Origin of the sequence: Paenibacillus harenae DSM 16969 (assembly GCF_000422465.1) — a bacterium.
Taxonomy (GTDB): domain Bacteria; phylum Bacillota; class Bacilli; order Paenibacillales; family Paenibacillaceae; genus Pristimantibacillus; species Pristimantibacillus harenae.
The window spans coordinates 103,912-565,284 of sequence record NZ_KE383845.1 but is presented as its reverse complement, the minus strand read 5'-3'; the positions used below and the strand labels follow the sequence as shown (position 1 = coordinate 565,284).

Genomic DNA, 461,373 nt, shown 5'->3' with positions numbered 1-461,373 from the left:
ATAGATTAAATGGGTAGGCGAAGAATTCAGGAAATATTCCTGTTCCTTTAAATAGATGAAGAAGTTGTACTCCTGCTCGTAATTTTTTTGCAGCTCGGAGAACCGTTTGAACAGCTCCGAATTCGCTTTAAGAAACTCGGTATCGATCGGGCGGGATTCGTTCATCGTCTTGATGCTGTCATCGTTGGCCAGCGTCCAGCCCATATATTGATTGATATTGGAGAAATCAAGATTAATCCGGTTGATATACATATTAGCCGTATCCTGCAAATATCTGGCGTTCTGCTGCTTGACGATGGAGATCGCGGCAAAGCTGATCAGACAATCCACTACGAGCACGGAGAATAAAATGACGAGCATGACTTTCACGTAGTGCCGGATCGGATACGATTTGCCTTTCGGTTGTTTGGCCATAGGTTTCATTCGGAGTCCTTTCTTGAACGGATTGGCTGTTGAAAGCGGTTAATCTGCCGGTAAAACCTATTATAAAGCGAATGCCGGTCAAGAAGACATATCGTTTTGCCGGATAATAGGCCAAAGTCCGAATAGAACACTAGAAAGTCTGGATAATGTCATCGTCTCCGGTTTGCCGGTCAAACTTCGTCCGCCGGTCAGCGTCTAAAAGTCCGAATAACGGTTTGGAGAAGTCCGCATTGTCCGAAAGGCAGGCTCTATAATAAAGAGGCGGTAAACGATGAGACAGCATGGACCGAGTAGGATGAAGGATGGGGGAATCACTTTGAAAACCAGCCAAACAGGGATGATACTGCTGCAAACGTTCGGCCGGATCAGAAAGAATTGGGGCTTGTATGTCCTGCTGCTGCCAGCGGTAGTGCTGCTGCTGCTATTTTCATATAAGCCGATGTACGGCGTGCTGATTGCGTTTAAGGACTACAGTCCCGCGCTGGGCATTATGGACAGCCCTTGGGCAGGCTTCAAGTACTTCGAGAAATATTTCAATTCCTATCAATTCGATATCACGATCAAAAATACGATCATTATCAGCTTGTACAGCATCGCGACGTTTCCGATCCCGATCATGCTGGCGCTGATGATCAACCAAATGCGCGTCAACCGGTTTAAGCATTTTTTCCAGACGGTCACCTATATGCCGCATTTTATTTCTACCGTCGTCATGGTGGGCCTGATCTTGATCTTGTTCTCTCCCGGCAACGGGCTGCTCGGAAATATTTATCGCCTGTTCGGAGCGGAAGCGCCGAATCTGATGGGCTCGGCGGGTTGGTTCAGCAGCGTATACGTCTGGACGGACGTATGGCAGCACACCGGCTGGGACAGCATCATCTACATTGCCGCGTTATCCGCCGTCGATCCGAGCTTATATGAAGCGGCGAAGGTGGACGGGGCAAGCCGCTGGCAGAGAATCCGGTATATCGATATTCCGATGCTGCTGCCGACGGCGATCACTTTGCTAATCCTGCGGGTCGGGGGGCTGCTCGGCGTCGGATTCGAGAAGGTGTATCTCATGCAGAACAATTTGAACATTTCCTCAAGCGAGGTCATTGCCACCTATGTGTATAAAATCGGGCTGCTCAGCAGCCAGTACAGCTTCTCCTCGGCGATTAACCTGTTTAATACGGTCATTAATTTCATTTTGCTGATCCTGGTCAACCAGGCGGCGAAAAAATACAGCGAAAACAGCCTGTGGTAACGGAAAGGAAGGTTACGGGATGAACGTTATGAAAGCGGCTGCGGCGGCAGAACCGGTTTTACCGAAGAGAAAAAGGCTTTCCTTGGATGTGATGGAATGGTTCATCTACTTGTTTGCGATACTTATGCTGATCATCATCGTATATCCGATATACTTTATTGTGATCGCGTCATTCAGCGATCCGGCTGCGGTCGCGAACGGACAGATGTGGTTTTTCCCCAAAGGCTTTACGCTTGACGGCTATCAGGAGCTGATGAAGCATTCCAACATTTGGATAGGCTATAAAAATACGATTTTGTATACGGCGGCGGGCACGATCCTTGGCTTGGCCATCAATGTGTCGGCGGCCTATGCGCTTTCCAGGAAGGACCTCGTCGGCCGCAAAGCGATTACGTTGTTTTTTATCTTTACGATGTTTTTTAACGGGGGCTTGATTCCGACCTTCCTGACGATCCGCGACTTTCATCTGTATGATACGTTTCTCGTCATGGTGCTGCCTTTCTCCGTTGCCGTATTCAATATTATCGTGGCGCGCACGTTCTTCCAGTCCAGCATTCCCGGCGATTTGTGGGAGGCTGCGCAGCTTGACGGCTGCGGCAACCTGAAATATTATGTTCAGATCGTTCTGCCGCTGTCGAAAGCGGTCCTGTCGGTTCTGGCGTTATGGACGGCCGTCGGCTACTGGAATTCTTATTTTAACGCCCTTATTTATTTGAAGGATCAGGGTCTGTACCCGCTGCAGCTTGTGCTGCGGAATATTCTGATCACGAACCAGATGCAGTCGAGCTTAGGGACAGGCGAAGCGGCGCTCATTGCCATGCGGCTCGCCAATCTGATGCGTTATTCCGTCATCATCGCCTCCACGCTGCCGATTATGTGTTTGTATCCGTTCGTGCAAAAGTATTTCAACCAGGGGGTGATGATCGGCGCCGTAAAGTAAGCAGGGGCATCATTCCGCTTGACATTATGCAGAGGGGGAACTTTTCAATGGGGATCAAATCCAAATGGGTTGGCAAAAAAATGCTGATTGTAGCGGTTCTAAGCTTGACCATGTTATTCAATCTGATCGGTTGCACGAATAAAACCGAGGAAGCGCCGGCGGAAACCGGCTCTAATTTTAACGAAGAAGGACTGCCGATCGTGGATCAGCCCGTCACGCTGGATGTGCTGACGGTCCGTTGGGGCAACATGGGCGATACATTCAAAGCAAATAAATGGCTGCAGGAACTCGAGAAAGAAACCAATGTCAAAATCAATTGGCAGGTTATGTCTTCCAATGACTGGGGCGAGCAAAAGTCGATTATGCTGGCCAGCGGAACGCTTCCGGACATCATATTCGGCGACATTGTGTTCTCGGATTCCGATATCGTCAACAACTTATCCTATTTCCGCCCGCTGGATGACTACATCGACAACTACATGCCGAACCTGAAGGCGGCCTTGGAAGAAACGCCGGAGATGAGGAAGATCAGCACCTTCCCGGACGGAAAAATGTATTCGCTGCCGGCAAGGTTGCCGTCGCGTCCGATCACCACGATGCAGCCTGTTATCAATAAAACCTGGCTGGACCGTCTGGGGCTGGAGATTCCCGATAATATCGAGGACCTGTACAATGTCTTCAAAGCGTTTAAAGAACAGGATCCGAACCAGAACGGCAAACCGGATGAAATTCCATTCAGCGGTTCGGTAGACATCAGCATGGATTTTCTGAACCCGTTCGGCATTACGGACCTGAACGGCAACAGCATAATGCTGAAAGAAGGCGAACCGGTATTTTTCCCGGCTTCGAACGAATACAAAGAAAGTCTGAAATGGGCTCACAGATTGTACGCGGAAGGCTTGATCGATCAGGAGCTGTTCACGCAGGACAATACGATGCTGCAGGCGAAGCAGCAAAATCCGGATTCCGCCTTGATCGGCTTCTCCAACCAATGGATTCCGGACGCTGTGTTCGGACAATGGAAGGATGAGTATGCGACGATTCCGTCGATTGCCGGACCGGACGGCAATCGCTACCAGACCGGCGATCCGGTCGGCTTAAGCTTAAGACGCAACGAGCTGCTGATCACGACATCCAGCGAGCATCCGGAAGTCGCGGCGCGTTGGGCGGACCAGTTCTACACGAATGAAGCAAGCATCCAAAATTTCTGGGGCGCCATCGGCACGGTTATCCAGAAAAATGACGACGGCTCTTATGCCCTGATGTCTCCTCCGGACGGCACCAGCGCGGATGCCTGGTACTGGGAGCAATCCGTTCGGGATTTCGGCCCGAAATACGTAAGCCCAAGCTTCGAGAAAAATATCATTCTGGACGAAACGACCGGCGACGGACTGAAGCTCGTCATTGATAAGCTCGGCAGCGAGCATGTTACGGAGCCTTTCCCGAACGTTATGTACAGCGCGGAAGAATTCCAGGAGCTGCCTACGCTGACAACGGATATAGACAGCTACGTCAAGACGACGCGGGCGCAATGGATTACGAAAGGAAACATCGACGAGGAATGGGATGCTTATATCAAGCAGCTTAACGCGATGGGACTTGAACGGCTCGTCGAGATTCGGACGGAAGCGTATAAGCGTTATATGAGCGTTAAGTAATAGAGGCATAAAGGAGAAGGCTGGTTATGACAAAGGTAACGGTATGGAATGAATATCGCCATGAGAGAAGAAATCCGGTTGTCGGTGAAATCTATCCGGACGGCATTCACGGCGCTATTGCGGGATTTTTAACGGAAGCGGGATTTGAAGCCGGAACGGCTGCGCTGGATGAACCGGAGCACGGATTGATGGATGAGGTCTTGAACCGTACGGATGTATTAATTTGGTGGGGCCACCTGGCGCATCATGAGGTTCAGGACGCCATTGTAGAAAAGGTATACCAAAGAGTGCTGAAGGGGATGGGGCTTATCGTTCTGCACTCGGGGCATGCTTCGAAAATTTTCGCCAAGCTGCTCGGCACGCCGACCGGTGAGCTGAAGTGGCGCGAAGCGGACGAGAAGGAGCGGCTTTGGGTCATGGATCCGGCGCATCCGATCGCTTCGGGTCTGGGCGAATATATCGAGCTGCCGCAGGAGGAGATGTACGGCGAGCATTTCAATATCCCGGCTCCCGACCAATTGGTGTTCGTCTCTTGGTTTGAAGGCGGGGAAGTATTCCGCAGCGGCGTGACGTATCACCGGGGACAGGGAAAGATTTTCTATTTCCGCCCGGGTCACGAGACATACCCCACCTATCACAACAAAGAAATTCAGAAGGTCATCGCGAATGGCGTACGCTGGGCGGCGCCAAGCCATTCGGCTGAGCCGGTGTACGGCCATACCTCTCCTCTTGAGCCGATCGGCTCAAAGGCTTAAGGGAGGAGCAGAAGATAATGACAAATTTTCGGATCGGCTTGATTGGATTAGGCGGGATGGCCCAGGAGCATATCAGGTGGATGAAGGCGGAAGGCCGCTTCGAGATCACTGCCGTAAGCGATGTGACGGAGGAAGCTTTGCTACAAGTCGGGGAGCAGCTCGGTATCACGCCCGATAAGCGATATGCAGACTTTGCCCGGTTGATCGAGGACCCGGACGTAGACGCGGTTGTCTCCGTCACGCCGAACCATGTCCATGCGGATATCGTTCGCGCGTGTCTGCAGGCGCGGAAGCCGTTCATGGCGGAGAAGCCCTTCACCCGCGTGTTCGAGGAGGCGGTCCCTCTGCTGGAGAGGTATGAACGGCAGCCGGTTCCGGCGATGATCGCCTTCACCTACCGTTATACGCCGGCTTTCCGATATGCGAGGGAGCTCGTGCGCGATGGGAAGATCGGCACCGTCCGCAGCTTCTCGATTCAATATTTACAGGGATGGGGCGCGGCGCCGAACAAGGTTCCTTATATATGGCGATTCAACAAAGAGATTACCGGAACGGGGACGCTCGGGGATCTGGGCTCGCATATGATCGATATGGCGCGCTTCCTGTTCGGGGAGTTCGAAGCGCTCTCGGCGCAGCTGCATACGATCATTCCGGAACGCAGCGATCCCGTAACCGGGGCGGCGGTCAGAGTCGAGGTCGATGATTTCGCGAGCTTCCAAGCCCGGATGACGGGGGATGTGATGGGCGTCTTCCAGACGACCCGCAATGCAGTAGGCTCGGGCAACCAGCACGAGGTGTCCATTTATGGAGATACCGGGACGATACACGCCTCAACGCTGAATCAGGATCAGCTTGTCTGGATCCGGGAGGAAGCGCCGGGACAATTCATGCGAGCGGCGATCGATGTGCCCCGGCATTGTAAAGTTACGCAATACGCCGATTTCGCGGCATTGCTCGAAGGCGCGGCTCCGGACGGCCTTCCGGGCTTTATGGACGGCTACCGGAACCAAGAGATATTGGATGCCGTCATACGGGCAAATGAAACGAAGGCAGTCGTCCATTTATAGGTACGAAGAAACCCTGAACGGATCAGAAATGGCCGGTCAGGGTTTTCTTTGATTGAATGGCTTACGAAGCTGGCTCGACGAGGACTTGGACTTTTAGCGGTAGAATCAGACACTGTGCCCGTCCGTTTGGAGGAAACAAAGTGAGGTTTACCATCGAAGCTTATCCGATTACTTGCGGGGTTCAAGGTAAGGCACTTCGACGCGCGGAATCGAACCCGGGTTTGTGATTCGAAGAATCAGCAAGGTTAAGGATGAGCATGACGGCAAATTTTCAGTTGTGGCCAACGCTAACGAATCGTAGAGTACTTATGGCCGATAAAGTCGTTCCTTTCGAATCTAACGAATCTCATCGGCGTTAATGAGTCAAAATAGTATATGGTTATAAGCTAATGCCGGAAATAACGACTCTGGAGTTCGTTACCATTTCAAATCACATTATTTTGATCAAATAAGCATTACTGAGTTCGTAAGCGGTATGACCGTAGCGCTGCTTACCGCTAGCCACGTTCCCATTCGGTATGCAAGCGGTTGAAGTTTCGTGCAGCAGGAAACCAAACAGAACGCAAAATTTACGCGTACCGTGGCCGAGCCCCTTTTCAAGCCATTCACGTCTTCTGTGATTTTGTTCTTGTGTGGAGAAGAGGTAGGTCGATTTTTGCGGGCTTGGCTTGAGACCCTCTTGGATTGGAAACAATGAGACAATCTCATTGTTTTGTGAGGCAAACCTCACTTCATTCGAAGTCCATCGCAGGTTCTGAATAAACAGTGAGGCAAACCTCACTCTTCATGAGGTTGCCCTCATGGGGAATGAGATTTGCCTCACTAAATTGTATAAGCAGCTCGAATCATTTTAAAATAGTGAGCTTCGGTTCATTAATTAAGGAAGTCTCCTCATTAGTCCATTTAATGACTGCCCATTGGCTCCGTCCTCCATGCCTATCATTCAGTTCACCACGCCGGAATGATAGGCATGGAGGTGAATGATGCGGCTAGGACCCCTGTTCTCCGTTCTCGAAGTATTGAATTGGACGGATTTCAATGCCCCAGCCAAACTGTTCGCCCGCACCCACTTGCGTGGTTGGATGCAAGGAGGCAACCCGGATTGCGTCCTCCATGTCCTGCGCTTCAATGATGAATGCGCTGCCGATGATCTCCTTGGTTTCGATAAAAGGACCGTCGACCACCCTTACCTTTCCGTTCACGCGACGCAAGCATTTGGTTTCCATGGAGAGCCCGGCATCGATAACCACTTGGCCGCTCTTGTAGAACTCCTCGAGGTGAGGCTGACATTCGCTCATGACAGAGTCGATCTCCGTCTTAGGGCGGGAATCCATCTTCGCTGGATCTAAGTAACCCAAGCATAGGTATTTCATTGTAATCCTCCTTTAATTGGTTGAGGTTGGGCATTCCCTGTTCTTGCCCCCATTAAGACGACGAACGGCATACAGCAGAGTCGACACAGTCTCAAATAAATTTTTAAAACAATTTAAATCATGCGTCAGCTGCGGTTGAACGGCTTTAACAGATCCTCTTCCTTCCCGCCCATGAGGAGCAGCAGAAGACGATTCGCGATATGAACTGTCGCGTAAACGACGGCGAAGACAAGGAAGCCCAAACGGATTAAGCCGTAGGCCGCCGTCCCGACCAGCAGAAATTCGATTAATACCACGGATGCTATCGGCAGGGCGACCCGCGTTTTAGGAGAGATGATTAGTCCCCATATGATCGCGGTTGCCAGCGGGAGCCCCGCTGCGAGGACGATTTTCGAAAGCGTCCCTTCGCCAAGATGATAGCCCCAGTTACCCAAGGAAGCGAGAAGAACCAGCTCCAGAAGGAAACGTAGCGCGAGATTAAGAGCAATAAACATGGTTAGTACCTCTCTTGGATTGAATAGATTATATCTATTATAAGCCGCTAGGTTAGCCGTTTTTACCGTATTTATTATTCCATCTCCCCAACTGTCAGCTTCCAGTTATTACATCGTATGATCGTCCCAATAGGGTATTCAAAATCACACTCACCAATAAACGAGAAGCCGAGCTTGCGACAAATGGCGTTGGATGCGGGATTATTTATTTTTGGATAGGCATGAATGAATCTATGCTTCTTTTCGGAATGGATAGAAGCTATGGCTTTTGATGTTGCTACTGTCGCAATCCCTCTGCCTTGAAATGCCGGCAAAACGCTCCAACCTACCTCATAAACAGATTCTCCCTGCCAAATCTGATCCCAATAGCCGACACTACCAACGACTTCAAGATCCGGAAGCAGGAGGATCTTAAACATGCGACCTGTTCCTTTTTGAGCGATCTCATAGTACCGCTTATGACGTGCCAGGATTTTTCCCTCCGTTTCCGGACCTCCAAAGTGTACCGTCATCTCTGGCGAATTTAATAGGCGAAGCAAATCCAGATCCTCTTCATCCCAAAGTTCAATTCTAACCTCCGGCGTAATCCTTTGTTTCTGCATGGCAATCACCTCCCTGTTTTTTAGATGAAAGGCTTGAACGGTTTATTTTGTCCGTTCGATAAGTTCATTTAACTTTTCAATTAGTATCTTGTCATTTTTCAACTTCTGTCTGAGGCTGCTGTCAATACTAATTAAGCCAGCGACTACACAGAACATGAATATTATGATGAGTACGTTCATTGAAGATTAAAACCTCCTCCAAAATGGTATCAGACTTCAAATCTCATTCAACCCGCTCAACCAATAATACCATGTATTGGAATTAATCTGTCCGTTCGCATAATAAAGAGCAGGCTGCCTCAGCGCCTGCTCGAAGTGTACGATTCAATTGGGCTTCTTGATAATGGACGCTAACAGCGCTACACAAGCTGGAACAAACACGATTCGCCCTCGCTTATTCGGGCTGCTGTTTACTTTCAGGAATGTCATTAGTGTTGTTCATATATTCGATATGGTGGAACCCCCATCCGCACATGTCGGTTAAAATAGAACTTAGTGATCTTCCATGGTCAGATAGCGAATATTCTACTTTTGGTGGAATCGTCTGAAATACCTGCCGAACGACGATTTCATCCCGCTCCAATTCACGGAGTTGATTGGTAAGCATACCTTGTGTGACATTGGGGAGTAAGCGTCTCAACTCACCAAATCGTTTGGTTCCTTCCTTCATTAGAATGAATAAGATCAACGGCTTCCATTTTCCGCCTATGACTTGCAAAGCGGTCAGTATCCCCTGTCTTCGATACGATTGATTCACATCCATGAGTTCAGCTCCTGACTCGAATATAAAATCCGATTCGATTACTCCAACTTTACCAAAGTATATCGCATCCCAATAGTACTATTTTTTTATGTACCAAGTATGGTGAAACGTACTGCCTTGGTTTTATTGAGGCGCCTTATCGTACGTTTTTCCAGACTTAGTATAAATAAAAAGCGTACTTTTCAAAAATCGAATTCGACGCAATAATTGGGGTGTATCTTGCAACTAACTTAACTTGTAAAAACCAGGAGGACTATGAATGAACATTATGGTAATCGTTGCCCATCCAAATCTGGAAATATCCCGGGCGAATCGGGCTTTCATGCTTGAGATGAGTAATCATACAAATATCGATGTCCGAAACCTCTATCAAGAGTATCCGAATTGGAATATTGACGCGGATAAGGAGCAGCAGCTGCTCTTGAACTATGACCGGATTATTCTTCAATTTCCTTTGTACTGGTATAGCTGTCCGCCGCTATTAAAAAAATGGTTCGATGATGTATTTACGTATGGCTGGGCCTTTGGACCGGAAGGAGAATATTTGAAGGGAAAAGAGTTTATCATTGCAACAACGACGGGAGGTCCGGAAAATTGTTATCAGGCTGGCGGAGACAATTGGTTCACGATCAGTGAATTTTTAAAACCTATCCAAAGAACGGTTACCAAATGTAATGGAATCTATCTTCCTGCTTTTGTAACCTATAGTGCTGCTTCTCAAGGAAACGATGCCTATCTTTCTCAAGAGGCTAAAAGATATGTCGAACATATTCAAGCTTCTTCGGGTTTGCTCGTGCATTAATTGAATATGCCAGGGGCAATTGGTTTGGGTAGAAATAGCGGCAGTCTTGAACAAGAAAAAAGTCCAAGACTGCTGCTTGCCCCTATTCAATTGAAAGCACTCTTCATTCGTTCAAACTCTTATCTGAAATGATTTTTTGATAACTCGCAATATCCAGCCGTCTATTGAATTTATAGCCAACTTCTTTGAAAAGCGCACATTTCTCATACCCGTAACGCTCAAACAAGCGAATACTTCTCTCATTTTCTGTACATATCGTTGCTATAAGCGTATGAAACCCCAATTGCTTCGCTTTTGTTTCAAGAAATGCTATTGCTTCGGTTCCTAAGCGTTTTCCAAGTTGATCAGGATCTATGTAAATGGAAACCTCAGCAGTTACGTCATAGGCTTGTTTATTTTTATGTTGGGTTAGTAAAGCATATCCGACCATCGAATCTTGATCATGAATAACATAGGTTTTATAACGAGGGTTCCCGTGCATTACATGATTTCGCATTTCATCTAATGAAAGTTCTTTTGCGTGAAACGAAACGGTTGTATTTGTAACGTAATAGTTGTAAATAGTGAGCACTCTTGACAAATGATGCTCTTCAATCTCAATAAAATGCATCTCGCTCGTCCTTTCTAAATCTTAAATTATAGCAAATTGGAAAGTATCGTTTCGTCTAGACTTGCAGAAGGATTTATTTTGATTTGCAAGCTTTTACAATAAGAAAATGAGGATTTGTCGAAAGCCGCTCCAACCACTTCGTATACCAATTTATAGCCTCGGGTATGTCCTTAAAGTCTAAGCTTGGTTTTGGCTCGACGATTTGATTGATGATAAATTGTGCCGACGCTGCGTTGAGAATCTCCTGAAGCGGTCTCCTATAGAAAGTAACCTCTACGGGACCGGACTCTTTTTTGTTCCAAATCTCCGTCAGTAACTCGTGCGCGAAGTAGTCCGGCCGGTCAAAATGTTTAAAGTCCATGAAAGGATGGTGAACCGAGAAAATGAAATTCCCCCCAGGTTTCAACACACGATGGAACTCACGAAATGTTGGAACCCAATCGTCGATATAGTGAAGGGTCAAGGAGCTTACGATAAGATCGAAAGTCTCATTCGTAAACGGAAGCTGTCCCGTTAAATCACACGTGAGCACGGTTGCTTTATCGCCGACTCGCCTTTTACAGGCTTCAACCATTTCGGAACTGATATCAATTGCGGTAACATGAGCGCCTTGTTTTACAAATTGCTCCGTATACCATCCCGCGGCACAACCGGCATCAAGAACTGAAAGTTGATTCATATTCGTTGGCAAAAGCTTTATCATCGCCGGCCGTTCGTAATAAGCGTTATGTCCGCTCTGAGTATCAACATGCATTTCGTAGTCTTTAGCCAGCTTATCGTAAGCCTCAATTACCTTCTCCTTCATTATCCGCACCCCTCAGCCTTTGTATTGCCGTCCTTCTTGGCTCCAATCTTCCGACTCCGTCGGGGGACAGTCGCCATTCTCCTGAACCCACACCCACATAGCGGCAAAAATAGGCTGCAGGCGCTGCCCGCGTTCGGTAAGCTCATATTCCACATGCAAAGGCACCCCGGGGTACAGTGTACGAGTGACGATTCCTTTTTCTTCCAACATGCGCAGCCGATCGGTTAACGTTTTCGGGCTGATCGGATGCAGCGAACGCCGCAATTCCCCGAAACGCTTGGTGCCGTTAAACAATTCACGCAGTAGAAGCAGGTTCCACTTGCCGTCCAAAATCGTCAAGATCGGTTCTATTGCACCAGGACAAGCCGGATTGATCATAGGCGATTCCTCCATAGTTCATTTTATGAAACTATTGCACTTTAATGTAACTACTTTTCAAATGTACCATAGATCGCTACTATTGGGAATGAGAAGAAAAATAATTGATGCCAAGAAAGGAGAGGAGGCGGAATGAAAAGACCGTTTGAAGTGGATCTGATGGAGTACCCATTCCAAGACCGTTGGCTGCCGTATCGCGACGGGTATATTCATTATATTGACGAAGGAGAGGGCCCGACGGTGCTGCTCCTTCACGGGAATCCTACCTGGTCCTATCTCTATCGGGATGTCGTAAAGGAACTGCGAAGCGAATGTCGTCTTATCGCTCTGGATTACCCCGGCTTCGGGATGTCCGGAGCACCGACTCGCTACGGATTTACCCCGCAGGAGCAATCGGAGGCTGTTTTCGATTTTATCCGCCGTTTGAATCTGACTGATTTTGTGTTAGTGGTTCAGGATTGGGGAGGACCGATCGGTTTGAATTACGCGGTTCGGCACCGTGACAACTTACGCGGCATCGTCTTGATGAATACGTGGGCATGGCCCGCAAAACTCCCGGCCATGAAGATATTCTCATTGGCCATGGGAGGTTGGCCTCTTGGATACTGGCTGCAGACCCGGCGCAATTTTTTCGCCAAGGTTATCGTTCCGCGCGGGATTTATCATTCGGAGAAAGTGACCGATTCCTTGAGAAAAGCGTACACAGCCCCTTTTCCAACCCCAAAATCAAGGATTCCGACATGGGTTTTTCCCGGTCAAATTCGTAAGGCGCGTTCTTGGCTCGCGGACATTGAATCGAAGCTTTCGGCGCTTTCTGACGTGCCTGCACAAATCGTATGGGGATTGAAAGACAGCGCCGGCTTTCCGCCCGAAGAGATGGCGAGGTGGCAGGGATATTTGCAAATGCACGAAACCGAAGCTCTTGTTGATGCTTCACACTACGTGCAGGAGGATCGGCCGGACAGGGTTGCGGCATCCATTCGAAGAGTACTGAAACGAACGTCAGGAGGAATTATATGAAAACTATTTTATGGGCAACATTAAGCGCCAACGGCAACTATGCACAGTCCAGCCCCGAGAACCCGCCGAAGAAGGAAGCGCTGGATGATTTCGCGAAGCACGCCAAAGCTGCAGGGAATTTTATCGTGGGACGCCGAACTTTCGAAAGCATGCAGGGAAACAACGGAGGCGGCGGGGGACCTTTTGGCGCTCTGGATATCGTAGTCGTTTCCAGGGTTGCCGGAGACATTCCGGGAGCAACGGTTGCAAGATCGCCGCAGGAAGCGCTGGATTACCTTCAGCAAAAAGGATATCAACACGCTCTCATAGGGGCCGGCGCGGAGCTGCATAATGCATTTCTGGGACAAGGGCTAGTTGACGAGCTGATCTTCAATGTAGCGCCGGTGCTCGAGGGAAAGGGATATAATCTTCTGATCGATAAAGAAAATTACCGGTACAAGAATGTGGAGCTGCTGAATGTCATGCCCCTCGGCAGCGGCGTCGTGCAGATGCATTACGCGGTAAGCCGTTAGTCGGTTACAGTCCCCGCGGCTATCAGGTCATAGAAGAGAATTCAAGGGCATCCCGGCCGGGGTGTCCTTGATTTTTGCAGCTATCTCAAGGATAGCTTATCAATCCACCTGTATGGCTATATCACCGGCAACAATTTGAGGGGGATAGGATTGCATCACAACATATTCTCCGTTGTCATTTGTTCGGGGAGTCACCTTAACTTTATCGCCTACTTGAAGTTCGTTGTAAAGCTGGGCGTCTTCAATAATATAATTGATTAATTCGACGTTATTCTTTTTAAGAGCCGCAAAGTTCTTACTTTCAAAATCCTTCTGAGAAATATTGTTCGCTACTAAGATCCTTTGGTCTTCTTTCGAAATAATATAATTCCCCTTTTGGACATCTGAAGAAACACTGCAACCACTAAGTATACATGAGGTAAGAGCTGCAAAGGCTATTCCTGAAAATAGCTTTCTCATAATATTCGACTCCTTCTCGAAAACATTCTTAATCTTACTCTTTTCATTAGACGAGTCTGAGAAAATTTTGTTGCGATAAACTGCCCGATGTTCTCGTTACCCGGCACATTTACAAAACTTGAAATTTACAATATAACTGAATAATTATATAATCATTTGCAGATGAATAAGAAGTTGAAAAATCATCCGGGAGAGGGGCATCCATTTGCTTGCTATCGATCTATTGTCGGACACGTTGAAGCTGCTGGGCGACAAGACCAGGCTTACGATTCTCTCTGCGTTGAAGGAGCGGGAGCTATGCGTCTGCGAGCTGGTGGATATTCTGCAGACGAGCCAGCCGAATGTGAGCCAGCATATGCGCAAGCTGAAAGCCGGCGGTTTGGTCAAGGAGGCCAAGAGAAGCCAATGGGTCTATTATTCCTTAAGCATGGAGGATAAGCCTTACTTGAACGAGCTGTTTCAGCATCTTCCTTCACAGAAAGAGAAAGTGGAAAGGGTATGCAATAATGCGGGCTGCTGCGATTAGGAGGACAACATGATTTACATTGCGGTTTTGATCTTTTTATTGACGCTAACGTTCGTCATCTGGCAGCCGAGAGGACTTAATATCGGATGGTCGGCTTCTGCAGGAGCCGTTCTTGCGCTTATTTTCCAAGTCGTGTCTGTCCAGGACGTCGTAACGGTTACAGGCATCGTGTGGAACGCCACTTTAGCCTTTGTCGCCGTCATCCTGATCTCGCTCATTCTTGACGAAATCGGATTCTTTGAATGGTCTGCCCTGCATATGGCCAGAATCGCAAGAGGCAACGGCAGATTGATGTTTGTTTACGTGATATTGCTGGGAGCGGCGGTTGCGGCATTTTTCGCCAACGACGGCGCGGCGCTTATTTTAACGCCGATTGTACTAGCCATGGTTAGAGCTTTGAAATTTCCGGATAAAATGATCCTGCCTTTTATTATGGCCAGCGGCTTTATATCGGATTCCACGTCGCTGCCTTTCGTGGTAAGCAATCTGGTCAATATCGTATCGGCGGATTTCTTCGGCATCGATTTTGTCACATATGCCAGCAGGATGTTTGTGACGAGCTTGTTTTCTCTAGGCGCAAGCTTGCTGGTGTTGTTCCTGTTATTTCGCAAAGACATCCCGGCCAATTACGATATCGCCAAGCTTAAAAAGCCTGCCGAAGCGATCAAAGATAAAAAGCTGTTCCGTTTATCTTGGTTCATATTGGTCATTCTGCTGGCAGCTTATCTCATAAGCGGCTTCATTCAAATTCCGGTATCCATTATTGCCGGCGTCATTGCCCTTGCGTTTATCCTGCTTGCGCGTTCAAGCAAAGCGATTGAGACCAAAAAAGTGATTAAAGGCGCGCCTTGGTCTGTCGTTATTTTCTCCATCGGCATGTACGTCGTCGTCTATGGATTGCGGAACGTGGGCTTGACCGACGCGCTTGGAACGGTCATTGCTTACATGGCTGATCAAGGATTGCTTGCGACGACCATCGGCATGGGCTTCCTGGCTGCCGTTTTGTCTTCTTTAATGAACAACATGCCGACCGTTATGATCAACGCCCTGGCTATTCAAGGAACGGGAACGGAAGGCGTGATCCGGGAAGCTCTCATTTATGCGAACGTCATCGGCAGTGATTTGGGTCCGAAAATAACACCGATCGGTTCGTTGGCAACGCTATTGTGGCTCCATGTCCTTTCACAGAAAGGCGTTAAAATTACATGGGGATATTATTTCCGAATTGGCATCGTACTTACGATTCCAACGCTGCTTATTACGCTAGTCGGATTGTATCTATGGTTAAGTATAATTTAATTGGATGAGGAGATATTCAAACATGGACAAAAAATTAGTTTACTTTCTCTGCACAGGCAACTCGTGCCGCAGCCAAATGGCTGACGGTTTTCTGAAAGCGCTCGGGAGCGACAGCTATGAGGTGAAAAGCGCAGGCTTGGAAGCGCATGGCTTGAATCCGCGCGCAGTCGCTTCGATGGGAGAGGCGGGAATTGATATTTCCAATCACACCTCGGACGTTATCGATCCGGAAATCTTGAGCCGGGCAGATTATATTATCACTTTGTGCGGACACGCCAATGATAACTGTCCGGTGGTGCGTAATGACAAAGCCGAGCGTTGGCATTGGGGCTTCGACGACCCTGCGAAAGCAACGGGGACGGAAGAAGAGATTACGGCGAAATTTCGTGATGTTCGCGATTCCATCAAGGCTCGTATCGAGCAGTTTGTGAAAGAAGGGAAATAATCGTGATCAAAAGGATGCATGTGGCGGTTAATTGCTCGAATCTGCAGAAGTCGCTGGATTTTTATCGCGCATTCTTCGGGACTGAGCCGTCCAAGATCAAAGATAATTACGCGAAGTTTGAATTAGACGAACCGGCGCTGCATTTTTCCTTGAATGTCCGGTCATTCGATAAAAATGGCGTGCTCAACCATTTGGGCTTTCAAGTGAACGATACCGAAGAAGTGCTTGCCATAGGGGAAAGGCTGCGTCAAAGCGGCTTATTGCTCATCGATGAGATGAATACGACCTGCTGCTATGCCGTCCAAGACAAGGTCTGGGTCTATGACCCGGACGGCAATGCGTGGGAAATATTTTACACCAAAGAAGATTCGGAATTCGAGTCCGCCGGAGATGCGCGTGATCTCTCTTTATGCTGTGCGCCGCCGTCGGCTCCGCAGACGATTGAGTTCGCTTCATTCAAGAATAAAGCATAAGGAGCTATAACCAGAAGAACCGGATCCTCTAATGAGGCCCCGGTTCTTCTGTTAGGACAGCATAGTGTCACATTAAGAAACGTCCTTCGATTTTTTTGTTTTAATGATTGCAAAGGTAATGGTTTCCGCCGTTTTCTTTAAGCCCAGAATAAACCGGAACGTCGGACCATGGCTGTGCGCCGATAACGGACCGGCAAAATAAAGCCCGGGAACCGATGATTCAAATGATGCATGAAGCTTGGGAAAAACGTCATGGCCTTCCTCTCTCGAGATGGACTGCTTCAGATTATTTCCGATAAAAGGAAGCTTATCGAGATTTATGTTATATCCAGAAGCGACAATCACATGGTCAAAATAGTCCTTCCTGCCGTTCGATAATCTGAGCTGAGCTTTTCCATTCGCTTCGCTTACGCCTTCTATGGTTACGCCGCTGTGCTGGTTCACTTTGCCCTCGACGTATTGCCGCAGAAACCGGGCAATCGGAACCGTAGCCGTGCCTATATGCAAAAGCTTCTTTTTGATAAAATGCGGCAGGCTGAAAAAGATGTTTCCAATCGATCGCAGCACAATTTCTTGATATTTGCCGCCTCCGTATACGGGGCGTTCTCTGCGGTAAATCAGCTCTGCGCTTGCACCCGCTTGATGCAGCAAGGCGGCCGCTTCCCATGCGCTTTGCCCGCTGCCGATAACGGCAACCCGCTTTCCTTTGAACAAGTTGAAATCGGTGTACCCGAGCGTATGCGATGCCAGGCTGGATGAAAGATTGCGAAACAATCCGGGAATATATTTAAAATGCCGCACCCCCGCAGCAACGACAACGTTTTGAGCTTCAAAGGAGCTCCCTTGATCGGTTTCAACGACAAAATGCTCCGCGTTTTTATTTACATGAATAACTAGCTCGGCTGTAAAAGCAACACCTGTTCGCTGTGCATACCAGAGCGCATAATCGACGAATACGGGCCTGGGCAGCGGATCGGAAAGGGGGGTTCCCGTTTCTTTCGCAAACTGCTGAATGCTGAATTTGTTGCGGGGATGGGGAAATTGCACCAGCTCATAGGGCGTACGTATAAACATGTTTTGGGGCATTTGCGTTTTCCAGAAATCCATCGGATGACCGATCAGCTTATAAGATAAACCTTGTTGAACGGCGTATGACGCTAACGAAATTCCGTAAGGACCCGCACCGATAATAATGACGTCGAACATAAAGCACCTCCTGAAGAATGATGAGTTTGATTATACTCTAATACTTGCAAATTGCAAATATAAATGTTACACTACATTCAAGAGGTGAAAATAATGGAAAACAACAACCTGCGAGCGATGTTTCTTGTTCTAGCCAGACGATTCGGCTTCCTTAGCGAGCTATGCTGTGAGAATTGCTGCGGCCAAGAGATTTCGCTGGTACAAAGTCATATCCTCTTTGAAATCAAGAACCAGCACAATCCTTCGATTCAAGACGTAGCTAATGCGTTAGGCGCCGATATTACAACCTTCAGCCGACAAGTGAAAGCCTTGGCGGAGAAGGGGCTTGTGAAGAAAACCCCGCATCAGGACGATAACCGGGTTCAGATTTTATCGCTGACGCCGGAAGGCGAGGCGGTCAACCTGGGTATTGACATTCAAGTGAATCAAAATTTATATGATGTGCTGTCTCATTTAAGCGATTTCGAACGGGATTCCGTTATCCGATCTATCGGTTTGTTGAACGATGCCATGCTGAAATCCAAATCTTGCTGTACTCCTCTACGCTGATAGAGGATTACTTTCCGGTATATATTTGCAAAATGCAATTAATTGAGGCGAATTTACCTTTGAAAGGAGGTGATTCAGATGGAACAAAACAACTGCTGCGAACCAAACTGCTGTGAAGAAAACGAGACTGACACAACCTGCTGCAGCTGCTGTTAAGTTAATATGAGGATACAGAATAAGTCTGGAAAGACAGCGCTAGCGATGCATTTGTAAAGGAGGCGTCTAGAGTAGAGAAACCTGCTCAGGACGCCTCCTCTTCTTCGTTCTCCAGCAAAGCCATTAAAATTGGCAAGAACCGGGAAAACCATCGTTTTTAGCTGCTTCTTCAGGATCCTTAAGCTCTTTATCCTGCGGCATTGCTGCTACGATTTTTGGCTGCTGAACAGATGCCTCTGCTCCTTCGTTCGCACCCTTTACCGCTTCCTCGTTTTCCAATATGCACACCTCCCTTTACATTTTTGAACGGATATGATCCACCTATAGATTGTCCTTGGATGATGAATTGATACGGTCGATCCGCCGTTGTTAACCCTCTGGACGGATTAATGTCTCCCCTGCCGCATAAATCGTTCTGTACTCAGGTAAACTATGGCGGATATTGAATATTGGGGGCATTGTCAAATGGCTGAAAAGAACATCCTTGCATTCTTCAACAGTCCGGATCAGGCGGATAAAGCGTTATCGCAATTAAAATCGCTGCGAATCGCAGACACATCGCTGACCCGGTTCGACGGGTACATAGGAAACGGGAGCGATCATATCATGAACCCGATAACGAGCGATTTTCCGGATCTCGGGTACTTGACGCTGGGAGGCGATTTCGATGACCGGAACGCCGGCATATTGGCCGCAGCCAGCGTAAGCGCAAGCGGGATGAGCTCCGGCGGCCCGGATAACAAGGTGACGGGACGGGATATTTTGCTAACCGTTGTCGTAGAGGAAGAGGATCATGAGCAAGCGATGCAGATTGTCCGCAGCTGCGGCGCCATGGTTTAGAATATCAATGATGATCAACTAGAGGTGCGAAAATTATGCCATATGCAACGATTAACGGAGCCGAAATTTATTATGAGACGCATGGAGCGGGGATTCCGATCGTGTTCATCCATCCTCCGCTGCTTACAAGCGCCAACTTCAGATACCAGCAGGTGCAGCTGTCAGCCGAATATCAGGTCATTACTTTCGATATCCGGGGGCATGGGAGAAGCCGTCCGTCGGATGCGCCCATTACCTATGAGCTTATTGCCGAGGATATAAGACAGCTCCTGCATCACCTGAAGATTGAACGGGCGTTTGTTGCGGGATATTCAACGGGAGGGTCCATCGCTATGGAGGCGATGCTTGCATATCCCGGATTATTTATAGGCGGCATATTGATTAGCGCCATGTCGGAAGCAAGCGATTTTGTGCTGAAGAACCGTATACGCATAGCGATCGGCTTGTCAGGCTGGAAGCCGACGGCCCGGCTGCTTCGGCTCGGAATTTCGTGGGGAAATTCAGATAACGCCAGCACCTTCCGTAATCTGTCGGAGGATTCGAAGAGCGGAAATAAACGAAATATTCATCAGCTTTACAGGTACAGCTTGACCTATAACTGCACCGGTCGGCTCTCCGAAATAAATGCGCCGGTCCTGCTGCTTTTCGGGGAGAAGGATTGGGGCTTCAAGCGTTATCGCAAAATCCTTCAGCAAAACCTTCGTCATTCCCAGCTTGTTCTTCTAAAGGCGGTGAAGCATCAGCTTCCGACGAAAGCGGCGGATGAAATCAATGAAGCGATGAGACAATGGATGGTTCAGGCAGTCGGGAAAAGTCAAGCCGGACAGCCGGACGCTGAAAGGGATAACTACGTTCCCGAGGCTTTCATTATCGCGCCGGAAGCGCCGGGAGAGCATTCGCAGTATCCGGAATAACCGCGGGCGCCGCTGCTCCATTGCTTCATGCAGCCGGACGCTGCTGCCGCAATGGAGTTTTAGCGGCATGGAATGAAGCGCAGGCCGGGTCTATGGCTTTAAAATCACCTTCATGCAGTTGTCCTCGCGGCCGTTAAAGATCCGGTAAGCATGGTCGGCTTCGCCCAAGGGCAGGCGATGCGTAATAATCGCTTTCGGGTCGAACTCGCCGTCTGCGATTTGGCGGAAAAGCTCCGGCATATAGTGGATGACAGGGGCTTGGCCCATCTTAAGCGTAATGTTCCTCGCGAAGAAGGCTCCAAGCGGAAACATATTGTAATTGCCGCCGTACACGCCTGTCATTTGAATCGTTCCGAACTTGCGGACCGCTTTGGTGGACATTTGAATGGGACCCAGCGTTCCTCCCTGGAGCTTTAATTTCTGCTCGATCCATTCAAGCGGCGACTTCTTGCCGTCCATACCGACGCAGTCAATGACGACGTCCGCGCCGCCATGCGTTATTTCCTTCAAGTACTCACCCATATCGTCATGCTTCGTAAAATCAAAGGTTTCCACCTGATATCTGCTTCGCATGCTGCAACCGATAGGTTAAATAATCGACCCCGATGACGCGTTTCGCCCCTTTCATCCAGGCAAACTTCTGAGCCATCAGACCGACGGGTCCGCATCCAAGCACAATAACCGTATCGCCCGCTTTGACCCCGGCATTATCCACGCTCCAATAGGCGGTAGGCAGGACATCCGATAAAAATAAAAGGGATTCGTCCTCCAGTTCGCAGGACGGAGGAATGACGAACGGCGTAAAGTTAGCGAACGGAACGCGCAAATACTCCGCTTGCCCGCCGGGATAGTTGCCGAATTTCTCCGAATAGCCAAAGTAACCCCCCGAATCGTAATGCGGATTGCTGTTATCGCATTGGCTTTCCATATGATGTCTGCAATAATGGCATTCACCGCATGAGACGTTGAAGGGAATGACGACGCGGTCCCCTTTTTTGACGCGCGTGACTTCAGAACCGGCCTCCTCCACAATTCCCATAGGCTCGTGGCCGATGACGTACCCTTCCGGCAGCGGGAAATTCCCTTGATAGAGATGCAAATCGGATCCGCAAATGGCGGTGCTTGTGATCCGGACGATGATATCGTCCTTCTTCTCCATTGCGGCGTCCTTGACTTCTGTTACTTTGACCTTGTACGGTCCTTGATAGGTAACGGCTTTCATGCTGCACCTCCATAGTGGATGAATCATCATTATTATGTAAAATGCGTCTTTAATTATTCTTATCTTTCCCTTACACTTATCCTTGAATTGGCTCTGTATAAAGGAGCTCTATAGAGGGGTGTATTCGTGATTCGTTTCCGCAAGCTTAGCCTGATCCGTCAAATCCTTTATTTGAGTTTATTAATGCTGGTCATTCTGCTCATTTCGTATGTCATTTCCAATCTGATCGCCAAACGGATTATCGAGGTGAAAGTGACCGAATCGGTGAGCCGGATTTTTCTTCAAGTCGAGGAGAAAATGAATAGCTTCGATTCCGACATGGAAGGAATTTCAACCTTTCTGTTTTACAGCCCGACCATACAAGCCTATCTGAGCTCGGACGACGTCCTGACACGGGTATTGAAAAACCAGGAGGTGCTATCCGTATTCGCGAATACGATTTCCTTAAAAGAAAATATAAGAGGCATTCAGCTGTACGATAAAGAAGGAAAGTTTCTGGCCAGTATCGGCAGCGGCTCGAAGCAGGCGGTCCCTTCACCGGTCTCATCCATCGAGTATTCCAACCTGATTGACACATCATTATCGGATTCGAGAGACAGCAAGCGCTCCTTCTATGCCATTACGGCGCCGATCTATCAATTGGACTCCAATCGGCTCGTAACGGGATTTATGGGAATCGGACGTTTCTTTATGGACGCAACCAATTTCAGTCCGATATTAAATAGCGCCAAAGTGACGGCAAACTCGCAGGTCATGCTGCTTGACCGGAATAATATGACGATTGCGTCCGAAGGCAATCTGATGAACCCGGACTCGTTCCGCGTAGAGGAATGGGAGCGAAATAAACGCTATATTGTTCAGACGATTACGTTGCCGCGCTCCGGTTGGAAATTGATCAGCTTGATCCCGCGCGATGAATTGCTGGCCGATTTGGATACGGTAAAGCGCTTTAACATTTTTACTTATGCGGTCATGATTTGTATATTGTGCTTCTTTTTATTTATCTTTTTCACCCGGATTTTAAAGCCGATCAAAGAGCTGATGGATTTCATGAAAGCGTATCCAAGAATGGGCGGGGAGAGCCGGTATCAAGTCATGCACCATAACGAGATTGGCGTCTTGGGGGCGAATTTGAATAAGATGCTTGACGATATCGATTCGTTAAGCAAAGAAGTTCAATCCACTCAGGCGCGAATGTATGAAATCGAGCTCACGAAGAAACAAATGGAAATTTCCGCCTTCCGTAACCAGATCAATCCGCATTTTCTCTATAACACGCTGGAGAGTATGCGCGCCGTCGCGCTGATTCATGAGGTTGAGGTTATTGCCGATATATCGGCTTCCCTCTCCAGAATGTTCAGGTATGCGGTGAAAGGAAGCAATTTCGTGAGCGTCAAGGATGAGATTGACCACGCCAACGAGTATGCTAAAATCATCGATTTCCGCTTCAGAGGAAGATTCAAAATCATCATTGATGCCGATGAGGAATTGCTGGAGGAATGCATGCTCAAAATGCTGCTTCAGCCGATTGTGGAAAATGCGGTTTTCCACGGATTGGAGAGAAAGGTCGGAAAAGGCGTTGTTCACATCGGGGTTTGCAGAATAGAGTCCAATCGCATCCGGTTTGCAATAAGGGATACGGGCTACGGTATGGATGAACGGCAGTATGCGGAATTGTTGAACAAGATGAAGCTGTATCACGAGCCGGGTTATATAAATGAGGACACGGATAAGGGAATCGGTTTATTGAATATTTACCGGCGAATCAAGTTGTTTTACGGAGAAGAGGCGGATTTGCGCTTGGAGAGCCGTTTGCATGAAGGTACCGCGGTGTACATTACATTCCCGGTTACCGCAAAGGACGGGCAGAGGGAGGAGCGATGACATGTATCGCGTATTGATCGTGGATGATGAGCCTTGGGTAGCCTGCGGCCTTACCAAGCTGATCGACTGGAAGGGATTGGGCTTTACGATTATCGGCGAAGCATTTGACGGCTTGACGGCGCTGGCGAGCATTAAGGAACTTAAGCCGGATGCTGTAATATCGGATATCCGGATGCCGGGTCTTGACGGCCTTGCACTATTAGACGAGATCTCTAGTGAAGGAATCGATGTCGAGGTCGTATTTATCAGCGGTTATTCGGAATTTGAATACGCTCAGAAGGCGCTTCGACTCGGCGCGTTTGACTATTTGCTCAAGCAAATCGAGAAACCAAAGCTGATCGAAACGATGACACGCTTGGCTGAGAAGCTGAACAAGAAGCGGGAGTCGTTCCACGAGCTGGACATGCTGAATGATCTGTTTGATCTGTTTGAGCCGGATAATAAGATTAAAATAAGCAATTTTCTGCTCAATAAAGGTTATGATTTCGATTATCCTCACTATCGTTTTATAACCGGATTATATCCGCAAGCCAGTACGTATACGATGATGGATAAAATTCCGTCTGGTGAAGGCATACATGTCATCCGGTTCCGGACGGGACAGAACAAAATTTCTATATTAATCAATTATGACGAGTTCAAACATCCCGTTGGATTCCTTGATTTTATCTCTGCTCTATCGGGATTTCAAAATATCGGAATTAGCACGATCGGGGTCTATTCCACGCCGCTCAGCAGGCTTTATCAGGAGTCGGATATTGCCTTGTTCAGCAGCTTCATTCAAGAGGGCGAGCGCGTCATCGAGTATAAAACGGCCGATGCTTCGGCCTTGCTGATCAAGAATATCCTCCATATCGAAATCGCAATCAAGGAGAGGAAGCAGGACCTTATTCGCAAGGCGCTTGACGATATATACGCGGAATGCGCTTCCGGCCTATTTTTAATTGACCAGATCGCTAGTGTGTACAATCAGATCGTATCGCTCATTTATAAATATTACGTTAATAAAAATGAAATCGAGTATTTGAACTACTATCAAATCGTCCGTCTATACGGCTCGCCCGTTCAGCTATTTGAATCGCTCAAAGCCTTCTTTGAGCTGCAGACGACTGCGGATATGGCTGTCTCGAACGAGCAGGTGAGGAGAATCATTGCGCAGATCGATGCCAGCTTTACGGAGGATCTGCTATTCAGTGAATTGGCCGCGCAATTCAATATTAGTCTCGGTTATCTCAGCCAGCTGATCAAGAGGGAAACGGGTAAAACGTACTCGGAATATGTGACGGGCAAGCGGCTTGGCTTGGCGAAGGAGCTGCTCTCCGATGCTTCCCTTTCGGTGCATGAGGTCGTTGAACGGATCGGCTATAAGGATTATTTCCACTTTAACAAGCTGTTCAAGAAGCACTTCGGCCTTACCCCAAGCAAGTACCGGAAGATTTAAATACGAGATGAATACCGAGCGAAGCGGTCCATTTGAATCTGGAAAAGGTTCAACGCGATTGGAGGATCAAATGGACCGCGCAGCGGACTTTATCATCGGGGTTCGAAACTTCCGGTTACGAACAAAACACCAAAATACTAAATGAGGAACATATGACTTGCCCGGAAAGCGGGATACGATAAAGGTGTTCCAATTAACTCAAAGCAGAATGGGGAGGTTGTTCTTTTTGATCATGAAGGGGAAGTGGATGGTTGCAGTATTCTTGGTGCTCGCGCTTGTCATGGCAGGCTGCAGCAGCGGCGGAAATGAAACCGCTAACAATTCGGACGGCGGCACGAATGCTGCGGATGGCAACAACGGAGGAGAACAGGGAACATCGAAAGCCGTATGGTTCTCGTCGATCGACTTCTGGAATCCGCCGACGACATGGAGCACGGATCCGAACACGGTGCAGGGCAAAATGACGGAGAAGACGGGATTGACATTCGAATTTAACATTCCGGCGCAGGACGGAGACACGAAACTTAATCTCATGCTCGTTTCATCAGGCGAGGCTTTCCCGGATGTTATTACCATAACAAATGACGTGCTTGGCAAGAAGCTGATCGAATCCGGCAAGGTTTGGGATTTGGATGAGTTTCTGAAGAAGTACGACCCGGATTCCCATCTGTTGACGGACTTTCCGGCAGATGTGAAGGAAACGATTATTGAACGGGACGGCGGCTTCTATTCATATCCAAGTCATATGAACTCAGAGGATGCAAGAGCGCTTTATCCGCCTTCCGGCCAATTCTATATTGATCTGGTCGATTATGCTTCCAATGGCGGCATTGTCGTGAATGAGAATGTGTTGAAAGAAGCCGGATTGACGTTAGAGGATATCAAAACCGAGACCGGACTGCTTGCGGCTTACCAGAAAATCAAGGATATGAACTTGACGGCCAACGGTGCGCCGGTCATTCCGCTGCTCGTGGACGGTAAATCTTATCAGGGACCAACTCTTGGTTTTCTTCAGGATTCATTCGGCGCAATGACGGTTGACAAGGATGGAAACTATAGGGACAGGCTCCTCGCTCCCGAAACGAAATTGGCGCTGGAGTTCCTCTACAAGGCAAGCAAGGCCGGCTATTTCGATCCGGGTCAGATGACGGTGGATAACGCCTCCGTAAAGGCTGATATGGCATCGGGCCGGGTGTTTACCTTCATTGGCAATTCGGCGAATACTTCTTTCCAGAACAACGATTACTGGACCTCCTCGGGGCCTATTTTGTCGGATGCGGGAACCAAGCCTGTACTATGGAAGTCTAAACGCGCCGGCGGAGGTTGGATGAAGACGTTTATTTCCAAGTCGGCCAAAGAACCTGAAAAGCTGGCGAAATGGCTGAGCTACATGAGCAGCAAGGAAGGCATGCTTCTCCACATTTACGGCTTTGAAGGCATCGATTACAACCTTGACGCCGAGGGCCATGTCGTGAAGACGGAAAAAGGCATCAAAGACGCAACGGACTATATGAAGACGGGGCTGAGCGCATTCTGGCCGTTCCACCATACTTCGTTTTCGTATAGCACGCAGCAGCCTCCTAATGAGGAAACCGACAAGCAAGCCGTTACTGCCAATCGCGTTCAAAGCGCATACGGAAAAGCGGAGGAAACGGTTATTTATGACGGTTCGCCGCTTAGTCTTCCGGCGGATCTATTCCCTTCCGACAGTCATTTTGCGAATGACGAATTACAAATCAAAACCTATAAGGAAGCGCAAATCGCAAAAATCATTTTGGCCAAGAGCGATGGCGAATTTAACAAACTGTATGACGAAATGATCGCTCAGCTGAAGAAGTTAGGGATTGAAGCGCTTGATCAGGAAAGAAACAAATATGTCCAAGAGAAGAAAGCAGAGTATGGGATCGATGTGAAAGGTATTAATTCCTAGGCAAACTGGAAGGCAGAGCGGCGCCGAAGCGCGGCAATCAGCATCCGCGGTTTGGCGCCGGTATTGCGGGAACGGGGGAGAGAACGCATGGCTTCAAGGAAACAAAAAGGTTTTAAGCTCGGCTATGATATCCGAACGCAGCTTGAATTAAAGGTGATGCTTTTGCCGGCTGTGTGTCTAATCTTTCTTTTTGACTTTACTCCTTTATTCGGCTTATTGATGGCTTTTAAGAACTATGAACCCATTTTGGGGGTCAAAGGGATTTTTACGAGCGAATGGAATCACTTTCAACACTTTATCCGGGTATTTCAAAACTTTCAGTTTTGGCCGATGGTCAGAAATACGTTAGGGATCAACCTCTTGGGAGCATTGGTCGGTATTCCGGCGACGCTTGTATTTGCCTTATTACTGAATGAAATCAAGCATCATCGATTCAAAGCATGGGTTCAAACGGTTACTTATCTGCCCCATTTTCTTTCTTGGGTTATCTTCGGGGGCTTGTTCATTACGCTGCTCAATACGACGGGGATCGTTAACTTTCTGCTTATGGAATTTCATCTCATAGACAAGCCTATTCAATTTCTGGCAGACCCGAAATACTTCTGGGGGGTCGCGATCGGAACAGGGCTGTTAAAGGATATCGGCTGGGGGGCGATTCTTTATTTGGCGGCAATGGCCGGAGTCGACCAGAGCTTGTATGAGGCTGCCGCAATCGACGGGGCATCGCGATTCAAACGAATGCTGCATATTACAATTCCAGGGATATTGCCAACCCTGATGGTGTTGATCATATTTGCCGTGAGCGGCATGCTGAATAATAACTTTACTCAAATTTACGTGCTTCAGAATACGTTGAATTTGCCGGCCAGCCAAGTTATCGATACGTATGTCTATCAGACCGGCTTATTGCAGTTCCAATTTGCCTCGGCGACGGCAATCGGTCTGATGAAAGCGGTATTTGCATTGTTATTGCTGGTTGGTGCGAACGCGCTATCGAAGAAATTGACAAAATCAGGATTGTTTTGAGGAGAGGTCCATATGGTTGGAGGGAAAAGTTTAGGGGAACGCGCATTTCATCTAACAACCGTCGCGGTCATGATTATTTTGATGCTTGTCACCATATATCCGTTTTGGTTTTCATTAATCAGTTCATTGAATAACGGGGAGGACCTGACTCGAGGCCCGGTATTTCTGTGGCCGAGGGAGCTGACGTGGGCCAGCTGGCAGACGGTGCTCGCGGATTCCGGCATGCTCAGAGCGGCCTGGGTCACTGCATCGCGTACGGTAATCGTCACTATAACTTCCATTTTATATACGGCGATGTTCGCGTACGCGTTCTCCCGGTCTTATTTGAAGGGGCGGAAGTTCTACATGGCGGTCGGCTTTATCAGCATGTATTTCAGCGGAGGCTTGATCCCTTCCTTCCTGTTAATGAATTGGCTGGGCTTGTATGACCACTATATGGTGTATATTCTTCCGGCTCTGTTCGGTGGATTCTGGAATGTCATTATATTTAACGCGAACTATAAGGGAATCCCGGATTCCTTGTTCGAATCGGCTAAGATGGACGGCGCGAGCGAATTCAGGATTTTCTTCCAGATCGTTATTCCGCTCTCGAAGCCGGTGCTGGCGGCGCTATCCGTGTTTACGGCGGTCAACATTTGGAATGATTACGGCACGACGCTCTACTTTACGCAATCAAGCGATCTGCAGACGCTTCAGTATGTCATTCTGAGGCTGATCCAGTCCAATCGGGCGGTAGAGAATATGATGAGTACGGTTGAAGGCTCCAGTATGGCAGTGTCTCAATTATTAAATAATACGCAGGGGCAGGGACTCGTAACGGCGCAGACGATTGAATTGGCCGCTATGGTTATCGCATCGATCCCAATGATCGTGATGTATCCGTTCGCCCAAAAGTTTTTTGTTAAAGGCGTTCTGCTCGGATCAGTGAAAGGATAAGGACAATTTCTGAAGAAAATATACAAAACCATCTATATTTGCAATCGATGCGCCGGTTAGCATTTGGTAAGATGAGACGAATATTTTTGATGCCTGTATTTACCGGTTGCCAAACGGTATATTCCGGATGTGGTTCAAAGAGAACAATAACACCTATGCGGCTGACATGGGACAAAGCCTTCCTCTATTCAGGCAGCCAAGCTTGAAGGGTCCTATCATAAAGAGATCCTAATTCGGAATAATCGCTATGCCGCAACTCCATTGCCTCATGCAGCCGGACGCTGTTGATGCAATGGAGTTTTTTCGTGAAAAACAGGGTATTGGCCCGTGCCGGACTCTATGTTTCAAAACAACCTTCATACATGCAATTGTCCTCGCGTCCGTTATAAATCCGGTAAGCATGATCCACATCTTCCAGCGGCGTAATGAAACAGAAACATACACCAATATTCAAAAATACAAACCTGTGAAGGATTCCCTATCAATGATATAGTTATCGAACTGCTGGACATCGAATAAATAAACTCCTGGTATGATCGTAATATGAAAGCGTTTCCATATCAATGACTGCCTCGATATTCGGCTTCCGGCATGAGTTGTAATTTCTTCTGTTGAAGATTGTACCATTGTGATTTTGACAGAGAAGAAAGGGGAAGTCCTGTGATAAGAATTGGAAAAGATAGACAAGGCGGAGCGTTCTTCACCCACCTGATCCTTTCCTTCACGCTGCTTGCCGTTATCTTGATCGGGCTTGTGGGAGGTTATTTGTATGTGCAGGCTAACCGTTTAATGATCGAAGAGGTGGCAAGAGACAGCCGGGAGCGGCTATCGGCCTCCAGCGATTTTATCGAAAATACGCTATTGCAAAAATATGAAACGAGTCTCCGCAACCGCGCGTTGTCGACCATGTCGCTTGAAAGCCAATCCATGCTGAATGTGCTCTTGGACAGCGATTGGGAAGGCAATACGAGCCGGATTGCGGCTTTTCGCAAGGAGCTGGAGATTTTCAAGGTCGGAAATGAAGGCGTTCACAATATTTCCGTCTACTTTCAAAGCGGCGATTACGTCGTCGACAGCAGCCAATTTTATATGCAGACCTCGAATTCCCCTGACAGCTCCTATATCCGGGAACTGAAGGAAGCCGGCCTAAACCGCTGGATTCCCCGGACATTACCGGATGGCGAGGAAGTGCTGACCTATGCAATCGCTCTCCCTTACGGTTCAATGCCTCTGCAGTCCGAGGGGGCGATGTATCTGGATGTGAAGCTGAGCAATCTGGTTCAGATGGCTTCGAGCATGATGAGCTCGCCACTTGAGCAGCTGTTTGTATTTAATGAAGAGAAAAATCTCTTTCTCCGCACTAATGCTAACAATGAGAAGATGCTTGGCTTCGTGAGGCAGCGGATGGAGAAGAAGCAGGAAATGTATTATGATGAGCGGGAGCAGTTCGCCGTGTCATACAGAGAAGACGCATCATCAAGTAACCGTTGGTCCTATGCCTTGGTCCGGCCGATGAATACATTCGTATCCTCGTCGGAACAGCTGAAGAGCCAAATCATTATCGGCTGTCTGCTTGTCTTATTAATAGGTTTATTGATCTCATATATGATTTCCAAACGGGTGTATATTCCGATGGGGAGGCTTGTTACAAGCATTCGCGGCTTGTATCATCACGGCGGCTCCCCGAGCCCGGTCTGGAATGAATATGCGATGATCGGAGGCGTTCTGGATAAGCTCGGGCAAAAGATCGAGAGGCTGGAATCCAATGCGAAAGTGAATGAACTGAAAAACTTGCTGCTTGGCGCGGACCTCGGTTTGGAATACGATCATTACCTGCCTCGCGATTGCCATTATATGATTTGCGGCATCCGCATGCTCGAAGGCAGCGGAGAAGACTTTCAGTACGTTTATGAACAGCTGGCTGCGTATGTCAAATATAAATATGTAAGCTTAAATGCCGGTGAAGCGGCGATTATCTATTTCTTCGAGCAGCAAATGGACATAGATGATGCCGAGCGTCTGATGCAAGCGGAGATCAGCCGGGTGAAAGAAGCGTCTGAAGGAAGGCTGCGCTTCGGAGCAGCTTTCGGCACGCTGGCGGGCTCTCCGGAAGAAATACCGTTCTCCTATCAATGCGCCGAGCATGCGTTCCGTTACCGTTTCTTTTATGGTCCGGAAGCGGTCATCAGGCACTCTCTTGTGTCGGCCTTCAGCAAAGCGCCGCGTCCGTTCTCCTTTGATGCTTATAAGAATGCTTTGAAGGCAGGGAACGAGGCGGCCATGAACAGGTTAATCGACGACTTCCAAAAGGATGCAGGGTCTGGCCATTTACAGCTCGAGACGGTTGAACTGGGGCTGCTACAATTCGCCGCGACGTTGTATCAGGTCGTCATTGAGCTGGACCTGCAGCAGCTCGTTCCGCCTTCCAACTTATTCGACGAGCTGAAGAAAGAGACTCTGGCGGCGACGATTGCCTCCATCCGGAGCTTGTCCGCCAAAATTACGTCCCATGTGCAGGAATCGGGAAACCACGCGCATGCGAAAATCATTTTGAAATTAAAGCACTTTATCGATGAGCACATTCACGAGGATTTGTCGCTGAACAAGCTTTCCGAGGTGGCCTCGCTTGCCCCGTCGTATATTTCCACTTTATTCGGGGCGGTCATGAACGAATCGTTCACGGAATACGTGACCCGGGTGCGGCTGGAGCGGGCCGCGACTCTATTGAGGGAGGAGAGGCGCTTGTCGGTGGCGGAGATTTCGGCGCAGGTCGGTTACCGAAATCCGCAGTATTTCCACAATAAGTTCAAAACGCGCTTCGGCGTGACTCCCGTTCAATTCCGCAACGCGAACAGCGAGTTAAGCCTGGAAGCATGAATGATTCCGGCCTCAAAGCAGCCGGTTGCGGCTGCTTTCTGAACGGATATAGAAAAAACCGGCCAGGCGGCCGGTTTTTTTCATGGTTTGTATCTCAGTTTTCATTTATTATTCGTCTCAAACTATCCTTTTATAGAACCGAGCAGCACGCCTTTAATGAAAAACTTCTGCGCAAAAGGGTACATAATAACCATCGGCAACGACGAGATGACCATCGCCGCCAGCTGAAGGGTTCGGGCTGTAACGGTTCCCGCACCTTGAGCTTTGGAGTAGAGTTCTGCGACTGCGGGATTGTTGGCGTTCACGGTGTTAGCCATCTGCTCAATCGCATCCGTAGACTGAATGAGCTTTAAGATCAAATATTGCAGCGTCTGCAAATCAGCGGATTGGGTGAAATACAGCGTCGCTCCGTAATCGTTCCATACGCCGACTGCCGTAAACACCGAAAGAGCTGCCAAAACCGGCTTCGATAACGGGATAACAATACGGAAGAATATCGTATACTCATTCGCTCCATCCATTTTGGCCGATTCAAACAGAGCGTCGGGAATCGCCTTGAAATTCGCATTGAAAATAATGACGTTCCAAAATCCGCCAAACAGGGCAGGGATGATGTAAACCCAGTAGGAATCATACAAACCGAGCCAATTCAACAGCATAAACGAAGGAATCAGCCCGCCGCTAAAATACATACTCGTAAAGCCAATTATCACATACCACCTTTTTCCATTTAAATAAGAACGGGAAAAGGCGTAAGTAAACATCGCCGTATACAGAATAGAAACGACCGTTACAATCACCGTCCGGGAACCGCTAATCCATGCAGCCTTAAGCATCCCCGGATCCGACATAACCGTCGCCCAGCTCGCCCATGTAAATTCCCTCGGCCATGCAAATATAGGTCCTCGCACAAGATTGTCGCCTGTATTCAAAGAATTGACGATAGAAAACCAAAACGGATATATCGTTACGATCATAATAAGAACCATGATGACGACATTCGTCACATTAAAAGTACGTTCTCTCCAGCTCCTGCCTCCGACCATACCGGACGCCTCCTAAAAGTTATTCTCGCTGCTTCCATGAATCATCTTCTCTGCAAGCGAAAAACTCGCTTAGGAAGCATTTAAAACAAACCTGATTTTGTCAGCTTCTTGGATAGATGGTTGGCTCCAAGCAGCAGCGCAAGCGCAAACACCGATTTCATTAACCCGATCGCCGTAGCCGAAGCAAACTGGAACTGCCCAAGCCCCGTTCGATACACGTAAGTATCAATAACCTGACTGGCCGGCAAGTTCAAAGAGTTTTGCAGGACGTAAATCTGCGTAAAGTTATTGTTCAGCATGCCACTTATTGCGAATATGACCAGAATCATAAACGTAGGCAAAATGCCGGGCAGCGTGATGTGCAGCATCCGTTTCAAACGGCTCGCCCCGTCGATAGCGGCAGCCTCATATAAAGACTGGTCGATGCCAGCCATGGCAGCCAAATACAAGATGGCGCCCCAGCCTATTTCTTTCAACAAATTGGTTCCGATGGCGATGCCCCAGAAATATTTCGGCTCGCCCAGAAACAGAATGGCCTCATCGATCAGGCCCAGCTTCAGGAGCAAAAAATTTACGATGCCGCCATCCGGATTGAGCAGCGTGATGAACAACCCGCCAAAGATAACCCAGGAAAGAAAATGCGGCAGGTACGTGACGGTTTGTACAAACGATTTAAACTTGGCATTCTGGATCTCGTTTAAGAGCAGCGCGAAGATCAGGGTTACAGGAATCCCGACCAGCGAGCCCAAGAGATTGATGCCCAGCGTATTTCTCACCATAGGCCAAAACTCAAAGTGCCGGAAAATCGTCATAAAGTTCTCGAAATTGTTCCATTGACTCGTGAAAATCCCTTTAAAACCCGAGATGGGATCGTAGGCCTTGAATGCCATCAACAGCCCGTACATCGGGATAAAGTCGAATATGACAATCATAATAATTGCTGGCCAAAGCATCGTCTTGAGCTCCAGCTGGGTTCGAAAATCGTGCCCGAGCCTGAACGATTTTTTTCTTTTGATATTTGCTGTCGGGATGCCTCCCTGGGTGGCGCCTTTTGCCATCATTCGTCCCTCCCTTAAAAAAATGATAATGCCAAAGTGCAGCATGGAATGTACATGCACTTTGGCACTATTCATCACTCAAATCATACGATTAAGAATTAATGCCTTTAACCGTAACACCCATTTCCTGCGACTTCTTCTGAAGCTCCACGTCCAGCGCCGCATCAAGCTCGTCGACCTTCAATTGCTTCAACATGGCGACAAACTCGTCATAAAGCTTGTTGAACGCTGCCTCATCCTTCGCGAGTACCATCTTGGCAACCTGAGCTTCCATGTATTGCTGGATTTGATCTCTTATTTGTGCATTTTTGCTTCCGGCCGCAAAGAAATCGCCAGGCAATGCCAGTACAGACTGATCGTATCTTACCACTTCCGGCGATCTTCCATAAGCCGTCTGCGCTTCCATTTGAATCAATCCGCCGGCGCCTTCTCTTTTCGTCGGAGCCGGCTGCACGTTTTCAACGAATGCCATATTGGCGAATTGCCAGAAGATATCCAATCCCGTTTTGGCGCTGTCCTTCTGATCTTGTATACCTTTCTCCGTTCTTATAAAGAGGCCTTTGTCATCTTTCGTGAAATGAACGCCTTCGATACCGAAGTTATTGAGAGTCATCCCTTCGGTGCTGGTCATAAAGCTGAGCCATTTCGCCAACTTTTCCGGTTGCTTGGTCGATTTCGAAATATATGTTTGCATCCAGCCTGCCCCAGGTTCAGACCCTTTAGGGAAAACAGGTTTTGTGCCTTCGTTCGACAAGATCGGACCGGGAGAAACCCAGAAATCAAGCTGATCGAATTTGCCCTGAGCTGTATTCCCGATGAACATAAACACACGTTTGGACAAGAGGTTGGCTTCGATCGCAGCATTATCCGTCGTCATCTGTCCGGCATCGAAGTATCCGCCTTGTGCCGCTTTAAACAGAAATTGAATAGCATGCTTGTGTTCCGGAGCCAAGAGAATATTTCTAAATTTCCCGTCTTTATCAATAGGCATAGCGCCAAAAGATCTTTGAAGAAACTGGAGCGTCTCGCCATGATAGTTTTTGCCGTGTATCTGAAGCGGGATAACAGGCTGGCCGTCAACTACCAGCTTCATGTCCTGTACCTTTTTGAGAGCCGCGAGCACGTCATCCTCGGTTTTCAGATCGGTAAGGGCAATGCCTGCTTCCTTCAAAATATTCGAGTTGACTAAAACGCCTTTGTTTTCACTATATTTTGCCACATCTTCAAAATAAGTGTCTGCATACGGATATACCTTTCTTGCGTCATCGCCGCCCATATGACTCGGAATGGCATACCAGTCGCCATCGCGTTTGACAAGCTGCTCCTTTACATCTTCAGGAAAATCCTTGAGCAAATGAGATTCCGGATCGTATTGCTTAAGAAATTCTTCCAATTGCCAAACCTTGCCGGCTTCAACCAGCTTTTTCCCCATATCCGGGCCTACAGTCGTAATGATATCCGGGAAAGAGTCCGTCGTTGAAACCATCATCAGATTCAATTTCGTGTCGCCGTCCTGAGCCGGAATGTTGTAGCTGAAGGTAAGCCCTGTCTTTTCCGTAATTCCGCCCATGACCGTCCCAGACTCAGCGTTCCATTGAGGCGGGTTCCAGAATCCTGCGGTAGCGAACCAGTTCACATTAACCGGCTCCGCAGATGCATCCGGCGTAGCAGACGACCCGGTATTCGCCGAATTCGTCGGCTCGGTGCCGCTTCCCGTATTGTTGGCGCTGCAGCCTGACAACGCAATCGTTGCGGCCAACGCCAGAATTGAAAACACTTTCAACTTCATACTTTTCGTTCCCCCCTGTGTAGTGGTTACTGCTTTTACATCATAGCCTGCTATCCCGATGTATCATATGTTCCGATTTTTATATTTTGGTGTACATTTCAGATAGCGTTTACATTTTGCGATACTTGCTGGGCGTAATACCGTAATGCTTTTTGAACAGCTTGTTGAAATGAAAGTAATCCTTGTAACCTACACGCTCTACGATCTCATGAATAGACAGCGAGGAATCATGCAGCAATTCTTTGGCCAAACTCAATCTTTTGTTTATCACATACTCCGAATACGTTTTTCCCGTTTCCTTCTTGATAAGCGAGCTTAAATATCCGAGACTGATATTGAACTTCCGGGACAAAGTCCCCAGCATAATATCTTCCGCAAAGCTGGAGTCGATATATCCGATGATCTTCTTGACCGTCTCGTTCGAAATATGCAGCTCTTCGCCGGCTTGCTGCCCGAACATTTCCTTGAGCCTGTCGAACAGCTGCTCAATCGAACTGTAATGACGAAAGATTTGATAATAGTTCAAGTATTCGATTTCGTATATGACATCGCTGTTGCCGTAATATTTATAAAAGAGCGAGACGATTTGATTGTAAAGGGAAGAGATTTGGTCGATCTGCATTTGCCGCTCCTTGCATTCCCCGCATAACTCATCCAGCCATCTGTTTAACAACTCCGGTTTTTGTTCCTTGATGGCCAGTTCGATTTGCAGAACCCTTCTCGTCAGCTCCGCTGCATGATCGGCCGCTTTATATTCGATTATCCGGTCCTCCGGCCGGGTGAAAGAACTGAAAAGAGCGACATCCGATTCCTGGTAGAGCTTGGCTACGGATGCCGAGTAAACGCCGATGCCGCTAATCCCGATAAACCGGGCGTCAGACAGATGATCGGAGATGAAATCCAATAACCCGACCGGATTTTTCGATTCGTCGTAATTGATCAGGCAGGAAATTTTATTTTGCCCCGTTCGAAACCGCAAATAGCGGATATCGGCAACCGCCGCCGATCCTTCATCGGCATCCGAAACCGCCGCTCCCTCGTAGAGGCAACTGACAAACCGATAGTGCGGATATTCAAATGTGATTCCCCTGCTGGCCAGAAAGTTATGAATTTTCATTTTATGGTCGGGTTCGAATATATCGAACAGATCGTCGAGAAACAAATCCAGGCTTTTTTGAGCTTTTTGCTCCTTCTCCAGATCCTTTTTTAAACGCGTTAACGTATCCGTCAGCTTGTTTTTGTCGACTTGCTTGAGCAAATAATCAAACGCGCCGAGCCGGAGCGCCTGCTGCGCATATTCGAATTCCGAATATCCGCTGATCAGGATCACCTTGCTAGGCAAATCATGCAGCCGGATTTGTTCCAGAAGCTCGATCCCGTCCAATCCCGGCATGCGGATATCCGAAAGGACGAGGTCCGGCTTCTTCTCCATAATCGTCTCCAGCGCTGATAGTCCGTTATGCGCTTCTCCGATTACGGTATAGCCAAGACTTTCCCATTCCACCAATTGTTTAATCCCGTACGCAACCCAAGGCTCGTCATCTACAATGAATACGGTGTGCATCTCTATACAACCTCCAATTATTCTGCATAGTCTTCTAAGGGGAAGGTAATTTTGACGGTTGTACCCACGCCGCTTTTGCTCTCGATGTGCATACCCGCCTCGTCGCCGTATAAAAGCTTGATTCTCCAGTAAATGTTGGATAAACCGATGCCCTGCATCGCATCTTTCGCTTCCTGACCTTTATTCTCGAATAACCTCAGCCGTTCGGTCAACTTCCGGAGCTGTTGTTCTTCCATCCCGTTTCCGTTATCCTGTATGACGTATTGAACCTGGCTCCGCGAGATCTTGTGCACCCCAATCCGGACGATGCCGTTGTCGATCTTTCTCTCCAATCCGTGGAAAACGGCATTTTCCACAATCGGCTGAAGAAGCATTTTAATCGTTTTCAGCTTCAGCAAATTTTCATCCACAGCGTCGATTATTACCCGTATCTTTCCCATGAACCGGAATCCTACAATTTTGGCGTATTCCTTGACATGGGATATTTCGTCCTGTACCGTAACAAAATCGCTCCCTTTGACCGAGTATCTGAACATATTGGACAAGGAGGCCGAAATATCGGCAATATCCTGAACTTTGTAATAAAAAGCCATGGCACGTATACATTCCAGTGTATTGTACAAAAAATGAGGGTTGATCTGATTGCGGTAAGCCGATATTTCCATCTGTTTTTTCGCGATTTCCATTTCGTACATTCGCTTTTGCGTATGCTGAATCTCTCCGCTCAGGGAGTCGATTTCGTCCAGCATTCTATTCAAACTGACGGCGAGAACGCCGATTTCATTCTGGTATGCCACATGGATGCGGCTTTCCCGGCCAATTTTTGGATAAGATTTCATAAAATCCATCAGTTCCTTTACCGGCTTTAAGATACGGGTGAAAAAAATGATCAGAAAGAAAGAGAGGATGCCAAACATGACCGCATACGTCACAATGTTCAGCCTTTGAACGGTATTCAATTCCTCCAGCAGCTCGTCCTTCGGAATGACGCTGATCAGCTCCCACCCGGTCTCGGAAAGCGTGCTCGTCTGCACGATATACCGGTCGTCGTTTTTCCAATCCTCTAACCGGAACGTATCCATATCGGGCGTATGTCCTTCGCCGGCCATCATTTTATGGTTTTGATCAAGGAGCAGGAGCCATGAATTGTCTGTTATTTTGGCGCTCTGCAATATATTGCCGAAGTTGCCGATATCCATGACAAATACGCTTGTTCCCTTATATTCCTTGGCGGGCGTGTTTTCCAAAATGTAGACCGGAACGGAAAAGGAATAGTACGGGATCGCTTCGCTTGTATCCGGATCCTGCAATAAACCGGAATATTCGATCTTGGGATTTGGCAGTTTGGCGGTTTCGCCGGTCCCCACACCTATATTGGCTACCATCGTCCCGTCCCGGTCGTAAAGCTGGATGCCCCGAATATTCTCTTTCAACGTGGTCGTATTGGAGAACACCGATATAACCTCATTGTGCTTGAGAATCCTGGACAAAGAATCATCCGAGTCCAGGTAAGATTGCACCGTCGGACTATACAGCATCGAAACCGAGATTCTCTCCATGTCCGCATAAAAGCTTTTCATCTTATCTTCGACCTGAAGCAAAATTTTGCCGGCGGAATCCGTTACCTTGCTCTCCACTATACGTTTGGCAATCGTGTTCGAGATGATAAATGAGATCAGAAGAATAACCAGCATCATCAAGATTAAATATAGGATTTGCCTGGTAAGGCCAAGCTGGTTGAATCGTAGCATGATTATCAAATCCTTTTCTCATTTTTCACATTAGCAAATCGACATTTTTTTCAGATATCGCGAATTTCAGGTTATGAGCGATTCTAATCATACACCCGCTCATGTTATTATAACAGCAATCGCAGCGCTGATCGAAGCGGTTTCATTTATGATGTTTACCCGCAATTTCTGGCACAAAATCCTTTATTCGACATTTTTCAACGTTTCAAGCACCTTGTCTAATTGCTATTTCACCAATCCTGCTATACGTCTGCTAATTTCTTGCGAATGGATGGATTTTGCAACTGTCAAGTAAATAAATGATGTAGAATGGTCAAACAAAGGGAGGAAACGGAAGGAATGACGAACAGCAAAAAGAGTTGGACAGGCTTAATGGCGCTAGCATTATCGGTGTCGCTTGTTACGGCCGGCTGCAGCGGCGCGGGCAATACACGGGCCTATGATTCGAACCTGTCTAATGGAGCGGAATCGTCGTCTCAAGATGCCCCGATCGAAATTACGTGGGCCAACAACTTTAATACGCCTGAAAAGGACGGCAATTACGTGCAGACAGAGTTGGAGAAAAAATTTAATGTCAAAATCAATAACGTGCATCTGGAGCGCGTCACCTGGAAAGAGCAAATTACGGTGCTCCTGGCTTCCGGGGACATTCCGGATATTTTCCCGATTGACGCGACGGAAACGGATATGGTGCTATGGGCGGATCAAGGGATCATCGCTAGCATCGATCCGGCGGAAATTAAAGCCCATATGCCTAAATTTACTGCGGCCTTAAATTCGGTCGATTCCGGCGCATGGAGCGTAGGTCAATATAACGGTAAAAACTGGGGCATCCCGAAAGTCTGGCCGGGCGGACTGGACGGCTTCATGCCTGGCTATAACGAAGCGTGGCTGAAAAACATCGGTTACAGCGAGCCGCCGAAGACGCTGGAGGAGCTTGAGGATGTGTTGACGAAGTTCGTCAACGACGACCCGGACAAGAATGGCCGGAAGGATACCTTCGGACTTACCGGCAGAGGCAAGCTGACGGAGCAGCTGTTCACTTCTATTTTCTCTGCACACGGCATTTCTCCATACCAGTTTAAAATGGGAGCCGAAGGCAAAATCGTATACGGCGGCATTACCGAAGAAACGCGCATGGCTTTGAAACTATTAAATAAGTGGTACAAATCGGGCCTGATCGATCCGGAATTCATTACAACGGACAATAATGAGATTAATAATAAATTCGCGGGCCGGAAGGTCGGGATGGTCGACAATATGAAGTGGGTCAATTTCCATAAGGATTCCAGCTTTGTAACCAAGCCGGGTCTTGAGAAAGGGGAAGTGATTCAACCGGCAAGCCCGTTCCCCGCTCCGGACGGCGAGCCGTACGGCTTCGCGTACGGCGCCCGCCAAGCTCCGGTTCTATTAGGCAAGCAGCTGGAAGAGGATGAGAAGAAGCGTCATAAAATGATGGAAATTCTCGAGTATGTCTCCACGGATTCGGAAGGCTACCTGTTAACGGGCTTTGGCCAGCTTGGCGTAAGCTACGAAATGGAAGGCGATCTGGCCATTGCGAAAACAGAAGAAGAATTCGCGGCTTGGAAATTTGGGGCAGGCCATTTCTACAACCCGCTAAGCTCCATAGACGTAACCATGCAGAAGCATACGACGAAGCCGGATGTGCTCGAGCTGAAGGAGAAGCTGAGCCCGCTAGTAACGCCTTTGTTTGATATCCTGGGACCGGCGGTGCTGACCAGCAAGCCTAAATATTGGGGGAATCTGAAGACGCTGCAGGATACTTATCTGATCAAAGCGATTGCGGGCGAAGCCGACACGGACAAGGATTTCGACAGCTTCAAGGAATACTGGCTGCGCTTCGGCGGCCGGGAAGTGACGGATGAAGTTAACAAAGTATTTGCAGAGCGCAAGGAATAAATCGTAAACTAAAAACCGTGCAAACTCTTGAGGCTGGAGCAGGAATGATGTGACTCTGCCTTTATTATGAGAGCGTACGGAAATAGATTGAATCTATCTCAGGAGGTAAACATGAATCAATTGATTGTGTACGAGCAGCCCGACTTGGCAATCGGGAACGATGATTTTACGGTAAATGTGCGCATGCCCGGCGGCGAATGGCTGCCGTTGTTCGTCTTTGAGGCGAAGGTGGACATGCATCATGTCCGGTCGGCGTCGATGGCTTATTTCGACATGGAGGGTACCGTGGAGGTGCGGGTCGTCTCGAATAAGCAGCCGATCCGGGAGGCGGTCATTCGCCCTTTATCGGCGGGAATAGCCTTTCAATCGGAAGACGGCGATACGATCAGCTTTACGCTGGATCGCCCCTGTAAGCTTTCGATCGAAGTGAACGGCGAGCGCTTCAGCAATTTGCATCTGTTCGCGGGTCCGATTGAGGACAATCCGCCGGGGGCGGACGATTCGGATGTATTCCTCGTCAATCCAGGAAGCCATCGCTCCGAGGAGCTGGCGGCAGCATTGAAGGGACTGGCGGACTCGAAGACCGGACCAGGAAGCACGCTGTATTTTGCCCCGGGCATTCACCGCTTGGAGGATAACATATTGCTTATCCCGTCAGGGACGACGGTTTACGTTGCGGGCGGGGCAGTGATAATCGGCTCCTTGATCTGCAAGCATGCGGAAAATATCGTCATTCGCGGCAGAGGCATCCTATACATGTCCGATTTCGAAAAAAGCACTTATTTGCGAGGCGTCCAAGTTACTTTCTCCAAAAATATCGAAATCGAAGGCCTCATTTTGCTGGACCCGCCGCATTACAGCATTTATCTCGGACAGTCGGAGCATATTCGCGTCCGCAACTTCAAATCGTTCAGCATTCGCGGGTGGTGCGACGGGATCGACATGATGTCGAGCTCGGATGTGCAGATCAAGGACGTTTTCCTGCGCACTTCGGATGACTGCATCGCCATATACGGCAGCAGGGGCGATTATTACGGCGATTCCCGCAATATTACGGTGACGGATTCCGTTTTTTGGGCGGATGTGGCCCATGCGATGCATATCGGCATTCATGGCGACCATCAGAAAGACGGCGATATCGTCGAGAATATCCGGTTCGATAACATCGATGTGCTGGAGCATCACGAGCCGCAGGAAAACTATTGGGGCGTTATGGCGGTTTGCGCCGGCGACAACAATACGGTCCGCAACGTCACGTTCAACGATATCCGCGTGGAGGATTTCGAGCTGGGCCAGCTCGTGGATGTCCGCGTCGTGTGGAATGAGAAATATAATCCGGTGCCGGGCAGGCGGATTGAGAACATTGTATTCAGCAATATCGATTATAACGGCGCCAATCAAAATCCGTCCCGCATTTACGGGTATGACCGGGAACGGGTGGTTGACGGCGTGACATTTGTCAATGTGAAAGTGAACGGGACTCCGGTCACGGATGCGGCAAACGGCAACATTCTGTATAACGAGTTTGTGAGTAACGTACGATTTGAAGAGTAGCTAACAGGTCTTCTTTCCAGTCTTAGACGGAGCTTGTAAGTTGGGGCCGAAGCGCGAGTCAATCACGCTTCGGCCCCTCGTGCTTCACCAATCGTTTGCGGTATTGGTGAGGCGTCGCGCCCATCTGGGCTTTGAACATTTTGCAAAAGTAAGAGCTGTTCGTAATGCCGACCTCTTCCGCGACAAGGGTGATCGGCTTATGCGTCGTGGCCAGCAGCCACGCCGCTTGGTGGGCTCTGCGCGCCGAGATGTAGGCGGAAATGCTGATCCCGATCGCATCCTTGAATAAATGGGATACATGATAGGGGGACAAATGAAGCTCTTTCGCCATGACGTCCAATCGGAAAGGCTCCGTATAATGCGTTTCGATCCATTTCAATATGTTCTCCGCCTGATGCGTTTGCCGGGGAGGGCGAGGCATCGGCTGCTCCGTTTGTTTCTGCCAGACCGTCTTGAGCGCCCGGAACAGAGCTACAAGGAAGAGAGAGATTTCCTCGAATTGATCCGTTTTGGATAAAGCGGGCAGCCGATCGTTCATGCTCTGAAACACGGGGTCCAGCAGCGAGGCCTCTTCCAGTCCATAGATGCACGGGGAGGACAGCTTACCCAAATACATATGCTTATAGAACGCATGAAGCGCAGGCCATTGCTCGAAAAAAGCTTCAAACATCGTCGGTTCAAAGGTCGCGATCGAACGCTCGAAGGCGCAGCCGCCGGCGTAATCAAGCTGGAGATGATGAAGCTGATAGGGCTGGAAGACGCACAGCATTCCGGGTTTAATCTCATATGGCGTATGATTGACAATCATCGTTCCCCTGCCTTGATGGATCAGCAGAATTTCGATCCCTTGATGGGAGTGGAACGTTTCCTTAAGCTCGTTATTTGCACTGATACGTTTATAGGCGAAATAAAGGGGAACGTCCCATATGGGGGCGTTTGGAACAATCGTCATTCGCGCCATCCGTCCTTTCCTCAACCGTTCGCGGACAACCGCAACACAGCGTTATTTTTCCCGCAATCCACTATAACTTTTATCTATTTATTATAGGTATAGTGGAGTGAGCAAAGCAATCATCACGGGAATAGGGAGGCTGCTTATTTATGTTAAAAGTTGCGATTATTGGTACAGGCTCGATATCGGGGGCTCACATTGGGGCGTATTTGCAGTTCGGTTCCCGCTGCGAGATCGTTGCGGTCGCCGATATTTACGTAGAGAAAGCGCAGGAGGTTATTAACCGCTACGGGCTTTCCGCCAGGGCGGTGAAAGATTACAAGGAACTGCTGGACGAAGATATCGATTTGGTATCGGTGTGTACGCCTCCGTACACCCATGCGCCGATCGCGATTGATTTTCTTCAAGCCGGCAAACACGTCCTGGTTGAGAAGCCGATGGCATCGTCGCTGGAAGAATGCGATTTAATGAATGCGGCTGCGCGCGCAAGCGGTAAAATTCTTTCGGTTGTCGCTCAGAATCGATTCAAAACGCCGCTCATGAAACTCAAATCGATACTCGACGCCGATCTGATCGGTCCGGTCGTCCATGCGCAGGTCGATTCCTTCTGGTGGCGCGGCCACTCCTATTATGATTTGTGGTGGCGCGGCACATGGGAGAAGGAAGGCGGCGGCTGCACGTTAAATCATGCGGTCCATCACATCGATGCCCTGCTGTGGATGATGGGGCAGCCAAGCGAGCTGCTCGCGGTGATGAGCAATGTGTCGCATGATAACGCGGAGGTGGAGGATTTATCCGTCGCCATCCTGCGCTATCCGAACGGAGCATTGGCACAGATTACGAGCTCGGTGGTCCATCATGGCGAGGAGCAGCAGCTCATCTTCCAAGGGGCGAAGGCCCGCGTATCCGCGCCGTGGCAGGTTACGGCGTCGAATGCGCAGCCGAACGGTTTCCCCGTGCCCAATACGCAGCTGGCTGATGAAATTATGGCCCGGTACGACAGCCTCCCCGAGGTCCGGTATGAAGGCCACGCCGGACAGGTGGACAATATTCTGACCGCGATCGAGACGGGCGCGCCGGTGCTGATCGACGGCGAAAGCGGACGCCGGACGCTTGAGCTGATCATCGGCATATACAAAGCCGCCAGCTTGGGGCAGAACGTAAGGTTTCCAATCGGGCCGGAGGATCCGTTCTATACGCGCGAAGGCATCCAGGCGAACGCCATTCACTTCTATGAGAAGACCGGCTCGGTCGAGAATTTCCAGAGCAGCAAGATCACAATGGGAAGCGATTATAAGGCGTAACCGAAAAGGGCTGCATCTGAAAGTAGAATCTTCTACTTTTGGGGCAACCCTTTTTCTATTGCACGCGCAGCTGTCGGACGCGCGGCAGAGCTTCATTGGGAGCGTGGGGTTCAATTTAGAGCCGGGAGGGTGCTTCGCTTGCAGCGATGAGGTCAGGGGTTCGATCCCTCTTGGCTCCACCAAAAGGAAGGCGAACCCCGGGGCTCAGTCCCCCTAAGCTCCACCAAAAGGAAGGCGAACCCCGGGGTTCAGTCCCCTTAGGCTCCACCAAAAGGAAGGCGAGTCCCCCTTGGCTCCATAAAAAAGCACAGAGGTGGCTCGGGAGACCGGTTATACCTCTTTTGGCTACCCCGAAAGGGGCGAATCCCGGTTTTAGTCCCGTGTACAGGGAGTATAGCATTTCTAATGGTTGCCACAACCGTTAATTCGCCGATTTTAGTCTCTTTCATGATTTAACGGTTGTCATAGACGCTATTTCCTTGTTTTCTAATGAGTTGGGTTATTAGTGGCACAGATAGCGGTGATTATAACCGTTAGGTTTTCAAGAACGGCTTTTTTGGGCGAATAACGACTGTGGCAACCGTTAGACCATTAGAGCTCGTTGCTCAGCCGATATGTACGGTATCGTTGTTTTCCGCTCGCTACAATCACCAGCTTCTTGACCACAAGATGACGAAGTACAACTCGGGTGCGGTTCTCCGAAAGCAGCAGATGAGCTGCAAGCTCTCGCGGCTCAAAAGTACGCATCAATCTGCGAGCAAATCGTAACGTTTCCGCTTCCGCCCAATTCAGATTAGATGTCACGTCAATAGACAGGAACTTCCCGACAAAGGAAAGAACCAATTGTTTGCAAACGCCTGGATCGTCGCGGACAGACAAGTAAGCGACGGGCAGAAAGAACCAATCATCAAGGACCAGAAAGGCTTGCTTCATACACAGATCCTTGAACCGGCCTGTTTCGATATCTCTGGCATGAGTGCGAAAATCCTGAATCTCAATGCAGCCTTTCGCGCCTCCCGGCATATAAGCAAGATCCAGATAACGATATCTGTTGTTCAAGTCGCGTACCTCATACTCAGCGTATAGATCGTCCAGATTTCCAATGGCGGGAAACCATATCGAGCGCAGAAATATGACGGTTCCGTGACTCAACCCTTTCCTTAGGAGTTCTCTTCGTCTGGGATTTTTCTCCTCTTCTAACTGTTTGCTTATCCAGTGACCATAGACCTCTTCAAACAACAAACTCATCTCTTCACCTTCCTTATGAAGAGCACATAAAAAAACCGCCCCGATACGATCGTGCTCCAAGAGGAGCGCCGTATCAAAGCGGTATGTGCTTCACACCGTGAATTTGTACATAATGTACCATATCATGGTGATTTCAACAAGGCGTTTTAGCGGAATTTATACTGGAGAATGATATCACCGAATCGAGTTGATCAATCTTCCTCTTTCTGCGGGAATATGGGAATAAAGTCTTTTGTAAACCAGTCTGATGTCAATGTTAGAAGGTAGGTATTGATAATATTTCAGTGATTCGAGAGCAAAGAATGGAGAATGCTTCGTTCTCATTGAAGATTATTTTGGAGTTCTAGGAGACATTGAATAAAGGCAGGGCGTTCCATACGCGATAGTTTACCGTTTAACGGCATATAATTACTAACGCATTTAGAAGGGCATGTTGCTTGTGTTCAAAGGTCTAGACAGTACTAAAGTATCTTTACGGCCTTACGTCTTGTGTTTACACTAATTGTAAAACATCATAACGTAATCCGTGGTGCTGGAATCTTCCTTGAAAGCGAATGTTTATGAACGATCCGGCTCTCCGGAATCTCAGTATGCGCGACAACAACGGTCTGAGCGGAAGACCCGAAAAACAACTTAAATGGAAGGAGAAGAGAAACAATGAATCAACTGAAACAAACTCAAAAAATGGGAGTGAAGGTTAAGCTTTCAACATTATGGATTATAGTCATGTTTAATATGGCTTTTGCGGATATCCTCAGTTTTATCACACCCGGATTCATGAAAGATATTGTAGAAGGGACAATGGAAATTCAAGTGAATCAAGGCTTGCTGCTGGTATTTGCAATTCTAATAGAGATTCCAATTATGATGATCTTTTTATCCAGGGCATTAAGTTATAAAATAAACCGTTGGACCAACATGATTGCTGCTATAATCACGATAATATTCGTTATTGGCGGCGGATCGGCTTATCTTCACTATATATTTTTTGCATCCATTGAGACGATTTGTCTGCTGATTATTATTTGGAACGCTTGGGTATGGAAGAATGGCGTTGAATAAACCGTTTCGCTGAGTTTGCGTCTGAGTAGCGGCGCGGGAATGTTGACGGTGAAAGCAGCAGGATCATATAATGAATGTATGCTTATACCAATTATATCCACCAAACTCAATATGCCTCCGCTTCGGTTAAACCGGATTCACCGTCCCCGCCTGACCGAACGTTTGAATACAGGCAAGCATCGCAAGCTGACGCTTGTCTCCGCATCGGCGGGCTTCGGCAAAACGACGGCGGTCTGTGAATGGCTCTGCGGTCTAACGCAACCGGTTTCTTGGTTGTCTCTCGACGTGGGAGATAACGATCCCTTGCGTTTTTTGACCTATCTTGTTGCTGCTCTGCAAAAAGCGGGGGTGCCTTTCGGGGAAGGCATGTTTCCGTTGCTGCAATCCCCGCAGCCGCCGCCGATCCCATCTTTGATGACGAACCTGATCAATGCCATCTCTAACGTTCTTGAACCTTTCATCCTCGTACTCGACGACTATCACGTGATTCATGCCTCATCGGTAGATCACATTGTCAATTTTCTGCTTGACCACCTTCCATCCCAGATGCATCTCGCCGTCATCGCCCGCGAAGACCCCCGATTGTCTATATCCCGAATGCGTGTCCTGAATCAATTAAACGAAGTGCGCGCCGGCGACTTGCGATTTACATCTTCCGAAGCATCCGATTTTCTGGTCAGGGTAATGGGGCTAAGGTCGTTCATACTCCAAGCCTCCACTTCTAAAGCGGCGGGAGCATGTCACTTCGGATTGAATCCTGAAACAGTTCCCGAACCATATAGCTTCCGGTACGCATCCGGCGTCATGCCTTCCTTCTGGCGGAACGTGGCCACGAAGTGGCTCGCGTCGCGGAACCCGACCGCTTCACCGATGCAGCGCACGGTCCAATCCGGACGGGAAGGAAGCCATTCCTTCGCCTTGCGGAGCCGCAGCTGAATCAAATAAGCGTATGCCGTCTGGCCGAACAGCTCGCGAAATCTTTCGTTCAGCTGCCGTTCGCCGATGCCGAGCTGCGTCGCCATCTCCGCTAATCCGATTCCCGGGTTGGCGAATTCTTTTTCAAGCCAATCTAACAGACCTTGGATTCGCCCCAGCCGCGTCGACATGGACGGCCGGTTGTCCGTGCGGGCATCGGTCCGGAGCCGCGTCAGGAACCGGTACAAATCCGCGGAGTACCGCCATCCCGACGGATCGCCGCCTGCTTCTGCGAACGACAGCAAGCTTTCCAGCTCGCCCGTAATCTGATCGTTGACCGCTTCCCATTGAAAGCGTTCGGCGATGCTCCAGCCGAGCGATTGCACGATGCTTGCGGCCGAGCTTCCATGAAAGGTGATGAAGCCGGTCAGCCACCGGCCGCCTCTGGCTTCATATCGATGAGGCGTCCCCGGCGCGAGAAGGACGCCCGACCGATCCGTCATTCTCCAGCTGCGTCCGTTCATCGAGAGCTCGCCTTCTCCTTCCAGCGTCTGAAGCCAATGGTAATAGGGATAGCCATTCGGCCGGTCGATCGTCTCTTGGTCGTGTTTGATACCAATCGTTTCCAGCTGCAAGGGCAGCAATTCCGCGGGGGAGGCGGGAACGACGAGGCGCATCTTATAAAACCTCCATATTCTTATATGCTTCTACACTTTTTTTATATTGGATATAGTCATTATAAGCCATAATATAAAGTTATCAAATGCAGTTTTATCATATAAGACGAGGTGTGGCAAGATGATTAACACAAAAAAACCGAAAATTTGGTACGGCGGCGATTACAACCCCGACCAATGGGAGAAGCCGATTTGGGACGAAGATTTACGCATGTTCAAGCTAGCCGGCATTGACGTGGCGACGCTCAATGTATTCGCTTGGGCGAAAAACCAACCCGACGAGGAAACCTACGATTTCGGCTGGCTCGACGAGATGATGGACAAGCTTCACGCGGACGGAATCGGCGTCTGTCTCGCGACAAGCACGGCGGCGCATCCCGCTTGGATGGCGCGCAAATACCCGGACGTTCTTCAAGTCGACTTCAACGGCCGCAAACGCAAATTCGGCGGACGCCACAACTCCTGCCCGAACAGCCCAACCTATCGCAAGTATGCGGTGCGTATGGCGGAGAAGCTCGCGGAGCGCTACAAGGGCCATCCGGCTCTGCTCATTTGGCATATCAACAACGAATACGGCGGTGCCGGGAATTGCTACTGCGACAACTGCGAAGCGGCTTTCCGCGAATGGGCGAAAGCGCGTTACGGCACGCTGGACGAGGTGAATCGCGCCTGGAATACCGGATTCTGGGGTCATACGTTCCACGACTGGGAAGACATCGTCTTGCCAAGCGGCCTCAGCGAGGAATGGGCCGGCGCGAACGGACGGACGGAAACGAACTTCCAGGGCATCTCGCTCGACTATATCCGCTTCCATTCCGACAGCCTGCTCGACTGCTACAAGCTTGAATATGAAGCGGTCAAAAAGCATACGCCGGACATTCCCGTCACGACGAATTTGATGGGCGCCTTCAAGAAGCTCGACTACCATAAATGGGCGAAGCACATGGACGTCGTATCGTGGGACAACTATCCGCGTTTCGATACGCCGCACAGCTACACGGGCATGATGCACGATCTGATGCGCGGCCTGAAGGACGGTCAGCCGTTCATGCTTATGGAGCAGACGCCGAGCCAGCAAAACTGGCAGCCTTACAACTCGCTTAAGCGCCCGGGCGTCATGCGGCTATGGAGCTACCAAGCGGTAGCCAGAGGCGCGGATACGATTCTGTTCTTCCAGCTTCGCCGGTCGATCGGCGCCTGCGAAAAATATCACGGAGCCGTTATCGAGCATGTCGGCCACGAGCATACCCGCGTATTCCGCGAATGCGCCCAGCTTGGCGCGGAGCTCGGGAAGCTCGGCGATACGCTCCTGGATGCCCGGGTCGAGGCCAAAGTCGCCATTCTGTTCGACTGGGAAAACTGGTGGGCAGTTGAAATGTCCAGCGGTCCGACCATTGCCCTTCGTTATGTGGACGAAGCGCACAAGTTCTACGATGCGCTTTACCGATCGGGAATCGCGGCGGACGTCGTCAGCGTGGAAGCCGATCTTAGCGGTTACGACCTCGTCATTGCGCCCGTTATGTATATGGTGAAGCAGGGTATAGCGGATAAGCTCGAGAACTATGTACAATCAGGCGGCGCGCTCATCACGACCTTCTTCAGCGGCATCGTAGACGAAAACGATCTTGTGAAAACGGGCGGCTATCCCGGCGAGCTGCGGAAGCTGCTCGGCATATGGGCGGAAGACATCGATGCCTTGCTTCCCAGCCAGCGCAACCGGATTGTCTTACCGGATGGCGCTTCCGGCTTGAAGCCGGAATACGAATGCGGCATGCTCTGCGACTTGATCCACTCGGAAGGCGCCGAAGTGAAGGCGGTGTACGGCGACGATTTCTATCGCGGCATGCCGGCGCTTACCGTTAACAAGTTCGGCGCAGGCGAAGCCTGGTACTTGGCCACGAGCCCGGAGGCGGCGTTCCTTCAAGATTGGCTCTCGCAGCTATGTTCCTCCCGCGGTATCAAACCTCTCGTTCATTCCGCGCCGGAGGGCGTGGAGACGACGCTTCGTTCCAAGGACGGCCAGGAGTACTTGTTCGTGCTCAACCATAACGCGGATGCCGTAACGGTCGAACTGGGCGATCGGTCTGGCGTTGACCTGTTGACCGGCCGTCCGATGGATGGCGGCAAAGCGGAGCTTGCGGGCCGCGATGTATGGATTGTAAAGCTTCATATGTAGAGTTTAAATCTGTACCACGGCCCCTGCGCCCAGCAGGGGCTTTGGACATGTGAATGAGGGGATGAACAAGATGAAAATTAACGTAAAAGCAAGCGATTTGAAGCAAATCGCCGGACGTGTGACGGAGTACACATTCGACATGGACTTGACATGGGATTGGCCGGGAGGAGTCGCCTACTACGGCGTCAGCCGGGCGTTCGAGGTAACGGGCGAGCAAGTTTACCTCGATCGGATGATTGCTTGGGTGGACGAATACATCGAAGCGGGTCTGCCGGACTGGACGGTTAATACGTGCGCAATGGGGCATATCCTGCTCACGCTATACGAGCATACGAAGGACGAGAAGTATGCCAAGCTTATTTTCAGCAAGGTCGACTACCTGGAGAATAAAGCGCTGCGTTTCGGCGACCGGGTGCTTCAGCATACGGTATCGGCCAATAACGATTTTCCGGAGCAGTGCTGGGCGGACACGCTGTTCATGGCGGCTTATTTCATGCTGCGCGTAGGCATCGCGTTCGACAAAAAACATCTCGTAGACGACGCCTTACATCAATTTTTCTGGCATATTAACTATTTGCAGGACGAAAAAGACGGGCTGTGGTATCACGGCTACAACCATATCAAGAAGGACCATATGTCCGGCATTTACTGGGCTCGCGCCAACGCTTGGGCGGCTTATACGATGTCCCGGGCGGCAAGGATACTGCCGGAAGGCTATCTGTATCCTCCGATGATGCATATTTGGAGTTCATTGCGCGACCAGCTGGCCGCCATCAAGAAACTTCAGAAGGAAGACGGCCTCTGGGGCACCGTTCTCGATTATCCGGATGCCTACGGCGAAGTATCGGCGACGGCGGGCATCGCCGCGGCAATGGTCACCCAAGGCAATCCGCTGCACGCGAAGTACGTGCAGAAGGCGCTTAACGGCTTACTTACGAACATCGCGGACAATGGTCGCGTGCTGAACGTATCGGGAGGTACCGCCGTCATGAACGACATCGCCGGCTATCTCGGCATCGACAGGAAATGGGCCCAAGGCTGGGGGCAGGGACTGGCGCTCGCTTTTTTGGCTGCGGTCATCGAGAATGAGAAATGAAACTAGGACAACTGAAACGGAGTTAGAACGGACACGGCGTCTGAATCTACAGCTGGAAGTCCCCATCGGGTAAGCTCTGTCAATCATTCGGTCAAGATTCGGACATCCCGTATCACACCAATGTTTTCATTTCAAGGGAGCCCGTGTTCCTCCGGCTTAACGCGAAGCTGACCAGCGCGGCGGCCAAGCTGATTGCAATAAGAGCGGCCGCAAGCCAAGGTTGCTGACGGAGCGTCGCCGTTTCATTGACTAAATATCCTCCCGCTCCCGCACCGCCGGCGATGCCGAGGTGAATGACCGAGGTGTTCAAGCTCAGGACGAAGTTTGCGGACTTAGGCGCTTGCTGAATCATATAGCTCTGCACGGCGGGGCCGGAGGCGAACAAAGCCATAAACATGATAGCGATAAGAGCAACCGCGAGCGGGACCGAAAACGTAAAGACGGGCAATAGCGCCAAAGCCATCAGATGAATGACGAGGCTGGTTCCGAGCGTACGCAGAGTTCCCCAGCGGTCGACCAGGCTGCCTCCAAGCCAGGAGCCGAACGCGCCGATCAAGCCGAGCGCAAGCATCATGAAGCCGATATCCGCCGTTTCGAAGCTCATCATTTGCTGCATGTAAGGCGAAATATACGTTAAAAACACGGAGTTTCCTCCTTCGCGGAACAGCGAAAGCAAAAAGGCGGTAAGGATAACCGCGCTGCCGACTTGCCTCAGCTGGCGCAGAAACGGAATCGGGGCATCTCCTTCCACGGCGGGCATCAGACGAATAATGGCTGCGCCGACCAGTGCGCTTAGCGCGCCGAGAATGATAAAAATAAACTGCCAATTGATCAGGTCGGCAATGGCGATGCCGAGCGGCACGCCTAGTATCATCGCGCTGCTAAAGCCCAAAATAATCGTTCCGATGGAACGCCCGAGCTTCTCGGCGGGTACAAGCTTTGCGGCGATGCCCAGCGATACAACAAGGAAGACGCCGGAGCTCGCTCCGAGCAGCACGCGGGAAGCCATTAACGTCTCGACGTTCGGACTAAAGGCGGACAAAGCGCTTCCGGCGATAAAGACGATTAGCGAACCGACGAGCAGCGATTTCCGGTTCAAACGGCTCGTCAGAACAATAACAATCGGAGTTGTGATTGCAAAGGACAAGGAATAAGCCGTAATCAGTTGTCCGGCTATGGCCAGGGATATATTTACATCCTCGGCGATTCGGGGTAAAATGCCGGATACGACCAATTCGGAGGTTGCAGTCAGGAACACTCCGAGGGTGAGCATATAAATCGTAAACGCGTATGTTTTCATCATTATCGATCCCTTCTGTTCTTCTTGTTTGTATTATAATTAGGTTGCTATATTTTTGTAAGAACGCAAAGTAAACGGATATTATCCAATCATTTTGACTTACTTACAATAAGTAAGTATACTAATATATTCGGGTTCCCCGGGAAACAGGTGAGAGATGATGTCTTCACCCCTAATCGCAACGAAGCTTTATATCCCTCAACCACGGCTTAAAGCCGTTCCCCGCCAACGCTTGACGGAGAGGCTGAGCGAAGGTTTGCGCCGCAAGCTGTCCTTGATTTCGGCTTCCGCCGGCTATGGAAAAACCACCCTGGTAAGTGAATGGCTCTCCGGCTGCGACCGGCCGGCTGCATGGCTGTCGCTGGACGAAGCGGATAATGACCTTCACCGCTTTCTGACTTATCTCATTGCAGCGTTGCACGCGATTGCAGAGAAACAAGAAAACCAAACGCTGGATTTGCTTCAATCCCCGCAATCCGTGCCGGTCGATTCGATTCTGGCTGCGCTGATCAATGACCTTGCGAAGTTCCCTGAACCATTCCTTCTCGTCCTTGACGATTACCATTTGATTCACAGCAGATCCGTTAACGAAGCGGTTGCCTTTCTGCTTGAGCGCTCGCCGCCACAGATGCACGTGGTCATTATTACACGCGAGGAACCGGGTTTGCCTTTGGCCCGCTTACGAGTCAGGAACGAAGTAACCGATCTGGGCGTCGATGATTTGCGATTTAATTATGAGGAGACGTCAGCGTTTCTTAACCATGCGATGAATATGGCGCTGCCATTGGAGGAAGTATCGGCGCTGGAAGTCCGTACGGAAGGATGGATTGCCGCTCTGCAGATAGCTGCCGTATCCATGAAGGGGCATCCGGAAACCGATCCATTCGTGAAGTCTTTCATCGGAAATCAACGTTTATTGCTGGATTATCTCATGGAAGAAGTGCTGCAAAAACAGCCGGAATCCGTTCAAAGATTTTTACTTTATACATCGGTTCTTGACCGGTTCTGCGGGTCGCTTTGCAATGCGCTCCTGCTGAATGATCCCTCCGTTCCCGGAGATGAAGTCCTTATTTCTCTTGAACGCGCCAATCTGTTTATCGTTCCCCTGGATGCTGAACAACGATGGTATCGCTATCACCATCTTTTTGCCGAATTGCTGCGGCAACGATTACAGCATCGTATTTCCACTTCTGCTGAATCGGTGAACGCTGCTGAATTACATCATCGCGCAAGCGTGTGGTATGAAAGCAACGGCTTAGCGATGGAAGCTTTTCGCCAGGCCGTTGCCGCCGGTAATATGGAACAAGCCGCGCGGCTTGTTGAAGGCGAGGGAATGCCTCTGCATCTCCGAGGAGAGGTTGCCCCTGTGCTGAACTGGCTGGAGTCCCTCACCGGAACTGAATTGGATGCGAGACCTTCGTTGTGGGTCATGTATGCCTCGGCATTGTTGATGGCTGGCAAGCCTACTGATATTGAAACCAAATTGCAGGCCGCGGAGAAAGCCATGCAAGGCTCGGAAACGGATGCCAAACGTAACAACTTGATCGGCATGATCGCTGTCACGCGCGCCGCGGTAGCTGCCATTGTGATTACAGGACAATCATCCGCCTGGGAACAGAAACTGCAAGCTGCAGAAGCTGCGATGCAGATGACGGAAGCAGATGACAAAACCAATGACCTTGTCGGACATATTACCCCGACGCATGCCGCGTTGGCTATGGAGCCGGATCAGTTGAATACCGTTATAGCCCTGTCCCAACGCGCCATGGAATATCTGAGTCCTGACTTACTCCCTGTGCGAATTACTGCTTTATGGTTGATGGGGGTTGCTTACCAGCTCCGCGGAGATCGTGTCGAAGCAAGAGAGGCTTATAACGGGGTCCTGTCTTTAGGCTGGAAGATGGGGAGAAATATGATTGGAATTATGGCGACCGTCGGCCTAGGCAACCTGCTGGAAGCAGATAATCGTTTATATGAGGCTGAGGAACATTACCGGAGCGCGCTGAAGCTGACCGGCGATCTGCCGTTGCCCGCCGTATGCGAAGCTAATATGGGCTTGGCCCGTATTTGCTATGAATGGAACGACCTTGAGAATGCGATGCAATACGCGCAGCAGAGCGTTCAATTGGCACGGCAGGCCAATAGCAAAGACACCCTCGTCACTTGCGAGATCTTTTTCGCCCGATTAAAGCTTGCCCATCGTGATTGGGTTAACGCAGCCACCATTCTAACGGATGCTAAAAAATTCGCCCGCGTGCATAACCACTTGCATCGGTTGCCTGAAATGGCTGAGGTTCAGGTGCTTGGGATGCTTCGCCGGGGGGACTTGGAAGGAGCTCTGCATCTGGCTAAAACCCACCAGTTACCGCTAGGCCTGTCTCGCGCTCATCTGGCGAATGGTGATCCTGCTGCAGCTTTGGCATTGCTTGAGTTATTTCGCTCTCAGGCGGAGGCTAAAAGTCGGGAGGACGAACGGCTGAAAGCGATGATTCTGCAAGCGGCGGCGCTGCATGCTCATGGGGAGAAGAACCAGGCCGTACACTTATTAATTAAAACGCTTGAACTGGCTGAGCCGGGCGGATTTATACGTATATTCATCGACGAAGGGCCTCCGATCGTACCGTTATTGTCCGAAGCAGCTGCTCATGGGAAGTTGCCTGACTATATCGAAAAGCTGCTGGCTGCATGTGAAACGGAGAAGAAGAGGAGTGAAGCGGATTCCACATTCCTTATAGAGCCATTGAAGCAACGCGAACTGGAAGTATTGCAGCTTATTGCTCTTGGACTCTCCAATCGGGAGATCGGGGAAAGACTTTTCCTTGCCTTGGATACGGTTAAAGGACACAATCGACGCCTATTTGAAAAACTGCAGGTACAACGGCGTACAGAGGCGATCGCACTCGCCCGAAAGTTTGGATGGATTGAATAGTACCCCAAACCAACACCCCCAAACCAACACCCCCAAACCAACACTTTAGTGTCTATACGTTCATCTCCGTTGCCGATATACTGACAGTAAATCATGCAAATCGAAAAGGAGAAGGACATGACATCAAACAAAGGCACCGCAAGGATGGTAGGCGTATTATTTTTAATCGCGACGGCTGCATTCATGGCCGGAAGCGGACTCATCGATTCTGTTCTAAACCAGCCTGCTTTCCTTTCCCGGCTCTATCCTGACCGAATGAAAGTAATCGCCGGCTTGTTTCTTGAGTTAATCAACTCCGCGGCAGTGGTAGGTATTGCCATGCTCATGTTTCCAATCTTGAAGCAGCATAACGAATCGATCGCTCTTGGATACTTCGGCTCGAGAATTATAGAGTCCGCACTGCTCATCGCGGGTTTCATCTGCCCGCTGACGCTTCTTGCATTAAGCCAAGAATATATAACCCAAGGGGGCGCAGAAGGTTCTTATTATCTGACGATTGGGAATCTGGCAATCAGAGGACAAGATTTGGCTTTTGAGCTGGCGATGCTTGTTCTTAGTTTAGGCAGCATCATGTTCTGTTATTTGTTGTATCGAACGAGGCTGATCCCGCGAATATTGTCTTTGCTGGGCGTTGTCGGTTATATAGCGTTACTGGCAAGCAGTTGTTTAACGATAATCGGGTTTGATCTTGGATTTATTCTATTTATTCCAGGGGGAATATTTGAAATTGTTTTTCCGGTATGGTTGATTACCAAAGGATTCAACAGGATGGAGTGACGGCAGCTATCCCCCTCGCCTCTAAGAGCCGGATGCCGTCCAGGCATCCGGCTCTTTCCCGTCCCCGCCTCTTTCCTCACACCAGCTTCTTGCGAACATAGCCGGAGATTAGGTCGATGACGGTAATCATTACAACGATTCCGAGCAAATTGGAAGTAAAACAGCCCGTACAGAGGTGAGCGTTCACCAGTACGGGCTATTTAGCGGAGTGCCGTGCGGCTATAGCGAAGAAGCAGAGCGAATAGCGCTAGATTATACCAACTGCTTGCGCTTCTACTATACCAGCCGCTTGCGGATCGCGCCTGAGAGGATGTCGATTATCGTAATCAGGACGACAATGCCGAGCAGGATGATGCCGACGCGATCCCAGTTGCGGGTGCTGAGCGCGAAGATGAGCGGCGTGCCGATTCCGCCGGCGCCGATGACGCCGAGGATCGTGGCGGAGCGCATGTTGATCTCGAAGCGGTACAGCGTGTATGACAGAAAGCCGGGAAGCACCTGGGGAATGACGGCAAACCACAGCATTTGCAGCCGATTCGCACCGGTGGCGACTAATGCCTCGACCGGACCTTTATCCATATTCTCGATCTCATCGGCGAACAGCTTACCCAGCATCCCGATGGAATGCAAGCCGAGCGCCAGGACGCCGGCGAAGGAGCCGGGGCCGACAGCCTTGATGAACATGAGCGCCATAATGATTTCGGGAACGGCCCGGACAAAGCTGAGCGCCATTTTGCCGGAACCGGATACGACTTTTGAACCGCTCATATTAACGGCCGCCCAAAAAGCGAACGGGATGCATATCAGTGTCGAAATAAATGTACCCAATATGGAGATGGCGAGCGTCTCCAGTAAGCCGCGCAGCAGGTCCTCGCCCTCAGGCAAATAAACGAAATCCCAATCCGGAGCAAGAATGCCGGTCATGATCGCTTTCGTAATTTGAACGGCTGTTTCCTTAAAGCCGGTAAAGGGCACACCCGCGAAAGCCCAAATATAGACGGCGGCAAGCGCAAGGTAAATCAGCCAGCGGTAGCGGTTTTTCTTAGGTGCCTGCACCATGTGACTCCATGATTTCATCATAGCAGCTTCCCCCGCAGCTTCGAGCTTGCATAGTCGATAAGCAAGACGATCGATAATGTGAAAATAATAATAACGCTCGTTTTGTCATATTCCAGGAAGCCTAGTGTAATTTCATAATAGTGGCCAATGCCGCCGGCGCCGACAAGACCGAGAACGGCTGCCGCCCGCACATTGATTTCAAAGGTATACAGCGTGAACGACATAAAGTGAGCGCTGATTTGCGGGATAACCGCAAATACGATCCGCTGAATCCCGTTGGCGCCGGTGGCCGTCATCGCTTCCAGCGGACCGCGGTCAATTCCTTCCAGCGCCTCATATGTCAGCTTCGCTATAAGGCCCAGCGCGAAGATGGATAAGGCGAATATGCCGGGCAAAGGCCCGAGCCCGAATATCGCTACAAAAATCGCAGCTAACAGCAGGTCGGGTATGGTGCGGATCAGGTTAAGAACGAATCTGACCGGGTAGCGAAGCCACCATTGTGCCATTAGATTGCCGGCGCAGAGCAGTGCAACCGGAATCGCCATGATCGCGCCCAGCGTTGTGCCGATGAGTGCCATGCGGATCGTGTCGAGCATCGCTCCAACGATATTATCTAAGTAGGTCCATTTTGGCGGAAACATTTCCCGAAGCAGATCGAACATATTCGGAAAACCTTCGATCAACTCGCCTAACGTAGCATCGGTCTGAATTGAGCTTCCCCAGAGCAGCAGCACAACAATCGCCGCCGTGAGATAATGCTTGAGCTTGCTTGGCGCTTTCGGACGTTTCAACTCAGCACCGGCGCTCATACACGCTGTTCTCCCAGCAGCTCGTCCTTGCCGACCTGCCGTCCGTATATTTCCGCGAAGCGTTCGTCCGTCGCCTCCGAAACAGGTCCGTCGAATACGATTTGTCCGGCGCGAAGCCCCACGATACGGGTGGCGTATTGCCTGGCCAAGTCGACATAATGCAGGTTGACGATCGTCGTAATGCCAAGCTCCGTATTGATTTTTTTCAGATCGTCCATGACTTGTTTGGTCGTAAGAGGATCTAGCGAGGCAACCGGCTCATCGGCCAAAATAATTTTCGCTTCCTGCGCCAATACGCGGGCAATGGCTACCCGCTGCTGCTGTCCGCCGGAAAGCTCATCCGCACGCGAGTAGGCTTTCTCGACGATGTTGACGCGGTCCAGCGCCTCGAAGGCGAGGTTCATATCCTTCTCGGGAAAACGCCCGAGTATCGTTCTCAGCGTAGAGTGGTAGCCGACACGGCCGGCGAGCACGTTGCGCAGCACGGAGGAGCGCTTGACCAGGTTAAAGCTTTGGAAGATCATGCCGATATTCCGGCGGATGAGTCTTAGCTGCTTTCCTTTGGCCTTCGTAATCGATTGGCCGTCTATCAAAATATCGCCTTCGGTAATATCGTGAAGACGGTTAATTGAGCGAAGCAGTGTCGATTTGCCGGCGCCGGACAGTCCGACAATCGCGACAAATTCGCCTTGGGCGAAGGAGATATTCATTTGGTTCAAGCCTTTTGTCCCGTTGGGGTACATTTTGGATACATTCCGAAGCTCGATCACGGGATCAATCCTTCCTATGCGGGTTATCGTATGAATAAAGGGATAGCCAGTCCAGGCGCGTGGGCACTCGGACTGGCTTTGGTTAAGCGCGGGATGGCTCTATTCCATCCCGTTCTTGCGTGGGAGTCCTACTCGGTTTTAACTCTCTCGCCGTATTCGCGAACAATATCGAAGATGCTGTCCTCGGATTTCACGTAGCCTTGGTGAGAGTAGATATCAAAAATAATGGTGCGGGTAGTTTCGTCCTGGCCCAGCTCGATAAAGGCATTTTGAATCTTCTCGACCCATTCCGCGTTCATGTCGGAGCGGACCGAAATCGTATCGTTCGGGATGTTCTCGGTAAAGGTTAATACACGAGTGTCCTCGAATACAGTAGGGTAATCCTTCGCAACGATGGTACGGGCATCCTGGAAAATTGCCGCCGCGTCGACATCGCCGTTAAGGACGGCGATTACGCCCTGGTCATGTCCTTTGACCGTGATCGGGATTACGTCCTTCAGCGGATCAAGCCCCTCTTCGAGCAGTTTGCCGGCCGGCCATACGAAACCTGCGGATGAGGTCACGTTCTGGTAGGCGATTTTTTTGCCCTTCAAATCAGCGACGGTTTGAATAGCCGAATCCTTCTTCACGATAATCATCGATTTGTAGAAATCAACGAGCTCGTCGGTAGGGGCGCCTGTGTCATCCTGTACGCCAAAACGCTGCGCTTGAAGAATGACTTCTGCGGCGCCTTTATCTTTTGCCAGTACATAGGCTGTCGGGGGAAGGAAGCCTACGTCTACTTTTTTGGAAGCCATAGCTTCAATGATAGTGTTGTAGTCCGTTGAAATACTAACCTCAACCGGGATACCCAGCTTATCGCTCAGCAGCTTCTCGAGCGGTTTTGCTTTTGCTTCAAGAGTGTCGGCGTTTTGGGAAGGAACGAATTGAACGGTTAATTCTGTCGGCGCATAGCCTGCATCCGGAGTTGCTGTCGGGTCCGGTTCGGCAGAAGGAGTTGGGCTAGCGGATTCGGTTCCAGCCGAACCGTTCGCATTGTTCGTTCCGCAAGCTCCAAGCAAGAGCGAAATGAGCAATAGCGGCAACATGTAGGCATACATCTTTTTCAATCTAAAACCCTCCAAGAGATTCTATTTTTTGACACTTGCCTACTATATTCAATCTTTATTTGTGGAACATCAACGATAAATGAATTGTTTGTAAAATAGTCTTTCCTGCCTGCTAACTTGAACCGGATTTTGCTAGAATAGCCTCATTGGCGAAAACCATGCTGCGACGACGAGGAGGAGGGCCATCATGACGCAATCGAACAAATATACGTACGATATTCTATTGACCAGCGATCTGCACGGAGCGATCCGTCCGGTTCATTACCCGACTAACGCCTACAGCCATACGGGGCTTGCGCTATTGGGCGCGCTTATCAGGCGGATGCGCGAACGGGCTCCCGAGCTGCTGCTGGTGGACAACGGGGATTTGCTGCAAGGCGAGCCGTTAGCCGCTTACGCCGCCGCTTCTCAAGACAATGATAAGACGCATCCTTTTATTGAGGTGCTGAACGAGTTAGGTTATGATGCCGCCGTTATAGGCAATCATGAGTTTAATTACGGTCCAGACATGTTAACCCGTGCCGTTCAGGCGTCGAATTTTCCATGGCTGTCCGCTAATATTGTGGATGCACAGAGTGGCGAGCCTGCATTCGGCCCCCCGTACATCATGAAGCAAACGGCCTGCGGCGTGAAAGTCGCCTTGCTTGGGGCAACGACCCACTATATACCCAATTGGGAGAAGCCTCAACATATTAAAGGGCTGCGGTTCCTCGATGCATTAGAGACGATACGAACCTGGGTTCAGCACATACGCGACAAGGAGCAGCCGGATGTCGTCATCGTCAGCTATCATGGGGGATTTGAAAATGATCTTGCAACGGAACAGCCGGCCGAACCGCTGACAGGCGAAAATCAAGCGTATGCCATTTGCCGCGAGGTGGCAGGCATAGATGTATTGCTGACCGGTCACCAGCACCGTTCGCTGGCGGAAGAGCTGCATGGCGTCACCATTGTGCAGACGGGCTGTAATGGCTCATCCGCCGCCCATGTAGCGGTGCAGCTGGAGCAGCAGCCTGATGGACAATGGCAAATTACAAGCAAGCAAGCTGAGCTGCTTTACCCGGAGGCGTCTGACTTGCCGGACACCGCTGTCATGGTTCTTACCGAGGAGCTTGAGCGGCATACGCAAGCTTGGCTGGATCAGCCGATTGGCGAAATCATCGGCGATCTGTCGATTCAGAGCGCGGCCGGCCTCCGGTTGGCCGCCCATCCGTTCATGGCTTTTGTCCATCAGGTTCAGATGGAGGCTACGGGAGCGCAGCTTTCCAACGCCGCTTTACTAAGCAAGGAGTCGCGCGGCTTCGGAAATAAGGTGACAACGCGGGATGTATTGGCGAATTTCATCTATCCCAATACGCTGACGGTATTGGAGCTAAGCGGGCAGGATATTCGGGATGCGCTTGAGCAGACCGCATGTTATTTTTCGCTGGACGATCAAGGGGAGATTAGGGTCAATCCGTCCTACATGGAGCCGAAGGCGCAGCATTACAACTACGACATGTGGGCAGGCATCGACTATGAGCTGGATATTTCGCGGCCGGAGGGAAGCCGGGTGGTCAAGCTAATTCGCGAGGGAGAGCCATTGCGGATGGATTCGCTTTACTCGGTTGTGATGAACAGCTATCGTGCTGCCGGCGGCGGGAATTATTCGATGTTTGCAGGCAAGCCTGTACTTTACACGGGCGATACGGATATGGCGCTGCTCGCTGAAAATTACATTCGCACGCATCAGCCGCTGGACGTTCCTCATACGGACAATTGGAAGGTTACGGCAGGTTAACCGTTACATGCTATTGCCAATAGTAAAATAATGCGGTTAAGAAAAAAGCTCTCGCGTTTCCTTAAGTGGAAGCGCGAGAGCTAAAGCTTCTTCCGCGATTTTGGGATTCAAGCGGTCATTCGTTAATTTCCCTGAACAGTAACTTTAACGGTGATCGTTTCACTAGTTGTCACGCCTTCCGCGTTAATAAGCTCGGCACGATATTCATAAACTCCGGACTGCCGCCCGGAAATGACAGTGAATGCGCTTTGAGCGGCAGGAGCGGCTGCTTGCAGAGACTGGGTGTCGATGAGCTCGTTATTTTCGTACAAGCGGTATTCCGTCGCGTTCGTTCCCCGCCACATGTTCATCGTTATGTTATATTGGCCGTCGCCGTCCCAGTTGTCTTGAAACAAGACAGGCTTGCCCGGAGACGCATCGGTCACACGTACCGTCAAGGTTTCGCTGCGGGTTGTCCCCATGTAATTGGTAAGCTCAGCGATGTACGTATACGTTCCATTGGCCTTGCCGCTCACATGGGTTTGCGCAGATTGGGCAGAGGGGGAGGCATCGGACAGCGTCTGGCTATCGATGAGCTCGCCATTCTCATACAGCTTATAGCTCGTTCCATTGTTGCCCCACCACATGTTCAGGGACACCGTATAATCGCCATCCAGAAGGCCTGTATCATAGCCGTTGTTGCTTGAAATCACGGGCTTCCCCGGCGCGCCTGTCGCAAGCGGTTCGCTGATAATGTTGAAGGAAGCTTGCTGGGAGGCCTCATTGCCTGCAAAGTCCGTTACCGAGTAGGCAATCGTGTGAGTGCCGATGCCAAGCTCGGAGCCTGAAATGGAATAAGGACTGATGACCGGTTGGCCGTCCAGAAGCAGCAGCTCGCCAGCTATGCCAGACAAAGCATCCGAGCTGCTTAGCTCAAAAATAAGCGAATCCGTCTCGAACGCATCAGTTACTGCCCCTCCAGACTGCGTCAGGGTAACGTTCGGTGCGGATTTATCCAGCTTTACCGTTAACAATTGAGCTGCCTCTTTATTGCCGGCCGCATCTGTTGAGAAATACGAAATTACAGTGCTTCCTTCTTCGCTGATGTTGAAGGGCGCCTCATAGACTTGGTCGACGCCCCCGTTCACCGCGTACTCCGTACGAATGGGGGAGGAGCCGTTTGCATCGGTGGCTGTCAAGGTTACGGCAACGTCCTCTTTTAACCATCCCGCCTCATTCGGCACAGTGGAAAGCGATGCCGTTGTTTCGGGAGCGGCCTCATCCCCTTGCGGGGCGAAATCGCCCAATCCGCGCGGCTTCAATTGATAGACGTCTTTGAAAATAGCTGCAACGCCAGTAATGCTGACCTGCTGGCCTGCGATATAAGGGAAGGAAGCGAGCGACAGGCCCGTGCGTGTGTCTACGCGAATATGATTACTGATGCCAGCCGCATCGACGGCGTCAAACTCGAATGAACCGGCAGGCGCTGCGCTCGCCAAGTTGTGAATGGTTACCTGTGAAAGCTGAACGAGCAGACCTTGATTATCGGCTGTTATCCGGTCGGTTGCAACAGGAGCGGGCAGCGCTTCCGTGCCTGTCTTTTCAATCGCAACGATATCCGTCAGCTCAAGTTCCGAATTGTATAGGGCGGTAGCGGCAGTCACTTTAATGCGGTCTCCTTGATGGAAGCCGCTCGCGCTTTGAAACACATAAAGGCCGCCGGATTCATCCTGCATATAAAAGGCTTGTCCGCCGAAAGCGCCCGGCTCGGTCGTCAATACGCCTTCAACCGTCACCGTCGAACCGACCGGCTTCGTACGGGCTTCAGCGATTGGAATTATAGCGGGAATCGGGCCTTCCTCTTCCGGAAGCGGCTCCGCCGGCACATTGCCCACGGTAACCGCGTTTGTAATCAGGTTGCTTCCGTTCAAGCGCAGGCGCAGATTAGCCTGCCCGGACGTTCCGGGCTTGATACGGACGGTCAAATCTTTAAAGGCATGTCCCTTGCTATCGGACGTGACGCTAAAAGCAGAGCTGTAGCCATAGGAAATCGGCCATGTGCCATTCTCATTTTGAACCATGGCAACCTGCGTGCCTCCGCTCAAATAGATGCCTGCGCTAAAGCCCGATACGGTTGTATTGGCTGGCAAATTGTCGGCGACAACGCGAATTTGGAAATCCTGCGCATTAGGAAGCGTTGCCTGCTTGATGAAGCTGTATGCGGCGTTGGCGCTTGAAGCCGGACCGCCGTATGAGCCAGGCTTAAAGGTAGAGCGGTCATACCACTTGTAGCCCGTGCTTGGGGCGGACCATGGTTCCGGTTGCGGCTCGGTCGAGGCGGCGGGGTCTTCAAAAGACAGCAATTCCGTAGCATTGTCCAATTGCAGTCCGCTGACCTCGGTTAAACGGGTGTAGCTTTCCTGCTTAGCCAGCCAGTTAACCAAGTTGACGAGCAATACGGCATCATCCTGCTCCTTAAAGCCGTCATAGGTCGTTTTTCTGGATCCGGTCTCCTCGCGCAAATATTTCGGTGAAACATCCTCAACCGGGGAAGAGTCACCGATAAAAGCGGCCTTCCCCGCTCCCAGCTTGGAAACGGCGACATATGGGCCTTCGGCTATGCCGCCCCCGTTGTATACGCCCTGATCTACAGCACTGCCCCAGGCTTGATTCGTTTCCGGCAAATAAACGATACCTTTAGCTTTGGTCGGATCGGTAATCGCAAGCGTGGAGCCCGCATGCATGGCAACACCGGAGACGCCGGCGGTAATCCCGAACGCTTGCTCCTGCGGCACAATTTGATTGGCGGTTACATCGCCCAGCGCGTTGAAGCGGAAGCGAATGCCGAACTGGTCCGCCAGCCAGTCGGAGCTGGTTACGCCTTGCATGGCCTCTGAGCCGCGCTCGTCAGCGCTCATGCCTTGAGCAGGGTCCGTCCATGCGCCGCGGCGGTAGCCGTTTATAGCTTCGGAGCCGTCCCACCGGTTCTTGTTGCGATCGGCGTTATAGTGGTCGCCAATGAAGAAAATGCTGCCGCCGCCCTCTACGTATTGCGTCATTGCTGCCTGTTCCGTTGCTTTAAAAGGAATATTCGGTTCTGCGATAACGAACACGCTGTAATCCTTCAGATCATCGTAGGTAAACGGAGCGGCTTTGCGAAGCTCCTGAACATAATAGCCATCATTGGCGAGTGCATGTCCGAAATCGGAAAATCCGCCGTCAATGACCCAATCCGCCGCTCCAGCCGTCTGTGCGTGGGTATTGTCGAACAAAATCTTTTTGCCTGCATTTTCATTTACGACTTTAGGCTGGATAAATGGAGCCGGATCTGCCGGACCTTCCGCGTGAACCGCAGCCGCGGCTCCCCATAAGCCGGCTTGCAGCGAAATGACTAAAGATAGAGCGATAACCGATTTGATCCATTTGTGTGTCACAGATGAGTGCCATTGCGTAAGCTTTATCAATTCAATTCCTCCCATGAATCATTAATCTTATCGATCGTCCATATTCTAGCATCTGAACATCTGCTATAGTGATAGGAAATTGTAAAAATGGTTGATTGCTGCCTTACTCTACTACCCTACTGCTACCCTACCATGCAAAAACGACTAGTCCTATACTGGATTTATTACAGTAACTTTCGAACATCACATCCTATTTTCGGCCTATCCTGTATTATTCACAGTAACTTTATCTGTTTGAGGGCTCGTACTCGGATACGAGGCTTTTTCCACTGGATGAAATCCTGGATAGCCACCCCATAGGACGAAAACCCGTTCTTACGCTGGATGAATTCCAGTATAGGCATGCGGTTAAGGGCTTATGAACCTGACCCGCAGCCTCCGTCGAGATGAACGGCGTTAAGTTGGAGCCTGACTTTGTCGATGCACCAAGATCTGGGCATAAAAACCACTGTACGCATGGTGGAGGATTCCAGCGGTTTCTGCTTCGAGACTTGCCGAAGGCGAGCCTGGAGGATGGATGGTTTTCGCTTGCCCATAATCTGCTATTGACCTAAATAAAAAAACGGCGGCGCAGGTATAACTGAACTGTGACCCGTGAAATAGACACTTTTTCAAAATGTCCATTCCACGGGTTACAGTTCACCCCTGCACCGCCATTTTTTCTAATATACCGGTGAATATTCAATAGTTCTTGAACCGGTAGAACAAAGTGGAATTAATCACTGTGCTTCCCTCCGGCGATGTCCGCGCCAGCAGCTCCCACCCCTCTGATTCCATGGTCTCCTCGCTTAGCGCTTCATACATCAGTTGGCGCATGCCTTCTACGGTGCGGACAGCGACCAACGCATCGGGACGCGTGCGTCGAATTTGCTCAAGCACCTTCTGTTTATCGGGGACAAGACTTGCGATAAAGATTCGCTGGAACGGATGATAATCGAACTTTGCGCCGTCTTCCTTTACGACATGAATGTTATGGGCCAGGCCGATCCGCTCTAACAAGGCTGTCGATGCCTCACAGGCATCAGGATCGATGTCGAGACAATATACAATCTCTTTTTTCAAAATATGTATAAGAATTGCGCTCAAAGGCAATGGTCCGCTGCCCACAAAAACAATGGGTATTCCCGCTTCGGCCGGCTGAGGCTGCTTGCTTAGCTGTTCAAGTTCATGTCCGACCAAGGATTCATACTTTTCCCAATCTTCATATTGGGCTAACGCGGATAAACCGGCGCCGGACTCGCCGCAAAGGCGTCTGGATTCAAACAGTTCCATTTGGTACTCGGATTCTGACAGGTTGACAAGCAAGCTTTGACGCAATTCTCTAATATTTTTATTTCTTATAACCATTTCTACTTCTTCAGGCGTGTATTCTAAACGTATTTGTCTTGCAAGGTTCGATCTATATTCTTTTATTATAGGATTAGCCGGGGTCAGATCCGACTCCCGGCGGAGCACAAGATACGTCTCAATGATGAGTGAAATTAAGTCCGATATTCGAGCATTTTGTTTCGCCCCGCCAAGCAGGGTTAAATCCGCAGTATAAGAATCCAGTACGGGTACCTCCCATCAAATAATGTTTAATTGCTAATACTCAATATATTCATCGTGCAGATTGATTAGACACGGCGATACAAGGATTCAGCTCCCTGAATGCGGACAAGAATCGTATCCAGAAGTATCAAGAGGCAGAAGAGGAGGTATTGCTTCTCCGGTCCTTATTCTTTATAATGAGTAAAAACTCACTCAAAAAGGAGGGGCGATTATGCCTCGAACAAAGGATCAGTTTGAAGAATTACGCAATGCAACAAGAGAAAAAATACAATCGGCGGCGATGCAATTGTTCGTTCAGAAAGGATTTGGCTCCACGAATGTTCAAGAAATTGCGGATAAAGCCGGAATCAGCATCGGGCTGTTGTATAGGCACTACAAAACAAAAGAAGATTTGTTTAATGAATTGGTGGAGTATGCGCGAACGGGTCTTCGTAAAGTTGTTGCACTTTTTGAGTCGGACGAATCACCTGAAAAGCTTATGAATCAGTTTGTCCATGAGGTTTATAACGACATGGTGTCAGGCGATGAACTCGCCAATTTAATGATCCTAATGGCTCAATCGTTTTTTTCAAGGAACGATAAAAACGAAAATCAAAACGAGATTGCCAAGGTAAATACCGAGCTGCTAAACGGAACAAGCAAACTTATAAAACGGGGACAGGAACTTGGCGAGTTCGGTTCGGGAGACTCGTACGAAATGGCTTTATTTTTCTTTTCGGCGGTTCAAGGACTGGCTGAGATGAAAGTGATGTTGAAAAACAACTTTAGCATGCCTTCCCCGTCTATCCTCACTGCTTTTTTATACAGGAAAGGAGAATAATCAACATGTTTACTGTGATCAAAGCGGATCAAACGGATATAGATGCGAGATCTCAAATATCTGAAATTTTTGCCGACGGATTTACCCAGTGGCTCGGTTATTTCTCTAAAGACAGAAACAAAATTGCCAAAGCGTTTGCCCATATGTTTGTGTTAAATCAATTTTATATCGCCCTTGCCGACCGGAAGGTAGCAGCTATGGCGGCGTGCACGGACGGTACAGCCATGTCGGTGAGGCTTCATACAAAACAATTGATCAAGCACTTGGGTTTCTTCAAGGGAAATCTTGCCGGATTTTTTTTGAAGCGGGAATTCGAAGGCCTTCTGGACAACCCGACCCGCGATAAATGCTCGATCGAGTTTGTCGGAACAGCCCTCGAATTCAGGGGCAGGGGTGCGGCTTCGCATTTGATTAGCCATATTCTTGATCATACCGCATACAAAGAATACTTAATCGAAGAGGTTGCCGACACGAATATTCCAGCCATGAAATTGTATCAGAAGTTGGGGTTTAAGGAGTACAAAAGAAAAACAATTCCGAAAAAGCTGGCCGAAAAAAACGGTATAAATCACCTTCTATCGTTGAAATATGTGAAGTGAATCCGGGCAGCATTGATAAAAATCGTCCTACGCCTTCTCTTCCATGGCGTTTGCTAATCCGACAAGCTTATTTAACGTCGTCCAATTGCGTGTAGTCGCAGGGACGTCCAACTGGTGAAGATTGCCGGCGAGCTTCGAATTGCGTACGCTTTGGCGGAATAACAGGTAGACGCAATCTCCGCCTCTGCGAAAGGGCAGCTTGCGGCGACGCTTCTCAACTCTTCAGCCGTTCCAGAACAATGATGGCCGAAATTCCGTACGCTTCTTCTAGCGCTTGCTCCAGCTGCTGACGCAAGGCTTGTTCATCCAAATCGGATTCAAACAAAAGGAGTATCATTTCTTCAGTTCGTAATGGAGTATGACGTTGCCCGATTGGAACGTTCTCGCTTCAACGAGGTTGAGGTCTGACTTGCTAATATGCGGGAACAGCGGCTTGCCTCCTCCGGCCACAACAGGGGAAACGATAAACACATATTCATCGATCAACCCGGCATACGCAAGTTGTTGAACGATGGATCCGCTACCCATGACAAGGATGTCTGTCCCGTCTTCCTCTTTCAACACGCGTGTAGCTTCCAAGAGATCGCCCTGAAGAATCTTGGTGTTATCCCAATTGGATTCTTTAAGCGTTTTGGAAAATACGACTTTAAGCATTTGCGTCAATTGTTCTGCGACAGCTTTCATTTGCTGAGGAACGTTGGGGTCATTCAGGAATGGCACCCAACTGCGCTCAAATCCGCGATACGTAATTCCTCCCAGGATAAGAGTATCCAGTCGGCCGCAAATTTCATGCGCGGCCTTGTCCACTTCAGGATCATGCACAAACCAATCCATTCCGAAGGTGTCGTCATTCAGGCTGGCAAAAAACCCATCGATTGAAATACGGTTCAGCATTTTAATTTTTCTCATATCGCTACACTCCTTATATGGGGTTGATTTTATCTTACCTGTCATCCGGGGAATGTTCTTGTAAAATACCGTCCGGTTATTCCAAAGTATTATGACGTGATCGATGCAAAAAAGCATTGATTCTGTTCTCATATTCCTCGGGGATTGCGTTCCAAATCGCCGAGTGCTCCCCTTGTTCCGGTACCCATATCGTTGTCGGACCCGTATATAGACTTGCCAAGTATTCAGATTGTGTATAAGGGGTATTCTGATCCGCCTTGCTATGGATGAAGAAGACAGGAATAGAACTAGACAGTTTCAATGAGTTCTCTGCACTGCGCATGCCCGTAAACTCCAACCTTGAACGAGGGCGATAGCAACATACTGCTGGAAAACCACAATCCAACGACCGTAAAGGTAGCAAGCAGCACCATGATGGAAATGGCGATGATTCCCACAAATTTCAGTCTGTATCTCATTGCCCAGTTTCGCCTTGCCGTTTGATTAACATGATTGACGTTTGATTCCAACATAAACAGCTCCTTTCGTTATGTTAGTACTAACATAAACAAAAGAAGCCGAAAGAAATTGTAAGAACCCTTCATGTAACGTTAATTTGCTTGTATTAAAGTTGAGCCTGCTTTATAAATAAGAAGCACCTGCTTCGTCGCTGTGAAATTCACTGACTTTCATCATAATGCTTCGGGGACTTAACCAGGAGAATGCCTTCATATCTCGGATGAAGTGCGACTGGTCAAAATAATTGAGTGCATAGGCAATGTCAACCAACCTCTCGTATTGACCGGAGTTCATGTAGGATAAAGCCTCATTGACCCGCACAATTCGAATATATAACTGCGGTGGCATGCCGACGATTCGGGCGAAGCGCTTCTGCAGTTGCCGCTCCGAGATATGGAAAGCAGCAACGATATCCTTTACGGAAATACAAGAGATACGCTCATGGATAAATTCAAGCGAGTGTTCAATCAGTTCGTCTCGTTGATTCGTTTTTTCCTTCTTGTCTATTAGGAATGCATGAAGCAGAGATATCCGCTCTTCGAGCGTCGGAACCGAATTCAATTCCAGTTCAAGTGCCGCCGCATCGAACTGATCGGAGCACAGAAAACCATGGGGAAGCGAGTCCGCGTACCATCCGAACAAGGAATAAAGAGCATGAGGCTTAAGGACGACTTGAATCGACGTATAAGGCATGCTATTGAAGCGCATGATACTGGGCTCGCAGCCTTGTCCGTGCAGAAATAAGGATGGTATGTCAGCAACCGTGGCTGTGCGGGTCGAAATACTCTCAATAGCAGGAGTACCATCAACGGCAACCTGATAGACGAGGCCGGGGAACCCTTTGGGACATACTTTAACTTCGAGCGATTCGAATCCTCCATACGATGCGACCCGTACGCATTCCACATCGTGAATTAAAGTCGGGGGCGGCGGCAAAACCATAAAATCGACTGTACCCATCTTTATTCCAATCTCCTTACGATTCAGGATTTTTTTATGCGTGGTGCATGATTTGTTAAATAGTTGCTTCTGAAAAAGGTCGTTCCAAATATTCGACACCTTAACCTTTACATACCATTTTTCATAAATCAAGGCCCTTTTGGTATACAACTGTTGTACGTTATCATTAGGGATTTTAAAGAAAGATTCTTATATATGGCATGTTATAAAGGGATCGACGGTTTGCGTTGAACACGCTTTGTTTCGATTCCCAACTTCAAGCTTAAGCTTGGCGAGGCAATTTTTCAAACAAATGAATACAATCCAAGTTTTTGTTGCGTACAGGGACTTTAAAAAACGGACTCTCCTTAGGGCGACGGGGAGCGCCCGGCGTTTCGCTGCGGGGAGCCAATGGTAAGTGAAGGGTTATTGCATGCTGCTGCAAGTAAAGATATTCCTCTATATGAAAATAATGATGACGAGTTGAGGACAAACTGGAGTAATGACAGTGTGAAAGGCGGCATGCAAGATGTTATGGATTCTGAGGTCGATTATGTACGTCCTACTCACGGCATCCGTTATGACGGCATGAGGCGTCGAGGACAAGAAGGGTTCAGTGCTTGAAACGTCAGCAGGAATAACCGGGGAATACAGGATATTTATGGAAACTCTAACCTATATATCGCCGAGATGGAAAATCCGTGGACAATAAAAGGACCGCAAGCGATGCTGTCGAAGCCGGAATTTCCTTGGGAAATCATCGGGTTTTGGGTTAATGAGGGGCCGGCTGCGCTTAAGCGGCACGGCAAGATCTTCCTGACCTATTCCGCCAGCGCGACGGATGAAAACTATGCGATGGGCATGCTCACGGCTGCGCCCAAGTTCTCACCTGGAATAAGGACGGTACACCGAACTTCGGAGTTCCCGTAGCGGATGCAAATAAAGAGTAGAAGCAACAAAATGTTAAGAATCAGGCAGAAAATACATGATAAAGCTATAATAATAGAGGCGATACCCCAAGGGATCGCCTCTTTAACATGCCGTTATAGACGGTGCGGTGTTACGAAATCATTAATATCATATTCGGCAGAGCTATTCTTTTATTCAGATGCCATGTAACAAAATCGGTTTTTTCAACATAATGCCCGGTTTTTTGAATGTTAAAAATTGGCTTGCCGCGTTAGTATCAAGAGGAGGCAACCGAAATAAAGCGAAGGAGGGACGGGGAGGTCTCGCATCAGGAGGAAATGGCTGAGGTATTCGTATGTGTACGCAATAAGTTGTAAGCGCTTACGACAACGAGGATTTAGCTGGATGATGCAGTTCAATTCGAGAAAGCGGGGGATATCATTTATATGTTAAGAAGCAGAAAACGCTGGTTCAAACTAGGGTTGGCGGCAGCCGTTATCTATTCGACGGTTCTGTCGGGCTTGCCGCTCGGCATTCAGCAGGCAAGCGCCGAGGGGGAGCGGCTCGTTCGCCAGTTCGACTTCGGAACGTCGGCGAGCCCCGTGCAGGCAGGTTTCACGGGCGTATCCGATTCACTGCTCTATACGGCGGAATTAGGGTATGGGCTTAGTCAAGCCGTTGCGTCGCGGAACCGATCGGGCGGCGATGACCTGACGAACGATTTCGTGCTTGGGACGTCCTACTCGTTTCTTGTCGATCTGCCGGACGGCGAATACGACGTGACGGCATGGTCGGGCGATCTATTAGTCGGTACCAGCACGACCAAGACGAACATTGCTTTGGAAGGGGCGGCCGCCGGCACGATATCGAGCAGACAGGCGGTCACGCAGGCGACATACCGGACGATGGTCGCGGACGGGCAGCTCACGGTCGATATTACCGGAGCGGGTGCGGGCGGTTACTTGAACGCTCTTGTCATTCAGCAGGTCATACCGGCGCCTCCGGCTGCGCCTGCCAATCTCTCGGTTACGCGCATAACGCCGAGCGATGTCACGCTTGCTTGGGAGAGCGTCGCCGAAGCCGTCAGTTACAACGTTTACAGGGCTGAAGGCGATACGGCGAACGTGCCGATCGGGCAAGCGGACGCAGCTTCGTATTTCGATTCAAACGTAACGGTCGGAAGCAGCTATACGTACTATGTGACCGCCGTAAATGCCTCCGGGCTCGAATCGGCGCTCAGCGCCGCGGCGGCAGCGGCGGAAATTCCGGCCCCGCAGCCGCCGGCGGCGCCGTCGGGCTTAGCCGTAACGGAAGTGAAAGCCGACGCGGTCGTGCTCGGCTGGGACTTGACGGAAGGAGCGGCGGGCTACAACATCTTCCATTCTTCCGCTGAGGACGGGGAATTCGCCGCGATCGGCCAATCGGAATCGGTGACTTACACCGATACGGGGGTAGACACGTCGGTCCCTCATTACTACCGGATCACGGCTTATAACGAGCAGGGGGAATCCGCCGGCTCCAACACAGCCGCAAGCGCGGTTTATGTGCCGCCGGTCACGCTGCCAGAGGGCGATGTGCAGCGTTTTGACTTCGGAACGGGCGCGCTCCAGGACGGGTATATCCGCGTCGATTCGGGGACGGCGTATGCCGCCGGAATCAAATACGGTTTCGCCGACCCGGCGAAGGTGAGCGCGAGAGACCGGGGAACGGCGGATGCGCTGCGCTCCGACTTTGCCATCCCGGGAGGTACGTCGTTCAACGTTGATCTGCCAAACGGCGACTACACCGTATCGCTCATCGCCGGGGACAGCGCGGAACCGTCGGAAATCGCCATCAAAGCGGAATCGATTCAGAAGGTGCAGCTGACGGCCAAAGCGGCGGGCGAATTTCTGGAGATGGACTTCCCGATTGCGCTCGTGGACGGACAATTAAATTTGGAATTTACGGGATCGGCCCCGAAAATCAATGCGCTTGTCATTATGAAGCAGCAGCCGCGCCTATCCGGGGAGCTTCCGACCGTCTATATCGCCGGCGACTCGACGGTGCAGACGTATGACCCGTACTGGGAGCCGGAAGCGGGCTGGGGTCAAATGCTGCCGCGCTTCTTCGGCACGGAAGTGGCGTTCAAGAACCACGCGATCGGCGGACGCAGCTCGAAATCGTTTATCCTCGAAGGAAGGCTTGACGAGATCCTTCGGACGATCCGGCCGGGCGATTATTTCCTCGTGCAATTCGGACATAACGATGCGACGAAAAGCGTGCCGGAGAGGTACGCCTCGCCGTCCGATTACAAAAACTATTTGAAGACATACGTGAACGGAGCCAGGCAGCGGGGAGCGACGCCGATACTCGTCACGCCGATGGGACGCCGCGATTTCAACGCCGAGACGGGTAAGTTCAACGTCAGCTTCCCGGAATATGTGCAGGCGATGAAAGAGGTCGCAAGCGAGCTGAACACGGAGCTCGTGGACTTAAGCACGCTTAGCGTCGCATATTACGACTCCATTGGCGCGCAAGCGACGTTGTCCGTTTTCCTCCATGTCGAGCCGGGCATCTATCAGGCATTCCCGAACGGTTCTGCGGATAATACGCATTTTCAGGAATACGGGGCCATTCAAATTGCCCGCCTGCTGGCGGGAGGCATTCAGGAATTGAATGCGCCGTTATCCGCGTACGTGCGCGAGATCGAAGCGCCTGAACATGTGCCGGCAAGACCGGCAGGTCTTACGGCTGGAAGCGTCAGCAATGCGGGCGCGGTGCTCAGATGGGAAGCCTCGGAAGGCACCGACATTTACAAAATATACCGGAAGCTCGCCTCCGAGCCGGAGACCGCCTATGCCATGATCGGCACCGCAACCGTGCCGACGCTCACGATCGGCGGCATGGCCGAGGGGCAGTCGTACACGGTAAGGGTGACGGCGGTCAATGGCAGGGGAGAGTCCGAGCCGTCGGACGAGGCGGCGATCACAACGAAATCGGCGCAGTACCGCTTTGATTTTGGACCGGTCGGCGCGCCGGTCGCCGAAGGGTATACCGAGGTGACCCGCAGCGTAATCTATACCCCGGAGCTGGGATACGGGTTGACGTCCAGCGCGGGGATGATTGACCGTGACCGCGGTGCGGAAACGGATCATTTGCGAAGAGACTTTGTCGCCTATTTCGGCAACTCCTATGAATTTAAGGTCGATATGCCGAATGGCTACTACTCCGTGAAGACGTATACGGGAGATTGGATCGGTTCGACGCGTACGAATGTGGCGGTTGAAGGCAAGGATTACGGCACGATAAGCGCCGGAAGAGCCACCATCGCCGAGAGGGCGTTCAACCAAATCGCGGTCAAGGACGGCCAGATGAATCTCGTCTTCAGCGGCCAGACCGCTCACCTGAACGGACTGGAGATTACGCCGCTCCTGCTTGCCCCGGCGAATTTGACGTTAACGAGCCTCGAGCTCGGCAGCGATCCGGTCTCCGCGTCGTTGTCTTGGGAAGCGGCCCGCGATGCGGTTCGTTACCGCGTATACCGTCAGGCGACGGTTGCCGGCAGCGCCGAGCTGCTGACCGAAACGGCGGCGACCACGTTCACCGACACGACGGCGGATGTCGGGCTTGATTATATCTACACCGTAACCGCCGTAGAGAGTACCGGCTTCGAATCGGTTGCCTCGAACGAGCTCCGTGTGTCGATGATCGACCCGTCCGTACCGAAAGCGGGCGTGCCGAGCGGCTTAACGCTGCAGGCGATTCATAAAAACGATCTTACGTTTACATGGGAGGAAACCGCGGGAGCCCGCATGTACAATATTTACCGTTCCAAGAAGGCGGACGGCGAATATACGCTGATCGGCAAGTCGAACGAAGCATCCTATACCGACACGACGGTACTAACGACCATTTCCTATTATTACAAAGTAGCTTCGGTCAATGCCGGAGGCATCTCGGAGCTGTCGGCGAGCCTTGCGACGCCTGCCGTCACGACGCTCTACCGCGAGATGGAGTATGTCGACCGCGCCCCGGTCGCCGTGAAGCGGGAGACGGGGAACTATATCGGCTGGAGGCTGCTTGGTCTCGATCCGGCCGCGATCGGCTTTAACCTCTACCGCGACGGCGTAAAGGTTAATGAGGAGCCACTGACCTCAAGCACCAACTATGTCGACCCGGCCGGGACGAACGCATCGAAATACCGCCTGACCTCGGTCTTGAACGGCGCGGAGAAGCCTGCCTCGAAGGAGTTCGGCGTGTGGCAGCGGCAGTATTTGTCCGTTCCGCTGCAGAAGCCGGCCGACGATTATACGAAGGACGGTCAGCCGTACAGCTACAGCGCGGGAGACGCGAGCGTAGGCGACCTTGACGGCGACGGCGAATACGAGATCGTGCTGCTGTGGTCGCCGTCGAACAGCAAAGACAATTCGCATAGCGGTTACACCGGCATTGTGTATATGGACGCTTACAAAATGGACGGCACGCGCTTATGGCGCATCAATCTCGGGCCGAATATCCGCGCCGGCGCCCATTACACGCAGTTTATGGTGTATGACCTGGATGGGGACGGCCGCGCGGAGGTGACGTTCAAGACGGCTGACGGAACGGTAGACGGCAAGGGCGCCGTGATCGGCGACGCGAGCGCGGATTACCGCAACAGCGGCGGGTACGTGCTGCTCGGTAGTGAATATTTGACCGTATTCGACGGCTTGACCGGCGGCGCTCTCGATACGGTGCCGTACGATCCGCCGCGCGGCGACGTCGGCGCATGGGGCGATGCATACGGCAACCGCGTGGACCGATTCCTGGCCGGCGTCGCCTATTTGGACGGAGAGCATCCGAGCCTGATTTTTAGCCGCGGCTACTACACGAGAACGGTGATTGCGGCTTATAGCTTCAGTGAAGGAAAGCTGACGCATCAATGGCGGTTCGACACGAACGACGAAGGCTACGGCGCTTACGCCGGCCAAGGCAATCATAACTTGTCGGTTGGCGACGTGGACGGCGACGGCAAGGACGAAATTACGTTCGGCGCAATGGCGATCGACGACGACGGCAAGCCGCTGTACAATACCGGACTTGGACACGGGGATGCGATGCATCTCGGCGATCTTGATCCGGCGCGGCCGGGACTCGAGGTATTCGATGTGCATGAGCATACGGATTCCCCGTACGGGATGGAAATGCGCGACGCGGCAACGGGCGATATTCTATGGGGTATTTATACCGGCAAGGATACGGGCCGCGGCTTGACGGCCGATATCGACCCGAATCATGCAGGCGAGGAAGCCTGGTCGGCTACGATAACGAACGAACAGCACATTCCGATTACCGGACTTTACAACGTCAAGGGCGAGCTGATTACGACGAAAATCCCGTCGTCGACGAACTTCGGCGTCTGGTGGGACGGCGATCTGCTGCGCGAGCTTCAGGATTATAACCGGATCGACAAATGGGACTACGCGAATGAGACGACGGTCAACCTGCTGACCGCCGAGGGCGCCTCGTCGAACAACTCGACGAAGGCGAATCCGAGCCTGCAGGCCGATCTGCTTGGCGACTGGCGCGAGGAAGTGATGTGGCGGGCGTCCGACAGCTCCGAGCTGCGCATCTATACGACAACCGACGTCACGGAGCACAAGATTCGCACGCTGATGCATGATCCGATCTACCGTCTCGGCGTTGCCTGGCAGAACGTCAGCTACAATCAGCCGCCGCATCCAAGCTTCTATCTGGGTACCGGCATGGAGGAGCCTGCCGCTCCTAACATCCGCTACGCGAGCGCGCCTCAAGAGACGGAGGATACGACGGCGCCCGTCCTTGCAGGCCTGCCGCAGGAGCAGCTGACCGAGTCGGATGTGCTGGCCGTTCATGTGGCAGCGGATGATCCGGAATCGGGCGTTCGCCTGCTGGAGCTTTCCTTCGCCGGATCGCCGGTCGTTAACGGCAGCGAGATTTCTTTGGCGGGAAAAGCGGGCATCCATTCGTTTACGGCCAGAGCGGTCAATTACGCCGGCTTGGAGAACGTTCAGACCGTATCGGTCGTCGTAACGGGCGAAGAGAAAGCGTCAGGGGCGCCGGGCAAGCCGGCACTGTCGAGCGACAACGGCCACGATAACGGGCTGCTGGACGGCGCCTACCGGATTACGATGAATCTGTGGTGGGGCAACAACGGCACCGTCTATAAGCTGTACGAGAACGGCGTCCTCATCGATACGCAGGTATTGAGCGACAACTCGCCTTCCGCCCAGAAGGCGGTCACGAGCATTGCCGGCAAGCCGAACGGCACCTATACGTACACATGCGAGCTGTCGAATTCGAAGGGAACGGCGGCATGCGGCGAGTTAAACGTATCGGTCAAGGACGCGGTTCCGGGGCAGCCGGTGCTGTCGAACGATAATTGGGACGGCAACGGCGACTATACCGTAACGATGAACATGTGGTGGGGAACGAATGGCACGACCTACCGCCTATTCGAGAACGGCGTGCTGATCGATACCCGGACGCTGGCGGCGGACACGCCGAAGGCGCAAACCGCCGTCTCCAGCGTAACAGGACGTTCCGCCGGCACTTACGAATATCGCGCCGAGCTTGAGAACGAGTCCGGCGTGACCGAGAGCGTTATCATGAAGGTAAGCGTGAAAGGGTAACGACGCAGGTCATTCCCTTGAAAACGCGCAACGCGCGCAAGTGAAGAGGACTGCCCCGATGGCTTAGGGGCAGTCCTCTTTTTGCCGGTGTTCAGTCGGCGAGCGTTAGGCCGAGTTTTCCGGGAGATCGACCCTTGCCGGGATCCGGTATCGGATGGGCAGGGAGGCTCTAATATTGTCTTTACCGGATTCAGGTCATTTCCGAGGCGATGGTTTCATTTTAACCTCCACCGGATTATCATGCGGCAGCTCAAATTCAGGCGGCTTGCTTTTCTTTTTAGTCATAGGATCGCCTCCTTCTCCGTAGATGAATATATTTTCAGATACGTTGATTTTATCATTTGCTTTTGGTTTTTCATTTTATACGCTTATAATAAAGATAGTTAGGAATTCGCGGAAGAAAAGAATAGAACCAATATGAAAAGGAAGCACGATCCATCCCTGAAAGAGGTTGTTGTCAACCTTGACAGGAATAGAAGTAATGATATTATCTTTTCAAAAGATATTAATAATTTCATCATTACTTAATGATTATACACGGAAGTATCGATATTTTTATTTTTTGATGCTCATTAAAGAATAAAAAGCTCGATTAAAGCCAATCCGTAATGAAGAACAAGAGGTGAATCAGTTAAGGATGAGGGATCAAGAATCAGAATATTATTCGCTATTTACAAATGCATTTGACTATGCGCCGTATGGAATGGCATTGGTTGGGCTTGATGGACGGTTTTTGAAGGCAAATCCTTCATTTTGTCAAATAATTGGGTATACAGAAGCGGAATTAGTAAACCGAACATATTCGGATTTCATGCATTCAGATGATTTACACAAGAATGCTGAATATATAGAGCAACTGCTTGCCGGGGAAATAGATTCGTATCGGGTTGAAAAACGAGTTCTACATAAATCAGATTATACGGTATGGGTTTTATTCAGCGGTTCCTTGATGGTAAACGAACAAAAGGAACCACAATTTCTGATCATTCAACTTTTAGATATTACGGATTGGAAGGAAAGTGAAAAGAGGTACCACTCCCTTGCTGAACGTTTCGACCTGGTTTCGAAAAATTCCCAGGACATTATATCTTTAAATAATCTTGATGGAAGCTGCCTTTATATCTCTCCGGCTATTCACAGTATACTTGGATATCATCCAGAACAACTGATCGGAAAATGCATCTATGAGCTTTGGCATTCCGACGATGTCGCTTCATTCACTGCAGCCCTTCATTATTCGGATGAATATACTTCGACATGCCGGGTGCGTCATAACAATGGACAGTATGTTTGGTTTGAAACTACAATGAAAATCATACTTGCCGAGAAGGGGGATACCAGACAGGTTTTAGGAATTAGCCGCGACATTACGGACCGTAATCGGACTCAGGAGCTATTAAAGGCTTCCGAGAAATTAAATATTGTTGGCCAGCTGGCGGCAGGAATAGCGCATGAAATCCGCAATCCCTTAACTTCACTCAAAGGTTTTTTGCAATTAATCATATCAAGATCAGAAGGCAGAAAAGAGCATCTTCAGATCATGAAAGACGAAATCAATCGCATTGAGCTTATCGTCACTGAATTACTGGTATTGGCAAAACCTCAGAATGAAATCAGTTTACAAAAGAATAATCTGTTAACATTACTTCAACATGTCATTACGCTTCTGGACACGCAAGCCATTATGAACAACATTCAGATTATCCCTCATTTTGAATCCAATACTTTAACCATCGATTGCGATGATAACCAGATGAAACAGGTTTTCATCAATATCATTAAAAATGCGATTGAAGCGATGCCTGAAGGCGGGGAAATTAACATTCACGCAGAGCAGGAAAAAGATCATGCGATTATCCGCATTATAGATCAAGGCTGCGGTATTCCCGAAGAAATGATTTCACGGCTGGGAGAACCTTTCTATACGACAAAAGAAGGCGGAACCGGCCTCGGTTTAATGATCAGTAATAAAATCGTCGAAAATCATCAAGGAACCATTCATATTATAAGTAAGAAAAACGAGGGAACAATATTCAGAATCCAATTGCCCGTTGCTGAACGTGGAGAGGGAAATGACTTTCCTTAAACGGGTTATAACATAATGGATTGAAATATAAGTCGACATGGGGCGTTATGTTATATGAAACAAGCAATGGAGTTTCTTTTTAATTCTGATAAAGTGGATATAGGCATTGCCGTACTCGACCCTGAAACAAGGGTTCTTTTTGCGAATAAAAAAACGAAACAATGCTACCCGGTTATGATTGGAGAATTGTTTCCGTCTCATACCAATTTATCGAGAGTCATCACCGAAACCTTACAAAAAAATATAGTTACGAATGGATTGCCCGTTCAAGAAAATATAGACGGACAGGTATACCAATTATCCATATATTTATTTCCGATGCAGAAGAACGAGACGATAACATCGATCGTTTTGATCATATGTGATCATACCTCTTTGCAACAATTTTACGAGTCCAAAGGGGTTCATGAAAATTTCAGTTTGATCGGCCAAATGGCTGCGGAGACGGCCAATGTTATTTTAAACCCGTTAGCCGTAATTAAAGGAACCTTACAACTTATGGAGCAGAATATCAAAGCGAACAGCATCTTTATTGATCTGCTCACCCCTCTTCACCAAAAGTTAAATGAGTATTTTCATTTGCTGTATAGTCAGGTTCAGACGGTTGACGATATTCTGCGAAGGTTTTTATTTCTCGGCAAGGCATCCGATATCACGTTAACTCCCATATTGGTGTTCCCGTTATTTCAGGAATTGATTTCCTCCGTCCAACATCTGGCAATAGAACGAAATATTCGCCTGGTTTGCGAATTTCCGAGTCAACATGGATATGTATTAGGGAATAAAGTATATCTCAGAGAGGCGATTCTTGCTTTATTGCATAATTCGTTTGAGGCAACGGAGGGAGGCGGCATCGTAACCCTCTCTGCAGAGATTACAATAGAGACCGTTCGTTTTATTGTTAAAGATCAAGGAGAGGGAATTCACCCGGACATCCTCTCCCAAGTGAAAAACCCGTTTTTCACTACGAAGGACGACGCCCTTGGCTTTGGATTAAGCCTATGCGACCAAACCGTTCGGAAACTGGGGGGAACATTGAATATCAGCAGCGGCTCTAATGGAACCGAAGTTCAGGTGTGCTTGCCTAATATAAACCTCTATTCGTCAAATCCATGATGTTTACTCCCGGCCTGAATGGCTGCGGCTAGTCCCGAGTGACAGTCTTCAACGGCTGCCGCTCGGTTTTTTTGTTTCTCCTCACCTTGCGGCAAATCGCAGGGAATTTCTCCTTCGCTTTCCGCAGCGTTATTTACAACTCGCCCGCATGTGGGCTAAAGTTAGGAAATAAACGACGAAAGAAGGAGCTTGATGATGCGTTTAAAATGGGACGGGCATACTCATACGAACTTTTGCCGTCACGGCAGCGACGCCCCGATGGACCTTTATCTGGAACAGGCGGTCCGGCGCGGTTTCCAGCGTTATTCGATTACGGAGCATCCGCCGCTTCCGGAGGCATACGTCGACGATCCGAAGCTGATGAAGGAGCTCGCAATGAAGGAAGAGGAGCTGCCGCTTTATTTCATGGAGGCGAGGCGTGCGAAGGAGCGCTACGAAGGCCGGATCGAGGTGGCGGTCGGGCTGGAGCTGGATTACTTGCCGGAAGACCCCGACTTCGCGCTCCGGCTCGTGGACAAGTACGGCGAACAGCTGGAGGACGTCGTCTTCTCGGTTCATTATTTGCCCGGAATCGGCGGCAACCAGTGCATCGACTATACGCCGGAGACGTTCTCGGACAAGCTGATCGCGTATTACGGGTCGATGGATAAGGCGGCCGAGGAATATTACAACCATATCGAAGCGGCCATCGAATGGGCGGCCGGCCTTCCTTGCCGCAAGCGCATCGGCCACATCAACCTGATCGAGAAATTCCGGCTGGCGCTGCCCGAGCTGGACGAATCGCTCGTCAAGCGCCGCTTGAACGGCATCCTGCCGAAGCTGGAAGCGGCCGGCGCTGGCGTGGACGTGAACACCGCCGGCTTCCGCAAGCCTACATGCGGCAAAGCGTATGTGCCGGAATGGTTCATGGCGCAGTGTCTGCAGCGAGGCATCCCGCTCGTCTTCGGCTCGGATTCCCATAAGCCGGAGGAAGTCGGCTCGGCTTGGGATTGGTTCGAAACCGCGCTTTCCCGGGCGGAGGAGAGCTTGGGGTAGGCACGGATCACGTCCCCGGCGGCGTCCCCGTTAACCGCTCGTTCGACTGCGGTCGGCCGAACGGTTAATTTTTTTTTAACAATTGACCGATAGCGAATTCGACGAACCGGACCGTTTGCTCATAGGTTTGTTCATGGTCGATGCCCGCGTCCCGATACCGCTCGCGCCATAGCCAAGCGCCGGCGACCGTCTGCGCCTGTTCCGGATAAGCTTCCTTGAACCATTCGGCCGCTTTCCTCTTGGACGTTTGTTCGCCGTGCGTAAGCGTGTACAGCGCCCTGCACAACGTGAGAATCGCGTAGCCCTGATACGGCCTGGAATGCAGCGTGTTAATCACGAACGTCTCCCATTGCCTAGCGTAAGCCTTCACGGCCGCAAGAAAAGCTTCTTTCGGTATTGGCGCCATAATAGTCGACAAGGCGGGACCGTACAGCGCCTTTCCGTACTGCTGGACGCAGTACCAATTTTGCAGCCACTCGACTCCGGCATCCTTCATGTTCAGCGGCTCCCCGGGGCTGATGACGGCGATCCTGCTCCGCTTCTCTCTGAACGTCTTCAGTCCGTCGACCGACAAGTATTGCGCTTCGATGCGGTCATTCCATGCCGGATGGCGATTCGCAAACTGCTCATGCATGTTCCGAAGCGCCTCGCATTCTTCCTCTGTTACGTCCGAGGAGACGATTGCGAGCAGATCGATATCGCTAATATCGGGGTCGAAATCCCCCCATGCCAGCGAACCGTATACGTATAAGCCTTCAAGCTTTTCCCCAAGCGTATCTTGGATGTCCGCCAGAAGCGATTCGAGCAGGCCGTTAATCGTTTCGTTCAGGGCAGGTTGCATGGGCAGAGACCTCTCTTTCGGCTAAAATAGGCAAAGCGCCGCAATTCCATTATTATCACAAATGTTGAAATCTTGCTATTCCATTCGGCGAGTCGTACAAAAGCGGCGCGGTGAGGTATAGTAAGATCATAGGAGCTTTACAAATCAGGCAATGGAGAGGTGACGGATGGCATCGATTCAAACCAAATATTTTGACTACGGGCAGGAAGAGCTCGATTATCTCATAAGCGCGGATGAGACGCTGGGCGCGGCAATTACGCGGCTGGGCAGATTAGAGCGGGAAGTGACTCCCGACCTGTTCACCGCGCTAGTGTATGCCATAATCGGTCAGTTAATCTCGGCTAAAGCGGTCAACACGATTTGGGACAGGCTGCGGAACCGAATTGGAGAAGTCACGCCGCGGAACCTGGCCAGCCATTCGGCTGACGATATTCAAAGCTGCGGAATGTCCATGAAGAAAGCAATCTGCATCAACGAAATCGCGCAGTTGATCGAACGGGGCGAATTTTCCTTGGACGGCCTGCAGGACCTGTCAGATTCGGAAGTTATCGATAAGCTCACGGCATTGCGCGGAATAGGCAGATGGACGGGCGAAATGCTGCTGATTCACGCCATGGAGCGCCGCGACGTGGTCAGCTGGGGCGATATCGCGATACGACGTGGAATGATGAAGCTGTACGGCTTGCCGGACCTGACCAAAGAACAGTTTGAGGTTTACCGTAACCGCTACTCCCCTTACGGCTCGGTTGCGTCCATCTACTTGTGGGAAATTTCAATGAAATAAGGAGCTGGATGGACGGATGAAGGCGCAGTTAATCGGGATGGCCGATGAGAAGTACCGGAAGTTTTCTTCCGCGTTAATACCGAATATCGACAACGTGCTGGGCGTTCGGCTGCCGGAGCTTCGCAAGCTGGCGAAGCAAATCGCCAAGGGAGACTGGCGCACATACCTGGAGCAAGCGGAGAATGACTACTTCGAGGAAGTGATGCTCCAGGGCATGGTGATCGGTTGCGTCAAGACGGATATCGAAGAAATTCTCCGCTTTACAGCCGCTTTTGTTCCCAGAATAGACAATTGGTCGGTCTGCGACAGCTTCTGCGCCGGATTAAAGGCCGTGAAGACGAACAGGAGACGGGTGTGGGAATTTTTGCAGCCATACCTGGCTTCGGAACAGGAATACGAAATCCGTTTCGGCGTCGTGATGCTGCTTGATTATTATATCGAAGAGGAATATATCGACCGTGTGCTGGAGCTGCTGGATCATACGAAGCGGGACCGGTATTATGTCCGGATGGCGGTCGCGTGGGCCATCTCCGTTTGCTTTGTGAAGCTGCCGGAACGTACGACGGCTTATTTGGAGAGCTGCGCCCTGGATGACTTCACCTATAATAAAGCGCTGCAGAAAATAACGGAATCGTACCGCGCGGATCCGGAAACAAAGCAGAGGATACGCGGCATGAAGCGAGAATGAGAAATCAAAATAACGGCTGACAAATCTTCACGAGTGTGATGAATGTCATTTATATATTGCTTGCAAAGTCTGATATGATATATAAATTGAAGTAAAAAATGATAGCGCGGAGCGGAGAGAGCAAATCGTTCTGGAGAAACGAAGTGGTCGCTTTTTGCAGTTCAAATGGTTACCCTAACAGGGGCTACCTATTCAAACCATTTGGCTGCAACAGCGATCGTAAGAATGATTTGCTCTCGCAGCGATAGCAGCTTATTTTTACCGTAACGGACAGAGGTGTGGGAAATGAAAACGATCGTTGTTATCGGAGGCGGCGTTACCGGGCTGTCAGCCGCCTATTATTTGCAGCAAAAATTGAAAGCGAACCGATTGTCAGCCAAAGTGATATTGGCGGAGGGCGGGGATAAGCTGGGCGGCAAAATCAATACGGTTCAGCATGGCGAATTTATAATGGAAACGGGAGCGGATTCGATTGTCGCCCGGAAGCCGAATGTGGCACCTTTTATTGAAGAGTTGAATTTGCAGGATGAGGTTGTCTACAACGCTACGGGCAAGTCCTATATCCACGCGGACGGCGAGCTGAAGCCGATTCCGGACGATACGGTGTTCGGCATACCGATGAGCATCGAATCGTTGGCAAGCAGCACGTTAATATCGGCGGAAGGCAAAGTGGAGGCGCTGAAGGATTTCTACACGGCGAATGAGACATTCACGACAAATGATTCGGTCGGCCTGTTCTTGGAGGCCTTCCTAGGGAAAGAGCTTGTCGAGAAGCAGATTGCCCCGGTGCTGTCCGGGGTTTATTCCGGGGAACTCGCGGGCTTGACCCTGGCTTCAACCCTTCCTTATTTGCTTGATTATAAGAATAAATACGGCAGTATCATAAAAGGCCTGTCGGAGAACCGGAGCACCTTCCAACGGGCGGGCAATAAGAAATTTTTATCGTTTAAAAACGGGTTATCGGCGCTTATCGACAGGCTGGAGGAGCAGCTGAGCGATATTGAGGTTGTAAAAGGGGTAAAGGCCGACCGGATCATGAAGTCCTCCGGCAGGTACACCGTATCGTTCTCTAACTATAACGCTATAGAGGCGGATTATGTCGTACTCGGCACGCAGCATCAGGCCGCGCAGGCCTTGCTGCGTGACGGGGAGCTGAACGAGGATTTCAACCGGCTTCGGAACGCTTCGATGATCAGCGTTTATTTGAGCTTTGACGTTCCGGACAGCCGGCTGCCTAAGGACGGAACCGGCTTTATTGCCGCCGGCGGCAGCGATTTGATCTGCAACGCTTGTACGTGGACGAGCCGGAAGTGGGAGCACACCTCGAAGTCCAACCGGTTGTTGGTGAGGCTGTTCTATAAGAGCTCGAATGCCGCATATGCGGAGCTGCAAGAATTATCGGAAGCCGAGCTGGCGAAGACGGCGCTGCGCGATGTGGAGAAATCGCTCGGCATTGCCGCGGAGCCGCTCGAGCATGTAGTGACCAAATGGAACGAGGCGATGCCGAATTACCATATCGGGCATCATCAGGTTGTCAAGTCGCTGGAGGAGAAGATGGGGAGATTATATCCCGGGGTGCTGCTCGCAGGATGCTCGTATTACGGCGTAGGCATTCCGGATTGCATCGCAAACGGAGAACGGACGGCGCAGCAAATCGTCGAACGGATGCTTGGGCCTTCGGAAGAGTAGGCAGTGCGAGTGGTTGAGCTATGATGGATTTCACCAACATAGAAGCATGATTAGCGCGCTTCAGGTTTCTATACTGGATGTGATGCAGCCATAGCGGCTCCAAAAGACACCTTTTGGCCATTTCGGCAGAGGTCACTGGATAAATTCCATGATGGCGTGTGAGAAGATGTTAATGCTGCCAAAGTTACTGCGAGAAAGCCAATATAGCTGTTTTCTCGAAGCGTTATGATGACAGAGTGAACCGATAACAATAAATGAATGGAGCACTGGATGTTTTTTTCCAGGCTCTTTTTTTAATGGTTTGAAACACCAGAATTCGATGGTTCGTCTCGATTTGCATTGGCGGAGCGGAAAGAGAGAATCTATCAACTATAGCATCATATTAATGTAAGGTTATATAACATAAACGAACATCTTCACTGCGTTTTTCTTGTGATGAATACAGAGACCGACCGATTTGTAAGGGTTTTCAATACGAATGTTCGTTTTTTGGGGCCAAATTAACAATCAATGATCATAAATTAACAAATGTGTATTGATATTTTCTACATTGATGTTATAATACATAACATAATTGCGAAATACAAAACAAATTTACGTTATGCACCGTATGGTTGTTTGCCGGAAGACGAGCAAGCCGCTCTCGCAGCGATAACAGCTGATGTAAATCAATCGTTTAACTTATATAGTTGATCTTAAAGTAATGAAATCCAGCCAAGACATATCGAAGGCATTCACGAATGATTTCGTGGGCGCGGCGAATGCAAAGCTCAAGTAATGCTGGCTCTGCCGGCGGGAGGGCCACCATTTTGGCCGCGCCCCTTCCGGTTTAATAGGGCAGTCTTGAACGTGGAGCGAATGACTGCCGGGTTCTATGGTATTATGAGGGGGAAAAACGCTGCAATCGCTGCATCAACCTGCAATGGGGGGGAGCCAATGCTCGTAGGCACCAGGCGACATGAAATTATGAAGCTGCTCGATTTGAAGCAGCAGGTTACGATTACCGAACTGGCGGAACGGTTCAACGTATCGCAGATGACCATCCGCAGAGACTTGGATCTTATGGAATCAGAGGGGAAAATTCAGCGTTCGCATGGCGGAGCGGTTAAAATAAAACGTTATATGGGCGCGAATTACGAGCAGCGCTCCAGCGAGAATCCGCTCGAGAAGGCGGCGATCGCGAAGGAGGCCGCGGGGCATATTCAAGACGGCATGAGCATTATATTGGATGCGGGAACGACAACGGCGGCGATGGTGCATGAGCTGGAGCGGTTTCGCAATCTGAAGGTCATAACGAGAGATTTGCATATCGCGCTGCTGCTGTCGAACGAGGAACGTTTTGACAGTATGGAGGTATACTGTACGGGTGGCCGCGTAAGCAAGTGGGCGTACAGCATGGATGGGATTTATACGGAGCGGATGATGGATTCCATTACGGTCGATATCGCGTTTCTGACCTGCGAGGCCGTATCTCACGATAAGGGCGCGATGGCTTGGTCGCCGGTATTGGTGGGCGTGAGGCAGAGCAGCATGAAAGCGGCCAACACCCGGATTCTGCTTGCGGATGCCACCAAATTCAGCTATACGTCCTTTGCTATTTTCTCCGATTTGGAGGCTTTTGACGAAATTATTACGGATAATAGGCTCGACGAGCATGAAATCGGTATTTTCCGGGATTCCGGTTATGCGCTTCGCGTCGCGGCGGTAGAAAGCTGATCAAGAAAGAATAAGGAGGCGGCGCGGCCATGAAGCTTGCGACTTTAAATGTGAATGCGAAGGAAATAGCGGCTATTCATACTTCGCGAGGATATGTGACGCTAGAAGCCGTTAATCGGGCCTCCGGAACTCATTGGCCGGAAGAGCTGCTGGCGCTTATTCAAAGCGGGAAGCTGCAGGAGCTGCAGGACTGGTACCGCAGCGACGGAGAACGGTTGGTTGCGGCCATGCCGGGTGTTCCTTATGAGGAAGCTGAAATAAAGCCCATATACCGGAATCCAGGAAAAATCTGGGGAATCGGCATGAATTATATCCAGGATGCCGCTGAGCTTCGGCATAAGGCGGAGGACGAGGAGCCGGTCGGGTTCATGAAGCCCGCGACAACGTTAATCGGTCCCAATGATCCCATTCTACTCCCGGCAGGTGCCGGCACGATTACGGCTGAAGCGGAGCTGGCCATCATTATCGGGAAGCGCTGCCGCCATATTTCGGAAGCGGAGGCGCATACGGCGGTTGCGGGGTTCACGACGTCGCTGGATATGACGGCTGCCGATATTCACGCTCGAAACCCGCGGTTTCTGACGCGCGCCAAGAGCTACGACACCTTTCTTAGTCTGGGTCCGCAGCTGGTGACGCCGGACGAAATTCCCGATGTCCTGCAACTGTCGGTAACGACTGTGCTTAATGGCGAGAAGGCGTTTCAAAATCGGATTTTCAACATGAAATTCCGCCCCTGGTATGCGGTCGCGTTCCATTCCGATTTTATGACGCTGCTCCCCGGGGATGTCATTTTAACCGGTACGCCGGGGCCGGTCGTGATCCGCGACGGCGACGTGGTCGAGTGCCGTATAGACGGCTTTGACCCTTTGCTGAACCCCGTTGCCGGCACGTCATAATGGAATAAAGCCGCAGCCCCTTGCTTCCTCGAACGAGCAGGAGTATAACGCTTCAATCAGGAGGATAACCGGCTATCCATGGTGGTAACCGTGCGGATGATTCCACGTGCATAAGCTGGTAGCAAGCCCTCCGGCCGTAATCGTGACGAAGGATAAGAAGAAGGTATCGCCCGGAAGCAGCAGCTCGCCCAGGCCGATAATGATAAGGTCCATGACCAGGATAAGGATGCCGACATTAACCGGAAACAGCTTGGTCAAAAATTGGGCGAGCAGATCCGTTCCGCCTGTCGTGCTGTCAAACCGGATCATTGTGCCGATTCCGGTGCCGATCATTAATCCGCCGACAACGGCACGGGTGAACGGCGTCCATTCCACATAATAGAGGAAGTAGTACTGGTAAGGCTCCAGCAAATCAATCACATAGCTGGAAAACAACAGCCCGATGATGCTGTAGTACAGCATGCCCTTGCTGTAAGACCAGGCTATTGCAAAGATAGGAATGCTGCAGCATAACATGACAAACCCGACTTTAATATGAAATAAATAGTTTATAATAAGGGATATTCCGATGACTCCGCCATCCAGCACGCCAAGCGGAATGAGAAAAAAATTAATGCCGACCGCAATAAGGATGCTTCCGATTACAATCGCGGCTATTTTGCTTAATGACAGCATAAAAACATTCCCCCTGATAAGGCCTGTCTGATATATATGCGGCTGCGCGCCGGAATGTTCCAGTAATACCCAAATAAAAAGAAGCAGTCCCCTAAAGGTCATAAACCTGAAGGGGCCGCTTCTGTGATTTTGCGCTTATCCATTAGACGGAGCCGAACTTTTTATCGCCGCGGGGCTGGTCGCCGCGGTCATCCGGTTCAAGGGTGATGCCGATCGTATCAAAGGCCAGGCTGCTTGACGCGATCGGCAGTGCCAGTACGCCAATGCCCTTCTCATCAACGCGGAAGGTGCCTGCGCTTCTCCTCTGGCCGTCCTGAACCAGCCACACCTGATAAGCTTGCGAGTCAACCGTAGCCTGCGCTCCGAATACATAGACGATAAATTGCCTGCTCTGGCCGTTATTGACGATGCAGGCGACGCCGTAGGTACGGGCGGACTCTGCATTTTCCGGCTTCAGTGAAACCAATCTTTCAATTTGAGCTGCCGGAATGTCTAAGGCTTGCTCCAAGGGCAGCGGGGCGGCCGTCCGGTCCCGGTACAGACCGTAATTCCAGATAGAGCCCGCAATGAAGATAAGCGCAGCGGCCGAGACGGCGGCGCGGGCAATCCAGCGCTTCGCCTCGGAACGTCTGCTTGCCGGCTTCCAATCCCCGTCCGCGGCTAATGCGGCGTCCATCACTTGTTTCTTCAAATCCTTTGGCGGTTCGATTCGTTCCATGCTACCCGGGAACGCCTCCCATACGAAACGAAGCTCATCGATTTCGGCCCGGCAGTCGGCACAGTCGGGAAGATGACGCTCGAATGCCCGTTTATCTTCATCTGAGCATACGCCGGATATATAATCCAAGCACATGTCGCAGACTTGTTTTTGCCCGTTGTCTTGCATCATGTTCCCTCCCCTTCCGCCAGAAGATGCCTTCGTAATATTTTTAATGCCTGATGCAGACGGTTCTTGACCGTTCCGAGCGGCTGATTATAGATTTTTGCCAGTTCGCTTAAGCTGAAGCCCTGCCAATAAAAATGCTCCAGGAGCATAATTTGCTGCTTGGACAAATGGCGGTAAGCGCTGCGAATTTGCTCTTTCTGCGAGCCCCTCATGACGCTGTCTTCCGGGGATTCCGCGAATTCATCCGGTATTTGCTCCAACTGCTCCGGCTCGAGAGGGACAAGTCCCGCGTTCTCCCGCCTTTCCTTCCGCTGCCAGTCAATCGTCAGATTACGGGTTATGGTGAGCAGCCAGCTTGAAAACCGGCCCTTATCGGGATTAAAGTCCGATTCGGTCGTCCACAGCCGCATGAACACTGATTGGACGATATCTCTAGCGGCCTGCTCATCCTTTAGCGCCTTCATGGCAAAGGAATAGATGAGCGAAGCGTATCGGTCGTATAAAATGGCGAGCGCTTTATGCTGTTTTCTCTTGATGAGCAGCATAAGCTCGTAATCGGATTGCTTCCGCATACCAGGTGGCCTCCAGAACAGGCTGAAATAAATAATAAATTCCATCTTACCAAAAGAGAGGGAAACCGTAAACGGTTTCCCTCAGCTCAATTATTCGGATTCGACGATGATCACTCCCTTCATTCCCGGATGCGGCAGGCAATAATACGAAAATTCGCCGTCCTTGGCGAAGGTAATCTCCTTGGCTTGATCCAGGTCGAGCGTTCCGGTATCGAAGGTCTTGTCATCGGCTGTAGCGGTATGGCCGACCTCGTCCTTATTGATGAACTTCACGCTGTCTCCCGCTTTGACGGTCAGCTCCGCGGGCGAGAAGGCGAAATTCACGATTTCTACGATATGCACCTGTCCCGCCGGCTTGTCGGATGGCGGTTTCTCCGCCTGAGGTGTCGCCGTTGCCCTCGGTTTCGGGGTTGCGGTCGGCTTTGGGGTTGCGGTTTGTTGAGACGCTTCTCCTTTATCTTCCGCATTGTCATTCTTGCCGGAAGAGTGGCTGCCTTCTTGACTGTGGCCGGACGGCTCGGCTTTCGGCGATGCCGACGCATCCGGAGCAGGAGAATCAGCGGGCGCGATCGTTGCTTCCTGCGTGTCAGCCGGCGACTCAGTTTCCTTCGGAGCATCGGTGCCGCCGCTTTGCTCCGGCCCGGCTTCGTCCGATGCGTCCGGAGTTGCCTCCGGAGAACCGGCAGGGGAAGCCGTCGTCGAATTCGCTTGCTGCTTATCAGGCTCATTCGAACCGCAAGCGGACAATAGAACGAGACCGAACAAGCCGAGGAAGAGCAGCATCATAACTCGTGAATGTCTTAACATGAGCTTTCCTCCATTTATTTCACGATGATTTGACCGGTCATAAACTGCTTGTGCGGCTCGCAGAAATAATTGTACGTTCCGGCTTTATCCAGCGTAACGGTATGGGACTCCCCTTTGGCGAGAAGCGGGGTTTCGAAGGAGCCGTCCAGCGCGACCGCATTATGTTTCATGTCATCGAAATTGGTAAAGATGATTTTCGATCCGGCTTCAACCGTCAGCGGCTCCGTCCCGAACGAAAACTCTTTCATATCGATGCGGTACGTTTTAACCTCCGGCGCCGTCGTTCCGGTAAATTTGGCCGGGTCGACGACAAACCATACTTCGTTCACATTTTGGCCCAGCACATCGCCATGCTTGACGTCTTTGACGAAATAATACAGCGGATAGCCTTTATACGTCGTTTGCTTCGTTCCGTCGGAACGGGTAATCGAACCGATATCGGAAGCGGGTAAGGTGGATATCGTACTTGCTCCCGCTGCCTCGTAGGCAGGCCAGTTCGCGAGGCATGTTCCTTCGCATGCGCTCGTTTGCGGCGTATCTTTGTCAAAGTAGTACAAGGTGCGTCCTTCATCGTCCGTTAAGTAATTCCCCAGCTTCGAGGAGGTGCCGAGCATGACGGCATAGTCGGATTTCGCCACGAACCATACGCCTCCGACTGCTTCGCCAAGCACGTCGCCTGCTGCCATGTCCTTCACGAAGTAGTACAAAGGCCAGCCTTTGTAGGTCGTTTGCTTGGTTCCGTCTGCACGGGTCAGCACCGAGAAGTCGTCCGGATTCAATTGGCCCGGAATTTGCAGATCCTCTGCATAAAATATCGGCCAGTTCGCAAGGCATTGATCCTTACAGGCATTCGGGTCCTCGGCGTCCTTCGTGAAGAAATAAAGCGTACGCCCGTTCCGGTCGGTGAAGAACGTTCCCAGCTTATCGCTGCTTGCCAGCAGAATCTGATCATCAGGCAGCGCAGCGGATGCCGCGATTACGCCTTTGGTCTGCAATTGTGCGAACAGCGATGCTCCGCCGGACGCAGGCACGTTCAGCGCCTCGACGAGCGCTGTTGCAATATGGGCATTCGTCAGGGATGCCGTGCCTGCGATTTGCTTTAAGCCTTTCCCTGCGGCGAACGGCTCTGTCTCCGCATAAGTGAAATCCTGGTCCTGCTTGAAGCCCGCAATCTCGAGCAGCACTTTATACAATTGCTGGGAGGTGATGCCGGCCGCAGGACCGAATTTGCCGTTGCCCGTGCCGGACCAGCCGAGCTCCGGATGGTTCCTTAGGTATGCGAGCACAGCCTGATTGCTGCTGCCGACCTGGCTTGCGTCAGAGAAATTGCCGGTGCCGGTATAGGCCAATGCCTCATCCAGCAGACCTTGAAGGCGGAGCGATATGATGGCGGCTTGCAGTCTGGTCGACTTTTTGGCTAAATACGTTTCGTTGACGCCATTCCCGTCACCGAGCAGCAGACCAAGCTCAGCGGCGGTTTCGGCATCGGTCTTCACGGTTCCGGCAGGCTGCTCCTCGGCGGATGCGCCCAAAGCGAGAAGCGAGCTCATGCACAGGATGAGAACAAAGAAAGCGAGTGTCATTTTTTTGGCATTCATTCATTATTACCTCCTTTTAATTGTAAAGCGGCCATCCATAAATACGTTTCCATAGGAGGTAACGAACGGGGAGCCAAATCGGTTTGAGCGGCAGCGCATTTATTTGAGATTTTTATAATTTCGTGGGCGAATCAAGGGTAAAAAGTGCCGTTTATTTCGCTCGTATGACGATTGCTGGGCGAATCAAGCCCTTCGATTATGAAGCAGAAGATGCATCCCCAAAAAAAACAAAGCTGCAATCAAACAGCCGCAATCCTAAATCAGGATTTTGTGTTTGATTACAGCTTCAAGCCTTTTAAGCCTGTTAACTTGTCCGATTTGCCTGCTCGCTGGCGCAGCCCCTTTCCGGCTTCGCCTAACCCGGGTTTTTTTGCAGTTTGGAAGGATTGTTGATCTTGTAAGGGACCGGATGCTTCGTAAGCTTCTTGGCCACGATTTTGCACTCGAAGGCGAGCGTGTCCCCGACCTCAAGCTCCAGCTTCTTGAGCGTGGAGCTGTGGCTTGACCAAACCGGGCCGACCTCCAGAGCAGGTTCAAGAATAGCGGCCGCTTCATAAATAATGACTTCATCCTCGGTGTCGGAGAAGTTATTCGGAACGGTCGTAAATTCCTTAACGACTGCGGTCATTTTCACCTTTTCTTCCGGGAGCTGCAGCTTTTGCGTTTTTTCTTTTTTCGCTTTCCCCTTTGGCGGCTCAGCGGTAACGGCCTCTTCGGCTGCCGATTCTCCGATTGCCGTTTCTTCGGAAGCTGTTACTTCGGTTGCCGCTTCCGCAGGCTTGGCCGCTTCGGTTGAAACGTCCGCTGCGGTCATTTCCTCGGCTGCGGGCTCCTCGACGATCTCCTGTCCGGCTGATCTGTCAGCTGCGGCCGATTGCTTCGCGCCGTAGCTTGACGCCTGCATCTCTTTCAAATAGGAAGGGTGAATGCAGTGCAGCCGGCTGTTGTCGAATTGAATGACCGCCGCCATATCGTCGACGTAACCGATGATGCTGCAGGATACGTTCAATCCGTTTCCTTTGTAATAGAAATTTTTGGTCTTGGATGCTTTCTCCGATAGCAAGCCCCATTCCTTGCACTTGGCAATCTGTGCCGCTTCATCCTCGAAGACGTTATATGTCAGCGGCGCTATGACGAATTGATGTACCAACTCTCGTACCTCCTGCGCTCATTAATGAATTTGATATAGCCACACTATACCATGATACGCCTGCTAAAGAAATCAGGAGAAAATTTCATTATCTTGCTAACCTATTCGCAAAAACGTACAGATGGCTGCCGCAGGGGGTATACTGTGGATGGAGGTGAACGGAATGCAGCAAGCAGGCGACGAGGGAATGACGGAAGCGAAGTGGCACGCCATTATTCACAACGATGCTTCCTACGATTTCCGGTTTATATATGCCGTCAAGACGACGGGGATTTTTTGCAGACCTTCCTGCAAATCCAAGATGCCGAACAAAGAGAACGTACTTATTTTTCAAAATGCCGAACAAGCGCTGTCCGCCGGATACCGCCCGTGCAAGCGCTGCAAGCCGACGGGAGAGCGCCTGCCTGACCAGGAATGGGTTTCTCAGATAACGGCATGTATCGACAGGAACTATAACGGGAGCTTGACGCTGGAGGCATTAGCCGATATGTGCCACGGCAGCCCTTATCATCTTCACCGGACGTTCAAGAGAATCAAGGGCATGACGCCGGTCGAGTACATTCAGCAAGCGCGGATGAACAAAGCGATCGAGTATTTGACGGTTACGAATAAAACCGTTTCGGACATTGCGCTGAACGTAGGCATGCCGAATACGCCTTATTTTATCACGTTGTTCAAGAAGAAAACCGGGCATACGCCGGCGGACTACCGGCGGATCATCCGGAAGAAGTCGGAGGGATGAACAGTGAAAAAGGATGATACGACGATCTATTGGTCGTTGCTGGAGCATGGAGAATGGAGCCTGCACATAGCGGCTTCAACTAACGGGCTTTGCTATATAGGCTCGCAGAATAAGCCGTTCGATGAGCTTCGCGACTGGGCGGCCGCCCGATTCCCCGGCAGCGGGCTGGTCCGGGACGATGATCGGCTGCAGCCTTATGCGGCGGAGCTTTCTGAATATTTGCAGGGCGAGCGCAAGTCGTTTACTCTGCCCTTTGATTACCGCGGCACGGCGTTTCAGCTTGCGGTATGGCATGCGCTCTGCGGAATCCCGTACGGGCAAACGATGTCTTATTCGGATATTGCGGAGCGAATTCAGAAGCCTGCAGCCGTACGGGCGGTCGGAGCGGCGATCGGCGCGAATCCGATCCTGATTACGGTCCCGTGCCACCGGGTTGTCGGCAAGAACGGTTCGCTTACCGGGTACCGCGGCGGCTTGGATATGAAGACGCGTCTGCTGCAATTGGAACGGGAAAGCATGTAGGGCGGAGAGATGAAGACATCGTATTTTTATAAAAACCCGAAGACGATTCTAAATAAAGGGACAGGCTTCCTGTCCGATTACAGCCATTCTCTTAATCCTTATACGGGCTGTTCCTTTGGCTGCTCCTATTGCTATGTCCGCCAAATGCCGGTCGCGGCCTTCCGGAAGGAGGAGTGGGGGACCTGGGTGGATATTAAAAAGGAAGCGGCTGACGTGCTGCGCAAGGAGCTGGCGCGGGCCAAGCGGAAGGGCAAAGTGACGATCTTCATGTCATCAAGCACGGACCCGTATCAGCCGGTCGAATACAAAGAGCGGGTGACCAGGTCGCTGCTGGAGGCGATGGCGGACGATCCTCCCGACTTTTTATTCGTCCAGACGCGCAGCCCGCTTGTCCGCAGGGATATCGACTTATTGCTGCAATTAAAAGATAAGGTCCGGGTCAGCATGACGGTGGAGACGGACCGGGAGGATATGCGCAAGATTTTCACGCCGGACGCTCCGCCTATTCCCGCCAGGTTAAAGACACTGCAGCTGCTGGCCGATGCGGGAGTGCCGGTTCAGGCGACGGTTGCTCCGGTGCTGCCGAGCAGCGAGCATTTCCCCGAGCTGCTGAAGTCGCTGGTCGACCGGGTGTGCGTAGACGATTATTTCATGGGGGACGGCAGCGGGGGAAAGCGGACACGGCAGTTAGGCATTCAATCGATGTACGAGAAGCTGGGCCTCGGGGAGTGGTACGGTCCTACGGCTTACCGCAAGGTGTACGACGAGCTCCGGAAAGTCTTCCCGGAGGGACGGGTTTATTTGAGCCAGGAGGGCTTTGCGCCATGACGGAAGTGTAAGCTGTGTCTTGCGAAGCACGGCATGATACATCGCACGATAACCGGATCCAAGGAACGATACACGGTGCGATAAACGATACGATACAAACCATGATACGCGGTGCAATAAACGGCACGGTACGCTACAACGCAATACACGGTACGATCCACGGTGCGATACACGATGGTGAATTGGAGTAACGTGAATATGAAAAAGGGCGTGCAAATGGATATTCCATTTGATACGCCCTTTTTTACCTATTGAACCTGAACCTGGCACCGCAACCGTACAATTCGGACATCTTTGACAACAACGAATCTTCTGCCCGACTTCCCTGGCGGCATTAGCTTAAGACTGCGATTCAGCGGAACTCCAGAATGGCCATGGCATGGCATTCCAATACGGGAACCGTATAACTGACAGCGGATAGGCCGGATGCTGCGTCGCTCTGCTGCTGAACGAACGGTATATCCGTTCCCTGCGGCGCCAGATATACACGCTTAACGGGGGCCGGTACGCGAATCGTTACGTTCACGTTGTGAATCGGCACAATATCTTCGATGATTTCCACGCTGCTGCCGCGCCGGACGGGGGAAGCGTAGATCAGATGGTTAATCCAGCGGTTCTGCCGCTCCTGCTTCCGGAGGGTAACGATGCCCTGCGCCGGCAAATTCGTCTGCACCGTGGGCTCGGCAAGCAGCTTATCCAGGGCGAAGCGAACGGCCTCCTTCAGAACAAGGCTGCCCTTCGTCGCATATTCTTCGAACACGTTCCAGGCTAAATAGATGCCGTGCCTCCCTTCGGTCATCGCAGGTCCAGCAGGCTCCGGACGATTCGGCGTATGGCGGTGGGAGGAGAACGTGAAGAGGTCGCGATTGAAATAGGAGTTCTCGCGTTCGCCCCACACAGTAGCGTCCGGCGCCGCTTCTATTTCCTGTCCTTGCTCATACATGACGTATGAGGCAGGCAGCAGAGGCCCAGGCTGAAAGTCCGGCCGGAAATAGCTTGGCCTATTCGCGTTGGCGCCGATCCATCTGGCTCCCAAATCAACGACGAACGAACCTTCCGTATTTAAAGCCGATTCTCCGGAAGCGAAGATTTTCCCTCCCTGCTCCACATAGGCTTCCAGCTTGCTTGCAAGGCCGCCGTCGGACCGGATCCGGTCCGGAAGAATAAGGAGACGGTAGCGTGAGAAGTCGGATTCCTGATCTACAACATCAAAGAGATAATGACCTTCGAGCAGCATGCGCACCGCTCCGGCATCGGAATTCGCATGCTCGGTTCTGCCGGCGACCGACTCCAGGCTCAGCAGAGCGATGTCGGCGACTGCCTCGGTGCCGGCGCACCAGGCTTCCTTCGCTTCAAGCTCGCCGTAAGCTTCCCCGATGAGCGCATAAGTAGCCTCATCCATTAAGCCGTTCGGATGCAGCTGGTCGCCGATGGAACAGCGCGCTCCGTTCGCTATGCTAAGCGAGGCTTCGTAACGGAGCGCATTCGGATGCTTATACCCGCCGAACTCGCCCCAGGACAGGTGGAACTTTCCCGTCATGCCAAGGAAATCCATGCCGAGCGTGTCCGCATAGCGGGCGGATAATGGAAAATGGTCATAGCCCCAGCCGCCTGTCGGCAGCGACTCCAGCTCCAAATGTCCGTTCAGGGCCGCGAGATCGCGGCGTCCGCGGGTGATATGTCCGCCGTTGTGGAACACGCGCAAATCCGGCTTGTAACGGTGGACGGCTTCATTTGTTCTGCGCGCGTAGTTCAGATAGGTCCGCTCCCACAGCGCTTTCATCGCGTCATCGTCGCGAGGGTCGCCGCCTTCGCTCCGGACGGCTTCCACGCAATATTGGCAATAACACGAATGGATGCCGACGATGTCGAGGAAGATGCCGTCGGCATCATACCGCTGTACGACCTCTTCGATTTGCGCAACCAATACATCCAAGTATGGGGTATTCATGCAAAATAAATGATAACCCGGCTCCATAAAGCCCTGCACCCAGGAGGTGCGGTCATCGCGGCTGCGGTTCAGCCACTCGGGGTGCTTGCGTGCCAGCTTCTCGTCGAGTCCTGCGGACAGATAGACCGGTGTTTTAACCCCGATTTCATGCGCCGCCTCGATCTGGGCGCCAAGCAGATCGAAGTCGAGATGAGGATGCGTCTCGTTGGCCTCGCTGGGATGATAAGCCCAGCCGTGATGGCATTTCGAGAAGACGGTAATCGAATCGACATGGCCGCTCTTCAGCATCGCCTGGAACTGTGTTTTGTCAAACGACTTGCCTATGTCCCGGATCGCTTCTGAGGTATGGAAATCTAAGTGTACTTGACGAAATTTCATGTGTTATAACCCTCCATCCATAGGTTTGGCGCAGCGTCTGCGGGAGGTGCGGAAAGCGTATACTCCTCTGCTCCCGTTCACTGCGATACGTTTAATATAGTTTTTTTGAACGAAGAAATGGAGTGTGATTTGCGACTTTGTATAGCACGATTCCGACTAATGTGGAGTATAATGAATGGAAAGGGACAAGCAAAGGAGAGATGCGAAAATGGAATGTCTGGAGCTGGCGATACCGCCGCTGCCGCAATGTCTGACGGTCGGATACAGCAAGTGGATGCCGGGGATGCAGCATTTTGAGCGTAACTTTAATGTTTACGATCTGCTGATCGTGAAGAGCGGCTGCTTCTATATGACCGAGAATGACGTGCCTTATGCGCTTGGCGCCGGGGATATTCTTCTGCTTGAGCCGGGAAAGACACATGTCGGGCATCGGCCGGTCGAAGTAGAGACGGAGGTTTACTGGACGCATTATTTGCATGCCAGTCCGATTAGAAAGCTCAGGCAGGACCAAATCCCCTGGTCGTATATATTGACCAGAGGTACCGATATCGATCAACTGCCTTCCGAGCAGTATGTGTATGTGCCCAAGCAGATGCGGACAGATCTCAGGCATTTGCTTCCGATCCTGGATGAGATGGTGGATCTGCACCGGATGTTTTCCGTCAAAAACGCGTTCCGTTTGCAATTGCTCTCCGCGGAGCTGCTGCACCGGCTGCAGCTGTCTCTCTCGGCAGGGAGGCATGAACGTTCCCGGCAGCTGTCCGATCAGATCGAGGATTATTTGCTGCGCCGCCATCCGCTGCCCTTCGACGGTCCTTTAATGGAAAGCGAGCTGCATTTCAACATCGATTACATGTCCCGCTGCCTGAAGCGGCATACCGGGTTAAGCCCGCTGCAATATGCGCATCGGCTTCAAATGCAGGATGCTTGTACGCTCCTCCGGCAGACCGATTTGTCTCTGCAGGCCGTCGCCGAGCGTGTCGGGCAGCCGAATGTCAATTATTTTGTCCGTTTATTTCGTCAAAACCTGGGCATTTCGCCGGGCCGTTACCGTTCCCAGTATAAAAGCCTGATTTAATGGGGATGGGCTAGGTGATGATTTTGAACGCATGCCGGATAATATCGCCGCGGCTGATTATGCCGACGAGTACGCCGTTCCGTTCGATAGGCACCTTCTTGATTTGTTTTTGTCCCAGAATCGTCGCGATCCGGTCGATATCCTCCTCCCAGGGGGCGGTTACGACCTTCTTTTTGGCAATGGTCATCACGTTTAAGTCGAGAATCCGTTCAACCTTTTCTTCAAAGGCTTCCGCGTCGCTGATCACGGTGGAATAGTAGATGAGGTTGACGACACGGTCTTCTTTTTTGCCGATATACCGCATAATGTCGCCGTCGCTAATGTAGCCGACGATCTCGTTCCGGTCGTTGACGACAGGCAGCCCGCTGATCCGATGCTGGATGAACCGTTCAATGACCGAGCGTACGGTATCGTACTCTTTCACTTTGTACACGTTGCGGATCATGATTTCATGAGCTTGCATAATTTCATCCCCTTTTTGGCCTAAATCGGATGGCGGCTAACCCTATCGGAACGGAACCAAAGCCGATCAATTAGATAGGTTTATAACCTATTAACTTAACATAATGATAGTAGATTATATCTTTATGCACAATGATGTGGTTTGGCTACTATTAAAACGTACGCAAGCGCGGAAATCAAGACTCGGGTCGAATACCGGTTATTGAAGGCGAACGATTTGAGAGAGAAAGGTTGAATCATTGTGATACAACGATTGATCCACGAATATAAGGATAATATTGGACTTTCTCTGTAAGAAAGAGAGGGCTGCCTGCATGTGGATCAGCTGGGGGAAGAAGGTTAGTTTTAAAAGCAAGCTGCTGATCGGGGTTTCAGCGATCATTTTCTTTACGGTCAACCTGACCGGACTCATCTCCTATCAAACCCATCTGCGGTTATTTGAGGAGGAAGTAACGGAACAGTATGTTAAGGCCAGCGAGCAGGCGATGATGCAGCTGGAGCTTCGTATTCTGGAGATGTACCGCATTTCGAACTATATTGTGTTTAATCCGACGATTGAAAAAATTATAACAAAGCTGTCCGCCTTTAGAGAGGAGCTATCGCATGCGGAACGCCACTTCGAGCAGGAGCGAATCGCGGACCAGCTCCGGCAGGTCAAGTTTGATGCTCCGCAGCTGCTCTCGCTTTATATATACGATTTAACCGGTACGAACTATTATTACAGCCTTATGAAAGAAACGGTCGAGCCGCTCAGCCAAGCCGCTTTTAATGAAGTGTACATCGCCTTGGCTTCTTCTAATGGGGATTTGGTATGGATGCGAAGATCTATTCCCAGTCAAATAGAGAAAAGCGGGCACAGGGACGTCATTATCGCGTCTCGCTGGATGAAAGCTAGCCAAGGCGAGAACTACGGATTGCTCGTCATGGTCATCAATGAAGCCTTCTTGACCCGTTCGTTCCGTGAAATCGAAAGCGGTGACGATGGGCGCGTCTATTTATACGATCAGCGGGCCAAGCTCCTCTATACCGATGGACCCGAGGAAGATACGGAGGGACTCGAGAGGTTATTAAACGGCACGAATAGCAGTAAGATTAAAGATCAGGGAGATACGACTTATTTTTATACCTCCGTCTATTCGAAAGAAATATTGTTTACGCTGATCAGCCGGGTTTCGCTGTCGTATATATTCCGAGATAGCCAATTGATCCTAAATATCAGCTTATGGCTCGGACTCCTCAGTATTTGCTTAAGCAGCATGCTCATTGTTTTGTTGAGCGGCCGATTGCTGTCGCCTCTTAAGGAGCTGGTACGGGCGATGCGTAAGATGAGGGAAGGGAATTTCGATATTCGGATACGCTCCCGCACGAACGATGAACTTGGTTTTCTGGGAGAGAGTTTTAACTCCATGGCATCCAGCGTACAGGACATGATTCAAAAGGTATATGTGAGCCAGATCAGTGAAAGGGAAGCGGAGCTGAAGGCGCTGCAGGCGCAGTTGAACCCTCATTTTCTGTACAACACCTTAAACGGGCTCTATTGGAAGCTGTACATTCAGAACGACTTGGATTCGGCCAATCTGGTGTTTTCGTTGTCGAAGCTGCTCAAGTATTCCCTGGAACGGATTAATAAGAGAACCACGCTTCGCGAGGAGCTGCAGCAGGTGGAGAACTATTTGCGGATTCAGGCGGCCTTTCTGGAAAATAGCTTCGATGCACGCATCCGCGCGGCTGAGGATGTGTATGACTGTGAAATTCAACGTCTGCTGCTGCAGCCGCTTGTAGAGAATGCGTTCGTCCATGCCTTCAAGGACCTGACATCGTCCAAAGTGCTGGAGATTCGGGCCTGCCGGATCGATGATTTTTTAAAGATCGAAATTGAGGATAACGGATGCGGGATGAGCAAGGAGCAGGTGGAAGGAATTTACGCTCATAAATTTACAGGGGAACGAGACTCGTTAGGCGTGCAAAGTGTCCTGCGTCGTATTAATTTGGTATATGGGCTGCCCTATCGGTTGGAGATTACAAGCAGCGTCGATCAAGGAACAACGGTGCATTTATATTTGCCCTTAAGGGGGGTTGAACAATGTTGACCGGAAAACTGCTGCTGGTAGAGGATCAAACGTTATTCAGAAAAGGGCTCCGTAAGATGATTGAGGATCATCCATTAGGCTGGACGGTGATTGGAGAGGCTGAGAACGGACATGAAGCGCTTGAGTTGGTGGAAGCGCTGCAGCCGAACCTGGTGCTGACGGATATTCGAATGCCGGGAATGGATGGAATTGAGCTGGCGGAGCATATCTATAACAAGTATGCGGAAACGGACGTTATTATTTTGACCGGTTATGATGACTTTAAATATGCACAGAAGGCCATTCGCTTCGGAGTCATCGATTTTCTGCTGAAGCCGTGCAATGATCGAACGTTGATGGATGTGCTGCATAAAGCCCATAAGCGGCTGGAGTCCTCTTTGCGAGAAAGGGAGGAGCGGGAGGCGGATCTTCGCATGAAGGAGGAAGCGCTGCTGCGGGCGTTGCTTCTCCGGCTGCCCGGTACCCGCGGGGCGGAGCATCGGATGAAATCATTGGTGGGCGGGAAAAGGCTGCTGTTTATCGCGGTGAAGGATTATTTTCCTGCGAATAAACATTATGGGCCGGGCGATTTGGGCCTTCTGCAATTCGCCTTGTTCAATATCTTGACGGAGCTGATGCAGCAGCATCAACTAAATAGACAGCTCATTTCACTCGAATTCGACCGGTTGTGCTTCATTGTTGACGATAGCGGCGAGGCGAATACACTCGGCCGTTTGATGGAGGAAGCGGTGCAAGCCTATCTCGGCATCGGTCTGACGGTAAGCTTGACCCCTCCGGCTGCAAGCTTGAACGATCCGCCTTCGCTGTACGAATCGTTCATTATGAAAGAAGCTTCGGCCTCGAAACGAAAAGGGGCGGAATCTGCCGTGTTGTCCAGCGGAACGGCAAGCAGGCAGCGAGTGAAGGAGCTGCAGACGCAGCTTACCGGCGGCATACTTCTCGGACAGCCTGATAAGCTGGATGACCAAATAAGCGAGCTTGTGTCTAAGATCGGTTCGCTCTCTCCCGAGGATGCCAAGATGGAGGCGCTGGCTCTAGCCTTTGCGATGAATAGTGTGATGAAGCAGCAGCTGGAGCAGTCCGGAGAGACACCGGGCTTTGCCGAGCAAATCGAGCGGCTGCAGAGTTTGCGATCGGAGCATGCCGCGGCAGAATGGGCTCTTGTCGAAGCGGGAAAATTCATAGCGGGATTTGAAGAATGGAGACTTCGCAACAACGAGAGCATCATCAGCCGTTCTCTCGATTACCTTGACAAACATTACATGGAAACCTGCTCGCTAATGGAAATGGCCGGGATGTTTAAAGTCAGCCAGGCGTATTACAGTAAAATGTTCAAGAAGGTGACCGGCGACAATTACAGCGCTTATTTGACCAAAATTCGGATGCAAAAGGCCGTGCTGCTGCTGATGAATACGGATATGAAGGTGTCCTCCGTCGCCGCCTCCGTCGGCTATGATGATCCGAATTATTTTACGAACGTGTTCCGCCTGCTTCATAAGATGTCGCCGAGCGACTTCCGCAAGCAGTTCAAGAGTTAGTGTTCTGTATGCCGTTTTGAGGGGGATCCTCGAAACGGCATTTTTAGTTGGGCAGTTCAAAAAATTACAGGTTTTGATCCTGTAATTCAAGGCAGCGCTTACAAAATACCGCTAATATGAACTCATAAAGGGTTATAAGCAGATGAGGTGATGTAGGTGGCTGTTCGACCAAGCCAGACGGACGCGATGTCCGAAACTCGAACGAGCAATCGGCTTAAACCAAGCACGGTCAGATTAATCAAGCAAAACATTCCGCTAATGATTATGTTTTTGCCGGGACTTCTGTTTTATATCATTTTTAAATACGCGCCAATGGGCGGCATTATTATTGCCTTCAAGGACTTTAATCTACGCGACGGCATCTTTGGAAGCCCCTGGGTCGGGATGGACAATTTCGTTCAGCTGTTCAACCAGGCGCAGTCCCTCCAAATTATCCGCAATTCGTTCATGATCAGCATTCTTGGCCTTGCCGTCGGGTTTCCGGTACCGATCATTCTGGCGATAATGTTAAACGAGGTTCGCAAATTGTGGTTTAAACGCGTCGTACAGACGCTTGTCTATTTACCGCATTTCCTATCATGGGTTATCGTCGGCGGAATCGTCCTTTCGTTGTTCGCTTTAGAGTCAGGAACGATTAACCGCTGGCTGGAAGGCATTATCGGAGAACCTTACCCCTTCATGTATGAAAAGGTTTCCTGGCTGATCATTTATTTGGGCTCAGGCGTATGGAAGGAAATGGGCTTCGCGGCTATCATCTACTTAGCGGCTTTGGCGGGTATCGATCCTCACTTGTACGAAGCAGGCAGTATTGACGGTGCGAATAAATGGCAGCAAATGCGGCATATCACGATTCCCGGTATCAGTACGACCATCATCCTCCTGTTAATATTGTCCGTCGGCAAAGTGATGGATGTAGGCTTCGATCAAATTTACAATTTGCAAAACGCCGTCGTGTCTGACATCGCGAACGTCATCAGCCTCTACATTTATCAAATCGGGATTCTTCGAGGACAATACAGCCTGACGGCGGCAATGGGTATATTTGAAAATCTCGTCGGCCTTGTTCTCATCTTGTTGGCGAATTATATCGCCCGTAGATTCAATCAAGGCTTATGGTAAGGAGGAGTGCGGATGAAATCGACCTTGGGAGAAAAGGTGTTTTACGGCGTTAATTATTTCGTCCTGCTCTTGCTCGGATTAAGCTGCCTGCTGCCTTTAGTGCACATTCTGGCCTTATCGATGAGCGACGCGCATGCGATCATGTCCGGAAAAGTGTCATTTCGGCCTGTAGGCTTCACGATGGAATCCTTTCAATCTCTGTTCCAAGGAACGCGTATATTGGATTCGCTCAAAAACAGCATTGTCATTACGGTCGTAGGAATAACGCTCGCGATGATTGTCACGATTCTAACCGCTTACCCGCTGGCCAGGAAATATTTTATCGGAAGACGCTTTTTCATGCTGGCCTTTCTGTTCACGATGATGTTCGGCGGGGGCACGATTCCCAATTATCTGATTATGAAGGCGCTGGGCATCATCAACACCTACTGGGCGCTCTGGCTGCCGGCCTTAGTAAATACGTATAATCTGTTGATTCTGCGGACGTTCTTCTTGGGGATCCCCGAAGAAGTCGAGGATGCGGCCCGAATTGACGGCTGCGGCGAGTGGAGGCTGCTCGGTTCCATCATTCTTCCGCTGTCGCTGCCTGTGCTGGCTACATTAACTCTGTTTAACGCGGTCGGATTTTGGAACTCATTCTTGGCCGTTCTGATCTATATCAACGATACGCAACTATACAACCTGACCGTTCTCGTGCAAAACATGATTCAGAGCCAATCCGTACTCCAGGAAGTCGTCGCGTCACAAATGATGCAATCCGACGACACCGCTCAGATTACTCCGGAAGGGATCAAAGCCGCCGGCATTATCACTTTAATGGCGCCGATGGTGATCGTTTATCCGTTTGTTCAGAAATATTTTGTGAAAGGCGCGCTGCTGGGCTCGGTTAAGGGGTAAAGCTTGCGGAATATAACTTTGAGCAGGGGGGCTGCGAATGAGAGCATAAGCAACGTTGAATCCGATTGGCGTATGAATTCAATCCTGATAAAAAAGGGGAATGACGATGAAAAATACGGTTAATCCATGGTTTGCAAGAATAGCGTCGCTGCTCTTGGTCTCAGTCTTGCTGCTTGCCGGCTGCTCCCAAACGCCGGCACCGGCTGAACCTGAGGGCGGGACGGAGACGGATGAAGAGACTTCCGTGAACACGCCTGAGGCCAAAAAAGATATTTCCGTAACCGTCTACGACCGGGGCTCCGTCCCTGCTGCAGAAGGAACGATAGAGGACAACCGCTGGTCCAAATGGTTAAACGAGCAAGGTCCGGCAAATGTAAAGTTTGTTGCGGTTCCGCGGTTTGAATCTCAGCAGAAGCTGAATGTGTTATTTGCTTCCTCGAGCGCTCCCGATTTGATATTCGAGTATGCGCCTCATATCAAGAATCCGTTGATCGACCAAGGACTGCTTATGCCGCTAGATGATGTCATCGAAGAGTACAGTACGACGTATAAGCAAATGCTGGAGCAATATCCGGCTCTGAAGAAGGTCGGTACGAAGGCGGACGGCAAAATTTACGAGTTCGCGCGGTTGGCCGAGGTTTATCCGATCCATGCCCTGCTGATCCGTGAGGATTGGCTGAAAAAGCTGGATTTACAAGTTCCCCAAACGACCGAGGATCTTTACGAGGTTGCCAAAGCATTTGCCGAGAATGATCCCGACGGTAACGGCGAAAAGGATACCTACGGCATCGCGATAAGCTTGCAATCAGGTCAAGTGGTTGACCAAATCTTTCAAGCGACCCGTTGGGTGGTGAAAGACGGGACGGTAACCCGGAACTGGGATAACTTTACGGCTGTGACTGACTTTAAGAAGCGGTTGTTTGATGAAGGCATCATCGATAAAGATTTCTTGAACGATAAGAACGGTGCGAAAGCGAAGCAGGATTTCGTTAACGGCAAGGTCGGCATTTACCCGCTGCAGATCAACTGGGTCAGCTTCGCCCAGAATGAACTGACAACTCTAAAGAAGAACGTGCCGGACGCCGTCGTGACGCCGATTCCTTATCCGAAGAGTCCGGCAGGTCAGTTTAATCCCGCTTTCTCGAATCCGGTTCAAGCGACAGCCGTAGTCAATGCCAGTACAAAAAACCCGGATGCGGTCATGAAATACATCGACTTCCTGGTGAAGCCCGAAACGGCGAATACGCTGAAAAACGGTATCGAAGGCGAGCATTGGAAGGTTGGAGCCAGCGGCTGTCCGGAACCGGTGAGCATGGATAAGCGCAAGGCAGAGGTGTCATGGAACGGCGACTTCCAGATGATGAGCAGCACCATTCTCGATACGAAGTGCGGCAAGCTTGAGACAGGGTTCAACCTGAGCGACCCGGTGCAGAAGGAAGGCTTCGACATGTACAAAAAAGCGATGCAAATATACACCGATCCAAGCAAACCGTATGTCGAAATCACTCACCCTGAGCATATGCCGCAGCTTCCCGAGGATATTGAAGCGATCTCCGGACCGATGGTGAAGCCGATAGACGATATGTTCATCAAAGGGATTTTGGGCGGCAAAGGGTATACGGCCGAGCAGACAACGAAAGATGCGAAGGATATATGGGACAAAGGGAACGGCAAAATGATAGAGGACTGGTTCAAGCAATGGTATGAACAAGACAGCGGTAATGCATTCTTGGCGAAGGATATTTACGAGGTCATGGAGCAGCAGCAGTCTCAAAAGTAAGGTTTGGAAAAAGGGACGCACCAGGCAAGCGGCAGTTGTGTCCCTTTCCCATTCCAAAGAGATTGAAAGCGCATACAACATGTGGGAGGGTCATCATCATGAAGCTACGCAAAATTATCGCCTTAATCTGCTTGTGGTCGCTCCTTGCTACCCTTGGATTCCCTGGGCTGGCAACTCATGCCGAAGAGAACGGGTTTGTCGATGAGATGAACGACTTTACTCGAGTCTTGCAACGCTCGAATATACGGATTGAGACGGCGGATCAGTCCTATTTCGGAAATGACGCGAGCCGTATGGTCCGAAACACAACGGCCACCGGATATATGCTATACAAAACTGCAATGCCGATCAACAGTTTTACGGCTTACAGCTATTCCTTTATAGGCGCAGGCATGCCGCTTGTCGGGCATCGCTTCTATGCGTCTGCCGACGGAGCGGCCTTTACCGAAGTGAATCCGTCGGTGTTCAGCTCCGGCGCGCCGGTGTCGAACTGGCAGCTTGTCATTTATGAGGACGCTCAAGTACCGTCCGGTACGCAATATTTGAAAATCGAATTCATCGGAGCTGCCAAAGCTTGGACGCCTCAGTTATCCAAGCTGGTCATTAACCAAAACGTCAGTTCGGTCATTGCGGATCCGCCGAACGGTCTGATCGGCGACCAGCCGCTTACCGTTGCCTTGAGTTCGGCAACGCCGGGAGCATCCGTATTCTATAAACGGAATGCCGATACCGAATATACACCATATACGGGTCCATTGTCGCTTACCGAGTTTACGACGCTGGACACGTATGCTGCCAAGGAAGGACTCGTGGCAAGTCCGGTCAAAACCTACAAGTATTATGCGGAAGCGGATATGCTGATCGACCGCTATGGCCAGGTCAGAACGGCCGATTTTCCGGCAAAGGTGACCGACGATGCGCAGCTGCTGGCGGACGTATCGGCGGATCAAGCCTATTACGGAGGTCTTGCGATTCCGTCAGACTTCGATGAGATTGGCGGTTTAAAGGGCAGCAAGGAAGCGCTCCAATTGGAAGCCAAAGGATTCTTCAACATCCAGCAGGCGAACGGCAAGCCGATTCTGGTTTCACCGAGCGGGGCGGCTTATTTCAGCGTAGGGATGAACGGGATTACGAACAATGAAACCTTCACCTTGCTCAAAGGCCAGGAAACGAAGTTCGAATGGGTGCCGTCCTACGACGGCGAATATCGGGGTGCCTTCCAAGGCTCGCAGGACGTATTTTCATTCTATATGGCGAATAAATACAAGAAAACCGGGTCGTTTCCGACGAATGCGGAGTTTTTTGCGGAGGCGGTCGATCGGCTCAAAAAATGGGGCTTTAACAGCGCAGGCGCGTGGGGCTCGGGAACTTTGTCGGCGCAGAACGGCTTGCCGTATACCCTTGTGCTTCCTCTCAACGGCATGAGCAAGCCGAGTGAAATTAAAATATTCGACATTTTTGCCGACGATGCGGAAGCCAGGATTGATGCTGCCTTTTCTGCAACGCTGCCTGCCTTAAAGGACGATCCTTTGCTGATCGGGTACTTTGTCGATAACGAATACCATTATGAGAAGTTTTTCACCGCGGTTCCAAAGCTGAAGGCCAGCAAAACGGGAATTAAGAAACGGTTGGTCCAGATGCTTCAGGAAAAGTACGTCGATATTGCGGCCTTTAATACGAGTTGGGAGACCGATTATACCGGCTTTACGGATTTAAACGAAGCGGATTTGTATATCGATACGGCGTCAGCCGGCAAGGATATCGAGGACTTCTTCCGGTTATATCTGGACACGTATTACAGTACGGTCAAGCGTCTCTTTGCCAAATACGATACGAACCACCTGCTGCTCGGCGACCGGTGGCTTACCCTGCCGATGATGAACACGAAGATTCGGGGCATTTTGGCCGAGGAAGCCGGTAAATATATGGACGTCATCAGCATTAACCACTATGCGCCTAACCTTGATGTGACGATGCTGAACGAGATCTATACGAAGTCTGGCGGCAAACCGATTATGTTAAGCGAATGGAGCTACGGCACGGCGGAGCAGGGGCTCGATCCGATTGTGGCGGGAGCTGCCGCGAATGAACAAGAACGCGCTTGGCGTTATCGCAATTATGTCGAGGGAGCGGCTTCTCTCGGTTATATCGTCGGTACGCACTGGTTCGACTATGTAGACCAGGCGGCTACCGGACGCTGGTTCGAAGGCACGACCGGGGAACGCTACAACACCGGATTGATTAACGTGGCGGACCGGCCATACAAGACCTTTCTGGACGGCGTGATGCAGACGCATCATGATATTTACGATGTCATGCTCGGCGTGAAAGAACCGTTTTACCACGATTTCGGCGATGAGACGCCGGGCGGCGGTACGGGGAAAGATCAAATTATGAACATCCCTTATACGTCCGTGCCGATTCCGCTCGACGGGGAAATGAACGGCTTTCCGGAAGGGACTGAAGGAAAAGCGACGTTAACGGTCGACAATCGGGTCGGGGGCACCGGCGGAGACGACATTACCGCGGATTATGCCTTCGCGTGGGATGAGCAGCATTTATATGTGACGGCCCAAATTAACGAACAGACGCCGATGATGAACAATAACCCGAACAGCAACGTATGGAAGGGCGACGGCGTGGAATTGTTCTTTGGTCCCAGCGAGCTGGAACAGATCGGTCCTCTACTGTACGACGACCGGCAGATCATTATGAGCGCGGGCCCGGGGCTTGAACCGGAGTCCAACTTCTGGTTATGGTTTAACACCGGACGCCAGCGCCCGATCCAGATGTTCAGGAAAGCGGCGGCGGACGGTCAGGGCTATGTGCTTGAAGCCGCAATCCCATGGGAAGCGGTGCGGATGCAGCCGGAGAGCGGCCGGGAATTATTATTTGATTTCGGGTTTAACGAAAGCGAAGACGGAAACATCCGGAAGCGGCAGTACGAATGGAACGGCACGAACCGGAACAACCTTGATCGCGGACTTTGGGGCAATGCCAAGTTGATCGGGGCCAGCGATGAAGCCGGTCCCGTCGTTACCGTAACGGGAGTCGAGAACGGCGGCGAATATACGGATCAAGCGACGCCGATCGTGATTGTCGAAGACCCGGACAGCGGAGTGAAGCAAACCTCGATCCGGTTAAACGACTCGGATTGGATCAGCGGTACAGAGATAACGCAACCAGGGGCCTACGTGCTGACGGTAGAGGCGGAGGATAACGCATCCAATCGGGCTTCGGCGCAGATAAGCTTTACGGTATACGCCTCTACGATGCTTGCTGTCGCGCAAATAAACGGGGTGTATAGCGATCCGGCAAAGCTGGAGGCGACATTGACTGACAGGGACGGTATCCCGATCTCCGGGGAAACGGTGTCCTTCCTGGTAGACGGCCAATCGGCGGGAACGGCCGTAACCAACGAGCAGGGAACGGCGGAGCTTACGTATCCGGTTCAGCTGGGTGCAGGATCGTATACGGCAGCTGCCGGATATGCCCAAAGCGAGAGTCATTATCTTCGCGGCTCGTCTTCATCGTCGTCGCTTACGGTGACGCCTGAAACTTCTGCGATTGCTTATCAGGGCGACCGTCTCGGATCGACTGCTCAGCCTGTCAGGCTTGCGGCGCAAGTGTCCGAACCATCCGACGGCAGTCAAGGGAATCTCAGCGGGCTCACGGTCACCTTCTCGGTATATGCAATCGAGCCGAACGGGTCCAAGACACCGGTTGTCCTTCCCCCGGATGAAGCTGAGGCTTTAACCAACGCAGAGGGGCTTGCCTCCTCCATGTCGGAGCTGCCGGCCGGATTATATGAAGTGAGCGCCGTGCTTTCAGACAATCCGTATTATTTAGGTGCCGCTTCGGCAGCTCATCTTGCCGTGGCAGGTACGGCTTCCAAAGAACTCTTAGTGAAAGGATACGTGGAGCTTCCATCCGGGTTTAGGCCGGACGCCGGCTGGAAAGAGAAGCTGTATGTAGATGCGGAGTTCAAAAACGGCGTTCAAAAACATTGGACCTTGAAAGCAAACGCCGTAAGCCAGAAGATCGACGTTCGATCTGACTGGATCGTTACAGTTAGCGGAAAAGCTTATATGCAAGGCTTGCTGCGGATAAACGGGGAGGAGTACGCGATCCGGTTCATGACGCAGGAAGCGGTAGCAGCCGACGGCCGCATAAGCATCCAGCTATGGAAAGGGCAAGCGAATCGCCCCGTACCGGAATTTGAGCTTCTCCATGCCGATTTCAATGGCACGATCAAAATCAAGTAACAGGTCAATTGTCCCGTCCCGCAGCCGCTGCGGGACGGTTTTTTTTGGATCTTGAATGTCCGGTCGCCGGAAGGCGGAACAACTCCAATTGCATTTATTTTGCTAGGAAGTGCGAAACGGATGATAGACATTCATAATGACACACTATATTAATGAAGAATTAAAATCGGAGGGCGTGCCGGTAACCGTGATGACCGGCCGGGAAATCCGGGTGCATGACGATCTGCTGGATGCCTGGGAAAGGATGGAGCAGCAATGAAGCCTGTATCATTCAGGAAACCGCTTGCGGACATGCCTGCCAATAGCCCCCTCCCTCGGTATTGCGCCGCCTGCTTTCATACTTTCATGTGGTAAAAAAATACTAGTCGCTTTGTCGACTCGTCAGATTTGCAAGCGAATTTTTAATTAAATAATGATGATTTAAGTAATCGGGCGCAAATTTTCGAATGAAAAAGCTCGATTCTTATTTTTTTTTCGAATAATAAACCGTTTTCATGCATCGCAACGATTATAAACGAAGCTTGCGAATAATGTCGAACATCATTCTCATGTCAGCTATTTATAGGACACTGACCTATAGTCCCGCTTTTGGCGGAAAAACGCGTTCTTGTTTTACAAAATTGGAAAAGCCGCAGAAAATTGGAAACGGAAACAACCTTAATTTTACAAGGGATGCACTCGGTTTATAACTATACTGAATGTGTCTGGAGGCGGATTGGCCATAAAAGCGCATAAAGCGCTTTCAGTTGACAAATTTATCTAATTTGGCACGGAAAGCGTATAGATTAATAAATTATAAAAGCATAAATTAGGAGCGAATTCTTATAAGAACCATTTATAAAATGAGAAGGAATGTCTAAATGACAACATGTCTTTATTCCCTCAAGAATTATAATAATCTGTGGCATACTAGGTTCACGGATCAAATAAGTTCGAAAATTATATTTTACTAATATTAAAACCTCTTAATGAAGCTTGTATTATTTGTCGATTTGTAGCAATCTTGAATGAACGAGAAAGTTGAAAAATGGAGGGTGTCAAAGATGAATGTTTCGAATGTGGAGCAGAAGCGGGTGCGGCTGAAGCAATTTTTGAAAATACTATCCGAAGATCCTTCTCTATTGAATCAAGAGAGGCAAGCGGGTTCTAGATCGTTAGCTGAGCTTCTTATGTTCACCGGATATACGCCCCGGAACGAACCCGTTGATATGGCTGAGCTTGTATCGCTGCTGCTCAAGAAGGTGGGACATGAGGCCTGCTCGGAAGATATAATGCAGCACGTCATGAATGGCGGGACGGTCGATGAGTTTATGAATAGTAGTAAATAAGCAGTTAAATACGTGATTAGGAAGTATCAGACTTGATGCTTCTCTTATAAAAACATAAAAAAACCATGCCTAAAAGTTCGCGTTTTGAATAACTTAAAATATTAATATTCACTAGGAATAATTAATCATAAACATAATTGGCAGAATGACTTAACTAGTAACGGAGGAAACGAGTTGGAATTAAAACGATATTGGATCATCATCAAAAGAAGGCTGTTAATGATTGCTTTGATTATTGCAGTAAGTTGTCTAACCATCGGCATTTACTCCTATTACTTCATCGAAAAGCAGTACGAGGCTTCCGCTACGCTAATCGTCAACGAATACAGGGACAGCAGTACGCTGCTGCCAACAATAAACGCAGGCTCCATTAACTCCACGATCGGACTCATCAAAACCTATAAACAAATCATTAGAACGCCTCGCATAATGAAAAAAGTCCTCGAAGAGTACCCGGATCTTGCTAATACGTATGGTGAACTCATTGGTAAGGTTAGCGTCAGCTCGTTTAATGAAACCCAGATCATGACCATAACCGTCCGGGAAGGCTCCTATGAGAAGGCGGCCAAAACCGCCAACGCCGTTGCGATCGTTTTTCAAAAATCGGTTCCTGAGCTGATGAAGGTTGACAATGTTGCCGTCTTGGACCAGGCCGATCCGGCAGAGATGCGCGGCCCGATAGCTCCGAATCCGAATACGAATATTGCCGTCGCATTCATACTGGCTTTGATGGCGAGCGTAGGCCTTACCTTCCTTCTGGATCATTTGGATGACACGATTAAGGATCAGGAAGATATCGAGATGCTCCTGGGAGTTCCGATATTGACTTCAATTCCGAAGTATACAGAAAGAGATGCCACACGGGGCGGCAAAGCCTCGTTAACGCCAAGAACCGGGAGGGGAAGCAATGTCTCGCTTGACACATAAATGGAACCTTATTACGGAAAGAAATCCGACATCGCCAATCTCTGAAGGGTATCGGGTGCTGCGGACAAACATCGAGTTTTCAACGATCAACCACAAGCTGCAAATCATTATGGTCACCTCTTCTAAACCGGGCGAAGGAAAAAGCACGACATGCGCCAATTTGGCGATCACTTTCGCTCAAGCGAACAAACGGGTACTGGTAATCGATGCGGATTTGCGAAAACCGGCACAGCATCGCATTTTCTCCATTTCCAACCATATAGGCCTGACAACCGCCTTGTTCAATCAACAAGAGCTGCAGGATGTCATCCAGCATACGAATACGGAGAATCTGTCAATCATTGCCGCAGGCCCGACACCTCCTAATCCATCTGAACTGCTGTCGTCGAAGCAAATGGCGGCGCTGCTTGAGAAAGTAAGGGAAACATTCGATGTGATCATCATCGACACACCGCCGATCATGTCCGTAACCGACGCTCAAATCGTTGCGACCCAAAGCGATGGCGTCGTTCTGGTCATCAGCTCGGGAAAAGTGGAGAAAGAAGTTGCGCTCAAAGCGAAGGCTTCTCTTGAGCATGTGCAAGCCAATCTGATCGGCGTCGTTCTCAATAACATTAACCGGAATCACTCGGAATCCTATTCCTATCATATTCGGAGCTAGCAACGACGCTTAGCGTCCTATACGCCGGATAAAAGCTAAGCTTACTTGGAAGGTAATGTCTCCTGCACCTCTATCACCGGAGGCACTCGGTCATGCTGTGGGTCAAAGAACCTTAGACGTTTATCGTCAAGGGCGTGACGTGAGGAAGGGTTTAATGCCCTATTCATTTTTACTTTCTTTACCTTGGATTTTTTTCTAAAAATCCGAGCTATGCTCTCAGAGACAAGGAAAGCATAGCTCGCATTTTTAGCATTTTGGAACAATGCGAACAAAAAAAATATAGAGGATAGGGTGAAGTCAATTGAAAAAAGTGAGAAAAGCCATTATTCCTGCTGCAGGGCTTGGTACCCGGTTTTTGCCGGCGACGAAAGCGATGCCGAAAGAAATGCTTCCAATCGTTGATAAGCCCACCATTCAGTACATCGTAGAAGAAGCCATTGAATCAGGTGTAGAAGACATCATCGTCGTAACGGGTAAAGGTAAACGTGCGATCGAGGATCATTTTGATATCGCGTTTGAGCTGGAGTATACGTTGGAGAGTAAAGGGAAGTTTGATATTTTGGAAAAGGTGAGAAAATCATCCAATGTAAATCTCCATTATATAAGGCAAAAAGAAGCGAAAGGGCTTGGTCACGCCGTATGGTGCGCCCGCAATTTTATCGGAGACGAACCGTTCGCCGTGCTGCTTGGCGACGATATCGTAGAGGCCGGCGTTCCGTGCACCAGGCAGCTGATTGAGCAATATGAACAAACCGGACGTTCGGTTATCGGCGTTCAAACCGTTCATGCGGATCAGACAAACCGATACGGGATTGTCGATCCTGGAGAGACGATGGGCCGCTTGTATCAAGTAAACCGTTTTGTGGAGAAGCCTCCGAAAGGACAAGCTCCATCTAACTTGGCCATTATGGGCCGCTATGTACTGACCCCGGAAATATTCGATTATCTAGGGCAGCAAGAAATTGGCGCAGGCGGAGAGATTCAGCTGACCGACGCGATTCAGAAGCTGAATATGGATCAAGGCGTTTACGCCTATGACTTCCAAGGCAAGCGCTATGATGTGGGCGAAACACTTGGCTTTATTATGACAACGGTCGATTTTGCGCTCCGGAATAACGAGCTTCGAAATCCGCTCTTAAGCGAGCTTGGAGAATTGTTGGAGCGGGAGCTTGGGAAACAATTAATTGGCATAGGAGGTGAGTAATCAGATGAATCCGCAGTATCGCGATGAAGTGGTATTGAACACTCCTAATGACTATAGGAGTTCCGTGACTTCGGTGTTCAAACGTACCATTGACGTATTTGGTTCGCTGCTTGGATTGTTTCTGTTATGTCCGCTGTTTGTCCTCGTTGCCATCCTGATAAAAATAGAGGACCCGAAAGGCTCCGTATTATTCTATCAAACAAGGATCGGCAAGAACGAGAAGCCGTTCCGGATGTATAAATTCCGCTCCATGGTAAGCAATGCTGAAGAAAAGCTAAAGGATCTGCTCGCTCAGAACGAAATTCAAGGAGCTATGTTCAAGATGAAGAACGATCCTCGTATTACGAGAATCGGGAAGTTCATCCGTAAGACAAGCATCGATGAGCTCCCGCAGCTGATCAATGTGCTCCGGGGCGAAATGTCCTTGGTCGGTCCGAGACCTCCTCTTGTAAGGGAAGTTGCGGAGTATACCGATTACGACAAGCTGCGTTTAACGGTTAAACCTGGTTGTACGGGACTTTGGCAGGTAAGCGGCCGCAATGAATTAAGTTTTAATGAAATGGTTGAGCTGGATTTGAAGTATATCCAAAATCGGAGCGTCGGGCTTGATTTGAAAATCATATTCAAGACATTCAGAGTGCTCCTTGGGGCAAAAGATGCATTCTAAGGCGGAAAATGGATGAAAAAGATGATGTTTATTACGAACAGGCTGCCATTTCCCAATACGGACGGCAGAAAAAACCTGCTTCAGCAATACATTCAGCAAATCAAAGATATTTATCCCAAATGTCAGATCGTGAACTTGTCTTTTGTCGATGACAAGAAGTACCTGAAGGATCAGCCGGATGCGATTTCTCGCCTGGTAAGTCTGGAATTGCCGGGCATGGCCGAGAAGCTGTTCAATGTGCTCGTATATTCCTTGCTCCTGCAAAGGTGGCCGCTGCAAGTATCCGTTTATTACTCCCGGAGAACGCATAGGCTGATCAAAGAAAAGATCGAGGAAGAGAAGCCGGAATTCATCTTTTACGATATGGTGCGCGTAGCGGAATACCGTTCGGACGGAATCGGACAAAAGGTGCTCAGCTACGATGATCTGCTGTCATTGCGCTATGAACGGCAGCTGAAATGGTTTCAGTACATTCCATCCGTGTTCGGCGGTTTTTCGGACAAGCTTCCATCCGGCATCAAGCGGTTTGCAAATTTGAAGTTCATTCAAAAATGGCTTATCGCTTTCGAAAGCAAGCTGCTGCACAAGTACGAGAAAAGCGCAGCCCGCAATTTCGAACACCTTATCTTTACTTCTCCCAAAGAAGCGGAGAGCTTCCGGCAAATTGTCAGCCATGACTCTTGTCTCGGCATCCCGATGAGATTCGACCCGGACAAGAAAATGACGGGGAATCCCCGGCCGTATGACAGGAATAAGCTCGTCTTTGTAGGGAAAATGGACATCCCTCACAATAGCTCCGCGGTCGTATTTTTCTGTGAGAAGATATGGCCCGGCATCAAGCGGAAGGCACCGGATGCAAAGTTCTATATCATCGGTAAAAGCCCGACTGCAGAAGTGCTTAAGCTGCAGGAGACCTATCCTGGCATTATCGTAACCGGCGAAGTGGATAACGTTAAGCGGATCGTGAGCGATGCCGCTTTAATGATCGCTCCGCTGCTATTTGGCACAGGAATTAAGACGAAGATCGTCGAGGCGATGTCTTGGGGAGTTCCGGTCGTAACCAATCCGATCGGCAGCGAAGGCATCAACGCGATCAATCATGAGGATCTGTTCGTCTGTGAAACGGATGAGGAGATGGTGCAAAACGTACTCCTATTATTGAACAACGAAGAGATAAACGAAAAAGTTTCGCGCAATTCGATCCGTTACGTGACCCATCATTTCAGCAGCTCCGTGACCCGTAAAAATCTGGAGTTGATTCTGTCGTAGGGCAATTGCGCAAAGAGCAGGTGTTGGTTATTCGAAATCTTGTAATTGCGCTGTTTATGTTATCCCTGATGCTCCTGACGTATGACAGCTTGCCCTATATCCAGTTCTCCGTCTATCGGCCGATATCTATGTTTCCGATGTTCCTTGCATCCGTCTTGCTTCTGTTTACCGATTTCAGGTTCAAGAAGGGTGATGTTTTCTTTCTCCTCTTCGTGATGTACAGCATCGGGCATTCCTTAATCGTTGGAATAAACAACGGTGATATCGGCAGCAGCGCGTCGCATATTATCACGCTTCTGTTCGGTCTGTCCATGTATCGGGTATCGGTCTATGTCACTCAGCAAGCGAAAGAAGATCCGGAGATTATAAAGCGCATCGCCAAAAGTATTGCGATAGCCTTTATTCCTCCGCTTATTGCCGGTTTTCTTCAGCTATTCGACGCATTTTTCATCCGAAGCGGATTTTCCGGAGCCTTTACCGGACTGTTCGCGGATAAAGTATATCTCCGGAGAATTCAAATGCTGTCGGGCGAGCCTTCATGGGCGGCGATTCATATGCTGAGCGGCGGGTTAATTATGTTCTTCCTGTTTAAGCAGGGATTCCGTAAGCAGCTGTATCTGCTTATCGCTACGATGCTGCTTATGGTGCTTTCCTTCTCCGCATACGCATATACCGTGCTGCTGGTCGCGTTGGTTATTTATGTGCTGATAACGAACAAGAACAGGGGACGGATGCTGGTCGTTCTGGTCGCCTGCGCCCTTGTCGTTGTCGTAGGCGTGCCTTATCTGATCGAAACGTTCAAGGTAACCGGCTATTTTACGGACCGTTTTCAGTTTAATTTCAAACAATTAATAAATAATGACAATTCTTTTTTTATTAGGCTGGTGTTTCCGGCCATCGGTTTTTTGGAATTTGCCAGATATCCGATTTTTGGGTTAGGCGGCGGTTTTTATTATACGGAATTTGCCTCCCTTCTACAGCAGCATTTCAGCAATGGATTGAAATTCAGTGAAGTGTACGACCTGGTATTTAATAAACCCTATGCGGCAACGTCGAGAAATATGGTGTCGAAGGTGTTCGCTGAGGAAGGCCTTATAGGGGTTATCCTATTTGGAGGATTTCTGGTTTCGATTTTTCGCAGCTGCGGGGCAAATTCGTATTCGAAATTCGCTTTTGCGTTATGTATCTCGCTCGTCATGAATTTTGATTCTTATGCTTTTCTGGATTTCTGGTTGTTGTTCGGGTTCATCCGCGGGGGAGGGTTCGAAACGGAAGCCATACGTACCGGTATGCCTGTACGTGTGCCCGTTCGGGTTAAAGGTCAAACGCCGCCCGTTAGACCTATCTATAGCGAATGGAGACGAAAGGCATGAAAATCGTTATTGTAAATAGTTTGTACAGCCCGCATATTATCGGCGGTGCGGAAATATCGACGCAAATCTTAGCCGAAACGCTGGATACCGTCGCTGAAGTCCATGTGATTACGACAGGAGGACAAAAGAGAAACGCCGGCATAACGTCAGAGACGATTAACGGGGTTACGGTTCATCGTGTTCCTTACAACAATTTGTATTGGATCGGCGACGCCGAAAACCACGGCATGCTGAGTAAGGTAGCTCGCAGACTTGTCGATATTTATAATCCTCTGCAAATTGCGACTGTGACGAACCTGTTGAAGGAAATAAAACCTGATTTGGTTCATACTCAGAATTTGTCCGGTTTCGGAGCAGGGATATGGACAGCTTTCTTCAAAGCGGGCGTGCCGATCGTTCATACATTAAGAGATTACTCGCTTATCTCGCCTGTCAGTTCGCCAATATCCAATCCGCTGATGTCGGGGTTGTACAAGCTGACTTCTCTTGGATTCAGCAAACGGGTATCCGCGGTTGTAGGTATCTCTTCGCATATTTTAAACCGTCATACGGAATCGGGATTGTTTCCGAATGCTGAGAAACTGGTCATTCCGAACGCGGTGGAGGGCGACATCGTCGCGGGAGAGAAGGACTTCGAACGTCTACCGCTGCGCATCGGCTATTTCGGCAGAATCGAGCCGGAGAAGGGCGTCCGCGAACTCGTCGACGCCGTCCGTTCGATGCCGCAAGAGATGGTGGACCAGCTGTACGTATGCGGCGAAGGCAAGCTGAAGGAGGAGCTTTCGGAAGCGTGCCGGAATGACGGCCGCATCGTGTTCACCGGCAAAGTGAAGCCGGCTGAAGCGCGGGAGCTCATGGGCCAAGTAGACGTAACCGTTGTTCCCTCGATTTGGGAAGAGCCGTTCGGGCGGGTCATCATCGAATCCTATCAGGTCGGCACGCCCGTATACGCCTCTGCAGTAGGAGGAATTCCGGACGTTGTACTGAATCGCAGTCAATATCTGTTTGCACCGGGCAGTTCAGGAGCGATTCAAGATAAGTTAAAGGAATATTATTCCTGCTCGGCCGAAAAGAAAAGAACGATACAAAGTCAATGTCTGGAGCACAGCCGCAAGTTCACCAAACAATCGCTGCTTGAACAGCATACGGAATTATATGAATCGGTCATGCTTCAGGCAACCGGTACTGCAAAATCGGTGAACGCTTTTTCCAGGAAAAAAATAAAGGCCGATGTGGGAAGGTAGTCTATGGCACAGTTGGCAATCCGTAAATTATTAAATGGGAATGGTCTTGTTCATACGATTTTACGTACTAGCGCAACAAATTTTATGGTGATGATTATAACTACGCTGACCTCCATCGTAACAGCGAGAATGTTCGGCGTCGAAGGCAAAGGGGAATTTTCGGCGATTCTGTTCTGGCCGACCTTCCTGGTAGGGGTTGTTGGATTCGGACTTCCTACATCTCTTATTTATAACATTAAGCGACAAGCCGGCAAAGGAGCGGAATACATCAGGGCAGGCTTTCTTTTCCAACTCCTGGTGAGTATCCTTGTCGGCGTTATTTCATGGGTCTATCTCCCGGTTTGGCTGGGCAATTATTCTGCGGAGGTCATTCAGACCGCAAAGTGGTACACCGTGCTGACGCTGCCGCTGCTGCTTGCGGTCAATCTGATTACGGCGCTTGCGCAAAGCACGGACAACTTCAAAATCTATAACGGCGTGAGGTTGTTTGTTCCGCTTTTTAATTTGACGGGTATCATCGCACTCTTATGGGTCGGAGTGCTGAATATCCACGCCGCCTCATTCGTCTTCCTGATCACGACGCTGGTAGTCGTCATTTGGTCCTTGTTCCAACTGAGGGGCGAGCTGAAAATCAATTGGTTCAAACGTTTGGTTGACCGGGCAGCGGCCAAGTCGTTGTTCGGTTACGGAAGCAGGGTATTTGGCGTTGAACTGCTGGGAACCTTGTATTCGCAGTTTGACAAAATCATTATTTTGTCGCTGCTTACACCGCGGGATTTCGGTCTGTATAGCGTCGTTTATGCACTGTCCCGCGTATTCAATACGGTTCAGTTGGCTATCTCGAATGTCATCTTTCCGAAATTGACCGGGCTGGACAAGGACAAGATTATCTCAACGGTTGGCCGGGCTTTCCGATTGTCGCTTATCCTGATGACGATCGTGGTCGTACCGAGTGTATTCGTCGGCAGATTCCTGATGGGTATTCTATTCGGCGAGGAATTTCTGGAGGCCAGTACCTCTTTCTATCTGCTTTCGATAGAATGCATTCTCGGCGGCGGCTCATGGATTCTGGCAACTTCGTTCAACGCATTGGGTCGTCCCGGGCTCGTGCTGATCCGACAAGTAATAGCGCTTGCGATTACGATCGGACTATTCTTTGTTTTTACCCCTTTATACGGTCTGAACGGAATTGCTTTATCTTTATTAATCGGTGCGCTGGTGAGATTGCTGATCACGATTGCCGCGATGCGGGTCGTGTTTAAGGTGCGGTTTGCCGGTATGCTATTTGATAAAGACGATTTCCGCTTCTTGATCGGACGTCTGAGAGAAAAAAAGATCATTAAAAGAGCTGGAAGAGCAGGTGGAATGGATGAGTAACCCAACGGTTTACATGTGGCCGAAAGTTAGCGAATTTAACAAATACTCCGAATTGCTGACAAAGTCCATCGAAGATAACGGTCTGCAGGTGGAACATTACGATACCAAGAACACGCTTAAACCTGCAAAGGGAGACATCGTCCACATGCATTGGCCCAGTTACTCGTATCAGGCGTCCAATTTCCCCCTTACGATCATAAAGTCAATGTTATTTGCCGGACTTCTTTTGTTTTTGAAAGTACGGGGCGTACGGTTATTTTGGACCGTTCACAATATTTGGCCGCATGCGACGGGCAAAAATAAATGGGATTATAGGATGCGAAAGTTTATTTTATCCGTCTGCAACAAGGGATTCGTCATGAGTAAAACGGTAAAACAAGAAGTGATCGAAACGTTCGGGGTAAGCGCCGATAAGCTGATCGTCACGCCGCATGGCCATTACGTGGATGCCTATGTCGGCAACGGGACGGATATCCGTAAGCGATTTGGCATTCCGCCGGAACAGTTCCTGTTCTTATTTATCGGCAGAATCAACTCTTATAAAGGAATTGAAAAGCTGGTCGAAGCTTTTGTTTCGATGAAGCTGGAGTCGGCCGGACTGCTGATAGCGGGAAAAGTGGATGACGGTTATAAATTGGATTACATTGACCCGGTTAATGACGGCAGAATCAAAGTTTATCCTCATTTTGTAGATGATCACGAGCTTGTCGACTACTTGCGGGCGGGTAATGTGATGGTGCTGCCTTATAACCAGATTACGACTTCCGGAAGCGCGATTCTGGCCCTTTCTCATTATAAGCCGGTCGTTGCTCCTAATCTCGGTTCGCTCAGCGAATATGTTTCCGAAGGATGCGGAATCTTATACGACCCTGCCGACCCGGACGGGTTGCGCAAGGCGCTGGAGATGTCGGTCAATATGAATATGGACGAGGCAGAGAAGCACATTTCAAAAAAATTGGCAGAACTGGACTGGCAGGGAATAGCCGGAAAAATGATAAAAGTTTATACCGGCACAAAACGGTACGAGGTGAACGCATGAAAGCGACAGTAGCAATTTGCACCCATAACAGAGCTGAGGATGTGAGAGAAGCGCTTTTAAGTCTCTTACGGCAAAACTTTACGGATGCTTTTGAGGTTATTGTGGTTGACAATCGGTCCACCGACAATACCAAACAGGTTGTTCAAGAAGTCAATCAGATGACAAGCGTCCCTATTATTTATGTTTATGAAGAGAAGCTGGGGCTCTCCGTAGCCCGGAATCGTGCGATTCGCGAAGCGAAGGGCGAGTATATATTGTTCTTGGACGATGATGCCATAGCTTCCAGGGAATGGATCGGCGGAATTGTCTCCTTATTCGAGACCGATCCCCGGATCGGCTGCGTCGGAGGCAAAATCGAACCGGCATGGGAAGGGGCGGAGCCGACTTGGCTTTTACCGGAAAACCGGACGCTCTATACCATTTTGGATTATTCCCATGAAATTGTAGAAATGCAAAAGCCGGCCATACCGTTCGGAGCCAATGTAGCTTTCCGCAAATCCGTGTTCCATTCGCTTAAACCTTTTCGCGAGGATTTGGGCAGAGTGGGAAGCAACCTGCTCTCAAGCGAGGAAGCCGAGCTCATTGACCGGATCCGCAGCCGCTATACCGTCTACTACACGCCGCATGCCTGGGTGCGGCACAAAATTCCAAGCAGCAGGGTTAGCAGAAAATGGCTGCTGCGCAGGATTTATTGGCAGGGAGTGAGCAGCGCGGTCAGCTCGGAGCGGAAAACGGGCATTATCGTCAAATCCGTCCTGAAGGTTCCGGTGTTTCTGCTGCTCACGATCATTTTTTTCTTCGATAAGAATCGGATATTCCGCAATGTTAGCAAAATTATATACAATAACGGCTTAATCAGCGGTGTATTGCGAACCTATAACTAGATTAAGAGGTAAAGGAGAAAATTGGTGAAGTGGTTAACAAACGTGAAGAGAAGAAATCAGACACTGTTTTATCTGTTATTGATTTTAAGTTTACTTATAATCCTTATGCCGATACACGGTTTTGCTACTTCTGCTGAAATCGTGGTCGATGATCTTAAGGATTGGAGTCACGTATACAAACGTTCGGAGACGCTTTCTCTACAAGAATATCCTGATGCCGATGATCCCACCCGGGTGATCCGAAGCCATGCGCCTAAGGAATATATGACCTACCGGACGAACGGTCCTCTCAGGACTTTTTCTTTGTACACGTACTATCGCGCGAACAGCGGACCGTATGATCACCCGAAGTTTTATGTCTCCTCCGATGGTTTGAATTACGAGGAAGCGACTCCGCAAATTTTCAATGACGGGGATAACATAAATTTCGTCGTGTATGAACTGCGAGGCTTTAGCGGGGATGCAAAATATTTGAAGATAGAATTCACCGGCAGTGAAATCGCTAAATCGCCTGTAATCGGGAAAGCCGTACTGAACGGTTCATTGGGCGTAAGTTCCAACCTGCCTTCGGGGTCCGTCCCTTACGGCAGTATGGTCATGTTGGAAAGGGTAACAGCCGGCGACACCGTCTATTACACCACGGACGGCAGCGATCCTAGAACTTCTCTTAGACGAAAGCTTTATACCTCACCGATTATAGTGTTGAACGAACTCGAATTAAAGGTTACCGCCGTGAGCCGTTCGGCTGACAGATCAGCGGCAAGCCGGGTTTCCAGCTACCATTATGTGCCGGAAGGTACTTTGGATAAGGCAGTCGGATTGAACGATCCGCTTGACAATTTCGAACTGATTGACAGCAAATCTAGTATTTATATTGCGAGTGATCATCCTTATTACTTCAGCAACGATTCGAACCGAATGGCTCGTACCACAGTGAATCCAGGGAACATCATTTATCATACGGATTACGATATTTCTTCCTTTACGTTCTACAGCTACTTTTTCACTGGAATTGCCATCGAGAAACATCGGATCTTTGTCTCGGAGAACGGAAAGGACTATACCGAAATAATTTCTGCTAAAGCTTATGCGGTAGGCCATCCGGTATCCAATTGGCAGAAGTACGCTTACGAGCATTCGTCACTGCCTGCGGGTACGAGGTATTTGAAAATCGAGCTGCACGGATCGAAGTCTTGGTCGCCCCAAGTTTCGAATGTCATGTTCAATCGAAGCACCTCTTCCGTGGCGGTTCAGTCAACCAGAAGCACCGAATCGCTGCAGGCTGTACTGTCTACGGCTTCGGGCGGAGCCAACATTTATTACCGTTTGAATAAGGGGCCCGTCTTCCTGCGCTATACCGAACCGCTCCAGCTCACGGGTTATAACTTGCTGGAAACCTATGCCGTCAAGGATGGTTTGGAGCCAAGTCCAATTCGTAAATATACGCTAAACGCAAGCAAACGAATTGAAGTGGACAGGTTCGGGCAGATGAAATCCGCTGTTTTTCCCGAGAAGGTGACAACCGAACAGCAGCTGGAAGCGGATGCCGCGGCAGACGCCTCCTATTACGGCGGTTTAACGCCGCCTACGAACCGGGACCGTTACGGCGGTCTGGCAGGCAGCGCGGTAAAATACGGGCTACAGAAAACGGGCTTTTTCTCCATACAGCAGATGGGAAGCCGCAAAGTGATGACAACGCCGGAAGGCAATCTCTTCTTCAGCCTGGGGGTGAACGGACTTACGGCCAATGAAACCTATACGATGGTAAAAGGCCGGGAGGAGCTGTTCGAATCGATTCCATCTATTCTGGAGGAATACAAGACGGCTTTCCTGGGAGGGGACGATAACTTCTCGTTCTACTTGGCGAACAAATACAGGAAGACAGGGGTAGTCCCAACCGAGCATGCGATCTATTCCGAAGCGGCCGAGCGCATCAAGAAATGGGGATTTAACAGCGCGGGAGGCTTTTCGCCTGAGAAATACGGCAAAGAGAACATGCCTTACGTGCGGATGCTTCCTCTGAGCAGCATGAATTGGGCTAAGATTGACGGGATTTCGATATTCGACATTTTTGCGCCGGATGCGGCAGCCAAGATTGATAAAGCGTTTGCCAATGCGGTCTTGCCGAACAAGGACGATCCGAATTTGATCGGTTATTTCATCGGCAACGAATACGATTTCCATAAGTTTTATTCCCATGTGCCGAAGCTGAAGGCAAGCGAAACGGCGATCAAAGCCCGTTTGGTTAAATTGCTGAGGGATAAATATCAGGACATAAACAAATTCAACAGCCATTGGCAAACAAGCTTCGAATCCTTCAGCGACATGAATGAAGCGGAGCTGCCAATCGAAACATCGCAGGCTTGGCGCGATATGAACCAATTTTTCACCTATTACCTGGATACGTTCTATGGAACGGTTTCACGGATCTACCGCAAATATGATCCGAATCATCTTCTTCTTGGAGACCGCTGGTTAACGACGCCTTTCCACAATGAGAAGATTCGGAGCTATATGGCGAGGGTGGAAGGGAAATACGTGGATGTCATCAGCATCAACTATTACATTTATAAGCTGGATGCCAATCTTCTGGAAGATGTGTACACGAAATCGGGCGGCAAACCGATTCTGATTAGCGAATTCGGTTACAGCGCGACGAAACAAGGATTGGAGTCTCTCATTCCTAATACAGCCGCGGACCAGTCGCAGAGGGGACTGCGTTACCGGAATTATGTGGAGGAGGCAGCCGGTCTGGACTATGTTGTGGGCGCTCATGTTTTCAATTATGTAGACCAGGCCGGTCTCGGCAGATATTGGGAAGGAATTTGGGGCGAACGCTATAACTCGGGTCTTGTGAATGTCGCCGACCGTCCATATAAAGAGTACCTGAAGGGAGTCATGGCGACCAACTACGATATCTACAAGCTGGTACTCGGAGAACGGACCAAATTTTATTACGATTTCAGCACGCAATAATCGCTTCTCGATTATCTCGCCGGCCATCTTCAAGGATGGAATTCCACCCCATGGAGGTGAAGGACATAGTGGATAAAAGAAAGAGAAGCCTTAACGAATATGTCAGATACGGATACCGCATTTTGCTCGGCCTGTTCTTTAGAATGAAGCTGGATCAGGGAGGCAGCATGCTTCGGGTCTGCGGGAGAGTCATCGTATCCAAAGCTAAAAATTCCAAATTAATTATCGGAAAAAACGTCATCCTGCATAAAGATATCGGCATTTATTTGGAATCGGGTAAAGCGAAGATCGAGATTGGCGATCACACCTTTATTAATCGAAGATCGGAAATCAGGTGCAAGGAGCAAGTAAAGATAGGGAGTCACTGCGCGATTTCCTGGGACGTATCCATCATAGACACGGATTATCATCAACTTATAGGTACCGAATCGACGAAGCCGGTCTTCATTGGAAATAAGGTTTGGATCGGCTGTAAATCGACGATTTTAAAGGGCATTACCATTGGCGACGGTGCCGTTGTAGCGGCGGGTTCGGTTGTAACGAAGGATGTGGCGCCCTGTACGCTTGTAGCGGGAGTACCGGCAAAGGAAGTTAAACGGAATGTCGAGTGGAGCCTCTAGAATGGCAGAGATGATAATAAATAACATAAAGGAGAGAGAGTTATCATGCAGAGTACCCCGAATATTCACCCTATGGATGTGCTGAAAAATAAGCTTGGCCAAATTTCGGATGTCATTCCGCCGGGCTCCAATATTTACTATATCGATATTCCCGTTCACAGCAACGGCGGCGACCTGCTCATTATGAAAGGCACGGAGGCGTTCTTCAAGGACTATAATATCCGCGTCCATGCACGCTACAGCGTGCTTGATTTTCCCGATTCGCTCATCATTCCGAAAGATCATATTATCGTACTGCATGGGGGAGGGAACTTCGGCGACCTGTATCCGGCGCATCAGAAGCTGCGAGAGAAAATCATTGCCAGCTATCCGCACCACCGGATCGTGATGCTCCCACAGACGATATTTTATAAGAAAGAGTCTGAATTCGACCGGACGGCACAAATATTCAATGGACATAAAGATATTCATCTCTATGTCCGCGACACGTTGTCCTACCGCGCTGCAACCGAGAAATTTCATAGATGCAGCGTATATTTATCGCCCGACATGGCCCATCAATTATGGCCGATCCGGCACAAGGACAGCCCGGACAAAGAACTGCTCTGCTTCTTCCGAACGGATATTGAAAAAACGGCCGAGCAGGAGAAACTCGAATCCGCGGGCCGCGGCGATTATTTGGACTGGGCCTCCTTGTACAACAGGGTGGAGCAGAAATCGATTAATCTCATTGTCAGAATGATTAAGAAAGGCGGCGCTCCACTTCCCATGCAGGCGATTTGGGGCAGGTACACCGATTATCTGGTAGATAAAGCAGTCAAGCGCTTCAGCGGTTACCGGAACGTGCAGACGTCAAGGCTTCATGGCCATATCTTGTCCTGCCTAATGGACAAGCCCAATACGCTCCTGGACAATTCTTACGGAAAGAACTCCAACTATTATCATACATGGACAAGCGGCATAGGGTCCGCCCAATTGATTGTGAAGAATGAAGGAAAAGCAGCAAATTCAGGCGCTTCGCAAATCAGTTAACTACTTTTATAGGAGGAGTTACCATGAAAATTGTTCTACTCTCGGGGGGTTCGGGCAAACGCCTGTGGCCGCTGTCGAACGATTCCCGTTCCAAGCAGTTCTTGAAGGTGCTCAGGAATTCGGAAGGGAAGCTTGAGTCGATGGTCCAGCGGGTTTGGGGGCAGATAGAGAGCGCCGGGCTTCGCGATCATGCATTAATCGCAACGAGCAAGCCGCAGGTTGAAATGATCTACAATCAGCTGGGAAGCGAGATTGATGTGATCGTCGAACCGGAAAGAAGGGACACGTATCCTGCGATCGCGCTTGCTGCCACCTATTTGTATTCGGTTGAAGGCGTCAGCCTGAATGAAACGGTCGTGGTCATGCCGGTCGACCCTTACGTTGAGGAGTCGTTCTTCCACAAGACCAAAGAACTGGACCAGGTCTTGAACGAATCGGGCGCGGATATGGCGCTGATGGGAGTAAAACCGACATATCCTTCGGAGAAATACGGATATATCGTTCCGCAAATCGGGACCACGCATGACGCGCCATATATGAATGTTCAAAGCTTCCGGGAGAAGCCCCGCGAAGAAGAAGCGGCGCTCATGATCGAGCAGGCAGCCCTTTGGAACTGCGGGGTTTTCGCATTCAAGCTGGATTTCATTATCAATATTCTGCTATCGCATGGGCTTCCGATCCAATACGACGAGATGGCGAAGCAGTACGACAAGCTTCCGAAGAACAGCTTCGACTATGAGGTGGTGGAGAAAGCCAATCATATCGTCGCGCTGCCATACGAAGGGGATTGGAAGGATCTTGGAACGTGGAATACGCTGACGGAGGAAATTGCGACCCCGCTGATCGGCAAAGGAATCATTACCGACAACTCATTAAATACGCATATTATCAACGAACTGGATATTCCGATTACGCTGCTTAATTTATCCAATGTCGTCGTCGCGGCGAGTCCGGATGGCATTCTCGTCTCGGACAAGGCTTCAAGCCCGATGATCAAGGAAGTCATGAAGCACGCGGATCAGCGTCCGATGTACGAGGAGAGACGTTGGGGCCGTTACCGGGTGCTCGATTACTTGAAATATCCGGACGGGAAAGAAGTGCTGACCAAACGGATATGCATAGGAACGGGTCAAAATTTAAGCTATCAATACCATCTGCTCAGAGATGAGGTATGGACCGTCGTTTCCGGCAACGGGGAGATGATTCTGAACGATAAGCGGTTTCCGGTAAAGGCCGGAGATGTACTCGTTATATCGAAACAGAGCAAGCACAGTTTGCGGGCGGAGACGGAAATGGACATCATCGAGGTGCAAACCGGGTCGGAGCTTATTGAAGAAGATATCGTCCGGCTAGCCTTCGATTGGAACGAAATTATGGAATTATGTACCGTATAAGTGACGGGATTTCAATATAGGGAGTGATGAGAGATGAACATTACGGTCATTGGCACCGGCTATGTCGGGCTCGTATCGGGAGTCTGTTACGCGGAGCTGGGGAATAAAGTCATCTGTGTCGACAAGGATCTTGGGAAGATCGAGATGCTGCAGGCTGGCGAGATTCCCATCTATGAGCCAGGGCTGAAGGAATTGGCAGAGAAGAACCGTTCCGCCGGAAAACTCGATTTCACAACCGATCTGACCGAAGCGGTTCGTCAATCGGACATTATCATTCTGGCTGTCGGAACGCCTCCGATGCCAAGCGGCGAGGCGAATATGGCCTATATCAATCAAGCCGCCCTCGATATCGCCGAAGCGATGAACGGCTATAAAATCATCGCTATAAAAAGCACGGTGCCGGTCGGCACGAACGAAAGGATCCGGGAGCTGATCACAACCCGCACATCCGAGCCGTTCGACAGCATTTCACTGCCGGAATTTCTGCGCGAAGGTTCCGCCGTCAAGGATACGCTGAATCCGGACAGGATCGTCATTGGCGCCGATTCCGGGAGCGCAGCCGATACGATGGCAGAGCTGCATCGGCCGCTGACGGAACAAATTATCGTGACGGACATCCGCAGCGCGGAAATGATTAAATATGCGTCCAATGCTTTCCTCGCTACGAAAATTTCGTTCATCAACGAGATTGCGAACATTTGCGAGAAGGTAGGAGCGGACGTGACGAAGGTTGCGGAAGGGATGGGCTACGATAAGCGGATTGGACAGTCGTTCCTTAGAGCCGGAATCGGCTATGGAGGCTCCTGTTTTCCGAAGGATACCAGAGCCCTTATCCAAATCGCCGGTAACGTCGATTACGAGTTCAAGCTGCTGCGATCGGTTGTGGAAGTGAATCAAGATCAACGGTTTAATGTGATCCGCAAGCTGGAGACGATCTTTAACGGCCAGTTGCGAGGGAAGACAGTCGCGTTATGGGGATTGGCCTTTAAGCCGAATACCGATGATGTCCGCGATTCACCCGCACTGGAAATCATTCAATATTTGGTAGAGAGCGGCGTGAAGGTGAAAGCTTACGATCCAATTGCAATGGAAAACTTCAAGGCCTTATACGGCAAGGAAGGCGTCACTTGGTGCAATCAGGCGCTCGAAACGGCTCAAGACTCGGATGCGCTTTGTTTACTGACGGAATGGGATGAATTCGCGGAAGTGGATTTGAATCTGCTGCAATCCGTCATGAAGCAGGCCATTCTGATCGACGGACGCAATGTGTTTAAAGAGGAAGATTTGCTCGGGACCGCATTCGTTTATTATTCCGTCGGCCGACCGAGCTTGAATCAAGGCGTTAAACAGCAAATTCCTGTTTTGCAATTGTAATTCTAACGATAGTGGGGTTCTGGCATGATTAAAGCGGCGAAAATGGATTTAAGCGATATTTCGAATGAATTATCATTTATGTTGTTCATTCTGCGCGACGTTCAAGAGTTGGATGAGAAGAGAATACGAGAATACACTTCAAATATGAAGTGGGATTCGTTTTTACAATTAACCTTGCATCATCGTGTTTATCCGATCGTTTACTTGAAACTAAATCAAATCCGTTCATCCTTTATTCCTGCCGATATTATGGAGACACTCCGCTATCATTACAACTCCAATATCATCAAGATGATGCAGTTGACTAAAGAGATGAATAACATTTGCGTAAAATTATCGGACACCGGCATACGCACCATTCTGTTGAAAGGCCCCATTCTGGCGATTCAACTATACGGTGATATGTCGCATCGGACTTCCAAAGATCTGGATATTCTGATCGATGCAGATGATGTAGAACGGGCAGAGGAAGTCTTGATACAGCTTGGATATGAAGCAGAGGATAAACATTCATTAAATCATAATTGGAAAGAAAAGCTTCACCATATTTCCTTCCGGCATAACGAGTATTCCGTACAAGTTGAAATTCACTGGCGATTAAATCCTAACTCCAGTGATTCTCATTCGTTTGATCGACTGTGGAGACGCAGAAATAAAGTTCTTATATTGAATCAGGAATTTCATTGCTTAGGGAATGAAGACCTGCTCTACTATCTTTGCGATCACGGCGCCAGGCATGCCTGGTTTCGATTGCGCTGGTTAATGGATATCGATCGTTTAATGCCTAATATAGACAGCGGGAAAATGCATGATTATTTCAGAGAGTACGGCGGTCAATCATTCACGGGGCAAGCTTTCATATTAGCTTCCAATTTGCTTGATGCAAAGATTCCTTATTCTTTGCATCAACTGACGAATAATAAGAAGACTCTTCGGCTGGCGAAAACATCTTTGTTTTTTATCAAAAAGATAGTGAAATTAAACCCGGTACCTGAGAAAAGCGTCGTTTGGAAATATTTTCGATACACTCTATCCCTAATGACAGGCAGGCAGAGAGCGAGGTATCTTCTGAATCACCTGGAACCTAACGTGCAAGATATGTCGCTGCTGCCGCTATATAAACCATTACATTTTCTCTATTTCCCGCTCCGGCCGTTTCTATGGTTTTGGAGACATATTATCAATAATTAAAATTTATTTAGAAAAAAGCGACATAAAATGAATTTTCAAGTCGAATAGTATAAATAAATACAAGGATTATACGTCTTACTAAACGGGGTGTTTACTCTGAATGATTATCGAATATTTGGTTTGAACATTAGAAGCAAAATTGTTCTGCCTGAAGCATATGAAATACATGGAATTATTTCGGAATTTGATGTTGAAATTGAATTGAATCCGCCGCAGGAAGATGTCCAGGATCAATTTACAACGGGCAACTACCGCTTCGAAAACGGCCGATTTCTCTTTCATGTACCCGAAACGGCCTGTTACAGCATTACTTCCGGTGCCCGTATCTCGGTAACCCCATACCCGGGAGCGGATGAGGCGAAGATTCGGCTTTTCCTGCTCGGTACCTGTATGGGCGTACTGCTCATGCAGAGAGGGATTCTTCCCCTGCACGGGAGTGCAGTCGTCATTGACGGGAAGGTTTTCGCCATTGTCGGGGAATCGGGTGCAGGTAAATCGACTCTTGCCGCAGCGTTTGCACATGCAGGATATCCATTAATGACGGATGACGTAATCGCGGTCTCCTTATCCGATGATTCGGCAGCGGCTGCTGTCTATCCGTCCTATCCGCAGCAGAAGCTGTGGGAGGAGAGCATAGAACAGTTAGGATTGCTTTCTCACAACTATTCATCGATTTACCAAAGGGTTAACAAATACGCGGTGCCTATACGGTCCCAATTTTGCAGAGAGCCTCTCCCTCTCGCCGGGGTAGTTGAGCTTATCAAAGCATCAGAACCGGAACCGTCTATTAAGGCATACAACAGATTTGAAGGTCTTCATGTCTTAAACGTGCATACCTATCGAAGTTCCCTTCTTCATCTGTTGAACCTGCAGCAATGGCAATTTCAATCGATTGCCCGGCTTGCTTCCGAGCTCCCGGTGTACCAGCTCCGCCGCCCGGCAGACGGCTTCTCTGCCTTTAACTTAATGGATCGAGTCGTTGGTTTGGCCAATAAAAGGGAGGTTGTTAATTCATGAGCGCTGATATCCTTACCGCTAACGAACTTGTTGTACAATCGGATGGTTTCCTCGTAAGCGAAATGAACGGGGAGAAGGTCATGCTGAGCATCGAGAACGGAAAGTACTACAACTTAGGTCAGATCGGGGGGCGCGTGTGGGAACTGATTGCATCCCCTTCATCCATACAAGATATCGTGAATCAATTATTGACCGAGTATGAAATTGAGCCCGGAGCGTGTGAACAGCAAGTTCGCGCTTTCTTGCAGCAGCTTAAATCCGAAGGACTCATACAAGTTAGAAAGGAATAATGAACTTGTATAGGAGAGCGGCAAGAAAAGTTAAGAGATTTATAGCTTACCCCGCAGACTTGAAGCGGATGTACGCGGAGGCTTATTTTTACTTGGCTTGGGCCAGAGTGCTTAAGCTCCTTCCATTCGCAAAAGTAGCGCCTACCCTTGGCGAGCATATGAGGGAGACGCCATATACGAGCACGATGGAGCAGGATCTCGTCCATCGCAAGGTATCCAAGGCCGTTCATGCGATGAGCCGCATGACCTGGTGGGAAAGTCAGTGCTTGGTTAAGGCTGTCGCAGCTATGAAGATGCTTGAGCGCAGAGGGATCGCGAGTACGCTCTATCTAGGCAGCGGCAGGGATGAGACGGGGAAGATGATTGCTCATGCTTGGCTGCGCAGCGGATCGTACTACGTAACCGGCAATGAAAGATTGGAGCGGTTTGCAGTCGTTGCAGTATTCGGGAATCGCACGGAAGCTGCGGTTCTGTCGCCAATTGAGCGGTAATCCGCATTAGGGGTTTATCATATGAAGGATTTATTCTATTTTATACGAAAGATGCACCAGATCTCAGGATTCCGTCTGTACCTCAATATGTTTACTACATTCGTAATCAGCTGTCTGGACGGCATCGGAATCTATCTGATCGTTCCTATGCTTAGCATTATAGGCGTATTTCAAATGAATATGGATGAAGTGCCGCTAGTCTCCACCCTATTCGCATACATTGACTCATGGTCGATCGAGTTGAACTTGCCGGTCGTACTAGCGATATACGTAATGATCGTAGGGGGACAGGCACTGCTTCAGCGGAGCCAGATGGTGTTGAACTCCCGCATTCTGCAGACATTCGTCCGTTCTCTTCGGACGGAAACGTATCAGGGACTGCTTGGGGCGAAGTGGGAGTTCTTCCTCCGCAAGCGCAAGTCGGATTTCCATCATGTCATGGTTAACGAGCTTGGACGGGTCAGTTACGGCACTTCCCTCTTCCTGCAGATGGTCACAGCCATTATTTTTACGGTGATTCAAATCGGTCTAGCCTTCTGGCTGTCTCCGTTATTAACGGCCGTCGTGCTTATAAGCGGCGGAATGCTCGCTCTGTTCTCGCGCAAGTTTATTAAGAGGGCGGGACATATTGGCGATAAGACGTCGGAGCTGTCTCAGAGCTATTTTGCGGGAATAAGCGATCATTTCAACGGCATCAAGGACATTAAGAGCAACAGGCTGGAACGCTCTCATATCAAATGGTTCAACAACATGAGCAAGGAGCTGGAGAGCAACGTTATCCAATTAGTGCGAGTCAATTCTTTGTCGCAGTTCATCTACCGGATCTCATCCATTACGCTTGTTGCCGGATTCGTCTATTTGGCTTTAGAGGTCTTCCACACGCCGGCCGAGCAATTGATTCTGGTTGTTCTCATCTTCTCGCGGCTGTGGCCGAGGTTTATCGGGATTCAGTCGAATATCGAACAGCTGGCGGCCAATCTGCCCGCTTTCAAAGCCATGCGTAAGCTGCAGCAGGAATATGAGCAGGAGATGGAGCTCGCCTTGTCAGGCGCCTCGGACGGAGGAAAGCAATTCCAATTGCAGGACGGAATCGAATGCAGACAAGTCAATTACCGGTACGACCCTAAAGAGCCGGTATTCGCTCTGCGTGATATTAACGTCTATATTCCCGCGAATCGCATGACGGCTGTCGTGGGTATGTCCGGTGCGGGGAAAAGCACGCTGATTGATATGCTCATGGGGCTTATTCAGCCGGAGAGAGGGCAAGTGCTGATTGACGGCGTTACGCTGAGAGACGAGAAGCAGCTTCTCTCGCTGCGGAGCGCAATCGGCTATGTGGCCCAGGATCCCTTTCTCTTCAATGCGAGCATTCGGGATAACTTGAAGCTGGTAGACCCTAATGCCGGGGACGCCGAGCTGTGGAACGCTTTGAAATTCTCCGTATCCGATGAATTTGTACGCATGCTGCCGCAAGGCTTGGATACGGTCATCGGTGACCGGGGCATTCGGTTGTCCGGGGGAGAGCGGCAGCGGATTGTACTCGCGAGGGCCATATTGAAGCGTCCCTCCATTCTAGTGCTGGATGAAGCGACCAGCGCGCTGGACAGCGAGAATGAACGGCTGATTCAGGAGGCGCTTGACCGTCTTAAAGGAAGCATGACCATTATTGTCATTGCGCACCGATTGTCGACCATCCGCAATGCGGATCAGGTCATTGTCATTGAGCAGGGCGAAGTTATTCAGCAAGGCGGCTATAAACAGCTGTCTCAAGAGCCCAAAGGGAAGTTCAGACAACTGCTCAACTATCAAACAGGCGTCAACAGTTAGTTCCGACAACCCGACCGCTATCAAACAAAACCGGAAAGATTGGAGAAATAATGAGTGCGATAACCGGTGTAATTCATTTTAATAAAGAACCTGTAACCGTCGAAACGATCGAAAATATGATGCAAGCCTTGCAAAAATACCCTGCCGATGATGTGCGGGTGTGGCATGACCGTTTCGTATTTTTGGGTTGTCACGCGCAATGGATCACTCCTGAATCGACGAAAGAGCGGCTGCCCTATTACGACGAACAACACAAGCTGGCCATTACCGCAGACGCGATCATCGACAACAGGGAGGAATTGTTTAACCGGTTGCAGATTGAGCATTTCCGGCGGAAACAGATGACGGACAGCGAGCTGATTTTGTTGGCGTACCTTAAGTGGGGGAAGGAAGCACCGCAATATCTGATAGGAGACTTTGCATTCATCCTATGGGATGAGAGGAAACGCCTTCTTTTCGGAGCGCGTGATCTGTCGGGAAATCGAACGCTGTATTATTATCATCATTCAGGACAATTTGCTTTTTGTACGGTGATGAATCCGCTGTTTGCGATATCCGGTGTCAAGAAGCAACTGAATGAGTCCTGGTTAGCCGAGTTTCTCATGATCCCTGTCATTTTGGATACGATCGACGTTCACTCCACGGTTTATCATCATATCGAGCAAATTCCTCCCGGTCATTCGATTACGGTGGCGGACGGAAATCTTGCATTGGAGCAATATGGGACATTCATAACGCCTGGCGGGAAGCTTAAGCTTAAAACAAACGGCGAATACGAAGAAGCGTTTCGTGAAGTCTTTCAGGAAGCCGTTACATCGAAGCTCCGGACATACCGGAAAGTCGGTGCAAGCTTAAGCGGAGGGTTGGATTCGGGGGCTGTCGTAGGCTTTGCCGCAGACCCGCTGCGGAAGGAAGGGAAGACACTACATTCCTACAGTTATGTCCCGCCTTCTGATTTTGTGGATTGGACATCGAAAAGCAGGATGGCCGACGAGAGCCCTTATATCGAGGCCACGGTTCAACATGTAGGAAATATCGCGCACAACCATTTGGACTTCCCGGGTCGAAACTCATTTGAGGAAATGAATGACCTGCTCGGGTTGATGGAGGCGCCTTATAAGTTTTTTGAAAATTCATACTGGATCAAAGGAATTCTCGAGCAAGCGGAGAAGCACGGAGTCGGTGTTTTATTGAATGGAGGGAACGGGAATTACTCCATCTCGTGGGGACCGGCGATGGATTACTACGCTCAGCTTCTAAGAAAGCTGCGCTTGCTGCGTTTTTACCATGAACTGAAGCTCTATGGCAGAAATATGAGAATCGGGAGATCCCGCTTGCTGCCCGAAATCGGCAAAATGGCATTTCCATTTCTGGCTCCGTCTTTTTTTTCGAAGCCTCGGCCGGATATGCCGCTTTTAATCCATCCGGATTTAGCGGAACGAACCAACGTCTTCGATAAACTTAAAAACCATAATGTCGGATTGACGGAATCTTCAATGAACGAATTCGAGGCAAGAATCGATCAGTTCGAAAATTTATCGGTCTTAAACCATCAGGGGACCTCATCAACGAAATTATCGTTACGGTATGCCGTCAGGGAAAGGGATCCGACCAATGATCCGAGGGTGGTTCGTTTTTGCTTATCCGTGCCCGTAGAACAGTATGTCCAAAATGGTATAGACCGCTCCCTCATTCGCAGGTCGACCGAAAATTATTTGCCCGATGAAGTCCGGCTTAATCTTCGCGTTCGGGGGGTGCAGGGGGCGGACTGGATCCATCGCATGATTCCATCGTGGAGTGCTTTTACGGAAGAACTCCATCAGCTTTGTCGCGATTCGAAGGCTTCGTATTTTTTGAATGTGAAACAAATTAAAGAATCGCTTGCGATAATTGGAAACTCTCCCAAACCTGAATATGCCTTTGATCCGAATGCAAGATTATTAATGCAAAGCTTAATTGTTTACCGGTTTATACGGCAGTTTTCATAACGCCCCGCATGAAAGGAGGTGAAGCAAATGATAAAGGAAATGAAGAAAGAATGGCAGCCACTGACGTTGGAACTCCTTGATGTCAGCGCGACCATGGGTGGACCAAATGGAATCTATCCTGACAGAAACGGCAAAGGCAACAATAATGGTCACCCTCATGCTGAAGAATCCTAGGATGACTTGCCGCTAGTCCCGCTATTTTCATAGGCCCTTATCTTTTTAACGGATAAGGGCCCTTCTTAACGATAAAGAAAGGTATATGTTCACGGAATCTTTCTTTATCGTTAAGAGGGTATGGAAGAAATAGGTGTAATGAATTATAAATCAAGGGGGTGTGATTGCATGAGCGTTATTGCCGGTGTTATACAATTCGATAGGCCTCTGCATCCATCCGATGGTACTGCAGATTTCATGGAAGCCGTGCAGCATTTCCCCGGAAATGCCTTTGAGACATGGGAGGATCCATCGGCTCTTCTCGGCTGCCGGTCACAATGGATAACGCCGGAATCGGTTGATGAACGGCTTCCTTACCGGGATGAGCAATCCGGACTGGTGATAACGGCTGATGCAATCCTTGACAATCGCGGACAATTATTCGAGAAGCTTGGGATTGGCCGAGACAGAAGAAGCGGGATAACGGACAGTGAGCTCATTCTGCTGGCTTATCGCAAATGGGGGCCGGAGACGCCGCGGTATCTTATTGGGGATTTCGCCTTCGTTATATGGGATGCAGGCAGGGATTTGCTGTATGGAGCGAGAGATCTGCTCGGCAGCAGAACACTGTACTATCACCGCGGTTCGAATCGATTCTCGTTCTGCAGTGTAATCCATCCGCTATTCGCCCTAACGGGAATTGATAAGAGATTATGCGAAGAGAGATTTGCCGAATTTTTGGCGATACCGACGCTATTAGATGCCGTCGATGTCCATACGACTTATTATGCAGATGTTATGCAGCTGCCTCCGGCACACGCTTTTACTTTGCAAGAGGGTAAGCTAACGGTTACAACGTATGGCTCATTAATGCCGGAAGAGAGTCTATCCTTGGGCTCTGATGACGAATATGCGGAGGCCTTCCAGGAAATTTTTCAAGAATCGGTTCGCTCCAGATTGCGCACCTTCAAGCAGGTGGGAGTCACCCTGAGCGGGGGACTCGATTCCGGCTCGGTGTCTGGATTCGCGGCGAGGATGCTCGCAAAGGAAGGCAAGAGCTTACAAGCCTACAGCTATATTCCCGAGCGGGATTTCATCGATTGGACGCCCAGAAGCATGTTTGCGGATGAAAGTCCCTATATCCAGTCAATCGTTGATTATGTGGGAAATATGAAGGCTAACTTCTTGGATTTTCCTGGAATAAGTCCTTTTACCGAGATTGACGCATGGACGGACCGTTTAGAAGGGCCTTATAAAAATTTCGAAAATACATTCTGGGTTAAAGGCATTCATGAAGAAGCGGCGCGTCAAGGAGTAGGAGTGCTGCTCACAGGCGCCCGGGGGAATTACTCCGTATCCTGGGGCTCTGCCATCGGTTATTACGGCTTGCTGCTGAAGAAGCTCCAGTGGATTCAATTATACCGTGAGATTTCCATGTACGGCAGACGGCTGGGGACCGGTCGGAAACGAATCGTCCGCGCCATAAGGCAGCAGGTTTTTCCGGAAAGGGCTTCCCCGTTTCAACCGGGAGTCCCCCCGATCATTCAAGCTGATTTTGCAAGGAGCACCGGGATATTCGAGAAGCTGTCGCAATATGATGTCGGCTTGCGGGAGTCAACGTATCAAATGCTGAGGGAACGCGAGGATTATTTCAGCAATCAGGCGGTATTAAGCATGCAGGGCACGATTTCGGCGAAGTCCTCCTACCGGCTGGGAATATGGGAACGGGATGCAACCAGCGATGTACGCTTGATTAAATTTTGTTTGTCGATCCCGGTGGAGCAATATGTGAAGGATGGTTACGGGCGTTCTCTTATCCGAAGAGCAACTAAAGATATTTTGCCGGACAAGGTTCGATTGAATCAGCGGACGCGAGGCGTTCAAGGGATGGATTGGGTACACCGGATTATACCGCGGTGGCCGTCTATCAGAGAAGAGCTACGAACACTGTGCAAGGATGAGCAGGCTTCCCGCTACTTGAATCTGATGCAAGTGAAGGAATCGATGGACATGGCAGGTTCGGCCATAAAACCGGAGCAGGCTGACGATCCTCACTTAAAGCTGCTTATGCGCAGCTTGATTGCCTATCGTTTTCTCAAACGCATGAAGTAGGGAAACGGCACTTGAAAGGAGGTGAAATAAATGGAGAAAAAAGAATGGACGGCTCTTTCTCTGGAAGTGATGGAAGTATCCGAAACTATGGCTGGTTTTGGTGTTTCGAAAATCGACTTTACTTATGTTGACGGCAAGCTCGTAGACCTCGATGTTTATGATTCCTAGGATTCTTCGGCCCTAAAGCCGGAGCAGACTGTAGGCCTCGCTTAAATATACTTATATACTGCTAGATAGCCTATCGGTTTCTTCAGGCGGCAGAAATCGGAATATGAATTGCACTTGAAAGGAGGTGGAATAACATGGAGAAAAAACAATGGACGGCACTTTCCCTGGAAGTGATGAACGTATCCGAGACGATGGCAGGCTTTGGCGTATCGAAAATGGACTTTACTTACGTTGACGGCAAGCTCGTAGACCTCGACGTGTACGATTCCTAGGATTTATCGCATTTAGCTTCTACGTCAGAAAGCGCCGTAAAGGATCACAGCTTCGGCTGTGCCTTTACGGCGCTTTTTGCGTTCCGGTCAGTTCGACGAAATAAGGATATTATCGAAAACAGCGGTCTGATCGTACGTCCGCAAACCGATGTAGCCGCCGGTCAAGCTGGAGTCGCTAACGCTGATTTTTTCCACGCCGTCCACGTAAGCTTTAAATGAGCTTCCTTTCATCTCCAGCTTAAGCACATACCAAGTGCCTGGAGTTGCTATCATACTCGCTTCCCCGATGTTGGTCCAAATATTTCCTAGTTTTTTGTACAGTTGGACTTTATTCAGATCATAATTGAGGCGCAGGGTGTACTTGTTGGAGAAATCCGAATTTGCCCGGACAACCAAGCCGGTAGAAGCGTTGGCCGTATGGTTGTCATACGCTTTAAAGGCTACGGTTATGGTGGCGTCGGAGTAGGTCGAACCGATAACGGTTTCGGCAATTCCGGCTGCCGATTGTTTCAACACTTTATTAACGATGGGAATGCTGTCGTGACTTACGTCTTCGCCCAAGGACCAACTGCCACTCAAAGGAGTCCAGCTGCCGGAACTATTATTTTGGAAGCTGTCACCAAAACTTTGCGGTTCAAACATGACCGCATCGGCCCTGAAGTTGGAACCGCCTCCAACGGTCGTCAACTTCACGTATTCTTCCGGTCCGCCAGCGAAATACACCGTATCGATCAGTCGCCACCGGCCGCCCGCTATGGTCGTCTGGTTGATGGATAACGTGTTCGTCACGCCATTGTGATAGACCGAATATTGGGCATACTTCGTTGAACCTTGATGGTACGGATACCTCACATACACATTGTAGTATCCCGGCGTCTTCAGGTTCGGTCTCCACGTAGCCGTACTTCCAACGGTACTGCTGTAACGGGAACTGCCGCCGTAGCTGCCGCCAAGCGAACTGGTCCCCCATGTTCCGGTCTCGGTATAGCCGCTGCTTTCTTGATCGACAATGGTCCCGTTTTTCGCCGTTACCGGACCGATGATGTTGGAATACGGAGAATAGGAACCGTGCCTGTTTTTCGCTTTTACCCTATAGTAATAGCTGTTGCCGTCCTCAGCGGATGCATCGTCGAAAATCGGTGCGGTAAACGTATGATGACGCGGTACGGTAACATCGTCCGTCACATCGCTGCCAACTGCTGTCCATGGACCGGAAGAACTTGTCGAACGTTCAATGTCATAAGCGCTTGCCCCCGAGACGCCCATCCAGGAGAGGGTATGCACGGAATCGACAGGGAACATGACAGGCGCTTCCGGCGTCGGCCAATGAGGAACGGCCGAGCCTTTCATCGAGTAGGCATACATGCGCAGCAAGTCGATGGTGGCCGATTCGTTCGCCCAATCGCCGGACGAGAAGCCGGGATAGCGCAAATAGGACCACGCGCCGACCGGAGGCCAATGCCATCCGCCCATCTTGTGATGATGCATGCTGCCCCAGAACATGGCGCCTGACGTTCCATTGTTCTGAACGATGTCCAAGAGCTGTTCGGTTTCCGTGGGGGAGTAGTCGCCGAATTCGCCGATAATCAAAGCTTTTTTTCCTTTGGTTTTGTCTCTCCACTCCATGAGTTTTGCAACCATATCGACATTGTGGTATTTGTAAATGTGCGGAACAATCATATCGATATGATTGTCATTCAGCGCATTGGTCCTTATCCCCTGTGCACGAACATATCCTCCGTCGGCTAGAAGGTGGTTGGAATCAAGACTCTTTACATACGCAGCCATCTCGCTTACCCAACTATCCGTCGAGGGAAGCTCGTTTCCCAACTGCCATGCCAGAATGGCTTTATCGTTTTTGTACTGCACGCCCGTATACGTATTGGTCCGATTAATTACAAATTGAATGAAATGTTTGAAATCCTGCTTCAAGGCAGGATCGCTCCAAAAATCATTCGCCGTTTTCCCGCGGAAGGCAGCCCAATCGGCAATTCCTCCGATATAGTTGTACTTATCCACGAAAGGCACAATAAGCCGAATATTGTGCTGGTTTGCCAGTTGAACAATTTTATCAAGCAGTTTGAATGCGCTTTCATTATAATCGTTCGGCCCCATCACATGTCGGAAAGTTCCCGGGGAATCGCTGCTCATTTTCACTTCAAACGGATACAAGCGAATGACGTTCATCCCTGAGCTGCCGGCCGCGCGAATCGCATCCTCGATTTCTGACGGATCAGTCCATGCCCTGTTCAATAAAGGCTCGTTGGTTCCGATAAAACGAAACGTAGACGTCCCCTCCATCAAGGTATCTCCGCTGCGCGTAATATAGTCTGTGAATTCCGCTTGTGCACGAACCGGCCATAAATTGAAAAAAGAATCGTACGAAAGCAGCATAACGGCCAAGGTGACGAGTTTCAACCATTTGTTCATGCCATTATTCCTCCTTATTTGCACATGGCCATCCATTTGAACGACATCTTCAGAACTGGCTGCAAAATTGGGCGAATCCCCCTAGTAAAAGATATGAAAGCGGATACAAAAACTTGCCTATCTGATACATCGCTCTGTCAATTATATTCACAAAGCGGGCAAGGTGTTCTGTTCCGAATGGCAAGCGCTTTCGAATATTGCCGCAATTCGGGAATGGGCACTTTTTTTGGATAATCGAGGAGAGAGGCTGCTGAATCGCAGTAATTGGAGTAGAGCGAAGGGTACTGCATGCAAAAACAGGTCGGTTACCGGTGTGATTCACCATTAACCGACCTGTTTCCTATCTTTAAATTGCTGCATTAGCAATCATTATATTAGAAGGTGCAGAAGAGTAAAGTTTTACTTATGTCCAAGCGATAAGGCAAAAACCTGATCAAGAAAATCACTGAAATAGTCAGATGCGGTTTATTCTTCTTTCGGTAAAACTCGGTCACGGAGCACGCGGTCGAGCAAACTCCGAATCAGTTCCAGGTCATCTCTTTCCAAAGGAACCCCATCCCAATGAAGCTGCTCAACGTTTAAATATTCCTTTGCATTATGATTAACTTCCGCCGGCAGTTCGGAGTAATCCGTAAGACCTAGCAAATAATCAGCCGATGTATGCAATTTTCGCGATATCGTTTGTATGGATTCTATCGTCGGCTGGCGGTAGCCCGACTCATAACCCGCATATGTGCTTTTGGCAACGCCTACATAATCGGCCACTTCTTGCATGGTCAATTTTCTCTTCTTCCTCATCTGCTTTAGTCGCTTCGCAAACATATTCATGCCCCCATTTGTCCATTTACGCATGCAAAGACAGTATATCAATCTTTTGTCCTTCTTTCCATAGAATCCGGAAAGCAGACAACAGAAAATAACGCTGGATGAAAGCAGCGTTATTTCCTTCTTATGAAGACGGAAAAAATCCTCTTGCTTCTTACCTGGTACTATTCGCCCAGTCTGGCTTGCTCAAATCTCCAAGGCGACTGGACAGACTCGCGTTTAAATTGAAAGTGGCAGCGGGTATTATGCTGCGAGCCGTTTCTTGACTCCATCGTAACCGGTACGGTGACCTTCGCCGATAGACTCTCGCCGACCGGCTCCTGTTCATCCGCGCCGTTTGATCCATTCCCTTCACGCTTCCGGCGCTGCTCCTGAATGGAGCTCAATTGCTCCATTTCCAGAACGAACCTGTCCAGTTCTTCCTTCGGCAGCCCTTCGGCAAGCTGGCTAAGCAGCTCCGGATCCTGGTGGTTCATAACGACGACCGCCGTTTTGGCGAGCACGACCGGCGACGCGGCGTCGAAATACGGCTGCAAATCGCCGGCTGCTTTATGAACCATCAGCTGATGGGCAAGATCGGGCTGATCGGACTTATGCGTGCTGCTCAAATAAAAATGAATGCAGAAGTGGCCGGAAAATCCGTTTCCCGGAATGCCGTCTCCGCCATGCGGCATGCCGTTCATGGATGCGGCAATCCACTTGCCTTCTGCATGCACGAGCACCGCCTTCCGTTTCCAGCTCCATTTATCCCTGTAAATATGCTTCATGATTCGAGTATCCTCCTTCGTCACGGGCTGCACGTCGGCATGATCACTGCCTGCCCGCCTCTGTACGCGGAAGGTGAGCCCCGAATCGATATCAGTTACGGTGAAAATACTTTTTCTCGGGATAAGCCCCTCCGCGTCATCCCATGCGATTAACCTTCCATAGTGCCGATCTCTCAGCCCTTTCGCTAATTTGAGGAGCTTCTCCGATGCTTCTTTGGGCAGCGCAAGCCTTACGGAGGTCGTCTCATTCCACAAATTTCCGGATGGTTCTAACCGGTAGGCGCTTTGCGTGCCGTCCTGCCGAATCAGAATATCGACATCAGGGATAAGAGGGGGGGCGGACACGTTATCTTTTGCCGCTTTGATCAAAGCCTGGGTCAATTCACGGCTTTCGATCCGGAGCTCGCTGACGAAAGCCGCCTGCCGGCTGGCCTGCACGGTTATTAGAATTTCGGCAGGCATTATTTTCGGCGCAGCAGCCGTTCTATCCGAAGCAACCAGGAGCATCCCAAATAAGAATCCCGCGACCGCTAGGACAGCCGCCCGGATTACATTAAATGTTAAGAATTTATATGTACCACGCTTATATGATATTAAAATTCTCTTCGATACCGTTTTTCGATGAGCCTGCTTCATGAGTTGCTTCAGAAAATGCGGGTAAACGGTTGCGTCCACTGACAAGGACGCCGATAGTCGTTTCTGCTTGTGCTTCATTCCATTCCCTCCGGTCGCCTTTTTTTATTTCCTATTTTCGACGAATCGGTACGGTTTTATGTGATCGGAAACGTGGTATGAGTCGTCGTTTTTTGATTCATACTATCGGAGTTACTACTATTACGGGATGTGAATACATGTTGAAGCTTCATTGGATCCTATCGGTTTTTTTTCTCACGCAGCAGTTCACTCTCTCCGACCCGTTAATTGTCGAGAAGCAAGGGCAAGCCATTGCGGAGGCGAAAAGAACCGATTATGTGCTGCCGCTGCCGGGAGTGCCGATTGTTGATGACGATAAATTAACGAAGCTGATGGATAAACTGGATAAGAACGTATTTCGGGCGCCTGTTAATGCTTCCCTTGACCCGGCAGGGAAAATTATTGCCGAGCAAGCGGGGGCTAAGCTTGACCGCAGAAGGTTCACCGAGCAGTTTTACGGCTTTATTTTTGAAGGGGAAACATCGAGGCTGGAGGCGCCTTTGCAGACGATCTACCCGAGAGTGGACGGCGAGCTGATCGCGTCCATCAAGAGCAAAAGAATCGGCCAGTATTTTACATATTACAACAACCGCAACAAAAACCGCGCGCATAATATCAGCCTTGCCGCTAAAGCGATAAACAATTATGTTGTGTTTCCCGGCGAGAGATTTTCCTTTAACGAGGTAGTCGGCATGCGAACGGAGGAAAAAGGGTACCTGCCGGCGCCGGTCATCGTACGCGGCGAGATGTCCGAAGGGGTTGGAGGCGGGATCTGCCAGATCTCCTCAACTCTCTACAATGCCGCGGACCGGGCAGGCCTGCAAATCGTCCAGCGTTATTCCCACAGCCGCAACGTCCGTTACGTACCGCCGGGCCGCGATGCGACGGTCAGCTGGTACGGCCCCGATTTTGTATTCGAAAACAAATACAACCAACCGGTCCTCATCCGCGCCTATGCCGATCACGGAACGGTCAGCATCTCCATCTGCTCGGCGGAAGATGTTAACGTGAAAACGAGAAACGTGCCGAGCGCTTCGAAAAAATTGCCTCAGGAAGTCAAAAGCGAGATGAATGTGCACGGCTTGAAGCCTTGAAGCAAGCGATTACACGTACAGATCCGTCCGAACGTACGGATCTGTTTAAAATTACAAATTACGATTGACAAACCTATGCGATTCACATAAAGTAAAGACATGTAAACGTTTACGTTCAGACTCTGGCTGCGGACGTTGCAAAATAGAATGACAAGCATGGGTGTGAGAAAATGAGCGATAGCAAAAATATAAGTATCAAAGACGTAGCGAAGCATGCCAATGTCTCGACGGCTACCGTATCGCATGTCATCAACGGCACCAGATTCGTTTCCGAGGATACGAAGCGGAAGGTACATCAGGCGATGAATGATTTGAATTACCGCATCAATTTCGTCGCGCGTTCCCTAAGAAGCCGCAAGTCGTATGTCATCGCGTTTCTGGCTCCGATCCTGGCCTCGGAGACTTCGAATTATTTTTTTATGTCCGTCGCGGCGGGCATTCAAAGCGTGCTGAAGCAAAATCATTACCATCTCGTGCTAAGCGATTCGCATGAAGAGGCGGAATACGAAGCGGATGAAATCCGGATGCTCGGCTCCCAGATGATAGACGGGCTCATCATGGCGCCGGCGAGCAGAGAGCTTGACTATGAGCATTTGTTCGGGGATTACCCCGTCGTTTATTTGGATAGGGTTCCGAATAACAGCAACCGGGATTGCGTCGTCGTCGATAACAAGACCGTTTCCAAGGAAGCGGTGCAAATGTTGATCGGCAAGGGGCATAAGCGGATTGCCTACCTATCCGGACCGAATACGCTAACCACGACCGAAGAGCGGGTTGCCGGCTATCTGGAAGCGTTGTCGGAAGCGGGCATTGAAGCCGAATCGGACCTGATCAGCATCGGGGAGGTATCGCTGGACAGCGGCTATAAGCTGACGGAATCCCTGATGAGGCATGAACCTACCGCTATATTCGTGACGGACAACGTCATGGCCATGGGCGTTATGTTTTATATGCAGGAGAAGAAGATAAGCGTGCCGGAACAAATCGCGGTAGTCGCATACGACGAGTTCCAGTGGACTCGAATCACGTCCCCGCCTCTTACGGTCATCGAGCAGCCTGCCTTCGAGCTTGGCGTGAAAGCGGCGGAGGTTATGCTGGAGCGGATCGACAACGCGGGGTCGCCTCGGCAGGAGCATCGTTTAACGGCAAATCTCGTAGTCAGACAATCGAGCTGACTATTCTTTTTATCTCTTACGTAAACGATTACGTAAACGATTTTAATGAATTGGAGGTGATGTCTATTCGAAAAGAACGTTGATCTATGAACATAAGTTAGGAGGCATTCGGAACGAAGTCGCAGTCATTCCGATACGCGCTTGGCGCGTTGCATAATGATAACGCTTACACCCAGAGAGCATGCTTCAAGCCACGGCCGCTGCGACAGGAAGCAGATCATATCCCGGGAGGCGTATGCATGAAAGGACGGAACAGGAATAAAAGACTGGCAATACTCGGAATAATCCTTGCACTTATTGCTCCGCAATTTTCTATGCCGGATAAAGCGGAGGCAGCGGCGACGAAAATCGTCGAATGGAAACTGGATGAAGGAAGCGGGAAGCTGACGAAGGAAACGGTCAGCGGCAGTAACGATCCCGTGAACTACGTGTTCAACAATGCCGTATATAAACCGTCAAGCGACCCCGTCTGGCGGGAGGACGGCATTTCAGGCAAGGCGCTGCTCTTCGACGGCTATTCGAACTGGGTGACGCATGCCCCGATCGCTACGCCCGCTGGCGCGATGACGGTGGAAGCTTGGGTGGCCCCGCGCGCATACGAATGGGGCGACGGCGGCATTTTGTCCGCGGTGGTGAACCAGCATGATAAGACGGCTAAGCAAGGTTTCATACTTGGCGTATTCAGGCACGGCACATGGTCATTCCAGATCGGGGCTGGAGGCAATTGGTACGAGGTATGGTCATACGAGGCGCTGCCCAAAAACGAATGGTCGCATATCGCAGCGACGGTCGACGGAGCCGCAGGCACGATGAAGCTGTATTTGAACGGCAAGCAGGTGGCGGCAAGCTCGATACCGGCGGGTTCCGCGATCACCCATTCCGCGAGCGACCTGCTTATCGGCAAAAATAACCAAAGCACACCGCTTGCGGTATTTCCGCTCAATATGTTCAATGGGCTGATCGACGAGGTGAAGGTATACGACGGCGCTATTACGGCGATGGAGGCGCAAAGCGCCTATGACAGCCGGCTCGCGGCGCTGGGCGGGAATTTGCCGACTCCGAACCTCAGCTTCGACAGGAGCGTGTATGACGGCGACAAACACCGTCCAATCTACCATGCGATTGCGCCCGGCCATTGGATGAACGAGCCGCATGCCCCGCTCTATTACAACGGGCAGTACCATTTGTTCTATCAAAATAACCCCCAAGGCCCGTACTGGCACAATATGAATTGGGGGCATTGGGTCAGCGACGACATGGTGCATTGGCGCGATCTTCCGCCTGCGCTGGCGCCGGAGCTGTTCCAGGTCGATCCCGACGGGGATTGGACGGGAAGCGCCGTTGTCGACGATAGCGGCAACCCGACGCTGTTCTTCACGGCAGGCAACGATTCCAGGCCGTACATGAACAGCAACCAGAATGTCGGCGTAGCCAGAAGCACCGTGCAAACCGACGGCGACAATGACTTGAAGCGCTGGGTGAAGGAACCGAAGCTGGCCATAACCCAGCAGCCGGGTCAAGGCATCCAAGGCGAGTTCCGCGACCCTTACGTGTTCAAGGATGGATCAACCTGGTTTTTGCTTAACGGGACAGGAATAGCGGGGCAAGGCGGAACCGCAGCCGTCTATTCGACGACGGATCCGAGCCTGATGGATTGGACGTACCGCGGACCGTTATATCAGGCGGACATGGCGTCCTATCCGTTTCTAGGGCCGGTATGGGAGCTTCCGATCATTCTGCCGCTCGGTGGCGGCAAACATTTGTTCGCGGTCAGTCCCGTCGGGGCCGGGGCGGATGTGGAGGTGTATTACTGGATCGGTACCTGGAATGCTTCCACCGCGAAGTTTACGCCGGATAACGACGCGCCGCAGCTGATGGATTTCGGCGATTTCCATTTCACGGGCCCGAGCGCCTTCACCGATCCGGTATCGGGACGGAATATCATGTTCACGATCGCGCAAGGCCAGAGGACGTCCCAGCAGGATTCCGATCTCGGCTGGGCGCATAACGCGGGCCTGCCGGTGGAGCTCCAATTGCGCGACGACGGCAGGCTGGGCATTAATCCGATCGCCGAGCTGCAAAGTCTTCGCGGCGAGCAGCTGTTGAACATTACCACGGATACGAGCTTCGCAGCAGCGAATATGGCGCTGGCCGCCATAACCGGAGACACGCTGGAAATCGAGCTGGAGCTGGCTCGCGGCTCTGCGGACAACGTGGGCATCAAGGTGCGGAAATCGCCGAACGGCGAGGAGGAAACGCTGCTTTTTTACAAGAACAGCAATAAAGAATTTGGCGTCGACCGGACCAAAACGGTTGCCGGCGAGAACAAGGGCTTTCAGTTCGGCAATGTGGATATCGCCAGCGAGAATGTGAAGATGCGCATATTCCTTGACAAGTCGATGGTCGAATCCTATTTGAACGGTCTGAAGTCGATTACGACCAGGGTCTACGCGACGCGCAGCGACGCCAAGGGACTCCAGCTGTGGGGCAATGCGGATACGAACACGATTACAGTCAAAAAGCTGAAGGTTTGGCGCATGAAATCCGCTTACGAGCCGGTTCCGGTAACGGGCGTGTCCATCACGCCTGCTTCGCTGCAGGTTTCCGTCGGAGGTAAAAAGGCGCTGCAGGCGGTAGTCGCGCCAGCGAACGCCACGAACAAAAACGTTGTCTGGACGTCAAGCCAGCCCTCCGTCGCGACGGTCGTGAACGGTACGGTCACGGGCAAAGCGCCGGGAACGGCCGTTATTACGGCCAAAACAAGAGACGGCGAGAAGCTGGCGACGAGAACCGTAACGGTTGCAAGCGCTCCGGCCTCCGTCAACCTCTTCAACGGCGGCTTCGAGGAAGGTAACTTGAGCGGCTGGACCGTGGAGAGCGGAACGGCCTTCTCGGATACCGCGGTTACGAATCAAACGACCTTCTGGGGATCGCAGCCGTTCAACCAGATGGGCAGCTATCATCTGTGGGGTCATTTGAGCGGAGGAGATGCCGCGACGGGAACAATGAGGTCGGACACCTTCACGCTCGGCGGAAACGGTCAAGTAAGCTTGCAAATCGGCGGGGGCTCCGACATCGATAAGCTGTACGTCGCGTTTGTCCGCGCGTCCGACGGCAAGGAGCTGTACCGGACGAGCGGTCCGGGCAGCTATTGGGACTGGCAGAGCAGCAAAGGGACGACGGAAGCTTATACGCGCCGGAGCTGGGATGCCACGGCTTATATCGGAACGGAGATGTACATTAAAGTCGTGGATGAAAGGACCGACGCATGGGGACATTTGAACGTCGACGACTTCATCGTGCCCGTTCAATCGGCTGGCGGCACGGGTGAGTTGAATAACCACGATTTCGAAAGCGGCGATTTGACGGGCTGGACGGTCGTGAGCGGCAATGCGTTCAGCGCCGCGGATGTGACCGCCGACGCTGACTGGGGCTGGGGAGGCCCGTTTAACCAGAGCGGCTCCATGCATCTGTGGGGCTTCAAAGAAGGAGGCGACGCGCAGGTCGGGGAGCTGAAGTCGGAACACTTTATATTGGGCGGCACCGGCGCCATCGATTTCCTGATCGGCGGGGGCAATGACATAAACGGCTTGTACGTGGCTTTGGTCAGGGCGCCCGACGGCGCAGTGCTCATGAAGGCAACCGGCAATAACGACGAAGCCTATTCGAGGGTGAACTGGGACGCGGCGGCTTACGTCGGCGAGGAATGTTACATCAAAATCGTCGATCAATCAACGGGAGGTTTCGGGCATCTCAATGTTGACGATGTGAACGTCCAGGCGGCGTCAGGCTGACCGGAGCGTTCTGCTTAAACTAGTGTTGCGGCGGCCGGCCCGTTCAGGGTCGGCCGCATACGTAAACGATTAACTATTTTTAGGGGGTCAACGTAAGCATGTTAAGCAAAACATTTAAACTGGCAATGGCTTTCATCCTTCTTTTTTCATTATGTTATCAGGTCATTCCCCAGCGGGCGGCATTGGCGGCGGAAGCCGGGCAGCTGACAGAGGAGCGGCTCAGGCCTCTGTTCCACTATGCGCCTGAACGGAATTGGCTGAACGATCCGAACGGACTCGTGTATTACAACGGGGAGTACCATATGTTCTACCAGTATAAGCCGAGCGGCGATACTTGGGGCGAAATGTTCTGGGGGCATGCCGTCAGCAAGGACCTCGTGAACTGGGAGGAGCTGCCGATCGCGCTGTATCCCGACGAGCTGGGGCATATGTTCTCCGGCAGCGTGATCGTGGATTGGAACAACACAACCGGCTTCGGGACGAACGGCCAGCCTCCGATGGTGGCGATGTTCACGCAGGAATACGCGAACGGGCAGGTGCAAAGCCTGGCTTACAGCAACGACAGCGGCAGGTCATGGACCGTCTATGACGGAAATCCGGTTATTCCGCAGCCGTCCGGGCTGACGGTATTCCGGGATCCGAAGGTCATTTGGCATGAGCAGACGAATAAATGGGTGATGGTCATTACGGCCGGCGATCATGTCCGCATCTACTCCTCGCCGGATATGAAGGCATGGACGCATAAAAGCGACTTCGGGGCGGGCGAAGGCTCGCATAACGGCTTTTGGGAAACGCCGGACTTGTTCCCGCTGGCGGTGAACGGCGATCCGGATAGCATCAAATGGGTGTTGTCCGTCAGCCTTTCCGAAGGCGCGCCGGCTTTCGGCTCGGGCATGCAGTATTTCGTGGGCGACTTCGACGGCGCGGCCTTCACGAACCTGAATGCGCCGGATCAGGTGCTGTGGACGGATTACGGCGCCGATTTCTACGCGGGCATGACCTTCAGCGACACGGAGGGCCGCCGGATCTGGCTCGGCTGGATGAACAACTGGCATTATGCCCAGTCGGTTCCATCCGCGGGCCGGAGGGGAACGATGACGGTCCCGAGAGAGCTTACGCTGACCGATGAAGGCGGCGACAGCGGCATCCGGATGAAGCAGGCGCCGGTCGAAGAGCTGCAGCAGCTAAGGCTGCCGGCTTTGGAGCTTGATGGCGTTGCCGTTGCAGACGGCATCTCGGAGCTTCCGGGAGCGGCGGTCGAAGCGTATGAGGTAATCGCGGAGTTTGAGGCGGAGGCGGCCACCGCGGACCGATTCGGGTTCAACGTTCACGCGGGCGAAGGCCAGAAAACCGCCGTCGGCTATGATGCCGTCAGCGGCAAGTTGTTCGTCGACCGCACCCGGTCGGGGATGGTCGGCTTTAACGGAAAGTTCGGCGAAGCGCCGCATGAGGCGGAGTATGAGGCCGGAAATACGCTCAAGATTCATTTTATAGTCGACAAAACCTCGGTAGAGCTGTTCGCGGACGACGGAAGCGTCGTTTTCACGGACCAGCTGTTTCCCGAGCCTGGATTGAACAAGCTTGAATTATTCGCCGAGGGCGGCGAGGTTAATCTGGTTTCATTGAGCGTCTATCCGCTTCAAGCGGCTGAAATCGGCAAGATGGCGGATAAGCCTCTGTCGCCGCATAGCATTCCGAACCCGGATTTCGAAAGCGGCGATTTAAACGGCTGGACGGCGGAAGGCGAAGCATTCGCAAATGCCAATGTGGTGACGGAAACGGATTGGGGCTGGGGCTGCTGCTTTAACAAGCAGGGCAATTACCACGTATGGGGAGCCAAAATCGGGGACGCGCCGACCGGCACCTTAAGCTCCGCGCCGTTCGTGCTCGGCGGCTCCGGCGATATCAGCTTCCTGATCGGCGGCGGCAACGATATCGATAAGCTGTACGTTGCGCTCGTAAGAGCGGAAGACGGCACGGAGCTGATGAAGGTTGCCAATACCGAATGGAAAGACGATGGCACGCTGCGGCGCGTGCACCTGAATGCGGAGGCTTACATAGGCGAAACCGTGTATATGAAGGTCGTCGATAACCATACCGGAGGGTGGGGGCATATCAGCGTCGATGATTTTCAAGTGCTGAATTATCCGGAATCGCTAGCCAATCCCGGCTTTGAAACCGGCGACATTGCGGGCTGGACGACGATCGGCACCGCGTTTGCCGCGCCGGTATCGGACGTGGGAACTTACTGGGGGAGCACGCCGTTCAATCACCAGGGCGTGTACCATGCCTGGGGCTTCGCGGGGGCGGCCAATCCGGATTTCGCCGACCGCAGAACCGGAGAGCTGAGATCCTCCGTATTCCGCTTGGGAGGAAACGGAAAAGTAAGCTTCCGCGTCGGCGGAGGCGAGGATATCAATAAGCTGTTTGTGGCGCTTGTTCGCGAAGATGACGATGAAATCTTGTTTAAAGAAACCGGCGGCGCATCCACGATGGGCGAAGGCTACCGGAGGGTGGAGTGGGACGCTTCGGCATATTTGGGCGAGAATCTGTATTTCCGGGTCGTCGATTACCATACCGGCGGCTTCGGGCATATCAACGTCGACGATTTTGTCGTATTGGACACGCAGCCGGTCGTGCCGAGGGAACTGGAAAATCCGGGCTTTGAGACCGGCGATTTGACCGGCTGGACGGCTGAGGGCGATGCCTTTGCGGATGCCGTTACCGATTTGGCAGCGTACGGCGAAGAAGAAACTGCTTTCGGCCATGAAGGCGGCTTCCACGTTTGGGGCCTCGCGGGCGAGGGTGCAGGCGATGATGCGGATGAGCGGACCGGCACGCTGGCTTCCCATACCTTCGTTCTTAAGGGTTCGGGCGAAATCCGCTTCCTGATCGGCGGCGGCCGCGATGAAGAGAAGCTGTACGCGGCGCTTGTCAGAGCGTCCGACCATGAAGTTCTAATGAAAGCGACGGGGAACGGTTCGGAAGCCTATTCGAGCGTCACATGGGATGCAGCCGCCTATTTGGGCGAGGAGCTTTACGTGAAGGCCATAGATGAGAGTATGGGCGGCCATATCAACATCGATGACGTTAAGGTAAGGGGAACGGGTCTTATCGGCAGTTGGAGCCTGAATGAAGGGCAGGGTACAACGGCTCGCGATGCGGCCAGAGGAGTCGACGACACGGTCCATTACGTGTTCAATGAGGCGAAGTACAAGCCTTCCACGGAGCCGCTGTGGAGGGACGGCATTGCCGGCAAAGGCCTCTTGTTCGACGGCTACTCCACCTGGATCGAAAGGCCCGCGGACCAAATCGCGAAGCCTGACGATGAGCTGACGATCGAAGCATGGGTGGCCCCAAGATCGTATGAGTGGGGCGATATGGGGCAATTGTCGGCGATTGTGAACCAGCACGACAAAGCCGGCAAGACCGGCTACATCCTGGGCATGGGCCGCCATGGCAAATGGTCATTCCAGGCCGGCATCAACGGCGGCTGGTCGGAGGTATGGGCGGCAGGGGACAAGCCGCTTGAAAAGAACGAATGGTCTTATATAGCGGCAACGTACAGCAAGTCGGACGGCAAGCTGAAGCTGTACTTGAACGGGGAGCTTGCCGGGGAGCAGACGTCTTCCGGGAATACAGCCATTGCGCCTTCGGACAGCAGCTTCCTGATCGGCAAGAACAATACGGGCGCCGTCATTAACGGCGTATTCACGGCCAATATGTTTGGCGGCTTGATCGATGAAGTAAAGGTGCTTAACACCGCGTTAAGCGCCGAAGAGATTGCGGCCCATTACAGCGCGGCGGCGGGAGAGTTCGAGAACGGCGCGGCACCGAAGCCGGAGCTGGATTTCGAGCGCGGGGTTTACGATGGCGACCGTTACCGCCCGCAGTACCATTTTATTTCGCCGGGGCATTGGATGAACGAGCCTCACGGCCCGTTGTATTTTGAAGGCAAATACCATCTCTTCTATCAGCATAACCCGCAGGGGCCATATTGGCACCAAATCCACTGGGGGCATGCGGTGAGCGATGACATGGTGCACTGGGAGGACATGCCTGTCGCGCTCGCGCCGGATGGCGGTTCCGTAACGCCGGATGGCGTATGGTCGGGCAATGCGGTAATTGACGATAACGGGAATCCGGCGTTGTTCTTTACGGCCGGCGACGATCAGGCGGTGCCTAACCAGAATACGGGGCTGGCGAGAAGCACTTTCCTGGAAGACGGCGACGTCAATCTGAAGAAGTGGATTATGGAGGATGAGGTCGTTACGAAGCAGGCACCGAATCTCCCGGCAGAAGAGGGAGAAGTGTGGTTCGGGCAATTCCGCGACCCGTACGTCTGGAAGGACGGGGACATGTGGTATCAGCTCGTCGGTTCCGGCATTAAGGACGTCGGCGGAACGGCGCTGCTGTATTCTTCCCCGGATATGGTGAACTGGACGTATGAGAATCCGTTCTTCACGGGGGATTACGCGAACCTTCCCGAAACCGGCCAGGTGTGGGAGCTTCCCGTGCTGCTGCCGATAGGGGAGGATGCCCAAGGTAAGCAAAAATATGCCTTCTTCATTAATCCATGGTTCGATCATTATAACGAGCATAACGTCAAATACGTGTTCCACTGGGTCGGCACCTGGGATAAGACGGCCAACCGTTTCATTCCGGACCATGAGGAGCCGCGCCTGTTCGATTTCGGCGAGCATTTCACCGGGCCGAGCGGCATGGTGGATGGACAGGGACGTTCGATTCTGTTCAGCATCGCGCAGGACCGCCGCACCGAGCAGCAGCATTACGATGCGGGCTGGGCGCATAACGCGGGCCTTCCGGTCGTGCTGTCGCTGCGCGGTGACGGCACGCTGGGGATCGAGCCGATCGAAGAGCTGCAGTCGCTTCGCGGCGAGGAACTGGCCAGCGCGGCGGATACAAGCGTAGCGCAGGCCAATGCTCAGCTTAAGCCGATCCAAGGCGATATGCTGGAGATCATGCTGGAAGCGGATCTGGCTGAAGCGGACGAGCTCGGCATCAAAGTCCGTTCGACGGGCGACGGCCGCGAAGAGACGCTGATTTATTACGACAAGGAAAGCGGCAGGCTGGAAATTGACCGCAGCAAGTCCAGTCTGGATCCCGACATCGCCAAAGGGGTTCAAGGCGGCGAAATGGCTTTGGATGACGGCAAGCTGAAGCTTCATATTTACTTGGACCGTTCGATGGTCGAAGCCTATGCCAACGGTAAAAACAGCATCACCTCGCGCGTATACCCGACGCAGGAGGATGCGCTCGGGCTTGAGCTCTGGAGCAAGGGCGGAAAAGCGAGAATCGACAAACTTCAAGTGTGGGCAATGGACTCCGCATACGGCGAGAAGGTCGATGCGCATTGGCCGCCTGCCGGGTCTGTTGATGAAACGGTTCAAGGGCTTGCGAATCATGATTTTGAAACAGGAGATTTGTCGGGCTGGATCGTCGAAGAGGGCAATGCCTTCACCGACGCCCATGTGACGAAGAACAATGACTGGGGTTGGGGCGGACCGTTCAATCAGGCGTTTGACCGCCAGGATCAGGGGCGTCATCACTTGTGGGGTTTCCATCCGGATTACGGCGACGACGCGCTAGGCAAGTTGAAATCAGAGACGTTCGAGCTTGCCGGCGACGGCGCGATCGACTTCCTGATCGCAGGCGGCAGAGACAGCGAATCGCTGTACGTTGCGCTGGTCAGAGAATCGGACGGCCAGACGCTGATGAAAGCGACAGGTCATGACAGCGAGCAATACCGCCGGGTGGCGTGGGATGCGTCGCCGTACATCGGGGAACGGCTCTACATTCAAATCGTGGACCGGAAGACAGGCGGCTGGGGGCATTTGAACGTAGATGACGTTAATGTGCCGGCAGCGTCGGCCGGCCCGCAGCCGCAGCCACAGCCGCAGCCACAGCCACAGCCACAGCCACAGCCGCAGCCACAGCCACAGCCGCAGCCGCAGCCGCAGCCGCAGCCGGATCAGGAGTCCGGCACCATAACGGTTCCGGCGAGTGACATTGCCGTAGATACGTCGGCAGACGGCAGAAGTATCGCTAAGGCGAAGCTGTCTGCGGAAAAGGTGAGCAAAGCGTTGAACACCGCCGCCGCTTCGAAAGCGGGACGAATCGTCATTGAATGGCCAGCGCAATCGGCGGACGGCATCGATGCCGTCCTGCCGCTCCGTACGCTGCAGGATGCGGCGGGATTGAATCCAGAGCTTGTCATTACGATTACTTACGGACAAGTAACGTATGACCTGCCGCTTCGTCTGCTGCAGGGTCATGTTCGCGAAGCCGGGGACTTGCTTCATATCGTCGTGCAAGCGCCGGAGCAGGAAACGGCCGATGCCATGGATGAAGCGGCGGCGCAGGCCGGACTTGCGCTTCGCTCCGAGCCGTACGAATTCATGCTGCTGCTGGAGTCGAACGGCGAGCTTCGGGAGCTGAATGATTTCGGCGATGTATACGTGTCCCGTTCCATTAAGTTTGCCGGCGAGCCAGACCCCTTGGCGGCGACAGCGCTGCTGTTCGACCCCGCAACCGGCAGCTTCAGCTTCGTGCCTGCCGTCTTCGAAGCGCAGGGCGGGGACACTATTGCTGTCCTGAAGCGGAACGGCAACAGTGTGTACGTCATCGCGGAAGCGAAGACGACGTTTGACGACCTCTCCGGGCATTGGGCTAAGAAGTCTATCGAGCTGCTTGCTTCCAAGCTGGTGGTCAAGGGCGTGTCGGATGACCGCTTTGCTCCGCATGCCGCCGTGACAAGAGCGGAATTTGCAGCGCTGCTCATCCGTTCGCTGGGCCTTACAGCCCCTTCGGGGACGGAAGCCTCTGTTGTCTTTGCCGACATTCATGAGGCAGACTGGTTTGCGGAAGCAGTTGATACGGCGGCAGGCTTCGGGCTCGTTCAAGGCTACAGTGACGGTTCGTTCAAGCCACGCCAAACGGTCAGCCGCGAGGAGATGGCCGTCATGACGGCCAGAGCGATCGAGTTTGTCGAGGGCGGCGGGGAGCTTGACATTGATCCGGACAGGCTTGCCTCGTTCGGCGACAGCGGCCGCGTGAGCCCTTGGGCCCGCGAGGCGATGTCCGGACTGCTGGCCGGACAGCTCATTGAAGGTCGAAGTAACGGCATACTGGACCCGGGAGCGACTGCTTCCCGGGCGGAAGCGGCGACCATGATGAAGCGTTTGCTGGAATCATTTGGATTCATAAACACCCAATCGTAATCGGACATAACCAAAACGTCTGCGGACTTGCGGCCATTACCGCGGGTCCGCGGGCATCGAACTTGCGAGGAGGAAAAGCATGAGTGCCAAAATATTGCCAATGCAGCATTCGCAGAGTCGAACGGACACATAAGACCGTCCGGACGGTCCAAAAAGTGCCGAATGCCTGGATAGTCCGGTTCCTGAAAAATAAGCTTGACGGCTGAAGATGAAAGCGCTTATAATCAAGACAAACGATTACGTAAACGTTTTTCTGAGAAAAAAAACGTAAGAAGGGGCTTATACCAAAGCAAGACATGAGTTTCACGTAAACGATTGCGCGAAAGTGGAAGGTGGAATGGGAGATGAGTATGGCAGAGCCGGGGGTTCTTCAAAGAGAGAAGGGGAGCAGGGTGGCAAGCGGCAGCAGGACCTGGGTAAAGATTAAACAAAACTACGAGCTGTACCTGTTTCTGCTTCCGGCGGTGCTGATCTACGCGGTGTTTAAGTATTACCCGATGTACGGGGTGCAGATTGCCTTTAAGGACTTCCGGGCAAGCAAAGGCATATGGGGCAGCGAGTGGGTCGGCTTCGAGCATTTTATAAGGTTTTTCGAAGCGTATAACTTTTGGCCGATTATGGAAAATACGATTTTGCTTAGCTTGTACTCGCTCGTGTTCGGTTTTCCGGTACCGATTATAGTGGCGCTGATGTTGAATCAGATGCTGGCGAAGAGGTACAAGAAGTTCGTCCAGACGGTCATCTACGCGCCGCATTTTATTTCAACGGTCGTACTCGTCGGGATGCTGGGCGTGTTCCTGTCGCCGAACAGCGGCATCGTGAATCATATCATCGCGTTTTTCGGCGGCGAGCCGGTGCTGTTCATGGCAAGCGAAGGCTGGTTCCGTCCGCTGTATGTGCTCTCCGGCATTTGGCAGGAGACAGGGTTTGCGACGATCATCTATCTGGCTGCGCTGGCCGGCGTCAATCCCGAACTGCACGAAGCGGCCGTCATGGACGGCGCGAGCAAATGGAAACGCGTAAAGCATGTCGATGTGCCGAGCATTATGCCTACGATTATTATTCTGATGGTGCTGGCGCTGGGCAACGTGATGAGCGTCGGCTTCGAGAAGGCTTATCTGATGCAGACCGACCTGAATTACGCCGCCTCAAACATTATCCCGACATATGTATACGAGCTCGGCATTCAAAAGGCTCAGTACAGCTTTTCCGCAGCGATCGGCTTATTCAACGCCTTCATCAACGTGGTGCTTCTAGTAACGGTGAACCGGATAGCCAAGCGGCTGACGGAAACCAGCTTGTGGTAAGGGGGAGGAAGCAATGAACGCGCTGCTTGCACGCAAAACAAAAGGCGATGTCGTCTTCGACATCATCAACTATACGCTGCTGACGATCGGGATGCTGCTCATCTTGTATCCGCTGTATTTCGTGCTGATCGCTTCCTTCAGCGATCCGAATCTGATCTATTCGGGAGACATTTGGCTGCTGCCGAAGGGGCTGACGCTCGACGGCTATGCACGGATATTCGCAGACGCGACGATTTGGACCGGGTACGGCAACTCGCTGATCTACGCCATCGTCGGCACTGCGATCAGCGTGACCATCACGTTAATGGCCGCCTATCCGCTGGCGCGGAGGGATTTTATCGGACGGGGAGCGATTATGTGGTTCTTCGTATTCACGATGTTTTTCGGCGGGGGGCTTATCCCGACTTACCTGTTGATCAAGGATCTGAACATGATCAATACGATTTGGGCATTGGTCGTACCGGGAGCGGCTGGCGTCTTCAACATCATCATCGTGCGCACCTTCTTTCAAAGCACGATTCCCGATGAAATGCGCGAGGCCGCTTCTATCGACGGCTGCTCGAACACTAGGTTTTTTCTCGGCATGGTGCTGCCGCTGTCCAAACCGATTATCGCGGTGATGGTGCTCTACCACGTCGTCGGCTTCTGGAACGGATTTTTCGATGCCATGATTTACTTGAACGAGGAATCGAAATATCCGCTGCAGCTTGTCCTGCGAAATATTCTGGTTCAAAACCAGGTCAACTCGAGCATGATGATCGACGTCGAATCGTATGCCGCCAAGCTTCGGGTGACGGAGCTGATCAAATACGGCGTCATTATTATCGCAAGTCTGCCGCTGCTTATCTTGTATCCGTTCCTGCAGCGTTATTTCGTCAAAGGAGTCATGATCGGCTCCATTAAAGGCTAGCCGCGGCAAGAGCCGCATCCCGTTTGATTATCTCCGGGCTTCGAACTACCGCGGACCGAACCCGGTTGATGATAGATCAATATATAGAATTTGCTAAGGGAGGATCACCACGAATGAAAAAGACAGGGTCTATTGCAGTCAGCTTATTACTGACGGCGAGCATGATGTTATCCGCCTGTACGGGCGGCAACGGCAATGAAGGTAAGAACAAAGACGGCGCAAACGGCGGAACGAACGCCCCGGCCGAAGAGACGGGCTTCAACAAGGACGGCCTGCCGATCGTCAATGAGAAGCTGACGCTGTCGATCGTTTCTCCGAAAGCCGCTCTTGCACCCGAATATAACGAAATGGAAATTTTCAAGCGTCTTGAGGCGGATACAAACGTTCATATCGAGTGGAACAACATTCCGGATACGGACTACGCCGAGAAAAAAAATCTGCTGCTTGCCAGCGGCGATCTGCCGGACGCCTTCTATGCCTCGCAATTTTCCGATTATGAATTGATTACGTACGGCGAAGACGGCACCATCATCCCTCTTGAGGAATTGATCGAGCAATACGCTCCGAATTTGATGAAGCTGCTGGAGGAAAGACCTGATATCAAAGCGGCGATCACCGCTCCCGACGGCCATATTTACGGCTTGCCGACCTGGGAGGAGAACGAGCTCGGCACGAACCCGTTCTTCCATGTCATCAACAGGCAATGGCTCGATAAGCTGGGGCTGAAAATTCCGGAGACGCTGGACGAATATACGGAAGTGCTTGTCGCTTTCAAAACGCAGGACCCGAACGGAAACGGCAAAGCTGACGAAATTCCGTTAAGCTTCATGCATATGCAGTGGTGTATGGATATCGCGGGATTGTTCGGCGCCTTTGGCCTGCCGGATAATCTGGAACACCGGATCGTCCGCGACGGCAAGGTGATCTTCACGGCTACGCAGCCGGAATACAAGGAAGCGCTGAACTATTTTAATGAGAAATGGTATAAGCAGGGCTTGATCGATCCCGAATCGTTCACGCAGGACGCGCCTCAATATCTGGCTAAAGGAAAAACGGCCGATCCGACGCTCGGCTCCTACGTTTGGTGGGAAATCGAGGAGGTTGTCGGTGCGGCGCAGGCTGCCAATTATGCCCTTGTTCCGCCGCTTGCCGGACCGACGGGCAAGAAGACCATCGGGCGGGGCAATGGCGGCGGCCCTGGAAGAAACGCATTCGTCATTACGAAAGAAAATGAGCATCCTGAAGCAACGATGCGTTGGATCGACCAGCAATATGAGCCCTATATGGCTGCGCAAATCCACTGGGGTCCGATCGGCGTCATTTATGAGAAAGACGAGAACGGCAAGCTGGTGAATCTGCCGCTTGAGGAAGGCGTATCGATGGGCGAATTCCGCCAGAAGGTCGCCCCGAACGGCGCGGGTGTCATTACGAGCGAGCATTTCAAAACGATCGTGGACATGGAACCGCGGGCCCAGCAGCGGAAGAAGGACTTGGAGAAGTATTATGAGCCGTTCATGGAAAAAGAGAACTATCCGACGATTTTCTTCCTGCCGGAAGAACTGGATACGATCAACCAAATCGAGCCTGAGCTGATCAAATACGTGAATACGCAGCGCGCGAAATTCATCGTAGACGGCATGAACGATAAAGCGTGGGACAGCTATGTAAAGACCGTGGAGGATATGGGACTCAGCAAGCTGATGGAGCTCTATCAAACCGCACTGAACCGTTATAAGGAAGCGCAAAAATAAATATTTCGCAAAGACGGACCGGATGAAGTCTTCGGTTGACGGCCTCATCCGGCCGAAATAATCCATTTTTCTACAGATAAGAGGAGAGAGAAATCGATGACGCTTAACTTTGACCATCCGCTGCGGCCGCAGTTTCATTTTACTCCCGCAGCCAACTGGCTGAACGATCCGAACGGGATGGTGTATTATGACGGGGAATACCATTTGTTCTACCAGCATCATCCGGATAGCGCCGTATGGGGGCCGATGCATTGGGGCCATGCGGTCAGCAAGGACCTCGTGCACTGGGAGCATCTTCCGATCGCCTTGTATCCCGATCATAACGGAACGATTTTTTCGGGCAGCGCCGTAGTCGATTGGAACGACACGAGCGGTTTTTTCGAAGGAAAAGCAGGGCTTGTCGCCATCTATACGCAAACCGAGATGATACCGGACTCGGACTTGTCTATTCAACGGCAGAGTATTGCCTACAGCAAAGATAACGGGCGGACCTGGATTCCTTTTGCAGGCAATCCCGTCCTGGCGGACGAGCGTTTTCCGGATTTTCGCGATCCGAAGGTATTCTGGCATGAAGAAACGAAACGCTGGATCATGGTGCTGGCGGCAAGAGACCGGCTGCTGCTCTATTACTCGGCCGATTTGAAGGCCTGGACATTCGCCAGCGAGTTCGGAGCGTTGGATGGGTCGCATGACGGAGTATGGGAATGCCCGGATCTGTTCGAGCTGCCTGTCGATGGCGGCGACGGGGCTTTGAAATGGGTGATGATCGTGAGCATCGGCGATGACCCGGCATGTCCGGAAGGCTCCAGAACGCAATACTTCATCGGCGAATTTGACGGCCTTGCGTTCACGAACGACAATCCAAAGGAAACCGTGCTATGGCTTGACTATGGCCGGGATAATTATGCGGGCGTGACATGGTCCGATGCGCCGGATATGGAATCCGGGCGTCTGTTCATCGGCTGGATGAACAACTGGAAGTACGCGAATCTGATCCCGACGGACGGCTGGCGGGGAGCGATGACGCTTACGCGCAAGCTGAAGCTGAGACAGGGGCCTGAGGGCGTTCGCCTCGTTCAAGAAGCGGTTGAGAGTCTTCGGCAGCTTCGTCTGCCGGGCAGCGAATGGCAAGATGAGCGCATAGGCCCGGATTGCAGCCTGCTTGGCGGGCATCAGGGAGGGCTGCTGGAGCTGGAGGCGGAGTTCGAGCTGGATACGGCATCCGAATTCGGCTTTAAGGTGAAGGCCGGCGGCAAGGAGACGGTAATCGGTTACGACGCCGCTTCCGGCGAGCTGTTCATCGACCGCTCGGATTCGGGCATCATGGATTTCCATGCCGAATTCGGCTGCAGGCATACGGCGCCTCTGCCGGCCAAAGACGGCAGAATCAAGCTTCAGCTGTGGCTCGACCGGTCCTCTGTGGAGGTGTTCGCAGATGACGGAGGCGTGGTTATGACCGACCAGCTGTTCCCGCTGGAGACGGCGGATGGTATCGAGCTGTACGCTGCCGGAGGAGAGGTGCTGCTGCGGTCGCTGCGGCTGTATCCTCTAAGATCGATTCATGCGCTCACAGCGGCTGAGGCGGCAATCAAATAAGGATGCCCGAAGCGGGAGGACGGTTATTATGGATAATAGAGTTTGGAATCTGCAGGATGGCAGCGGACTTGCCGCCCATTGGCCATTGGATGAGGGGCGGGGCGCCACCGCGGCGGACACGGTAAGCGGAATGAAGGATATCGTTTCCTATGCGCTGCTTCAGGCTAGATTTACCGACCCGGCTGACCCGCAGTGGCGTCCGGGCGTTTGCGGAGGGGCTCTTCTGTTCGACGGGTATTCGACTTGGATTACCCGGAAGGCCGCCGGCGCTCCCATGCTGAACGATGCGTTCACGCTATCCGCCTGGGTTGCGCCGCGCTCGTATGAATGGGGAGCGGAGAAGCGTCTATCCGCGATCGTGAATCAACATGACCGGGAAGCGGCGGAGGGTTATGTGCTCGGTATGTACAGGCACGGCTCATGGTCGCTTCAGCTGGGCCTTGGCGGAAGCTGGCAAGAGCTATGGTGCCGTCACCGTCCGCTTGAGAAGGGAAAGTGGTCGCATATCGCGGCCACCTTCAGCAGGGACGACGCGATGATGAAGCTTTTCTTGAACGGGGAGCAAGTCGCCGAGCAGACGACGCCGTTGGATACGGGAATGACCCCAAGCGGTGCGGATCTGCTGATCGGGAAAAATAATCAGGCCACGGTGCTGGCCGAGGCGTTCCGGCACAATATGTTCGACGGTCTGATGGACGATGTGCGTATCTACAGCCGCGCTTTGTCCGCCGTCGAGATCGCCGCTTCTTATCAGGAAGCGCTGCTCTTGCACGGCGGCAGCGCGCCGGCGATTTCGCCGGCCGATATTCGGCTGGACCGGACGCCGCTGCTGCAGGACCGGCATCGGCCGCAATATCATGCGAGCCCGCCTGTTCATTGGATGAACGAGCCGCATGCCCCGATTTATTTTAATGGAAAGTATCATTTGTTCTATCAGCACAATCCGCAGGGGCCGTACTGGGCACAAATTCATTGGGGGCACTGGGTCAGCGAGGATATGGTGCACTGGCGGGACCTGCCGATCGCGCTTGCGCCCGAGAAGGGAGCTGTCGACCCGGACGGCGTATGGTCGGGCAGCGCAGCCTATGATGAGACGGGCGTACCTGCCCTGTTCTTCACGGCTGGAGACGACAGCGCAGCGCCGAACCAGCGGGTCGGAATGGCGCGCAGCCTCTTCCTGCAGGACGGAGACGGCGACCTGACGGACTGGGTTAAGCATCCTGTACCATTGATCGTGCAGGAGAGGGGGCAGGGCCTGTTCGGAGACTTCCGCGATCCGTTCGTATGGAAGGAAGGCGAGCTGTGGTATTTGCTGATCGGCTCGGGCACGGACGGGTACGGCGGCACGGCCCTCGCATATACGTCCGCCAATATGACCGATTGGACGTATCACGGTCCGTTCTGCGTGAGCGATCCGCAGCAATTCCCGTTTCTCGGCAATATGTGGGAGCTGCCCGTGCTGCTGCCGCTCGGGAAGGACGCATCGGGACGCGAGAAGCATGTGTTCCTGATCAGCCCGCTCGGACCGGACGCCGATGTCGAAGTGTTCTACTGGATCGGGGAGTTCGACCGGGTTGAAGTCCGGTTCGATCCCGATCATGAGGAGCCTCAGCTCATTGACGTAGGGGATTTTCATTTTACGGGGCCGAGCGGAATGGTCGACCCGCGAACCGGACGCAATATTATTTTTACGATCGCGCAGGGGGAGCGGACGCCGCAGCTCGATTACGACTCCGGCTGGGCGCATAATGCCGGGCTGCCGGTCAGCGTGTTCCTGAGAAATGACGGGCGGCTCGGTGTAGAACCGATTGAGGAGCTGGAGTCGCTGCGGGGCGAACGGCTATGCTCGCTCCGGGACATGACGGCCTTGGAAGCCAACCTTGAACTTGCCCTCGTGCAGGGCGACATGCTGGAGATTCAGGTCGAATTCGAAGAGGAGGAGGACCCGGCGGACCGTCAAGGCATTTGGGTAAGGCAGTCTCCGTCACGGGACGAAGAAACGCTTATCTACTATGATCGCCGGAGCTCCGAGCTTGGCGTAGACCGGGAGAAAGCGACTCTGTCTATGGAAGAGCGCACGCGCGGCGTTCAGTCGGGTAGACTTGACCTAGCGGGAGAGGCGCTCCGGCTGCACATCTATATGGACCGTTCCATGATCGAGGTTTATGCGAACGGTCTGAAAAGCTTAACGACAAGGGTTTATCCGAGCCGTACGGATTCGCTTGGCTTACGCCTGCAGGGCAGCGGGAAAGCGAAAATCCGGTCATTGGACATCTGGGCAATGAAGTCGATATACTTATAGTATTGGAAGCTGTGCCAGGCTGCCCCGACGGGGCAGCCATTTGAGCGATTTGAAGGAAGAGGGGAAATTGAGGATGCGAATTGGAGCAATCGAAGCGGGCGGAACGAAATTTGTATGCGGGATCGGCAATGAGAACGGGGTCATCGAGAACCGGATCAGCTTTCCTACGGAGCAGCCGGAGAAGGTGATGGAGCAGGTGATCGCTTATTTCAAGGATAAGGAAGCAGAGGCGATCGGGATCGGAACGTTTGGTCCGATCGATATCGATCCTGCAAGCGATACGTACGGCTGCGTAACGACGACGCCGAAGCCGGGCTGGTCGGGCTTTCCATTTCTCGATACGCTCAAGCGGGAATTTGATGTTCCTTTCGGCTGGGATACGGACGTGAATGCGGCCGCCTACGGCGAAGCCGTCTGGGGCGCTGCCCGGGGGCTGGACAGCTGCATTTATTTTACGGTTGGAACGGGGATCGGAGTCGGCGTTTATTCCGAGGGCAAGCTCGTACACGGCTTGGTGCACCCGGAAGGCGGGCATATTCTGCCCAGGCGCCATCCGGAGGACCGCTTCGAAGGCAATTGCCCGTACCACGGCGATTGTCTGGAAGGCATGGCGGCAGGTCCCGCTATCGAGAAGCGCTGGGGCGTGAAGGGCAGCGAGCTGGGAGCGGATCATCCGGCATGGGCGATGGAGGCTTATTACCTCGGACAAGCTGTGACATCGGCCATTCTCCTGCTCTCTCCGAAGCGGGTTATTCTAGGCGGAGGCGTTATGCATCAGCCGCAGCTGCTGCCGATGATTCGGGCGGAGGTCAGCCGGAATCTGAACGGCTACGTCAGCGCGGCGCCGCTCCTGACCGGCATCGACGAATATATCGTTTCGCCGGGTCTTGGCGACAATGCCGGCTTATGCGGCTCGCTCGCGTTAGGACTGGCGGCGCTGGAACGGACGAAATGAATGCGGACTGGTCGGAATGCGAGGAGCGGACGAAAGAAGGGCTGCTAGGCGGCCGGCAGGATAATTAAAGCGGGTCATTCATTGGAGGTCATTCATTAGAGGTCATTCATTGGATGGCCTTTTTTAGACTGTGGAGCCGTTTGCCGGAGGAAGAAGTGTTTCAAGTAACGTCGAATCAAGGCACTGTTCCATTTTCTGATACACGGTCATGCGCACAGAATTGAGGGCGTCCGTAACTTAGCTGCAGAATAGACGCAGGATACGTGCAGAAGTATAGAACCGTCAGGGAGCGAACCTATCCCTGACGGTTTTTCTTAAACACTTGAGTTTATCATTGCCGCAGGTCACAGACAGCTGTCACGCTCTTTGCGCAAAAGTCCGGAACATGAGAAACAGAAAGTAAGGCGCTCCCAGCAGCGTGATCAATATTCCGGACGGGATTTCCGCGGGAGCCATCACGGTCCGGCCCACCGTATCCGCGAGCACGAGGAGCAGCGCTCCCAGCAGGCTGGACAGCACGATCGAATGCCTCGTGTTATGCCCGATCAGGACACGGACAGCGTGCGGCGCCATTAAGCCCAGGAAGCCGATCGTGCCGACGCAAGCGACGGCGCCCGCCGCCAGGAGCACGCCGACCGCCATGGCGGCCAATCTCGTGCCGCGAACCGGCAAGCCGAAGCCGGTGGATGTGTCGTCTCCGAAGGCGAGCAGGTCGAACCGCCGCCCCAGATACCAGGCGAGCGGAAGCAGCGCGAGCAAAAATATCGCGATGGTATTCACCTGATCCCAGTTGCGTCCGTAAGTCGTGCCGGTCAGCCAGATGAAGCCCGTGCTTCCGAAGAGCGAGCCGCGCACGATCAGCACCTGGATGCCAGCCGCCCCGATTGCCGATACCGCGATGCCGAGCAGGATCAGAACGGATGGATTAAGCGCCTTGCGCCAAGCGAAAGCGAATACGATCGCGGCGGATCCCACGGCGCCGATGATTGCGGCGATGGGCAACAACGAGATCGGCAGCTGCGGCCAGGCGATCAGCACCGCGAGCGCTCCGAAGCCCGCACCCGAGGTGATGCCGATTATCGAGGCGTCGGCGAGCGGATTGCGGACCGCACTTTGGATGAGCACGCCGCTGACCGCCAGGGCGATACCTGCACCGGCCGATACCAACGTCCGCGGCAGCCGCAAGTTGAGAAGTACCGAATAGCCCGCAGCGTTGTCAGAGCCGATAAGACTCGCCCATAGCTGCCTGATCGGCACTTGCGTCGCCCCCATCGTCATGCTTGCCAGAATAAGCGCTATAACGAGTACGAATAAAATGACGGCCAGCCGTGTATAACGGATCTTCATCGGTCGGCCCGCGACGCTCATGGTGACGCTGCCCGCCGAGCCGGATATCGCCTTCATTTTCCGCAGGACCAGCCAGATTAACCACGGCGCACCGATGACGGCCATGACCGCGCCGACGGGCACCTCCCCCATTCCGCTCCGCACCATGCGGGCAAGAACATCTGCACCGGTAATGAGGACGGCACCCCACAACGCGGTGGCCGGAATAAGTGAGCGATGCGAGCGCAATCCGCTTAGGCGGACAAGGTGGGGAGCGACCAGACCCACGAATCCGATCGGACCGGCGACGCTGACGACGACGGCCGCCATAAGCACGGAAAGCGCCAAACCGAGAAACCGGGTAAGATCGACCTTCTGCCCGAGCGACCTGGCCGTCGCTTCGTCAAGATCCAGTACGTCGAACTGTTTGCCAAGCAGGAAAGCCAGAACGACCGCTCCCATAGTCCAAGGCCAAGCATACTGCACCCCGCTCCAATCCAGCTGGTTAAGCGAGCCTGCGCCCCATAAGAATAGAGATTGAGATTCATAAGCGTAGAAAATATGCAGCGCGTTCGTGAAGGAGGCGAGTACGAGCGACACGATCATTCCCGACAGCGCCAGCCGGATGGGACTTGACGCTTTGCCGCCTGCCAAAATATAGGCTACCATAGCGGCAGCCGCTCCTCCCAGAACAGCGATGAGGAAAGGCGACTGATGAAGCGCGGCAGGAAAGAAAATCGTGCCCAGCACCACCATGAAATACGCGCCTGCGTTAATGCCGAGCGTATCCGTGGCGGCCAGCGGGTTCTTGGTAATCGTCTGGAGCAGCGCTCCGGCAATGGCCAGCCCGGCACCGGTAAGAAGGCCCAGCATCATGCGGGGCATCCGGATATCCCATACCAGATTGTGATCCATCAAGTCCTGGCGGTTCCGCAAAGCGGCAATGACCGTGGTTACGGAAACATTCGCTTCTCCAAAACATAAACTCGCGAACATGAGAATAACGAGGGCGACAACGCCGCCCCCGAATATCGCAATTATACTTTTGCTGCCGGCCGTACTTGAAAATGACTTATGCGTATCTATGGCCGTATTCATTTGGTCAAAACTTCAACGACGCGATCCACGAGAACTTTCGAAGAGGTCGGACCACCGAACGTCCAGGTGCTTCCGTCGATAGCATAAGTACGGTTCTCTTTGACGAAGTTGAGACCTTTCCAAACCGAATTGTCCTTCAGCGCGTTGGCGAAGACGTCGTCATCCTTTTGCACGATATAGAGGAAGTTTGTGTCCGTTACCGCGGGAAGAGCCTCGACGGTCGAGTCTGTAAAGCCGTATTTCATGAACTTGTCTGATTTCCATTCATTTACAAGACCGATACGGGCCAGCGTCTGGGAAACGACGGACGAATCCGTGAACAATCTTAATGCCGCATTGTTCTGCGAGGTAAACGCCTGGGTTAAGACGTACTTGAAATTTTCTTTGCCCGCTGCGGCCAGCTTGGCTTTGGCATCCGCAAAGTATTGATCCAGGTCGATCAGGTATTGGTCAGCTTCGGCTTCCTTGCCTACTGCGGTCGCAATGGTCTTAAAGATATCGATGGTACGCGTGTATTGGTCAACGCCATCCGGATACGGATCGAATTCGATGGTCGGCGCAATGTCATTCAGTTGATCGTAGATAGCCGCGTTGTTGTCGGTGTTGGAAATGATGAGATCCGGTTTCAATGAAGCGATCGTCTCCATGCTCGGCTCCCAGCGCATTCCTACGTCGGTTACGTCGCCAGCCAGCGGAACTTCGGAAGTCACCCATTTGGTGAACTCCTTGTTGTCTGCGTTCCCGATCGGCTGCAAACCCAGAGCGAGCAGATCCTCGGTGAATATCCATTCGAGCACGACGACGCGCTGCGCCGGCTTGTCTAATGTCGTTTTGCCTTTGGCATGCTCAATGACGATCGTGCTGGCTTCCGTAGATGGGCTGGCGGAAGGATTGACCGAAGGACTCGAGCTGCTTGACGCTCCGCCTCCGTTATTGTTACCGGCCCCGCATCCTGCGGCGATAATGGCCATAACTAAAGATACCGCCATAATGCTTAGCAATTTTTTCATGATCTGTTGCTACCCCCAAATAAATGTTTTATTAGTCGCTTGCAAGGCCATTCGATCATCAGGTTGTCTTCCGCAGAAAAATTCCTAATGCCTTTCTGATGGGGATAACGGCCGAACGCCGACAAGCGCCGTAAACCAGCCGTCCGGGAATGCCGGCTGCCATAGGCTAGGGATAACTGATTTGTACTTGCCGTGACATCGCCATCCGCCATTCTTTGAAAACGAATCTCAGTACTTCCTACGTTTGAATGATAACGGTTCTCATTATCGTTGTCAATGACCAATTAATCGTTTTTTGCGGAGGGAGCGGCTCATCTTGTTTTCTTTGTCAGGGAATTCATACTTAAGATCATTAAATAGCGCACCCACCAATCGGAAGTTAGGTGTAGTCAGAAAATAAAGTAAGACGGGATGTGTTGATGCTGCGCGGCTTTACAAGTTTGGACATCCGCCGGCCGAACCGCTCAAATGAGCGCTTCGGCCGTTTTTTTTTGCGCAGAAACCGGCTTTTTAAAGGAAAAAGAATAGCATCACAAAAAATGCGGGTTGATTTTCGCCGAACATGAGTACCGGCACAAGAAGTGAAGATTTCGATGCCGATACGGGCTGTGATAGGTTTGAACAGCGGAATACATCGACTCAACCGGCGAAAGGGGGAAATAAAAATGCCAAATGCAGGGCAGCTGAATGCGGGAACGAAAGAAATGCAGATCAAGCGCAGCCGCTCCTTCCGGAAGGAGCTTTCGCGGAACCGCTTCCTGTACGGGATGCTGGTTCCGGTCATTGCGTACTTGCTGCTCTTTAAATACGGCCCGATGTTCGGCGAAATCATCGCCTTCAAAAATTACCGTCTCGCCGACGGCATATGGGGAAGCGCGTGGGTTGGCATTGATAACTTCGTCAAGCTGTTCTCGAGCACGGATTTCTACGCGGTGCTGCGCAATACGCTGGTGCTGAATGTGTATCATCTCGTATTCGCCTTTCCGGCGCCGATTATTTTGGCTCTTCTGCTTAATGAAGTGCGTGTGGAGTGGTACAAACGAACGCTGCAAAATCTGCTCTACATCCCGCACTTTATCTCATGGGTCGCGCTTGGAAGCATCGTCATAGCGCTGCTGTCTCCGTCGACCGGCTTTTTGAATTACGTGCTTGAGCTGTTTGGCCTGGAGCCGATTTATTTTCTGGCCGATACGTTCTGGTGGCCGGTCTCCTTCATCGCCTCCGGCATTTGGAAGGAAGCGGGATTCGGCACGATCCTCTATCTGGCTGCGATGGCCTCCATCGATCCTACCTTATATGAAGCGGCCAAAATAGACGGCGCGCGCAAAGCGCGGCAAATCTGGCATGTGACGCTGCCGGGCATCCGCAGCACGATCGCCATTCTGCTCATTCTGCAGGTCGGCAAAATGATGGACGTCGGCTTCGAGCAGGTTTTCGTGCTGCGGAATAACGCCGTATCGAGCGTATCGGAGGTCATAAGCACGTACGTCTACACGCGGGGCATCGTGAATCTGCAGTACAGCTATACGACGGCATTAGGTTTATTCCAATCGATAATTGCCCTGATTCTGGTCATCGCGGTCAATCGGATCATTAAAGCGATGGGGGAGCGAGGCTTATGGTGACGATTGAGAAAGGAGGGGATGAGCATGCTTCGAAGCCGGGGAGCTAACGCCGCTTCCGCGTCCGGGTGGCTGAGATGGCTTAACTTTATTTTGCTGGCCTCATGCGCCTACGCGACCTTATTTCCATTCATCAATATTATTGCGGTTTCGCTCAGCAGCAGCCGGGCGATCAATGCGGCGGAAGTGTTTATGTGGCCGGTCGAGTTTAATATGGAGGCTTACAAAAACCTGCTGCGCGACGGTCAGTTGATCGTCGCTATGAAAAACACGATCATCATCACCGTCGTTGGCACCGCTCTGAACATGCTGTTCACGATTATGGCTTCTTATCCGCTGTCCAAGTCCAGGTTAAAAGGGCGAAATGCGATGCTGATGGGCATTCTGTTCACGATGCTCTTCAGCGGCGGGATCATCCCAAGCTTCCTGGTCGTCAACAGCCTTGGCCTTGTCGATTCTTACTGGTCGTTATGGCTGCCGGGACTTATGAGCGCCTACAACATGTTCGTCATGAAGTCCTTTCTCGAAGGACTCCCGGAAGAGCTCGAGGAATCGGCCGCCATCGACGGCGCGGGCGATGCGCTTATTTTATGGAAAATTATTTTGCCGCTGGCGAAGCCCGTTCTTGCCGCCCTTACGCTGTTCTACGCGGTGGGCTGGTGGAATTCCTATATGAATGTCTTGATCTACATCCGCAGCACGGACAAATTGTCGCTGATGGTGAAGCTGTATCAAATGATCGACCTGATCAGTCCGGAAATGCTTCGTGCCGGCGAAGGCGTGACGCAAACCCTTATAACCCCGGAGGGTATCCGTGCTGCGGCGATCGTCATCGCCATCGTTCCGATTCTGTGCGTCTACCCGTTTCTGCAGAAGCATTTTATTAAAGGCGTGCTGCTCGGCTCGGTCAAAGGGTAAAAGAGAACGATTTTCGTCCGATATCGAACGCGCTCTCATAGGCGTAATGATATAATATGGTTAATGTTGAGGAGGTCAAAGAAATGAAGACAAACAGAGTTCACGGCAGCAAAATGGTTGGATTGATCGTCTTGATCATCATGCTTGCCGTAACGGCTTGCTCCGGCAATAACGGCGCGCCGGCCAATGCCCCGTCTTCGGGAAATCAGCAGAAGGACAATAACGGCAACAGCGCGGCGCCTAAGAAGGTCAGCATCTCGATGTTCGACCGCGGCCAAGTATCGAGCGACGAAGGCACCTATGAGGAGAACCGCTGGGTCGACTGGATCCGCGAGCAATCGGGTATCGACGTCACCTTCGCCCCGGTACCCCGGAATAAAGCGCAGGACACCCTGAACATCATGATTGCATCCGGTCAGGCGCCTGATCTGATCTGGGAATATGACCGCAACTATATCGGCCGTCTCGTATCGCAAGGAGCGATTCAGCCGGTCGGCGAGTATATCGAGAAATACAGCACTTCTTACAAAAAATACCTGGAAGAAAATCCGGAGCTTGTTCCTTACCTGACCTTCAACGGAGAAATGTATGCGGTTGCTTCGAAACGCGCCATCACGGCAGTAGCCAACCATGCGATGTGGATCCGGCAGGATTGGCTGGATGAGCTTGATCTGAAGGCGCCGACGACGGTCGAGGAGCTGGTTGAAGTCGCGAAGAAATTCAAGGAGCATTATCCGGACAGCACGCCGATCGTCGGCGGCAACAAGTCCGATATTTATGCGGCGTTGAACGGGGCGAGCTTCAATCACTGGTATTTGGAGGATGGCAAAATGAAGTTCGGGGCGACGCTGGACCGGTACGGCGATGCGATCGCGCTGGAGAAGCAGCTGTACGATCTGGGTCTCGTCGACCGCGAATATTTGACGGATACGACGAACCAGCGCTCCAACCAATTATGGACGACGGGCAAAGCGGGCATCCTGCTCGGCCAATGGAGCAACGAGCCGCTCAACCGCGATTTGTTGACGACGGTGCCGGATGCAAAGCCGGTTCCTCTGGAGGCGGTATCTACGAAGAACGGCCATTACGGCACATACCAGGAAGCGCCGCCGTCGTTCTTTATCGCGTTCAGCAAGGATATGAAGGACCCGGAGACAGCCGTCAAATATTTGGATTGGCTGATGGACAAAGGCTGGTATACGCTGGTGAACGGCATGGAAGGCACGCATTATGAGATGGTGAACGGCGTTCCCAAGCAGCTGGACGGCGCGAAGTTTGAGAAGGAAGTCCGGTATGCGGCCGAGTATGCGGTGCTGCGCCAGGAAGGCGTGAAGGCGGAGGACCTGCCGCTGAAGGCGGCGGATGATCCGCTGTCGCAGCAGGTCGCCCAGCTGAGCGCAGCCGCGCTGAATACGGCGCTGCTGCATGAATTCCGCCGCGATATTCCGTTCCAGCCGAACTTCGATGAAATTAACGAGATCCGCTCGACGTTCGATACGTTTCTTAACGAAATACGGGCGAAAGCGACGACGCAAGGACCGAAATATACGGCGGAGTGGGCGCTCGGAGAAATCCGCAAGGAATGGGAGCGGCTTGGCGGAGCGAAGGCGGAGGAAGTGGCGAACGCCTGGTACGAAGAGAACAAATCAACCTTTGAATAGACAAACCGGATTGCGGAGGTAGGGGACCATGAAGCAGCTTCAGAATCAACGATTGGCGAAAGCGATTGCAATACTATCGATTGTTCTGTTTCTGCTCGTCTCCTCCTCGATTTTTTTCACGTATTATTTGTTCACCAATCAGCAGAAGGGGCAGCTGACGAGCACCAACATGGAGCTGCTCCGGCAGTTGAACCAGAAGCTCGAGCTCGTTTTGAAGCAAATTGATTTTGCTTCCGTCTCGCTTATGACAGCGGAGGAAGTCATCCATTTCTACGACCGGGAGCTGATCGAAGCGGAGAGCTTGAACAATGAGGTCCGTATCTCCAACAGCATCTACAACGTGATTAACAGCAACCGGTACATTTTATCCATCGACATGTATTCGTACCCGAAGCAGAAGCTCGTTACCGGCAATGACCTGACGGAGCAGGAGCTGAGGCAAAACTATCAATGGATCGCGGAGTTTCAACAATTCGAAGGGTATATGGACTGGATGACGACACGCAAGCTCACGTTAAACATGGCCGAAGACCCGATTTTCCGCAATGTGGTGACGCTTGTCCGAACCTATCCGCTCATTCATAAGCCTGGTGCCCGCAAAGGCGCCATAGCGGTCAATATCAAGGAAGAAATGCTGTACGGCTTAATCCGGAACACGTCGGCAGAGGAAAAGGGCCAGACCTTCATGATCGACCGGAACGGCATCGTCGTGCTGCATGGGGATAAAAGCAAGCTCGGCAAGGACATCAGCGAATTTCCTTACATTAGCCGTATCCTGAATGATCCGGAGCCGGAGGGCTTCTTCTCCGCCGATGTCGAGCAGACGCGGTCTTCGCTGTTTTACGCCGATATGAAGCATACCGGTTGGAAAATGGTTCATATCATGCCGGAAGCGGAGTTTATCCGGCCGCTGCTGCTCATCCGCAACGGTCTGATCGTGCTGGCCGTCGTCCTGTTCCTGGTTGCGACGGCGTCAGCGACGCTGGTTGGGCGGTGGACGCTTAAGCCGGTCAACCGCTTCGTGCAAGCGATGATGAATCAATTGAAGAAGGATTCGCGAAGCCCGTCCGTGCGGAAATATACGGATGAATTTCAGTATTTCGAATCGACGGTCCAGCATATTATGGAGGACCGGAATTTGCTGAACAAGCAGTTCAACGAGAGCAAACCGATGATCAAATGGCAGCTGCTCAAAGAGCTGCTTACGAGCCGCCGCAAAACCTCGGCCGCTCTTCAGCCTTATATGGATATGCTTGGCTTATCCCTGCATGAAGGACATTTTGTCGTCATGAGCCTCGAATTTGACAATAAGAACGAAATCCCTACGCCGCGCGATTTGCAGCTGTATTCCTACGCTTTGTGCAATGTCGCGGAGGAGCTGATGAATGCCGAGAGCAAAGGGATCGCCGCGGAGATGGATAACGGCAAATGCGTTGTCATTATGAGCTTCGAGGACGAAGGAGACGAGGAGCGCCATATGATGAGGGCGGTAGCGGTTGCGGATTTAATGAAGGATTTCGTGCGCGAATATTTCAACCGGACGATTACGGTCGGGATCGGCAACGCGGTGAGCGGCATCGGCGACATCCATTTGTCTTATAAACAGTCCTTGGATGCGCTTGGCTACAAGCTTGTGCTTGGCGGCAATTCGATCATTACGAAGGAAGATATTACGAATGAGCAATCGCCGCAGTACTACCGGTTGTTCGGCATGACCGACGGCATGGTCCAATCCGTGAAGCTGGCCGATCTTGAGAAGCTGCGGCTGCAGGTCGGCAAGTGGTTTGAAGCGTTCTCGGAAAATAACGTGCGCCCGGAGATCATCAGGCAGCTGATCGTGCAATGTTTGATGAGAGCGGCTACCGCGGCAGCGGAGATCGGCGTGGATTCCGCCGATATTTTTCCCGAGCACGGGATGGTTGAGCTGCTGAGCCAATACGAGCAGTTGGAGCAGCTGGAGCATTTTACGATGGAAGCCTTGGGACGTTATGTGGAAAGCATTCAGGCCAAGCGCGGCAGCCGGGAGAAAAATGACGTCATCGACAAAGTATTGCGGTATTTGGATCAGCACTATAGGAGGAGCGATTTGTCGCTTAACCTGCTTGCAAGCGAATTTCACATTAGCGTCTCGCATTTGAGCAAGCTGTTCAAGGAGCAGGAAGAGTGCAATTTTATCGATTATTTGATGGATATTCGCATGAACAAGGCGAAGGAGCTGCTGACGGAATCGGAGGCGATGATCAAGGATATCGCCGAGCAGGTCGGGTATACGAACGTGAACAGCTTTGTGCGCATTTTCAAAAAAATAACGGGGCTGACGCCGACCGAATACCGGCAGCGGAAGAAGCCCGAAGAAGGATAAAGCGGGGTGAGGAAGAGGTATGGCTGATCGATATTTGCATGCAAGACTGGAGAAGCTGTTCCATTACATGACCGGCGATCACCGCGGCAGCTGGGGGATGGACATCGAGCACTGGGATTGGGTGCCGGGGGTGGGCATCATTTCATTGATGGAATACGGGAAGCGGATTCAGAACCGGGTGGTTATCCGTTATGTGCAGGTATGGGCGGAGCGCAACAAGGAGAAAGCCGGCAGCGTGAAAGTGATTAACGCAATGGCGCCTTTCGCCGTGTTCCCCGAGCTGTACCGCCAGACGCAGGAGGAGTGGTACTTGCGGCAATCGGAGAAAATCGTCCATTGGATGATGCATGAGGCGCCGCGCACGAGAGAGGGGGCATTCGAGCATACGGTCACCGAATCGGTGCAGTTCAGCGAGCAGGTATGGGCGGATACGGTCTATATGGCCGTCCTGCTTATGGCCCGGCATGCCGGGTTGACAGGCGATCGGACCGCAGCGGAGGAAGCGCTGCGGCAGACGATGCTTCATTTGCGCCTGCTGCAGGAGCCGGAGACCGGCGTTTTATTCCACGGCTGGAACTGCGAGGCGGGCAATCATATGTCGGCTGTGCGATGGACTCGCGCGAATGCGTGGATTACGCTGGCCGTGCCGGAAATTGTGGAAGAGATCGGCGGGCTGACGGACATTCCCGATGAATTGCGTACGCGCTACTCGGCGCTCGCGAAGGGGCTGCTGTCTTATCAAGCGGCAGACGGATTATGGCATACCGTGCTTGACCGGCCGGATTTCTATAAGGAATCGTCAGGCAGCGCCGGCATTGCATGCGGCTTCATGAAAGGCATGCGGACAGGTCTATTGGATTCGTCGTATTTGGAAAGCGCCCGTCTGACGTTGGACGGCCTGCTGCCGTTCATTCGGGACGACGGCGAGGTCGGAGGCGTATCGGGCGGCACACCTGTCATGAAGACGGAGGATGCGTATAATGAAATCCGAATTTATCCGACCCTCTACGGGCAAGGGCTGACGATGCAGCTGCTGACGGAAGCGCTTACGATGGATTAGATCGCTCATGGCGGCAATGGAAGGGAGAAACAACAATGACATCGCAAATGTTGGATCCGAAGCAAATGATCATCGGCAAAGTGGCTGAGATGGAGACTTTCTATAACGCGGATATCCGTCTATTGAAATCGAGGTTCAGCAGTCCCGGCTATCATACGCAAATCAAGCAGACCGATTTCATTCATTCGACCAGGAATTCGGTCATCTATGCGCTGGCTTTGCTCGATACGGAGCTTCCGGAATATGAGCGGCGGTCATTCGATATTCTCGGACAAATCGTATCGCTGCAGGATACGGACCGCAGCCGTAACACTTTCGGCATATGGTCCTGGTTCTATGAGGAGCCGCTCGATCAGATGTCTCCGCCGGACTGGAACTGGGCGGATTTTATCGGTAAGCAGCTGGTGCTTGCGGTTAAGCGTCACGGCCATCGTTTTCCGGAAGCGCTGCGTGCATCGGTCATCCAATCGATCGGTTACGCATGCGACGCCATAATGAAACGGGATGTCGGGCCTTCATATACGAATATCGCCATCATGGGCGCGTTCGTTACGCTCATTGCGGGCGAGCTGTTGGGACGGCAGGAGTATGCGGAATATGGCTTGCAGCGGCTGAAGAAGCTTTACGCTCATACGGAGAAACGGCGGGTATTCCAAGAATACAACAGCCCGACGTATACGCACATCGCGATTCTGGAGCTCTCCAAGATCAAGGCGGAGACCGTCAATGAGGAAGCGAAGCGGCTGAGTGATGCGCTTCTCCATATGACCTGGAAGACGGTAGCCGAGCATTTCCATGCCGCGACGAAGCAGTGGTCCGGACCGCACAGCCGCTGCTACAGTACGCTGCTTAGCGACTCATGCAAAGCCTTCCTGCAGCTGGCAACCGGGGGCAAGCTGTTGTTTTTCCCCTGGGAGGAGCTCCCATATGATACGGAATGGTATGAGAGCGGGATGGAATGTCCGCCTGAATTTGCAGACTGGTTCGTGATCCGCGAGGAAAGAGAGCTGCGGCAGCTGTATGCGGGCGATGAGGGGGACGGCACGGCAAGGCGGGCGACGACCTGGATGCAGCCGCATTATTCGCTCGGCAGCTTCGATCATGAGATGCTGTGGAATCAGAAGCGCGCCTTGCTCGCTTATGTAGACAACGGCGGCGAGCCGACGTATATGCAGCTGCGTTTTCTTCATGAGGGCTACGACTACTGCTCGGCTATGTTCAAAAGCAGGCAGGAGCGGGAATATGTGCTGTTCGGCATTGATTTTCTTGCCAATGGCGGAGACACGCATCCGAATCTGGACCGGATCGACGGCTCGGTCGAGGCCTCGGATTTCCGGCTGCGGCTGGAGCTGGGCGGCCAATTGGCCGGAGTTGCCGCGGTTGCGGATACGGACGGCGGAGAGGTGACGATATCGATCGGTCAGGAGCGTATCCGTCTCCAAACCTGGTTCGCGGCTTTCTCGGAAAGTGAAGCGGATGCTGCGGACCGAGCGCCGGCCTTTGCATGGGAAATAAATGAGCTCGGCGATAAGCTGGGCGTTGATCTGGTTGTCTATTCGGGAGAGCCGAGAATAATCGACTTTCGTCAAATCACTGAAGCAGGCTTTGTCTTCTCGTTGCGCATCGGAAGCGGAAGCGAACGTCCGGCCCCTTCGCTGCGGCAAACGGATGACCGGCTGATCGTCACCGGAAGCGGACAGGAGGAACCGGCATTCAGTCTGAATCTGCGGCCAGTTCATATTTAAGGAATAGATGGCGGCCCCATTGTCACGGTTACGGTTGGTGACGACGGGGCCGCTATCCTGTAATTTGTCTACCTCAGTCACTCGCCTCGCACCTTCAGATACGCGTTATCTTGTCTTTCGCGCACGAGCTCTGCCCATTTCCTGTCACGATGCGCATATTTGTCGCTTCTCCAGCGGTGCCGCGCATTTGTTCAATGCGAGCGTCTATTCGACGACGATAAAAACAGTCGCAGAGTACCGGCGGCCATGCCGGTGCCCTGCGACTTTTTGGCGGATATGGGTTCGAGAAACTTAGTTCATTAGGCTTCCTCGTCGGCCGAGGGACCGTAGATGCCCGGTACCGGAATATCGAGAAGCCGTAAGTATACCCCGAGCTGCGCCCGGTGGTGAACCATGTGGCTTAATCCGAAGGTGCGGAGAGCGATCGCCCGCGGCTGGCGGAGGATGATATGGTTGCCGTGGCGCAGCGTCCATTCTTCACCGAGCGTTTTCTCGTCGCATTCGGCGAGCAGCTTTTCAAACTTTTCGACGTTCGCGTCGAACTCCTCCAGAACGTCAGCGCGTTTTTCCAAAGGCTCCCGCCGCAGCGGCACGGTCGAAAGATCGAACTCCGGGTACTGAAAAATCGCGATTTGCCAGTTCAGCAGGTTGATCAGGTGCGTGGCCAGCCCGCCGAGCGTCATCGATTTCTCGTGCGGCTTCCACGACATATGCTCCTCGGGCAAGCGTTCCAAAATGCGGCGCGTAGTGGCCAGTTCATGCGTTGCGTCGCCGACGATCAGTTGTTTAACCATAAAATTCCTCTCCTCTCTTATGGTCTAGCATACTATAAATTCCAGTAGAGTGGAAAGCTCTAATCCCGGTCATTTGACGTTCGGTCGTTCGGAATGGTCCATGCCCCGTACTTACGCTATCCTGTATTTCATCCATCGAAAAAGAGCGTAAAAGCCATAAGGGGCTCTGCAAGCCCCTAATCACTGGATGAAATCCAGGATAGAACCGGTTCCGGACAAGAACCGGTCGCTATGATGGACCAGATCCATCATAGCCTGACAATTGGGGCAGCTATTGACGGACCAGAACCACCATAGCACGATAATAGAGGCAGTTATTGATGGACCGGAACCACCATAGAAAATGGGGCAGATACCATAACCGGGACATCCTCTCATATGCGCTGTCATAGCCAACGTTGGCGAAGATGGGGCTTCAAATGGAGTTGACTACGCCACAAGTGTTAATTAATATACTAATAGTCAGGAAACAAACACCCATCTATTATCCGAAAGAGATTTTCAATCGATTACGATAAACGATTTTACGCTATTTTGCTGGCCTGTTTGCGACAATTGGCGCCAACTGCCTCGCAGCAGAAACTCAATTGAACAATAGGCGGCGATTATAAGCCGGTCCATATTCGGAGTCGTGCCGCAATGGAGGGGGAGAGAGCAGCCCGAAGAACCGGGAACTTTCGCGAGTCGCGCTGTGCCCCTGATTATAGCTGGCATGAATGCCGGATCGCGCTGTGCCCCTGATTATAGCTGGCATGAATGCCGGATCACGCTAAACCGCTGATTATGGCTGGAATGAATGCGCATGCAGAGAAATAAGTTATGATATATGGACGAAGGAGATGACAGCCATGAGATTAATAGTGGAGCAGCCGGCGGCGCGTTGGTATAAGACGGAGATGGAGCTAAAGGATGGGGATTTCATTCGCATCTATGTGCGGCTGGGCGGCTGCGGCAGCGTTCACCCCGGATTATCGCTGGGCGTGACGAAGGATACGCCAAGGAGCCCAGCGCTTAGCGAGACGATCGACGGCATTACCTATTATATCGAAGAGGACAATCTGTGGTACTTGGATAATCAATCGCTGCGCATCTCGTTCGATGAACAATACGAGGAGATTATGATGGCGGTTGAGTAAAAAATAGAGCACCGGCTACCTCTTTTACGTTAGCTCGGTGCTTTTCCATTGTCTTGGCAATACGATGAGCTTGAAGCGGAGCCTGCATAAATAGAAACGGTTTTCGGCTACAATGATGATAGTATGATTTTGAAGTGATGGAGGGAGCCTGACCATGAAGCTGACGCTTGGACGCTGCCTGCTGGACCGGCGATTGGCTGAACGCGGGATATCGAAGGAGCAGCTTGCCGCCGAGCTGCGGATTAGACCGGAGCGGCTAATCGATTATATCGATAATACGAGAATCATGCCGCTGAAGACAGCCATTTCGATTGCCGATACGGTCGGATGCGATGTGCGCGAGCTTTACGAAATAGAATCTGCGGAATAACCGGGACGAACCATTTCAGCTTGGAGGAGTGGAAGCCATGAAACTGACGGAGGAGCAAATTGCGCTTGGTCTTGCTGAAATCGAAGGGTGGAAGCGGGAGGATGGCAAGTGGATCGCGAAGAAGTACCGCTTTCAAACGTTTATGGACGGAATCGAATTCGTAAACCGGATTGCGGTTATTTCCGAGCGGCTTAATCACCACCCTTTTATTTCCATTGATTATAAAATGGTGACGCTGCGGATGACCTCATGGCATGCCGGAGGCCTGACAGAGCTTGATTTCACTGCCGCTGCGCAATTTAACGGTGCTTTTGTCAAAGATTAACCGAGCAAAGCCGCGATTCTTATAAAAGAACCTCCACCCTCTAAAGAAAGCAAGAGAGCGGAGGTTTTGTTTGTCTAACTTACCGCACAGCGGCGCGTTTAGTTTGTGTTATGTCCAAGCCGCAGTCTGATCGAACGCCGACTACTGCTTCGATTTCGAGCCGTCGTCCGGCTGGCTCAGCTCTTCGAACGATTTTATTTTACCGTGCGGATGCTGATTTTGCTTGCGCTGGTTCCAAGCGTTTTCACGGCGGTTCTTAGGTGATGTCATCGCTGCTTCCCCCTCCTTTCCACCTGTAGGGTGGCATAACGCCGCCCTTTCCATACGGAGGGGAGACGGGAAGAACAGCTTAAGCCTAAACGCCTGCGTAGGCCAAAAATCCGCCGTCAACGGGAACCGTCGTACCGGTGACGAAACCTGCGGTCGTCTCGTCGGCCAGCCAGAGCAAGGCGCCGAGCAGATCCTCCGGCTTGCCGAACCTGCGCATCGGCGTGTGGGAGATGATTTTGCCCGAGCGCTCGGTCAAGCTTCCGTCTTCGTTCGTAAGCAGCTTGCGGTTCTGCTCCGTTAAGAAAAAGCCCGGCGCGATCGCATTCACCCGAATGCCTGATTCCGCAAGGTGAACGGCCAGCCATTGCGTGAAGTTGACGACCGCCGCTTTGGCCGCGCTGTACGCCGGAACCTTCGTCATTGGGGAAGGAGCGCTCATGGACGAAATATTGATGATAACCGCGCCAGGCCGCCCGATCATCTGCTCGGCGAATATTTGCGTCGGAATAAGCGTGCCTACGAAGTTCAGATCCATCACGCTGCGGAAGCCGTCGACGCTAAGATTGAACAGGGTCGTGACTCCCTCCGCGTTCAAATGCTCCGGCTTAAAAATCTCGTTCGTTGTATTCGCGCTAGAGTGATTGCCGCCTGCCCCGTTGATCAGAATATCGCAGGGTCCAAGCCGCTCAAGCACGGCATCGCCGGCAGCCCTTGTGCTCGCTGCGCTAGTAACGTCGCAAGCCACCGCTATGGCGGAACCGCCTGCGGCGCGAATCTCCTCTGCGACGGCGTTTCCCTTCTCCGCCGTCCGGTTCAGGATCGCGATCCTGGCCCCCTGACGGGCCAGCTCCAGCGCCATTACGCGGCATAATACGCCTGCTCCGCCGGTGACGACGGCTACTTTGCCTGCTATGGATTCATGAATAGGAAGCTGTGTCATTTGCTTATCGCCTTCTTTCCGGAATGAAGTTCGTTTGCATCCCAAAGTCCCCACAAATACATAATGCCTAGCCCGCGATCGTACAATCCGTATCCGGGCCTGCACTGCTCATCCCAGATATGTCGTCCGTGGTCGGGCCTTGCGTAGCCTGTAAATCCAATCTCATGATAAGCGCGGACAATGCCGGCGATATCGACGTTTCCGTCCTGCGTACGGTGCGAGGTTTCAATAAAATCTCCGTTCTCATATACGCGAACGTTGCGGATATGAGCGAAAGGAATGCGATCTCCGAATTCATGGATCATCGAAATAATGTCGTTAGCCGGATTCGCGCCAAGCGATCCGCTGCAAAGGGTGATGCCGTTATTAGGGCTGTCGTACAACTCCAGAAATCTTCTGAAATTTTCCTGGCAGGTCATAATCCTTGGCAAACCGAAGACGGACCAAGGCGGATCGTCCGGGTGGATCGCCATCCGGATTCCGCTGCGCTCGGCAACCGGGATGATTTCGTTCAGAAAATACCGCAGGTTTTCCCACAGGTGCTCCTCCGTCACGCCTTGATAAGCCTCGAACAGCTTCGTCAAATGCTGCAGCCGTTCCGGCTCCCAGCCGGGCATCGTAAGCGACGAGTTCTTGTTGATCTCTTCGACCAGGCGGAAGGGATCGGCATCCGCAATCCGGCTGCTCTCATAGAACAGCGCCGTGGAGCCGTCCTCGAGCGCCTTATGAAGGTCGGTGCGAAGCCAGTCGAAGATCGGCATGAAGTTGTAGCAGATCACCTTCACGCCGACGCTTCCAAGCTTCTCTATCGTTCTCTTATAATTCTCAACATACCGCTCGCGTGAAGGCAAGCCGAGCTTAATATCCTCATGGACGTTAACGCTTTCAACGACATCGATATGTAAGCCCGCTTGTTCTGCCTGCGATTTCACTTCCAAAATGCGCTCCATCGGCCATTCCTCGCCGGCCGCGACATCATGCAGCGACCAGACGATGCCGTCCGTGCCCGGAATTTGTTTAATGTAGCTGAGGGGAACCGTATCATTCCCCTCGCCGAACCATCTGAACGTCATTTTCACGCTTCATCAGCTCCCGTTGTCATTTGTAATCGTTGTTCATTTGTAATATTCCGGGTATTTCTCCTTGAGCAGCGCTTGATCCGCGATGTTCAGATTGAGATGCTCGGTCATCAATCGTTCGGCGCGCTCGCCATCCTGCGCTTTAACCGCCTCGGCCATCGACCAGTGCTGCTCGTAAAGCTCCTCCCAGTTATGATCGGCAACCAGCCGGAGCATGCGGCTGCGGTTCAGATGAGCATTCATTTGCTGCATGACTGCCCAAATGTTGCTCTTGTTGCAGCCTTCGAACAGGATACGATGGAAAGCTTCGTCAAGCTCGAACATGCTTTTGTCATCATGCGCCTTCACGCAGGCTGCCTGCTGCTCCAGATTCTTTTCCAGCTTCATCAGCGCTTCCTCAGGGAAAGAGCTGCAGGCGAGGCGGATGACCGCTCTTTCCAGCTGTTCGCGCATGAACCGCGCCTCCTCGACCAATACCGTATCGATTAAGGATACGAAAGTGCCCCGCTGCGGCAGCACTTGAACCAGACCCTCTTGCGCGAGCCGCATGAAGCTTTCTCTTACAGGCGTCCGGCTGACCTTGAACAAAACGGAGGTCTCGTTCTCGGACAACGGCGTGCCCGGCGCAAGTTCAAGCTTTAAGATCTGTTCCTTAAGCTGCGCGTAGACCGCGTCCCGGGTGGAAACGGACTGCGTCCTTACGTTGAAGTCCATGCCATCATCCCTTCCAACTTTAACTACCATACTACCATACAAGTTAAAATGCGGAAAGATATTTTAAAAAAGTTTTCTTTGAAGAGTTTTTTCATTTGTAACAGGCGGCATAGTCCAAAAAACGTTCGAGTTAGGGCACATACATTTCCAAAGAAATGGTGAAAGTATCCATGGGTGAAGAAAATTGAAAATGAAACCATTCACTCTGTTTCTGATGGTTGTTGGGTTACTTTCCTCAATTCGCAAGAGCTTTATGATTGGATCATTGTGGGCTGGAAGTATGAACCTGTCGGATCACCCTAGGAAGAGCTTCTGGAGGAAACATGTTACCAAGATACTATTCTGTAATCAAGAAGGACTTTCCAGATTTTGGATGGTAACTTCAAATATAAGGCTGACAGAGGGTGAATAAGCATGGAATGTATTATCTTCGTCGGAATACAAGCTTCAGGAAAGTCAACTTTTTATAAAGAGAGATTTTTTAACACTCATATGAGAATTAATCTGGATATGCTTAAAACTAGGCGCAAAGAGGCTTTCTACCTCGAAGCCTCTATGAAAGGAAAACAGTCCTTTGTCGTAGATAATACGAATCCGACTAAACTAGACCGCCAAAAGTATATTGATGCAGCTCGAAGTCACGGTTTTAAAATAATCGGCTATTATTTTGAGCCGGATTATGATGAATCTATTCTAAGAAATGAACTTCGAAGCGGAAAAGAAGTAGTACCGGTGGTGGGTATTAAAAGCACATTAGGGAAGCTGCAAAGACCAGAGTATAATGAAGGCTTTGACGAGCTTTTTACGGTAACGCTGGTTGATGGCGAATTTATTGTTTCATAACTCAGTCCTCATGTATACATCGCTCAAATTGCCGGCCTGATAATAAGGATACTCCAGCTTCCTCTGCACCTGAAGGGCGATGTCCGTATTTGTCAGCCATTCGACCATGTACAGGCCCAGATCTATGGAAGCCGTCACGCCGCCGCCGGTGAAGACATGGCCATCCCGCACCACTCGAGCTTTTACGACTTCCGCGCAGTACGGAGCCAGCAAATCGTAAGCCGACGAGTTGGTCGTCGCCTTTTTCCCCTCCAGGAATCCAGCCGCTCCCAACAGCAGGGCGCCTGTGCAGACGGAAACCTTATTGGGAACGGCCTCCGCGGTCCGGATCCATCCCATGAATGCCTCGTCGAACCGAAGCTTTCTTGTCGAGTTGCCACCCGGTAGAAATACGAGGTCAAATCCCTCCAAATTCGGGAGCACCTCGTCCGTCTTCAATTTCAGGCCCCGGTCATCCGTCACTTCGGTCTTGTCGGCGCAAAAGGTCCACGTTACATTCTCTTTCGCCTTCAGGATTGCCAGCCAGGTGATCGCTTCATAAAACCCGGCAAAGTCCATACTTGTCATGCCGTCGAATAACACAAACGCCATTCTCATTTCCTGCACCAACCCTTTCATCAATTGGAAAATAAAAAAAGTATTCGATCAATGACGATCAAATACTTTGCCCAGGCGTACGGCTTTTGCAATATGCGCTCCCTCGTGGTTCTCCACGTTTACGCCAGTCGCGCATACCAGATATTTACTGTCATTATACACGACGGTTGCTTTTTTGACCATAGCTTTACCCCGATACTGTTGCTATCGTTTCCCTTACTAACCTGCCAGCTTAATATCAGCTATCAAAAAACTGCATTTTTGAAAGCTATATCATTTTAAAATCTTAACTAAAACAACTATCATCAGACATATGATATTCATCCAGACCAAAAATTTAATAAACCACTCAGCCCATAACTTCCTACGTAAACCAAAATAAAGGATAAGAACATAAAATAAAAGACTAACAACAAAGCGAAGACCAGAGATTTTTCCAATCCAAAAGTCCATAAAGCTAAGACTTAGATATATTAGTGAAGAAATAATAAATAAGAGTAGATATAGCTTAAATTTCTTCTCTTTCTTTTCAAACTCATGCGTAAATTCATACATCTATGATTACCTCGAGTTATCTTTTTTAATAGTAAAACTTCTAACCTCACTTTATCCTAACAAATCCTCTGGGGGAAGACAAACCGCCGTACGGATCGTTATAGAGTCGATGCAGGCGTCGATGTTTTCCACGGTTCGACGCGTCGATTCTGGGAATGACCCAAAGGACGCTTTGGTCATTGCCGATATTTTTAGGCTTTAGGGCATAGACTCTTAACGTTGATCGGACTTCACACCTTGGATAGATAGGATGAAGGAATGTAAGGGCGTAGACCCATTGAGATTTGGGAGAGTGAATCAAGGACCTTGTGGAGTGAGACGTGCAGTAAATCTTTATATGGAAGATGTTGTAATTAGACCAACGCCTTCTATTCCCGCATGCCCTCAAACGGAACTGCTTAGCCCATGTTATGTTATCATTTAAACTCCTATCCTGTGAATTAGTGAGTATTCGTGAGAAAAACCTTATTCTCTGAGGGAGCGTAACGAAGTGCTACCACGCGGCAGTCCTAGATGCGAGTTGCATACGGAGCATTTTTTCGTACGAATGAATTGGCTGTTTTGGCCCATACCACAGGGCTCAATAATTCCGATAGAATAAGATTAAGTTGAGGAACAAAGGAGAAGATTACGTTTTGAATAAGAGAACCACACGCAGCAGCAAGCATTCCAAAGGCAGCCTGGCATCTTTAAAGCAAACCAATATCATCGTCTATCTGGCGATCGTCATCATTCTTGTTGGCATTTGCTTAGTATTGTACGACCAATATACGAATAAGGTTGATTCTGAGCTTCCGCTTGCAGTCGGAAATACCGATTCGGATTCCATTAATAACGGGAATGGCGGAAACGAGCAATTGGCGGATGACCCTATCCCCGCAGGAACCGTTGACAGTGAAGAGGAACAAGAGCCTGCAGATTACGATGATGTGACGGAAGAGCCTGCTCCTACTATATCCAACGCACCGGTCAGTGAAAGTGATAAGCTGACGGAGACGCCTAAGCCTGTACAGATACAAGAAATAACGGAAGCCCCTACTAAGAAAGTGAAGCTTCCAACCACCTATGTGGTCCAAAAAGGCGATACGCTGAGCTTGATTTCCGAGAAGTTCTATCAATCCAAGGAGCATTATGCGCTGCTGGCCGAGCATAATCATATCTTGTTTATTAATGATATGAAAGCCGGAGACACGCTTAAGATCCCGGCCTTGTCGTCAACAGGCTCGAATGTCAGCCGGCAGGGAACCAAAGACTATTCGAAAATAAAGTTGCCGGCTACCTATCTGATCCAAGCGGGCGATACGCTGTCGGGGATTTCCAGAATGTTCTATAAATCGGCGGAATATGTGGATGATATTGCGAAAGAAAACAAACTTGATAAAAATGCAGGCTTGAAAGCAGGCACCAACCTCATCATTCCGTCCCTGAAAAACGTCAAGCCGATTGGAGAAAATGGCGCAGCCGAATCTTTTCCCGAATACGAGACATCCGATCATACCGTAAAGAGCGGCGAGACGCTCTACAGCATCTCCAAAGTCTATTACGGCTCCGACAAATATGTGACGTTCATTGCGGATTTCAATCATATTGTAAATATTGATGATGTGAAAGCAGGGACGGTGTTGAAGATTCCAAAGGCTTAGGCACTTCTCGGTCTACTAACTCGCGCGTCTCCTATTTGGAGATCAGACTGATATAGTTCGGCGACAGAACTCGGCCAGGCAATGTATCGCAGCGAATGCGGTAATGCGGATTTTAGAAGCACTCTATCAAAGCATGCGCTTGCGGCGCTGCTTTGATAGAGTGCTTTTTTTAAAAATTGGAACCTTGTCGTATGTAAAGTACCGCAAGGGAGTCCCTGCAGTATTCTTATTTGATGTTTTGAAGTACATTGCGCTTTCGAAGGCCGGTCGCAGTAATGGCTGCACCTAGGACGGCTGCGGCAACCGGAATGAATAAAGCGGTTCGAAACCCTTCCAACATGGTCTGAGGCGATCCATCGGCTCCAGTGGCGATAATGCTGACGGCGGTCACCAAAGAGAGACCGAGCGCCGCGCCGAACTGGATCGACGTGCTTAGAAGGCCGCCGGCAATCCCTTGTTCTTCTTCAGCGATGCCGTCAGTTGCCGCGATGGTGAGCGGCCCATAGGTCAGCGCAAAAGCGATGCCGGTAAGAATCATGGTCGGAAACATGGCCGCATAGCTCCAATCGAGACCAACCGGAAGGAACAGGGCATAAGAAACGGCAGCAAGACATAAGCCTCCGAATATGACCCGTATGTTCCCGAATCGGCTCACGAGCCTTGGGGTGAGCGTCGGTGCGAGTATCGCATCGATGCCGACAGCCAGAAGCGCCAGACCGGTTTCGAGCGCCGACCAGCCGCGCAGCTCCTGAAGGTAGAGGACGGCGACGAACTGGAAACCGAAGAAGGAGCCGGCCAACAATATCGCGCCGAGGTTGGCGCGCACGAGCGGGCCCGAACGGAGGAGGCCGAGTCGCATCAGCGGCGAGGCCGACCGCCGCTCGATTATGATGAAAGCGGCCAAGAATACAAGTCCTGCGGCAAGCGTGCCGATTGTAATGCCCCATTCCACATCAGGCGCATTGACCACAGCCGAGACAAGGAGGAGCATCGCTCCCGTCACGCTAACCGCTCCTGCGATATCGAAGCCATGGGATGAGCGCTCCTGGCGGCCCGAGCCGGGAATGAGACGAATCGCGGCAAGGAGAATCACCAGTGCCAGTACGACCGGAGCAAAGAACACCCACCGCCAGTCAACCGAGGTTAACAAGCCGCCGGTCACGAGACCGAGCGAGAAACCTGCCGCCGCGGTCCCCGCGTAGACCAGGAGTGCCTTGTTACGCTGAGGGCCTTCGGGGAAGCTTGTCGTAATGATGGAAAGGCCGGCAGGTGTCATAAATGCAGCGGCCACCCCTGTCACGAACCGGGCGACAATGAGAACCCACCCTTCGGTAGCGAATCCCCCGAGGCCTGAGAAAACAAGGAATACGAAGAGCCAGACGAGGAACATTCGCCGCCGGCCAAATAAATCAGCGGCTCGCCCTCCGAGCAGCATGAATCCGCCGTAACCGAGCACGTAGGCGCTCACTACCCAACTTAGCGCGCTGGTGGACATGCCTAAATCGGCCCGGATCGACGGCAGGGCCACGCCCATCATCGACACGTCGATCCCTTCGAGGAAGATCGCCCCGCACAACACGAGCAGCAGCCCCCAAGATACTTTGCTGCCCGTATGGCTTTGCAGACTGGAATCACTTATCTTCATTTTGTAACATCTCCACTCAGCTCGGAATAGTGCAGCCCAAGGTCATAAGCGTGAGTCAGCAGCTTCTCCGAATGACCCTGTTTATCATTAAGAGTGTCATACAGGATCTCGACCTTGGAATTTGGAATTCCGGCGTAATTAGCTATGCCCACGTTGAGTTGAAGCTCGATCATCTTGTCATAATCCCTTTTCTCAAAATGCTCAACGGAAGCGGCTGCGAGACCAAGCCATAACACCTGCCGATGGTGAAGCTTGCCGGTGCCGTATGCATAACCATTGTTCCATACGCGGTCGATATATCCCTTCAGCATGGCTGGCATGCTGTACCACCAAATCGGAAAAATATAAGCCAATGCGTCGTGCTTTTTCATGCGCTCGATTTCCTTCTCCACCTCCAACGAATAGGTCTTGCGTCCAACTGACCAGTCCGGCTCATCGGCTTCCCATAATACAGGGTCGAACCCGCTGCGGTGCAGATCCAACACCTCCGTCTCGTGTCCGGCAGCATGAAGGCCCTGTACGAAGCGATCGGCGACTGCAAAGGTTAAGGAATTTGTTCTTGGATGGCTTACAACGGTTAGTACGTTCATCTTGAATCCCCTTCTTTCCTCATTCTTGTGAGAGATGAGCCTCGTGAATGATCGGTAACTTTTTTAAAATTTGAATGGTGGTGTAAGGGAAGTATGTAACATATAATGAAAATAGGGAAGAACGCACTTTATTGTGCTATTAACACCAAATAGTTATATAGGCACCAAAAAGTACCTGTGTTATATTGAAAATCACATTCACCGACAGGAGGAAACCATTCATGGAACCGCAACCGAGTCACAAATACACCATTCCGGCGGAAGCTACGCTCGATGTCATTGGAGGTAAATGGAAGACTCTGATTCTATGCCACTTGTCCTATGGACCCAAGCGAACGAGTGAGCTTAAGAAAGCAATGCCCGGCATTACGCAAAAAATGTTGACGCAGCAGCTCCGGGAGTTGGAGGACGACGGAATTATTTCCAGAACGGTCTACAATCAAGTACCGCCGAAAGTAGTCTATGAAATGACTGAAATAGGAGAGTCGCTGAGCACGATTCTGGATCAGCTGTGCGAGTGGGGAGAAAAATTTATTCAGGGGCAATTTCATCGAAGCAAGTCTTAATTGAGCGTTTAACAAAATACGTCTTTCTCAACCCAAATGCAGGTACTTTACGGTACCTATAGAACTATTTGGTGTTTATAGCACAATAAAGTGCGTTCTTCTTTGTTCAGGTGTTATCCTTTAGAATTCGATTTGTCATAGATAATTCTGACGAATCGAGGAGGATTCATATGAACAAGTACGCAGGTAAGAAAGCCGTCGTCACAGGCGGTACCCATGGCATGGGGTTAGCAATCGTCAAGGCGCTCCTGAAAGGGGGAGCAGAAGTCGTATTCACCGGCCGTAACGAGAAGAAGATCGAAGAAGCCCGGGCTGAGCTCAATTCAGGGGCGGCACATATCGTTCGCTCTGATGCGGCGGTCATGGCCGACATCGACGCGCTCGGCGAGCTCGTCGGGAACAAACTGGGCCGCATTGACTACTTGTTCGTCAACCATGGCATCGCAGAGATCAACCTGCTCGAGCAGGTGACCGAGGCATCCTGGGAACGTCACTTTAATATCAATACCAAGGGTGCGTTCTTCACGGTTCAGCGTCTGGCGCCACTGATCAACGATGGTGGCGCGATTGTTTTCACCACGGTTGCCAATGATACGATCTTTCCCGGATTGAGCGCCTATTCCGGTTCGAAGGAGGCTGTGCGGGCCTTCGCACAGGTGCTCGCCGCCGAGTTCCTGCCGAGGAAGATCCGAGTAAATTCGGTTGCCCCCGGCTACATCGATACCCCGACTATGGGTGTTCCGGGCCTGACCGACGAGGAGCGGGCGGAGTTTATGAAGCAAGGCGACGAAATTACTCCGTTGAAGCGCCACGGCACAGTTGAAGAGGTCGCTGCCGCCGCCCTGTTCCTGGCTGTTGACGCGACCTTTACCACCGGTACCGAACTGCCTGTTGACGGCGGGTTCGCGCAAGGCCTCGCCGTTTCCTAATAACAGCTGTTTAACGGCAGTTGAACTTCGCCCAGCTGCGAAAAAAAACCGGATTTCCTTAATCGATAAGGAATCCGGTCTTTGTTTCGCTACCTGCATTTTAAAGGGCATCAACCATGATTGTGTTTCCCGCTGGATCCTTCATTTGAAAACTTCTTCCGCAACTACCACGGTCTAAAATGTCTGTTACTTGCACTCCTTTTTGCTTTAAGAACTCATGATAATCGCCAACATCAGGGGTACCAATCATCATTACAGCACTTTTTTCGCCAGCTTTATAAAACTGTACCGGATGTGAGCCGCAACCGATTTCCGACAGAATGATCTTAAGATATCCTGGCTTTTCCAATGACCAAATATCTCCCCTGTGCGTGACTTTATAACCAATATATCTTTCATACCAATCAGCGGATTCACTTAGATTGATCGCAGGAATGTAGACAACCACCACACCTTGAAGCCGTTCAATTACTTTTCGTTCAAACTCTTCACCTAATTTGTTTTGCGTCAGTATTTCTTTGACCAATGAACTCAACTCCTTTTTTAATTTTTCCTTAGTACGTTAAAGGCGGCTTTCGACTGAACTTACAGTAAGGTTAAGATACTTGCTTATCTCCCTAATATTAAATCCGCTAATAAAATATAAGACTGAGATTTCGCGATATTTTTCTTCAAAAAGACAGCTCCGATTACCGGATACACAATGATCATAAGATTAAAATATGATGATGACAAGAGGTGTTAACATGCTCTCGAGAACGCAGCTGCGATCTCTGGAAATGATGCAGCCTCATCGGCCGCTGAGGAAAATTAAAAAAAGCACTACAAATCAAATAACGTCCGGCAAAAAACGGTATGATGGAAGCAAACGACGACGAAGGAGACGGATAATTAATCAAATGGAACACTATACCCGAATACAACATGCGATCGCATTCATTGAGAGGCGGCTTCAAGAGCCTCTGAACCTGACGGATATCGCCTCGGAAGCGGGGTTTTCCATGTATCATTTTCAAAGGCTGTTTCATGCGATTTCCGGCTTCACGGTGCAAGAGTATATTCGCAAAAGGAGGCTCGCCGAAGCTGCGGCCGAGCTTCGCGAAACGAATGATACCGTGCTTCGGATCGCCGTTTCCTGGCAATACGGATCGCAAGAAGCGTTCACTCGCGCTTTCGCCGGTTATTTCGGCGTAACGCCGGCGAAATACCGCAAATTGCAGATGTCGCCGATGTGCCAGCCAAGGATTGACCTGGCGGATTACGGCGCGAATATTAGAGGAGGGCTGAACATGTACAAGCCGGAAACGATCGAGATGGCAGCGATCAAAATTATCGGGTATAACTACCGGACGAATTTGAGTAACGAATCGTATTTCGACGAGATCCCGGGCTTTTACGAGCATTTTGGCAGAAACGAATACTTTATGCGAATTCCTAACAAAGCCCGGCCGGCTTTTGCATACGGCATCGGTCACGATTATAAGGACAACGGCGAATTTTCCTACCTTATCGGCGAAGAAGTGACGGCTTTCGCAGAAACGGAGCCGGGCTTCTCCTGTTTTGAAATACCTGCGGGGAAATATGCGGCATTCAAAGTGAACAGTGCGCCGGAGCTTGGGCAGAATACATGGAAATACATCTACGGCACTTGGCTGCCAAACAGCAATTACGAGAGAAGGGAAGGGCCGGATTTCGAAGTGACCGACGTTATGAATTCCTCGGCCGACAAAGTCAATATGACCGTGTACATTCCGATCCGATAAAATTTGCCGCGTCAGCCGCGCATGCACTCTGAAGGCGGAGGACAAGATTTCCAAGCCGGCAACGACGGATGGAACAGCGCGTTAGCTATGGGATAAGTCGTTGTTGGTTGGTTTGTAAACAATGATCTTTTTGGTTTTCACCAGGCCATGAGATCGGAGTAATCTGTACCTTTTAAGATTAATCGGGGTGAACCGTATCATAAATAGGGCGAAACTTTTCAAGGAAAAAGAGTCTTACAGAGAGTCAGGTTGGGAATATCTAACTTCTTCAATACCTTTATTCATTGCTACTAACCATTCTTTTTTAAGCAAAGCATATTGCAGGGTGTTTTCGTATTTGGGTGTTCCGTCATCGTACTTGGTGAACGAGATAAATTCCAAGAAACAGCCCTCTTTACGCATCCCTAACTTCTCGCATAGCTTCTGGGATTTATAGTTGTCATCCTCAACATATGCATAGATCCTTCTTGCTTCTTTTTGAGTGAAGAGATACTGTAATAAAGCTTCTGCACTTTCACTTGCATACCCTCTCCCTTCATATTTATGGTTGAAATTCCATCCTACACCATAGGTATCGGGCTCTTCTTTCATACAGAATAACTCTCCTATTAGATCGCCGTTCTCCTTCAAGCAGACAGCAATATGAGAGTCATCTTGACTCTTTTTATTGGCACTATTGATAGCTTCATTTAATGTTGAAATTCGTTCGTCAAGGAAACAATTCACCCTTGGATTGACCAAATATTCCAACATGCCTGGGGCATCCTTCTCAGCAAAGTTCCTTAATATTAATCGATTGGTATTAATCTCTTGCATTAATAAGCCTCCTTAATGTCAAGCTAATGTGAACAGAATAAGTTTCCTTATTACTTGTAACAGTTATTTGTCCTTTATGTTGTTCTATGATTTTTTTGCAAGTTTTCATACCGATTCCCGTACTACTCACTTCATGTGCTTCTTTTTTTATATCATTTTCAATATCGATAAATAACAAGCCGTCTTTAATTTCATAATTAATTTTGATTGTTTTCGACTTATCGGCATACTTGATAATATTTGAGAAGATGTTGTCAAAAACTCTTCGAAAAGAAATTAAGTGTACATCTAAGTGAAATGGTATGTTGCAAGGCTCTAACACAAAATGAAATCCGTTATTTTCTAACACTAAGAGTTGCTCATCTAAGAGTTGCTCCATCAATTGATTTCCATCGAATCGTTCAAAATCTAGATTGTTATCTTCAGTATTAAACACAGTAAAGTACTCAAATAGTTTGTCCGAAAGGTGCTTAATTTGGTATGCTTTTTCCCTGCTGTTATGGATGTATTTATTAAAAGCTTCATCCGTCTGATATTTCTTAAATTCAATAATATCCAAGTATCCGACCAATGCTGTGAGAGGTGTCCTTAAGTCATGGGACATTGCGGTGACCAGCTCGCTATTTGCAAATCTGGCTTGATTCTCATTATCCAATCGTTCAATAAATGACTTTCTCATCTCATTAATGCTATGGGCCAGTGATGACAATTCGTCGTTCCCTTTTATTGTGATTGTATAAGTTAAGTCTCCACCTTCTAATATTTTAATTTCATTCTCAAGAGTTCCAATATAGGAGGTTTTCTTGTTTATAAAGAACAGCATGATGAATATAAAGAATAAGAACGAAATGGCCACACCCAAAATAGTAACCATATGATAGTACTTGTATTCAAAGAAGTATTCCAGGTAAATTTGGGCGCGAGCATCGGAAAATTGAATGTTTAATAATTGAGGAGTACTTTTCAAATTCGGATCTACCGATAGGCCCCCATTCTCGGTAGTTGTTGTATAGCCATCTGTCGCGTAAATGAGTTTATTGTCTGTATAAATATAAATATTTACATATTTAGTTTCCCGAATCCATTGGGCTATTTTATCATGATCCTTAAGTGAAAGATTCTTCTCAGAAACATACTTTTCGAATTCAGAAATGGCTAGTTGCTCTTGTTTTTCGATAAACGAGGTTTTAGTTAAGTAACGCTCTAGTATGTCTTCTCCTGTGGTTTGCAATAACAAAAATAAGACTAGAGAAAACGTAAACGAAAAAATAAGACACAGGATTAATTTTAATTTTAATTTTCCCCATAAAAAGAGTTTACTCAATTCGATACCCCTTTCCCCAAACGGTTTTAATAAACTTGGGGTTTTGAGTATCTTTTTCTAATTTCATTCTAAGATTCCTGATATGAACCATAACTGTATTGTTACAGCTATAGAAATACGGTTCTCCCCAGACGCTTTCGTATAGATTTTGTGCTGAAAATATCTTGTTTCTATTACTGGACATCAAGGATAAAATTTTGTACTCAATTTCGGTTAGTGTAAGTTCTTCGTCGCCCATCCATACTTCATTGCCCTTCGTTTTAACGGTTAGTTCATTAATTTTAATAATATCTGGAGACTCCGCAACAGTATCTTTTCCTTTATACACATAATATCTTCTAAGCAAGGCTTTCACTCTTGAAACCAATTCTGTATAGGAGAACGGCTTTGACAGATAATCATCACTTCCTGCAGAAAAAGCCAAATATTTATCGGAGTCTTGAGTTTTGGCAGTTAAAAACAAAATGGGAGCGCTTGTTTTCTCGCGAATTTCTACACAGGCCTTAAATCCAGATTTTCTGGGCATCATAACATCCAGAATGATTAAATCTATAGTTTCATCTACTTTATTCACAGCGTCCTCGCCGTCTATAGCTTCAGTAACGTTATATTGTTCGCTCTCCAGCAGGACCCGGACAATCTCTCTAATCTCATCGTTATCGTCAGCCACAAGAATATTTTTTGTATGATTCATCAATATCCCTCCTCTAATGTGACTGTGCCTCCATTATAAAGTGTAAACAACCTATAAACCACAGAATACTAAGTGACTTAAGAATTCTTAAGAATTATGATGCCCCCATTCTTAAGAAAATTCACATAAGCTTGTAAATCATAAGAAAATGGGAGTGGGTTAAAAGGTATGGGGGTTTCATCTAAAAAGCAACGATTTAACAAGATTATCACTGCGTCTCTGGGGCTTCTAATGATGGTCTTATTCATTCGTTATTCACCAGAAATTCTTAAATTGACGGTGTCTCTGGATAGTTTTCGAGATTATATTCTTTCAATGGGGAAATTAGGGCCGGTTATACTTATTTTTTTCCAACTTCTCCAAACTGTTATTGCACCAATACCCGGTGAAGTGATTCAAATTGCTGGTGGATATATCTATGGGACTTCTGTAGGTACGCTGTTTATCACTGCAGGCATGTTACTAGGGGCTATTATGGCATTTTATTTCACTAGGTTTTTAGGCGGGGCATTTATTGAGAGTTTACTGAAGAAAAATAAATTTCAATGGATGGCAGGTATGATGGAGAATAAAAAGTTTTCTATCTTCTTGTTCATCATATTTATTATTCCTGGAATTCCCAAAGATTTATTCATTTATGCCGCGGGACTGACGACTATAAAGCCACTAAAGTTTTTCTTGATTTTAATTATCGCCAGATTTCCGTGGCTTCTAGCTTCTGTGAGCATTGGATCTAACATTTATCACAAAAATTATTTATCAACCGTAATCATATCTGGAGTTTTAGTCTTAGCTTTTACTCTGGGATTGATTTACAAAGATAAGCTTATTAACAAGTTATCCATTTTCAAAAAAAGTAATAGTGGGTCTTAATAAAATCCATCATTAGTAAGGAGAATCTATGTTTATGAAAAATATTCCCAATCTGCTTACCTTTACAAATATGTCATTCGGGGTATTTTCAATTGTTGAGATCTTTAATCAAAATTACTTCGTAAGTGCGATGTATATCATTATTGCAGCTTTTATTGATAGATACGATGGGAGAATCGCCAGACGATTAGATGTTTGCAGTGAATTCGGCAAGGAGTTAGATTCCTTAGCTGATTTGGTTTCATTTGGTATTGCGCCAGCTTTACTTATTTATTTTAAATTTAATTTTGATGATCTTGGCATGCTGAAGCTTGTCGTATAGATTGGCGCTATTTAATATCAGAGAATTTGAGGGGACCTTTCGCGGAATTCCTATAACCGTAGCAGGTTTTATTCTCGCCGCATACTCGCTAATTGCACCAGGCACGAATAGTTCAACACTTATATCAGTAATTACCTTGCTTATTTCTTCCTATCTAATGGTATCAACTATAAAATTCAAAAAAATATAATAAGGAGTAATTATGAGCATTCATGATGAGTATACAAATAAACGAGATCTTGAAAAACCCATAAATAAAACCGGTCTACGCTATTTAGGGAATCTATTATTCTCTACAGAAGTTCCCAAGCTAATTCTGGGCATAGCCCTTATTTTAAGTATTATTAGTTCATTGTCGGGATTGATCGTTCCGATTGTTACTGGAAATATGATAGATCAATTTCGTTTAGAATTATTAAATGCCACTTTGATTATACAGCTTGTTTTTATCTTTATTTTGCAAGCCGTATCGAGTGGATTCTCATACTATCTGTTAGCTTATGTCGGTAATAGAATGGTCAATCAATTGCGTAAACAGCTTTGGGAAAAGATGCTTTATCTGCCGATGCGTTTTTTTGATCGCTACCGCTCTGGGGATCTCATGAGTCGCGTTGCAAACGATACAAATGAGATTAAATCGCTCATTACCGATCACTTAATCAATTTTATTTCCAATTTAATTACAATTATTGGTGCTTTAGTAATGTTGTTTTATTTGGATTGGCAAATGACGTTAATCATAATGTTGGTATTACCTATTAGTTTGGCTGTAATGATGCCAATGGGAGACAAGATGTATACCATTTCTGTGCGTTTACAGGAACACTTGGCAGCACTATCCTCGACACTTTCCCAAGTCATTGGGGAAATGAGACTGGTTAAGGCCTCTAACTCGGAGCGAAAGGAATTGAAAAACGGCGCAGCTAACATGGATGATCTATATCAATCAGAAATGAAAGAAGCTCGGATCAATGCAGTACTGATGCCATTGATGACGTTGATCATGATTGTGCTTCTGGTTGTAATTATTGGATACGGTGGAGTTCGTGTTTCCTCTGGCGCCCTTAGCGCAGGGAAACTTGTATCATACATTTTATTATTATTTCAAATTATGATTCCTTTTGAACAGTTTGGGTCATTTTTTTCGAATTTGAAAAAAGTGATGGGCTCAACAGAGAGGCTAAGGCTCATATTGGAACAGCCCCTCGAAACTGATAACAAAAACTCTGTGATACCAGATAAGCATAATATCTTAGAGTTTCGTGAGGTTTGTTTTGGTTATGAAAAGGATAAACAAATTCTGCTCAATGCCACTTTTACCATACCAGATCGTAAAGTAACTGCTTTTGTTGGTCCTAGCGGAAGCGGTAAAACGACCATTTTTTCGCTAATCGAGAAATTTTATGAGCCGGAAACCGGAAACATATATTGGGGTGGTGCGGCAATTGATTCATTTGCTCTCCATGATTGGCGTAAGAAAATTGGTTATGTGTCCCAAGAAAGCCCCCTTATAGCAGGTACAATTCGAGATAATATTATTTATGGAAGAGAAGACGAAGTGAGTGAGCTGGAACTGATTAATGTAGCACGGCTTGCTTATGCCCATGATTTCATTGATGCCTTGCCAAGAAAGTATGATACAGAAGTAGGAGAGAGAGGGATTCAGTTATCAGGCGGACAACGCCAGCGTATAGCAATTGCTCGTGCATTGCTGCGACTACCGGATATTTTGCTCTTAGATGAGGCAACCGCTAGCTTGGACAGTGAATCAGAACATGAGGTTCAAAAGGCACTGCATTATTTGATGCAAGATCGTACAACCATTGTAATCGCACATAGATTATCGACAGTTGTTCATGCGGATCAAATTATTGTATTTGAATATGGACAAGTTACAGGAGTTGGAAGGCATGAGGAATTACTTCAGGCACATCCTTCCTATGCCGCTTGGGCATATAAGCAGTTTCAAGGTATAAAGAGCTACTAATGCAGAATTTTTCTCGTACAAAAGCGATCATTCCTTTTGCTAAATAGAGATATAACAAATGCCAACTTGACTACTTATTCTCTTACTTATCTAAATAACCGTAACGCATCAATCGAAGATAAGTTTGTCACATTTCCCGAGAAAATAGTGGCCCTTCATAACATCGTTAAGATTCAATCTTTATAATTATCCATTGTTAGAATCAAGTTTGTGTAAGTTTCAGATCCGAACCTTATATTGCAATGATAAATGAAAAAGGAGCATTAAATATGATTGTACTAAAAGAAGGACAAGGGCAACCGATGAGTCTGAAGGAACGGGTTCATTTTCTGGACATCGTACGTGGATTCGCTATGCTAGGCATTATTATTGTCAATTATTATCTGATCGTGGATTCCGTAAAGGGATTCGATATGGTCTCGGTTGACGTATTTCATAATCTGGTTTCTTGGTTTGCCGAAGGGAAATTCGTTACGTTATTCTCCTTCCTATTCGGTGTCGGGTTTATGATTTTTATGGATCGAGCCGCGCAGCGGGTTGAGAATCCTACTAAGCTGTTTGCCCGCAGGTTATCCATCCTGTTGGGGTTTGGCGTTTTGCATATCACCTTTGTTTGGGTAGGTGATATATTGGCCTTTTACGCCGTAACCGGCTTCCTGCTTCTCGCTTTCTATAAACACACGCCCAAAATGATTCTGCGATGGATTATCGCACTCATCGTGATTCAATTCCTGACTCCTGTTTTCACGATGTTATACAATGTCGTAAATACTGCAGCACCAGATATGTCGAATTTTGGAGAGTTTGCTCTGTCTAGCCACAATAGTGGCCTTATCTACCTGGAATCTATCGGAGCTCGGTGGGCAGATATGTTAACGATGGCTGCCAGCTCTTTCCCTACAGTCTATTCCATGTTTATCATGTTTCTGCTGGGCGTGTACTTTGTTAAGATGGAATTTTTCAAAAAAATGGAAGCGAAGAAGAGCATATGGAAGCGAATCTGGATCATTAGCACGATCGCTTTTCTGATTACACAGAGTAGTATGTTGCTCGAATTAATTATTCCTTTTGAGAATATGCTATGGATGGAAATTTCCTCTATACTTGGACAAAATGGGGGCTTAACCGGAAGCGTGTTCTATATGAGCACTCTTGCGATGCTGTTTATCCACGTTCCACAGCTGCGAGGCGTTTTGATGATTTTCACTAAAGTCGGACGGATGTCATTGACCTGTTATCTGCTTCACACCATTATCGGAACAACTCTGTTCCTTGGTTACGGATTCGGACTTGCGGATCAGATTCAATCCTCTGGCACGTTCATGATCGGTCTGGCCGTGTACGTAGTGCTCATGATCTTCAGTACATTGTGGTTGAGATGGTTTAAGAACGGCCCCGTGGAATTTATATGGCGAAAGCTGACGTACGGCAAAATAAACGAGCGCCCAAAGGTAATGAAAAAAAGGGTATAGTCACAAGCCAAACCATTTGATCTTGTAGGATGAGGAGTCTATATCTTCACTCCCTGAAGGGGAGCAACGGAGTAATCACAAACCGAGTGCCTTCCGATTTCGCTCTATAAATGATATGCTGAACCGTATCATAAGTAACGGCGAAAATTGAAATATTATCACGATAATCCAAGGTGTGTAATTAGTGATGTAACGATGTGTAAAGGTGACAATTAACTCTTTACCGATCGTTCTCAATATGTTATATTGATGGCGGGAGGGAAACGGAATGGCGAGAAGCAAGGAGTTTGAAGAGAACGCGGTATTGGATAAAGCGATGAGACTCTTTTGGGAACAAGGTTATGAGAAGACATCCATGACCGATCTGGTCGAGCACATGGGAATCCATCGAAGAAGCTTGTATGATACATTTGGCGACAAACATACGCTGTTTCTAAAAGCGATGGATCGGTTTGGCGATAAAATCAACGCTGCGCTTGCAGCTGGAGTTAAACGCTCCAAGTCTGCAGCGGAAGCTCTTCAGTTTATTTTTGACTTCATCATTGATGGAGAAGTAGACTTGCCTTCCGGCTGCTTAATGGTGAATTCAGCTGTAGAATTGGCAGCGCGCGATGCAGATGTTGATGCCAAGTTCACTGAGGCGTGTACAATAGCAGAGCAGCAACTCAAGGAAATTATTCTCTGGGGGCAGCGGGACGGTGAATTTGCCACTGATTACGATGCCGGGGAAATGGCAGAATATCTGCAGAATGTTTGGGTTGGGATAAGGGCAATGGCAAGAACCTCTGTTGCCAAAGAAAAACTTCACCGCATAGCCAATACATCGATTAAACTTATAGAAGGATAATGGTTTTTTTTCTTTAAATTAGAACGATTGTTCCTGAACTCGCGAGTCTCCTCTTTGCCTAAAGCTTTTTTTTCCATCGTAATAATTGCTTGCACTTTTTTTAGAATGATCGTTCTTAAATGTGAACCCGAAACAAATAACAAGAAGCTGAGCCAGCAAGGAATAGAACTGCTGCATTCAAACAAAAGATGAAGATAAGGAAGGATGGATAAACAATGTTAAACCAAAAGATGATGAGAGCGATCGGATATTACGAACCGGGGGAAGGAGTACCGCCGTTTCAGGAGGTTGAAGTGGAGAGACCGAAAGCGTCAGGAAGGGATTTGCTCGTAGCAGTGAAGGCAGTATCCGTCAATCCGTCGGATTGGCGGTCACACAAGGACAAAAAACCGGACGATTCGTCGCTTACGATAGCCGGTCGGGATGTAGCCGGCGTGGTAGTCGAGGCAGGACCGGATTGCAATATATTCAAAGTCGGTGACGAAGTTTATTATTCTGGATCCATCATTCGCCCGGGCGGATTCAGCGAGTTTCACCTGGTCGACGAACGGATTGTCGGCAAAAAGCCTAAGAGCCTCGATTTCGCGCAAGCAGCGGCTTTACCGTTAACAACCATTACAGCGTGGGAAGCTTATTATGAACGATTGGGTATTTCCAAAAATCCATCGGATAATGAGGGCAAAAGTATCTTGATCATCGGGGCTGCGGGGGGCGTCGGATCGATCGCGACTCAACTGGCCAAGCTTGCCGGTCTAACGGTCATCGCTACGGCCTCGCGTCCTGAATCGATCAAATGGACGAAAGAACATGGTGCCGATCATGTTATCGATCATCATCGACCGCTTGAACCTCAACTAAAAGAGCTTGGCCTGGTTGGCGTTCCGTATATTTTTGTTTTGAATAATCCGGATCAGCATTTGAATGAGATGAAGAAGGTGATTTTGCCGCAGGGGAAAATCTGCTCGATTTTGCCATTCGAACAGCCGGCTGAACTTGGTGAATTGTTTATAAAAAGCGTGACGTTTGCTTGGGAATTGATGTACACTCGTTCGGCATTTCAGACGGACGATATGATTGAACAGCATCGACTGCTTAATGAAGTGTCCAATCTTGTGGATGCAGGGAAAGTACGTACAACGATGAAAGAGCTTATCAAACCAATTAATTCCGGAAACCTGAAGGAAGCATTTCACAAGAGCCTGTCAGGCAGCACAATCGGTAAAATCGTATTAGAAGGATTTGAATAAAAGCGCTGGGCAGACAGCAACTGGCATCATCGATCGTTCAAGGGAATTGTTTTAAACCTATAAGATGGAGGCCGCATGATGAGAGCAATGGTAATTGAAAAATACGGGAAATACCCGCTTCAGTTAGCGGATATTCCAAAGCCCGCAGTAGACGATCACGAGGTGCTGGTGGAAATCCATGCGGCTAGCGTGAACCCCCTCGATCTTCTTGTGCGGGATGGTAAATTACGTGTCCTGCTGAAATACGATATGCCCCATGTATTAGGATATGATTTTTCGGGCGTTGTCATTCAAGCGGGACGGAAGGTTACCAGATTCAAGGTCGGGGATGAAGTATTCGGCCGACCAAGCAAGGGCGGAGCCTTCGCCGAATTTATCTCCGTGAATGAAGACGATATCGCCATAAAGCCTCGCAACCTTACCTTTGAGGAAGCGTCATCCATTCCATTGGTCGGGCTTACCTCCTATCAAGTATTGCATGAAAAATTGAAACTAAAGGCCGGGCAGAAAGTATTGATCCAAGCTGGTTCCGGCGGAGTCGGTACTTTTGCTATCCAACTTGCCAAAGCGATGGGACTTTATGTCGCAACAACGACAAGCGAAGCTGGAGCCAAATTGGTCGAGTCGCTTGGAGCCGATCGAATCATCAATTACAAAACAGAACAATTCGATACACTGTTACAAGGTTATGATGCCGTTTTTGATACCAAAGGCGGAGAGACTCTAGAGAAGGCCTTTAAAATTGTCAAAGAGCAAGGCCAAATCGTATCCGTCGTTGGGCCGCCCAATGCGCGCTTCGGAAAAGAGGAGAGGGTTGGCTTCGTCAAAACAAATCTACTTCGGTTGGTTGCCCGGAAGATTACCAAGTTAGAGAAAAAATATAAGGTCAAGTACAGCTTCCTGTTTATGAAACCAAGCGGCAGACAACTGGAGATCCTTTCTGAATGGATTGAATCCGAGAAAATAAAGCCTGTTATTGATCGAGTATTTCCTTTTGAAGACACTCAAAAAGCAATGGAGTACTCCGAATCTGGCAGAGCAAAAGGGAAGATAGTCGTAAAGATAAAGTGATCGCATAACTAAAACAGACAATAAAAGGAGCATATAAAAATGATTATTTCTGAACAAGTTGCATTTGTCACCGGTGCGAACCGGGGTTTGGGCCGTCATCTTGCCTTTGAACTTCTATCCAGAGGGGCTAAGGTGTATGCTGGTGCAAGAAATCCGGAGTCCGTTAACATTCCAGGTGTGATACCTGTAAAGCTTGATATTACTAACCCGCAAGAGGTAGCTGAAGCTGCTATGGTCGCTAAGGACGTTACGCTTCTGATCAACAATGCAGGCACTTCTACAGGCGCTTCTTTGCTTGACGGCGATCTCGACAAAATACAATTGGAATTTAATACCCACTTCTTTGGCACACTATCCATGACTCGTGCGTTCGCGCCTATTCTCACCAATAATGGGGGAGGATCAATCCTGAATATTCTTTCTGCATTATCATGGTTCAGTATAGGGGGTAATGAAGGTGCTTATACGGCTGCAAAGGCAGCAGAGTGGGCACTGACGAACGAGTTGCGCTTAAAGTTGTATCCTCAAAATGTGAGAGTGGCTGGCTTGCATGTGGGCTTTATGGACACAGACATGACGGCCGGCGTTGAAGCTCCGAAGGCCGACCCTGCCGAAATTGCAAAACTGGCTATTGATGGAATAGAGGCCAACAGCTTTGAGATTCTTGCCGATGAACTGAGCCGCAAGCTCCAAAGTGCTCTCGCTGGTGGTGTAGCTGCGTTATACCCACAGCTTACATGAGCCTAACTGTACTAATATCTTCTCTGGCGGTGGAAGGTTTCTAAACACATTTGATGCCCGTGTTCCTGTTGGGACGCGGGCATATTTGTGACAACCATAGTAGGCACCCAAAAAGGTGTCCCTTAAAATTCGCCGTTAGAGTGATACGGTGAACCGTATCATAAGTAACGGCAAGTTTTTTCGGAATATCCCGCAGCAGGCATGGAAAGGCGCATTGCTGGGCATGGGCTTTGGATGGTCCACTCTCGGCGAGTAAGACAGCGCAAACAGGCTTCTGCGAGCTTTTTGGGGACACAAAACGATGCGGTATCTGGAGGGGGACTTTTGCTTGCGGAAAGCAAAAGCCCCCTCCGCCGTTTTGGCGGAAAGGGCCAGTTCAAAAAAATGTTTTTGGACTGTCGGATCGAACTCAAGCTCGATGCCTGCGACTTTGCGTCGGTCTTTCAAGTGGATCTGCTTCACCACGGTCTGAAGAAGCGTCTTCTGCGTCTCGGGAGGCACGTCTTCGAGTAACTTATGGAACTGGGCGAGCGCCTGTCGGACATGCTGGAGCGGGACGGGATCGGATGTGTTGTCCGCGAGTTGCAGCTCTGCTTCGGCTTTTCGACGTGTGAGTTGTTCGTGTTGGACCTTCAACTCGCTCAGCCGCTCTATGAACAGGTCGTCGTCTACGCCGCTAGTCTCGAAAAGTTTGAAGAACCGCTTGCGCTGGCTCTCGATGGTTGCCAATTCCTTGTCGATTGCCGTCAGTTCCTTCTGGAGAGGGGCGACACTCTTTATCCGGTCTAGGTTGATCTTCTTGACGACGTCCTCCAGCACTTTCGGCTTCTGGAAAGCCTCGGAAAGCCGCTGAAGACGAAGCTCTCGACCATGTCGGCCCGGACGGAGTTCGAACTGCAAACCCGGCTTCCACGATTGCGGAAGCTATTGCAGACGTAATACCTTCGGTTGACAACAGTTCCGTCCTTGAGCGTGTCGCGGACGCGGTGTGCTCCAAGCGTCGTCCCGCACTGGGGGCACCTCAGGAACCCTGTCAGGGGGTACGTGCCTTCGAAGACGCGTGACGGGGAGAACGACTTCTTGGCGAACAAAGCTTGGACGGTTTCCCACAGGTCTTGGGAAACGATCGGGTCGTGTTCGCCGTCGACGACGATCGGGTTCGGATTGACTCCCTTGCGCTGCTTTTCGCTCCAGTTCCCCGCACGTTGTACCTGATCTTCCCGACGTACACCGGGTTGTTGATGATCGTCTTGACCGCCACGCAGCTGAACGCGTTGCCGGGCTTCGTCAGGCAGTAACCGATGATTTCTTAGGCTGCTGCGATGAGTTGTGGGTCTCCTTGAAAGACTTCGTTCAGGAACAGGCGGAACCTTGGCAGTCAGCATCCGGATCGTACGCGATGTGGTTCTGGATGCTGGAGTGAAAGTCCGGGCGATGGTTCCAGCCTGAACGTTTCCGTGTTGAACATCCCGTCCGCCAAGTTCAGTTAGTTTTTGCGCGTGTCGAACTCGGGCACGTACTCGGCAAGCCGCGAGAGTGTCGTCATGTAGCCGCTCTCCCACGTTGGCCTCCAGACGCCGGGCTGTTCTCGCTCGATTATCTGGAAAAGCTTTCGGTGCAGTTGTTTTTCAGGCAACAGACACCGTGCTCGTAGAGGATAAAGCGCTCGCCGTCGGCAACCCGCAGTTCGAACGTTCGCAGCACATGCTTGGAGAACAGGTTGGGATTGACGTCCGTGATCCCCTTGAGCGGGTCGCAGACGAGACCTTCTCCGTGGTTCAGCCCGACGTTGCCGAGGTCGTGGACGTTGTCGCCCGCTTCAAGCAAGACGATGTAGCCGTTCTCGCCTAAGCCAAATTGGCTTTCCGCTTCGTATTCAAGCTCAAACCTTAGTTGGTTGAAGTAGTCTTCGACCTGATCGAGGAGTGCCGCCGGAAGTGCCCCAACCCGGCGCAGAATGACAAGGTCCTGCTGTCTCTTGATGATCCTCATTCATACATCCCTCCTAAAATTGAAAATGGCCCCTCGAAAAAGGGGTCTTGGTACTGGGTCAAAAATATGATATATGTAGGAAATTGGATTTGATTCGGTTTTCAGAGAAACAAATCGGAAGAATCGCTCCAAAACAGGAGGTTACATATGAGTTCTATTCTAAAAGTTATAGAAAAGCTAAAGTTGAACGTCTTGAATGTTGAAGATGTTCCAGAGTCATTTAGTTCTGATGTATACAAACTTACGCTTGCCAGTGGAGAAAACGTTTTTGTAAAAATTCCATTTAACAAGGATAAACTATTCCGTGAATTTCAGATGCTTGAAACATTAAAGGGTATAATACCTGTTCCTAAGGTATTGGACATTTGGTACGGGGATGAAAGTACTACTGGAGCATTGCTTCTTTCAGCAATTCAAGGTATGCCTTGTACAGGAGACATTGATGAGAAACTCTCTTTTCAAATTGGCGTGTATCATGCTATGCTCCATGAGGTTAAATCTCCTGGGTATGGTTTCCATGTAACCGATGGTTTTAAGTTGCTTGACCAAAATAATTGGAGATTACATATCAAAAGTAATTTTGAAAAGTGGAAAGAGCCATGCAAAGAGATTCTCGACTCAAAATTGTATGAAAGATGTATTCTTCACTTTGATGGAGTTTTCTCTGCTTTACCGGATCCTGACGGACCATGCATTGTTCACATGGATTTTAGACCAGGTAATATATTGGTGAATGGTAACGAGGTTGCTGGCATTATTGATTTCGAGAGTGCCCGTGGTGGATCGTCGGAAATAGATTTTACAAAAGTCAATCGATATATTTGGGAAGTCAATCCGAGAACAAAGATACCGTTCATTGAAGGTTATCAATCGATTCGACCTATGTTGGCTCTGGAAAGAGTGCTGCCATTTTATGATATTTACGATGCTTTCAGCGCAGTTGTTTGGTGTAAAAACAGAGGAATTGAAAAAAATCAAACGTTCCTTCAGGAAAATATTCTTACTTTAAGGAATTCGGTGGGTTATTGAGTATAGTTGTTTAGATTTGATAGGGCAGGCCATCCCACAAAGGATGGCCTTTAAACTTACCGTTACAGATAGCGCGGAGAACCGTATCATAAGTAACGGCAAACCAAAACGAGGGATTCACTATTGAAGAACATCAAGAAATGGATGAAAATTAGCGCAGCAGTATGTATCGTGCTCACAGCCGTATGTTTTATTCGGCCGACATGGACCCCTGCCATTGAGGGGAGCAACACCATCAGCGTGCTCAAGAAAATGGAAGTGAATGATACGAGTCTTGAGGTGATGATTCGAGGGACGGATCGTTCCAATCCTGTCCTGCTCTTTGTGCACGGCGGTCCAGGTTATTCCGAGATTCCATACGCGCGCAAATATGAACAATTGCTGGAGCAGCATTTCACGGTGGTTCATTATGATCAGAGAGGAAGCGGCAAATCTCATCAACTCCTCAAAGATTACTCTCAGCAGACAGTGGACCAGCATGTGGACGATCTGCTTCGGCTGACAGAATCGGTTTCACTTTTGCTGGGCCAAGAAAAAATACTGCTGGCGGGCCATTCATTCGGCACTCATATCGGCATGCAAGCAGCGGCAGCAGCTCCTGACAAATTCCACGCTTATATTGGTATCGGGCAGGTATCCGATTCCATACAAAGCGAATTGGACGGCCTTGAATACACCCTTATGCAGGCTGTGCTGGCCGGGAATAAGCGAGATATAACCAAATTGGAGTCGCTGCGGGATGAAATCAGTGACGGAGAGCGTCTTACACCACGGAATCTGGTTGCCAAGTACGGCGGGTCCTCAAGATTGATTCACTTTAACCGTGAGTACTGGACAGGGCTGCTTACGTCACCGGAATATAATTGGCTGGATGCGGTGCGTTTTCTAAGAGGGGTTCTGAGTGGGCAGGACATTTTGATTTCCGATCGGAAGAAGAAGCCGCTAATTAATCGGTTGGAAATTCCTTGTTACTTCGTTATGGGCAAGTATGATTATATGACCTCGGCGGATGCAGCCAAAGTTTATTTTGACTCTCTTGAGGCGCCCGTTAAAGAGTATGTGCTTTTCGATCGTTCGGCGCATTTTCCACATTATGAAGAGCAGGAGCTATTTGCTGAATGGCTATTGAAGATGTGGGAAGAGCTGATCTTGGCTAAGCAGTAAGTATATTTATACGAGAGAAGCACAGCCGATACATTTGCTTGCAGAGCTTATCGAGGTAGCGATAATTGAAGTTTTATATCAAAACAATAAAGCAGCAAGTTTACCTAAGGGAGTGAGTGCAATTGTTTTATGTCAATGCCCGTGCCATCGTAGAGCGTGAACACAATGGGAAAACCGAAATTATAGTTCAGACGCGTAACAAGCCGAATCAGCCGAAACAACTGGAGTTGCCGGGAGGCCAAGTGGAGAAGTTTGAGTCCTTGACACACGCGCTGCGCCGCGAAGTGAAGGAAGAAACCGGTCTAGATGTCACTTGGATTGAAGGCGAAGATACGCGTATCGATACGGAAGGGATAAATCCGAATTTTGTTGTCGAATGTGTTCGGCCATTTACTGCATACCAGACGATTATAGGCGGAATCGATTCGGTCGGTTACTACTTTGTTTGCAAGGCGGAGGGTGAATTACTCAAAAAAGGCGACCATACATATAACCCCCGATGGGTCACCATAGACGAACTGGCAGAACGGATACACAACGATCCGTTGCAGTTTATTAACATTGACTGTGCCGCCATCATGTTCTACTTAAAACACCGTGTAAATGTCTTGCCAGTTGTTGAAACATATTAGCTCCTTCCAGTTACGCTAACGGGTAACGATAGCATTCAATGCCGAAGGGCTACCGCGTTGCAGTCCTGCGCTCAACTACCATGAAAGAACGGATTAACTTTCATTCTCTGTGGTGCCGCGCCTTGTACGGCATGGATGACGGGTACGATAGCTTAACATTCTAAACATTCATCAGAACGAGGCTGCCAATGGAACGGCAGTCTCGTTGGTAGGGTAGGATAGTTTTGGAATCTAGAAGGAAATTCACAATTGAAATTGAATTGTATAACCAGCGGTGAAATTGCTAAAAACTAACTTAATGGGAGTGTTTATATTGAGAATAATTATGATGGAGTTGAGTATGGTGATGTCTCATTAAAATAATAGGAGATGAACAGAAATTGAAAACTAGATTTGAATGTACTGCAAATTATGACCCCAGTTGGATAAATGAAAATAAAAGGGGCCCTAACCCTCTATGGCTTCTTGAAGACCTGACTAAGGACATGAACCTAAGGAAAGGTATGAAAATTTTAGATATGGGCTGTGGGAAGGCTATCACTTCAATATTTCTAGCGAGAGAATACGGATTACAACTTTGGGCAAACGATTTATGGATTGATCCTACAGAGAACTTAAACCGAATTAAACAAGCAGGTGTTGAGGATCGGGTGTTCCCTTTAAAAGCCGAAGCTCATTCCTTGCCGTATGCTAATGAGTTTTTTGATGCCATAATTAGCATTGATGCTTATCACTATTTTGGAACGAGTGAACTCTATTTTTCTTGGTATTTTCAAAAGTTAGTAAAAAGTGGAGGGCAAATAGGAATAGTCGTACCAGGCGTAACAGATGAAATTAACAATGAGGGTGACCTCCCTGAAAAATTAAAACAACTCTGGAGCGACGACCTGTATACTTTCCGAACTTATCAGTGGTGGAAAAATCATTGGGATAAAACTAAACACGTAACAATCGATCTCGCTGGTAATATAGAAGACAGCAAAGAGTTATGGCTCAAATCAAATTGCGATCAAGAATTACTTGCAGCAGATGAAGAAGATCTTCTTACCTTTGTAAAAATAATTGCAACAAAAAAATAGCAATTGGACCGTCAGTTTATATATGAACTGGCGGTTTTCAATTTATAAATGGTTAACTACTATGAAAGAACGGATTAACTTTCATGCTCTGTGGTGCAGCATAAGAGATGCATGGATGGACGGACGGGTACGATAGTTGAACACCGAAAGGGCTGCCACGTGATAGTCCTTCATTACGAACGGTGGATAAAGCAATAATTTTGTAGGATGATTACCCAGAATTTGGGCATATAATAGGGAAATCATTACGTCATAAGAAGGAGGTAAAATGAAAAATAACCGCCTTGAGTCCTATCATTATTTAATTGAAATTACCGCACAACTCAAACCGGAAAATGTGGAATATTAGAAAAGGCAATTAATAAGGAGCGAGGTGAAGGGGAATATGCGTATAACGATAAGTCAGAGCCAATATTTGGATTTTGAATGGAAGTCGGCTTGCTTTTGGTGAGGGGAATGTAAAAGGGAGGATTAAAAACGTGTTAAATTATAGAAAACCAAGGTTCTGGGTACTTGTTTTCTCAATTGTCATTATGATAGCAGCTGGGATTGGTTTGATAGCAATTCCTAAAATTAAGGGGATAGATGAATTAGAACAAATGACTGACTCAAAGAATATGCCATTAGTTGAAGAAGTTTCTTTTGAAATGCCAGAGAAATCAGCAGTAGACATATTAAGAGACCTGGCAAATCAACAATTTTCAATTAAAGGAAATCAAATTAGTGATGATGATCAAGAAACCGTTCTAACATTTGGAAAAGCTTTTGTGGATTTATACACTGGAGCTATTGCAGAACAGCAGGAAGTATCATTTAAAAATTATATATCTAACGAGAATTTTCTTAAATTCACAAATAAAATGTTTGAGTTAGAACGAAGAAGGGAATTAACAGGAGGAATCGGTGTGATTTTCGGTTTGGGAAATGATTCAAGGTAATCTTACTATTTTATGGCGAAGTCCTCCTGCGAAACGGAAGACTTCGCTTGTTGAGTGTTACGGTGAACCGTATCACAAGTAAAGGCAAGTTTTCATCTAAACTGTCAAGAAGACGCAACTTAGTTGTGCACAAATAGTTGCGATGCGAAAATGCTGGTATTTTATACTTTGTTCGAGAGGAGGGAAATAGATGGAATGGCTTGAGCGGATGAACCGGGCGATGGACTATATCGAATTGAACTTGACCGGGGAGATTGAACTGAGCGAAGTTGCACGTAGAGCTTGCTGTTCATCCCATCAATTCCAAAGGATGTTCTCATTCATTACCAATGTAACACTGGCGGAGTATATTCGGCGCCGAAAGCTTACTCTTGCCGCACTCGAATTGCAGAATAGCGAGACAGCGAGAGTGATCGATATTGCCATGAAATACGGCTATGAATCCCCGGTTTCTTTTGCGAGAGCTTTTCAATCGATTCATGGGATCACGCCGGCAATGGCTCGCCAAGACGGAGTTGCTCTAAAAGCCTATTCACGCCTTTCCTTCCTGATTACGATCAAAGGAGTTGATGCGATGAATTATCGTATTGAAACGAAGGAATCATTCGAGGTATTCGGCATGGAACGAGTTTTTCGTATCGATGGAGGCGGTGATGCACCGAACACGCCGGCACAATTCTGGCAACAAAGCCACGCCAATGGCGAAGTAGAGAGACTTGCTGCTAATGCCGGCGACTTGCCCCGTTTTGTGAGTCAAGATTCATACAAAGTACATGCGATTTGCAGTTACAAAAATACAGGAAATGATACTTTCCCGTATATGCTGTGTGCCTTTAAAAGCGGAACCAGCAACGCGAACGGATATTCTACCATAACGATTCCCGCACAAACATGGGCCATCTTCCCCTCGGAACCAATTGCTTGGGATGCGTTCGGTGGTACCATTGAGACGTTGTATCGACGATTTTTTACGGAATGGCTCCCAACCTCAGGCTATGAGCAGGTGGATGGAATGGAATTGGAAATTTATGGCGAAAGAGCTGGGCTTCATTCCGTTGAACTATGGTTCGCCGTAAGGAAAATCTAAAGCACGATTACGACTTTGAGCATGAATCCCAATATGCGGGATGGAACAAATATGAAATAATAAGGGAGATAAAATAGTGCTGAGAAAATTCACCCCTTCAGGGATGGCAACTTCAGACCATTATAACCAGGGTGTTGAGGTTACATCTTTTCAACGTATGCTGTTCATCTCAGGCCAAGTAGGTGTAGGTCCTGACGGAATTCCCGGTAAAGATATAAGGGAGCAAACTGAGTTGGCGCTCAACAATTTAAACAAAGTTCTTGCTGGCGCTGACATGGATATAAACGACATAGTAAATTCCACGATCTATTTAACGGATGAAAATCTGATCGGTGCCTTCATGGAGGCTGGCGCAGGGTTCTTGCCTACCCCTCCGCCGGCGACAACGTTAGTTATTGTCAAAGCGCTCGCTTCACCGGTTTTGCTCGTTGAGATCGAAGCCGTTGCAGCGAAGTGATGTTCGGTTACTCCTTTTATGTCAAAGTAACGGGGAAGAACGATAACCAGGGAGCAGGCTGCCGCAAGGTGGCCTGTTCCCTTATTGAAGTAGGCGTCAAATCGTGGATGTCGTTAAGCAAAACGGATACTATAGTTGTTTAAAGCGAACTCAAAGAAAGGGCCATCCGACAAGGATGGCCCTAAAAACATGTCGGTACAGACAGGCGCGGTGAACCGTACTACAAATAACGGCAACATTTTTTTGGGACTGTGTAAAGTTAGTTAAAGCTATTTATTGCCTATATTCCTCACAAATCCAATGATATCCTTACCCTATATCAGATGCGCGCCTGATGAATCTTAGTTTGATAATGGAAAAGGAGATGAAAAAATGGGTAAGGACAATGTCATTAGATCAATGCTTTCCGAAAAGGTAAATATGACGCCGAATGGTTTTGTTGCCGATCAATTAAACCCCGAACAGTTTACTGATTGCCACGAATTGTTTTTTGACAAGATCCTTGACATTCATTCTTCCGATATAACGGGAGTAGAAGGTTATGGACAGTTTAATGAGGATTGCAAAACGGAATATGGGACTTGTGGGGAATATTTGATCGATACATTCGCAGAAGATAAAGAGGGGTACTGGTTTAATTGGAAGGAGATGTTCGAGACAACGGTTCTTGAGCGAGAATTCTTCGAGAAGTACTTGAAGGAAATGAAGGACAGAATTCCATATTGTGAAGGACGACATTACCTGGTTTACAACAATACATTTTTCGAAAATATGATCACGGACGGGAAGACTACGGTAGGGTTCCCTGACTGGAGCAGATCCGGCATCTGCGATTTCCTTCTCGATTTTGCCATTATGGACCTGAATAAGCCGTACTTGCACATCCCGGAATTGTTATTCGAGTATGGCAAGAAAAGGGACATCGTCATACCGGATTTCCAAGAGAGATTCTTATGTATGGCTTATTATAAAGGGATCGATGTCTTGCGGTGGCATGCATCGATTGATGACACGGAGTCCTGCACGTCGATCATGAAATCCATAAGCGAACTGAAAGACCGAATTTACTCCTTATAGATGGTGATGGGATGAAATATGAAAATGCCAAAGATATTATCCCCGAGGAACTATTGAAAGAAATCCAGAAATACGCGGCAGGAAAACTTCTTTATATTCCTTCCGGGGAGGAAAAAAGGGCTTGGGGCGAAACGTCCGGCTACCGGGGACAATTGCGAAGGCGCAATCTAATGATTCGCAATAAGTATGCCCATGGGCTCACGGTTTCGGAACTTGCGGACGAATACTTCTTATCCTTGGATTCCATTAAGAAAATCATCTACTCGAAGAATAACGATAACATGATAACGTATTCACCAACGTTAGAATCGGCTGTGAAATATGCGAATGCCGGGTTGATGGAAGAATGGATTCAATGCTATTTGCTGCTTACGTGGAAAGCTGCTCCCATTGTACATGATCTCATGAAGGGAGATCCTCTCTATTTCGGAGTTGTTAAGTTTCCATTACGTCTCATTCAGTGCGAAGGTTACGAAATCAGGGAGAACCTTGCAGGCGAAAGTGATGTAGATGTATCTACTCCCCCACCGCTTCTTATTCAATATGAGGAAGGAAAGTTTTATTGCACCGTCCAGCAGGAGTTTTTGGCATTATTAAAACAACGCAAAGTAAATGCTTATCCGACTATCATCGTTTTGAAAGGAAATTCCGAGTATAAGAGATTCATGAAATACTATGGAAACATATTTATTTATGTTGCTAAAGTATGATTTGTTACTGAAAGAAGAAACACGTGCGATTACCCCGGAAAGAGCCATCCTGCAAAGGATGGCTCTAAAATTTGCCGTTACAGACAGCGTGGTAACCGCACCACAAATAGTGTTGCAGGATTTATGACGAAGCTGCCCTATCTGAAATGATTAGATTTTTTGGCTAAGGCGTAACGATTTTACGCAAACAGCGGCTATTTTCCCTTCATAGCCATTTGCATTAAGGAATCAATTCTAATTTCTCACAAAGCTGATATAAATAACGGACGCCTTTCATTTGAAGTTGATTCATGCGATCCAAGTGGATCTGGTAATCGGTAGAGATTTTCCTTATTTTATCGAAATCGTCGCTTTTAAGCTCTCGAATAATCTCTTTGATCCCGTTTAGCGAGTATGTATAAACATACGGAGATGATTTGAGAGTATGAATAACGCGAATCTGACGAATATGGTTTTGGTTTAAAATACGGTATTTGTTTTCGTTGTCACGCGGGATAGTGAGCAGCCCAACCTTTTCCCAGTACCGGATCGTTGTCGTCGGAATTCCCGTTTCTCTCGATATCTCACTAATTGTTAAAGGTCCCTCTTGTGCAATAAGAGGCTCCTCTAAACTTTTCAATGTTTTCTCGGATATGATCTTCTCGTTATGCAGGGAGGATTGTGCTTCGTTAACGAGCCAAAAAGCGAAATTGACGCGATTGGTGTGAATGTTTTTAAGAACTTCTGCAGTTAATTGCAGCCCGAAACCATCCGCCATCGCCCTTATACATTCGAAAAAAGCAACATGAAACTCGGTATATACCCGGTAACCTTTAGCGGAACGCTCGACGGGTGGAATCAACCCCCATTCCTCATAATGCCGTAATGAGCTCGTGCTAATGTTGAGCTTGCGAGCGATATCAGCCGGTCTTAATGCCACTTCATCCACCTCCGATTTAGATGTAAACATTATACTAAAATCTAGAGTTGATTTCATTTTAGTTCTTTAATATAGGATATAAGCTCCTGAACTTTAGCTCTAGCTTATATGTAGTAAGATAAGATTGAATCTAAAACGAAAGGGTGTAATACGATTGAAAATCAATTCAACCGCCTTGTCTTTAACCGTTTACGATGTGGAGGCATCAAGCGAATTTTTAAAGACACACTTTAAATTTCAAGAAAAGTGGAGTGCGGACGGCTTTGCTTATCTCACACATCAAGGGTTCAACATGCCTATTATTTTCCTGGAATCGGGGAAGGACGTTCTTCCCGAAGCCATTCGCAATGACACAGTATCGGGTGTAATCGTGGCCTTTGTCGTCGATGAACTCGAGGTTGAATATGAACGCCTTAAAAACGAAGGCGTCATGATCACGGAACCTATTCGAGAGGACCCTTGGGGTGAACGCCTATTCCAAGTTACCGACCCCAATGGTGTCGTTATTCAACTCGTACAATGGGTTGAACCGAGCGATGAGCAATATGCGGAGCATAATGCCGACGCAAACTGACTGCTGCGAAGTTTTTGTTGGTCACAGATCGCAAATCAGGCGCTCGCTGGAGCGCGGTGCGCAGAGCAGGCTGCTGTGTGAATCTCGCAATTCCGGCGCATAGGAATGCGGATTGCAGGGTCGAAGATTAACCTGCTATTCATTAGAAGTACAACGAGTGTGCAGCGCAAACGAATAAAGCTGTCATTTACGCCGGAGAAGCGGCGTAGGTGGCAGCTTTTTTTTTGAAATTCAAGGCACAGAACCGAGCTGTATGAAGATGCAGCTGAAGGTTCGAGCGAAGCAGCAGCCGTTTATGCTTTTTGGAGGCGTTGTTAGCGGAGGCAAATCTTGCCTTGATGTCGAAAAGAAGGACATTGCTCCAGATGTGTCGTAAATGGTACAGAACATTTCAGCAGCTGTTCGAGAACCCATTCCGGTCTCGATGGAGAGGAGCCGAGTCTTGATGAAACTAAACATACGGTCGAATCTGCACGTCTATCAAAAGGTCATTATTGTGTTCATGGCGATGATGATCCCGGTTTATCTGATTAATTTATGGATGAATATGTCGGGTCTAACGATTATGAAGAAAGGCTTTGCCAATTCAAGCCTGTCCAATGTCACCTTCTATTCCAGTCAGTTGGACGACCAGATTGCGTTTGTCCGCAAGCAGCAGCTGCATCTGTTGAACGACTCCGACCTGCAGAAGTTAAGTTTTCTTGGCGAACAGTTAGACGGCTTTGAAGATTTCCAACTCGTAAATCGAATCGGAGAACGTCTTGTCTCGATTCAGGATTCAAGCGATTACCTTGTCAATGTCGGAACGTACATCAGATCCCTCGGCAGAACCATTTCTACGCAGAACGGCGTCGCGAAAACCGCGGAGAATTCCGAATTTTCCATCATATCGGGGTACAGTCCCTTGCAATCCGCACAGCCTTTCTATTATGACGACGGCAGATTGTTTTTTATCGAATCCGGCAACAACGGCAATATCCTTGTATACATGGAGCTCTCCGTCCCGAAGCTCGTGGAGACGCTGTCGCATCTTATTGAGTATTATCAGGACTCCGGCGCTCTGCTGGCAAATGACGGATTCGACACTTTGATTTCGGTGAGAGCGTATGAACCGGTTTTGGAACAACTTAAAGCAATCAAAGCGATCCATGAACCAGGTCATGAACAGGAATTTCATAGGATGAAGATCGGCAACCACAACTATATGATCACCAGCACCGAAATCCGCACCCTTGGACTGACATTATATACGTATATGAGCGAAAGCGAAGTGACCGAGCCGCTCAAAAAGTTCAATTTCTGGTTTATCCTCTTTTCCTGCGTTTCGATAGCAATCGTAATCATGTTCTCCTTCTCCATTAATTTAATGATTCATAAACCTTTAAAAAAGCTGATCCGGGCATTTAAAAAATTGGAAACGGATAACCTGATCGTCTCGCTTCGAAGTCAGCAGCACGATAACGAATTCGGTTATTTGTACCGCAATTTTGACCAGATGGTCGATAAGCTGAGGCAGTCGATCAATGAGAATTACGAGCAAAAAATCGCTCTTCAGCATTCCGAACTGAAGCAGCTGCAGTCCCAAATTAATCCGCATTTTCTGTATAACAGCTTCTTTAATCTCTATATGATTTGCCGGAGCGGCGATCTGGAAAGCTCAGCGACATTGGCGCAGAAGCTCGGAGGCTATTATCAATTTATTACGCGCAGCGGGAAGGACACGGTATCGCTTGAGGAAGAGTATCGGCATGCGCTGGACTATTGCGAAATTCAAAGCATCCGCTTCTCTAACCGGATCCATGTGGAAGCATCCGAGCTTCCCGAATCCGGAAGAACAGTGGAAGTTCCCCGTATAATTGTGCAGCCGCTTGTCGAGAATGCGTTCGAGCACGCCTTCGAAAACGGGATGCGCCGCGGGCATGTCCAAATGGAAACGACCCTTCAGGATAATCGGTTGTCCATAGTTGTCGAGGACGACGGGAATGCGCTTACGGAAGAATCGCTGCTTGAATTGCGGAATACTCTTGACAACGCATCGCATATTTCCGAAAAAACGGGACTCGTTAACGTCTGCCGGAGAATTCAGCTGCAATTCGGCGAACATAGCGGCGTTTTTGTCTCCCGAAGCGCAATGGGCGGATTAAAGGCGGAGATTCGCATTTATTTTGATAAATAAGGGGTCTGAGATGAATGTTCCGATTATTAATTGTTGATGACGAGCCTGCCATTGTAGACGGATTGCAGCAGCATTTCCAGGAAGAAGAATGGGAGCTTGACCTGTGTAAAGCTTATTCGGCGGACGAAGCGTTGGAAATTGCGAAAAGAACGAAAATCGATCTTCTGATCAGCGATATACGGATGCCGGGAAAAAGCGGACTGCAGCTGGTCGACGATGTCTTGTTTTATTGGCCTTCCTGCCGAGTCATTTTGCTTACCGGGCACAGTGAATTCGATTATGCCTACAAAGCGATCCAAAAAAATGTAGACAGTTACATCCTGAAAATGGAAGGGATCGATGTGATTCATAAAGCGGTAAGCGCAGTCCTCGGTAAATTCGAGGAGGAGCGAAGGAATCTGAACATGCTGAAACGGGCCAGCCTGAAGCTGACGGTAGCGGAGCCTTTATTGAAAAAGGAACTTTTTGAAGCGCTGCTGATCGGGGACAACGCCGCAAATGCCGGGCGCAGCGAGTGGTACGATGGACCGTCCTTGCTTATCGACCTGGGAAAACCGTTCATTATGTTTTCCGGAATGGTTGATCATTGGCAAGAAAAAATGACTTATATGAAAAAAATGGAAATCTATTATTCGGTGCAGAACCTTTTCGCGGAGCATCTGCCTCTGCAAATCAAAGCGGAAACGGTTATCCATGACCGAAGCGTTCTCTGTTGGTTTGTCCAGCCCGATACGGCCTCTACTAGATTTACGGAGGAAACTGGCGGAACGGACTGGCAGGCACTGGTCTATTATTTGAAGGGAATGCTGGAACCGGTGCAAAACAGCTGCCGCAATGAACTGGGCGTTTCGATATCGTTTGTCGTGGGCAGGGGGGCGGTTAAAGGGAATGAGATTGGAAAAGAGTTTGATTTGATAAAAGCGGTGTTCAAGCAGCGGGCTGTATTCGGGCCGGAGATGGCGGTCATCGATCTTGACAAATCAGACGAATGGTTTAAGGGGGAAACAAGAAAATACGCCGCTCCTCCAGCCGTTGAATTTAATAAAAAGCTTCATGCTTTAGAAAAATTTCTGGACGAAGGCAATGAGAAGGAAGCTGCCGGTTTAACCGCGGATTTGGTCAGCGTGTTAAAAAATGAGACGAATCCCAACTACGTGATGGGGAAGGAGCGTTATTATATGCTTCTGTTAGTTTATTTGTCCGCCCTGAACAGCATGGATTTTTCCGATAAATCGCTGCATGAAATCCGGATTGCCAGTATTTCCGTATTTGAGTCGCAGGCGGAATGGGGGACAATCGAAGAGCAGTTGATCAGGCTATGCGAGCTGATCTGCCAGATGAAGAAGGAGCAAATCGAGAATAGCGAACATCGGATCGTCGAACGGGTTCACCGTTTCGTGAACGAAAATTTAGGTAACGATCTGTCGCTTGCCCGCATTGCGGAAGTCGTTTATTTCAACCCTTCTTATCTCTCCCGCTTCTATAAGCAGCTGACCGGCCGCAATTTGTCCGATTACATCAACGAAGCGAGAAAGAATGCCGCGATGGACATGCTTATGCATACGCAGCTGAAGGTGAATGAAATCGCCCTTAAGCTGGGATTTGAATCGCCTTCTTACTTTACTTCCTTCTTCCGCAAGATGACGGGATCCTCGCCGCAGGAGTTTAGAGAAACCGCTGTCAGGAGAGGTAAATAGAACAGAAGCATGTAAAGATCTTGATATTGTCCCGAAGTTATGGCCGGACTTATGATAAATATGTAAAGGAAATCGCCATACTTCGAAAGGGAGGAATAGCATGAAGAGAAAGATTGCCGTCTATCCATTAATCTTTGCTCTACTATTTGCGTTTCTCATGTTGCCTGCATGCAGCAGCGGAGATAACAAGAATCAGAATCCGAATCAAAGCAATACGAGCCCGGAATCGTCATCCGGCGATAACCAAACGAATGAGACTGAAAATTTCGATCCATTGGGTAAATACGATGAGCCCGTAACGGTTACCCAAGTGCTCTCCTTCCGGCCTCCGGAAGAGGCCGACGCTCTTCCGGGCGTTAAGCCTGAAACGAGCGGTTTTGTCAAAGATTTGAAAGAAATGCTGAACATCGACCTCAAATACTTATGGAGCGTCCCTCAAGACCAGTTTGATCAAAAATTCAGTTTATCGATCGCGTCGGGCGATCTGCCTGACGTGATGCAGGTCGACTTGGTCACATTCGAGAAATTCCGTGAGCAGGGCATCCTGGCGGACCTCTCCGATGCTTATGAGAATTATGCGTCTCCCGCGCTGAGAAAAATCATCGAGAAAGATGATCGATTTGCATTAAACTCCCTCACGTTTGACGGCAAGCTGCTCGGCGTTACGGGAAGCGGCACGGGAGGAACCCAAATCGTGTGGATTCGGAAGGACTGGCTGGACAATCTCAAGCTGCAGCCTCCCGCCACATTGGAGGAGTTTGAGAAGGTAGCCGAAGCGTTCGTCAACGACGATCCGAACCTCAACGGTGCAGATGATACTTACGGCGTCATATTGAACAAAAATTTGCTTGGATGGGGATTCGATGCCAAAGGATTGTTCTACAGTCACGGCTCTTATCCGAACGCCTGGTTGAAGAGCTCGGACGGCAGCCTTGTCTCGGGAAATATTCAGCCGGAAACGAAGACGGCGCTTTCCACTCTGCGGTCGTGGTACGAGAAAGGGATCTTGGACAAGGAGTTCATGCTGGCGGATGAAGACAAGATCAGCGAGGATATCGTGGTCGGCAAGGTCGGAATATCATTTGGCGAATGGTGGTATCCGAACTGGCCGCTTAATCTGAGCAAGGATAACGATCCCAAAGCGGAATGGATTCCTCTTCAGCTGCCATCGTTCGAAGGCAAACCGGGGAAGACATTGAATCAAAGATCGATAAACAGTATTTTGGTCGTCAATAAAGAGGCGAAACATCCGGAAGCGGCCATCAAGATGGCGAACTACTTCCTTGAGATGACCAAGCCAAAGTATACGGACAAGGAAAGCCCGGATTATAAAGGGGCGTCCAACGGTTACGTTTATCAATGGTTTACGCCGAGATTTTATTACCCCGGAGTATTCGATCTGATCATGGAAACGGTCAGCGCCGCCGTGGAAGCGGGGCAGGAGAAGCTTGATCTGCCCGAGGACTTTCCGAGTGCGGGCGAAGCGCAAGCCGTATTCGCAAACGCGAAGAAATTCCAGGCGGATCCGGCAGACAACTCGGCCTGGGGGATGTGGTTCAGCCGCGGAGCCAGAGACGGCGGGGTCGGCTTCTCCAAGAAGGTTGTTGACGACGGCATGGTCGTGTGGGACGAATACTACGGACCTCCTACACCAACGATGATTGAACGGCGTTCTTCGCTCGACAAGATGAGAGACGAGACGTTTATGAAGATCATTGTAGGTTCTGCGCCTGTTTCCGATTTCGACAAATACGTTACGGATTGGAAGAAGCTGGGCGGAGACGACATTACGGCTGAAGTCAATAAATGGTATGCCGAGAACGCAAATAAATAACCGTATGATCCAACAGAAAAAGAAGGGGAATTTGGAGCAACTGCGCACCCCTTCTTTTTTTTCGCCAAATTTCATTGAAATCGGAGGTTTCCGGACGTGAACCAAACGACTGCGAGCACCAGAAAGATGCCATTGGCACTGCCGCGGAATCGACGGAGATGGAAGAAAGAGCTGCCGTTGCATCTCATGCTCATTCCCGGCGTCATTGTAACGCTGATCTATGCCTACGGACCGATGTTCGGGATTGTCATGGCTTTTCAAAAGTTTCAGCCTGCGCTCGGCTTTTTGAAGTCCAAGTGGATCGGATTAAAAAATTTCGAATACGTGTTTAATCTCCCTGATTTTAATCAGGTGCTGTGGAATACGACTTTCATATCCGTCATGAAAATTGTTTTTGGCTTGGCCGTTCCGTTAATGATGGCCTTACTGCTGAACGAAGTGGCAAAGAACTGGTTTAAGAGGATGATTCAGACGAGCATCTTTCTGCCGTTCTTTCTGTCATGGGCCGTGCTTGGCGGAATTATGATCGAGCTTTTTTCACTCAAAGGTCCCGTTAATGCCCTCCTCTCCATCTTCGGTGTTGACCCGATCATGTTTATGGCGAGCAACCATTGGTTTGTGACCATCATTATCGCGTCCGACGTTTGGAAGGGCATGGGGTATAACATGATTATATTCCTGGCGGCCATTGTCAGCATTAACGCGAATCTCTATGAAGCGGCGGAAGTCGACGGGGCGGGCAGATGGAAACAGATGGTACACATTACGCTGCCTGGAATGGCGTCCATTATCATTCTAATCTGTACGTTGAGCCTGGGAGGGGTACTCAACGCGGGATTCGATCAAATATTGATTCTGTATAATCCGATTGTGTACGAGAAAGCCGATGTCATCGACACCTTCGTCTACCGGCTGGGCCTGTTCGATCAACAATATGCGCCGGCGGCGGCTATCGGATTGTTTAAATCCGCTATCTCGGTCGTATTGGTATCGCTGTCTTACTACCTGGCATACCGATTCAGCAACTATAGAATTTTCTAGAAGGCGGGGGAAACCTATTGCATTTCTACAAACAGTCGGCAGGGAGGCAGCTATTCAATGTTATCAACCTTTCCTTCCTGACCATCGTAACGTTTATGTGCGTTGTGCCCTTCATCCATTTGCTCGCCGTGTCCTTAAGCTCCAACGCGGCCGCTTCAGCCGGTTCGGTAAAATTATGGCCGATCGGATTTACGCTTGAAGCGTACGGATTTCTTGGGCAAAAACCCGAGTTTCTCCGTTCGCTCGGGGTAACGCTGCAGAGGGTCGTTCTGGGGACGACGATCAATATGCTTCTAGTATTTATTACCGCATATCCGCTTTCGAAGACGTATGAGCAGTTCCGGTATCGCGTTTATTATGTTTGGTTTTTCGCGATTACGATGTTTTTTGGCGGAGGCCTGATTCCGACCTATATCGTCGTCAAGGAGACGGGGCTGATGAACAGTATTTGGGCACTCATTATTCCCGGCGCGCTTAGTGTATGGAACGCCGTATTGATGCTGAATTTCTTCCGGGGAATTCCGAGGGATATGGAGGAAGCCGCCTTAATCGACGGAGCCGGGCACTGGTCCATCCTATGGAAAGTATATTTGCCCGTTTCGCTGCCGTCTATTGCAACGATTGGACTTTTTACGCTGGTCGGGCACTGGAACTCCTGGTTCGACGGAATTTTGTACATGAATTCGCCGGATCATTATCCGCTGCAAACCTATCTATCGACATTAGTAACGTCTATCAATATTAAAATGATTACGGTCGAGGACCTTTCGACGCTGCAAAACTTAAGCGAAAGAACGCTCAGAACGGCACAAATATTCCTTGGCGCGCTTCCGATCATGCTTGTTTATCCGTTCCTGCAGCAATATTTTGTCAAGGGGATGACGGTCGGCAGCGTAAAAGAATAAGAGGAGCGCGTGATACCTAATAGAGAGGAAGAATTTCAACCATGAAACAGATTACCGTTGCGCTGATTGGCGCAGGGCTGCGAGGCGGCGTTTATACCGGCTACGCTCTGCATAATCCGATGGACATGAAAGTAGTGGCAGTGGCGGAACCGGATGCGGAACGCCGGGGGAGGCTGCAGCGAGAACACGGCATCGAAGATGAGATGTGTTATGAGAATTGGGAAGACCTGCTCGCCGGCGAGGCAATCGCGGATGCGGCGCTGATCTGCACGCAGGATAAAATGCACTTCGAACCGACGATGAAGGCATTGGCATCCGGCTATCATGTGCTGCTCGAGAAACCGATGTCCGCGAGCTTCGAAGAATGTATTCGAATGCAGGAGCAGGCGGAAAGACATAACCGCATGCTTACCATATGCCATGTGCTTCGTTATACGCGTTTTTTCCAGACGCTCAAGGGCTTGCTGGATAATGGCGCCATCGGACGATTAATGTCTATTCAGCACAATGAAAATGTAGGCTATTGGCATCAAGCGCACAGCTTTGTAAGAGGAAACTGGCGTAATTCGGGTGAATCCAGTCCGATGATTCTAGCTAAATCATGTCATGACCTGGATATATTGCTATGGCTGGCGGGGGCGGATTGCACAAGTCTGAACTCGTACGGGTCTTTATCCCATTACAAAGCCGACCAAGCGCCGGAAGGGGCGCCGCTGCGCTGTCTTGACGGGTGTCCGGCTGCGGATGACTGCGTTTATTATGCGCCGAAAGTATACCTGACAAGCAATCCGGGATGGATGGATATGGCGATCAGCAACGATCTCAGCTACGAAGCCCGCTACCAGGCGCTGCTTAACGGCCCATACGGCCGCTGCGTATACCATTGCGATAACGATGTCGTGGACCATCAGGTCGTCAGCATGGAGTTTGCCAATGAAGTAACCGCCGTTTTCACAATGACGGCTTTTACGGAGGAATGCAGCCGGACGATTAAGCTGATGGGCACAAAAGGAGAAATCCGGGGTTCGATGGAGAAAAACGAGATCGAAATCCTGCATTTTGGCACGGGCCGAAGGGAACTCGTTACTTTTACGGATCAGGGCGGCCATGCGGGGCATGGAGGAGGCGATTATGGATTGATGCGGGATTTTGTGAACGTCATTCGTCAGAACGGCAGCAAGGATGTGCTGACGTCGGCTGCCAAATCGGTGGAGAGCCACATGATGGCTTTTGCGGCTGAGCGCTCCAGATTGGAAAAACGAGTCGTCCGGTTGAATGAGTTCATGAAAGTGCAGGCGTAAAATCGAATAAAGGCAGGCGAAGGAAAATGCGGTTTCGACAGGTTCATCTTGATTTCCATACGTCCGAGGCCATTCCGGGCATTGGCGCTGATTTTTCCAAACATCAATTCCAGGAAATGCTGAAGCTGGGGCATGTGGATTCCATTACTCTTTTCTCCAAGTGCCATCACGGCTGGGCCTATCATCCCTCTGAAGCAAATGAAATGCACCCGGAACTGAAATTCGATCTGCTTGGCGCGATGATCGAAGCAGCGCATGAAATCGACGTGCAAACACCGGTGTATCTCTCGGCGGGATTGGATGAGAAGCTGGCCAGACGCCGCGTCGAATGGCTCAGCCGCGATAAAGAAGACCGCACCTATCCTTTTCTGGAGCCCGGTTATCATGGTTTCTGCATGAACACGCCCTACTTGGATGTGCTGGTGAATCAGGTTGAAGAAGTTGTGCGGAATTATGACGCCGACGGGATCTTCCTCGATATTGTCGGCGTTCAGATGTGCTATTGCCAATATTGCGTGGCGGCTCTTCTGAAGCGGGGGCAGGATCCGCGGAATGATGCGGCAGTGAAAGCTTTGGGTGAAAGGGTGTACGCGAATTATACGAACAGAATCAAGGAAGCCGTTCATTCCGTTAAGCCCGGCTTGAACATCTTCCACAACGGCGGACATATACGCCGCGGACGGCGCGATTTGGCACGGATGAATACCCATCTGGAATTGGAATCGCTGCCGACCGGCGGATGGGGCTATGATCACTTCCCGCTGTCCGCAAGGTATTCGCAGACAATTGGAATGCCTTTTCTCGGCATGACGGGCAAATTCCATACGACATGGGGGGAATTCGGCGGCTACAAGCACCCGAACGCGCTGCGGTATGAAACGGCGCTCAGCATCGCCAATGGAGCAGGGTGCTCGATCGGCGATCAGCTTCATCCGAAAGGGTTGATGGATGAAGCGACTTACCGGTTGATCGGTGCCGCTTACCGCGAAGTGAAAGCGAAGGAGCCGTGGTGTTCAGGCGTTCGGAATGTCGCCGATGTCGCCCTCCTTTCATTGGAGGCGGTCTCTTATGCCTCGGGCAACGGCAACCGCAAGGACGGTTTGTCTGCCGATCCGGACGCAGGGGCTGTAAGGATGCTGCTGGAAGGCAAAATCTTGTTCGACGTTATCGATACGGAAGCGGATTTCACTACTTATAAGGTGCTGATTTTGCCCGACGAGGTGACGCTTGATGCTTCGCTTGCCGGCAAAGTGAACGATTTTCTCTCCAGGGGCGGCAAGATTCTGGCTACCGGCCGGTCCGGCCTTAACGAAGGAGGCGATGCGTTCGCTGTTGACCTGGGCGTTACGTGGCTGGAGACGAATAGGTACAGACCCGACTATTTCCGACCGTATTTTCAAATGCCAGAGCTTGGGGAAGCGTCATTCGTATTTTATAGTCAGGGACAGAAGGTAGCGTTAAGCGGCGGCAAGGAGCTTGGCGCGCGCGAGAATCCTTATTTTAACCGGGACGTATTCCGATTCTGCTCGCACTTTCATACCCCTTCCTCGGGGGAATACGGCGGACCCGGCATGGTCGAAAGCGGGAACGGAATCTATTTGGCGTGGAATGTGTTCGAGGATTACGCATCGAAGGGCAGTATCATCTTAAAACAAACGGTGCTGCATGCTTTACGCCGCCTTCTTCCCGATCAAACGCTGCGTACGAATCTGCCGGCACAAGGCGTCGTCACCCTGCAGCGCCAAGATGATCACTCCAGGTATGTTAACCATCTTCTGTATGCCGTACCTGTACGGCGCGGGAAGAACACCGAGGTGATTGAGGATATCGTCCCGATTCACGAGGTCGAGGTGGAGCTGCGGCTGCCGGAAAAAGCGAAGCGGGTGTACCTTGCGCCGCAATCGGTACCGCTTGCCTTTGAGCAGCAGGGTGACAGGGTGAAATACAAGGTTCCCAAACTTGAGTGCCATCAGATGGTCGTCATCGAAGCATAAGCTTGCGGAATGGAGACGAATGGGGTGAGCGAAAACCGGAACAGGAGGTTTGAGATGGGTGAACATGAATTTCGGCTTGAAACGAGATGTCTGAGTTCGCTGGTTAAAGTCTTTGCGGATGCCGAGCTTGACGAGCCGGCTGTTCATCAAGCTTCGGCGTTAGGGAACGAAACGTTCTCGTTTCAGATTGCCTATAAAGCCGACCGGGTGATGAAGGGGATCCAGGTTCATATCCAATCGGAGCTGTCCGATCTCATTTCCGTCCGCCAAGCAGGACTTGTGCCGTCGGAATTGCCGGTATACGGGGATCACGACGGCATTATACTCCGTTCGGCGCCCGGATTGTTTCCCGATCCGTTATATCCGGTCCGCAAAGGCGCAGGCGTGACGGCTTTTCCCGGACAATGGCGGGCGATCTGGATTACGGTGGAAGTCAATGAGCAGGTCCGCCCGGGACTCAAAGAAATAACAGTACGTCTGGAGTCGGAGAACGGCGGGAAACTTGGCGAAGAAATATTTCGGCTTGAGGTCATTCCGGCCCTATTGCCGGAGCAGAAGCTCATTCATACCGAGTGGTTTCATGCAGACTGTCTGGCGACTTACTATCAGGTTGAAATATTTGGGGAAGAGCATTGGAAGCTCATTGACGAATTCGTGCAAAACGCGGCATCGCATGGCATCAATATGATTCTGACCCCTCTCTTCACCCCTCCGCTCGATACGGCGGTTGGAGGCGAGCGGCCGACCGTTCAGCTTATTGACGTTACGAAGGACGGCCCTCATTACCGGTTCGGTTTTGGGCGTTTGCGGCGCTGGATCGATCTATGCGCCGGCAGGGGCATAAAGTACTTTGAGTTCTCTCATCTTTTCACGCAATGGGGGGCTAGGCACGCTCCGAAAATAATGGCTGCCGAGGATAACTCCTATCGGCAAATATTTGGCTGGGATACGGACGCCGCCGGAGTAGAGTACAGGCTTTTCTTATCGCAGTTTTTACCCGAGCTTATTGCTTTTATCGAAAAAAACGATTTGTCCGGACGCTGCTTCTTTCATATTTCGGACGAACCGGGCCTTCATCATCTGGAAGCCTACCGCAGCGCGAGTCAGTTTGTAAAGCCATTTCTCGGAGGCATGCCCGTCATCGACGCGATATCCGATTATCCGTTTTATGAACAAGGAATGATCAATCAACCGGTATGCGCGAGCAATCATTTGGAAGGATTTCTTGACCATAACGTGCAGGATTTATGGACCTATTATTGCTGCGTTCAATATAAGGAGGTATCAAACCGCTTCTTCGCCTTCCCTTCTTTCCGCAACCGGATTCTTGGCATGCAGCTGTATAAATTCAACATAAAAGGATTTTTGCATTGGGGATACAACTTCTGGTATTCGCAATATTCGTTACGGGAGCTGAATCCATACCAAACGACCGATGCAGATGCCGCATTTCCTTCTGGTGACGCTTTTCTTGTTTATCCCGGGGAGAACGGGCCGGTCGAATCGATCCGTTTGGAAGTTTTCTACGAAGCGCTTCAGGATTTGCGGGCCCTTGAGCTGCTCGAAAGCTTTATCGGCAGAAGCAGCGTGCTGGAGATGCTGGAACGGGATTTGGATAATCCCTTAACCTTTCGCGCATATCCGAACAGCAGCGATTGGTTATTGGAGAAAAGAATGGAAATCAACCGGCTTATAAAGGAGCAGTTGATAAAGTAACGCATGAACTACATTCGGAATGAAAGAGAGGGAATAAAATTGCGAAATAAGATGCTATCCGTCGTTCTTGCCATAAGCCTGCTCTTGCCCGTTATGCCTGCCGCCTATGCAGACAGCGCCGCTGCTGAAAGCAATAAGATTGATCTGTGGGTGGAGAACGCATTGAAAACCGTATACCGGACGAGCGCCATTCCCCAAAACCCCTTGCTGAACATCGGCATCGTATCGGCCAAAAACGAATATGAAAGCGCGCAAATTGCCGTAAGAAGCGATCAGGCGTTTGAAATCACCGGCGTGCAATTCTCCGATCTTGTTACGGCGGAAGCCAATGTGATTGCCGGCAGCAATCTTGCCTATCATTTTGTGGAATACGAGGAGAAGGAAACGTCTAAAGCGAATCCCTTCTGGCCGGAAAGAGAGGGCCTCGAGCTTTACCCGCTGTCTGAGGTGCCTGATCCGTTATCCAATGAAAGCACCGCGGAAGTCGCCGCAAATGAAACGCAGCCGATCTTTATTACCGGCTATGTGCCATCCGATGCGGAATCAGGCAAGTACGAGGGACTTATTACGGTAAAAACCACGTTGGGGGATTATGCCGTTCCTATCCGCGTGGATGTGCATGATGTTACCATTCCCGAAGTTTCAAATACCGATTTTGTCAACTACCATTGGAACATGACCAACGGCTTTACATGGGACGGCGTCACATGGAATGGCAGCGGAAGCGAGGCCTATGACGTTGGCCAATATTACTACGGCGTGGAAACCTACAGCGACGAATGGTTCGGGTTGATGGATGAATTCGCCAGAGTCATGACCGAATACCGTACGAATATGGTTTGGGTCCGTACCGACCTTTTCTTGAATGCGACAGGCACGGACTTATCGGAATTTGTTGACGGGATTCCTGAAGACCTGGATTGGTCATTATTCGACAGATACGTTGAAACCTATATGAATAACGGCGTCACCCACTTCGCCAACCAGCATTTCATTCATTACTTAAACAAAATGCCGGCTGAAGAAAAACCGACGGCTGCATGGAATACGGCACTGCCTGATTCGCTGCCGGCGACCGACGCTTTTCTGACGAACTACCTGACTGCCCTGCACAATCATTTGAAGGACAAAGGCTGGCTTGGCGGGAACGGCATTACCTGGTATCAGCATATTCTCGATGAGCCCCAAAACGATGATCATAAAAATTGGTGGACATATGCCGCCAGAAAAATAAAAGAGATCAATGCGGCAACCGGTTCGGAATTCAAAACGATGGACGCGGATCCCGGCGCCCTGCTTCTGGCAGAGGGCTCCAAACCCTATTTGGACGTCATGGTACCGTATACGACGAAATTCCATGAGCTGAAGGATCAGTATCAAGTGGAGCAGGCCGCCGGAAAAGACATGTGGGTCTATACGATGGAAGTGAATCAGCCGCCGTGGCTCAACCGGTTTTGGACACAGCCAACCTTAACCGGAAGGCTTTTGTACTGGAATATCAGTCAAGAAAACGTTACTGGCCATCTGCACTGGGCATGGAACGCCTGGTATGTGGGGCCGTGGAACGGCGATTCTTATATCGTCTATCCGGACAAGGTCAATAGGACGGTAAAAAGCACGCTGCGTCATGAAGCGATGAGGGACGGACTCGAAGATTACGAGCTGCTGCATATCATCAAGCAATCAAATCCGGAGCTCGCCCAGCAGCTTGCCGACACGGCAGTGAACCGGGATGACCCGAGAAAGTATACCCTTGATCCGGCCTATGTTAAGACTCTTCACGATTATTCGGTCAAGGCGGCGGCAGGCGAGGATGTCGGTGAGATTCCGCAAAGCCCCAATCCTTATATCGGACAGGAACTTCCTATGGTGCACATGGCGGATAATACGGAAAGCGACATTCATTATTCGGGCAGCTGGTTTGCCAGAAACCGGCAGTTCGCTTACTTGGGCACCACTCAGGCGACAACGGGGGCCAATGCATATGCGGAATACACGTTTATCGGTTCCGGTATTGACGTGGTGGCCGAGAAGAACCAGATGTCCGGTAAAGCCGCTGTTTCCGTGGACGGGGCGGAACCGGTCATCGTGGATTTGTATGAGAAGGTTCAGCACGATTATTTCACGGTTTTCAGCGTCAACAATCTATCGGAAGGCGAACAACACACTATTAAAGTCGTGAACCTTGATGACAAAGAGCTGAGCATCGACGCCTTCCGGGTGCATATGTACGAAGGGCAGCAGATTTACGACGCTTCTCTCTCCGACCTGGAAATGACGGGCGCGCCTTCCTTCAAGTTCAGCAGCAGTATAACCAATTACCAAATCATGCTTCCTGAAGATGCTGACGCCATTGTCCTGACTCCGACGCTTATGGATGAAGGAGGCACAATTGCAATCAACGGCAAGAGCATTGGCAGCGGTATGGCGGCTGCAGCCAAGATTCCGGTCGGGAAGAGCAGCATCAGCCTGCTCAGTACCGCCAGCGACGGCGTTACGGCTAAACGGTATACATTGAACTTTTTGAAGGGAAATGTGAACGAAGCAGGGGCTAACGTCGCTAGAGACTATTCTGAAATAACGGCATCGGCAGTGCGTTCAGGCGACGCCGGCGTTACCTACGGTCCCGCGAAAATGGCTGACGGCAATTATGGCACCATGTTTGCCAGTTTGCAGGGTTATAACGATACGCACCCCTTCCCGCATGAGATTGTGATGGCGTGGGATGAACCGAAGGCATTTAATACCATTGTGATGGCGACAGCCTCCGGTCTCATTCAAGGGATCAACGATATTGATGTGCAGGTTTCAAAAGACGGGAAGAACTGGGTTACGGTAGCGCAAAGAGTTCCGCTTATTTGGAAGAGCGACAAAGACGACGGCCTGATGGAGCACACCTATGCCAATATTCCGGCAGTAAGCGACGTTTTGAAACTGAGAGTGCAGATTAACGACGCTTACTACAGATCCTGGAATATGTACGCCGTCTATGAATTGGAGCTGTACAGCCTGCCGGATAACGGCGAGATTGAAGATATTGCAATAACGAAGGAAGCTAAGCTGTCCGGATTGGAAATAACCGACTGGAACAGCGGCATGCCGATTGAGCTTCCGTTTGATCCGGGAGTCGGAGACTATTCGGTTGAATTAGGAATGGATTCGGATAAAATCGCGATTAAGCCGTCATTGGAAGGAAATTACGGCGAAATCGAGATTAACGGCGTTTCCGCAGCGCCGGGGAAGATCGCGGTCGCAGCTATACCGGAAGGCTTGAACGTATTGACCGTAAAGGCTATTGGCGAGGAAGGCGCCTTCAAAGAGTACAAAATCGCGGTCAAAAGAGTCAATAATCTTGCTTCGGCTGCTTCTTCCATCACCTTGGATAAGGCAAGGGAGGGATCGACGGATGTCTCCAATCTCATTGACGGCGATTATTCCACCGTGTTTACCAATGGAACGGGCAGCGTCTGGAGCGATTTTCAATTTCCGCATACCATAGATTTAAAGTGGGATACGCCGCAAATCTTCAATACGGTTACGATGGTCGTTCCCGACGGGGCAGTGGACCGCAAGCCGTCGGTACTCGCAATCAAAGCGAGGAAAAGCGGGGAAGATCCGTGGACCCAGATGATGTCCGACAACCATACATGGTACTGGGAAGAGGGAGGCGATTTGGTATTCTGGCCGCTTTATGAAGGGATCAATTCCAATAATGTTGGAGGATACCTTCAAGAACCGCTTCCGGTTCTGGCGCAGGAAGATATAACCGAAATGCAGATCGTCATTTACGACGGCAGATTCTATAGTTCGCCTTCCTACTATGAAATAAACGAATTCGAAATTGCCAATATAGCGTCCGATGGTCAAATCGTGATCGAATTGGTCGACACTCACACGATTACGGCAAGCGCAGGCGAGAACGGAGCGATCGATCCGAGCGGTGAAGTCACTGTGATTGCCGGCCGCAACCAAACCTATTCGTTCACGCCGGACGATGGTTATGCGATCGATAAGGTAACGGTAGACGGCATAGAGGCGGCGGTTAGCGATAGCTACACCTTTACCGATATAACCGACTCTCACAGCATTCATGTCACGTTCAAGAAGATGGTTAATGCTCCCGGCTGCTCTATTGCAGGCGGAAATGTCGGCGGTCATATACACATCGTTAAGCCTGCCGAAATCAGCGAAACGGCTGCAGACGGCAAAGTTATCGTTTCGGTTCCCGGCGATGTGAAGCAAATCGTGCTTCCTTCCAACACAGCCGAATTGCTCGGGCCTAATCAACTGGTTGTTCAGACCGACAATTTGTCATTAGACTTATCAGCGGAAACCATTAATCAGTTGGCTGATCAAGTACCCCCGGATGAACGGAAGGATAGCAGCATCGTGTTGACGATCAATCCGTTCTCTAAATCGGAGGAAAAAGATATTCTCGCCAAAGGAGAGGTCCTTAGCAATGCAAAGCTTAAACTATTCGGCGAAATATACGATTTATGTCTGGGAATCGTGACTAAGGACGGTAAAGCGACGAGTCTATCGCAATTCGAACAACCGGTTATCATCCGAATGGAAATGAAAAAACCCTTGAATAAGGGCTTGGCCGGAATTTACTTCATGCATGACAACGGCGAATTGGAATATGCCGGAAGTCGTTATACAAACGGAGAAATGGTCGCTGAAGTCAATCGTTTCGGCAATTACGCAGTGTTGGAATTTAAGAAATAATTTGAACGGAGACGTGCTTCTTCCCATAGAAGCGCGTCTTTTTTTTGCTTGGTGAAGTGTTCGTGCGGAGGATCGGAATTTTAAAGTACGATTATTTACTGGTTTATGTTGCGTAAAAAAACAGGGATAGAAGCGGATGTACTGAAACATAAGAATCGTTTTGTTGTTCGGTTGGCATTGTCAACTTACGATATATCGTATAGAATTGGAAATAATACGATATATCGCATGGGAGGCGAGCAGAGGATGAGTGACGGTTGGCGGCAGGATGAGCGATTATTTTTACATCTGGGCAATGAGAGAGAGACGTTTGGATCGGGACGGCGTTATTTCAATCGCGGCGGCGTAAAGTACGCTTTGCTGGAGCTGCTGGAGCAGGAGAATATGCACGGCTATCAAATGATGAAAGCGCTTGAAGAGCAATCGGGCGGAACCTATAAGCCAAGCGCCGGATCGATTTACCCTACTCTGCAGATGCTTCGCGATCAGGGCTTTGTTGAGGCTTCCAAGGTGGATGGGAAGAAGATCTTCAACATTACGGACGCCGGGCGGATTTACCTGCAGGAAGAGAAGGAACAGCCGGAACCGTCCGAGTCCGCCGAGCTGGAATCATCCGAACCCGCCGAACCGGAATGGGATCGCCGGGAACAAAATCCTGATGAGCATGAGAACGGCCCGCCGGATGGCGTGAGGCGGAATCGCAGGCTTACTCCCAAAGGCAAAGAGCTGATTCATCTCATGAAAGCCGCTGAACGTGCGGCGATGGCCGACGCGTCCAAAGCCGTGAAGCTGCGGGAAATTATCGCGAATCTGCGCGAAGCGCTGGTCCGAATGACAGCGGAACCGGAGAGCATCAGTGAATAACGGACATCTATGATCGTTAACAAACTATCATGATTGGAAGTGACCGTTTCTTGAGATCCAAACGAATATTAACCGATTTTTTTCGAAAAACGTGGTATATCTATTTGTTCTCCCTTCTCTTTCATTTGATTTCGAACTCAATTAATGTGTTTTATCCGAAAGTATTAGGCCAGTTTACCGACAGCCTGCAGCTGGGAGAATTGACGCGCGATTTAATTATCCATTACAGCCTGCTGCTTCTGCTGATCGGCGTCGGCCATGTTCTATTTAACGGCGCCGCTCAGTATTTAGTTATGTATGTAGGCAGGAAATTCGAATTTCTCGTTCGGGGCGGACTGTTTCGGCATTTTACCCATATGAGCGAAAGATTTTATTCGAAGAACGGCGTCGGTAAACTGCTCAGCTATTTTATGAATGACGTAACGGCCGTGCGCGAGTCGATTTCCATGGGCTTCAATCAGACGGCGAATGCTTCGATGCTCCTCATTGCAGCAATGGTCATGATGCTTGTCAGCGGCATTCCATATTACTTGATCCTTGCTTCGGTTATACCTCTGCTGTTTATCCCGTTCATCGTTGTTTATTTGGGTCCGATTATTAGGAAGAGGTCGCTAGAGGTACAGGAAGCGCTGGGCAAAATGACCGAAACGGCGGAAGAGCAATTCGGCGGCATCCGCGTGACGAAAAAATTTGCAGTTGAAGACATCATGCAAAGCCGGTTTGGCAAGACCGTAGAGAAAATTCGCCGCAATCAGCTGAGGCTTGTGCGGGTGTCTTCTTTTTTTCAAGCGCTTATCCCTTTTCTAGGCACTATAGCCCTTATTATTGCTCTTGCTTTCGGCGGTTACCTGACCATCACAAAGCAGATCACGCTGGGTAATTTCGTTGCGTTAACCTTGTATGTCCGTATGCTTATGAATCCTCTCCAGCAAATCGGCAACGTAATCAACTCCATTCAGCGCTCTCGGGCTTCGCTGGAACGGTTGAACGAGCTGCTGTCGCAGCAATCGGATATTGTGGAGCTGGAAAACGCAAAGGCCGTCGATTTATCCGAAGGAGGAATCCGGATTCAAAATTTGTCGTTCGCATACGGAAAGGATTCGCATCAGGTGCTCAAAGAGATCAATTTGACTATTAAACCCGGGACGACGCTCGGAATCATCGGCCGTACCGGCAGCGGAAAGACGACTCTGATGAAGCTGCTGCTTCGAACTTACGATCCGCCGGAGGGTGCGATCTGGTTCGGAGATAACGATGTGAGGGAGTTGACGCTGGAGAGCCTGCGCAGCCAAATCGCTTACGTTCCCCAGGACGGATTCTTGTTCAGTACAACGATAAGAGAAAATATTGCTTTCTTCAAGCGCGATACGGAAATCAAAAAAGTGGAAAAGGCGGCGCGCAATGCGCAAATCTACAATAACATCGCAGATTTGCCTAACCAGTTTGAAACCAGGCTTGGCGAACGCGGTTTAACGCTGTCCGGCGGCCAGCGGCAGCGGACCAGCTTGGCGCGCGGATTGATCAAGAATGCGCCGGTCATGATCCTTGACGATAGCGTCAGCGCGGTCGATGCCGTGACGGAGAAGGATATCATCGAATCGATTCAGAAGGAAAGAAAAGATAAAACAACGATTATTATTGCGCATCGAATCAGCGCGCTCAAACACGCGGATGAAATCATTGTGCTTGATGAAGGGATGATCGTGCAGCGAGGAACGCATTCGGAGCTGCTGGAGGAGCAAGGGCTCTATGCTTCGCTGCACGCCATACAAGAGGAGGGAAGTCAGCATGCGACCGGCACAAGCCAACCATAATTGGCAGGCGGATCAGAAGGGCGATCCGAATTTGCCTGAACAAAAGCCGCAATATGTCTCTGCCTTTCGTGCCTTGTCGGGCTATGTCAGACCGCATATCTGGGCGTTTATCGGCGTGTTCTGCTGTACGCTGATCGCTATTTTGTCCGACCTGCTTCAGCCTTTCTTAATGAAGATCGCAATTGATGACAATTTGTTGGCCGGCAAAAACGACTATAAGGGATTACTGACAATATGCGCAGTATATCTCGGTTTATCAGTATCCAGCTTTATTTTTACTTATGTACAAAATAATTTGCTGCAGAATATCGGCCAAAGCATCGTCTCGCGTATCCGCAAGCAGCTGTTCGGCCACATTATGAAGCAGTCGATGCGGTATTTCGACCGGATGTCGAGCGGCAGCCTCATTACTCATGTTTCAAGCGATACGGAGGCGTTGAACCAATTTTTTAATCAGGTGCTGCTCAGCCTGTTCCGGGACGGACTTACACTTATTTTCATTATCGTAATGATGTTCCAGCTGGACACGACATTAGCGTTATATTGTTTGATCCTGTTGCCGATCATCTCGTTGATCGCCATTTCCTTCCGGTCTTTCATGAGAACGACCTATCAAATCGCGAGAACGAGATTGTCCCGTATGGTAGCGTTCGTGGCGGAGAACTTATCCGGGATGAATCTGGTGCAGGTATTTCACCAGCAGAAGGAGCAGGAGAAGCAGTTCAACGAACGCAACGGCCTTTATTTCAAAGCGAATCTGCGGGAAATACGGACAAATGTCGTATTTGGCCGAACCTTCGATATATTAAGCAATCTATCCGTTGCCTTCGTCACCTGGATCGGGGGAAACGCGGTGCTTGGGCAGCATTTGGAATTCGGCGTCCTGTACGCTTTTATTACGTATATCCGGCAATTTTTCCAACCGATCAATACGATTACCCAACAGTGGAATACGCTTCAGTCAGCAACCGTAGCGATAACCCGGATATGGACCGTATTTGAAAGCAAGCCTGATGTCACCGACCGCGACGGGCGTGACGGAGAAGGAATACAGCCTGACAAGGTGAAGGGGCGCATCGATTTTGACCATATTTCTTTCTACTATGAAGAGGGCATTCCGATTATCCGTAATTTGGATCTTCATATTCGGCCGGGAGAGCTAATCGGTGTCGTCGGTACGACCGGAGCAGGCAAAAGCTCGCTGATCAGTCTGCTGTGCCGCTTCTACGACGTGAAGGAGGGACGCATCCGGATAGACGGAACGGATGTAAGGGATATCCCGCAAGCCGCGCTGCATCGGGCTGTCGGTCTGGTTCAGCAGGAGCCTTATCTCTATTCCGGCAGCATTATCGACAACGTAAGAATGTTCGACGAATCGATATCCCGCGAAGAGGTTATCGAAGCTTGCGAGTTCGTCGGAGCAGATTCCGTTATTCAAAGGCTGAAAAACGGCTATGATACGAAGCTGTCGGAGCGGGGGAGCGGCTTATCTGCAGGGGAGCGGCAGTTAATCTCCTTCGCGAGAATTATCGTGTTTAAGCCGAAGGTGCTCATATTGGATGAGGCGAGCGCCAATTTGGACTCTCACACCGAGCAGTTGATCCAAAATGCGCTTCATGTCGTATCGAAGAACCGGACGACGATCGTGATTGCCCACCGGCTGTCAACGATTATGCAGGCTGACCGGATTATTGTTATGAGCCAAGGAGAGATTGTAGAGCAGGGGAACCATAATCAGCTTCTGGAAAACGGCGGGCATTACCGGGAGCTTTACGAGCATTCGCAAGGGCATGTAGCGGTATAACCGCTGCATGCCGCTTAACGTTCATCGGCACGCGCCGCAAGGTCATTTCATATATAGGAGGCTGGTAAAGTGAGCTTGGTCGTAACAGTTACTTAAAGCTGAACCGGATGGCCGGTCGCAACCCTTCCAATTTCGGATCGTTCAGCCGGATTTTATAGCAATCCGTTTTTCTGTTGCGCTCTCTGACAAAACTGTGGCACACTATGAATATTACGCATGATGAACCGAGTGGCAAAGCATGCCCCGCCCCCTTCCTAATTTGAAAAGGAGGCGGGGCTTTTTGGTTTTTTAAAATGAATAGGGAGAGGCGAGTGATCAGGGAATGGGTTTTGATATCGAACACGATAAATGGATAGGTGACCATCTTAGGCGAAGAAGAGGGGAACGTCTAGATGCTCTGAAACGCGGCCATAGGTTCGGAAATCGATTGTTCGCTGAGCAAATCTGGTGGCAGCTTGTCGGACATTTCCATGGAATGCACCCTGAATATGAAGTGAAGGACTGGCGAGGGAGATCCTACTTTGTCGATTTCATGTGGATTGTCGGAGCTATACGCATTGTATTTGAGATCATGGACTTTGGTTCTCACGGCACGGATCGAACCAAGTATCGGATGGATTTGAACCGGGGACTTTTTCTTCAAGCTCAAGACTGTTCGGTCTTCTACATCTCTTTGGATGAGTTAAAAGAGAACCCCTCGTTCATTCTCTCCACATTGCGGAACATCTTGTTCCCTTATCTGTCTGCTGAGAGTGGAACCAAAAGAATGGTAGATAAACCCTATTCAAAAATTGAACGAGACTTGATGCGAGCAGCCATTCGCCATAATCGCACCATTCGCCCTTCCGAGGCTGCTAGGGAGTTGGAGCTGCATATTATTACTGTCATCAAGTACTGCCGCATGCTGGTCGATAAAGGGAAATTCCGGGCTGTGGCCAGAGGAGTTTCCCAGCGAGTCAACTACTATGAATATGTGGGCTCTATCCAAAGTCCGGATTTGATTTAAGTACTGTTTCTGATTCGATGCTTGGAATTATATATGAAAAATCATATAGAAAATCCCCTAAGCTGGCTTAAATGAACAATGTGTGTGAAAAATCGTATATAATATGTTTTTTTGCATGAATCCCGACCATTATGTTCGAAAAATCGTATATATTGAAGACGGAAAGTGAAATGGATCCTCCTATTTCCGACGAATTTGCTTGCCTCTTCGATCTCTTAACTATTAAACTTAGAGTAGCGGTTTAAGAGATTAAGTTGAACGAAGATACATTGGCTATCGCAGCGATTACAGCTGATGTGATCCGTTGATTTATCTGTTCGACTTATATTGCCGCATACACAATTACGAACAGAAAGAAGCAGATGCGGCGATGAGTATTTTTTTTCACATTTTATTGACGAACGTACTGCCGATGGGCATCATGATCGCGCTCGGAATTGTTTTGCAGCGTGCCTTCAAGCTCGACATCAAGACCTTGTCCAAACTGAACTTTTATTTGTTCTCTCCGGCGATTATGTTCGATCTGCTGTACAAGACAAGCATTTCCGCGTCGGTCATCGGCAAAATCCTGCTGTTCTTTGTCCTGTTCATGGTCGCGCAATATATGATCGTTGAAGTCGTTATCCGGTTGAGAGGCTATGAACCCGGAATGAAAAGCGCGATGCGCAACAGCGTCCTGTTCTACAACAGCGCGAATTACGGCATACCGCTTAATCAGCTCGCTTTTGCAGGCAACGAAAAAACGCTGGCGGTTCAAGTGCTCATTATGATGACGCAGTCGCTCATTCCGAATACATACGGCATTTATAATGTCAACGCGCACAAGGCTGATTTGCGGGCGATTATGCGCACCATTTTATCGATGCCGGTTATCTATGCGATTCCGCTGGCTTTTCTATTAAGAGGTTTCGAGATCCCGATACCGCAGCCGCTCGCGACGCCGCTCGGCTATTTGTCCGATGCCTTCATCGGAACGGCGCTTATTACGCTTGGCGTGCAGCTGGGCAATATGGAATGGAAAATAAACCGTTCGCTTCTCATCGACGTCAGCCTGTCGGGCATATTGAGACTTGTGGCGGGGCCGCTGCTTGCATGGCTTATCGTGTGGTCGATGGGGCTCGACAAGCTCACGGCAGCCGCGCTCATCGTATCCTCGGCGGTGCCGACCTCGCTCAGCAGCGTGCTGCTGGCGGTGGAGTTCGATAATGAAGCGGAATTCGCCTCGCAATCGGTATTCGTTTCGACCATCTTGAGTATTGTAACCGTTACGGTCGTTATCTTTTGCTTGAATCTCGATTTGTAAGGGAACGGATCAATCCCTAAGCAGGCGCCTGACCGGTTCCTGCTTTTGCTGCGATCCGGGTTTAACCGATAAAGCCCCGGCCGAATCCTGCCTATACTTTTGCTTGTGCATACCTGGGGACGGGGTTAAAATGGGGAAAGCACCATTTGTAAATCATTTACTGGGAGAGATTTGTCGGAAACGGGGGTAAGTTCTTACATGCAGCCATTAACGCACGATAACGCTATCATTCGTGCAAGCGCTTTAAAAAGGACGTTCGGCCGGGGGAGCGCCGCCGTTACGGTGCTTAAAGGGGTAGATTTGTCGATACCGCCCGGCAGACTGATTGCTTTGAAAGGAAGATCCGGTTCGGGGAAGACAACGCTGATCAACTTGCTCAGCGCGCTGGACCGGCCGACGGAGGGGCATATTACTTTTGCCGGACGCGAATTGACAGCGCTGTCAAATCAAGAAAGAGATATGGTAAGGCGCAAGGAAATGGGACTGATTTTTCAATCGTTTGCGCTCATTCCTCTTATGTCCGCTTATGAAAATGTCGAATTCATCCTGCGGGTTGCGGGCGTTCCGGCCGGCGGCCGCAAGGAAGCGGCCGTCCAAGCGCTGGAGCAGGTAGGACTGAAAAGCCGGATGCACCATCGTCCCTTCGAGCTGTCGGGCGGGGAGCAGCAGCGGACGGCGATCGCGAGAGCCATTGCGCATAAGCCGAAGCTGCTGCTGGCGGACGAGCCGACGGCGGAGCTGGACAGCCGCACCGGCCTGCAAATTATGAAGGTGTTCCGGGATTTGGTTGAGGCAGCTGGGATGACCATCATCATGACGACGCACGATCCGGCCATTATGGAAATTGTTGACCATGTGTATGAATTGGAGGATGGACAAATTGTCGCACAAGCTTAAATCGATGCTCGGCTGGTCTTTTGTATTCATGATTGGCGCTTCTCTTACGGGCTGCTCCCTGCTGCCTTCGGAAGAGGCGTCTTTAAAGCCGCCCCTCGTGAAACCTGCGCAAGAAAATTACCGTACCGTGACGGTAGAGAAAGGGACGATTGCGCAAGAAATTAACGGAAGCGGCAGCCTGGAATCGACCCGGACGGAAATTGCCCAGTTCACCGGCCAAGGCGGCCGCATCGCGAAGATGCTCGCCGTCTCCGGCAACGATGTAAAGAAGGGCGACGTTCTCGTTCAGCTTAATGTAGACGGGCTGGATATACAGCTGAAGGAACAGCAGCTCGCGGTCGCGAAGGCCAAGCTGGCATACAAGCAAGCGAAGCTCGCCGGAGACGCCGATGCGATCCAGATCGCCCAGCTTCAGATGGACATCGAGAATCTGAAGCTGGAACGGCTGACGGCAACCTTCGACAGCAAGCAGCTGGTTGCCGGCATGAACGGCCAGGTTACCTTCGTCGAGGATTTGGAGGAGGGGGATTTTGTCGAGCCTTACCAGACGCTTGTCATCATCTCCGATCCTTCGGAGCTTCGGGTGGCGCTTCGCGTGGAGACGGGCTCTGAGATCAGCGGCATCGATGTCGGCTTCCCGGCACAGGTAACCCTCGGTTCCGAGAAGCTGGACGGAAAAGTCGTGCAGACGCCTTCTTCGGCGCCGGTTACGATGAACCCGCAATTGCAGGATCGTTATTCGAAGACATTATATATCGATGTGCCGAAGGTGCCGGGCAGCGCTTCGATCGGCGCTTTTGCGGATGTAAAGATTATTTTGCAGCAGCGTGCCGACGTGCTCAAGATTCCGCGGAGCGGCGTTCGGAATTTTCTCGGAAGAACGTTCGTCAGGACGCTTGAGGAAGGCAACAAAATTCGCGAGATCGACGTAGAAACCGGCATTAAAGGCTCCACCGAAATCGAAATTACGAAGGGCTTGGAAGAAGGCGCGGTCGTCGTGCTGCAATAATGGATGCATCGGGCCGTCCGCGCAGAGGGCGGTATCGGCGCGAAACGAGCTTTTGACCGCTGCGGCCATCAGCCGTTTACGCTTGGGAGGGTTATCGCGTGGCTTTATTTGTCATGATTATTCGCAAAATGGTGCAAAACAAGTGGCTGGTAGCCAGCTTATTCATCGGCCTGGCCATGTCCGTCGCTTTGGTCAGCAGCATGCCGATTTACTCGGAAGCCGTTCTATCGCGGATGCTGGTTAAGGATTTGGAGAAGATGCAGACCAATCGGAACATCTACCCGGGCTCCCAGTACAATAAACTGTTTTATACGAAAGAAACGCCGGAGGAAATGAACCAAATCTTCGATCGAGTGGATAAGTACGTTCATAATCAAGCTGCGGGCAGCTTTCAAATTCCGGTACAAGAACTCGTAACCGATTTCCAATCGAAGTCGATGAAGATTAGGGCGACGAACGATCCGAATCCGGAATCGAAATCATCGTTAAAGTCGATGACGCTGCGCGCCTTCTCCGGGCTTGAGGACCATATCAAGCTGGTTGACGGCAGAATGCCTGCAGTGAATCAGCCGGTCAACGGCGTATACGAGGTGCTCGTGACAGAGCGGTCGCTCATCCAATTCAAGACGGTGATCGATTCGGAATTTGTCGTTGAAGACGAGAAGATTGCCGGGGAAATAAAGTTTAAGCCGGTAGGCGTATTCGAGAAAAAGCTGGATGACGACCCGTATTTCAAGGATACGGATTTAAGCGAGCTAAGCGCAAGCTTCGTTATTAACGACAAGCTGGCGAAGCAGTATCTGCTGCAGGAAAGCCGCTTGCCGATCGCATCGGTCGGATGGTTCTTCGTGCTGGATTACTCGAAGCTGGAGCTCAGGTTTATTGAAGATTTTATTCAAACGACGAATAAGATCCGAAACGTGATGCTGAACCAAGTGACGATGTACCAGGCCGTGTCGGAGACGCCGGCGCTCGATACGATCTCGACGTATATGGACCGCGCGGATCAGCTCCGAACGTTAATGTGGTCGCTGAATGTTCCGGTACTGATTATGCTCGGCTTCTACATGTTCATGGTATCCAATCTGATCGCCGACCGGCAGAAGAACGAAATTGCCGTGCTGCGAAGCCGCGGCGCGGCGCGCTGGCAGGTCATTACCTCATACGCTGTGGAAGGGATTATTCTGTGCGCCATAGCATGCGGCATCGGACCGCTGCTTGGCGTAGTCCTGACCGAGGTGCTTGGCGCGTCGAACGGGTTCCTCGAGTTCGTGCAGCGCGTACGCCTGCCTGTCCGGCTGACAGCGGAAGCTTACCGCTACGGGGCGATTGCGTCCGGTATCTGCTTCGTGATCATGATCATTCCGATCATTATGGCGACGAGAGTAAGCATCGTCGGACATAAGCAGCAGATGGCAAGACTGCTCAAATCGCCGCTTTGGCACAAAATGTTTCTAGACGTTATTGCGCTTGCACTCGCCATTTACGGCTTATATACGTTTAGAAAGAGACTTGCCGATTTGCAAAGCCTGGGTCTCAATGCCACCGACCTGAATATCGATCCGCTGCAGTTTGTCGTGCCCGCATTGTTTATTATGGGCGGGGGCCTGCTGCTGCTCAGGCTGTATCCATGGGTGCTGAGGCTTGTTTATTGGCTGGGCAAGAAATGGTGGCCGCCTTCCGTGTACGCGACGCTAATCCAGGTCGGCCGCTCAAGCTCGCAGTACCAGTTTCTGATGATCTTCCTGATTATGACGATTGCGACCGGCGTATTCAGCGCCTCGGCCGCAAGGACGATCAATAACAATACGGAGGATCGGATCCGGTACGGCAACGGCGCGGATATCGTGCTTAAGTCGCAGTGGGTCAATGATGCGCCGCCGCCTCCGCCGCCGGGTGCTCCCGGAGGGGAAACGGCGGTTACGCCAACCGTGATCCATTACCTTGAACCGGCGTTCGAGCCGTTCAAAACGTTACAAGGCGTAGAGGCTGCAGCCAAAGTATTTACGAAGGAGGCTTCCTTCAGCGTAAATGAAGGCAACGGAGCAGCGACATTGATAGGGATCGATACGGATGAATTCGGCGAGACGACTTGGTTCCGCGACAGCCTGCTCGATTATCCGATCAATGATTATTTGAACCTGATCGCATCCGACTCGCAAGCGGTGCTTATCTCGAAGACGCTTGCCGATCAGAAGAAAGTGAAGGCGGGAGATACGATATGGGTGGGCTGGAGCGATGTGCCTCAGCAGCCGTTCATGGTTTACGGTATCATAGATTATTTCCCGACCTTTAATCCGAATCCTCCAATCGGAAGCGTCGATGTAACCGATCAGAAATCCGGGGGCAATGCCCCGATGCTCATCGTCGGCCATTTGCCGCGGATTCAGGTGCAGCTTGCGCTGGAGCCGTATGACGTATGGATTAAGCTGAAGCCGGAATCGACAACGGCGGAGTTTTATGAGGGGCTGACCGAGTCGGAGCTGCCAATTACAAGCATTGTAAATACGAGGGAGCAGCTCGTTGAAGCGAAGAATGACCCGTTCCTGATGGCGCTAAACGGGATTTTGACCTTGGGCTTCGTGCTTTCGATTCTCGTCAGCTTTATCGGATTCCTGTTGTATTGGGTGCTGTCGCTGCGCGGACGTACGCTTCAAAACGGCATTTTGCGCGCGATCGGCTTATCGCTGAAGCAGCTGATCGGGATGCTGGGCGTCGAGCAGGTGCTTACTTCAGGCGTAGCGGTGCTCATCGGTGTCCTTGTCGGGAATGCGGCAAGCCTGCTGTATGTGCCTAATTTTCAAATCGCCTTTAATCCGAGCAGCCTGGTTCCCCCGTTCAAGGTCATGTTCGATGCGGATGATATGATGCGTATCTACGTACTGGTCGGTTTTATGCTGGCGATCGGCCTTGGCATCTTAGCTTATATGCTGTCGAGGCTGCGCATTCATCAAGCAATTAAGCTGGGGGAGGATTGACGGATGATTTATTGCGAAGGGCTTGTCAAAATATACAAAACGGCCGATCTGGAAGTGTTCGCGCTGCAGGGTCTCGATCTTCAGATCGAGAGCGGCGAGCTGATGGCGATCATCGGCAACAGCGGCAGCGGGAAGTCCACGCTTCTTAATATGCTGGGCGGCTTGGACCGTCCGACCGCCGGCAAGCTGACGGTCGACGGCAAGGATATGCTGAAATTTACGGAGCGCGACTTTGTCCGCTATAAGCGGGAGAGCGTCGGCTTCGTCTGGCAGAACAATGCGCGCAACCTGATTCCCTACTTGACCGCGCTTGAGAATGTCGAGCTTCCCATTCTGTTAACGGGCAGCCGGAAGCGCTGGCGGGCGAAGGAGCTTCTTGACGCGGTAGGACTCAGCCACAGGGAGTCGAACAAGCTCTATGAGCTGTCCGGCGGCGAGCAGCAGCGGGTGGCCGTTGCGATTGCGCTGGCGAATCATCCGAAGCTGCTGCTTGCGGACGAACCGACCGGTTCGGTAGATTCTCGAATGGCGAACCAAATCTTAGATCTGTTCCGGGAGCTGAACCGGACAATCGGCATTACGGTCGTCATCGTTACGCATGATCCGGACCTTGCGAAGAAGGTAGACCGCGTTGCAGCCATTCGGGACGGCAAAATATCATCGGAAATGCTGCGCCGGCGCTCGTACGCCGAAGAGCTCGCAGCTCTGGAGGAAGAAGAGGAGGAGGGTACGCATGTCGAATATGCCGTACTCGACAAGGCCGGCCGTCTGCAGGTGCCTTCGAGCTACCTGGATTCCATCGGCGTGAAAAACTCCAATAAGCTGCGCGTCGAGCTTGGCGAAGGGCGGATCGTGCTCCTCCCGCCGGAGGAGAAGGAGTAAGGAGGAAGGGGCAGTTTGACAGGTTATTATAGACCTGTTAAGCGGTCCCTTCTGCGTTGCCGGCAAAGAAGAAAACAGTTGACATTTTGGCAGCATAACTAATAATGATATAGATAACAAATTTTGCACATTAGAAGGGTGATGGATGGCATGCAAATCGATTTGTCGAACAAAACCGCGCTAATTACCGGATCTACCGGCGATTTGGGCCGCGTGATGGCTCGTACGCTGGCAGCAAGCGGTGCTAACATCGTACTTCATTATAATAGTAACGAAGCGAAGGCAAACGAACTGCAGCAAGAAATAACGGCGCTTGGCAGAAGAGCAATTACCGTGCAAGCCGATATTACGAATGAGGGACAAATCTATGGGATGAAAGAGAAGGTCTCGCAGGAGCTTGGGCATGTCGATATCGTCGTGGCGAATGCGGTCATTCAATACCAATGGACAAGCATACTGGAGCAGCAGGTATCCGATTATGTCAGCCAATTCGAATCCTGCGTCATGCAAAGCGTATATTTGGCCAAAGCGTTCGTGCCTGCAATGATTGAACGCAAGGGCGGAAGGATTATCGGCATTAATACGGAATGCGCGATGCAGAACTTCCCGGGGCAATCCGCCTACACGGCAGGGAAGCGCGGCATGGACGGAATCTACCGGGTACTGGCCAAGGAGGTTGGCGAGCATCAGATTACGGTCAATCAGATTGCGCCGGGATGGACGATCAGCGATCGCGACCGCGCTAATCATTCCGAGGAAAACATCGGTTATTCGTCGAACGTGCCGTTGAAGCGGAGAGGAACCGACCAGGAAATCGCGAACGCGGTAGTTTTTTTGGCGTCGGATTTAGCCAGCTTTATTACCGGAGCTTACATTCCCGTTAACGGCGGTAACGTCATGCCGGCCATCTAGATCGGAGACAATGAACTTATTTTCCAATTGGGGTATAGATTCTTCTTAGCTTGATGGGCATGGGGTAGTACCAGCGAAGCTGACACCACCCGCAAAGTGGATGGGAATAAATGTAAAGTTTATTTAGCTTGAAGTTTATTTCATCGGCCAGATGTACATAAAAGGCCTCGCAGATCAAAAATTCATTCTCAAGCGCCTCATGATCATTAGGGGGCACTTGACCCGGCAGCATGGTCGGGTCAGCCGGTGCGGCGGGAGCGGGCCAGAGTTAGTCCAGCGAGGACCATGCCGGTCACCCCCATCACGATGGCCACGATGGCCCCGGCTCGCCCGCTGCCGGTGCCGAAACCACCGGTGAAATTGGCCAGATGCAGCCCAGCGTAGACTATGACGATCAGCGCCATCACCGCGGCCACGATAGCCCCGCGTCGCCCGGAGCCGGTGCCGATACGACCGGCGGAGCGGGCAAGAGACAGCCCACCGATGACCGCGCTAATCAGCCCCACCACCGCGTCCATCGTGGCCCAGAGTCGCCCGGGGGTTAATCCGTATACGACATTACCGTTGGTCGCTTCAGCAGAGGCAATAGTTGGAACAAGTAGAAATGCACAAAGTATTACGAATGAAACTAGCTTCATTTTCATTTGTTAATTACTCCTCTCTGTTGTTATTGCAAACTGAATATATATCAGCTTTGAATCCTCGCTATCGATAAAATTAAAATCTTTTTTATATGCAGAACTTGGGAGTCACACCCTGTTCGAGTCACAGGCTCAATCTGTTAATCAATTCAATCTGTTAATCAATTCAATCTGTTAATCAATTCAATCGATTTTTTTCCATTAAAATGCCTTTAGTTATTCCGGAGTGAATCGCACCATCTTCTTCATCATCTTTGCATATTGTTCCGTTGTGAAGTATACCCATGCGCTCATATCCTTCTCTCCACTTCAGCTTTACATCGTGCTAGTCTACACTTTAATATCCAAGGTCTTCGATAGCTTCTTTAATTTGAACTAGCGCTATCGTGCTTCCGTTATACTCAATTGTTACTTCATTGCTGGATAAATCCGCCACCCCCTTAGCGCCGAGTTCAAACAGCGTCCTCTCCATCGATATCGCACACAATCCGCGGTTCATTCCTTCACTTTCAAAAATTACGTTTCCGTGTAGCCGATCCTTCAGCTTAATTGTTCTTCTTGTTCTTCGCGGCCATCTCTCTCTCCTTTCACAGCCAGTTTACAGAACAAATGTCGAGAACTTATGCAGATCTTCCTCTCTTTACGTGGATTTCTTCAAAAACCTGTCAAATCACGATATAATTTCGGTAAGCGGTATATTCTCGCAATGGGAGCAGACTAAAATGGAAAGATGTGATTGGAATGGAACCGAAATTGTTGCTTGTAGAGGACGAACCGAGCATGCTGAAGGAGATGCAGACCTATTTGCAACGTGAAGGGTTCCGGGTATTGACCGCCTGTACCGGCAAAGAAGCGATCACGATTACCCTGTCTGAACGGCCTGATCTCGTCGTGCTTGATTGGATGCTCCCCGAGAAAAGCGGAATCGACGTATGTCGCGAAATAAGGCAAACCTCGCATTGCGGCATAATTATGGTTACGGCCCGATCGGATGAATCGGATAAAATCGTCGGTCTGGAAATCGGCGCGGATGATTATTTGACGAAGCCGTTCAGCTTGCGCGAGCTCGCTTCTCGCATTCGAGCTTTACTTCGCCGCTTACGCGGACCTGAAGACAGGCCGATGTTCTTGGAAAGAGACAACTTGATTATTTCCGAGGCCAAATGTCAGGTATTCAAAGACGGTCAGGAAATCCAATTGACACCTACCGAATTCAAAATTCTGTTCACACTGGCCGGTCGTCCCGGCATTGTATTTAGCCGTTTGCAATTGTTAAATGCTGCTTTGGAAAATGAGTACATGGGATACGAAAGAACGATGGATTCCCATATTCGGAATCTTCGCCGCAAACTGGGAGATGATCCTGCCAATCCTCAATATATTCAAACGGTATATGGCTTCGGTTACCGATTCGGTGAACGTTCATGAAGATGACGGTCCGCATGAAAATATTTGCCCACATGGGACTTCTCGTGCTTATTGTAAGTATCATTTTCTCCCTTACAACGAAAGTTTACACAGGCGGACTGATCGATCAATTTCAAAGGGAACAAATCGATGCCAACTATTTAAGTGCCACGCCCGAAGAGCAAATCGAAATCTTTAAATCTTATTTCCTTGATAATATGCGGCTGAGCGCACTGCTTAATGTCACACACGGCGTGCGCTTGTTCTTTTTTGTTGCGATCGGGTTGTTATTCAGTTTTTGGATATCGGGGGTGCTGACCCTCCCGCTCAAAAAGCTTATTGCCGCCATAGAGCGCGTGGCGCAGGGCGACCTGAACGTCAAAGTAGCTGTAGACACGAAAGATGAGTATGGGAAAGTCGCCCAAACGTTCAATGATATGACGTTTCGTCTGCGTGAAGCCGAGGAAGCCCGCAGAAGATTGGTGGCCGATGTTGCTCACGAGCTTCGCACGCCGCTGTCCGTTATGCAGCTAAAATTGGAAAATGCCCAACAGGCCGGCCAAGACATCCCTCCGGAAATGCTGCTTAGACTTCATGACGAAGTGATCCGCTTGAGCCTGCTGGTGGAAGATCTACATGTCTTGTCATTGGCTGAGGCGGGCCGGTTAACATTGGATCGCAAACCGCTCGATCTGACGGCGAGACTTGAACAAATCGTGGATGATGTGAAAATGGAGGCTGAGGAGAACGGACTGGCAATCTGCCTCTCATCGAACACGAAGCCAGTGATAGCAATGGCTGATGCGAGACGGATCACGCAGGTATTTATCAATTTGTTGACCAATGCAATCCGTTACACGCCGGAAGGCGGAAAGATTTCGATCATAATTGAAGATAATGTCATGGATCAGAATGCGGTCTATGCATGTGTCTCAATAATTGACACCGGCATCGGTATTCCCGCGGAGGAGCTTCCACACCTGTTCGATCGTTTTTATCGCGTGGAAAAGGCCCGTTCGCGACATACAGGCGGAACGGGGCTCGGATTATCAATCGCCCATCATTTTGTTAAAGCCCATAGCGGGTTCATCCGCGTTACGAGTCAGCCTGATGAGGGTACGACATTTACCGTTTATTTGCCTTTGGGCAATGATATTTTAACAAGAACAGTAGCTCATGTCGGCCAACTCTGTTAATAAAGGGGCCGGTTTATTCTGTTCAACGGAGCTAACTCAAAACCTCTGAAAGTATTAACCAAGTACCGGCAGCTAACCGTGACAGAGGATCTCCGGGAACTTCGCCGCCATCCCGATCCGATCCGTTACACATTGTTAGCAGCTTTCTTCTGGCTAAGAAGTATGGAGATATCGGACAATTTGATCGAGCTGCTTATTCAAATCGTCCATAGGATAGGGGCTCGGGCAGAACGTAAAGTCGAAAAGGAATGATAAGCGGACCGTTTAGATCCCGAAATTTGAAGCGGTAAACCCAATAAGAGATGCCCCAAGTGTGTCAGCATCTTTCTGTCAATTCAACTATAACTTTTGCAATGCTTTCTGAATTGTCTTGCTGAGAGTGTCGTCGGTACTGCTTGGTTGATACCAATAAATAACCAAAACATTTTTATTCTCATAAATATCATGAATTACTTTTTCGTTTCTTTCTTTTTGTTTTTTCTAAATCCTTACGCCCATCTTTAAGTGCTTCCTCTGAATCAAAGATGTATATAAAAATTTGGTCGGGTGGTTCAGTATTTGTTATTACGTATCGATTTGCTTCAACTTTTCTTATCTTCCAATCGTCAGTCATTTGTTTAGGAGCAAGCCTTATACCTTCTGTACGAAAGGCATGTTCAACTTGATCTAAATTTAACAATATAACTGAATCAGTCCCATTAACTGAACATCCTGTTAGTATTAAAAATACTGCAAGGAAGAACAATCCATATCTTAATTTCATTACTCTCCTCCTCGTATAAGTCGATCTTGTGTTATTTACTGCCTTATCGGCGTCATTCCAAGAAATGTTTCCATTTAAATGAGTTTTATATTCATCAGGCCAATTGGTTGTTACACTTCAATCATATTCGAATCGTAGGCGCGAATAAGCCGCGGGTTTCCATGGCATTCTAGTACCAAGAAAAATTTGTATGACCGGAGGACTATCGCCATGACGAACCGGCTCCGCAGAACGCTGACTGGCCGCCGCCCCGCTTTCGACGATTCCACCCGCGAATTCAGTGAGAAAGTACTCGCAGAAGACCTTGAGCAGAATGAAGCCTTCGTCAAAGAGGCGTTTCGAAATTGCTTGGATTTGGTATGCCGCAAAATTCGTTATGAAGACAATGATCTTAGGCAGCTGATTGTTTTTCTGGGTACGCTTACGGACGAACAGAAATTGAACGAGCAGATCATGAAGCCGCTTGCAACTCTTAGGCAGAATCGTTATGCCGTCGAAACGGAGGTTAGGGAAGGCGAATCGATGCCGGTTGTCAAGAAGGCTGTCACATCGAACTGGGGGGAAGTCATCCTTTTCATTCTGAACGGGTATGCCGCGGTTTTTACCGAGGGCGAAACCAGTGCCGTTTGTTTCGAGGTAAGCAGTTCGTTCCAGAGGGCCATTGAAGATCCCACCTCCGAACCGGTTATCAGAGGGTCCAAAGAAGGCTTCGTCGAAAGGCAGTATATTAATTTCGGTCTGCTGCGCCAATATATTCGCAGCCCGCGTCTGAAAGCGGAGGCTTTCACCGTAGGCGACCTGACGCAAACGAAGGTGCTTGTTGCTTATATCGAAGGACTTGCCGATGACTCCATCGTGGACGAGGTGAGGAAGAAGATCGCTTCCATTCGAATCGACGGCGTCCTGGAATCCGGTGCCATCGAAGAACTGATCGTAGACGATCCGTTTCCCCTATTGCCTCGCGTGCAGGTAACGGAACGGCCGGATGCTGTTGCCGGAGGCCTGTTGGAAGGCAGGGTCGCCATTATCGTCGACAATACCCCCTTCGTTCTGGTCGTTCCGGTTACGTTCTGGTCGGGTCTGCAGTCAAGCGAAGATTACAATTTGCGTTTCCCTGTAGCGACTTTCACCAGATGGCTTCGTTTTATCTTTTTGTTCATCGCCATTTTTGCTCCTTCCTTCTTTGTTGCGATCACTTCGTTCCATCAGGAAATGATCCCCACCAGCCTGCTGCTCAGCATTGCCTCTGCGCGGGAGCCCGTGCCTTTTCCGGTTATGATCGAAGCATTATTGATGGAAATCATGTTTGAAGCGCTGCGGGAGGCAGGTGTTCGTTTGCCTAAGGCGATAGGCCAGACGGTAAGCATCGTCGGCGGACTTGTCATTGGACAGGCGGCCGTGCAGGCGGGCATTATATCCACGCCTATCGTTATTGTCGTATCGACGACGGGCATCGCGGCCCTTCTCATTCCGCGATTTAATTTTGCCAACGGAGTCCGGCTGTTTCGCTTTCCGATCATCCTACTGGCGGGTTCGTTCGGATTATACGGGATTGCGCTAGGCTTTTTGGGCATTTTGCTCTATGTTGTCCATTTGAAATCGTTCGGGGTGCCTTACTTTACGCCGATTGCTCCCTTTTCGCTCAGAGCCGTAAAGGATGTCTGGGCTCGGGCATCCCGGGTAAACGGCCGCAGTCTGTCCGTCCCCTCTCCCGAGACTGCGGTCAAAGCGCGGCGGCAGGAAGGAGGGGAGAGAAGTTGAAGCGGAGGATGACAATCGCAATGCTGCTCGTACTGATGCTGAACACCGGCTGCTGGGACCGCAAAGAAATCAATGATATCGGTCTCGTTATGGGAACCGGGCTGGATTTGGCGGATAACGGAAAGATAGAAGCGACGATTCAGGTTGCCGTACCCGCCCCTTCCGGGCAATCGACGGGTGCCGGCTCGAAAGAAACGGAGAAGTTCTTTTTAATATCGGCGGTCGGTGAAAACGGGATTGAAATCCAGCAGAAGCTTCAGCAAAAGATGTCCAGAACGTTATTTTTTGCGCACCGCAGCGTGATTCTGATCGGAGAGTCCTTGGCCAGAAAAGGCGTGAATGACATCCTGGATACGTTCAACCGCAGTCCGCGCAACCGTTTGAAAACGTATATGCTGGTCGTGAAGGGGAGGAAAGCGGCGGATCTGCTGCAAGTTAACTATCCCTATGAGCTTGCCCCCGCCGAAGCGTTGAAGGAAATGGAAATGCTGAAGGGAGAAGGAACGATCGTCACGCTGCGCGATTTTATGATCGCGTCGGCAACCGAGGGAATGTCTCCGACGATCGGAGTGTTGGAGCCCGCAGATTTTCACAGACCGGGGGAAAAAGAGGAGGACAGGCTATTTCGCATAAACGGGACAGCCGTGTTTAAATCGGGCAAATTGACCGGTTTTTTGAACAATGCGAAAACGCACGAGTTTCTTTGGTTCCGAGATAACAAGAAGACGGATAAAATCTCTGCCGATCTGCCGGGTGGCAAAGGAAACGTCGGTTATTTCATTACTTCCGGCAGCTATAAAATCAATGCCGATGCAGGAAGCAATCCGCTCAAGTTTCACGTTAGCCTGAAAGCAAAAGGGGACCTGTTTGAAAACAACTCCCCTCTTGACGTAACGGATGCGGACAATCTCACCATTGTAAAAAAAGCGATCGAGGATCGCATCAAGCGGGATATGCAGGCGTTCCTGCGCAAAATCCAAACCGGGTATAAATCGGATATCGTCGGCTTCGGCCAGCAGTTGCAAAGGGAAAATCCGAAGAAATGGCGCACCGTGGAGAAAAAATGGGACCAATATTTTGCCGCCGCTAAAATCTCGGTATCGGTGGATGTCACCATCAACAACACCGGTGCGATCGGCCCGCCGCTGCAGTTGAAGGAAAAGGAGATCGAGAAGTGATGATTATTGTGTCGGCTGTTTATTTTGTTTGTCTTGGCGTGTTTACTTTCGTCCTATCCCATCGTCTATGGAGCGACCGCGATAAACGGGAAACTTTGATCTGTGCGTTATCCATGACCGTATCCGCAGTCGTTGGCGCGCTGCTGATCGCGGGCGTGGACGTGCCGACTCTTGTCCTGCCGTACAAAATCGTTTTTGAACCGATCGGGAAATTGATTTTGTCCCCTTAGTGATCTGCATCAGCGCTTCGCAAACTTTCGCTTGGCTGCGTCTACGGCAAGCAGCGCCAGGGGAAGCAGACTCTGCGTAACAAGTGCCAGAATCGGATACGAAAATGTAATCCAGGCTTGGAATTCGGCGTCATTTTTGAAGATCCAGACAGAACCGACGGCGGATAACACGGTGATCGGAACGACGTTTTTCCGGTAATTTTTTGCGCCGAACAGCTGAGTTGTGCAGATGCAAAACATGTAAAGCAGCATGCAAACCTTTATGAAAATGCCAAGAATCCAGATCGTGACGGCGATCGCTTCCAACCTTTCCAAGGGACCTACGATATCCGTATATTTGATGACGTTCAAAAAAGCGAATTTCATCCGGGGGGTTATCGGACCGAAAATCATGATGGTCAGGATGTCGATCGCCATAATCAGCAGGGCGATACAGCCGAGCGAAAGCAGCAATTTCCCCCGTACTTGCTGCGGCTTCTCGTTCAAGTGCGGCAGAAACCACCCCAAGAAAAAAAACTGGCTCATCCAAGCGGACGGAACGACCGAACCCTTGATGACCGGAGCGAGTCCCTCTGCGAGCACCGGAGTCAATCGGGCGGGGTCGGCATCCCTGAGCGAGAAGATGAAGATCGGAAGCAGCAGCACTACGACGATCAAAACGATAACTTCGTTGCACCTGGCGATCGACTCGACACCGGAAAGAACAGCAAAGCAGCAAAAGATCAGAAGCGTTAACATGATGACGAGAGGCGGTGTTTGGGGCAGAAGAATAGTGTTTAGAAATCCGGCGTGCTCGTTCACGGTGCTGGAAATAAAGAAAAACAAGTAATAAGTGCAGTAAAACCCGATCAGCTTGCCCGCCCATTTTCCGCATATAGCATTGGCGTACTGCATGATCGACTGGCCGGGATAGCGCTTTGCCAGAGCCGTCATGACATAGATGTTTAGAAGGCCCGTAGCGGAAGCAAAAATAATGGACAGCCAGGCATTTTGCTTGGCGAACGCCACCATGATCCCCGGAACGGACAAGATGAGAGTGGAAACGATAAAGGTAAAAAAAAGCAGACTGATCTGATAGCCGGAGATTTTTTCACTGATTTTCATGGATGAACCGCCTCCCTACACAGTTTGCTTTTCTTATTTTTTCCCAATTCGGGTCGTTTTAACAACTTTTGTAAATAATCCATCCTGTATGAGCAATTGGTCAATAAACTTTTTAAGAAGATGGTCGGCGTTATGCCGAAGGGATTATAAAGGAAAACGCAGATAGGCGAGTAATAGGGAAAAGGTTGACCGGACGAAATCGTCGTCCGGTCAACCTTTTTTAGTGGATGCGGAGACCCTCAGGTGCGGGCTGGCGTGAAATGAGGTGCATTATTGTGCTTAACAGCCTACAACGACCACCATTTTAAGATAAGGTACGGATCGATCGGCTTGTAGGTCGGCGTTCGCTTATAGATGCCGAAGTGAAGGTGGGGGACGAATTGGCCTTCGGTTCCTTCAGGCCCGTAGCCGGTGCTGCCGACGTAGCCGATCAGTTGACCTGCCGTTACTTGAACGCCTTCCTTCATGCCTGCTGCATATTTCGATAAGTGCGCATAATAAAACTCCGTCGAATCGTCTACCCGGATCGTTAATCTCCAGCCGCCGTATTCGTTCCAGCCGGCTTTGACGACGGTGCCGCCAAGCGCGCTGTATACAGGTGTTCCTTTGGCCGCAAATACGTCAACGCCTTCATGGGCGCGAACTGCCGGACCTTCCGCAGACCAGGCGCGCGCTTCCGCATAGTTGTTATAAAACGGGGTATAGGTGCCTTTCGCGAGTGGCAATACGCCGTTCAAGTAAGCGCCCGGTATCTTCGGGATACGAATCTCAAGTCCCGGCCAAATGTTGTTCGGGTTCGCGAGCTGCGTGTTAGCGGCGATAAGCTTCGTGATCGGTACGCCTTGACGCTGTGCGATTTTCCATAGGGTATCGCCATACCGTACCGCTGTCATCATAAATTCGGGAGGGTCGGGCACGATGAGTTTTTGCCCAATGAATAAAGAATCGGAGCGGAGTCCGTTCAGCTTTTTTAGCTGATCCGCCGTCGTGCTGTATTTGGTGCCGATGAGCCATAAATTATCGCCATTCTGCACGGTGTATGTAGCTGCTGAACCGAGTCCCGGAGTTACGGTCAAGAAAGCTGTCAAAGCCGCGCCGCATACGAACTGCTTCATTCTCTGATTCATATTGTCTCGTCCTCTCTATGCTTCAGATCGAATTTCACTACCCCATTTTAAAAGAGAAAGCGCTATTACGTTAGCAGTAAATGTTGGCATCCGCGAAGCAAGCAAATCGTTCTGAAGGAGGATTCGCTTCCGGCGCGATCCGGCAGATGTGATTCATTTGTGCAACTAATGAAGTTTCATATCTTTATATCCAATATGAAAATTGTTTCATTAAACTGGCATTCCGGTTGTATTATAATATGAATATCGTTAAATAATTTTCCAGTGAGGTGCAATCTGAGATGCGAGAAAAGCTGCAATATACGCCGCCTGCAAACGGTTTTCCGGAGTGGAATAACAATCCCGAAATTTATCAATTGAACCGGATGGAAGCGCATGCAACGCTCATGCCCTTCGATTCGGCCGAGGAGGCGCTGGAAGGCGACTTCCGCAAATCCGCCAGCTATCTGTCACTTAACGGACAATGGAAATTTGCCTTTGCTCCGAATCCGGAAGCGCGAATTTCTAATTTCTATGAAACAGACTTCGACAGCAGCGATTGGAATACGATCAAGGTGCCTGCCCATTGGCAGCTGCAGGGCTATGATTACCCGCAGTATACGAATGTTACTTACCCATGGGTAGGGAAGGAGGATTTGAAGCCCCCGTTTGCTCCGACGAAGTATAACCCGGTAGGCTCATATATCCATACCTTTACCGTGCCTGCCGGCTGGAAGGACAAGCCGGTCTTCATCAGCTTTCAGGGCGTGGAATCGGCTTTCTATGTATGGCTTAACGGCGAGCTTGTCGGCTACAGCGAGGATACCTTCACGCCTGCCGAGTTTGATCTTACGCCTTATTTGACCGAAGGGGAGAATAAGCTGGCAGTCGAGGTGTATCGCTGGTGCGACGCCAGCTGGCTGGAGGATCAGGATTTCTGGCGGATTAGCGGCATATTCCGCGATGTTTACTTATACACGGCGCCGGACGCGCATATTTACGATTTCTTCGTGAAGACGGAGCTGGACGAAGCGTACCGCGATGCCGAGCTGGTCGTCGATGCGAAGCTTCTGAATTATTTTGGCAGAGAGCTAGGCGATATTTCGGTGGAAGCGGCTTTATACGATGCGGACCGCCGGGAGGTATTCCAGTCGCCATTATCGGTCAAGGCAGCGGCGGCAGGGAAAGACCTTACCGCCGTGCAATTGCGCGGAGACGTGAAGAACCCGTTGAAATGGAGCGCGGAGCATCCGAACCTGTACACGTTGCTATTAAGCGTGAAGAAGAGTGACGGCACGCTGCTGGAAGCGATTAGCTGCAAGGTCGGGTTCCGGAAGTTTGAAATCAAGGACGGTTTGATGCAAATTAACGGCCGCCGCATCATGTTCAAGGGCGTGAACCGCCATGAATTCTCCTGCGACACAGGCAGGGCGATCGCCGAAGAGGATATGGTGAAGGACATTCAGCTGATGAAGCTGCACAATATTAATGCCGTCCGCACCTCGCATTATCCGAATCATCCGTTATGGTACAGGCTGTGCGATGAATACGGCTTGTACGTTATTGACGAGACGAACCTGGAGACGCACGGCGCCTGGACCTATGGCCAGCAAGAGGAAGGCGATACGGTGCCGGGCAGCAAGCCGGAATGGACGGGAGCGGTGCTCGACCGCTGCAATTCCATGCTTCAACGCGATAAGAACCATGCCTCGATCGTGATCTGGTCGCTTGGGAACGAATCGTTCGGCGGGGACAATTTCGTGAAAATGCATGATTTTCTGCGCGTAGCCGACCCGACGCGTATCGTTCATTACGAGGGCGTCTTCCATTGGCGACCTTCTGAAGCGGCGTCGGATATTGAAAGCCAAATGTACACGAATCCGCAGGGAGTAGAGCAGTACGCGCAGCGCAATCCGCAAAAGCCGTTTATCCTGTGCGAGTACAGCCACGCGATGGGGAATTCATGCGGCGGCTTGCATGTCTATTGGGAAATATTCGAGAAGTATCCGGTGCTGCAGGGCGGCTTTATCTGGGATTGGGTCGACCAGGCGATCCGCGTAACGGAAGAGGACGGCACGGTGAAGATGCTGTACGGAGGCGATTTCGGGGAATCGCCGCATGACGGCAACTTCTGCGGCAACGGGCTTATTTTCGCGGACCGCACCGTTTCTCCTAAACTGCAAGAGGTGAAGAAGGTGTATCAGAACGTGAAGTTTGAAGCGGTTGATCTGGCAAGCGGAGCAATTAAGGCAACCAACCGTCATTTGTTCAGCCCGCTGGATCAATATACGCTTGCTTGGAGCATCGCGGTTGACGGCGAAGTCGTGCAGCAGGGTACGTCCGCAGCTGCCGCAGCGCCCGAAGCGGAGGTAACGCTTCACCTGCCATATTCGCTTCCTGTGCTGAAGAACGCGTCCGAGCAGGCGGTTCTAACCGTGCAGCTGCTAATGAACGAAGCAAACCTATGGGCCGAAGCGGGGCATGAAATCGCGTTTGAGCAATTTGTGCTGCCGGCGCCTGTTCAAACCGTTATGCGCCATGTGGATGCAAAGCCGCGGATTCAGGCGGAAGAGACGAATGCTGCGGTCATCGTTAGCGGCGAGCGCTTTACTGTCAAGTTCGACAAAAAGAGCGGCAGTCTATGTTCTTATGTTTGGAATGGAACGGAACGTCTCTTACAAGGGCTGGCTCCGAATTTCTGGCGGGCTTACACCGATAACGACCGCGGCAATAAGCAGCATGAACGCTGCGCGACCTGGCGCGATGCCGGCGCAGAACGGCAGCTGCTCGGAATGGCATGCGAGCTGGAGACGGATCGGATAACCGTACGCGCGCAATACAGCCTTCCGACTACGACGGTTTCTTTGCTCTCTATTGTTTATATTGTTGATGGAGAAGGAGAAGTCAATGTGTATGAGGAGCTTCGGCCGGGCGCAGGTCTGCCCGAAATTCCGGAGGTAGGTATCCTGTTCCAAATGCCCGGACAATTCGATCAAGTTGGCTGGTACGGCAAAGGGCCGGATGAAACGTACTGGGACCGTCAGACAGGCGGCAAGCTGGGACGTTACGCAGGCGCGGTAAGGGATCAGCTGGTGCCGTACATTCGTCCGCAGGAATGCGGCAACAAAATGGACGTCCGCCGCGCGGAGGTAACGAACGCGCAAGGGGAAGGCATTGTGCTGAAGGGGGCGCCGCATTTTGAGCTGAATGTGCTTCCGTATACGCCGTTCGAGCTGGAAGCTCATGATCACATTCATAAGCTGCCGGCCAGCGACAAGACGGTCGTGCGAGTGAATCATAAGCAGACGGGCGTAGGCGGGCATGACAGCTGGGGGCAGCGTCCCGAGAAGGAATATATCCTGTATGCGAATCAAATGTACGCGCATCGTTTTTCATTCCAAGGGGTTTAACGGCAAAGAGGCTGGTCTACCGTCTTCCAGACGGCAGGCCGGCCTCTCTTCTTTTATTTGATATAGATCCCGCCAAAAGGCAGCACCTCGCGCAGGATGCGTTTGATAAAGCCGCCGTTCTGCAGCTGCTCCTCCAGCTCCGCATCGCGCGAGCCGGTCTGGATGAGTACGGGACCGCTGCCTCTTATCTCCCATTGTACGTTCATATGTTGACTCGCAAGCTTGTTGCCGTAGACGGACAGCTGGATGGAAGCCTGCTCGGGATAGGCGACGAGGGCGCCGGTCTCCACGAAGAGCGGCCGGTCCGGATGCAGCTGTATCGCCTTCATATCTCCGGCCGTAATAATGCCCAGCCGTCCGGGCCCGGAGAAGCGCATCCGCACGAATTCCTTCGTGATCCAGGCGTTCTTCAGCTTCTGGATGACCGATTTCAGCTTCATTCCGTCGGAGAAGAAGATGACATGACGGAAGTCGAACAGCAGGTCGCTCTGCTCATCGATCTCGACGGTTTCCAGCGAGCAGCCCGCCGGCAGGCCGAGTATGAATTCGGAAGGCCCCGACAGGAGAGACCGGATCCACCGCTTCTTGCGGTACATACCGGCCAAATCCATGAACCGGTCCTCACGGTCATGCGGCGCGCCCTGATAGGCGATGATGGATTTTGGGTGCAGCACATGAAGCTTGTCCGCTTCTTCCAGAGCGATATGGACATGTCCGGTCTGGACGGGAACGGTTATCTTCATCCGTTCAACCCCCGGCCGCCCGCGGTGCGCTGCTTGCGCCAGACCACATAACGCCAAATGCGGATGGATAAGATATAAGAAACGATAAGGATTGTAAGTATTATTCCCGTATAGATAAGCTTAGTGACAAAAGAAGCGCGGTCTTGCTTCATTTGATCAAGCTCGTTCTGCAGGCTGGCATTTTGCGCGAGCAGCTGCTCGTTCTGCGCTTGCAGCTCCTGCTGCTTACGGGCATACTGCTCCGCTGCCCGCCGCGAATCTTCCAACTGCCGCTGCTGCTCGGCTAAAGCCGCTTTCGCTTCTAAATATTGCGATTCCAGCTCGCTGATTTTCTCGGGCGTGTTGTAAATATCCTTCATCCGGTCGAAGAAGCCGGCGTTAACGGCTGGATTGGGAATCGACAGAAATACGAATGCGAACGATACGATCGTTAAAACGGCTTTCAGGAAGGGTTGCCGCATCATCGTCAGCCTCCAGGTTTCGACATAAACGCGCTGATGCTTACATTTTACCGTCTTTTCCGGCAATAGTCACTCTTGTCCCGGAACAGGCTGAAGCGCCGATGCATAGGCGACAGAAAAAAGGAATAACAGCGGCTGGCCGTTATTCCTTCCCTTCGTATCGAAATCTATATAAGTAGAACGATTGGCTATTGGCTCTCTCCGCTCCACGCTTTCGTTTCTTTCGTTCAACTTATATAGTTATGCTTGTTTCCTGACGTACAGACGGCTGGTTTCTTCCCAAATGCCGCCTGGCTCCAGCGCAACGAGACCGGTCTGCTCGGCAGGCAGACTCACGTTCGGAGCGTTAACGAGGTTAAGCTGCGGCTCCGGACAGAAGAAACCCGGCGTGGCATTGTTGTTCCAGATCATCCACTGCTTGTAGGCGGTGCCGATATCGTAGACAAGCGTTAAGCCAAGGCGCGTATCGGTAAGCTCCATCGCATTGCGTCCGTTCTGCGGCTCGGTCGTATAATGGTTGTCCATTGCCTCCCAGAAAGGCGAGATGCCCGTCGTCTTCATCGCTTCCTCTTCGGCCTTCAGCGGCTGATGCTTGCCTGTCGGCAGCATCCGGTCGCTTAGCTCCCAGCGTTTGCCGGTTGTGAGGGTGAAGCGGCAATCGTCAGACGTGCTGCCCGGCGCGAACGGAGCGTTAACCGTCGTATGGAAAGCGATCATGCAAGGCAGCGCGTCGGTTCCTTCATTATGTACGGATACATGCTGCAGCAATCCCGAATCGTTCAACGAATAGCGAAGCTTGATCGTAAAACGGTGCGGCAGGTACGTATAGATCGGATGGCTTTCATCGATCGAAATTTTAAGAGATACATAGCTTTCCGTTTTGTTCGTGCCGAAGTCCTCGACGCTCCATGCGGCCGTATGGAAAAAGCCGTGCAGATGGTTGCCGGTCTTCGCTTCGTTAACAGGGAATTGATAAGTTCTGCCGTTCCAAGTAAAGGTGCCGTCCTCGTAGCGGTTAGGAGGAAATAGAACCGGAATGCCGTGAATGCCCGGGTTCTCCCGGAAGCCGTCCATTTCTTCAGCCGATGGCTCGCGCAAAAACCGATAGTTGTTCGCCGTATCGCGGAACGCGATGAGGTTCGCTCCTACAGCAGGCAAAACCGCTGCTTCATATTCGCCCCATTGCAGCCAAACGGCCTGCTCGTCATGAAATGCTTGTTCGAATGCTTGTCCTTGCTTAGACATGAGAATCCTCCTATTGATAACGTATTCCACCTAAGAATAGCAGGACGCGGACAAACAAACAACCGCCCGGTTCCATGTTGGATGGAACCGGGCGGCTGCTTGTTTGTCAGGGCGTAATCCGCAAATCCTTGTTCGAGGATCGTTGGGAGAACAGCTGTTGAATGACAAATTGCTTGCGGCGGTTAACCGAAACCTGCTTCGACTCCGAGATGTCCGACCCGAAGTAGATGGTACCGCCTGAGATTGCTTTGATTTTTCCGATATTAACGTAGCAGTTTGAGCTGATTTGGAAGAAGCCGCGCTTATCCGTCAGCTGCTGAAGCTGCTCGGCAGTCATTCTTTTCTTTATATTATAGTTCCTGCCATGGAAGCTTACGAGTCCTTGAATACCGGTCTTGAAGTAGAGCACATCCGACTCCAGATCGAAATCCTCATACACGTTCCGTTCGCTCGTGACAACATTCACCATTTCGATTTCCCCCTTTAGAAAAGTGAACTATTGATTGTTAGCGCTTACATTGTAACATATCACAAAAGCATTTGTGAAGTATTTTATTTAAATAGTCGTTGTTTGAATTAGCCGCATATGCTATGGTCTCATTAATGCTTATAAATGAGTTGGAAAGGTCGGGAACGAATGGGTCATTTAAACGAACAACCGGCGTTCAGCGGACGATTGTACATCGGGTCGTACGGAGCCGCGGACGCGCCAACGATTCACGTCTGCGGCTTTAATGGAGAAACGGGCGAGCTGTCGGTCATTCAAAGCGTGTCCGGCCTGGAGAACGCGTCCTATTTAGCTCTTCATCCGAACGGGCGGCGTCTCTATGCGGTCAGCGAGACGGCGAAGACAGACGAGGCGGCCGGAGGCTCCGTCGCCGCCTATGAAATCGATGAATCGACAGGCTTGCTTGGCGATAGAAGCAGCCGCTATCTTACGTATGGCGAGCATCCTTGCTATATCAGCACGGATAGCCGCGGCCAAGCGTTGTTCGCAGCGAATTATACCGGCGGGAATGTCGCCGTTCTGCCGTTGACGGCTGACGGACTGCTTGAGGAGGCTTCTTCGGTTCAGCAGCATGTCGGCGAGCTTGGGCCTAATTCGGCAAGGCAGGATACGGCGCATGCCCACTGCATCTTGCCGCTTGGGGAGACGGAATTTTTCTGTGCGGCTGATTTAGGAATCGATGCCATCGTCATTTACCGTTACGATGCAGATCGCCGCCTCCTTATAAGAAATGGGGAATGCAAGGCGCATCGCGGTTCGGGACCGCGGCATTTGGTGTTCCACCCGGAGCTTCCGGCTGCCTATGTGCTGGGTGAGCTGGATTCGACGGTTACCCTATTAAAGGTAGACGCAGAGCGGGGGGCCATGACGGCCGGACAGGCGATATCGGCGCTGCCGCCCGATTATACAGGGCATAACGATGCGGCCGATATTCATCTGGCGCCTTCGGGCCGATTTCTGTACAGCTCCAATCGCGGGCATGACAGCATTGCCGTATTTTCGGTCGACCCGGAGAGCGGGGAGCTGGCGCATGTCCAGCATGTACACTGCGGAGGCGAAACGCCCCGCAACTTTGCCATTACGCCGGATGGCCGTTATTTGCTAGCCGCTCATCAGAACTCGGGAACGGTACTTGTGTTTGCCATTGACGCAGACAGCGGCCGGCTGACTCAGACGGGCTCGAAGATTGAGCTGCCGAGCCCGGTTTGCATAACGATCGGAAGAGCTGATTGACTGTAAATATCGTCATCGGGAATAAGGCATTATAGGATAAGGAAGGCAGGTCCTCTACAGGATGTCAACACCAACACAACTGAAAGCCGTCGGCGTGAAGACAGAAGCTTTACGATCGGCGACCGTATATGCCATATTAGTTGCCATTAGCTCGGTCCATTTGATGAACGATATGATGCAATCCGTCGTAACGGCTTTATTTCCCGTCCTGAAGGATTCGCTGCAGTTGAACCTGTCACAGATCGGTTGGATTGCATTTACGCTGAATATGACTTCGTCCGTGATGCAGCCCGTCGTTGGACTGATTTCGGACAAAAGGCCCGCCCCGTGGATGCTTCCGGTCGGCATGTTTTCCAGCATGATCGGAATGGCGGGGCTGGCCGTTGCGCCGAATTTTTATTTATTGCTCCTGGCGGTCGTATTCGTAGGACTCGGCTCGGCTGTGTTCCATCCGGAAGGCTCGCGCGTCGTTCATTTAGCCGCCGGCAACCGCCGGGCTTTCTCCCAGTCCATCTATCAGGTCGGCGGCAATTTCGGCCATATGTTGGGGCCGCTTATGACGATGGCGATCTTTATTCCGCTCGGACAGAAGGGCGCCGCATGGGGCATGGCGCTGGCAGCCACGGCGATTATCATTCTGATGAAGGTGGTTCCATGGTATAAGGAACACCTTGCCCTGCATAACGGGCAGATGCAGCGGAAGAAGGCGGCGGGCGAAGTCAGGGCTGCATTAGCGCCGAAAGTAGTTGCGTTTGCGATTAGCATCCTGGTTGTTATCGTATTTGCGCGCTCCTGGTACGGAGCGGCAATTGGGAATTTTTATCAATTTTATGTAGTAGAGGCGTACGGATTATCCATAAAGGCCGCGCAGGTGCCGCTATTCTTATTCCTGGCGGCAGGCGTTGCGGGCACTTTCTTCGGCGGAATGCTGGCCGACCGGATCGGCCGCAAAAAAATGATGCTGATCTCCATCCTCGGAGCAGCGCCGTTTGCCTTAATTCTTCCGCATCTGCCTCTTGCGTGGGTGTATCCGTTAATCGTGCTGCTCGGATTTATTTTGCAATCGGGCTTCTCGGTGAGCGTCGTTTACGCGCAGGAGCTTATGCCGGGTAAGGTGGGTACGGCGTCGGGTCTGATTACCGGCCTTGCTTTCGGAATGGGCGGTCTCGGAGCGGTCGTGCTGGGTTATATGGCGGATGCTCAGACGCTTGCTTATGTGATGGGCCTCTGCAGCGCTTTGCCGCTTCTTGGCCTGCTGGCGCTTATGCTGCCGAAAGACCGGCGGGAAGCCGCGTAATAGAAGAAGATCGTATATGAAACAGCTGCCTGAAGGAGCAATCCTTTCGGCGGCTGTTTTTTTGTCCAGCTGATTATGCAGGGTCAAAAACTGAAATTATTAACGGCTACAATGGGGAGTGAAGGCGATTCGATTCGTGTACGGAAACGAAGCACTCCCTTCGCGTGAACACCCTCCGATAGGATTGATAAAAAATAAACAACATTGTATTATGTCTATATATTAATAAACAAAATATTGAGGTGTTTGGTATATGGGAGTGAGCGAACGTTTTTGGGCTTCGTCTATAGTTGAATTAAAGCAAGGCTATGCTTATGATGCCGAAGGTGGCCTTTATTATTGTCTTATTTGCGGAGAAACCTTCGAGGACGGCGAGGTGTTTCGTCATGAGCAATCAGGGCGCTGGTATGAGGCGGGAACGTATGCGGCCTATCATTTGCAGCTTGCGCACGGCTCGATGCTTGAATTTTTGCTGGAGCTGGATAAGCGGGCAACCGGGTTAACCGATTTGCAGAAGGAGCTGATCGGCGGCTTTGCCGCTGCTTTGTCGGACAGCGAGATGATGGAGCGTACCGGTATCGGCAGCGCTTCGACGATTCGCAACCATCGCTTCGTGCTGAAGGAGAAGGCGAAGCAAGCGAAGCTGCTGCTGACGATTCTGGAATTAATGGAGCAAGGAGCGGCCGCGGTGCCGCAGTTCGTTCCGATACACCGCACCGCAACGCAGGTGGATGAGCGATATGCGTTAACGAAGGACGAATACGACAGCCTGATGAAGCAATATTTTCCGAACGGACCTGACGGGCCTCTTGCCTCTTTCCCGCGTAAAGCGAAACGAAAAATTGCCGTGCTGCGCCATATTTCCTCCAATTTTCAGAAGGGAGTCCGGTATACGGAGAAAGAAGTGAATGAGCTTCTCAGCCGGTTTTGGGAGGAGGACTATGTGCTGCTGCGCCGTTATTTGATCGAGTATGGATATTTAGACCGCAAGGATGACGGCAGCGAATATTGGGTGAAGGATACGGCAGGGGCATATGAGCCGGAACGTTCGGCAGAATCGATTCAGGCTGCACCGACGGCTTTGACCGTGAAGGAGCAGACGAAGAAGGGGAAGCGGAAGCTGAAGCAAGAACCGAAGAAAGTAGTTGAACAAGAACGAAGGGATGCACAGAAAATGGATAAAACAAAACGCAAGCAGCTGACGTCTGAATATCAGGAACGCGAACGGAAGATGGGGGTATACCGGATTAAAAATGACATTAACGGCAAAATCTATATCGGAGGCTCGACCAATTTGGAACCGCTGTGGGGGAAGGAGCAATTCCAGCTTAACATGGACGGTCATAGGAATAGAGAGCTCCAGAAGGAATGGAAACAATACGGGGGCGAAAATTTTTCTTTTCTCATTCTAGAGACCGTTAAATTCGATCATCAGGTCCTTTATGATTATAAAGACGTGTCGGCCGTAGAAGGACGTCAGCCTGCCGATATGGTTCGCCAATATAACCGGGAAGTGGCCGAGTTAACGGAGAAATGGATCGAGAAGCTCCAGCCCTACGGCGATAAGGGCTACAACCGCCCCGGCGGCGAAGGCAAGCAGTAAATATTCAACGGCATTCGGATTTTGCGCCGCCGCATCATGCAAGCGCAAGCCGTATGCATACAGGGAGAGTGTCAATTTATATGTCAGCTGAAGCAGTAAAGGGAGCGGGCGAGAGCCTGTTCCGCAACAAATTTTTTCAAACGATATTGTTATCGAACGTCCTTCTGCAAATCGGGATCTGGGTGCGTAACTTTGCGATCCTCATGTATGTGACGGATAAAACGAACGAGGACCCGTTCGCCATCAGCTTGATGGGCTTTGTGGAATTTTTGCCGATATTCGTGTTCTCGTTTATCGGCGGGACGTTCGCCGACCGGTGGAAGCCGCGTCTAACGATGATATGGTGCGACTTTTTATCCGCGGTGTCTGTATTCGTAGTACTTATCACACTCATTTACGGTTCGTGGCATATGGTCTACTTCGCGACTTTTATATCGGCGATTTTGTCGCAATTCTCGCAGCCGTCGGCGATGAAGCTGTTCAAGCAGCATGTTCCCGCTGAACAGCTGCAGTCCGCCATGGCGATGTTCCAATCGCTAATCGCGATATTTATGGTGCTTGGGCCGTCGCTCGGCGTCATTTCGTACCAAAAGTTCGGCATCGAGGTTTCCATCGGCGTAATGGGGGTAGCGTTCCTTCTCTCCGCTGTTGTCTTATTCCGTATTCCCCGGGACCGTGAGGTGGAACGGACGGAAACGGCTGACAAAGGGCGCTTCTGGCAGGATCTGAAGGACGGCTTTGCATACGTATGGCGCAGTCCGGTATTGAAATCGCTTGGCGGAACGTTCGCGCTTGCCGGCACGGCCGTCGGAATCGCGCAGACGCTCGGGTTGTTCATTGTGCTGGAGCGGCTTAATCAACCGAAAGAATTTTTGCAGTATATGTTAATGGTTAACGGTATAGCGATGCTGATCGGCGGCGGGGGCGTCATGGTTTTAGCCAAAAAAGTATCGCCGCAGAAGCTGCTGGCTCTCGGCATTTTACTCAGCTCCCTTTGCATGATCGGCGTAGGGTTGTCCACAAGCATCCCGATTACGCTGGTACTGCAATTTATTAGCGGACTTGGCTTCCCGATGATTCAGATCGGCATCAGCACCATGATTTTGCAGTGGTCGCAGGAAGCTTACGTGGGACGGGTGAACGGCGTGCTTACTCCGATGTTTATGGGCATGATGGTCATTATGACGCTGGTTGCCGGTCAACTAAAGCTGGTATTTCCGCTTGTGGGCATCTATTGCACGGCCGGTGTGATCATGTTTATCGGGATGCTTCTGCTTATCCCGCTCTTTAAGCATAAGCCGGTCGCGGCACAGGTGAAGGAGCAGCTTGTTGCAGGAGATTGACAGATAAACCGGTTTGAAGTAACATCAATATAGTTGATTATGAGAAAAGCGAAGCACGCTTATTCCCTTGGAAGAGGGATGGGTGTGCTTTTTTTGTTGCCCTGGTACTAAGGGTGAAATGATAGGGATGGGGGTTTTTGTCGAAAAAACGAATTTTGAATGATGGAAATGCGGAGAAAAAGAGGAAAAAGTCAGTAAGGGCAAGAAATGGTATAAAGTTCCTGGATTCCAGGGGGTCAAGAGGAACTGCGGCGCATAAATGCGCAAAATCATAACGGGAGTGTTGGATATGAAAAAAATAGGGACAGCATTTTTATTGGCAGCATTACTAATCGGCTCGCAGCAAGCGCTAGCTGCCGCAGCCTTCGCGGATACGACGACGCATTGGGCGAAAGCTCCGATTGAAGCGGCCGTCAATCAGGGCTGGATTAACGGCTACGATTCCAAAACGTTTAAACCAAACGCTGAAATAACCCGCGCCGAGTTTTTGAAATCGCTGGTAGCGGCAAAGAAATATACATTGACGGATGCCGACACGCCGTTTACGGATGACAAGGGTTGGTTCCGTACATACATCGCCACCGGATTGAAGCAATCCGTTATTAAAGTCGGAGAGTACAAGGATAATTTGTTTGATCCGAACGCCAAGATCACTCGTGAAGAAATTGCGCGTATGACGGTCCGGGCCATGGGTAAAGAAAAAGAAGGAGCTGCATGGGGATATCTTGCGGTCGCGAAACAAGTGGGCATTATGCAAGGCTATGAAGACGGCTCGATGGGCGGCGAACGGAACGCTACGCGTGCGGAAGCGGTTGTGATGATTACCAACTCGCTTGTTGAAAAAGAAGCGCCTCAGCCGGTGGCTTATCCGAAGACGAAGGAGCAGTTGAATGAGCTAGTGCAGTCACTGCCTAGTTTTAAGGGGACTACGACTTATGGGCATAACGGGATAGTATTAATAAATGCAAAAGGATCTGATAATTATTTTGATAATACCATTGCTATTGAATATAGCATTGATTTAAAAGTCACAAAGATCATTGTTTCTGAACCAACTGCAGAAAATAAAACATTAATTAAGGAATTATTAAAAAATTATTATGAGAATTCATTTGATAAAGCCTATGCAAGTTATATCAAGGTAGATGGATTAAAGTTTATAGAAGGTAAAAACTCAATTAATACTAAATATGATGGACGTACATTTGAAGCATATAAGGCTAATGATAATAAGGGTGTTGTTATTTGGATCGGAGAGTGAACGTAGTGAGACGTTTGCTAAGAAAGAATCTTCTTCTAATATTAATCGTTTTATTAATTGCTACTTCAATTCCGTTTCATAACTCCATTCGATCGGCTGGTATTCAAGATTGCCCATTTCCCGGAACATATGATAATGATTCACAAGCACTAATAAAGCAATACGGCATACCAACTTCGATAAATAATGGAAGGTACATATTAAACGGAAATTTTTTATCCAATAAATGCGGACTAGGTACAAGAGCTGTTGTTTATGGTTCACCAGCAAGCGTAGTAGGTAATCAGTTCGATCAAGGTCAATGGCGTTATCTCGGATATGATATTAATGGTCAAGTTTATCGTAACTGGTTATTTCGAAGCGATTCCAGAGCGACTTTACATGTTGCTAAGTACTGGGTTAAAAATTCTTGGGATGAACCTGTAGGGAAAAGTAAAGGGATCAAACAAACACCTTTGTTAACCTCTCATCCCGATGCAAAAAAATGGTTAGAGTCTATAGTAGATCCTTACAAAGAATCTCCTACTTTCCTTCAGAGCTATAACAAACGTAAAGGAACTAGTTGGGACGGAAATACCCTAAAAGATTATGTTATTATCCAGCAGATGCCTACCAAGTTTGGTCCAGGAGTCGTCCAAATGTGGAACATCTGGCAACCTGACGGTTCGTGGTGGTATGAAATGTTCATCATTCCTCCTACTGAAGAACTTATATTAAAAAAGGAACCCGATCTTGTTATCAGCGATCTAGTCGTTCAGACGGATGCCTGGGTTGGCGACTCCGTGCCAGTAAAAATAACGACTAAAAACGAAGGCGATGAAAGCAGCGGCCCGTTTACTGTAGGCATCGAAGGAACAAACATAAAATCCGAAGTTATCTCGAATGTCCCTCCAGGACAAATTAAAACCGTTACGGTTAATGTAACATCGACCACAGCTGGTATTAAGAAATATACCGCTAAGACGGACTTTGGACTAGCTGTTACCGAATCGAATGAAAATAACAACACGAAACCTTTCCAAATCGTTTTTAGCAAGAAAAACGAACCTACCATTCCCGTTGCAATCATTAGTCACCTAGCAGGCGATCACCGGACCGATCCGGAAATTACGATAGCCCCCGGCGAAGACCCGGAGCTTGGCGATGAGCTTTCTTATTCGCCCGGAGGCGAGAAAATCATCAGCCGAGTTTGGCGGTTTACGCCTCCAGGAGGAACGTTGATCAATCGAAAGCCTACGCTGCTCGATTTCGATAAAGACGGCAAGTATAAGGTTGAGCTGCGCGTAACGAATGACAAGAACAAAACATCGGAATGGGCAGAGCTTATCGTTAAACGCCAACTGGCGCCGCCGGAACCAACACCGCCGCCGGAGCCAAGTAAACCCAAGCCGGTTGAGGTAGCTATTCATTTTGATCCGCAAAGTATTTTTTCCGGAGATTCAGCCTCTCTCCTAAACGATACTCGCTATTGGGTAGACTATTCATGGAGTTTTGCAGACAATTTATCGCCATTGATCCGGGATCCGGCAGATTTCCAGCATGGGCCAATGACCTTTAGCGAACCAGGGATTTATAAAGCAACCTTGAACGCAACGGGAGAGGGTGGAGACACTGGAACGGACACAGCTATTCTCTACGTTAATGATCCGAAGCCCGTTGCTCTAATCTCGGGCGTCAATCGCTGGATTCAGGGCAGGCCGTTCCCTCAGCTGCATCATTTGAATAACTCCTACACGCCGCTGGCCTCGAGAGGCGTATCGATCGATTTCAGCAGGTCGGAGATGCGGTTCAAAAAGATTGAAAATTCTGACTTTAATAACTATTGGCCGGACAAAGCTCCAATGGAGCTCGGCTTTTATAATCTGGAAGGCAAAGTATATGATTCGCAAGGCCGTGCCAGCGAATGGGCTTCCCACACACTTGAAATTGTGCCCGACCAGCCGCCGACCATTGAAATTACTGCGCCGGTTGAGGGCGTTCGGAACAATGTGGTCATGCTGTACATCCAGGCTTTTAGCCCTGATGGCGACGAAATAACGAATGTAAAGCTAGAACAACGTTATGACGTAGACGGTGATGGGAATATCGAAGAAGAACCATGGGCGGTCTTGTATGAAGGAGCCAATAAAACGACTCATTCCGTAACTTACACAACTGTAGGAATGCGACAGTATCGTGCAAGCGCCACAGAAAATTATGGCCTATCGTCAGAATCTAATCTAGATGAAACGAATATCATCAACCTTGCACCAACCGTTAATTTCAATGCGTTCGGTACGATTCAACAGCCGGATCAGGGTGGAGCTAGCGGTCCTCCCATGACGAATTACACAGCTGAATCTATTCTTCGTTCTTGGACTTTGAAAAAGCCTTATGTAGGAGGCAGTGAGGGCAAGGCAGGTTGGAAGGTTGATGGATCGGCTTTAACGACTCGCAATTCGGTTTGGGCTGATTTTAACGGAAACTATAATTTAGCGAATAACCTGCAGAATTCAAGCTCCTGGGAAATGCCTTATGTCTATAGCTATGGCTATAATCAAAAGCAATATATGAGCCTTGTAAGCAAGAAAGTATTCAAAGGGTATAGAATGTTATTTAAAGAGCAAGGTACATATTACCCTGTTGGACATCCCTCGCGGGAACAGTATGGAAAGGATTATATTTTTCATACTGTAGATGCGAAAACGGGGACGATTAAAGAAACGTTTAGATATCCTCAAGATGCCGGCAATTTCATTTTCACGGATGATACAGGAGATCATTATTATTTTCTTAAAAATTATCCCGGTGAGAACTCGACGGTAAATGTCTATAATTCTGCGGGAGTTTTCATAAATCAATACCCGGGAGTACTGCCTGAATTTGACGGGACCAATGAGCCTGGCATCACGCAGTATTTGTTTTCAAAAGACGGCAAATACTTGTATCTCTTAGTTACAAAAGCAAGGAATCAAGGGGATTACTATTCGGCTAGAAGAAGCTTGCATCTTGTTAAATACTCTCTTGCGCAAAAAACGAAATTATGGACGACCGCAATAAGAGTGAATGACGATGTTCCCGAAACATTCCAAACAACTCCGCAAATGAGTTTAGGTCCTGATGGCAGCATATATGTTCCATATTCTTTTTCACCATATATTTATGAAGAGAACATCTATCAACAGAACTTTGCTCACATAGGGGAGAATGGAAATATATTAAACCATCAGTATTTTGGGAGAGGGAGGCTTTCGAGCGTTTCTAAGTCCACTGATGGTCGTTATGCCTACATGTCGGGATTGAAAATTGAATCGGGAAGGTACGGGTTGGATCATCATCTAGGAGTCTATATTTACGATAGTCAAACCAAATCGATGAGATTTACTTCTTTTTACAGCCATACGACCTGGAATGAATATGAAGTAGATAGAGATGCATCAATTGCGGCTCCAGCCGTGAGCCCGACAGGTGCAGTATATGTATCATCATTCACGCATCGCGCAGGCGGTTTCATAACCAAAGAAGGAAATCTTATTTCTGACAACCGTCAGTTTACTTTTGGGAAAACCCAATTATTAAATCAACGGTACGGGGCTGATGGCGGAGATATGAGCCAATTTAATACTTGGGGGTTTATAGGCGCCGTTGACTCGGTTCACCCGTTCTATCAGCCTAATGGAGAGATCGCTTGGACCTGGGGGGCGCAAAAATGGTACTCGGATCGTAATAATAGACCAACATCCTATACACCATGGATAGGGCTTGTCGATGGAGACGAAACCCCCGTATCGTTCGGTGATAAATCCACGTATTGGGAAAGCGGCATGACTACGATTGGAGGCTGGATTAAAACGGAGGGGATCATGCCGCAAGGCAGCTCAAAGGCAGCCCCTGACGGTTCCATTTACCTCCTAGGTACCGACATGAAAGAAAATATCGTTAACGGTTGGAATAATTGGATTCAAACGCCGATTGTTACGGTATTTACAGGCGAGTCTACAGGCGATCTGCCCCGTCTAATCGACGATAATACCGTCGAAGCAGACAGCGAGACATGGGGCGGGCTGTTCTACGATCCGCACAGCATCATGAAAAATCAGGTGTTGGAGTTTAACGTAGCCGTGAATAGCCTGACCAATAATAAAGTGATCGGGGCCGGCATTCGCATCCAAAACGAGAAAAATTTCTATGCGGTCGAATGGACGAACGATACGATGTCGCTTTACAAAGTCGCCAATGGCGCCAAAACGGAACTTGCTAAAACCATGCTGCCGCGCTCCGTCGGTATTCCTTATTCCTTCAAAATCGAAGCGATAAACGATGAGCTGCGCGTTTTCGTAAACAATGCAAAGAAGCTCGAGGCCAGGGACGCGACTTATGCAAACGGCTCTGCCGGAATGATGTCGCTCGGCCAGCAGCAGGCCGCATTCAGCCGGATTAAGCGGACGAATTACGGCAACTCGTATCCGATGCAGACTTATGACTCCGTACTCGTAAATGACCCGATCAGCTACGAAAAATTGTTCGACGATGTTGAGAAGGATCTGATTGCGGCCGAGGAATGGAGCTACAGCCATAATCCAAACTATTTCAACAATCCGGAAGGGTTTAGCGTTCATAATGGAAAATCTTACGGCAGCACCATAAATGCATTGGAAAAGCCAGGCGTATATGATATTACGTTCAGGGCGGAGGATGATCCGGGCTTGCATTCTTATCGGAAATGGTCCGAGCCCGTGACCAAACTGTTGTATGTTCATAGAAGGCCGGTGGCCCAGCCTGATGTACGTTTTTCGGGTGGAGTATACGCTGAGGGCGAGCTGTTGAATTATGAAACCTTTGATACGTCGTATGATCCGGATCTGGGCAGCCAATTGTCGGACAGACTGTTCCGCACGCGATGGGCGGACGAATCGACATGGACGACGGGGAAGCGGCAGTTCTACAGTCGACTAGGGGTTGAGCTCATCGTACAAGAGCAGGTCAGGGATATGCACGGCGCATGGTCGTTTTGGGGGCAGTCCATCGTTTACAAGGCTGCCTTGCCGCCGGTCAATCAAAATAGGCCGGTCATGACGATAACGTATCCAAGCGGTACGACGGCAGCGACAGCAACCGTGTTGGGCAAGGAGCCAACGGTAACATGGACATATACCGATGCCGACAACGATCCGCAAGAGCAATATGAACTTACGTTCACTTATGCAGATACAAATGAGGTTGCGCTCTCTATTCAGCACGAAGGCAGCGTAAAAAGCTACAAGGTGCTCGAAGGAACGTTCCAGCTTGGGCGTATCGTTAAAGTGCAAGGGCGGGCATATTCGGCAGGCGTTTGGTCCGAGCTAAGCAACATCCGATTTTTCGTGCTCAACTTACCGCCGGAGACGTTCCTTGTTTGGCCGGCCGGGCCGAATGCCGATCATCCCGTTTATATGAACGTCAATCGGCCGCAACTGCGAGTGTTTACCGTCGATCCGGAAAATCAACCTATTACAGCGATCGACTACGAAGTAATACGGTCAACGGACGGCGTCCGTGTCGCGGATTCGAACGCGGCATCAGCGGCTCCAAACTATATAACGCCGGCGCTTGCGGAGGGCTTACACTATTGGAGAGCGCGTGCGAATGACGGGTTTGTATGGGGACCTTATTCGAATAATGGATTCTTCTTTGTCGATACGGTTAAGTCGGATGACGTAGACGAGAAGCTTGAGATCGAACCGACGGCGGTAACGGTACGATTTAACGCATTTCGCGATAAGGATCCTTCTTCGGGACATGCCGCGCGTACATTTTACCTGCAGAAGGTGAATGCGGACCGAAGCGTAACGAACGTTGATCTGAATGGGGATGGTACGACGGAGTACAGCATACCGTTGTCTCTGACCCGGCAGTCGTATAAAGTTACGGGGCTAATACCCGGCCAAGAGTACCGTCTTACGGTATTGGACTATGATACAGCCGGCAACGAAGGCCATTATGCATATATCTACTTCTATACGAATCGTCCGCCGACGGGGGATTTCAATTGGTCGCCAAACCCGGTGTATGAAGGAGATTCGGTTACATTCCGATCCGTTGTCAAAGATCCCGATAGTGATACGTTGGCTGTATCTTATGCGCTGACAAGCCCGTCAGGCGTGACAAAGAATTACTCGTACACCATTGAGGGGCCGGTTTATCCAACCCACGGTCCATCGCTTAAGATGACCGAGCTCGGAACATGGAGCATGAGGATGACGGTCAGCGACGGGATCGCCGATCCGATCGTCGTGACCAAAACCGTTCAGGTCCGTCCGCTCCAGGTGGATGGCTATGTCAAGCACACGGACCTGTGGGATCAGCATCGCCGGAGCTTCAATAGGAAGCAAACGGGCCATGACGATTCTCCTCGCGGCTACTCCGTATTCTGGGCGGGCGAGAAGTTTATGCTGGAGGCCGATACGACGTTAACGGGCACGATCACGGAAGCGGAGCGGGTAGAGGTGGAGATGGGCAGTTATGCGACCGAGCTTGTAAAGAGCAATCCGATCGGAACGAGCTGGAAGGGGTCAATGTGGAACGCAGCCTTTTCGGATTTGCCGGAAGGTGCGCTTGTGTTTACGTTTACAGCCTATTACAGCAATGGAACCGTTAAGACTGTCAACGTTGAGGTTGCAATCGATGGCCAAACGCTAGAAATTGTAGGCGTCCACCGCGTGCAATAACATGAAGAGCGAGGCTATTCCCAGATACGGCAGTACGGGCATAGCCCCTTACAATAGGAAACAGCCGATCAAGATTCGTTTCTCTTGAATTCTAGGAATTTATAAGCTTTACGCTTATATTCGCTTAGAATTCACCGCGAAACGGTCGGCGTCCTCTAACAAGGACGCCGACAGGCGTTTCTGCTTGACCGGCTGTTTCCACATCTAACTCTTAATCTTCGAGAAAAACGTGCTGATGGCGTAATAGGCGGCGCCTCGAACGGCGGATTGCTCCCGCAGCTCGGCGAACAGGATCCGCATCCGCTCGCGGTGATACGGAAGAGAACGGCGGTCGACTGCCGCTTGAATCGCAGGCTCCAGCCACTCCGCCGCTAGACTCATGCGGTTGCCGATGATGACGACGTTCGGATTGAACACGTTGACGATATTGGCAATGCCTGCGCCCAGATAGTCGCCGATTGACCGAAACAGCTCCAGTACATTCTCATCGCCGGACGCTGCAGCGGCGAGCAATTCTTCTAAGCTGTCATAACCGTGCAAAGCCGCCCGTTCAAGGAGCGCATTCTCCGATGCATACAGCTCCCAGCAGCCTCGATTGCCGCAGCTGCAAGGCTTTCCGTCATATTCGATCGACAGATGGCCGAGCTCGCCCGAGAACCCGGAGGCGCCTTTGAACAGCTCTTTCTTTAAGATAATGCCCGTCCCGATCCCGATTCCGACGCTGACATAGATCTGGTTCGGTATCCCGCGCCCTGCGCCGTATTTCTGCTCGCCCTGCGCGCCGGCGTTCGCTTCGTTATCGATCGTGACCGGCAATCCGAAGCGTTCCTCAAGCTGCTGCTGCAGCGGGACGTCGCGCCATTTCAAATTCGGTGCAAACAGGATCGAGCCGTTATCATCCACAATACCAGGTACCCCGACCCCGATGCCGACAACGCCGTAAGGACTAGCCGGCGCCTCTTTGATTAGCAATTCAATGCACTCCGCAAGCTGTCCGATCGCAAAATCGGCGTTGGGGCGCTTCAATCCGCGTTCATGCTCCGCGACGACGTTCCCTTCCAGATCGACGAGCAAGCCGCGAATATAATTAACGCCAAGATCGATGCCGACCGCATAACCCGCCGTCCCGTTGAACAGCAGCATTACCGGCTTGCGCCCGCCGCTAGACTCGCCGGGACCAATCTCCAGCACGAGATGACTGTCTATGAGATCCTGCACGAGACTGGAGACCGTTGCTTTGTTCAGGCCGGTGAGCTCCGAGATTTGCGCCCTCGAGAGCGGCGCGTGCTTCAGCACCGCTTCAAGTACGATGGCCGTGTTTATTTTCTTGATGAGCGCTAAGTCTCCCGTTGGTTTCTGTTTCAAAAAAGTAAGCCTCCGTCCAAGTAACAATAACTCATTGTATCATGAAAAACCGAATAGCGAGATGGCACACACCGCATACTGAATACGGCGAATAAGCGAAAAATGGGTTACTGCTAGTTTAACACAAAAATCTTAGTTTGTTTAATAGACAAACTAAGTATGACCGTGTTATTCTGTGAATAGCGTTACCGATAGGTTTTCGAAAATACCGAATTCTGTGAAGGAGGATTATTTTTTTTATGAGCTATTTCAAAAATGTAAACACGATCCAATTCGAAGGCAAGGGCTCGGACAATCCGTTCGCATTCAAGCACTACGATCCAAAGCAAGTTGTACTGGGCAAAACGATGGAAGAGCATCTTCGCTTCGCGGTTGCTTATTGGCATACATTCAACGCAAATGGTACGGATCCGTTCGGCGCTGCGACTATGGTTCGCGGCTGGGATCAATATAGCGGCCTTGACCGTGCGAAAGCGCGCGTGGAAGCCAACTTTGAATTCATGAATAAATTGAATATTCCATTCTACGCATTCCACGATGTCGATATCGCTCCGGAAGGCGAAACGCTGCAAGAAACGAACAAGAACCTGGACGTTATTGTCGCTTTGCTGAAGGACAACATGAAGCAATCCGGCAAGAAGCTGCTTTGGAACACGGTTAACATGTTCTCGAACCCGCGTTTTGTTCACGGCGCAGGCACGACTTGCAACGCTGACGTATATGCCTATGCCGGTGCGCAGCTGAAGAAAGGGCTTGAAGTCGGTAAAGAGCTTGGCGCGGAAAACTATGTATTCTGGGGTGGCCGCGAAGGCTACGAGACGCTTCTTAACACGGATATGGGCTTCGAGCTGGATAACCTGGCACGCTTGTACCATATGGCGATCGCTTATGCGAAGGAAATCGGCTTTGACGCACAATTCCTGATCGAGCCTAAGCCAAAAGAGCCAACGAAGCATCAATACGACTTCGACGCGGCTACTACGATCGCATTTCTTCAAAAATACGGCTTGAAGGATCACTTCAAGCTTAACCTTGAAGCCAACCATGCAACGCTGGCAGGCCACACATTCGAGCATGAAATTCGCACGGCTGCTATCAACGGCATGCTCGGTTCCCTTGACGCGAATCAAGGCGACCTGCTTCTCGGCTGGGATACGGATGAATTCCCGACCGACCTGTACTCGACGACATTGACGATGTTCGAAGTGCTGAAAGCCGGCGGTATCGGCCGCGGCGGCGTTAACTTCGACGCGAAAGTGCGCCGCGGCTCGTTCGAAGCGGAAGACCTGTTCCTTGCGCATATCGCAGGCATGGACAGCTTCGCTTGGGGCTTGAAAGCGGCAGCTAAGCTGATCGACGAGAAAATTCTGGATAACATCGTAGAAAACCGTTACCGCAGCTTCAAAGAAGGCATTGGCGCGGAAATCGTTTCCGGCAAAGCCACATTGGCGTCGCTGGAGCAATACGCGCTTCAAAACAACCCGATCATCAATGAGTCCGGCCGTCAAGAACGTATCCGCCTCATGCTTAGCGAAGTTATTTTCAGCGTTTAAGTCGGGAGGATAAAGCGACAAATGAGCTATGTTATCGGTATAGATCTGGGAACGAGCGCGGTTAAAGCGCTGCTCGTAGACCGCAGCGGCACGGTAGCGGCGGAAGCATCCCGCAGCTACCCGCTGTTCCACGAGCATTCCGGCTGGAGCGAGCAGAAGCCGGACGACTGGGTTGATGCGACGATCGAAGCGCTGCGCGAGCTCGCTTCTTCTGCCGGAATAGCAGCTGACGCAATCGAGGGCATCAGCTTCTCCGGTCAGATGCACGGCCTTGTGCTTCTGGACGGCGAAGGCAATCCGGTCCGCAACGCCATTCTATGGAATGATACGCGTACGACTGAGCAATGCCGTGAAATCGAGCGTACGCTGGGCGATAAGCTGCTCAGCGTGACTCGTAATCCGGCTTTGGAGGGCTTCACGCTTCCGAAGATTCTCTGGGTACGCCAATACGAGCCGGAAGCGTTCGCGAAGGCGAAGCTGTTCCTCCTGCCGAAGGATTACCTGCGTTACCGCCTGACCGGCGAGCTGCATATGGATTACTCCGACGCGGCGGGAACGCTCATGCTTGACGTTGCCGGCAAAGCGTGGAGCAGCGAAGTGCTTGAAGCGTTCGGATTGCCTGAAGGCTTCTGTCCTCCGCTGGTTGAATCGCACGGTTTGGTAGGCGCCATTTTACCATCGATTGCGGAAAATACGGGCTTGTCGACTGCGGTTAAGGTTTTCGCAGGCGGTGCGGACAATGCGTGCGGAGCGATCGGCTCGGGCATCCTGTCCGAGGGCTTGACGCTTTGCAGCATCGGCACATCCGGCGTCATTTTATCTTACGAGAATGACAAGACGAAGGATTTTGCTGGCAAGGTGCATTTCTTCAATCACGGCAAGGAGAATGCCTTCTATGTGATGGGCGTTACGCTTGCGGCCGGCTACAGCTTAAGCTGGTTCAAGAAAACATTCGCTCCGAATGAGTCCTTCGATCAGTTGTTGGAGGGTGTAGGCGCGGTGAAGCCCGGCGCTAACGGCTTGCTGTTCACGCCATATCTCGTCGGAGAACGAACGCCTCACGCCGATTCCGTCATTCGCGCCAGCTTTATCGGCGTGGACGGCTCGCACGAACGGATTCATTTTGCCCGCGCGGTTATGGAAGGCATTACCTACTCGCTTAACGAGTCGGTCGATATGTTCCGCCGTGCCGGCAAAAAGGTCGATACGATCATCTCGATCGGCGGCGGCGCGCAAAATCCGGTGTGGCTGCAAATGCAAGCCGATATCTTTAACGCAACGGTCGTTGCGCTCGAGAACGAGCAAGGTCCAGGCCTTGGCGCAGCTATGCTTGCTGCTTACGGCGCCGGATGGTTCGACAGCCTTGAGTCCTGCGCAGATAAATTCGTGAAGCATGCGGATTCGTATAAGCCGCAGCCTGAAGCGGTCGCCGCATATGAAGGCATTTTCAAGGTTTATCAGCAGGTATATGAACAAACGCGCGGTTTGAACGAGGCGATTGCTCTTTATCGCGGTTAGAAAATTTCAGAGGCCGTTTCAATTGCATAAAATCATTTCCAGCTCTCCGGCTGCTTCAGCCGGGAGAGCTGGTTTTTTTTTATTTGCTGACATGTTTCCCGGCAAATTCGGCATGCTATAGCAAAAGGATATGAAAGGAAGAAAACCAATGACAATAAATTCAGCGTTGCTGTTTGATTTTAACGATACCCAGAGCGCGGAGCTCGCCTGCGAAACGCTGCAGGAGCTCGGTTACGAGACGGTGCTGCATGACGGAAGCCGCATGCATATTCATTTGGACGGTGTCGACCTTACCTCGGCGCTCGAAATTGCGCAGGCTCACGGCGGCCAGCTGGTGGAGCAATCGCAGATCGAATCGAACGCATTAAGCAACAGCGCCTACGCGTTGGATACGATACCGATTCCGGCTCATTTTGTAAACGAGGAATGGGCGTCGGAGCTGGGAGAAGCAGAAGAGGCGGAGGATTTGCGCAACCGCGATGACGACGCCGATTATGGCGATGAGTTTCTTCCCGACTCCGGAACCTATGATCATTTCTCCGGAGATGTTCATGCCTAACAAATAAAGCTTTGATATTCCCATTCAAAGGAGAATAGAGTGCTGGAATTGACTCGTTTCTATTAGGGCGGCTTATAGTGAGGAAGGCTTGTTCGCAGGCGCCCGCTGCTTCCTCCTAATCAGGCGGGTCTTTTTTTGAAATATAAGAAATTATAAGTGTGGCACATATTAGCGGGCTTATATTTCTCCGCGAAACGGTTGCGTCCTCAGATAAGGACGACTACAGGCGTTTCTGCTTGCGTTGCCAATGAAAATTGTACGGTCACCTATCGACGTTTACTAGGTCAATATAATCGTCATATCCGCCGCCGCTCTCATATGTTGAACAGTTCCGCAAAATCCGGATATACCGTTTTTTGTGGAAATGACATGATGAGAAGAAAGAGGGAGAGGCCATGGCGACATTTCGGGAGGCATTGAGGCACAAAACAAAAATTGCTCCGGCTTTAATGAAGCGTTCCGGCATATCGGGTGTCGGGATTGGATACGCCAATCCCAATCAACCGTCGCGCGGAGCTGCTGTTACCGTATATATGGACCACGCGATACCAACGTCCGCGATAAACAGCTCGGTCAAAGCGATAAGCGGAGGAAGCTTTCCGATCCGTCTCATCCGGACCAAGCCGTTTCGCCGACATGAGGCTGCCGCGCCTTTGATTGTGAAACAGAAGCGGGGGCGGGTATTTCAGCCGGCATTGTTCCAAAGCAGGATTCGTCCGGTTCCCGCCGGAACGAGCATCGGAACGTTCGGTCCCGCGATGACTGGAACCGCAGGACTGATCGTAACGAAGAACGGAGCCCTGTACGTACTTAGCAATAACCATGTGTTGATCAAAGCGAATAGTCCGGTATTTTCCGAGACCGTTCAACCGGGCCCGGCGGACGGCGGACAAACGAGCGTAGACCGGATCGGGCAGGCGTTCGAGTATATCCCGCTTAATCCGAGCGGAATCAATTTCATGGACGCGGCATTAGCCGCTCCGCTTACGCCAAGCTTCTTGAATCCGCGTTATTTGGTGAGTGCAACCGGTCAGCTTATCACGGTTCCGGGTCATTTGAACAGCTACGGCGTGGGCGAGCAGTTTGTTAAATCCGGCAGAACGACCGGCTTTGTAGCGGGAACGGTCGAATCGATTAACGTCGACGTCCAGGTCGGTCCGTATCCGGAGCTGAACGATGCCGTCCTGTTGTTCCGCAATCAAACGGTCATTACAGGACAGTCCGCCATTTCGCTGCCGGGAGATTCGGGAGGCGTGTGGCTCAGGCGGTCCGACAATTATGCGGCCGCGCTGAACTTCGCCGGGAGCGGCAATCGCTCCATCAGTACGCCCATCGCCACGGTCATGCAAGCATTCGGCGTGTTGGTTGCTCTGCCGGCGGCGGGAAGCGCATTTAAGGCTGGCGTGACCAAAGGAACCGCACGCAGCAATAACTACCGCTTTACAAGGCCGCTTTCGAATATTCAGAAGCAGCGCATTCGCGTGATTCGCCTAAGGCGGAGACGCTGATCAGGACCCATGCGGAAAGAGGCTGAACCAGGTTCTCGCGACTCCGGTATCAGCCTTTTTCATTAGGGGAGCAGAACGGCATTTTCCCCCGCCGTATAGCCTGTAGAGAAGGCTGCGGTAATGTTATAGCCTCCCGTATAGCCGTGTATATCCAAAATCTCGCCGCAGAAGAACAGCCCCTTCATCAGCTTCGACTCCATCGTCTTCGGATCGATCTCCTTCAAATTAACGCCTCCCCCGGTGACGAAAGCATCCTCGATGGACAAAGTGCCGTACACCCGGATCGGAAAATGCTTAATCAGCCGGGATAAGGTTAGCCAATCCTGCTTCGGAATATGGTCATAAGTCAGACTGTCCGTCAGCTTTGATTTTTGAAGCAGGATCGGAATCATCTTTTCGGGCAAATAGCTTTTCAGCACGTTTTTAATCGTTTTTTTGGCCTCCTGCTCGGCAAGGCTTAACGATTCCTTATAGACCTCGTCCTTGCTCTTATCCGGCATCAAGTCGACGGCGACCTCTATATTTCCGGTGCCGAATTGCTTGAGCGCTTTGACGACAAATTGGCTGCAGCGCAAAGCGATCGGTCCCGATAGGCCGAAATGCGTAAATATCATATCGCCCCTATGTTCGATGATTTTCTTCCCTTTGGGATTCCACACGGACAGGCAGACGTCCCGGAGCGATAGCCCTTGAAGCTCTTTGCTCGTAATAAAAGGCTCGTTCGAGGTTAGCGGCACTTCGGTCGGGAACAGCTCCGTGATCGTGTGTCCGGCCTTCTCCGCCCAGGCGTAGCCGTCGCCGGTCGAGCCGGTTTGCGGTACGGATTTGCCCCCGGAGGCTACGATGACGCTTCTGCTCCGCAGAACGTCGCCTGATTTCAGTCGAACGCCGGAGACGCTGCCATCCTTATACATAATTTGATCAACGGGAGCGTTCAGCCTGATCTGCACGCCTTGCTTGCGCACCTGATTCACGAGCGTATCCACGACCGTCTTCGCTTTGTCAGAGACAGGGAACATCCGGCCGTTATCCTCTTCCTTTAAGGCAATGCCCAAATTCTCAAAGAAGGATATAATGTCTTTATTATTGAAGTTAGAGAAGGAGCTGTGCAGGAAGCGGCCGTTACCGGGAATATGCTTAATCAGATCATCCAGCTCTTTGTTGTTGGTCACGTTACATCTTCCGCCCCCGGATATTCCGAGCTTGCGCCCAAGCTTGTCTCCCTTGTCGAGCAAAAGAACGCTTGCGCCATGCTTGCTGGCGGCTATTCCGGCCATTAGCCCGGCGGAGCCTCCGCCGATTATTATTGCATCATATTGCATTATTATCCACCTGTTATATGATTAGTTTTATCATCCATCATACCACAAATGAAAGGCGGCGTTCTGATGCGGCGTGAGGAATGGAAAATCATAGGGGCTAAAGCGACGGAGTTATTTGTAAGGGAATGGCAGCCTGACGTACAGCGGGCGCGGGCAGTCGTCTGCATCGTCCACGGAATAGGCGAGCACGGCGACCGCTACGGGCATGTCGCTTCCTCTATGACGGAAGCGGGATTCGCAGTCATTGCGCTGGATCTGCACGGGCATGGTCGATCTTCCGGCAAAAGAGGGCATATCCACTCGCTTGGCGCGGCAGCAAGCGACGCTGCTCTCATTATTGAAGCGGCGGAAGACCGGCATCCCGGCGTTCCCGTATTTTTGTACGGCCACAGCATGGGAGGGAATGTGGCGCTGAGCTGCGCGCTGCGCTATAAGCCGCAAATCCGGGGACTGATACTTACGAGCCCGTGGCTGCGTCTTGCTTTTAAGCCGAACCCTGCCGTGGAATGGATCGGCCGGAAGTTGGCTCGCGTCATGCCTGCCCTTCAGCAATCGACCGGATTAAATCCTGCCGATTTATACCGGCCCGGTTATCCGGCGGCCGCGCCTATCGCGGATCCGCTGTGCCATACGAAAATTACGCTCCGCACCTATACCGAGATTGCCGCAGGAGGAGAATGGGCGCTGTCCCACTCCGATCTCCTTCATGTGCCGCTGCTGCTTATGCACGGTACATCCGACCGAATTACTTCGTTTGAGGCAAGCAGGCAATTAGCGGAGAGCCTCGGCGGCCAATGCCGCTTTGCAGTATCCGAGGGAGGCTACCATGAGCTCCACAATGATTCGGACGGCGAAAAAACGATAGCGGGCATCATAAATTGGATAGAACTTCAATTGTAAAATAAGGGCATTTATGTTTTAATCGGAGTAACAATCCATAGATTCGGCATCGGTGTACTAGTACAATATAACAATAGATGTGGCATGCATTCGGAACGCGAGTAGGGGGAACCGATCGTCCGTGTTAAAGGAACTGCTGTTACAATTTATTTTGTCCTTATTGCCTGTTTTTGCCTTCCAGTTAAGGCAGGATAAAGAACAGGGCCTTATGAGGATGCCTGTTTTTATGGGCATTTTTTGCGGTACGTCGATGGTGCTTTGTATAATGTCGGCTTCAAACGCGTTTGGCTACGACCTGGACTTCCATGCGGTTCCTTATATGATCGGCGCATTATATGGGGGAGTGCCCGTTCTGGTTGTCATGTCGTTCGTTTACTTTGCGATCCGGATTCCGATGCTTGACGGCATGTGGGAAACGGTGAGTTTTATCCTGTATATGATCGTCTTCATTCCGTTAATAGGGCTCTCGATTCGCCCTTTTGCACGCGCTTCCGCGCTCAACAAAGAACGCCGTGGCCTGCAGCTCATGTCGTTTATGGTGATTTTTATCTTCGTCATGATAACCGGGTACATTCACAGCCGGAACGCTGAATGGACATTCTACCTGGTGATAGGGCTGGTATTGGCTGTTTCCGCGATTTTGACGGCAACCTGGCTGTCGATTTTTATGATCGAGAGCGTGAAGGAGAAGACGCAGCTCCATGAGAAAGTGCTGCGCATATCGGCCAGTTATCGGGATGAGGTCGAGAAGCTGCAGCAGTTTATTGACGAGACGACCTTCGCCGTTATTATTACGGACGGGGAAGGCAAGGTTACGCATATGAACGACATGGTGACGAAGCTTCTATCGATCAAGCCGGAATATATGTCAGCCGTCAAGGCGCAGGGCGTGCCATTTCGAATGCTGTTCCAACCCGGGCCAAGCAATCTGTTCGTCGACACCCTCAACCAGGCGCTTAAAGGCGAGAAATCCTCATTGGTTCCATTCGAGAATGGCGGTCGGACGCTTTTGTTGACGACCTTCTCGCTTAGAAGCTTGATGAAAAGCCAAATTGCGGGCGCGGCGCTTATCGCGCACGACGTAACGGAAATCAGCCAGCTCCGGGACGAGCTTGGCCGCATGGAGCGTCTCAGCCTCGTGGGTCAGATGGCGGCAAGCATCACGCATGAAATCCGTAATCCGATGGCGGTCATACGCGGCTTTGTTCAGCTTATACAGGAGCGCAGCCCCAAGAGCCAGCAGCAATATTTTCGAATTATCATCGATGAACTGGATCGTGCGAATATGATTATCAGCGACTTTCTGTCGTTAGCCCAGAACAGGGCGCTGAAGATGCAGCTTGCTTCGCTGCACGATATTATAAATGAGCTAATTCCACTGCTCAACGCCGACGCAAACCTGCGCGGACAGTCGATCGAGGTGGATTTCTGCCATGATTTGCCCCTCATCTTGCTCAACGACCGGGAAATCAAGCAGCTGGTGCTGAATCTGGCCCGGAACGGGATGGAAGCGATGGGAGACAGGGGCGTCACGCGCATCAGCACCAGATGCCGGGGCGGAAAAATCGAGCTGAGAATTGCCGATGAAGGCGTTGGCATTCCGGCGGAGCAGATGAAGCAGCTGTTCGAGCCTTTTTTTACAACGAAAGCGCGCGGGACGGGACTCGGTCTCCCACTGTGCTTAAGCATTGCCGAGCGCCATAACGGGCGGATCGAAGTGGAATCAACGGAAGGGGAAGGCACGACGTTCATCGTATCCTTCGGCCTGCCGCAGGTTGAGACCGGCAAAGCCGTCTGATGCTATAACAGCTCTTGAATTCACTCCTATCGCCGTACGGCGGCGAATCAAGTGCATATGTGCACTTGAATTCACTCATATCGCCGTACGACGGCGAATCAAGTGCATATGTGCACTTGAATTCACTCCTATCGCCATATGGCGGCGAATCAAGTGCATATGTGCACTTGAATTCACCAATGCATCCCTCCCTTGCTTATTCCAGATCGATAAGACTGTGGCGATTGCGCTCGTGCGAGCCCCGTTTGGACTTCGCTCCCGAGTGCTTCCCGGCTTTTTTCTCGGCTTTCCGGCTGTTGGCCTGCTCCTTGCGGGCGAGATGAGCAAGCTCCTTCTCGGTTTTCTTATAATTCGCGTAACGGCGAGAATCGAGCGTTCCGCTATCGAGCGCCTCCTTGACGGCGCAGCCGGCTTCCGACTCATGCGAGCAATTATGGAAGCGGCACTGCGAGGCCAGCTCGGCAATATCGGCAAATGTCGTCTCCCAGCCGTCTGCGGCATCCCATAATTGAAGCTCGCGCATGCCCGGCGTATCGATCATGACAGCGCCGGTCGGCAGTACGAACAGCTCGCGATGCGTCGTCGTGTGCCTGCCCCTTGCGTCGCTTTCCCGTATCCCTTGCACCTGCTGCAGCGAATCATCGGCCAGCCAGTTCAGAAGCGTCGACTTGCCGACGCCGGACGAGCCTGCCACTGCGATCGTATGACCGGGCAGCAGGTAAGGCGCGAGCTCTTCCTTTCCTTTGTTCATGTGGGCGCTGACCGCATGAACCGGCACGCCCGGCGCGCTGTCTTGGACAGACGCGATTTTCCTGTCCGGATCATCGCATAGATCGGCTTTCGTCAACAGAATGACCGGCCGTGCCCCGCTTTCCCACACCGCGATGAGATAACGTTCGATTTTACGGAGATTAAAGTCCTGATTAAGCGCGTTTGTAATAAAAATCGTATCGATGTTGGCCGCGATCACTTGCTCGTCGACGACATTTCCCGCCTCCTTGCGCGTCATGGCGGAGAAACGCGGCAGCAGGGCGTGTATCACGGCCCTCTGCTCACCTTCGAGAGGCTGCGCGATCACCCAATCCCCAACCGCGGGGAAATCGCTTCGTCCTCCTGCTTCGAACTCGTACTTGCCGCTTACTGCGGCGATCTTCTCGCCGTCCTCGGTGACCACCCGGTACTGCTTCGAATACTGCGCAACGATACGGGCAGGCTCAAAGCCTTTATTGCCAAAATGCGCGCTTTCGCCCCAAGCGGATTGCCAAGAGTCGTTCCAGCCAAAAACCGTCAAATGCGGGTAGTTATTTTTTTCCAATGAATGAAAACCCCTTCGTATTGATTAATTTGAAATGCAAAAAAACCGCAGGCGGTCGGCATGCGGCTAAAAAGACACAAAAAAATCCGCATGCAACCTATGCGGTCACTGCGGATTACAGCCCAATAAATAACGCTCCTGCAGGGCGTTACGTCTGAATATTGGCGGCTGAATGATCCGGAGAGACCGATGAACACGTAACAAGAACCATAAGATTGTACCGCATACTTCATCAGCCTCCTTGTTGTAAAATATATCCGTATTATATGCATTTCCCCCGCATGTGTCAAATGCTTCTAATAAGGATGCCGCCCTCGGCGCATACTACCGGTGGGACGAACAACTGCCGGCTTCACCCGCCGGCTGCGAAATACGAGAAGGAGGCGATAGCAATGGCACAAGAAAATGAAGAAAAAGGACGCTCCGCCGAACAGGCGAAGCAGGCGGCGCAAAATGCGGCCGGGGGCGGTAAAGCGCCTGAGGCCGAAGGCTTTGACAAAAAGCTGGATGGTCCAAACCGTCCGTCTACATAGAACGGAGGGAGTGCTGTGACTGACCGCAAGCCTGAGAGTAAGGACGGCCCGATTAACGGCGATCCGGCGCTCGATCCGTATGAGATCGAGTTTTTGCCGCAGTTTCGGGAAGGGCGGGGCAGCCGTGCCCCTTTTGTTAACCGGCACGGCGTTGTGATCGGAGATCACCTCTACGAGTCACCGGATTCGCCGCTGTCGCAGTGGAGCACGGAGACGGATCCGGCGGTTATGGCGGGCGACGAGTGGGTGCATCCTTTTAAGGACGTAGGATTTCAGACGGCCGAAAACCGCGGCATATTCGAGAAGGGGCTTCCGCCGCAAGGCGGGATATTTATGCATCCCGACAAAAATACGGCTTACGGAGCCGGCGATCCGGACGACATATCGGACTCGGCGAAAAAAGGGCAACCGGAGTAAATGCGCTCCGGTTGCTTTATTTTGATTTCGGACGGTATAATAGTAGCTAAAATAAAGTAATTAAAGGAGTGTGTTTCTTGTGTCTATGTCATTCGAAAGATACATGTTAGATATGGTTCAACCGATGCGCGACGATCTTACCCGCATCGGTATTCAGGAGCTTCGCACGGCGGAAGAGGTGGAGGTAAGACTGCCTAACGCAAGCGGAACGGCGCTCGTCGTCGTGAACTCGGTATGCGGCTGCGCGGCCGGCCAATGCCGTCCGGGCGTAGCGGAAGCGCTGAAGCACGATATTACGCCGGATCATTTGTACACGGTGTTTGCGGGACAGGACAAAGAAGCGACAGCGAAAGCGCGCGAATATTTTGCGCCGTACCCGCCTTCTTCTCCTTCGATCGCATTGATGAAGGACGGAGAACTGGTACACTTTATCGAGCGGCACCAAATCGAGAACCGTTCCGCAGCGGACATCGCAGCTGATCTGACAGACGCATTCGATCGGTTCTGCCGTTAAGCGGGGCGGTGTCTCATGAGCCTACAATCCGAAATTATTGAGCGTCTTGGCGTGAAGCCGTCCATCGATCCGGAGGCGGAGATTCGCAGGAGGGTCGATTTCTTAAAGGAATACGTGAAGAAGTCGGGCACGACAGGGCTGCTGATCGCGATCAGCGGCGGCATTGACAGCGCGGTAGCGACCGGTCTTTGCAAGCGCGCCACGGATGAGCTGAGCGAGGAGACGGGCCGGGAGTACATGACGCTCGGCGTGTTCCAGCCGTATGGCGATCAAGCGGATATCGCGGACAGCTACGCGGTTGCCGAGGCGTTCCGGCTGAAGCACAAGGTCGAGACGAATATCGAGGAAGCGGTAGACGAGATTACGCTCGAGGTCGAGCACGGCTTCAAAGCCCTTGGCATTCCGCGCCATCTGAGCCGCGGCGGCAAGGGCAATATCAAGGCGAGAACGCGTATGGTTACGCAATACGCGCTGGCATTTGATTTGAACCTGCTTGTAGTCGGCACGGACCATGCGTCCGAAGCGATTACCGGTTTCTTTACGAAATGGGGCGACGGCGCGGTAGATATTACTCCGCTCAGCACGCTGAACAAACGTCAGGTGAGGCAGCTGGCTTCGCATCTCGGCGTGCCTCAAAGCGTTCTCGACAAAGCGCCGTCCGCCGGTCTTTGGGACGGGCAAACCGACGAGGGCGAGCTTGGCATCACGTACGGCGATAACAGCGATTACCTCGAGGGCAAAGAAATTAGCGCGGAAGCGCGCGAGAAGCTGGAAAAGCAATATTTGAAAACCGAGCATAAGCGCACCTCGATTCCGGGGATCTGATCCGCTTACCGGATATGAAAGAGGAGACTGTCCTTACAGCCAATTAACCGGCTGCGGGCAGTCTCTTTTTTAAATTCCAAGAGGATGTAAGTTTCACACTTATATTTGCGCTTAGAAGTTTCACTCTTGAAAGAGGGAGGAGAAGCAGTTGAAGGCCAGAATTCCTTATATTATCGCAGCGATAACCGTCATGGCGCTGGGCTACAGCTCACGGGTATTCGGGGAATCGCTGCCGGCATTCGCCGCGGACCATCTTGGAGATACGCTATGGGCGAGCATGATATATTTTGGTTTTCGCGCCGTATTCGTACGCGCGGGCTTGCTCACGGCTGCTATGATCAGCCTGTTATTTTGCTTCGGCATCGAGTTCAGCCAGCTTTATCAGACCGAATGGATAAACGGCATACGAAGCACGCTTCCCGGTTCTTTAATTTTAGGAAAAGGATTTCTGGCCGTCGATTTGGCAAGGTACGGCGCGGGAATCGTTTTATCCGTACTCGCCGATTATTTTTATACCAAACGCAAAGGTTTCCAGCTCTAGTCCTATTCGCTATGATAGAAGGAAATAGAAGCAAGCGGAGGAGATTATTCGAATGAACGATAAGGACAGACAAATCGAGATTATGGTCAAAGCGGCCGAGCGAGCCTATCGCCTGCCTGCATTAAACAGCGGGCTGTGGTTCCATCACGATATCCGGGATAACTATTACTATGCGACCTATCTGTTTGCCGCGGCGGCCGAATATCCGGACCGCGTCGCTTTCGATGCGGAGACGGCCAAAGAGAAGGCGGTTTCCGTCCTATTGGAGGTGCTTAAGCTGCAGGATCAGAATCCGGAGAGCGTGACGTACGGCCATTGGCCGCTCCATTTGGAGCCGATTCCGCGGGAAGCGAAGCACCATGTTCTTCCCGTGGAATTAATGGGAAGCCTGATGGCTTACTTCCTTGCGACCTACAAGGCCTGCATGGACGAAACGCTGTTTTCCGCTTTTCAATCCGCGTTGGATCACGTATACCGAAGCGGTTTCTACCTCCGGCCGGAAAATCATTTCGGCCATCATGACGCCAAATATACGGCGGCCAAGCTTATTTTTGGCCAATGGTTTAAGGATGCGGAATTGCTCGAGGAAGGGAAGCAAAGCCTTCTGCTGACGCTGGCCCATGTACGAAAGCAAGGGATGTCGGAATACGGCAGTCTCCCTTGGTTCTGGCATTGGGTGCAAGCCTTCGCCTGCGCTTGGAAATTGACGACGGATGCCACGATTAAGCAGTCTCTTAGCGAAATGCTGGATTTTCTGTGGGAGGAGAGAGCGGCGTATTATTTAAAGGGGACCTGGGTCGGCGCGCATTCCCGCGGCTTGAAGCATGACATTCCGAAGGACGGCAGCGTCCTGCACGATTATGTGCAGTTTGGCGATTTCATTCTGCCGGATGAGATGCCTCGGACCGAATATGCGGGCTTCCTGTATTATGAAGCGCCGGAGTCCGCCAGGCAGCTTGCGCTTCACCGAAGCGAACCGTCGGTAGTGACCAGGCTGGTTACCAAGCAGGATGATGCTGCAAGCAAGCTGCACAGCTATGCGTACATAACGGAGGATTTTGCGGCAGGCGGCATGTGGGAAAGGTTCGAGGAATTCGATAATGAGCAGCATCGGTGGGATTTCACGCTTCCGCTGGGCAAGATAGAGGGCGTGAACCAGGCTTATTTCTACCATCCGTCAGATCCCGGGACGATACAAGATCCAAGGCATCAGAGCGGACATACCGAAGTGCTTTATGACAAAAACACGATTCTCGCGCTTTATCCGATCCCGGAAGGCATCGAAAACCGGATCTTTGGCGTATTGCCGAAAACGGACTGGCTGCAGGAGCATGGTTTATTGCTCGGGCAGACGGGGAATGTATTCTGGTCTATCCATTTGATGCAGCCCTTCCGGCTGGAGACGTTATCCGACCGGTGCTTCGTAACAAGCGAAGGCTCCCGTAACGGCATTGTGATGGAGGCTGTCACGCAAGAAACCGCCAAGCTGCGGGGCTTGAACAGCTTTGAGGCGTTCGCATCGGCTGCGAGACAGAACCGTCCGAGCTGGACAACAGCTGCGACCTTGCAGGTCCTTTACCATACTTTGGACTCAAGCAGCCTTTACTTAAGCGTAGACGGTCAAGGCGCTGTCGAACGGTTCATCAATGAACGGCCGGTCGATTTCTCCGGATATACGGTTTAGGCTTTGCCGAATGGGCGCTTGACTTGGCCTGCGGCTTCTGCTAATCTCTCCATCATAGAAAAGGCGGGTGTTAGCGTGATCATCGGCATCGGGCATGATTTATCGGACATATCCCGGATAGCTCAAATACTGGAGAGCCGTACAAGCGGCAAATTTCTCGAGCGGGTGCTCTCGGCCGGCGAACGGGAGCTGGCAGCCCAATATGCAGGCGAGCGGCTGTATCAATTCACGGCGGGACGATTCGCGGCGAAGGAAGCGGTCGTGAAGGCTTTTGGCTGTGGTATCGGTCAAACGATCGGTTTTGCGGATATTGAAATTCTGCGCGATGATTGCGGAAGGCCGGAATGCAGCTTATCCGACGCGGCATGGGAACGTCTCGGCTTGAAAGGCGCATCGGTCCGCATTCACGTCACGATTACCCATGAGCGCCAACTCGCTTCCGCGTTTGCCGTTGCCGAGCGGATAGGATTGTAACCTTTTGCCTACACTTGGAATGTAATAGACCAAGCGGATAGGCGAGAGGGGACGACAACGATGAAGGAGCGGAAGCATAGGGGGAAGCGTCGATTTAAAACGGGGCAGTGGGTCGAATATGACGGCATCTACTCCGATGATTGGGGCGGGGACCTGGTTCTCGTGCAGGGCGATTTGTTTCCGGTTCATCCTCAAATGGGCGAGACGCATTGGACGTACGAAGGCCATCCTGCCATCCATTATACGAAGTCTCCCAAAACAAACGGTCACCATATCGGCTATTAAGCCGTCCGGATAATCAAAGAATGCCAGAGGCGGCTTCATCCGCGCTCCGGCATTTTTTTTTTGGCAAATCCGATTCGGCGATTCAAGTCTTTTCTTATTTTTTACCGGCCAGCCACTCGGCAAGTCCTTCAATTTCCTCTGCGGACAGCTTGTCCTTAAAACCGGGCATCGTGCTCGCTCCATCCTCGATTTGCACGGTAATATCCTCCGCGCTCATTCTTGCTCCAACCTTCTGCAGATTCGTAACGGCGCCGATTCTCCCCTGCAGCTCGGAGCCGTGGCAGTTCACGCAATTGGCTTTGTAGACGGAGATGACCCCGGCCGGCCCGTCAAGCGCGTTCCCTTTCCCGCTTCCTCCGCCGCAGCCTGCGAGAGCAAGTAGCAATAAGGTAAAAGCAACTAATTTTCCGGGACGCAGCCATAGCTGGTTGGACATATCGCAACTCTCCTTGGCATTTGTTTGTTATTGGAATATTTAAAACCAATTAGAAGATTCATAGGACATCCATATTCATTTGAGCCGTTAATTCGTATAATAGAAGAGAATGCAGCGCACAAATCACAGTGGACATGAACAACATTATAACGCAGTTTCGACAACAGGAGACATCATGAATTCAACCGTAGAGAGAATTTTGCAAAATCAATTGAATCGCATTCATCCCGAAGTGATTATTTCCGCTTATTCCGAATACCCGCCGGGCTGGTCCAGATATGGGGCGGAACCTGATTTTAACCGTCTCTGTTACATTCATAAAGGACAAGGCTGGTTAGAGATTGAAAATAAGAGATATCACATCATGCCGGGGGGTCTGTATTTTCTGCCTGCAGGCACGGTGCAATCGTACGGAACCGCAGGAGACGAGCCGTTCGGCTGCTACTGGTGCCACTTTCGCATGGAGCATGGCGATGCCCAGTTTATTCAATCTCTGAAGCTTCCGCTATTCGTATTTGTTGAGGACGAGCATCAAATCAGGCAGCTGTTCTCCAAAATAATCGCCTTGCAGCAAAACGACACCGTTACAAGAGGGCTTCGGCTTAAGGCCGTTTTGCTTGAACTGATTACTAATTACCTGGATGCAAGCCATATTCAACAAAAGCAGCTGTCTGATCCGGACATTAGCGTGAAATGGAACGAGGTACTCGATTATATTGAAGCTAATCTGCATACGTGCATTCAAGTAGAGGAGCTTGCAAAATTCGCGTTCCTGCATCCGAATTATTTTATTGCTTCATTCAAAAACATGATGGGCTGCTCGCCGATCCAATATGTGACGAACCGCCGAATCGCGATCGCGAAGCAGCTCCTTGAAGAAACGACGCTGCCGATCACAGCCATCGCGAATCAGGTAGGCATGCAAAACCATTATTTATCCCGCTTGTTCAGGCGTATCACGGGAATTACTCCGAATCATTACCGCAAGCTTGCAAGAACGGGGCATGTGGAGACGGCGGATATTGCTCATCATGCGGGAGAGGAGGGCAACGGCAATTGACAGATCAGGATACGCAGAAGGTTAAAACATTTTTCAGTACGGAACTGTTGGCTTGGTATCGTCTCATCAAACGTGATCTCCCTTGGCGGATCAACCGCGATCCTTACCGGGTATGGGTTTCGGAAATTATGCTTCAGCAAACGCGGGTAGATACGGTTATCCCGTACTACAACAGCTTTATGAGTAAATTTCCAAGCGTGCAAGCGCTGGCCGAGGCTCCCGAGACAGAGGTGCTGAAAAGCTGGGAAGGGCTTGGCTATTACTCGCGGGCGCGTAATTTGCAGGCAGGCGCCAAGGAGGTCGTGGAGAAATACGGCGGCATCGTGCCGGATGATAAAGCATCCGTTGCCGGACTGAAAGGGGTCGGCCCCTATACGACCGGTGCCATCATGAGCATTGCCTTTAACCGGCCGGAGCCTGCTGTAGACGGCAACGTTATGCGCGTCCTGTCGCGTTATTTCTGCCTGGAGGACGATATTGCGAAGCCGGCGGCGAGAGCAGGGATCGAGAAGCTTGCGGCTTCGCTTATTCCGGAAGGCGCAGCAGGCGATTTCAACCAAGCGCTGATGGAGCTGGGCGCGCTCGTCTGCACGCCGAAGTCGCCAAGCTGCCTGCCTTGCCCGGTGATGGAGCATTGTGCGGCGCGGCTCGATGGCCGCGAGCATGAGCTGCCGATTAAGACGAAAGCGAAGCCGCCGCGGCCGGAGCTTAGAGCGGCGGTCATTATCGCGGGAACCGGCGAACATGCGGGGAAGGTACTTGTGAGGCAGAGGCCGGACACGGGACTTCTTGCGCAAATGTGGGAGCTGCCGCATTTGCTGCTGCCGGCGGATAAGCACGGATTGCTGGATGAGCAGGCGCCTAAGGAGCAAGCGGAGCTCGCTGTACTCATCGGCCGTTTGATAGAGGAGGAGACGGGACTGCTTATCCGTCCCCGAAGCTGGTTTATGGACGCCGATCATATTTTCAGCCATATCCATTGGAAAATGCGCTTCTACCTCGCCGATCTGGGCGAAGCGCCCGGCGAGCTCGAATCAGCCTCCGCGGCTGAGACGGCGGGGAATGGATTGGCAGCTGCGGAAGCGTCTGCCGGATATGCAGCGGAGAGTTCCGCTGTCAGCGCCTCTGCTCAGCCCGCTTTGGGGAAGCTTCCCTCCCGCTATCGGTGGATTGCGAAAGAAGATATGGACGTTTTGCCTTTTCCGAACTTATTTTTGCGCATATTCAAGCAATATTGGGAATAAATGAACGTAGAGACGGAGGAGAACGGGAATGAGCGGAATGCTGGAGCTGCTGATGCAGCACAAAATTGTGGCGATTTTAAGAGGGATTGAGGATCGTCACGCGGATGCGGCCGGGCAAGCTTTAATCGACGGCGGCATTCATATGATGGAGGTGACGATGAATACGGAGGGAGCGGCGGTTATGATCGAACGCTGGCGCAGCAGGTTTGGCGGCAAGGCGGCAGTCGGAGCCGGGACGGTAACGGATATGGCGCGAGCCCGGGAAGCGGTTGCAGCAGGCGCGCAGTTTCTCATCTCCCCTAATTTGGATGAAGAGGTTATCGCTTACGGCCGGGAACGCGGGCTGTCCGTATGGCCGGGCGTCATGACGCCGACGGAGATTGTAAAGGCGTGGAAGGCAGGCGCCGACGCGGTGAAAATTTTTCCTATGGGAACGCTTGGCACGGGTTATTTGAAAGAGATTCGCGGACCGTTGAACGACATTCCGATGATCGCGACCGGCGGCGTCGATCTGCATAATATATCCGATTATTTCAAGGCGGGGGCTAACGCGGTCGGCATGGGCGGCAAGCTGGTTAATCTGGAATGGATCAGGGAAGGCAAATACGACCTGGTGACGGAGCGGGCCCGGCAGTTCGCAACTGCCGTACAAGCTTTGTAAAGGGGGGATCGGTGTGGGCGTAATCGGCACGTTGTCGGCCGTCGTAATCGCTATTGCGCTGCTTGCCGCGGTTGTATGGCAGATTGGGGCGCGCAGCCAGAGACCTCGCAAAATAGCAAATGCGGCTGCTCCCGAAGCGGCTGCGGCTTGGCAATCCATTTCCTTTATGAGCAATGGCTCGAGGCTGGAAGGGTGGCTTCTTCAGCCGATAGAAGGCGCTGGCGCGGCCGGAGGGCTTCTTCCGGTTGTTGTGGTAGCTCATGGATGGGGCTCTAATCGTACGAGGGTGCTGCGCTACGCCCACCCGCTTTATAAGGCGGGTTATGCCGTATTTATGTATGACGCGAGAAGTCACGGGAACAGCGAATCGATCAAAGCGCCGTCTGCGCTTATGTTCCGGGAAGATGTGACCGCTGCGGTCGATGCGGCTCGCCTGCTGCCGGGCATCGATCCGGAACGGGTATCCGTGCTCGGTCATTCGCTCGGCGGCTTCGGCGCAATCCTGGCGCTGGATCAGGGCATGAAGGTGCGTTCGGTCATTACCGATTCGATGCCTGTCCGATTCGAGACGATGATGCGTTCGGAGCTGAAGCGGAGGAAAATCCCCGCTTTTCCGCTTGTCTATCTGATCCCGACGATCTGGTTATTGCGCTCCGGCATATCCAACGAGCAGTTACGGGCAGCCAGTATCCCGGATGTACTAGCTAAACGTGCAGGTAAGGGCAACTTTTACATAGACAGGACGCCGGTGCTGATGATTCATTCGAAAGGTGATGATTTTATAAGCGCCGAAGATTTGAGAAGGCTGGAGGAGCAGCTGCCGGAGGGAACGATCGGTACGCTGTTCGTGTCAACGGAGGGCCATAGCTCGTCCGAACAGGAGCCGGCCTTCTGGGAACGCGTACTGCCTTTCCTTCAAGAGACGCTGCAGGATGGTCAAGCTGCCGCTTCGCTCGAACCGTTAGCCGCGTCATCATGCGGCACGGATTCTTAGATTCAAAAAAAGAGGCCTGCAGCACGTGGCTGCAGGCTGCAAGAGAGAATATATAATAAAGGGGGGTCATGAATTAAGTATATAAGCATAAGATGAAAGCAAGATGAGAGAAATATTACAGTTTTATTACAGGGATGTACCAATTTATGTTCAAGGTTGAGGGGCGAGGAGGTTCGTATGCAAAAAGCAGCGTCGAAATTGCTGATGGTGGCCGTTATTATCGCTGCGGCTTTTATCCTTGATTTGAAGCTGGATTTATTTCCGGCCGCGGCGGAATCGGATGAGGCTGGAGCCATGGAGCAGACTAATCGGCTGGAGCAATTGGAGCTTGCCATCGCGAAGGAATTTCAGGTCCGCTCCGAAAGGTTCTCCGTCTCCTATACAGGGGACAAGCAGCAACTGTCGGAGAAGCTGACGGATGTCATTCGAGCTGCTTTGACGCATGACGACTACTCCGCCTACATCCTCGATTCCTATATTTATACGATCCGAAGCTGGGGAAATAAATCAACGATATCCATCGAGGCCAGGTACCGCGAAACGAAGGAACAGTCGGCCGTTGTCGATACGAAGGTCGCGGAGGCGCTGGCGGCAGTCCTCGAGCCGGGGATGAATCGTCATGAGAAAATAAAGGCGATTCACGATTGGATTGTCACCCGCGTAGAGTATGACCAATCTTTATCTCATTACACGGCCTATGATGCGGTAACGTTAGGAGAGGCCGTATGTCAGGGTTATGCCTTGTTAGGGTTTAAAATGCTCAAGGAAGCGGGCATTCCGGTGCGCATAGCGGAAGGTTCGGTCAATACAGGGGAGCACGCGTGGAATATGGTTCAATTGGACGGCGCATGGTACCATCTGGATTTAACATGGGACGATCCGGTCATAAAGCCGGTACCCGGCAATGAACGGGCGGCAGCTGCGGCCAAAAAGGACGAAGGCGCGATCAGATACAATTACTATTTGAAAACGGACGAAGAGCTGCGGGCGGATCACCAATGGACGAGGACGTATCCGGCCGCGAACGCCAAATACGCGGACACGATCCGAGAGCTTGAACTGCAAGGGACGGAAGAGGAGCGCGCACGGTACAGCAGGCTGAAGCTGGCGCTTGGCCTGCACTGGCTAGAGCCGGAGTATACGGTGTCGGGGCCTGAGAAGCTGCGAGGCGTTATTCAGTCAGCGCTCGAATCCCGGACGGTCAGCCTGGAGTTCAGATACGAGCAGGCTCAGGAATTTCCCGAGGCGCTGAAAGCCGCCTTCAAGAACGTTAACGTCGCAGTCGGCTACCGGGCCAGTTATGAGCCCTATGCGGGAGATAATTCCCTGCTTGTGCGGATTCAGCTGGAGTATACGAAGTAGCTAATCGCGGTGAAGCGGCCAAGAGCAGCTCCAAGGAACAGAGTATGCCGTATGCTGAAAATTCGCATAACGAATAGTGAGGAGAATCCCGCTCGCCGCGAAGCAACCTTCGCGGGGAATAAGATTCTCCTCACTTTTTTTGTTCTAAGACTCGCGATTACGCGCGGCGGTCATCTGCTGCCAGACGGAACCGGCGGCCTCTTCGCCACGTTCGATCCGCTCAAGCGCCATTTTGGCCTGCAGCTGAATTTCGAATTCGCTGTCGCCCGCTGCTGCGCGCAGCGCTTCAACGGCCGTCTCGTCGCCGGCCTCATAGAGAAAACGCGCCGCCCGCCAGCGGACAAGCTTATTCTTGTCGCGCAGCGCTTCGATCATTGGACCGATTGCGGCGGGATCGCCGAGATCGGACAGCGTGTCCCCTGCCGTCCTTCTGACGGACGTGGAGGAATCGCGCAAAGCCTCGAACAAATACGGCAGCGCCTCCGGCGAGCGCAGATCGCCCAAGTAAACGACGGCCAGCCTGCGGATCGACGTATTCTCGTCTTTCACCGCTGCGGCCAGCAGCGGAATGCCTTCTACCGTTGCGGAATAACGCTCCAATGCGGCGTAACGAACCTGCCAATCAGGCGATGCGAACAGCGCCCGTGTCTCCTCAAGCGACAGCGGGGCGGGCCTCACGGCCGGCTGAGCGCCGTCATCGTTTACCGCGGCGCCCTGTTCAACCGCGGCTCGCACGAGCGCTTCAAGCCGTTCCGCCGTGTAAGAAGCTTCCAGCTCCCGGACGATCTCAGCGGCAGTTTCCTCGGGTTCACCGTAACGGACGCCGAATTCCTCCAGCTTCCGCTCGCGGATCATGCTGGAGCCCGCTGCCCGTGCGACCGCATCGCCGAACTGCTGCGGAAGCGCGGACCGCACCTCGCCGTCTCCCGTACGCACGCGCACCTGCATCGGAATGCCGCGGAACATCTGAACCAGTACCTGCGACTCGCCGAAGCTAGCCGAAAGCCCTCCCGCAGCTTGTCCTCCTGCGTCCTGCTCCTTTTGCAGAATTTGCCCGGCTTCCGCCAGAATTGCCGCCCAATCCGCTCCGGGCTTCCGGTCAAGCGCAATAAAATCAGCGGTGCGGAACAAGCTCTTTACTCCGTTAATCTGCAAGAGCCGCTGCAGCAATTCGGGCGCTTCTCCGGCCTCTCCCGCTTTAAACGTATATCTCCGTCCGCGCGGCAGCATTTCATCCACGTTCAGCTTCATGGAATTCGGACTCGGAGTAGGTTCGACGGATAACAGCTTCATGGGATCACCTCCAGAAAATAGGCGCGAGCGGGCATTTTTTTGCCCGTCGCGAGGAACAATAACCGCTTCGAAAGCGTAATTGTAGATGGAACGAATCTATAGTTCAGTGTACCTGATTTTAGGCGGGGACGCGAATGACAGACAGAATTTCATGCGGTAAGGCTTGCGATAACCGTTAAGAATGGATTTGCAAAATACGGCATCATCTTGGTATCTTAATAAAATAATACTGGCAGCGAGGGAGGAATAGGCGGTTGAGGTTAAAACGTTTCATGAACATAGATCCGATTGAGCAGCATACTTCGATGAAGCAGTTTAACAGATGGCGGCAGGAGCGCATTCGCAAGCTGAAGATGAAGGATTATTCCTTTACCGTTCCAAGCGTACAGCCCGATCTCGAATATTTGACGGATAATCGAAAATGCCCTTCGCTTACATGGATTGGGCATTCGACGTTTCTCATACAGCTTGGCGGCATGAATATCATTACCGATCCGGTATGGTCGTCGCAGATGGCCTTTCAGAGAAGGCTGACACTGCCCGGCATTCCGATCGATGAGGTTCCGGCCGTTGACGTCGTGCTTATTTCTCATTCCCATTATGACCATTTAAGCATTCAATCGCTTCGCAGGCTTGTTGGACCGCGTCAGCTGCTTGTACCGGCGGGCTTAAGGTCGAAGCTTCGCAAAAAAGGCTTCCTCCGGGTGAAGGAGCTGCACTGGTGGGAGTCGGTCTCGATCGGCGGTCTTACCTTTACCTTTGTCCCTTCCCAGCATTCGACGAGACGAAACCCGTGGGATACGAACAGCTCGCATTGGGGCGGCTGGGTCATCGAGCAGAAGGCTTCCCGCAGCAGAAGGACGGTAAGCCGCGAGGGAGATCGCCTCGTAACGCCTCCAAGCGGCGAAGAGACGGATTTCCCCGCAACGGGCGATAATGCCCCCTATCCGGCCGTATCGGAGAAGCCGACCATCTATTTTGCCGGCGACAGCGGATATTTCCAAGGCTTTAAGGAAATCGGATGCCGCTTCGCTATTGATGTCGCGCTGCTGCCGATTGGAGCCTACGAACCGGAATGGTTCATGGGCCCGCAGCATACGACGCCGGAGCAAGCGCTGCAAGCCTTCGAGGATATCGGAGCCAAATGGTTCGTACCGATGCATTACGGCACTTTCAAGCTGGCCGACGATACGCCGCGCGAAGCGCTTGACCGGCTGGAGGCCGACCGGATCAGACGCTGCTTGGCGGCTGAGCGAATCGTTATCCCGCCACTCGGGCATACGTGGCGATTGTGGGGGAAGTGACGGCAGTATCCGAAAGCGGTATACTGGTCTAGTCCGGCATCTTGAATAACCATATATTGGAGGGTGTTCGAATGACTCAAACGAATATACGTCTCGGCATAATCGGCGCGGGCGCGATCGGCAGCGTGCATATGAAGACGTTCAACAACATAGATGGCATTGAGGTCGCTGCCGTTGCGGACGTTTATATGCCCCTTGCGGAGCAGCGGGCGGAGGAGCACGGCATTCAGACCGTTCACGGCAGTCCGCAAGCGCTGCTCGAGGATCCATCCATCGATGCGGTCGTCATCGGCGTGCCGAATCAGTTCCATGCACCGCTCGCGATCGAAGCCTTGAAGCAGGGAAAACATGTCCTGCTGGAGAAGCCGATGGCGATTGACTCGGAAGCGGCGCGTTCGATCGTGGAGGAAGCGGAGAAGTCGGGCAAGGTTCTGATGATGTCGCATCAAATGCGCTGGACCGGATTAAGCCGCGCGATTAAGCAGCGTATCGATAACGGAGATGTCGGCCGCATTTATAACGCGAAGGCAGGCTGGTTCCGCAAAAAAGGCATTCCCGGCTGGGGCTCGTGGTTTACGCGCAAGGATCAGGCGGGCGGCGGTCCGCTGATCGATATCGGCGTTCACATGCTTGACCTGTCGCTTTACTTGATGGGCAATCCGAAGCCGGTATCGGTATACGGTTCTACTTACGCGGAGTTTGGCCCGCACCGTCAAGGCATCGGAACCTGGGGCACGCCGAACTGGGACGGGTACTACGATGTCGAGGATCTCGCCTCCGCATTGATCAAGCTGGATAACGGCGCGACATTGTCGCTCGAAGTAAGCTGGGCGGCGCATTCCGCGTTTCTTCCCGAAGAGCCGTTCATTCACTTGATGGGCACGCAAGGCGGCGCGGCGCTAATAGGCGGCAGCGGCAAATACGTGACCCATTCGGATAACGAGGTCGTTGAGAGCGACATCACGCCGCTTGAGGGCGAGGAGGACCGGATCTTGATGAGCCGTCATTTCGTGGAATGCATCCGGGAGGGCAAGCAGCCGATTAGCTCCGCGCTGTCCGGCTATACGAACAACCGGATTCTCGACGCCATTTACGAATCCTCGCGGAACGGCAACGAGGTTAAGCTGAACTGGGATTAGCGCGTGAACGAACAAAGTCAATCCTCCTCCGATGCGACGACAGAAATGATTATCGCAGGCGGGGAGGATTTTTATTTTTGAAATCGCATAGGGGAAACGAGAGGGCGGATTATCGGCTCCTATCATTTTCGGACGTCGGCGCTTCCGGATTTGCCGTCATTTGGGAGGCGAGCTGATAGACTGGCTTTCGAACGATTTATCGTTTTGCCTGAGCGCATTTCTATACGGAATCAGCGCCTGAACGGTATGGCGATTGAACGGGAACACGGCATCCGGGGCAAAAGATGGTTCGGTTTCCGGTTATATTGTGATATAATAGTTCGAGATTAAGCGATTTTGTAGTGAAGGACGGGATTATTCGAATGATTAGTACGAGTGGCATAACACTGCGTTACGGAAAGCGGCCGCTTTTCGAAGACGTCAATATTAAATTTACGCCTGGCAATTGCTATGGCTTGATCGGCGCGAACGGCGCCGGCAAATCTACATTTCTGAAAATATTATCCGGCGAAATCGAGCCGTCATCCGGCGATGTTCATATCACACCGGGCGAACGTCTGGCCGTATTGAAGCAGAACCATTACGAATACGATGAGTTTGCCGTTCTTGAGACGGTAATCATGGGCCATAAGAAGCTCTACGAGGTCATGAGGGAGAAGGAAGTTCTTTATTCGAAAGCCGACTTTACGGACGAGGACGGCATGCGCGCAGGCGAGCTCGAAGCGGAATTCGCGGACATGAACGGCTGGGAAGCCGAGTCGGAGGCGGCGGAGATGCTGAACGGCCTCGGCATTACCCCGGACTTGCACGATAAGAAGATGTCCGAGCTTGGCGGCAACGAGAAGGTCCGCGTATTGCTGGCGCAAGCGTTGTTCGGATCTCCGAACATCCTGCTGCTCGATGAGCCTACCAACCATTTGGATATTGAATCGATCCGCTGGCTGGAGGATTTCCTCGCGGGTTATGAAGGTACGGTTATCGTGGTCAGCCATGACCGGCACTTCCTGAACACGGTATGTACGCACATCGCGGATATTGACTTTGGCAAAATCCGGATGTACGTCGGCAACTATGACTTCTGGTACGAGTCGAGCCAGCTGGCTTTGCAGCTGCAGCGCGGCGAGAACAAGAAGAAGGAAGACAAGATCAAGGAGCTGCAAGCGTTCATCCAGCGCTTCAGCGCCAACAAATCGAAGGCGAAGCAAGCGACGTCCCGGCAGAAGCTATTGGACAAAATTACGCTTGACGACATTCGTCCGTCCAACCGTAAATATCCGTTCATTCTGTTCAAGGGCGAGCGCGAGGCGGGCAAACAACTGCTTCTGGTAGACGGCTTGACCAAATCGCTGGACGGCGACAAGCTGATCGACAACTTGACCATTGCGATCAACAAAGGCGACAAGGTCGCTTTCGTAGGTCCGAACAGTCTGCCGAAGACGCTGTTGTTCCAATTGCTGGTCGGCGAAGTGGAGCCGGATGCAGGCAGCTTCTCATGGGGCGTCACAACGACGCGCGCCTACTTCCCGAAAGACAACTCCGCGTATTTCGAAGGCGTTGATCTGACGCTCGTGGATTGGCTCCGCCAATACTCGAAGGATCCGGATGAGACGTTCATCCGCGGCTTCCTGGGCCGCATGCTGTTCTCCGGTGACGACGGCATGAAGAAAGCAAGCGTATTGTCAGGCGGCGAGAAGGTTCGCTGCATGCTATCGAAGATGATGCTTGAAGGCGCAAACGTATTCATCCTTGACGAGCCGACGAACCATTTGGATCTCGAGTCCATCACGGCTCTGAACAACGGCTTGATCGATACCGATTGCACGGTTCTGTTCACGTCGCATGACCATCAGTTTGTCCAGACGATCGCGAACCGTATTATCGAGATTACGCCGAACGGCATTATCGACCGGATGATGACGTACGACGAATATCTTGAAAGCGACGAGATTAAGGCGCTTCGCGAGCGTATGTACGCCGATTAGATTGACTAAGCATAGTGCATCTGTTTGCAGGAAAAGCCCTGCGAACGGATGCTTTTTTTATTTATGCAGGCGGATAGGCTGCCTTCAATCCAATGGAAAATTCAGGTTGCGAAATCAATTGAATCCGGCTATAATAAGCCGTGAAAAGGTTTTCTGAAAACCTTTTCAGACAGTAATCACTAAGAAAGGCGTGCTTGCCGGCATGAAATCGACGATCCGCGATGTGGCGAAATACGCCAACGTTTCCATCAGCACCGTATCCCGCGTAATGAATGCGCCGGAGACGGTTGTTGGGGAGAAGCGCGCTAAGGTTCAGGAAGCGATTGAAGCTCTGCAATACCAGCCTAATGCATTCGCCAGAGGGCTGATTTACAAGAAATCCGACACGCTTGGCGTAATGATTCCGGATATTGAGAACCCGTACTACGCAGGCTTGATCCGGGGGATGCAGGATGCGGCCGTCGTACTGGGTCATACCCTGATGATATGCAATACCGATCGCGACAAGGAGAGGACGGTTGCATACGTTCAGAGTTTTTTTGAGAAGCAGGTGGACGGTATCGTATTCGCAAGCGATTCCCTGCATAAAGAATACTATGAGGTGATTCAGCGCTACCGGCTGCCGTTTATCCTGGCATCCACCAATGCGCCCGAGTATGAGATTCCTTCCGTCGACATTGACGATGAGCGGGGGGCCTACGAAGCCGTCACGCACCTGATTGAATCCGGGCACCGCCGCATCGGCATGATTTGCTTCCCGCTGGACGATACGATATCGGGCCGGCCACGCTACGACGGCTTCCGGCGCGCGCTTCGCGAAGCAGGGCTGGATGGCTGCGGGGCTTGCGTGGAATATGCAGAGCACCGGTTCGAGCATGCCTATGAGGCGGCGGATTTCCTGTTCACGCGCTGCCCTGATCTGACTGCGCTATTCGCGGCGTCTGACGAATTTGCGATGGGCGCCATATCGTATCTGCGCGAACATGGAAGAGCCGTGCCGGAGCATGTATCCGTTATCGGCTTCGATAATATTCGAATGGCGGGCATGTTTATCCCGAAGCTGACAACGATCGAGCAGCCCACCTATGACATCGGCTACCGGTCCATTCTTAAGCTCCATGAGCTGATAACGACAGGCGCGGTAGAGGTGCTGCGCGAGAAATTACCGCATCAATTGATCATTAGGGAATCGACGCAGCCCTTTTAGCCGGAAATGATATCACGCGGATGTCTCTCTCCTCTAAAGTCTGAAAAGCTTTTCATATTTTATTGTAAGCGCAATTTTTGTAAAAAAGAAAGTTAATCATGCCGCCAAGGCATAAAAATCGCCAATGATGGCATTTTAAAGGGGGTGGTGATTGCAAAGCGTTATTCGCATTATTCCTTGCTTTCAGACAAAAATATCGAAAGGATGAGGTCTGTGCATACAAAAAAATTAATGACTGCATTTATTTTCTTGCTCGCTTTCGTCATGATTATGACGGCTTGCGGAGGCAATACAAACAATAACGCGGGGAATGAACCGACCCCGGCCGCAGGTCAGGGGAACGAGGGCGGAACGAATGCGGGAGCGGCAGGCGATACCGCTCTGGCGAAGGCAATGAACGGCGAATATAAAGGGAAGAAGGTCACGATGTTCGGTCCGTTCACGGATGCGGACGAAGTGAAGTTCAACGAAAGCATCAAAGCCTTCGAAGAAACGACGGGCATCGATATTTCCTACGAGGGCTCCAAGGAATTCGAGGCTACCATTTCCGTACGCGTAGGCGGCGGCAACGCGCCCGATATTGCCGACTTCCCGCAGCCGGGATTATTGAAGGGCTTCGTGAAGGACGGGAAGGTCATCGACGTGAAGACGTTCATGACCGATGAATATTTGCAGAAGCAGTATAACAAAAGCTGGCTCGACATGGGTACGATGGCCGGTCCAGGCGGCGATGTCATGGCCGGCGTGTGGGCTAGAAGCAGCGTGAAGAGCCTTGTATGGTATAACAAAAAAGCATTCGCGGACGCGGGTTACGCCGTCCCGGCTACCTGGACGGAATTAATGGATTTGACGGAGCAGATTGCCAAGGACGGCGATCCGGCCTGGAGCATCGGCATCGAGAGCGGAACGGCGACGGGCTGGCCGGCAACCGACTGGATGGAGGATATTATGCTCCGCACGACTTCGCCCGAGAATTACGACAAATGGGTATCCGGCGAGCTGCCGTTCACGGACCCTATCGTGAAAAACGCGGCGCAAAAAATGTCCGACATTTGGTTTAACGAGGATTATGTATACGGAGGCCGCAAATCGATCGCGACAACGTCGTTCGGCGACGCGGTTAAGCCGCTGTTCGATAATCCGCCGAAAGCGTGGCTGCACCGCCAGGCCGGTTTCATTACAACCTTCTTCCCGGAAGGGTTGACGGCTGACGATTACGACTGGTTCCCGCTGCCTCCTATCGACGAGCAGTACGGTCAGCCTGCGCTTATATCCGGCGATATCTACGCCATGTTCAATGATCGCCCGGAGGTGCGGGCCGTCATGGAGTTCTTTACGACCGGGGAGTCCTTAAAGTCATGGATTCAGTCCGGAGGCGTAACAGCCCCGATGAACGACGCCGATCCATCCTGGTACCCGAACGATCAAGAACGGCGGATGGCCGAATTCGTGCAGTCCGCGGACACGATCCGGTTTGACGGCTCCGACCTGATGCCCGGCGCGGTCGGAGCGGGTTCGTTCTGGAAAGGAATGACCGATTATATCAGCGGAACGGTAGATCTGGATGCCGCCTTGAAGGAAATTCAATCCGGCTGGAAGTAAGTTTGATAACGAAGGGATCTCAGCCGCACGGCTGCGATCCCTCTATGGAAAGAGGCGCTGGTTAGCAACGAAGAACATAGCGCACTCGCTTACGCGCATCTTTAAGGAGGATACTTATGGAACTGCAGGCGAGGAAAGGCAATGCTCTGTGGCTGCTGTTGATTTCGTTGCTGGTGCCGGGGATTAATATTGCCATTCACTGGGGCATCTTTTTGTTCTTCCGCGATGCCGATCTGCCCCCGGTTATCAAAGCGATAGTGGCTGTAGCATGGGGAGTACTGGGCATATACTCGATTTATTACATGCTGAATTGGATGGTCGAGCAGTATCCGGATAAATGGAAGCGGAGAATATTGCCTTTTGTATTTGTCGGTCCTGCGGTCCTTCTGCTGGGCTGGCTGCTTGTGTTTCCGACGCTAAGGACGCTTTACTTAAGCTTCTTGGATGCCGGGTCGGTTAACTTCGTCGGACTGGCTAACTATGCGGCGGTATTTACGGACCGTCTGCTCGTGATGGCGCTGCGGAACAATTTGCTGTGGGTATTCTTCGGAACGCTCGCTTGCGTCAGCCTTGGCCTTCTGATTGCGATTCTGGCGGACCGCAGCAGCTTCGAGAAGCTGGCAAAGGGACTTATTTTTATGCCGATGGCCATCTCATTCGTAGCGGCCGGCGTCATTTGGAAGTTTATTTATTATTTTCAGCCGGGCCAGGAGCAAATCGGTCTTCTGAATGCCATTGTCGTTGCTTTCGGCGGCGAGCCGCAGGCTTGGCTAAGCATGATTCAGCCCTGGAACAATCTGTTTCTGATCGCGATTCTGATCTGGATGCAGACCGGCTTTGCGATGGTCATATTCTCGGCGGCCATTAAGAGCATTCCGGAAGATATCCTGGAAGCGGCCCGTATGGACGGTGCAGGCGAGATCCGGATTTTCTTCAGCATTATGATTCCTTATATCTCGGGTACGCTGCTCTCGGTTACGACGACGATTATCGTGTTTACGCTCAAAATTTTCGACGTGGTCATGATTATGACCGGTGGACAATATGAGACCGACGTAGTGGCGACGCAGTTCTACCGGCAGCTCTTCATGTATCAGAATGCCGGATACGGCTCGACTCTTGCGATCGTATTGCTCGTAGCGGTCATACCGGTTATTATCATCAATTTACGCCAATTCCGCAGAGAGGGGGGCTTCTAGATGGGAAGAAAAAAAGGCATCCGCAGATCGAAATGGCTCGTGAATACGGTGCTTGCCGTCATCTGTCTCATTTGGACGATCCCGACCCTCGGCCTGTTAGTCTCATCCTTTCGCCCAGCGGCCGATATATTGGCAACGGGCTGGTGGAACATTTTGCCGCATCGCGATTGGCAGACGGCGGAGCAGCTGCAGCTCCCGAAGGAAACGGACCTGCGCGCGCCGATCGGGATCGACGGAGCGACGTATACGGACGATCAGCTGCGCGCGGGGGTTATCGTGGGCGGAGAAAGGCTGATTTGGGAAAATCGCCGTGCGCGGGTTCTTAATGTGCAGGAGAAGGAATGGACGGTTATCTCGCGCTTCACCACACAAAACTATGAGACGGTGCTTGGCGGGAAAACCTATTCCATCACGATGCCTGACGGCAGCACGAAGACGGAGAAGGGGAGCGGCATGTCCCGTTCCTTCTGGAATACGGTCGCGGTGACCATACCGGCTACCGTCATCCCGATATTCATCGCTTCCTTTGCCGCCTATGCGTTCGCGTGGCTGCGGTTTCCCGGCCGAAAGACGTTATTCGTGCTTGTCATCGCGCTGCTTGTCGTACCGATTCAGGTTGCGCTTATCCCGATTCTTCGCGACTATACGGCGTTAGGCTTGAACGGCACCTATTTCGGTATTTGGCTGGCGCATACCGCATTTGGCTTGCCGCTCATTACTTATTTCATGTATACCTCGATCAGCCAACTGCCGAAGGATTTGTTTGAGTCGGCGTTTATGGACGGCGCGACCAACTTTACGATTTTCAGCAGGCTGATCCTGCCGCTGTCCGTGCCGGCGCTGGCCTCGATCAGCATTTTTCAATTTTTGTGGGTGTGGAACGACTATCTGGTGGCGCTTATTTTCCTCGGCAGTCAGCCGGAGGTTCAGGTGCTTTCCATGAATATCGCGAACCTGGTCGGCTCGAGAGGCAATGACTGGCATTTGCTTACCGCAGCTGCATTTGTTTCGATGCTTATGCCGCTCGCCGTATTCTTCGCCCTGCAGAAATATTTCGTTAGAGGCTTGCTGGGAGGCTCGGTTAAAGGCTGAAGATGCGGGGAAATGAATAAAGGGCCGTTCCCGAGTGGAGGGAACGGCCCTTGTTGCTTTTATGCCATGACCGGTTGGAGCACCTTGCGGCCTCTGCCGTACGGGATGCACAGCGGCGTCCCGAAGATCGGATCGGCGGTCACTTGGCACTCCATATCGAATACGTCGCGGATGAGCCGCTCGTTCATAATCGTCTCCGGCGCGCCCTGCGCATAGATGAGACCGTCTTTGACGGCTACGATCCGATGCGCGTACCGGCAAGCCAGATTAATATCGTGCAGGACCATCACGATCGTGCGGCTTTCCTGCTCGTTCAAGTCGAACAGCAGATCAAGCACCTCGATTTGATGCGTCATATCCAGGTAAGTCGTCGGCTCGTCGAGTAAGATGGCCGGCGTGTTCTGGGCGAGCGTCATCGCGATCCAGGCGCGCTGCCTCTGGCCCCCGGAGAGAGAATCGATTGAACGGTCCGATAGATCCTCCATATCCGTCACCTCAAGCGCCTTTTTCACCATTTTCTCGTCCTCTTTCGACCACTGCTGAAGCCAGCTTTGGTAAGGGTAGCGGCCCTGCTTGACGAGCTGATGAACGGTCAATCCTTCCGGCGCGACGGGACCTTGAGGCAGTATGGCAAGGCGCCTCGCGATTTCCTTGCTCGAGAGCCTGGACATTTCGCTGCCGTCCAGCCATATGGAGCCTTCCTGAGGCTTTAGGAGGCGTGCAAGCGAACGCAGAAGCGTTGATTTGCCGCAGCCGTTGCTGCCGATAAGCACGGTGATTTTACCGGGCGGGATCAGTAAGTCAAGCTCGGCGAAGACCGGCTTATGACCGTAGGATAACGTCAGGCTTCTTGCTTCTATGACGGACATGAGGTTCACTCCCTATTGGATAACGAATCTGGGTTATATTCCGGTATTAGCTATTGTGCTCCATTCCGATGGCGGTAAAGCAGGTAGATGAAGAACGGCGCCCCGATCGCTGCCGTAAATACGCCGGCCGGGATATCGAGCGGGATGAAGGCAACTCTGGCAATCAGATCGGAAAGCAGTAATACAAGCGATCCGATGAGGGCAGATACCGGAATAACGCCGCCGTACGCCGGCCCGACGAGCTTGCGGGCAATATGGGGTGCCATTAGGCCGATAAAGTTAATGGCTCCCCCAATAGCGACTGCCGCTCCCGCAAGAGCAACGCTGATGAGAAGCAAAATCGTACGTTTCGCATGGACGGAGCTGCCGACGCTGGCGGCTACGTCATCGCCGAGCTCTTGAACATTCAGATGTCTCGCAAATATTAGCGCGATTGGCATCAGGATCAGGAACCATGGCAGGAGCGTAAGGACGTCCTTATCCCAGGAAGCGCCGTAAATGCTTCCCGTCATGAAGGTGAACGCCTTGACGGCTACCGCTGTCGGCGTGAACGAGGCCGTAAGGATAAGCATATAAGTAAACGCCGTTAAGGCGGTTGCCATACCGATTCCGATCAGTACGAGCCTAAGCGGCGTGATGCCCCGACGGTAAGCGAAAATGTAGATTAGAATCGCAGCGGCGAACGCCCCCGCGATCGAGCTTACCGGCATGAAGCGTATGCTGACATGCGAGAAATACAGGATGAATACGACGGTGCCGAGAGACGCGCCGCCCGATATGCCGATAATGTCCGGCGAAGTAAGGGGATTGCGCACGATCCCTTGCAGCAAGGCGCCGGATACGGCTAGCGCTGAGCCGACCATAACGGCAATGACGGTTCTCGGCATGCGCAGCGACCAGATGATCATGCTGTCCGAAGGATCGCCTGCGCCGAATAACGAGCGAATGACCGCAATCGGGTTGATCGTTTGACTGCCGAGACCGACGCAAATCATAACGGCGGCTATATTGGCAATTGCCAGCATAGCAATCACGGTAACGGTCCGTCGGCTTATTTGAAACGAATGCTTGCGCCCTCGGATCGTAATGAGCTTGCTCATTTAGGTACGGCCTCCTCTTCTGGCGATGTAGACAAAGAAGGGAACGCCGATGATAGCCGTCATGACGCCGACGGGTACTTCCTTCGGAAACGAAATATATCTCGAGCCGATGTCTGCGGCCAGCAGCAGGTTGGCGCCGAATACGGCGCAATACGGAACGACCCAGCGATAGTCGATGCCGACCATGTAACGGACCAAATGGGGAATAATGATGCCGACAAAAGCGATCGGACCCGCCATCGAGACGGAACCGCCGGCGAGCAGGACAATGACGATTCCCGCCGCAAGCTTGATATAGACGGTTTTCTGTCCGAGACCGACGGCGACATCCTCGCCGAGCGAGAGCACATTCATATGCCTCGCAAGCACAAGCGCGCCGGCCATAGCCAATCCCATATATGGCGCCGCGGCAGTAAAAATGCCCATATCCCGCCCTGCTACGGATCCGACGAACCAATACAGCACCTGATCGAACGTCTGGCCGCCCGTCAGCAGAAGACCGAGCGAGAGGGAGGAGAAGAAGGCGGTTAATGCGGCTCCCGCAAGCGTGATTTTGATAGGCGTAAGCCCGTCGTTGCCAATCGAGCCAAGCACATAGACAAGCGCCGCGGTGAATGCCGCCCCGACGAAGGCAAGCGTCGCGAACGTGGATAGACCGCTGGCTCCGAAGAAGGCAGAGCCGACTACAATGAAGAAAGCGGCTCCGGCATTAATGCCGAAGATGCTGGGCGATGCCAGCGGATTGCGGGTAATTCCCTGCATGAATGAACCGGCGACGGCCAGGCTTGCTCCCGCTGCAGCCGCAATAAGGGCGCGCGGCGTTCTTGCCGTTTGTATGATCAGATGCTCCTGCGAGCCGTTGAAATCGGTATAGGATGCAATAATCGTGCGCCAGCTGATATTTGTTACCCCGAAAGCGATACTGCATATGATGCCTGCGGCAGCTAATAGAATACCGGCGAGCAGTCCGGCGGTTTTCTGAGTCCGCGTTGCTAGTAAAGTAGTATCCATGACTTCCTCATTCCCAAGTAAATAAACAATTAATAACTACTGAACATTGTATGGGATGAGTCCGGCAGTGTCAATGAATCTGAAAATCATTATCACTTTAGGATTGACATAGGAACAGCCCCCTGTTATAGTTTCGTTTGAGATAGTTTGAGAATGATTTTCAACTGAGAAGGGGAGTTCAACAATGTTACAAGCTTTGAAGCAAAAATTTACCTTTACGGCATCAGCTGCCCTGCTGTCGCTCGCGGTCCTCGTTACCGGATGCGGTCAGAGCGCCGACGTCAACAACAACGCAAATACGGGAAGCCCATCGGAATCCGCCGCTCCTGAGACAAGCGAAGCACGGAAGGTTACTCATGCAATGGGCGATGCTAATATAACCGGAACACCATCGCGTGTCGTCATCCTGACGAACGAAGGCACGGAAGCATTGCTTGCCTTAGGCGTAAAACCGGTAGGAGCAGTCAGATCGTGGACGGGCGACCCGTGGTACGAGCACATCAAAGCGGACATGGAGGGCGTCACGGTAGTCGGCGATGAGAGCCAGCCGAACCTGGAATTGATCGCGAGCCTGAAGCCGGACCTTATTATCGGCAACAAAATGCGTCAGGAGAAGGTATTCGATCAGCTTAATGCCATCGCGCCGACCGTATTCTCAGAGACGCTGCGCGGCGAGTGGCAAACTAACTTCAAGCTGTATGCGGAAGCGCTCGGCAGAACGGCTGAAGGCGACAAGGTGATTGCCGACTTCGACGGCCGCACTGCAGACTTCAAGGAGAAGGCAGGCGATAAGCTGAACCAGAAGGTATCGGTCGTTCGCTTCATGGCAGGCAAGACGCGTATTTATTTGCAAGATACTTTTACAGGCGTGATATTCAATAAGCTCGGCATTACCCGTCCCGAAAATCAGAAATATAAAGATACCTTTGTTGAAGAAATTACGAAAGAACGCCTTCCTGAGGTAGATGCGGATCTGCTGTTCTACTTCACGTATGATACCGGCGACGGTAAGGGAAATGCTATGGAACAGGAAATGCTGAAGGATCCGTTGTGGCAGAGTCTGGAGGTCGTGAAAAATAATAAAGCGAAACGTGTGAACGATGCCATCTGGAATACGGCTGGCGGCGTTATCGCGGCTAATCTGATGCTTGACGAGTTATACGACATTTACGAAATCCAATAGCTTTGAGAATGAAGCAGTGTGCACGCTCTTCCGGGCGTGCGCGCTGCTTTTTGCCGTCGGGACCGGCGAAAGCATGCTTCGGCAGCCTACCTTCCGCATGTATAGGAATGCATGAAAACAGGGAAATTAATAAGATGACTTGCTAAGGAACTCCCGGCTTTCGATCTAAAAAACGAATGAATTGTTGCCTTTGTCCATAAAAGTGCGCATCCGGTCAACACTGTTTCTCTAGACCCACATCGGTGCGATCGGGTATGATACCGTTAAGTTACTCGGAAATGGAAATTTTAGAAAACCTATGTTTTTATTGCTTGGGAGGGTATTGAAACTGAATCAGTATGATGAAATTAAACAAGGCGAGAAGGGCGCCTGGGTTAGTATCTGCGCATATTTGGTGCTGTCGGCGCTGAAACTGATCGCCGGTTACTGGTTTGTGTCGGGCGCTCTTGTGGCGGACGGATTCAACAATCTGACCGATATCGTAGCATCCGCAGCCGTATTAATCGGGCTGCGCATATCGCAGAAGCCGCCGGACAAGGATCATCCGTACGGCCATTTTCGCGCGGAAACGATTGCGGCTCTCATTGCCTCGTTCATTATGGCGACAGTCGGCATCCAGGTATTGATCAGCGCGGTCAAATCGTTATTTTCTCCCGAGCATCAGGTTCCGGATCTGACTTCGGCGTGGGTCGCCCTGTTCGCGGCATTATGTATGGCCGGCGTGTACTTCTATAATCGTAGGCTCGCGATTCGCATTAATAATCAAGCCTTGCTCGCGGCGGCCAAAGATAATCTCTCCGATGCGCTCGTCAGTACAGGCGCGGCGATTGGCATAATAGGCGCCCAATTCGGATTGCCTTGGCTGGATCCGGTAGCCGCTCTTGCCGTAGGCGCGATTATTTGCAAGACGGCTTGGGAAATTTTCTATAGTTCCACACATGCCTTGACGGACGGGTTTGACGAGAATGAACTGACTACGATGCGGTCCACCATTGAGAAGACGAAGGGCGTCAAATCGATCAAGGACATTAAAGCCCGGGTACACGGCAGTCATGTGCTCGTAGATGTAATCGTGCAGGTCGATCCGGAGCTGACATTAATCGAAAGCCATCGAATAAGCGACGAGATTGAGACTCGTATGGGACGCAAGCATAATATCATGAGCGTGCATGTCCATGTGGAGCCTCACGAAATCGTTGAAAATAATGAAACAACAGCCGGTAAAGAACAGTAGAATAAGCGGTAATTGTTTCCAAATATAACGCTTTCGGAAATATTATAGGACTTTCGTTTTGAATGCTTGAGTGAGCTATTTGACCTAATTGGCTGTGCAGAGCCTTATCAATGGCAAATTTCAAGATCCGTTTATATATAGGAGTAGTCGGAAAGGCATCTTTTATGAGGGGATGCTTTTTTTGCATTTATTTACAGCCGATGAATACGTCTCCGCTCCCGATTTGACAAAATAGCAATTAGGTACGATGGGCGATACATGTCTGTTCCCGTCGAAATTACAATGAGATCAGGAACTGTAAGACAAGCACTCTTTCCAACTCAGGAGGCGGATGAAATGTGTAATACCGTGAAGCAGAGGATCGCAACAGCAACTTTATCGGCCGCATTGCTCTTTAGTTCGATTTCGGTACCCGCTGCATTAGCCGCTCAGGCTGCTGAAGTACAATCAGGCGTTTCAAAGCCGATTCTCCAAAATACGAACGCTGTAATTAAAGCTTCCGTCTCATTCCGCAAGTCGGCTTCAACATCGGGAACCTTTATGCGTTATTTGAAAAAAGACGAGAAAGTGCTCGTTCTTTCCAAACCGAACAGCTACTGGTATGAAGTGCAGGATGGCAGCGGAGTCCGCGGTTATGTAAGCTCGAACCCAAAATATATTGCGGTTAGCGGAACGGCGGCAGACGGCGGGTCCGGCAATACCGGAGGCTCGGAAAGCGGGGGAAGCGGATCGGGCGGCAATGCGGGAGATGCGGCAGAACCAGTTCAAACGGTTGAGAAGGTCATTGCTGCCGGCCTGAAGTATTTGGGCACCCCGTATGAGTACGGCTCCAGCCGCAGCACGACAACAACCTTTGATTGCTCCGATTTTGTCAGACAAGCTTTTAAAGACGGAGCAGGTCTGACGCTGCCGGCTGATTCCCGTCAGCAGGGAGCCTATGTGAAGAACAAAGGTACAGTCAAGGCAGACTGGCGCCAGCTGCAGCGGGGCGATCTGATTTTCTTCATGTCCTATAAAGGCTCGAAGTCTTCATCCTATGCCGGCATCAATAAAGTGGAAGCGATGATTACTCATGACGGGATCTATTTGGGCGGCGGCAAGGTTCTTCATACTTATTCGAAAGAAAGCGGCGGTGTCAAGATAAGCGACATCGAAGGCACGCATTGGGAGTTCCGCTTCCTGTACGGCGGCAGCGCATTGTAATCCGAAACACATAACTGCAAGAAAGGCCGGTCAGCTGTTATGCTGCCCGGCCTTCCTGATGTTATGAGCCTATACGGATCGATTCTTCTTGTTGCTGCTGCTGTTGATCTGCCTTCGATGCGAGTTCTTTTTTCTTGCGGGACCTCTTCCGCAGGAGCAGGAAGATTACGATAACGGGAACCGCGCCAATGAAAATGTACAAGGAAACATCCTTAACCATGCTTTCGGCAGCCTGACCGTAGAGATAGAACAATAAACCTACGATATAAAACTTGAGGCCGCGTCCTATAGCCGCATATCCGATCAAACGCCATAACGGGAAATTCAAGCAGCCGGACAAAATCGTAAACACTTTAAACGGAATTGGCGTGAAGGAGCCGATGAGGATGGCCGCTTCGCCATTCTTCTGAAATCGATCCGTAGCGGCGTCGATCCATTCTTTCTTTAGAAACTTATACAGGACGGATTTGCCCATGATTTTCCCAAGATAGTATCCGACGGGCGTGCCAAGAAGGCAGGCGATATATCCGACGGTCGCAAGCCAAAGCGCTGTTGAAGGATTGAGAATGCTTAATGATACCTGGAGAAAAAAGGCAGGGATCGGGAATATGATGGCATCCAGAAAGGAATGAATAACTAGCCCCCAAGGCCCAAAGTCCTTTAAAAAATCAACGACAGATTGAAACATTACCAGGCTCCTTTTCCGTCAACTAGCCTGCACATAAGCCTGCTTAACGAGCTTGTTGAATGATTTAGCTGAGCGCCGCCGGCGCTTTGAAGTTAATTATAGCATAATTAATTCGCTTAAAAATATGATAGGTGTCATGTCTTTTGTGTAAAGAGCCAGGGACAAGGCAAGTTGTTTGACATACGGATCTGCAGCAGTCGAGGCTGATTTTGTCAAAATATGATATCGCTTTATTTGTGATCTAGTTCATATGAACGAATACGAAACGCGCCGCTTAATGGTTTCAATCTATTTATAAATTCCGTTTCTGCTTATAGATGAAAAAAAAAGCCGCCGGCCTGCGGAAATATCCGTAAGCAAGCGGCGGGTTTATGACAGGCAGCGCTATTCGCCTCGAATTTGCCGGCGGGAAACGCCGCTTTGCTGGGCGGCTTGGATAACGCGGCGGCGAACCTCCTCGACGACTCGGGTGTTGAAGACGCTTGGCACGATGTACAAGCGATTGAGCTCATCATCGCTGATGACCGCTGCGATCGCTTCCGCCGCCGCAAGCTTCATCTCTTCATTAATCGTCGCAGCCCTGCTGTCCAAGGCGCCGCGGAAAATACCCGGGAAGCAAAGTACATTATTGATTTGATTCGGATAGTCGGATCTTCCCGTAGCAAATACCGCTACAATATCCTCCGCAAGCTCTGGCCGGATTTCCGGTTCCGGATTTGCCATCGCAAATACGATAGGATCCTTCGCCATCGTCTCGATATGCTCCCTTGTTAACAGGCCGCCGGCGGAAACGCCGATGAATACGTCTGCGCCGACGAGCGCGTCGGCCAGACCGCCGCTGCGGCGCTCCGGATTTGTATGGTTCGCGTACCATTGCCAGACCGGATTATCGTAGCTGCGCTCAGAGGTCAGGATTCCATCGCGGTCGACTCCGATGATATGCTGCGCCCCGCCGGCAAGCAGCATCTTCGTGCAGGCGGTTCCCGCCGCCCCGATCCCGCAAATGACGATGCGCGCTTCGCTCAGGCTTCGCTCCGTCAGCTTAAGCGCATTGAGCAATCCCGCATAGAGCACGACCGCCGTTCCGTGCTGGTCGTCGTGGAAGACGGGAATATCAAGCTCCTGTCTCAGCCTTTCCTCGATCTCAAAGCAGCGAGGGGCGGAGATATCCTCCAGGTTGATGCCGCCGAAGGCGGGGGCCAGGTTTTTGACAGCCTTAATGATTTCCTCGGTATCCTGCGTATCCAGGCAGATCGGAAAAGCATCCACATCGGCAAATTGCTTGAACAGCATGGCCTTTCCCTCCATGACGGGCATGGCGGCGTAGGGGCCGATATTGCCAAGGCCGAGAACGGCGCTTCCATCCGATACGACGGCGACCGTATTTCTCTTTATTGTAAGCGTATAGGCTTTAGACGGCTCTTCATAAATCGCCTGGCACACTCTGGCAACTTCAGGCGTATATACGCGCGACAAGTCGTCGCGGTTTTGAATCGGCGTTTTGGGCTGGATGGAGATTTTACCGCCGAGATGAAGCAGGAACGTCCGGTCGGAAATATGGAGCAGCCGGATGCCGGGCACCGTTTGAAGGACGGCGGTTAGCCGTTCTGCGGCGCCTTGCTCCGTAATTTTGACGGTTAAGTCGCGAATGCTTTTATTTTTATCCGTATGTATGACATCGATCGCGATGATGTCGCCTTTAGCCTGCTCTATGGCGGTAGCTGCCCGGCCAAATTGGGCGCGGTTCGTATCGATCTCAAGCCTCAAAATAATGGTTTTGCCGTCGGCTAATCGTGAACTCATCGTAAACAGCTCCCTTCATCATATATACTATGTGGATAAGGGCATGCAAATTATGCTAACCTGAATGAATAAGACAGCCGTCACTGCATGAGTCGCAGGACGGCGTTCGGACAATTCTTCGGGTTGTATTGTTGATTTCGCTTTGTCAACAAGCTGTCTCTGAACTGGCCGGAGGCGTACGGCTCATGGATGAGCGAGAACCAACGGTCAACGGTATCGTTCGAATCGAGCATTTCGCCAAATCCGTGATTAATGAAGTATTCGCAATTCTGTTCTTCTTGTCCGGGAATCGGCTCGTAGAACAGCATCGGTATTCCCTTGCTCATTCCCTCCGTGCAGGTCATGCCCCCCGGCTTCGTTACCAATAGATCGGATGCGTCCATCCATTTATTGACCTCGCGGGTGAAGCCGAGCACATGAATGTTCGGATGCTGGAAGAGCGGATCGGCAAGCATCTTCTCGCGCATCTTCTCATTCGTTCCGACGCAATAGATAAGCTGAGTGCTCTCGCGCCATTTGGTCATATATTCCAGCGCGTTATCCTCGTACATAATTCCCCAGCCGCCGCCCATGACAAGTACTGTCGGCATCGGCTTTAAATGAAGCTGCTTGCGTACTTCTTCTTTATCGTATGTATGCCAGAAGTTCGGATGCACGGGAATGCCCGTAACTTCAACCCTGTCTTCGGAGACGCCCTTCTCCAGCAGCCGCTCCTTCACGAGCGATGTGGAGACAAGATATTTATCAACCTCCTTATTGACCCAGGAACCGTGCGCGTCGTAATCGGTGATGAGCGTATAAAGCGGCATGTCCAATCCTAAACGCTTCAGGCGAGCGACGACTGCATTCGGAACGGGATGGGTGCAGACGATCACTTCCGGCTTCAGCTGGGATATAACCTGGGAGGTTTGGGTATAAAACATACGGTGAAGCGCAAGCTGCGTGAAACGGTTGAGCGATTTTTTATAGTTGCTGCGGTACATAAGGCCTACCATCTTCGGCTGTCTGCTCACGGTTTTGCGGTATGCGGACATGATTAAAGGGCCAATCACCGGGTTGAGGAATTTTCCAAGCTCAATGACGCGGGTCTGTATACCCGGACATAGCTGCTTTAATCCGACTGCGAGCGCATAAGCAGCCTGCGTATGACCGGAGCCAAAGCCTTCAGAGAGCAGGAGCACTCTTTTTTTACGCATTTTTCCACCCACTTTTCTATTTCCATATTACGATGCAGGAGCGAGTAACACAAGCAAATCCTATCCGCTTGCGAAAACCGCGGTGGATCATTTATCCTATCTCAACACGGGGATATATGTAAGATATGTTTTCCTTGAGCTAACTATATTTACATATATTTCACAAAAAGGCTAATTTCAAATACAAGCAAATACTTTTAAAAAAGCGAGGGATTGCGTAATGGAGAAGATAAATGAGAATATACGAGACATCCAGATTGGAGATTTGGTCAGAGCGGAGGTTCGCTCCGGCCAGTATGCGGGAGAGCTGATCGAATTAATCGGGCCGAGGGCGATTGTGAAGGTGCTGGCCGTTCTCAAGCATCCGGAGCAGGGCGATCTGCATCATCCGTACGATCCGGATGTTCCTATGTTTCATGAGCGGCGGGCGCTCAGTTATACGGAGAAAACAACGGTGCCGCTGCGGGATATCAGCCGGTTCACCGGAACCGTCCCCGATTATAAGGAATCGTTGAGGGCTGCCGCAGAGGCGGAGATCGCCGCGCTCGACCGCTTGCAGCGCTGGGCGGCCAAGGGGCTGGAGCAAATGCGGCAGCTTCAGCAGGAGTATAAATAAAGAAGCGGGAGAGCGATTGTTTCCTTGAACTTACGATTCAACCTGGACATAACCTTTGCCCCTTCGCTAATCCACAGGGGAAGCGGTCGCAAAATTGCCGAGCCAGTCAGGCTTGTGCCGGTTGCGCAAGTCGTAAAAAAGTGCAAACAATTATGAAAATATTAAATTGATTCCGTTTTGGCCTGGTGTTAAAATAATATAATAATCGCATTGTCGCGGTATAGGCCCGGTATATGGTTAACTAGACGGAAGCGCTCGGAAGCGGTGCCGCCAATCCGTTTAGGTTATGAAAATCTCCTCACAGAAAGGTTGCACACAATGAAAGAACATGTTTTGGGATTGCCGCCGAAGCAAGGACTTTATGATCCGCAATTCGAGAAAGACGCTTGCGGCATGGGCTTTGTGGCCAACATCAAGGGAGTCAAGTCGCATAAGGTCATCCGCCAGGCGCTGATGCTGCTCGAGAACATGGAGCATCGCGGCGGTCAAGGCAGCGAACCGAATACGGGAGACGGAGCAGGTATTTTGCTGCAAATCCCTCACGCCTTTTTTGCATCCGAGTTGAAGAAACAGGAAATTGAGCTCCCGCAAGAAGGACAATATGCCGCAGGCATGATTTTTATGCCGCATGATGAAGATGCCCGCAGCGCAATCGAGCGTGAAGTGGAATCAATCGTTCAGGAAGAGAACCAATCGGTGATCGGATGGCGTACTGTCCCGACGAATGACGAGAAGCTCGGTGAGTCCGCTTTAGCCGTGAAGCCTTATGTCCGTCAGCTGTTTATCGGCAAGAACGACAGCTTGAAGGATAATATGGCATTCGAGCGTAAATTATATGTTATCCGTAAGCGCGCAGAGCTTGCGATTCGTTATGCCGGCAAGGAAGGCGGCAATATGTTCTACTTCTCGAGCTTATCCTCGAGGAAGATCGTTTACAAAGGCATGCTGACGACGGAGCAGGTCCGTTCGTTCTACACGGAGCTTAACGACGAGTCGGTCGTATCGGCGATGGCGCTTGTCCACTCCCGTTTCAGCACGAATACGTTCCCGAGCTGGGAGCGCGCGCATCCGTTCCATTACATGATTCATAACGGGGAGATCAATACGCTGCGCGGCAACGTGAACTGGATGCATGCCCGCCAGACGCTGTTCGCAACCGAATTGTTCGGCGACGACCTGGAGAAAATCAAACCGATCATCAATCCGGACGGCTCCGATACGGCGATGTTTGACAACACGCTTGAGTTCCTGTTCCTGTCCGGCCGTTCGATGGCGCATGCCGCCATGATGATGGTGCCTGAGCCATGGTCCAATCATGAGAGCATGAGCGACAAGCGCAAAGCTTTCTATGAATATCACAGCACGTTGATGGAGCCATGGGACGGACCTGCGGCGCTCGGCTTCACGGATGGCGTGAAGATCGGCGCGGTGCTTGACCGGAACGGACTTCGTCCGGCCCGTTATTATGTAACGAAGGACGATCATATCATCCTTGGTTCCGAAGCGGGTACGGTTGAGCTTCCTCCGGAGGATATTTTATACAAGGACCGTCTGCGTCCAGGTCGCATTCTGCTCGTCGATACGGAGCAGGGCCGCATCATTTCCGATGAGGAAGTGAAGAAGGAAATCGAGACGGAGCATCCTTACCGCGAATGGCTGAACGAGCATCTCGTCGATCTTGAGGAGCTGCCGGATGCGCCGGAGCTGCCGGAGCCCGATCACGCGACCGTACAATTGAGGCAGCAGGCGTTCGGCTACACGTTCGAGGATATCCGCAAAGTGCTCGAGCCTATGGCCGGCAGCGGAGCGGAACCGATCGGCTCGATGGGCTACGACGCGCCGCTAGCCGTATTGTCTGAGCGTCCTCAGCGGCTGTACAACTACTTCAAGCAATTGTTCGCTCAAGTAACGAATCCGCCGATTGACGCGATTCGCGAAGAGATTATTACGGCAACGGGCACGACGATCGGACCTGAGCGCAATCTGCTTAATCCGGAGCCGGAGAGCTGCCGCCATATCAAATTGGATACGCCGATCTTGTCTAACGAGCAATTCGCGAAGCTTCGCCATGTGCGCCGCCCGGGATTCCGCTCGATTACGCTTCCGATCTTTTTCCCGGCCGGCCAAGGCGAGGTAGGACTGCGCGCAGCAATTACGCAAATGTGCGAAGCGGCGGACCGTGTAATTAGCAAGGGACATAACCTTCTGATCTTGTCCGACCGCGGAGTTGACAAGGATAATGCCGCTATCCCGGCACTGCTGGCCGTATCGGCGCTGCATCACCATCTTATCCGCCAAGGCACCAGGACGAAGGTTGCAATCCTGCTTGAATCGGGCGAACCGCGCGAGGTGCACCACTTTGCGCTGCTGCTCGGCTACGGCGTAAACGCTGTTAACCCGTACCTTGCGTTCGAGACGCTTGACGATATGATCCGTCAAGGAATGCTTCGCGGCATTTCGCATGAGAAGGCCGTCAAGAACTTTATTAAAGCCGCTACCAAAGGCGTTATCAAAATATTATCCAAAATGGGTATTTCAACGATTCAATCTTACCGTGGCGCGCAAATCTTCGAGGCGCTCGGCTTGAAAGAGGATGTTATTAACGAGTACTTCACCTGGACTCCTTCCCGGATCGGCGGCATTGGACTGGATGTTATCGCCGAAGAGACGCTGAAGCATCATAACCGGGCGTTCGCAGAGCAAGAAGGCGGAGAGAAGGAGCTTGATTCCGGCGGCGAATACCAATGGCGCAAAGACGGAGAAGACCATCTGTACACGCCGCAGACGATCCATACGCTGCAAATGGCTTCGCGGACGAACGATTACAAGCTTTACAAGAAATTTTCGTCGCTCATTCAAGGCGAGAATAAGAAGCATCTGACGCTTCGTTCCCTGCTTCAATTCAAAGAGGGACGCAAGTCCGTGCCGCTTGAAGAAGTGGAATCGGTCGATTCGATCGTCAAACGGTTCAAAACCGGGGCGATGTCATTCGGCTCGATCAGCAAGGAAGCACACGAAAGCCTGGCGATCGCGATGAACCGTCTCGGCGGCAAATCGAATACGGGCGAAGGCGGGGAAGATCCGGCTCGTTTCGTTCCGGATGCGAACGGCGATTCCAGACGCAGCGCGATCAAGCAGGTTGCCTCCGGCCGATTCGGCGTTACGAGCAACTACCTTGTCAATGCGGATGAAATTCAAATCAAGATGGCTCAGGGCGCGAAGCCTGGCGAAGGCGGACAGCTGCCTGGCCTGAAAGTATATCCATGGGTTGCCGAGGTTCGCGGCTCGACGCCGGGCGTAGGACTCATCTCGCCTCCTCCGCATCACGATATTTATTCGATCGAGGACTTGGCGGAGCTTGTTCATGACCTGAAGAACGCGAACCCGCGCGCTCGCATTAACGTGAAGCTCGTATCCGGCGTCGGCGTCGGTACGATTGCGACAGGTGTGGCGAAAGGCCGCGCGGACGTCATTATGGTCAGCGGCTATGACGGCGGTACGGGCGCATCCCCTATGGGATCGATCCGTCACGCGGGATTGCCGTGGGAGCTTGGTCTTGCTGAGACGCACCAAACGCTCATGCTGAACAATCTGCGCGATCGCGTCGTGCTCGAGACGGACGGCAAAATGATGAACGGCCGCGACGTGGCGATTGCAGTCCTTCTGGGAGCCGAAGAATATGGCTTCTCGACTGCTCCGCTCATCGTGCTTGGTTGTATCATGATGCGCGTATGTCAGCTGGATACTTGTCCGGTGGGCGTTGCGACGCAGAATCCGGAGCTTCGCAAGAAGTTTATGGGCGACCCTAGCCATGTCGTCAACTACCTGCGCTTCATAGCGGAAGAGCTGCGCGAGATTATGGCTGAGCTTGGCTTCCGTACGATTCAGGAAATGGTCGGCCGCGTAGATATGCTTGAAACCAAGCAGCTGCGTGAGCATTACAAGGTGAAGGGCATCGACCTTTCCGGTATGTTGTATGAGGCGGATCTGCCGAAGGATGCGGTGCGTTACAACATCCAGGAGCAAAATCACGGTCTCGAGCTGTCGCTTGACAGACAGAAGCTCGTACCATTCGCGCAGCCGGCCCTTGAGAGCGGGGAGCGCGTACGCGGCACATTCCCGATTCTGAACACGAATCGCGTTGTCGGCACGATTCTCGGCAGCGAAGTGACCCGCCGTTACGGCGCAGCAGGCTTGCCGGAGGATACGATCTCGTTCCACTTCGTCGGAACGGCCGGACAAAGCTTTGGCGCTTTCGTGCCGAACGGCATTACGCTTTCGATTGAAGGCGACTCGAATGACTACTTCGGCAAGGGACTGTCGGGCGGTAAAATCATTGTTGCACCATCGCCGAAAGCAACTTTCGTTGCGGAAGAGAACGTCATTATCGGCAATACGGCACTCTACGGCGCTACAAGCGGCCAGGCTTATATCCGCGGCGTAGCAGGCGAACGTTTTGCGGTGCGCAACAGCGGCGCTCAAGTAGTCGTAGAGGGCGTGGGCGACCACGGCTGTGAATATATGACGGGCGGACGCGTTGTCATCCTCGGCGGTACGGGACGCAACTTTGGCGCGGGTATGTCAGGCGGCGTCGCCTATGTTCTCGATGAGAGAGGCGACTTCTACAACCATTGCAATTTAGAGATGGTATTGCTGGAGCGGCCTGAGGATGCCGAGGAAATTGCGGAGCTTCGCAGCTTGATTGAAAATCATGTCAAATACACGGACAGCGCGGCAGGCGCTCGCGTGTTGAATGATTGGGTAGCATCGATTTCTAAATTCGTTAAGGTTATTCCGAAGGACTACAAACGGATGCTTGAGCAAATCCGAAAAGCTGAGGATACCGGCTTGAAAGGCGAAGCGGCATTGCTTGCAGCCTTCGAGGCGAACAAGAGAGAGCTTGCCCGCGCAGGCGGGAAGTAATCCGAAACATGTAATAAGTTGAGTTTTTATTCAATATGGACTGTTGCCTGAGGCAGATTAACCGCCTCAGGTGACAGTCCTTTTTATTTTTCGACAAAAACCCTCGAAATTAGAACAAAGCCGCGCCTATTAACCGACATTATCTATCTGCCTGCTCGGGTATAATAATAGTACTATTCTTTGAAGGTGATGATACTCAGATGCTCGCTGATGAATCTTTGTTGGAGGACTGACGTATGTCGACATATTTGTATAAGGACGCGCGTGCTCACATCAGGCTAGGCTTCACGGAAGGCGCAAAAGCAGAACTTAGACTCGCAGGCGTGAACGGGCATCTCTTAACGCAAGCAACGAAGACGGTTCAACTGCTGGACATGAGCCCAAGCGGCTTATGCTTTGTATCTGAACTGCAGCTGCCGGTACAGAGCAATTATTTGGTTGAGCTTCGCATGGTTCTATCGAATATCCACATCCATGTGCAGGGAAGAATTGTCTGGCGTAGAAGCCATGATAAACAATTTGCGCACGGCGTTATATTCGAATGCTCGGATACGCTTCGCTCATTCATAATAGGAGCCATGAATCAGTTGCTGCTGGACAGGCAGCCTGAGCAGCAAAGAATTCATTATGTCTACAACAGAATGTCGCCTCTTAAGCGAAAAAAATTCGGGGGTTAGCCTATTTATAAGGAGGGACGCATGATTTGAAAATTGTTTTATTATCAGGCGGATCCGGGAAGAGATTATGGCCATTATCCAATTGTTATCGCGCGAAGCAATATTTATCCGTCCTGGAAGGACCGCACGGCGAAATGGAATCGATGCTGCAGCGGGTGTGGAGACAGCTTGAGGAATCGGATCTTAGACAGCATACATGGATATCGACATGTCGTCAGCAAGCGGAATTGGCGCAAAGGCAGGCGGGAAGCAATGCGCCTATCATAATGGAACCCGAACAAAGAGACACCTTTCCGGCAGTGGCGCTTGCAGCTGCTTATTTGTATTCGATTGCCGGGGTATCTCTAAGCGAAACCGTCATTATTATGCCGGTCGACGCATATGCTGAAAGTGAGTTTTATTCCTGTATAAGAAGCTTGCCCAAGCTGCTGCGGGAGAGCAAGTCGGACCTGCTTATGGTTGGGACAAGGCCTGAATACCCGTCCGATCAGTACGGATATATTTTGCCCGAGCCTGAGCGGAATGTTGACGATGCAGGCATGAATGAGCGCAAAGTGAAGGATTTCAAAGAAAAGCCGTACACGTCGGAAGCGAAGCGGTTAGTCGATGAAGGAGCGCTCTGGAACACCGGCGTTTATGCTTTTCAACTGGATTATATGATTTCGATCCTTATGGAGCGCGGGCTGTCCATTCATTACGAAGAGCTGTATAAGCAGTTTGGCAAGCTTTCGAAATCTGGATTTGAGGCTGAGGTTACGGAAGCAGCGCGATCCCGGTCCGTCGTTCGTTACGAGGGAGCATGGAAAGACCTAGGTTCCTGGAAATCTTTATCCGAGGAAATATCCATCGAGCGAAAGGGTCTAGGCGAGGTCGCCGCAGATTGCGTGCAATCCCAGTTGTTCAATGAGCTGGACATTCCGATTACCGTCATCGGTTTAAACCATGTCATCGTAGCCGCGAGTCCGGACGGCATTCTCGTGACAAGCAAGGACGCGGAGTCGATCGTGAACGCCAAGCTTCATGCGATGAATGAAAGACCGAAGTATAAGGAACGGCGCTGGGGCCATTCGAGGGTTATGGAAACATCCGTACTATCTTCAGGCTTACGAATGGTAACGAAAAGATTGTTCATATCCGCAGGCCAGAATATCAGCTACCAGATGCATTTCAAACGCAAGGAAGCATGGACGCTGTTGTCGGGAGAAGGAGAAGCGCTGGTGAATGAGACTTGTCGCCGCGTAACGGCAGGCGAGTCTATAGAAATACCGGAACGGGCAAGACACAGCCTGCGCGCCGTTACGGATATCGAGCTTATCGAGGTGCAAATCGGCGAAGAAGTGGAAGAGGATGATATTATCCGTCTCGGCATCGCTTGGGATGACATTATAAGTCAATTAAACCTGGTGTAGGAGAAATGAGGATGATCAACCGGAATGAGTTGGCCGTCATTGTTGCGAATGTCATTAAGCTTCAAGGAACAATCGATATAACATGCTATGGCAATGACATGTTTCCCTTGATCCGCGAAGGAAATATGTCAACGTTCGGCCGGGTTCGGGAAGAGGAGCTGCAAATTGGCGACGTATGCTTATTTGCAAACAATGAAGGGTGCCTTCTGCTCTACCGACTTATTGAGATTGAAGTTGATGGGCAGCAGCCGGCGCAATATATATTCCGGGGCGATGCATGCGATAAGCCGGAGCAGCCCGTGACGTTCTCCCGCATCATCGGGAAATTGGCCGCTATTCATCGTGAAGGGAAGATCGTCTATACGAATCATTGGAAATCGAGGTTATTGGAGACGGCAGTCCTGCAGGTCCCATTCTGGTCTAAGCTGTCCAGGTGGGCCGCCCTGCGCAGGAAGGATGGAACCTCTACAACATAATACATAGAGCTGCACGGGAATGAGATTCCTGAACAATCATTACGAAAGAGAGAGGGAGCGATCTATCGGATGATGCGTTTAAAGGACCGTTTTTATTGTGTCAGTTGTGGAGAGATGGTTGCAAGTCCTGATGCGGACATTTTATTTCGAACAGGATTTTTCCAGGTGGTGCACCCCATGGGTTATTGCTTAACGTGCAGTATACAGCATGATAAGGAAGATTCGATTTCGGGTTCATCGGGCAAGACCAATAACTATCACTATAAAATGTTCCTGCGCGCAGAAGCGAAAGCCGCCGAGCAAGCGATGCAATCCTATTAGCGGAAGAACCGTATAAGTCTCTGTTTTACGGCAATAGCTGTAGAGCAGAGGCTTATTTTTTTATGAAAATTCGGCTTGCTACCAATCATTTACTAGATCGTATATAATGAAAAGGATTTGGACTCGTGGAGGAGGGCTTTGGATATGGTACAGCCCATCGTTAGATTGCAGAATGTATCAAAACGAATTGGCGGAAGAACGATTATTGATAAGCTTACGCTTGATTTGCCGCTAGGAGAAGTATTCGGCTTCCTTGGACCGAACGGATCAGGCAAAACGACGACGATTCGAATGATGGTCGGATTAATGTCGCTCACGGAAGGCGAAATTCTGATTAACGGACACAGTATTGCGAAAGATTACGAAAAGGCGATCCGTTATGTCGGAGCTATCGTAGAGAATCCGGAAATGTATAAATATTTGAGCGGCTACGATAATCTCAAGCATTACGCGCGAATGATTCCGGGCATTACGGAACATCGGGTCCATGAGGTTGTCAAGCTCGTCGGTCTGGAAGGACGTATCCAGGATAAAGTAAGGACCTATTCTCTTGGCATGAGGCAGCGGCTCGGCGTCGCACAAGCGATTCTGCATAAGCCGCAGCTGCTTATCCTGGACGAGCCCACGAACGGCCTGGACCCTGCCGGCATTCGCGAGCTTCGGGATTACTTGCGCGTACTGTCCAAGGAGGAAGGAATCGCCGTATTCGTATCCAGCCATCTGCTTGCCGAGATGGAGCTGATGTGCGATCGCGTGGCGATTATTCAAAACGGCAAGCTCATCGACGTAAGAACGATTCGCGGGACGGGATCCATGACGGATCAGTCGCGCGTTATCATAGAGGTTGACCGGCCGCAGGGAGCGGTCGAGGCTCTGCTTGCGGCGGGGCATTCGGCGGTTCCGGAGGGCGGGCAAGCGATTGCCGTGGAGACGGACCGGGATGGCACGGCGGCAATCAATGCTTTGCTCGTGTCGGCGGGCTTTAAAGTGTACGGCATACGCACGCATGTGAAGTCGCTTGAAGATCAGTTTTTGGAAGTGACAGGAGGAGAAAGAATTGGGTGATTTCCTGCAGCTCGTACGTAACGAAAACATGAAAATTTACAAGCGTTCACGCTCTTGGATTATGCTCGCCATTCTTATCGCGTCAGCCCTGCTCATCTCGATTATGTGGCTTTCCTTTGGCGGAAGAGATACGTCCATGTGGGAGGTCATATCGACGGAGAGCATGATTCTGTTCGTCCTGCTGACGATCTTCTCCGTTGTCATTGCGGCGGCCAGCGTGGCGGAAGAGTTTACGAGCGGAACGATTAAGCTGCTTCTTATACGTCCTTGGTCCCGCAACAAAGTGTTACTGTCCAAGTATATTTCTATCCTGCTGTTTGGTCTTCTGCAAGCCGCTGCCCTGTTCCTAAGCACGCTGCTTATTAATTGGATTTGCTTTGGCATCTATTCATCGTTAGACGAAACGCAGCAGGGGCTCCTATTCCCCGGCGGATCCAATCCGTTCGCATACATGCTTATGTATTATGGGATGAAGCTCATATCGCTCGTCGTAACCGTAACGCTTGCCTTTATGATTTCGACCATTTTCCGCAGCGGCGGGCTTGCGATCGGACTTTCGCTGTTTTTGCTGCTGGGCGTTAATAATTTCGTTCTGCTGCTCGGGTTTTTAGATTACAAGTGGATCGATTACTTGCTCTTCATGCATCTTGATCTTACGAAATATATCGGGGCGACTTCATTGGAGGACGGATCAAATTTATGGTTCTCGCTCGGCATATTAGGAGCCTACTACATCATCTTTGTAGCGCTCACTTGGTATGTATTCAATAAACGAGATGTAGCCGCTTAAGAAAAAAAGGTAAAGCCGTTCCCCGGTCCGTCTCATGCGGGCGAGAGGATAAGGGAGCGGCTTTTTTTGCTTGGCTTGCCGATTAACCTGCCTGGCGGGACTTCTCCTTCGTTTCCTTCCCGTTTGACTCCTTGACAGACAGCGGCGTGGCGTCAGCTTCCGAATGCGAACGGTGCTTCAATTCAGCCTTCTGCTCCATCAGGCAGTTTCCGTTAATTTTGCCCCCGTCTTGAACGATGAGCGTGGCTGCCGTAATATTGCCGGTAAGATGCCCCGATGCGGTAATGACCAGACGTCCCTTCGTGACGATATCGCCGAATACCTTGCCGGCAACGGTAATATCGCGGGCCGTAATATTCGACCTGACGATACCGATTTCACCGATGATCACATCGCCGTTGCATTCAATTTCGCCGCGAAATTCTCCTTCGATTCTAAGGTTGGACTCGCATACCATTTTACCTTCGCCGAGCGTACCTTGACCGATCAAAGTATCGGTTGCATCATGCCGTTTATTCTCCTTAAACATCGAAATTAATCCTCCTTTACGATCGCAAGAAATGGTAACGGATTGACGGGCTCGTTCTTCTGCATGATTTGAAAATGTAAATGAGGCCCCGTGCTTCTTCCGCTGGTGCCTAATAAAGCGATCTTGTCGCCTTTGGCGACAAGGTCGCCTTCCGAAACCGTAACCTGTTTCAAATGCATATAAGCGCTTTGCAGTCCGCCGATATGCTCAATGACGATATACCTGCCATACGAGGCGTCGAAGCCGATCTCCTCAACGGTGCCGTCTGCCGCACTGAATACCGGATCGCCAAGCTTTCCGGTTATGTCGATGCCGGCATGGAAGGCGATGCGTCCGGTAAACGGGTCGCTCCGGTATCCGAAGCCGGATGTCAGCCGCTTGGAACGAGTGGGCCATTCGGATGGATAACCGTCGACGGCGGCTCTTGTGGACTCCGCCTGAAGCAGCGTCAGCCCCATTGACCGCTCCATCGCATCGACCATGCTGCCGAGAGCCTGCAGGTCAAGCCCTGTACGCTGCGCGTGCAATGCCAGTTGTTCCGTATCCTGCACAGCAATCGAACGGTAGAGGCTGCTTGACGAAGCGGACAGCTTACGTACAGCGGCTTCTTTCTTGCCTGACGGTTCAGACCTGCCCGACTGGGGAACGGCGCTTCCGTACTTGTCAATGAAACGCTTCAGCTTAAGCTCAAGCTCCTGCAGCTCGCCGACCTTCGTCTCCAGCTCTTGCGCTTGGCGTGACAGCTGGATAATTTCCTGCTGCAAGGTGACGATCGCTTCGTCCTTTCCGGATACGGTTTGCGTGAAGTAGGCAGCCTGTTCTGACAATTGATCCTCCATATGACGCAGTTCATAGGCCGATTTTAATTGGAGGGCCGCAAAACAGCCCGATACCGCGAGTACGACTGCTGTCGGGGCCGCTAAGACCGATCGTTTCGAGACGTGAAACTGCTTAACGGATTTGTCAGCGCCGCGCATCACCACAAATGACCATTTTGGATTCCGCGCTCGTTTCAATAGAGTTCTCCTTTCCGATATGCTGCGACTCCATTCTCCATCAGAACGTTCTCTTATGCTATTTATTCTTGGAAGCTTTAAAACATGCCATAAAAGATGCCGGAAAAAGAAGAAAGACTGCCCTAAGCGCACAAGCTGTGCGAATGGACAGTCCTTCCGGATATTGAAGAGAAAAGGCAGGTGACTAGGATCCGGCAGCCGCCAGATCGGCGATTACTTGCTCCATGGCCGGCGTATAACTGAAGGCACGGCCTTGCTGCTGCTCTTCCGGCAGAGTCGCAAGCTGGTCAATTCGCCGTTGTACCTCATCGGAAAGCGCGCGGATGCGTTCTTCGTATTGTTTCGCTAACGACTCATCCTGACCGGCAGCAGCTTTGGCGGCCGCGGCGTATGCAGTGACAGATGCGTCATACATTTTGATATCCCATGGAAATTTGTTTACGCCCTCGTCCAGAATCTTAAGCGATTCGGTCATCTGGCCGCTCTTCTGAAGCAGATTATATTGGGACATAATAATATTTCGATTGTAAGGATCATAGTTTTTGGCTTGGACCAGCGCATCAATGGCTTCGGTTAGCATTTGTTGATTGTTGGTTTGCGTAAAACCTTGCTCCAGCCAATTGGCTTTCGTAAGCGCAAAGGTCGAATGCGTCGGAGAGCCCTTAACGGCGTCATTCAGAACAACAAGAAGCTCATTCAGAGGCGTTTGCTGCTGGACGGCTAACTCATAGGCTTTGTTGAATTTTCGAATAGCGCTTGTTTCTTTTAAAGCCGTGAACAAAAGGATGACGGACAGTACGGCCAGAACAGACGGGTAAACGAAGTTTGGCCAGCTCTGCCCGGATTTGTCATTCAGCCGCTCAATGAGCAGTTTCCCATTGAAAGGAGCGATCATGCAGCCGAGAGACAAGAAGACAATGGAGCTGATAAAGACATAGCTCATATCAAAGTCGATTGCGCTGTGCATGAGAAGAGTCAGCGATACGATGAAGAAAATCAGATGACTTCCCCTGCGCTCCGGATTGCGGATAAATGCGCGAATGTACAGAAAATAGATAAATCCGATAAGGGTGATCAAAGCGATTAAACCGATCCAGCCGGTCTCCACAAGCACCTGGACGAAGAAGCTGTGCGCCTGTCTGCTCCAGTAAGGGTTATTCTGGTACTGCTCATACATCGCTTGCCACGCGCCGCCTCCGCCGCCGAGCAGCGGGTAATCCTCCGCTACGCGCAAGCCGTCCTTGTAGAACGTCAAGCGCTCCAGTACGCTGTGCTGCTGAAGATTAATATTTTCGAAACGGGAAGCGATCTTGTCAGGCAGGACGCCGCGAATGGCGCTGCTGCTCAGAAGGGTGACCGCAGCGATTGCCGTAAGAACGATGATAACGGCAGGCACGGCAGCGAACGACCATTTGTAGGACGAGAGCTTCTCGAGCTTCGCTTCAAGCAGGGCGCTTATTTTGGCGTGATAAAGCATAATAAGTCCGGTTGTCACGGCCATGCCCAGCAGCAGCAGCCCCCAGCTTTGCAATGGCAGCGAGCTGAACAGGGAGATGGGGCTCTGAACCTTCTCAGCTGTAGGCTGGACAAGCTTCGCAATCTCATCCGCATTGGCCGTAAGCTTGCCTAGAATCGCCATGGAGACAACGACGGACAAGCCCAGGAACACGATATAAGCAATTTGTTTCGTTAGACGAAGGAACGGGATCAGGATCAGCACCATCACCGGGATAACGACGATAGCGCCACGAGAGTAGGTGAATAGAAAGGAGATCCAGATCGGCACGAGCATCGCCGCATGAATGATTCTGGCGGACGGGCGAATGCAGTGTACCGCATAATATAGACTTACGAGAAATAAAGCAGCTAAGAAACCGGCGTACGTATTCGAATATTGGAAAACGGAGGTCAAGCGGTAGCCGTCATGCGCGAGCCACAGCGCATCGCGGTAGTAGATCTGGCCGAACAAATTAAGCAAACCGAATAGGACGATGACATAAGAAGAGAGCATGAGCGCATATTCGATCGTCTTGCGCGATTTAATCTCTTGCGCAAAGTAAAGGCCTGCGATAAATAGAATAGCAAGCAGGAAGGAAACCAGCGTCATGAATTTCGCATAATACGCCGATACGGCCTGGAAAGAAGCAAGCCAATAGATGACTGGAAGCGCCATGACAGCAATCGACAAAATGCTGCTATAGCTATTCAACCGCCAGCTGCGGAACAGATAAGCGGCAATAAGCAGCAGCAGCACCAAACCGAAAATAACCGCGCCATAGATCGCCGATTCGAAGTTCAGCTCATATCCGTTGAACAACGCTTTGTCATACGGGAAGATAATCAGAAAAAGCGCGATGCCAATCGTCCCGAGCCACCGTAATAGCGGAAAGTCCGATGCTAACGGTGAAGTACTGCTGCTTGATTTCGTTCGTGTACTCATTCGCAAATACTCCTCATCCATATGTATGTGTATAGGAACATAGTAATCCCACTGTGTATTTTAACAAATGAGAGGTGGGATTGCTATAAGAGTGTGAGTGAAAATTGTATATAGTTTACAAATTTGTAGAGATTGGGATATGTCGAAATGGGGCTTGAGATCCTAGATTTCTACAAAATATTCAGTTTTGGCAAGAGATTGTGGTGTTAATGTTGGAGAAAGTTTGGTAAGATAGCTAGGGTGGATTCGACATGATTGACTTTGCTTTGAATAGTTGAATTCGAGGATGCAAGTAATGGAAATAGCATGTTTATTTGAAGGGGAAAGAATTCAATTCTTTATATGTGTTTATCTACATTACGAAAAACTGATAGATACCAGGCTCATTTTATGAGCCATTTCGAATTGGATTTTGGAAATCTGCCTAGTTCTACAAAAAAAAATAGATGATAACTAACCTGTTTTTTTTGGACGTCCATGTCCTCCCATTGCTATTGACAGTCTAATCAATGACTATTTTTTTATGAGTAGATCATTACTTATCTAGTAACTCATTATTAATTGTTTGATTGTAAATTGGAGGCTGAATATTGAAAGTTTTAATTATTTCACCAGTATCAATTATAGAAAATATGGCTGGTCCATCAATAAGATATTACAACTTTTACTTGGAACTATGTAAAGAGCACGAAGTAATTATTTTATTACCTTCAAGTTCGAAAAATACAATTATTAACTCTGAAAAGTTATCTAATAAAACTATAAAAAAATGGAGCAATTGGTGTGACGTTATAATTACTCAAGGACTAACAATATTCAATTATCCTATAATTAAAAAAACTAAAAAACCGTTGGTTATTGATTTATATGACCCTTTTATCTTAGAGAATCTTGAGATTAGAAAGGACAATGTATTAGGAAATACTCAATATGAATTGGATTTACATATCTTAAAAACACAATTATTTTTAGGTGATTATTTTATTTGTTCAAATCCTCGACAACTACACTATTGGGCGGGTAGTTTGAGTATATTGGGTGTAATAAACCCTACCAACTATCTTAATTCTCCTAAATTGACAGATTGGATTGACTTAGTACCCTTTGGAATTCCAAATACTGAGCCGATTCAAAATTTCCATGGTATTAGGAATTCAAGTACAAATATCTCTAAAGATGATTTTGTTGTAGTTTGGGGTGGCGGAGTTTGGGAATGGCTAGATATTTCTATAGTAATTGAAGCTTTCGCAATTATTAAAAATCAAGATCTACGAATAAAGATGTATATAATGGGAGGAAGAAATAACAACAAACTACATCAACTAATTCAAAAGTATGAAGTACAAGAAAGTGTGATTCTTGGTGAATGGATTGCTTACGAAAAACGGCAAAACTACTTAATCGATGCTGATCTTGGCATTATTGCTCACTATAATAATTGGGAAACAGAATTTTCTCATAGAACAAGGGTTTTAGATTATATTTGGTGCAATGTTCCAGTTATTTCGACAGGAGGGGACTATATCACTGAACTTATTGAAAAAGAAGGATTTGGTCTCTCATATGGTTCTCAAAAATCGGATATATTGGCTGAACTGTTATTAAAATTAAATAAAAACCGTGATGTATTAAAAGAAATGAAACGGAACCAAAATAAGATTATTGATAATTTAAGGTGGGTAAAAGTAATACAACCACTGAATCAATTCTGTAAAGCGCCAGTGAAGAGAAAGAAGACTAGCATGCCAATATATACAAAATTATTTAGACCCATACTTAGTTTAATAAAAAAACTGAGACATAAAAGAAGAGTTTAATAGGAGATATTAAAAATGAATGCAGTGAAGCAAATATTAATTGAACATCTAAAAAACAAACGAATTTTATTTAATATGTCTATACGTGATTTTAAGTCAAAATATATTGGTTCGTATTTAGGGGCAATTTGGGCATTTGTTCAACCTGTTACTATGGTTCTGATTTTTTGGTTTATTTTTCAAGTTGGATTCAAATCAGCACCTGTTGATGATATTCCTTACATCTTGTATTTTATAACAAGCATAATACCATGGTTTTTTTTCTCTGAATCTGTTTCAAGTGCCACTAATGGTGTTGTAGACAATTCATTTCTTGTGAAAAAGGTGGTTTTCCCTGTAAGTATTCTACCGGGAGTTAAAATATTGTCTGCATTGTACGTACATTTAGTTTTTGTAGTTTTCACATTTCTAATATTAGTAATGTACGAATACTCAGTAAATGTTCAAATGATACAAGTGTTTTACTATATGATTGCTACAATATTATTAGTATTAGGAATCTCGTGGATGACTTCTGCAATAGTAATATTTTTCAGAGATACTGCTCAGATTATCGCAATGATGCTTCAATTTGGATTTTGGTTAACACCAATTTTTTGGAGTTTAGGGATGATGCCAGATAAATATCATACTATTGTTAAGATATTGCCGATGTATTACATCGCAGAAGGTTATCGCAATTCACTCCTATATGGAAGATGGTTTTGGGAACAAGACCTTTATCTGACATTCACTTTTTGGTCGATTACTATTTTTATGCTTTTAGTAGGAGCATATTTATTTAAACGTTTATCAAGCCATTTTGCAGATGTGCTTTAGAAAAGGAGTTTTTTCATGAATCTTAGACCTGTAATTGAGGTAATCGATTTATCGAAATCTTATAAAATTTATAATAAACCGATTGATAGATTAATAGAAACAATTCATCCTTTTAGACGGAAGAAACATCATTTATTCACTGCGCTTAGTGATATAAAGTTTCAAGTATATGCAGGTGAGACTGTTGGTATTCTTGGGAAAAATGGATCGGGGAAGTCAACATTACTTAAGATTATCGCAGGTGTCCTATCACCAACTGATGGTCAAGTTAACGTTAGAGGAAAAGTTGCCGCATTACTTGAATTAGGTGCAGGCTTTAATCCTGAATATAGCGGCAGAGAAAATATATATTTGAATGGGACAATCATGGGTTTCACTAAACATGAAATTGATAAGAGAATAGATGAAATTATTGACTTTGCTGATATTGGCGAGTTTATAGATCAACCAGTAAAAACATATTCCAGTGGGATGTTTGCAAGATTAGCGTTTTCTGTTGCAATAAATGTTGACCCGGATATTTTAATTATCGATGAAGCACTTTCTGTTGGTGATATGCAGTTTCAAGAAAAGTCATTTACTAAAATGAAACAATTTCGTTCAAAAGGGAAGACGATCTTTTTTGTAAGTCACTCTATCTCAAGTGTTCGAAATTTCTGTGACCGGGCAATCTGGATTCATCAAGGTGAGCTAAAAATGATTGGTCCGTCTGATGAGATATGTTTAGAGTATCAAGATTACATGAATGACGAGAAAGAAAAGTTACATGCAACCGAGAATAGCGTTATTAATCAAGAGGCTAAAATTGTAATCGAAAATGTGCATATAAATCAAAACGTATATTCTATTGATGATGATATTGAGATTAGTATTAGTTTGAAATTTAATGAGGAGATAGCAAATTTTGGTGTCGGGGTAATTATTTATAATGCAATGGGAAGTGTGGTTACTTTATATAGTACAGTCAGAGATGATATTTATTTTAATGAATCACATTCATTATTCAAATTATTAATACCGAAAAATGATTTTGTTAGAGGTAAATACTTTGTTAGTGTGGCGATTTCTGATGAATTATCTATGTTTCCATTTGATAGAAAAGATTTTATTGGGAAGTTTGAGGTCGTTACAAAAAAAAATCGAAATGGTATTCCAATTGCTGATGGAATGTTCAGGAGTAAGCATTTATGGGAATATTAGATTACTGTTTAAAGTTGTTGGATAAGGAAAGGGTAATGGTATTCGACAAAAGGATACCATCTCATCCAAGGATTATTTCACTGTTACGAATTCGAAATGAATCGCTTATTATTAAAGATACTTTAGACCATCTAGCCAGTTTTTCAGATGGGATTATTTGTTACGATGATGCAAGTACAGATAATACTTTCTCGATTATCTCATCGCATGAAAGTGTTATAGGGATTGTCCGCAATTACAATTGGTCACCTGAGCCAAGTCGGAGAATAGTACTTGAAACACAACATCGTAAATCGATTATGGAATTTGGGAAGAAGTTCAATCCGGAATGGTTTTTTTGTGCAGATGCGGATGAACGATATGTTGGCGATATTAGAGGATTTATTGATTCTGAACGATCAAAGGAAATTGATATCGTTAAGATAAAACTATTTGATGCATATATTACCGAAAATGATAAACTGCCTATAGATAACCAACAAAACTTAATGAACTTTCGTAAGTATTTTGGTCCAGAACGTCGAGATATTATTATGATGTGGAGAGCAACTAACAACAATATCGTTTTCGAAGGAACAGATTCAAGAGAGCCTCGTTATTCACATAATGAAAAGATTTCTACAGAGTTTTATTGTCAACACTATGGGAAATCGCTATCTATCCAGCATTGGGAAGAAACTTGTGATTATTATATAAATCATTTCCCTTTCGATTCTTACGGTCAAAAATGGCTTCTGCGAAAAGGTAAAGCTATTCATAAGGAATCGGACTTCGGTAGGCCACTTTATCGTTGGGGGGAAGAATTATTTAATAATGCATATTTAATAAATTGAAATGGCGGGTGTCTTATGAAAATACTATTTACAATCCATGACTTACAGACACATGGGGGTAGTGAAACATTAACATATACTTTAATTGAACAATTAATCAACCAAGGTCATGAATTGTTCTTATACTCAAGTAGACTTGGTAAAGTGGTCCAGAGATTTCAAGAGTATGGGATAATTGTTTCGGATGATTTTAATGATTTCCCTGAAGATATTGATCTTATTCATGCTCAACATATTGCTGAAGCATTTGCCGCTTACACAAAATACCAATATGTTCCTATGGTTTTTGTATGCCATGGGATACTTCCATGGCAAGAAATTCCTTTGAAAATCCCTAATATTTACAAGTATATTGCTGTTAGTGAAGAAGTGAAGTTACATCTAATCGATAAGCACAATATTGCAGAGAATTTAATTCAAATTATTAGAAATTGTGTCAACTTAGATAGATTTAAAAAAACTAATGAATTCAATGAAACTCCTAAGAAACTCTTATTGCTTTCAAATAGATATACTGAAGAAGTTGAAAATACGCTTATAAATCTATGTAAGCTTAGAAATATGGAGTTTGAAGTTGTAGGAAAAACGAATAATGTGTGGAATACAAGCGAAATTATTCAGAGGTCTGACATAGTAGTAACACTTGGCAGAGGCGTTCTAGAGGCTGCTGCTTGTGGGAAATGTGTAATAATCTATGATTATAATGGTGGAGATGGAATATTAACTCCAAGTAATTATCATTTGTTGAGAGAAAAGAATTTCTCAGGTCGAACAATGAAAGCTCAATATAATACAGATGAATTGAATGAACTAATAAATGAAAGTTATTATGAGGAAAATGTATTAAAAAATATTGAACTTATTAAAGAAAATCATGATGCAAGGAATGTTGTAAAGGAATTTGAAAGCCTTTATCGTCCCGCGGTAGAATGGGCAAGCCGAATGAAATATATAAATGTTCCATCTAATATAAGCGTGTTTTCAGATATATATATGTTTATTGGTAGAGAAGTTGTTCAAAAAGAAAAGAATTTATCTTATTTACTAGAGGTGATTGAAGAATTGAAGGGAGAAATTGAAGAGAGAGAGAGAGTTGCAATTAAGCAGGCGGATGATCTAAAAAATTTGGTTCATATTGTGGATAAACTTAATGAACAAATACGATTATACGAATCTGAAGTTATTAAAAACAAATCAGAATTAGCAAAAATGGAACAAGTGAAATTTGGTATTGAACAAAAATGCCAAGAGCTAGAAAAAAATGTAGAACAATTGCAATCAGAAGTATCGCAAAAGGAAAACAACACTCTTTATCTAATGGAATTAAACCGAGAAAAAGATAAAGAAGTCGATCAAATTTACAAATCAAGAGCGTGGAAGACGATTACTGCTTATAGAGATTTTAAAAGAAGAGTTATTAAAGCGCTTCGCAATCCTAAGTGGGCAGTAAAGAAAATGCTGCAAATTAAGCCAAAGTATATTTCGAACTATAAACCTTTGGTTAGCAAAACTGATTTAGGAGTAGAACAAACTAACAATCCTCTAGTATCTGTTGTTATTCCTATTTATGACCGTACGGATGTATTAATAAAAAGTATAGAGTCGATTCTAAACCAAACATATTCAAATATAGAGCTCCTATTAGTATGTGATGGGTCCCCGAAGCCAACCTTAGAAATAGTTAAAATATATGAGAATCACCCTAAAGTAAGAGTGTTTTATTTTTTTAATAATAGTGGGAATGCAGTAAGAGGTAGAAATAAAGCAATTAAAGAAGCCAGAGGGAAATATCTTGCTTTCCAGGATAGTGATGACATTGCAGATCCGAAACGGATAGAAACTTCTTTATTGTATTTGGAGAAATATAAAGTTGATATTGTCTACGGTGGTTGGAGGGCCATTGTAGATGGAAGTAGAGTTATTGATATTGAAGATAAACAAGAGATCTTCAGCCCGGATTGTGACTACTCTATGCTTAGTGAAATTTGTGTGCCATGTCAAAGTACAGTTATGGCTAAATTAGATGCACTTCGTGAAGTCGGTGGATTGAAAACTGCGATGAAATATAGAGAAGACCATGAACTTTGGTTGAGATTGTCTTATTTTGGATTCAAATTTAAGTCTGTGCCCGAGATATTAACGAATCTCAGATTACATGACAATAATCTTGAGTTATCTTTTAAAAATGAAGATGATCATTGGCTAAAATTAATGAAAGAAGAACACAAAATAAAAGGGATACTAAAACCAAAGATTGCGTATGTAATTCCAGGATGTGGCATATCCGGGGGGATAGCAGTCATATGCCAACACGCTAATAGGTTATTAGAAAGAGGATATGATGTGGTTATGGTTACTGAAGATGATAAGACATCGATTGATTGGTTTCCAAACCAAAAGGTGCAAATCATTCCACTAACCCAGGCACCGGATAATTTAGATATTATTATTGCAACAGGGTGGTCGACAGCATATACAGTTCTAAATATACCTAGTTTAAGAAAATTTTATTTTGTGCAATCCGATGAAAGCAGGTTTCATGAATCAGACTCAAGAGATTACAAATTGACAGTAGATACCTATAAGATGGACTTTGAGTTTATGACTGAGGCTAAATGGATACAAGGCTGGCTTAAATCAACGTTCAATAAAGATTCTTATTATGTTCCGAATGGGCTAGATGAGGAGATAATTTATCAAACGCAACCGATTGTTTCAAAAGGGAATAAGATACGTGTATTGTTAGAAGGGCCAATTGATATACCATATAAAGGTATGGAAGATGCGTTTCTTGCTGTTAAAGACCTCGACTGTGAAATATGGTGTATAAGTTCTGCTGGAAAACCAAGGGAAGGTTGGAGATGTGATTACTTCTTTGAGAAAGTTCCAATGGAGAAAATGAGAGATATATATTCAAGTTGTGATATTATTTTGAAAATGAGTAGAGTAGAAGGTTTTTTTGGTCCGCCTTTGGAAATGATGGCTTGTGGTGGTGCTTGTGTAGTAAGTGAAGTAACAGGATATGATGAATATATTGTGGATGGCTATAATGCTTTGGTAGTAAAAATGGGTGATATTGAAGGAGCAAAGCAAGCGGTAAACAGATTGATACTTGATATTGATTTACGGAATAAATTAATTGAAAATGGTAGAGTTACTGCTAATGAATGGAAGTGGGAACCAACAATTGATACTCTCGAAAGTATATTCATGGATGGTCTAAATACCGAACTCTAGAAGACCGATATATCATTATACTGACTCGGATGATGCTTTCCAATGGATTCAATCCATTATGATAGGTGGGATTAGCAGAAGTAGAGTAAATATAAAGCGATGTACAACGAAGTTGGAACTTTGTAAAAAGACTTAAAAATATTGTGGGAAGCTTTTTATTACAAGGTCATGTTAAAAATATGAGAATAAATTTATGGAGGTTACTATGAAAGTTTTTATACTATTGCCATGTTACAATGAGGAAAGAGCTCTTCCATTACTATGCCATAAGGTTAAAACAATGTTTGAAAAAGATAAACAAGAATATGAAATCGTTATTGTAAATGATGGGAGTAGCGACAGAACTCTTAGCATTTCACAGAGTCTTAGTAAGGAGATTCCGATACATATTATTGACCATGTTGTAAATAAAGGTCTTGGGAAAGCGATGAAGAACGGTCTTAGTTATATCTCGGAAACTGGATCGGATGAGGATGTAGCAATAGCACTAGATGCTGATAATACACATGATCCATTATTAATAAGATCTATGATTAGGAAGATGAAGGTAATGAACGCAGATGTTGTTATTGCATCTCGCTATGCAGAAGCAGGGAAAGAAGTTGGGCTAGCTCTTCATCGAAAGATTCTGAGCCTAGGAGCAAGCACAGTTTTAAAGACGTTCTTCCGAATTAAAGGGGTGCGTGATTATACGTGTGGTTATCGAGCATACTCTGTTCCTATCCTGAAAAAGGCTCATAACGTATTTAGAGATAACTTTGTTGAAGAGACAGGGTTCGTTTGTATGGCAGAAATTTTGATCAAGCTCAATCTAATTAACGCGAAAATTGATGAAGTTGGTTTAGTACTTAGATATGATAAAAAAGAAGGGAAAAGTAAGATGAAGATATTTAAAACAATTAATAGATATATTAGTTTACTTTCAAAGAGCAAAAGAATAATTACAAATAACCGATTGCTCGTTGAAAAATCGTTAAAAGGAACTGCATAAGGGAAGAGGAACATACTTGAAAAACATAATAATAGCTTTAGTTTCGATTTTTTTAGGATCCGTAGGACAGGTTTTGTTAAAAGTAGGAATGAGCAAAGTAGGTAAGATTACATTACAACAACTTACAGATAAGTTATTCATAATCTCAACTACACCTTCAATTCTGATTGGTATGTGTTGTTTTGTGATAAGTTCAATTTTGTGGTTAGTTGTAATATCTCAAACTCAATTAAGTAATGCGTATCCAATGGTTTCCCTAGGGTATGTTTTCGTATTTATTATGTCAATTTTATTATTCCAGGAAACTGTTAATTTTCCTAAATTAGCCGGATTAACAGTAATAGTTATTGGTGTAATAATAATGGGAAAGGGTTAAGTGATGAAAGGGAAAATAGTAGTTTATATAAGTCTCATTGTAGTGATTCTATCATTGATTCCCAGACTTCTCTACTTTGATTCTACAGAAATCATAGGTACGATACATTCATTGAGACAATTAGATGTAGCAACAATAGCAAGAAATATATTAATTGACCCATCAACTTTTTTTTCACCAACGTTAGATAGAGGAGAAGGACTAAGTTCGACACTCCCAATGACAGTAGGATTAGAATTTCAATTAATGCCTCTGATAGTAGCTGCATTATACTCTATATTTGGTATACATACTAGTTTCGGTTCGATATTATCCATTTTATTCTATTTAGGTAGTTGCTTATTTATTTATAAGATAGCAGAGAGATACTTAGGAATGTTAGGAATAATTACAACTATGGCAATTTTTTGCTTTTCTAGCCAGTACATCGTCTATTCCAAGACATTTATGCCTGAGAGTGAAGTAATATTCTTTTTGCTGTTTTCCTTCTGTTTATTTCAAAAGTTTCTCGATGATCCAAAAAGGAGTAAACTAGTTTTATTTATTTTCATTTTAACACTTTCAATGCTAGTAAAATTAACGAACGCATATATGCTGCCAGTTTATATGTATCTTTTATATAAAAATCGTAAGCAGTTCTCTCGGAAATCTTTTTGGATGATCTTTACTAGTGGAGTATTTTCATTAATAATTACTTTATTTTATTATTATATAATTAATGCTAGAGCTGATACTCCGTACGTGTCTGGAATTCTAAGTAATCTTATTTTAAAGAATTTTGGACAGAAATTTGTTGATGTGGATTATTGGGACTTATTCTTTAAGTATCTCGTTATCTACTTCTCACCCTTGGGGATACTTCTTGCTATTATTGGTTCCAAAAAAATGTTCTCGTCAAATCAAGAATTTTTAGTTTGGTTTATATGTGTTTTTATATTCGAATTTGTTTCAGGATATGCAATCTTATCTAATCATATTTACTACTTCTTACCAACAGTTCCTATTGGAGCATTGTTAATTGGGGCAGGATTTCAAGCGATTATAGATAAAATAAAAAAATTCACAAAAAGTCGTATTGCAATAAGCTCAATTACTATAATAGTCCTTGTGTTCTTGGTCCTACAATTATTATTCCTTTATCAACATTATGGATTTACAGGTAACAAAGAATATGCACGCCTTCAAAGGCAAGATGGCGAGGAATTAAATAAATATTTTACAAAAACAAAAAGTAGTCTTCCTATTAAGATAGGACTTCTAAGATGGGAAGAATATCCTGTTTTGTACTATTCCGAACAACTTGGGTGGATGTTTACCTATGAAGAGGATCCAGTAGTTTTAGAGAGATATATACAAGAGTTAGTAGGTAATGATTGTAAATATCTTTACATTTCATCGAGAGATCTGACAACTACAGCTGCGAAATATCTAATAAGTAAATATGAAGTTGTCGAATTAGAATCAATTAAAGGACGTTTACTTGAAATTAATTGAAGATGGTATTTCTAAACTGGAGGAGCAATAGTGAAAGTACTTGTAACAGGTGCAGCAGGATTTATTGGATCACATATTGTAGATTCTTTAATTAGTCTCGAACATAAAGTCATCGGAATCGATAATTTTACCACTGGAGTAATTCAGAATATCAATAAGTCGTGCTCTTTTTATGAAATTGATATTAATTCTGAAAAGTTGCGAGAAGTTTTTCACGATGAGAAACCCGACGTTGTAATTCATAATGCAGCGCAAATAAATGTAAATCATTCAATTAAAGATCCTATAAAAGATGAAGAGATAAATATAAGAGGGACAGTAAGTATATTAGAGAATATGAAGAATTCAGGCTGCTCCAAAATAATATATCCTTCTTCGGCTGCAATATATGGAAAGCCAATCTATTTACCTGTAGATGAGTTACATCCAATTCAACCTATGTCCTTTTATGGGATTTCGAAATATACACCTGAGCTTTATATTAAGACTTATTCAGAATTATTTGGGTTGGACTATACAATACTTAGGTATAGTAATGTATTTGGTTTAAGACAAAGCGCACATGGTGAAGCGGGTGTTATTTCGATATTTATGGACAGATTACAAAAAGGATTAAATCCTGTCATACATGGTGACGGTGAGCAATTTCGTGATTTTGTTTACGTAAAAGACGTTGTTAGGGCTAATATCTTTGCACTCGAAAAGGGAAGTCAAAGTACCTTGAATATTTGTACAAATAGTAAATCATCCATTAATCATTTATTAAGACAATTACAAAATAATTTAAATACTAACTTAGAGCCTAAATACGAAAATGAGCGAAAAGGTGATATCAAAGAAAGTTGCCTAGATAATACATCTGCCTTTTCGATACTAGGATGGAAACCAGAGTATTCTTTAGAAAGCGGATTAAAAGACTTATGTGAATTGCAAAAAAGAAATAGAATCCAATAATAAGATAACTGATAAGAGGAGTTCATAATTTATGAAGGGTGTAATTCTCGCTGGAGGAACCGGCTCACGCCTATTCCCACTTACAAAGGTAACCAACAAGCACCTATTGCCTGTTGGAAAGTACCCAATGATATTCCACTCCATAGCAAAGCTTAAAGAAGCCGATATTCAAGATATTCTTATCGTAACCGGTAAAGAGCACATGGGTGACGTCGTAAACTTGCTTGGGAGCGGACACGAGTTCGGAGTCGCTCTTACTTATAAGGTTCAGGATGAAGCTGGAGGTATAGCACAAGCACTTGGTTTAGCAGAACACTTTGTAAATGGAGATCAAATGGTTGTCATTCTCGGAGATAATGTGTTTGAAGACAGCATCTTTCCATTCGTTCATAACTTCAGACAACAACAAAAGGGAGCTAAAATCCTTATTCAAGAGGTGCACGATCCACAACGGTATGGCGTGCCTGAATTGGATGGTGATAGAATAATCTCAATAGAAGAAAAGCCAAAGCAACCAAAGAGCAGTTATGCTGTTACGGGGATCTATATGTATGATAGCAAGGTGTTCGACATTGTCAAAATGCTTAAACCTTCTGATCGTGGCGAGTTGGAAATAACAGATGTGAATAATGCATATATCGAAGCGGACGAGCTCAGCTATGATATACTTCATGGCTGGTGGACGGATGCAGGGACGCATGCTTCATTGACGAGAGCAAATGAGTTAGCGAAAGAATTAGCGTTTGGAGAAGAATTTGGTAAGCTCAAACTATAAAAAAGCAGGTGACTCATGAAAATTATTGATTCGATGCTTCCTGGAGTGAAGCTGTTAGAGCCTACTGTTTTCGGCGATCACCGCGGTTTCTTTATGGAAAGTTATAACGAAGAAGTAGCACATGCTAATGGAATACCATTTGCTTTTATTCAAGATAATCATTCCTTATCTGCCGATGCAGGTGTACTTCGCGGTATGCACTACCAATTGACACCGAAAGCCCAAACGAAGCTGGTTCGTGCAACAGCAGGTGCTATTTATGATGTCGTAATCGATATTCGTAAAGGCTCGCCTACATTCGGGCAATGGCAAGGCTTTATTCTGAGTGCAGCCAATAAACGGCAGCTGCTAGTCCCTCAGGGCTTTGCGCATGGCTTCTGCACACTCGTTCCAAATTGCGAGGTCCAGTATAAAGTTGATGCCCTATATTCCCCTGAGCATGATAGGGGGATCGCTTGGAACGATCCAGCACTTTCCATTGATTGGCCGACTTCAACCCCAATCCTGTCGGACAAGGATGCCAAGCATCCCGTGCTGACCGAAGCTGAAATCAACTTTGTATATGAAGGGTGAGTTAGATTCATGAAATTATTAATTACCGGCGGGGCTGGATTCATCGGCAGTAATTTCGTCTTATATGTGATCAACAAATATCCGAGCTATGAGATTATTAATGTGGATGCCCTTACCTATGCGGGCAATCTCGAAAATTTGCTATCTATTGAAGAGCATCCAAACTACAAGTTCGTGAAAGCAGATATTGCAGAGCGGGCACAACTCGAGCCTCTGTTACAAGCTGGCGTAGATGCAGTCGTTAACTTTGCGGCTGAGTCACATGTGGATCGGAGTATTTTGCAGCCGGATATTTTCGTGAAAACGAATATTCTTGGTACACAGACGCTTCTCGATCTTACGAAGCAGTATGGCGTGAATAAATTTGTTCAAGTATCAACGGATGAGGTATACGGCACGTTAGGTGAGACAGGCCTATTTACAGAAGATACGCCGCTTGCGCCTAATAGCCCATATTCGGCAAGTAAAGCTGGAGCGGATCTGCTTGTTCGCGCTTATCACGAAACGTTCGGGTTGAATGTCAATATCACACGCTGCTCGAACAATTATGGGCCTTATCAGTTTCCAGAGAAGCTTATTCCGTTGATGATCCAAAATGCGCTGCAGGATAAGCCGCTGCCAGTTTACGGTGACGGGTTAAACGTACGCGATTGGTTGTATGTAGAAGATCATTGCAGCGCGATCGACCTGGTGCTTCACAAAGGAAAAAATGGCGAAGTTTACAACGTAGGCGGTCGTAACGAACGGAATAACTTGCAAGTCGTTCGCACGATTTTGGAACAACTTGGTAAGCCGGAATCGCTTATTACTTACGTGAAAGACCGGCTTGGCCATGATCGCCGTTATGCGATCGATGCCGACAAGATTCGTAATGAGCTTGGCTGGAAGCCGATGTACAATTATGAGGATGGCATTAAGGAAACGATCCGTTGGTATCTTAACAACCAACAATGGATGGAGCAGGTAGCATCAGGGACGTATCAACAGTATTATGAAACGCAGTATAAGGAGCGCCTGGAGGCGAGCAATTAATGAATAAGCTAAAAATCGTTGTGACAGGAGCGAACGGCCAGCTTGGACGAGAGTTAACGGAGTGGTCAACAGACGCTGCGGAAATAATCGGCTTAGGTCGAGAAATGCTTGATATAACAAATATCGATCAGTGCCGTCACGTTTTTGCGGAACACCAGCCTGACGTTGTTATTCACTGTGCCGCCTATACTGCTGTCGATAAAGCCGAGTCCGAACCGGACGAGGCTTTTCGTGTGAATGCGGCGGCGACGAGAAATGTTGCGGTAGCTGCAAGAGAAGCAGGTGCGAAGCTTTGTTATATTAGCACAGACTACGTTTTTGATGGAACGGGCGCGGTTCCTTACAATGAGTACGACCAGACAAATCCGCAAACAGTATACGGAAAGTCAAAGCTGGCGGGCGAACAAATGGTTCAAACCTTGCACGACCGCTACTATATTGTTCGGACTTCTTGGGTATATGGGAAGTATGGCAATAACTTCGTGAAGACGATGTTGAAAATGGCTAGTGAACGCGATCAATTAATGGTTGTTGCCGATCAATTAGGCTCGCCAACTTATACTTATGATTTGGCAGCTTTTTTGTTGGAACTGGTGCAAACAGATTATTTTGGTCTCTATCATGCTTCAAACAGCGGGATATGCTCTTGGTATGATTTTGCGAAAGCGATCTTTGAGGATAGCGGGATTACGATTCAGCTCCATTCATGTACAACGGCTGACTTTCCAAGACCAGCACCTAGGCCGGCTTACTCCGTAATGGATCGCAGCGCTATCCGGAGCAATGGTCTTAGTCAGCTGCGTCCATGGAGAGAAGCCCTTAACCACTATCTCAAAGACAGTGAGTGATAAAAGCTATGCCTACAGTAAGTGTTTGTATCGTTACCTTTAATAGTGAAAAGGATATAGAAGATTGCCTAAAAGCGGTATTCAAGCAAAGTCATCCTATAGAAAGCATTATCGTGATCGATAATGCTTCTTTTGATGGCACCGCTAAGTACGTGCAGCAATATGCAGAGAAGGTTCATTTTATAGCGAACGATGTAAATAACGGGTTTGCGGGAGGCCAGAATCAGGCAATCCGCCAAACCCTTTCCGATTATGTGCTCGTTCTGAATCCGGACGTTACGCTTTCCCCTTCTTATGTTGCTGAAATTATCGAAGTTATGGAACGGGAACCACGGATCGGAAGCGCAACAGGAAAGCTTGTTTTTGCCGATAACCCCGCTATCATGGATAGCGCAGGAATCGGCATGAAGCGGAACAGACAAGGTTATGATCTTGCAGCAGGCGAACCATCGGCGAATTGGAATGAATCCCGTTCTATATTCGGCGTATCCGGAGCCGCCGCCGTTTATCGAAGCGCCATGATAAAGGACATTGCAATGGAAGGCCAATTTTTTGACGAGGACTTCTTTGCCTATAAGGAAGACGTTGACGTGGCATGGCGTGCTCAGAAGCTTGGATGGACCTCTTATTATGTGGCCACCGCTCATGCGGCTCATCATCGGGGCTGGAAGAAGGGCGGACGAGGAAACATCCCTTTATTCGTACGAAGGCATTCCTATCAAAATCAATTTTTCACTTTAGTGAAAAACGAGACTTTTGGCTGGCATTCATTTGTTACGATCCCGTTGATCCTGGCGTCAGAAGCCGTCAAGCTGGGCTACATTGTGCTTCGCGAGCCCGGTTTATTAGCATGCTGGCCGTTCATCCTTAAATCACTTCCCAGGATGCTGCAAAAGCGGAGTTGGATATTGAACAAAGTACATCAATCCAAGAGTCATAAACCACAAATCCAGCCGTAAGTTGAAATAAGTGGTAATATTTAGGGTTCTCGAATGAGCCTATATTTGATACAATGCTGATAGAGTCGAAATATAAGAGAATGCAGGTGAAATCGGCGAAATGCTCCGACAAAACCAACGGTTTCTGACGCAATTATATATGCTTGCGGATTTGTTCATCACTTTGGTCGTGTTTCTGGCCGCCTATTGGCTTAAATTTTACAGCGGGATACTCCCCAGCATAGACTCTGTACCGTTCTCGACCTACTTATTGTGGGGGACGATTTACTCCTTCTCGGCAGTCCTGGTAGGCTTCTACCTCCAGTTTTATTCGCCGAAGCGTCGAAGAAATTATTCGCATGAAGTGTTGAAGATCCTGCAAATTCAATTGTTCAGCTTCCTTGGGCTGCTTAGTTTGTTCTTTATCACGAGAGAAGTACACATTTCCCGCGAATTTCTCGCCATATTCTTCATCATGAATTTCATTGCGATTGCTACATACCGCTATTGGGTCAAGGCGACACTTTCCTCGCTCCGCCGCCGCGGTTACAACAAACGATTTGTACTTATCGTAGGGGCGGGTTCGGTTGGAAGAGGCTTCTATACGAACCTTCAGCAGTATCCTGAGCTTGGCTACGAGGTCGTTGGCTTTCTGGATGACTTTCAAACGGAGCACGTCCCCGAGTATCGGGACTTGAAGCCGATTATCGGCAGGCTGGACGACTTGAAGAGGAAGCTCGAGAACAACCCCATCGATGAAGTCATCATTGCGCTTCCGCTGGACGCTCACGCGAAGTATGCGGAGATTATCGAGATCTGCGAGCAGACGGGCGTGAAGACGCTCATTATCCCCGATTTCTTCGATCTGCTGCCGGCGAGACCGTTCTTCGATAATTTTGCGGGCATTCCGCTCATTAACGTTCGCGACGTACCGCTTGACGAACTGAGCAACCGGATTTTGAAACGTTGGTTCGACATTGCTTTTTCGATTATGGCTATCCTTCTAACCTTACCAATTATGCTGTTTATTATTATAGGTCTCAAGCTGACTTCCCCCGGCCCGATTCTGTTCAAGCAGGAGCGGATGGGATTGGACCGCAAGACGTTCCACATGTTCAAGTTCCGTTCCATGCATGTCCAGTCGGATACGGCATCCGATACGCAGTGGACGGTGGAGAACGATCCGCGGCGGACGCGGTTCGGCGCGTTCCTGCGCCGCACGAGCCTGGATGAGCTGCCGCAGTTCTTCAACGTGCTGCTCGGGCATATGAGCGTGGTCGGGCCTCGGCCGGAGCGTCCTTATTTCGTAAATCAATTCAAAGAGGAAATTCCGAAATATATGATTAAGCATCAGATTCGTCCCGGTATTACGGGCTGGGCCCAGACGAACGGCCTGCGCGGCGACACGTCGATTCAAGACCGCATTATGCACGATATTTTTTATATTGAGAATTGGTCGTTCTTATTTGATATCAAAATTATTTTCAAGACCATACTGAAAGGCTTGATCAACAAAAATGCTTACTGACAACGGATCAGCGCCTAAAGTATCCGTCATTATCCCGACATTAAATGCAGGAACCGAGCTAACCGGTCTTATCGAACGGCTGCAAGGGCAAACGGTCAAGCCTTATGAAATCATTATTATTGATTCACAATCTAACGATGGAACGCAAGAGAGAGCGCAAGAAGCGGGGGCTCGTCTCTTCTCCGTAGAGCGCAGCGAATTCGATCACGGCGGCACCCGGAACCGGGCGGCGGAGCAGGCTGCGGGAGACATTCTGCTCTTCATGACGCAGGACGCGCTTCCCTATGACGAACGGCTCATCGAACAGCTGACGAAGCCGCTGCTGTCCGAAGAGAATGTCGTATATGCATATGCCCGGCAGCTGGCAAGACCGGGTGCAAGTGATCTGGAGCGACTCGCCCGGCAGCATAATTACCCGGAGCAATCGGAGATCAAATCGTATGAGCAAATTGAAACACTCGGGATCAAAACGTTCTTCTGTTCCAATGTATGTGCGGCTATAAAAAGGAAGGTATTCGAGGAAATGGGACGCTTCCAGGAGCCGGTTATTTTCAATGAGGATCTATTTATGGCGGCCAGATGCATCTTGAGCGGTTACCGCACAGCCTATTGCTCTGAAGCCGTTGTGTATCACTCGCACGATTACTCGATCGGACAGCAGTTCAGAAGATATTTCGATAACGGCGTATCGATGCGCTGCAATACGTGGATCACCCCTTACAGCACGGTGGGCAAAGCGGGCTCCAGACTGGTGAAGCTGCAGCTGCAGGAGCTTGTTCGTACGGGCAAGTGGCTGCTAATACCTAAGCTGATTGCGGAAGCGGCAGCTAAACTGATCGGCTACAAGCTTGGCCTGCATTACAGGCGGTTGCCGTCTTTCTTAAGCAGACGTCTAGTCATGCACCGCGTTATTTTCAAGCAAATAGAGAATACCGGTTCCGGAACCCCGATGGAACTATAATAGGGGCAGCAGCCTGAAATAAGCCCGTTCGATTCGTTTAGAGTCGGACGGGCTTATTTCAATTCTAAGTAAATTATAAGTTTATTACTTATAAGAGCTTACCGATAGGCGTTTCTGTTTGTTCCCGTATACGATGGCAGGGAGCAGCCCAAACTAGAGAAACCTGTGAACTGCTTCGGGTAACGAGGAAGAGAGGTGATCGGACTTGGGGATGTGGCTTTTATGGCTTATTGTTGCATTGCTCCTCTATGTTGCGCAATTGGCCGTCATTCTTTGGCTGGAGCATCGAAGGCCTGCGCATATGACGGCGTGGCTGTTTATCGCCTTTGTTTGTCCGATCGTCGGATTTATCGCCTATTTCATTCTGGGAAGCGAGTTCACAAGACGCAAGCGGGTCGATCCGTATAAGGACGAAACGATGCATTTCGCATGCCGCATGTCAGAGCAAGTGAAGGATGCCGGTGACGCCGGAAACGCGCAGCTGGCGGAGCAGAAGAAGCTGTTCGCGATGCTGACGGCACTCGCTCCTTTTCCGATTACGGGCAGAAACAAGACGACGGTGCTGACTGACGGGCGCGAGACATTCGATTCGATACTGGAGGAGCTGCAACAAGCGAAGCATCATATCCATTTGGATTATTATACGATACGTGACGATGAGATCGGCACTCGCTTCTTGGAGGTGCTGGTTCGAAAAGCACGCGAGGGTGTAGTCATCCGCGTCGTTTATGACGGGATAGGCAGTCTCCATTTAAATGAGGCTTATATCGCCAAGCTGAGGAAGGCGGGTATTCAGACCACCTGTTTTTTGCCGCCTCGAATTGCGTTTTTCGACAGAAGATTAAACTTCCGCAACCATCGCAAAATCGTCGTCGTGGACGGCAAGGTCGGTTTTATCGGCGGAATTAATATCGGTGACGAATATTTGGGCAAGGATCCGAAGCTTGGCTTTTGGCGCGATACGCATTTGAAGCTGGAGGGCGATTCCGTTTATTTTCTGCAGGAGCTGTTCATGAATGATTGGTCCTTTGCGGCAAAAGAGAAGCTGGAGAGCGCGGCCTATATGCCGGCGAATCCATGCGAGTATCGTGAGCGGGTGCAGATTGTGCCAAGCAAGCCGGGGCATAACGATCAAAAAATAAGAGAGGTGATGTTCGCGGCGATAACGGCGGCGAGTTCACGGATCTACATTACGACGCCATATTTTATACCCGATCCCTCGTTGGTCATGGGACTTCGAACGGCAGCGCTCAGCGGGGTGGATGTCCGGCTGATTATTCCGGGCCCAAGCGATTCAAAGCTTGTGCTGCTTGCCACGTTATCGTTTATCCAGGAAATGCTCGACGCCGGAGTGAAGGTATACCGGTATGAGAAAGGCTTCGTTCACGCCAAGGTGATGATCGTCGATGACATGCTGGCAATGATTGGGACCGCGAATGTCGATATGCGAAGCTTGTACAGCAATTTCGAAATAAATGCGGTGTTGTTTGACGAAGGAACGATCAGACGGCTGGAGACGGATTTCATGAACGATTTGCAAAACAGCCGGGAGCTTGCGCTGCAGGAGTTTAAAAAAAGGCCGAAGCGCCAGAAAACGGCAGAGTCCATCCTATATATGCTCTCTCCGCTGCTTTGAGCGGCGGACGGATGCATGACGGGCATCGTTTTCGGGCATATTTTTCGTGATGGCTTCCAAATGAGCCGTTCGAGTAAATTGCTGCAAACAGGAGGAGAATCCAGTGACCGATACGAATGATCAAGAAAATCTGACATCGGCTGAGCCGAAGCATGAGGGCCGGGACGATTATTTTATGGATATTGACAGGATGGTAAATGAAGGATTGGGCGGCGGCAACGTCACGATGCAGAACGGCTTAATCGACGAATCGACCACCGATACGATGGAGCAGGAGACCAAATAAAGCAGGATCTATAATAGGGATCAGGAGGTGCGGATGCAATGGATACAGCTCGCGCGATGGAAATTTTCAATTCGGAGCAGACGTTTAAGGTGAAGCTGGACGAGGACCCGGTCTGGATCGAAAATGTGGACGAATCAAGCGGAACGGCAACCGTCACGATCAATAACAACCCGGTAAATACGAAAAAGGTGTCCTGCGACCAATTAGTGGAAGCGGGGCAGCAGTGAAATAAACGACATGCCAAAAGAAACCTGACCGCCTAAACGGTCAGGTTTTCTTTCTCTCATCCTCCGTAAGCATCCCGGAAGGCTGCGCATAACGTATCGCGGTTAACCCCCCACAGCTCGGCGATATCAGCGCTGACATTCTCGTCCCACCAATCGGCCTGCACCTTACGGTTGCTTTCGTTCTCGACGATCCACTTCAGGTTGAGGACCACCTTCTTGAAGTACAGCTCTTCAGCCTTCCCCATTTGTTCCTTCGGAATCCATATCTTCATTCGTTTAACGGTGCGATACAGCTCGTTGCTGCAGGCTCTTCGTATTTTTCGCGCGCTCGGATAGCCGGCGGTGTGCTTCTGGGCGTTTGCTTTCACGATAACCGACTCCTCTCTACCCCATATGTATGCGCACGGGGCAGCGAAGGTCACTAAGACACGCGAATGTTGTCCTTAATCTACGACAATATAGCCGACCATAGGGCCGCCATGACGCATATCGGTGTGAGTCAAGCACAGGATGGGGTAGGTGCCTTCCTTCTCCGCGGTAAATCGCACAGTCGTTGTTTTCCCCTTCGTGACTTCTCCCCGGATCCCAAGCCCTTCCACGACAAAAGGATGGCTATTGCCGTTCACGCCGCTGATTTGCAGCTCGATCAGCTCGCCTTTCTCCACATGCACAGTTCCTGGATCCCAGCGGTACACTTCCAGCTCTTTGCCGTCGGCGGTGGTTGTCTTAAACTCCCCGGTCACCAACTGAATGACGCGCGCCTCCCTGGCTTGTCCGCTGACCGTACGCGACTGGTTCCAGCTTAAGTAGACGCCGGCCAAAATAATCAATACCGCCACTACGATCCAGAGCTGAATATGCCTCTTGGTAACAATAAATACTTTGGACATAAAAATGACCACCTCACCTGTTCTTATCGGTTAAGGCTAGTCTATGCGGCAGCTTGTCAGACCATGACAAAAGTGGAAGGCCCTCGCATCCATATGTTAAAATAGCGAGAGCGATTGAGCAGGTTGTCCAAAGATAAGACTTGGAGTCTTCAGACAAGGACGCCGACAGAATTTCTGCTTGGTTCATCGCATGTCATTGATGGAGGTAAAGGATGGAGAGCTGGATTACGGATATTATGGAGCAGTACGGTTATTTTGGCATTTTATTAATGATTGCGCTTGAGAATTTGTTCCCGCCCATTCCTTCGGAGGTCATTCTGACGTTCGGAGGTTTCATGACGACCTACACAAGCCTCACGCCGCTCGGCGTCATTGTAACGGCTACGCTCGGTTCGGTCATTGGAGCCATTATTTTGTATTATGTCGGTCATCTGCTGGGCGTAGAGAGACTGGAGAAAATTATCGACAAATGGGGCCGCGTCCTCCGGGTGAAGAAGGAAGACATACGCAAAGCGGATGCCTGGTTCGAAAAGTACGGCTATTGGGCGGTGTTCCTCTGCCGGATGGTCCCCCTTATCCGCAGCCTGATCTCGCTTCCTGCAGGCATGTCCCACATGAAGTTCGTTCCTTTCTTGTTGTTCACGACGGTCGGTACGCTGATTTGGAATTCGCTTCTTGTATCCATCGGGGCGGCAGTCGGGGACAATTGGACGGAAATCGTCGAATTTATGGATATCTATTCGAACATTGCTTATGCCATTATCGGCGTATGCATCATTATTGTACTGGTGCTGTATATTCGCAGAGCCAAAAAGTTTTAAGGTATACTATGGGAGAAGATTGCGTACATAGCCGTTAATAAATGATGAAAGAGGGATACTCATGAGCAAAAGCGTAGCAGAAAAGCTGGGCAAAGGGATCAGCCCGCAGCAATTCATTGACGGAATGACCAAAAATAAAGAGCAGTTCATCGGCTGGTCGGACAAATTCGAGTGGACGGATGAAAGCGACAAGTCGTTTTTTGAATCGCTGAATAATCGCGACGATCTCCGCTGCCTGATCTTGATGGCGGACTGGTGCGGCGATGTGGTCCGCAATATTCCGGTTGTATTCCGGGCGCTGGAAAACAGCGGGATTCCGATTGACGTTCTCATTATGGAAGAAAATCTGGATACGATGGATCAGTTTCTGACCATGGGCGGACGCTCGATTCCGGTTGTCATCTTCGCAGACACGGGCGGCGCCGTGCTCGGCCAATGGGGACCGCGTCCAAGCCATGTGCAGGAGGCGATGATTGCGTTCAAGCAGGCGAATCCGGACCGTGATGCCGCTGATTATCAGGACAATCTTACGGCTGCCCGGCAGGAGATGGGACGCCGTTACGGCGAGGGCAGCGGTTATCAAGCCGTTATCGTCAAAGAGCTTCGCACTTTGCTGGAGTCGTTCTAAGCAGCTATGAGTACAGAGATGAGAATTGAGACATTTACACTCGGTCCGCTGCAAACGAATGCTTATCTGATTTCGGTTAAGGAACCGTCCGCGGCAGACGACGGACAACCGCAGGAGCGGGCCATCGTCATTGACCCGGGCATGAATCCGAAGCGGCTGCTGGAGCGGCTGGAAGGCGTGAAGGTGGAAGCCATTCTGCTGACGCATGCCCATTTCGACCATATGGGCGGAGTGGACGAGGTGCGCAAGGCGGCGGGCTGCCCGGTCTATATTCATGATCTCGAGGCCGACTGGCTGACCGACCCGCGTAAGAACGGTTCTATGCGCTGGCAGGATGTCACGCCTCCGCTCTCGACGGACGCCGCGGAATACGCGCTTGAGGAAGGACAAACGTTGAAGCTGCTCGGGCATGCCTTCCGGGTGATGCATACCCCAGGCCATTCACCGGGCAGCGTGAGCTTCTTATGCGGCAGCCACCTGTTCTCAGGCGACGTATTGTTCCGTCTGTCGGTTGGCCGGACCGACCTGCCGGGCGGACGCGAGAGGGATCTGTACGATTCCATTCGAACGAAGCTGTATAAGCTGAGCCCGGATATCATCGTATATCCCGGACACGGCGGCCGGACGACGATCGGCTATGAGATGGCGAACAACCCTTATACGAGAGCATGAAGCATAGGAAGGAGCAAGACGCTTGGCGGACACGAAAGTATTGCAGCATAAAGAGGAAATTGAAGACGGTGCAGGCAAAACAAAGCTGACGGCGGAGCAGAAGGCCGCCGAAAGCGAACGGATCGTGAAAGGTGTCGCGGCGCAGCTGTCGATCCCGATTTCAAAGGTGAAATCGGCAGTCGGGCTTCTGGATGAAGGCAATACCATACCGTTCATCGCCCGTTACCGGAAGGAAATGACGGGCGAGCTCGACGAAAATGATCTGAGATCGATTGAAGAGAAGCTGCAATATATGCGGAATCTCGAAGAACGCAAACGCGAGGTTATTCGTTTAATCGACGAACAAGGCAAGCTGACGGACGAGCTGCAGGCAAGCATCAACGGCTCCGTTAAGCTGCAGGAAGTAGAGGACCTGTACCGTCCCTACCGGCAGAAGCGGAAGACCCGCGCCAGCGTCGCGAAGGAGAGAGGCTTGGAGCCTCTGGCGGACTGGCTGTGGTCGCAGCCCCGGCAGGGAGAACCTCTGGGTGAAGCCGCTCGTTATATAGATGCGGATAAAGGCGTGGCAACCGCAGAGGACGCGCTGCAGGGCGCTATGGACATTATTGCGGAGAATATCGCGGACGACGCGGCTATCCGCGCCTGGATCCGTAAGTTTACGTTTGATCAGGCGCTGCTTAAGACCGAAGCCAAAAATGCGTCCGAGGAAACGGTATATGAAATGTATTACAGTTACCAGGAGCCGGTGCGCAAGCTGCCGCCGCATCGCATATTAGCGATTAACCGGGCCGAGCGGGAGGATGTGCTGCGGGTCAGCTTTGATATTCCGGCAGACCGGATACACGAGCATATTACCCGCAAGCTGCTCCGGCACGGCACGGCTCAGCCGATCCGCGATATTCTGATTGCCGTTATAGAAGATTCTTACAAACGGCTTATCGCGCCTTCTATTGAGCGTGAGGTGCGCGGCGAGCTGACGGAGAAGGCGGAAGAGCACGCCATTTCGATATTTTCCGTCAATCTGAGGAACCTGCTGCTTCAGCCGCCCGTTCGCGGCAACATCGTGCTTGGCGTCGATCCGGCCTTCCGGACCGGCTGCAAGCTTGCAGTGATTGACGATACAGGCAAGCTGCTGGAAGTGGCCGTGTCCTATCCGACCCCGCCGAATAACAGGGTTGCGGAAGCGGAGAAGCTGATTAACGGATTAATTGATAAGTACAAGGTTGAACTAATCGTCATTGGCAACGGTACGGCTTCACGCGAAACGGAGCAGTTCATCGCCGATTTGATCGGCAAGCGCAAAGCGGCGGGGTCAGGCGCGGAGCTGAAATACATTATCGTTAACGAAGCAGGAGCAAGCGTCTATTCGGCGTCCAAGCTGGCGCAAGAGGAGTTTCCGGCGCTTGACGTGGCGGAGCGAAGCGCGGTATCGATCGCGCGCAGGCTGCAGGATCCGCTGGCGGAGCTCGTTAAGATCGAGCCGAAAGCGATCGGCGTCGGCCAATATCAGCATGACGTCAGCCAGAAGCGGCTCGACGAGACGCTTGGCGGCGTCGTGGAATCGGCCGTTAACCATGTCGGCGTCGACGTCAATACGGCATCGGCTTCCCTGCTCTCCTATGTAGCGGGAATTAACGCGACCATCGCGAAGAATATCGTGAAATACCGCGAGGAGAACGGCCGCTTCGCCAAGCGGACGCAGCTGCAGAAGGTGCCTCGGCTCGGGGCGAAATCCTACGAGCAGTGCATCGGCTTTCTTCGTATCCCGGAAGCGGCCAACCCGCTCGACCGGACGCCGATTCATCCGGAGTCTTACGATGTCGTAGACAAGCTGTTCGATGAGTTGAAGCTGGACCTCAAGCAGCTTGGAACAGAGGAGCTGAAGGCTAGTCTGTCGCAGGTAGACGCTGCAGCTACCGCTCCCGCGCTGGGCGTAGGCGTGCCGACGCTGCGCGACATCGTGGACAGCCTGCTGAAGCCGGGGCGCGATCCCCGCGAGGAGCTGCCGCCTCCGATCTTCCATACGGACGTCCTCGGCATCGAGGATTTAACGCCGGGCATGGAGCTGCAGGGAACGGTGCGCAACGTCATTGATTTTGGAGCGTTCATCGATATCGGGATCAAGAATGACGGTCTCGTTCACATTTCCCAAATAAGCGATAAATTCGTCAAACATCCGATGGAGGTCGTGTCGGTCGGAGACAACGTGACCGTATGGGTACTCACCGTTGATCAGAAGAAAGGCCGCGTCGGGCTAACGATGCGTAAACCAAGCTAGAGCGCCGTATGATTAATGGGCCGCCTGATTCTCAGGCTGGCCCTTTTTTGGTTGGTTGGAGGAATACGTTAGCAAAGATACATAATTGACAGATATAGTTATGTGCTCTATACTGTATATAAATTTATTACAGTATTTAAAAAAGTTACAGTTAGAGAATTCATGATTAGAGAAATCATTCCTTTAGGAGGGAAACCTAATGTCACAAACTCAAATCGACTCAACCGTGAAGGTTCAAACAGGAGAGAAAACGGAAGCTTTATTTTTCAACGTGCTGAACGAAAGGCGGTCCGTACGCAAGTACGACAGCAGCGCATCAATTTCGGAGGAAGAAATTCGCGAATTGCTGGAAATAGCGACAAAAGCGCCTTCCTCGTCCAATATGCAGCCTTGGCGTTTTCTCGTTGTAACGGATCCGGAAATCAAGCAAAAGCTTCTACCGATTGCCAATAATCAGCAGCAGGTGGCTGAGGCGTCCGCGATTATCATCGTGCTCGGCGATTTGGAAATGTATAAGAGGGCCGATTAAATATATGGGGCGAGCACGGCAGCGGGGTATATGTCCGAGGAAGCGGCCAACAATTTCATTGCGAATTCAACGCGGTACTACTCCGGCTTGCCGGCCGAGAGACTGAAGGAGATCGTTGTGTTTGATACCGGACTCGTCGCAATGCAGCTTATGCTTGCGGCCCGCGCCAAAGGATATGATACGGTTCCAATGGGCGGCTACAACCGTGACCAAGTAAAGGAGCTGTTCCAGATTCCTGACCGTTATCTTCCGACGCTGATGCTGCCTGTCGGCATAGCAGCGGCTGCGGGGCATCCATCAACCCGTCTTCCGCTTGATGATATTCTGTATATGAACGGCTTATAATTATTGCCGATCCATAACAAACCGGCCCTGTCCCTGACAGAGGCCGGTTTTTCTACATATAATTGTATTGAACTCATAATAAAAATTCGGTGCCGTTGCCTTGTTCCTTAGGACCTTGCTTATTACGGTAGAAATACCAGCAATCGTTAAGCAGCTTGATCTGCCGGCGGTCTTTCTTCTGAAAAGCGCGCATCAATTGGTTGCACAACCACTGCGGCATACGCATCGTCCTCCTCCCTGGCCCAACTTGTTGTACTATTACCATATGGGGAAGGGCGAGTGTCCGTGCAGGTCCAAACTATTTGATCCGTTCTTCCTCGTATTCCTCGTACCACTGCTCAAGCTGCGCTTGCAGCGCGCGGATTTCCGTAAGCAGCGAGATCAGCGGATAAGATTTCTCATGAATGCCGGCAAAATCTTTCTCCAGCCCGTTAATATATGCTAGACCGGAAACGATGGAGACCGATGAATCATGCAGATCGACGTCATTGCATTCCGCAACGGCGTAGGGCAGTGCCGGTACTTCGGATGCCGTTAATTTATCGATTTCTTTATGGAGCCGCAAATTTAGCGCGCTTAGCTGGTAAGCATGTGATTCCGGCATTTCGACGAAAAAGATGTTTTCTTTCTGTTTAAATAAAACGTACCGCATAGTAGCCATGACTGGTGATTGTCTCCCCTCGGATTGTTCCGTTACCTCATTAATAATTCCTACTTGACAGTGTAGCCTATCGAGGCTTTAAAATTCAAGTAGTTGGGGGAGAATAATCAATGAATAACGAAGCATTGCAGCAATGGGTCGAACACGTTTCAATCACGTTTTTTGGAAGACCTTTTCTACATCGGGCTACCTTTAACAGCAGACTGAAAGCAACAGGCGGCCGCTATTTCACGGGATCGCATAATATCGAGATCAGCCCGCATCAGCTCGCGGCGTTCGGCCGGGAAGAAACGGAGAAAATCATCAAGCACGAGCTGTGCCATTACCATCTGCACATCTTGAAGCGCGGATACAAGCATCGTGATGCCGATTTCAAGACGCTGCTCGCTCGCGTAGGAGGATCGCGATATTGCCAGACACTGCCGGAACGCGCTCAGCGGAAGGCACAGCCTTATCGCTATAAGCTTACTTGCGGCAAGTGCGGAATGGAATACTTGCGGAAGCGCAAGCTTGACCCCTCAAAATATGCATGCGGCAAATGCCGCGGGAAATTAACGTTGAAAATGCTTGACTTTAAGGCTGAATAATGATAAATTATTAAATGTCACTTTTACTTTTCCCTGATAGCTCAGTTGGTAGAGCACTCGACTGTTAATCGAGTTGTCACAGGTTCGAGTCCTGTTCGGGGAGCCAGATTTGGAGAGATACCCAAGTGGCTCAGGAGCACGATTGGAAATCGTGGAGGCTCTAACCGGGTCTCGAGGGTTCGAATAACTCGGCAACAGAATTGATACGGCCCGTTGGTCAAGGGGTTAAGACACCTCCCTTTCACGGAGGTAACAGGGGTTCGAATCCCCTACGGGTCACCATTTTTTTCTCGGAACAGCCTGTCTGAGCGAAATTCAGTCACAGTAAGAGCCATTAGCTCAGTTGGTAGAGCACCTGACTTTTAATCAGGGTGTCGAAGGTTCGAGTCCTTCATGGCTCACCATTTGCTTCTCCCTCGAAGCGGATGCGAGTGAAGGATGAATCGGTAATTTCAAATGTGCGGTAGTGGTGGAATGGCAGACACGCTATCTTGAGGGGGTAGTGGGCGTACGCCCGTGGAGGTTCGAGTCCTCTCTACCGCACCATAATTTTATTTTTTACCCATGTATATAGGTGAACTTGGAAAGCATAATCCGAAATTTCGCTTTCCTGATATATAATACCACTTTATATTCAGATCATCAGTCTGATTAGAGAGTGGTCTTTTTCGTTATAAGTTGCTCGTACCGCCCAACAGAAGTTTCATTTGAAATAAGGAGCTGTGAATATGAACAAAGTACGTTTGAATTTCACGAACAAGGGACAAGCAGCAATTGGGAAATTTAGCAATGAGGAATTGCTCGAGATTTTCGCGCGATATAGCAATACGTTAATGAAGAAATATTCGATTGAGGTAACCGTGCCGGCCGAAGGCAACGAAGCGATTATCGAAAAAGGCACATTGTCCGTTTATGTAGACAAGGTGGAATGCGACGTCGATACCTTCTTTAAAGAGCTGGGAAGAGACGTTAAGGTGCCGCTGAAGAAAAGACTTACTTCGGATGAGAAATTGGACAATGTCTTTAAGGCGGAAGCCGTTCAATAAGATTTCACGGCAATGAATTTTTTTTGAAATAAGGCTTGTACGAAGACCGGTTAGCTGATATAATCATTTTTGTTGTCTTGAGAATAACTCGGCAACAGAATTGATACGGCCCGTTGGTCAAGGGGTTAAGACACCTCCCTTTCACGGAGGTAACAGGGGTTCGAATCCCCTACGGGTTTTTATATCCTTCTCAGATCGGACAGCTCTCCTGAGCAAGTTCAGTCACAGTGAGAGCCATTAGCTCAGTTGGTAGAGCACCTGACTTTTAATCAGGGTGTCGAAGGTTCGAGTCCTTCATGGCTCACCATTTGCTTCTCCCTCGAAGCGGATGCGAGAATGGAATGACCGGGAATTTTTCAATGTGCGGTAGTGGTGGAATGGCAGACACGCTATCTTGAGGGGGTAGTGGGCGTATGCCCGTGGAGGTTCGAGTCCTCTCTACCGCATACCAATGAATGTCACGGAAACCCTTGTGCAGCATGGGTTTCCTTTTTTGTCGATTAGGAATTTATGAGATTCTCCAATATGGATAAAATATGCGGATTCAGCAGGTAGAAGGGACATCTTGTCGGTAGATCGACGGGATGTCCCTTTTTCCAATTCTAAAATTTTTAAGGATGGCCTGCGGAACAACTCCTTTTATAGATGGATAGACAGGTTAATCCCGGATCGTCACGCGCGTACGAACGGGTACCAGCTTGGAGAGGGCGACAACGTCGTCATTGTACATACGGATGCATCCTTGCGATACCATCCTGCCGATGGAGGAAGGATCGTTCGTGCCGTGAATGCCGTAATGAGGCTTCGACAATCCCATCCAGAAGGCGCCGTAAGGACCGCCGGGATTGTTCTGCTTATTTATGATCGTGAATTCGCCTCTGGGCGTCTGCGTAACCATCTTGCCAATACCGACGGGATAGGAATGTACAACCGTATTGCCATCCAATAGATGCAGCTTACGGTCGGACAGGTCGACGATGATGCGATAGGACGGCATGCTGATTCCACTCCTTTTGCTTTATTTTATGTGGAGGCGAATGAAGATGCGAATAGATGCCGCGGATGCCCACCGATCGGCTGTCCGGCTTTGCCCTTGCCTCCCCCGCCTCTAGTCGTGGCCGAACTTAGACAAATGGCGGGAGCGGGTGACCGACCCGGGACGATTCCGTCTCGCATTGCTTCCATTTATGATAAGAGAGTCGAAGCATTAGACGACCGTAAGCAAATGCGAGGAGCTTAGGAATGAATCTGATCGAGTTGGTTGAGCGTTTATTTGAACAGTACGGCTATTTCGTATTATTGATCGGCCTGCCATTGGATTTTATCGCCCTGCCGATTCCCCCCGGCAACAGCACGCTGACCTTTACCGGGTATTTATCCTATAAAGGCGTCCTGCAGGCGCTGCCCGCTATTGCCATGGCATTTACGGGAGCGGTTGCCGGCGTTACGATAACTTATTTTATTGGCCACAGGCTCGGCATGCCGCTAATCGAAAGGTACGGAAGGTGGCTGTTCCTGAAGCCGTCCGTCGTGGAGAAGACCCGCCAATATTATGACAAATATGGGGATAAGCTGCTTTTGATCGGATTCTTCATCCCGGGCATCGGGCAATTCATCGGGTATTTTATCGGCATTATCCGCGTTCCATTCCGCAGCGTCATAATCTATGCTTATACGGGCGTCGCTTTCTGGGTGATTGCTTTCTTTGGGATCGGATATTTATTCGGGGAGCAGTGGCAGCAGGTATTCGTGCTTGTCGAACGGTATTTAAAGCTGCTGTTTATCGGATCAGGAGGATTGCTGGCCTTGCTTCTCATTTGGAAAATCGTCATGCGAAGGAAGAGACGCGAATCCGGGAGTCAGACACATCCTCCGCACAATAAGAGCGCCAATAAATAAAGGGCGGATCCTCAGGCTCATAAGCCTGGAGGATCCGCCCTTTATGATTAATGTCCCGAAGCCTCTCTGTCGTTGGAGAGCCTGGCTACTTCAAACAGCTTGAACAGCAAGCTGAACATGATCGCGACGACTGTCGCCAGCGCCATGCCGGATAACGAGAAATTGCCGAAATTCAGCTTTACGCCGCTCAGTCCCGTAACAAGTACGATCGTCGTTAAGAACAGGTTGGTCGGCTTGCTGTAATCGACTTTTGACTCAATAAGCATCCGGAAACCGGACGAGGCGATAACGCCGAAGAGGAGCAGGGATACGCCGCCCATAACCGGCTCGGGTATGCTGGAGATGAGCGCGGAAAATTTGCCGGAGAAGGAAAGCAAAATCGCGATGACCGCGGCTCCGCCGATGACGAAAGTGGAATATACCTTCGTAATGGCCAGCACGCCGATATTTTCCCCATAGGTCGTGTTCGGCGTGGAGCCGACGAAGCCTGACAGAATCGTTGAAATCCCGTTGCCAAGCATCGAGCGGTGCAGGCCGGGATCCTTCGACAGATCCTTCTCGACGATATTGCCCGTGACGACGAGGTGACCGATATGTTCGGCGATTACGACAAGCGCAGCCGGCGCAATGGCAATGATCGCGGTCCACTGAAACTCGGGAAAGGTGAACGTCGGCAGCTGTACAAGACCTGACTTGTCCACGCTGCTAAAGTCCGTAAAGCCCATGAAGTATGCCGTGACGTAACCGGTCACGATGCCGAACAGGATCGGGATGATGCGCATAAATCCGCGGAACAGCACGGAGCCCAGTATGGTGACCACAAAGGTGATGGCGGATAACGCAACGATCCCCGGATCCATCGACCAGGTTGCCGCGAGTTCCGGATCCTGAGGCGCGATCCAACCAGCCATCCGGGCCGCTACCGGAATTAGCTCCAGTCCGATGATGGCGACGATGGCGCCCATTGCTGCCGGAGGGAATACGACGTTGACCCAGCCCGTGCCTGCCGCTTGAATGATCAGGGCGACGATCGTGAAAATAACGCCGGCTATAATAAAGCCGCCCAATGCGGCCGCATAATTGCCGCCTCCACCCGCATGAGTGCCGATGACGGCGGACGCTGGCGCGAGAAAAGCAAAGCTGGAGCCGAGGTAAGCAGGTATTTTACCTTTGCAAATCCATAAATAAAGCAGTGTGCCGATCCCGTTCATCAGCAGGCAGATCGCCGGATCGACTCCCAGTATGTTCGGCACGAGTACCGTCGAACCGAACATGGCGAACAGATGCTGAAGGCTAAGCATGAAGCTTTGCCCGAGCGGCGGCCTTTCGTGAACCCCAATTGCGTTTTTCATGATGATGCGCTCCTTCGGTGTAGGTTGTCTATGTAGAACCTTTGTCGATTCTACCTACAACCTTCCCCTTTTGGCAAGTGTTTTCTTATTATGTGATGAAAGCATATCGGCTGCAAGTAAACGAATATAGATAGGAAAAGAAAGGTGGTGACAGCATGGAGCTGTGGGTCATATGGCTCATTCTGGCCGGCCTGCTGATCGTCGTAGAAATGTTAACGCTTACGTTCTACTTGCTGTGGCTTGGGATCGGTGCCGCGGCCGCGGCCGTGATCGATTTCATCTGGCCGGGAGCGCTCGTTCTGGAAATTGCTGTTTGCTGCGTCGTTGTTCTTATTCTAACCCTATTTACCAAACCGCTTACACGGCGGTTTCACTCCGCCCGCGGCTTCAAGGATGCCGTGGATGAGATGGTCGGCAAGCAGGGAGTCGTGCTGGAATCGATTGCCGCTAATGCCCCGGGCATTGTGAAGGTTGGCAATGAAACTTGGAGCGCCGTTTCGGACGGATCGATTGAAACAGGCGAGACGGTAATCGTTGTGAGCCGCGGCAGCGCTGTTTTGCAGGTTCGGAAAAAGGGAGGTTGAACGGGTGGGCGTAATTGTAACGATTATTTTATTGGTGATCGTTGTCGTATTCGTAGCGATGTCGGTCAAGATTGTACCGCAGCAAAGAGTGGGGGTCGTGGAGCGGCTGGGCAAGTTCAACCGGCTGCTGACGCCGGGGATCAACATCCTCATTCCGGTTATCGACCATGTTCGGACGTATCATGATTTGCGCATCCAACAGGCGAATGTCCCGCCGCAGACCGTTATTACGAAGGATAATGTGCAGGTGAAGATCGATACGATTATTTTTTATCAGGTGACCGGTCCGGATCAGGCTACGTACGGCATTTCGGATTACGTATACGGGGTTCGCAATATCAGTACCGCAACGATGCGCCAAATTATCGGTAAAATGGAGCTGGACGAAACGCTTTCCGGCCGCGAGAAAATTTCGACGGACATCCGTATCGCGCTTGACGAAGCGACGGAGAAGTGGGGGGTTAGAATCGAGCGGGTCGAAGTCATCGATATTCAGCCGCCGACCGACATTCAGGACGCGATGGATAAGCAGATGAAGGCGGAGCGCAGCAAGCGCGCGATTGTACTTGAGGCGGAAGCGGCCAAGCAGGACATGATTCTGCGGGCGGAAGGCGATAAGCAGAGCAAAATTTTGAAGGCGGAGGGCGACAAGGAAGCGCGCATCCGCCAGGCGGAAGGGCTGCGCGAGGCGCAGGTGCTGGAGGCGCAGGGCGAAGCTAAGGCGATTTCGTCTGTTGCCGAGGCGGAGAAGAATCGGATCGAGCTCATTCGCTCGGCCGGCTTGGACGATATGGTGCTGACTTACCGTTCGCTAGAGGCGCTGACCGATATATCGAAAGGCGCGGCTAACAAAGTCTTCATCCCGACGCGCGCCGTCGATACGCTTGGCAGCATCGGAGCGATCGGCGATATGCTTAAAGCGGGGAAAGGCGATTAACGGCAGGCTGCCTCCGCAAATCCAAGAGCTGTCTCAAAAGGTCATGGAGTGGTCTGAGAGACGGCTCTGCCGGCCTGCCATGCAATAACGACTAAGCCTATACTGGATTTCGTACAGAAACTTTCGAGCATCACATCCTATATTCAGCCTATCCAGTATTTTCAGCAGTCATTTTTCCCGTTTGAGGACTCATACTCGGATATGAGGCTTTTTCCGCTGGATGAAATCCAGTATAGCCACCCCATGTGACGAAAACCCGCTCTTACGCTGGATGAATTCCAGTATAGGCATGCGGCTAAGGGCTTAAAGTTACTTTCGAACTGCAGCTAATTCTTTCACCAATTCAGCGAGCTTCGATAGTCCCCATTCGAGTTCACTCTGCTTGGCGTACGTATAGGAAATACGCAAGCAGTCCCCCGCGTTACGATCATAGATGGTCCCCGGATTTAACAAAATGCCTGCTTTCATCGCGCGCTCAAACAACGTTTGCATCGGGACCTCCACCGTTAAGCGAAGCCAAATGTAGAAGCCTCCCGAAGGGACCGTCCATGAGGCCAGCTCCGACATAAACGTCTGCAGCAGCTGTACGGTCAGATCCCGCCTATTCTTAAGCTGCGCCCGGATCTTAATTAAATGCTCACGGTACAGCCCGGTTCCCAGCCATTCGGACGCCGCCCACTGGGATAACGAGCTGGAGCCGTAGTCATGCTGCATTTTGATATCGGCTAACCGGTCGATAACCGGCTCCGGAGCGACGACAAAGCCGATTCTTAGTCCCGGGCTTAACGTTTTCGAGAAGCTGCCCAAGTACAGCACCAAAGCGTTCGGATCCCTTGCCTTTAACGGCAGAGGCGGAGGCGAGTCGAACCACAGCTCCCCGTACGCGTCATCTTCGATGATCGGAAGCCCTTCCTCCGCGCATACCTTCATCAGCTCTTGGCGTCGCGGCTCCGGCATCAGCAAGCCGGTAGGGTTGTGAAAAGTAGGGATGGTATAGAGCAGCGAAGCGTTATACCCCCGCTTATAACGGCTGATCAGATTTGTCCGAATGCCTTCTTCATTCATCGGCACACCGATAAACCGCATGGCGTTCGATTGAAACACATGTACGGAATAGAGATAAGAAGGCTTCTCTACGAGAATGGACGAGCCTTTCTCCAGTAATCCCATCGAGATGAGCTGCAAGCCTTGAAGGCTGCCGGACACAACCAGTATGTTGGAGGAGGACGTCTGAATGCCCCTTCCCCGCAAGTGCTCCGCTATCTTTGTTCGCAAATACAAGCTTCCCTTCGGCTCTTCGTAGCCAAGCGAGAAGGGATTCACGGAGCCGTTATCAAAAATCCTCCTCATCTGCCCGGACGGAAGCAGCTCGGGCGAAAGCTCCCCGGTTCCAAGCCGGATCATTCCTTCCTGGAATTCCGCGCGGTTAATGTGCTGAACGGCCGGTTGGTTCGGGTAATACGTACCCGCCTGCACATACGCGCTCCAGTCCGGGGGAGGCGATGCGGCCAGCAGGCTCCAAGCGTTGTTGATGACCTTGGTCCCGGCCTTGCCGTTGCCTTCCAGCAGACCTTCGGCTATCAGATCGCTTAATGCGCTTACGATCGTGCTGCGATTCACTTGAAAGCGTTCAGCCAACGTGCGCTGCGATGGGATTTTCGTTCCTACCGTCCATTCGCCCAGCGCGATTTTGTTTCTCAAAAAGTCTCTTATCTGTCTATATAACGGAGCTTCGGACGTGTCGTCCGGTTTCCAGTCGATCATCAGATCCTCTCCTAACAGCTATACTATAACATTTGGTTGGGCAGCAGACCAACCGTTTGGATGGAGACGTAAGCGAGGAGCGGCTTATACTGGAGAGGTGAAGACGCATAGATGGAGGAGATCGTTTTGCTAGACATTATCGTACATGGACTCATTTTAGGTTTTGGACTCATTTTGCCCGTAGGGGTTCAAAATATGTTCGTATTTAACCAAGGCGCGAACCAGCCGTCTTACTTGAGGGCGCTGCCGGTCGTCCTTACGGCATCGGTCTGCGATACGCTTCTCATTCTAGCGGCGGTGCTCGGCGTATCCGTTGCGGTGTTAGCCTTCTCTTGGCTGCAGGTCCTCCTGTATGGATTCGGATTTTTCTTTCTTCTGTATATGGGATGGTCGCTCTGGCGGAGTAAGCCAGGCAGTGACGCGTCGCAACGGGTAAAAGAACCGCGAAAGCAGATTTTATTCGCCGCCACCGTATCGTTATTAAATCCGCACGCCATCATGGATACGATCGGGGTTATCGGAATAAATTCCTTAAACTATGCCGGAGGGGAGAGATGGCTGTTCACGATCAGCGTCATGCTGGTCTCCTGGCTCTGGTTCTTCGGACTGGCTTTCGCAGGATTCCGCATCGGGAGAAGAGATGCTCATGGCCGGTTCATATCCCGGTTAAACAAGGTGTCCGCCTGTATGATATGGGGAATGGCCGCCTATATGGCAATCCGGTTCGCAGAATAGAAACTCAGTTGATTTCGGGTATGAATCGTTACATTTTTGGCTGGTATAACCAGCTTCTCCCCTATAAACTTGTGGAAGAAAGCGCTTTATCACCATTAGGGACAGAGGAGGAAATGATGTTGGGAAACAAGAAGTTCGGCAAAAGCGTAATGGTCGTCTTAACGATGCTGCTGCTGCAGACGGCTGTAAGCGCATCGATGGCGCTGGCTGGGGAGCAGACGGTGATCGCGGAGGCGACCGTTTATTCGTTCGAGGCGGAGGCGGCCGTAAACCAGTTAAGCGGCAAAGCGGTCGTCAAAGACTGCGATTCTGCCGTCGGCTGCTCAGGCAATAAGCTGGTCGGCGACCTGTGGGGCGGATCGGGTCTGCAGTTCAATGCGGTCATTGTTCCGGCCGACGGCGTGTACGTCATGAAGGTGCATTATATTTCAGGCGATCCCAGATCCTTCGCGGTCAGCGTAAACGGCGGCGCGGGCGATCATTACGATCTGCCGAAAACGGCGGATTGGAATACGCTAGGAACGTATGAGATCGAGCTGCGGCTGCAGCAGGGAGACAATACGATCCGGCTGGATGACGAAGGCGGATATTCGCCTGATATCGATAAAATCGAGCTGCGCGTATCCGATGGCGGAACGGGCACGGATCCGGGTGGAGAGATGCCTGGCGAAGGACAAACCTATGAAGCGGAAGCTGCGGAAAATACGCTGACGGGCCATTCGGCGGTAAAAGCATGCAAAGCGGAAACAGGCTGCTCGGGCGGCCGGAAGGTCGGCGACCTGTGGGGCGGTTCAACGCTGCAATTCAATCAAGTGAGTGTTCCTGCCGCAGGCATCTATACGATGAAGCTTTCGTATATTTCCGGCGATCCGCGTCCCGTGACGATCCGGGTGAACGACGGCGAGCCGGAAACATATACGCCGCCGCAAACCGCTAGCTGGGATACGCTTGGCGAGTTCAGCCTTGAGCTTCAGCTCCAGGAAGGCGATAATACGATAACCTTTGACGATAACGGCGGCTGGTCGCCGGACATCGACAAGATTGAAATCATTGCCGCGGAGCAGCCTGACGACGATACGGGCAACGTCGATGAAATTGGAAATATCGGCGCTATGGCGGATTCCGCTAAATACGGGGAAATCGCGGTTGCCATGCACGAGAAAGGCCTGACCATATCCAATGGCTCATACAAATTAATTTACAATACGGACCTCGGTCTGGCTGCATATAACTGGAACGGCAAGACATCAGCCAAAGGAATATACAGCAGCGTTAAGCTTGACGACGGCCGGCTGCTCGACAGCCGCAAGTACGCCGAGCGCGGTTTTGAATGGAGCAGCGTGGAGCAAGTGAAGGACGGTCACGGCAATGGCATTAAAGTGACGATCGAGAATAAGCAAACCGGCTTGCCGACCATGAAGCAAATCTATCATATTTATGACGGGCTGCCTTATTTCCTGGTCAGCCAGCAGGTACAGAGCGATAGCACGATCAGTTCGAATGAAATGGCGCCGCTTGTTCTGAATGCGAAGGGCGGCATCGATATCGGAAGCTATTCCGACAATAGAGTGCTGGTTGCGCCGTTCGACAACGATATGTGGTCGAGATATCAAGCGCGCACGATCAATACCAGCCTGAATACGAACAATTATATAAGCTCCGAGCTGACGGCTATTTACGATAACGGCAGCCGGAACGGTCTGGTCATCGGATCGGTAACGCATGATACATGGAAAACCGGCATTTATTGGAGCGGATCGGACGACCGCTTGAATAAGCTGAAGGTATACGGAGGCTTCTCTTCGCAGACGTCGACGCACGATACGGTTGCGCATGGCCAAGTAACGGGTACGACGCTGACATCGCCGCAAATTTTCGTCGGCTATTACGCGGATTACCGCGACGGTCTGGAAGGCTTCGGCATGGCGAATGCGGCAGTTGCTCCGCCTCTTGCGTTCGAGAAGGGAGTTCCGCAGGGAGTGCCGGTCGGCTGGAACAGCTGGGGCGCTTACGACAGCGGATTGAGCTACGATAAGGTCGTGGACGTGTCCAATTTCTTCAAGGAGAATTTACAGAAGACCTTCGCCAATAAAGGCAATGTGTATATCAATATGGACTCCTACTGGGATAATCTCACCGAGCAGCAGCTGAAGGATGCGGTGTCGGTCATTCATAAGAACGGGCAAAGAGCCGGCATTTACTATGGACCGTTCGTTTACTGGGGAGATAACATGGAGCAAGCCGTAGAAGGCACGGACGGCAAGTATACGTACGGCGATATTATTTTGCGCGACCCGGAGGGCAACCCGCTGCCGAAGGTGGACGGCGCTTACGCGGTCGATCCGACCCATCCGGGCTCCAAGCAGCGCGTGGAATACTATTTCAACCGTTTCCTTGATTACGGCTTCGAATATATAAAGATCGACTTCCTGAGCCATGGCTCCTTCGAAGGTGTACATTATGATCCGAAGGCGCAGACGGGCATTCAGGCTTATAACCAGGGAATGGCGCATATCAACGACGTGCTGGACGGCAAAATGTTCATCAGCGCATCGATCGCGCCGTTATTCCCGAGCCAATACGCCCACGCAAGAAGAATCTCCTGCGATATTGACGGGACGCTTGGCAAGACGGAATATCAATTGAACAATCTGACATACGGCTGGTGGCAGAACGGAACGATTTACCCGTATACGGACCCGGATTATATGACGCTGGCCAAAGGCGGCTCTCTGGCTGCCGCGCAGACGAGGGTCAATTCCGCCGCTATTTCCGGCACTGTATTCATGAATTCCGACGATGTCCGCGATCCCGCGGCGCAGGAGTTAATGAAGAAGCTTCTGACCAATAAGCAGGTTAATGGAGTTGCATGGAAAGGCGAGGCGTTTCGCCCGGTTGAAGGCAATACGGGGACGGGAGCGGCGGATCTATTCATCCTGCAGGATAAGAAGAATTATTACTTGGCCGTATTTAATTACACGAACGAAAGCGTAACGAAGACGGTCGATTTGGAGCGGGCCGGCATTCCGGGCGCGTCCGAAGTAACGTTAACCGACTTGTGGACGAATACGTCCGGAAAGGCCAAAGGACAATTAACGGTTAACCTGGAAGGCGCGCAATCGATGCTTTACAAAATAACAGCGATGCCTGGCGGCGAAAAATAACCTAACAAAGCAGGAGGCTGTCCCGCAAGGTCATTGACCCTAAGAGACAGCCTCCTTACATTGGGATAAACCCCTTCTAATTTACACAGAAGCTCGTGTTTATTAACAAATAACGGGAATGCCCGGTGTTAATTGCGCGGGTTAATGTTTTCCCGTTAGCCAACCATGCATCTATTATGCTGCACTATAGAGCATGAAAGTTAATCCGGTCTTTCATAGCAGATTGATCAATCAAGCTGCCTGGCTTCAAACTCGGTTCAAAGGCTGCTGGTTTATCTGCCGGGAATCCGGATCGTCACCGTCGTTCCGATTCCGAGCCTGCTGTATACCGAAACGCCGTAGGAATCGCCGAACATCAGTTTAATGCGGTTGTCGACGTTGCGGATTCCGTAGCCCGATAAGGCGCTGCCGCTCTCCGGAAGCTCGCGGTTGCCGCACCCCCGTATCCCCATGCCGTCATCAATAACCTTGAGCACGATGTCAGGTCCTTCGCGGTTCGCTTTAATCATGATATGAATGCCACGTTTGTCGTCCCAAATCGCATGATTGATACAGTTTTCCACGAACGGCTGCAGCGTCAGCTTCACGATCGGGCACGGCAGCACCGATTCATCGATCTGGTAATGCACGCGCAGAAGCTCGGAGAATCTCACCTGCTGGATCGCAACGTAATAACGGGTGAGCTGCAGTTCTTCATTAATGGAGATTTGACTCTTGCCTTTGTTGAGCGATATTCGATAAAACTTGGCAAGATCGGTCACCATTTTGTTCATTCGCGGGTCCGAGTTGCGAATGGCAAGCGATGAAATGGAAGCGAGCGTATTATACAGAAAATGCGGATTAATTTGAGCCTGCAGCGCATTCATCTCTGCTTCCTTCTTATCGATTTCTTTCTTGTAGACGTCGGATATCAAGCTGCTCAGCCTGCCGGTCATTTTGCGGAGCACATTGCCGAGCTGGCCGATCTCGTCGCGCCCCAGCGGCCGGATATCCACGAGCTCGAATTCCTCCCGCTCGATCCGGCGTATCATGCCGACCAAATATTCCACCCGCTTGGTGAACAGCCTCGCGGTCGTGTAAATGAGCAATGCCATCACGCCCAGGCTGATCAGCGCGAATATCAGGGTCTGCTTGGCCGTATTATTCGCTTTGGACAGGAAGCTGTTGTACGGCACGAGCGAGACGCTCTTCCAGCCGTATTTGGTCGTATTGTAGACCACGAGCATTTCCTCGCCGTTGTACATGCTGTCGAACCGGCCTTGCCCGCCGCCCGGGAAGTCATCCGGCACATACTGCGTAAGCGGACGGTTCAGCATGCTTTTGTCCTTCGCTGACATAATAAGTCCTTGCTCGTTCACGATAATTACCGTTTTATCGAACGATTCCTTCTCCATCAGCCGGAATATATCCGATTCCAAAATGTTGATCGTCAGAATGCCGTAGGTGTTGTTAATATTGCTGATATTTAGCATGCGGGCCAGCGTGAACATGGGCGGCTGATCCGGTACGGGCGGCGTCGTAACAAATCGGACGTTGCCGTAGGAGTCCAGCAGCGATTGATAAGTAAGCGACTGCTTAAATTTCTCGTCAATCCGTTTCACAAAAAAATCGTCCGCGGGAAGCGAATCATTATTCACGTAAATCGACATGCTGTGAATGTCCGGATTGGTCGTCAGCATGTTCACAAAGGTGTTATTAATATATTTATAAGCATCGACGAACAGGATGGGCTCCTCCGAATAGTTATTCGTCAAGTAAGCCCGCAGATTACTGTCCAAATAAAGCGTAGCCGACAGCTTCGTATACGTATCCAGCTTGTTCTCCAGGTTCGAATTCACTTGCGCGGTCGACGAGACGGTGTTGGTATACATTTGGTCGGACAGCTCGCTCTTAATCGTCTCGTAGGAATACCATACGAAAAATAGTAACGGGAAGATCGCGCCGAGCAGAAACATCAGGAACAGCTTCTCACGGAGCCGCAAGTTGTTAATAGGCCTCGTCAGCCAGCCTGTCAGCCTTCTCATCGTTGTTCACTCCAGCCTATAAATACATTTTCCGGTATTCGTTCGGGGTGCTGCCTCTGTGCTTATGAAAGACGGAACAAAAGTAAGAGACGTTCTCGTAACCGACGTGATGGGCGATCTCGCGCACCTTGAGCGACTTGTCCTTCAGCAGCTCGGCTGCCCGGCTCATCCGAACCTTCGTTAAATAATCGAGGATCGTCTCGCCCGTCTTCTCCTTGAAGATCGACCGGATATAGTTGGGGGAAAGGTAGACTTCCTTGGCGATATCCTCTACCGTAAGCGGCAGATGGTGGCGGTCATGGATCAGCTTCGCGATTTGTTCGGCGACCGCCTGGTTGCGGTCAACTTCCCGCTCGCTTGCCGCCCCCAGCATCACTCTGCAGAAATCCGCGACGTACGCCTGGATATGGGAGAAGGTCTTCATCGAAGATACTTCCTTCCAGTGATCGACATGCAGCAAATCCTTCAGAGAGCCCGCCAGAAAGGAGGAGAAATGCTGCTCCAGGGAAGTCAGCAGGCGGATGACCGCACGCACGGCGAAGTTCCTTTCAATCCGCTCTTCCCGCAGAAGGGAGAACCAGATATTCAACTGCTCCTCCGCTAGCGTGGAATCGCCTGTCTGGATGGCTGCGGTCAGCTTCGCGGTTAACTGCTCCGTATCAATATCCTTCTGGACCGTCGGCTGGAGATGCCCGGGGACGATCACGGCGCCGCCAAGCCGGTACAGCTTCTCTTCATTGCAAGCCAATGACTCCAAATAAGCATCCCGCAGCAGATGAAAGCCCTTATGCGGCGAGGACAAGCCGACGGTTACGGGCGCAGCCGCAGCTGCAGATGCCTGCTCCTGGAACGGCTCCCACAATTCGGCTGACCAACCGGGAATCTCGCGTTCGCTCTTCCATTGAAACACGATCAATAGCGCCTGCGGCCCTGTTTCAACGATAATGCTCGTATCCAGCAGCCGCCCCGCCAGCCTGCGGACGGACTCGATCCGATCGGCATCGTCGAGTCCGGACGGAAGCGGGTTCCCGCCGGGGGCGGCCGGCTGCATGTCGAACGTGACGTAAGCGGCGGCATACTCCTTATTAGGGGCGAAATCAGGCGCGCTAAGCTCCCATTGCTTGACCCACTGCATGCGCCTGTCCGCGTTCGCTTCCCGTAGGATGCGCATGATCAGCTTCTCCCGCATCCAATCTCCGCTTTGGTCGGCTAACTGCTCCTCCTCGCATTTCTTCTTGACCTTATCCATCAGAGCGATGAGCTCCTCCATATCGATCGGCTTCAGCAAGTAGCCGGCCGCTTCGATATTAAGAGCCGCTTTAATATATTGAAATTCGTTATGGCCGCTCAAATAAATGATTTTGACGTTCCGGTCGATTTGCTTCGCCCGCCGGCCGAATTCGAGACCGTCCATAATCGGCATGCGGACGTCCGTCAATATCATATCCGGCTTGAGCTCAGCCAGCAAACCAAGCGCTTCCTTGCCGTTGCGCGCCGTACCGGCTACCGATATGCCAATTTGCTCCCACGGGACGTAATGCTCAATCGTCTCAAGCTCAAGCGCCTCGTCATCCACCAGCAAAATACTGTACATGTCTGCTCCCACCCTTTGACGACAGATCTGTCTTGTTATCCCTAGTTTATCTTCTATAACGTTTTTCAACAATGGAACGGAAAGAAGAGTGTCGGTTTGAGGCACGAATCGGTGAATGCTTATATAGAATGGCGCTCCGGCCGGGCCTATAATGAAGGCACAAAGCAACGATAGATTAGCAGGAGGTTGCATATGGAAACAGCAATGAACGCGGAAACGGGGCAACCCGGATTGCCGAAGAAGAGGCCGGTCAAGAGCAAAACAAACGTATGGGGCAGAATGAAGAGCCAGCGCCTGTTGTTTCTTCTCATGCTTCCGGCGCTTGCAATCACCCTATTATTTTCTTATGTGCCGATGTTCGGCCTGTACATGGCGTTCGTTCATTATTCGCCGGGAGGCGGCCCGTTTTTCTCGCAGTTTTTCACGGCGAAATTCGTTGGATTCGAATGGTTCTCTTATTTTTTTAACAACGGCGATTTCTACATGATCATGCGCAACACGCTGGCGCAAAGCTTTCTGTCGCTGCTGTTCGGATTCCCGATGCCGATCATCCTCGCGCTGATGATTAACGAGCTGCGCAACGGCTGGTTCAAGCGGACATTTCAGACCGTATCGTACATGCCGCATTTTATCTCATGGGTTATTGCCGCAAACATTATTATTACGGTGCTTTCCTCAGGCGGCGTAATCAACAACATGCTGACGGGGCTTGGCTTCATCGACGAGCCGATTCAATTCATGCAGAAAGGGCCGCTGTTCTGGTGGATTATCGCCTTCTCGAATACGTGGAAGGATATGGGATTTAACGCCATTATGTATTTGGCCGCGATCTCCGCCATTAATCCCGAGTTATATGAGGTAGCCAAAGTAGACGGCGCAAGCCGGCTGAAGCAGATGCTTCACATTACGCTTCCTTCGATTAAGCCGACGATTATCATTCTGGCGATACTAGCCGTCGGCGGCATCCTGAATGCGGGCTTCGATCAGCAGTATCTGCTGCAAAATAATACGGTGCTTCAATATTCGGAAGTTATCGACACGTACACGTATAAGTACGGCTTGCAGAACGGGATGTTCTCCTACGGCGCGGCTGTCGGTCTGTTCAAATCGCTTGTCGCCTTCATTCTTGTCATAAGCGTCAATACGATGGCCAAAAAAATGAACGAGCAGTCGCTGTTCTAGCATACCGGGGAGGAGCCAGAATCATAATGAAATCCAAAAATGATTTTCTGTTTATGTCAGTCGTTTATCTGTTCATCATTGCCGTATTTATCGTAACCTTCTATCCGTTCTGGAACATTTTCATTATTTCACTTAACAGCGCGGAGGATACGCTTCGCGGCAATTTGTACCTGTGGCCGAGAGATTTCAGCCTGTCGAGCTATCGGCAGATTCTGACCGACAGCGAGATTTGGTCGGCGATCAAGGTGACGGTGCTGCGGACGCTGATCGGCACGCCGCTGGCCGTCATGGTCATCAGCATGCTGGCGTACTCGCTCAGCAAGAAGGAGCTGGTCGGAAACCGCGCGTGGACGCTGTACTTCGTGTTCACGATGTATTTTGGCGGCGGCTTGATTCCATATTATATGGTGCTGAAGAGCCTTCACCTTATCGACAGCTTCATGGTCTTTATCCTGCCAAGCATGATGAACGTGTTCTATATGATTATCGTCCGGACGTTTATGCAGGGACTGCCCCAGGAGCTGGACGAGTCGGCGAAGATCGACGGGGCCAACTACCTGCAAATTTTCTTCCGGATCATCCTTCCGCTTACGACGCCGGTGCTCGCAACGATCGGGTTGTTCACGGCCATTATGCACTGGAACTCGTGGTTCGATTCCTACGTGTTCACGTATAAGGCCGATTTGAAGACGCTGCAGGCGGTATTGGTCAAAATTTTGAACCAGTACCAGACCGGTTCCATGGTGAGCGAAGCGCAGCAGCTGGCTAACTCTTCGAAGCGGCTGGCCGTATCGCCGGATACGATCCGGATGGCGGCGACGATGGTGGCGACGCTGCCGATCGTAATGGTCTATCCGTTCCTGCAGAAGTATTTCGTGAAGGGCATGACGCTGGGCGCGGTCAAGAGCTAAGACGGGGAATTATGACGGGAGGTGATGCGGAATTACGGGATTTTTTGCAAGCTGCAACGGTCATTTGTATGATAATAAGGTCACATACAAGGGGGAAAACCTACAATGCGTACTAAAAAATGGTTACTTGCGTTTCTAGCAGTTATCGTATTCATTTCCGTACTTTCAGCTTGCGGCTCAGCCAATTCAAATAAGGAGGGCAATGCCGGCACAAACGGGGAAGGCGCGGCCAATGCAGACGCTACCGATCCGATTACGCTCACCTTCTTCGATAAAAACACGGGCGATAAATTCGACAACGCGGTCGCTGCCGAGATTACGAAGCGTACCGGCGTAACGATTGAAATTCAACAGCCGACAGGTAATCCTGCGGAGAAGCTGAATCTGATGCTGGCGAGCGATGACTTGCCTGATCTGATTATGTTCGAGCGGAGCAGCGACCTGGTCACGAAATATGTCGAGTCAGGCGCGATTATACCTCTGAACGAGCTAATTGAGAAATACGGGCCCGACGTAACGGAGATGTACGGCGACGTGCTGAACAAGACGCGTTACAAGGACGGCAATAACTACTATCTGTCGAACTGGTACGGCCTTGAGAACGAGCCGGTATTCGGCTTCAACATGAGCAAGGCGATCGTGAAGGAGCTGGCTCCGTCCAAGGCGGAAGGCGGCGAGCCGTTCACGGCGAGCGAGTTCAAACAGCTGCTGCAGGATTACAAAGCGAAATATCCGCAGATCGACGGTAAAGAAACCATCGCGCTTACGATGGACGGGGAGAACTTCGGCGGCACGTTCGGCACGTTCAAAGGCATGTTCGGGCTGATGCCGTTCTACGAGAACGAAGGGACCCTGCAGATCGATGTCAAACATCCGAAGTACCGCGAAATGATCCTTTATATGAACGACCTGTTCCGCGCAGGCTTGATGGATAAAGAATGGGCAATCAACAAGCGGCAGGTATGGGAGCAGAAGATCGCGACGGGCACGATTTTCTCCACGACGGGCGCCTATTGGGATGTAGGCGGAGCGAACACGATTCTGAAAAAAGACCGCAGCGAAGACGCGCAGCTGTTCCCGTATAAGGTTGTCGCTGACGGCGTAGACCCGGCGAAGACGACCTACGGCGGACGAAGCTCGCTGGGCTGGGACGCGATTACGATTACGAAGAAGAACAAAAATCCGGAACGCACGATGCAGCTGATCAATTTCCTTGCCAGCGAGGAAGGGCAGTACCTGCTGATGTGGGGCATCGAAGGCCAGCACTGGGATTTAAAGGACGGCAAGCATGTGCCGCGTCCGGAGACGCTGCAAGGCTTCAAGGACGACTGGACCGCTTACACGAAGGAAACAGGCATTCGCAAGTGGACTTGGTTCATTAAGAACGGCATGGGCTCCGACGGAACGCCATACGATTTGCCGGGCCGCTACGAGCGCGGGGAAATCGACAAAATGGCGCTGAAAAACCTGTCCGATTCGGTTTATGATTCGGCGATTTACGAGGGGCTGGGGCCGCAGGGCGGCACGCCTGAAGCGCTGAACGAGCAGAAGGTGAACGACATTGTGAAGCAAGCGTTGACGAAAGCCGTTATGGCCAAATCGGCGGATGAAGCGAACAGCATTTATGACAAAATGCTGGGCGACATGAAGGCGGCCGGAGACGAGAGGGTAGAAGCGATTTATACGGAAAATTACAAAATGCGTACGGAGCTATGGAATTAAGCGGAGGACGCGTATGAAACAAGAATAGACGTAAAGAGGGAAAAAGCCAGCCTAGCTGGCTTTTTTCTTACCAATTCGGAACGGGAGCTGATCACTAGTGAAATTTGGGGAAATTACGCTGGAGCAGGCGGCAGGACAATTTGTCATCGATAATGGAATCGTCAAGGCGGAAGCGGATTTCGTGAAGGGAAGCTTGACGCTGCGCTGGAGCAGCGGTGAAGCGATAAAGGAGCTGCATGCGGAAGCAAGATACGGCCTTGAGCTGCTGCGCTCCACCTATTATGGCAAGCATGCTGTTCATGAAGCATCGGTACAGCCGATTGAAGACAGCTTCGGCCGCGGCGTGCGCTGGACTTTCGAGCATGAGGAGCAGGGCAAGCCGGCACTCCGGCAGCATGTCCGCATATATGAGCGGCAGACCTTCCTGCTCACAGAGCTTGAAGCGGTGCAGGACGAAGAGTGGGAGACGAACGAGCTGGCCCCTCTAGCGTCTTATTTGAATGACGGCGGCGTGCTTGATTTCGGCGCAGGGTCCGGCGAGGAGGTAAGGGCGCTGTTTGTACCGTTCGACAATGACAAGTGGGTTCGTTATGCCTCCCATGCTATCCCGTGCAGCGTGCAGAGCTATGAGGCTACCGCCGTATATCGGGCTGGAAGCCGCAACGGCTTCGTGTTTGGTTCGGTCACTCATGATAAGTGGAAAACCGGGATCGCCGTGGAAGGAACGTTCGCGGAAACGGTCGGAAGAATCCGCGTATTCGGCGGAGCGGCAGATGTGCAGACGCGCGATACAATGCCGCACGGGTCGATCCGCGGCAAAAGCCTTTTGTCGCCGACGATATTTATCGGGGCCTTCTCCGATTACCGCAACGGGCTCGAAGCGTACGGACAAGCGAACGCGGCGCTGAAGCCGGCGCTGCGCTGGGAAGGCGGCGTGCCGATGGGCTGGAACAGCTGGTCGGCGGTCATGTCGAAGCTGGACTTCGATGTGTATACGCACACGTCGGATTTCTTCGCGAAGGAGCTGCAGCATAATGGGTTCGCCGACGCCGAGGGCAGCCTTTACGTGAATTTCGACGCCTTCTCGGATAACTTGACGAAGGAGGAGCTGGACGAGGCGGTGAAGCGGGTGAAGGAGAACGGCCAGAAGCCGGGCACCTACTATACCCCGTTCGCATTCTGGGGAAGCGATCCCGACAAACCGGTCGAAGGTACAGACGGTGCGGTGCTGTACCGCGATATTCTCATAAAGGACCGCGCCGGCAACCCGCTGCCGAAGCTGGACGGCGCGTTTGCGATCGATCCGTCTCACCCGGAGGCTCTTGCAAGGATTAAACGCAGATTGCAGTCCGTCATCGAGTCGGGCTATGATTACTTGAAAATGGATTTTCTAACGCATGGCGCGATGGAAGGCGTCCACCATGATCCGGACGTCCGCACCGGGCTTCAGGCGTATAACATCGGCATGGCTTTCATTCAAGAGCTGCTGAGTCCCGAGCGGGTAGGCCGCACGTTCCTAATCAACCTGTCGATCGCGCCGCTGTTCCCTCACGGCTATGCGCACAGCCGCCGCGTATCCTGCGACGCCTTCGGCATGATCGCCGATACGGAATATATGCTGAATGCGCTCACTTACGGCTGGTGGATCAACGGCAGCTTGTACCGCTTCAACGATCCCGACCATGTTGTTCTATACAAAAGCGACAATCAGCGCGCGACGACCGAGAATGAGGGAAGAAGCCGGTTGAACAGCGCGGTCATCGCCGGGACATCGCTCCTTCTCGGCGACGATTACCGGATGGAGGAAGCTGCGCGGAGAGCTAGAGCTTGGATGACGAATAAAGAGATCATCGCTCTTGCAAGGCGCGGCGAAACGTTCCGTCCGGTCGAAGGGCGAAGCGGCAGCAAAGGCGAGGATCTGTTCGTCCTCGCCGGCGAGAACGGCACCTGGGTCGCCGCGTTTAATTTCAATGCCGGGCAAGAAACGGTAATGTCCGCATCATTTGACAGACTGGGCATAGATTCCTCTAAGGGGATTACCGTCCGGGATCTATGGAGCGGCACGGAGACAACGCTTGCGGCGGGCGCAGAAGAATGGCCTATCGTAATGGAAGCTTCCGAATCCAAACTGCTGCTGTTCATGCCGAAATAACGGGCTGAGGGATACGGTTCAAAAAAAACGTGACCTTTGACGCACTTTTACGTATTATCCCCTAAATTGAGTTAAAATACAGAAGGGGAGAGATGTCATTGAGCTTTATGGGTCAAGATCAGAATCAAACCAATGCGAATGCAAGCGCAAGCCGGAGACCGCCTGAGCTTAAGCCGGGTACGGTGAAGAAGCTGGTTATCGGCATTGCGGCGGCTATCATTCTCATTATGATCGGGTCGTCATCGTTCTATACGGTGCAAGAGCAGGAACGCGCAGCTATTCTTACGTTCGGCAAGTACACGGGTGAGAGCTCGGCGGGTCTTCATTTCAAATGGCCCTATCCGATTCAGCAGGTCATTACTGTTCCGGCCGAACTGACGCAGCGCATTCATATCGGATACCGTCAAGAAGGCACTAAAGCGATTCCGGTTGATGATGAAGCGCTGATGATTACGGGGGACGAGAATATCGTTTCCGCGGATGCAGTCGTGCAGTGGAAAATAAGCAATATCCGCGATTATTTATTTAATATCGATAATGAAGAGCAGTTTTTACGCAATGCCGCAAGCTCGTCCATCCGCGCCGTCATCGGCTCCGTGAAGCTGGATTACGCGATTACGGACGGGAAGACGGTGATCCAGGACCAGGTCCGGGAGAAGCTGATCGAGCTGCAGGCCAAATACAAAACCGGCATTCAAATCATCGATATCAAGTTCCAGGATATCGAGCCGCCGAGCGGGCAAGTCGCAGAAGCCTTCCGTGAGGTTACGAATGCGCGCGAGGAGAAAAATACGAAAATCAACAACGCGGCTAAATACGAGAATGATCGTATTCCGAAGGCGCGAGGTGAAGCGCAGGCGCTGCTTGAGAACGCGGAAGGCGAGAAGAAATCCCGTATTCTGAACGCGGAAGGCGACGTCGCGAAGTTCAATGCCATCTACGCCGAGTACAAGAATAATCCGAACGTTACGCAGAGCCGTCTGGTGCTGGAGACGTTGGAGAAAATACTGCCTAAAGCGAAAATTTTCATCACTAATTCGAACAGCGACACCGTGAACTACTTGCCGTTAAACGAGCTGCTGCGCAGCGGCACGGGCAGCACGGCTGCACCGCAGGCAACAACGCCGCCAGCGACGACTACTCCTGAAGGAGGCGATGCACAGTGAAGAGAAAGCAATGGATAACACTCATCGCGGTCGTTCTGGTTCTGATTATCGGGTCCGGCTCGATGTATGTCGTGAAGGAAGGCGAATACAAGGTCGTTCTCAAATTCGGAGAAGCGGTCCGCGCCGTCGGCGAGCCGGGCTTGAAATTTAAAATACCGTTTATCGAGAACGTATCGACGCTGCCGAAATACCAGATGACGTATGAAAGCGCGCCGACTACCATTCTGACGAAGGATCAGAAGCCGATCGTTGTTGATAATTACACCGTGTGGCGGATTAATAACGCCTCGCAGTTTCTGAGAACCGTTCAATCGGTAAGCGGAGGTATTCAACGGATTGACGAAGCCGTATACAACTCCGTCCGCCGCAAACTGTCGGAGGTGAGCTATGATAATATCATCAGCGAGAATACGGCTCGCGGCAACATCAATGATGAAATCACAAAGGATGTTACGGCTGCCTTGACGAGAGATAACTACGGTATTGAAATCATCGACGTTCGGATCAAGCGTACCGATTTGCCGGAAGAGAATAAACAGAGCGTATACAACCGGATGATCTCCGACCGTCAATCGATCGCCGCGCGTTACTTGTCCGAAGGCGACGAGGAATCGCGTAAAATCACGTCGAAGGCCGACCGTACGGCAACCGAGCTGCTCGCTCAAGCCGAAGCCGACGCGAAGAAAATTATTGCAGAAGGCGAGGGCGAAGCGGCCAGGATTTATAACCGCTCCTATGGCAGCGATCCGCAGTTCTATACCTTCTACAGGACGCTCGAGAGCTACGTAACGACGCTGCGGAACGAGCCGGTCATCATGATTCCGATCGATTCCCCTTATGCAAAAATATTGCTGGGCCAATAAGCTTATTTTCCTTTAAATGAAGAGACTGCTCCTACGGGTCAATATCCCGGGGGGCGGTCTCTATTTTTTTGTCGAAATTTCATCCTCGGCCAAGGGCGCCGACAGGCGTTTCTGCTTGCAAAAAAAAGATTAAGGATTTCTCATTTCTTTTTAATTTTCGAGGTGAAACACGTACAAATACTCGTTTTTTTCTCTCAGAGGTAAAAATTATGGAATCGTAGTTCTGCTATATTGGGTACAAGTCATACACTTCTTGGAGGTACTACACAGATGAAATTCAAACCGCTATTCACGAAAGCCGTTATCCTGACGATGTGCGCAACTACGGGCTTTACCGCCTATACAATGGTACAAGCCCCGCCGACCGCGACAGTAGAAGCGGCAAGTTCGAAAGCCGATAGAGTCATTAGTCTTGCCAAGAGCTATCAAGGCCGCGTAAGCTACGATTGGGGCACAAGAGATAAAAAGCGTCTCATCTTTGACTGCTCTTCCTTTACTGAATTTATTTTCGCTAAAGTAGGCGTCGATCTGAAATGGGGAAATCAGAAGTCTCAAGGTTATGGCGTGAGCAAAAGCAATCTTCGCAAAGGCGATCTTGTCTTCTTCGATACGATAGGCAGAAACAACGGCAATATTAATCACGTAGGTATTTATATGGGCGGCGGTAAGTTTATTCACAACACGCCTTCTGTAGACGGCATTCAGATCAAGAGCCTAACTACAGGGTTCTGGAAGAAGCATTATGTGAAAGCCCGCAGAGTTCTGTAGTTTCCGAATAGCAGCCTCTTAACCGAAGCGGCAGACTTGAACATGAAAACCATGTTCGGGTCTGCCGTTTTTTTGCAATGCGACTTCAGGCCGCTATTTATTTCTCGTCCAAGATCGTATATCATTTGACCTATTACAAGAGCGATACTTCAGGGGGAGCCAATGAATAAGCAGAACCGCAGCAGGATGTTTATGCCGTTTACCTACAAGATGATGATTCCCTACCTCATCCTGGTTTTGTTAACCGATGTTTTTATCGGCTATATTTCTTATACGATGCTGATCCAGTCCAGGACGGAAATGGCGGAGACCAATATTCGGACGGCAATGGAGCAGACGCGCAATAATTTGAAATACCAGCTGGATGAGATCCAGCGGATGTCCGATTCCTTCTTCGGCAGCCAGGCTTTCCAGCGGGCGCTTCAGAAGAAGGGCGATTCGCTCGAAAATTATTTGACGATGCTCGATGAGATCGTTCCGCAAATGCAAGCGCCGCTGCAGCTGTACGGCAATGACATCCGGTTAATCGTGTATACGACAAATGAGGATATCAACTACATTCTTGGCGACAACATGACGGAAGAAATAACGGACAGCGATTATTATGTGCTCCCGATTGCCGAGATATCGAATACGGAATGGTTTAAGTCACTTGGCCGGGATAATAGGTGGCTGCAGGTCGATACGGACCGGCCGCTGGATAATATATCGCATATACGGAGACTGGTATCGTTCAACGACTATAAAACCGTGATCGGGTACGTTCGGATTACGACGAGGCTGAATGATCTGCTCGGCGATTTCAATACGTTCCCTGTCGAGGAAGGCGTCGTTCTTCGCCTTCAAGACGAAACGTCAGGCACTAGTCTGTATCAGCGCGGGGAGACGAGCGGGCCGGTTAATACGGATACGTATCTGACCCTGAGAGAGAAAATTCCCGAAACGGGATTTGTCATCGAGACGCTAGTTCCTTATTCCTATCTGGCCAAAGACGCGAGTCGATTGGGATCCGTCATCTTCACGGTATGCTTGATCAGCTTCCTGGTCATGGCTGTCATCGGATTTATCGTCGCCAGGCTGTCAGGGCGCAAGATGAAGCGGATTGTAACTTTTCTGCGCTCCTTCCAGGAGGGAAGCCTTCAGAAGAGGCTGCGCTTCAGCGGCAATGATGAATTTGTCCATATCGCTGAAGCCTTTAACATTATGGCGGCTAACATTCAAGAGCTGATCAGAAGCGTCTACGTCCAGGGGATTCAGAAGAAGCAGGCGGAGCTGGAGGCGCTGCAGGCGCAAATCAATCCCCACTTTCTATATAATACCCTTTCCGCCATCAGCAGCTTGGCCAACCTGGGCGAGACGCGTAAGGTGACAGGGATGGTCAGCGGGCTGGCCAAATTTTACAGGCTTTCCCTTAACCAGGGATACGTATTTATTCCGCTGGGGAAAGAGCTGGAGCAAATCGAAACGTATTTGGACATTCAGCGCATGAAATACGCGGACAAGTTCGCCGTTTATTTTCACATTGAGCCAGATTTGAAAAATTGCCGGATTATAAAACTGATATTACAGCCTTTCGTGGAAAATATTTTTAAGCATGCGTGGTTCGGTGAGGAGATTGCGATCCGGATTACGGGCAGGCGCATCGGGGATCGGATTGAATTAAAGGTAATCGATAACGGGATCGGCATGAGGCCGAATGAAGTGAAGCAATTGCTCAACGGTCCGGGTCAAGCCGGCGGCTATGGCCTGAAGAACGTGGACGAACGCATTAAGCTAAGGTACGGAGACGAGTTCGGCATTCAGATCGGGAGTATCTACGGCGGAGGAACAACGGTGCGAATCTGCCTGCCGGCGGAAGCCGGCGACGGCGAAAGCTTCGACGAGGATGAACGAATATGAACGCGCGGCATGAGGGGAGACACACTAGGGAATGAATATATTGTTGGTAGATGATGAGGCGGTTGATCTCGAATGGCTCCGGCGAAGAGTCGTAAGCAGCGATCTGGATTTGAATGTGGTCGGGACGGCCAATACCGGTTTCAACGCATTGAAAATTATAGAGTCGGAGAAGGTCGATATCATTCTATCCGATATCCGCATGCCGATCATGTCGGGAATGGAGTTTGCGCGAAAGGCCAAGGAATTGAATCCGCAGGTGCAAATCGTTTTTATAAGCGGACACGAGGATTTCGGCTATGCCAAGGAGGCGCTGCAGATCAATGCTGCCGGCTACCTGCTAAAGCCGGTAGACGATACGGAGCTGTACGGCATGCTGGGCTCCTTGCGCGAGAAGGTGGAGAAGGAGAGGGAGCAGCATCGCAGCGTTGCGGAAGCCTTATCGCTCATAAATCAGGAGCTGCTGCTGCGATGGTTCAATGAGCCGGAACAGGGACTTGCCCAGCAGCAGCATATTAGCGAATTTCTGGCGCCGCTGCTGCAGTTCGGAACTTCCGTTGCGATCATTGAGGCGGATGACCTGGAATGGAAGATTGCGGATGACGACAGGCGGACGTGTGTAAATCATATCGCGCAATTCATCGAAGCCTTCTCGCGGGAAAATAACATCGGTCATTTGATTATTGGCCATGACGCCCGCTTCGTTCTGCTTGCTGGGGTCACGGACGAGCGTTTCAGTTCATTGCTCGAGGAGCTCATCCGCGCGGTTCGCGAATCGTTCCCGGTGACGATTACGATCGGAATCGGCATGTTTACGAACGAGATGGGCTTGCTGCATGAATCCTACCGGCAGGCGCAGGCCGCTCTGAGCGCCAAGTGGCTGCTCGGGAAAAACCGCTTGATTAAGGACGGCTCCAAGAAGTCGCCGAAATCCGAGCTTGCTCCCGTCATCGAAGAAATTCTCGAGCAGATGCTGAAAGCGATTCTGGCGTATGATTTGGTAACGATCGACGACTGCCTGCTTGCGCTGTTTAGCCGGAATGGTTCGGTATCGCAGAAGAAAGATATTTATGACCTGATCATCCGGATTACGTCCAAGCTGCATGCCGATCTCCTGCAGCAGAACGAGAATTTGTACGAGCTGCTGAAGTGGGAATCGCATCAGCCGGCCGTGCTGTTTCAATTCGAGACGATGGATGATATCCTCTCTTGGCTCAGAAGAAGGTTTTTTGAATTGTCGGAGCTGATGTACGTCAAGAAGCAGCGGCAGAAACGGAAGCTCGTCGAGGAAATTATAAAATACGTCGATGAGCGGCTGGAGCATCGGGTGACGCTGAAGGAGGTAGCGGCAAGCTTCGATTTCACGCCGAACTATCTCGGGCTTTTATTCAAAGAGGAGACGGGCACGTTGTTCAGCGATTTTCTGAACGAAAGACGGATGAACCGCGTCTGCCAATTGCTTGCCGACCCTACGCTGAAGATTTATGAAATTGCCGAGCGCGTTGGCTATAAGAACATCATTTACTTCAACCGGCAGTTTAAGCAGTCCACAGGCATGACGCCAGGCGAATATCGGAAAAAGCATAAAATATAGCAAGCGCTATAAAAATAAGCCCGTGAATCTACTTGGATTCGGGCTTATTTACCTATTTCCCCAGATATAAACCCGCTGCGAACAAATCGTAGTTTATGTACTATTTTTAGTTGATTGCCTTCATTTTGCTCCGCCCGTCCGCTCGTTATAATAGAAATACATACGAGAGAGATTACGGGAGGAGAGTACGGATGAACCGACGCGGATTTTTGGGCGACGTACGAAAGTACAAGACATTGCTGCTAATGCTGGCGCCTGCGGTATTGTTTTTTCTACTGTTCGCTTATGTGCCAATGGCCGGGATCGTGCTTGCTTTTAAGCAGTTTAATTACAACGGCGGCATATTCGGGAGTCCATGGAACGGATGGGACAACTTCCGGTTTTTCTTCGAATCGGGCAATGCATGGATGGTGACGAGGAATACCGCGCTTTATAATATCGCGTTCATTATCGTCAATAATGCGCTTCAAATCGGAGCAGCGATTTTATTGTTCGAAGCGGTGGGCAAATGGTTCCGTAAATTAACGCAGACGGTCATGTTTCTGCCCTACTTTATATCTTGGGTCGTCGTCGGCGCGATCGCCTATAACCTGTTCAATTACGATGTCGGCACCTTGAATTCGATTCTTACGGCAGTCGGTCTCGAACCGGTCGACGTTTACAACACGCCGTCTTACTGGCCGTTCATTCTAGTCCTCGTATCGGCTTGGAAAGCGCTGGGCTACGGCTCGGTCATGTATCTGGCGGCCATTACCGGCATCGATACGGAAATGTATGAGGCGGCGGAGATCGACGGAGCGAATATTTTTCAGCGGATCCTGCACATTACGATTCCGAACCTGTATCCGACGGTTATTATTCTGGTGCTGCTCGCCATCGGAAACATCTTTAGAGGCGACTTCGGCATGTTCTACAACATGGTCGGAAATAACGGCTTATTATTCTCCTCGACCGATGTTATAGACACCTTTGTCTTCCGGTCGCTAACGACATCGAATGAAATCGGATTATCGGCGGCAGCCGGCTTCTATCAATCCGTTCTTGGTTTTGCGACGATCTTGCTGGCCAACTATGCGGTACGTAAATATGACAAAGATCACGCTTTGTTCTAAACGGAGGGATGACGATGAGCGCGACAATAACGACAAAAGGGAATACGGGAAGCGGGCCGAAGGGAGCCGGCAAAAAACAATACGACCGATTGCTGCTCTCGATTCTCGGCTATGTATCCATCTCGCTGCTGGCGATTTTATGTATCATTCCGTTTCTTATGATAATCTCCTCCTCGTTCACGGAGGAATCCAAGATCGTCGAGGAAGGCTTTCAGCTGTTCCCGGCAGCCTTCTCGCTGGATGCTTACGAGCTGCTGTTTAAATACCCGGGACAAATGCTCACGGCTTACGGCGTAACGATCTCGGTTACCGTCCTAGGCACGGTTGCCGGTCTGTTTCTTACGGCGATGACAGCCTATGTGCTGCAGCGCAAGGACTTCAAATGGCGGAACAAATTTTCGTTCTTCTTCTTCTTCACTACGCTGTTCAGCGGCGGTCTTGTGCCCTGGTATCTCATGATTATCAATTATTTGGATCTGAAAGATAAATTGCTTGTTCTGATTCTGCCGATGCTGCTGAACGTGTTCTATATTATCGTGATGAAATCGTTTATGAGCAGCATTCCCGAAGCGATAACCGAATCGGCAAAAATCGACGGCGCAGGAGATTTCCGGATTTTCATCCAGCTCATTATGCCGCTGTCCAAGCCGGCGCTTGCTACGATCGGCTTGTTCATCGCTTTGGGATATTGGAACGATTGGTATAACGCGCTATTGTTCATCAGCAACGAGAATTTGATGCCGCTTCAGTATTATTTGTACAAAATGCTCGGCAATATGGACGGCATGCGCAGGGCGATGGTCAGCTCCGGCGCCGTCGTAACGATGAATATTCCGACGGAAAGCCTCAAGATGGCCATGACGATTGTGGCTACCGGCCCGATCTTGCTTGCTTATCCGTTCATTCAACGCTATTTCGTACAAGGCTTGACGATAGGCTCGGTGAAAGGATGACCACAGGGATACCTGGTTATCATATAAAAATTATTTTCTAGGGGGAAATACCGGTCATGCAGAACAAGAAAACATTCATGCTATTATTCGCTTTGGTGCTCGTATTGACAACGGTTCTTAGCGCTTGCGGCAGCAACAAAAACGCAGAGAATAACAACAAAGCCGGCAACACGCCGTCTAACGGAGCGACAGAGCCTGGAACTACGGACGGAAATGCAGGCACTTCCGAAGAGCTTGTCATTAAAATGCTGTTGGTCGGCGGCAAGCCGATCGATTACGATGCGGTGTTCGGCGAGCTGAATAAGAAGCTGAAGGAAAAGGTTAACGCTACGGTTGTAGCCGAGTTTCTGGATTGGGCGGACTGGACGCAGAAATATCCGTTGAAATTCGCGGCAAGCGAAGACTTTGACATTGCTTACACGGCGAACTGGGCGTTCTATAACGATCAGGCGCTGAAGGGGGGCTTCCTGGAGCTGACGGATGAAATGCTTTCGAAGAACATGCCATTGACATGGGAATCGATGCCTAAAGTTGCCTGGGAGCAATCGAAAGTAAACGGCAAGCAGTACATGGTTCCGAACAATAATCCCGAAGTAACGGACAAAGCGGTGCTCATCCGCGACGATCTGCGCAAGAAATACAATTTGGATCCCGTGAACAGCCCGGAGACTTTCGCGAACTATGTAAAAACGGTTGCGGCTAACGAAAAAGGCATCAACGCTTATAACGCCAAGGCAGCGGACGGCTGGAAATGGCATGAGCTGGATCAGATTCTTCTTGAGCAGCAGAACGAATGGAATCTTGTAGACTACAGCATGCCGCTTGCTTATAAGCTGGATGACGAAAGCGGTAAAGTGTTCAATGTGTACGATACTCCTGAATTCAAGCAATTGCTTGCCTACTACAAAGACCTTGCCGACAACAATGCCTGGTCCAAAAACGTAGTAAGCAACAAAAATGACGTATGGCAGGATATGAAAGCGGGCAAAACGGCTTCCTATGCGCATACCCTGGGTACGGTCGCGATGAATTTGGCCGAATTGCGCAGAGAGCAGCCGGGGATTGAGCTTGCGATCGCGGACCTTACGCCGGACAAAAAGAAAATTGCCGCGATTTCGACGCAAAACGGCTTTGCGATTCACGCGCCTTCCAAAAAAGCGGAACGCGCCCTGATGGTTATCGATCTCCTGCAAAACGATAGAGAAATCCATGATCTGTTCATGTACGGCGTTGCAGGCACTCATTTTGAAGCGGTTGGCGACGATAAATTCAACGCGACTGCGGGCACGCCTAACTACACGGGCTTCTCCAACTGGGGCGCGAATTCGCCGCTGAACCGCAAGGACGCTTCTTACCCGGCCGAAGCGGATGCGATTGCTGAAGCTTGGCAGGCGAAAGTATACAACTTCGAGCTTGAAACCTTTGTTTTCAACGATGCAAACGTGAAGAACGAAGTAGCTAACGTAGGCAATGTCATGCTTCGTTACGCGATTCCGCTTGAATACGGCTTAATCAAAGACATCGAGAAGGGCCAGGCCGATCTGATCAAACAGCTGAAGGCTGCCGGAATCGACAAGCTTCAACAGGAGCTGCAAACGCAAATCGATGCTATTCTTGCAAGCAAATAAATAAACGGAAAAGGAGGTGACAGCAGTCTCCTCCTTTTCTTTTGAGGAGCTGCTGATCGTTATGGGGATTTTTATCAAAGGGATGGACATGTCTTTTTTGGATGAAATCGAAGTAAGCGGCGGGAAGTACGAGGAGGACGGCCAAACGGCCGACGCGCTGCAGATTATGAAAAATAATGGCGTAAATGCCGTTCGGCTGCGCATTTGGAACGAACCGGAGGGCGGCTTCTGCAACCTGGAGCGAACGCTGCCGATGGCGAAACGGATCAAGGAGCTGGATATGCATTTTCTGCTCGACTTTCACTATTCCGATAAGTGGGCCGATCCCGCTAATCAGTGGAAGCCGAAGGCTTGGGAGCATTCCAGCATTGAAATATTAAATGATCAGGTATTTAATTATACGTATTTTGTTTTGTCGGAATTGAAGGAGCACGGGGCGCTGCCGGACATGGTGCAGATCGGCAACGAGATTACGCCCGGCATGCTGTGGAATGACGGCCGGGTTGACGGTGAATTTGATACGGATGAACAGTGGGCGAAGTTTACGACGCTGGTGAAATCGGGCATCGTTGCCGCGCGTTCCGTTGAGCCGACGATGAATATCATGATTCATATCGACCGCGGCGGGGATCTTCCGGCAAGCGTGAGGTTCTTCGAGAAATTCGCCGAGTTTGGCGTAGAATACGACACAATCGGGCTCTCCTACTACCCTTGGTGGCATGGCAGCCTGGAGGACCTGAGCGGCAATCTGCAGGAGCTCGCCGGCAGGTTCGGCAAAGATATTAACGTAGTCGAGACCGCATACCCGTGGACGTTAGACAAGCCGGAAGGCAGGTCATTTATCGTTGAACGGGAGGATCAGCTCCATGCCGGATTCCCGGCGACCGCCGAAGGGCAAGCCGATTATTTGCTTGACCTGATGGCCGTTATTAGGAAATCGGCAGGCGACCGCGGCGTCGGCTTCTACTGGTGGGAGCCGGCTTGGATTCCATCGAAGGAGCAATGGTCGGTCGGACACCCGAACAATTGGTCGAACTTAACGTTATTTGACTTTGACGGGCGCAAGCTGCCGGCTTTGACGGCCTTGAAATAATCATGAGCTGAAGACATCGCTGCGAAGCGGCGTCTTCAGCTCGTTATTCCTTAACCATTATGGTTAATCGTAGAAATGGTATTAGATTTAGTTGCTTATCTCGATGTCGGGACATGAGGTTTGTCTACTACAATAGGATCAATACCCGTAAAGCTTGGCTCAAGAAGCCGAGCTTTGCTTCATAACGAAACGAGGAGGAGTTAACGAATGAAAGCATGGACATGTAAAGCTTTAGCCTTCTTTTTGTCATTTGTGTTAGCGCTTACAACGATGCTGGCTGCCGGCGCAAGCGGGCAGGCATCGGCGGCGAAGCTGTCCGACCCGGACGAGTTCATTAAAGGGGTGGATATTTCGACTCTGCAGGCGATTGAAGCCGAAGGGAGCAAGAAATACTACGTCGACGGGCAGGAGAAGGACCTTCTTGCGATCCTGAAGGAGCATGGCGTCAATTATGTCCGCTTGCGCTTATGGAATAACCCGGTAAAGGCGGACGGCTTCAACGACAAGGAAGATTTGATTGCGATGGCGGTTCGGGTGAAAGCCGCAGGCATGAAGCTGCTCGTCGATTTTCACTATTCCGACTTCTGGGCGGATCCCGGCAAGCAGGTGAAGCCCGCAGCTTGGCAGGCGCTGGACTTTGCCGATTTGAAAACGGCGGTATTCGGCTACACGGAAGAAGTGATGAACGGCTTGAAAGCGGTTAACGCTTATCCGGACATGGTGCAGATCGGGAATGAGATTAACAGCGGCATTCTGCTGCCTGAAGGCTCAATCGGCAACTTCGACCAATTGGCGCAGCTGCTGAAGGAGGGCGTGAAGGCGGTTCGAGATACGACGCCGGAGGATCATAAGACGAAAATTATGCTCCACCTGGCGGAGGGCGGCGATAATGAGAAGTTCCGCAGCTTCTTCGATCAGGTCAAGGAGGAGGAGATCGATTACGATGTGATCGGAATGTCCTACTACCCTTACTGGCATGGAACGTTTCAGCAACTGAAGACGAATATGAACGACATGGCAGCACGCTATGACAAGCAAATCGTCGTCGCCGAGACGGCTTATCCTTACACCTTGGAAAATGATGACGAGCTTGGCAACATCGCCGGCGAAGACCAAATCAAGATCGCAGGGTTTCCGGCTTCGGCTGCCAATCAGAAGCTGGTGACGGAGACGGTCTTCAACACGATCGCGCATGTCGACGGCGGATTGGGCCTCGGCGCGTTCTACTGGGAGCCGGCATGGCTTGCCAGCGTCGGCTGGACATCAGGTGAAGGAAACGGCTGGGAAAATCAGGCGATGTTTGATTTCGACGGCAATGCGCTTGAATCATTGGACGCCTTTCAATACGTGCCGGGCAGCATTCCGGATGTATCTCCGATTCTGGTATACGCCTCGCCGGATATAACGATTGCCTTGGGCGAGACGGCTGTGCTGCCGGCCCGGACGAATGTGCTCTACAATGAAGGCACGATTGAGCCTGCCGAGGTCGCGTGGGATCCGGTTTCCGAGGATCAGCTGAATACGCCGGGCAGCTTCACCGTTAGCGGTACCGTTGCCGGGATCAGCCAGAAGGCGGCCGTGAAGATTACGGTATTGGACAAACCGAATCTTGTCCGGAATCCGGGCTTTGAGAGCGAAAGCTTGACGAATTGGACGATTTCGGGCGCCGCTGCAGGAAAAGTTGATGCGAGTGCCGCTAACGCCCATTCCGGCGGACATGTTTTCAACTATTGGAATGGTTCAGCGTATGCCTATAAGCTTACACAGACGATTACGGGTCTTCCAAACGGAACCTATGAGCTGAAGGCCTGGGCATCCGGCGGCGGCGGCGAAGCGCGGCTGCAGTTGTTCGCCGAAGATTTTGGCGGAGACAGGCTTAGCGCCGATGCTGTGAATACAGGGTGGAATGCGTGGAAGCAGTATACGGTAAGCGGCATCAAGGTTACCAACGGACAAGTGACGGTCGGGTTCGACGTTGAGGCGCCTGGCGATGTGTGGGGGAATTTTGACGATTTCGAGCTTGTACTCGTTGAAGAGGAGCCTTCGATAGAGGAACCGCCGGTTCATAATCCGCCGGCTTCAACGCCGGGCAATACGCCCAGCCCGGATAAAGTGACCGTGTCGACCGGTCAATTGACTCGAAACGGGGACGGGACAAGAACGGTTAAGCTGCCTGCCGGGACAACGGAAGTGAGTCTGCCTGCCGGGCTATATGAATTGTTGAAGCAAGCGCCGGTGATATTCAGTACGGATAAGCTGTCGGTCGAAATCCCGTCCGAGCTGTTTCAAGAGCTGGAGGGCATGCTGCCTGACGCCGGCAACAGCACGATCACGTTGAAGATTCAGCCGGTGACGTCATCCGAGGTGGAGCAGCTTCTTGCGAAGAGCGCAGCCGATGAAGGGCATACGCATATTAAATTGACGGGTCAGGCCTATGGATTTCATTTGTCCATTAAGGATGCAGCGGGTAAAGAAACGCCGTTATCGCAATTCAACAAGCCCGTTACCATCCGGCTGCAAACCAGCTCCGCCGAACATTCGCGGCATGCAGGCATCTATTATATCGCGGTAGACGGCAGTCTCGATTATGTCGGCGGAGAATGGGCGAACGGCGAGCTAATAGCCCGAATCGATCACTTCAGCACGTATGCGGCGCTGGAGCTGACGAAGAAGTATGAGGATGTTGCCGAAGGGCATTGGGCTTATGCCGTTATTGCCGAGCTCGCGGCCAAGCAAATCGTGCAAGGGGCATCGGCTGCAGCCTTCGAGCCTGAACGCTCGATTAGCCGGGCAGAGTTTGCCGCGCTGCTTGCAAGAGCGCTGAAGCTGGAAGGCAAGGCGGAGCATCCGTTTGGCGATGTGGCCGAGGATGCCTGGTATGCCGGTGCGGTATCCGCCGCGTATGAGGCGGGTATCACGAAAGGGCGCAGCGGGTCGAGCTTTGCTCCGGACGCCTTGATCACGCGCCAGGAAATGGCGGTTATGCTGATGAACGCCTACGCGTTGAAGACAGGAACGGCGCCAACCTCCGTAGAGGCTGTGCCGTTCGCGGATTCCGCTCTCATCGCGGAATGGGCGGCAGCGCCAATCAGCTCCGCCTTCGATGCGGGATTAATAAAAGGCCGCAAGGACAATTTGTTTGTCCCGGCGGCATTCACGACACGGGCTGAAGCAGCCCAAGCTATTTATCGTTTGCTTTATTTATAATGAAGCTGTACAACGAATCGTTACTATCTGATCTGATATCGCTGCGATGAGCAAATCATTCTTACGATCGCTGTTGCAGCTATACGGTTTAAATTGTTAACCTTGTTAAGGTAACCATTCGGTCTGCAAACCAAACTGTAACGGACATGAGAGACACTAATTCAATGAAAACCACGGATATCGAAATCTAACGGACGTGAGGGACGTTATTTCCAATAAATCAAAGGGAATATGGCAAAAATCGGCCCCATAAGGCTTCTCATGTCCGTTAGCTTTTTTCAAATGCTTTATTTTGGGAGGATAACGCCTCTGACGTCCGTTAAACCGTTAGCCCCGAGACTTCGGAGCAAAATCAGGGACTCTCCTTTGATAAGGAGGGTCCTTTACTGTTCCGGGTGTGACTAAAGCCCCCACATCCATCATCCGGTCGAGCATATAGGCGGCGGACAGAAACAGGAAAAGATTCGGATAATCATCCCGGTTTAAGGCGGCGAACGGAATAAAGACGACGGTGAAATAGGCCAGAGACAGCAGAACAAACAAATATGGCATATTTTTTTGTCTATGAGCCTTCATAAGCATGTACAGTATGGCCTGCGCTTCCAAGCAGATACAATTTGATCAAATCCGTCCGAACCGGATCACTAGTCCAATCCGCCGGAGAGCTTTTACCGTAAAATATCAATATACTTTCGTGGAGGTGTTTTTTTGATAGATTCAAAAATCCGCAAGGCAATCGATTGGATAAAGGCCGGTGATGGGAGGCCTTGTTCAAGAAGCGATATGCAAGCCGCAAAATAAGAGGCAAGCTGAAGGTATGCAGGTACTTATCTGCAAATAAGAGGCTGAAACGTCATGTGCCGTATACCGCCTCGTTCAGCAGAGCGAACCTGGAGCGGATGATCAAGCGTTACGGGATGCTATATGTGAAGCCGGATGTCGGTTCGAGGGGGATTGGCGTTTATAAGCTGAGGCGGACAAAAGCGGGCTATGATCTGTATGAGATCGTCCGAAAAAAGCAGCTGCGCCGCCGTTTCCGTTCGCTCACCTCCGTCTATAACCGCCTTAGAAAGGCGAAAACAGGCCGGCTTATTATTCAGAGAGGGATATCATTAGACAAGGTGAACGGCCGGTCCTATGATATAAGGGCGATGGTTCAGCGGAAGCCGCGAGGCTCATGGGTATGCACGGGTTTAATCGTCAAGGCGGGGGCGCGCGGCAGAATTGTAACCAACTATTATCAAGGCGGCACCGTTTATGCGATGGAGAAGCTGGGCAGACTGCGGCGATGGTCTCCTTCCCGGACAAAGGGCAGGGTCCGGAAGCTGACGCAGACCGCGCTGCGCATTTCGAGGGCACTGAGCGGCAGGCAATCGGGCATGCATGAAATGGGCATCGATTTCGCCTTTGACCGGCGGCAGCGGCTGTGGGTACTGGAGGTGAACTCGAATCATCCTCAGTTTCATCCGCTCAAGCGGCTTAACCGCCGGGCCTATGACAAAATGATGCGTTTTGCCGCCAGCTATGGCAGACACAACGCGAAATAAGCCGGGAAAGTGCAGATCAAGGGATTCTTGATCTGCTTTTTTTTGCTGCAATTTCAACGAAAGGGATCGCCGCCAAAGGCCGGATTCACGGTTCGTCCAAATTCTAAGAAATGATAAGTTTTACACTTATATGCGCTTAGAATTCTCCTCGAAACGGTTTGCGTCCTCTGACAAGGACGCGACAGGCGTTTCTGCTTGCGTAATGATTGAAAAGTATCATTTTTAGTTGATCAGCTAACTATTCGTGAGAGAGTCATAGCGATAGAATACAAGAAAGAACAACAAGAGCAAGGGGGATTGAGAGTGGCGCAGCTTTCCGTTAATACTGAGCTGATGTTAAAACCGAAAAAAAGGAATGTGTTTATACGATTCGTGAAGCAGCTGGACATTCAGTTAATGGTTCTGCCCGCGTTGCTTTTAATTATCGTATTCAGTTACATTCCGATGTACGGCGTGCTTATGGCGTTTCAGGATTACAGCATTTTCAAAGGCTTTACGGCGAGCCCGTGGGTGGGACTTAAGCACTTTGAGATGTTTTTTAACTCCCCTGAGTTTTATGAGGTCATGCGCAATACGATCGTGATCAGTCTATTGAAATTTTTCATAGGCTTCCCGGCGCCGATTCTGCTCGCGTTAATGCTGAACGAAGTCAAGAACATGATGTTCAAACGAATCGTGCAGACGGTCAGCTACCTGCCGCATTTCATGTCATGGGTTATCGTGGCCGGCCTGATCATGTCGATGCTTTCGACCGATAATGGCAGCGTAAACATTTTACTGGAGAAAATGAACTTTATAGATGAACCGATTAATTTTCTCTCGCTCCCGGAATTGTTCTGGTCCATCCTGGTTTCGACCGGCGTATGGAAGGAAATCGGCTTTGGCTCCATCGTTTACTTGGCGGCGATCGCAAGCATCGATCCAAGCATGTATGAAGCAGCATCGATGGACGGAGCAAGCAAATTCAAACAAATTTTCTTGATCACCCTGCCGTCGATCATGCCGGTCGTTCTCATCTTTATGATTCTGGCCATCGGCAATTTGCTTAACGCAGGCTTTGAAGATATTCTCCTTCTGGCCGTCAATCCGGTGCTCCGGGACGTGTCCGACGTCATCGATACCTATGTGTACCGGGTCGGCATTCAGAGCTCCAGATATTCATACGCCACTGCGGTAGGGCTTTTCAAGGCGGTCATTAGCGTCGGGCTGTTAACGATGGCGAATTACCTGGCCCGCAGAGCAGGCAGCAGCTTATGGTAAACGACACAATTAGCCAGGAAAGGCGGATGATGCAGTGATTCGGCTCAGCTATGGAGATCGCGTGATGATGGTCACGATCTATACGTTGCTCCTATTATTGGCTTTCATGACCTTTTATCCCTTCTGGAATGCGCTTGTCATTTCATTCAACAGCGGGATCGACACATCGATGGGAGGGGTAACCTTCTGGCCGCGCGACTGGACATTAGAAAACTACGGCATCGTATTTAAGGATGACCGTCTTGTCGGCGCGTTCCTCGTCTCGATCGGAAGGACGGTTGCCGGTACGGTCGCCTCGATATTCGTAACGGCGATTCTCGCCTACGGCATATCGAAGAACGAGCTGATCGGCCGCAAGTTTTATATGATTTTGTGCATTATCACGATGTATTTCAGCGGCGGACTCATCCCAACCTTCTTATTGATCCGTGAACTGCATCTGATGAATACGTTCTGGGTATTTATTATTCCGTCGCTCGTCAGCGTCTGGAACATGATTATATTCCGGACGTTCTTCAAAGGCTTGCCGGCAGGTCTCGAGGAATCGGCGAAGATAGACGGAAGCGGCAACTGGGGCATTTTCTTCCGCATCGTCATTCCGCTGTCGGGTCCGGTTATCGCTACTTTATCGCTATTTACGGCCGTTTTTCATTGGAATGACTGGTTTGGTCCGAGTATCTATATTACGAATGAAAAGCTGCTTCCTATCCAGACGATGCTGAAGCAAATCTTGAATTCGAACATCGTGTCCGACCAGATGTCGCAGCTGGATTCGGCGGCGCAAGGCCAGATGGCCAAGATGAGAACGGTCACCAGCAAGTCGCTCTCTATGGCGACGATGATGGTTGCGACGATTCCGATCATTATGGTATACCCGTTCGTGCAGAAGTATTTTGTCAAAGGCGTTCTTGTCGGTTCCTTGAAAGAGTAGATGGCGGTATAGGAAATGAGGTTTAGAGCGAAAGCTTTGAACATACAAGCTTGTCAGATTTGAAAAACAGCTTGAAAGGGGATTGTAAACAGATGAAAGCAAAGAGCAAATTGCTAGTCCCAATCTTATCCGCATTTATAGCTGTTTCATTAATGGCTGGATGCAGCGGCAACGGAGGAAATTCCGGAAACGGGGAAACGGCCGCCGGCAATAACGTCGAAGCAACGAACAGCGGCAGTAAGGATGCCGTGTTCGAGCTAGGCAAGGAGCAGTTGGAGTTCACCCTCTACGGCCACTATGACTGGTACACCATGCCTGAATGGGGCGGCGATATTACTAGCACGTGGATCAGAGATACGAAGAAAGTAAACGTCAAGCCGATTCATTCCGGCGGCGCGGCTCCCCAGAAGCTGAACACGATGATCGCTACGGGCGATCTGCCCGATGCCATCTGGCTGGAGCGGGTTGATGTAGAGAAGCTGCGCAGCGCGGACCTGCTTGTGCCGTTCGACGACTACCTCGATAAATATCCGAATTTGAAAAAATGGCTGGGCGAGGAAGGCATTAACATGCTTCGCTCGGAAGACGGCAAGCTGTACCAGTTCCCTAACTGGTACACGAAACAGCCGAACGGCAACGCCGGCTATGTCGTAAACAAAAAGATTTACGCCGAGCTTGGTTCGCCTAAGCTGGAAACGACGGACGATCTGTATAACTACTTGAAGCTTGTGAAAGAGAACTACCCGAACGTAATTCCGTATGAGCCGCATTTGGCCAAAGACGGACAAGGCCTTGACGTATTGTACTCCGCATTCAAAGAAAACGATCAGAAGTATCCGGGCATGCGCGCCGTTCCGAGCGGAGATAAGCTGACTTCGATCTTCCTTGATCCGGCATTCCGCGAGACCGCGCAGTACCAGGCGAAATTGTTCCGCGAGAAATTGATTACGCAGGACGCGATGACGCAGACGATGGACCAAATCACCGAGAAGGTGATGACCGGCCGCGTTGCGGTATTCGCGGCGGCCAGTCCGACGGAAATCGCGATGCAGGCTCATGCGGAACTGACGAAGAACGATCCGGAAGCGGGTTATTTCATGATCTGGCCGATTCACAAAGAAGGCATCGATAAAAACAAAGTATTCCCGGGCACGTACGGCATGCTGGGGTGGAACGTCACCGTTATTACGAAATCGGCTGAAAATCCGGAAGCGATCTTCGCTTTCTATGATTGGCTGACCGGTCCGGAAGGACAAAGCGCATTGATGTGGGGCCCTCCCGGCATTTACTGGGATGGCGTGGAAGCAGACGGCGAGACGCCGGTTTTCACGGAGAAATACACATCTGAAGCAAGCGAGCTTGCCAAGCTTCAAGCAACGACGACGAACCTGAACTGGGTCGGCAATACGGTATTCGTTGACCAGACGAAAGCCAAGTTTGAAGAGACATTGCCTGTAGAGCAGCAAAACTGGGCAACCCGTTACCAGCGCGAAATTACGTGGAAGACGCAATCGAACGCTACCGAATTCATCAACATCGATCCGCAGCCGGAAACCGAGGAAGGCATTATCCGCCAGCGTATTGAGGATCTGTACGTGGAAGTGAGAGCCAAAGCCTTGTTCGCGAAGAGCGATGAGGAAGTGCTGACAATCCTGGACCAAGCGGAGAAGGATGCCCAAGCCTCGGGCTACGACAAGCTCCTTGCCTTCAAGACGAAGAAATGGCAGGAAAATTTGGCAAAAATGAACGCGCAATAGACTATATCATTTTCATAAAAGGTCGGGTATGCTAATGATCTTAGCGTACCCGGATTTTTTCGTTTTTAGAGGGGAAGAGGGTAACCATTTGGACTGCAAAAAGCGACACTTCGTTTCTCCGGAACGATTGGCTCTCCCCGCTCCTCGCTTTTGTATCTTTAGCCCAACTTATATAGGTTGACGGGTAGTAGGGTAGTCGCGCAATTCTCGTAAATGGAGCTGAGATGACATGTACAAAGTGCTGCTCGCAGATGACGAGAAGCTGGATCTGGACGGCATGCGCACCTTCATTCCTTGGGCTGACCTCGGCATGGAGGTCGTGGACGGCGTCATGAACGGTTTCGATGCGTTGAAGGTGCTGGAAACCGAGAAAATAGATATTCTTGTAACGGATGTGCGGATGCCGCATATGTCGGGGCTGGAGCTGGCGAAGCGCGCTCTTGAGAAGCGGAAGGATATGAAGATCATATTCATCAGCGGCTATCAGGATTTCAGCTACGCCAAGCAGGCGCTCTCGTTAAATGCGGTCAATTACGTATTGAAGCCGATGGATGATCAGGAGCTGATCGATACGTTGACCAAGGTGCGTCAGGACCTGGATCAGGAGCAGGTTAGGCAGGATGTATTCGGTCAGATGGTTCCGATCGTTAAGAATGAATATATGCTTCAACTCCTTGAAGGACTGGGTACCGGCAAGACGATGGAAACATTGAACAAGGAGTATGGGATGAACCGATTCCGCTATCCGGGCTTCGTCGCCGTTCTCGAAGTCGATGATAGGACATGGAATCCGGAGGAAGAAAGGCATCGGAATCGGGATGAGCTAGAGCGGGTGGTTAACGTCTGCGGAGAACTGGGCGCGAAGCATCTTTGTAAAATAAGCAAAGCGCAGCTGGCGGTTATTCTGGAGCTCGAAGAAGGACGTTCTTTGCTGGAGCAACTTGTACGAAGGATCAATGCCGAGAGCGGATTTACCATAACCGGCGGCGTTGGGGAGCCAAGCGATACGCTCGCGGGGATGGCGGATTCCTACCGGAAAGCGCTGGAGGCGCTTGATTTGAAAATGTTCCACGGCAAAGGAAAAATCATCGATTACGGGGAAGCGAGGCCAGCGGAGAAGGAAGATGTCAAAAACCTGGACGCGAAGCTCGAAGCGCTGTTTGCCGCGATGTCGAACTATGAGCTGGTCCGCATCCATGATGAGCTGGACGATCTGTTCCAGGTGGCCAAAAGCCTGAAATCGAAATTTACGCTTCGGAATTACGCGCTGAATATTTTAATGAAGCTTGACCATTATTTGCAGCGGACGAATGAGAACGTATTCCAATTGCTAGGAATGGATCTTGGAAAATACGATGTTATTATGCAGTTCGAAACGATCGGCGATATCCATCAATGGCTGAGACGCCGCGTATATGAAATATCCGAGACGCTGCAAGCAAATAGACACAAAAAAAACTGGAAGCTTATCAAGCAATTAATTGAATATATGAAGGAACGCACGCATGAGAGCATAACGCTGCGCGATTTGGCCGAGCAGTTCTCGTTATCACCGAACTATCTTGGGCACATCTTCAAAGAAGAAACCGGCAAAAATTTCAGCGACTACTTCATTCAAATGAGGATGGAGCGTTCATGCGAGCTGCTTAAAACGACGAATTTGAAAATATACGAGATCGCCGATCAGGTCGGTTACCGCCACTTGCCCTATTTCAGCAGACAATTCAAAGAAACCTACGGCATGACGCCATTGGAGTATAGACGATCATGACAACGAAGAGAACGGCCGGCAACAACGAGCACCGCTACATTCCGTTCGGCATCAAGCTGATGATTACCTACAGTCTATTTATTATTATTCCGGTGCTGCTTGTCGGCTACACCGCGAATATCATTTTTACCGACTCGATTCAAGAGCGGACACGCGAAATCAATCAAGGCACGCTGGAGCAAATGAAGGATAATATCGGTTATAAGCTGAAGGATATGTCCCGTATTTCCGGCATGCTTTATTTTGATAACAACCTCGCCTCTTATCTGCGTCATTATGAGGAGGGCTGGGTCAGCTATGAAGCGACGACGAAGCAGCTGATCCCGAAAATACAAACGACCATCGAAGCGGCTAACAACAAAATGCGGCTTGTCGTCTATTTGCATAACGAATCGCTGCCGGAGATTTATCATAATTACATGAACAATGATCCACTGAAGGCGGAGGGGCCGTTATTCGACTTATATCATATTACAAGGTTAAAGGATGCTTCCTGGTACAAGAACTACCCGAAGGAGCGGTACGGAACGACGCTGCAGTGGAAGCAGGTGGAGGGGGATGCGAAGTTCGGCCATATTTCCCTGCTGAGACGGCTGGTAGATACGAATAATCCGATCCTGCTTGAGGAAATCGGCTTCGTCCGGATCAGCGTGCGGCTGACGGATTTGCTGGAAAGCGTCGATTCCGAGAAAATCGGCAAGGGGACCAAAATCTTCGCAACGGATGAGAACCGCAATATTATGTTCTCCTCGGGAGAGACCGACTATAAGCTTGGCGAAGCGTTAAGCGAAGAGAAGCTCGACGGTCATTGGGTGATCGATGAAGAAATTCCGCAGCTGGGGTGGCATCTGGTTGCTCTTGTTCCGACCGATATGATGGAGCAGGCGACTAGGAAGGTAAGGCTGTGGACGTTCTTCATCAGCATAGCCTGCTGCATCGTCTTTGCGCTAGCGGGCTTGTTTATTTCCCGGTTTTATTCGCGGAAGGTTTCGAAGATCGTGCGCGTCTTGGATTCTTTCCAGGAGGGCGACTTTCAGAAAAGCATTCAGTTCAAAGGAAAGGACGAATTTACGCGCATATCCGTCGCTTTAAACGAAATGGGCCGGAATATCGATGAGTTAATTCATGAAGTTTACGAGACGAATATTAAGAAAAAAGAAGCCGAGCTCGAATCGCTGCAAGCGCAGATTAACCCGCATTTTCTGTATAATACGCTCTCGTCCATCAGCCGGTTGGCCAAGTTCGGGGAAGTGGACAAGCTGCAGCGCATGGTGCTCGATTTGGCGAAGTTTTACCGGCTGTCCCTGAATGAGGGGAGAACGGTCATTCCGATTAAAAACGAGCTGGAGCAGGTTGGCGCCTATATCAATATTCAGCGGACAAAGTTCGGAGAGGGCTTGCAGGTTCTGTTCGATATTGATCCGGATATTTTAAAATTTACGACGGTCAAGCTTATTCTGCAGCCGTTTGTCGAGAATGCGCTGGAGCATGCCTGGTATGGCGATCATATCAATATTCGCATCGTCGGCAAGCTGGAAGGCGAAATGGTCGCCTTCCGGGTCATCGACGACGGAATCGGTATTCATCCGGAAACCGTCCTCCAGCTGTTCGACCCTGCGGAGAGCCTTAACGTGGGTTACGGCATACGCAACGTGGACGGCCGGATCAAGCTTCATTACGGTGCGGAATACGGCGTCAGTATCGTGAGCAAGCGGGGAATCGGGACTTCGGTGAATGTCACGATTCCTGCGTATATACCCGCCTGTCCTGATTAGGACGAGGATCAGCTTACCGGGGTTCGCCGACAACCTATCCATTAATAGACAAAAGCAGGTTCCCGGTTGTCAGGAGCCTGCTTTTTCCTTGCACGGCTTCAGCGTATAGCTGAAGCTGATGAGGAAATCGACGCCAAGCACGATCATCCAGAGACGGAGCGTCTGGAACAAGGCTTCCGTTCGCGTCTCATCGCCAACCATAACCATCATGCCGTATAAAATAGCCGAGCCTATCGCCCAAGCGAGTAGATGGAGCAGCCAGCCCGATCTTTCGTAACGCGCATGCTCCCGGCCGTGCTTCGGCTTGCCGGCAGGGGCGGGGCCGCCTGCGAAGCGGAAGGCGAACCGCGCATCCGCCCACTTGATCATCCGATGGCCGAACGCGACGGAGACGCCGATATAGACGGCGGCTATGCTGTGGGCAGCGGTCGCTTCAGCGCCTCCGCGCAAATCGTATACCGTCGCGGCCGCCAAGGCGAGATCGATAAGCGGCGTGCAGATCAGCAGCGCAGCGCCGGGTTTCGGAAACCAGGGCGAATGGGAGCGTTGTTCCACCCCGCAGCAAAAAAGATTATATAAAGGGCTTGAAAAACTAATGGTATTAGTTTATAGTGAAACTAACGATATTAGTTAAAACGACAAATAAAATAGGTTACATTTTACACCTGCCAAGGAGGCCGATTAGAATGAGATTTGTTCGTGAGAAGACGGTAGTACAGCTGACTTATTTGCCAAAGGTATTTCCGGTTAATTGTTATTTGGTGGAGGAAAAGGACGATTTGACGCTGGTGGACGCCGCGCTGCCGAATAATGCCAAAGCGATCCTGCAAGCCGCGGAGCAAATCGGAAAACCGATCACGCGCATCGTATTGACCCATGCTCACGGCGATCATATCGGCGCTTTGGACAGCTTGAAGCAGCAGCATCCTTCGGTGCAGGTATTCATATCGGGCAGGGATGCCCGCCTGCTGAACGGAGACCGGTCGCTCGATGCCGGAGAGTCGGATTCGCCGATTCGCGGCGGCGTGCCGAAGGAGAATGCCATCCGGACGAAGCCGGATGTGCTGCTGCAAGACGGAGACCGGATCGGCTCCCTTCTGGCGGTAGCCGCTCCGGGGCATACGCCCGGCTCCATGGCCTTTCTCGATACGAGAAACGACAGCCTGATCGCCGGCGATGCGTTTCAAACCCGCGCCGGCATTGCGGTTTCCGGACAAACGAAGCTGCTGTTTCCATTTCCGGCGATGGCGACGTGGGATAAAGAGACGAGTCTGAAGACGGCGCTCAGGCTGAGAGATTTGAAACCGACGCTGCTTGCGGTCGGTCACGGCAACCTGATGCAGCAGCCGCTTCGGGCCATTGAACGGGCCATTGCCGCGGCAGAGCGGTCACTTCATTCTAAGATGAGGGAGGAGAATAATCGAAATGTCACCTAGAAAAGGACTGGATATGCCGACCATCGTGGAGGCGGCCGCACAAATCGCCGATGCTTCGGGCGTCGAGGAGGTGACGCTCGCATCGCTGGCGCAGAAGCTGGGCGTCCGCTCTCCTTCCTTATATAACCATGTGAACGGACTGGGCGGTCTGCGCGTTCAGCTCGCGATTTACGGGCTGAAGAAGCTGACGGCCGCCGTGACCGATTCCCTTCAGGATAAGACGGGCGATGATGCGATGCACGCGATTGCGGCCGCTTATATGGCATTCGCCAGAGCGCATCCGGGCTTGTACGAATTGACGCTTCGCTCGCCGGATGACGGGGATGCCGAGTACGCAGCCGCTTCAGCGTTGCTCGTCGATTTGCTTGTACAAACGTTAAGCTATTACGATCTGGACCGCGAGAAGTCGATTCACATCGTCAGGGGATTCCGCAGCTATCTGCACGGCTTCGCTTCCATCGAACAGAAGGGCGGCTTCGGCATGCCGATTGCGGTTGACGAGAGCATAAGGCTCGTCCTGCAGACGTATCTCATCGGGCTTCGCCATTCGTAAGGAACAGCCTGCCCTTACTATTGAAAAAGAGCAGCGTTCCCCAATGATGTTCAGGGAACGCTGCTCATGATTTCTTTATGAATACTCGACCTGCACTAAGGCGGCTGCGCCGATTAATCCCGCGTCCTGCTGCAATTGCGCGGGCACGATCGCTGTCTGGCGGCCGGCCGGATTAAGCGCGTTAGCGGCTACATATTGCTGCACGGATGTGAAGAGAGGTTCGCCAACCTGCGAAACGCCGCCTCCGATGACGATTTTGTCCGGATCGAGCACGTTGATGAGCGAGACGCAGCCCATTCCGATGTACTTGAATACCCGGTTGATCAGCTCGGTCATCTGCGGATCGCCCTGCGCCGCCAGCTCGAAGGCTTCCTTGGAGGAAACCTCGCGGCCGAGCAGCTCCGATGCCTGGCGGGTTACCGCCGTGCCGGAGGCGACCGTCTCCCACGGGGTTCCGGACGGGTCAACGACCATAAAGCCCGCGTCGCCGGCATTGCCGGTCGAGCCGGTAATGAGCTTGCCGTGCAAATAAATACCGGCGCCGATGCCGGTGCTGATCGTAATGAATATAAAATGCTCGGAATCCCGAGCGGCACCGATCCACTTCTCGGCGAGAGCCGCGGCTGTTGCGTCATTTTCCATTTTCACGGGCAATGGCATATGCGACCGCAGGGCGCTAACAACGGGGAAGTCCCACCAGCTCTTCAAATTAGGAGGACAGGTCAGCTTGCCGCCCCTGGTGTCGAGCGGCCCCGGCGCTCCGACGCCGATGCCTTTCAGCGCTTCGAGTGAAAGCCCGTTCTGTTCTGCGAGCTGCTTGACCGCGTCGGCGATTCTCTCCGTCATGACTTCCGGCGGCACCGACAGGTCGGTTTTTAACGAGCCCTTGGCCAGCACCGTTCCTTGCTCATCCACAAATCCGTAAGCGACCTTCGTGCCGCCGATGTCTATTCCTACTGCTATGCTCACGTAATACCCTCCGTTAATATGAAAATATGACTGTTATTCGCATGAGGAAAGTCTATCATACTCCCGCTTTGGAAGGAAGAAGCAGGCGTGAAGAGATCGCTAACTTTTTCCTGAAATCTATTGCTGTACAAATAAGAGGGAGTGTAGTATTATCCTATCAAATGAAGTGCCGGTCAGAGGATCCTTTGCTCTTTGCAGAGGGTCCTCTCCTCGTGTGCATTCCACCTAGAGAAGAAGGTATCCGCCCATGTTAGAGCCCGTTACGAAGTCAGCCCCACGTCTCGTAAAATTCGGAATGCCGATGACCGCAGATGTCTGGCGGAACGCCCGAATCGATCTTGGCGCATCCTGCTTGTTCAGCTTGTTTAACGTCGTTTTGAACCAGTTCTATATCGCGTTTGCGATTCAGCAAGGAGCCAGCAATTTTCAGGTCGGCATTCTGGCGGCGGCTCCCGCGGTCGGACTGTTGTTTTCGCCGTTCTGGGCAAGCTGGATTGAGAAAGCGGATAATCCGCGGCCATTCGTCATTATTCCGAACGCGGTCGGAAGGCTGCTTATGTTATTGCCGGCTTTGTTCGCATATCCTTCCGTATATGTGACAGCCGTCCTTGTATTTCAACTTTTAATGGGCATACAAGCCCCTGCCTACGCAGCGCTGGTATCGCGCATGTATCCGTCCGACCTTCGCGGGAGGCTGATGGGTTACGTCCGGGTAGCGATGGGCATCCTTATGATTCCGCTTGCTTATTTCGTAGGAAGCTGGTCGGAAGCATACGGCCCCTCCGGGCCTCTGATCGCAGCTTCAATAGCAGGTTTCTTGTCGATCGGGCTTTTTAACACGCTCAAGCTGCCGGAGCAAATCGTCCAGGCCAGGACGAATCCGATCAAAAAAGGAAGCCGTTTTCCGCTGCAGGAGCAGTGGAAGCTGATTAAGGAAAATCGGACGCTGGCTGTTTTTCTGGCCGCGACGACCTTCTCGGGTTTTGGCAACATGCTGGCAAGTCCCCTCTATCAAATCATTCAGGTCGACGTGCTGGAATTGTCCAACATTCAAATCGGATATGCCCGCGTCGCTTACTTCAGCGCACTGCTGCTTACCTTCTTGATCGCCGGCTGGATGATCGACCGGATCGATATTAAATACACGCTCGTATGCGGGATCGCCGCGTATGCCGTCGTTCCGATGCTGTACGGACTTTGGGGCTCATACCCTGCCGTCATCTTGGGCAATGCGATTCAGGGAGTCGGAGAAGCGATCTGGGATATCGGCATTCTGGCGTTCGTCTTCCGGCTTGCTCCGGGCCGCGAAGCGATGGTGTTCGGACTTCACCTCATGCTGTTCGGGATTCGGGGGACGCTGGGCCCGCTCATCAGCTCATCGCTATCGACAAGCGTTTCTTTGTCAATTCTGCTAATAATAGCTTCGATCTGCGGCTGGGTCGGCACCCTGCTGTTCGTCTCGGGCAATTGGAAGCGGAAGCAGCCGGAGTAGATTCAGGCAATTGCAAGCGGAGCCGCCGGGGTGCTGCTGTTCATTTGTCGTTCCTATTCCTGTTGGGAACACCGTCATTATCCTATTCGCTTGGTGCTTTATTGTGGAAGCTGCTTCACCGTGAGCGTGAATAGCTTTACATCTCCGACTCCATTGTGGCTGATGTATCCCATCATTGTCACCGTTACATCCCCTGTGCTTTGTGCCGGGCGGGTAACGACTGTTCCGTTATCGGAAATGACGGACGGATGAGTCGAATGCCAGACGATCGAGCTGCCGTAATAGCCTGAGGATGGAAGTCCGATCGGTTTCGTGACGGAAGCCGCGGAATCCTTATCTGCGAATGCGATATTCAGATCCGCTTTATCGGCAGCTACCTTCTCCACGCTGGTATATTCCTTTTTGACCGTGAGCACGAACGCTTTAAAGTCTGTTACCCCGTTACTGGAAATAACGGCGGTCAGCGTTACAGGCAAGTCGGTCGCCGTAACCGCGGGACGATGAATGGTCTTGCCGTCGGCAGAAAGGATATCCGGAGCGCTGGAGTGCCATATGATGACCGATCCGTTTGCCCCTGATGCCGGCAATTGATCCAATGGACGGGTAACGCGGCTAATCGTATCCGAACCGCCGAAATCAAGCTCCAGTGCCGCTTTGTCATTTGCGACCTTCTGTGCATCCGTTAGCTGTTGTTTAACCGTTAACTGGAACGTTTTCGTCGCTGAGGCAGTGTTGTTAACGACAACCGCCGTCATTAGGACGATCGCGTCACCGCTGCCGGAGACAGGCCGGTTTACCGTCTTTCCGTCGTTCGAAATAATCGTTGGGGCGCCGGAGTGCCAAGTGATCGCCGAACCGTTCGTGCCGCTGCCAGGCAGCGCTTTTAACGGCTGTGTCACCCGATCGGCCTTATCTGTGCCGTTGAATTGGATTTGCAGCGCAGCCAGATCGGCAGCTACCTTTTGCTCAGCCGTCATAGAGGCAGGGACTGCTTTGACGACTATCGTAAATGTCTTGCTGGCCGTTGCTTGGTTATAGCGAAGATTAGCCGTTATTACGACGGTTTCATCCGCGGTTAGCGGCCGGTTCACGGTCAGGCCATTATTGGAAATAATAGTCGGTTTATTAGAGCTCCAAGTAATGACGGAACCGTTAGTCCCTGTAACAGGCAGTCGGACAGCTCCCGTTACCCAATCGGCCCGGTTCCCGTCAATAAAGCCGATCTGCAGCGCTGTTTTGTCTCCGGCAACGCGTTGAACATCCGTCAAGGCTTGGTTTTCTTCATTTTCTTTTTTACATTTTTCCTTCGCTTTTTCAATATTAGCTGTTATCGCCGCTTTCGCTCGCTCATTCTTTACTTTGTCAAGCGCTTTCAACAGACCCGGAGGTATCGCTCCGCATACCTCTGCGCTCTTCCCGTTTCCTTCGGCTTTAAGCTTACCCGCGTTTCCTTGAGCCATTGCCGTACTGCTGAATAGAAACAAGGAACTAATCATGATTAGAGACAACCATTTCTTCATACAAACACTCCCTCATTTTTTTCATAATGGTAAATATTTCATACCCAGACGTTTCGGATGAATATGGGATTTTGTGGGGGTTTCCATTATGAAAAATATTTGGGGTGAATTTGTTTCGTTTCATGGCTTCATTCCGTCGCACTTCCCGATTCGAATTTGCGGTTTCACAACAAGCTATATAAGTTCGGCGGAACTTACCCGATCGGCGAAATGCGGAACGATTCGGATTCAGCGGCCTAAGATAGATCCATAGTGCGGAACAGTCGCTAAAGTTATTTGTTTGCTTGCCCTCTAATCAGCATAATAATAAACAGTACAGCTGGAATCATTCCTAACAGTATCGGATTCATCATGAAATTTACCCCTACAAGTTCCCCGAGCTCCAAGTGCGATTGCCAATTTGGCGGTATAAAGGCTGTGGAATAGACAATGACTCCAACAGGAAGGACAAACCTCCGGTAATCCGTATTGAATAACTGCGAAAGCCCGAGTACGGCGGCTAAATACCATAATGTCGATTTGATAAATATCCCGGCATAGAAAAGTAAAATGACAAGGGCGTCAAAACGTTCGAATATTTCGGCGATCTGAATCAGCTGGACGGATTGAAGCAGAGGAACGGTGCTGATGTCGGAGAATTGCGGTCCCAGAACGACAAGGTTAATGGTATTTGTGAGAAGGATAACGATTCCAGAAATAAAATAAGATAGAATCGACGTTTTAGACATCGCTTTCTTCTCGTTTAAATAGCTCCAGAACATAAGAAAAGTGAACATTTGTCCGAATGGAAACCAGACGGACCTGATACTTTCCAATAAAACAGGCTGGATTCCATTTTCTAAAATCGGAAGAAGCCGATCCAAATGCACAGTTCCCGAAATAAAGGACATGACAATCAAAATAAAGTAAAAAACAAGTACTCCCGTCACTATAAACTCGGCCACGCGAAAGAAGACTTCCAATCCCTTGTAGATCGCATAGACCGACAATGACATCAAAATCAGCATAATGAGGGAAATCGGAGAGCGGGGAAGAATGGTCATGAGGGTAAGATCCCCAAGATCCCGCACATTTCGAAACGATTCATAAGTGAAAAAAAGGACATATATAAATATGACGATCTTCCCCGCAATTGGACCGAAGTAGTGAACCAATAGCCGGCTCAAGTTTTTCTCCGGTTCCCTGCGTTGGATCGCCAAGAAGAGCAGCAGCAGCAGAAGACCCATTATCATGCTAACAATGACTACCAGCCATGCGTCTTGTTTGGCTTTTATCCCTAGTTCAAATAAAGGAGTGCTTCCGATTTGAAATAAGATGATCATCGCGCCCAATTGATATTTGCTTATCCGCTCCATAGGAAGCCTCCATTCTCATTCAGCTTTGCCGGATATCCCGGGAAAGGAGTCATTAATCATTCCAGTCCGCCGGATCGTCACCTTGACCGTAACGTTCATGCTGATCTTTGAAAACTCATTTTCCCAGTTGCTGCTCCATTTTTTCCAAGCCTGCGGATAGGCCTTGTGGAAAGCGTCACCAAAACCCAGCGCGTCCGCTTTCATCTTCTTCAAGGCTCGAAACGATTTTTCCACATCTTTTTTTATTTGCTCCTGAATATGTTTCTCCAATTTAATTAACGTTTCGGACTTTTTCAGATCCAGATTGCATGCCGTTTCATTCAAATTTCCTTTTGCATGAATAGCTACAGACATTAACAAATTGCCGTCCGAAATAGTCGGTTTCAATTTAGTGCGTGATTTTTCAACCGAAAAAGAAGACAGCTGCTCTTTGCGGTTTTCCCCTTCACAGAAAAAGACTACGGTCGTGCTTTTTAAGCGATTCGTTATCCAGGGTATGCCGAGACTTTCCTCCCGGCTTAACCAACCCGCAAATTTATCCTGCTTAAACACTCCGACTTTATCTAATTTCAAAACGGCAGGGCTTCGAGTTTCTTTGAGAGCGTCTAAAGAGCTTTGCTGCTTCCCTTCGCCTGCGATTTTGATTTCCGGCAAAGTGGCGCTCGCGGAAGGGTTCATCATTGCGGAAATTAATTCATGCACCTTGGACGGAGCAATGCTGGAATGACCTTCTCCCTGTTCGCCAATCAAATCGGCAATGGCGTTTCCGGGATTGGATTCTAAAGGAGTAAGAACCTCCAACACTTCCTTTGCGTCTCCGCTTGAAATGAGAACATTCGCAGTTTCCCTCTGCCCGTTATCTCTCAAGTAATAGTCTAATAATTGGCTGACACCATATTTAGCAACACGCTGACTGACAACAACGACGCTTGCATGAGAAAAAAAGAGACGGCGTGAGGTTTCCAGGTTACTCTTTTGAATCGCTTCCAATATGGTTTTTCCCCTCGAGGAAAAGACAGTAACCGGAGATTGGGAGCCGCCCCCGCCGTTTTTGCTCTGAGTTGATTGCGGTTTGATGATTTGAAAGGTTATTAGCCATTGATTGTTCTCGTCTAAATCGAGGGCCATTGCACTGACAATCCCCAATCTGTTCAATTCGGTTTGGCTCCCACAACCGCTAGCAAGCAATGAAAGGCTGATGATCATCAGCAGGATTAGCCCTCGTCTCATTATGATTTCTCCTCTTCTTTGCCGGAAGGGTCAGGGCGCAAATTGACGTTTTGGCGAACATTGTTTTTTTTGGAGAACAGGCGCGGCCTGGTAACCATCATCCACCAGGGTACCCTAATGACGGTATCTTTCAAATTTTTCGGTACAAAAGGCGAGACGGGTACCAAATAGGGAACGCCGAATGAACGAAGAGCCGTCATATGGATCAGAAGAAAGAAAAGCCCCGACATAATCCCGAACAAACCTAAGGTCGCGGCAAGTATCATTAATCCAAAACGAATCAAACGGGCGGCAATCGCGACATTAAACGCCGGAACGACGAAGCTGGAGATCGCGGTAAAGGCTACCACGATCACCATGGCTGCCGACACTAGCCCGGCTTCAACGGCCGCCTGCCCCAAAACAAGAGCTCCAACGATAGAAATCGCCGAACCGATTGCCCTGGGCATTCGGATTCCTGCTTCCCTTAATACCTCAAATGTGATTTCCATCATAAATGCTTCAAAGAATGCGGGAAAAGGAATCCCTTCCCTTTGCGCAGCAAGACTGACCAGAAGGGTGGAGGGTATCATTTCTTGATGAAAAGTCGTGATTGCAATATATAAGGAAGGCAGAAGCATGGATACCGTAAACGCGCAGTAGCGCAAAATACGCAGAAAGGAAGCGATATCGAATCGCTGATAATAATCTTCACTGGCTATGAAAAACTTGAAGAAGGTGACGGGAAGCACAAGAACAAACGGTGTGCCATCCACAAGTACGACGACCTGCCCTTCCAAGATGGAAGCCGCAACACTATCGGGACGTTCCGTGTTTATGATTGTTGGAAACGGGGTGAAGGTTTGATCCTGAATAAATTCTTCCAAATAGCCGCTCTCCAAAATACTGTCCGTTTCAATACGATCGAGCCTTTGAAGCACTTCCTTCACCACTGCGTCATCGGCTATCCCCTTTAGATACATAACACAAACGTCGGTTTGGGTTACGAGTCCGATTTTTCGGTCTATTTTCCATAGATTCGGGCTTTTGATCCTGCGCCGGAGCAACGCTACATTCGTGTTAATATTTTCGGTGAACCCGTCCTTGGGACCGCGAATAACGGATTGGGAAGAAGGCTCCTCTATGCCTCTCTGCTCCCATTTGGAAGTGCTTGCGGATATAGCCAGGTCCCAGCCCTCTGCGAGAATTACGGTATTTCCATTGTATAAAGCCGACATGAAGTCATCTATTTTGTTTACCGTATTCGTGGTGCCAACGGTTAGAAATATATCTTTAATGGCCGTAAAAGAATCGGCTAAAGTCCTTTGCTCAGCCATGTCTGCTTCCGTTTCGGATAGAATTGGCTTGAGTATATTATCGTTAATGACTGTGGTATCGGTCAGGCCGTTTATATAAACAATTGCCATAGACAAACCGTTTGCACCTTGAAATGTTCGAGTGATAAAATCCGAGCTGTTGCCCGTAAGCGATTTGATCCTATCCATATTTTTCCGAAGGCTGCTTGAAAGCCGTTCAGTATGCTCGGGTTGAGATATTTTGTTCATTGTTCTTTTCATACAGGTTCTCCCGGGATGTTGGTACAAGGATGAATTCGAGGGTAACTTTCCCTAAATTTTTCCCATTTATTCGGAATAAGGGGAAAGCCGCTATGGGGATATTGTGTTCCGGACATAACGGCCGGATTCCCGTTTAACGCCGAGCCCGTCAAAAATGAAATTCCGCAAAGAACTATATAAGTTGAACCAGAGAATTGCGCGACTCGGGTGGAGAGATATGGCTAACATTCCTCATGCTGCCTGGTGTACGGTAATTCATTTGTTCAACTTATATAGTTCGGGCGGAAGCGGAGAAAGAGAAGAGAGGCGCATGAGTTGATGCGCCTCTTTCGTTAAAATATAAGACTTTATAAGTCTAGCACTTAAAACTAGGCTTATATTTCACCGCGAAACGGTGGCGTCCTCGAGTGTTCATGACAGGGCCGAGCCTCTGGGGGGGGGGCGCGGTCTCAATAAGCGATATAAACGAGTATATCTTGGTCGTAATTGCCGAACTGCTTGCCGAACATGCTTAGTCCGCCGCTGTGCGCAGCCGTCTCCGGGGCGCTGATGCGAAACCGGATATCTTCGCCGTACCCGATCGCGAGATCCTGAATCGTTCGGTCAGACATCCGGATACCGTCGATGTAGGAGCCGTCCGCATCGACGGTTATTTGCTTCAGCAGGCCGTGCTGCGTGCCGAGTTCCCACCAGACCGGGGTATAAACGCCTTTCACGGCCCCGAAGTCTCCCGGGCAGGTCCATGTCCCAAGACAAATGTCGTTCACGTAGAAGGATAGATCCGACGGCCAATTCTCGTTATACTTCGGCGCTTCGGAGCAAATCTCCAGTGAAATGGAGATGCTGCGCGCGGTCTGCTTGCCCACGAGATAGTTCGGAATCCGGTACTCCATGTAGCCGCTGCCGAACCAGAGGTGGCAGGCCTTCACATGCTCGGGATCGGAAAAATAACGCGGATCGTCTACCATGCCGATAATCCTCGTATCGGAGGTTAAGCCGCATGTCGGCTTGACCTCATAGGCGGAGTATTGTCCGATCGGAATCGATACCGCGTACCGGTTCTGGTCTGTCTTTGCCTTCGCTTTAAACTGCAGCGTCGCCGATTCAAGCGTAAGATGGCAAATTTTCTGACGGCCTCTCGTGCTTGGCACGCTTTCGGTTGTCACGATTAACGCTTCCTCCAGCTTCTGGATATGCTTGGTGACGATAGCGGAAGAAATGCCGAGCGCTTCCGCAAGATCCTTAATGTTCATCGGCCTCTCATTAAGCAGCTCGATAATCTTTACTCTTGTATCCGATGCAAAGCATTCAAGAAATTTCAGATTGCTGCTGTTAACCTCGATATTCATACGCAACTCCTCATTCCGTTCTATTTTCATCCATTATATAACTCGAAAGTTAATTACACAACTTTAAAGTTGAATAATAGAGCGAGAAGTGGTCGACAGGACAATTGGATTTCTTGAAGCGGATTCAGGTCCTGTTCGCGTTCCAGAGCCATTTAAGCGGTATTCACGATCCGGACTTTCATGACATCGTTTGGTACAGCCGTAAAGTAAGAGTGCCGGATTCTTTTGCCGGGAAAAGAGTTTTGCTGCATTTTGGAGCGGTCGATTACGAGGCGGCGGTGTGGGTGAACGGACAGCAGGTCGCCTGTCACGAAGGCGGGCATACGCCGTTCTTTTCCGATATTACAGAGGCGCTTGTCGAAGGAGATATTACGCTTGTCGTTAAAGCCGTTGATTCAGCGAAGCTTATCCAATTACTTTGCGGGGTTCAAGGTAAGGTACTTCGACGCTTCGGAATAGAACCCGGGTTTGCGATTCGAAGAAGCAGAACTTAGGTTAAGGGATGAGCACTACGACAAATTTCAGTTGTGGCTAACGCTAACGAATCGTAGAAACAAATGAATTGCCGTACACTAGGCAGGATGAGGAATGATTTTAATCATTCTCACTCTAACGGTTGTCTGAACCCTTATTTGCTAAAAAAAGCACGTTTCAACATTGTAACGGCTGCTACAGACCTTATCCGAAGATTTTCAGCCCGAAAATGGGCTGAAATCGGGAAATAGCGTCTGTCAGCTCCGTTACATTTTTAAAATGGCCGATATTGCACAAATAACGTTTGTGGCGGCCGTTAAACGAATCAAATGGCATGTGTTAGCCATATCTCTCCACCCGAGTCGCGCAATTCTCTGGTTCAACTTATATAGTAAGAATTTAAAAGTTCAACCTGTTAGGAACCGCCAACCCTCCTATGTCCGTCATATACAGGGGCCAGCGCACGAAAAAACCGTCCGGCTTCCGGACGGTTCTTCGAAATTAATACAGCGAAATGGTCAGCGTGTCGCGCTCGAAATAAGAATGAAGCGTTGCTTCGCTTCCGACGATCTCAACGCTGATTAAAGACTTGATGCAAGTTTTAAGGGCGTTTTTGCCCGTTGTCAGCTTACGGTTGAGCACGGCGGTCAGCTTTTCGATCGCTTGTTTGTTCGTATCGGTTAAGTAAACCGGTATTAATTTATTTTGGAACATCATCGTAGTTTTCATGGAAAGGACCTCCATCCCGCGAAGGATTTTTTTATATTGTAACGCATAATTATTAAATAATTCTTAAAAGTTCGTGAGCATTTGGTTACAATGCTGTAACTTTTATGCCGATTTTAGCGGCGCTCGGCGAATTCCGCCTGCTTCTTGCGGAAATGCGAGGGTGTACATTTCATCGTTTTGCGAAATACTTTAACGAAGTAGCTCATGTGATCGAAGCCGACATCCAGGGCGACAGCCGAGATCGTTCGGTCTGAATGCAGAAGCAGCTCGGCCGCTTGCCTGATCCGGTACGCATTCAAATATTCGATTGGCGTTTGTCTGGTCATCTTCTTGAAGAATCGGCAAAATTGCCCCTCGCTCATCGGAATTTGGTCGGCGATTTCCGAGATGCGCACGGGACGGTGATAATGCTGCTGCATATAGACGATGGCGGTCTTCAGCCTGTCGATCTTCGTCGTGTCGGTCGCATTCGTCTCGCTGCGGTTGCAGCTTCGTCCATCAACCGAGATTTCATGGAGCATGAGGTAGAAGCGGCCTTTGACGGCTGCTTCATATCCAGGAAGCTGCTGTCCGCATGCGTCCATAATACCGCGCAAATGGCTAAGCAATTTCCGTTCCCAATCTGAATCCGGCTTAATGTGACGGGGGAAGGTTCGTTTCTTATCCTGCAAAGGCGAAATAACCCGCTCTTGAACAGCATCGTAGCTGGCGCTTGCCAGCAGATGCGTATCGAATACGATCGCGCAGAACGAGCAGGCGGAATCGCCCAATGCATGTCCCGCATGAATATCGCCGCCGTCAATGAAGACCGCTTCCCCTGTCTTAACGGGGAAATAGTCTGTATCGACCTGGAACAGAACCTCGCCTTCAAGCACGTAAAAAAACTCGGCCTCCGCATGCCAATGGCAGTCCAGGACGGGGGCGCCGGCCTCGCCGGGCTCCATCCAATAGACGGCCATAGGGAACGTATTATCGCCATGGAGACGGTCTTCCTTCAAGGAATGCCGGGTTGTCTGATCCATCTGTGCAAGCCTCCCTGAAGATATTTCGTTAGCTCGGCTTCATTTCAGCCGCATGGCATCAAAATAGTGCTATAGTTGAGCATGATTTTGTTAGATTTGAAGGGTATATTATCAGTATAATGCAATTATAGTACATTGCAAATAAATTAAAACAGGAAGGTTGGTTCAGTCCATGAAATTTACTGACGGTAACTGGCTCATTCGTGAGGAATATAACGTACTTGGAGCCGTACAAGCCCATGACTTTGAGCAGAAGGACGGCAAGCTCACGGCATATGCGGCGCCGCGTCCGATCGTAACGCGTTCGAACATGCTGGATACGATGCTGTTGACGGTGCATTTCCATTCCCCGCTTCCGGGCATTATCGGTGTGAAACTTGTGCATCACGCAGGCGTTGTTGAACGCGGGCCGGCCTATGAGCTTTCTTCGCAAACCGGCGATCATGTCGTCATCGAGGAAAACGAGCATGAAGCGGTGCTGACCAGCGGAAGCCTAAGCGTTCATATCCGCAAAGGTCAGGAGTGGGCGGTTGATTTCTACCGCGGCGGCGAACGGATCACGGGCAGTACGCAGAAATCGATGGCGTATATTAAAGAAAATAACGGCAACACGTTCATGCGCGAAGAACTGGACGTGGGCGTCGGCGAGTGGGTGTACGGACTGGGCGAGCGTTTCACGCCGTTCGTACGAAACGGGCAGGTCGTAGATTTGTGGAATAAGGACGGCGGCACGAGCTCGGAGCAGTCTTACAAAAACATACCTTTCTATATTACAAACAAAGGTTACGGCGTATTTGTCAATCATCCGGAGCTTGTGTCGTTCGAGATTGCCTCGGAGAAAGTCAAGAAGGTACAATTCAGCGTTGCCGGAGAATCGCTTGAATACTTCGTCATCGACGGTCCAAGCATGAAGGAAGTGCTGGGCCGCTACACCGATTTGACCGGAAAGCCGTCCCTGCCGCCGGCGTGGACGTTCGGCCTGTGGCTGACCACCTCGTTCACGACGAACTATGACGAAGCGACCGTTAATTCCTTCGTTGACGGCATGGCTGAACGCGACCTGCCGCTTCACGTCTTCCACTTCGACTGCTTCTGGATGCGCGAGTTCCATTGGACGGACTTCAAATGGGATGAGCGCGTATTCCCGGATCCGGTCGGCATGCTGACTCGCTTGAAGGAGAAAGGGCTGAAGATTTGCGTATGGATTAATCCATACATCGCGCAGCGCTCCCGCTTGTTCGAGGAAGGCAAGCAGAACGGTTTCCTCGTGAAGAAGCCAAGCGGCGACGTATGGCAATGGGATCTCTGGCAGCCGGGCATGGCGCTTGTCGATTTCACGAACCCTGCCGCCTGCGAATGGTACGCAAGCTACCTGCGCGAGCTAGTGGATATGGGCGTGGACAGCTTCAAGACCGATTTCGGCGAGCGCATTCCGACCGATGTCGCTTATTACGACGGCTCCGATCCGGTCAAAATGCACAACTACTATACGCAGCTCTATAATAAAGTCGTATTCGAGGTGCTTGAAGAGAAGCTTGGCAAGAACGAAGCGGCCTTGTTCGCGCGCTCTGCAACGGCCGGCGGCCAGAAATTCCCGGTTCACTGGGGCGGAGATTGCTATGCGGACTATGAGTCGATGGCGGAAAGCCTTCGCGGCGGCTTGTCGCTCGGCATCTCCGGCTTCGGCTTCTGGAGCCATGACATCGGCGGTTTCGAGAATACGGCTCCGGTGCATGTGTTCAAACGCTGGTTAGCCTTCGGCTTGCTGTCCAGCCACAGCCGCCTGCACGGAAGCAAATCGTACCGGGTGCCTTGGGCATACGATACGGAGGCTGTTGACGTAACGCGCTTCTTCACGAAGCTGAAATGCCGCATTATGCCTTACCTGTTCAACACAGCCGTACAAGCGACTGAGCTCGGCTTGCCTTCCATGCGTGCCATGGTGCTTGAATTTCCGGAGGATCCAACCAGTGAAATTCTTGACCGGCAATACATGCTGGGCGATTCGATCCTCGTTGCGCCGATCTTTAACGAACAGGGCAACGTAACGTATTACTTGCCGGCTGGAAAGTGGACGCATCTGCTGTCCGGCGAAGTCGTGGAGGGCGGCTCGTGGCGCAAAGAAAACTATGATTTCTTCAGTCTGCCGCTGTTCGTTCGTCCGAATTCGATTATCGCGCTTGGAGCGAACGATGTTCGTCCCGATTATGATTACGCGGACGGCGTAACGCTTGAGCTGCACAATCTGGAGGACGGCCGCACGGCCGAAACGAAAGTCCGCGACATGAAGGGCAGGACGGAAATGACCGTTTCCGCGACCCGTCAAGACAGAACCGTCAGCGTTAAAGTTAACGGAAGCGGCAAGCCATTCACTTTCGGGTTGAAAGGAATGGGCGGCATCGTCTCGGTTGAAGGCGGCATCGAGGTCGTTAACGGCAATATTCAGGTATCCGCAGGCTCCAAGCAAGTCGAATTTACGATTCATATTTCTTAACGGCGCAGCAGCTCTGTCACGGCCTTGCATAGGCGCTGGCAGAGCTGCCGCTCTTTCCATTTACAAATTAAACAAGCTTTGACCAAAATCGCATAAGAAAATGCTAATAAGACAACTGTTTTTCATTCATTACTGTCGATATAATGAAAACGGAAAGCAAAATCAAATACACCCTATCAAAAATATAAGGAGTGCGGCGCACATGACACGAATGGCGGTTGGTTTGCAATTGTACACGCTTCGGGATGCTACTGCGGCAGATTTCGAAGGCACGCTTCGCAAAGTTGCGGCAATGGGATACGAGGGCGTAGAGTTTGCCGGTTATGGCGACATCAAGGCCGAAGACATGCGCGATCTGCTGCAGGAGCTGAACCTGAAAGCGATTGGCAGCCATATCGGCTTGCATCTGCTTGAAGAACGTTTGGATGAGGAAATTGCTTATCTTCAGACGATCGGCGCGAAATATGCGATATGCCCTTGGCTTCCGGTAGAAGCTCGGGATACCGATGCATGGCGCGGGCATATTACGAAATTCGAAGAGTATGGAAAGCGTTTCCGGGAAGCGGGAATTACATTCGCTTATCATAACCATGATTTTGAATTCGAAGTCGAAATCGACGGAAAAATCGTATTCGACGCCTTATACGAGCGCATTGATCCGCAATATTTGCAGGTTGAGATGGACATCGGCTGGGTTCAATATTCCGGCGTTGATCCGCTTGCTTATATCGCGAAGTATGCCGGCCGTCTGCCTCTCCTTCACTTGAAGGATTTCCGCTCGGGCGAGAAAGGCCGGCAAATCGATACGGTCGAGCTTGGCCGCGGCGATCTGCCGCTGCTTCCGATCATTGACGCGGCATCCAAGGCTTCGGTTGAATGGCTGATCGTTGAGCAGGACGTATGTGCGAATCCGCCGCTTGAAGCCGTTGCTGAAAGCATGGAATGGATGAAAGCGAACTACTTGAACAAATAATACGAAATTAGAAAAGGCAGGGGAAAATAAATCATGTCCAAAGTACGCGTTGCAGTCATTGGCTGCGGATCTATCTCAAAATACCGCCATATCCCGGAATACGCGGCTCATGAGAATGTCGAGTTCGTTGCATTCGTCGATCCGATTATCGAGCGCGCCGAGCACTATGCGAATCTGCATGGCGGCAAAGCGTTTGCCGACTATGAAACGATGCTCGCAGAAGTGAAGCCGGATGCAGTCAGCGTATGTACGCCTAACGCGCTTCACGCTCCGATGTCCATCGCAGCAGCTAACGCAGGGGCGCATGTGCTCGTTGAGAAGCCGATGGCGGTTACGGATGAAGAAGCGGAAGCTATGATTGCAGCCGCCAAGAAAAACGGCGTTCATCTGATGGTCGGTCATAACCAACGCTTCATGCCGCCGCATGTGAAGGCCAAACAAATTTTGCAATCGGGCGTGCTCGGCCGCGTGCTGACGTTCCGCACTTCCTTCGGCCACCCGGGTCCGGACGGCTGGAGCATAGACGGCGCTAACAGCTGGTTCTTCCGCAAGCCGGAAGCGATTATGGGCGCGATGGGCGATCTGGGCGTTCACAAGTCGGATCTGATTCGCTGGATGCTGGATGATGAAGTGTCCGAAGTAGCCGGTTTCGTCGGCACGCTTGATAAGAAAACGGATGTTGACGATAACTCGTCCTGTTTGCTGCGCATGAAGAGCGGCGCGATCGGCACGCTTGTTGCAAGCTGGACGTATTACAAAGGCGAAGACAACAGCACGATTCTGTGGTGCGAGAACGGCGTTATGAAAATCGGCACGCATCCTGACGATCAGGTTATCGTAGAACTTTGCAACGGAACGGTTGAGAAGTACAAGGTTGGCGCAATCTCGACGAATGACAAGCAGGAAACAAGCGGCGTTGTTAACGCGTTCCTCGAGAGCATTCTGACGAACACGACGCCGGCTGTCAGCGGCGAGGACGGACGCGCTTCCTTGAAGGTCATTTTGTGCGCGTTTGAATCGCAAGCGACAGGCAAATTCGTAAGCGTAAGCTAATTTTTTCCATATACCTCCGACTGCAGGCGGAAGCCGAACAGTCGGAGGTATTATTTTTTGCACAGTATCTTGTAATGTAGAATAGCATATGGTAAATTACGTTTGTTGGCAGGGATGCTATAACCCGCTATTGCATATTGATGAATAGTGTTTACTGCTTCATAGGGAATTGGCATACAAAGGAGGACGTCGAATGAACATCCAATTTAAGAAGGGCGTGCTTGAAATATGCGTGCTGGTCCTTGCTACAAGCGGCGACCGGTATGGCTATGAGCTGGCGGTGAAAATTTCGGAGAAGTTCGAGGTTGCGGTCGGCAGCGTATATCCGCTCTTGAACCGGCTTACGCAGGAGGGTTATTTTTCCACCTATTTGAAGGAATCAACCGAGGGGCCACCCCGCAAATATTATCAGCTGACGCCGGATGGCTGGAAGCACATGCGTACGCTTGTAGCGGAATGGAATGCGTTCACGAAGGCAGTTAATGAAATAGTAGAGGAAGGGATACGACCATGAGGACGAGAGACGGTTACATGCTGGAGCTGGAAAGGCTGCTGCAAGCGATTCCTGAGGAGCAGCGCAGAGAATGGCTGTACGATTATTACATGCACTTCGAGATGGCGGCCCAGAACGGGCAGAGCGAAGAGGAAGCGGCGAAGGAGCTTGGCGATCCCAGGCAGATCGCAAACGAGCTGCTGCTCAGCTACCGGGTTGTTCAGGCCGAGTCGAGCAACAGCTTTGGCGGGCTTTCTCGTGCCGTCTTCGCAACGTTTGGCATGGGCTTATTCAATTTAATATTTGTAATTGGGCCGTATATCGCTGTCGCGGCAGTCATCTTAGCTTTATGGGTTTCTGCGGCCGCCTTCGCGATTGCGGGAATCGGAACGATCGTCGAAAGCGTATGGATAGGTACTTTCACGTTAGGGCAGGCATTCTCGCTCGGCCTCATTTGCTGCTCGTTGTCTATTTTGCTCGGGGTGGGGATGAATGTGCTGACGAAGAAATTTTTTGCCTGGACGCTTCAATATTTAAAATTCAATACTCGGGTTATTAGGGGGAAATCAAAGTGAAAAAGGCAATAGCGATTGCGCTGATTATGCTGGGAGCCGGAATTGCGGGCTGCGTGCTGTATTTTGACTGGAAGGATATCCGGTCATTCGGGACGGAGCCGGTTCTGACGGAGAAAACGATCGAAGCAGAGTCTATCCGTAATGTGCAGATCGATTCGAATACGATGAATATCGAAGTAGTCCGCGGCACTTCCGAGAATATAGAGGTAAGGCTGGACGGCAGAGCCAGCCGAAAATATTTAAATAATTTCACCCTTAAAGCTGACGCAAAAGGAGATACGGCATACATTGAAAGCACTTATGAGGATACGTTCTCGATTGGCTTTAATTTCATGAGCGTTGATTTAGTCGTCGAGCTGCCGGATCGATTATGGGATTCGGTCGCCGTTAAAACCATTTCCGGCAATATTGACATCGAACGGATGAAGGCGACGAAAGGCAGCTTCGAAACGGGCAGCGGAAATTTGGAAATGGAGCTTCTCGAGCTTAAAGAGGGCGTTATGGAATCCAGATCAGGAAATATGGCTATGGAGGAGCTGACTGCCGGGGAGGTATCGATCCAATTGAAATCCGGAGATTTGAAAATGGAGGATTATACGGTAGACCAGCTTACGATTCGAAACGTATCAGGCGATATTTCGCTTGAAGATGGAACGGGCCGGATCGATGGGGAGACGGCAAACGGAGACATTCAGGTTGAAACCGAAGAACTGCTGCACGATGTGAGTCTGAAGTCAAGCAACGGCAATGTTCGTCTTGATACGGCGAAGGAGCCTGCTTCCGCTGCCGTTCATTTCAAGACCAAATCCGGAAACTTGAATATAGATTGGAGCGGGATTGCAGCTAACATCGAGAGCGAGGAAATGCTTAGCGGAACGATTGGAAGCGGACAGATGAAAATCACGCTTGAGTCAGGCTCGGGTAATATAAGAGCAGGCATAAATTGAGTGTTTATGCATGATTAACAGATTCTAATAAAGCAGCAGTCATGCTGTCTTGCGGGCGATTTCCGGCGTATTGGGAATTTTTGTGTCATGAATCACCTATAACCCCATGGTAAGATAAGTGGCGTCGGAGAGATGACGCCCCAATAAAACGGCTTCGCTGCCCATAATATTCAGCGGCTGCAAGACGTTTTAAGAAAACTTATTATCCAGGAGGATGAATTCATGAAGATGCAACCAATACGTGTAGGTGTCGCCAGTCTAATCGCAGCAACGGTTATCGGCGCTGGTCTTACGGCTCCAACGGCAGGTGCGGCACCTGCTGTGAAAACGAACTCCACTGTTCAATATTATACGCTAAATCAAGATCTAGTTAACCAGATTGCCGCTAAATACGGTATCGACTTGAGCAAAATCAATTTCGGCGGCGGCACCAATTGTTTTCCTGGCACAGTAACGCAGCCGGGCACGGGCACAACTAAGCCGGTAACGCCAGCACCGAGCAATCCGGTAACACCGGCACCGAGCAATCCTGTAACACCTGCACCAAGCAAACCGGTAACACCGGCACCGAGCAATCCTGTAACACCTGCGCCAAGCAAACCGGCAACACCTGCGCCAAGCAATCCGGGTACGGGTACGACCGCTCCAAGCACCGGCACTTCGAACCAAAGCGCTTTCCAAACGCAAGTCATCGATCTCGTTAACCAAGAGCGCGCCAAAGCAGGCTTGTCCGCTTTGAAGAGCGATTCGCTTCTTACAAAGGTAGCGACCGAGAAAGCAAGAGACATGGACGTAAACAATTACTTCAGCCATACTTCGCCGACTTACGGCTCGCCATTTGATATGATGCGTCAATTCGGCGTAACTTACTCCTATGCAGGCGAAAATATCGCTTCGGGCCAAAGAACGCCTCAAGAAGTGATGAACGCTTGGATGAACAGCTCAGGCCACCGCGCGAACATCTTGAGCGGTAACTTCACGAAAATCGGCGTTGGCTACGTGAACGGCGAATGGGTTCAAATGTTTATCGGCTAATCTTGCCTTATGAATGTGAAAAAAGACTTACCGGACGTTAAGGGCGCATATTCGCGTCCTTAACGCTTTAATTAACGCGGCTGAAGTTGTGAAACTTCGGAAGCGCTCAGGAGGATATTTACCCCATGCTCAAGAAAAGCACGTTAGCGGCAACGTTAATCGGACTATCCGTCATGATGGCGGCAGGAACGATTGACGCGGCGTCAAAAACACATACAGCGAATGACAATGATACATTCTGGAAGCTATCCAAGCAATATAACGTACCGCTAGATGTATTGTTGAAGGCGAATCCGACAATAAATCCCCTTAATATATATGACGGCTTAAAAATTTCCATTCCTGCGACCGAAGACAAGCCGGCTTCTCAAACACAAGCCGAATCGTCTCAAGCATTAAAGACGACGACAGCCGTGCAAAGCGTAACGGCCATGAATGGCAAGGAGTACGCTTTCACGAAAACGCTGCAAGTACAAGCAACGGCCTATACGGCTGCCGCAGCAGAGAATGGCGGTTGGGCAGGATTGGACTACTTCGGCAATAAGCTGAAAGTCGGCACGGTCGCCGTTGATCCGAAGATGATCCCGCTGGGAACGAAGCTCTATGTAACGGGCTATGACTACAATGGCTTGCCGAAGGGCGGAATGATTGCAACGGCGACGGATGTGGGGGGTTCAATTAAAGGAAACCGCATCGATATTTTTGTCCCGGGTAGCTCCAGCAGCGCCAAGGCATTCGGCATTCAAAAGGTAAAGGTATATGTGTTGAAATAATGAAATGGAAAGACCGGTTAACCTCATGCAGCATGCGGTTAACCGGTCTTTTATTTTACGCTTTAACGGGATGCAGGCTGACTGAGGAGCTCCGGGATTGTGACAAGCTCGTAGCCTTTGCTGCGAAGCAGCTGTATGAGCCATGGCAGCGCATGAATCGTGCCGGATAAATCCTGCCCGTAGCCGCCTCCGGCGTGCTGAAGGATAATCGAGCCGGGCTGGAGCGTTCTGCGGATGTTCTTGATAATACTGGCGCTGTTCGGATTGTTCTTCCAATCAACGGAATCGACATCCCAATTGACGATGGTAAAGCCGAATTGCTTGCTCCATTTCACCTGCTGCGGCAGAAGCTCGCCATATGGCGGTCGTATAAAATGAGGCGAATATCCGACGATATTGCGGATGACGGCGTCCGTGCGCCATATTTGCTTGCTGTAATCCGTAAGGCTGAGCTTGGACAAAACCGCGTGGTTATAGGAATGGTTGCCGATAATATGTCCTTCTTGATGAATTCGCTTCACGATGGCGGGATGCTTCGATGCGCGGGCGCCAACGACAAAGAAAGTGGCGCATACGTCGTTTTTAGCCAAGATATCCAGAATAGCGGGCGTGAATCTCGGGTCGGGAGCGTCATCAAACGTTAAAGCAACCAGCTTGGCGCTGCGCGGGCCATTCGTAAGAAACGTACTCGGATATTGCTTATGCAGCTTGACCCAGGGCATACTCTCCGCGCGGTGTCTTTTGGCTGTCGACGAAGGTTTGATCAGTACTTGTCCTGCCCCGCCGCCCCCTATGCCCGCTGAATGAGAGGCGTGATAGGTATCAGAGATTGGAAGCGTACACCCGAGCATGAAGGACGCGGTAATCATCGAGATAAACATACTAATCGTCATTGGCATAGATCGCAATCATTCCTTACGCAAAATGTAAATGAGTTGTGCCGCTAGTGTGCCCGGCAGATGAACTTTCATTCGCATAATCAGTGCGGAGCTATGGTTTAGCATGCATGCTCCAGTGATGCTAATTGTTATTGATAATCATTTTCAGTCATTGTATAATTTAAACAGTAGAGAACGAATCATCCGGTAGATAGGAGAGGGACAAGGAAACCATGATAAATATGCTGTTGGATAAGCTTGCAGTCAATTATGATTTATCGGCCGAGGACCGGGAGAATGTCATATTCAGCTGTCCGGCAACCGACCTGCTTGACGAAAGCAAGATGAAGCAGCTATTGGAGCTGTATACGCCATTGATCAAAGGCAAGGAGTCTGCCGCCGGCGAGGCCTATATGACGAGCTGGTTCAGAGGTCCGATGCTAGGCTTAATCTATATGCTGTCGGCATGGAATAAAAATTTGGATTTATCGTTGCCTAATATGACCGTTCAAATTTATTCCGATACGTATAACGAGAAAAAATTTTACCGCTGCGGCTTCCGGATTCATCAGCTTGAGCTGATTGACGGTCCGGCTGACGCTGTCCAAAATGCCGAATGGGCAAAAGCGGCGTTAACCCGATTTTTTGAACATACGGTCAGGCCGGTATTTGAGACCATAACGAAAGCCGGCACGCAGAAAATCGCAATGCTCTGGAGCCAGCTGCCTACTTCGCTGGAATACGGACATGGCCTGATTATGAATTCGGAAGATAGCGATCAGGTAAAGCGGCAGGCGCAGCGTAACTATGAGCTGGTAAAAGCAATCGACGGGGAGCGTTTTGGAAGAAGCAGCAATCCGTTTGATGTGAAGTTTCGCATGACGGAGTCCATGAATGAACCGGGTAAGCAGGTGAGGATAAAATACGGCTGCTGCTTATATTATCTCGTCGAAGACGGCAATTATTGCTTTACGTGCCCCAGACTGAAGGAGAGCGATCGCGAGGAACGGCGCATGGCATGCCGGGCCGAAGCGCAAGCGGTGAAAAAAGCGCAATGAAACCGGCGAATACAAAAAAGACCTGGACTCCATTTGAAATAAATGGGGTTCAGGTCTTTAACGTAACAGGGATCAATTATTTCATTTTGAAAACGCTAATCGTCCGCAGCAGCTGCGCTGCCATATTGCGCATCCGTTCCGTTTCTTCAACGACCGCTTGAACCGAAGCAATCTGCTCGTTCATTGATGCGGATACCTGTTCGGTGCCGGCAGCCGATTGCTGCGTGATGGCCGATATATTTTGAATCGCTCCGGATATTTTGCGTGCGCTTTCAAGCATAAGGTCGCTTTCCTGCGAGAAGACGTAAATTTTGTCCGTAATGAATTGTACGCTGTGCACGATATCCGTAAATACAACCTCGGATTCTTTGATATGCTCGGTTTGCAGCTTAACGACCTCTTCGTTAATTTTCATATGGTTGATGGTTTGTTTGATGCCTTCATCGATGCTTCTCACAAGATTGAATACCTGCTTGGTTGATGAGCTCGACTCTTCGGCCAGCTTACGAACTTCCTGAGCTACGACTGCAAAGCCGCGTCCGTGTTCTCCTGCTCTGGCCGCTTCGATCGAGGCGTTCAAAGAAAGCAAATTCGTTTGTTCCGCCAGATCGGAGATCGTCGTTGTAATGGCGCTGATCCCTTGGGCTTTGCGGGCAAGCTCTTCAATCGTTCCCGCTACTTTAGCCGTAGCTTCTACGTTGCGGCGCATGCCTTCCGCTTGAATGTCAAGCGTCTGACGGCCTTTGTTCACAAGCTGCAGCGTTTGCTCGGAGCGCTCGTTCATTTCTTTGGTGGAGCTTGCGTAATCGGATACCTTTATTTCGATTTCATTAATGGACTCGCTCATTTCGGAAACATCCTCCGAAATTTCATTCGCGCCGGTGGCAAGCTCTGTTGCGGAAGCGGCAACTTGCTGCATCGCGACTTGAATGCTGTTGTTTTTATCGAAAATGCTGTGGCTCGTATCGGAAACGTGGCGGATAATACTCGTCGTTTCCGTCAATATGTCTCTAAGCTTGTCGATCATGCTGTTAAAGGAATGCCCAAGCTCTCCAAGCGAGTAAGAGGAGCCTGTATCAATCTTTTGCGTAAAATCACCTTTGGAAATGCGCAGAGCCGTGCCCGAAATTTCGTCGAATGAGTGCTTGATCGATTTCTCGACGAAGGCGATAAGCGGGAACGTTATGACCGCCATGACGACAGCGATAATAATGCCAGCCAGAACCGAGCCGCCGGTAGCCTGCAAGACGAGAAGCATAATGAGGGAAAACACGGCTAGATGGAGATAAGAAGTGACTAGCAGCTTATTGCGCACGGTTAATGAATAGTACCATTGGATCATTATGTAAGCGCTCCTTTTAATAGATTATCCATATTATAGCACCCGTCGCGAAATTGGTCTATAATTGTCGATTCATAATTCATATTTTAAATTGACCGCAAGCGTGTTTTCGGAAAATACTAATTATTTTTTCGGTGAAACAATAATATGGAAATGTTACCATTAACGGTAATAGTGGGCGGTTATCCGCGGAAAGCCGCTTTAAAACGGAATAGAACTGAAAGTGATGTTTTTGTGTAATAACATGAAAGCATATTTTTTGCGTTTAATTAATTAATTTGTATGCGTTTTACAAGTCGAATAATATCTAAATATATTAAAAATTGTAAAATAAATGTTGTAAATGAGAAAATAGAACTATATAATATGCGTTGAGACCTAGATGGGAACATAAGGGTAAACCATTATGAAGGAGGATAATTAGCATGGAATTGGATTCTGTATCACTCGCTCGTCAAGTGGATTTTGTATTTCGTCAGCTCGAAGGTGAACTGACGAATGCGACCGCAGGCACTGTTTTGATTCACGTTCGCAACAATGCCGTAGGGAAGTTCGGACTCCGGCATCATCCCATCGAATGCAGGAACGGCAGTATTGAGAACGGCGGCGACGGCTTGACGGCATCGCAGGTACAAGCGTTCCGCCAAATGGCGATCGAGGCTCTCAAATTCAGACGGAATTGGACGCATGGCGAGATCCTTTACGATTTCTCCGTTCGCTCCAGCTCTAACTCCTGGTCCGCAAGCATCCTGTACGAATCGAATTACAATATGGCCAATTGGAATTCGCGCTATTATCCTAGGCAGGGCGGACTAAGGGAAATGCAATAACGAAAATGCAGCAAAAAAAGGGCTGACGAATAGTCAGCCCGGAATTACAATCCAAAATCGAGGTCGGGGTAAACGTACGGGGTATCAGGCGCCTGGATTCTCTCCAGCTTAGCCGCTTCAATTACCAATATGGCATAGCCCTGATATTCAGCTGTCGTAAGCTTGCCCTTCACGGACACCCACTCGTCGCTGTCGTAATCCATTGCCTTCGGCCATTGGATCATGAGTCCGTAAGGCATCGCGTCTGCCGAGCAGCAATTCATAGCGAACCGGCTGACTGCGAATCGTTCCTCGCCCATATCATCCTCGCGGTATACAAAACCCGTTAGCTCCACTTCTTTGCCGATAAAAGCTTCACGAAACAGATCCAGCGTCGTTAAAGTCTCAATGAATTGCTTGTCAGGCACCGTAATAACCGGTTCAGCATACAGCTTCCTGCCGTAAGCCGCGTGATCTTCCGTATACTCATCGGCTTGAAAGAGACGGTCAAGCTCGTCATCCGGCTCTCCCTTTACTTCGTCCGCAGCGGGATTTGCGGCAGGGGTATCACCATTCGAGCCTTCCGGGCTTTGCGGTGCGGTCCGTTCGACCGCTGCGCTGCCGGTGAGGCTGACCCCTTTCTTAGAAGCAAGCGCGCTCCCGAGCGTTCCGGTCGGAACAAGAAATCCCAATAATAAAGGGAAAATGAATAAACCGTAAATCATCGTATTTTTAAAAATGGAAGGCGAAGGCTCATGCCCTTCGCAATCGCAGTCCGGCGGTTCATGCCCCATTCGCTTCTGAAGCGCTGCGTATATTTGATAAATAGCGGCGGCATATAATCCAAGCGCAGACAGCTTCACATATAGTTCCATGCGCGGCGCAATGTAAAGCCCTATCTCGCCCGTCCTGTCCAAATAAACGATAAACATCGCAAAACCCGTTAAGATTGCTGCCCGTATGAGATGATGAATCATAGCAATACCTCCGTTAACCAAGCTCCGATAAAGGTGAGCGCCGCGGTAAGCGCAATGAGCGCCAATACAATTTTAACGCGGAACGTCGAAAGAAGCATCAGTGTGTTTTTCAAATCGATCATCGGTCCGAAGACGAGAAAGGCAAGCAGCGGTCCGAAGTCGAACATGCCGCTGAAGGACGAAGCGATAAAAGCGTCCGACGTCGAACAGATCGATAATATAAAAGCGAATGCCATCATGAACAAATAAGCGAACAACGGCTGATTGGCAAACGTTTCAAGCGTGCTCCGTTCGATAACGGTTTGGATAATGGCGGTAAGAAGAGCGCCGAATATCAAATATTTGCCCATTTCGAAAAACTCGTCCGAAGAATGGGACAAAATGGAAGCGGTTCTGCGACGGAAACCTTTGCCATGCGCACCGTGATCGTGGCCGTTGTTATGATTATGGACGCGATGCTGCGGTGCATTAAAGGAAGGCGATGCTTTCAGCGGGTTCTTCCTCATGAATTTGTAGAGCAAAAGTCCGATAATGACGGACACGGCAAAGGCCAGCCCCATTCGGGAGTAGGCCATTTCAGGAGTGGAGCGGAAAGCCGTAAAGGTTGAGGTGTAGACGATCGGATTCACGATAGGCCCGGCGAGCAAATAGACGATCCCGATATAGGCCGGCATGCCTTTGCGGATGAGACGACGGACGACCGGAATCATCCCGCATTCGCATAAAGGAAACAAAATACCGAGAAGAGCGCCGAATAATACGCCTGCAACCGGATTTTTCGGCGTAAATTTCTGAATAAGCTCGTCCGTTACGAATACCTGCAGCAGCGCCGAGAACAATACACCAAGCAAAATGAACGGAAATGCTTCTAAAATAATGCTGATAAATAATATTTTGAAAGATTGCAAATTCGCCGCGTTAAACCATTGAGCCGGCCATTCCCGATTTTTGACGATTAAAGCCAGCATGATTAAACAGCCGACTGCCAGCGACGGCGTTCCGAATCGGAATAGTAACTTTAACATAGTTGATAATATCCTTTCTTTATGTAAGGATTACGATTTAGTATAGTTTATGCTGCGCATTCTTACAATAGGACAACTTTCGTACGGCTTGACATTAAGGCGAGGACAGGTATAATCGAATTTAAATGCGAGGATGGGAACAAGTAAGCTCGAATGGATTGCGCACAGAGAGCCGGTGGCTGCTGCGAACCGGTGCAAGCATCGAAGCTGAATGGACCCCGGAGCTTATGGACGGAAACCGGCATGTCATGCTGAAGATGTTCGTACGAACGCTCTCCGTTACGGAGCAATAAGGCTTATGGATAACATTGCGCTCACAATGATAGGGCAGCGTATCATAAGCGAATTAGGGTGGCACCACGGTCCTCGTCCCTTGCGGAGGAGGCTTTTTTGCGTTCATATGAGGTCAACTTAAAAGGAAATGGGGCAGAGATTAATGAAAAGAGTACTTTCCGGCATTCAGCCGAGCGGCCAGCTTACGCTGGGAAATTACATCGGGGCGATGCAAAACTTTGTAAAGCTGCAGCATACGGAGGAATGCTTCTTCATGGTCGTCGATTTACATGCGATCACCGTTCCGCAGGAACCCGCGGCGCTGCGCGAGCAGACCGAGGCGGTAGCCGCCTTGTTCATCGCGGCAGGCATTGATCCGCTTAAAGCGAACGTGTTCGTACAATCCCATGTCCGCGCGCATGCCGAGCTCGGATGGTTGTTTACGACGCTTGCCAATATGGGCGAGCTGGAGAGAATGACCCAGTTCAAGGATAAATCAGCCGGCAAGGATTCGGTCGGCGCAGGCTTATTCGTCTACCCGACGCTTATGGCAGCGGACATTCTTATTTACAATGCGGACCTGGTGCCGGTCGGCGACGACCAGAAGCAGCATCTGGAGCTGACGAGGGATTTAGCCCAACGCTTCAATACGCGATTCGGCCAATACTTTACGATTCCGGAGCCGTATATCGCGAAGGTCGGGGCACGCGTGATGTCGCTGGACGACGCCGGCAAAAAAATGAGCAAAAGCAATCCGAATGCAGGAAGCTTCATCGCCCTGCTTGATGCGCCGGACGTTATCCGCAAAAAAATAAGCCGTGCGACGACGGATTCCGGCCGTGAAGTGAAATATGATCCGGCGAATAAACCGGAGATTAGCAATTTGATCAGCATTTACGCGCATTGCGCCAATATGACGGTCGAAGCGGTCGAATCGCGTTATGATGGACAAGGCTACGGCCCGTTTAAGAAGGATCTTGCGGAGCATGTCGTTTCCGTCATCGAACCGCTTCAGGCGAGATATAACGACATTCGCCAATCTGGCGAAATTCATCAGATCTTGAAGCGGGGAGCGGAGCAAGCTGCCGCCATTGCAGACCGCACGGTTGCAGACGTGAAAGAAAGAATGGGCTTTCTGTCTCCCCGAGGCTAGAGCTCCTAGATCAGTGCTGCGTTTATTGCCCGCCGCCCTGAAGCTTACGCCGCAATTTCGCTCGTACGATGAAGCCTGCTCCTATCGTGAAGAGGCTCAGTAACCCGAACAGCAGAACAAGCCAGCCGTTATGGCTGATGGATACCGCCATAGCGCTCATAAAGACAATCGCAAGTACGGAAAAAAACAAAGAAAGCGGTTTGGACATAGGTGCATTCTCTCCTTAATAATGGCGCATTATATTTTTTGCAATGCAGAATAGTTTCCTTCCGCGTGCACATAATAAGTTTGCAAGCTTGCAACACACAACTTAGTGCAGAGGACGAAAGGAGAAATACCTATGGCTGGCAGAAACAGAAGCAACCAACTCGTTGTTCCACAAGCAACTCAAGCTCTTCAACAAATGAAACTTGAGGCTGCCCAAGAACTTGGCGTTCAAATTCCTCAAGACGGCTACTATGGTAACGTTTCAACTCGTGATGCAGGTTCCCTTGGTGGCTACATTACGAAAAAACTGGTTCAAATCGCAGAACAACAATTGTCTGGCGGTAATCGCTAATACCTTCCCATACACAATATGTCTGTTGGAAGCCCGAGGCATGCCTTGGGCTTCTTTTAGTTACTATATACGAATTTGGCCTGAAAAAAAAGGAAAGCTCCTGCCAATAAATCGGCAGAGAGCTTTACCCTTTCAGGAGATTAATACGTATCCATGCGCAGCCGTTTCATCAGCCGTTCATCACTTAGCCAGCCGACATAGGAGCCGATCGTTTCATATTTTTTGTTCATAAGCAATACGCCGACAAAGGGATACTGCTTCCGGTGACGAAAACGGACATCGGACCAACGGACCTCGTAGCCCCATTTATGCTCTTTGACATCGGCGCAAGCGAAGCTGGTAAAGTACAGGAAGGAACGAATCGCCGAATCGTTTTTGGATTGGGCCACGGCAGGATGCTCGGAGCAAGATGCGCGGTCCAGCCACATTAATTCGTCATTTCTCAGATTGCCGATAACGAAGCTTCCGTTCTTTTCCTGTTTGACAATGTTCCATATCGTTAATGAAATGGTCGGAATCGCAATGTAAGTTTCGCCTTCCGTGTACTCCGGATCAAGCTTTGGCAATCTTTTTACGGTTTTCCTGGCTTCCAAGGTTCGCCATACAAAGTAGACGGCAAGGAAGGCATACATGACCGGAAACAGGAATGCGGGATTTACGAACCCGCCGGCCCACAGTAAAATAGCAATGACATGTACCGTAAAAATAACCGGGTCGAAGATATGAATAATATTCCAGGATATCCACTTATCGGTGAACGGCCGCATCGCTTGCGTGCCGTAAGCATTAAATAAATCGGTAAATACATGAATACTGACCGCGAGCAGCACCCATCCTCCGATATGAGCCCATGGCAGAGTCCCCCGGTAGATGAGCTGTATAATAACCGTTATAAGCGCCGTCCATATAAGAATGGCGGGCAAGGAATGCGAAATGCCCCGATGATTCCGGATATAACAAGCATTCCCCTTCATACGCATAAAGTGGTCAAGATCGGGCGCTTGCGAGCCGGCGACCGTGCCAAGCAGCACGGCGGTTTGAATCGATTGATCGGCAGCTACGACGGGATCGACCATCGCAAGTCCGGCGAGACCGATGCCCATGACAAGATGTGTGCCTGTGTCCATAAAGGAGTCCTCCCAAAATCAAATGAATAAGTGTAGTATCGGCGGAGCAGCGGATCTTTATCAAAGGAAGCGGAAGGAGAATGAGGAACAATGTACATCTGTTTTGCCGAATATCGGATATCGCCTGAGCAGCGCGAGCAATATCTGCTTTATACGGAGGCTCTGCTGGCCGAAAGCCGGCATGTCTATATATATGAAGGAACGGATCAGCCGAATTTATTCGTGGAGGTCTGGCACGCGCCGACCGCTGCCGCTGCCGATGACATAAAAAAAGAACGCTGCAATGAGCGTTCTCCTTGGTTCCGTATATCGGAATGGGTGATTGGAGGGGCGGCGAAGCTCCATGTATGGACGTTCAAGCCTGTATTACCGAAAGAAGACTGCTGGCCTGATCCGGGCCGTGTCTAACGTCCTGTGTCAATCGGAGTTTCGGAGCTGACCACGCCGCCGTTATACGGATATTCATAGGCGATCGGTTCATCGAACGTGACATAATCGAGGTTAAGCGTCAGTAGCAAGAAACGCATACCCGTGCCTGGATCGCTAATAATAATATGGTCGCGGCCCGCCGCTTCGACAATGCCTTTGAAGATTTTGGCGTTCCATTCCCGGTTGTTCTCGTAGGTCATATAGAAGGTTCCCATTTTGCCGCGGTTAAGCCGTAAAATATTCTCAACATACGACTCCTCGACAACCGGAACCGTAACTACTGTGCCGCCGCCTTGCGTAACGAAGGCTCCGCTTGGAACGGCAGGCGGCATTGTGCCTTGCGTCTGCATCATCCCCTGCGTCATCGGCATAGGCTGTGCTTGCATCCAAGGCATGGATTGCCCCTGCATCGTTGCGGGGAATGCGCCTGGCTGCCCGCCTGCGGGATAGGGGTAATTGCCGCCGTAGCCGCCGTGGCCGAAGCCTTGATTTGGTGCCATACTAACCGGACTAACTTGCGTTTTGTAGCCGTAACCGTTTGACATGCTGATGCTCCTCGCTTTCGCACTTTAGAAATAAAATTTAATAAACTGAAGGACAGTCTGCCGCCGTGGGGATGTAGAAGCAATGCTTCTTGTGACGTCCGCTGTGCGACTGGTTCCACCAAGTACCCGGGCAGTTGCCTTCCGGACGGAAGAACCATAACGCATTGGAGGCAGGGTGCTGCCGTTCCCCGTTTATGACACGTTGAGCCAACCGGATTTCTTTATCGCGCGCCCCTTGGTAGAAGTAACCTTTCAGTGTCGCTTCAAAGCCGCCCGGTCTTTGGAAGACCATCTGCTCTATCGACCTTATGTTCTTGAAATCCAGGCAGTTGCCGCGAACTCGGTTAACGCCGACATTGCCGACCATAAGCATGCCAAGCTCGCCTTCGCCTTCCGCTTCCGCCCGCATGAGCCGGGCGAGTATCTTTGTCTGTTCGGCGTTTGTTTTGATAACAGCCATATACTTGTCGGTTCACTTCCCTTCGCATTCTGTACGATGGTTCAATGCGCTATAGGCATAGGCACTAAACTACATAGATAGTGTATTGAGCGCCGGGCGAATTGGTTACAAAAGAATTGTCACAATTTACGTGGCAAAATGATGAACAAAACCTGCGAACATTGTCATGAATACCTTTTTTCGGTATGATTAAAAACGATTCATCAATGAAAGATAGACGTTTCTTACGCGTCTTGTCGCATAACTCGGGAGGCTCGCTTCGTGCTGAAAGACTTAATCGCTTTAACCAAACCGCGGCTGCTGCGGCTCAATGTATTCGCTGCGTTAGCCGGTTTCTTAGTTGCTTCCAAATGGGATATCGACTTCACGCTGCTCGTATGGACGATTATCGGTTCTACGCTGACGATTGCATCGGCTACCGTCATTAATAATTATTGGGACCGGGAATTGGATCTGAAGATGGAACGCACGAAGGACCGCGCGCTGCCTACCGGCCGGATTCAGCCGGGAACCGTACTGGCGTACGGCATTCTATTAGGCATTGCCGGACATGCCGTCTTATTCCTTCTGGTTGATCCATTGGCTGGCTGGCTTGGCTTGCTGGGGTGGTTCGTCTATATCGTCATTTATACGATGTGGCTGAAGAGATCATCGACCTGGAGCACTTCGATCGGAGGCATCTCCGGGGCAATGCCGCCGGTCATCGGCTACTGCGCCGTAACGCATGAGGTGGATGCGGGCGCATGGATTTTGTTCGCGCTGCTGTTCTTATGGCAGCCTGCCCATTTCTGGTCGCTTGCGATTCGGAGAGTGGAGGAATACCGCGCAGCCGGATTTCCGTTGCTGCCTGTCGTGAAAGGCATTAAACGGACGAAGCTGCAAATGATCCCTTACGTGCTGCTGCTTCTGCCTGCAGGCATATTATTTTACACCTATGGGTATGTCGGCATTTATTTCTTGATTATTTCGGTAGCCGGCGGCCTCGTCTGGCTGGTTCACACCCTGCGGGGAACGAAGGTTCAGGATACGGAGAAATGGGCGAAAATCAATTTTCTCATTTCGGTAAACTATTTAATGGTTATATTTTTGGTCATGATTTTTGATACGGTCAGATCTTAAGTTTTGCATTGGGGAGTGGACGGCGTGGCGTTTATGAAAAAACATAGCTTCAAAATCGCAGTGCTGGCGCTTTGCGCAGCTATGGGCATTTATTTATTTTTCACTTATGCGGCGGCTCCTAAGCAGGAGCTGCCGGTCATGGAGGCGGCTCCCGCCTTCGAGATGCAGAATATTGACGGTCAGCCGGTCTCGCTGGCATCCACGAACGGGAAAGCGAGAATCGTTTATTTCTATTTCGCGAATTGTCCCGATGTCTGCCCTCCGACAACGTTCCTGCTGTCGCAGGTGCAGGATCAACTGGAAGCCGAAGGGAAGCTGGGCAGCAAGGCGGAGCTGATCTCCATTACGTTCGATCCGGAGCGGGATACGCCGGATGTCATACGCGATTTTGCAGACCGGCTTGACGCTGATTTCAACGGCTGGCACTTCCTTCGCGGAGAAGAAACGGAAACGCTGCAGCTCGCAAAGGATTTTGGCGTTGGCGTAGTGAAGGAAGAAGACGGCTCTTTCACGCACATGAATGTCATATCATTGGTTGACCAAGACGGGCAAATCCGGAAGTGGATCAACGGAAGCGACGAGGGCTTGACTGCCGAAAAAATCGTCGCCGAGCTGAACAAGCTGCTATAAGAAGAGCTATCCTCTCGGACACAGCCTATTATGATCAAAACTCATCTTTGCTCCATACGGAAGCGGGACTCTGCGCGGGATATACGATATGCGCATCGAGTCCCGCTTTTTCCAACTGCTCGATCAAGTATTCCTCCGGCGTATGCTCAACTCCCGAATAACCTTTACGCGTATAGATATGCTCGGCATCCGGGAAGAGGTCGCGCAGGATCGAACGGATCCGCTTGCCCGAGGAATCGTTATCGGTAAAGATGTAAACCTGGCTAAAGCCCGCTTGCTTGCGAAGCTTCTCCAGCTGTTCGGTCCCGGGCGTGCCAAAGGTGCAATAAATCGGCACGTCTTCTTGCAGCACGCGCTGCAACCGGGATTTATCATTTTTTCCTTCTACGATAATGGCAATATCCATCGGGGTCACCTCAATTAGCGGCAGAATACGTATAGTTTATCACCGTTTCAGGATTTTTACCGTATTTGCGTCAATTGCGGATGCCTATGCGTGCCTATGCAAACGAGCCCTATGAAAAAAACGTCCGGGAGGAAAGGGAACGCGAGATATGCAGCGGAAGGACGGAAACGGCGATTATTAATCCGATAAACGCGATGTAGTAAGGCGACACGTAGTCACGGATATGCCCTGCCGCCAAAGGACCGATGAAGGCGCCGACCGAGAAAGCGATCGACAGGATGGAGAAGGTGCGGCCGTAGCGGTTACCGCCGCTAATCTCAATCAGCAGCGTTGACAGCGCGGGCAGTACAATCCCTTTGCCCATCCCGACAAAAAACAGCATGACCATGAGCGGCGCAGGCATGTCGGAAGCGATACAAAAGTATGCGAGCGCAAGCGCCAAAGAACCCCATAACGTACGTTGAAAAGCGGAGATCCGGTTAAGAAACAGCATGCTCAGCGTTACCAGAGCTCCGATGCTGACGACGGAGAACAACAAGCCGGTTGTGAGCATCGCTTCCTGCGTCTTGGCCAGAAGCGGAAGCTCGAAAGACAATATGCCTTGCGCGCAGCTGAGTGCTACAGGAAGAACATAGATCAGCCATGGAATCGGCGCAGACGGCTCGAGGGAAAGCTTGTCTTTCGTCTTATTGGCAAGCTCCGGCTCGCTGGACGTCTCTGCGGGACGCAGGGGGATGTCCTTGATAAAGAAAAGCGCGCAGACCGCTGTAACGATGAGAACCCATCCGAGCAGGGTGAACGCGGTGGTGAAGCCGATTCTGGCAACTAAATAAGCTCCTGCGGCAGGGGACACGACGGACGCAAGCGTATGAACGAGCCCGTTGCCGGCCATCAGCTTGCCCTGTTCGGTCCGGTCGCTCGTAATTCTGGCGAGCAGAGCCAGGCAGGCAGGAGACAGAAAAGCGAGCACGAAGCCGCTGATCGAACGGAGAATAAGCAAATGCCAGGGATCGGATACATGCGATTGGAACAGGAGGACAACGCCGGCCGCCATGAGACTGAACACGATGAACAGCCTGCTTCCGTACCGGTCGACGCCGAAGCCGGCTATTAGATTGCCTGGCAGATGAGTTATGGAATACATGCCCATCATAAGCCCGATAAAGGACGGCGCTGCGCCGAGGGATATCGCGAAAGGGGTCAGGATCGGATATTGCGCATGCAAATCAAAAAAAGCGACGAACAAAAATAAATAAAGCCATACAGCGGTTTTCACAGGGCCAGGCCTCCTTGCCGATTACGTACTTATATACTTGTACGTTTCTATGGGACAGGATATGTCTGGAGAAATAGGCAGCATGCGTTTACGCCCTATATCTCGTAGGTTATAATGTTTTGTAATAGCGTTTTGATAGAGGTATAATGGAGGGGATCAAGCCTTGGATTTCTTAGACTTTTCATCGTATGACTTAGACACATGGACAGCGTTTTTCAAAGAGCATTGGTTCGTGCTGGTCATTGCGCTTGTCGTTCTGTTTCTTATCGTCCGAATTGTGAAGACGGTTGTGAAATGGGCGATTGTCGCAGCGATCGTGCTCGGGATTGTCGTATACAGCGGATACAGCATGGAAGACCTGAAGGAGATCGGCACGAAGGTCAAAGACACGATGCAGCAGGAAGCGGCGAAGGTCGCGGATTCGGTAAAAGAAGAAGCCGTGAACGCGATGGTCGGCGAGGCGAAAGAGGCGACGTTTACGGATAACGAAGACGGCACCTTCACGATCAAAACCAAACATCTGGAGCTAACCGGCGAACCGGGCGTAAACGAGGTATCGGTCAAGTACCGGGGAGCTCCGCTCGGCAAGTGGGAGCTGGACAGCACCATACAATCCTTCATCGACCAAGCGAAGCGGAACGGGTAACGGGATGAACAATTGGATTCAGTTGTTCAAGGAGCCGGAGCCCGTTGCGATTATCGTACTGCTGCTATTGCTCGGTTCGCTGGTGCAAGGAATGAGAAGGGGCGCATCGGGTTCGGCGAAGCGCCTTTTCTTTTTTGTGTGGGAGGGCATTGTTGTTATCCTGTGCCTTGTGCTGGCGGGGCGGCTCGCGAAAGCACTGTCTCCCGCGGCAGCGGACCTGCTCGTTCGGCATGTCAAGCTTCCCCTTCGTGAGCTCAACGGGATCGAACAGGTCTGGTTCACGCTGCTGACGAGCCTGCGGGATTTCGCGCTGCTGCGGTATGGCGTCCTGTTTCTGCTCGGCTATTTGCTGCTTCGGGCGGTTGCGTCCCTGATTGAGCCGCTTCTTGAGCGGCTGGCGGATGTAACGCTGCATGGCGGCAGGGCGGAGGAGCCGCGAGACCGATTGCCGGGCAAGCGCGGCATGAGCCGCTTTGCAGGCGCATTAATCGGAGCGGCGCACGGCGCTGGCCGGTCATTCGTGTTCGTCGCTTTGTTGTTTGTGTATGTGTCTCTAGTGCCGGGCGGCTGGTATGCGGATAAAATTTCGGATTCCCCGCTATATTCCGAAGCGGCCTCATGGCTTGCTCCGGTAGCTGGGGACGTGCTGGAAGGTCAAGGGCCTGTACTGGCTAAGGCGGTTCAGTCGCAATTCCAGCAAATTTTGCAGCGGAAGTATGAAATTATCGATTATGCCGTGCCAGAGGAAATCGAGCAGGCTGCTCTAGTCGTGACGAAAGACGCGCATACGAAGGAAGAAAAGGCAAGAAGGCTGTATGATTGGCTTGGGACCCGGATCGCTTATGATTGGGACAAAGCGGATAATTACGTGCGGAAGGGCATTTGGAAAGAACAGACGCCCGAGGAGACATTTGCAACGCGTACGGGAGTATGTATAGATATAGCACGTTTGTACGCCGTAATGGCGAGGTCCGCCGGTCTGGAGGTTCGCGTCGTGACCGGGATGGGCTCCGACGGACGGGGCGGCTATGGACCTCATGCCTGGAATGAGGTGCAGGTCGGGGACAACGGAAATCATTGGATTCCGTTAGACGCCACATGGGCCGCTTCCGGAGATTGGTTTAACCCTCCGCAATTCGATGAGACGCATATTCGCGAAGCATAATGATAGCAGTATAACAGCAAATCGTAATTTAATTGGATTGAGGTGATTTCACATGCAGGATGATCCGCAAAAGCGTGAAATAATTAACCGGCGCCACTTCTCGTTTCGCTTGAACTTCTTTTTCTTCATCACATTCGCATTGTTCAGCATATTGATCGTAAGGCTTGCCATCCTGCAGTTTGTCGAGGGGCCGATACTCAGCGCGGAAGGCATCAAGAAAAGTACGCGCGACGTAAAGCTCCCGCCGATCCGCGGCAATATTTACGATTCCACCGGCTATCCGATCGCCTATTCGACTTCGATGCAATCCTTGTATTTCAGCATCCAGCCGGAGCTTAAGCTAGCGGACGCGAAGGAAAACGCGAAGCAGATGGCGGTACAGCTGGAGAAGGTGTTCTCCAAATACGGTGATCCCGAGAATGCCATGACGGTAGAAGATATCGTCCGCCAGATGGATTTGGAGTTCAGGAGAAATAATATTTCGACGCCCCGCCGGATCAAGTCCGGTCTGACAAAAGAAGAAATTGCTTATTTTATGGAAAACCGGACCGATTTTAAAGGGATCGACATCATGGAGGAGAGCGTCCGCAATTATGACGAGAGCTCCATTGCCGTGCAGTTGGTCGGTTATTTGAAGAAGTACAAAGGGATACGGGAAACCGTCGATTTCTATAAGGAAAAAAGCGAGGAAAAGGATCCGACGCTGCAATATTTGGAGGAAGAGGATGTCGGACTGGACGGACTTGAGCGGATGTATCAGGATGTTCTCCGCGGCAAGAACGGCCTTAAGTCGTATCCCGTGAACAATGCGGAACGGATTATCGGTCCGATGCAGATAACGAATCCGGAGAAGGGCGCCGACCTGTATCTGACGATTAACAAGAACGTGCAGTTGAAGACGGAAGATGCCATCATGAATCATATTAAAAAAATAAGCACCTCCACCAATCGGTATGAACGCGCGGAATATGCCAAAACCGGCTTCGCCGTAGCGATGGAGGTCGATACCGGCAAGGTCGTGGCGATGGCCAGCATGCCCGATTATGATCCTAACATTTGGGCGGGCGGCAAAATTAGCAATGAAGATTACGAAAACTTCAAATACGTATTGGCTAACGGCACGATAAGTACGGTATACGGCAGGTATCCCGAGAATGAGATGAAGAAGCATCCCAATTCCATTGTTCCTCCGGGGTCGACGATGAAGCCGTTGTCCGTATTGATCGGATTGAACGAAGGTTTGTTCACGACGACCACGCCATATCGGGATACTGGCGTATTCTCGTTTGGTAAGAAAGGTTATGAACGGTTTATCCGAAACTCACTAAATCATGTGTACGGCAATCTTGACGCCGCGGAAGCGATCGAGCATTCCTCCAACCCGTTCATGGCGGCAATGGTAGGGAATAAGCTGTATATGCGCGATTCTCAAAACGGAAAGAGCAGCGTTGAGATATGGGATGACTATATGAAACAATTCGGCCTCGGCGTGACGACGGGGAGCGGGCTACCTGGCGAATCAAAGGGGATTATCGAATATTTCGGGGAGGCTGAACGCGGAAGTGCTCAGTCTGCGCTCATATTTGCATCCTTCGGCCAGCAAGGCCGTTACACGACGCTCCAGCTGGCGCAGTATGCCACGATGCTTGCGAATCGCGGTAAGCGGATGAAACCTCAGTTCGTGAATGAAATTAAAGATGCTGACGGAAACGTAATTCAAAGCTTCAAGCCCCAGGTTCTGAATACGGTCGATATTAAGGAAGCTTACTGGAAAGAAATCGAAGCGGGAATGTCGAAGGTTAGCTCGCAGGGATTCGAAGGGTTCGAATATAAATATAACCGGAAGACGGGTACCTCGGAGCAGGATGTCGCGTCTCGCCGCGCGGAGAATGCGGTGTTCATCGCCTATGCGCCGGCGGATAATCCAAAGCTGGCTGTAGCGGTCGTCGTGCCGGACGGAGGCTTCGGCGGCTACGGCGCATCGCCGATCGCACGCGCGATCTTTGACGCATACGATGAAGAGATCGGCTTAACAGGGGTTCCGAAGAAGAAAACGGCGAACGACGCGAATGCGGCCGGAACCGATACGACGTTGGCTGACGCCGATGACGCTAATGCGGGTACAACTGAATAATTTCTAAATGTAGGGCTGATTCGACTGTAGAGCGATCTATGGTTGGATCAGCTCTTTTATTTTTACTTTCGTACCATGATTTCGAATCAGGTCCTCCCCGCAACAGCTTCATTCATTTTGTCGGCCCCCCAGGGTCGGATTCCTACAGTCAGCGAATTGGTAACGCACTCCATTAAAACTTCATAAGATATCGAGTGAGTCAACAGCCTATGATGTGAAGGGAAGATTGTTGAAATGGCGGTTTCATATATGGACTATTCTTCACCATCCGTCCGGTTTGCATATGACCTAAACAATAGCACTTTATTCAAAAAGGATAACCGGAATTATATTAATGTTCTCTCCATCGCACAGCTAAACACATTAGGAAACATGTCCTTGCTGGACATTTATTTGAGTGAAGGCAATGTCGTCGAGCCGCATATTCATCAAAACGCTTCGGAATTAGTTTATTGTATTTCCGGTGCGGTGCTCGTTTCCCTGATTAACCCGTTTACGAAAGAGCTTCTTAATTATCTCATTCATCCCGGGCAAGTCGCCAGCGTGCCTCAGGGATGGTGGCATTATGAGATGGCTACCGTCGACAACACCCATATATTGGCCGTATTCGACGCTCCGATTCCGGAATTCATCGGCGGCTCCGATCTGCTTCGTTTGACGCCTGCAAGCGTGCTTGCCCACACTTACTGCCTCGATGAAGCGAAAGTGAAGGATGCGCTGTCGCCTATAAAGCAAACGGTGTTCATCGGACCGCCCAGCGGTTGTATGCAGGGTCAGGTCCAAGGTCAAGCGGCGGTCAACCCGGCGTATGGGAATCAACCCCATCTTCCCCATCATCCCCATCATCCCCAAGCGTATGGCCATTCGCATCGGTCAATAGCCGCTGAATAACGAGTAAGCCGGTAGATGGATAGGAACGCAGACTGTCGAGAAATTCTCGGCAGTTTTTTCTTTTCGCAGCCATTTAAAAAATAAATGTTGCACTAGAGAAACATTTTTGTGTATTATTAAAAAAAAGGCCTTCGGTAAAATAAGATTCATATGGCAAAATAAGATTCATAAGGGCAAACTGTAGGGCATATAAACCAATAACGAGATTCGGGAGGTTTTTACAATGCGTAAAAAATTCAAGACAAATTCGGCGATCCGGCGGTTCATTATGACGATAATCTTTCTGGCGGCGGCAGCCATCGCAACCAGTGCCTGCGGCAGCCAAGAAACCGGCAGCGGCGGCAAGCTGACGGTTACGGCGACGACGGGGATGATTGCGGATGTCGTCCGGGAGGTAGGCGGCGAATACGTCGAGGTCAGCGGATTAATGGGTGCGGGTATCGACCCCCATCTATACAAGGCTTCTCAGGGCGATGTGAAGAAGCTGGACGGCGCGGACATTATTTTCTATAACGGGCTTCACCTGGAAGGCAAAATGGCGGAGATGTTCGAAGCGCTGGAGACAAGAAAGCCGACGGTGGCGGTATCCTCTTACTTGAAGGAAGAGCAGCTGCATGCGGCTCCAGACCAAGAAACGGGCTCGCATGATCCGCATATATGGTTCAACGTGAAGCTTTGGATATCCGCCACGGAGGTCATTCGGGATACTCTTGCCGAGAAGGATCCGGCTCATGCCGATTATTACAAGGAGCATGCTGCGGCGTATATACTGAAACTTGAGGAGCTTGACCGGTATGCGAAGGAGCAGATCGCCCTTATACCGGAGAAGAGCCGGATACTCGTAACGGCGCATGACGCTTTCGGTTATTTCGGCGAAGCATACGGGATGACGGTTACGGGGCTGCAGGGCATGAATACGATGTCGGAATACGGCTCGAAGGACGTCAGCAAGCTTCGCGATTATTTGGTGGAGAACAAGATTAAAGCGGTGTTCATCGAATCCAGCGTTCCAAAAAAGTCGATAGAATCGGTCATCGAAGGCGCGCGTCAATTAGGGCATAAGGTTGTAATCGGCGGCGAGCTGTTCTCCGATGCAATGGGCGACGAAGGAACGGAAGAGGGCACTTATATCGGCATGGTAAAGCACAATGTGGATACGATTGTAGCCGCTTTGAAATAAAACGGGAAGAAAGCCGGGAAAGGACGTGTCATGATGAATGTTACGACAACTGCCGCAGCGCAGCATACGAATACGGTGGCACCGCTGGCTATCCGGGGTTTAAGCGTGGCCTATCAGAAGAAGCCGGTGCTCCGGAACGTATCGTTTGAAGTAAAGGAAGGCGAGCTGATCGGCGTCATCGGTCCGAACGGCGCGGGGAAGTCGACGCTAATGAAGGCGGCGCTTGGCCTTATTCCATCGATTGGCGGAGAGGTTCTCGTCTACGGGAAATCTTATAAGCAGCAGCGGAAGCTTATCGGCTATGTGCCGCAGCGCGAATCGGTCGACTGGGATTTTCCGACGAATGCGCTGGATGTGGTGCTGATGGGCAGGTACGGTCATCTGGGGTGGTTCCGCCGCCCCGGAGCGAAAGAAAAAGCGATTGCCGTTGAATGCTTAAGCAAGGTCGGCATGGCCGATTATGCCGACAGGCAGATTAGCCAGCTGTCGGGCGGACAGCAGCAGCGCGTATTTCTGGCGCGGGCTTTAGCGCAGGATGCAAAGCTGTATTTCATGGATGAACCGTTCGCAGGCGTTGACGCCGCGACGGAGAAAGCGATTATTACGCTGCTGCAGGAGCTGAAGCTTCAAGGGAAAACGGTCATCGTCGTTCATCACGATCTTGCGACGGTGCAGGATTATTTCGACTCCGTCCTGCTGCTGAATGTGGAGCTGCAGGCTTACGGGCCGACGGCGCAAACCTTTACTCAGGAGCACCTGCAGCGAACCTACGGCGGAAGGCTGGCTTTTCTTGACCGTAATCTTCAGTCGCCGCCGCCTAGCGGGAAGGGTGAGTAAGCGATGGATAAAATCTTGTCCATGCTTGCCGATCCGAATATGCAGTGGATCTTTCTCGGCTGCACCTTGCTCGGCTTAAGCAGCGGGGTTATTGGATGCTTCTCGTATCTGCGCAAGCAAAGCTTAATGGGCGACACGCTTGCTCATGCCGCTCTGCCGGGCATTTGTATCGCCTTTATGCTGACAGGCGTGAAGTCCATCGGGCTGTTCCTTATTGGAGCCGGTATCGCCGGCCTCGCGGCGACCCTCGGGATCGGGTACATTACCCGGAACTCCAAGCTTAAGCAGGATGCCGCGATGGGGATCGTGCTTTCAGGATTTTTCGGACTCGGGATCGTGCTGCTGACGTTCATCCAGCATGGTAATTACGGAAATCAATCTGGTCTGGATAAGTTCATGTTCGGTCAGGCCGCTTCCATGATCGCTTCGGACGTGGTGGCGATGACGATCGTATGCGGTCTGCTGATATCGGTGTGTGCTTTGTTGTTCAAACAGTTTAAAATCATTTCCTTCGATCCCGGCTTTGCGCGGGGGATCGGCTATCCGGTCGCTTTTCTCGAGCAGCTGCTGATGTTTCTGATCGTTGTCGCCGTTGTGGCCGGCATTCAGGCGGTTGGCGTCGTGCTCGTTGCAGCTCTTCTAATTACGCCGGCCGTATCGGCAAGGTATTGGACGGACCGGCTCGGACTGATGGTTATCCTATCCGGCTTGATCGGGGCGGCAAGCGGAGCGGCTGGCACCTGGATCAGCGCGTCCGTATCGAATTTGCCGACAGGTCCCGTAACCGTGCTGGCGGCGACCATGCTATTCGGCATTTCCGTTCTTTTCGGGCCAAAGCGCGGTCTCGTAGCCAAACGCCTGATGAGACGGAAAGCGAAGCGGCGCTTTAACCGGGACACCGAGCTGCACGCCCAGGGAAGCGTGAAGAAGGAGGCGGCATTATGAGCGAGTTTTGGATATTGCTTACGGGCGCTCTGGTCGCCAGCTGCTGCGGCATTCTAGGCGTATTTCTCGTATTGCGCAAAATGGCCATGATCGGCGATGCCATCAGTCATTCCGTCATGCCGGGCATCGTCATCGCCTTCCTGCTCAGCGGGTCAAGAGATTCGCTGCTTATGATGTTCGCGGCGCTTGTTTTTGGTTTGTTGACGACCTTTCTGATTCAGATGTTCCAGAACAGCGGCATTCAATCCGACGCTTCGATCGGCGTAGTATTCACCGCTTTGTTCGCGATCGGGGTCGTGCTTGTGAGCTTATACGCCCGTCAGGTTCATCTGGACCAGGATGCGATTCTATATGGTGAAATCGCATATGTGCATTGGAACATATGGGAGCTTGGCGGCATGAATATGGGGCCGAAAGCGGTATGGCTGCTTGGCTTTACCTTGCTCGTTATTGTTGCGGTGATTACGATTTTCTACAAACAGTTCAAGCTGTGCGCTTTTGACCCCGCGCTGGCGGCTGCGATCGGAATACCGGCCGCGGCGTTTCATTATCTTCTGATGGGTCTCGTATCGATGGCTACGGTCAGCTCGTTCGAGAGCGTCGGCGCGATTCTTGTCGTCGGCCTGCTAATCATTCCGGCATCCACCGCTTATTTGCTGACGGACCGGCTGGGCGTCATGATCATGCTGAGCGTTGCGGCAGGCGTAGCAAGTACCTTCATCGGGTATTACGCAGCCGCTCTGCTGGACGCGTCGATCGCGGGCTGCATGGTATGCGCAGCGGGCGTATTGTTCGCGGCAGCCTTATTGTTTTCTCCAACGCAGGGAATTGTTGTCAAGAAGCTTCGGCTGCGCCGACTTGCCTCTTGAATCGCGGGAAATCGTGTTGATTCCCCATATGATTCGTAAATTGGACATTTAAGCTGAGATCTTTTTCGGCTTAAATGTCTTTTTATTGGCGGAATGAAACATTTTCCAAGTAAATAACGTACTATATTTGGGACTTACTGGTTTTGTTAGCAATTGGAAAAGAAGGAGGGAGAAGGCGGTACCATACGGATTCACAATAATTCGAATAGAGGAGCAGGGGACTACATATGAAATCATGGTTTAAATTTATGATGCCGGCGCTTATCCTTACGATTGTGATGACAGGCTGCAGCTTCGGTCCGGGCAGCAAGGAGCCCCAGAACGGGCAATCGGCGCTCCGCGTCATGTATTATGATGAAGGGTCTTTCTTTGACCAATATGGCATGCTGTTCTCGGCGCTGCACCCGGACGTTGAGATCGAGGTCGTATCGACGCAAAATATGTATAGGGATGAAACGACGGACTACAATGCGGCGACCTTGAAATTTATTGACGAGGAGAAGCCGGATATCGTGATGCTGGGCCAGGAGCAGTACAGAACGCTGTCCGCGGACGGCAAGCTGTACGAGCTTGATTCCGTGATGGAGAAAGAGAAGTATGACACGGAAGGTCTGATTCCCGGCATGCTCGATTATTTGAGAGAGCTGGGCGGCGGCAAAGTATACGGACTTACGCCGAACTTCTACAGCCAAGTGTTGTTCTACAATAAGGAGTTGTTCGATCAATTCCAGATCGAGTACCCGACCGATAAGATGAGCTGGAACGAGGTCCTTCAGCTGGCACGACGCTTCCCGACCGAAGGTGACGCGAAGGATCGGATATATGGATTAAAGATGGGCTACTCCGACGATCTGTTCGAAATGGCTAGCATGCTGGCGGCCGCAGACGGCATCAATTATGTAAATGCCGCGCAGAAGCAGATGACTATTAACTCGGATGCGTGGAAGAATGCCTTCCAGACGGCGCTTGACGCGCATGAGTCGAACGCGCTTTACTTCGAGAACATGAGCCACGAGGCGATGGGCGAGAGCAGCTCGTATGAGGATTATTTGTTAAGGGATCCTTTCATCTCCGGGCGTCTTGCCATGGCGATCGGGGACAACAACTATATTAATCAAATCAAGCAGGCGACGGAGAATGACCGCGTGAAGGACAAGGTTGTGAAGCAATGGGATCTTGTTACCGTCCCCGTGGGCATGCAGAACCCGGACCAAAGCAACATGATGCAATTCCATAACCTGCTGGCCGTAAGCGCGGATTCGCCGAACAAGGAAGCGGCTTGGGAATTTCTGCAATATGTAACGAGCGACGAATATGCGAGGGTTAAGTCGAAATCAAACAATTATAACGGAATGCCCGTGCGCACGCAGTACATCAAGGATGAGGAAGAGCGTAATTACGCGGCGTTCTACAGCTTGAAGCCGAGCACCTTTGACTCCTATAAGGATTACGACAAGCTGCCCGAAAACTTCTGGATGGAATTCACGACGGCAGCCCGGCAGGAGCTGCAGAAGGTAAAAGACGGAACGGCCGGGCTGGATGAAGCGCTCGAGCTGCTGCAGGTAAAGGGGCAGGAGCTGCTGCTGAAGGAGGATCCTGCTGACGAGAGTACCGATAAGCAGGGTTCGGGAGGGGAATCCGGCAACGCTTCCTCCTAATATTTTTTTCAATTGCAAGAGAATGACACAATGGATGAGCAAGCTGACGCTGACCGGCGAAAGCTTGCTCATTCTTGTGAATGACGGTCGTTTGGAATCTGACTTGAATGTGCTAAAATGATTTACTAGTAACATATGCTAATGATTTCGTAAACGAACGCTTGCGAGTCACCTTGTAAGGAGGCACAATATTGGGAGATTACAAACTGGTAGCGCTCGATATGGACGGGACGCTTCTGAATGAGCAGTCGGAGATTAGCCGGGAAAATGCGGAATGGATTCAGAAGGCGCTGGACGCCGGCGTCATCGTCATCTTCTCGACCGGCCGGGGCTTTCGCAGCGCGCTGCCATATGCCGAGCAATTAAAGCTGGATACGCCGATGATTACGGTAAACGGCAGCGAGATCTGGCACCGGCCGCATGTGCTGCATAAGCGGACGCATTTAAGCCCGGTGTACGTGCAGAGGCTGCATGAGCTGGCGCTGAAGCATGAGGAGCCCTGGTTTTGGGCTTATTCGACGGATGATATTTATAACAAAGAAAAATGGATCACTCCTGCCGGCGACTATGATGCCCATCATTGGCTGAAATTCGGTTATTATACGGAGGATGACAGCATTAGGGAGCAACTGCTGGCCGAAGTGCAAAGCTGGGATGCGCTTGAAATTACGAATTCGTCGCCGTCGAATCTCGAGCTGAATCCGAAGGGGGTCTCGAAGGCAACCGCCATTCGCGAGCTTTGCGGACTTCTTAACATCGGACTTTCGGAGGTTATTGCCGTAGGAGACAGCCTGAACGACATCGCCGCCATACGCGAAGCGGGACTTGGCGTCGCGATGGGGAACGCGCAGGACGCGGTGAAGGAAGCCGCGAATTTTGTTACGCTGACGAATGACGAACATGGCGTAGCGGAGGTTATCAGACGATTTGTATTGAAAGGTTGATGCCCGTATGGACATACTAGGATGGGTTCTTGTCGTTCTGCTGTTCGTTGTTGGCATGGCTGGAGCGGTTTATCCGATTTTGCCGGGCGCATTGGCTATTTATGCGGCATTTTTCGTTTATGGCTTCTTCTTTTCCTTCAACGAATTCGGGATTTGGTTCTGGCTCATCCAGACGATTATCGTGGTCGTTCTGTTCGCGGCCGATTATGCGGTCAGCGCTTGGGGGGTCAAACGGTTCGGCGGCTCCAAGGCATCCGTCATCGGCAGCATGGTCGGGATTATTATCGGCCCCTTCGTCATACCGGCGTTTGGTCTGATCATCGGCCCCTTTGCCGGAGCGGTAATCGGCGAGATGATCGTCGGCTCGAATTTGGAGAAATCGTTAAAGGTAGGGTTAGGTTCCGTTGTCGGTCTGTTCACCAGCGTGGTCGTGAAGGTGCTCCTTCAATTGATCATGATCGCGGTATTTATTTTGTGGCTCGTATTTTAAGAAAGATGAGAGGCGGATACAGATGATTAAAGTAACGGTATGGAACGAGTTTTTACATGAGAAGATTCACGACGAGGTGAAGAAAGTATATCCGGACGGTATCCATCAAGCTCTTGCCAAAGGAGTTGCCGCCGGCGATATCGAAGTGGCAACGGCAACGCTGGAAGAGCCGGAGCACGGCTTGACGGAAGAACGTCTGGCGAATACCGACGTGCTCATCTGGTGGGGGCATATGGGCCATGACAAGGTCGACGACGCGATCGTGGAAAGAGTGCAGCAGCGCGTATTAGGCGGGATGGGGCTCATCGTATTGCATTCCGGCCACTTCTCGAAAGTTTTCAAAAAGCTCATGGGTACGGGATGCGATCTGAAATGGCGGGAAGCGGGCGAGAAGGAACGGATATGGGTCGTTAATCCGGCGCATCCGATCGCGGCGGGGCTTCCTGAATATTTGACGATCGAGCAGGAAGAAATGTACGGCGAGCACTTCGATATTCCGGCGCCGGACGAGCTGGTCTTCGTCAGCTGGTTCGAGGGCGGCGAAGTATTCCGCAGCGGCTGCACGTTCAGCCGAGGTCAAGGCAAAATCTTTTATTTCCGACCGGGTCATGAAACGTATCCTACTTACTATAATCCGCAGGTGCTGCAGGTCATACAGAACGGGATCCGCTGGGCGGCCCCTTCCCTGGCGGCCGCCCCGGTACGAGGCAATCACCAGGCACTTGAGCCGATTGGAAATAAAGGATAGGGAGACTTCTTGATTCGACTATGTTAAAAAAAGACTCCTTAATAAAAGGCACGCTCATTCTGGCGGCCGCTGCGCTGACAGCCCGATTTCTCGGGCTGTTTCAGCGTATTCCGCTCGATTATATGCTGGGTGCCGACGGACAGGCATCATTTAATCTGGCGAACACCATGTATTTGCTGTTGCTTACGGTAGCTACAGGCGGTATACCGGTTACCATAAGCAAAATGATCTCCCAGCGTTATGCGCTTGGAAGGCCGGATGAAGCCAAGCAAATCTATAAAGCGGCTCTATTGTTCGGGACGGTTACCGGTGTTCTCCTGGCTATTGGCATGTTCGTCTTTGCGCCGTTGATTGCACAGATTGCGAAGCTTCCTTCATCGGTTCTCTCCTTGCGGGCCATTGCGCCGGCGCTGCTGCTGTTCCCGGTTATCGCGATGACGCGGGGGTATTTCCAAGGCAGGCAGATTATGTCTGCTGGGGCAATCTCGCAAATCGTTGAGCAGATTCTACGAATTATCGGCGGTATCGGGCTCGCACTTATTATTCTCGGTTTGGGCTGGGGAGAAGAATGGGGCGCGGCCGCGATCGCCTTCGGCAGCGTGTTCGGAAGCATCGGCGCATTCGGCGTCATGCTCCGGTACGCCGGAAAGATGCGGAAGCAGGATAAAGCCGAGCACAACAGCTTGGAAACCAAGGTTCAGAAGATGGAAGAGGCGGGCAGGAAACCGATCCGCTATAGGACTATTTACCGGGAAATATTCACGATGTCCATTCCGGCTGTTGTGACGGCGATGGCGGTTCAGTTCGTCTATTTCTTTGATACAACGTTTTTCATGAGGCTTACCGAATCCTTATATAGCGAAAAGGCGGCTACGGATGCGTTAGCCGGTTACTCAACAAAAGCGATGGCCATTGCCGGCATTCCGCCGATTCTGGCGATTGCGCTTGGCGCATCCATTATTCCGGTCATTGCTTCGGCTTTTTCGTTGAAGAAAATGGACGAGGTCCAGCGGCAGGCGTCGCTCGTCATGCGGATCGTATGCTTTACGGGTGTACCTGTCGCGCTGCTTCTTAGCATAGCCGCCTATTCCATTACCGGCTTACTGTTCGTCTCCCCGAGCGGCAGCGGGGCTGTCGCCCTGCTCACGGCGGGAACCATCGTTCAAATTACGATGATGACGACCAATTCGATATTGTACGGACTCGACATGCCCAAGCAGCCGATGATGCATACGTTCGTAGGTTTCGCTTTGAAGATCCTTTGCAGCATTGCGCTCGCGCCTTGGTTCGGCGTTTACGGCCTCATTATCGGTTCATCGATTTGTTTTATCGTGATCACTTGGTTGAATGTGGAGAAGATTAAGGAGCGGGTGAAGCTGAATGTGCTCGGCCGGCGCTGGGTGCCTTATGTAATCGCGGTTGTCGTTCCAGCTGCGGCAGGATGGGGCGCGGAGAGCATCATGCTTGCGTTGACCGATTCATGGCCGAACAAGCTGTCTTATCTGGCGGCCGGCTCCGCGGCGGCGGTCGTTGTCGGCGGATTGTATGTCATTCTGCTGGCGGCGCTTCGCGTCGTGACGCCGGAAGATATCAAGACGTTCCCGGGGCCACTGCGCAAAGCGATGTCGCTTATTTTGAAGCCTTTTTACAGAAAAGCGATATAAGTTCTTATCCTATAAAGGGTGTCTCCGCTAATGGAGCCCCTTTTTTCTATATCCCTATCAATCTACCAATTTCGACAAAACTTCTGCATACCATACATTTACAATAGGTAGAGTCTCCATGTACAATGGGAAGTGTTTATTAGGTTCAAATAACTAATACCTTATGACTAAAGGAGAGAAGTGAATGGTTAGAAAATGGGGGGTTCCAAGCAAGCTGGCCGCGCTCGTGCTCGTATTTGCACTCGTATTCCTGGCTGGCTGCCAATCGATTTCGAATGTGGATTTCAATAAGACGCTGATGAACGCGCTTAAGGTTACCTCGAGCGAAGGGACGCAATCTGTCGAACTGAAGCTTGAGATGGATGAGAAAGCCTATGAAGGCATGCCGGAAGAGGAAATCGCACTTATAAAGCTTGTTACGCATATAAAATTGCAGCTGGATCAAGTAAAGGTACAGGACAATGAACATGTCTCCTTCAACGGGAGCTTGATTTTTGGAGATACGACCAGCATAGCCTTTTCCTTGAAAATGTCGGACACGCTTGCTGTTATGGAGCTCGAAGGAGCCAAGCAGCCATTCGCGCTTGATCTAACGAGCGCAGGTTTGCTGGGCTTGACCGGCATGCCTCCGCTGGAAGACGAAGGCGGTACCGGGCTGGACAACGCTTCCCTTACCGCGCTCGGTCATCAAATGATCGATACGGTCGGGTCGTACGTGATCGGCAATTTGCCGAATCCGGAACGCATCGAAGTAAAACCGGTTAACGAGCTCATAAATGGAGCTTCCACCTCTCTCATGCATGTACATATTGACATGAACGGGCAGGAGATTCGGGCATGGGTGAAGAAATATGTGGATGCGCTGGCGGCAGACCGCGCGGGACTCGACCAAATGATCGCTGGCGTTTTTGAACTGCTGTCGGATAATCCGGACGTATGGGCGGCAATCGGCGCCGTTAATCCGATCGGTGAAGGTGAACGGAGACTTGACGCGCCAACGCTGGACGATACTTTGAAGGAGGCTTCGGACGAAATCGCGGCTATGCTTGCAAACTTGCAAGATGAGCTGAAGCTGGCGGAGGAAGAGGATCCGAAATCGCTGGATCGAATGTTCGGCGAGAATCTGACTGTTCAAGCGGACGTGTATATGGATAACAAGCTGGACATCCGCAAGCAGGTCTACGCGTTCTCCTATGTTCCCGGCGAAGATGAGGAAGCGGAATTGCTGCCTTTCAAAAGGGTTACCGTTAACTTTGAGAGCGAAGCATGGAATGTAAACGGCGACGTGAAGGCGGAAACGCCTGTGGTGTCCGATGATGCCCTAAAGGCGGAAACGCTTGCCGGAATGCATGGCTATCAAGTATTAAAGCAGTTTGACGAGGAATCGGTGATCTATGATTTATTGAAAAATAAACTTCAT

General features: G+C 50.4%; 383 protein-coding genes, 7 tRNA genes, 5 pseudogenes, 1 riboswitch and 1 other annotated feature (2 of these 397 cut by a window edge). Of the genes and pseudogenes, 282 read left to right on the top strand and 113 right to left on the bottom strand.

Annotation, left to right across the window (positions count from 1 at the left end; all coding sequences use genetic code 11):
• On the bottom strand, positions 1 to 423 hold the 5' portion of the coding sequence (locus H581_RS0130405) for a cache domain-containing sensor histidine kinase (protein WP_342663469.1). It extends 1,347 nt beyond the left edge of the window; 423 of the gene's 1,770 nt are visible here — the first part of the coding sequence; its start codon is at positions 421 to 423; its stop codon lies beyond the left edge, outside the window.
• Between the two features lie 337 nt (positions 424 to 760).
• On the opposite strand from H581_RS0130405, the gene H581_RS0130400 reads away from it, so the two are divergent.
• From H581_RS0130400 to H581_RS0130380, 5 genes are all read left to right on the top strand, one after another.
• Positions 761 to 1,669: an ABC transporter permease gene (locus H581_RS0130400; protein ID WP_029192547.1), complete on the top strand. Its 909-nt coding sequence runs from the start codon at positions 761 to 763 to the stop codon at positions 1,667 to 1,669.
• A gap of 91 nt (positions 1,670 to 1,760) precedes the next feature.
• A complete protein-coding gene (locus H581_RS0130395) occupies positions 1,761 to 2,609 on the top strand; it encodes a carbohydrate ABC transporter permease (protein ID WP_425414667.1) in 849 nt (282 codons plus the stop codon).
• An 80-nt stretch (positions 2,610 to 2,689) separates the two neighbouring features.
• Entirely contained in the window at positions 2,690 to 4,267 is a 1,578-nt protein-coding gene (locus H581_RS0130390; RefSeq protein WP_036720637.1) for an extracellular solute-binding protein, read from the top strand.
• 26 nt (positions 4,268 to 4,293) lie between these two features.
• Positions 4,294 to 5,022 (top strand): ThuA domain-containing protein, encoded by a 729-nt coding sequence (locus H581_RS0130385; protein WP_029192544.1) that lies wholly within the window; start codon positions 4,294 to 4,296, stop codon positions 5,020 to 5,022.
• Positions 5,023 to 5,039: 17 nt separating this feature from the next.
• Positions 5,040 to 6,089 (top strand): Gfo/Idh/MocA family protein, encoded by a 1,050-nt coding sequence (locus H581_RS0130380; RefSeq protein WP_029192543.1) that lies wholly within the window; start codon positions 5,040 to 5,042, stop codon positions 6,087 to 6,089.
• Positions 6,090 to 7,078: 989 nt separating this feature from the next.
• On the opposite strand, the gene H581_RS0130370 is transcribed toward H581_RS0130380, so the two are convergent.
• From H581_RS0130370 to H581_RS35865, 4 genes are all read right to left on the bottom strand, one after another.
• Positions 7,079 to 7,462, bottom strand: coding sequence for a YciI family protein (locus H581_RS0130370; RefSeq protein ID WP_029192541.1), 384 nt, complete (start codon positions 7,460 to 7,462; stop codon positions 7,079 to 7,081).
• A gap of 125 nt (positions 7,463 to 7,587) precedes the next feature.
• Positions 7,588 to 7,956: a YrdB family protein gene (locus H581_RS35870; RefSeq protein WP_051251472.1), complete on the bottom strand. Its 369-nt coding sequence runs from the start codon at positions 7,954 to 7,956 to the stop codon at positions 7,588 to 7,590.
• A 74-nt stretch (positions 7,957 to 8,030) separates the two neighbouring features.
• Positions 8,031 to 8,558 (bottom strand): GNAT family N-acetyltransferase, encoded by a 528-nt coding sequence (locus tag H581_RS0130360; RefSeq protein WP_029192540.1) that lies wholly within the window; start codon positions 8,556 to 8,558, stop codon positions 8,031 to 8,033.
• A 394-nt stretch (positions 8,559 to 8,952) separates the two neighbouring features.
• Positions 8,953 to 9,321 (bottom strand): winged helix-turn-helix transcriptional regulator, encoded by a 369-nt coding sequence (locus tag H581_RS35865; protein ID WP_036720529.1) that lies wholly within the window; start codon positions 9,319 to 9,321, stop codon positions 8,953 to 8,955.
• A 259-nt stretch (positions 9,322 to 9,580) separates the two neighbouring features.
• Between H581_RS35865 and H581_RS0130345 the strand changes: the two genes are divergently transcribed.
• Positions 9,581 to 10,123 (top strand): NAD(P)H-dependent oxidoreductase, encoded by a 543-nt coding sequence (locus tag H581_RS0130345; protein WP_029192539.1) that lies wholly within the window; start codon positions 9,581 to 9,583, stop codon positions 10,121 to 10,123.
• Between the two features lie 103 nt (positions 10,124 to 10,226).
• Here the strand turns inward: H581_RS0130345 and H581_RS0130340 are convergent, their stop codons facing one another.
• From H581_RS0130340 to H581_RS35860, 3 genes are all read right to left on the bottom strand, one after another.
• A complete protein-coding gene (locus tag H581_RS0130340; RefSeq protein WP_029192538.1) occupies positions 10,227 to 10,733 on the bottom strand; it encodes a GNAT family N-acetyltransferase in 507 nt (168 codons plus the stop codon).
• A gap of 73 nt (positions 10,734 to 10,806) precedes the next feature.
• Positions 10,807 to 11,538, bottom strand: coding sequence for a class I SAM-dependent methyltransferase (locus H581_RS0130335; protein ID WP_029192537.1), 732 nt, complete (start codon positions 11,536 to 11,538; stop codon positions 10,807 to 10,809).
• A gap of 12 nt (positions 11,539 to 11,550) precedes the next feature.
• On the bottom strand, positions 11,551 to 11,916 hold the full coding sequence (locus H581_RS35860; protein WP_051251471.1) for a winged helix-turn-helix transcriptional regulator: 366 nt from the start codon (positions 11,914 to 11,916) through the stop codon (positions 11,551 to 11,553).
• 132 nt (positions 11,917 to 12,048) lie between these two features.
• On the opposite strand from H581_RS35860, the gene H581_RS0130325 reads away from it, so the two are divergent.
• Both H581_RS0130325 and H581_RS0130320 read left to right on the top strand, forming a co-directional pair.
• A complete protein-coding gene (locus H581_RS0130325) occupies positions 12,049 to 12,936 on the top strand; it encodes an alpha/beta fold hydrolase (RefSeq protein ID WP_029192536.1) in 888 nt (295 codons plus the stop codon).
• A complete protein-coding gene (locus H581_RS0130320; RefSeq protein ID WP_029192535.1) occupies positions 12,933 to 13,448 on the top strand; it encodes a dihydrofolate reductase family protein in 516 nt (171 codons plus the stop codon). The genes H581_RS0130325 and H581_RS0130320 overlap by 4 nt, the downstream gene beginning before the upstream one ends.
• 99 nt (positions 13,449 to 13,547) lie before the next feature.
• Here the strand turns inward: H581_RS0130320 and H581_RS0130315 are convergent, their stop codons facing one another.
• Positions 13,548 to 13,907 (bottom strand): DUF3221 domain-containing protein, encoded by a 360-nt coding sequence (locus tag H581_RS0130315; RefSeq protein WP_029192534.1) that lies wholly within the window; start codon positions 13,905 to 13,907, stop codon positions 13,548 to 13,550.
• A gap of 205 nt (positions 13,908 to 14,112) precedes the next feature.
• Between H581_RS0130315 and H581_RS0130310 the strand changes: the two genes are divergently transcribed.
• The 4 genes from H581_RS0130310 to H581_RS0130295 are packed head-to-tail and all read left to right on the top strand — an operon-like array spanning position 14,113 to position 16,650.
• Positions 14,113 to 14,433 (top strand): ArsR/SmtB family transcription factor, encoded by a 321-nt coding sequence (locus H581_RS0130310; RefSeq protein WP_029192533.1) that lies wholly within the window; start codon positions 14,113 to 14,115, stop codon positions 14,431 to 14,433.
• A gap of 9 nt (positions 14,434 to 14,442) precedes the next feature.
• Complete coding sequence (locus H581_RS0130305; RefSeq protein WP_029192532.1) at positions 14,443 to 15,732, top strand: arsenic transporter; 1,290 nt, start codon at positions 14,443 to 14,445, stop codon at positions 15,730 to 15,732.
• 22 nt (positions 15,733 to 15,754) lie between these two features.
• A complete protein-coding gene (gene arsC, locus H581_RS0130300; protein WP_029192531.1) occupies positions 15,755 to 16,177 on the top strand; it encodes an arsenate reductase (thioredoxin) in 423 nt (140 codons plus the stop codon).
• A 2-nt stretch (positions 16,178 to 16,179) separates the two neighbouring features.
• Positions 16,180 to 16,650 carry an ArsI/CadI family heavy metal resistance metalloenzyme gene (locus tag H581_RS0130295; RefSeq protein WP_029192530.1) on the top strand — a complete coding sequence of 157 codons (471 nt, stop codon included), beginning with the start codon at positions 16,180 to 16,182 and terminating at the stop codon, positions 16,648 to 16,650.
• Positions 16,651 to 16,722: 72 nt separating this feature from the next.
• Here H581_RS0130295 and H581_RS0130290 read toward each other — a convergent pair whose 3' ends face one another.
• Positions 16,723 to 17,856, bottom strand: a complete 1,134-nt coding sequence (locus H581_RS0130290; RefSeq protein ID WP_029192529.1) for an NAD(P)-binding domain-containing protein — start codon at positions 17,854 to 17,856, stop codon at positions 16,723 to 16,725.
• 93 nt (positions 17,857 to 17,949) lie between these two features.
• Here H581_RS0130290 and H581_RS0130285 point away from each other — a divergent pair, with 93 nt between their 5' ends.
• The gene (locus H581_RS0130285) at positions 17,950 to 18,405 is read left to right on the top strand and encodes a MarR family winged helix-turn-helix transcriptional regulator (RefSeq protein WP_029192528.1); all 456 of its coding nucleotides are present in this window, start codon (positions 17,950 to 17,952) and stop codon (positions 18,403 to 18,405) included.
• Positions 18,406 to 18,684: 279 nt separating this feature from the next.
• On the opposite strand, the gene H581_RS38170 is transcribed toward H581_RS0130285, so the two are convergent.
• Positions 18,685 to 18,840 (bottom strand): hypothetical protein, encoded by a 156-nt coding sequence (locus tag H581_RS38170; RefSeq protein WP_156889726.1) that lies wholly within the window; start codon positions 18,838 to 18,840, stop codon positions 18,685 to 18,687.
• Positions 18,841 to 19,026: 186 nt separating this feature from the next.
• Here H581_RS38170 and H581_RS0130275 point away from each other — a divergent pair, with 186 nt between their 5' ends.
• Positions 19,027 to 19,401: a hypothetical protein gene (locus H581_RS0130275; RefSeq protein WP_029192527.1), complete on the top strand. Its 375-nt coding sequence runs from the start codon at positions 19,027 to 19,029 to the stop codon at positions 19,399 to 19,401.
• 35 nt (positions 19,402 to 19,436) lie between these two features.
• Positions 19,437 to 20,315: an alpha/beta fold hydrolase gene (locus H581_RS0130270; protein WP_029192526.1), complete on the top strand. Its 879-nt coding sequence runs from the start codon at positions 19,437 to 19,439 to the stop codon at positions 20,313 to 20,315.
• A gap of 90 nt (positions 20,316 to 20,405) precedes the next feature.
• Here H581_RS0130270 and H581_RS35855 read toward each other — a convergent pair.
• Positions 20,406 to 21,537, bottom strand: a pseudogene (locus H581_RS35855) (zinc-dependent alcohol dehydrogenase).
• Positions 21,538 to 21,663: 126 nt separating this feature from the next.
• Between H581_RS35855 and H581_RS0130260 the strand changes: the two are divergent.
• The 6 genes from H581_RS0130260 (at position 21,664) to H581_RS0130230 (ending at position 31,631) form a co-directional block, all read left to right on the top strand.
• On the top strand, positions 21,664 to 23,421 hold the full coding sequence (locus tag H581_RS0130260) for a sensor histidine kinase (RefSeq protein ID WP_029192525.1): 1,758 nt from the start codon (positions 21,664 to 21,666) through the stop codon (positions 23,419 to 23,421).
• Position 23,422: 1 nt separating this feature from the next.
• Entirely contained in the window at positions 23,423 to 24,862 is a 1,440-nt protein-coding gene (locus H581_RS0130255) for a response regulator transcription factor (RefSeq protein ID WP_029192524.1), read from the top strand.
• A 226-nt stretch (positions 24,863 to 25,088) separates the two neighbouring features.
• Positions 25,089 to 26,792, top strand: a complete 1,704-nt coding sequence (locus H581_RS0130250; RefSeq protein ID WP_029192523.1) for a type 2 periplasmic-binding domain-containing protein — start codon at positions 25,089 to 25,091, stop codon at positions 26,790 to 26,792.
• Between the two features lie 87 nt (positions 26,793 to 26,879).
• Complete coding sequence (locus H581_RS0130245) at positions 26,880 to 27,818, top strand: ABC transporter permease (RefSeq protein ID WP_029192522.1); 939 nt, start codon at positions 26,880 to 26,882, stop codon at positions 27,816 to 27,818.
• Positions 27,819 to 27,830: 12 nt separating this feature from the next.
• Positions 27,831 to 28,754: a carbohydrate ABC transporter permease gene (locus H581_RS0130240; protein ID WP_029192521.1), complete on the top strand. Its 924-nt coding sequence runs from the start codon at positions 27,831 to 27,833 to the stop codon at positions 28,752 to 28,754.
• 660 nt (positions 28,755 to 29,414) lie between these two features.
• Complete coding sequence (locus tag H581_RS0130230; protein WP_029192519.1) at positions 29,415 to 31,631, top strand: helix-turn-helix domain-containing protein; 2,217 nt, start codon at positions 29,415 to 29,417, stop codon at positions 31,629 to 31,631.
• Positions 31,632 to 31,753: 122 nt separating this feature from the next.
• Here H581_RS0130230 and H581_RS0130225 read toward each other — a convergent pair whose 3' ends face one another.
• From H581_RS0130225 to H581_RS0130205, 5 genes are all read right to left on the bottom strand, one after another.
• On the bottom strand, positions 31,754 to 32,677 hold the full coding sequence (locus H581_RS0130225) for a carbohydrate ABC transporter permease (RefSeq protein ID WP_029192518.1): 924 nt from the start codon (positions 32,675 to 32,677) through the stop codon (positions 31,754 to 31,756).
• Between the two features lie 80 nt (positions 32,678 to 32,757).
• Positions 32,758 to 33,738: an ABC transporter permease gene (locus H581_RS0130220; RefSeq protein WP_245600200.1), complete on the bottom strand. Its 981-nt coding sequence runs from the start codon at positions 33,736 to 33,738 to the stop codon at positions 32,758 to 32,760.
• Between the two features lie 88 nt (positions 33,739 to 33,826).
• Positions 33,827 to 35,524: an extracellular solute-binding protein gene (locus tag H581_RS0130215; RefSeq protein ID WP_029192516.1), complete on the bottom strand. Its 1,698-nt coding sequence runs from the start codon at positions 35,522 to 35,524 to the stop codon at positions 33,827 to 33,829.
• Between the two features lie 109 nt (positions 35,525 to 35,633).
• A complete protein-coding gene (locus tag H581_RS0130210; protein WP_029192515.1) occupies positions 35,634 to 37,088 on the bottom strand; it encodes a response regulator transcription factor in 1,455 nt (484 codons plus the stop codon).
• Positions 37,089 to 37,105: 17 nt separating this feature from the next.
• Positions 37,106 to 38,839: a cache domain-containing sensor histidine kinase gene (locus tag H581_RS0130205; RefSeq protein WP_029192514.1), complete on the bottom strand. Its 1,734-nt coding sequence runs from the start codon at positions 38,837 to 38,839 to the stop codon at positions 37,106 to 37,108.
• A 339-nt stretch (positions 38,840 to 39,178) separates the two neighbouring features.
• On the opposite strand from H581_RS0130205, the gene H581_RS0130200 reads away from it, so the two are divergent.
• Both H581_RS0130200 and H581_RS0130195 read left to right on the top strand, forming a co-directional pair.
• On the top strand, positions 39,179 to 40,759 hold the full coding sequence (locus H581_RS0130200) for an extracellular solute-binding protein (protein WP_029192513.1): 1,581 nt from the start codon (positions 39,179 to 39,181) through the stop codon (positions 40,757 to 40,759).
• 111 nt (positions 40,760 to 40,870) lie between these two features.
• Positions 40,871 to 42,313 (top strand): glycosyl hydrolase family 28 protein, encoded by a 1,443-nt coding sequence (locus tag H581_RS0130195; RefSeq protein ID WP_029192512.1) that lies wholly within the window; start codon positions 40,871 to 40,873, stop codon positions 42,311 to 42,313.
• Between the two features lie 58 nt (positions 42,314 to 42,371).
• On the opposite strand, the gene H581_RS0130190 is transcribed toward H581_RS0130195, so the two are convergent.
• The gene (locus H581_RS0130190) at positions 42,372 to 43,265 is read right to left on the bottom strand and encodes an AraC family transcriptional regulator (protein WP_029192511.1); all 894 of its coding nucleotides are present in this window, start codon (positions 43,263 to 43,265) and stop codon (positions 42,372 to 42,374) included.
• Positions 43,266 to 43,414: 149 nt separating this feature from the next.
• Between H581_RS0130190 and H581_RS0130185 the strand changes: the two genes are divergently transcribed.
• Positions 43,415 to 44,569 carry a Gfo/Idh/MocA family protein gene (locus tag H581_RS0130185; RefSeq protein WP_029192510.1) on the top strand — a complete coding sequence of 385 codons (1,155 nt, stop codon included), beginning with the start codon at positions 43,415 to 43,417 and terminating at the stop codon, positions 44,567 to 44,569.
• 591 nt (positions 44,570 to 45,160) lie between these two features.
• Here H581_RS0130185 and H581_RS0130180 read toward each other — a convergent pair.
• Positions 45,161 to 45,817: a hypothetical protein gene (locus H581_RS0130180; RefSeq protein WP_029192509.1), complete on the bottom strand. Its 657-nt coding sequence runs from the start codon at positions 45,815 to 45,817 to the stop codon at positions 45,161 to 45,163.
• A 657-nt stretch (positions 45,818 to 46,474) separates the two neighbouring features.
• Here H581_RS0130180 and H581_RS0130175 point away from each other — a divergent pair.
• Positions 46,475 to 46,879, top strand: coding sequence for a DUF6326 family protein (locus H581_RS0130175; protein WP_029192508.1), 405 nt, complete (start codon positions 46,475 to 46,477; stop codon positions 46,877 to 46,879).
• A gap of 740 nt (positions 46,880 to 47,619) precedes the next feature.
• Here H581_RS0130175 and H581_RS0130165 read toward each other — a convergent pair.
• Positions 47,620 to 48,471: an AraC family transcriptional regulator gene (locus H581_RS0130165; protein ID WP_029192507.1), complete on the bottom strand. Its 852-nt coding sequence runs from the start codon at positions 48,469 to 48,471 to the stop codon at positions 47,620 to 47,622.
• Between the two features lie 121 nt (positions 48,472 to 48,592).
• Between H581_RS0130165 and H581_RS0130160 the strand changes: the two genes are divergently transcribed.
• Together H581_RS0130160 and H581_RS0130155 are read left to right on the top strand one after the other, a co-directional pair.
• Complete coding sequence (locus H581_RS0130160; protein ID WP_029192506.1) at positions 48,593 to 50,647, top strand: beta-galactosidase; 2,055 nt, start codon at positions 48,593 to 48,595, stop codon at positions 50,645 to 50,647.
• A gap of 70 nt (positions 50,648 to 50,717) precedes the next feature.
• Complete coding sequence (locus H581_RS0130155; RefSeq protein ID WP_029192505.1) at positions 50,718 to 51,743, top strand: glycoside hydrolase family 88/105 protein; 1,026 nt, start codon at positions 50,718 to 50,720, stop codon at positions 51,741 to 51,743.
• 112 nt (positions 51,744 to 51,855) lie between these two features.
• On the opposite strand, the gene H581_RS0130150 is transcribed toward H581_RS0130155, so the two are convergent.
• Positions 51,856 to 53,046 carry an MFS transporter gene (locus tag H581_RS0130150; RefSeq protein ID WP_245600199.1) on the bottom strand — a complete coding sequence of 397 codons (1,191 nt, stop codon included), beginning with the start codon at positions 53,044 to 53,046 and terminating at the stop codon, positions 51,856 to 51,858.
• Positions 53,047 to 53,200: 154 nt separating this feature from the next.
• On the opposite strand from H581_RS0130150, the gene H581_RS0130145 reads away from it, so the two are divergent.
• Positions 53,201 to 55,972 (top strand): winged helix-turn-helix domain-containing protein, encoded by a 2,772-nt coding sequence (locus tag H581_RS0130145; RefSeq protein WP_245600198.1) that lies wholly within the window; start codon positions 53,201 to 53,203, stop codon positions 55,970 to 55,972.
• A gap of 117 nt (positions 55,973 to 56,089) precedes the next feature.
• Complete coding sequence (locus H581_RS0130140; RefSeq protein WP_029192502.1) at positions 56,090 to 56,749, top strand: DUF4386 domain-containing protein; 660 nt, start codon at positions 56,090 to 56,092, stop codon at positions 56,747 to 56,749.
• Positions 56,750 to 57,025: 276 nt separating this feature from the next.
• Here H581_RS0130140 and phnE (H581_RS0130135) read toward each other — a convergent pair whose 3' ends face one another.
• From phnE (H581_RS0130135) to H581_RS0130120, 4 genes are all read right to left on the bottom strand, one after another.
• Positions 57,026 to 57,829, bottom strand: coding sequence for a phosphonate ABC transporter, permease protein PhnE (gene phnE, locus H581_RS0130135; RefSeq protein WP_425414663.1), 804 nt, complete (start codon positions 57,827 to 57,829; stop codon positions 57,026 to 57,028).
• Positions 57,826 to 58,617, bottom strand: a complete 792-nt coding sequence (phnE, locus tag H581_RS0130130) for a phosphonate ABC transporter, permease protein PhnE (protein ID WP_029192500.1) — start codon at positions 58,615 to 58,617, stop codon at positions 57,826 to 57,828. Before phnE (H581_RS0130130) ends, phnE (H581_RS0130135) begins: the two co-directional genes overlap by 4 nt.
• Positions 58,614 to 59,387: a phosphonate ABC transporter ATP-binding protein gene (gene phnC, locus H581_RS0130125; protein WP_029192499.1), complete on the bottom strand. Its 774-nt coding sequence runs from the start codon at positions 59,385 to 59,387 to the stop codon at positions 58,614 to 58,616. The genes phnE (H581_RS0130130) and phnC overlap by 4 nt, the downstream gene beginning before the upstream one ends.
• A gap of 128 nt (positions 59,388 to 59,515) precedes the next feature.
• Positions 59,516 to 60,487, bottom strand: a complete 972-nt coding sequence (locus H581_RS0130120) for a phosphate/phosphite/phosphonate ABC transporter substrate-binding protein (RefSeq protein WP_156889738.1) — start codon at positions 60,485 to 60,487, stop codon at positions 59,516 to 59,518.
• A 196-nt stretch (positions 60,488 to 60,683) separates the two neighbouring features.
• On the opposite strand from H581_RS0130120, the gene H581_RS0130115 reads away from it, so the two are divergent.
• On the top strand, positions 60,684 to 62,276 hold the full coding sequence (locus H581_RS0130115) for a bifunctional metallophosphatase/5'-nucleotidase (protein WP_029192497.1): 1,593 nt from the start codon (positions 60,684 to 60,686) through the stop codon (positions 62,274 to 62,276).
• Between the two features lie 122 nt (positions 62,277 to 62,398).
• Here H581_RS0130115 and H581_RS0130110 read toward each other — a convergent pair whose 3' ends face one another.
• Together H581_RS0130110 and H581_RS0130100 are read right to left on the bottom strand one after the other, a co-directional pair.
• Positions 62,399 to 65,719 (bottom strand): OmpL47-type beta-barrel domain-containing protein, encoded by a 3,321-nt coding sequence (locus tag H581_RS0130110; protein WP_245600197.1) that lies wholly within the window; start codon positions 65,717 to 65,719, stop codon positions 62,399 to 62,401.
• Between the two features lie 681 nt (positions 65,720 to 66,400).
• Positions 66,401 to 67,201: a nicotianamine synthase family protein gene (locus H581_RS0130100; RefSeq protein ID WP_281169587.1), complete on the bottom strand. Its 801-nt coding sequence runs from the start codon at positions 67,199 to 67,201 to the stop codon at positions 66,401 to 66,403.
• 280 nt (positions 67,202 to 67,481) lie between these two features.
• Between H581_RS0130100 and H581_RS0130095 the strand changes: the two genes are divergently transcribed.
• A complete protein-coding gene (locus H581_RS0130095; protein ID WP_029192494.1) occupies positions 67,482 to 68,090 on the top strand; it encodes a TetR/AcrR family transcriptional regulator in 609 nt (202 codons plus the stop codon).
• 5 nt (positions 68,091 to 68,095) lie between these two features.
• Positions 68,096 to 68,689, top strand: a complete 594-nt coding sequence (locus H581_RS0130090; RefSeq protein WP_029192493.1) for a GNAT family N-acetyltransferase — start codon at positions 68,096 to 68,098, stop codon at positions 68,687 to 68,689.
• Between the two features lie 214 nt (positions 68,690 to 68,903).
• Here the strand turns inward: H581_RS0130090 and H581_RS39430 are convergent, their stop codons facing one another.
• The 3 genes from H581_RS39430 to H581_RS0130070 all read right to left on the bottom strand — a co-directional run bounded on the left by H581_RS39430 (position 68,904) and on the right by H581_RS0130070 (position 71,056).
• Positions 68,904 to 69,026: a hypothetical protein gene (locus H581_RS39430; protein ID WP_281169586.1), complete on the bottom strand. Its 123-nt coding sequence runs from the start codon at positions 69,024 to 69,026 to the stop codon at positions 68,904 to 68,906.
• A complete protein-coding gene (locus H581_RS0130080; RefSeq protein ID WP_029192492.1) occupies positions 69,023 to 69,598 on the bottom strand; it encodes a dihydrofolate reductase family protein in 576 nt (191 codons plus the stop codon). The genes H581_RS39430 and H581_RS0130080 overlap by 4 nt, the downstream gene beginning before the upstream one ends.
• A gap of 621 nt (positions 69,599 to 70,219) precedes the next feature.
• Positions 70,220 to 71,056: a helix-turn-helix domain-containing protein gene (locus H581_RS0130070; RefSeq protein WP_029192490.1), complete on the bottom strand. Its 837-nt coding sequence runs from the start codon at positions 71,054 to 71,056 to the stop codon at positions 70,220 to 70,222.
• A 390-nt stretch (positions 71,057 to 71,446) separates the two neighbouring features.
• Here H581_RS0130070 and H581_RS0130065 point away from each other — a divergent pair, with 390 nt between their 5' ends.
• The 6 genes and pseudogenes from H581_RS0130065 to hisJ all read left to right on the top strand — a co-directional run bounded on the left by H581_RS0130065 (position 71,447) and on the right by hisJ (position 82,810).
• Positions 71,447 to 71,659, top strand: coding sequence for a hypothetical protein (locus tag H581_RS0130065; protein WP_029192489.1), 213 nt, complete (start codon positions 71,447 to 71,449; stop codon positions 71,657 to 71,659).
• A gap of 30 nt (positions 71,660 to 71,689) precedes the next feature.
• Positions 71,690 to 71,911 (top strand): annotated as a pseudogene (locus H581_RS0130060) (family 43 glycosylhydrolase); the annotation flags it as partial.
• A gap of 479 nt (positions 71,912 to 72,390) precedes the next feature.
• Positions 72,391 to 78,573 (top strand): rhamnogalacturonan lyase family protein, encoded by a 6,183-nt coding sequence (locus H581_RS39425; RefSeq protein ID WP_051251469.1) that lies wholly within the window; start codon positions 72,391 to 72,393, stop codon positions 78,571 to 78,573.
• Between the two features lie 637 nt (positions 78,574 to 79,210).
• Complete coding sequence (locus H581_RS36770; RefSeq protein ID WP_029192486.1) at positions 79,211 to 80,659, top strand: PAS domain-containing sensor histidine kinase; 1,449 nt, start codon at positions 79,211 to 79,213, stop codon at positions 80,657 to 80,659.
• A gap of 54 nt (positions 80,660 to 80,713) precedes the next feature.
• A complete protein-coding gene (locus H581_RS0130040) occupies positions 80,714 to 81,775 on the top strand; it encodes an ATP-binding protein (RefSeq protein ID WP_029192485.1) in 1,062 nt (353 codons plus the stop codon).
• Positions 81,776 to 81,967: 192 nt separating this feature from the next.
• Positions 81,968 to 82,810 carry a histidinol-phosphatase HisJ gene (gene hisJ, locus H581_RS0130035; protein WP_245600196.1) on the top strand — a complete coding sequence of 281 codons (843 nt, stop codon included), beginning with the start codon at positions 81,968 to 81,970 and terminating at the stop codon, positions 82,808 to 82,810.
• A gap of 64 nt (positions 82,811 to 82,874) precedes the next feature.
• On the opposite strand, the gene H581_RS35845 is transcribed toward hisJ, so the two are convergent.
• Positions 82,875 to 83,651, bottom strand: a complete 777-nt coding sequence (locus tag H581_RS35845) for an aminoglycoside adenylyltransferase domain-containing protein (RefSeq protein ID WP_036720522.1) — start codon at positions 83,649 to 83,651, stop codon at positions 82,875 to 82,877.
• A 166-nt stretch (positions 83,652 to 83,817) separates the two neighbouring features.
• Here H581_RS35845 and H581_RS0130025 point away from each other — a divergent pair, with 166 nt between their 5' ends.
• The 5 genes from H581_RS0130025 to H581_RS0130005 all read left to right on the top strand — a co-directional run bounded on the left by H581_RS0130025 (position 83,818) and on the right by H581_RS0130005 (position 89,424).
• Positions 83,818 to 84,435, top strand: a complete 618-nt coding sequence (locus H581_RS0130025; RefSeq protein WP_029192483.1) for a DNA-3-methyladenine glycosylase family protein — start codon at positions 83,818 to 83,820, stop codon at positions 84,433 to 84,435.
• Positions 84,436 to 84,451: 16 nt separating this feature from the next.
• On the top strand, positions 84,452 to 85,123 hold the full coding sequence (locus tag H581_RS0130020; protein WP_156889724.1) for a DNA alkylation repair protein: 672 nt from the start codon (positions 84,452 to 84,454) through the stop codon (positions 85,121 to 85,123).
• A gap of 285 nt (positions 85,124 to 85,408) precedes the next feature.
• Positions 85,409 to 86,812: a protoporphyrinogen oxidase gene (locus H581_RS0130015; protein ID WP_029192481.1), complete on the top strand. Its 1,404-nt coding sequence runs from the start codon at positions 85,409 to 85,411 to the stop codon at positions 86,810 to 86,812.
• 936 nt (positions 86,813 to 87,748) lie between these two features.
• Entirely contained in the window at positions 87,749 to 88,528 is a 780-nt protein-coding gene (locus H581_RS35840) for a DeoR/GlpR family DNA-binding transcription regulator (protein ID WP_051251468.1), read from the top strand.
• Positions 88,529 to 88,557: 29 nt separating this feature from the next.
• The gene (locus H581_RS0130005; protein WP_029192480.1) at positions 88,558 to 89,424 is read left to right on the top strand and encodes a fumarylacetoacetate hydrolase family protein; all 867 of its coding nucleotides are present in this window, start codon (positions 88,558 to 88,560) and stop codon (positions 89,422 to 89,424) included.
• A 72-nt stretch (positions 89,425 to 89,496) separates the two neighbouring features.
• Here the strand turns inward: H581_RS0130005 and H581_RS0130000 are convergent, their stop codons facing one another.
• From H581_RS0130000 to H581_RS0129975, 6 genes are all read right to left on the bottom strand, one after another.
• Positions 89,497 to 90,099: a YitT family protein gene (locus H581_RS0130000; protein WP_029192479.1), complete on the bottom strand. Its 603-nt coding sequence runs from the start codon at positions 90,097 to 90,099 to the stop codon at positions 89,497 to 89,499.
• A 142-nt stretch (positions 90,100 to 90,241) separates the two neighbouring features.
• Entirely contained in the window at positions 90,242 to 90,988 is a 747-nt protein-coding gene (locus tag H581_RS0129995) for an anti-sigma factor (protein WP_084134856.1), read from the bottom strand.
• The gene (locus tag H581_RS0129990; protein WP_029192477.1) at positions 90,985 to 91,557 is read right to left on the bottom strand and encodes an RNA polymerase sigma factor; all 573 of its coding nucleotides are present in this window, start codon (positions 91,555 to 91,557) and stop codon (positions 90,985 to 90,987) included. The genes H581_RS0129995 and H581_RS0129990 overlap by 4 nt, the downstream gene beginning before the upstream one ends.
• A 90-nt stretch (positions 91,558 to 91,647) precedes the next feature.
• A complete protein-coding gene (locus tag H581_RS36765) occupies positions 91,648 to 92,364 on the bottom strand; it encodes a cupredoxin domain-containing protein (protein ID WP_084134855.1) in 717 nt (238 codons plus the stop codon).
• Between the two features lie 14 nt (positions 92,365 to 92,378).
• Positions 92,379 to 93,962, bottom strand: a complete 1,584-nt coding sequence (locus H581_RS36760; protein WP_051251466.1) for a plastocyanin/azurin family copper-binding protein — start codon at positions 93,960 to 93,962, stop codon at positions 92,379 to 92,381.
• Positions 93,963 to 94,317: 355 nt separating this feature from the next.
• Positions 94,318 to 95,112 carry a hypothetical protein gene (locus H581_RS0129975; RefSeq protein WP_029192476.1) on the bottom strand — a complete coding sequence of 265 codons (795 nt, stop codon included), beginning with the start codon at positions 95,110 to 95,112 and terminating at the stop codon, positions 94,318 to 94,320.
• 148 nt (positions 95,113 to 95,260) lie between these two features.
• On the opposite strand from H581_RS0129975, the gene H581_RS0129970 reads away from it, so the two are divergent.
• The 3 genes from H581_RS0129970 to H581_RS0129960 are packed head-to-tail and all read left to right on the top strand — an operon-like array spanning position 95,261 to position 97,204.
• Positions 95,261 to 95,854 (top strand): bifunctional transcriptional activator/DNA repair enzyme AdaA, encoded by a 594-nt coding sequence (locus H581_RS0129970; RefSeq protein WP_029192475.1) that lies wholly within the window; start codon positions 95,261 to 95,263, stop codon positions 95,852 to 95,854.
• A 3-nt stretch (positions 95,855 to 95,857) separates the two neighbouring features.
• Entirely contained in the window at positions 95,858 to 96,376 is a 519-nt protein-coding gene (locus H581_RS0129965; RefSeq protein WP_029192474.1) for a methylated-DNA--[protein]-cysteine S-methyltransferase, read from the top strand.
• Between the two features lie 9 nt (positions 96,377 to 96,385).
• A complete protein-coding gene (locus tag H581_RS0129960) occupies positions 96,386 to 97,204 on the top strand; it encodes an SPL family radical SAM protein (RefSeq protein WP_029192473.1) in 819 nt (272 codons plus the stop codon).
• 352 nt (positions 97,205 to 97,556) lie between these two features.
• Here H581_RS0129960 and H581_RS0129955 read toward each other — a convergent pair whose 3' ends face one another.
• Positions 97,557 to 99,533 carry a beta-galactosidase trimerization domain-containing protein gene (locus H581_RS0129955; RefSeq protein WP_029192472.1) on the bottom strand — a complete coding sequence of 659 codons (1,977 nt, stop codon included), beginning with the start codon at positions 99,531 to 99,533 and terminating at the stop codon, positions 97,557 to 97,559.
• Between the two features lie 175 nt (positions 99,534 to 99,708).
• Between H581_RS0129955 and H581_RS0129950 the strand changes: the two genes are divergently transcribed.
• Positions 99,709 to 100,611 carry a helix-turn-helix transcriptional regulator gene (locus H581_RS0129950; RefSeq protein ID WP_245600195.1) on the top strand — a complete coding sequence of 301 codons (903 nt, stop codon included), beginning with the start codon at positions 99,709 to 99,711 and terminating at the stop codon, positions 100,609 to 100,611.
• Positions 100,612 to 100,621: 10 nt separating this feature from the next.
• On the opposite strand, the gene H581_RS0129945 is transcribed toward H581_RS0129950, so the two are convergent.
• Positions 100,622 to 101,074, bottom strand: a complete 453-nt coding sequence (locus H581_RS0129945; RefSeq protein WP_029192470.1) for a CBS domain-containing protein — start codon at positions 101,072 to 101,074, stop codon at positions 100,622 to 100,624.
• Between the two features lie 313 nt (positions 101,075 to 101,387).
• On the opposite strand from H581_RS0129945, the gene H581_RS35825 reads away from it, so the two are divergent.
• The 33 genes from H581_RS35825 to H581_RS38155 all read left to right on the top strand — a co-directional run bounded on the left by H581_RS35825 (position 101,388) and on the right by H581_RS38155 (position 141,640).
• Positions 101,388 to 103,163 (top strand): sensor histidine kinase, encoded by a 1,776-nt coding sequence (locus tag H581_RS35825; RefSeq protein WP_051251465.1) that lies wholly within the window; start codon positions 101,388 to 101,390, stop codon positions 103,161 to 103,163.
• Positions 103,157 to 104,701 carry a response regulator transcription factor gene (locus H581_RS0129935; protein WP_051251464.1) on the top strand — a complete coding sequence of 515 codons (1,545 nt, stop codon included), beginning with the start codon at positions 103,157 to 103,159 and terminating at the stop codon, positions 104,699 to 104,701. The genes H581_RS35825 and H581_RS0129935 overlap by 7 nt, the downstream gene beginning before the upstream one ends.
• Before the next feature lie 186 nt (positions 104,702 to 104,887).
• Positions 104,888 to 105,820, top strand: a complete 933-nt coding sequence (locus tag H581_RS0129930) for an ABC transporter permease (protein ID WP_036720519.1) — start codon at positions 104,888 to 104,890, stop codon at positions 105,818 to 105,820.
• Positions 105,821 to 105,832: 12 nt separating this feature from the next.
• Positions 105,833 to 106,717 carry a carbohydrate ABC transporter permease gene (locus H581_RS0129925; RefSeq protein ID WP_029192467.1) on the top strand — a complete coding sequence of 295 codons (885 nt, stop codon included), beginning with the start codon at positions 105,833 to 105,835 and terminating at the stop codon, positions 106,715 to 106,717.
• Between the two features lie 106 nt (positions 106,718 to 106,823).
• Positions 106,824 to 108,497 (top strand): extracellular solute-binding protein, encoded by a 1,674-nt coding sequence (locus H581_RS0129920; RefSeq protein WP_156889723.1) that lies wholly within the window; start codon positions 106,824 to 106,826, stop codon positions 108,495 to 108,497.
• A 98-nt stretch (positions 108,498 to 108,595) separates the two neighbouring features.
• Positions 108,596 to 112,762, top strand: a complete 4,167-nt coding sequence (locus H581_RS36755; RefSeq protein ID WP_051251463.1) for a sugar-binding protein — start codon at positions 108,596 to 108,598, stop codon at positions 112,760 to 112,762.
• Positions 112,763 to 112,898: 136 nt separating this feature from the next.
• Positions 112,899 to 113,021: a hypothetical protein gene (locus H581_RS39420; RefSeq protein WP_281169585.1), complete on the top strand. Its 123-nt coding sequence runs from the start codon at positions 112,899 to 112,901 to the stop codon at positions 113,019 to 113,021.
• A gap of 784 nt (positions 113,022 to 113,805) precedes the next feature.
• Positions 113,806 to 114,090, top strand: coding sequence for a hypothetical protein (locus tag H581_RS0129905; RefSeq protein WP_029192465.1), 285 nt, complete (start codon positions 113,806 to 113,808; stop codon positions 114,088 to 114,090).
• 174 nt (positions 114,091 to 114,264) lie between these two features.
• Complete coding sequence (locus H581_RS0129900; RefSeq protein ID WP_029192464.1) at positions 114,265 to 115,017, top strand: YveK family protein; 753 nt, start codon at positions 114,265 to 114,267, stop codon at positions 115,015 to 115,017.
• On the top strand, positions 114,998 to 115,678 hold the full coding sequence (locus H581_RS0129895) for a CpsD/CapB family tyrosine-protein kinase (protein WP_029192463.1): 681 nt from the start codon (positions 114,998 to 115,000) through the stop codon (positions 115,676 to 115,678). Before H581_RS0129900 ends, H581_RS0129895 begins: the two co-directional genes overlap by 20 nt.
• A gap of 301 nt (positions 115,679 to 115,979) precedes the next feature.
• Entirely contained in the window at positions 115,980 to 116,882 is a 903-nt protein-coding gene (galU, locus tag H581_RS0129890; RefSeq protein ID WP_029192462.1) for a UTP--glucose-1-phosphate uridylyltransferase GalU, read from the top strand.
• A 4-nt stretch (positions 116,883 to 116,886) separates the two neighbouring features.
• The gene (locus H581_RS0129885) at positions 116,887 to 117,549 is read left to right on the top strand and encodes a sugar transferase (protein WP_036720515.1); all 663 of its coding nucleotides are present in this window, start codon (positions 116,887 to 116,889) and stop codon (positions 117,547 to 117,549) included.
• Between the two features lie 12 nt (positions 117,550 to 117,561).
• Positions 117,562 to 118,818 (top strand): glycosyltransferase, encoded by a 1,257-nt coding sequence (locus tag H581_RS0129880; RefSeq protein ID WP_029192460.1) that lies wholly within the window; start codon positions 117,562 to 117,564, stop codon positions 118,816 to 118,818.
• Between the two features lie 23 nt (positions 118,819 to 118,841).
• Positions 118,842 to 120,191 (top strand): O-antigen ligase family protein, encoded by a 1,350-nt coding sequence (locus H581_RS35815; RefSeq protein WP_156889722.1) that lies wholly within the window; start codon positions 118,842 to 118,844, stop codon positions 120,189 to 120,191.
• Complete coding sequence (locus H581_RS35810; RefSeq protein WP_051251461.1) at positions 120,188 to 121,435, top strand: glycosyltransferase family 4 protein; 1,248 nt, start codon at positions 120,188 to 120,190, stop codon at positions 121,433 to 121,435. Before H581_RS35815 ends, H581_RS35810 begins: the two co-directional genes overlap by 4 nt.
• A 3-nt stretch (positions 121,436 to 121,438) precedes the next feature.
• Positions 121,439 to 122,812 (top strand): lipopolysaccharide biosynthesis protein, encoded by a 1,374-nt coding sequence (locus H581_RS0129865; protein WP_029192459.1) that lies wholly within the window; start codon positions 121,439 to 121,441, stop codon positions 122,810 to 122,812.
• The gene (locus tag H581_RS0129860; protein ID WP_036720512.1) at positions 122,805 to 123,851 is read left to right on the top strand and encodes a glycosyltransferase family 4 protein; all 1,047 of its coding nucleotides are present in this window, start codon (positions 122,805 to 122,807) and stop codon (positions 123,849 to 123,851) included. The genes H581_RS0129865 and H581_RS0129860 overlap by 8 nt, the downstream gene beginning before the upstream one ends.
• Positions 123,848 to 124,735 carry a glycosyltransferase gene (locus H581_RS0129855; RefSeq protein WP_029192457.1) on the top strand — a complete coding sequence of 296 codons (888 nt, stop codon included), beginning with the start codon at positions 123,848 to 123,850 and terminating at the stop codon, positions 124,733 to 124,735. Before H581_RS0129860 ends, H581_RS0129855 begins: the two co-directional genes overlap by 4 nt.
• Positions 124,736 to 124,759: 24 nt before the next feature.
• Positions 124,760 to 127,711: a chitobiase/beta-hexosaminidase C-terminal domain-containing protein gene (locus H581_RS0129850; protein WP_051251460.1), complete on the top strand. Its 2,952-nt coding sequence runs from the start codon at positions 124,760 to 124,762 to the stop codon at positions 127,709 to 127,711.
• Between the two features lie 68 nt (positions 127,712 to 127,779).
• The gene (locus H581_RS39415) at positions 127,780 to 128,331 is read left to right on the top strand and encodes an acyltransferase (protein WP_281169584.1); all 552 of its coding nucleotides are present in this window, start codon (positions 127,780 to 127,782) and stop codon (positions 128,329 to 128,331) included.
• A 45-nt stretch (positions 128,332 to 128,376) separates the two neighbouring features.
• A complete protein-coding gene (locus tag H581_RS0129840; protein ID WP_029192454.1) occupies positions 128,377 to 129,363 on the top strand; it encodes a polysaccharide pyruvyl transferase family protein in 987 nt (328 codons plus the stop codon).
• Positions 129,364 to 129,386: 23 nt separating this feature from the next.
• Positions 129,387 to 130,757, top strand: coding sequence for a sugar phosphate nucleotidyltransferase (locus H581_RS0129835; RefSeq protein ID WP_029192453.1), 1,371 nt, complete (start codon positions 129,387 to 129,389; stop codon positions 130,755 to 130,757).
• A 33-nt stretch (positions 130,758 to 130,790) separates the two neighbouring features.
• Positions 130,791 to 132,131 (top strand): UDP-glucose dehydrogenase family protein, encoded by a 1,341-nt coding sequence (locus H581_RS0129830; RefSeq protein WP_029192452.1) that lies wholly within the window; start codon positions 130,791 to 130,793, stop codon positions 132,129 to 132,131.
• 24 nt (positions 132,132 to 132,155) lie between these two features.
• Complete coding sequence (locus tag H581_RS0129825; protein ID WP_029192451.1) at positions 132,156 to 133,322, top strand: nucleotidyltransferase domain-containing protein; 1,167 nt, start codon at positions 132,156 to 132,158, stop codon at positions 133,320 to 133,322.
• Positions 133,323 to 133,442: 120 nt separating this feature from the next.
• Positions 133,443 to 134,339, top strand: coding sequence for a phosphoenolpyruvate carboxykinase (ATP) (locus H581_RS0129820; protein WP_156889720.1), 897 nt, complete (start codon positions 133,443 to 133,445; stop codon positions 134,337 to 134,339).
• Positions 134,336 to 134,629 (top strand): lasso peptide biosynthesis PqqD family chaperone, encoded by a 294-nt coding sequence (locus tag H581_RS0129815; RefSeq protein ID WP_029192449.1) that lies wholly within the window; start codon positions 134,336 to 134,338, stop codon positions 134,627 to 134,629. Before H581_RS0129820 ends, H581_RS0129815 begins: the two co-directional genes overlap by 4 nt.
• Positions 134,629 to 135,120, top strand: coding sequence for a lasso peptide biosynthesis B2 protein (locus H581_RS0129810; protein ID WP_029192448.1), 492 nt, complete (start codon positions 134,629 to 134,631; stop codon positions 135,118 to 135,120). The genes H581_RS0129815 and H581_RS0129810 overlap by 1 nt, the downstream gene beginning before the upstream one ends.
• A gap of 21 nt (positions 135,121 to 135,141) precedes the next feature.
• Positions 135,142 to 136,947, top strand: a complete 1,806-nt coding sequence (locus H581_RS0129805; protein WP_029192447.1) for an ABC transporter ATP-binding protein — start codon at positions 135,142 to 135,144, stop codon at positions 136,945 to 136,947.
• Positions 136,948 to 136,997: 50 nt separating this feature from the next.
• Complete coding sequence (locus H581_RS0129800; protein WP_029192446.1) at positions 136,998 to 138,935, top strand: asparagine synthase-related protein; 1,938 nt, start codon at positions 136,998 to 137,000, stop codon at positions 138,933 to 138,935.
• Between the two features lie 27 nt (positions 138,936 to 138,962).
• Positions 138,963 to 139,109 carry a paeninodin family lasso peptide gene (locus tag H581_RS38165; protein WP_245600194.1) on the top strand — a complete coding sequence of 49 codons (147 nt, stop codon included), beginning with the start codon at positions 138,963 to 138,965 and terminating at the stop codon, positions 139,107 to 139,109.
• Between the two features lie 168 nt (positions 139,110 to 139,277).
• A complete protein-coding gene (locus H581_RS0129790) occupies positions 139,278 to 141,200 on the top strand; it encodes an asparagine synthase-related protein (RefSeq protein ID WP_029192445.1) in 1,923 nt (640 codons plus the stop codon).
• A gap of 30 nt (positions 141,201 to 141,230) precedes the next feature.
• Positions 141,231 to 141,368 carry a paeninodin family lasso peptide gene (locus H581_RS38160; protein WP_156889719.1) on the top strand — a complete coding sequence of 46 codons (138 nt, stop codon included), beginning with the start codon at positions 141,231 to 141,233 and terminating at the stop codon, positions 141,366 to 141,368.
• 134 nt (positions 141,369 to 141,502) lie between these two features.
• A complete protein-coding gene (locus tag H581_RS38155; RefSeq protein WP_156889718.1) occupies positions 141,503 to 141,640 on the top strand; it encodes a paeninodin family lasso peptide in 138 nt (45 codons plus the stop codon).
• A gap of 87 nt (positions 141,641 to 141,727) precedes the next feature.
• On the opposite strand, the gene H581_RS0129775 is transcribed toward H581_RS38155, so the two are convergent.
• From H581_RS0129775 to H581_RS35805, 3 genes are all read right to left on the bottom strand, one after another.
• Entirely contained in the window at positions 141,728 to 144,070 is a 2,343-nt protein-coding gene (locus H581_RS0129775) for a golvesin C-terminal-like domain-containing protein (RefSeq protein WP_029192444.1), read from the bottom strand.
• Between the two features lie 465 nt (positions 144,071 to 144,535).
• On the bottom strand, positions 144,536 to 144,892 hold the full coding sequence (locus H581_RS0129770; RefSeq protein ID WP_029192443.1) for a helix-turn-helix domain-containing protein: 357 nt from the start codon (positions 144,890 to 144,892) through the stop codon (positions 144,536 to 144,538).
• A 167-nt stretch (positions 144,893 to 145,059) separates the two neighbouring features.
• Positions 145,060 to 146,169: a hypothetical protein gene (locus tag H581_RS35805; protein WP_156889717.1), complete on the bottom strand. Its 1,110-nt coding sequence runs from the start codon at positions 146,167 to 146,169 to the stop codon at positions 145,060 to 145,062.
• 344 nt (positions 146,170 to 146,513) lie between these two features.
• On the opposite strand from H581_RS35805, the gene H581_RS0129760 reads away from it, so the two are divergent.
• The 10 genes from H581_RS0129760 to H581_RS0129710 all read left to right on the top strand — a co-directional run bounded on the left by H581_RS0129760 (position 146,514) and on the right by H581_RS0129710 (position 168,480).
• Complete coding sequence (locus H581_RS0129760) at positions 146,514 to 147,449, top strand: VanW family protein (RefSeq protein WP_029192442.1); 936 nt, start codon at positions 146,514 to 146,516, stop codon at positions 147,447 to 147,449.
• A 170-nt stretch (positions 147,450 to 147,619) separates the two neighbouring features.
• Entirely contained in the window at positions 147,620 to 148,624 is a 1,005-nt protein-coding gene (locus H581_RS0129755; protein WP_029192441.1) for a LacI family DNA-binding transcriptional regulator, read from the top strand.
• 239 nt (positions 148,625 to 148,863) lie between these two features.
• Positions 148,864 to 152,418: a GH32 C-terminal domain-containing protein gene (locus H581_RS0129750; protein WP_036720508.1), complete on the top strand. Its 3,555-nt coding sequence runs from the start codon at positions 148,864 to 148,866 to the stop codon at positions 152,416 to 152,418.
• Positions 152,419 to 152,516: 98 nt separating this feature from the next.
• Positions 152,517 to 159,659, top strand: coding sequence for a GH32 C-terminal domain-containing protein (locus tag H581_RS37520; protein ID WP_084134853.1), 7,143 nt, complete (start codon positions 152,517 to 152,519; stop codon positions 159,657 to 159,659).
• A 350-nt stretch (positions 159,660 to 160,009) separates the two neighbouring features.
• A complete protein-coding gene (locus H581_RS0129735; RefSeq protein ID WP_051251481.1) occupies positions 160,010 to 160,966 on the top strand; it encodes an ABC transporter permease in 957 nt (318 codons plus the stop codon).
• Between the two features lie 13 nt (positions 160,967 to 160,979).
• Positions 160,980 to 161,876 carry a carbohydrate ABC transporter permease gene (locus H581_RS0129730; RefSeq protein ID WP_029192438.1) on the top strand — a complete coding sequence of 299 codons (897 nt, stop codon included), beginning with the start codon at positions 160,980 to 160,982 and terminating at the stop codon, positions 161,874 to 161,876.
• Positions 161,877 to 161,989: 113 nt separating this feature from the next.
• Positions 161,990 to 163,627, top strand: a complete 1,638-nt coding sequence (locus H581_RS0129725) for an ABC transporter substrate-binding protein (protein WP_029192437.1) — start codon at positions 161,990 to 161,992, stop codon at positions 163,625 to 163,627.
• Positions 163,628 to 163,723: 96 nt separating this feature from the next.
• Complete coding sequence (locus tag H581_RS0129720; protein WP_029192436.1) at positions 163,724 to 165,223, top strand: glycoside hydrolase family 32 protein; 1,500 nt, start codon at positions 163,724 to 163,726, stop codon at positions 165,221 to 165,223.
• Positions 165,224 to 165,251: 28 nt separating this feature from the next.
• Positions 165,252 to 167,525, top strand: a complete 2,274-nt coding sequence (locus H581_RS0129715; protein ID WP_051251458.1) for a GH32 C-terminal domain-containing protein — start codon at positions 165,252 to 165,254, stop codon at positions 167,523 to 167,525.
• A gap of 73 nt (positions 167,526 to 167,598) precedes the next feature.
• The gene (locus H581_RS0129710) at positions 167,599 to 168,480 is read left to right on the top strand and encodes an ROK family protein (protein WP_029192434.1); all 882 of its coding nucleotides are present in this window, start codon (positions 167,599 to 167,601) and stop codon (positions 168,478 to 168,480) included.
• 357 nt (positions 168,481 to 168,837) lie between these two features.
• On the opposite strand, the gene H581_RS0129705 is transcribed toward H581_RS0129710, so the two are convergent.
• Positions 168,838 to 170,904, bottom strand: coding sequence for an iron ABC transporter permease (locus tag H581_RS0129705; protein ID WP_029192433.1), 2,067 nt, complete (start codon positions 170,902 to 170,904; stop codon positions 168,838 to 168,840).
• Positions 170,901 to 171,914 (bottom strand): ABC transporter substrate-binding protein, encoded by a 1,014-nt coding sequence (locus H581_RS0129700; protein ID WP_029192432.1) that lies wholly within the window; start codon positions 171,912 to 171,914, stop codon positions 170,901 to 170,903. The genes H581_RS0129705 and H581_RS0129700 overlap by 4 nt, the downstream gene beginning before the upstream one ends.
• Before the next feature lie 665 nt (positions 171,915 to 172,579).
• Here H581_RS0129700 and H581_RS0129695 point away from each other — a divergent pair.
• The 6 genes from H581_RS0129695 to H581_RS0129670 all read left to right on the top strand — a co-directional run bounded on the left by H581_RS0129695 (position 172,580) and on the right by H581_RS0129670 (position 181,282).
• Positions 172,580 to 173,539, top strand: a complete 960-nt coding sequence (locus tag H581_RS0129695; RefSeq protein ID WP_245600193.1) for an ABC transporter permease — start codon at positions 172,580 to 172,582, stop codon at positions 173,537 to 173,539.
• Between the two features lie 24 nt (positions 173,540 to 173,563).
• Positions 173,564 to 174,454: a carbohydrate ABC transporter permease gene (locus H581_RS0129690; protein ID WP_051251457.1), complete on the top strand. Its 891-nt coding sequence runs from the start codon at positions 173,564 to 173,566 to the stop codon at positions 174,452 to 174,454.
• Between the two features lie 83 nt (positions 174,455 to 174,537).
• Positions 174,538 to 176,115, top strand: coding sequence for an extracellular solute-binding protein (locus H581_RS35795; RefSeq protein ID WP_036720504.1), 1,578 nt, complete (start codon positions 174,538 to 174,540; stop codon positions 176,113 to 176,115).
• Positions 176,116 to 176,143: 28 nt separating this feature from the next.
• The gene (locus H581_RS0129680; protein ID WP_029192429.1) at positions 176,144 to 178,477 is read left to right on the top strand and encodes a helix-turn-helix domain-containing protein; all 2,334 of its coding nucleotides are present in this window, start codon (positions 176,144 to 176,146) and stop codon (positions 178,475 to 178,477) included.
• A gap of 19 nt (positions 178,478 to 178,496) precedes the next feature.
• Positions 178,497 to 179,537, top strand: a complete 1,041-nt coding sequence (locus tag H581_RS0129675; protein ID WP_029192428.1) for a glycoside hydrolase family 88/105 protein — start codon at positions 178,497 to 178,499, stop codon at positions 179,535 to 179,537.
• A gap of 35 nt (positions 179,538 to 179,572) precedes the next feature.
• Positions 179,573 to 181,282, top strand: coding sequence for a hypothetical protein (locus tag H581_RS0129670; protein ID WP_029192427.1), 1,710 nt, complete (start codon positions 179,573 to 179,575; stop codon positions 181,280 to 181,282).
• A gap of 299 nt (positions 181,283 to 181,581) precedes the next feature.
• Here H581_RS0129670 and H581_RS0129665 read toward each other — a convergent pair whose 3' ends face one another.
• A complete protein-coding gene (locus H581_RS0129665) occupies positions 181,582 to 182,076 on the bottom strand; it encodes a DinB family protein (RefSeq protein WP_029192426.1) in 495 nt (164 codons plus the stop codon).
• A gap of 848 nt (positions 182,077 to 182,924) precedes the next feature.
• Between H581_RS0129665 and H581_RS0129660 the strand changes: the two genes are divergently transcribed.
• The 3 genes from H581_RS0129660 to H581_RS0129650 all read left to right on the top strand — a co-directional run bounded on the left by H581_RS0129660 (position 182,925) and on the right by H581_RS0129650 (position 183,907).
• Entirely contained in the window at positions 182,925 to 183,212 is a 288-nt protein-coding gene (locus tag H581_RS0129660) for a HesB/YadR/YfhF family protein (RefSeq protein ID WP_029192425.1), read from the top strand.
• Positions 183,213 to 183,366: 154 nt separating this feature from the next.
• A complete protein-coding gene (locus H581_RS0129655) occupies positions 183,367 to 183,582 on the top strand; it encodes a helix-turn-helix domain-containing protein (RefSeq protein WP_029192424.1) in 216 nt (71 codons plus the stop codon).
• A gap of 37 nt (positions 183,583 to 183,619) precedes the next feature.
• Positions 183,620 to 183,907: a 4a-hydroxytetrahydrobiopterin dehydratase gene (locus tag H581_RS0129650; protein WP_029192423.1), complete on the top strand. Its 288-nt coding sequence runs from the start codon at positions 183,620 to 183,622 to the stop codon at positions 183,905 to 183,907.
• Positions 183,908 to 184,048: 141 nt separating this feature from the next.
• Here the strand turns inward: H581_RS0129650 and H581_RS39160 are convergent, their stop codons facing one another.
• From H581_RS39160 to H581_RS0129630, 4 genes are all read right to left on the bottom strand, one after another.
• A complete protein-coding gene (locus tag H581_RS39160) occupies positions 184,049 to 184,177 on the bottom strand; it encodes a DUF6254 family protein (RefSeq protein ID WP_245600192.1) in 129 nt (42 codons plus the stop codon).
• Positions 184,178 to 184,262: 85 nt separating this feature from the next.
• On the bottom strand, positions 184,263 to 185,117 hold the full coding sequence (locus H581_RS0129640; RefSeq protein WP_029192422.1) for an SDR family oxidoreductase: 855 nt from the start codon (positions 185,115 to 185,117) through the stop codon (positions 184,263 to 184,265).
• On the bottom strand, positions 185,114 to 186,196 hold the full coding sequence (gene uxuA / locus H581_RS0129635; protein WP_029192421.1) for a mannonate dehydratase: 1,083 nt from the start codon (positions 186,194 to 186,196) through the stop codon (positions 185,114 to 185,116). Before uxuA ends, H581_RS0129640 begins: the two co-directional genes overlap by 4 nt.
• A gap of 36 nt (positions 186,197 to 186,232) precedes the next feature.
• Positions 186,233 to 186,910, bottom strand: coding sequence for a GntR family transcriptional regulator (locus H581_RS0129630; protein WP_029192420.1), 678 nt, complete (start codon positions 186,908 to 186,910; stop codon positions 186,233 to 186,235).
• Between the two features lie 414 nt (positions 186,911 to 187,324).
• Here H581_RS0129630 and H581_RS0129625 point away from each other — a divergent pair, with 414 nt between their 5' ends.
• Positions 187,325 to 187,753, top strand: coding sequence for an AAA family ATPase (locus H581_RS0129625; protein WP_029192419.1), 429 nt, complete (start codon positions 187,325 to 187,327; stop codon positions 187,751 to 187,753).
• Here the strand turns inward: H581_RS0129625 and H581_RS0129620 are convergent.
• Positions 187,748 to 188,350 carry a DJ-1/PfpI family protein gene (locus H581_RS0129620; RefSeq protein WP_029192418.1) on the bottom strand — a complete coding sequence of 201 codons (603 nt, stop codon included), beginning with the start codon at positions 188,348 to 188,350 and terminating at the stop codon, positions 187,748 to 187,750. The two genes, H581_RS0129625 and H581_RS0129620, sit on opposite strands and share 6 nt — an antisense overlap.
• Positions 188,351 to 188,412: 62 nt before the next feature.
• Positions 188,413 to 188,492, bottom strand: a riboswitch (ZMP/ZTP riboswitch).
• A gap of 1,048 nt (positions 188,493 to 189,540) precedes the next feature.
• Between H581_RS0129620 and H581_RS0129605 the strand changes: the two genes are divergently transcribed.
• Positions 189,541 to 190,548 carry a LysM peptidoglycan-binding domain-containing protein gene (locus tag H581_RS0129605; RefSeq protein WP_029192416.1) on the top strand — a complete coding sequence of 336 codons (1,008 nt, stop codon included), beginning with the start codon at positions 189,541 to 189,543 and terminating at the stop codon, positions 190,546 to 190,548.
• Positions 190,549 to 190,774: 226 nt separating this feature from the next.
• Here the strand turns inward: H581_RS0129605 and H581_RS0129600 are convergent, their stop codons facing one another.
• Entirely contained in the window at positions 190,775 to 192,193 is a 1,419-nt protein-coding gene (locus tag H581_RS0129600) for an MFS transporter (protein WP_051251456.1), read from the bottom strand.
• Positions 192,190 to 192,783 carry an NAD(P)H oxidoreductase gene (locus H581_RS0129595; RefSeq protein ID WP_029192414.1) on the bottom strand — a complete coding sequence of 198 codons (594 nt, stop codon included), beginning with the start codon at positions 192,781 to 192,783 and terminating at the stop codon, positions 192,190 to 192,192. Before H581_RS0129595 ends, H581_RS0129600 begins: the two co-directional genes overlap by 4 nt.
• Before the next feature lie 221 nt (positions 192,784 to 193,004).
• On the opposite strand from H581_RS0129595, the gene H581_RS0129590 reads away from it, so the two are divergent.
• Both H581_RS0129590 and H581_RS0129585 read left to right on the top strand, forming a co-directional pair.
• Complete coding sequence (locus tag H581_RS0129590) at positions 193,005 to 193,349, top strand: winged helix-turn-helix transcriptional regulator (protein ID WP_029192413.1); 345 nt, start codon at positions 193,005 to 193,007, stop codon at positions 193,347 to 193,349.
• A 170-nt stretch (positions 193,350 to 193,519) separates the two neighbouring features.
• Positions 193,520 to 194,278 (top strand): SDR family oxidoreductase, encoded by a 759-nt coding sequence (locus H581_RS0129585; protein ID WP_029192412.1) that lies wholly within the window; start codon positions 193,520 to 193,522, stop codon positions 194,276 to 194,278.
• Between the two features lie 100 nt (positions 194,279 to 194,378).
• Here H581_RS0129585 and H581_RS0129580 read toward each other — a convergent pair whose 3' ends face one another.
• Together H581_RS0129580 and H581_RS39810 are read right to left on the bottom strand one after the other, a co-directional pair.
• Positions 194,379 to 194,804, bottom strand: a complete 426-nt coding sequence (locus H581_RS0129580) for a VOC family protein (RefSeq protein ID WP_029192411.1) — start codon at positions 194,802 to 194,804, stop codon at positions 194,379 to 194,381.
• Between the two features lie 36 nt (positions 194,805 to 194,840).
• Positions 194,841 to 194,936 (bottom strand): annotated as a pseudogene (locus tag H581_RS39810) (hypothetical protein); the annotation flags it as partial.
• Between the two features lie 241 nt (positions 194,937 to 195,177).
• Here H581_RS39810 and H581_RS0129575 point away from each other — a divergent pair.
• Entirely contained in the window at positions 195,178 to 196,041 is an 864-nt protein-coding gene (locus tag H581_RS0129575; RefSeq protein WP_029192410.1) for an AraC family transcriptional regulator, read from the top strand.
• A gap of 234 nt (positions 196,042 to 196,275) precedes the next feature.
• Here H581_RS0129575 and H581_RS35790 read toward each other — a convergent pair whose 3' ends face one another.
• Genes H581_RS35790 through H581_RS0129560 form a run of 3 tightly spaced genes read right to left on the bottom strand, consistent with a single transcriptional unit; the run spans position 196,276 to position 198,875 of the window.
• Positions 196,276 to 196,857: a GNAT family N-acetyltransferase gene (locus H581_RS35790; protein ID WP_051251455.1), complete on the bottom strand. Its 582-nt coding sequence runs from the start codon at positions 196,855 to 196,857 to the stop codon at positions 196,276 to 196,278.
• The gene (locus H581_RS0129565) at positions 196,844 to 198,181 is read right to left on the bottom strand and encodes a HAMP domain-containing sensor histidine kinase (protein WP_029192409.1); all 1,338 of its coding nucleotides are present in this window, start codon (positions 198,179 to 198,181) and stop codon (positions 196,844 to 196,846) included. Before H581_RS0129565 ends, H581_RS35790 begins: the two co-directional genes overlap by 14 nt.
• Positions 198,174 to 198,875, bottom strand: a complete 702-nt coding sequence (locus tag H581_RS0129560) for a response regulator transcription factor (RefSeq protein WP_029192408.1) — start codon at positions 198,873 to 198,875, stop codon at positions 198,174 to 198,176. The genes H581_RS0129565 and H581_RS0129560 overlap by 8 nt, the downstream gene beginning before the upstream one ends.
• 168 nt (positions 198,876 to 199,043) lie before the next feature.
• On the opposite strand from H581_RS0129560, the gene H581_RS0129555 reads away from it, so the two are divergent.
• From H581_RS0129555 to H581_RS0129520, 8 genes are all read left to right on the top strand, one after another.
• Complete coding sequence (locus H581_RS0129555) at positions 199,044 to 199,748, top strand: TVP38/TMEM64 family protein (protein ID WP_029192407.1); 705 nt, start codon at positions 199,044 to 199,046, stop codon at positions 199,746 to 199,748.
• 34 nt (positions 199,749 to 199,782) lie between these two features.
• Complete coding sequence (locus H581_RS38675) at positions 199,783 to 200,070, top strand: CDP-alcohol phosphatidyltransferase family protein (RefSeq protein WP_211231513.1); 288 nt, start codon at positions 199,783 to 199,785, stop codon at positions 200,068 to 200,070.
• 202 nt (positions 200,071 to 200,272) lie between these two features.
• A complete protein-coding gene (locus tag H581_RS0129545) occupies positions 200,273 to 202,057 on the top strand; it encodes an ABC transporter ATP-binding protein (protein WP_036720499.1) in 1,785 nt (594 codons plus the stop codon).
• A 269-nt stretch (positions 202,058 to 202,326) separates the two neighbouring features.
• Positions 202,327 to 203,529 carry a DUF418 domain-containing protein gene (locus H581_RS0129540; protein ID WP_029192405.1) on the top strand — a complete coding sequence of 401 codons (1,203 nt, stop codon included), beginning with the start codon at positions 202,327 to 202,329 and terminating at the stop codon, positions 203,527 to 203,529.
• A 268-nt stretch (positions 203,530 to 203,797) separates the two neighbouring features.
• Positions 203,798 to 204,376, top strand: a complete 579-nt coding sequence (locus H581_RS0129535; protein WP_029192404.1) for a TetR/AcrR family transcriptional regulator — start codon at positions 203,798 to 203,800, stop codon at positions 204,374 to 204,376.
• Between the two features lie 215 nt (positions 204,377 to 204,591).
• Positions 204,592 to 205,623, top strand: coding sequence for a zinc-binding alcohol dehydrogenase family protein (locus H581_RS0129530; RefSeq protein WP_029192403.1), 1,032 nt, complete (start codon positions 204,592 to 204,594; stop codon positions 205,621 to 205,623).
• A 78-nt stretch (positions 205,624 to 205,701) separates the two neighbouring features.
• On the top strand, positions 205,702 to 206,694 hold the full coding sequence (locus H581_RS0129525; protein ID WP_029192402.1) for an NADP-dependent oxidoreductase: 993 nt from the start codon (positions 205,702 to 205,704) through the stop codon (positions 206,692 to 206,694).
• Positions 206,695 to 206,733: 39 nt separating this feature from the next.
• Entirely contained in the window at positions 206,734 to 207,435 is a 702-nt protein-coding gene (locus H581_RS0129520) for an SDR family oxidoreductase (protein WP_029192401.1), read from the top strand.
• A 135-nt stretch (positions 207,436 to 207,570) separates the two neighbouring features.
• Here the strand turns inward: H581_RS0129520 and H581_RS0129515 are convergent, their stop codons facing one another.
• The 4 genes from H581_RS0129515 to H581_RS0129505 form a co-directional block, all read right to left on the bottom strand.
• A complete protein-coding gene (locus H581_RS0129515) occupies positions 207,571 to 208,335 on the bottom strand; it encodes a hypothetical protein (protein ID WP_029192400.1) in 765 nt (254 codons plus the stop codon).
• Positions 208,221 to 208,526 carry a recombinase zinc ribbon domain-containing protein gene (locus H581_RS39805; RefSeq protein WP_169507560.1) on the bottom strand — a complete coding sequence of 102 codons (306 nt, stop codon included), beginning with the start codon at positions 208,524 to 208,526 and terminating at the stop codon, positions 208,221 to 208,223. Before H581_RS39805 ends, H581_RS0129515 begins: the two co-directional genes overlap by 115 nt.
• Positions 208,469 to 208,696, bottom strand: coding sequence for a hypothetical protein (locus tag H581_RS39800; protein WP_169507559.1), 228 nt, complete (start codon positions 208,694 to 208,696; stop codon positions 208,469 to 208,471). Before H581_RS39800 ends, H581_RS39805 begins: the two co-directional genes overlap by 58 nt.
• A 335-nt stretch (positions 208,697 to 209,031) precedes the next feature.
• Positions 209,032 to 209,427 carry a hypothetical protein gene (locus H581_RS0129505; RefSeq protein WP_029192399.1) on the bottom strand — a complete coding sequence of 132 codons (396 nt, stop codon included), beginning with the start codon at positions 209,425 to 209,427 and terminating at the stop codon, positions 209,032 to 209,034.
• A 147-nt stretch (positions 209,428 to 209,574) separates the two neighbouring features.
• On the opposite strand from H581_RS0129505, the gene H581_RS0129500 reads away from it, so the two are divergent.
• The 9 genes from H581_RS0129500 to H581_RS39555 all read left to right on the top strand — a co-directional run bounded on the left by H581_RS0129500 (position 209,575) and on the right by H581_RS39555 (position 217,600).
• Entirely contained in the window at positions 209,575 to 210,456 is an 882-nt protein-coding gene (locus H581_RS0129500) for a phosphotransferase family protein (protein ID WP_029192398.1), read from the top strand.
• A 123-nt stretch (positions 210,457 to 210,579) separates the two neighbouring features.
• Positions 210,580 to 211,620 (top strand): alpha/beta fold hydrolase, encoded by a 1,041-nt coding sequence (locus tag H581_RS35780; protein WP_036720495.1) that lies wholly within the window; start codon positions 210,580 to 210,582, stop codon positions 211,618 to 211,620.
• 122 nt (positions 211,621 to 211,742) lie between these two features.
• The gene (locus H581_RS35775; protein ID WP_051251454.1) at positions 211,743 to 212,252 is read left to right on the top strand and encodes an NUDIX hydrolase; all 510 of its coding nucleotides are present in this window, start codon (positions 211,743 to 211,745) and stop codon (positions 212,250 to 212,252) included.
• A gap of 380 nt (positions 212,253 to 212,632) precedes the next feature.
• Positions 212,633 to 213,331, top strand: coding sequence for an SAM-dependent methyltransferase (locus H581_RS35770; protein ID WP_036720493.1), 699 nt, complete (start codon positions 212,633 to 212,635; stop codon positions 213,329 to 213,331).
• Positions 213,332 to 213,810: 479 nt separating this feature from the next.
• Positions 213,811 to 214,269 carry a hypothetical protein gene (locus tag H581_RS38670; protein WP_029192397.1) on the top strand — a complete coding sequence of 153 codons (459 nt, stop codon included), beginning with the start codon at positions 213,811 to 213,813 and terminating at the stop codon, positions 214,267 to 214,269.
• 190 nt (positions 214,270 to 214,459) lie between these two features.
• Positions 214,460 to 215,356 (top strand): AraC family transcriptional regulator, encoded by an 897-nt coding sequence (locus tag H581_RS0129470; protein ID WP_029192396.1) that lies wholly within the window; start codon positions 214,460 to 214,462, stop codon positions 215,354 to 215,356.
• A gap of 76 nt (positions 215,357 to 215,432) precedes the next feature.
• Positions 215,433 to 215,813 carry a RidA family protein gene (locus H581_RS0129465; protein ID WP_029192395.1) on the top strand — a complete coding sequence of 127 codons (381 nt, stop codon included), beginning with the start codon at positions 215,433 to 215,435 and terminating at the stop codon, positions 215,811 to 215,813.
• A 372-nt stretch (positions 215,814 to 216,185) separates the two neighbouring features.
• Complete coding sequence (locus tag H581_RS0129460) at positions 216,186 to 216,890, top strand: hypothetical protein (RefSeq protein ID WP_029192394.1); 705 nt, start codon at positions 216,186 to 216,188, stop codon at positions 216,888 to 216,890.
• Between the two features lie 11 nt (positions 216,891 to 216,901).
• A complete protein-coding gene (locus tag H581_RS39555) occupies positions 216,902 to 217,600 on the top strand; it encodes a CD3324 family protein (RefSeq protein ID WP_342663464.1) in 699 nt (232 codons plus the stop codon).
• Positions 217,601 to 217,820: 220 nt separating this feature from the next.
• Here H581_RS39555 and H581_RS0129450 read toward each other — a convergent pair whose 3' ends face one another.
• A complete protein-coding gene (locus H581_RS0129450; RefSeq protein WP_029192393.1) occupies positions 217,821 to 218,519 on the bottom strand; it encodes a MerR family transcriptional regulator in 699 nt (232 codons plus the stop codon).
• A gap of 154 nt (positions 218,520 to 218,673) precedes the next feature.
• On the opposite strand from H581_RS0129450, the gene H581_RS0129445 reads away from it, so the two are divergent.
• From H581_RS0129445 to H581_RS0129345, 20 genes are all read left to right on the top strand, one after another.
• Positions 218,674 to 219,093, top strand: a complete 420-nt coding sequence (locus H581_RS0129445; protein WP_029192392.1) for a VOC family protein — start codon at positions 218,674 to 218,676, stop codon at positions 219,091 to 219,093.
• A 445-nt stretch (positions 219,094 to 219,538) separates the two neighbouring features.
• Entirely contained in the window at positions 219,539 to 221,269 is a 1,731-nt protein-coding gene (locus tag H581_RS0129435) for a sensor histidine kinase (RefSeq protein WP_029192391.1), read from the top strand.
• Between the two features lie 14 nt (positions 221,270 to 221,283).
• Positions 221,284 to 222,966: a response regulator transcription factor gene (locus H581_RS0129430; RefSeq protein ID WP_029192390.1), complete on the top strand. Its 1,683-nt coding sequence runs from the start codon at positions 221,284 to 221,286 to the stop codon at positions 222,964 to 222,966.
• Positions 222,967 to 223,066: 100 nt separating this feature from the next.
• Complete coding sequence (locus H581_RS0129425) at positions 223,067 to 224,800, top strand: extracellular solute-binding protein (protein WP_029192389.1); 1,734 nt, start codon at positions 223,067 to 223,069, stop codon at positions 224,798 to 224,800.
• Positions 224,801 to 224,926: 126 nt separating this feature from the next.
• Positions 224,927 to 225,841 carry an ABC transporter permease gene (locus H581_RS0129420; protein ID WP_051251479.1) on the top strand — a complete coding sequence of 305 codons (915 nt, stop codon included), beginning with the start codon at positions 224,927 to 224,929 and terminating at the stop codon, positions 225,839 to 225,841.
• 17 nt (positions 225,842 to 225,858) lie between these two features.
• Complete coding sequence (locus H581_RS0129415) at positions 225,859 to 226,746, top strand: carbohydrate ABC transporter permease (RefSeq protein ID WP_029192387.1); 888 nt, start codon at positions 225,859 to 225,861, stop codon at positions 226,744 to 226,746.
• A 41-nt stretch (positions 226,747 to 226,787) separates the two neighbouring features.
• Entirely contained in the window at positions 226,788 to 228,047 is a 1,260-nt protein-coding gene (locus H581_RS0129410; protein WP_029192386.1) for a Gfo/Idh/MocA family protein, read from the top strand.
• A 26-nt stretch (positions 228,048 to 228,073) separates the two neighbouring features.
• Positions 228,074 to 230,041 carry a beta-galactosidase trimerization domain-containing protein gene (locus tag H581_RS0129405; RefSeq protein WP_029192385.1) on the top strand — a complete coding sequence of 656 codons (1,968 nt, stop codon included), beginning with the start codon at positions 228,074 to 228,076 and terminating at the stop codon, positions 230,039 to 230,041.
• Positions 230,042 to 230,095: 54 nt separating this feature from the next.
• Positions 230,096 to 231,757: a DUF4091 domain-containing protein gene (locus H581_RS0129400; RefSeq protein ID WP_029192384.1), complete on the top strand. Its 1,662-nt coding sequence runs from the start codon at positions 230,096 to 230,098 to the stop codon at positions 231,755 to 231,757.
• Positions 231,758 to 231,796: 39 nt separating this feature from the next.
• Positions 231,797 to 236,485, top strand: a complete 4,689-nt coding sequence (locus H581_RS0129395) for a glycoside hydrolase domain-containing protein (protein WP_169507558.1) — start codon at positions 231,797 to 231,799, stop codon at positions 236,483 to 236,485.
• Between the two features lie 246 nt (positions 236,486 to 236,731).
• The gene (locus H581_RS35760) at positions 236,732 to 237,349 is read left to right on the top strand and encodes a PadR family transcriptional regulator (RefSeq protein WP_051251452.1); all 618 of its coding nucleotides are present in this window, start codon (positions 236,732 to 236,734) and stop codon (positions 237,347 to 237,349) included.
• 50 nt (positions 237,350 to 237,399) lie between these two features.
• Positions 237,400 to 239,163, top strand: coding sequence for an ABC transporter ATP-binding protein (locus H581_RS0129385; RefSeq protein ID WP_029192382.1), 1,764 nt, complete (start codon positions 237,400 to 237,402; stop codon positions 239,161 to 239,163).
• A complete protein-coding gene (locus H581_RS35755; protein WP_036720491.1) occupies positions 239,138 to 240,967 on the top strand; it encodes an ABC transporter ATP-binding protein in 1,830 nt (609 codons plus the stop codon). Before H581_RS0129385 ends, H581_RS35755 begins: the two co-directional genes overlap by 26 nt.
• A 322-nt stretch (positions 240,968 to 241,289) precedes the next feature.
• On the top strand, positions 241,290 to 241,973 hold the full coding sequence (locus tag H581_RS0129375) for a hypothetical protein (protein WP_029192381.1): 684 nt from the start codon (positions 241,290 to 241,292) through the stop codon (positions 241,971 to 241,973).
• A gap of 370 nt (positions 241,974 to 242,343) precedes the next feature.
• Positions 242,344 to 243,276 (top strand): AEC family transporter, encoded by a 933-nt coding sequence (locus H581_RS0129370; RefSeq protein ID WP_029192380.1) that lies wholly within the window; start codon positions 242,344 to 242,346, stop codon positions 243,274 to 243,276.
• A 198-nt stretch (positions 243,277 to 243,474) separates the two neighbouring features.
• Positions 243,475 to 244,173 carry an ABC transporter ATP-binding protein gene (locus tag H581_RS0129365; RefSeq protein WP_029192379.1) on the top strand — a complete coding sequence of 233 codons (699 nt, stop codon included), beginning with the start codon at positions 243,475 to 243,477 and terminating at the stop codon, positions 244,171 to 244,173.
• Positions 244,157 to 245,182 (top strand): efflux RND transporter periplasmic adaptor subunit, encoded by a 1,026-nt coding sequence (locus H581_RS0129360; RefSeq protein ID WP_051251451.1) that lies wholly within the window; start codon positions 244,157 to 244,159, stop codon positions 245,180 to 245,182. Before H581_RS0129365 ends, H581_RS0129360 begins: the two co-directional genes overlap by 17 nt.
• A gap of 98 nt (positions 245,183 to 245,280) precedes the next feature.
• Positions 245,281 to 248,160: an ABC transporter permease gene (locus H581_RS0129355; RefSeq protein ID WP_029192377.1), complete on the top strand. Its 2,880-nt coding sequence runs from the start codon at positions 245,281 to 245,283 to the stop codon at positions 248,158 to 248,160.
• Positions 248,161 to 248,163: 3 nt separating this feature from the next.
• Positions 248,164 to 249,042 (top strand): ABC transporter ATP-binding protein, encoded by an 879-nt coding sequence (locus H581_RS0129350; protein WP_029192376.1) that lies wholly within the window; start codon positions 248,164 to 248,166, stop codon positions 249,040 to 249,042.
• 150 nt (positions 249,043 to 249,192) lie between these two features.
• Positions 249,193 to 249,954: an SDR family NAD(P)-dependent oxidoreductase gene (locus tag H581_RS0129345; protein WP_029192375.1), complete on the top strand. Its 762-nt coding sequence runs from the start codon at positions 249,193 to 249,195 to the stop codon at positions 249,952 to 249,954.
• Positions 249,955 to 250,193: 239 nt separating this feature from the next.
• Here H581_RS0129345 and H581_RS0129340 read toward each other — a convergent pair whose 3' ends face one another.
• Positions 250,194 to 250,598: a DUF6223 family protein gene (locus tag H581_RS0129340; protein ID WP_029192374.1), complete on the bottom strand. Its 405-nt coding sequence runs from the start codon at positions 250,596 to 250,598 to the stop codon at positions 250,194 to 250,196.
• 738 nt (positions 250,599 to 251,336) lie between these two features.
• Here H581_RS0129340 and H581_RS0129330 point away from each other — a divergent pair.
• The 3 genes and pseudogenes from H581_RS0129330 to H581_RS39150 all read left to right on the top strand — a co-directional run.
• Positions 251,337 to 252,023 carry a response regulator transcription factor gene (locus tag H581_RS0129330; RefSeq protein WP_029192372.1) on the top strand — a complete coding sequence of 229 codons (687 nt, stop codon included), beginning with the start codon at positions 251,337 to 251,339 and terminating at the stop codon, positions 252,021 to 252,023.
• Positions 252,020 to 253,198: a sensor histidine kinase gene (locus H581_RS35750; RefSeq protein WP_051251450.1), complete on the top strand. Its 1,179-nt coding sequence runs from the start codon at positions 252,020 to 252,022 to the stop codon at positions 253,196 to 253,198. The genes H581_RS0129330 and H581_RS35750 overlap by 4 nt, the downstream gene beginning before the upstream one ends.
• A gap of 48 nt (positions 253,199 to 253,246) precedes the next feature.
• Positions 253,247 to 253,447, top strand: a pseudogene (locus H581_RS39150) (hypothetical protein); the annotation flags it as partial.
• 193 nt (positions 253,448 to 253,640) lie between these two features.
• On the opposite strand, the gene H581_RS0129320 reads toward H581_RS39150, so the two are convergent.
• Positions 253,641 to 253,961, bottom strand: coding sequence for a hypothetical protein (locus H581_RS0129320; RefSeq protein WP_029192371.1), 321 nt, complete (start codon positions 253,959 to 253,961; stop codon positions 253,641 to 253,643).
• 210 nt (positions 253,962 to 254,171) lie between these two features.
• On the opposite strand from H581_RS0129320, the gene H581_RS35745 reads away from it, so the two are divergent.
• From H581_RS35745 to H581_RS0129305, 3 genes are read left to right on the top strand one after another with little or no spacing between them, the layout of a single operon-like run.
• On the top strand, positions 254,172 to 255,722 hold the full coding sequence (locus H581_RS35745) for a spore germination protein (protein WP_051251449.1): 1,551 nt from the start codon (positions 254,172 to 254,174) through the stop codon (positions 255,720 to 255,722).
• Entirely contained in the window at positions 255,719 to 256,900 is a 1,182-nt protein-coding gene (locus H581_RS0129310; protein WP_029192370.1) for a Ger(x)C family spore germination protein, read from the top strand. The genes H581_RS35745 and H581_RS0129310 overlap by 4 nt, the downstream gene beginning before the upstream one ends.
• Positions 256,897 to 257,130, top strand: a complete 234-nt coding sequence (locus H581_RS0129305) for a hypothetical protein (RefSeq protein ID WP_156889714.1) — start codon at positions 256,897 to 256,899, stop codon at positions 257,128 to 257,130. Before H581_RS0129310 ends, H581_RS0129305 begins: the two co-directional genes overlap by 4 nt.
• Positions 257,131 to 257,139: 9 nt before the next feature.
• Here H581_RS0129305 and H581_RS0129300 read toward each other — a convergent pair whose 3' ends face one another.
• Complete coding sequence (locus H581_RS0129300; protein ID WP_029192368.1) at positions 257,140 to 258,234, bottom strand: GerAB/ArcD/ProY family transporter; 1,095 nt, start codon at positions 258,232 to 258,234, stop codon at positions 257,140 to 257,142.
• A gap of 287 nt (positions 258,235 to 258,521) precedes the next feature.
• A complete protein-coding gene (locus H581_RS35740; protein ID WP_051251448.1) occupies positions 258,522 to 259,361 on the bottom strand; it encodes a LysM peptidoglycan-binding domain-containing protein in 840 nt (279 codons plus the stop codon).
• 281 nt (positions 259,362 to 259,642) lie between these two features.
• Here H581_RS35740 and lacZ point away from each other — a divergent pair, with 281 nt between their 5' ends.
• Positions 259,643 to 262,750: a beta-galactosidase, LacZ type gene (gene lacZ / locus H581_RS0129290; protein WP_029192367.1), complete on the top strand. Its 3,108-nt coding sequence runs from the start codon at positions 259,643 to 259,645 to the stop codon at positions 262,748 to 262,750.
• A gap of 53 nt (positions 262,751 to 262,803) precedes the next feature.
• On the opposite strand, the gene H581_RS0129285 is transcribed toward lacZ, so the two are convergent.
• The 4 genes from H581_RS0129285 to H581_RS0129270 all read right to left on the bottom strand — a co-directional run bounded on the left by H581_RS0129285 (position 262,804) and on the right by H581_RS0129270 (position 265,668).
• Positions 262,804 to 263,493, bottom strand: coding sequence for an AIM24 family protein (locus H581_RS0129285; protein ID WP_029192366.1), 690 nt, complete (start codon positions 263,491 to 263,493; stop codon positions 262,804 to 262,806).
• A complete protein-coding gene (locus H581_RS0129280) occupies positions 263,490 to 263,957 on the bottom strand; it encodes a hypothetical protein (protein WP_156889713.1) in 468 nt (155 codons plus the stop codon). The genes H581_RS0129285 and H581_RS0129280 overlap by 4 nt, the downstream gene beginning before the upstream one ends.
• A gap of 237 nt (positions 263,958 to 264,194) precedes the next feature.
• A complete protein-coding gene (locus H581_RS0129275) occupies positions 264,195 to 265,199 on the bottom strand; it encodes an aldose 1-epimerase (protein ID WP_029192364.1) in 1,005 nt (334 codons plus the stop codon).
• Between the two features lie 106 nt (positions 265,200 to 265,305).
• A complete protein-coding gene (locus tag H581_RS0129270; RefSeq protein WP_029192363.1) occupies positions 265,306 to 265,668 on the bottom strand; it encodes a LytTR family transcriptional regulator DNA-binding domain-containing protein in 363 nt (120 codons plus the stop codon).
• A gap of 168 nt (positions 265,669 to 265,836) precedes the next feature.
• Here H581_RS0129270 and H581_RS0129265 point away from each other — a divergent pair, with 168 nt between their 5' ends.
• From H581_RS0129265 to H581_RS0129235, 6 genes are all read left to right on the top strand, one after another.
• Positions 265,837 to 266,940: a lactonase family protein gene (locus H581_RS0129265; RefSeq protein ID WP_051251447.1), complete on the top strand. Its 1,104-nt coding sequence runs from the start codon at positions 265,837 to 265,839 to the stop codon at positions 266,938 to 266,940.
• A 61-nt stretch (positions 266,941 to 267,001) separates the two neighbouring features.
• Positions 267,002 to 268,237, top strand: a complete 1,236-nt coding sequence (locus tag H581_RS0129260) for an MFS transporter (protein WP_245600190.1) — start codon at positions 267,002 to 267,004, stop codon at positions 268,235 to 268,237.
• 253 nt (positions 268,238 to 268,490) lie between these two features.
• Complete coding sequence (locus H581_RS39550) at positions 268,491 to 269,840, top strand: DUF2087 domain-containing protein (protein WP_084134843.1); 1,350 nt, start codon at positions 268,491 to 268,493, stop codon at positions 269,838 to 269,840.
• Between the two features lie 80 nt (positions 269,841 to 269,920).
• Positions 269,921 to 271,183 carry an MFS transporter gene (locus tag H581_RS0129250; RefSeq protein ID WP_029192360.1) on the top strand — a complete coding sequence of 421 codons (1,263 nt, stop codon included), beginning with the start codon at positions 269,921 to 269,923 and terminating at the stop codon, positions 271,181 to 271,183.
• Positions 271,184 to 271,472: 289 nt separating this feature from the next.
• A complete protein-coding gene (locus H581_RS0129245) occupies positions 271,473 to 272,444 on the top strand; it encodes an S-layer homology domain-containing protein (protein WP_169507557.1) in 972 nt (323 codons plus the stop codon).
• A complete protein-coding gene (locus tag H581_RS0129235; RefSeq protein WP_425414666.1) occupies positions 272,441 to 279,130 on the top strand; it encodes an Athe_2463 domain-containing protein in 6,690 nt (2,229 codons plus the stop codon). The genes H581_RS0129245 and H581_RS0129235 overlap by 4 nt, the downstream gene beginning before the upstream one ends.
• 204 nt (positions 279,131 to 279,334) lie before the next feature.
• On the opposite strand, the gene H581_RS0129230 is transcribed toward H581_RS0129235, so the two are convergent.
• Complete coding sequence (locus H581_RS0129230; protein ID WP_029192356.1) at positions 279,335 to 280,495, bottom strand: ROK family protein; 1,161 nt, start codon at positions 280,493 to 280,495, stop codon at positions 279,335 to 279,337.
• Between the two features lie 239 nt (positions 280,496 to 280,734).
• On the opposite strand from H581_RS0129230, the gene xylA reads away from it, so the two are divergent.
• The 4 genes from xylA (at position 280,735) to H581_RS0129210 (ending at position 285,633) form a co-directional block, all read left to right on the top strand.
• Positions 280,735 to 282,048 carry a xylose isomerase gene (gene xylA, locus H581_RS0129225; protein WP_029192355.1) on the top strand — a complete coding sequence of 438 codons (1,314 nt, stop codon included), beginning with the start codon at positions 280,735 to 280,737 and terminating at the stop codon, positions 282,046 to 282,048.
• A gap of 21 nt (positions 282,049 to 282,069) precedes the next feature.
• Positions 282,070 to 283,566, top strand: a complete 1,497-nt coding sequence (gene xylB / locus H581_RS0129220) for a xylulokinase (protein WP_029192354.1) — start codon at positions 282,070 to 282,072, stop codon at positions 283,564 to 283,566.
• A 148-nt stretch (positions 283,567 to 283,714) separates the two neighbouring features.
• A complete protein-coding gene (locus H581_RS0129215) occupies positions 283,715 to 284,125 on the top strand; it encodes a hypothetical protein (RefSeq protein WP_029192353.1) in 411 nt (136 codons plus the stop codon).
• A 395-nt stretch (positions 284,126 to 284,520) separates the two neighbouring features.
• Positions 284,521 to 285,633 carry a chymotrypsin family serine protease gene (locus H581_RS0129210; protein ID WP_029192352.1) on the top strand — a complete coding sequence of 371 codons (1,113 nt, stop codon included), beginning with the start codon at positions 284,521 to 284,523 and terminating at the stop codon, positions 285,631 to 285,633.
• Between the two features lie 62 nt (positions 285,634 to 285,695).
• Here H581_RS0129210 and H581_RS0129205 read toward each other — a convergent pair whose 3' ends face one another.
• On the bottom strand, positions 285,696 to 286,955 hold the full coding sequence (locus H581_RS0129205) for a BaiN/RdsA family NAD(P)/FAD-dependent oxidoreductase (protein WP_029192351.1): 1,260 nt from the start codon (positions 286,953 to 286,955) through the stop codon (positions 285,696 to 285,698).
• A gap of 66 nt (positions 286,956 to 287,021) precedes the next feature.
• Here H581_RS0129205 and H581_RS0129200 point away from each other — a divergent pair, with 66 nt between their 5' ends.
• The gene (locus tag H581_RS0129200; protein ID WP_029192350.1) at positions 287,022 to 287,855 is read left to right on the top strand and encodes an alpha/beta hydrolase; all 834 of its coding nucleotides are present in this window, start codon (positions 287,022 to 287,024) and stop codon (positions 287,853 to 287,855) included.
• Between the two features lie 226 nt (positions 287,856 to 288,081).
• Positions 288,082 to 289,653 carry an ATP-binding protein gene (locus H581_RS35730; protein WP_245600189.1) on the top strand — a complete coding sequence of 524 codons (1,572 nt, stop codon included), beginning with the start codon at positions 288,082 to 288,084 and terminating at the stop codon, positions 289,651 to 289,653.
• A gap of 196 nt (positions 289,654 to 289,849) precedes the next feature.
• On the opposite strand, the gene rsgA is transcribed toward H581_RS35730, so the two are convergent.
• A complete protein-coding gene (gene rsgA, locus H581_RS0129190) occupies positions 289,850 to 290,968 on the bottom strand; it encodes a ribosome small subunit-dependent GTPase A (protein ID WP_245600188.1) in 1,119 nt (372 codons plus the stop codon).
• A gap of 392 nt (positions 290,969 to 291,360) precedes the next feature.
• Here rsgA and H581_RS38535 point away from each other — a divergent pair, with 392 nt between their 5' ends.
• The 8 genes from H581_RS38535 to H581_RS35725 all read left to right on the top strand — a co-directional run bounded on the left by H581_RS38535 (position 291,361) and on the right by H581_RS35725 (position 296,241).
• Positions 291,361 to 291,501, top strand: a complete 141-nt coding sequence (locus H581_RS38535; RefSeq protein ID WP_169507556.1) for a hypothetical protein — start codon at positions 291,361 to 291,363, stop codon at positions 291,499 to 291,501.
• A 15-nt stretch (positions 291,502 to 291,516) separates the two neighbouring features.
• A complete protein-coding gene (locus H581_RS0129180; RefSeq protein ID WP_084134840.1) occupies positions 291,517 to 291,918 on the top strand; it encodes a DUF3905 domain-containing protein in 402 nt (133 codons plus the stop codon).
• A gap of 79 nt (positions 291,919 to 291,997) precedes the next feature.
• Positions 291,998 to 292,432 carry a BrxA/BrxB family bacilliredoxin gene (locus H581_RS0129175; RefSeq protein ID WP_029192347.1) on the top strand — a complete coding sequence of 145 codons (435 nt, stop codon included), beginning with the start codon at positions 291,998 to 292,000 and terminating at the stop codon, positions 292,430 to 292,432.
• A gap of 15 nt (positions 292,433 to 292,447) precedes the next feature.
• Positions 292,448 to 293,257: an ammonia-dependent NAD(+) synthetase gene (gene nadE, locus H581_RS0129170; RefSeq protein ID WP_029192346.1), complete on the top strand. Its 810-nt coding sequence runs from the start codon at positions 292,448 to 292,450 to the stop codon at positions 293,255 to 293,257.
• 148 nt (positions 293,258 to 293,405) lie between these two features.
• Entirely contained in the window at positions 293,406 to 293,798 is a 393-nt protein-coding gene (locus tag H581_RS0129165) for a ribosomal maturation YjgA family protein (protein ID WP_029192345.1), read from the top strand.
• A 52-nt stretch (positions 293,799 to 293,850) separates the two neighbouring features.
• Positions 293,851 to 295,482, top strand: a complete 1,632-nt coding sequence (locus H581_RS0129160) for a hypothetical protein (protein WP_029192344.1) — start codon at positions 293,851 to 293,853, stop codon at positions 295,480 to 295,482.
• 75 nt (positions 295,483 to 295,557) lie between these two features.
• Positions 295,558 to 295,956, top strand: coding sequence for a holo-ACP synthase (gene acpS, locus H581_RS0129155; RefSeq protein WP_029192343.1), 399 nt, complete (start codon positions 295,558 to 295,560; stop codon positions 295,954 to 295,956).
• Between the two features lie 60 nt (positions 295,957 to 296,016).
• Positions 296,017 to 296,241 (top strand): hypothetical protein, encoded by a 225-nt coding sequence (locus tag H581_RS35725; protein ID WP_036720483.1) that lies wholly within the window; start codon positions 296,017 to 296,019, stop codon positions 296,239 to 296,241.
• Positions 296,242 to 296,335: 94 nt separating this feature from the next.
• On the opposite strand, the gene H581_RS0129145 is transcribed toward H581_RS35725, so the two are convergent.
• Complete coding sequence (locus H581_RS0129145; protein ID WP_036720480.1) at positions 296,336 to 296,677, bottom strand: c-type cytochrome; 342 nt, start codon at positions 296,675 to 296,677, stop codon at positions 296,336 to 296,338.
• A gap of 175 nt (positions 296,678 to 296,852) precedes the next feature.
• On the opposite strand from H581_RS0129145, the gene H581_RS0129140 reads away from it, so the two are divergent.
• The 5 genes from H581_RS0129140 to H581_RS0129120 all read left to right on the top strand — a co-directional run bounded on the left by H581_RS0129140 (position 296,853) and on the right by H581_RS0129120 (position 301,998).
• Positions 296,853 to 297,737 carry an AraC family transcriptional regulator gene (locus H581_RS0129140; RefSeq protein WP_029192341.1) on the top strand — a complete coding sequence of 295 codons (885 nt, stop codon included), beginning with the start codon at positions 296,853 to 296,855 and terminating at the stop codon, positions 297,735 to 297,737.
• On the top strand, positions 297,734 to 298,981 hold the full coding sequence (mutY, locus tag H581_RS0129135) for an A/G-specific adenine glycosylase (RefSeq protein WP_029192340.1): 1,248 nt from the start codon (positions 297,734 to 297,736) through the stop codon (positions 298,979 to 298,981). Before H581_RS0129140 ends, mutY begins: the two co-directional genes overlap by 4 nt.
• 28 nt (positions 298,982 to 299,009) lie before the next feature.
• Positions 299,010 to 299,642 carry a bifunctional 4-hydroxy-2-oxoglutarate aldolase/2-dehydro-3-deoxy-phosphogluconate aldolase gene (locus tag H581_RS0129130; protein ID WP_029192339.1) on the top strand — a complete coding sequence of 211 codons (633 nt, stop codon included), beginning with the start codon at positions 299,010 to 299,012 and terminating at the stop codon, positions 299,640 to 299,642.
• Between the two features lie 13 nt (positions 299,643 to 299,655).
• A complete protein-coding gene (locus H581_RS35720; RefSeq protein ID WP_051251445.1) occupies positions 299,656 to 300,636 on the top strand; it encodes an alpha/beta hydrolase in 981 nt (326 codons plus the stop codon).
• A 177-nt stretch (positions 300,637 to 300,813) separates the two neighbouring features.
• Positions 300,814 to 301,998 carry a transglutaminase domain-containing protein gene (locus tag H581_RS0129120; RefSeq protein WP_029192338.1) on the top strand — a complete coding sequence of 395 codons (1,185 nt, stop codon included), beginning with the start codon at positions 300,814 to 300,816 and terminating at the stop codon, positions 301,996 to 301,998.
• Between the two features lie 144 nt (positions 301,999 to 302,142).
• Here the strand turns inward: H581_RS0129120 and H581_RS0129115 are convergent, their stop codons facing one another.
• Positions 302,143 to 303,291 (bottom strand): virulence factor, encoded by a 1,149-nt coding sequence (locus H581_RS0129115; RefSeq protein WP_029192337.1) that lies wholly within the window; start codon positions 303,289 to 303,291, stop codon positions 302,143 to 302,145.
• A gap of 305 nt (positions 303,292 to 303,596) precedes the next feature.
• On the opposite strand from H581_RS0129115, the gene H581_RS0129110 reads away from it, so the two are divergent.
• The 7 genes from H581_RS0129110 to H581_RS0129070 all read left to right on the top strand — a co-directional run bounded on the left by H581_RS0129110 (position 303,597) and on the right by H581_RS0129070 (position 312,816).
• Entirely contained in the window at positions 303,597 to 304,595 is a 999-nt protein-coding gene (locus H581_RS0129110) for an MBL fold metallo-hydrolase (protein ID WP_425414665.1), read from the top strand.
• A gap of 71 nt (positions 304,596 to 304,666) precedes the next feature.
• On the top strand, positions 304,667 to 305,734 hold the full coding sequence (locus tag H581_RS0129105; RefSeq protein ID WP_029192335.1) for a Gfo/Idh/MocA family protein: 1,068 nt from the start codon (positions 304,667 to 304,669) through the stop codon (positions 305,732 to 305,734).
• A gap of 362 nt (positions 305,735 to 306,096) precedes the next feature.
• Positions 306,097 to 307,716, top strand: coding sequence for an ABC-F family ATP-binding cassette domain-containing protein (locus H581_RS0129095; protein ID WP_029192334.1), 1,620 nt, complete (start codon positions 306,097 to 306,099; stop codon positions 307,714 to 307,716).
• A 202-nt stretch (positions 307,717 to 307,918) separates the two neighbouring features.
• On the top strand, positions 307,919 to 308,923 hold the full coding sequence (locus H581_RS0129085) for a LacI family DNA-binding transcriptional regulator (RefSeq protein ID WP_029192333.1): 1,005 nt from the start codon (positions 307,919 to 307,921) through the stop codon (positions 308,921 to 308,923).
• A 204-nt stretch (positions 308,924 to 309,127) separates the two neighbouring features.
• Positions 309,128 to 310,525 carry an ABC transporter substrate-binding protein gene (locus H581_RS0129080; protein WP_029192332.1) on the top strand — a complete coding sequence of 466 codons (1,398 nt, stop codon included), beginning with the start codon at positions 309,128 to 309,130 and terminating at the stop codon, positions 310,523 to 310,525.
• 116 nt (positions 310,526 to 310,641) lie between these two features.
• Positions 310,642 to 311,724 (top strand): carbohydrate ABC transporter permease, encoded by a 1,083-nt coding sequence (locus tag H581_RS0129075; RefSeq protein ID WP_029192331.1) that lies wholly within the window; start codon positions 310,642 to 310,644, stop codon positions 311,722 to 311,724.
• A complete protein-coding gene (locus H581_RS0129070) occupies positions 311,725 to 312,816 on the top strand; it encodes a carbohydrate ABC transporter permease (protein ID WP_029192330.1) in 1,092 nt (363 codons plus the stop codon).
• Positions 312,817 to 312,875: 59 nt separating this feature from the next.
• Here the strand turns inward: H581_RS0129070 and H581_RS0129065 are convergent, their stop codons facing one another.
• Genes H581_RS0129065 through H581_RS0129055 form a run of 3 tightly spaced genes read right to left on the bottom strand, consistent with a single transcriptional unit; the run spans position 312,876 to position 315,796 of the window.
• Positions 312,876 to 313,685, bottom strand: a complete 810-nt coding sequence (locus tag H581_RS0129065) for an ABC transporter ATP-binding protein (protein ID WP_029192329.1) — start codon at positions 313,683 to 313,685, stop codon at positions 312,876 to 312,878.
• Positions 313,686 to 313,735: 50 nt separating this feature from the next.
• A complete protein-coding gene (locus H581_RS0129060; RefSeq protein ID WP_029192328.1) occupies positions 313,736 to 314,785 on the bottom strand; it encodes a FecCD family ABC transporter permease in 1,050 nt (349 codons plus the stop codon).
• Positions 314,786 to 315,796 carry a FecCD family ABC transporter permease gene (locus tag H581_RS0129055; RefSeq protein ID WP_029192327.1) on the bottom strand — a complete coding sequence of 337 codons (1,011 nt, stop codon included), beginning with the start codon at positions 315,794 to 315,796 and terminating at the stop codon, positions 314,786 to 314,788.
• Between the two features lie 184 nt (positions 315,797 to 315,980).
• On the opposite strand from H581_RS0129055, the gene H581_RS0129050 reads away from it, so the two are divergent.
• The 3 genes from H581_RS0129050 to H581_RS0129040 all read left to right on the top strand — a co-directional run bounded on the left by H581_RS0129050 (position 315,981) and on the right by H581_RS0129040 (position 319,416).
• Positions 315,981 to 316,979 (top strand): ABC transporter substrate-binding protein, encoded by a 999-nt coding sequence (locus H581_RS0129050; protein WP_036720478.1) that lies wholly within the window; start codon positions 315,981 to 315,983, stop codon positions 316,977 to 316,979.
• A gap of 298 nt (positions 316,980 to 317,277) precedes the next feature.
• A complete protein-coding gene (locus H581_RS0129045) occupies positions 317,278 to 318,213 on the top strand; it encodes a cation diffusion facilitator family transporter (protein ID WP_036720476.1) in 936 nt (311 codons plus the stop codon).
• Positions 318,214 to 318,549: 336 nt separating this feature from the next.
• Positions 318,550 to 319,416 (top strand): C40 family peptidase, encoded by an 867-nt coding sequence (locus H581_RS0129040; protein WP_036720474.1) that lies wholly within the window; start codon positions 318,550 to 318,552, stop codon positions 319,414 to 319,416.
• Between the two features lie 61 nt (positions 319,417 to 319,477).
• On the opposite strand, the gene H581_RS0129035 is transcribed toward H581_RS0129040, so the two are convergent.
• The 3 genes from H581_RS0129035 to H581_RS0129025 all read right to left on the bottom strand — a co-directional run bounded on the left by H581_RS0129035 (position 319,478) and on the right by H581_RS0129025 (position 323,103).
• A complete protein-coding gene (locus tag H581_RS0129035) occupies positions 319,478 to 320,104 on the bottom strand; it encodes a YqaA family protein (RefSeq protein WP_029192323.1) in 627 nt (208 codons plus the stop codon).
• A 384-nt stretch (positions 320,105 to 320,488) separates the two neighbouring features.
• Entirely contained in the window at positions 320,489 to 321,907 is a 1,419-nt protein-coding gene (locus tag H581_RS0129030) for an NAD-dependent malic enzyme (protein WP_029192322.1), read from the bottom strand.
• 80 nt (positions 321,908 to 321,987) lie between these two features.
• Complete coding sequence (locus tag H581_RS0129025) at positions 321,988 to 323,103, bottom strand: UDP-N-acetylglucosamine--LPS N-acetylglucosamine transferase (protein ID WP_029192321.1); 1,116 nt, start codon at positions 323,101 to 323,103, stop codon at positions 321,988 to 321,990.
• 220 nt (positions 323,104 to 323,323) lie between these two features.
• On the opposite strand from H581_RS0129025, the gene kapB reads away from it, so the two are divergent.
• The 8 genes from kapB (at position 323,324) to H581_RS0128985 (ending at position 333,380) form a co-directional block, all read left to right on the top strand.
• Positions 323,324 to 323,719, top strand: a complete 396-nt coding sequence (gene kapB, locus H581_RS0129020) for a kinase-associated lipoprotein KapB (protein WP_051251444.1) — start codon at positions 323,324 to 323,326, stop codon at positions 323,717 to 323,719.
• Between the two features lie 318 nt (positions 323,720 to 324,037).
• Complete coding sequence (gltB, locus tag H581_RS0129015; protein WP_029192319.1) at positions 324,038 to 328,642, top strand: glutamate synthase large subunit; 4,605 nt, start codon at positions 324,038 to 324,040, stop codon at positions 328,640 to 328,642.
• Positions 328,643 to 328,878: 236 nt separating this feature from the next.
• Positions 328,879 to 329,319 (top strand): PilZ domain-containing protein, encoded by a 441-nt coding sequence (locus H581_RS0129010; protein WP_029192318.1) that lies wholly within the window; start codon positions 328,879 to 328,881, stop codon positions 329,317 to 329,319.
• Between the two features lie 26 nt (positions 329,320 to 329,345).
• Positions 329,346 to 330,728, top strand: a complete 1,383-nt coding sequence (locus H581_RS0129005) for a sugar phosphate nucleotidyltransferase (RefSeq protein ID WP_029192317.1) — start codon at positions 329,346 to 329,348, stop codon at positions 330,726 to 330,728.
• Positions 330,729 to 330,739: 11 nt separating this feature from the next.
• Entirely contained in the window at positions 330,740 to 331,204 is a 465-nt protein-coding gene (locus tag H581_RS0129000; RefSeq protein ID WP_029192316.1) for a S24/S26 family peptidase, read from the top strand.
• Between the two features lie 69 nt (positions 331,205 to 331,273).
• Positions 331,274 to 331,525 carry a hypothetical protein gene (locus H581_RS38140; RefSeq protein ID WP_156889712.1) on the top strand — a complete coding sequence of 84 codons (252 nt, stop codon included), beginning with the start codon at positions 331,274 to 331,276 and terminating at the stop codon, positions 331,523 to 331,525.
• Between the two features lie 144 nt (positions 331,526 to 331,669).
• Positions 331,670 to 332,590 (top strand): ABC transporter ATP-binding protein, encoded by a 921-nt coding sequence (locus tag H581_RS0128990; protein ID WP_029192315.1) that lies wholly within the window; start codon positions 331,670 to 331,672, stop codon positions 332,588 to 332,590.
• A complete protein-coding gene (locus H581_RS0128985) occupies positions 332,583 to 333,380 on the top strand; it encodes an ABC transporter permease (protein WP_029192314.1) in 798 nt (265 codons plus the stop codon). The genes H581_RS0128990 and H581_RS0128985 overlap by 8 nt, the downstream gene beginning before the upstream one ends.
• Before the next feature lie 82 nt (positions 333,381 to 333,462).
• Here the strand turns inward: H581_RS0128985 and H581_RS0128980 are convergent, their stop codons facing one another.
• The 3 genes from H581_RS0128980 to H581_RS0128970 all read right to left on the bottom strand — a co-directional run bounded on the left by H581_RS0128980 (position 333,463) and on the right by H581_RS0128970 (position 337,365).
• Positions 333,463 to 333,909, bottom strand: a complete 447-nt coding sequence (locus tag H581_RS0128980) for a bactofilin family protein (protein WP_029192313.1) — start codon at positions 333,907 to 333,909, stop codon at positions 333,463 to 333,465.
• A gap of 5 nt (positions 333,910 to 333,914) precedes the next feature.
• On the bottom strand, positions 333,915 to 334,925 hold the full coding sequence (locus H581_RS0128975) for a M23 family metallopeptidase (RefSeq protein ID WP_029192312.1): 1,011 nt from the start codon (positions 334,923 to 334,925) through the stop codon (positions 333,915 to 333,917).
• 184 nt (positions 334,926 to 335,109) lie between these two features.
• On the bottom strand, positions 335,110 to 337,365 hold the full coding sequence (locus H581_RS0128970) for an O-antigen ligase family protein (protein ID WP_029192311.1): 2,256 nt from the start codon (positions 337,363 to 337,365) through the stop codon (positions 335,110 to 335,112).
• Positions 337,366 to 337,955: 590 nt separating this feature from the next.
• Between H581_RS0128970 and H581_RS0128965 the strand changes: the two genes are divergently transcribed.
• The 19 genes from H581_RS0128965 to H581_RS0128875 all read left to right on the top strand — a co-directional run bounded on the left by H581_RS0128965 (position 337,956) and on the right by H581_RS0128875 (position 357,890).
• Positions 337,956 to 339,182, top strand: a complete 1,227-nt coding sequence (locus H581_RS0128965) for a glycosyltransferase family 4 protein (protein ID WP_029192310.1) — start codon at positions 337,956 to 337,958, stop codon at positions 339,180 to 339,182.
• 15 nt (positions 339,183 to 339,197) lie between these two features.
• The gene (locus H581_RS0128960; RefSeq protein WP_036720472.1) at positions 339,198 to 340,001 is read left to right on the top strand and encodes an ABC transporter permease; all 804 of its coding nucleotides are present in this window, start codon (positions 339,198 to 339,200) and stop codon (positions 339,999 to 340,001) included.
• Between the two features lie 15 nt (positions 340,002 to 340,016).
• Positions 340,017 to 341,201 (top strand): ABC transporter ATP-binding protein, encoded by a 1,185-nt coding sequence (locus tag H581_RS0128955; protein WP_029192308.1) that lies wholly within the window; start codon positions 340,017 to 340,019, stop codon positions 341,199 to 341,201.
• Positions 341,189 to 342,034 (top strand): glycosyltransferase family 2 protein, encoded by an 846-nt coding sequence (locus H581_RS0128950; protein ID WP_036720469.1) that lies wholly within the window; start codon positions 341,189 to 341,191, stop codon positions 342,032 to 342,034. The genes H581_RS0128955 and H581_RS0128950 overlap by 13 nt, the downstream gene beginning before the upstream one ends.
• Before the next feature lie 15 nt (positions 342,035 to 342,049).
• On the top strand, positions 342,050 to 345,271 hold the full coding sequence (locus H581_RS36750; RefSeq protein ID WP_051251443.1) for a glycosyltransferase: 3,222 nt from the start codon (positions 342,050 to 342,052) through the stop codon (positions 345,269 to 345,271).
• A gap of 205 nt (positions 345,272 to 345,476) precedes the next feature.
• Complete coding sequence (locus tag H581_RS35710; RefSeq protein WP_051251442.1) at positions 345,477 to 346,262, top strand: glycosyltransferase family 2 protein; 786 nt, start codon at positions 345,477 to 345,479, stop codon at positions 346,260 to 346,262.
• Between the two features lie 16 nt (positions 346,263 to 346,278).
• Positions 346,279 to 346,638, top strand: coding sequence for a DMT family transporter (locus H581_RS0128935; protein WP_036720466.1), 360 nt, complete (start codon positions 346,279 to 346,281; stop codon positions 346,636 to 346,638).
• Positions 346,639 to 346,641: 3 nt separating this feature from the next.
• Positions 346,642 to 348,132: an ArnT family glycosyltransferase gene (locus tag H581_RS0128930; RefSeq protein WP_245600205.1), complete on the top strand. Its 1,491-nt coding sequence runs from the start codon at positions 346,642 to 346,644 to the stop codon at positions 348,130 to 348,132.
• A 30-nt stretch (positions 348,133 to 348,162) separates the two neighbouring features.
• Positions 348,163 to 349,086 (top strand): NAD-dependent epimerase/dehydratase family protein, encoded by a 924-nt coding sequence (locus H581_RS0128925; RefSeq protein ID WP_029192304.1) that lies wholly within the window; start codon positions 348,163 to 348,165, stop codon positions 349,084 to 349,086.
• Positions 349,087 to 349,117: 31 nt separating this feature from the next.
• Entirely contained in the window at positions 349,118 to 349,861 is a 744-nt protein-coding gene (locus H581_RS0128920; protein WP_029192303.1) for a sugar phosphate nucleotidyltransferase, read from the top strand.
• 15 nt (positions 349,862 to 349,876) lie between these two features.
• Positions 349,877 to 350,434 (top strand): dTDP-4-dehydrorhamnose 3,5-epimerase, encoded by a 558-nt coding sequence (gene rfbC / locus H581_RS0128915; RefSeq protein WP_029192302.1) that lies wholly within the window; start codon positions 349,877 to 349,879, stop codon positions 350,432 to 350,434.
• 9 nt (positions 350,435 to 350,443) lie between these two features.
• Complete coding sequence (rfbB, locus tag H581_RS0128910) at positions 350,444 to 351,466, top strand: dTDP-glucose 4,6-dehydratase (protein WP_029192301.1); 1,023 nt, start codon at positions 350,444 to 350,446, stop codon at positions 351,464 to 351,466.
• A complete protein-coding gene (gene rfbD, locus H581_RS0128905; RefSeq protein WP_029192300.1) occupies positions 351,466 to 352,314 on the top strand; it encodes a dTDP-4-dehydrorhamnose reductase in 849 nt (282 codons plus the stop codon). Before rfbB ends, rfbD begins: the two co-directional genes overlap by 1 nt.
• Positions 352,315 to 352,322: 8 nt before the next feature.
• Positions 352,323 to 353,273, top strand: a complete 951-nt coding sequence (locus H581_RS0128900; protein WP_029192299.1) for a glycosyltransferase family 2 protein — start codon at positions 352,323 to 352,325, stop codon at positions 353,271 to 353,273.
• A gap of 100 nt (positions 353,274 to 353,373) precedes the next feature.
• Positions 353,374 to 354,780 carry an undecaprenyl-phosphate glucose phosphotransferase gene (locus tag H581_RS0128895; protein WP_029192298.1) on the top strand — a complete coding sequence of 469 codons (1,407 nt, stop codon included), beginning with the start codon at positions 353,374 to 353,376 and terminating at the stop codon, positions 354,778 to 354,780.
• A complete protein-coding gene (locus H581_RS0128890; protein WP_029192297.1) occupies positions 354,770 to 355,741 on the top strand; it encodes a glycosyltransferase family 2 protein in 972 nt (323 codons plus the stop codon). The genes H581_RS0128895 and H581_RS0128890 overlap by 11 nt, the downstream gene beginning before the upstream one ends.
• A 211-nt stretch (positions 355,742 to 355,952) precedes the next feature.
• Positions 355,953 to 357,377 (top strand): cardiolipin synthase, encoded by a 1,425-nt coding sequence (cls, locus tag H581_RS0128885; protein ID WP_036720464.1) that lies wholly within the window; start codon positions 355,953 to 355,955, stop codon positions 357,375 to 357,377.
• A gap of 103 nt (positions 357,378 to 357,480) precedes the next feature.
• Complete coding sequence (locus H581_RS35705; RefSeq protein ID WP_036720462.1) at positions 357,481 to 357,663, top strand: hypothetical protein; 183 nt, start codon at positions 357,481 to 357,483, stop codon at positions 357,661 to 357,663.
• Positions 357,664 to 357,701: 38 nt separating this feature from the next.
• The gene (locus H581_RS0128875) at positions 357,702 to 357,890 is read left to right on the top strand and encodes an H-type small acid-soluble spore protein (protein ID WP_029192295.1); all 189 of its coding nucleotides are present in this window, start codon (positions 357,702 to 357,704) and stop codon (positions 357,888 to 357,890) included.
• 56 nt (positions 357,891 to 357,946) lie between these two features.
• Here the strand turns inward: H581_RS0128875 and H581_RS0128870 are convergent, their stop codons facing one another.
• Positions 357,947 to 358,258, bottom strand: a complete 312-nt coding sequence (locus H581_RS0128870; protein ID WP_029192294.1) for a hypothetical protein — start codon at positions 358,256 to 358,258, stop codon at positions 357,947 to 357,949.
• Between the two features lie 75 nt (positions 358,259 to 358,333).
• Positions 358,334 to 358,780, bottom strand: coding sequence for a cupredoxin domain-containing protein (locus H581_RS0128865; protein ID WP_029192293.1), 447 nt, complete (start codon positions 358,778 to 358,780; stop codon positions 358,334 to 358,336).
• Positions 358,781 to 358,992: 212 nt separating this feature from the next.
• On the opposite strand from H581_RS0128865, the gene H581_RS0128860 reads away from it, so the two are divergent.
• From H581_RS0128860 to H581_RS35700, 5 genes and pseudogenes are all read left to right on the top strand, one after another.
• Positions 358,993 to 359,601 carry a DedA family protein gene (locus H581_RS0128860; protein ID WP_029192292.1) on the top strand — a complete coding sequence of 203 codons (609 nt, stop codon included), beginning with the start codon at positions 358,993 to 358,995 and terminating at the stop codon, positions 359,599 to 359,601.
• A 61-nt stretch (positions 359,602 to 359,662) separates the two neighbouring features.
• Positions 359,663 to 360,229, top strand: a complete 567-nt coding sequence (locus H581_RS0128855) for a thioredoxin family protein (protein WP_029192291.1) — start codon at positions 359,663 to 359,665, stop codon at positions 360,227 to 360,229.
• Positions 360,230 to 360,247: 18 nt separating this feature from the next.
• Positions 360,248 to 360,901 carry an MBL fold metallo-hydrolase gene (locus H581_RS0128850; RefSeq protein ID WP_029192290.1) on the top strand — a complete coding sequence of 218 codons (654 nt, stop codon included), beginning with the start codon at positions 360,248 to 360,250 and terminating at the stop codon, positions 360,899 to 360,901.
• Positions 360,902 to 360,959: 58 nt separating this feature from the next.
• Positions 360,960 to 363,179: a Tex family protein gene (locus tag H581_RS0128845; protein WP_425414664.1), complete on the top strand. Its 2,220-nt coding sequence runs from the start codon at positions 360,960 to 360,962 to the stop codon at positions 363,177 to 363,179.
• A 199-nt stretch (positions 363,180 to 363,378) separates the two neighbouring features.
• Positions 363,379 to 364,053, top strand: a pseudogene (locus tag H581_RS35700) (nitroreductase family protein).
• Between the two features lie 73 nt (positions 364,054 to 364,126).
• On the opposite strand, the gene cmpA reads toward H581_RS35700, so the two are convergent.
• On the bottom strand, positions 364,127 to 364,273 hold the full coding sequence (gene cmpA / locus H581_RS38135; protein WP_156889711.1) for a cortex morphogenetic protein CmpA: 147 nt from the start codon (positions 364,271 to 364,273) through the stop codon (positions 364,127 to 364,129).
• A gap of 78 nt (positions 364,274 to 364,351) precedes the next feature.
• Positions 364,352 to 364,714, bottom strand: a complete 363-nt coding sequence (locus H581_RS0128830; RefSeq protein ID WP_029192288.1) for a hypothetical protein — start codon at positions 364,712 to 364,714, stop codon at positions 364,352 to 364,354.
• 110 nt (positions 364,715 to 364,824) lie between these two features.
• Between H581_RS0128830 and H581_RS0128825 the strand changes: the two genes are divergently transcribed.
• The 9 genes from H581_RS0128825 (at position 364,825) to H581_RS0128785 (ending at position 366,793) form a co-directional block, all read left to right on the top strand.
• Positions 364,825 to 365,301 (top strand): SprT family protein, encoded by a 477-nt coding sequence (locus H581_RS0128825; protein ID WP_029192287.1) that lies wholly within the window; start codon positions 364,825 to 364,827, stop codon positions 365,299 to 365,301.
• A 30-nt stretch (positions 365,302 to 365,331) separates the two neighbouring features.
• Positions 365,332 to 365,407 (top strand) — tRNA-Asn (locus H581_RS0128820).
• Between the two features lie 101 nt (positions 365,408 to 365,508).
• Positions 365,509 to 365,583: transfer RNA gene (locus H581_RS0128815), tRNA-Glu, on the top strand.
• Between the two features lie 46 nt (positions 365,584 to 365,629).
• A tRNA-Lys gene (locus H581_RS0128810) sits at positions 365,630 to 365,705 on the top strand.
• A 56-nt stretch (positions 365,706 to 365,761) separates the two neighbouring features.
• Positions 365,762 to 365,847 (top strand) — tRNA-Leu (locus H581_RS0128805).
• A gap of 182 nt (positions 365,848 to 366,029) precedes the next feature.
• Positions 366,030 to 366,347 (top strand): hypothetical protein, encoded by a 318-nt coding sequence (locus H581_RS0128800; protein ID WP_029192286.1) that lies wholly within the window; start codon positions 366,030 to 366,032, stop codon positions 366,345 to 366,347.
• A gap of 107 nt (positions 366,348 to 366,454) precedes the next feature.
• A tRNA-Glu gene (locus H581_RS0128795) sits at positions 366,455 to 366,526 on the top strand.
• Positions 366,527 to 366,578: 52 nt separating this feature from the next.
• Positions 366,579 to 366,654 (top strand) — tRNA-Lys (locus tag H581_RS0128790).
• Between the two features lie 56 nt (positions 366,655 to 366,710).
• Positions 366,711 to 366,793 (top strand) — tRNA-Leu (locus tag H581_RS0128785).
• A gap of 212 nt (positions 366,794 to 367,005) precedes the next feature.
• Here the strand turns inward: H581_RS0128785 and H581_RS0128780 are convergent.
• Complete coding sequence (locus tag H581_RS0128780) at positions 367,006 to 367,344, bottom strand: L,D-transpeptidase (RefSeq protein WP_029192285.1); 339 nt, start codon at positions 367,342 to 367,344, stop codon at positions 367,006 to 367,008.
• Positions 367,345 to 367,589: 245 nt separating this feature from the next.
• On the opposite strand from H581_RS0128780, the gene H581_RS0128775 reads away from it, so the two are divergent.
• Entirely contained in the window at positions 367,590 to 368,246 is a 657-nt protein-coding gene (locus H581_RS0128775) for a DedA family protein (protein ID WP_029192284.1), read from the top strand.
• Positions 368,247 to 368,293: 47 nt separating this feature from the next.
• Here the strand turns inward: H581_RS0128775 and uraA are convergent, their stop codons facing one another.
• On the bottom strand, positions 368,294 to 369,598 hold the full coding sequence (gene uraA / locus H581_RS0128770; protein ID WP_036720461.1) for a uracil permease: 1,305 nt from the start codon (positions 369,596 to 369,598) through the stop codon (positions 368,294 to 368,296).
• A gap of 155 nt (positions 369,599 to 369,753) precedes the next feature.
• On the opposite strand from uraA, the gene H581_RS0128765 reads away from it, so the two are divergent.
• Together H581_RS0128765 and H581_RS0128760 are read left to right on the top strand one after the other, a co-directional pair.
• The gene (locus H581_RS0128765; protein ID WP_029192282.1) at positions 369,754 to 370,182 is read left to right on the top strand and encodes an NfeD family protein; all 429 of its coding nucleotides are present in this window, start codon (positions 369,754 to 369,756) and stop codon (positions 370,180 to 370,182) included.
• A gap of 58 nt (positions 370,183 to 370,240) precedes the next feature.
• Entirely contained in the window at positions 370,241 to 371,119 is an 879-nt protein-coding gene (locus H581_RS0128760; RefSeq protein ID WP_051251478.1) for an SPFH domain-containing protein, read from the top strand.
• A 309-nt stretch (positions 371,120 to 371,428) separates the two neighbouring features.
• On the opposite strand, the gene H581_RS0128755 is transcribed toward H581_RS0128760, so the two are convergent.
• Positions 371,429 to 372,883: an aminotransferase-like domain-containing protein gene (locus H581_RS0128755; protein WP_029192280.1), complete on the bottom strand. Its 1,455-nt coding sequence runs from the start codon at positions 372,881 to 372,883 to the stop codon at positions 371,429 to 371,431.
• A 126-nt stretch (positions 372,884 to 373,009) separates the two neighbouring features.
• Here H581_RS0128755 and H581_RS0128750 point away from each other — a divergent pair, with 126 nt between their 5' ends.
• A complete protein-coding gene (locus tag H581_RS0128750; RefSeq protein ID WP_029192279.1) occupies positions 373,010 to 373,618 on the top strand; it encodes a LysE/ArgO family amino acid transporter in 609 nt (202 codons plus the stop codon).
• 119 nt (positions 373,619 to 373,737) lie between these two features.
• Entirely contained in the window at positions 373,738 to 376,782 is a 3,045-nt protein-coding gene (locus H581_RS35695; RefSeq protein WP_342663462.1) for a carbohydrate-binding protein, read from the top strand.
• Between the two features lie 272 nt (positions 376,783 to 377,054).
• On the opposite strand, the gene H581_RS35690 is transcribed toward H581_RS35695, so the two are convergent.
• The gene (locus tag H581_RS35690; protein ID WP_036720459.1) at positions 377,055 to 378,806 is read right to left on the bottom strand and encodes a sensor histidine kinase; all 1,752 of its coding nucleotides are present in this window, start codon (positions 378,804 to 378,806) and stop codon (positions 377,055 to 377,057) included.
• A 16-nt stretch (positions 378,807 to 378,822) separates the two neighbouring features.
• Positions 378,823 to 380,400 (bottom strand): response regulator transcription factor, encoded by a 1,578-nt coding sequence (locus H581_RS0128735; RefSeq protein ID WP_029192278.1) that lies wholly within the window; start codon positions 380,398 to 380,400, stop codon positions 378,823 to 378,825.
• 192 nt (positions 380,401 to 380,592) lie between these two features.
• Here H581_RS0128735 and H581_RS0128730 point away from each other — a divergent pair, with 192 nt between their 5' ends.
• From H581_RS0128730 to H581_RS36745, 14 genes are all read left to right on the top strand, one after another.
• A complete protein-coding gene (locus H581_RS0128730; RefSeq protein ID WP_029192277.1) occupies positions 380,593 to 381,582 on the top strand; it encodes an ABC transporter permease in 990 nt (329 codons plus the stop codon).
• A gap of 26 nt (positions 381,583 to 381,608) precedes the next feature.
• The gene (locus H581_RS0128725) at positions 381,609 to 382,493 is read left to right on the top strand and encodes a carbohydrate ABC transporter permease (RefSeq protein WP_029192276.1); all 885 of its coding nucleotides are present in this window, start codon (positions 381,609 to 381,611) and stop codon (positions 382,491 to 382,493) included.
• Between the two features lie 105 nt (positions 382,494 to 382,598).
• On the top strand, positions 382,599 to 384,215 hold the full coding sequence (locus tag H581_RS0128720; protein ID WP_029192275.1) for an ABC transporter substrate-binding protein: 1,617 nt from the start codon (positions 382,599 to 382,601) through the stop codon (positions 384,213 to 384,215).
• A gap of 97 nt (positions 384,216 to 384,312) precedes the next feature.
• Positions 384,313 to 386,367, top strand: coding sequence for an alpha-galactosidase (locus H581_RS35685; RefSeq protein WP_051251440.1), 2,055 nt, complete (start codon positions 384,313 to 384,315; stop codon positions 386,365 to 386,367).
• A gap of 92 nt (positions 386,368 to 386,459) precedes the next feature.
• The gene (hflK, locus tag H581_RS35680; RefSeq protein WP_051251439.1) at positions 386,460 to 387,533 is read left to right on the top strand and encodes an FtsH protease activity modulator HflK; all 1,074 of its coding nucleotides are present in this window, start codon (positions 386,460 to 386,462) and stop codon (positions 387,531 to 387,533) included.
• Positions 387,530 to 388,396 (top strand): protease modulator HflC, encoded by an 867-nt coding sequence (gene hflC, locus H581_RS0128705; protein ID WP_029192274.1) that lies wholly within the window; start codon positions 387,530 to 387,532, stop codon positions 388,394 to 388,396. The genes hflK and hflC overlap by 4 nt, the downstream gene beginning before the upstream one ends.
• A gap of 270 nt (positions 388,397 to 388,666) precedes the next feature.
• Complete coding sequence (locus tag H581_RS0128700; protein ID WP_029192273.1) at positions 388,667 to 389,164, top strand: C40 family peptidase; 498 nt, start codon at positions 388,667 to 388,669, stop codon at positions 389,162 to 389,164.
• Positions 389,165 to 389,326: 162 nt separating this feature from the next.
• Positions 389,327 to 391,063 (top strand): sensor histidine kinase, encoded by a 1,737-nt coding sequence (locus H581_RS0128695; RefSeq protein WP_029192272.1) that lies wholly within the window; start codon positions 389,327 to 389,329, stop codon positions 391,061 to 391,063.
• A 31-nt stretch (positions 391,064 to 391,094) separates the two neighbouring features.
• Positions 391,095 to 392,654 carry a response regulator gene (locus H581_RS0128690; protein ID WP_029192271.1) on the top strand — a complete coding sequence of 520 codons (1,560 nt, stop codon included), beginning with the start codon at positions 391,095 to 391,097 and terminating at the stop codon, positions 392,652 to 392,654.
• Between the two features lie 191 nt (positions 392,655 to 392,845).
• Entirely contained in the window at positions 392,846 to 393,766 is a 921-nt protein-coding gene (locus H581_RS0128685; RefSeq protein ID WP_029192270.1) for an ABC transporter permease, read from the top strand.
• 14 nt (positions 393,767 to 393,780) lie between these two features.
• On the top strand, positions 393,781 to 394,719 hold the full coding sequence (locus H581_RS0128680) for a carbohydrate ABC transporter permease (RefSeq protein WP_029192269.1): 939 nt from the start codon (positions 393,781 to 393,783) through the stop codon (positions 394,717 to 394,719).
• Positions 394,720 to 394,775: 56 nt separating this feature from the next.
• Complete coding sequence (locus H581_RS0128675) at positions 394,776 to 396,347, top strand: DUF3502 domain-containing protein (RefSeq protein ID WP_029192268.1); 1,572 nt, start codon at positions 394,776 to 394,778, stop codon at positions 396,345 to 396,347.
• Between the two features lie 61 nt (positions 396,348 to 396,408).
• Positions 396,409 to 397,440: a glycoside hydrolase family 53 protein gene (locus tag H581_RS0128670; protein WP_029192267.1), complete on the top strand. Its 1,032-nt coding sequence runs from the start codon at positions 396,409 to 396,411 to the stop codon at positions 397,438 to 397,440.
• A gap of 207 nt (positions 397,441 to 397,647) precedes the next feature.
• Positions 397,648 to 400,647 (top strand): glycosyl hydrolase 53 family protein, encoded by a 3,000-nt coding sequence (locus H581_RS36745; protein ID WP_051251438.1) that lies wholly within the window; start codon positions 397,648 to 397,650, stop codon positions 400,645 to 400,647.
• A 327-nt stretch (positions 400,648 to 400,974) separates the two neighbouring features.
• Here H581_RS36745 and H581_RS0128660 read toward each other — a convergent pair whose 3' ends face one another.
• Positions 400,975 to 401,229, bottom strand: a complete 255-nt coding sequence (locus H581_RS0128660) for a hypothetical protein (protein WP_029192266.1) — start codon at positions 401,227 to 401,229, stop codon at positions 400,975 to 400,977.
• Between the two features lie 185 nt (positions 401,230 to 401,414).
• Between H581_RS0128660 and H581_RS0128655 the strand changes: the two genes are divergently transcribed.
• The 6 genes from H581_RS0128655 to H581_RS0128630 all read left to right on the top strand — a co-directional run bounded on the left by H581_RS0128655 (position 401,415) and on the right by H581_RS0128630 (position 409,688).
• Positions 401,415 to 402,194: a YheC/YheD family protein gene (locus tag H581_RS0128655; RefSeq protein WP_029192265.1), complete on the top strand. Its 780-nt coding sequence runs from the start codon at positions 401,415 to 401,417 to the stop codon at positions 402,192 to 402,194.
• A gap of 303 nt (positions 402,195 to 402,497) precedes the next feature.
• A complete protein-coding gene (locus H581_RS0128650) occupies positions 402,498 to 403,454 on the top strand; it encodes an ABC transporter permease (RefSeq protein ID WP_029192264.1) in 957 nt (318 codons plus the stop codon).
• A gap of 34 nt (positions 403,455 to 403,488) precedes the next feature.
• A complete protein-coding gene (locus tag H581_RS0128645) occupies positions 403,489 to 404,385 on the top strand; it encodes a carbohydrate ABC transporter permease (protein WP_029192263.1) in 897 nt (298 codons plus the stop codon).
• Between the two features lie 92 nt (positions 404,386 to 404,477).
• On the top strand, positions 404,478 to 406,142 hold the full coding sequence (locus tag H581_RS0128640; protein WP_029192262.1) for an extracellular solute-binding protein: 1,665 nt from the start codon (positions 404,478 to 404,480) through the stop codon (positions 406,140 to 406,142).
• A 229-nt stretch (positions 406,143 to 406,371) separates the two neighbouring features.
• Positions 406,372 to 407,913 carry a response regulator gene (locus tag H581_RS0128635; RefSeq protein ID WP_029192261.1) on the top strand — a complete coding sequence of 514 codons (1,542 nt, stop codon included), beginning with the start codon at positions 406,372 to 406,374 and terminating at the stop codon, positions 407,911 to 407,913.
• On the top strand, positions 407,910 to 409,688 hold the full coding sequence (locus H581_RS0128630) for a sensor histidine kinase (protein ID WP_036720458.1): 1,779 nt from the start codon (positions 407,910 to 407,912) through the stop codon (positions 409,686 to 409,688). The genes H581_RS0128635 and H581_RS0128630 overlap by 4 nt, the downstream gene beginning before the upstream one ends.
• A gap of 69 nt (positions 409,689 to 409,757) precedes the next feature.
• Here H581_RS0128630 and H581_RS35670 read toward each other — a convergent pair whose 3' ends face one another.
• Positions 409,758 to 410,243 carry a hypothetical protein gene (locus H581_RS35670; protein WP_156889710.1) on the bottom strand — a complete coding sequence of 162 codons (486 nt, stop codon included), beginning with the start codon at positions 410,241 to 410,243 and terminating at the stop codon, positions 409,758 to 409,760.
• Positions 410,244 to 410,374: 131 nt separating this feature from the next.
• Between H581_RS35670 and H581_RS35665 the strand changes: the two genes are divergently transcribed.
• Both H581_RS35665 and H581_RS0128615 read left to right on the top strand, forming a co-directional pair.
• The gene (locus tag H581_RS35665; RefSeq protein WP_036720456.1) at positions 410,375 to 411,124 is read left to right on the top strand and encodes an MBL fold metallo-hydrolase; all 750 of its coding nucleotides are present in this window, start codon (positions 410,375 to 410,377) and stop codon (positions 411,122 to 411,124) included.
• Positions 411,114 to 411,677 (top strand): TetR/AcrR family transcriptional regulator, encoded by a 564-nt coding sequence (locus tag H581_RS0128615; RefSeq protein ID WP_029192259.1) that lies wholly within the window; start codon positions 411,114 to 411,116, stop codon positions 411,675 to 411,677. Before H581_RS35665 ends, H581_RS0128615 begins: the two co-directional genes overlap by 11 nt.
• Positions 411,678 to 411,752: 75 nt before the next feature.
• Here the strand turns inward: H581_RS0128615 and H581_RS0128610 are convergent, their stop codons facing one another.
• The gene (locus tag H581_RS0128610) at positions 411,753 to 412,646 is read right to left on the bottom strand and encodes an ROK family protein (protein WP_029192258.1); all 894 of its coding nucleotides are present in this window, start codon (positions 412,644 to 412,646) and stop codon (positions 411,753 to 411,755) included.
• 247 nt (positions 412,647 to 412,893) lie between these two features.
• Here H581_RS0128610 and H581_RS0128605 point away from each other — a divergent pair, with 247 nt between their 5' ends.
• Positions 412,894 to 414,138 carry an MFS transporter gene (locus H581_RS0128605; RefSeq protein WP_029192257.1) on the top strand — a complete coding sequence of 415 codons (1,245 nt, stop codon included), beginning with the start codon at positions 412,894 to 412,896 and terminating at the stop codon, positions 414,136 to 414,138.
• A gap of 98 nt (positions 414,139 to 414,236) precedes the next feature.
• Here the strand turns inward: H581_RS0128605 and H581_RS0128600 are convergent, their stop codons facing one another.
• The 5 genes from H581_RS0128600 to H581_RS0128580 form a co-directional block, all read right to left on the bottom strand.
• Positions 414,237 to 415,658 (bottom strand): immunoglobulin-like domain-containing protein, encoded by a 1,422-nt coding sequence (locus H581_RS0128600; protein WP_029192256.1) that lies wholly within the window; start codon positions 415,656 to 415,658, stop codon positions 414,237 to 414,239.
• Positions 415,659 to 415,930: 272 nt separating this feature from the next.
• Positions 415,931 to 417,013, bottom strand: a complete 1,083-nt coding sequence (locus H581_RS0128595) for a GerAB/ArcD/ProY family transporter (protein WP_029192255.1) — start codon at positions 417,011 to 417,013, stop codon at positions 415,931 to 415,933.
• Positions 417,014 to 417,028: 15 nt separating this feature from the next.
• Positions 417,029 to 418,243, bottom strand: a complete 1,215-nt coding sequence (locus H581_RS35660; protein WP_051251437.1) for a Ger(x)C family spore germination protein — start codon at positions 418,241 to 418,243, stop codon at positions 417,029 to 417,031.
• A complete protein-coding gene (locus H581_RS0128585) occupies positions 418,243 to 419,787 on the bottom strand; it encodes a spore germination protein (protein WP_029192254.1) in 1,545 nt (514 codons plus the stop codon). The genes H581_RS35660 and H581_RS0128585 overlap by 1 nt, the downstream gene beginning before the upstream one ends.
• Positions 419,788 to 420,248: 461 nt before the next feature.
• A complete protein-coding gene (locus tag H581_RS0128580) occupies positions 420,249 to 421,148 on the bottom strand; it encodes an ArsR/SmtB family transcription factor (protein WP_029192253.1) in 900 nt (299 codons plus the stop codon).
• Positions 421,149 to 421,261: 113 nt separating this feature from the next.
• Here H581_RS0128580 and H581_RS0128575 point away from each other — a divergent pair, with 113 nt between their 5' ends.
• Positions 421,262 to 421,642, top strand: coding sequence for a sugar-binding domain-containing protein (locus H581_RS0128575; RefSeq protein ID WP_245600187.1), 381 nt, complete (start codon positions 421,262 to 421,264; stop codon positions 421,640 to 421,642).
• A gap of 481 nt (positions 421,643 to 422,123) precedes the next feature.
• Here H581_RS0128575 and H581_RS0128565 read toward each other — a convergent pair whose 3' ends face one another.
• Together H581_RS0128565 and H581_RS0128560 are read right to left on the bottom strand one after the other, a co-directional pair.
• Positions 422,124 to 422,351 (bottom strand): hypothetical protein, encoded by a 228-nt coding sequence (locus H581_RS0128565; RefSeq protein ID WP_029192251.1) that lies wholly within the window; start codon positions 422,349 to 422,351, stop codon positions 422,124 to 422,126.
• 113 nt (positions 422,352 to 422,464) lie between these two features.
• Positions 422,465 to 423,373, bottom strand: a complete 909-nt coding sequence (locus tag H581_RS0128560) for an AraC family transcriptional regulator (RefSeq protein WP_029192250.1) — start codon at positions 423,371 to 423,373, stop codon at positions 422,465 to 422,467.
• A gap of 172 nt (positions 423,374 to 423,545) precedes the next feature.
• On the opposite strand from H581_RS0128560, the gene yicI reads away from it, so the two are divergent.
• The 8 genes from yicI to H581_RS0128520 all read left to right on the top strand — a co-directional run bounded on the left by yicI (position 423,546) and on the right by H581_RS0128520 (position 431,716).
• Complete coding sequence (gene yicI / locus H581_RS0128555) at positions 423,546 to 425,867, top strand: alpha-xylosidase (RefSeq protein ID WP_029192249.1); 2,322 nt, start codon at positions 423,546 to 423,548, stop codon at positions 425,865 to 425,867.
• Positions 425,868 to 426,069: 202 nt separating this feature from the next.
• Positions 426,070 to 426,840 (top strand): sugar phosphate isomerase/epimerase family protein, encoded by a 771-nt coding sequence (locus H581_RS0128550; RefSeq protein ID WP_029192248.1) that lies wholly within the window; start codon positions 426,070 to 426,072, stop codon positions 426,838 to 426,840.
• Positions 426,841 to 426,873: 33 nt separating this feature from the next.
• Entirely contained in the window at positions 426,874 to 427,893 is a 1,020-nt protein-coding gene (locus tag H581_RS0128545) for a Gfo/Idh/MocA family protein (protein WP_029192247.1), read from the top strand.
• Between the two features lie 193 nt (positions 427,894 to 428,086).
• Positions 428,087 to 428,407: a PadR family transcriptional regulator gene (locus H581_RS0128540; RefSeq protein ID WP_029192246.1), complete on the top strand. Its 321-nt coding sequence runs from the start codon at positions 428,087 to 428,089 to the stop codon at positions 428,405 to 428,407.
• On the top strand, positions 428,404 to 428,961 hold the full coding sequence (locus H581_RS0128535; protein WP_029192245.1) for an HAAS signaling domain-containing protein: 558 nt from the start codon (positions 428,404 to 428,406) through the stop codon (positions 428,959 to 428,961). Before H581_RS0128540 ends, H581_RS0128535 begins: the two co-directional genes overlap by 4 nt.
• On the top strand, positions 428,958 to 429,908 hold the full coding sequence (locus H581_RS0128530) for a DUF4097 family beta strand repeat-containing protein (RefSeq protein ID WP_029192244.1): 951 nt from the start codon (positions 428,958 to 428,960) through the stop codon (positions 429,906 to 429,908). The genes H581_RS0128535 and H581_RS0128530 overlap by 4 nt, the downstream gene beginning before the upstream one ends.
• A 222-nt stretch (positions 429,909 to 430,130) precedes the next feature.
• Positions 430,131 to 430,943 (top strand): CAP domain-containing protein, encoded by an 813-nt coding sequence (locus H581_RS0128525; RefSeq protein WP_029192243.1) that lies wholly within the window; start codon positions 430,131 to 430,133, stop codon positions 430,941 to 430,943.
• A 125-nt stretch (positions 430,944 to 431,068) separates the two neighbouring features.
• Positions 431,069 to 431,716, top strand: a complete 648-nt coding sequence (locus H581_RS0128520) for a 3D domain-containing protein (RefSeq protein ID WP_029192242.1) — start codon at positions 431,069 to 431,071, stop codon at positions 431,714 to 431,716.
• A 62-nt stretch (positions 431,717 to 431,778) separates the two neighbouring features.
• Here the strand turns inward: H581_RS0128520 and H581_RS35655 are convergent, their stop codons facing one another.
• Positions 431,779 to 432,615, bottom strand: a complete 837-nt coding sequence (locus H581_RS35655; protein ID WP_051251436.1) for a polysaccharide deacetylase family protein — start codon at positions 432,613 to 432,615, stop codon at positions 431,779 to 431,781.
• A 212-nt stretch (positions 432,616 to 432,827) separates the two neighbouring features.
• On the opposite strand from H581_RS35655, the gene H581_RS0128510 reads away from it, so the two are divergent.
• Entirely contained in the window at positions 432,828 to 433,652 is an 825-nt protein-coding gene (locus H581_RS0128510; protein ID WP_029192241.1) for a (2Fe-2S)-binding protein, read from the top strand.
• Between the two features lie 76 nt (positions 433,653 to 433,728).
• Here H581_RS0128510 and H581_RS0128505 read toward each other — a convergent pair whose 3' ends face one another.
• Positions 433,729 to 434,991: a methyl-accepting chemotaxis protein gene (locus tag H581_RS0128505; RefSeq protein ID WP_029192240.1), complete on the bottom strand. Its 1,263-nt coding sequence runs from the start codon at positions 434,989 to 434,991 to the stop codon at positions 433,729 to 433,731.
• 428 nt (positions 434,992 to 435,419) lie between these two features.
• Here H581_RS0128505 and H581_RS0128500 point away from each other — a divergent pair, with 428 nt between their 5' ends.
• Positions 435,420 to 435,824 carry a hypothetical protein gene (locus H581_RS0128500; RefSeq protein ID WP_029192239.1) on the top strand — a complete coding sequence of 135 codons (405 nt, stop codon included), beginning with the start codon at positions 435,420 to 435,422 and terminating at the stop codon, positions 435,822 to 435,824.
• Between the two features lie 44 nt (positions 435,825 to 435,868).
• Here H581_RS0128500 and H581_RS0128495 read toward each other — a convergent pair whose 3' ends face one another.
• Positions 435,869 to 436,780 (bottom strand): TIGR03943 family putative permease subunit, encoded by a 912-nt coding sequence (locus H581_RS0128495; protein ID WP_036720455.1) that lies wholly within the window; start codon positions 436,778 to 436,780, stop codon positions 435,869 to 435,871.
• Positions 436,777 to 437,805 (bottom strand): permease, encoded by a 1,029-nt coding sequence (locus H581_RS0128490; RefSeq protein WP_029192237.1) that lies wholly within the window; start codon positions 437,803 to 437,805, stop codon positions 436,777 to 436,779. The genes H581_RS0128495 and H581_RS0128490 overlap by 4 nt, the downstream gene beginning before the upstream one ends.
• 121 nt (positions 437,806 to 437,926) lie before the next feature.
• Positions 437,927 to 438,182 (top strand) — a binding site (T-box leader).
• Between the two features lie 59 nt (positions 438,183 to 438,241).
• On the opposite strand from H581_RS0128490, the gene trpS reads away from it, so the two are divergent.
• The gene (gene trpS / locus H581_RS0128480; RefSeq protein ID WP_029192236.1) at positions 438,242 to 439,231 is read left to right on the top strand and encodes a tryptophan--tRNA ligase; all 990 of its coding nucleotides are present in this window, start codon (positions 438,242 to 438,244) and stop codon (positions 439,229 to 439,231) included.
• 22 nt (positions 439,232 to 439,253) lie between these two features.
• On the opposite strand, the gene H581_RS0128475 is transcribed toward trpS, so the two are convergent.
• A complete protein-coding gene (locus H581_RS0128475) occupies positions 439,254 to 439,439 on the bottom strand; it encodes a DUF5325 family protein (RefSeq protein ID WP_029192235.1) in 186 nt (61 codons plus the stop codon).
• A 132-nt stretch (positions 439,440 to 439,571) separates the two neighbouring features.
• On the opposite strand from H581_RS0128475, the gene H581_RS0128470 reads away from it, so the two are divergent.
• The gene (locus H581_RS0128470; RefSeq protein ID WP_029192234.1) at positions 439,572 to 439,790 is read left to right on the top strand and encodes an alpha/beta-type small acid-soluble spore protein; all 219 of its coding nucleotides are present in this window, start codon (positions 439,572 to 439,574) and stop codon (positions 439,788 to 439,790) included.
• A gap of 140 nt (positions 439,791 to 439,930) precedes the next feature.
• Here the strand turns inward: H581_RS0128470 and H581_RS0128465 are convergent, their stop codons facing one another.
• Entirely contained in the window at positions 439,931 to 440,917 is a 987-nt protein-coding gene (locus H581_RS0128465; protein WP_029192233.1) for a metal-dependent hydrolase, read from the bottom strand.
• A gap of 90 nt (positions 440,918 to 441,007) precedes the next feature.
• Here H581_RS0128465 and H581_RS0128460 point away from each other — a divergent pair, with 90 nt between their 5' ends.
• Positions 441,008 to 441,325, top strand: coding sequence for a hypothetical protein (locus H581_RS0128460; protein WP_029192232.1), 318 nt, complete (start codon positions 441,008 to 441,010; stop codon positions 441,323 to 441,325).
• Here H581_RS0128460 and gerQ read toward each other — a convergent pair.
• Together gerQ and H581_RS0128450 are read right to left on the bottom strand one after the other, a co-directional pair.
• Complete coding sequence (gene gerQ, locus H581_RS0128455; RefSeq protein ID WP_029192231.1) at positions 441,322 to 441,891, bottom strand: spore coat protein GerQ; 570 nt, start codon at positions 441,889 to 441,891, stop codon at positions 441,322 to 441,324. The two genes, H581_RS0128460 and gerQ, sit on opposite strands and share 4 nt — an antisense overlap.
• 37 nt (positions 441,892 to 441,928) lie before the next feature.
• Entirely contained in the window at positions 441,929 to 442,351 is a 423-nt protein-coding gene (locus H581_RS0128450; protein WP_029192230.1) for a cell wall hydrolase, read from the bottom strand.
• A 240-nt stretch (positions 442,352 to 442,591) separates the two neighbouring features.
• Here H581_RS0128450 and cyoE point away from each other — a divergent pair, with 240 nt between their 5' ends.
• Positions 442,592 to 443,470: a heme o synthase gene (gene cyoE, locus H581_RS0128445; protein WP_084134833.1), complete on the top strand. Its 879-nt coding sequence runs from the start codon at positions 442,592 to 442,594 to the stop codon at positions 443,468 to 443,470.
• A 33-nt stretch (positions 443,471 to 443,503) separates the two neighbouring features.
• Positions 443,504 to 444,100: an SCO family protein gene (locus tag H581_RS0128440; RefSeq protein WP_084134862.1), complete on the top strand. Its 597-nt coding sequence runs from the start codon at positions 443,504 to 443,506 to the stop codon at positions 444,098 to 444,100.
• Positions 444,101 to 444,134: 34 nt separating this feature from the next.
• Here the strand turns inward: H581_RS0128440 and H581_RS0128435 are convergent, their stop codons facing one another.
• Together H581_RS0128435 and H581_RS0128430 are read right to left on the bottom strand one after the other, a co-directional pair.
• Positions 444,135 to 444,506 (bottom strand): ribonuclease M5, encoded by a 372-nt coding sequence (locus H581_RS0128435; protein ID WP_029192227.1) that lies wholly within the window; start codon positions 444,504 to 444,506, stop codon positions 444,135 to 444,137.
• A 109-nt stretch (positions 444,507 to 444,615) separates the two neighbouring features.
• Complete coding sequence (locus tag H581_RS0128430) at positions 444,616 to 445,782, bottom strand: MFS transporter (RefSeq protein ID WP_029192226.1); 1,167 nt, start codon at positions 445,780 to 445,782, stop codon at positions 444,616 to 444,618.
• A gap of 163 nt (positions 445,783 to 445,945) precedes the next feature.
• On the opposite strand from H581_RS0128430, the gene H581_RS0128425 reads away from it, so the two are divergent.
• The 14 genes from H581_RS0128425 to H581_RS0128355 all read left to right on the top strand — a co-directional run.
• Positions 445,946 to 446,428 carry a hypothetical protein gene (locus tag H581_RS0128425; protein ID WP_029192225.1) on the top strand — a complete coding sequence of 161 codons (483 nt, stop codon included), beginning with the start codon at positions 445,946 to 445,948 and terminating at the stop codon, positions 446,426 to 446,428.
• 4 nt (positions 446,429 to 446,432) lie between these two features.
• Positions 446,433 to 447,593: a transglutaminase domain-containing protein gene (locus H581_RS0128420; RefSeq protein WP_029192224.1), complete on the top strand. Its 1,161-nt coding sequence runs from the start codon at positions 446,433 to 446,435 to the stop codon at positions 447,591 to 447,593.
• A 52-nt stretch (positions 447,594 to 447,645) separates the two neighbouring features.
• Positions 447,646 to 449,727, top strand: coding sequence for a peptidoglycan D,D-transpeptidase FtsI family protein (locus tag H581_RS0128415; protein ID WP_029192223.1), 2,082 nt, complete (start codon positions 447,646 to 447,648; stop codon positions 449,725 to 449,727).
• A 234-nt stretch (positions 449,728 to 449,961) separates the two neighbouring features.
• Complete coding sequence (locus tag H581_RS35650) at positions 449,962 to 450,618, top strand: cupin domain-containing protein (RefSeq protein WP_051251435.1); 657 nt, start codon at positions 449,962 to 449,964, stop codon at positions 450,616 to 450,618.
• Between the two features lie 223 nt (positions 450,619 to 450,841).
• Positions 450,842 to 451,798, top strand: a complete 957-nt coding sequence (locus H581_RS0128405) for a metal ABC transporter solute-binding protein, Zn/Mn family (RefSeq protein WP_029192222.1) — start codon at positions 450,842 to 450,844, stop codon at positions 451,796 to 451,798.
• Between the two features lie 30 nt (positions 451,799 to 451,828).
• Entirely contained in the window at positions 451,829 to 452,635 is an 807-nt protein-coding gene (locus H581_RS0128400) for a metal ABC transporter ATP-binding protein (RefSeq protein WP_281169582.1), read from the top strand.
• A gap of 3 nt (positions 452,636 to 452,638) precedes the next feature.
• Positions 452,639 to 453,580 (top strand): metal ABC transporter permease, encoded by a 942-nt coding sequence (locus H581_RS0128395; protein WP_029192220.1) that lies wholly within the window; start codon positions 452,639 to 452,641, stop codon positions 453,578 to 453,580.
• On the top strand, positions 453,577 to 454,449 hold the full coding sequence (locus tag H581_RS0128390) for a metal ABC transporter permease (RefSeq protein ID WP_029192219.1): 873 nt from the start codon (positions 453,577 to 453,579) through the stop codon (positions 454,447 to 454,449). Before H581_RS0128395 ends, H581_RS0128390 begins: the two co-directional genes overlap by 4 nt.
• A 227-nt stretch (positions 454,450 to 454,676) precedes the next feature.
• Entirely contained in the window at positions 454,677 to 456,107 is a 1,431-nt protein-coding gene (locus H581_RS0128385; RefSeq protein ID WP_029192218.1) for an ABC transporter substrate-binding protein, read from the top strand.
• 191 nt (positions 456,108 to 456,298) lie between these two features.
• Positions 456,299 to 457,051: a Cof-type HAD-IIB family hydrolase gene (locus H581_RS0128375; RefSeq protein ID WP_029192217.1), complete on the top strand. Its 753-nt coding sequence runs from the start codon at positions 456,299 to 456,301 to the stop codon at positions 457,049 to 457,051.
• A gap of 7 nt (positions 457,052 to 457,058) precedes the next feature.
• Positions 457,059 to 457,541: a DUF456 domain-containing protein gene (locus H581_RS0128370; protein WP_029192216.1), complete on the top strand. Its 483-nt coding sequence runs from the start codon at positions 457,059 to 457,061 to the stop codon at positions 457,539 to 457,541.
• 22 nt (positions 457,542 to 457,563) lie between these two features.
• The gene (locus tag H581_RS0128365; RefSeq protein ID WP_029192215.1) at positions 457,564 to 458,289 is read left to right on the top strand and encodes a ThuA domain-containing protein; all 726 of its coding nucleotides are present in this window, start codon (positions 457,564 to 457,566) and stop codon (positions 458,287 to 458,289) included.
• 20 nt (positions 458,290 to 458,309) lie between these two features.
• On the top strand, positions 458,310 to 459,953 hold the full coding sequence (locus H581_RS0128360) for a putative polysaccharide biosynthesis protein (RefSeq protein WP_029192214.1): 1,644 nt from the start codon (positions 458,310 to 458,312) through the stop codon (positions 459,951 to 459,953).
• Positions 459,954 to 460,137: 184 nt separating this feature from the next.
• Positions 460,138 to 461,373: the 5' portion of a copper amine oxidase N-terminal domain-containing protein gene (locus H581_RS0128355; RefSeq protein ID WP_029192213.1), read on the top strand. 369 nt of this gene lie beyond the right edge of the window; 1,236 of the gene's 1,605 nt are visible here — the first part of the coding sequence; it begins with the start codon at positions 460,138 to 460,140; its stop codon lies off the right edge, out of view.

Bases quoted from the DNA above. Each gene is read 5' to 3' on its own strand.
- H581_RS0130400 (WP_029192547.1), top strand. From the start codon at position 761: ATGATACTGCTGCAAACGTTCGGCCGGATCAGAAAGAATTGGGGCTTG.
- H581_RS0130395 (WP_425414667.1), top strand. From the start codon at position 1,761: ATGGAATGGTTCATCTACTTGTTTGCGATACTTATGCTGATCATCATC.
- H581_RS0130390 (WP_036720637.1), top strand. From the start codon at position 2,690: ATGCTGATTGTAGCGGTTCTAAGCTTGACCATGTTATTCAATCTGATC.
- H581_RS0130385 (WP_029192544.1), top strand. From the start codon at position 4,294: ATGACAAAGGTAACGGTATGGAATGAATATCGCCATGAGAGAAGAAAT.
- H581_RS0130380 (WP_029192543.1), top strand. From the start codon at position 5,040: ATGACAAATTTTCGGATCGGCTTGATTGGATTAGGCGGGATGGCCCAG.
- H581_RS0130370 (WP_029192541.1), bottom strand. From the start codon at position 7,462: ATGAAATACCTATGCTTGGGTTACTTAGATCCAGCGAAGATGGATTCC.
- H581_RS35870 (WP_051251472.1), bottom strand. From the start codon at position 7,956: ATGTTTATTGCTCTTAATCTCGCGCTACGTTTCCTTCTGGAGCTGGTT.
- H581_RS0130360 (WP_029192540.1), bottom strand. From the start codon at position 8,558: ATGCAGAAACAAAGGATTACGCCGGAGGTTAGAATTGAACTTTGGGAT.
- H581_RS35865 (WP_036720529.1), bottom strand. From the start codon at position 9,321: ATGGATGTGAATCAATCGTATCGAAGACAGGGGATACTGACCGCTTTG.
- H581_RS0130345 (WP_029192539.1), top strand. From the start codon at position 9,581: ATGAACATTATGGTAATCGTTGCCCATCCAAATCTGGAAATATCCCGG.
- H581_RS0130340 (WP_029192538.1), bottom strand. From the start codon at position 10,733: ATGCATTTTATTGAGATTGAAGAGCATCATTTGTCAAGAGTGCTCACT.
- H581_RS0130335 (WP_029192537.1), bottom strand. From the start codon at position 11,538: ATGAAGGAGAAGGTAATTGAGGCTTACGATAAGCTGGCTAAAGACTAC.
- H581_RS35860 (WP_051251471.1), bottom strand. From the start codon at position 11,916: ATGATCAATCCGGCTTGTCCTGGTGCAATAGAACCGATCTTGACGATT.
- H581_RS0130325 (WP_029192536.1), top strand. From the start codon at position 12,049: ATGAAAAGACCGTTTGAAGTGGATCTGATGGAGTACCCATTCCAAGAC.
- H581_RS0130320 (WP_029192535.1), top strand. From the start codon at position 12,933: ATGAAAACTATTTTATGGGCAACATTAAGCGCCAACGGCAACTATGCA.
- H581_RS0130315 (WP_029192534.1), bottom strand. From the start codon at position 13,907: ATGAGAAAGCTATTTTCAGGAATAGCCTTTGCAGCTCTTACCTCATGT.
- H581_RS0130305 (WP_029192532.1), top strand. From the start codon at position 14,443: ATGATTTACATTGCGGTTTTGATCTTTTTATTGACGCTAACGTTCGTC.
- arsC (WP_029192531.1), top strand. From the start codon at position 15,755: ATGGACAAAAAATTAGTTTACTTTCTCTGCACAGGCAACTCGTGCCGC.
- H581_RS0130290 (WP_029192529.1), bottom strand. From the start codon at position 17,856: ATGTTCGACGTCATTATTATCGGTGCGGGTCCTTACGGAATTTCGTTA.
- H581_RS0130285 (WP_029192528.1), top strand. From the start codon at position 17,950: ATGGAAAACAACAACCTGCGAGCGATGTTTCTTGTTCTAGCCAGACGA.
- H581_RS0130275 (WP_029192527.1), top strand. From the start codon at position 19,027: ATGGCTGAAAAGAACATCCTTGCATTCTTCAACAGTCCGGATCAGGCG.
- H581_RS0130270 (WP_029192526.1), top strand. From the start codon at position 19,437: ATGCCATATGCAACGATTAACGGAGCCGAAATTTATTATGAGACGCAT.
- H581_RS0130255 (WP_029192524.1), top strand. From the start codon at position 23,423: ATGTATCGCGTATTGATCGTGGATGATGAGCCTTGGGTAGCCTGCGGC.
- H581_RS0130245 (WP_029192522.1), top strand. From the start codon at position 26,880: ATGGCTTCAAGGAAACAAAAAGGTTTTAAGCTCGGCTATGATATCCGA.
- H581_RS0130240 (WP_029192521.1), top strand. From the start codon at position 27,831: ATGGTTGGAGGGAAAAGTTTAGGGGAACGCGCATTTCATCTAACAACC.
- H581_RS0130225 (WP_029192518.1), bottom strand. From the start codon at position 32,677: ATGGTCGGAGGCAGGAGCTGGAGAGAACGTACTTTTAATGTGACGAAT.
- H581_RS0130220 (WP_245600200.1), bottom strand. From the start codon at position 33,738: ATGATGGCAAAAGGCGCCACCCAGGGAGGCATCCCGACAGCAAATATC.
- H581_RS0130215 (WP_029192516.1), bottom strand. From the start codon at position 35,524: ATGAAGTTGAAAGTGTTTTCAATTCTGGCGTTGGCCGCAACGATTGCG.
- H581_RS0130210 (WP_029192515.1), bottom strand. From the start codon at position 37,088: ATGCACACCGTATTCATTGTAGATGACGAGCCTTGGGTTGCGTACGGG.
- H581_RS0130205 (WP_029192514.1), bottom strand. From the start codon at position 38,839: ATGCTACGATTCAACCAGCTTGGCCTTACCAGGCAAATCCTATATTTA.
- H581_RS0130200 (WP_029192513.1), top strand. From the start codon at position 39,179: ATGACGAACAGCAAAAAGAGTTGGACAGGCTTAATGGCGCTAGCATTA.
- H581_RS0130195 (WP_029192512.1), top strand. From the start codon at position 40,871: ATGAATCAATTGATTGTGTACGAGCAGCCCGACTTGGCAATCGGGAAC.
- H581_RS0130190 (WP_029192511.1), bottom strand. From the start codon at position 43,265: ATGACGATTGTTCCAAACGCCCCCATATGGGACGTTCCCCTTTATTTC.
- H581_RS0130185 (WP_029192510.1), top strand. From the start codon at position 43,415: ATGTTAAAAGTTGCGATTATTGGTACAGGCTCGATATCGGGGGCTCAC.
- H581_RS0130180 (WP_029192509.1), bottom strand. From the start codon at position 45,817: ATGAGTTTGTTGTTTGAAGAGGTCTATGGTCACTGGATAAGCAAACAG.
- H581_RS0130175 (WP_029192508.1), top strand. From the start codon at position 46,475: ATGAATCAACTGAAACAAACTCAAAAAATGGGAGTGAAGGTTAAGCTT.
- H581_RS0130165 (WP_029192507.1), bottom strand. From the start codon at position 48,471: ATGCGCCTCGTCGTTCCCGCCTCCCCCGCGGAATTGCTGCCCTTGCAG.
- H581_RS0130160 (WP_029192506.1), top strand. From the start codon at position 48,593: ATGATTAACACAAAAAAACCGAAAATTTGGTACGGCGGCGATTACAAC.
- H581_RS0130155 (WP_029192505.1), top strand. From the start codon at position 50,718: ATGAAAATTAACGTAAAAGCAAGCGATTTGAAGCAAATCGCCGGACGT.
- H581_RS0130150 (WP_245600199.1), bottom strand. From the start codon at position 53,046: ATGATGAAAACATACGCGTTTACGATTTATATGCTCACCCTCGGAGTG.
- H581_RS0130145 (WP_245600198.1), top strand. From the start codon at position 53,201: ATGATGTCTTCACCCCTAATCGCAACGAAGCTTTATATCCCTCAACCA.
- H581_RS0130140 (WP_029192502.1), top strand. From the start codon at position 56,090: ATGACATCAAACAAAGGCACCGCAAGGATGGTAGGCGTATTATTTTTA.
- phnE (WP_425414663.1), bottom strand. From the start codon at position 57,829: ATGATGAAATCATGGAGTCACATGGTGCAGGCACCTAAGAAAAACCGC.
- phnE (WP_029192500.1), bottom strand. From the start codon at position 58,617: ATGAGCGCCGGTGCTGAGTTGAAACGTCCGAAAGCGCCAAGCAAGCTC.
- H581_RS0130120 (WP_156889738.1), bottom strand. From the start codon at position 60,487: ATGTATGCCTACATGTTGCCGCTATTGCTCATTTCGCTCTTGCTTGGA.
- H581_RS0130115 (WP_029192497.1), top strand. From the start codon at position 60,684: ATGACGCAATCGAACAAATATACGTACGATATTCTATTGACCAGCGAT.
- H581_RS0130095 (WP_029192494.1), top strand. From the start codon at position 67,482: ATGCCTCGAACAAAGGATCAGTTTGAAGAATTACGCAATGCAACAAGA.
- H581_RS0130090 (WP_029192493.1), top strand. From the start codon at position 68,096: ATGTTTACTGTGATCAAAGCGGATCAAACGGATATAGATGCGAGATCT.
- H581_RS39430 (WP_281169586.1), bottom strand. From the start codon at position 69,026: ATGATACTCCTTTTGTTTGAATCCGATTTGGATGAACAAGCCTTGCGT.
- H581_RS0130080 (WP_029192492.1), bottom strand. From the start codon at position 69,598: ATGAGAAAAATTAAAATGCTGAACCGTATTTCAATCGATGGGTTTTTT.
- H581_RS0130070 (WP_029192490.1), bottom strand. From the start codon at position 71,056: ATGGGTACAGTCGATTTTATGGTTTTGCCGCCGCCCCCGACTTTAATT.
- H581_RS0130065 (WP_029192489.1), top strand. From the start codon at position 71,447: ATGGTAAGTGAAGGGTTATTGCATGCTGCTGCAAGTAAAGATATTCCT.
- H581_RS39425 (WP_051251469.1), top strand. From the start codon at position 72,391: ATGTTAAGAAGCAGAAAACGCTGGTTCAAACTAGGGTTGGCGGCAGCC.
- H581_RS36770 (WP_029192486.1), top strand. From the start codon at position 79,211: ATGAGGGATCAAGAATCAGAATATTATTCGCTATTTACAAATGCATTT.
- H581_RS0130040 (WP_029192485.1), top strand. From the start codon at position 80,714: ATGAAACAAGCAATGGAGTTTCTTTTTAATTCTGATAAAGTGGATATA.
- hisJ (WP_245600196.1), top strand. From the start codon at position 81,968: ATGATGCGTTTAAAATGGGACGGGCATACTCATACGAACTTTTGCCGT.
- H581_RS35845 (WP_036720522.1), bottom strand. From the start codon at position 83,651: ATGCAACCTGCCCTGAACGAAACGATTAACGGCCTGCTCGAATCGCTT.
- H581_RS0130025 (WP_029192483.1), top strand. From the start codon at position 83,818: ATGGCATCGATTCAAACCAAATATTTTGACTACGGGCAGGAAGAGCTC.
- H581_RS0130020 (WP_156889724.1), top strand. From the start codon at position 84,452: ATGAAGGCGCAGTTAATCGGGATGGCCGATGAGAAGTACCGGAAGTTT.
- H581_RS0130015 (WP_029192481.1), top strand. From the start codon at position 85,409: ATGAAAACGATCGTTGTTATCGGAGGCGGCGTTACCGGGCTGTCAGCC.
- H581_RS35840 (WP_051251468.1), top strand. From the start codon at position 87,749: ATGCTCGTAGGCACCAGGCGACATGAAATTATGAAGCTGCTCGATTTG.
- H581_RS0130005 (WP_029192480.1), top strand. From the start codon at position 88,558: ATGAAGCTTGCGACTTTAAATGTGAATGCGAAGGAAATAGCGGCTATT.
- H581_RS0130000 (WP_029192479.1), bottom strand. From the start codon at position 90,099: ATGCTGTCATTAAGCAAAATAGCCGCGATTGTAATCGGAAGCATCCTT.
- H581_RS0129995 (WP_084134856.1), bottom strand. From the start codon at position 90,988: ATGATGCAAGACAACGGGCAAAAACAAGTCTGCGACATGTGCTTGGAT.
- H581_RS0129990 (WP_029192477.1), bottom strand. From the start codon at position 91,557: ATGCGGAAGCAATCCGATTACGAGCTTATGCTGCTCATCAAGAGAAAA.
- H581_RS36765 (WP_084134855.1), bottom strand. From the start codon at position 92,364: ATGTTAAGACATTCACGAGTTATGATGCTGCTCTTCCTCGGCTTGTTC.
- H581_RS36760 (WP_051251466.1), bottom strand. From the start codon at position 93,962: ATGAATGCCAAAAAAATGACACTCGCTTTCTTTGTTCTCATCCTGTGC.
- H581_RS0129970 (WP_029192475.1), top strand. From the start codon at position 95,261: ATGGAGGTGAACGGAATGCAGCAAGCAGGCGACGAGGGAATGACGGAA.
- H581_RS0129960 (WP_029192473.1), top strand. From the start codon at position 96,386: ATGAAGACATCGTATTTTTATAAAAACCCGAAGACGATTCTAAATAAA.
- H581_RS0129955 (WP_029192472.1), bottom strand. From the start codon at position 99,533: ATGAAATTTCGTCAAGTACACTTAGATTTCCATACCTCAGAAGCGATC.
- H581_RS0129950 (WP_245600195.1), top strand. From the start codon at position 99,709: ATGGAAAGGGACAAGCAAAGGAGAGATGCGAAAATGGAATGTCTGGAG.
- H581_RS0129945 (WP_029192470.1), bottom strand. From the start codon at position 101,074: ATGCAAGCTCATGAAATCATGATCCGCAACGTGTACAAAGTGAAAGAG.
- H581_RS35825 (WP_051251465.1), top strand. From the start codon at position 101,388: ATGTGGATCAGCTGGGGGAAGAAGGTTAGTTTTAAAAGCAAGCTGCTG.
- H581_RS0129935 (WP_051251464.1), top strand. From the start codon at position 103,157: ATGTTGACCGGAAAACTGCTGCTGGTAGAGGATCAAACGTTATTCAGA.
- H581_RS0129930 (WP_036720519.1), top strand. From the start codon at position 104,888: ATGTCCGAAACTCGAACGAGCAATCGGCTTAAACCAAGCACGGTCAGA.
- H581_RS0129925 (WP_029192467.1), top strand. From the start codon at position 105,833: ATGAAATCGACCTTGGGAGAAAAGGTGTTTTACGGCGTTAATTATTTC.
- H581_RS0129920 (WP_156889723.1), top strand. From the start codon at position 106,824: ATGAAAAATACGGTTAATCCATGGTTTGCAAGAATAGCGTCGCTGCTC.
- H581_RS36755 (WP_051251463.1), top strand. From the start codon at position 108,596: ATGAAGCTACGCAAAATTATCGCCTTAATCTGCTTGTGGTCGCTCCTT.
- H581_RS39420 (WP_281169585.1), top strand. From the start codon at position 112,899: ATGACACACTATATTAATGAAGAATTAAAATCGGAGGGCGTGCCGGTA.
- H581_RS0129905 (WP_029192465.1), top strand. From the start codon at position 113,806: ATGAATGTTTCGAATGTGGAGCAGAAGCGGGTGCGGCTGAAGCAATTT.
- H581_RS0129895 (WP_029192463.1), top strand. From the start codon at position 114,998: ATGTCTCGCTTGACACATAAATGGAACCTTATTACGGAAAGAAATCCG.
- H581_RS0129885 (WP_036720515.1), top strand. From the start codon at position 116,887: ATGAATCCGCAGTATCGCGATGAAGTGGTATTGAACACTCCTAATGAC.
- H581_RS0129880 (WP_029192460.1), top strand. From the start codon at position 117,562: ATGAAAAAGATGATGTTTATTACGAACAGGCTGCCATTTCCCAATACG.
- H581_RS35810 (WP_051251461.1), top strand. From the start codon at position 120,188: ATGAAAATCGTTATTGTAAATAGTTTGTACAGCCCGCATATTATCGGC.
- H581_RS0129865 (WP_029192459.1), top strand. From the start codon at position 121,439: ATGGCACAGTTGGCAATCCGTAAATTATTAAATGGGAATGGTCTTGTT.
- H581_RS0129860 (WP_036720512.1), top strand. From the start codon at position 122,805: ATGAGTAACCCAACGGTTTACATGTGGCCGAAAGTTAGCGAATTTAAC.
- H581_RS0129855 (WP_029192457.1), top strand. From the start codon at position 123,848: ATGAAAGCGACAGTAGCAATTTGCACCCATAACAGAGCTGAGGATGTG.
- H581_RS0129840 (WP_029192454.1), top strand. From the start codon at position 128,377: ATGCAGAGTACCCCGAATATTCACCCTATGGATGTGCTGAAAAATAAG.
- H581_RS0129835 (WP_029192453.1), top strand. From the start codon at position 129,387: ATGAAAATTGTTCTACTCTCGGGGGGTTCGGGCAAACGCCTGTGGCCG.
- H581_RS0129830 (WP_029192452.1), top strand. From the start codon at position 130,791: ATGAACATTACGGTCATTGGCACCGGCTATGTCGGGCTCGTATCGGGA.
- H581_RS0129825 (WP_029192451.1), top strand. From the start codon at position 132,156: ATGATTAAAGCGGCGAAAATGGATTTAAGCGATATTTCGAATGAATTA.
- H581_RS0129815 (WP_029192449.1), top strand. From the start codon at position 134,336: ATGAGCGCTGATATCCTTACCGCTAACGAACTTGTTGTACAATCGGAT.
- H581_RS0129810 (WP_029192448.1), top strand. From the start codon at position 134,629: ATGAACTTGTATAGGAGAGCGGCAAGAAAAGTTAAGAGATTTATAGCT.
- H581_RS0129805 (WP_029192447.1), top strand. From the start codon at position 135,142: ATGAAGGATTTATTCTATTTTATACGAAAGATGCACCAGATCTCAGGA.
- H581_RS0129800 (WP_029192446.1), top strand. From the start codon at position 136,998: ATGAGTGCGATAACCGGTGTAATTCATTTTAATAAAGAACCTGTAACC.
- H581_RS38165 (WP_245600194.1), top strand. From the start codon at position 138,963: ATGATAAAGGAAATGAAGAAAGAATGGCAGCCACTGACGTTGGAACTC.
- H581_RS0129790 (WP_029192445.1), top strand. From the start codon at position 139,278: ATGAGCGTTATTGCCGGTGTTATACAATTCGATAGGCCTCTGCATCCA.
- H581_RS38160 (WP_156889719.1), top strand. From the start codon at position 141,231: ATGGAGAAAAAAGAATGGACGGCTCTTTCTCTGGAAGTGATGGAAGTA.
- H581_RS38155 (WP_156889718.1), top strand. From the start codon at position 141,503: ATGGAGAAAAAACAATGGACGGCACTTTCCCTGGAAGTGATGAACGTA.
- H581_RS0129775 (WP_029192444.1), bottom strand. From the start codon at position 144,070: ATGAACAAATGGTTGAAACTCGTCACCTTGGCCGTTATGCTGCTTTCG.
- H581_RS0129770 (WP_029192443.1), bottom strand. From the start codon at position 144,892: ATGTTTGCGAAGCGACTAAAGCAGATGAGGAAGAAGAGAAAATTGACC.
- H581_RS35805 (WP_156889717.1), bottom strand. From the start codon at position 146,169: ATGCTCCTGGTTGCTTCGGATAGAACGGCTGCTGCGCCGAAAATAATG.
- H581_RS0129760 (WP_029192442.1), top strand. From the start codon at position 146,514: ATGTTGAAGCTTCATTGGATCCTATCGGTTTTTTTTCTCACGCAGCAG.
- H581_RS0129755 (WP_029192441.1), top strand. From the start codon at position 147,620: ATGAGCGATAGCAAAAATATAAGTATCAAAGACGTAGCGAAGCATGCC.
- H581_RS0129750 (WP_036720508.1), top strand. From the start codon at position 148,864: ATGAAAGGACGGAACAGGAATAAAAGACTGGCAATACTCGGAATAATC.
- H581_RS37520 (WP_084134853.1), top strand. From the start codon at position 152,517: ATGTTAAGCAAAACATTTAAACTGGCAATGGCTTTCATCCTTCTTTTT.
- H581_RS0129735 (WP_051251481.1), top strand. From the start codon at position 160,010: ATGGCAGAGCCGGGGGTTCTTCAAAGAGAGAAGGGGAGCAGGGTGGCA.
- H581_RS0129730 (WP_029192438.1), top strand. From the start codon at position 160,980: ATGAACGCGCTGCTTGCACGCAAAACAAAAGGCGATGTCGTCTTCGAC.
- H581_RS0129725 (WP_029192437.1), top strand. From the start codon at position 161,990: ATGAAAAAGACAGGGTCTATTGCAGTCAGCTTATTACTGACGGCGAGC.
- H581_RS0129720 (WP_029192436.1), top strand. From the start codon at position 163,724: ATGACGCTTAACTTTGACCATCCGCTGCGGCCGCAGTTTCATTTTACT.
- H581_RS0129715 (WP_051251458.1), top strand. From the start codon at position 165,252: ATGGATAATAGAGTTTGGAATCTGCAGGATGGCAGCGGACTTGCCGCC.
- H581_RS0129710 (WP_029192434.1), top strand. From the start codon at position 167,599: ATGCGAATTGGAGCAATCGAAGCGGGCGGAACGAAATTTGTATGCGGG.
- H581_RS0129705 (WP_029192433.1), bottom strand. From the start codon at position 170,904: ATGAATACGGCCATAGATACGCATAAGTCATTTTCAAGTACGGCCGGC.
- H581_RS0129700 (WP_029192432.1), bottom strand. From the start codon at position 171,914: ATGAAAAAATTGCTAAGCATTATGGCGGTATCTTTAGTTATGGCCATT.
- H581_RS0129695 (WP_245600193.1), top strand. From the start codon at position 172,580: ATGCCAAATGCAGGGCAGCTGAATGCGGGAACGAAAGAAATGCAGATC.
- H581_RS0129690 (WP_051251457.1), top strand. From the start codon at position 173,564: ATGCTTCGAAGCCGGGGAGCTAACGCCGCTTCCGCGTCCGGGTGGCTG.
- H581_RS35795 (WP_036720504.1), top strand. From the start codon at position 174,538: ATGAAGACAAACAGAGTTCACGGCAGCAAAATGGTTGGATTGATCGTC.
- H581_RS0129680 (WP_029192429.1), top strand. From the start codon at position 176,144: ATGAAGCAGCTTCAGAATCAACGATTGGCGAAAGCGATTGCAATACTA.
- H581_RS0129675 (WP_029192428.1), top strand. From the start codon at position 178,497: ATGGCTGATCGATATTTGCATGCAAGACTGGAGAAGCTGTTCCATTAC.
- H581_RS0129670 (WP_029192427.1), top strand. From the start codon at position 179,573: ATGACATCGCAAATGTTGGATCCGAAGCAAATGATCATCGGCAAAGTG.
- H581_RS0129665 (WP_029192426.1), bottom strand. From the start codon at position 182,076: ATGGTTAAACAACTGATCGTCGGCGACGCAACGCATGAACTGGCCACT.
- H581_RS0129660 (WP_029192425.1), top strand. From the start codon at position 182,925: ATGAGATTAATAGTGGAGCAGCCGGCGGCGCGTTGGTATAAGACGGAG.
- H581_RS0129655 (WP_029192424.1), top strand. From the start codon at position 183,367: ATGAAGCTGACGCTTGGACGCTGCCTGCTGGACCGGCGATTGGCTGAA.
- H581_RS0129650 (WP_029192423.1), top strand. From the start codon at position 183,620: ATGAAACTGACGGAGGAGCAAATTGCGCTTGGTCTTGCTGAAATCGAA.
- H581_RS39160 (WP_245600192.1), bottom strand. From the start codon at position 184,177: ATGACATCACCTAAGAACCGCCGTGAAAACGCTTGGAACCAGCGCAAG.
- H581_RS0129640 (WP_029192422.1), bottom strand. From the start codon at position 185,117: ATGACACAGCTTCCTATTCATGAATCCATAGCAGGCAAAGTAGCCGTC.
- H581_RS0129630 (WP_029192420.1), bottom strand. From the start codon at position 186,910: ATGGACTTCAACGTAAGGACGCAGTCCGTTTCCACCCGGGACGCGGTC.
- H581_RS0129625 (WP_029192419.1), top strand. From the start codon at position 187,325: ATGGAATGTATTATCTTCGTCGGAATACAAGCTTCAGGAAAGTCAACT.
- H581_RS0129620 (WP_029192418.1), bottom strand. From the start codon at position 188,350: ATGAGAATGGCGTTTGTGTTATTCGACGGCATGACAAGTATGGACTTT.
- H581_RS0129600 (WP_051251456.1), bottom strand. From the start codon at position 192,193: ATGAAGATAAGTGATTCCAGTCTGCAAAGCCATACGGGCAGCAAAGTA.
- H581_RS0129595 (WP_029192414.1), bottom strand. From the start codon at position 192,783: ATGAACGTACTAACCGTTGTAAGCCATCCAAGAACAAATTCCTTAACC.
- H581_RS0129590 (WP_029192413.1), top strand. From the start codon at position 193,005: ATGGAACCGCAACCGAGTCACAAATACACCATTCCGGCGGAAGCTACG.
- H581_RS0129585 (WP_029192412.1), top strand. From the start codon at position 193,520: ATGAACAAGTACGCAGGTAAGAAAGCCGTCGTCACAGGCGGTACCCAT.
- H581_RS0129575 (WP_029192410.1), top strand. From the start codon at position 195,178: ATGGAACACTATACCCGAATACAACATGCGATCGCATTCATTGAGAGG.
- H581_RS35790 (WP_051251455.1), bottom strand. From the start codon at position 196,857: ATGCAAGAGATTAATACCAATCGATTAATATTAAGGAACTTTGCTGAG.
- H581_RS0129560 (WP_029192408.1), bottom strand. From the start codon at position 198,875: ATGAATCATACAAAAAATATTCTTGTGGCTGACGATAACGATGAGATT.
- H581_RS0129555 (WP_029192407.1), top strand. From the start codon at position 199,044: ATGGGGGTTTCATCTAAAAAGCAACGATTTAACAAGATTATCACTGCG.
- H581_RS38675 (WP_211231513.1), top strand. From the start codon at position 199,783: ATGAAAAATATTCCCAATCTGCTTACCTTTACAAATATGTCATTCGGG.
- H581_RS0129545 (WP_036720499.1), top strand. From the start codon at position 200,273: ATGAGCATTCATGATGAGTATACAAATAAACGAGATCTTGAAAAACCC.
- H581_RS0129540 (WP_029192405.1), top strand. From the start codon at position 202,327: ATGATTGTACTAAAAGAAGGACAAGGGCAACCGATGAGTCTGAAGGAA.
- H581_RS0129535 (WP_029192404.1), top strand. From the start codon at position 203,798: ATGGCGAGAAGCAAGGAGTTTGAAGAGAACGCGGTATTGGATAAAGCG.
- H581_RS0129530 (WP_029192403.1), top strand. From the start codon at position 204,592: ATGTTAAACCAAAAGATGATGAGAGCGATCGGATATTACGAACCGGGG.
- H581_RS0129525 (WP_029192402.1), top strand. From the start codon at position 205,702: ATGAGAGCAATGGTAATTGAAAAATACGGGAAATACCCGCTTCAGTTA.
- H581_RS0129520 (WP_029192401.1), top strand. From the start codon at position 206,734: ATGATTATTTCTGAACAAGTTGCATTTGTCACCGGTGCGAACCGGGGT.
- H581_RS0129505 (WP_029192399.1), bottom strand. From the start codon at position 209,427: ATGAGGATCATCAAGAGACAGCAGGACCTTGTCATTCTGCGCCGGGTT.
- H581_RS0129500 (WP_029192398.1), top strand. From the start codon at position 209,575: ATGAGTTCTATTCTAAAAGTTATAGAAAAGCTAAAGTTGAACGTCTTG.
- H581_RS0129470 (WP_029192396.1), top strand. From the start codon at position 214,460: ATGGAATGGCTTGAGCGGATGAACCGGGCGATGGACTATATCGAATTG.
- H581_RS0129460 (WP_029192394.1), top strand. From the start codon at position 216,186: ATGGGTAAGGACAATGTCATTAGATCAATGCTTTCCGAAAAGGTAAAT.
- H581_RS39555 (WP_342663464.1), top strand. From the start codon at position 216,902: ATGAAATATGAAAATGCCAAAGATATTATCCCCGAGGAACTATTGAAA.
- H581_RS0129435 (WP_029192391.1), top strand. From the start codon at position 219,539: ATGAAACTAAACATACGGTCGAATCTGCACGTCTATCAAAAGGTCATT.
- H581_RS0129430 (WP_029192390.1), top strand. From the start codon at position 221,284: ATGTTCCGATTATTAATTGTTGATGACGAGCCTGCCATTGTAGACGGA.
- H581_RS0129425 (WP_029192389.1), top strand. From the start codon at position 223,067: ATGAAGAGAAAGATTGCCGTCTATCCATTAATCTTTGCTCTACTATTT.
- H581_RS0129420 (WP_051251479.1), top strand. From the start codon at position 224,927: ATGCCATTGGCACTGCCGCGGAATCGACGGAGATGGAAGAAAGAGCTG.
- H581_RS0129410 (WP_029192386.1), top strand. From the start codon at position 226,788: ATGAAACAGATTACCGTTGCGCTGATTGGCGCAGGGCTGCGAGGCGGC.
- H581_RS0129405 (WP_029192385.1), top strand. From the start codon at position 228,074: ATGCGGTTTCGACAGGTTCATCTTGATTTCCATACGTCCGAGGCCATT.
- H581_RS0129400 (WP_029192384.1), top strand. From the start codon at position 230,096: ATGGGTGAACATGAATTTCGGCTTGAAACGAGATGTCTGAGTTCGCTG.
- H581_RS35760 (WP_051251452.1), top strand. From the start codon at position 236,732: ATGAGTGACGGTTGGCGGCAGGATGAGCGATTATTTTTACATCTGGGC.
- H581_RS35755 (WP_036720491.1), top strand. From the start codon at position 239,138: ATGCGACCGGCACAAGCCAACCATAATTGGCAGGCGGATCAGAAGGGC.
- H581_RS0129375 (WP_029192381.1), top strand. From the start codon at position 241,290: ATGGGTTTTGATATCGAACACGATAAATGGATAGGTGACCATCTTAGG.
- H581_RS0129370 (WP_029192380.1), top strand. From the start codon at position 242,344: ATGAGTATTTTTTTTCACATTTTATTGACGAACGTACTGCCGATGGGC.
- H581_RS0129365 (WP_029192379.1), top strand. From the start codon at position 243,475: ATGCAGCCATTAACGCACGATAACGCTATCATTCGTGCAAGCGCTTTA.
- H581_RS0129350 (WP_029192376.1), top strand. From the start codon at position 248,164: ATGATTTATTGCGAAGGGCTTGTCAAAATATACAAAACGGCCGATCTG.
- H581_RS0129345 (WP_029192375.1), top strand. From the start codon at position 249,193: ATGCAAATCGATTTGTCGAACAAAACCGCGCTAATTACCGGATCTACC.
- H581_RS0129340 (WP_029192374.1), bottom strand. From the start codon at position 250,598: ATGAAAATGAAGCTAGTTTCATTCGTAATACTTTGTGCATTTCTACTT.
- H581_RS0129330 (WP_029192372.1), top strand. From the start codon at position 251,337: ATGGAACCGAAATTGTTGCTTGTAGAGGACGAACCGAGCATGCTGAAG.
- H581_RS35750 (WP_051251450.1), top strand. From the start codon at position 252,020: ATGAAGATGACGGTCCGCATGAAAATATTTGCCCACATGGGACTTCTC.
- H581_RS0129320 (WP_029192371.1), bottom strand. From the start codon at position 253,961: ATGAAATTAAGATATGGATTGTTCTTCCTTGCAGTATTTTTAATACTA.
- H581_RS35745 (WP_051251449.1), top strand. From the start codon at position 254,172: ATGACGAACCGGCTCCGCAGAACGCTGACTGGCCGCCGCCCCGCTTTC.
- H581_RS0129300 (WP_029192368.1), bottom strand. From the start codon at position 258,234: ATGAAAATCAGTGAAAAAATCTCCGGCTATCAGATCAGTCTGCTTTTT.
- H581_RS35740 (WP_051251448.1), bottom strand. From the start codon at position 259,361: ATGAATCAGAGAATGAAGCAGTTCGTATGCGGCGCGGCTTTGACAGCT.
- lacZ (WP_029192367.1), top strand. From the start codon at position 259,643: ATGCGAGAAAAGCTGCAATATACGCCGCCTGCAAACGGTTTTCCGGAG.
- H581_RS0129285 (WP_029192366.1), bottom strand. From the start codon at position 263,493: ATGAAGATAACCGTTCCCGTCCAGACCGGACATGTCCATATCGCTCTG.
- H581_RS0129280 (WP_156889713.1), bottom strand. From the start codon at position 263,957: ATGATGCGGCAACCCTTCCTGAAAGCCGTTTTAACGATCGTATCGTTC.
- H581_RS0129275 (WP_029192364.1), bottom strand. From the start codon at position 265,199: ATGTCTAAGCAAGGACAAGCATTCGAACAAGCATTTCATGACGAGCAG.
- H581_RS0129270 (WP_029192363.1), bottom strand. From the start codon at position 265,668: ATGGTGAATGTTGTCACGAGCGAACGGAACGTGTATGAGGATTTCGAT.
- H581_RS0129265 (WP_051251447.1), top strand. From the start codon at position 265,837: ATGGGTCATTTAAACGAACAACCGGCGTTCAGCGGACGATTGTACATC.
- H581_RS0129260 (WP_245600190.1), top strand. From the start codon at position 267,002: ATGTCAACACCAACACAACTGAAAGCCGTCGGCGTGAAGACAGAAGCT.
- H581_RS39550 (WP_084134843.1), top strand. From the start codon at position 268,491: ATGGGAGTGAGCGAACGTTTTTGGGCTTCGTCTATAGTTGAATTAAAG.
- H581_RS0129250 (WP_029192360.1), top strand. From the start codon at position 269,921: ATGTCAGCTGAAGCAGTAAAGGGAGCGGGCGAGAGCCTGTTCCGCAAC.
- H581_RS0129245 (WP_169507557.1), top strand. From the start codon at position 271,473: ATGAAAAAAATAGGGACAGCATTTTTATTGGCAGCATTACTAATCGGC.
- xylA (WP_029192355.1), top strand. From the start codon at position 280,735: ATGAGCTATTTCAAAAATGTAAACACGATCCAATTCGAAGGCAAGGGC.
- xylB (WP_029192354.1), top strand. From the start codon at position 282,070: ATGAGCTATGTTATCGGTATAGATCTGGGAACGAGCGCGGTTAAAGCG.
- H581_RS0129215 (WP_029192353.1), top strand. From the start codon at position 283,715: ATGACAATAAATTCAGCGTTGCTGTTTGATTTTAACGATACCCAGAGC.
- H581_RS0129210 (WP_029192352.1), top strand. From the start codon at position 284,521: ATGGCGACATTTCGGGAGGCATTGAGGCACAAAACAAAAATTGCTCCG.
- H581_RS0129205 (WP_029192351.1), bottom strand. From the start codon at position 286,955: ATGCAATATGATGCAATAATAATCGGCGGAGGCTCCGCCGGGCTAATG.
- H581_RS0129200 (WP_029192350.1), top strand. From the start codon at position 287,022: ATGCGGCGTGAGGAATGGAAAATCATAGGGGCTAAAGCGACGGAGTTA.
- H581_RS35730 (WP_245600189.1), top strand. From the start codon at position 288,082: ATGGGCATTTTTTGCGGTACGTCGATGGTGCTTTGTATAATGTCGGCT.
- H581_RS38535 (WP_169507556.1), top strand. From the start codon at position 291,361: ATGGCACAAGAAAATGAAGAAAAAGGACGCTCCGCCGAACAGGCGAAG.
- nadE (WP_029192346.1), top strand. From the start codon at position 292,448: ATGAGCCTACAATCCGAAATTATTGAGCGTCTTGGCGTGAAGCCGTCC.
- H581_RS0129160 (WP_029192344.1), top strand. From the start codon at position 293,851: ATGAACGATAAGGACAGACAAATCGAGATTATGGTCAAAGCGGCCGAG.
- H581_RS35725 (WP_036720483.1), top strand. From the start codon at position 296,017: ATGAAGGAGCGGAAGCATAGGGGGAAGCGTCGATTTAAAACGGGGCAG.
- H581_RS0129145 (WP_036720480.1), bottom strand. From the start codon at position 296,677: ATGTCCAACCAGCTATGGCTGCGTCCCGGAAAATTAGTTGCTTTTACC.
- H581_RS0129140 (WP_029192341.1), top strand. From the start codon at position 296,853: ATGAATTCAACCGTAGAGAGAATTTTGCAAAATCAATTGAATCGCATT.
- H581_RS0129130 (WP_029192339.1), top strand. From the start codon at position 299,010: ATGAGCGGAATGCTGGAGCTGCTGATGCAGCACAAAATTGTGGCGATT.
- H581_RS0129120 (WP_029192338.1), top strand. From the start codon at position 300,814: ATGCAAAAAGCAGCGTCGAAATTGCTGATGGTGGCCGTTATTATCGCT.
- H581_RS0129115 (WP_029192337.1), bottom strand. From the start codon at position 303,291: ATGAAGCTGTTATCCGTCGAACCTACTCCGAGTCCGAATTCCATGAAG.
- H581_RS0129110 (WP_425414665.1), top strand. From the start codon at position 303,597: ATGAAGCAGTTTAACAGATGGCGGCAGGAGCGCATTCGCAAGCTGAAG.
- H581_RS0129105 (WP_029192335.1), top strand. From the start codon at position 304,667: ATGACTCAAACGAATATACGTCTCGGCATAATCGGCGCGGGCGCGATC.
- H581_RS0129095 (WP_029192334.1), top strand. From the start codon at position 306,097: ATGATTAGTACGAGTGGCATAACACTGCGTTACGGAAAGCGGCCGCTT.
- H581_RS0129085 (WP_029192333.1), top strand. From the start codon at position 307,919: ATGAAATCGACGATCCGCGATGTGGCGAAATACGCCAACGTTTCCATC.
- H581_RS0129080 (WP_029192332.1), top strand. From the start codon at position 309,128: ATGAGGTCTGTGCATACAAAAAAATTAATGACTGCATTTATTTTCTTG.
- H581_RS0129075 (WP_029192331.1), top strand. From the start codon at position 310,642: ATGGAACTGCAGGCGAGGAAAGGCAATGCTCTGTGGCTGCTGTTGATT.
- H581_RS0129070 (WP_029192330.1), top strand. From the start codon at position 311,725: ATGGGAAGAAAAAAAGGCATCCGCAGATCGAAATGGCTCGTGAATACG.
- H581_RS0129065 (WP_029192329.1), bottom strand. From the start codon at position 313,685: ATGTCCGTCATAGAAGCAAGAAGCCTGACGTTATCCTACGGTCATAAG.
- H581_RS0129060 (WP_029192328.1), bottom strand. From the start codon at position 314,785: ATGAGCAAGCTCATTACGATCCGAGGGCGCAAGCATTCGTTTCAAATA.
- H581_RS0129055 (WP_029192327.1), bottom strand. From the start codon at position 315,796: ATGGATACTACTTTACTAGCAACGCGGACTCAGAAAACCGCCGGACTG.
- H581_RS0129050 (WP_036720478.1), top strand. From the start codon at position 315,981: ATGTTACAAGCTTTGAAGCAAAAATTTACCTTTACGGCATCAGCTGCC.
- H581_RS0129045 (WP_036720476.1), top strand. From the start codon at position 317,278: ATGTTTTTATTGCTTGGGAGGGTATTGAAACTGAATCAGTATGATGAA.
- H581_RS0129040 (WP_036720474.1), top strand. From the start codon at position 318,550: ATGTGTAATACCGTGAAGCAGAGGATCGCAACAGCAACTTTATCGGCC.
- H581_RS0129035 (WP_029192323.1), bottom strand. From the start codon at position 320,104: ATGTTTCAATCTGTCGTTGATTTTTTAAAGGACTTTGGGCCTTGGGGG.
- H581_RS0129030 (WP_029192322.1), bottom strand. From the start codon at position 321,907: ATGAGTTCACGATTAGCCGACGGCAAAACCATTATTTTGAGGCTTGAG.
- H581_RS0129025 (WP_029192321.1), bottom strand. From the start codon at position 323,103: ATGCGTAAAAAAAGAGTGCTCCTGCTCTCTGAAGGCTTTGGCTCCGGT.
- kapB (WP_051251444.1), top strand. From the start codon at position 323,324: ATGGAGAAGATAAATGAGAATATACGAGACATCCAGATTGGAGATTTG.
- gltB (WP_029192319.1), top strand. From the start codon at position 324,038: ATGAAAGAACATGTTTTGGGATTGCCGCCGAAGCAAGGACTTTATGAT.
- H581_RS0129010 (WP_029192318.1), top strand. From the start codon at position 328,879: ATGTCGACATATTTGTATAAGGACGCGCGTGCTCACATCAGGCTAGGC.
- H581_RS0129000 (WP_029192316.1), top strand. From the start codon at position 330,740: ATGATCAACCGGAATGAGTTGGCCGTCATTGTTGCGAATGTCATTAAG.
- H581_RS38140 (WP_156889712.1), top strand. From the start codon at position 331,274: ATGATGCGTTTAAAGGACCGTTTTTATTGTGTCAGTTGTGGAGAGATG.
- H581_RS0128990 (WP_029192315.1), top strand. From the start codon at position 331,670: ATGGTACAGCCCATCGTTAGATTGCAGAATGTATCAAAACGAATTGGC.
- H581_RS0128980 (WP_029192313.1), bottom strand. From the start codon at position 333,909: ATGTTTAAGGAGAATAAACGGCATGATGCAACCGATACTTTGATCGGT.
- H581_RS0128970 (WP_029192311.1), bottom strand. From the start codon at position 337,365: ATGAGTACACGAACGAAATCAAGCAGCAGTACTTCACCGTTAGCATCG.
- H581_RS0128960 (WP_036720472.1), top strand. From the start codon at position 339,198: ATGAATGCAGTGAAGCAAATATTAATTGAACATCTAAAAAACAAACGA.
- H581_RS0128955 (WP_029192308.1), top strand. From the start codon at position 340,017: ATGAATCTTAGACCTGTAATTGAGGTAATCGATTTATCGAAATCTTAT.
- H581_RS0128950 (WP_036720469.1), top strand. From the start codon at position 341,189: ATGGGAATATTAGATTACTGTTTAAAGTTGTTGGATAAGGAAAGGGTA.
- H581_RS36750 (WP_051251443.1), top strand. From the start codon at position 342,050: ATGAAAATACTATTTACAATCCATGACTTACAGACACATGGGGGTAGT.
- H581_RS35710 (WP_051251442.1), top strand. From the start codon at position 345,477: ATGAAAGTTTTTATACTATTGCCATGTTACAATGAGGAAAGAGCTCTT.
- H581_RS0128930 (WP_245600205.1), top strand. From the start codon at position 346,642: ATGAAAGGGAAAATAGTAGTTTATATAAGTCTCATTGTAGTGATTCTA.
- H581_RS0128920 (WP_029192303.1), top strand. From the start codon at position 349,118: ATGAAGGGTGTAATTCTCGCTGGAGGAACCGGCTCACGCCTATTCCCA.
- rfbC (WP_029192302.1), top strand. From the start codon at position 349,877: ATGAAAATTATTGATTCGATGCTTCCTGGAGTGAAGCTGTTAGAGCCT.
- rfbB (WP_029192301.1), top strand. From the start codon at position 350,444: ATGAAATTATTAATTACCGGCGGGGCTGGATTCATCGGCAGTAATTTC.
- rfbD (WP_029192300.1), top strand. From the start codon at position 351,466: ATGAATAAGCTAAAAATCGTTGTGACAGGAGCGAACGGCCAGCTTGGA.
- H581_RS0128900 (WP_029192299.1), top strand. From the start codon at position 352,323: ATGCCTACAGTAAGTGTTTGTATCGTTACCTTTAATAGTGAAAAGGAT.
- H581_RS0128895 (WP_029192298.1), top strand. From the start codon at position 353,374: ATGCTCCGACAAAACCAACGGTTTCTGACGCAATTATATATGCTTGCG.
- H581_RS0128890 (WP_029192297.1), top strand. From the start codon at position 354,770: ATGCTTACTGACAACGGATCAGCGCCTAAAGTATCCGTCATTATCCCG.
- cls (WP_036720464.1), top strand. From the start codon at position 355,953: ATGTGGCTTTTATGGCTTATTGTTGCATTGCTCCTCTATGTTGCGCAA.
- H581_RS0128875 (WP_029192295.1), top strand. From the start codon at position 357,702: ATGGATACAGCTCGCGCGATGGAAATTTTCAATTCGGAGCAGACGTTT.
- H581_RS0128865 (WP_029192293.1), bottom strand. From the start codon at position 358,780: ATGTCCAAAGTATTTATTGTTACCAAGAGGCATATTCAGCTCTGGATC.
- H581_RS0128860 (WP_029192292.1), top strand. From the start codon at position 358,993: ATGGAGAGCTGGATTACGGATATTATGGAGCAGTACGGTTATTTTGGC.
- H581_RS0128855 (WP_029192291.1), top strand. From the start codon at position 359,663: ATGAGCAAAAGCGTAGCAGAAAAGCTGGGCAAAGGGATCAGCCCGCAG.
- H581_RS0128850 (WP_029192290.1), top strand. From the start codon at position 360,248: ATGAGAATTGAGACATTTACACTCGGTCCGCTGCAAACGAATGCTTAT.
- cmpA (WP_156889711.1), bottom strand. From the start codon at position 364,273: ATGCCGCAGTGGTTGTGCAACCAATTGATGCGCGCTTTTCAGAAGAAA.
- H581_RS0128830 (WP_029192288.1), bottom strand. From the start codon at position 364,714: ATGGCTACTATGCGGTACGTTTTATTTAAACAGAAAGAAAACATCTTT.
- H581_RS0128825 (WP_029192287.1), top strand. From the start codon at position 364,825: ATGAATAACGAAGCATTGCAGCAATGGGTCGAACACGTTTCAATCACG.
- H581_RS0128800 (WP_029192286.1), top strand. From the start codon at position 366,030: ATGAACAAAGTACGTTTGAATTTCACGAACAAGGGACAAGCAGCAATT.
- H581_RS0128780 (WP_029192285.1), bottom strand. From the start codon at position 367,344: ATGCCGTCCTATCGCATCATCGTCGACCTGTCCGACCGTAAGCTGCAT.
- H581_RS0128775 (WP_029192284.1), top strand. From the start codon at position 367,590: ATGAATCTGATCGAGTTGGTTGAGCGTTTATTTGAACAGTACGGCTAT.
- uraA (WP_036720461.1), bottom strand. From the start codon at position 369,598: ATGAAAAACGCAATTGGGGTTCACGAAAGGCCGCCGCTCGGGCAAAGC.
- H581_RS0128765 (WP_029192282.1), top strand. From the start codon at position 369,754: ATGGAGCTGTGGGTCATATGGCTCATTCTGGCCGGCCTGCTGATCGTC.
- H581_RS0128760 (WP_051251478.1), top strand. From the start codon at position 370,241: ATGTCGGTCAAGATTGTACCGCAGCAAAGAGTGGGGGTCGTGGAGCGG.
- H581_RS0128755 (WP_029192280.1), bottom strand. From the start codon at position 372,883: ATGATCGACTGGAAACCGGACGACACGTCCGAAGCTCCGTTATATAGA.
- H581_RS35690 (WP_036720459.1), bottom strand. From the start codon at position 378,806: ATGAGAAGGCTGACAGGCTGGCTGACGAGGCCTATTAACAACTTGCGG.
- H581_RS0128735 (WP_029192278.1), bottom strand. From the start codon at position 380,400: ATGTACAGTATTTTGCTGGTGGATGACGAGGCGCTTGAGCTTGAGACG.
- H581_RS0128730 (WP_029192277.1), top strand. From the start codon at position 380,593: ATGGAAACAGCAATGAACGCGGAAACGGGGCAACCCGGATTGCCGAAG.
- H581_RS0128725 (WP_029192276.1), top strand. From the start codon at position 381,609: ATGAAATCCAAAAATGATTTTCTGTTTATGTCAGTCGTTTATCTGTTC.
- H581_RS0128720 (WP_029192275.1), top strand. From the start codon at position 382,599: ATGCGTACTAAAAAATGGTTACTTGCGTTTCTAGCAGTTATCGTATTC.
- hflK (WP_051251439.1), top strand. From the start codon at position 386,460: ATGTCATTGAGCTTTATGGGTCAAGATCAGAATCAAACCAATGCGAAT.
- H581_RS0128700 (WP_029192273.1), top strand. From the start codon at position 388,667: ATGAAATTCAAACCGCTATTCACGAAAGCCGTTATCCTGACGATGTGC.
- H581_RS0128695 (WP_029192272.1), top strand. From the start codon at position 389,327: ATGAATAAGCAGAACCGCAGCAGGATGTTTATGCCGTTTACCTACAAG.
- H581_RS0128690 (WP_029192271.1), top strand. From the start codon at position 391,095: ATGAATATATTGTTGGTAGATGATGAGGCGGTTGATCTCGAATGGCTC.
- H581_RS0128685 (WP_029192270.1), top strand. From the start codon at position 392,846: ATGAACCGACGCGGATTTTTGGGCGACGTACGAAAGTACAAGACATTG.
- H581_RS0128680 (WP_029192269.1), top strand. From the start codon at position 393,781: ATGAGCGCGACAATAACGACAAAAGGGAATACGGGAAGCGGGCCGAAG.
- H581_RS0128675 (WP_029192268.1), top strand. From the start codon at position 394,776: ATGCAGAACAAGAAAACATTCATGCTATTATTCGCTTTGGTGCTCGTA.
- H581_RS0128670 (WP_029192267.1), top strand. From the start codon at position 396,409: ATGGGGATTTTTATCAAAGGGATGGACATGTCTTTTTTGGATGAAATC.
- H581_RS36745 (WP_051251438.1), top strand. From the start codon at position 397,648: ATGAAAGCATGGACATGTAAAGCTTTAGCCTTCTTTTTGTCATTTGTG.
- H581_RS0128660 (WP_029192266.1), bottom strand. From the start codon at position 401,229: ATGCTTATGAAGGCTCATAGACAAAAAAATATGCCATATTTGTTTGTT.
- H581_RS0128640 (WP_029192262.1), top strand. From the start codon at position 404,478: ATGAAAGCAAAGAGCAAATTGCTAGTCCCAATCTTATCCGCATTTATA.
- H581_RS0128635 (WP_029192261.1), top strand. From the start codon at position 406,372: ATGTACAAAGTGCTGCTCGCAGATGACGAGAAGCTGGATCTGGACGGC.
- H581_RS0128630 (WP_036720458.1), top strand. From the start codon at position 407,910: ATGACAACGAAGAGAACGGCCGGCAACAACGAGCACCGCTACATTCCG.
- H581_RS35665 (WP_036720456.1), top strand. From the start codon at position 410,375: ATGAGATTTGTTCGTGAGAAGACGGTAGTACAGCTGACTTATTTGCCA.
- H581_RS0128615 (WP_029192259.1), top strand. From the start codon at position 411,114: ATGTCACCTAGAAAAGGACTGGATATGCCGACCATCGTGGAGGCGGCC.
- H581_RS0128605 (WP_029192257.1), top strand. From the start codon at position 412,894: ATGTTAGAGCCCGTTACGAAGTCAGCCCCACGTCTCGTAAAATTCGGA.
- H581_RS0128600 (WP_029192256.1), bottom strand. From the start codon at position 415,658: ATGAAGAAATGGTTGTCTCTAATCATGATTAGTTCCTTGTTTCTATTC.
- H581_RS0128595 (WP_029192255.1), bottom strand. From the start codon at position 417,013: ATGGAGCGGATAAGCAAATATCAATTGGGCGCGATGATCATCTTATTT.
- H581_RS35660 (WP_051251437.1), bottom strand. From the start codon at position 418,243: ATGAGACGAGGGCTAATCCTGCTGATGATCATCAGCCTTTCATTGCTT.
- H581_RS0128585 (WP_029192254.1), bottom strand. From the start codon at position 419,787: ATGAACAAAATATCTCAACCCGAGCATACTGAACGGCTTTCAAGCAGC.
- H581_RS0128580 (WP_029192253.1), bottom strand. From the start codon at position 421,148: ATGAATATCGAGGTTAACAGCAGCAATCTGAAATTTCTTGAATGCTTT.
- H581_RS0128565 (WP_029192251.1), bottom strand. From the start codon at position 422,351: ATGAAAACTACGATGATGTTCCAAAATAAATTAATACCGGTTTACTTA.
- H581_RS0128560 (WP_029192250.1), bottom strand. From the start codon at position 423,373: ATGGATCAGACAACCCGGCATTCCTTGAAGGAAGACCGTCTCCATGGC.
- yicI (WP_029192249.1), top strand. From the start codon at position 423,546: ATGAAATTTACTGACGGTAACTGGCTCATTCGTGAGGAATATAACGTA.
- H581_RS0128550 (WP_029192248.1), top strand. From the start codon at position 426,070: ATGACACGAATGGCGGTTGGTTTGCAATTGTACACGCTTCGGGATGCT.
- H581_RS0128545 (WP_029192247.1), top strand. From the start codon at position 426,874: ATGTCCAAAGTACGCGTTGCAGTCATTGGCTGCGGATCTATCTCAAAA.
- H581_RS0128540 (WP_029192246.1), top strand. From the start codon at position 428,087: ATGAACATCCAATTTAAGAAGGGCGTGCTTGAAATATGCGTGCTGGTC.
- H581_RS0128535 (WP_029192245.1), top strand. From the start codon at position 428,404: ATGAGGACGAGAGACGGTTACATGCTGGAGCTGGAAAGGCTGCTGCAA.
- H581_RS0128525 (WP_029192243.1), top strand. From the start codon at position 430,131: ATGAAGATGCAACCAATACGTGTAGGTGTCGCCAGTCTAATCGCAGCA.
- H581_RS0128520 (WP_029192242.1), top strand. From the start codon at position 431,069: ATGCTCAAGAAAAGCACGTTAGCGGCAACGTTAATCGGACTATCCGTC.
- H581_RS35655 (WP_051251436.1), bottom strand. From the start codon at position 432,615: ATGCCAATGACGATTAGTATGTTTATCTCGATGATTACCGCGTCCTTC.
- H581_RS0128510 (WP_029192241.1), top strand. From the start codon at position 432,828: ATGATAAATATGCTGTTGGATAAGCTTGCAGTCAATTATGATTTATCG.
- H581_RS0128500 (WP_029192239.1), top strand. From the start codon at position 435,420: ATGGAATTGGATTCTGTATCACTCGCTCGTCAAGTGGATTTTGTATTT.
- H581_RS0128495 (WP_036720455.1), bottom strand. From the start codon at position 436,780: ATGATTCATCATCTCATACGGGCAGCAATCTTAACGGGTTTTGCGATG.
- H581_RS0128490 (WP_029192237.1), bottom strand. From the start codon at position 437,805: ATGTTAAAGTTACTATTCCGATTCGGAACGCCGTCGCTGGCAGTCGGC.
- trpS (WP_029192236.1), top strand. From the start codon at position 438,242: ATGAAAAGAGTACTTTCCGGCATTCAGCCGAGCGGCCAGCTTACGCTG.
- H581_RS0128475 (WP_029192235.1), bottom strand. From the start codon at position 439,439: ATGTCCAAACCGCTTTCTTTGTTTTTTTCCGTACTTGCGATTGTCTTT.
- H581_RS0128470 (WP_029192234.1), top strand. From the start codon at position 439,572: ATGGCTGGCAGAAACAGAAGCAACCAACTCGTTGTTCCACAAGCAACT.
- H581_RS0128465 (WP_029192233.1), bottom strand. From the start codon at position 440,917: ATGGACACAGGCACACATCTTGTCATGGGCATCGGTCTCGCCGGACTT.
- H581_RS0128460 (WP_029192232.1), top strand. From the start codon at position 441,008: ATGTACATCTGTTTTGCCGAATATCGGATATCGCCTGAGCAGCGCGAG.
- gerQ (WP_029192231.1), bottom strand. From the start codon at position 441,891: ATGTCAAACGGTTACGGCTACAAAACGCAAGTTAGTCCGGTTAGTATG.
- H581_RS0128450 (WP_029192230.1), bottom strand. From the start codon at position 442,351: ATGGCTGTTATCAAAACAAACGCCGAACAGACAAAGATACTCGCCCGG.
- H581_RS0128440 (WP_084134862.1), top strand. From the start codon at position 443,504: ATGAAAAAACATAGCTTCAAAATCGCAGTGCTGGCGCTTTGCGCAGCT.
- H581_RS0128435 (WP_029192227.1), bottom strand. From the start codon at position 444,506: ATGGATATTGCCATTATCGTAGAAGGAAAAAATGATAAATCCCGGTTG.
- H581_RS0128420 (WP_029192224.1), top strand. From the start codon at position 446,433: ATGAACAATTGGATTCAGTTGTTCAAGGAGCCGGAGCCCGTTGCGATT.
- H581_RS0128415 (WP_029192223.1), top strand. From the start codon at position 447,646: ATGCAGGATGATCCGCAAAAGCGTGAAATAATTAACCGGCGCCACTTC.
- H581_RS35650 (WP_051251435.1), top strand. From the start codon at position 449,962: ATGGCGGTTTCATATATGGACTATTCTTCACCATCCGTCCGGTTTGCA.
- H581_RS0128405 (WP_029192222.1), top strand. From the start codon at position 450,842: ATGCGTAAAAAATTCAAGACAAATTCGGCGATCCGGCGGTTCATTATG.
- H581_RS0128400 (WP_281169582.1), top strand. From the start codon at position 451,829: ATGATGAATGTTACGACAACTGCCGCAGCGCAGCATACGAATACGGTG.
- H581_RS0128395 (WP_029192220.1), top strand. From the start codon at position 452,639: ATGGATAAAATCTTGTCCATGCTTGCCGATCCGAATATGCAGTGGATC.
- H581_RS0128390 (WP_029192219.1), top strand. From the start codon at position 453,577: ATGAGCGAGTTTTGGATATTGCTTACGGGCGCTCTGGTCGCCAGCTGC.
- H581_RS0128385 (WP_029192218.1), top strand. From the start codon at position 454,677: ATGAAATCATGGTTTAAATTTATGATGCCGGCGCTTATCCTTACGATT.
- H581_RS0128370 (WP_029192216.1), top strand. From the start codon at position 457,059: ATGGACATACTAGGATGGGTTCTTGTCGTTCTGCTGTTCGTTGTTGGC.
- H581_RS0128365 (WP_029192215.1), top strand. From the start codon at position 457,564: ATGATTAAAGTAACGGTATGGAACGAGTTTTTACATGAGAAGATTCAC.
- H581_RS0128360 (WP_029192214.1), top strand. From the start codon at position 458,310: ATGTTAAAAAAAGACTCCTTAATAAAAGGCACGCTCATTCTGGCGGCC.